This window comes from Sorangium sp. So ce385 (assembly GCF_051474135.1).
GTDB lineage: Bacteria > Myxococcota_A > Polyangia > Polyangiales > Polyangiaceae > Sorangium > Sorangium cellulosum_D.
The window spans coordinates 5,458,946-5,920,318 of record NZ_CP150337.1; the positions used below are offsets into that span (position 1 = coordinate 5,458,946).

340 protein-coding genes and 4 pseudogenes (1 of these 344 running past the window's edge) are annotated in these 461,373 nt (G+C 72.0%); 176 read left to right on the forward strand and 168 right to left on the reverse strand.

All coding sequences use genetic code 11. The features are described 5' to 3' along the window. Positions 1-401: 401 nt before the first annotated feature. Positions 402-2,006 carry an alkaline phosphatase D family protein gene (locus WME83_RS19810; protein ID WP_437320845.1) on the forward strand — a complete coding sequence of 535 codons (1,605 nt, stop codon included), beginning with the start codon at positions 402-404 and terminating at the stop codon, positions 2,004-2,006. Between the two features lie 66 nt (positions 2,007-2,072). After that, on the forward strand, positions 2,073-2,903 hold the full coding sequence (locus tag WME83_RS19815; RefSeq protein ID WP_437320846.1) for an EI24 domain-containing protein: 831 nt from the start codon (positions 2,073-2,075) through the stop codon (positions 2,901-2,903). 29 nt (positions 2,904-2,932) lie between these two features. On the opposite strand, the gene WME83_RS19820 is transcribed toward WME83_RS19815, so the two are convergent. After that, entirely contained in the window at positions 2,933-3,547 is a 615-nt protein-coding gene (locus WME83_RS19820; protein WP_437320847.1) for a dihydrofolate reductase family protein, read from the reverse strand. A 375-nt stretch (positions 3,548-3,922) separates the two neighbouring features. Here WME83_RS19820 and WME83_RS19825 point away from each other — a divergent pair, with 375 nt between their 5' ends. Further along, complete coding sequence (locus WME83_RS19825; protein WP_437320848.1) at positions 3,923-4,351, forward strand: CBS domain-containing protein; 429 nt, start codon at positions 3,923-3,925, stop codon at positions 4,349-4,351. 90 nt (positions 4,352-4,441) lie between these two features. On the opposite strand, the gene WME83_RS19830 is transcribed toward WME83_RS19825, so the two are convergent. Beyond that, complete coding sequence (locus tag WME83_RS19830) at positions 4,442-4,588, reverse strand: hypothetical protein (RefSeq protein WP_437320849.1); 147 nt, start codon at positions 4,586-4,588, stop codon at positions 4,442-4,444. Positions 4,589-5,306: 718 nt separating this feature from the next. Between WME83_RS19830 and WME83_RS19835 the strand changes: the two genes are divergently transcribed. Both WME83_RS19835 and WME83_RS19840 read left to right on the forward strand, forming a co-directional pair. Beyond that, complete coding sequence (locus WME83_RS19835) at positions 5,307-7,571, forward strand: bifunctional alpha,alpha-trehalose-phosphate synthase (UDP-forming)/trehalose-phosphatase (protein WP_437320850.1); 2,265 nt, start codon at positions 5,307-5,309, stop codon at positions 7,569-7,571. Then, a complete protein-coding gene (locus WME83_RS19840; protein ID WP_437320851.1) occupies positions 7,568-9,259 on the forward strand; it encodes a DUF389 domain-containing protein in 1,692 nt (563 codons plus the stop codon). Before WME83_RS19835 ends, WME83_RS19840 begins: the two co-directional genes overlap by 4 nt. Positions 9,260-9,325: 66 nt before the next feature. Here the strand turns inward: WME83_RS19840 and WME83_RS19845 are convergent, their stop codons facing one another. Continuing rightward, positions 9,326-10,669, reverse strand: a complete 1,344-nt coding sequence (locus WME83_RS19845) for a cellulose binding domain-containing protein (protein ID WP_437320852.1) — start codon at positions 10,667-10,669, stop codon at positions 9,326-9,328. A gap of 275 nt (positions 10,670-10,944) precedes the next feature. Between WME83_RS19845 and WME83_RS19850 the strand changes: the two are divergent. Beyond that, a pseudogene (locus tag WME83_RS19850) lies at positions 10,945-11,058 on the forward strand (ABC transporter substrate-binding protein); the annotation flags it as partial. A gap of 103 nt (positions 11,059-11,161) precedes the next feature. On the opposite strand, the gene nhaA reads toward WME83_RS19850, so the two are convergent. Then, positions 11,162-12,568, reverse strand: coding sequence for a Na+/H+ antiporter NhaA (gene nhaA, locus WME83_RS19855; RefSeq protein WP_437320853.1), 1,407 nt, complete (start codon positions 12,566-12,568; stop codon positions 11,162-11,164). 348 nt (positions 12,569-12,916) lie between these two features. On the opposite strand from nhaA, the gene WME83_RS19860 reads away from it, so the two are divergent. Then, entirely contained in the window at positions 12,917-13,936 is a 1,020-nt protein-coding gene (locus tag WME83_RS19860; protein ID WP_437320854.1) for a phosphotransferase family protein, read from the forward strand. Here the strand turns inward: WME83_RS19860 and WME83_RS19865 are convergent. After that, positions 13,905-14,552 (reverse strand): histidine phosphatase family protein, encoded by a 648-nt coding sequence (locus WME83_RS19865; RefSeq protein WP_437320855.1) that lies wholly within the window; start codon positions 14,550-14,552, stop codon positions 13,905-13,907. The two genes, WME83_RS19860 and WME83_RS19865, sit on opposite strands and share 32 nt — an antisense overlap. 1,022 nt (positions 14,553-15,574) lie before the next feature. Here WME83_RS19865 and WME83_RS19870 point away from each other — a divergent pair. Both WME83_RS19870 and WME83_RS19875 read left to right on the forward strand, forming a co-directional pair. After that, positions 15,575-16,840, forward strand: a complete 1,266-nt coding sequence (locus WME83_RS19870; protein WP_437320856.1) for a PAS domain-containing protein — start codon at positions 15,575-15,577, stop codon at positions 16,838-16,840. Between the two features lie 163 nt (positions 16,841-17,003). Further along, positions 17,004-18,188 carry a PAS domain S-box protein gene (locus WME83_RS19875; protein WP_437320857.1) on the forward strand — a complete coding sequence of 395 codons (1,185 nt, stop codon included), beginning with the start codon at positions 17,004-17,006 and terminating at the stop codon, positions 18,186-18,188. A gap of 45 nt (positions 18,189-18,233) precedes the next feature. Here the strand turns inward: WME83_RS19875 and WME83_RS19880 are convergent, their stop codons facing one another. Both WME83_RS19880 and WME83_RS19885 read right to left on the reverse strand, forming a co-directional pair. Beyond that, the gene (locus WME83_RS19880; protein WP_437320858.1) at positions 18,234-18,962 is read right to left on the reverse strand and encodes a DUF4336 domain-containing protein; all 729 of its coding nucleotides are present in this window, start codon (positions 18,960-18,962) and stop codon (positions 18,234-18,236) included. Positions 18,963-19,033: 71 nt separating this feature from the next. Then, the gene (locus tag WME83_RS19885) at positions 19,034-20,380 is read right to left on the reverse strand and encodes a DUF1552 domain-containing protein (protein ID WP_437322017.1); all 1,347 of its coding nucleotides are present in this window, start codon (positions 20,378-20,380) and stop codon (positions 19,034-19,036) included. A 799-nt stretch (positions 20,381-21,179) separates the two neighbouring features. Here WME83_RS19885 and WME83_RS19890 point away from each other — a divergent pair. The 4 genes from WME83_RS19890 to WME83_RS19905 all read left to right on the forward strand — a co-directional run bounded on the left by WME83_RS19890 (position 21,180) and on the right by WME83_RS19905 (position 27,752). Then, complete coding sequence (locus WME83_RS19890) at positions 21,180-21,701, forward strand: HPF/RaiA family ribosome-associated protein (protein ID WP_437320859.1); 522 nt, start codon at positions 21,180-21,182, stop codon at positions 21,699-21,701. A 293-nt stretch (positions 21,702-21,994) separates the two neighbouring features. Continuing rightward, positions 21,995-23,755, forward strand: coding sequence for a protein kinase domain-containing protein (locus WME83_RS19895; RefSeq protein ID WP_437320860.1), 1,761 nt, complete (start codon positions 21,995-21,997; stop codon positions 23,753-23,755). Next, positions 23,752-26,463 (forward strand): FG-GAP repeat domain-containing protein, encoded by a 2,712-nt coding sequence (locus tag WME83_RS19900; RefSeq protein ID WP_437320861.1) that lies wholly within the window; start codon positions 23,752-23,754, stop codon positions 26,461-26,463. Before WME83_RS19895 ends, WME83_RS19900 begins: the two co-directional genes overlap by 4 nt. After that, positions 26,460-27,752, forward strand: a complete 1,293-nt coding sequence (locus WME83_RS19905; RefSeq protein WP_437320862.1) for a PEGA domain-containing protein — start codon at positions 26,460-26,462, stop codon at positions 27,750-27,752. Before WME83_RS19900 ends, WME83_RS19905 begins: the two co-directional genes overlap by 4 nt. 7 nt (positions 27,753-27,759) lie before the next feature. Here the strand turns inward: WME83_RS19905 and WME83_RS19910 are convergent, their stop codons facing one another. Continuing rightward, positions 27,760-29,121: a PQQ-dependent sugar dehydrogenase gene (locus WME83_RS19910; protein ID WP_437320863.1), complete on the reverse strand. Its 1,362-nt coding sequence runs from the start codon at positions 29,119-29,121 to the stop codon at positions 27,760-27,762. Between the two features lie 177 nt (positions 29,122-29,298). Next, the gene (gene norR, locus WME83_RS19915; protein WP_437320864.1) at positions 29,299-30,873 is read right to left on the reverse strand and encodes a nitric oxide reductase transcriptional regulator NorR; all 1,575 of its coding nucleotides are present in this window, start codon (positions 30,871-30,873) and stop codon (positions 29,299-29,301) included. A 204-nt stretch (positions 30,874-31,077) separates the two neighbouring features. Here norR and WME83_RS19920 point away from each other — a divergent pair, with 204 nt between their 5' ends. Next, complete coding sequence (locus tag WME83_RS19920) at positions 31,078-33,393, forward strand: nitric-oxide reductase large subunit (RefSeq protein ID WP_437320865.1); 2,316 nt, start codon at positions 31,078-31,080, stop codon at positions 33,391-33,393. A gap of 3 nt (positions 33,394-33,396) precedes the next feature. On the opposite strand, the gene WME83_RS19925 is transcribed toward WME83_RS19920, so the two are convergent. The 5 genes from WME83_RS19925 to WME83_RS19945 all read right to left on the reverse strand — a co-directional run bounded on the left by WME83_RS19925 (position 33,397) and on the right by WME83_RS19945 (position 39,940). Continuing rightward, the gene (locus tag WME83_RS19925) at positions 33,397-33,780 is read right to left on the reverse strand and encodes a hypothetical protein (protein WP_437320866.1); all 384 of its coding nucleotides are present in this window, start codon (positions 33,778-33,780) and stop codon (positions 33,397-33,399) included. A gap of 92 nt (positions 33,781-33,872) precedes the next feature. Next, on the reverse strand, positions 33,873-36,782 hold the full coding sequence (locus WME83_RS19930) for a biotin carboxylase N-terminal domain-containing protein (RefSeq protein WP_437320867.1): 2,910 nt from the start codon (positions 36,780-36,782) through the stop codon (positions 33,873-33,875). A 2-nt stretch (positions 36,783-36,784) separates the two neighbouring features. After that, a complete protein-coding gene (locus tag WME83_RS19935) occupies positions 36,785-38,518 on the reverse strand; it encodes an acyl-CoA carboxylase subunit beta (RefSeq protein WP_437320868.1) in 1,734 nt (577 codons plus the stop codon). A gap of 329 nt (positions 38,519-38,847) precedes the next feature. Beyond that, positions 38,848-39,225 carry a CBS domain-containing protein gene (locus WME83_RS19940; protein ID WP_437320869.1) on the reverse strand — a complete coding sequence of 126 codons (378 nt, stop codon included), beginning with the start codon at positions 39,223-39,225 and terminating at the stop codon, positions 38,848-38,850. A gap of 295 nt (positions 39,226-39,520) precedes the next feature. Beyond that, the gene (locus tag WME83_RS19945; protein ID WP_437320870.1) at positions 39,521-39,940 is read right to left on the reverse strand and encodes an outer membrane protein assembly factor BamB family protein; all 420 of its coding nucleotides are present in this window, start codon (positions 39,938-39,940) and stop codon (positions 39,521-39,523) included. A 345-nt stretch (positions 39,941-40,285) separates the two neighbouring features. Between WME83_RS19945 and WME83_RS19950 the strand changes: the two genes are divergently transcribed. From WME83_RS19950 to WME83_RS19970, 5 genes are all read left to right on the forward strand, one after another. Further along, a complete protein-coding gene (locus tag WME83_RS19950) occupies positions 40,286-40,519 on the forward strand; it encodes a hypothetical protein (RefSeq protein WP_437320871.1) in 234 nt (77 codons plus the stop codon). Between the two features lie 56 nt (positions 40,520-40,575). Next, positions 40,576-41,412, forward strand: a complete 837-nt coding sequence (locus tag WME83_RS19955; RefSeq protein WP_437320872.1) for a hypothetical protein — start codon at positions 40,576-40,578, stop codon at positions 41,410-41,412. 77 nt (positions 41,413-41,489) lie between these two features. After that, a complete protein-coding gene (locus WME83_RS19960; protein ID WP_437320873.1) occupies positions 41,490-41,954 on the forward strand; it encodes a LysM peptidoglycan-binding domain-containing protein in 465 nt (154 codons plus the stop codon). 186 nt (positions 41,955-42,140) lie between these two features. Next, entirely contained in the window at positions 42,141-42,557 is a 417-nt protein-coding gene (locus tag WME83_RS19965) for a hypothetical protein (protein ID WP_437320874.1), read from the forward strand. Between the two features lie 245 nt (positions 42,558-42,802). After that, positions 42,803-43,390: a hypothetical protein gene (locus tag WME83_RS19970; protein ID WP_437320875.1), complete on the forward strand. Its 588-nt coding sequence runs from the start codon at positions 42,803-42,805 to the stop codon at positions 43,388-43,390. 254 nt (positions 43,391-43,644) lie between these two features. Here the strand turns inward: WME83_RS19970 and WME83_RS19975 are convergent, their stop codons facing one another. After that, complete coding sequence (locus WME83_RS19975) at positions 43,645-44,430, reverse strand: CBS domain-containing protein (RefSeq protein ID WP_437320876.1); 786 nt, start codon at positions 44,428-44,430, stop codon at positions 43,645-43,647. Between the two features lie 418 nt (positions 44,431-44,848). Between WME83_RS19975 and WME83_RS19980 the strand changes: the two genes are divergently transcribed. Continuing rightward, on the forward strand, positions 44,849-45,523 hold the full coding sequence (locus WME83_RS19980; RefSeq protein WP_437320877.1) for a universal stress protein: 675 nt from the start codon (positions 44,849-44,851) through the stop codon (positions 45,521-45,523). A 216-nt stretch (positions 45,524-45,739) separates the two neighbouring features. Then, positions 45,740-47,095 carry a sialate O-acetylesterase gene (locus WME83_RS19985; protein WP_437320878.1) on the forward strand — a complete coding sequence of 452 codons (1,356 nt, stop codon included), beginning with the start codon at positions 45,740-45,742 and terminating at the stop codon, positions 47,093-47,095. 86 nt (positions 47,096-47,181) lie between these two features. Here WME83_RS19985 and WME83_RS19990 read toward each other — a convergent pair whose 3' ends face one another. Further along, positions 47,182-48,747, reverse strand: coding sequence for a hypothetical protein (locus WME83_RS19990; RefSeq protein WP_437320879.1), 1,566 nt, complete (start codon positions 48,745-48,747; stop codon positions 47,182-47,184). 706 nt (positions 48,748-49,453) lie between these two features. On the opposite strand from WME83_RS19990, the gene WME83_RS19995 reads away from it, so the two are divergent. The 6 genes from WME83_RS19995 (at position 49,454) to WME83_RS20020 (ending at position 55,352) form a co-directional block, all read left to right on the forward strand. Continuing rightward, positions 49,454-50,515, forward strand: a complete 1,062-nt coding sequence (locus WME83_RS19995; RefSeq protein WP_437320880.1) for a latent transforming growth factor beta-binding protein — start codon at positions 49,454-49,456, stop codon at positions 50,513-50,515. Positions 50,516-50,553: 38 nt separating this feature from the next. After that, positions 50,554-51,333 (forward strand): hypothetical protein, encoded by a 780-nt coding sequence (locus WME83_RS20000; protein ID WP_437320881.1) that lies wholly within the window; start codon positions 50,554-50,556, stop codon positions 51,331-51,333. 52 nt (positions 51,334-51,385) lie between these two features. After that, positions 51,386-52,528 carry an aromatic ring-hydroxylating oxygenase subunit alpha gene (locus tag WME83_RS20005; protein WP_437320882.1) on the forward strand — a complete coding sequence of 381 codons (1,143 nt, stop codon included), beginning with the start codon at positions 51,386-51,388 and terminating at the stop codon, positions 52,526-52,528. Continuing rightward, positions 52,525-53,343 (forward strand): hypothetical protein, encoded by an 819-nt coding sequence (locus WME83_RS20010; RefSeq protein ID WP_437320883.1) that lies wholly within the window; start codon positions 52,525-52,527, stop codon positions 53,341-53,343. Before WME83_RS20005 ends, WME83_RS20010 begins: the two co-directional genes overlap by 4 nt. Before the next feature lie 45 nt (positions 53,344-53,388). Next, positions 53,389-54,225, forward strand: coding sequence for an AraC family ligand binding domain-containing protein (locus tag WME83_RS20015; RefSeq protein WP_437320884.1), 837 nt, complete (start codon positions 53,389-53,391; stop codon positions 54,223-54,225). 254 nt (positions 54,226-54,479) lie between these two features. After that, positions 54,480-55,352 carry a family 16 glycosylhydrolase gene (locus tag WME83_RS20020; protein WP_437320885.1) on the forward strand — a complete coding sequence of 291 codons (873 nt, stop codon included), beginning with the start codon at positions 54,480-54,482 and terminating at the stop codon, positions 55,350-55,352. 133 nt (positions 55,353-55,485) lie between these two features. On the opposite strand, the gene WME83_RS20025 is transcribed toward WME83_RS20020, so the two are convergent. Then, positions 55,486-55,962: a glutathione peroxidase gene (locus WME83_RS20025; protein WP_437320886.1), complete on the reverse strand. Its 477-nt coding sequence runs from the start codon at positions 55,960-55,962 to the stop codon at positions 55,486-55,488. Positions 55,963-56,601: 639 nt separating this feature from the next. On the opposite strand from WME83_RS20025, the gene WME83_RS20030 reads away from it, so the two are divergent. The 3 genes from WME83_RS20030 to WME83_RS20040 all read left to right on the forward strand — a co-directional run bounded on the left by WME83_RS20030 (position 56,602) and on the right by WME83_RS20040 (position 63,919). Next, positions 56,602-59,013, forward strand: coding sequence for a protein kinase domain-containing protein (locus WME83_RS20030; RefSeq protein WP_437320887.1), 2,412 nt, complete (start codon positions 56,602-56,604; stop codon positions 59,011-59,013). 375 nt (positions 59,014-59,388) lie between these two features. Beyond that, a complete protein-coding gene (locus WME83_RS20035; protein WP_437320888.1) occupies positions 59,389-60,804 on the forward strand; it encodes a serine hydrolase domain-containing protein in 1,416 nt (471 codons plus the stop codon). Positions 60,805-61,087: 283 nt separating this feature from the next. Next, a complete protein-coding gene (locus WME83_RS20040; protein WP_437320889.1) occupies positions 61,088-63,919 on the forward strand; it encodes a PAS domain-containing protein in 2,832 nt (943 codons plus the stop codon). Here the strand turns inward: WME83_RS20040 and WME83_RS20045 are convergent. Further along, complete coding sequence (locus WME83_RS20045; protein ID WP_437320890.1) at positions 63,903-65,177, reverse strand: zinc-binding metallopeptidase family protein; 1,275 nt, start codon at positions 65,175-65,177, stop codon at positions 63,903-63,905. The two genes, WME83_RS20040 and WME83_RS20045, sit on opposite strands and share 17 nt — an antisense overlap. 198 nt (positions 65,178-65,375) lie before the next feature. Beyond that, positions 65,376-66,380: a hypothetical protein gene (locus tag WME83_RS20050; RefSeq protein WP_437320891.1), complete on the reverse strand. Its 1,005-nt coding sequence runs from the start codon at positions 66,378-66,380 to the stop codon at positions 65,376-65,378. A gap of 45 nt (positions 66,381-66,425) precedes the next feature. Between WME83_RS20050 and WME83_RS20055 the strand changes: the two genes are divergently transcribed. Next, positions 66,426-67,382, forward strand: a complete 957-nt coding sequence (locus WME83_RS20055; RefSeq protein ID WP_437320892.1) for a LysR family transcriptional regulator — start codon at positions 66,426-66,428, stop codon at positions 67,380-67,382. Positions 67,383-67,421: 39 nt separating this feature from the next. On the opposite strand, the gene WME83_RS20060 is transcribed toward WME83_RS20055, so the two are convergent. From WME83_RS20060 to WME83_RS20080, 5 genes are all read right to left on the reverse strand, one after another. Beyond that, positions 67,422-69,167 (reverse strand): cellulose binding domain-containing protein, encoded by a 1,746-nt coding sequence (locus WME83_RS20060; protein ID WP_437320893.1) that lies wholly within the window; start codon positions 69,165-69,167, stop codon positions 67,422-67,424. A gap of 278 nt (positions 69,168-69,445) precedes the next feature. Beyond that, complete coding sequence (locus WME83_RS20065; RefSeq protein ID WP_437320894.1) at positions 69,446-72,670, reverse strand: glycosyl hydrolase 115 family protein; 3,225 nt, start codon at positions 72,668-72,670, stop codon at positions 69,446-69,448. Positions 72,671-73,088: 418 nt separating this feature from the next. Then, a complete protein-coding gene (locus WME83_RS20070; protein ID WP_437320895.1) occupies positions 73,089-73,655 on the reverse strand; it encodes a hypothetical protein in 567 nt (188 codons plus the stop codon). Continuing rightward, entirely contained in the window at positions 73,652-75,061 is a 1,410-nt protein-coding gene (locus tag WME83_RS20075) for a M64 family metallopeptidase (protein WP_437320896.1), read from the reverse strand. Before WME83_RS20075 ends, WME83_RS20070 begins: the two co-directional genes overlap by 4 nt. A gap of 296 nt (positions 75,062-75,357) precedes the next feature. Beyond that, positions 75,358-76,203, reverse strand: coding sequence for a LysR family transcriptional regulator (locus WME83_RS20080; protein WP_437320897.1), 846 nt, complete (start codon positions 76,201-76,203; stop codon positions 75,358-75,360). Positions 76,204-76,294: 91 nt separating this feature from the next. On the opposite strand from WME83_RS20080, the gene WME83_RS20085 reads away from it, so the two are divergent. After that, the gene (locus WME83_RS20085) at positions 76,295-76,690 is read left to right on the forward strand and encodes a tautomerase family protein (RefSeq protein WP_437320898.1); all 396 of its coding nucleotides are present in this window, start codon (positions 76,295-76,297) and stop codon (positions 76,688-76,690) included. Positions 76,691-77,200: 510 nt separating this feature from the next. After that, on the forward strand, positions 77,201-78,901 hold the full coding sequence (locus WME83_RS20090; RefSeq protein WP_437320899.1) for a glycoside hydrolase family 5 protein: 1,701 nt from the start codon (positions 77,201-77,203) through the stop codon (positions 78,899-78,901). A 197-nt stretch (positions 78,902-79,098) separates the two neighbouring features. Here WME83_RS20090 and WME83_RS20095 read toward each other — a convergent pair whose 3' ends face one another. Next, positions 79,099-79,923: an AraC family transcriptional regulator gene (locus tag WME83_RS20095; protein ID WP_437320900.1), complete on the reverse strand. Its 825-nt coding sequence runs from the start codon at positions 79,921-79,923 to the stop codon at positions 79,099-79,101. A 15-nt stretch (positions 79,924-79,938) separates the two neighbouring features. On the opposite strand from WME83_RS20095, the gene WME83_RS20100 reads away from it, so the two are divergent. Next, on the forward strand, positions 79,939-80,523 hold the full coding sequence (locus tag WME83_RS20100; RefSeq protein WP_437320901.1) for an aldo/keto reductase: 585 nt from the start codon (positions 79,939-79,941) through the stop codon (positions 80,521-80,523). 193 nt (positions 80,524-80,716) lie between these two features. Here the strand turns inward: WME83_RS20100 and WME83_RS20105 are convergent, their stop codons facing one another. Next, positions 80,717-82,522 (reverse strand): glycosyl hydrolase family 28-related protein, encoded by a 1,806-nt coding sequence (locus WME83_RS20105; RefSeq protein WP_437320902.1) that lies wholly within the window; start codon positions 82,520-82,522, stop codon positions 80,717-80,719. Between the two features lie 534 nt (positions 82,523-83,056). Between WME83_RS20105 and WME83_RS20110 the strand changes: the two genes are divergently transcribed. Genes WME83_RS20110 through WME83_RS20130 form a run of 5 tightly spaced genes read left to right on the forward strand, consistent with a single transcriptional unit; the run spans position 83,057 to position 88,252 of the window. Then, entirely contained in the window at positions 83,057-85,219 is a 2,163-nt protein-coding gene (locus WME83_RS20110) for an ABC transporter substrate-binding protein (RefSeq protein ID WP_437320903.1), read from the forward strand. Further along, complete coding sequence (locus WME83_RS20115; RefSeq protein WP_437320904.1) at positions 85,216-86,184, forward strand: branched-chain amino acid ABC transporter permease; 969 nt, start codon at positions 85,216-85,218, stop codon at positions 86,182-86,184. The genes WME83_RS20110 and WME83_RS20115 overlap by 4 nt, the downstream gene beginning before the upstream one ends. Further along, the gene (locus WME83_RS20120; protein WP_437322018.1) at positions 86,184-86,954 is read left to right on the forward strand and encodes an ABC transporter ATP-binding protein; all 771 of its coding nucleotides are present in this window, start codon (positions 86,184-86,186) and stop codon (positions 86,952-86,954) included. Before WME83_RS20115 ends, WME83_RS20120 begins: the two co-directional genes overlap by 1 nt. Continuing rightward, a complete protein-coding gene (locus WME83_RS20125; RefSeq protein WP_437320905.1) occupies positions 86,929-87,642 on the forward strand; it encodes an ABC transporter ATP-binding protein in 714 nt (237 codons plus the stop codon). The genes WME83_RS20120 and WME83_RS20125 overlap by 26 nt, the downstream gene beginning before the upstream one ends. Positions 87,643-87,688: 46 nt before the next feature. Beyond that, complete coding sequence (locus tag WME83_RS20130) at positions 87,689-88,252, forward strand: DinB family protein (RefSeq protein ID WP_437320906.1); 564 nt, start codon at positions 87,689-87,691, stop codon at positions 88,250-88,252. On the opposite strand, the gene WME83_RS20135 is transcribed toward WME83_RS20130, so the two are convergent. Continuing rightward, the gene (locus WME83_RS20135) at positions 88,249-89,070 is read right to left on the reverse strand and encodes a phytanoyl-CoA dioxygenase family protein (protein WP_437320907.1); all 822 of its coding nucleotides are present in this window, start codon (positions 89,068-89,070) and stop codon (positions 88,249-88,251) included. The genes WME83_RS20130 and WME83_RS20135 overlap by 4 nt on opposite strands. 459 nt (positions 89,071-89,529) lie before the next feature. Between WME83_RS20135 and WME83_RS20140 the strand changes: the two genes are divergently transcribed. Beyond that, positions 89,530-90,726, forward strand: a complete 1,197-nt coding sequence (locus WME83_RS20140) for an endo-1,4-beta-xylanase (RefSeq protein WP_437320908.1) — start codon at positions 89,530-89,532, stop codon at positions 90,724-90,726. A gap of 134 nt (positions 90,727-90,860) precedes the next feature. On the opposite strand, the gene WME83_RS20145 is transcribed toward WME83_RS20140, so the two are convergent. Then, positions 90,861-92,042 carry a vWA domain-containing protein gene (locus WME83_RS20145; protein ID WP_437320909.1) on the reverse strand — a complete coding sequence of 394 codons (1,182 nt, stop codon included), beginning with the start codon at positions 92,040-92,042 and terminating at the stop codon, positions 90,861-90,863. A 767-nt stretch (positions 92,043-92,809) separates the two neighbouring features. On the opposite strand from WME83_RS20145, the gene WME83_RS20150 reads away from it, so the two are divergent. Both WME83_RS20150 and WME83_RS20155 read left to right on the forward strand, forming a co-directional pair. Further along, complete coding sequence (locus tag WME83_RS20150; RefSeq protein WP_437320910.1) at positions 92,810-93,730, forward strand: pirin family protein; 921 nt, start codon at positions 92,810-92,812, stop codon at positions 93,728-93,730. Positions 93,731-93,890: 160 nt separating this feature from the next. Next, positions 93,891-94,736, forward strand: coding sequence for a helix-turn-helix domain-containing protein (locus WME83_RS20155; RefSeq protein ID WP_437320911.1), 846 nt, complete (start codon positions 93,891-93,893; stop codon positions 94,734-94,736). Positions 94,737-94,924: 188 nt separating this feature from the next. Here the strand turns inward: WME83_RS20155 and WME83_RS20160 are convergent, their stop codons facing one another. Next, positions 94,925-95,761 (reverse strand): SDR family NAD(P)-dependent oxidoreductase, encoded by an 837-nt coding sequence (locus WME83_RS20160; protein ID WP_437320912.1) that lies wholly within the window; start codon positions 95,759-95,761, stop codon positions 94,925-94,927. A gap of 321 nt (positions 95,762-96,082) precedes the next feature. Here WME83_RS20160 and WME83_RS20165 point away from each other — a divergent pair, with 321 nt between their 5' ends. The 3 genes from WME83_RS20165 (at position 96,083) to WME83_RS20175 (ending at position 99,546) form a co-directional block, all read left to right on the forward strand. After that, the gene (locus WME83_RS20165) at positions 96,083-97,723 is read left to right on the forward strand and encodes a protein kinase domain-containing protein (RefSeq protein WP_437320913.1); all 1,641 of its coding nucleotides are present in this window, start codon (positions 96,083-96,085) and stop codon (positions 97,721-97,723) included. Between the two features lie 370 nt (positions 97,724-98,093). Then, positions 98,094-98,738 carry a TetR/AcrR family transcriptional regulator gene (locus tag WME83_RS20170; RefSeq protein ID WP_437320914.1) on the forward strand — a complete coding sequence of 215 codons (645 nt, stop codon included), beginning with the start codon at positions 98,094-98,096 and terminating at the stop codon, positions 98,736-98,738. A 55-nt stretch (positions 98,739-98,793) separates the two neighbouring features. Then, positions 98,794-99,546 carry a class I SAM-dependent methyltransferase gene (locus WME83_RS20175; protein ID WP_437320915.1) on the forward strand — a complete coding sequence of 251 codons (753 nt, stop codon included), beginning with the start codon at positions 98,794-98,796 and terminating at the stop codon, positions 99,544-99,546. 21 nt (positions 99,547-99,567) lie between these two features. Here WME83_RS20175 and WME83_RS20180 read toward each other — a convergent pair whose 3' ends face one another. After that, positions 99,568-100,812, reverse strand: a complete 1,245-nt coding sequence (locus WME83_RS20180; protein WP_437320916.1) for a glutathionylspermidine synthase family protein — start codon at positions 100,810-100,812, stop codon at positions 99,568-99,570. Then, the gene (locus WME83_RS20185) at positions 100,809-101,660 is read right to left on the reverse strand and encodes a DUF350 domain-containing protein (protein WP_437320917.1); all 852 of its coding nucleotides are present in this window, start codon (positions 101,658-101,660) and stop codon (positions 100,809-100,811) included. Before WME83_RS20185 ends, WME83_RS20180 begins: the two co-directional genes overlap by 4 nt. A 161-nt stretch (positions 101,661-101,821) precedes the next feature. On the opposite strand from WME83_RS20185, the gene WME83_RS20190 reads away from it, so the two are divergent. Genes WME83_RS20190 through WME83_RS20200 form a run of 3 tightly spaced genes read left to right on the forward strand, consistent with a single transcriptional unit; the run spans position 101,822 to position 104,689 of the window. Beyond that, entirely contained in the window at positions 101,822-102,760 is a 939-nt protein-coding gene (locus tag WME83_RS20190) for a hypothetical protein (RefSeq protein ID WP_437320918.1), read from the forward strand. Continuing rightward, positions 102,757-104,115 (forward strand): hypothetical protein, encoded by a 1,359-nt coding sequence (locus WME83_RS20195; protein ID WP_437320919.1) that lies wholly within the window; start codon positions 102,757-102,759, stop codon positions 104,113-104,115. The genes WME83_RS20190 and WME83_RS20195 overlap by 4 nt, the downstream gene beginning before the upstream one ends. A gap of 1 nt (position 104,116) precedes the next feature. Then, positions 104,117-104,689, forward strand: a complete 573-nt coding sequence (locus WME83_RS20200; RefSeq protein ID WP_020736002.1) for a hypothetical protein — start codon at positions 104,117-104,119, stop codon at positions 104,687-104,689. Between the two features lie 351 nt (positions 104,690-105,040). On the opposite strand, the gene WME83_RS20205 is transcribed toward WME83_RS20200, so the two are convergent. Next, positions 105,041-105,814: a hypothetical protein gene (locus WME83_RS20205; RefSeq protein ID WP_437320920.1), complete on the reverse strand. Its 774-nt coding sequence runs from the start codon at positions 105,812-105,814 to the stop codon at positions 105,041-105,043. 190 nt (positions 105,815-106,004) lie between these two features. Between WME83_RS20205 and minC the strand changes: the two genes are divergently transcribed. From minC to WME83_RS20220, 3 genes are all read left to right on the forward strand, one after another. Next, positions 106,005-106,847 (forward strand): septum site-determining protein MinC, encoded by an 843-nt coding sequence (gene minC, locus WME83_RS20210; RefSeq protein WP_437320921.1) that lies wholly within the window; start codon positions 106,005-106,007, stop codon positions 106,845-106,847. A gap of 612 nt (positions 106,848-107,459) precedes the next feature. Continuing rightward, on the forward strand, positions 107,460-107,987 hold the full coding sequence (locus WME83_RS20215; RefSeq protein ID WP_437320922.1) for a hypothetical protein: 528 nt from the start codon (positions 107,460-107,462) through the stop codon (positions 107,985-107,987). A gap of 209 nt (positions 107,988-108,196) precedes the next feature. Continuing rightward, complete coding sequence (locus WME83_RS20220; protein ID WP_437320923.1) at positions 108,197-109,786, forward strand: carboxypeptidase regulatory-like domain-containing protein; 1,590 nt, start codon at positions 108,197-108,199, stop codon at positions 109,784-109,786. 28 nt (positions 109,787-109,814) lie between these two features. Here WME83_RS20220 and WME83_RS20225 read toward each other — a convergent pair whose 3' ends face one another. Next, complete coding sequence (locus WME83_RS20225; RefSeq protein ID WP_437320924.1) at positions 109,815-111,542, reverse strand: ABC transporter substrate-binding protein; 1,728 nt, start codon at positions 111,540-111,542, stop codon at positions 109,815-109,817. A 314-nt stretch (positions 111,543-111,856) separates the two neighbouring features. Between WME83_RS20225 and WME83_RS20230 the strand changes: the two genes are divergently transcribed. After that, the gene (locus tag WME83_RS20230) at positions 111,857-112,528 is read left to right on the forward strand and encodes a cyclase family protein (RefSeq protein WP_437320925.1); all 672 of its coding nucleotides are present in this window, start codon (positions 111,857-111,859) and stop codon (positions 112,526-112,528) included. Between the two features lie 51 nt (positions 112,529-112,579). On the opposite strand, the gene WME83_RS20235 is transcribed toward WME83_RS20230, so the two are convergent. Next, on the reverse strand, positions 112,580-113,545 hold the full coding sequence (locus tag WME83_RS20235; RefSeq protein WP_437320926.1) for a DUF4423 domain-containing protein: 966 nt from the start codon (positions 113,543-113,545) through the stop codon (positions 112,580-112,582). A gap of 151 nt (positions 113,546-113,696) precedes the next feature. Between WME83_RS20235 and WME83_RS20240 the strand changes: the two genes are divergently transcribed. Beyond that, positions 113,697-114,371, forward strand: a complete 675-nt coding sequence (locus WME83_RS20240; RefSeq protein ID WP_437320927.1) for a hypothetical protein — start codon at positions 113,697-113,699, stop codon at positions 114,369-114,371. A gap of 84 nt (positions 114,372-114,455) precedes the next feature. Here WME83_RS20240 and WME83_RS20245 read toward each other — a convergent pair whose 3' ends face one another. The 4 genes from WME83_RS20245 to WME83_RS20260 form a co-directional block, all read right to left on the reverse strand. After that, on the reverse strand, positions 114,456-114,899 hold the full coding sequence (locus WME83_RS20245; RefSeq protein WP_437320928.1) for an NADAR family protein: 444 nt from the start codon (positions 114,897-114,899) through the stop codon (positions 114,456-114,458). 74 nt (positions 114,900-114,973) lie between these two features. Continuing rightward, positions 114,974-116,104: a substrate-binding domain-containing protein gene (locus WME83_RS20250; RefSeq protein WP_437320929.1), complete on the reverse strand. Its 1,131-nt coding sequence runs from the start codon at positions 116,102-116,104 to the stop codon at positions 114,974-114,976. 321 nt (positions 116,105-116,425) lie between these two features. Then, positions 116,426-117,196: a S1 family peptidase gene (locus WME83_RS20255; protein ID WP_437320930.1), complete on the reverse strand. Its 771-nt coding sequence runs from the start codon at positions 117,194-117,196 to the stop codon at positions 116,426-116,428. Positions 117,197-117,660: 464 nt separating this feature from the next. Next, a complete protein-coding gene (locus WME83_RS20260; protein WP_437320931.1) occupies positions 117,661-121,599 on the reverse strand; it encodes a serine/threonine-protein kinase in 3,939 nt (1,312 codons plus the stop codon). 386 nt (positions 121,600-121,985) lie between these two features. On the opposite strand from WME83_RS20260, the gene minD reads away from it, so the two are divergent. Both minD and minE read left to right on the forward strand, forming a co-directional pair. After that, complete coding sequence (gene minD / locus WME83_RS20265) at positions 121,986-122,813, forward strand: septum site-determining protein MinD (RefSeq protein ID WP_437320932.1); 828 nt, start codon at positions 121,986-121,988, stop codon at positions 122,811-122,813. 11 nt (positions 122,814-122,824) lie between these two features. Then, a complete protein-coding gene (gene minE / locus WME83_RS20270) occupies positions 122,825-123,139 on the forward strand; it encodes a cell division topological specificity factor MinE (protein ID WP_437320933.1) in 315 nt (104 codons plus the stop codon). Positions 123,140-123,345: 206 nt separating this feature from the next. Here the strand turns inward: minE and WME83_RS20275 are convergent, their stop codons facing one another. After that, positions 123,346-124,287: an SWIM zinc finger family protein gene (locus WME83_RS20275; RefSeq protein ID WP_437320934.1), complete on the reverse strand. Its 942-nt coding sequence runs from the start codon at positions 124,285-124,287 to the stop codon at positions 123,346-123,348. Further along, entirely contained in the window at positions 124,284-127,439 is a 3,156-nt protein-coding gene (locus WME83_RS20280) for a DEAD/DEAH box helicase (RefSeq protein ID WP_437320935.1), read from the reverse strand. Before WME83_RS20280 ends, WME83_RS20275 begins: the two co-directional genes overlap by 4 nt. 550 nt (positions 127,440-127,989) lie before the next feature. On the opposite strand from WME83_RS20280, the gene WME83_RS20285 reads away from it, so the two are divergent. Continuing rightward, a complete protein-coding gene (locus WME83_RS20285; protein WP_437320936.1) occupies positions 127,990-129,093 on the forward strand; it encodes a hypothetical protein in 1,104 nt (367 codons plus the stop codon). Between the two features lie 196 nt (positions 129,094-129,289). Here the strand turns inward: WME83_RS20285 and WME83_RS20290 are convergent, their stop codons facing one another. From WME83_RS20290 to WME83_RS20300, 3 genes are all read right to left on the reverse strand, one after another. Next, positions 129,290-129,892 carry a peroxiredoxin gene (locus WME83_RS20290; protein ID WP_437320937.1) on the reverse strand — a complete coding sequence of 201 codons (603 nt, stop codon included), beginning with the start codon at positions 129,890-129,892 and terminating at the stop codon, positions 129,290-129,292. Between the two features lie 11 nt (positions 129,893-129,903). Continuing rightward, the gene (locus tag WME83_RS20295; protein ID WP_437320938.1) at positions 129,904-130,533 is read right to left on the reverse strand and encodes a DUF3501 family protein; all 630 of its coding nucleotides are present in this window, start codon (positions 130,531-130,533) and stop codon (positions 129,904-129,906) included. Between the two features lie 212 nt (positions 130,534-130,745). Continuing rightward, positions 130,746-133,157 (reverse strand): hypothetical protein, encoded by a 2,412-nt coding sequence (locus WME83_RS20300; protein ID WP_437320939.1) that lies wholly within the window; start codon positions 133,155-133,157, stop codon positions 130,746-130,748. Between the two features lie 277 nt (positions 133,158-133,434). Here WME83_RS20300 and WME83_RS20305 point away from each other — a divergent pair, with 277 nt between their 5' ends. After that, a complete protein-coding gene (locus WME83_RS20305; RefSeq protein ID WP_044985996.1) occupies positions 133,435-134,397 on the forward strand; it encodes an SMP-30/gluconolactonase/LRE family protein in 963 nt (320 codons plus the stop codon). Between the two features lie 37 nt (positions 134,398-134,434). Here WME83_RS20305 and WME83_RS20310 read toward each other — a convergent pair whose 3' ends face one another. After that, positions 134,435-135,208, reverse strand: a complete 774-nt coding sequence (locus tag WME83_RS20310; RefSeq protein ID WP_437320940.1) for a queuosine precursor transporter — start codon at positions 135,206-135,208, stop codon at positions 134,435-134,437. A 78-nt stretch (positions 135,209-135,286) separates the two neighbouring features. Between WME83_RS20310 and WME83_RS20315 the strand changes: the two genes are divergently transcribed. Next, the gene (locus tag WME83_RS20315; protein ID WP_437320941.1) at positions 135,287-136,270 is read left to right on the forward strand and encodes an asparaginase; all 984 of its coding nucleotides are present in this window, start codon (positions 135,287-135,289) and stop codon (positions 136,268-136,270) included. Here WME83_RS20315 and WME83_RS20320 read toward each other — a convergent pair. From WME83_RS20320 to WME83_RS20340, 5 genes are all read right to left on the reverse strand, one after another. After that, a complete protein-coding gene (locus tag WME83_RS20320) occupies positions 136,238-137,839 on the reverse strand; it encodes an amidohydrolase family protein (protein WP_437320942.1) in 1,602 nt (533 codons plus the stop codon). The two genes, WME83_RS20315 and WME83_RS20320, sit on opposite strands and share 33 nt — an antisense overlap. 575 nt (positions 137,840-138,414) lie before the next feature. Then, positions 138,415-139,806 (reverse strand): hypothetical protein, encoded by a 1,392-nt coding sequence (locus WME83_RS20325; protein WP_437320943.1) that lies wholly within the window; start codon positions 139,804-139,806, stop codon positions 138,415-138,417. Positions 139,807-139,997: 191 nt separating this feature from the next. Further along, positions 139,998-141,068 carry a hypothetical protein gene (locus tag WME83_RS20330; protein ID WP_437320944.1) on the reverse strand — a complete coding sequence of 357 codons (1,071 nt, stop codon included), beginning with the start codon at positions 141,066-141,068 and terminating at the stop codon, positions 139,998-140,000. A 304-nt stretch (positions 141,069-141,372) separates the two neighbouring features. Then, on the reverse strand, positions 141,373-142,125 hold the full coding sequence (locus WME83_RS20335) for a HupE/UreJ family protein (RefSeq protein WP_437320945.1): 753 nt from the start codon (positions 142,123-142,125) through the stop codon (positions 141,373-141,375). Positions 142,126-142,141: 16 nt separating this feature from the next. Then, positions 142,142-142,597, reverse strand: coding sequence for a DUF6640 family protein (locus WME83_RS20340; protein ID WP_437320946.1), 456 nt, complete (start codon positions 142,595-142,597; stop codon positions 142,142-142,144). Between the two features lie 161 nt (positions 142,598-142,758). Here WME83_RS20340 and WME83_RS20345 point away from each other — a divergent pair, with 161 nt between their 5' ends. Then, positions 142,759-143,664 (forward strand): LysR substrate-binding domain-containing protein, encoded by a 906-nt coding sequence (locus tag WME83_RS20345; protein WP_437322019.1) that lies wholly within the window; start codon positions 142,759-142,761, stop codon positions 143,662-143,664. 277 nt (positions 143,665-143,941) lie between these two features. Here the strand turns inward: WME83_RS20345 and WME83_RS20350 are convergent, their stop codons facing one another. The 5 genes from WME83_RS20350 to WME83_RS20370 form a co-directional block, all read right to left on the reverse strand. Further along, a complete protein-coding gene (locus WME83_RS20350) occupies positions 143,942-144,397 on the reverse strand; it encodes a nucleoside deaminase (RefSeq protein WP_437320947.1) in 456 nt (151 codons plus the stop codon). Beyond that, the gene (locus tag WME83_RS20355) at positions 144,394-145,458 is read right to left on the reverse strand and encodes an ABC transporter substrate-binding protein (RefSeq protein ID WP_437320948.1); all 1,065 of its coding nucleotides are present in this window, start codon (positions 145,456-145,458) and stop codon (positions 144,394-144,396) included. The genes WME83_RS20350 and WME83_RS20355 overlap by 4 nt, the downstream gene beginning before the upstream one ends. Beyond that, on the reverse strand, positions 145,455-146,309 hold the full coding sequence (locus WME83_RS20360) for an ABC transporter ATP-binding protein (RefSeq protein WP_437320949.1): 855 nt from the start codon (positions 146,307-146,309) through the stop codon (positions 145,455-145,457). The genes WME83_RS20355 and WME83_RS20360 overlap by 4 nt, the downstream gene beginning before the upstream one ends. Beyond that, positions 146,306-147,178, reverse strand: a complete 873-nt coding sequence (locus WME83_RS20365) for an ABC transporter permease (protein ID WP_437320950.1) — start codon at positions 147,176-147,178, stop codon at positions 146,306-146,308. Before WME83_RS20365 ends, WME83_RS20360 begins: the two co-directional genes overlap by 4 nt. 381 nt (positions 147,179-147,559) lie before the next feature. After that, on the reverse strand, positions 147,560-148,594 hold the full coding sequence (locus tag WME83_RS20370) for a PAS domain-containing protein (protein WP_437320951.1): 1,035 nt from the start codon (positions 148,592-148,594) through the stop codon (positions 147,560-147,562). Between the two features lie 476 nt (positions 148,595-149,070). Between WME83_RS20370 and WME83_RS20375 the strand changes: the two genes are divergently transcribed. The 3 genes from WME83_RS20375 (at position 149,071) to WME83_RS20385 (ending at position 153,155) form a co-directional block, all read left to right on the forward strand. After that, positions 149,071-149,991, forward strand: a complete 921-nt coding sequence (locus WME83_RS20375) for an SMP-30/gluconolactonase/LRE family protein (protein WP_437320952.1) — start codon at positions 149,071-149,073, stop codon at positions 149,989-149,991. A 114-nt stretch (positions 149,992-150,105) separates the two neighbouring features. Continuing rightward, positions 150,106-151,113, forward strand: coding sequence for a helix-turn-helix transcriptional regulator (locus WME83_RS20380; RefSeq protein WP_437320953.1), 1,008 nt, complete (start codon positions 150,106-150,108; stop codon positions 151,111-151,113). Between the two features lie 77 nt (positions 151,114-151,190). Further along, complete coding sequence (locus WME83_RS20385) at positions 151,191-153,155, forward strand: serine hydrolase domain-containing protein (protein ID WP_437320954.1); 1,965 nt, start codon at positions 151,191-151,193, stop codon at positions 153,153-153,155. A 101-nt stretch (positions 153,156-153,256) separates the two neighbouring features. Here WME83_RS20385 and WME83_RS20390 read toward each other — a convergent pair whose 3' ends face one another. Continuing rightward, complete coding sequence (locus WME83_RS20390; protein WP_437320955.1) at positions 153,257-154,306, reverse strand: endonuclease/exonuclease/phosphatase family protein; 1,050 nt, start codon at positions 154,304-154,306, stop codon at positions 153,257-153,259. Positions 154,307-154,515: 209 nt separating this feature from the next. Continuing rightward, the gene (locus tag WME83_RS20395; protein WP_437320956.1) at positions 154,516-155,646 is read right to left on the reverse strand and encodes a pirin family protein; all 1,131 of its coding nucleotides are present in this window, start codon (positions 155,644-155,646) and stop codon (positions 154,516-154,518) included. A gap of 175 nt (positions 155,647-155,821) precedes the next feature. Here WME83_RS20395 and WME83_RS20400 point away from each other — a divergent pair, with 175 nt between their 5' ends. Beyond that, a complete protein-coding gene (locus WME83_RS20400; RefSeq protein WP_437320957.1) occupies positions 155,822-157,039 on the forward strand; it encodes an MFS transporter in 1,218 nt (405 codons plus the stop codon). Between the two features lie 56 nt (positions 157,040-157,095). Here the strand turns inward: WME83_RS20400 and WME83_RS20405 are convergent, their stop codons facing one another. Beyond that, complete coding sequence (locus WME83_RS20405; protein WP_437320958.1) at positions 157,096-157,449, reverse strand: hypothetical protein; 354 nt, start codon at positions 157,447-157,449, stop codon at positions 157,096-157,098. 157 nt (positions 157,450-157,606) lie between these two features. Between WME83_RS20405 and WME83_RS20410 the strand changes: the two genes are divergently transcribed. Then, the gene (locus tag WME83_RS20410; protein ID WP_437320959.1) at positions 157,607-159,436 is read left to right on the forward strand and encodes a sigma 54-interacting transcriptional regulator; all 1,830 of its coding nucleotides are present in this window, start codon (positions 157,607-157,609) and stop codon (positions 159,434-159,436) included. A 25-nt stretch (positions 159,437-159,461) separates the two neighbouring features. Here the strand turns inward: WME83_RS20410 and WME83_RS20415 are convergent, their stop codons facing one another. The 3 genes from WME83_RS20415 to WME83_RS20425 all read right to left on the reverse strand — a co-directional run bounded on the left by WME83_RS20415 (position 159,462) and on the right by WME83_RS20425 (position 163,678). Further along, positions 159,462-160,475 carry a hypothetical protein gene (locus WME83_RS20415; RefSeq protein ID WP_437320960.1) on the reverse strand — a complete coding sequence of 338 codons (1,014 nt, stop codon included), beginning with the start codon at positions 160,473-160,475 and terminating at the stop codon, positions 159,462-159,464. A gap of 18 nt (positions 160,476-160,493) precedes the next feature. After that, positions 160,494-162,554, reverse strand: coding sequence for a glucosyltransferase-I (locus WME83_RS20420; protein WP_437320961.1), 2,061 nt, complete (start codon positions 162,552-162,554; stop codon positions 160,494-160,496). A gap of 110 nt (positions 162,555-162,664) precedes the next feature. Continuing rightward, positions 162,665-163,678, reverse strand: a complete 1,014-nt coding sequence (locus WME83_RS20425) for a hypothetical protein (protein ID WP_437320962.1) — start codon at positions 163,676-163,678, stop codon at positions 162,665-162,667. Positions 163,679-163,972: 294 nt separating this feature from the next. On the opposite strand from WME83_RS20425, the gene WME83_RS20430 reads away from it, so the two are divergent. Next, complete coding sequence (locus WME83_RS20430) at positions 163,973-166,822, forward strand: nSTAND1 domain-containing NTPase (protein ID WP_437320963.1); 2,850 nt, start codon at positions 163,973-163,975, stop codon at positions 166,820-166,822. 172 nt (positions 166,823-166,994) lie between these two features. Here WME83_RS20430 and WME83_RS20435 read toward each other — a convergent pair whose 3' ends face one another. Further along, positions 166,995-169,364, reverse strand: a complete 2,370-nt coding sequence (locus tag WME83_RS20435; protein ID WP_437320964.1) for a glucosyltransferase-I — start codon at positions 169,362-169,364, stop codon at positions 166,995-166,997. A gap of 445 nt (positions 169,365-169,809) precedes the next feature. After that, the gene (locus WME83_RS20440) at positions 169,810-170,799 is read right to left on the reverse strand and encodes a hypothetical protein (RefSeq protein WP_437320965.1); all 990 of its coding nucleotides are present in this window, start codon (positions 170,797-170,799) and stop codon (positions 169,810-169,812) included. 535 nt (positions 170,800-171,334) lie between these two features. Here WME83_RS20440 and WME83_RS20445 point away from each other — a divergent pair. Beyond that, positions 171,335-174,280, forward strand: a complete 2,946-nt coding sequence (locus WME83_RS20445) for an nSTAND1 domain-containing NTPase (protein ID WP_437320966.1) — start codon at positions 171,335-171,337, stop codon at positions 174,278-174,280. Between the two features lie 155 nt (positions 174,281-174,435). Here the strand turns inward: WME83_RS20445 and WME83_RS20450 are convergent, their stop codons facing one another. Further along, complete coding sequence (locus tag WME83_RS20450; RefSeq protein ID WP_437320967.1) at positions 174,436-176,721, reverse strand: glucosyltransferase-I; 2,286 nt, start codon at positions 176,719-176,721, stop codon at positions 174,436-174,438. A 178-nt stretch (positions 176,722-176,899) separates the two neighbouring features. Here WME83_RS20450 and WME83_RS20455 point away from each other — a divergent pair, with 178 nt between their 5' ends. Beyond that, entirely contained in the window at positions 176,900-177,334 is a 435-nt protein-coding gene (locus WME83_RS20455; RefSeq protein ID WP_437320968.1) for a hypothetical protein, read from the forward strand. Positions 177,335-177,522: 188 nt separating this feature from the next. Here the strand turns inward: WME83_RS20455 and pheT are convergent, their stop codons facing one another. Further along, positions 177,523-179,967, reverse strand: coding sequence for a phenylalanine--tRNA ligase subunit beta (gene pheT, locus WME83_RS20460; RefSeq protein ID WP_437320969.1), 2,445 nt, complete (start codon positions 179,965-179,967; stop codon positions 177,523-177,525). Between the two features lie 32 nt (positions 179,968-179,999). Continuing rightward, positions 180,000-181,049, reverse strand: coding sequence for a phenylalanine--tRNA ligase subunit alpha (gene pheS, locus WME83_RS20465; RefSeq protein WP_020736043.1), 1,050 nt, complete (start codon positions 181,047-181,049; stop codon positions 180,000-180,002). Between the two features lie 623 nt (positions 181,050-181,672). Between pheS and WME83_RS20470 the strand changes: the two genes are divergently transcribed. From WME83_RS20470 to WME83_RS20535, 14 genes are all read left to right on the forward strand, one after another. Then, positions 181,673-182,029: a hypothetical protein gene (locus tag WME83_RS20470; protein ID WP_437320970.1), complete on the forward strand. Its 357-nt coding sequence runs from the start codon at positions 181,673-181,675 to the stop codon at positions 182,027-182,029. 551 nt (positions 182,030-182,580) lie between these two features. Continuing rightward, a complete protein-coding gene (locus tag WME83_RS20475; protein ID WP_437320971.1) occupies positions 182,581-184,257 on the forward strand; it encodes a carbohydrate porin in 1,677 nt (558 codons plus the stop codon). A gap of 139 nt (positions 184,258-184,396) precedes the next feature. Further along, positions 184,397-185,749, forward strand: coding sequence for an MFS transporter (locus tag WME83_RS20480; RefSeq protein WP_437320972.1), 1,353 nt, complete (start codon positions 184,397-184,399; stop codon positions 185,747-185,749). Then, entirely contained in the window at positions 185,746-186,510 is a 765-nt protein-coding gene (gene kduD / locus WME83_RS20485) for a 2-dehydro-3-deoxy-D-gluconate 5-dehydrogenase KduD (protein ID WP_437320973.1), read from the forward strand. The genes WME83_RS20480 and kduD overlap by 4 nt, the downstream gene beginning before the upstream one ends. Before the next feature lie 11 nt (positions 186,511-186,521). After that, the gene (locus WME83_RS20490) at positions 186,522-187,610 is read left to right on the forward strand and encodes a PfkB family carbohydrate kinase (RefSeq protein ID WP_437320974.1); all 1,089 of its coding nucleotides are present in this window, start codon (positions 186,522-186,524) and stop codon (positions 187,608-187,610) included. A gap of 13 nt (positions 187,611-187,623) precedes the next feature. Further along, entirely contained in the window at positions 187,624-188,295 is a 672-nt protein-coding gene (locus WME83_RS20495) for a bifunctional 4-hydroxy-2-oxoglutarate aldolase/2-dehydro-3-deoxy-phosphogluconate aldolase (protein WP_437320975.1), read from the forward strand. Positions 188,296-188,322: 27 nt separating this feature from the next. Next, entirely contained in the window at positions 188,323-188,682 is a 360-nt protein-coding gene (locus WME83_RS20500; RefSeq protein ID WP_437320976.1) for a cupin domain-containing protein, read from the forward strand. A 100-nt stretch (positions 188,683-188,782) separates the two neighbouring features. Then, positions 188,783-190,468: a pectate lyase gene (locus tag WME83_RS20505; protein WP_437320977.1), complete on the forward strand. Its 1,686-nt coding sequence runs from the start codon at positions 188,783-188,785 to the stop codon at positions 190,466-190,468. Positions 190,469-190,722: 254 nt separating this feature from the next. Then, entirely contained in the window at positions 190,723-192,210 is a 1,488-nt protein-coding gene (locus tag WME83_RS20510; RefSeq protein ID WP_437320978.1) for a right-handed parallel beta-helix repeat-containing protein, read from the forward strand. Between the two features lie 65 nt (positions 192,211-192,275). Continuing rightward, on the forward strand, positions 192,276-193,547 hold the full coding sequence (locus WME83_RS20515; protein WP_437320979.1) for a pectate lyase family protein: 1,272 nt from the start codon (positions 192,276-192,278) through the stop codon (positions 193,545-193,547). 153 nt (positions 193,548-193,700) lie between these two features. Next, entirely contained in the window at positions 193,701-194,870 is a 1,170-nt protein-coding gene (locus tag WME83_RS20520) for a vWA domain-containing protein (RefSeq protein WP_437320980.1), read from the forward strand. A 282-nt stretch (positions 194,871-195,152) separates the two neighbouring features. Beyond that, complete coding sequence (locus tag WME83_RS20525; protein ID WP_437320981.1) at positions 195,153-196,868, forward strand: serine/threonine-protein kinase; 1,716 nt, start codon at positions 195,153-195,155, stop codon at positions 196,866-196,868. A gap of 28 nt (positions 196,869-196,896) precedes the next feature. After that, positions 196,897-197,718, forward strand: coding sequence for a hypothetical protein (locus WME83_RS20530; protein ID WP_437320982.1), 822 nt, complete (start codon positions 196,897-196,899; stop codon positions 197,716-197,718). 463 nt (positions 197,719-198,181) lie between these two features. Further along, positions 198,182-198,739 carry a leucine-rich repeat domain-containing protein gene (locus WME83_RS20535; protein WP_437322020.1) on the forward strand — a complete coding sequence of 186 codons (558 nt, stop codon included), beginning with the start codon at positions 198,182-198,184 and terminating at the stop codon, positions 198,737-198,739. On the opposite strand, the pseudogene WME83_RS20540 reads toward WME83_RS20535, so the two are convergent. The 5 genes and pseudogenes from WME83_RS20540 to tnpA form a co-directional block, all read right to left on the reverse strand. After that, positions 198,633-199,789 (reverse strand): annotated as a pseudogene (locus tag WME83_RS20540) (IS3 family transposase); the annotation flags it as partial. The gene WME83_RS20535 and the pseudogene WME83_RS20540 sit on opposite strands and share 107 nt — an antisense overlap. A 21-nt stretch (positions 199,790-199,810) precedes the next feature. Next, positions 199,811-200,690, reverse strand: a pseudogene (locus tag WME83_RS20545) (IS66 family transposase); the annotation flags it as partial. An 8-nt stretch (positions 200,691-200,698) separates the two neighbouring features. Further along, a complete protein-coding gene (locus tag WME83_RS20550; protein WP_437322157.1) occupies positions 200,699-200,905 on the reverse strand; it encodes a hypothetical protein in 207 nt (68 codons plus the stop codon). Continuing rightward, positions 200,815-201,111: an IS66 family insertion sequence element accessory protein TnpB gene (gene tnpB / locus WME83_RS20555; RefSeq protein ID WP_437320983.1), complete on the reverse strand. Its 297-nt coding sequence runs from the start codon at positions 201,109-201,111 to the stop codon at positions 200,815-200,817. Before tnpB ends, WME83_RS20550 begins: the two co-directional genes overlap by 91 nt. Then, positions 201,072-201,410 carry an IS66 family insertion sequence element accessory protein TnpA gene (gene tnpA, locus WME83_RS20560; protein WP_437320984.1) on the reverse strand — a complete coding sequence of 113 codons (339 nt, stop codon included), beginning with the start codon at positions 201,408-201,410 and terminating at the stop codon, positions 201,072-201,074. The genes tnpB and tnpA overlap by 40 nt, the downstream gene beginning before the upstream one ends. Positions 201,411-202,197: 787 nt before the next feature. Between tnpA and WME83_RS20565 the strand changes: the two genes are divergently transcribed. After that, positions 202,198-202,854, forward strand: coding sequence for a hypothetical protein (locus tag WME83_RS20565; protein ID WP_437320985.1), 657 nt, complete (start codon positions 202,198-202,200; stop codon positions 202,852-202,854). Between the two features lie 1,466 nt (positions 202,855-204,320). On the opposite strand, the gene WME83_RS20570 is transcribed toward WME83_RS20565, so the two are convergent. Then, on the reverse strand, positions 204,321-205,646 hold the full coding sequence (locus WME83_RS20570; protein WP_437320986.1) for a sigma 54-interacting transcriptional regulator: 1,326 nt from the start codon (positions 205,644-205,646) through the stop codon (positions 204,321-204,323). A 120-nt stretch (positions 205,647-205,766) separates the two neighbouring features. Here WME83_RS20570 and WME83_RS20575 point away from each other — a divergent pair, with 120 nt between their 5' ends. Both WME83_RS20575 and WME83_RS20580 read left to right on the forward strand, forming a co-directional pair. Beyond that, a complete protein-coding gene (locus WME83_RS20575; RefSeq protein WP_437320987.1) occupies positions 205,767-206,756 on the forward strand; it encodes a diguanylate cyclase in 990 nt (329 codons plus the stop codon). A gap of 131 nt (positions 206,757-206,887) precedes the next feature. Further along, complete coding sequence (locus WME83_RS20580) at positions 206,888-207,481, forward strand: HD domain-containing protein (protein ID WP_437322021.1); 594 nt, start codon at positions 206,888-206,890, stop codon at positions 207,479-207,481. Between the two features lie 40 nt (positions 207,482-207,521). Here the strand turns inward: WME83_RS20580 and WME83_RS20585 are convergent, their stop codons facing one another. After that, on the reverse strand, positions 207,522-212,825 hold the full coding sequence (locus tag WME83_RS20585) for a pentapeptide repeat-containing protein (protein ID WP_437320988.1): 5,304 nt from the start codon (positions 212,823-212,825) through the stop codon (positions 207,522-207,524). Between the two features lie 260 nt (positions 212,826-213,085). Next, the gene (locus WME83_RS20590) at positions 213,086-214,156 is read right to left on the reverse strand and encodes a pectate lyase (RefSeq protein ID WP_437320989.1); all 1,071 of its coding nucleotides are present in this window, start codon (positions 214,154-214,156) and stop codon (positions 213,086-213,088) included. Between the two features lie 315 nt (positions 214,157-214,471). On the opposite strand from WME83_RS20590, the gene WME83_RS20595 reads away from it, so the two are divergent. Continuing rightward, a complete protein-coding gene (locus tag WME83_RS20595) occupies positions 214,472-215,131 on the forward strand; it encodes a hypothetical protein (RefSeq protein WP_437320990.1) in 660 nt (219 codons plus the stop codon). A 163-nt stretch (positions 215,132-215,294) separates the two neighbouring features. Here WME83_RS20595 and WME83_RS20600 read toward each other — a convergent pair whose 3' ends face one another. The 3 genes from WME83_RS20600 to WME83_RS20610 form a co-directional block, all read right to left on the reverse strand. Continuing rightward, positions 215,295-216,410, reverse strand: coding sequence for a vWA domain-containing protein (locus WME83_RS20600; RefSeq protein WP_437320991.1), 1,116 nt, complete (start codon positions 216,408-216,410; stop codon positions 215,295-215,297). A 116-nt stretch (positions 216,411-216,526) separates the two neighbouring features. Further along, the gene (locus tag WME83_RS20605; RefSeq protein WP_437320992.1) at positions 216,527-218,083 is read right to left on the reverse strand and encodes a pectate lyase family protein; all 1,557 of its coding nucleotides are present in this window, start codon (positions 218,081-218,083) and stop codon (positions 216,527-216,529) included. Between the two features lie 58 nt (positions 218,084-218,141). Continuing rightward, entirely contained in the window at positions 218,142-219,377 is a 1,236-nt protein-coding gene (locus WME83_RS20610; RefSeq protein WP_437320993.1) for a pectate lyase family protein, read from the reverse strand. 522 nt (positions 219,378-219,899) lie between these two features. Between WME83_RS20610 and WME83_RS20615 the strand changes: the two genes are divergently transcribed. Both WME83_RS20615 and WME83_RS20620 read left to right on the forward strand, forming a co-directional pair. Then, on the forward strand, positions 219,900-221,111 hold the full coding sequence (locus WME83_RS20615) for a pectate lyase family protein (RefSeq protein WP_437320994.1): 1,212 nt from the start codon (positions 219,900-219,902) through the stop codon (positions 221,109-221,111). 19 nt (positions 221,112-221,130) lie between these two features. Then, a complete protein-coding gene (locus tag WME83_RS20620) occupies positions 221,131-222,378 on the forward strand; it encodes a pectate lyase family protein (RefSeq protein ID WP_437320995.1) in 1,248 nt (415 codons plus the stop codon). A gap of 7 nt (positions 222,379-222,385) precedes the next feature. Here WME83_RS20620 and WME83_RS20625 read toward each other — a convergent pair whose 3' ends face one another. The 14 genes from WME83_RS20625 to WME83_RS20690 all read right to left on the reverse strand — a co-directional run bounded on the left by WME83_RS20625 (position 222,386) and on the right by WME83_RS20690 (position 239,402). Then, entirely contained in the window at positions 222,386-223,174 is a 789-nt protein-coding gene (locus WME83_RS20625; protein WP_437320996.1) for a hypothetical protein, read from the reverse strand. 154 nt (positions 223,175-223,328) lie between these two features. Next, positions 223,329-223,883, reverse strand: coding sequence for a YfiR family protein (locus WME83_RS20630; RefSeq protein WP_437320997.1), 555 nt, complete (start codon positions 223,881-223,883; stop codon positions 223,329-223,331). Positions 223,884-223,919: 36 nt separating this feature from the next. Next, a complete protein-coding gene (locus WME83_RS20635; protein ID WP_437320998.1) occupies positions 223,920-224,399 on the reverse strand; it encodes a response regulator in 480 nt (159 codons plus the stop codon). Between the two features lie 126 nt (positions 224,400-224,525). Next, positions 224,526-226,592, reverse strand: a complete 2,067-nt coding sequence (locus WME83_RS20640) for a TonB-dependent receptor plug domain-containing protein (protein WP_437320999.1) — start codon at positions 226,590-226,592, stop codon at positions 224,526-224,528. A 164-nt stretch (positions 226,593-226,756) separates the two neighbouring features. After that, positions 226,757-228,175, reverse strand: coding sequence for an ABC transporter substrate-binding protein (locus WME83_RS20645; protein WP_437321000.1), 1,419 nt, complete (start codon positions 228,173-228,175; stop codon positions 226,757-226,759). Between the two features lie 85 nt (positions 228,176-228,260). Then, positions 228,261-229,157, reverse strand: coding sequence for a TRAP transporter substrate-binding protein (locus WME83_RS20650; RefSeq protein ID WP_437321001.1), 897 nt, complete (start codon positions 229,155-229,157; stop codon positions 228,261-228,263). 315 nt (positions 229,158-229,472) lie between these two features. Next, a complete protein-coding gene (locus tag WME83_RS20655) occupies positions 229,473-230,612 on the reverse strand; it encodes a response regulator (RefSeq protein WP_437321002.1) in 1,140 nt (379 codons plus the stop codon). After that, positions 230,609-231,715 carry a chemotaxis-specific protein-glutamate methyltransferase CheB gene (gene cheB, locus WME83_RS20660; protein ID WP_437321003.1) on the reverse strand — a complete coding sequence of 369 codons (1,107 nt, stop codon included), beginning with the start codon at positions 231,713-231,715 and terminating at the stop codon, positions 230,609-230,611. Before cheB ends, WME83_RS20655 begins: the two co-directional genes overlap by 4 nt. Continuing rightward, entirely contained in the window at positions 231,712-233,781 is a 2,070-nt protein-coding gene (locus tag WME83_RS20665) for a hybrid sensor histidine kinase/response regulator (protein ID WP_437321004.1), read from the reverse strand. The genes cheB and WME83_RS20665 overlap by 4 nt, the downstream gene beginning before the upstream one ends. Positions 233,782-233,790: 9 nt before the next feature. Further along, complete coding sequence (locus WME83_RS20670) at positions 233,791-235,263, reverse strand: CHASE3 domain-containing protein (protein ID WP_437321005.1); 1,473 nt, start codon at positions 235,261-235,263, stop codon at positions 233,791-233,793. Then, positions 235,260-235,829, reverse strand: coding sequence for a chemotaxis protein CheW (locus WME83_RS20675; RefSeq protein WP_437321006.1), 570 nt, complete (start codon positions 235,827-235,829; stop codon positions 235,260-235,262). Before WME83_RS20675 ends, WME83_RS20670 begins: the two co-directional genes overlap by 4 nt. Continuing rightward, positions 235,826-237,370 (reverse strand): CheR family methyltransferase, encoded by a 1,545-nt coding sequence (locus WME83_RS20680; RefSeq protein ID WP_437321007.1) that lies wholly within the window; start codon positions 237,368-237,370, stop codon positions 235,826-235,828. Before WME83_RS20680 ends, WME83_RS20675 begins: the two co-directional genes overlap by 4 nt. Continuing rightward, positions 237,367-237,804, reverse strand: coding sequence for a chemotaxis protein CheW (locus WME83_RS20685; protein ID WP_437321008.1), 438 nt, complete (start codon positions 237,802-237,804; stop codon positions 237,367-237,369). Before WME83_RS20685 ends, WME83_RS20680 begins: the two co-directional genes overlap by 4 nt. Before the next feature lie 155 nt (positions 237,805-237,959). Next, the gene (locus WME83_RS20690; RefSeq protein WP_437321009.1) at positions 237,960-239,402 is read right to left on the reverse strand and encodes an ABC transporter substrate-binding protein; all 1,443 of its coding nucleotides are present in this window, start codon (positions 239,400-239,402) and stop codon (positions 237,960-237,962) included. A 479-nt stretch (positions 239,403-239,881) separates the two neighbouring features. On the opposite strand from WME83_RS20690, the gene WME83_RS20695 reads away from it, so the two are divergent. Beyond that, entirely contained in the window at positions 239,882-244,213 is a 4,332-nt protein-coding gene (locus WME83_RS20695) for a DNA topoisomerase 3 (RefSeq protein WP_437321010.1), read from the forward strand. A gap of 18 nt (positions 244,214-244,231) precedes the next feature. Here WME83_RS20695 and WME83_RS20700 read toward each other — a convergent pair whose 3' ends face one another. From WME83_RS20700 to WME83_RS20710, 3 genes are all read right to left on the reverse strand, one after another. Continuing rightward, positions 244,232-244,360 carry a hypothetical protein gene (locus WME83_RS20700; RefSeq protein WP_020736078.1) on the reverse strand — a complete coding sequence of 43 codons (129 nt, stop codon included), beginning with the start codon at positions 244,358-244,360 and terminating at the stop codon, positions 244,232-244,234. A 247-nt stretch (positions 244,361-244,607) separates the two neighbouring features. Then, positions 244,608-246,233, reverse strand: coding sequence for an SBBP repeat-containing protein (locus WME83_RS20705; RefSeq protein WP_437321011.1), 1,626 nt, complete (start codon positions 246,231-246,233; stop codon positions 244,608-244,610). A gap of 124 nt (positions 246,234-246,357) precedes the next feature. After that, on the reverse strand, positions 246,358-247,176 hold the full coding sequence (locus WME83_RS20710; protein WP_437321012.1) for an SDR family NAD(P)-dependent oxidoreductase: 819 nt from the start codon (positions 247,174-247,176) through the stop codon (positions 246,358-246,360). A gap of 391 nt (positions 247,177-247,567) precedes the next feature. Between WME83_RS20710 and traA the strand changes: the two genes are divergently transcribed. Together traA and WME83_RS20720 are read left to right on the forward strand one after the other, a co-directional pair. After that, positions 247,568-249,655 carry an outer membrane exchange protein TraA family protein gene (gene traA / locus WME83_RS20715; RefSeq protein ID WP_437321013.1) on the forward strand — a complete coding sequence of 696 codons (2,088 nt, stop codon included), beginning with the start codon at positions 247,568-247,570 and terminating at the stop codon, positions 249,653-249,655. A gap of 2 nt (positions 249,656-249,657) precedes the next feature. Next, a complete protein-coding gene (locus WME83_RS20720) occupies positions 249,658-251,541 on the forward strand; it encodes an OmpA family protein (protein WP_437321014.1) in 1,884 nt (627 codons plus the stop codon). A gap of 274 nt (positions 251,542-251,815) precedes the next feature. Here WME83_RS20720 and WME83_RS20725 read toward each other — a convergent pair whose 3' ends face one another. Further along, complete coding sequence (locus WME83_RS20725; RefSeq protein ID WP_437321015.1) at positions 251,816-252,472, reverse strand: hypothetical protein; 657 nt, start codon at positions 252,470-252,472, stop codon at positions 251,816-251,818. A gap of 156 nt (positions 252,473-252,628) precedes the next feature. On the opposite strand from WME83_RS20725, the gene WME83_RS20730 reads away from it, so the two are divergent. Together WME83_RS20730 and WME83_RS20735 are read left to right on the forward strand one after the other, a co-directional pair. Then, positions 252,629-253,144: a peptidylprolyl isomerase gene (locus WME83_RS20730; protein ID WP_437321016.1), complete on the forward strand. Its 516-nt coding sequence runs from the start codon at positions 252,629-252,631 to the stop codon at positions 253,142-253,144. 179 nt (positions 253,145-253,323) lie between these two features. After that, positions 253,324-253,812, forward strand: a complete 489-nt coding sequence (locus WME83_RS20735) for a hypothetical protein (protein WP_437321017.1) — start codon at positions 253,324-253,326, stop codon at positions 253,810-253,812. Between the two features lie 34 nt (positions 253,813-253,846). On the opposite strand, the gene WME83_RS20740 is transcribed toward WME83_RS20735, so the two are convergent. Then, positions 253,847-255,637 (reverse strand): HAMP domain-containing sensor histidine kinase, encoded by a 1,791-nt coding sequence (locus WME83_RS20740; RefSeq protein WP_437321018.1) that lies wholly within the window; start codon positions 255,635-255,637, stop codon positions 253,847-253,849. A 131-nt stretch (positions 255,638-255,768) separates the two neighbouring features. On the opposite strand from WME83_RS20740, the gene WME83_RS20745 reads away from it, so the two are divergent. From WME83_RS20745 to WME83_RS20755, 3 genes are all read left to right on the forward strand, one after another. Continuing rightward, complete coding sequence (locus WME83_RS20745) at positions 255,769-256,386, forward strand: DUF47 domain-containing protein (protein ID WP_437321019.1); 618 nt, start codon at positions 255,769-255,771, stop codon at positions 256,384-256,386. Beyond that, on the forward strand, positions 256,383-257,390 hold the full coding sequence (locus WME83_RS20750; protein ID WP_437321020.1) for an anion permease: 1,008 nt from the start codon (positions 256,383-256,385) through the stop codon (positions 257,388-257,390). The genes WME83_RS20745 and WME83_RS20750 overlap by 4 nt, the downstream gene beginning before the upstream one ends. 111 nt (positions 257,391-257,501) lie before the next feature. Continuing rightward, positions 257,502-258,380, forward strand: a complete 879-nt coding sequence (locus WME83_RS20755) for an NmrA family NAD(P)-binding protein (RefSeq protein WP_437321021.1) — start codon at positions 257,502-257,504, stop codon at positions 258,378-258,380. Between the two features lie 13 nt (positions 258,381-258,393). On the opposite strand, the gene WME83_RS20760 is transcribed toward WME83_RS20755, so the two are convergent. Both WME83_RS20760 and WME83_RS20765 read right to left on the reverse strand, forming a co-directional pair. Next, the gene (locus WME83_RS20760) at positions 258,394-259,596 is read right to left on the reverse strand and encodes a 6-phosphofructokinase (protein WP_437321022.1); all 1,203 of its coding nucleotides are present in this window, start codon (positions 259,594-259,596) and stop codon (positions 258,394-258,396) included. A gap of 155 nt (positions 259,597-259,751) precedes the next feature. Beyond that, positions 259,752-262,493, reverse strand: coding sequence for a phosphoenolpyruvate carboxylase (locus tag WME83_RS20765; protein ID WP_437321023.1), 2,742 nt, complete (start codon positions 262,491-262,493; stop codon positions 259,752-259,754). Between the two features lie 474 nt (positions 262,494-262,967). Here WME83_RS20765 and WME83_RS20770 point away from each other — a divergent pair, with 474 nt between their 5' ends. Beyond that, positions 262,968-264,467, forward strand: a complete 1,500-nt coding sequence (locus WME83_RS20770) for a serine/threonine-protein kinase (protein WP_437321024.1) — start codon at positions 262,968-262,970, stop codon at positions 264,465-264,467. Between the two features lie 10 nt (positions 264,468-264,477). Next, positions 264,478-265,386 carry a LysR family transcriptional regulator gene (locus WME83_RS20775; protein WP_437321025.1) on the forward strand — a complete coding sequence of 303 codons (909 nt, stop codon included), beginning with the start codon at positions 264,478-264,480 and terminating at the stop codon, positions 265,384-265,386. Positions 265,387-265,408: 22 nt separating this feature from the next. Here the strand turns inward: WME83_RS20775 and dut are convergent, their stop codons facing one another. Further along, the gene (gene dut, locus WME83_RS20780; protein ID WP_437321026.1) at positions 265,409-265,864 is read right to left on the reverse strand and encodes a dUTP diphosphatase; all 456 of its coding nucleotides are present in this window, start codon (positions 265,862-265,864) and stop codon (positions 265,409-265,411) included. A 50-nt stretch (positions 265,865-265,914) separates the two neighbouring features. Then, the gene (locus WME83_RS20785; RefSeq protein ID WP_437321027.1) at positions 265,915-267,294 is read right to left on the reverse strand and encodes a site-2 protease family protein; all 1,380 of its coding nucleotides are present in this window, start codon (positions 267,292-267,294) and stop codon (positions 265,915-265,917) included. A gap of 148 nt (positions 267,295-267,442) precedes the next feature. On the opposite strand from WME83_RS20785, the gene WME83_RS20790 reads away from it, so the two are divergent. Further along, positions 267,443-268,321 (forward strand): SGNH/GDSL hydrolase family protein, encoded by an 879-nt coding sequence (locus WME83_RS20790; RefSeq protein WP_437321028.1) that lies wholly within the window; start codon positions 267,443-267,445, stop codon positions 268,319-268,321. A 31-nt stretch (positions 268,322-268,352) separates the two neighbouring features. On the opposite strand, the gene WME83_RS20795 is transcribed toward WME83_RS20790, so the two are convergent. From WME83_RS20795 to WME83_RS20815, 5 genes are all read right to left on the reverse strand, one after another. Further along, positions 268,353-269,105, reverse strand: coding sequence for a lysophospholipid acyltransferase family protein (locus WME83_RS20795; protein WP_437321029.1), 753 nt, complete (start codon positions 269,103-269,105; stop codon positions 268,353-268,355). 137 nt (positions 269,106-269,242) lie between these two features. Further along, positions 269,243-269,674 carry a secondary thiamine-phosphate synthase enzyme YjbQ gene (locus WME83_RS20800; RefSeq protein ID WP_061623647.1) on the reverse strand — a complete coding sequence of 144 codons (432 nt, stop codon included), beginning with the start codon at positions 269,672-269,674 and terminating at the stop codon, positions 269,243-269,245. Positions 269,675-269,683: 9 nt separating this feature from the next. Continuing rightward, positions 269,684-270,655, reverse strand: coding sequence for an HvfC/BufC family peptide modification chaperone (locus WME83_RS20805; protein ID WP_437321030.1), 972 nt, complete (start codon positions 270,653-270,655; stop codon positions 269,684-269,686). Next, complete coding sequence (gene bufB / locus WME83_RS20810) at positions 270,639-271,511, reverse strand: MNIO family bufferin maturase (RefSeq protein WP_437321031.1); 873 nt, start codon at positions 271,509-271,511, stop codon at positions 270,639-270,641. The genes WME83_RS20805 and bufB overlap by 17 nt, the downstream gene beginning before the upstream one ends. Positions 271,512-271,571: 60 nt before the next feature. Next, positions 271,572-271,916: a hypothetical protein gene (locus WME83_RS20815; RefSeq protein WP_437321032.1), complete on the reverse strand. Its 345-nt coding sequence runs from the start codon at positions 271,914-271,916 to the stop codon at positions 271,572-271,574. A 435-nt stretch (positions 271,917-272,351) separates the two neighbouring features. Here WME83_RS20815 and WME83_RS20820 point away from each other — a divergent pair, with 435 nt between their 5' ends. From WME83_RS20820 to WME83_RS20830, 3 genes are all read left to right on the forward strand, one after another. Beyond that, positions 272,352-273,206, forward strand: a complete 855-nt coding sequence (locus WME83_RS20820) for a hypothetical protein (RefSeq protein ID WP_437321033.1) — start codon at positions 272,352-272,354, stop codon at positions 273,204-273,206. Then, positions 273,187-274,197: a hypothetical protein gene (locus tag WME83_RS20825; protein WP_437321034.1), complete on the forward strand. Its 1,011-nt coding sequence runs from the start codon at positions 273,187-273,189 to the stop codon at positions 274,195-274,197. The genes WME83_RS20820 and WME83_RS20825 overlap by 20 nt, the downstream gene beginning before the upstream one ends. A 94-nt stretch (positions 274,198-274,291) precedes the next feature. Next, positions 274,292-274,768: an SRPBCC family protein gene (locus WME83_RS20830; RefSeq protein WP_437321035.1), complete on the forward strand. Its 477-nt coding sequence runs from the start codon at positions 274,292-274,294 to the stop codon at positions 274,766-274,768. A 588-nt stretch (positions 274,769-275,356) separates the two neighbouring features. On the opposite strand, the gene WME83_RS20835 is transcribed toward WME83_RS20830, so the two are convergent. Beyond that, complete coding sequence (locus WME83_RS20835; RefSeq protein WP_437321036.1) at positions 275,357-277,975, reverse strand: efflux RND transporter permease subunit; 2,619 nt, start codon at positions 277,973-277,975, stop codon at positions 275,357-275,359. Positions 277,976-278,271: 296 nt separating this feature from the next. Between WME83_RS20835 and WME83_RS20840 the strand changes: the two genes are divergently transcribed. Next, positions 278,272-278,934, forward strand: a complete 663-nt coding sequence (locus tag WME83_RS20840; RefSeq protein ID WP_437321037.1) for an HAD family hydrolase — start codon at positions 278,272-278,274, stop codon at positions 278,932-278,934. Positions 278,935-278,986: 52 nt separating this feature from the next. On the opposite strand, the gene WME83_RS20845 is transcribed toward WME83_RS20840, so the two are convergent. Both WME83_RS20845 and WME83_RS20850 read right to left on the reverse strand, forming a co-directional pair. Further along, positions 278,987-279,814, reverse strand: a complete 828-nt coding sequence (locus tag WME83_RS20845) for a hypothetical protein (RefSeq protein WP_437321038.1) — start codon at positions 279,812-279,814, stop codon at positions 278,987-278,989. A 13-nt stretch (positions 279,815-279,827) separates the two neighbouring features. Continuing rightward, the gene (locus tag WME83_RS20850) at positions 279,828-280,910 is read right to left on the reverse strand and encodes a fatty acid desaturase (RefSeq protein ID WP_437321039.1); all 1,083 of its coding nucleotides are present in this window, start codon (positions 280,908-280,910) and stop codon (positions 279,828-279,830) included. Positions 280,911-281,244: 334 nt separating this feature from the next. Between WME83_RS20850 and WME83_RS20855 the strand changes: the two genes are divergently transcribed. Next, entirely contained in the window at positions 281,245-282,066 is an 822-nt protein-coding gene (locus tag WME83_RS20855; RefSeq protein ID WP_437321040.1) for a fatty acid desaturase, read from the forward strand. Between the two features lie 295 nt (positions 282,067-282,361). Here WME83_RS20855 and WME83_RS20860 read toward each other — a convergent pair whose 3' ends face one another. From WME83_RS20860 to WME83_RS20870, 3 genes are all read right to left on the reverse strand, one after another. Further along, positions 282,362-283,147: a hypothetical protein gene (locus WME83_RS20860; protein ID WP_437321041.1), complete on the reverse strand. Its 786-nt coding sequence runs from the start codon at positions 283,145-283,147 to the stop codon at positions 282,362-282,364. Positions 283,148-283,179: 32 nt separating this feature from the next. Then, entirely contained in the window at positions 283,180-283,605 is a 426-nt protein-coding gene (locus tag WME83_RS20865) for an EVE domain-containing protein (protein ID WP_437321042.1), read from the reverse strand. Positions 283,606-283,711: 106 nt separating this feature from the next. After that, positions 283,712-284,308, reverse strand: a complete 597-nt coding sequence (locus WME83_RS20870; protein WP_437321043.1) for a L,D-transpeptidase family protein — start codon at positions 284,306-284,308, stop codon at positions 283,712-283,714. Positions 284,309-284,425: 117 nt separating this feature from the next. Between WME83_RS20870 and WME83_RS20875 the strand changes: the two genes are divergently transcribed. Further along, a complete protein-coding gene (locus WME83_RS20875) occupies positions 284,426-285,472 on the forward strand; it encodes an RNA polymerase sigma factor (protein ID WP_437321044.1) in 1,047 nt (348 codons plus the stop codon). 234 nt (positions 285,473-285,706) lie between these two features. Then, positions 285,707-286,717, forward strand: a complete 1,011-nt coding sequence (locus WME83_RS20880; protein ID WP_437321045.1) for an OmpA family protein — start codon at positions 285,707-285,709, stop codon at positions 286,715-286,717. A gap of 26 nt (positions 286,718-286,743) precedes the next feature. Here WME83_RS20880 and WME83_RS20885 read toward each other — a convergent pair whose 3' ends face one another. After that, positions 286,744-291,165: a hypothetical protein gene (locus tag WME83_RS20885; RefSeq protein WP_437321046.1), complete on the reverse strand. Its 4,422-nt coding sequence runs from the start codon at positions 291,163-291,165 to the stop codon at positions 286,744-286,746. Positions 291,166-291,292: 127 nt separating this feature from the next. On the opposite strand from WME83_RS20885, the gene WME83_RS20890 reads away from it, so the two are divergent. From WME83_RS20890 to WME83_RS20915, 6 genes are all read left to right on the forward strand, one after another. Beyond that, a complete protein-coding gene (locus WME83_RS20890) occupies positions 291,293-293,698 on the forward strand; it encodes a peptide ABC transporter substrate-binding protein (protein ID WP_437321047.1) in 2,406 nt (801 codons plus the stop codon). A gap of 111 nt (positions 293,699-293,809) precedes the next feature. Then, positions 293,810-296,221, forward strand: a complete 2,412-nt coding sequence (locus WME83_RS20895; protein WP_437321048.1) for a type VI secretion system Vgr family protein — start codon at positions 293,810-293,812, stop codon at positions 296,219-296,221. Beyond that, the gene (locus WME83_RS20900) at positions 296,218-298,851 is read left to right on the forward strand and encodes a DUF2169 domain-containing protein (RefSeq protein WP_437321049.1); all 2,634 of its coding nucleotides are present in this window, start codon (positions 296,218-296,220) and stop codon (positions 298,849-298,851) included. The genes WME83_RS20895 and WME83_RS20900 overlap by 4 nt, the downstream gene beginning before the upstream one ends. Further along, positions 298,848-299,918, forward strand: a complete 1,071-nt coding sequence (locus WME83_RS20905; RefSeq protein ID WP_437321050.1) for a pentapeptide repeat-containing protein — start codon at positions 298,848-298,850, stop codon at positions 299,916-299,918. Before WME83_RS20900 ends, WME83_RS20905 begins: the two co-directional genes overlap by 4 nt. Beyond that, positions 299,908-300,567 (forward strand): DUF3540 domain-containing protein, encoded by a 660-nt coding sequence (locus WME83_RS20910; RefSeq protein WP_437321051.1) that lies wholly within the window; start codon positions 299,908-299,910, stop codon positions 300,565-300,567. Before WME83_RS20905 ends, WME83_RS20910 begins: the two co-directional genes overlap by 11 nt. 4 nt (positions 300,568-300,571) lie before the next feature. Then, positions 300,572-300,964 carry a DUF4150 domain-containing protein gene (locus WME83_RS20915; protein ID WP_437321052.1) on the forward strand — a complete coding sequence of 131 codons (393 nt, stop codon included), beginning with the start codon at positions 300,572-300,574 and terminating at the stop codon, positions 300,962-300,964. Between the two features lie 40 nt (positions 300,965-301,004). On the opposite strand, the gene WME83_RS20920 is transcribed toward WME83_RS20915, so the two are convergent. Next, the gene (locus WME83_RS20920; RefSeq protein WP_437321053.1) at positions 301,005-301,475 is read right to left on the reverse strand and encodes a hypothetical protein; all 471 of its coding nucleotides are present in this window, start codon (positions 301,473-301,475) and stop codon (positions 301,005-301,007) included. Positions 301,476-301,877: 402 nt separating this feature from the next. Between WME83_RS20920 and WME83_RS20925 the strand changes: the two genes are divergently transcribed. From WME83_RS20925 to WME83_RS20935, 3 genes are all read left to right on the forward strand, one after another. Further along, positions 301,878-303,206, forward strand: a complete 1,329-nt coding sequence (locus tag WME83_RS20925) for a hypothetical protein (RefSeq protein WP_437321054.1) — start codon at positions 301,878-301,880, stop codon at positions 303,204-303,206. Between the two features lie 321 nt (positions 303,207-303,527). Continuing rightward, positions 303,528-304,544: a UDP-glucose 4-epimerase GalE gene (galE, locus tag WME83_RS20930; protein WP_437321055.1), complete on the forward strand. Its 1,017-nt coding sequence runs from the start codon at positions 303,528-303,530 to the stop codon at positions 304,542-304,544. A gap of 44 nt (positions 304,545-304,588) precedes the next feature. Then, complete coding sequence (locus WME83_RS20935; protein ID WP_437321056.1) at positions 304,589-306,904, forward strand: peptide ABC transporter substrate-binding protein; 2,316 nt, start codon at positions 304,589-304,591, stop codon at positions 306,902-306,904. A 128-nt stretch (positions 306,905-307,032) separates the two neighbouring features. On the opposite strand, the gene WME83_RS20940 is transcribed toward WME83_RS20935, so the two are convergent. Then, positions 307,033-308,742, reverse strand: coding sequence for a protein kinase domain-containing protein (locus tag WME83_RS20940; RefSeq protein WP_437321057.1), 1,710 nt, complete (start codon positions 308,740-308,742; stop codon positions 307,033-307,035). Between WME83_RS20940 and WME83_RS20945 the strand changes: the two genes are divergently transcribed. Next, positions 308,741-311,140, forward strand: a complete 2,400-nt coding sequence (locus tag WME83_RS20945) for a glycoside hydrolase family 31 protein (RefSeq protein ID WP_437321058.1) — start codon at positions 308,741-308,743, stop codon at positions 311,138-311,140. The genes WME83_RS20940 and WME83_RS20945 overlap by 2 nt on opposite strands. 25 nt (positions 311,141-311,165) lie before the next feature. Here the strand turns inward: WME83_RS20945 and WME83_RS20950 are convergent, their stop codons facing one another. Next, the gene (locus WME83_RS20950) at positions 311,166-312,065 is read right to left on the reverse strand and encodes a LysR family transcriptional regulator (protein ID WP_437321059.1); all 900 of its coding nucleotides are present in this window, start codon (positions 312,063-312,065) and stop codon (positions 311,166-311,168) included. Between WME83_RS20950 and WME83_RS20955 the strand changes: the two genes are divergently transcribed. The 5 genes from WME83_RS20955 to WME83_RS20975 all read left to right on the forward strand — a co-directional run bounded on the left by WME83_RS20955 (position 312,064) and on the right by WME83_RS20975 (position 318,328). Next, on the forward strand, positions 312,064-312,831 hold the full coding sequence (locus WME83_RS20955; RefSeq protein WP_437321060.1) for an SDR family oxidoreductase: 768 nt from the start codon (positions 312,064-312,066) through the stop codon (positions 312,829-312,831). The genes WME83_RS20950 and WME83_RS20955 overlap by 2 nt on opposite strands. 209 nt (positions 312,832-313,040) lie before the next feature. Then, a complete protein-coding gene (locus WME83_RS20960; protein WP_437321061.1) occupies positions 313,041-314,321 on the forward strand; it encodes a parallel beta-helix domain-containing protein in 1,281 nt (426 codons plus the stop codon). 7 nt (positions 314,322-314,328) lie between these two features. Then, positions 314,329-315,462, forward strand: a complete 1,134-nt coding sequence (locus WME83_RS20965; protein ID WP_437321062.1) for an SO2930 family diheme c-type cytochrome — start codon at positions 314,329-314,331, stop codon at positions 315,460-315,462. A 204-nt stretch (positions 315,463-315,666) separates the two neighbouring features. Then, positions 315,667-316,599 carry a fibro-slime domain-containing protein gene (locus WME83_RS20970; RefSeq protein ID WP_437321063.1) on the forward strand — a complete coding sequence of 311 codons (933 nt, stop codon included), beginning with the start codon at positions 315,667-315,669 and terminating at the stop codon, positions 316,597-316,599. Positions 316,600-317,461: 862 nt separating this feature from the next. Further along, positions 317,462-318,328 (forward strand): mechanosensitive ion channel family protein, encoded by an 867-nt coding sequence (locus WME83_RS20975; RefSeq protein WP_437321064.1) that lies wholly within the window; start codon positions 317,462-317,464, stop codon positions 318,326-318,328. A gap of 1 nt (position 318,329) precedes the next feature. On the opposite strand, the gene WME83_RS20980 is transcribed toward WME83_RS20975, so the two are convergent. After that, positions 318,330-318,563 carry a hypothetical protein gene (locus tag WME83_RS20980; protein WP_437321065.1) on the reverse strand — a complete coding sequence of 78 codons (234 nt, stop codon included), beginning with the start codon at positions 318,561-318,563 and terminating at the stop codon, positions 318,330-318,332. Between the two features lie 141 nt (positions 318,564-318,704). On the opposite strand from WME83_RS20980, the gene WME83_RS20985 reads away from it, so the two are divergent. Beyond that, positions 318,705-319,697, forward strand: a complete 993-nt coding sequence (locus WME83_RS20985; protein ID WP_437321066.1) for an aldo/keto reductase — start codon at positions 318,705-318,707, stop codon at positions 319,695-319,697. A gap of 60 nt (positions 319,698-319,757) precedes the next feature. Here the strand turns inward: WME83_RS20985 and WME83_RS20990 are convergent, their stop codons facing one another. The 5 genes from WME83_RS20990 to WME83_RS21010 form a co-directional block, all read right to left on the reverse strand. After that, complete coding sequence (locus WME83_RS20990; RefSeq protein WP_437321067.1) at positions 319,758-321,167, reverse strand: PLP-dependent aminotransferase family protein; 1,410 nt, start codon at positions 321,165-321,167, stop codon at positions 319,758-319,760. A gap of 209 nt (positions 321,168-321,376) precedes the next feature. Continuing rightward, the gene (locus WME83_RS20995; protein WP_437321068.1) at positions 321,377-322,594 is read right to left on the reverse strand and encodes a hypothetical protein; all 1,218 of its coding nucleotides are present in this window, start codon (positions 322,592-322,594) and stop codon (positions 321,377-321,379) included. A gap of 469 nt (positions 322,595-323,063) precedes the next feature. Then, the gene (locus tag WME83_RS21000; protein WP_437321069.1) at positions 323,064-324,734 is read right to left on the reverse strand and encodes a family 43 glycosylhydrolase; all 1,671 of its coding nucleotides are present in this window, start codon (positions 324,732-324,734) and stop codon (positions 323,064-323,066) included. Between the two features lie 26 nt (positions 324,735-324,760). Then, positions 324,761-326,221: a hypothetical protein gene (locus WME83_RS21005; protein ID WP_437321070.1), complete on the reverse strand. Its 1,461-nt coding sequence runs from the start codon at positions 326,219-326,221 to the stop codon at positions 324,761-324,763. A gap of 221 nt (positions 326,222-326,442) precedes the next feature. Further along, complete coding sequence (locus tag WME83_RS21010; RefSeq protein WP_437321071.1) at positions 326,443-327,978, reverse strand: GH1 family beta-glucosidase; 1,536 nt, start codon at positions 327,976-327,978, stop codon at positions 326,443-326,445. Between the two features lie 146 nt (positions 327,979-328,124). On the opposite strand from WME83_RS21010, the gene WME83_RS21015 reads away from it, so the two are divergent. Then, positions 328,125-329,093 (forward strand): quinone oxidoreductase family protein, encoded by a 969-nt coding sequence (locus tag WME83_RS21015; RefSeq protein WP_437321072.1) that lies wholly within the window; start codon positions 328,125-328,127, stop codon positions 329,091-329,093. Positions 329,094-329,234: 141 nt separating this feature from the next. Then, on the forward strand, positions 329,235-330,758 hold the full coding sequence (locus tag WME83_RS21020; protein WP_437321073.1) for an SBBP repeat-containing protein: 1,524 nt from the start codon (positions 329,235-329,237) through the stop codon (positions 330,756-330,758). A 79-nt stretch (positions 330,759-330,837) separates the two neighbouring features. Here WME83_RS21020 and WME83_RS21025 read toward each other — a convergent pair whose 3' ends face one another. Then, a complete protein-coding gene (locus WME83_RS21025) occupies positions 330,838-331,608 on the reverse strand; it encodes a response regulator transcription factor (RefSeq protein WP_437321074.1) in 771 nt (256 codons plus the stop codon). A gap of 210 nt (positions 331,609-331,818) precedes the next feature. Here WME83_RS21025 and WME83_RS21030 point away from each other — a divergent pair, with 210 nt between their 5' ends. The 8 genes from WME83_RS21030 (at position 331,819) to WME83_RS21065 (ending at position 341,443) form a co-directional block, all read left to right on the forward strand. Further along, a complete protein-coding gene (locus tag WME83_RS21030) occupies positions 331,819-333,504 on the forward strand; it encodes an amidohydrolase (RefSeq protein WP_437321075.1) in 1,686 nt (561 codons plus the stop codon). Between the two features lie 70 nt (positions 333,505-333,574). Continuing rightward, entirely contained in the window at positions 333,575-333,940 is a 366-nt protein-coding gene (locus WME83_RS21035; RefSeq protein ID WP_437321076.1) for a glutaredoxin, read from the forward strand. 109 nt (positions 333,941-334,049) lie between these two features. After that, entirely contained in the window at positions 334,050-335,507 is a 1,458-nt protein-coding gene (locus WME83_RS21040) for a hypothetical protein (protein ID WP_437321077.1), read from the forward strand. Between the two features lie 237 nt (positions 335,508-335,744). After that, on the forward strand, positions 335,745-336,665 hold the full coding sequence (locus WME83_RS21045) for an ABC transporter permease (protein ID WP_020736135.1): 921 nt from the start codon (positions 335,745-335,747) through the stop codon (positions 336,663-336,665). A gap of 2 nt (positions 336,666-336,667) precedes the next feature. Next, positions 336,668-337,741 carry an ABC transporter permease gene (locus tag WME83_RS21050; RefSeq protein WP_437321078.1) on the forward strand — a complete coding sequence of 358 codons (1,074 nt, stop codon included), beginning with the start codon at positions 336,668-336,670 and terminating at the stop codon, positions 337,739-337,741. A 41-nt stretch (positions 337,742-337,782) separates the two neighbouring features. Beyond that, a complete protein-coding gene (locus WME83_RS21055; RefSeq protein ID WP_437321079.1) occupies positions 337,783-338,796 on the forward strand; it encodes an ABC transporter ATP-binding protein in 1,014 nt (337 codons plus the stop codon). Then, a complete protein-coding gene (locus tag WME83_RS21060) occupies positions 338,793-339,809 on the forward strand; it encodes an ABC transporter ATP-binding protein (protein ID WP_437321080.1) in 1,017 nt (338 codons plus the stop codon). Before WME83_RS21055 ends, WME83_RS21060 begins: the two co-directional genes overlap by 4 nt. A 125-nt stretch (positions 339,810-339,934) precedes the next feature. Then, positions 339,935-341,443, forward strand: a complete 1,509-nt coding sequence (locus WME83_RS21065) for a hypothetical protein (RefSeq protein ID WP_437321081.1) — start codon at positions 339,935-339,937, stop codon at positions 341,441-341,443. A gap of 213 nt (positions 341,444-341,656) precedes the next feature. Here the strand turns inward: WME83_RS21065 and WME83_RS21070 are convergent, their stop codons facing one another. Next, complete coding sequence (locus tag WME83_RS21070; RefSeq protein ID WP_437321082.1) at positions 341,657-342,376, reverse strand: hypothetical protein; 720 nt, start codon at positions 342,374-342,376, stop codon at positions 341,657-341,659. Positions 342,377-342,544: 168 nt separating this feature from the next. Here WME83_RS21070 and WME83_RS21075 point away from each other — a divergent pair, with 168 nt between their 5' ends. Next, entirely contained in the window at positions 342,545-342,895 is a 351-nt protein-coding gene (locus WME83_RS21075) for a BolA family protein (protein WP_044988516.1), read from the forward strand. Positions 342,896-342,909: 14 nt separating this feature from the next. Continuing rightward, on the forward strand, positions 342,910-343,722 hold the full coding sequence (locus WME83_RS21080; protein WP_437321083.1) for a metallophosphoesterase family protein: 813 nt from the start codon (positions 342,910-342,912) through the stop codon (positions 343,720-343,722). Between the two features lie 87 nt (positions 343,723-343,809). On the opposite strand, the gene WME83_RS21085 is transcribed toward WME83_RS21080, so the two are convergent. Then, on the reverse strand, positions 343,810-345,009 hold the full coding sequence (locus tag WME83_RS21085) for an Rpn family recombination-promoting nuclease/putative transposase (RefSeq protein ID WP_437321084.1): 1,200 nt from the start codon (positions 345,007-345,009) through the stop codon (positions 343,810-343,812). Between the two features lie 231 nt (positions 345,010-345,240). After that, positions 345,241-345,684: a CBS domain-containing protein gene (locus tag WME83_RS21090; RefSeq protein ID WP_437321085.1), complete on the reverse strand. Its 444-nt coding sequence runs from the start codon at positions 345,682-345,684 to the stop codon at positions 345,241-345,243. Positions 345,685-346,376: 692 nt separating this feature from the next. Here WME83_RS21090 and WME83_RS21095 point away from each other — a divergent pair. The 4 genes from WME83_RS21095 to WME83_RS21110 all read left to right on the forward strand — a co-directional run bounded on the left by WME83_RS21095 (position 346,377) and on the right by WME83_RS21110 (position 353,674). Continuing rightward, the gene (locus WME83_RS21095) at positions 346,377-347,204 is read left to right on the forward strand and encodes a hypothetical protein (protein WP_437321086.1); all 828 of its coding nucleotides are present in this window, start codon (positions 346,377-346,379) and stop codon (positions 347,202-347,204) included. Between the two features lies 1 nt (position 347,205). Then, positions 347,206-351,252, forward strand: coding sequence for a serine/threonine-protein kinase (locus WME83_RS21100; RefSeq protein ID WP_437321087.1), 4,047 nt, complete (start codon positions 347,206-347,208; stop codon positions 351,250-351,252). 500 nt (positions 351,253-351,752) lie between these two features. Beyond that, on the forward strand, positions 351,753-352,616 hold the full coding sequence (locus WME83_RS21105; protein WP_437322022.1) for an esterase/lipase family protein: 864 nt from the start codon (positions 351,753-351,755) through the stop codon (positions 352,614-352,616). A gap of 14 nt (positions 352,617-352,630) precedes the next feature. Next, entirely contained in the window at positions 352,631-353,674 is a 1,044-nt protein-coding gene (locus WME83_RS21110) for a lipase secretion chaperone (protein WP_437321088.1), read from the forward strand. Between the two features lie 88 nt (positions 353,675-353,762). Here the strand turns inward: WME83_RS21110 and WME83_RS21115 are convergent, their stop codons facing one another. Further along, on the reverse strand, positions 353,763-354,284 hold the full coding sequence (locus WME83_RS21115; RefSeq protein WP_437321089.1) for a hypothetical protein: 522 nt from the start codon (positions 354,282-354,284) through the stop codon (positions 353,763-353,765). Between the two features lie 487 nt (positions 354,285-354,771). On the opposite strand from WME83_RS21115, the gene WME83_RS21120 reads away from it, so the two are divergent. From WME83_RS21120 to WME83_RS21135, 4 genes are all read left to right on the forward strand, one after another. Beyond that, positions 354,772-355,695 carry a DUF1592 domain-containing protein gene (locus WME83_RS21120; protein WP_437321090.1) on the forward strand — a complete coding sequence of 308 codons (924 nt, stop codon included), beginning with the start codon at positions 354,772-354,774 and terminating at the stop codon, positions 355,693-355,695. Continuing rightward, entirely contained in the window at positions 355,629-357,221 is a 1,593-nt protein-coding gene (locus WME83_RS21125; RefSeq protein ID WP_437321091.1) for a DUF1552 domain-containing protein, read from the forward strand. The genes WME83_RS21120 and WME83_RS21125 overlap by 67 nt, the downstream gene beginning before the upstream one ends. A 111-nt stretch (positions 357,222-357,332) precedes the next feature. After that, a complete protein-coding gene (locus tag WME83_RS21130) occupies positions 357,333-357,728 on the forward strand; it encodes a hypothetical protein (protein WP_437321092.1) in 396 nt (131 codons plus the stop codon). A 92-nt stretch (positions 357,729-357,820) separates the two neighbouring features. After that, positions 357,821-358,327, forward strand: a complete 507-nt coding sequence (locus tag WME83_RS21135; protein ID WP_437321093.1) for a hypothetical protein — start codon at positions 357,821-357,823, stop codon at positions 358,325-358,327. Between the two features lie 44 nt (positions 358,328-358,371). On the opposite strand, the gene WME83_RS21140 is transcribed toward WME83_RS21135, so the two are convergent. The 3 genes from WME83_RS21140 to WME83_RS21150 all read right to left on the reverse strand — a co-directional run bounded on the left by WME83_RS21140 (position 358,372) and on the right by WME83_RS21150 (position 362,650). Then, positions 358,372-359,988, reverse strand: coding sequence for a S28 family serine protease (locus WME83_RS21140; RefSeq protein WP_437321094.1), 1,617 nt, complete (start codon positions 359,986-359,988; stop codon positions 358,372-358,374). Positions 359,989-360,224: 236 nt separating this feature from the next. Continuing rightward, positions 360,225-360,989: a hypothetical protein gene (locus WME83_RS21145; protein ID WP_437321095.1), complete on the reverse strand. Its 765-nt coding sequence runs from the start codon at positions 360,987-360,989 to the stop codon at positions 360,225-360,227. 92 nt (positions 360,990-361,081) lie between these two features. Then, positions 361,082-362,650: a GMC family oxidoreductase gene (locus tag WME83_RS21150; protein WP_437321096.1), complete on the reverse strand. Its 1,569-nt coding sequence runs from the start codon at positions 362,648-362,650 to the stop codon at positions 361,082-361,084. A 135-nt stretch (positions 362,651-362,785) separates the two neighbouring features. Here WME83_RS21150 and WME83_RS21155 point away from each other — a divergent pair, with 135 nt between their 5' ends. Together WME83_RS21155 and WME83_RS21160 are read left to right on the forward strand one after the other, a co-directional pair. Further along, positions 362,786-363,130 carry a molybdopterin oxidoreductase gene (locus WME83_RS21155; protein WP_437321097.1) on the forward strand — a complete coding sequence of 115 codons (345 nt, stop codon included), beginning with the start codon at positions 362,786-362,788 and terminating at the stop codon, positions 363,128-363,130. A gap of 47 nt (positions 363,131-363,177) precedes the next feature. Beyond that, on the forward strand, positions 363,178-365,106 hold the full coding sequence (locus WME83_RS21160; RefSeq protein WP_437321098.1) for a serine/threonine-protein kinase: 1,929 nt from the start codon (positions 363,178-363,180) through the stop codon (positions 365,104-365,106). A gap of 265 nt (positions 365,107-365,371) precedes the next feature. Here WME83_RS21160 and WME83_RS21165 read toward each other — a convergent pair whose 3' ends face one another. The 3 genes from WME83_RS21165 to WME83_RS21175 all read right to left on the reverse strand — a co-directional run bounded on the left by WME83_RS21165 (position 365,372) and on the right by WME83_RS21175 (position 369,808). After that, the gene (locus WME83_RS21165) at positions 365,372-365,953 is read right to left on the reverse strand and encodes a hypothetical protein (protein WP_437321099.1); all 582 of its coding nucleotides are present in this window, start codon (positions 365,951-365,953) and stop codon (positions 365,372-365,374) included. Between the two features lie 490 nt (positions 365,954-366,443). Then, a complete protein-coding gene (locus tag WME83_RS21170) occupies positions 366,444-368,204 on the reverse strand; it encodes a DUF2169 family type VI secretion system accessory protein (protein WP_437321100.1) in 1,761 nt (586 codons plus the stop codon). A gap of 233 nt (positions 368,205-368,437) precedes the next feature. Next, positions 368,438-369,808: a tyrosinase family protein gene (locus WME83_RS21175; RefSeq protein ID WP_437321101.1), complete on the reverse strand. Its 1,371-nt coding sequence runs from the start codon at positions 369,806-369,808 to the stop codon at positions 368,438-368,440. A gap of 550 nt (positions 369,809-370,358) precedes the next feature. Here WME83_RS21175 and WME83_RS21180 point away from each other — a divergent pair. The 3 genes from WME83_RS21180 to WME83_RS21190 are packed head-to-tail and all read left to right on the forward strand — an operon-like array spanning position 370,359 to position 373,327. Beyond that, a complete protein-coding gene (locus WME83_RS21180) occupies positions 370,359-370,577 on the forward strand; it encodes a hypothetical protein (RefSeq protein WP_437321102.1) in 219 nt (72 codons plus the stop codon). A gap of 13 nt (positions 370,578-370,590) precedes the next feature. Beyond that, on the forward strand, positions 370,591-371,859 hold the full coding sequence (locus WME83_RS21185; RefSeq protein WP_437321103.1) for a DUF2169 domain-containing protein: 1,269 nt from the start codon (positions 370,591-370,593) through the stop codon (positions 371,857-371,859). 13 nt (positions 371,860-371,872) lie between these two features. Then, positions 371,873-373,327 carry a hypothetical protein gene (locus WME83_RS21190; RefSeq protein ID WP_437321104.1) on the forward strand — a complete coding sequence of 485 codons (1,455 nt, stop codon included), beginning with the start codon at positions 371,873-371,875 and terminating at the stop codon, positions 373,325-373,327. Between the two features lie 173 nt (positions 373,328-373,500). Here the strand turns inward: WME83_RS21190 and WME83_RS21195 are convergent, their stop codons facing one another. From WME83_RS21195 to WME83_RS21205, 3 genes are all read right to left on the reverse strand, one after another. Further along, positions 373,501-374,952 (reverse strand): FAD-dependent oxidoreductase, encoded by a 1,452-nt coding sequence (locus WME83_RS21195; RefSeq protein WP_437321105.1) that lies wholly within the window; start codon positions 374,950-374,952, stop codon positions 373,501-373,503. Next, positions 374,952-377,081: a molybdopterin oxidoreductase family protein gene (locus WME83_RS21200; protein WP_437322023.1), complete on the reverse strand. Its 2,130-nt coding sequence runs from the start codon at positions 377,079-377,081 to the stop codon at positions 374,952-374,954. Before WME83_RS21200 ends, WME83_RS21195 begins: the two co-directional genes overlap by 1 nt. Positions 377,082-377,439: 358 nt before the next feature. Continuing rightward, positions 377,440-378,327 (reverse strand): hypothetical protein, encoded by an 888-nt coding sequence (locus WME83_RS21205; RefSeq protein WP_437321106.1) that lies wholly within the window; start codon positions 378,325-378,327, stop codon positions 377,440-377,442. 609 nt (positions 378,328-378,936) lie between these two features. Between WME83_RS21205 and WME83_RS21210 the strand changes: the two genes are divergently transcribed. After that, positions 378,937-380,439 carry a hypothetical protein gene (locus WME83_RS21210; protein ID WP_437321107.1) on the forward strand — a complete coding sequence of 501 codons (1,503 nt, stop codon included), beginning with the start codon at positions 378,937-378,939 and terminating at the stop codon, positions 380,437-380,439. A gap of 19 nt (positions 380,440-380,458) precedes the next feature. On the opposite strand, the gene WME83_RS21215 is transcribed toward WME83_RS21210, so the two are convergent. Both WME83_RS21215 and WME83_RS21220 read right to left on the reverse strand, forming a co-directional pair. Further along, entirely contained in the window at positions 380,459-381,778 is a 1,320-nt protein-coding gene (locus WME83_RS21215) for a hypothetical protein (RefSeq protein WP_437321108.1), read from the reverse strand. Between the two features lie 17 nt (positions 381,779-381,795). Further along, the gene (locus tag WME83_RS21220; RefSeq protein WP_437321109.1) at positions 381,796-381,975 is read right to left on the reverse strand and encodes a hypothetical protein; all 180 of its coding nucleotides are present in this window, start codon (positions 381,973-381,975) and stop codon (positions 381,796-381,798) included. Positions 381,976-382,201: 226 nt separating this feature from the next. Between WME83_RS21220 and WME83_RS21225 the strand changes: the two genes are divergently transcribed. The 3 genes from WME83_RS21225 (at position 382,202) to WME83_RS21235 (ending at position 387,369) form a co-directional block, all read left to right on the forward strand. After that, the gene (locus WME83_RS21225; RefSeq protein WP_437321110.1) at positions 382,202-382,951 is read left to right on the forward strand and encodes an RNA polymerase sigma factor; all 750 of its coding nucleotides are present in this window, start codon (positions 382,202-382,204) and stop codon (positions 382,949-382,951) included. Continuing rightward, positions 382,948-385,419, forward strand: a complete 2,472-nt coding sequence (locus tag WME83_RS21230; protein WP_437321111.1) for a serine/threonine-protein kinase — start codon at positions 382,948-382,950, stop codon at positions 385,417-385,419. Before WME83_RS21225 ends, WME83_RS21230 begins: the two co-directional genes overlap by 4 nt. A 147-nt stretch (positions 385,420-385,566) precedes the next feature. Next, positions 385,567-387,369, forward strand: coding sequence for a glycoside hydrolase family 44 protein (locus tag WME83_RS21235; RefSeq protein ID WP_437321112.1), 1,803 nt, complete (start codon positions 385,567-385,569; stop codon positions 387,367-387,369). A gap of 28 nt (positions 387,370-387,397) precedes the next feature. Here the strand turns inward: WME83_RS21235 and WME83_RS21240 are convergent, their stop codons facing one another. The 7 genes from WME83_RS21240 to WME83_RS21270 all read right to left on the reverse strand — a co-directional run bounded on the left by WME83_RS21240 (position 387,398) and on the right by WME83_RS21270 (position 394,500). Further along, positions 387,398-387,688, reverse strand: a complete 291-nt coding sequence (locus tag WME83_RS21240) for a putative quinol monooxygenase (protein WP_437321113.1) — start codon at positions 387,686-387,688, stop codon at positions 387,398-387,400. A 75-nt stretch (positions 387,689-387,763) separates the two neighbouring features. After that, positions 387,764-388,420, reverse strand: coding sequence for a hypothetical protein (locus tag WME83_RS21245; RefSeq protein ID WP_437321114.1), 657 nt, complete (start codon positions 388,418-388,420; stop codon positions 387,764-387,766). Continuing rightward, positions 388,417-389,094: a hypothetical protein gene (locus WME83_RS21250; protein WP_437321115.1), complete on the reverse strand. Its 678-nt coding sequence runs from the start codon at positions 389,092-389,094 to the stop codon at positions 388,417-388,419. Before WME83_RS21250 ends, WME83_RS21245 begins: the two co-directional genes overlap by 4 nt. Before the next feature lie 66 nt (positions 389,095-389,160). Beyond that, positions 389,161-390,339: an endo-1,4-beta-xylanase gene (locus WME83_RS21255; protein ID WP_437321116.1), complete on the reverse strand. Its 1,179-nt coding sequence runs from the start codon at positions 390,337-390,339 to the stop codon at positions 389,161-389,163. Positions 390,340-390,558: 219 nt separating this feature from the next. After that, positions 390,559-390,825, reverse strand: a complete 267-nt coding sequence (locus WME83_RS21260; protein WP_437321117.1) for a DUF6289 family protein — start codon at positions 390,823-390,825, stop codon at positions 390,559-390,561. Between the two features lie 369 nt (positions 390,826-391,194). Further along, on the reverse strand, positions 391,195-392,268 hold the full coding sequence (locus tag WME83_RS21265) for a DUF2169 domain-containing protein (protein ID WP_437321118.1): 1,074 nt from the start codon (positions 392,266-392,268) through the stop codon (positions 391,195-391,197). 30 nt (positions 392,269-392,298) lie between these two features. Next, positions 392,299-394,500, reverse strand: a complete 2,202-nt coding sequence (locus WME83_RS21270; RefSeq protein WP_437321119.1) for a type VI secretion system Vgr family protein — start codon at positions 394,498-394,500, stop codon at positions 392,299-392,301. 207 nt (positions 394,501-394,707) lie between these two features. On the opposite strand from WME83_RS21270, the gene WME83_RS21275 reads away from it, so the two are divergent. From WME83_RS21275 to WME83_RS21290, 4 genes are all read left to right on the forward strand, one after another. Beyond that, complete coding sequence (locus tag WME83_RS21275; protein WP_437321120.1) at positions 394,708-395,664, forward strand: DNA-formamidopyrimidine glycosylase family protein; 957 nt, start codon at positions 394,708-394,710, stop codon at positions 395,662-395,664. Between the two features lie 94 nt (positions 395,665-395,758). Beyond that, positions 395,759-396,517 (forward strand): hypothetical protein, encoded by a 759-nt coding sequence (locus WME83_RS21280; RefSeq protein WP_437321121.1) that lies wholly within the window; start codon positions 395,759-395,761, stop codon positions 396,515-396,517. Positions 396,518-396,841: 324 nt separating this feature from the next. After that, complete coding sequence (locus WME83_RS21285) at positions 396,842-397,960, forward strand: hypothetical protein (protein WP_437321122.1); 1,119 nt, start codon at positions 396,842-396,844, stop codon at positions 397,958-397,960. A gap of 22 nt (positions 397,961-397,982) precedes the next feature. Further along, entirely contained in the window at positions 397,983-399,563 is a 1,581-nt protein-coding gene (locus WME83_RS21290; protein ID WP_437321123.1) for a tetratricopeptide repeat protein, read from the forward strand. A 28-nt stretch (positions 399,564-399,591) separates the two neighbouring features. Here the strand turns inward: WME83_RS21290 and WME83_RS21295 are convergent, their stop codons facing one another. The 5 genes from WME83_RS21295 to WME83_RS21315 form a co-directional block, all read right to left on the reverse strand. Then, positions 399,592-400,689, reverse strand: a complete 1,098-nt coding sequence (locus tag WME83_RS21295; RefSeq protein WP_437321124.1) for an AI-2E family transporter — start codon at positions 400,687-400,689, stop codon at positions 399,592-399,594. A gap of 420 nt (positions 400,690-401,109) precedes the next feature. Next, the gene (locus WME83_RS21300) at positions 401,110-401,640 is read right to left on the reverse strand and encodes a pyridoxamine 5'-phosphate oxidase family protein (RefSeq protein WP_437321125.1); all 531 of its coding nucleotides are present in this window, start codon (positions 401,638-401,640) and stop codon (positions 401,110-401,112) included. Between the two features lie 199 nt (positions 401,641-401,839). Then, on the reverse strand, positions 401,840-402,844 hold the full coding sequence (locus tag WME83_RS21305; RefSeq protein ID WP_437321126.1) for a zinc ribbon domain-containing protein: 1,005 nt from the start codon (positions 402,842-402,844) through the stop codon (positions 401,840-401,842). Next, complete coding sequence (locus WME83_RS21310; RefSeq protein ID WP_437321127.1) at positions 402,841-403,902, reverse strand: hypothetical protein; 1,062 nt, start codon at positions 403,900-403,902, stop codon at positions 402,841-402,843. The genes WME83_RS21305 and WME83_RS21310 overlap by 4 nt, the downstream gene beginning before the upstream one ends. A gap of 40 nt (positions 403,903-403,942) precedes the next feature. Beyond that, the gene (locus tag WME83_RS21315) at positions 403,943-405,016 is read right to left on the reverse strand and encodes an alpha/beta fold hydrolase (protein WP_437321128.1); all 1,074 of its coding nucleotides are present in this window, start codon (positions 405,014-405,016) and stop codon (positions 403,943-403,945) included. Between the two features lie 348 nt (positions 405,017-405,364). Here WME83_RS21315 and WME83_RS21320 point away from each other — a divergent pair, with 348 nt between their 5' ends. Further along, positions 405,365-406,960 (forward strand): vWA domain-containing protein, encoded by a 1,596-nt coding sequence (locus tag WME83_RS21320; protein ID WP_437321129.1) that lies wholly within the window; start codon positions 405,365-405,367, stop codon positions 406,958-406,960. A gap of 59 nt (positions 406,961-407,019) precedes the next feature. On the opposite strand, the gene WME83_RS21325 is transcribed toward WME83_RS21320, so the two are convergent. Then, positions 407,020-408,066, reverse strand: a complete 1,047-nt coding sequence (locus tag WME83_RS21325) for an extensin family protein (protein ID WP_437321130.1) — start codon at positions 408,064-408,066, stop codon at positions 407,020-407,022. Positions 408,067-408,142: 76 nt separating this feature from the next. On the opposite strand from WME83_RS21325, the gene WME83_RS21330 reads away from it, so the two are divergent. The 3 genes from WME83_RS21330 to WME83_RS21340 all read left to right on the forward strand — a co-directional run bounded on the left by WME83_RS21330 (position 408,143) and on the right by WME83_RS21340 (position 411,974). Continuing rightward, positions 408,143-410,005, forward strand: coding sequence for a M14 family zinc carboxypeptidase (locus tag WME83_RS21330; protein ID WP_437321131.1), 1,863 nt, complete (start codon positions 408,143-408,145; stop codon positions 410,003-410,005). Positions 410,006-410,263: 258 nt separating this feature from the next. Then, on the forward strand, positions 410,264-410,866 hold the full coding sequence (locus tag WME83_RS21335; protein WP_437321132.1) for a DUF4360 domain-containing protein: 603 nt from the start codon (positions 410,264-410,266) through the stop codon (positions 410,864-410,866). Between the two features lie 94 nt (positions 410,867-410,960). Continuing rightward, positions 410,961-411,974, forward strand: a complete 1,014-nt coding sequence (locus WME83_RS21340; RefSeq protein WP_437321133.1) for a hypothetical protein — start codon at positions 410,961-410,963, stop codon at positions 411,972-411,974. A 55-nt stretch (positions 411,975-412,029) separates the two neighbouring features. Here WME83_RS21340 and WME83_RS21345 read toward each other — a convergent pair whose 3' ends face one another. The 5 genes from WME83_RS21345 to WME83_RS21365 all read right to left on the reverse strand — a co-directional run bounded on the left by WME83_RS21345 (position 412,030) and on the right by WME83_RS21365 (position 418,327). Continuing rightward, on the reverse strand, positions 412,030-412,455 hold the full coding sequence (locus WME83_RS21345; RefSeq protein ID WP_437321134.1) for a hypothetical protein: 426 nt from the start codon (positions 412,453-412,455) through the stop codon (positions 412,030-412,032). Positions 412,456-412,671: 216 nt separating this feature from the next. Beyond that, positions 412,672-413,271, reverse strand: a complete 600-nt coding sequence (locus tag WME83_RS21350) for an RES family NAD+ phosphorylase (protein WP_437321135.1) — start codon at positions 413,269-413,271, stop codon at positions 412,672-412,674. Positions 413,272-413,291: 20 nt separating this feature from the next. After that, positions 413,292-413,924 carry a hypothetical protein gene (locus tag WME83_RS21355; RefSeq protein WP_437321136.1) on the reverse strand — a complete coding sequence of 211 codons (633 nt, stop codon included), beginning with the start codon at positions 413,922-413,924 and terminating at the stop codon, positions 413,292-413,294. A 184-nt stretch (positions 413,925-414,108) separates the two neighbouring features. Then, positions 414,109-416,301, reverse strand: a complete 2,193-nt coding sequence (gene ligD, locus WME83_RS21360) for a DNA ligase D (protein ID WP_437321137.1) — start codon at positions 416,299-416,301, stop codon at positions 414,109-414,111. 700 nt (positions 416,302-417,001) lie between these two features. Further along, the gene (locus tag WME83_RS21365; RefSeq protein ID WP_437321138.1) at positions 417,002-418,327 is read right to left on the reverse strand and encodes a hypothetical protein; all 1,326 of its coding nucleotides are present in this window, start codon (positions 418,325-418,327) and stop codon (positions 417,002-417,004) included. A 453-nt stretch (positions 418,328-418,780) separates the two neighbouring features. Between WME83_RS21365 and cysK the strand changes: the two genes are divergently transcribed. Further along, positions 418,781-419,773: a cysteine synthase A gene (gene cysK / locus WME83_RS21370; protein ID WP_437321139.1), complete on the forward strand. Its 993-nt coding sequence runs from the start codon at positions 418,781-418,783 to the stop codon at positions 419,771-419,773. Positions 419,774-419,780: 7 nt separating this feature from the next. Beyond that, on the forward strand, positions 419,781-420,776 hold the full coding sequence (locus WME83_RS21375; protein ID WP_437321140.1) for a serine O-acetyltransferase: 996 nt from the start codon (positions 419,781-419,783) through the stop codon (positions 420,774-420,776). 178 nt (positions 420,777-420,954) lie between these two features. Here the strand turns inward: WME83_RS21375 and WME83_RS21380 are convergent, their stop codons facing one another. Next, complete coding sequence (locus WME83_RS21380) at positions 420,955-421,245, reverse strand: SelT/SelW/SelH family protein (protein ID WP_437321141.1); 291 nt, start codon at positions 421,243-421,245, stop codon at positions 420,955-420,957. Positions 421,246-421,278: 33 nt separating this feature from the next. Next, positions 421,279-422,712, reverse strand: coding sequence for a magnesium transporter (mgtE, locus tag WME83_RS21385; RefSeq protein ID WP_437321142.1), 1,434 nt, complete (start codon positions 422,710-422,712; stop codon positions 421,279-421,281). Between the two features lie 124 nt (positions 422,713-422,836). Between mgtE and WME83_RS21390 the strand changes: the two genes are divergently transcribed. Continuing rightward, a complete protein-coding gene (locus WME83_RS21390) occupies positions 422,837-424,813 on the forward strand; it encodes an SEL1-like repeat protein (protein ID WP_437321143.1) in 1,977 nt (658 codons plus the stop codon). Positions 424,814-424,936: 123 nt separating this feature from the next. Here WME83_RS21390 and WME83_RS21395 read toward each other — a convergent pair whose 3' ends face one another. Further along, entirely contained in the window at positions 424,937-425,317 is a 381-nt protein-coding gene (locus WME83_RS21395; RefSeq protein ID WP_437321144.1) for a MerR family transcriptional regulator, read from the reverse strand. A gap of 423 nt (positions 425,318-425,740) precedes the next feature. Here WME83_RS21395 and WME83_RS21400 point away from each other — a divergent pair, with 423 nt between their 5' ends. After that, positions 425,741-427,702, forward strand: coding sequence for an ATP-binding protein (locus tag WME83_RS21400; RefSeq protein WP_437321145.1), 1,962 nt, complete (start codon positions 425,741-425,743; stop codon positions 427,700-427,702). A 168-nt stretch (positions 427,703-427,870) separates the two neighbouring features. Here the strand turns inward: WME83_RS21400 and WME83_RS21405 are convergent, their stop codons facing one another. Next, entirely contained in the window at positions 427,871-431,173 is a 3,303-nt protein-coding gene (locus WME83_RS21405; RefSeq protein ID WP_437321146.1) for a UvrD-helicase domain-containing protein, read from the reverse strand. Positions 431,174-431,626: 453 nt separating this feature from the next. Then, positions 431,627-432,907 (reverse strand): hypothetical protein, encoded by a 1,281-nt coding sequence (locus WME83_RS21410; RefSeq protein ID WP_437321147.1) that lies wholly within the window; start codon positions 432,905-432,907, stop codon positions 431,627-431,629. Between the two features lie 477 nt (positions 432,908-433,384). Between WME83_RS21410 and WME83_RS21415 the strand changes: the two genes are divergently transcribed. From WME83_RS21415 to WME83_RS21440, 6 genes are all read left to right on the forward strand, one after another. After that, on the forward strand, positions 433,385-434,827 hold the full coding sequence (locus WME83_RS21415; protein ID WP_437321148.1) for a DEAD/DEAH box helicase: 1,443 nt from the start codon (positions 433,385-433,387) through the stop codon (positions 434,825-434,827). Positions 434,828-434,931: 104 nt separating this feature from the next. Further along, positions 434,932-435,963, forward strand: a complete 1,032-nt coding sequence (locus WME83_RS21420) for a M23 family metallopeptidase (RefSeq protein WP_437321149.1) — start codon at positions 434,932-434,934, stop codon at positions 435,961-435,963. A 109-nt stretch (positions 435,964-436,072) separates the two neighbouring features. Further along, on the forward strand, positions 436,073-437,167 hold the full coding sequence (locus WME83_RS21425; RefSeq protein ID WP_437321150.1) for an alpha/beta fold hydrolase: 1,095 nt from the start codon (positions 436,073-436,075) through the stop codon (positions 437,165-437,167). Positions 437,168-437,595: 428 nt separating this feature from the next. Then, entirely contained in the window at positions 437,596-437,997 is a 402-nt protein-coding gene (locus tag WME83_RS21430; protein WP_437321151.1) for an SPW repeat domain-containing protein, read from the forward strand. Between the two features lie 195 nt (positions 437,998-438,192). Beyond that, on the forward strand, positions 438,193-438,513 hold the full coding sequence (locus tag WME83_RS21435) for a hypothetical protein (RefSeq protein ID WP_437321152.1): 321 nt from the start codon (positions 438,193-438,195) through the stop codon (positions 438,511-438,513). Between the two features lie 536 nt (positions 438,514-439,049). Continuing rightward, complete coding sequence (locus WME83_RS21440) at positions 439,050-439,466, forward strand: hypothetical protein (protein WP_437321153.1); 417 nt, start codon at positions 439,050-439,052, stop codon at positions 439,464-439,466. Between the two features lie 120 nt (positions 439,467-439,586). Here WME83_RS21440 and WME83_RS21445 read toward each other — a convergent pair whose 3' ends face one another. Next, positions 439,587-440,843 carry a dicarboxylate/amino acid:cation symporter gene (locus WME83_RS21445; RefSeq protein ID WP_437321154.1) on the reverse strand — a complete coding sequence of 419 codons (1,257 nt, stop codon included), beginning with the start codon at positions 440,841-440,843 and terminating at the stop codon, positions 439,587-439,589. Positions 440,844-440,994: 151 nt separating this feature from the next. Here WME83_RS21445 and WME83_RS21450 point away from each other — a divergent pair, with 151 nt between their 5' ends. Together WME83_RS21450 and WME83_RS21455 are read left to right on the forward strand one after the other, a co-directional pair. Continuing rightward, entirely contained in the window at positions 440,995-442,620 is a 1,626-nt protein-coding gene (locus WME83_RS21450) for a protein kinase domain-containing protein (protein WP_437321155.1), read from the forward strand. A gap of 74 nt (positions 442,621-442,694) precedes the next feature. Continuing rightward, on the forward strand, positions 442,695-443,186 hold the full coding sequence (locus tag WME83_RS21455) for a hotdog fold domain-containing protein (protein WP_437321156.1): 492 nt from the start codon (positions 442,695-442,697) through the stop codon (positions 443,184-443,186). Positions 443,187-443,240: 54 nt separating this feature from the next. Here WME83_RS21455 and map read toward each other — a convergent pair whose 3' ends face one another. Continuing rightward, positions 443,241-443,990, reverse strand: a complete 750-nt coding sequence (gene map, locus WME83_RS21460; RefSeq protein ID WP_437321157.1) for a type I methionyl aminopeptidase — start codon at positions 443,988-443,990, stop codon at positions 443,241-443,243. A 104-nt stretch (positions 443,991-444,094) separates the two neighbouring features. Here map and WME83_RS21465 point away from each other — a divergent pair, with 104 nt between their 5' ends. Then, entirely contained in the window at positions 444,095-444,412 is a 318-nt protein-coding gene (locus WME83_RS21465; RefSeq protein ID WP_437321158.1) for a LysR family transcriptional regulator, read from the forward strand. 29 nt (positions 444,413-444,441) lie between these two features. Then, a complete protein-coding gene (locus WME83_RS21470; protein ID WP_437321159.1) occupies positions 444,442-446,340 on the forward strand; it encodes an inositol monophosphatase family protein in 1,899 nt (632 codons plus the stop codon). A 3-nt stretch (positions 446,341-446,343) separates the two neighbouring features. On the opposite strand, the gene WME83_RS21475 is transcribed toward WME83_RS21470, so the two are convergent. The 5 genes and pseudogenes from WME83_RS21475 to WME83_RS21495 all read right to left on the reverse strand — a co-directional run bounded on the left by WME83_RS21475 (position 446,344) and on the right by WME83_RS21495 (position 455,105). Next, the gene (locus tag WME83_RS21475) at positions 446,344-447,006 is read right to left on the reverse strand and encodes a hypothetical protein (RefSeq protein WP_437322158.1); all 663 of its coding nucleotides are present in this window, start codon (positions 447,004-447,006) and stop codon (positions 446,344-446,346) included. Between the two features lie 1,479 nt (positions 447,007-448,485). Next, positions 448,486-449,007 (reverse strand): annotated as a pseudogene (locus WME83_RS21480) (AAA family ATPase); the annotation flags it as partial. Further along, a complete protein-coding gene (locus tag WME83_RS21485) occupies positions 448,917-452,786 on the reverse strand; it encodes an RHS repeat-associated core domain-containing protein (protein ID WP_437321160.1) in 3,870 nt (1,289 codons plus the stop codon). The gene WME83_RS21485 and the pseudogene WME83_RS21480, both read right to left, overlap by 91 nt. Before the next feature lie 200 nt (positions 452,787-452,986). Further along, entirely contained in the window at positions 452,987-453,970 is a 984-nt protein-coding gene (gnd, locus tag WME83_RS21490) for a phosphogluconate dehydrogenase (NAD(+)-dependent, decarboxylating) (RefSeq protein WP_437321161.1), read from the reverse strand. Positions 453,971-454,079: 109 nt separating this feature from the next. Next, on the reverse strand, positions 454,080-455,105 hold the full coding sequence (locus WME83_RS21495) for an STAS domain-containing protein (protein WP_437321162.1): 1,026 nt from the start codon (positions 455,103-455,105) through the stop codon (positions 454,080-454,082). A 319-nt stretch (positions 455,106-455,424) separates the two neighbouring features. On the opposite strand from WME83_RS21495, the gene WME83_RS21500 reads away from it, so the two are divergent. From WME83_RS21500 to WME83_RS21515, 4 genes are all read left to right on the forward strand, one after another. Next, entirely contained in the window at positions 455,425-455,646 is a 222-nt protein-coding gene (locus tag WME83_RS21500; protein ID WP_437321163.1) for a hypothetical protein, read from the forward strand. Positions 455,647-455,749: 103 nt separating this feature from the next. Next, positions 455,750-456,268, forward strand: a complete 519-nt coding sequence (locus WME83_RS21505) for a hypothetical protein (RefSeq protein ID WP_437321164.1) — start codon at positions 455,750-455,752, stop codon at positions 456,266-456,268. After that, entirely contained in the window at positions 456,265-457,545 is a 1,281-nt protein-coding gene (locus WME83_RS21510) for a YcaO-like family protein (RefSeq protein WP_437321165.1), read from the forward strand. The genes WME83_RS21505 and WME83_RS21510 overlap by 4 nt, the downstream gene beginning before the upstream one ends. After that, positions 457,542-458,987, forward strand: coding sequence for a TfuA-like protein (locus tag WME83_RS21515; RefSeq protein ID WP_437321166.1), 1,446 nt, complete (start codon positions 457,542-457,544; stop codon positions 458,985-458,987). The genes WME83_RS21510 and WME83_RS21515 overlap by 4 nt, the downstream gene beginning before the upstream one ends. A gap of 4 nt (positions 458,988-458,991) precedes the next feature. Here WME83_RS21515 and WME83_RS21520 read toward each other — a convergent pair whose 3' ends face one another. Both WME83_RS21520 and WME83_RS21525 read right to left on the reverse strand, forming a co-directional pair. Continuing rightward, complete coding sequence (locus tag WME83_RS21520) at positions 458,992-459,897, reverse strand: SDR family oxidoreductase (protein WP_437321167.1); 906 nt, start codon at positions 459,895-459,897, stop codon at positions 458,992-458,994. A 68-nt stretch (positions 459,898-459,965) separates the two neighbouring features. Further along, positions 459,966-461,373, reverse strand: the 3' end of a protein-coding gene (locus tag WME83_RS21525; RefSeq protein WP_437321168.1) for a serine/threonine-protein kinase. It continues 2,378 nt past the right edge of the window; the window shows 1,408 of its 3,786 coding nt (coding positions 2,379-3,786); the start codon falls outside the window, past its right edge; its stop codon occupies positions 459,966-459,968.

Here is a 461,373-nt window from a genome sequence, read left to right on the forward strand (position 1 = left end):
TAGGCAAGCGGAGTACCAGCGCCTCGAGCTCGCGAGAGCGCTGGATCGCCGGCGCCGAGGCCGCGTGGACCACGGGAGCAGCGGCGGATCGCTCCGCTGGAGCGGACCTCACGCAGCGGGCGAAGTCCGCTCTGCCGGACTCGGTCCGCAAGAGCGGACTCCGCGCGTTCGCCCCCCGCTCCCTGCGCGCCCACGGCCCTGGAGCGGCGCCGCCCTCCACGTGAGCTGGGTTGGGTCCGCACGTGCTCTCGCGCCGATGGTAGGCGAAGCGCGCGGCGCGCTGTCGGCGCTCTCCGTAGACGATGGCCGCTCCACCGCCAGTGAATGTACATGGGCGCCCGCGCATGGTGTCATGACGGCGACGGGCCGCTCCCCAGGGCGGCCCCTGGAAGGAGACGCTCATGGCCGAGCCGTTCCCGGGCCGCGAGGCGGAGCGCCGGATGCCCCGCTTCGCAGGGATCTGGACGACGACATTCGGGACGCTGACCATTGCGCAGAGCGGCAGCGCTTTCCGCGGCACGTACACGCACAAGGGCGGCCACGTCGAGGGCGCGCTCGAGGACGGCGTGGCCCGGGGCCGGTGGTTCGAGCCCGATCACGGCAAGGAAGGCTCGTTCGAGCTCACCGTGGATGACAGCGGCAATACGTTCGCTGGCTCCTGGAGATACGCGGGCTCGGCGGGCTGGGACGGGCCATGGACCGGCGTGCGGCTCGAGCTCCCCTCCGAGGCGGAGGGCGGCAATCCGGGCGGATGGAACAGCTATCCGGAAGGCCCGCTCCTCGCAGGCCCGATGGTCGGCGAGGTCTCCGAGACGGAGGCGCGCATCTGGATCCAGGCGAGGGACACCTCGCCGCTCTCGATCTCGTTGCTCTCCGACGACGGCGAGGAGATCGGCGCCGCGCTCTCGCCCGCGCGAGCCGAGTGGCTCTGCGCCGCCTTCCACGTCACGGGCCTGCGCCCTGGCCAGCGCTACCGCTACGAGATCTCGAGCGAGAACGGCCTCACCGCTCGCCATGAGCTCCGCACCGCGCCCGAGCGGGGCGCGCACAGGCTCAAGATCGCCTACGGCTCGTGCTTCTGGGACTATCCGAACGCGCGGCTCACCATCTTCGACGCCATCGCGCGCGAGCGCCCCGATGTCTTCTTGATGATCGGCGACACGTCCTACTGCGCCGAGCTCGACGCTCGCTCCGAGCACACGCTGATGCTCACGCACCTCCGGCACCGCAACAGCGATGCGATCCGGAGGCTCTTGGCCGAGGTCCCCGTGCTCGGCATCTGGGACGACCACGACTTCGGCCCGAACGACGCGGACGGCCGCTACGAGGGCAAGGGCACCTCGCTGCGCGCGTTTCAGCGCTGCTGGGCGCAGGCCCGCTTCGGGCTGCCCGACGTCCCCGGGGTCTTCTCCTCCGTCCGGATGGGCCCTGCCGAGGTCTTCCTCCCGGACTCGCGGTACCACAAGCGCGTCTCCGGGGCGGAGATCCTCGGTCGCGCCCAGCTCCATTGGCTGCTCACAGGCCTCCGCGAGAGCGCCGCGCCCGTGAAGATCATCGCCTCGCCCACGCAGGTGCTCCCCGAGCACCCCGTCAAAAACGGCTGGGACAGCTTCCGCACCGACACGCCCGGCGAGCTCGAAGAGGTCCTCTCCTTCATCGAATCCAACGACATCCAGGGCGTGGTCTTCGTGAGCGGCGACCTCCACATGGCGAACCTCATCCACGTGCCCGGGCGCGACGTCGGCGGGCGCGCGGGGCCCGAGTTCTGGGAGCTCACGTCGAGTCCCCTCGCGAACGCGCCCTGGAACGAGCCTCAGGTGGGGAGAGGCATCGATCGCTATCTCATCAGCGAGGTGTTCGACCGCACGAACTACGGCGTCGTCGACATCGATCTCGACCGTACCGGCGAGGAGATCGCGCTCATCCTGAAGGGCGAGCACGGCGAGACGTTCCTCCGGCAGCCTCTTGCGCTCGCGGATCTGCGCGCACGTCGCGCCCGGCCTTGACACCCCCCATGCTGGCACGCGGAAGCCGTTGACCGGATGCCCGACTGCTGGGACGTTCGAAGCCGAATGATCACCCCGGATCCGCCCCCCGGCTCTCCCACCGCGCCCGCGCAGCGCCCGCCCGCGGGGCTCGTGCCGCTCGAACGCCCCGGCTTCGGCGCGGGCCTCAAGGCCCTGCTGGGTGGCTACGGCTACCTCTTTCGCACGCCGGACCTGTGGCCGCTCGCGCTCGTCCCTACGGGCATCGCGCTCGTGCTCACGGTCGCGCTCGCGATCGGCGGCGTGAAGCTCGCGCCCTCGCTCGTCGCGCTGATCGTGAAGGAGCCGGGGACGGGGGGGCTCTGGACCGTGCTCATGGCGGCGCTGCGGATCCTCGCGCTCGCGGTGGTGCTCGTGGCCGCCCTCGCCATCTCGTTCGGGCTCGCGAAGCCGCTCTCGGGGCCCGCGCTGGAGCGGATGGTGCGCAGGGCCGAGGCCGATCTCGGGGCGCCCGCGTGGACGGAGGTCGGCTTCTTCGCGGACATGTGGCGCGCGCTCCAGTCGTCGCTCGTGGCGCTCGCCTTCACGCTCCCGATCCTCATCGTCCTCGGCATCGTGGGTTTCCTCTTCGCGCCGGCGAGCGTCGTCGTCGTCCCGCTTCAGCTCGCGGTGACGGCGCTCGCGGGGGCCTGGGACCTCTGCGACTGCCCGCTGTCGATCCGCGGCGTGCCCGTGGCGGCGCGGGTCGATTTCGTGCGCCGGAACCTCGCCGCGGTGATGGGCTTCGCCTTCGGCCTCGCGCTGCTCTCGTTCCTGCCTTGCTCGCTGCTCATCGTGCTCCCGGCCGGCATCCTCGGGGCGGCACGGCTCGTCGTCACGCTGGAGCGGTGGGAGGCCACGAAGCAAGCGCGGCGCTGAGCTCGGCAATCGTCGAGCAGGGCGGCGGCTCAATCGTCGAGCAGGAACGAGCCGAACGTCGGCTCGCCCGCGCGCCGGTAGGTGTTGATGACGACGCCCCGCCCGGTCGCGCGCGTGGCCCTGAGCTCGAAGGCCGTGGGCGCGACGCGCTCGAAGAGGCGCTTGCCGGCGCCGAGCACGACCGGAAACGTGAGCACGTGCAGCTCGTCGACCAGGCGGTGCGAGAGCAGCGTCTGCGCGAGGCCGGCGCTGCCGTGCACTTGCACCTCGCGCTGGTAGCGTTGCTTCAGGCCGGCGACGCCGGCGACGACGTCGCGCTCGATCGTCGCGGGGCCCCAGTCGGCGCGCCCGAGCGCGCGGCTGGCGACGTGCTTGGGCAGCGCGTTCAGGGCGCGGGCGATCGGGTCGGCCGGGTCGGTCACGCGGGGCCAGTGCGACGCGAAGATCTGGTAGGTGCCGCGCCCGAGCAAGAACGCATCGGCGCGCTTGAACACGTCGACCATGAAGGCGCCCAGGTCGTCGTCGAAGTGGGGCCGCACCCAGCCCTCGTAGGTGAAGCCCCCGCTCGGATCTTCACCCGGCCCGCCGGGGGCCTGCATCACACCGTCGAGGGTCACGAACGTCGTCATCGTCAAGATCGCCATGGCTCACGCTCCTCGGGGCGCGGCGGGACGGTCCGCCGCGGCCTCTGTCCCTTCGACCCCGCGAGCCGCCGAGAATCATCGGCCCGACGACGATTTCTTCCCGCCGGCCGGCGCCGGGCTCGGGCGACGCCGGCGCGAGGTCAGCCAGCGGATGGGTCAGGGAAGGGGACCGACCAGACCGAGCGCTGGAGAGAGCCGGCGCGTCGTCCCCGCTCGGTCGTCGCGAGCTCGCACCTCGGACCCTCCCATGTTCATCGCGGGCTCGACACCCGTGCCTCGCGGCGCGATGGCCCGCCATTTGCTGGTGCTGGATCTCGAGACGAGACGATGGGCGTCTCGGACACGACGCGGAATGCGATGCCAGGAGGAGAGACAATGAACTGCTCCGAGCTCATGAAGACCGACGTGGCGTGCTGCAAGGCGGGCGAGCCCGTCGAGCGCGTCGCCGAGCTGATGCAGTCGCGGAACATCGGCTTCGTTCCGATCTGCGGTGATGACGGTTCCGTCATCGGGACCCTCACCGATCGCGATCTCACGATCCGGGTGCTCGCGCAGCACCGTCAGGCCTCGTCGACACGGGCGGAAGACGTCATGACCCGAGAGGTCGTCTGCTGCCGTCCGGACGAGGACGTGGACGTGGCGGCGAGCCTCATGAGCAGCCACAAGAAGTCGAGGATCGTGTGCGTCGACGACCAGAAGCATCCTGTCGGCGTCATCAGCCTGTCGGACATCGCCGACAAGGACGGCGGGGCGAGGTCGTCAGAGCTCTTGAGCTCGATCTCTCAGCGAGAGGCCCGCGCGTAGCGCCCGCCGCTCCGCCCCCGTGCGTCAGGGCGGCCCGCCGCGCGCCGGCGGGCCCGCCCCGCGCGCGGCCCTGCGGGCGCGCGTGCTGGCTCAGAGCGGGACGCCCGGGATCTGCGGGGCGTGCGCGCCGACCTGGGTCAGGAGCCACGCCTGCTGGCGGCGCGTGTTCTCCTCGATCCGGTCGCAGCTCGCCGTGAGGGGGCGGTCGAGCAGCATCATGGCCGTCTTCTTCTTCACGGCGATTCACGGCGGGCTGGTCGGCGTCGCGGCGATGTTGTGGCCGACGTGCAGGACGCCGTCGGCGACATCGACGTCCCGGTAGCTCGACGGCTGCCCGTCGCGGCCGAACGTCTCGCATGCACCGCCTCGATACCGCGCGATCGATCAGACATGCTCGAGCGAACCGCGCCTGACCGCATGTGCCGGAGCTGCGGAGTCAGGAGCGGCATGACCCCGAGCGACCTCGCTGGTCCGGGCGCTGTCGCGTCGACGGTGCGCTCGGTCGAAGCGCGCGTCGCTCGTCGTCCTCATGCGCGCATGCGATCGAGGCGGCGCCTTGGCGCGCCGTATCGCTGTCCCCGGGGATCCGCGATCGGCCGCGCACCTGTCGGTCCACGAGCCCGCGTCGCCCTCCATCGGCGCCCGACGCGCCGCGACACGCCCGCGCGGCGAGGTGCGAGGTGGCCGACGGATCGGCGCGCGCGGCCCTCCGGCGCGCCGGATCGGCTTGCGCGAGGCCGCGCAATATGTTTTGAGTTCAAAGTATTCGCTCAGCCACGCGCGCCCGCGGCGGACCCGCAGCGGGCGTCGCGCCCTGTTCGTTTTCGGCGGCACGCGGCCTCGCGCGAGGCGCGCGGCCCGTCCCGGCGCCGGCGCGCCTCGCGCGCGGCCGACGAGGGCGCGCCGCGCCTCGCGCGCGGCGAGCGGCCTCGTCACCGCGGAGGAGGGGAGCCCCATGGCCCGACTGCTCATCGTCTCGAACCGTCTCCCGATCAGCGTGCGCGTCGACCGCGGCGCGCTCTGCCTCACGCGCTCCTCCGGCGGCCTCGCCGCCGCCATGCGCGGCCCGCACGAGCGCCACTGCGCGGTCTGGATCGGCTGGCCGGGCAGCGTCGCGAGCCTCTCCCCGGAGCAGCGGCAGGACGCCGACGCGGCGCTCGCCGGCATGCGCGCCGTGCCCGTGCACCTCGGCGCCGCCGAGCAGCACCGCTTCTACGACGGCTTCTCGAACGGCGTCCTCTGGCCCCTGTTCCACTACCTGCTCGACAAGGTGAACCTCGACGCCGAGCTCGACTGGGAGGCCTACCAGCGCGTCAACGAGCACTTCGCCGACGTCGTCGCCGCGCAGTACACGCCGGGCGACGCGATCTGGGTGCACGACTACCAGCTGCTGCTCCTCCCGGCGCTCCTCCGGCGGCGCCTCCCCGACGCGCGGATCGGCTTCTTCCTCCACGTCCCGTTCCCGTCCGCCGAGGTCTTCCGCATCCTCCCGTGGCGGGAGCAGATCGTGCGGGGCCTGCTCGGCGCCGACCTGATCGGCTTCCACACGGCCGCCTACCGCAGGAACTTCGCGGCGTCGGCGGCGCACGTGATCGAGGTCGAGCCGGGCGAGGCGGCGATCGAGCACGACGGGCGCAGGGTCGCGCTGGGGGTTCACCCCATCAGCATCGACGCCGCCGAGATCGAGCGGCTCGCGGGCCACCCCGGCGTCCGCGAGGAGGCGGCGCGCATCCGCGCCGAGGCGCGCGGCCGCAAGATCGTGCTCGGGATCGACCGCCTCGACTACACGAAGGGGATCCCGCGCCGCTTGCTCGCGATCGAGCGGTTCCTCGAGCGTGAGCCGGAGCTGCGCGAAGAGGTCCGCTTCCTCCAGCTCGCGGTGCCCACGCGCGAGATGGCCGGCGCGTACGCCGACTTCCGGCGGCTCGTGCACGAGATGGTCGGCCGCATCAACGGGCAGTACGGCACGACGTACGCGACGCCGATCCACTACATGCACCGCTCGCTGCCGTTCGAGCAGGTGGTCGCCCTCTACCTCGCCGCCGACGTGATGCTCGTGACCCCGCTGCGCGACGGCATGAACCTCGTCGCGAAGGAGTACGTCGCCGCGCGGGTCGCCGACGACGGCGCCCTGATCCTGAGCGAGTTCGCGGGCGCGTCCTCCGAGCTCGCGGAGGCGATCTCCGTGAACCCGTACGACATCGGCTCGGTCGCCGCCGCCGTGAAGCAGGCGATCGCCATGCCGCCCGCCGAGCAGCGGCTCCGGATGGCGGCGCTGCGCCGCCGCGTGGCCACGCACGACGTGCACACCTGGGCGCAGTCGTTCCTCGACGATCTCGACCGCGCCTCGTCGGCCGTCCCCGCGGCGTCCCCGCCGTCGCGCCGGGGGATGCCCGAGAGCGTCGTCGAGAGCGTCCGCCGGGCGCCGCAGCGCGTGTGGATCCTCGACTACGACGGCACGCTGGTCCCGTTCGCGCCGGTGCCCGACCTCGCCGCGCCGGACGAGGAGCTGCTCGCGCTGCTCCGGGCGCTGTCCGAGCGCGACCGCGTGCACGTCGTGAGCGGCCGCCGGCGCGCCGACATCGAGCGCTGGCTCGGCGCGCTGCCGCTCCACCTCCACGCCGAGCACGGCTTCTGGTCGCGGCCCAGGGCGAGCGACGACTGGGTCGCGCTCGAGCCGGGCGCCGCCGCCTGGAAGGGCGAGGTGCGGGCGATCCTCGAGGACGTCACCCGGCGCACCCCGGGCAGCTTCATCGAGGAGAAGACGGTGACCCTGGCGTGGCACTACCGCACGGCCGAGCCCGAGCTGGCGAGCCAGCACGTGCGCGAGCTGCGCGCGCGCCTCGAGGAGCGCATCCCGCTGGACGCGCTGGAGCTCCTCGCCGGCGCGAAGGTGCTCGAGGTCCGGCCGCGCGGCGTGCACAAGGGCAGGGTGGTGCCGCTCATCCTGGACGACGTGCCGTCGAGGGCGGCGGTGATCGCGATCGGCGACGACCGCACGGACGAGGACATCTTCGCGGCGCTGCCGCCGTCCGCGTGCACCATCCACGTCGGCAACGCGAGCAGCCGCGCCGCCTACCGGCTGCCCGACGCCGGCGCCGTGCGGCGCCTCCTGCGCTCGGTCCACGGGGGGCAGGACGCGGGCCGCGCGGGGCAGGACGCGGGCCACGCGGGGCAGGACGCGGGCCGCGCGGCGCGTGGCGCCGGGGTCGTGGCTTGACGCACGCCGCGTGGGGGGCGCTCCAGGACCGCATCGCGGCCGCGTTCGGGATCGAGCCCGAGGCGCGCGAGGCCATCGTCCGGAGCATGCTCGAGCGGAGCGCCAAGGGGGCGGCGGGCTACTGGCTCCAGCTCTTCCTCGCCATGGGCATCGCCTCGCTCGGGCTCGTCCTCGGCAGCGGCGCGGTCGTCATCGGCGCGATGCTGATCTCGCCGCTCATGGGGCCCATCGTCGAGCTCGGGATGGGCCTCGCGATCGGCTCGCCGTTCCTGGCGCTGCGCTCCTTCACGCGCGTCGCCTTCAGCGTCGTCATGGTCGTGGCGTGCGCCGCGGCGCTCACCCTGACGCTGCCGTTCTACGAGGTGACGTCGGAGATCGCCGCGCGCACCTCGCCGACCGCGCTCGATCTGCTCATCGCGATCTTCTGCGCGATCGCGGCCGCCTACACCACCGTGCGGCCCGGCTCGGACACGACCTCGACCGCCGCGGGCACGGCCATCGGCATCGCGCTCGTGCCCCCGCTCTGCGTCGTCGGCTACGGGATCGGCACGCGGGTGACGAGCATCGCGAGCGGCGCCGCGCTGCTCTTCACGGCGAACCTCTGCGCGATCCTCCTGTTCGCCATCCTCTGCTTCTTGCTCCTCGGCTACGGCGCCGTCAGCACCGCGGAGCTCGAGCACGCGGAGCTCGCGAAGCAGAAGCCGGGGGCGATCCGCCGGGCGGCGCGCGCGCTGCAGGTCTTCTTCGAGCTCCGCCACGGGTGGATCTTCCGCGTGATGATGCCGCTCGCGCTCCTCGGGGCCGTGTACTTCCCCCTGCGGGAGGCGCTCGCGCGGGTGTCGTGGCAGGTGCGCGTCCGCACGGCGATCGTGCGCATGCTCGACGCGCTGCCGCAGAGCACGGTGCGGTCGAGCGTCACCGTCGACCACGGCAGCGTCGCCGTGCGCCTCGTGCTGCTCGGCCGGGCCGACGAGGCGGAGCGGCTCGAGCGCGATCTGCGCGATCAGATCGCCGTCGTCGCGGGCGTCACCCCGAAGGTCGACGTGATCGCGGTGCTCGACGCGAGCGCGCTGGAGGAGGTGGCGGCGTCGGTCCGGGCGAGCTCGACGCCCATCGACGTGGCGCGCAAGGAGCCGGAGCTCACGCTCGTCCAGAGGGAGCTCGCCGCGTCGCTCGGGGGCGCGTGGCCGCACGCGGCGGGGCCGCTCGTCGCGTGGCGGCTCCGGTTCCCGGACAACGAGCCGGCCGTCGTGGAGGTCGTGCACGTCGGTCCGGCGCTCGGGGCCCCGGCGGCCGACCTGCTCGGGCGCGCGCTCTCTCGGGAGCTCGGCGCGGAGGTGGTGGTCGAGGACCGCGCCATCGCGCCCGAGCCGGTCGTCGCCGAGCCGGAGGGCGGGTGGCCGTGGCTCCACGAGGCCCGGACCGCGCTCGCCTGGGTGGACGACGTGGAGGCGCTGCACGGCTGCGTCGAGGTGCCGCAGAGCCCCGGGGAGAAGCCGAGCGGGGAGGTCGAGGCGGTCCTCGCGGCGCTGCGGTCGCTGCCGGCCCTCCGCTCGGATCGGGTGCACGTCCGCGAAGGGGCGCGGTGGCGGGCGGTCGTCTCGGCCGCGCCGTGCGCGCCGCCGGAGCCCGCGCCGGCCGACGCCGCGGCGGGGGCCGGCGCTCCGGCGGACGCCGGCGCGCGCTGAGGTCCGCGGCGCGGGCGATCGCGCCCCGGGCTGGCCGCTGCGCCGAGCGGAGATGCTTCACGGCGCTCAGGGCGTGGTGGCGGTCGGCGTGTAGTTTGTGCCGGTCTTGTTCGCGCAGAAGCCGAACGAGGTCGTGGCTCCGGGCGCGAGGTTCGCATTCCAACTCAGCGGAGTGATCTGATACTGACCGGCGGAAGCCGCCTGGAAGTTCGCGCTGTGGCTGCTCGTCAGCGTGGATTGATTCATCGCGAGCGACACGGACCAAGTGGAGATCGCAGTCGTGCCGCCGTTGTGAACCGCGACATTCGCGCAATAGCCCGTGTTCCAATTGCTGGTCACGGTGAGCGTCGCGGTCCACGGCGTCGTGCTCGCGCCGCACGGGATCTGGCTCGTCGTCCAGGACGTGTTCGGATCGATGAAACACAGGTCCCAGTTCGAAGGCGGGCCGTTGAAGTCCGTCTCGCTCGGCGGCAAAAGGCTCGTCACGCCGTCGTGAACGAGGCTCGTGTCGATGAAGCCGAGCTGCGGGAACGGCTGATCCTCGAGCGGAGAAAAGTTTTCGACGATCGGGCCCCACCAGCCGCAACCGGTCACACTGCAGTCTTGTTGCGGACCCGTGAACGCGTGCACGTACTCGAGATCCCACTGACTCGTGCAATAATTCCAGAACAAAACGCGGTTCTCCCAGCCGCTCGCGGTGGAGACGGTGGCATTGGCGTAGTACAGCGTCTCGTGGTTCACGCCGGCGCCGTCCGCCATTTGCGTGAGCTGGCAGGTGTTGTCGCTGAAGGGTCGCGTCCAGATCCAGGAGGGCACGGTCTGACCGCCCGCGCACGGATCGGTCGCCGAGCACGACCAGTCGAAAATGCCGATGTGATGCACGCTGGCCTCGCGGTACCAGCCGACGACCTCGACGGTTTTTTCCGTGCGATTCGTGGCCGTCGTGAACAAGTCCGCCGGTACGTCGAAGCCGAGACCGTCCGGATACACGATCATGTGTGTGTAGAGCGTCGATGATTCGGTTACGGGCAGCGCGCCGCTCTTGTAGCTCACGCCCGCGCCGAGCCCGCCCGGCACGTGGTCGGGGACGCTCACGCGCGAGCGCGCCGCGCGCGGCGCGCCGTCCGCCGTGCCGCGCATCGCCTCGAGATTCGGCGGCAGCCGCTCCGGCCTGCGCGCGGCGGCACGCTGCGCCTCAGCGCGGCGATCGGCGATCGGCGCGCACTGCTGCGTCTCCGGATTCTGCAGAAAACCGGCTGCGCAATGCCCGCCGCCCGCGAGCGCATGCGCCTCCGAGACAACGCCCTCCTCGCCGGATGCGTCCGCGCCGCACGCGAGGAGAACCAGCGGTGCCGCGAGGTACAATGAAGAAGAAAACGCCGACATCATCGAAGCCGTGACTCGTTGCATCGTCGCTCCTACTTCGGTCGACACACACACTTTTGGTGAGCTCGCGCGCAGTGAGCAGGTCGACCGAACCCGGGATGTTCGTCTCAGGCTCTCAGCGCCATTAAAGTCTCGGCGCGTAGGCAAACCGAGCCGGATCGCAGCGCGAGGAAGTGTAGCGCAGCAAGCCGAAAGGGTGGGACCGCGAGCGGCTCGTATGCTGCGCATTCCTGGCTCACCGGAGGGCGTGATTCTAATGAAATCGCGTCATAAACCCCATGCAATAGATTCATCTCGCCCAGTTCTCCCGCACGCCAGGCATCAGCGTTTGGCAATGGGCTTGGCCGCCAGTCCAAGTCGTCGATCGGGATCCGGCGGAGCCCGATCGATTTCGGAGCCTTCACGCCGGCTGAGAAAGCACAGTCTAGCGGCGGGCTCGACGTTCGGCCCAAGCTTGCTCGCCCCTCCGGTGCCACCGGCAGCCCGAGCAGCCGACCGATCTGGTGGGGGGTGAAACTACTGCTCCGTCGACGCCTCGGCCTCGGCGGCCGTCCGCGCCGCGCCGAGCGCCGGGGTCGCCGGCAGCGCGAGCCTGCCGACGAGGAGGCCCACCACGGCGGCCACGGCCGAGGCGAGCAGGACGCCGAGCTTGGCGGCGGCGAGCTTCGCGGGGTCGTCGAACGCGAGGCCGGCGATGAAGATCGCCATCGTGAAGCCGATGCCCGCGACGCAGCCCACGACCGCGATCCCGCGCCAGCCGACGCCTCGCGGCAGGGCGCAGACGCCGAGCCGGACCATCGCGAAGCTCGCGAGGAAGATGCCGATCGGCTTGCCGACGACCAGGCCGAGCATGACCCCGAGCAGGATCGTCCCCGAGGCCGCGTGGCCGAGCGAGGAGCCGTCGACGCGGACGCCGGCGTTGGCGAAGGCGAACAGCGGCATGATGCCGTACGCGACCCACGGGTGGAGCGCCGCCTGGAGCCGGACCACGGGCGGCAGCGCCTCGAGCTGGGCCTGCCGGATCCGCCCGAGGGGCTGCAGCAGCTCGTCCGCGCGGTGGTCGTCGCGCTGGACGAGCGCGGAGACCCTGTCCACCGTGTCGCGCGCCGCGGCGAGGAACCCGTGGCTGCCGAACCAGGAGCGCGCCGGCGTGAGCAGCCCGATGACCACGCCGGCGATCGTCGGGTGGACGCCGGCGCGGAGCATGCCCCACCAGAGCACGGCGCCGGGGGCCACGTAGGCGGCGGGCGAGCGGACGCCGAAGCGCTGGAGCAGCCGCACCGCGAGCAGCCCGCCGCCGGCGATGAGCAGCCCGCTCCACGCGACGCCCGACGAGTAGAACAGCGCGATGACGATGATCGCACCGATGTCGTCGATGATCGCGAGCGCGAGCAGGAGCACGCGCAGGGCAGGGGGCACGCGCTTGCCGAGCAGGGCCAGGACGCCCACCGCGAACGCGATGTCGGTCGCCGTGGGGACGCCCCAGCCGTGCCGCGAGGCGGGCGACGTGTTGAGCGACAGGTAGAGGAGCGCGGGCGCCATCATGCCGCCCAGCGCCGCGGCGACCGGCAGCGCCGCGCGCTTGAGATCCGAGAGCTCCCCCTCGTGGATCTCCCGCCGGATCTCGAGGCCGACGACGAAGAAGAAGATCGTCATCAGCCCTTCGTTGATCCAGAAGTGCAGGGGCTGCGTGAACACCAGCGAGCCGGCGCCGATCGTGATCGGGAGATGCCAGAGGTGCTCGTACGCGTCGCCCCACGGCGAGTTCGCCCACGCGAGGGCGACGACCGCCGCGACCAAGAGGACGATCCCGCTGGCGGCCTCGACGTGCAGGAACCGCTCGATCGGGCCGAGGACGCGCTCGGCGATGCGGCGCGCGGGGGCCCAGGTTCCGGGGGCGTGCTGTGACGGGGATCGACTCAAAGGACCGCCAGGGCGCGAGCGGCGTCGCGCGAAGGGGGAAGGCGGCCCGACCGTCCCGTGATGACCTGTCGCGGCGCTCTGCCGCCGCGACACCCGCACGGGAGAATACTCATCCGGGCAACCGAAGCCAGTCAGAACGGGCTCTCCGGGCCTCCTGCGCTCGCCGGCGCGGTCGCGCGCTGCCGCCCGGGGGCGCCGCTCCAGCGCGGCCGCGCGCCGCCGCTCCGGCGTCGCCGGGCGCAGGGCTCCGGCGCGCGGACCGGATTCGAGGCGCAGGGTGGATCGTGAGCTGGCCTCGGCGCATCGTCGGCTCGTGAGGCGATCGATGTCGCCTCGGGGAGGTGATCGATGACGCGAGATGCCCTGGATCGCGCCGCGGTGGCGGCTTTCCTCGCCGCGCGCCACGGCGGTGCCGCCGGCGACGCGGCCATCGAGGTGCGCCCGCTCCCGGGCGGCCTCTGCTCGGAGGTCGCGCTGGTCACCGCGCGGCTGCGCGGCGGCGCGGGGGCGCGCCCGGTCGCGCTCGTGGCCAAGCTCGTGCACGGCGCCGCCGGGCGCGAGGCGGCCGTCTACCGGCGGCTCTCGAGGTCCGTCGCGCGGCGCTTCTCGCCCGAGCTGCTCGGCGCGGAGCGGCTCGGGCGCGGGCGCTGGCTGCTCTACCTCGAGCGGATCGAGCCGGCGCACGCGTGGCCCTGGTCCGACAGCGGGCACACCGCGCAGGTGCTCGAGCGGCTGGCGCGCCTCCACGCGACGGCGAGCGGCGCCTCCCTGCCGGCGTGGGACTACGAGGCCGAGAACCTGGCCGCGGCGCGGGGCACCCTCGCGCTGGCCGAGCGCCTGCCCCGCGGCGAGGTCCCGGCGCTCGCCCGGTCGCTGCCCGCGCTGCGGCGGGTCGTGGCGGCGCTGCCGGCGATGCGCCGCCAGCTCCTCGAGTTCCAGCCGCTCGGCCGCGCGGTGATCCACGGCGACGTGCACCCGGGGAACGTCATGGTCCGCCGGCGCGACGGCGTCGCGGAGCCGGTGCTGCTCGACTGGGCGCGCGCGCGGATCGGCTCGCCGCTGGAGGACGTGAGCTCGTGGCTCCAGGCCCTCGGCTATTGGGAGCCGGAGGCGCGGCGCCGCCACGACACGCTGCTCGCCGGCTACCTCACGGCGCGCGGCCTCGCCCCCGCGCTGACGCGGCCGCTGCGCGACGCCTACTGGTTCGCGGCCGCCTCCAACGCGCTCGCCGGCGCGCTCGGGGTCCACCTCGCGATGGCGTGCCGGGCGAGCGAGCCCTCCGCGGCGCCCGACGCGCGCGCGGCCGCGGCCCGGAACGCGGCGGACTGGCTGCGCGTCATCCGCCGGGCCGACGCGTGCTGGCGCTGACGTGCTCGCGGTCGTCGAAGCGCAAGAGGACGCCGCGCTCGCCCTGCCACGAGAGCGACGTGAGGCTGGCGTTGCCTGGCCGGAACGGCTCCCAGCGCGCGGGCGGGACGCCGTGCAGCGCGCCGACGATCTGGCCGATGACGCCCGCGTGCGTGACCACGAGCGCGCGCTGCCCCGGGTGCGCCGCGGCGATCGCGCCGATCGTCGCGAGGCAGCGCGCGCGGAACTCGCGGTAGCTCTCCCCGCCCGGCCAGCGGAAGTCGTCGTCGTCCTGGCGCAGGTTCGCCTCCCAGAGCGCGGCGTGGCGCGCCTTGACCTCCTCGAGCGGCGCGCCGTCCACGTCGCCGCAGCCGATCTCGCGCAGGCCGTCGTGCGTGCGGACCGGGCCCCACGCGCCGGCCGCGATCCGCGCCGTCTCGAGCGCGCGGCTCAGCGGGCTCGCGTACACGGCGTCGAACGCCGGGCCTCCGGCGAGGCGGCGGCCCAGCGCTTCGGCCTCCTCGCGCCCTCGCGCGTCGAGCGGCGTGTCGGTCCACCCGCTCATCGGCGTCGCGGGACCGCCGCGGTTGCCGGCGGTGCGGCCGTGGCGCACGAGGACCAGGAGACAGGGGCGCATGAGTCGGGGGGAGCGGGGGCGCTCGGCCAGGAGGCTAGTAGCGCGGGTCCGAGATCGCGCCAGACACACCGGTCGATCGCGAGCGATCGCTGGAAACAGGAGCGATTTTCGTAGTTTCCGCTTGCTTCGCCGTCGAGGGCGGCGCCGGTGTGCCCAACGCGGCGCCCTCTTCCGCCGCATCGCCCGCGGCGGCGTCGACGCGCATCGCATCGAGGATCCCGCTGAAGATCTCCGCCTAGCCTAGGAGCGCGAGCATCTCGAACGGGACGGGGGCGATGTCGAGCAAGGCGCGAGACCAGAGCATCACGATGCTAGGACACCGAACGGGTTGAAACCCCGAGAAATGAACCACAGAGGCACAGAGGGCACAGAGTGAGAGAATGAAAAAATCCATTTCTCCTCTCCCCTCTGTGCTCTCTGTGCCTCCGTGGTTCGAATCTCTTCATTCTCGGGCATTTGAACGGGTCGATCACACCGGTCAACGCCGTGATTCGTTTTGTCTCGGACGCAGCCACGTCGAGGCCGCCGTGACGCCGAACCGTCCCGGTTTCCATGCTCCAGGAATCTCATCGGAACGCAACCAACGTCGACCTGCGCTCGCCATTCAAGCCGTCACGCGTTCGTGATCCTGCTTTGTTCGAAATCAGGAAGCGCCTGATGGACCCGGGCGCTTGGGCTCCCCGAATATCGGAGACGGAGGGAGGATCGCACAGAGCCAGCGCGGTGCGCGCGGCCTGCGCCGCCGGCGCTCGCTCACAAGGAGAGCGTGGGCACGGAAGGGGGGTGTCGCGCCCGCCAGCCCGGTCTCACAGGGTCTGTAGAGCCTACACCGATACAATGGTTCGGCCTTCGCCAGCTCGCTGAGGCGTGGCAACGCGCCCCCTCGGCGTTATCACCTCGTGTCATTCACGATCGAAGCCGGTATCGTGGAGATGCGCATGCCGCTCGTGCTCGCTGGGTGACGGCCGGCTGGTCGAGCGATGAGCAGCGGCACAGGCACCGATGGAATCGAGGAGCCGTTTATGCAGAGCACGACAGGGAAAGGCAGTCACGCGAAGCGCGCTCACGGCGGCGCAGACGTCGCCCGCAGCCGCGCGCGGCCGCGTCAGGACGAGAGGCGAAGCCGCACGAGCGCCCGGGCCGGCGGCGAGGAACGGGAGCGCTTCTTCTCGCTGTCGCTGGATCTCCACTGCGTCGCGGGGACCGACGGCCGCTTCAAGGACCTGAACCCCCGGTGGGAGCAGGTGCTCGGGTACTCACTCGATGAGCTGATGTCGCGACCGTTCCTCGACTTCGTCCACCCGGACGACCGCGCGCCGACCATCGCGGCCGTCGAGACGCTCGGGAAGGGCGAAGCTATCGTCTGCTTCACGAATCGCTACCGCCACAAGGACGGCCATTACATCTTGCTCGAATGGAGCTCTTCCGCCGTCCCCGAGCGACAGGTCGTGTATGCCCTGGCGCGCGACGTCACCGAGCGCGAGGCGATCTCGGCAGCGCGGCGCGCCGCCGAGGAGCGTCTCCAGCACCTGCTCCTCTCGAGCCGCGTCGTCCTCTACGCCGCGAAGGCGTCGAATGATTTCGCTCCCACGTTCATCAGCAACAACGTGGCCGGGCAGCTCGGCTATGGGATCCGGGAGCTCCTGACCCCGGGCTCGTGGGTCGAGCGCATCCACCCGGAGGACAGGGAGCGCTTCGCCGCCGGGCGTGCTGCGCTCCTCGAGGACGGCACGCACTCCTGCGAGTACCGGATTCGTCACAAGGAGGGCAACTACCGGTGGATCCATGACGACAGCAGGGTCGTCCGCGACGCCGAGAGCAACGCGGTCGAGGTCGTCGGCTCATGGCAGGACATGACGGAGCGCCACGAGTCGGAGCAGCTGATTCGGCGGCAGTCGGCGGCCCTGCTCGAGCTGTCGACTCCGCTCATCCCCATCAGCGACGAGATCCTGGTCATGCCGCTCATCGGGGTCGTGGACAGCCGCCGCGCCGGGCAGGTCCTCGAGATGCTGCTCAACGGCATCGTCCAGCGCAGCGCGCGCGTGGCGATCCTCGACATCACGGGCGTCGGCGTCGTGGACACCAAGGTCGCGGATACGTTCATGCGCATCGCCCGGGCCGTCCAGCTCGTCGGGACGTCGTTCATCTTGAGCGGCATCCGCCCGGACGTCGCGCAGGCGCTCGCGAGCCTCGGAGCCGATCTGAAGGGCCTGACGACGCACAGCACGCTTCAGGCGGCCATTCGCCAGGCGATGATGCAGGGGGGCAGCCGGATCGCGGCCCGATGATCCCGCGCGCCGGCTCTCCCGTGCGCCACCGGCGCGGCGGCGATCGCCCCTTTCGCGGGCACGCTCGCGCCGTGACGCGCGGGCACGGCGTCAGCATGGGTTTCTCTTGCCTGCCAACGACATGATGACCCAGGGACGATGTCTCCTGGCGTGGGGTGCTCTCATGGGGATGCGAAAGAAGAACGGATCGCGAGCGCTCTTGAACAGCGGCAGCGAGGTCCTCCTCGATTCATTTTTGGCGTCGTGCCCCGAGATGCTCTTCGTCGCGGGCGTCGAGGGCGAGCTGCTCCGGTGGAGCGGCGCGCTGGGGCAGGCGTTCGGGTCCGTGCTCAAGGAGAACCTGCGCCTCGCAGAGATCGTCCACCCCGCGGATCGACGCGCTGTCCAGGAGGGGTGGTCGAGGCTCCAGGCGGTCAAGCACAGGCAGCAGCCCGTTTACATCGAATGCAGGCTCCGGAGGCCGGAGGGCGCCTATCGACGCGTCTCGTGCGCGCTCCGCCGATCGCGCGACGGAGACTTCGTCCACGGCTCCCTGCGCGAGCCCGCGCGCCACCCGGACGAGGAGATCGACGACCTGAGGCGGCGGTCGAAGATCCTCGAGGCGCTGATGCGGAACGTGACCATCTGTGTGTGGTCGATCGATCGCAACGGCATCTTCACCTACCATGACGGCAAGGGGCTGGAGCTCGTCAGGATGAAGCGAGGCGAGCTCATCGGGAAGAACCTCTTCGAGGTCTTCGAGGACACCGACGAGGTCCGACAGGCGCTGGAGGGGACGCCGATGCACACGTTCTCCTCGCAGAACGACGTTCACTGGGAGAACTGGTTCGTCCCAATCCAAGACGACGGAGAGGTCGACGGGCTCATCGGCTTCACGCTGGACGTCACGGAGGCGAAGCGCGCGGAGCAGGAGATCCGGAGCAAGCTCGCCCAGATCGAGCACCAGCAGCAGGTCATCCGCGATCTGTCGACGCCGGTCATCGAGGTCTGGGACGGCGTCCTCACGCTGCCGATGGTCGGCGTCGTCGACAGCGTGAGGGTCGCCGACATGATGGACGGGCTGCTCCGCAGGATCGCGGAGAAGAGCGCGCGGTTCGCGATCCTCGATCTCACCGGCGTCGAGGTCGTCGACACCAAGGTGGCCAGTCACCTCATCAACATCGTGAGCGCCATCCGGCTGCTCGGCGCCGAGGGCATCGTCGTGGGGATCAAGCCGACCGTCGCCCATACCATGGTGTCCCTCGGGCTCGATCTGAGCACGGTGCTGACGAAGGCGAACCTTCGCGCAGCGCTCAGCTTCGCCATCCGGCGGATGTCTGCCGCCGCGCCTGCGAGCGGCGGCCAATGACTGGCGCGCCGATCGGTGCGACACGCGCGTCCGGAGGTCACGATGCTAGAGGGTGGCACCGGGCTGCCTCAGGTGAGAAGGGATAGCGAAGTCCCATGCCTCGGCGAGCTGTTGAGCGGGTCGATCCGTGATCGGATCGGCGTGGGCCACGAGGATCCGCTGGAGCGGCAGCGCGCGCATTTGCGCGATTGAGTCAGCCACCGCCGCGTTCGCACGAGCGTGCATTCGGACGTCAGGGGGCGTCCTGACTTTTTCGTAGCGTCCCCAGATGCGCGCTGCGGCTCGCCAGGTCCAGTGGTCGCGCGCGCAGGCGGACATGAGCAGATCTGCGGCGATCAGAGAGCCGCTCGCCGGGTGGAAGAAGACTGTCTCGTCAAGAAAAGGAACGCCCCTCAGCTGAATGGAGGCCAGCTCAGGGGTAGAGCGGATATATGCGGGATCGTCCGTGCCCATGGCCAAGCGGACGCGCGGGTTGCGCGACTGGGCAGACCTCGGTCCGACGACGAGCGCGTTCGGGTATCGCGCGGCAGTGGCAGGAGTTTGCAGGTGATGGAACCGATTGGGCACCACGATCCAACGCACCTCGCCGACCGCATCGAGCGCCGCGCATACGTCGTCCGTGGGTGTGCAGGGGCTATGAACCCAGAGGGCATCACCCGAGAGTCGAACGACGGTGGTCCTCGATCGCAGGCGAACGCCGCCGAACCATACCGGGCGTTCGGTGACCCAGATGGAGCCTGGCACGACGACTTCGAAGGCGCTGGGAGCTGCCACTGGGGTAGCTTACGCTCCTCTGGCTCTTTCTGCCGGGAATTTGCTCGCAGGGCGGCGCGCGAGGCCGGGCACTACGTGAGGTTCGTGAGCGGCCCGGTGCAGTCCCGCGGGTCGCCGAACGTGGTCCGGGGGTCGCCGAACAGGTTCAAGATCGAGACGAGCAGGTTGTTGTGCGGGAGGCTCGGGTACCGGACCCAGCGCCCGGTGCGCAGGCCCCCCCCGCCGCCGGCCAGCAGGAACGGCATGTCCTTCTTCGCGTGGCTCGCCGGATCCGAGATCTCGGAGCCGAAGAAGACGACGCTCTCGTCGAGCAGCGAGCGCCCGCCCATGTCGACCTTCTCCATCTCCTGCAAGAGATAGAGGTGCTGCTGCGAGTACCAGGTGTGGATGCGCGCGCACTCGACCGGCCTGTAGCCGCCGTTATGCTGGTAGAAATGGTGGTTCTCGGTCAGGTTCAGCCACGGCAACGTGTGCTTCGCCTCGGTGTCGCTCCACTGCAGGGTGCCGACCGCGGTGATGTCGCAGGCGAGCGCCATCACCAGCATGTCCATCATCAGCTTGCCCACCCTGGGGATGGCCGCGTCGGTCGAGGCGTCGACGATCGCGCCGTTGTCGTCCGCGTTGAGCCCCGAGCTCGGGTCGTAGTCGGACGTGTCGACCCCCGTCGGGACCCGGCAAGCGGCCGTCGCAACCGGCGTGCTGCCGAGGCTCTGCTCGATCTCGCGGATCTTCGTCAGGTGCTGGTCGAGCTTCTGCTTGTCGGCCGCGCCGAGCCGCGCGGAGAGGGCGGCGTAGCGCCGGTCGAGGAAGTCGAGGATCGAGCGCTTCCGCGCGAGGCGGAGGGCGGCGTCGTCGCTGGCGTCGGGGTTCAGCGTGCCGAAGAGCTCGGTGAAGATCTCCACCGGATCGAGGCGCGGCGGGATGGGGCTGTACGGCGCGCTGTCCTCGAAATTGACGACGTTCATCGGCGACATCAGGCCGTGGGACTTGCCCGTGGCCCAGCGCACCGCGACCTGGAGGCTCGCCTTCGCCTTTTGGCCGGCGGAGATCCGGGAGGCGATCACCTGATCGATGGACGGCCCCTTCCCGTAGCCGCCGTTGTTCGCGCCCTCCTGCTCCGTGCCCGTGAGCCAGGCGATGATCCCGCACTGGTGCTGCTCCCCGCGCGCGCTCTTCATGTCGAGGCCGTCGACGACGAGCAGCCGGTCCTGCACCGGCGCGAGCGGGGCCAGGATGGGGCCCAGGGTGAAGCTCGTCTCGGTGCCGGTCGGACGCCAGCGGTCCATCACGGTCCCGCCGGGCGTGTAGACGGCGAGGAAGCGCCGGGCGGGGGCGGGTTGCGCGTGCGCCGGGCGCTCGGTCCCCATGATCTCCAGCCACGGGAGCGCGACCGCGATGGCGCCGGCGCCTCGCAGCATGGCACGTCGGCTCACGTGGAATTTCGACATACCCCTCGCTCCTGTCAGGCAGCCATGTAGAGGAAACCGTCCGTCTGGGTGAGCTCGACGAGGAGCCGCAGGCTCGTGACCTGAGGACCAGAGTTCGTCGTCGCTCCCCGCCCGCACCGGGCACGCCGATGCCCCATGATTCAACAATACTATTTACGAAATGACCAGAGGATTGTCGTACGGGGCCGACCGGACCACGACGCGGGGCCCGACGAGAGCACATGCCGCACAGATGCAATTCTCCTATCGGAGCGTGGGCCTGCTTGCCGCGACGCGGCATGTCTCGCTGCGGGCGGAATTCCGGCAACTCGCGTACGCCCGGCACGGCGGGCGAGCGCGGCTCTCCGAGTTCCACAGCCAGCTCGGCTGTCCGAGATCGTCTTTGAGGTCGCGAAAGAGCTTGCCGACGCGGCGGCGAGGCGCAATGTCGTGCGCGGGGGACGCGCGATGGGGTGCACGCAGGGACGGGCCGCCCGGATCGACGCGGGAGCGCCGGGCGACGAGCGGCGTCGAGGTGAGGAGCAGCGCGCCGGGCAGGCTGGAAACGTCGGCCTGCCGGCCATGCCGCGTGATGCGGATGTCGTGGACGAGGCCTGTCAGCAGTCCTTTCCCGCGAGCGATCCGCCGGCGTGGACGCCTGCGAGGGCCGGCCTCCCACGGAATGGGCTCGTGGCCGAGCTCGGCCCGGGAGCTGAGCTCGGCTCGGCGATGAGGCGCATGCAGCACGCCCGTCGAGGCAGCGCTCCCCGCAAGCTGCGGGGGACCTATCATGGCTGATCGAACTCGCAAGGTGGCGGCAAGCAAGTTTCGGACAGCGCTGCCGGCCGAGCTCCCGCGGCCCGTCAAGCGGACCGGGAGCTCCCGCGGGCAGCCGCCCGCCCACGTGCGCACGATCGGGGTGGACCTCGATCCCACGGACCGGGAGTACATCCGCGAGAAGCTGGGCAGGAGGCTCAGCAAGTTCGGTACATCCATCGAACGCATCAGCGTTCGCCTGACGGACACCAACGGGCCGCGTGGAGGAATCGACAAGATCTGCCGGATCAAGGTGGTCCTGTCCGGGCTGCCGAGCGTCGTCACCGAGCATCGAGATGCGTCGAAGCAAGCCGCGATCGACGGCGCCCTCGCCAGGATCGAGCCGGCCGTGCGGTCGCGCGTCGGGCGCGCACGCATGAAGCCGCTGCACGGAAGAGCGTCCCGCCCGCTCGTACGCACGCGCCGAGCGCCGACGCGGGCCGTCGAGACAGCGCGTGGATCGGCCACGCCCCGCTCCCGCAGCCCGGCCGCTTAGCGCTTCTCCTCGATCGGCGGGGGCGCGGTATTATCGCCCGGAGCACGCGTCGAAGGCTGGGCGCCGCTGCCGCGCATGCGTCGACGGCCCGTGCTGCGCGGCCGCGGCGCCCCTGCCGCGCGGCGCTCGCGCCTTCCCGCGCGTCCGATGGGGTGCCTTGCGTTACGATCGCAGGGCGCCTGCGGGAACTCGGTGCCCGTTGCGCACGTTGCGGCCTTGCGGTTTCTCTTCCCTTCCGTTGATTTTCGTCGGAACTCGACCCCGATCGGTGCTCTAGACTGGGACGACGGTCGATGGCCACCTGCTCCGCGTGCCGCTCGGTCTATCCCGATGACGTGGTGACCTGCCCGGAGCACGGCGGCGCGCTGCTCCCCGACGAGGCCTTCTCCGACGAGGACGCGGCGCTGAAGCCCGGCGCCATGCTCGGCGAGTACCGCGTCGAGCGGCTGCTCGGCGCGGGGACGTTCGGCGACGTCTACGCGGGAGAGCACCCGCTCATCGGCAAGCGGGTCGCGATCAAGGTGCTGAACCAGCGCTTCGCGTCCGATCCGACCGTCGTCTCGCGCTTCATCGGCGAGGCGCGCGCGGTCAACCGCATCCGGCACCGCAACATCATCGACATCTTCTCCTTCGGCGTCGTCGACGGGCGGCACTACTTCGTCATGGAGCTGCTCGACGGGCTCACGCTCGGCGCGCTGATCCGGCGCGAGGGCCGCCTCTCGCCAAGCCGCGCCGTCGCCCTCCTCGAGGGCATCGCCGACGCGCTCGACGCCGCGCACGCGGCCGGGATCACGCACCGCGATCTGAAGCCCGAGAACATCTTCGTGGCCACCGAGCCGAGCGGCCGCTGCTTCCCCAAGCTGCTCGACTTCGGCGTGGCGAAGCTCGCGGACGACGCCCTCGCCCACAGGACGGCCACGGGGGTCGCGGTCGGGACGCCCGCGTACATGTCGCCCGAGCAGGTCCGCGGCAAGGGCGTGGATCAGCGATCGGACATCTACGCGCTCGGCGTGATCGCCCACGAGATGCTCACGGGATCGCTGCTCTTCCAGGCCGAATCGATGATGGACGTGATGATGATGCACGTCCTCAACGAGCCGCCGCGGGCGTCGGGCGTGTGCGCGGACCTCCCGCCCGAGCTCGACGCCCCGCTCCTGGCGATGCTCGCGAAGCGCGCCCAGGATCGCCCGCCGTCGGCGGGCGCGGCGGTCCAGGCGCTCGCCGAGCAGGTGCGCAGGCTCGGGGTCGAGGGTCGCGACGGCGCGGGCGCGCCGCGGCCCGAGAGCGGCGGGCGCGTGGTGTCGATCGGGCCGAAGCACGTCAGCTCCGACGCGGCGACCGCCCCCGTCGGCGCGCCGGCGCCCGGGAGCGACGGCGCCGACGGCACGCTGCGCAGCCCCGCGGCGAGCGGGGAGCCCGCGGCAGGCGGCGCGACCCTGCCGATGCCGCCGGCGGCGCCGCGCGACGCGGAGCCGGCGCCGGGCACGGTGGCCGCCGCCGAGGTCGGCCGGACCGTGGGGCTCGCCCCGCTCCCCGGGCCCGCGCCGGCCAAGGCCGCCCCGGCGCCGCGCGCCTGGGCCCGCGGCGCCGGGGCGCTCGCGCTGCTGCTCGCGGGCGGCGCGGTCGCCGTGGCGCTCGCGTGGCCGCGCGCCGGCGGCGACGCGCCCGCGCCCGCGGCCGCCGCGCCGACGGCTGACGCGGCGGCGCAGCCGGGCGTTGCGGCGCCCGCCGGCGCGGCGCCCGGCGAGGCCGGCGCCGCGAAAGGCGCGCTCGCCGGCGCAGCCGACACCGCGCCCGGCGCGGTCCTCGCGGCGTCCGGCGGCGCGGCCCCGCCCGGCGCCGCGGACCCGCCCGGCGCGGCCGGCGCGGCCACTGGCGAGGCCGCGGCGAGCGCCCGCCCCCCTGACTCCCCGGTTGCGCTCGCGCCGGCCGCGGCGACGGCCGGCGCGGCGTCGGCGCCGGCGGCGAGCGCCCGGTCGAGCCGCCCGCGGAAGCACCACGCCGACCTGGAGAAGCCCGCGTTCGACAGCCTCGCCGGAGCGCCCCGACCATGAAGCGAACGCACGCGGGGTCGATCGCGCTGGCGATCGCGGCGGCGGGCTGCGCGAACCTCTCGCTCCTCGAGGCGGACGTCTGCGGCAACCGGGTCGTCGAGGCGCCGGACGAGGACTGCGACGGGCAGGAAGGCTGCGGCGCGCCCGGGAGCGCGCACCAGTGCCGCTACCTCTGCGGCGGCGCCGAGGGGCTCGCGTGCCCCGCCGGCCACGGGTGCGGCGCGGACGGCGTCTGCCGGCGCCCCACGGGCGATTTCGAGGAGCTCGCGGCGCTGAGCACGGTCGCGGCGATGGAGCTCTCGACCGGCGACATCAACGCCGACGGCTGCGACGAGCTCGTGCACACGACGCTCGATGGCACCACGATCACGTCGCTCCCGAGCCAGGCGCCCGGGCTGTGCGCGGCGGCGGAGCAGGCGCTGCCGATCGCCCGGGCGGCGTCCGGCGAGGACACGTCCCCCGCGCCGCTGCTGCGCGACCTCACGGGCGATGGCCAGCTGGAGCTCGTCGTCGCCGGCCGCGGCGACGTCGTCGCCGCCGAGGAGGGCGCGGCGAACGGCCTCTTCGTCTTCTCCGCCCTCGAGAGTGCGGCCCTCTCGCCCACGCTCTACGCGACCACGCGCCTCGACAGCGAGGCCGCGCGCCTCCTGACGGCGCGGCTGCGCGGCCGCGACGCCGCGCTGATCTTCCTCGGCGCGGCCGCCGCGGCGGGCGGCCAGCCGCCGTCGACCGGCGGCCCTGGCCGCGTCGCGGTGATGTCGGACCCGAGCGTGAAGCCGCAGGCGCTCGACGGCGACGTCGTCGCGCCCGGCGACATCGCCGCCGCGGTCGCCGCCGACCTGGACGAGGCCCCCGCGGACGGCGGTCCCTGCGACGAGGCCGTCGTGGCGAAGCGCGGCGACGACCGGCTCCGGATCTACGCCGTGTGCGGCCCCGGCGGCTCCCTCGCGCTCACGGCCCTGCCCGAGGTGCGGCTCGGCGGCGGCGCGACGCTCCGCGACGTCAACGCCTCGCTCGCCGTGCACGACCAGGACGGCGACGGCCACCTCGACCTCGTCGTCAGCGCCGTGAGCGGCGGCCGCGGCGAGATCCACGTCGCGTACGGCCTCGGCGACGGGCGCTTCCACTCCGCGAGCCCGCCGTCGGCCGGCTCGCCCGATCAGCGCACGGGCACGCTCTCGCTCGGGGACGCGGAGCTCGAGGCCGAGCTCGCCGAGCCGGACCGGATCTTCGTCGCCGGCGATTTCGATCGGGCCCGCCCCGGGCCCGAGCTCGTGCCGCTGGACTGCCCTGTTCCCAGCACGTCGTTCAGGTCGCCGATCTGCGGCGAGATCGCCGGCGGGTGCGAGGCGGTCGCCGCCGACGTGAACGCCGACGGCCACCTCGATATCGTCGCGACGGAGGCGCAGCTCCCCGACGTCACGGTCCACACCGGCGCTTCGGACGGCACCTTCTACCCGCAGCGCCTCGCGACGCAGTGCCCGCCGCACTACCTCGCCGTCGGCGACTTCGACGGCGACCGCGTGAACGACATCGCCTACTTCGATCAGCAGGCGCGGCCGTCGTCCCCGAAGCCCTCGACCCGGCTCGACATCGCGTACGGCAACGCCTTCTCCGCGCCCTCCGCGCCGGCCGGCCACGGCCGCCTCGACGCCGCCGGCGGCCTCGCCGCGGGCCGGATCCTCGAGGACGCCACGGGCGCCCAGCTCTTCGCCGTGCGCGGCCTCCCGCCCCCGCGCGACGCGGCGGTGGCGTCCGGGTCCGGGCTCGCGCTCATCGAGGGCGGCCGCGATCGCCTCATCCGCGCGCCGTTCTACTTCCCGGCGCCTCCCGACGCGCCGCCCGGTCCCGGCGGGCCGCCCGGCGCCGGCGCGTCGAGCTCGATCCTCCCGGTGCGCCTCCTCGCGGTCGCGGGCGGCCTGCTCGCGTCCGAGGACGGCGAGCCGGTGCAGAGCCTCGCCGCGATCACGGCGTTTGCGGCCGAGGGCGCGCCGGAGGGCACGCAGCTCTGGCTGATCACCGTCTCGCCGGAGGGCGACAACCTGCGCGCCGAGGCGTCCGGCCGGCCCGGCGAGGGGGCGCCGCCGTGCGACCCGTGCGCGCTCGCGGCGCTCGACACCGACGGCGACCGCCGGGAAGAGCTCGTGTGGCTCGGCGACGGCGAGATCGCGGTCTACGGGGAGGACGGCGGCAAGCTGGTCGAGCGGTCCCGGCAGGCGACGGCCTACCGGTTCGAGGCGATCGCGACCGACGCGAACCCGTCGAAGTACGTGCCGCGCCCGCTCGTCGCGGATCTCGACGGCGACGGCCGCCAGGATCTCCTCGCGCGCGCGGACACCGGCGAGATCGTGGCCCTCTGGGGTCGCGCCGGCGGGGGCTTCGACGAGAAGGCGCTCGTCGCGCCGGACCCCTGCGACGGCGGCGACGGCTGCGCGGGCCTCGCCGTCGCGCTGCTCAACGCCGACGCCGACGCCGCGCTCGAGGTGGCCGTGGCCGGGCCGGGGCGGCTCGAGCTCCACGACCTCGACGCCCGCGTCCGGGAGCTGCGCCGCATCGACGCCGCCTTTCCCGGCCCTCCGCCGGAGCCCACCAGCGATTTCGTCGCGCTCGGCGCGGCCGACGTCGACGGCGACGGCGTCGACGACCTCGCCGTGGCGATGAGCTCCGCGTTCCTGAAGGTGTTCCGCGGCAAGCCGGTGCTGCAGTGAGGGCGGCGGCTCGTCCCTTCCGCCGCTTGCTCCTCGGGGCTTCTCTGAGCCTCGCCGCGGCGCCTTGCGCGGCGCTGGCGGACGCGCGCCCCACGCCCGCGCAGGCGGCCCAGGCGGAGAACTTCTTCAACGCCGGCGCGGAGGCGTACGACGCGGGCCAGTACCAGGTCGCCGCGGAGGCGTTCCTGGAGGCGCACGAGCTCGTGCCGAGCCCGTCGCTGCTGTTCTCGGCGGCGCAGGCGTTCCGGCGGCATTACCTCACGCAGCCGTCGCCGGACGCGCTGCGCCGCGCGATCGCCCTCTACCGCGAGTACCTGCGCCTGGACCCGAAGGCGGCGCGCCGCGAGGAGGCGGTCACGGCCCTTTCGTCGCTCGTCCCCCTGGAGGCGCGCCTCCCCGGCGAGGGCCCTCTGGCGGCCGACGGCGGCGCGGCAGCGGCCGCCGGCGAGGGCGGGGGCGCCGCGGGCGCGGAGGCCCCTGCCTCGCGCGGGACGCGGCTCTTGCTGTCGTCGCCGGCCGAGGGGGCCCGGGTGTCGGTGGATGGCCAGCCGTTCGTCCCGGCGCCGCTCGTCGCGCCGGTCGCGCCTGGCGCGCACCGCGTGCGGGTGCAGGCGGCGGGGCATTACGAGGAGGAGCTCACGGTCATCGCCGTCGACGGCGAGCTGATGCCGCGGCACGTCGTGCTGCGGCCGAAGCCGGCGATGCTGCAGGTGACCGGGCCCAGCGGCGCGAGCCTCGTCATCGACGGGCAGGCGCGGGCGACCCTGCCGACGGCCGCGGCGATCGCGGTCGAGCCTGGCGTCCATGTCGTCGAGGTCTCGCTGCCCGGTCGCGCGCTTTACCGGCGCGAGATCCGGGTCACCCACGAGCAGGCGGTCCGGCTCGACGCCGATCTCCCCATGACGTCGCAGCGCCTCGCGGCGTGGACGGTGCTCGGCGCCGGCGCCGCGGGCGCGGCCACGACCGGCGTGCTCGCGGGCCTCGCCCTCGCGCGCCAGGCCGAGGCGGTCGACTTGCGGGACAGGAGGGACGCGACCTCGCTCACCCCGTCCGAGCGGGATCGCTACAACGCCGCCGTGAGCGCGCGCGACGGTCTCGGCGCGGCGGCGGCCGTGGCCGGCGGGGCGTCGTTCGTGGCCCTCGCCGTGGGCCTCCGGCTCTTCCTCTTCGACGACCCGAGGTCAGCCGCCGTGCCGCCCGCGCCTGCCGCGCCGCCGCCGAAGGCGCCCGGGGCCGGGGCCGAGCTCACGGTGGGGCTCTTGTCGGCCGGCGTGCGGGGGCGGTTCTGAGGGCGCCTCACTTGCCGTAGGCCACCCGCCACACGGTGTTGCTCTGGTCGTCGCTGACCAGCAGCGCGCCGTCCTTGGCCACCGCGACGCCGACCGGGCGGCCCCACACGTCGCCGGTCCTCGTGACGAAGCCGGTCATGAAGTCCTCGTAGTACCCCTCCGCCTTGCCGTCCTTGACCGGGATGCGGATCACCTTATAGCCGGTGCGCCGCGAGCGGTTCCACGAGCCGTGCTCCGCGGCGAAGATGTGGCCCTGGTAGTCGGCCGGGAACTGCTGGCCCGTGTAGAAGCAGAGATCGAGCGACGCCGAGTGCGACTGGATCAGCACGTCCGGCACGATGACCTTGTCCCTCAGCTCGGGGCGCTTGCCCTCGTGGCGCGGATCCTGGTTCGGGCCGAGGTAGTACCAGGGCCAGCCGTAGAACCCGCCCTCTTGCACGCGCGTCACGTAATCGGGGACCAGGTTGTCGCCCAGCTCGTCGCGCTCGTTCACGCTGGTCCAGAGCGCGCCCGTCGACGGCTCGATGGCCAGCCCGACCGGGTTGCGGATGCCGGACGCATAGAGCGTCTCGTCCTTGCCGTCGGGCGTGAAGGCCAGGATGCAGGCGCGGCGGTGCTCGTCCTCGTCGTCGTCGACGTTGGACCGCGAGCCCACGGACACGAACATCCACTGGTTGTCCTTGCTGAAGGCGATATCGCGGGTCCAGTGGCCCCCGCCGCCCACCATCTCCTTGCCCGAGGGGATGTTGGTGACCAGCGGCTCGGCCGGGCCGCTCGCCTTCGTATCGCCCGTCTTGTAAGGAAACCTCACCACGCTGTCGGTGTTCGCGACGTAGACGTGCGTCGGCGCGTCGGTGCCCGACGGATAGAAGGCGATGCCGAAGGGGCGGTTGAGATCCTCGGCGAACGCGCTGCGGGCTTCGGCCTTGCCGTCGCCGTCCGCGTCCCGGAGCACCGTCACCCGGTCCGCCCCGCTCTCGGCCACGAACACGTCGCCGTTCGGCGCCACCTGCAGGACGCGCGGCTCGTCCAGGCCCGTGGCGAGCTCGGTGACGGTGAATCCCGACGGCACTTTGGGGAACACACCGGCTGGACGATCTGCCTTGCTCGGCCTGTTGACGACCGACTCGTCCTCGTTGGGCGGGGGGAGGTCAGCGGCGGTGATCTTGCGTTTGACGCCCGGCGCGTCCGTGGTCCAGTCGCCCAGCGCGTCGGCGCCGGTGAGGATCCTGTCGGTGGGCGCTGGCTGCGGCGTGACCTCGGCGCGCTTGGGCGAGCACGCGGCCAGCGCGCCCGCGCCGGCGAACGCCACGAGCACCCGAGCCACCCCGCGCCGGGCCCACCGGCGGTCTGATCTTCGGTCGTCCATGATCTGTGATTGCCATTCGGATCCTCCGCTGTCCACGGCTCCTTTCCACCACCGTTCAGCGACCGATGAGCCCGCCAATCGCTTCGCCTCGCATGGAGCGCTGTCCCTCGCGCGCCTCACCGGGGCTCCCCCGGGACTCGGCTCCTTCCACCGCGGCGGCCCAGCGGCGGGCGCGCCTCACCGCAGCCCGAGCCGCTTCGCGAGGTGGTGCAGGTTGCTGCGGTGCATCCCGAGCGACCGCGCCGCGGCGGCCCAGTTGCCGTCGTGCCGCGCCACCGCCTCCTGGATGAGGTCGCGCTGGTAGGCGTCGACCCGCTCGTGCAGCGTCGCCCCCGCCGAGGGCGGCGCCTCGCCGCCGTCGCCCCCGGCGCCCTTCACCGCCTCGGCCGGGGGCGGCGGCGCCGCCGCGGCGAGGCTCCCGCCGAGGTGCGCCGGCTGCAGCACGACCGGCGCCCCGCGGGGCACGCCGCGCGACGCCTGCAGCACCATGCGAAACACGGCGTTCTCCAGCTCTCGCACGTTGCCTGGCCAGGCGCTCTGGACGAGCAGCTCGCGCGCCGCGCGCGAGATCCGCACCGGGCCCACGCCGAGCCGCGCGCGCGCCTCCTCGCAGAAATGGCCGGCGAGCAGCGGGATATCGCTCCTCCGCTCGCGCAGCGGCGGCACCGCCAGGCGAACCACGTTGAGCCGGTGGAACAGGTCGGCCCGGAAGCGCCCCTCGGCCACCTCCTTCTCGATCTCGCGGTTCGTGGCCGCCACGATGCGCACGTCGACGCGCAGCGACCGGTCCGCGCCGACCCGCTGCACCTCGCCCTCCTGCAGCGCGCGCAGCAGCTTCGGCTGGATCGACAGCGGCAGCTCGCCGATCTCGTCGAGGAACAGCGTGCCCCCGTCGGCCACCTCCAGCTTGCCGGGCCGGTGCTGCTCGGCCCCGGTGAAGGCGCCGCGCACGTGCCCGAACAGCTCGCTCTCGGCCACCGACGCGGGCAGCGCCGCGCAGTTCACGTAGAGCAGCGGCTCGCCCCGCCGCCGCGACGCCGCGTGCACCGCCCGCGCCGCGAGCTCCTTGCCCGCGCCCGTCTCGCCCGTGATCAGCACGGTGAGGTCCGACGGCCCCACGAGCGCGATCTCGTCCCGCAGCCGCTGCATCGCCGGGCTCGTCCCGAGCAGGCCGGCGCCCCGCTCCCGCTCCGCCGCCCGCCGGAGATCCTCCGCGACCAGGCCGAGCCGCTCCGCGCTGTGCTCCAGCGCGTCGATGAGCTGGCTCGTGCGCAGCGCCGCGCCCGCGAGCGCGCCCAGCCACGAGAGCGTCGCCGCGTCGACGCCCTCGAAGGCGCGCGGATCCAGCGCGTCGGCCGTCAAGAGCCCGACCAGCGCGCCCTCGACCCGCAGCGGACAGCCGAGGCACGCGTGCACGTGCGCGAGCGACGTGGCGTCCGACGCGAGCAGCCCGTCGAACGGGTCCGGAAGATCGGAGTCCGGCGGGAAGCGCACCGGCGCCTCCGCGTGGCAGAGGATGTCGAGCCGCGGGTGCGCCCGGGCGCAGAACGTGCGCCCCAGCGCCTCCGGCGCGAGCCCGTGCGCCGCGAGCGGCACCAGGTCGCCGTCGTCGTAGCGCATCAGGCACGCCGCATCGCACGGCACCACCTGCCGCACCGCCTCCAGCAGGCGCCGGTAACGATCCTCGGCCCCCAGCGACGTCGTGAGATCCAGCGCCACCGACAGCAGCGCCTCCGTCTCCAGGCTCGGCATGTTGTCGAAGGTACAACGTCGTTGCGGTTTGTACAACGAAGACATGTTGCGGAAAGCGCAACACACGCCGCCTGGGCCCACGAAATCAAGGGGGAAGGGGAGCGGCACGCCGCCTGCCTATTGGCCTGGCGTCACGACCGGAGCCCGGAGCCGCGCCGCGGAGGCGCGGGCGCGCCGCGGGCTCGCGCGAACAACGAGGTCGATATGCATAGCCTACGACGACTCTGGCTGGCGCTCGCCGCCGTCATCACCCTTGGATTCTTGATCCTCGGCTTCATGGGCCGGGAGGTGTACCGCAAGGCCCCGCCGATCCCCGAGACCGTGCGGACCCCGTCCGGCCGGGTGCTGCTCACGAAGGACGATATCCAGGGCGGGCAGCTGGTCTATCAGAGCATCGGCGGACAGCAGGTCGGCAGCGTCTGGGGCCACGGCGCTTACCAGGCGCCGGACTGGTCGGCCGACTGGCTCCATCGCGAGGCCGAGGCGCAGCTCTCGCTCTGGAGCCAGCGAGAGCACGGCGCGCCCTTCGCGGCGCTCCCGGACGAGGCGCAGGCCGCGCTCAAGGCGCGGCTCCAGCGGACGATGCGCGGTAACGGCTACGACGCCGCGACCGGCGCGCTCACGGTCTCCGAGGATCGCGCGCTGGCGATCGAGCAGACCGCGGCGCACTACCGCGCGCTGTTCGGCGACGAGCCGGGCCTCGCCGGCCTGCGCGAGAGCTACGCGCTGCACACGGGCGCGGTCCCCGACGCGGGGCGGCGCGACAAGCTGACCGCGTTCTTCTTCTGGACCTCGTGGGCCGCGGCCGCGGAGCGCCCTGGCACCGGCGCCAGCTACACCAACAACTGGCCTCATGAGCCGCTCGTCGGCAACGTCCCCACGACCGCCAACGTGATCTGGTCGATCGTGAGCGTCGTGCTCCTGCTCGCCGGGATCGGCGCCCTCGTGTGGTACCACGCCTTCCGCCGCGCCGAGGACCCGGCCGCCCCCGCGCCGGCGCGCGATCCGCTGGCCGGCTGGGTGCTCACCCCGTCGATGCGGGCCGTCGGCAAGTACTGTGTCGTCGTGGTCGCGCTGCTCGCGCTCCAGGTCGCGCTCGGCGCGCTGACCGCGCACTACACGGTCGAGGGACACGAGGTCTTCGGATTGCCGGTCGCCGACTATCTGCCTTACGCGGTGACGCGCACCTGGCACGTCCAGCTCGGCGTCTTCTGGATCGCCACGGCCTTCCTCGCGGCGGGGCTCTTCCTCGCGCCGGCCGTGGGCGGGCGCGAGCCGAGGGGGCAGCGGCTCGGCGTGAACGTCCTCTTCGGCGCGCTCGTCCTCGTGGTCTTCGGCTCGCTCGCCGGAGAGTGGCTGTCGGTCAAGCAGCGCTTCGCGCTCGAGGCGTCCTTCTGGTTCGGACACCAGGGCTACGAGTACGTCGACCTCGGCCGCGCCTTCCAGATCGCGCTCTTCGGCGGCCTCGCGCTCTGGCTCTTCCTGATGCTGCGCGCCCTCTGGCCCGCCCTCGCGCGGCGCGACGTGAGCCGGCACATCGTGCTGCTCTTCACCGGCGCCACGGTGGCGATCGGGATGTTCTACGGCGTGGGCCTGTTCTACGGCGCGAAGACGCACCTGTCGATCATGGAGTACTGGCGCTGGTGGGTCGTGCACCTCTGGGTCGAGGGGTTCATGGAGGTCTTCGCCACCGCGGCGATCGCGTTCCTGTTCACGCGGCTCGGGCTCGTGCGGCCCGACAGCGCGGCGCGGGCCGCGATCCTCTCGACCTGCATCTTCCTCGTCTCGGGCATCCCCGGCACGTTCCACCACCTGTACTTCAGCGGCACGCCGGTCTCGGTGATGGCCGTCGGCGCGAGCTTCAGCGCCCTGGAGGTGGTGCCGCTCGTCCTCGTCGGGATGGAGGCGCACGAGACGTGGCGGATGCAGCACCGGAGCGCGTGGATGCAGGCCTATCGCTGGCCCATCCAGTTCTTCGTCGCGGTCGCGTTCTGGAACTTCGTGGGCGCTGGGGTGTTCGGGTTCCTCATCAACCCGCCGATCGCCCTCTATTACATGCAGGGCCTGAACACGACGCCGGTGCACGCGCACGCCGCCCTCTTCGGCGTCTACGGGCTGCTCTCGCTCGGCCTCGTGCTCGTGATGCTCCGCCGGCTGCGCCCCGACGCGGTCTGGAACGAGGCGCGGCTCCGGGTGGCGTTCTGGGGGATGAACGCCGGGCTCGGGCTGATGATCGCGCTGAGCCTCCTGCCGATCGGCCTCGCGCAGGCGTGGGCCAGCGTCGACCGCGGGCTGTGGTACGCGCGGAGCGCGGAGTTCCTGCAGCAGCCGCTGATCGAGGCGCTGCGCTGGATGCGGCTCGTCGGGGACAGCGTGTTCATCGCCGGCGTCGTGGCCTTCGTGGCGTTCGTCGCGGGGCTCTGGACGCGGCGGCCGGCGGGCGCCGCCTCGGCGAAGCCCACGGCCGGCGAGGCGGCGGCGATAGCCGCGCCCGCGGCGAGCGGCGCGCCGGCGGCCTGACCTTCAGAATCGCAGCCGAACGCCCCCGCCGAGCGGGCCGATCAGCAGCTGAGCCTGGGTCTTCGCGCGATCGCTCTGGAGCTGCCCCGTGATCCAGAGCGGTATGCCGGTGACGGCCATGGCGCCTCCGAGGCCCATGAGCACGGTGGGGAAGACCCACGCCTTCGACGCGCAACCGCAGAGATCCTCGCCGCGCGGCCGGGTGAGGAAGTACATCCCCGCTCCGACGGAGCCGAGGACCAATCCGCCGACGGAGAGGCCGACGCCCACGTCGCGCCGGGTGGTGTCGACGGGGGGGACGGGCGCGGCTTGCTCGGCCCGCGCTTCGCCCGCGAGGAGCGCGTTGCCCGCGAAGAGCACGATCGACCCGAGCGCGGCGAATCGCATGCCTGCGAGGATCCCTGGTCCCGGCGCGCCCGTCAAGGCGAGCCACGGAGGGGCGCCCCGCGCCGGGGGAGGGCGCCGCGGCGCTCGCCCCCTCAGGGCCCCTCCGGGTCGAAGATGGCGTCGACATACCGCATCGTCTGCTCGCGCCGGCGGCGCTTGCGCTCGGCCGCGTCCTCCTCGACGTGCGCCTCGTCCGGCCTCACGCGGAAGAGCGGCTGCCCCTTCTGCACGATCGTCCCCTCGCCGCCGTCGATGAGCACCTCCTCGATCGTGCCCGAGAACGGCGCGAGCACCTTGTTGAACATCTTCATCACCTCGAGGACGTAGAGCGGATCGCCCGCCTCGAAGTGGCTGCCCTTCGCCACGAAGGGCGGCCGATCCGGCGCCTCCTGCGCGTAGAACATGCCGCCGGTGACCGCGACGATCTCGTTCGCCCGCGTGGCCGGCGGCGGCGCGAGGACCTTGCGCATCCGGGCCGCGAGCTCGCGGTCGAGCAGGCGCTCGGGGATGACGACCTCGCCGTCCTCGCGCACCCGGAGCTCGAAGAAGCGCGCGGCGTCGCCCGCGAGGACCAGCGCGTCGAGGAGCTCCAGCCCCGCCTGGAAGCCGAGGTGCGCGCCGCGGACCCGCCGCCAGAGCTCACCGTCCCAGCCGGGAGGCGCGGCGGGCTGCGACAGGGCCTCTCGCAGCGCGGGCCACGGCGGCGCGCCGCCCGCCTGGCCCATCCGCTCGCCGAGGCGCCGGTAAAAGCCGAGCGCGCGCGAGAGGAGCGCCTCGTCGTGGTCCCAGATCACGTGGGCCGCGGGGGCGTGCGGCTGCGGGGTCATGTTGAGCAGCCAGTACGTGTCCGAAAGCACCTCGACCGGGTTCTTGAGCCAGCGCACCCGCCTGGACCGGACCTCGAACGACCCCAGGTTCCGGCTGAGCCACGCCGACAGGAGGTGCGGCTCCGCGCAGATCCGCTCCACCGGGCGGCGCACGAGCGTGTCCTTGAGCGCGAACACCTTCCTGAGCCCCGCCTCCGCGCCGTCCCCGGCCCGCGCCGCGAGCCGGCGCTCGTGGCGGGCGCCGAGCTCGGCCCACATCGCGTCGAAATCGAGGCCTCCGAGCTCCAGCGAGAGCTGGCCGACCAGCGTGAGGTACGGGACCACGAATCGCGTCGTCGGCTTCGCCCACACGTCCCGCGCGAGGAACCAGTGCACGAGCCCGTAATGAAAGAGGAGGTTCGTGTGGAGATCGCTGCCCCGCAGCGTCGTCGTGCGCAGGATCTCGCAGAGCCGCAGGTAGGCCTCCTCGCGGGAGCCGCCGTAGGTCACGAGGAGCGCGATGTTGCTGTCGTACGCGCCCGCGAGCCGGTAATGCATGAACACCCCGGTGTCGGGGTTCTTCACGCAGATGCCCTGATCGTCGCGGATCTCGTGCGGGTGCGGATCGCTCCAGGAGACGATGACGCCGCCGGCGTGCGGCTCCAGCGCGCCGTTCGTGGCGTTGAGGCGCGCCTCCACCGCGGACCCCTCGCGCCGGACGCGGACCGGCCGGGGCAGCCGCTCGCCGTGGCGCGCGAGCAGGACCATGCACTCGATGAGCGACGTCACCTCGAACGCGTCGGCCGGATCGGCCGGGTTCTCGAAGCGGAGCGCATAACAGAGCTCCGACACCCGGTGCTCGACCTGGATCCGGGTGTTGACCTCCATGAAGTAGTGGTAATCGCCCTCGACGATGCACTCGAACGTCGAGGCCGAGTTCAGCCCCACCGCGAGCCCGAACCGCTCCGCCTCGGCCTCCATCCGGGCGAGCGAGGCGAGCTCGCGCTCGAGCGACGCCGCGCGCCGGTCGTCGCCGGCGGCGCGCGCCCGCTCGATCGCCTCGCGGAGCCCCTCCTGCGTGATCGCCACCTCGAGCAGCTTCTGCTCGTGCATCTGGATCGAGCAGTCGCGCCCGCCCAGCGCGAGGCACCACGCGCCGTTGCCGATCAGCTGGATCTCGTTGTGCCGCGTCTCCTCGACGTTGAGCTCGAGCAGGATGTTCTTGTTGTCGCCGACGCCCGCGGCCTTCACCTCCGCGAGGACCTCCCGCGCCAGCGCGGGGACCTCGGCCGCCCGCGCGCGCGCCGCGGCCTCGGGCTCCGCCGCGCCCTGCGCGACGCCGGCGAGGAGCCGCTGCCCCTTGCCGCCGCCGCCGCCGATGGCCTTGAGCCGGATCCGGCGCCCCGGGTGGCGGGCGAGGAGCTCGGCCGCGCCCCGCTCGAGCTCCGCGCAGAGCTCGTCGGTCGTGTAGAGATCCACGCGCGCCGCGTAGGCCGCCGCGAGCAGCGCGTCCGCCGCCTCGGCGAGGGGGACGCCCTCGGCGAGCCGCGCCGCGGCCCCCGGGTCGCGCAGCAGCCCGCGCCCTTCCGCGGCCGCGCGCAGGGCCGCGTGATCGGGCCACTTGCGGAGCACGATCCGCCGGGTCGCGTCGTCGATGCCGGGCGTCACGCTGACCGCGGTCGCGAGCGCCGTGCGCTTCGCCTCGTCCTTGAGCCCGGCGGCGCGCTGGACCGACGAGCGGGGGCCGATGAACACGAGCCCCGCCTCCTCGAGCGTGCGCACGAACTCCTCGTCTTCGGCCATGAAGCCGTACCCCGCGAACACGTGCGTGTAGCCGCCGGCCCGCGCGATCGCGACGATCTCGTGCATCAGCTTGACGCGCTCGTCCTTGGTCGCGCCGGTGTAGTCCTTGACCCGGTGCACGCGCGCCGGGTGGATGCACCGCAGCTCGGGCGCCAGCGCGTGCGTGTAGACGATCGAGTCCTTCTCCGAGAGGAGGATGCCAACCTGCTCGATCCCCATCTGGGCGAAGACGTCCATCGCCTCTTTGCGGATCGGACCCCGGCCGACGATCAGCGGCCGCACGTCGTCGGCGGCGAAGGACCGCGCCCACGCCGAGCTCGATCGACCGAGCCGGCGGTCGCGCACCACCATCGGATTGCGGTCGTAACCGCGCTTGCTCCCGGACCCATCCATGCTCAATGAAACTCCCGCTGAACCCCGGTGAACGGCCCTGGCTGGTAATGGCGGAGCAAGAACTCCAGGTTCTCTCCGATCACCGCGCGGAGCTCGCGCGGCATCACGAGCCGCGAGATCGAGCCCAGGCTGAGCCCCTCGCGCGGGTTCATGAGCTCCCGCTCGTACCGCGCGCCGAACTCGGCCTCTCTGGCCTTCAGCCACGCCGCGGCCTCCTCGCGGGCCTCGGCCTTCGCCTTCGCCTCGTCCAGGCCGCGGCCGAGCCGCTCCTTGACGCCGGCCTTCTCCCTGGCGCTCGCCTGCGCGCGCACCTTGCGGAGCTCGTCCTTGTAGACGAACTCCTTGCCGGCGGGCCCCATCACGGCGACGCGCGTCGTGGGGAGCGCGAGGACGACGTCCGCGCCGGTCGCGTAGTTGTTGAACGAGGCGTAGGCGCCGCCGAACGCGTTGCGCACGAGCAGCAGGATGCGCGGGGTGCGCACGTCGATGATCGCGTCGAGCATCGCCCGGCCGGCCTGCACGATGCCCATCGCCTCCTGCTCCCGGCCCGGGAGGAAGCCGGTGGTGTCCTCCATGAAGAGGAGCGGGATGTTGTAGAGGTTGCAGAAGCGGATGAAGCGCGCGTTCTTGTACGCGGCCGCCACGTCGATCTGCCCCGAGGCGACCGCGCTGTTGTTGGCCACGAAGCCGACGACGCGCCCGCCGATCCGCCCGAACGCCGTGATCGTGTTGCGCGCGCGCTGCGGCTGCACCTCGAAGTAGTCGCCGTGATCGCAGATGCGCTGGATGATGATGCTGATATCGAGCGGCGTATTGAAGCCCGTGGGCGACGAGAGCGCCCTGCGGAGCAGCGTGTCGATCTCGGTCGTCTCCCGGTCGAGCGGATCGCTCGTCCGCTGGAACGGCGGGCTCTCGCGGTTGTTGCTCGGCAGGTAGCCGAGCAGGCGGACGGTGGTGCGCAGCGCGCCGACCTCGTCCGGCACCGTGAGATCGGCCACGCCCGAGGCGCCGTGGACCCGCGGGCCGCCGAGGTCGTCGGGCGAGACCACCTCGCCGAGGACCGATTTGACGACCGCCGCCCCGGTGAGGCCGAAGAACGTCCCGCCCGGCTGGATGACGAAGCTGCCCTGGCGCGGCAGGTAGGAGCCGCCGCCGGCGTTGAACCCGAACATGCACATGATGCTCGGCACCACGCCGCTGATCTTGCGCAGCGCCGCGAACGCCTCGGCGTAGCCGTCGAGCCCGCCGACGCCCGCGGGGACGTAGGCGCCGGCGCTGTCGTTGAGGCCGATGAGCGGGATCCCCCGCTCTCCCGCGAGCTGGAACAGCCGCGCGAGCTTGCGGCCGTTCGTCGCGTCCATCGACCCGGCGCGGACCGTGAAATCGTGGCCGTAGAGCGCGACGTCGCGGCTGCCGATGCGCAGGATCGCCGTGACCAGCGAGGCGCCGTCCAGGTTCGGCCCCCAGTTCTCGAAGAGCACGCGCGGCGGCTCCGGGGTCAGCACGCGGATGCGCTCCCAGATCGTCATCCGGCCTTTGCTGTGCTGCCGGATGATGTTCTCCGGGCCCGCGGAGACATAGGGCCGGCGGCGGAGCTCCTCCGCCTCCCGGAGCGCGGCGTCGTACGCCGAGGCCGGCGCGGCCGCTCCGCCGGGCGCCTCGTCGAGCGGATCGTCGAGCGAGGGCACGACGGCGGCGGGCTTCGTCACGAGTTCGTTGCGATCAAGGGGGCTCATGGACAGGCGAGCCACTCTACCATGGCGCGATCTCGCGGCGCACGCCGCGCGCCGAGCGAGGCACGGGCCCGTCTCGGCGTGTGGGGCGCGGCACGGAGCGCTGCCTCGGAGGCGGCTCGACCGAGTCCGCGGCTGCGCCGCGACGCGTCTTCACCGCATGCGGCGGGCGGCGCGCGGCGTCGACGAGGCCGCGCGCGCGGCGGACGCAGCGAGTCATCGAGGGCTGGTCGCCGCGCTGCTCGGGCCGGCCAGGTTGTTCTTCGGATCGACGTGGCTGCCGGCGCCGGAGCGAGGCGTGGCTGGCCGCCGCGTCGCTTGCCTGGCTGCGGTCAGGCGGTCTCTTTCTCGGCGAGCAAGGCGGCCAGGACGGCCAGGGCGTCGGTCGTCGTGAACACCCCGACGACGTGCCCGCCGTTCAGCACCACCGCCGATCCATACTTGTGCTCGGCCATCTCGCGGACCACCTCGGAGAGCGGCGCGTCCGGCGCGACGGCGTAGGGGCTCGGCGACATGGCCTCGCTGACGAGGAGCTCATCGCCCTCTTGGTCCTTGAGCGTCTCGATCCAGTAGATGTCCCGCTCGGAGATCATGCCGACCAGCCGGCCGCCGCGCAGCACCGGCAGGTGTCGGATGCGATGTCCTCGCATGAGCTTGCGGGCGAGGCCCACCTTCTGATCGGCGCCGATCGAGTGCGGACTCTTGGTCATGCAATCCTGGATGCGAAGGGTCGAAGAGCTCATGAGGCCTCCCCAGGCGCTGGACGTCCGTGACGAGCCGAGCGATTCAGGTGTCTGCGAGATTGTCAGCAAGACGCGGACCACGGGGCGGAGCCCGGCTTCTCGGCGGGGTGATCCGCGTAGCCGGCGAGCTGATCTGGCTCGATGCGACGCCTGCGCCGCGCCGGCGACCTCCGACCTCCGGCCGCCGGCGAGGGCGCGCCTGCAGCGATTGCGCGCGAGCGCAGGGGGTTCGCCAGCGCGGACCTGGGCGCCTCGGCGCGCGTCACTCCTTGTCGTCGGACTGGGCGACGTTGCCCGGCACGCCCAGGGCGACCGGGCCCAGTCCCTTGCCCTTGAAGCGGTTGTGCCAGAGGCTCTGGCCGGTGAGCGAGAAACACTCGATCTCGCCCTGCTTGGCGACGAAGAGCCGGTCTCCCTCCAGGAGCAGCGTGGCGCGGCCGAGCGTGGTGGTCTTCACCTCCCAGAGCAGCTCGCCCGTCGGGTAACGCAGGCAGGCGACGCCGTTGAAGGTCGCCGCGTAGATCGCCTCGGGCGTGATCAGGAGCGCCGTGGACGAGTACCCGGCCCCGTCCTGCTTGCGCTCCCAGAGCACGCGCCCGGTGACCGGATCCACCCCGAAGATCTGACCCAGGAACGCCGCCACCAGCACCGGCGCCGCCGCCGTCGTCCGGTATTCGCTCATCCGCCGCCTCCGTTCGTGAATGCGCTCAACGAGCTATCAGCCAGGCGGCAGCGCGGCAAGTTGCGGGCGCGCGCGGTCGCGCGTCGTGCGCGCCGCGAAGACGCGAGCTCGCCCGGGCTCCTCGAAAGCGAGGCGCGGGCGAGCTCATCTGTGCCGACGCCCCGCTGCGCTCTACGCCGCGACGGTGGTCCATGGGCGCACCTCGAACGGCGCCGGGGCCGCTTCGCTCGCGGAGGCGCGGCGCCGCTCGCGAAGGATCGACAGGTCGCCCGCGTTCGCTCTACTCTTCTCTTCTCCGACTCCCAGGGCTCGATGAAAGACGCCGCACCGACGCAGGACCAGGCCATGTGCTTCCATCGAGCCGCGCTCTCGACGGCGCAGCTGATCGACAGGGAGAGCGAGCACCGGGGGCTGGACGCCGACGCGTACGTGGCGTGGCGAGCGTACGGGAACGACTTGCCGCCGGTGGTCCGCTGCGGCGCCGTGCTGCGCAACCTCGCGCTGCTCTACTCGGCGGCCTTCGCGCCCACGCCGGTGTTCAGCCTCGCCATCCTGCTCGGGGCGCGCTCCGCGACATGACGGATTCCCGGCTCAGGAGATGGCCGGTCTCGGACTTCGGCCAGCGAGTCTACCTCGTGCGCGCAAATCACGCGCCCGACGATCCATCGCGGGACCAGCTCGAGCCCGTCCCGCCCCTCTTTGCCTCGTTCGCCATCGAGGCTCGGCTGAACGAGAACCTCCATGTCCTTCAGGAGGTTTACTGCGAGCTCACCCTCTGCGGCTGGTCCAGCCTGTACCCGCAGGAGCAGCGAGCGCTCCGCGATCGGATCTCCGCGCGGATATGCCGGGCGCTGGAGCACGGAGAGCTCGTCGCGCTGCGCGAGATCCGCGTCCCGGTGTCCGCCGCGCCCCTGGGCCAGGGGAGCCGCGCGCCGCACGCCGGACCGGCAACGTCACCGCCGGCCCGACCGCCCGGAGCGGGGGCCGAGCTCTCGTTCTACGAGCTCGTCCTGCTGGACGAGCTCGAGACCCCGATCGCGGACGTGAGCATGCGGGTGAGCACGCCCGCAGGGGAGGTCGTGCGCCGAACGGACGCAAGCGGGCGCGTGCGCGTCGACGGCGTGCCGGCGGGCTGGGGAAGCGCCGCCATCGCCAGCGCCGATGAGCTCGCCAGGGCGCTCGCCGGCCGGGAGCGGGGCCCGCGCCGGACAGCGCCGTTGCCCGAGGGGGAGACGTGGCACGTGCGCGTCCCGAGCCGCATCGGCGACGCCGTGAGCCTGCCGGACGCCGAGTCCCAGAAGCTCCTGCTCGTGACGCGCACCGACCTGGTTCATATCACCCAGGCATCCCGTGGGCCGCGCTGTCCCTGGTCGACCCGGCAGGTCCATGGCAGCTCACCGTCGCCGAGGAGCGCGCGATGCTCGCGCTCCACTCCGCCGCGACGGGCGCTCAGGCCGTCGTGCAGGGGATAGCACCGGAGCCCTCTCCAGCGCCGCCGCCGCCCATCTCCCCGCCGCCGATCGATGCCGGGCTATGGATCGCACCCAACGTGCTTGTCGTTCAGAGCGGCGACACGCTGGTGCGGATCGCGGCCCGCTACCTCGGGGACGGCGCCCGCTGGAGGGAGATCTGGGCGCTCAACCAGGAGCGCTACGCAGGGCGATCGCCCGACGTGATCTTCCCCGGGGACACGCTCGTCATGCCGGCCGAGGCGGTCCCGGAGTGGGTCGCGCTGCCGGCCAGCCCTGCGCCGCCGCCCGATGCGTCGGCGCCCGCCGCGCCAGCCCCACCGGAGTGGCTCCGCGCGGCGATCGATACGCTCCATGAGGCGCTGTTCCTGGAGCGCCTGGACGCGGTATGGCGCTTCCTCGAGAGCATCCCGCTCGACCTGCCTGCGCCGAGCCTGGACGCGCCGCCGCCGTTCGTCGAGGAGCTCGTCTATCGATCGACCATGGTCGAGCTGGCCCTCGAGGGGAAGGTGGATCCCGTGTTCCAGGAGACGGAGCAGGTCTGATGCTGAAGCTCAGGGTCACCTGGCCGAACGCGGGGCACGCGCTCCTCCCCGAATCGGGGGCGGACGTGCGCCTCGTGGTCGGAGGGACGCCGCTTCCGCCTGCTCTGGGCTGAGCAACGCCTCGGGAAGAGCCGTGGGGCCATCCAGCTCGGCCGGCTCGGCGTCGCGGGCTACAGCGCCGGCGGCATGTCCATGTGGGCCGCGCTCGCCAGCAACAAGCAGCGCGTCTCGGAGGTGTACGCGTTCGATGCGCGGGGTGCACCCTCCAGTGCAGGCGCCGCGATCCAGTGGTTCAACGCGCGGAGCGACACGGTGCTGCGGATGACCGGGGGCTATCAGCTCGCGGCGAACGAGGGGATCCGGATGAGCATCGAGAAGCTCGCAGGGGGCCCCGTGTCGCGGGTCACCGCGACGCCGCCGAACAGGAAGGCCTACGCCGCCGGCAGCAACCCGCTCTGGGATCATGTGATCACCTTCTACCCAGAGTTGCGCGAGAGGGTCGACGTATGGCATCAGTTCGCGGTCTTCGGCGGTTACGTCGCCGTCCCCGGTCCCTTCGCCCTGACCTTTCTGCAGCGGTTCTTGCAGGACTCCCTGTTTTGAAGCGCGCCCTCGTTTCGCTCGTCGTCGCCGCGCTCGCGCCGGGCCAGCTGGCCTGCCATCGAGAGCGCCTTCCCCAAGGCGACGCTTCGACGGGGGGGCGCCCATCATCCGCGAGCGCGCCGGCATCGCCCTCCGGAGCCGCTTCGGCGGGCGGCGGTGGGCTGAACGACCTCGACGCTCCACGCCCCGAGATCACCGGGGCTCCTCGATCGGGAGCGCCTCCGTCGTCGCTCGGCGATGCAGGGGTGGTCTCGCCCGCTCCTGCGACCACCGCCGGCCCGAGCGCGCCGGCTGGCACGCCGTTCGACCAGGATGCCTGGCTGGCCGCACGCGGCGCCGCGTGGCGCCCCGATGCCTCGTGCTGGTCGACCCTCGCCACGAGCCCGCCTCAGCGCATCAACATGTGCTCGTGCCACCAGGCGCTCAGTCTGCCGGAGGTCGAGCTGATGGTGTGCTCTCGTGCGCGCGAGCCGGAATTCGACGCGGCGCCCGTCGTGACGCACACGGTCCTCTACGCAGCGCGGGGTGGCGTGCTCCAGGCTGTGCTCGACGTCCCCACCGGCGCGACGCTCGACGAGTGCGCGCCGGGCGCCCCGATCCCGTGCTCGGTGGTGCTCGAGCTTCGCGTCGAGGGGAGCTCGATCCGATTGGACGATACGGCAGGGACAACCCCTGCGTGCGACCACCCCTGGATCGCCGCGAACAGCCCCCTGCCAGGCGCCTCCGGCGGGAGCAGCGCCTCCGGGCAGCGCGTGCACGCCGCCTACCGGCGCATCTGCAGCTCCCGCGGCCGCTACGTCTGGCAGCGCGGCGCGCTCCGCCGTGCGCCGTGATCAGGCAGCCTCGCCTGCGCGGGAAGGCTCGAGGCCGCCGCAGGAGGCAGATCTGTATGCTGAACAACACCAGAGGCCTCGCTCCGGAGACAGATCTGTATGCTGAGCTACACCGAAAGCCTCTCCCCGGAGACAGATCTGTATGCTGAGCTACTGTTGGATCCAATTTCGCAGACAGATCTGTATGATTTTCTACGTCGAACCGCAGCCCCGCATCCACCCCTGTAGAACTTCTTGCTCCGGGAGCTCGCCCCTCAGGCTCTCCTGCGCCCCGGCGGGATCAGGTACCCGCAACTCCGCCCGAACCACCGCAGCACGTCGAGCGACGACAGGATGCCCACCACCTTGCCGTCGTCCGAGACGATCGGCAGCCGGTGCACGCCCTCGTAGGCCATCAGCGACGCGGCCTGCCGGATGCTCGCGCTCTCGTGCAGCTGCACCACGACGGGCGTCATCACGTCGCGCGCGGTGATCTTGACGGGCTCGTACACATAGAAACCCTGCTCCATGTCGAGCGGCGCGACGTCGTCCGGGTGCAAGCTCACCCGCTCGGACGCCTCGGTGTCGCCGCGCTCCTCGGCCGCCCGGAGCACGTCGGCCCGCGACACCATCCCGATCGGCTTGCCGTCGGCATCCACGACCGGCATCCCGCTGATCCCGTGGCGGATCAGCAGGGCCGCGACCTCGTCGACCGTGACCTCCGGCCGCACGCAGATGACGTCCCGGCTCATGATCCCGGAGAGCGGCGCCGCCGGATTCACGTGCTCGCTCACCCCGGCCAGCGGGTCCGCGCTCCCCATGGCCGACATCGCGCGCTCGGTATGGCAGACGACCGACGTCGTGCGCGACGCCGCGTCGAAGTGCAGCGCGTGGAACCGACGGCACGACTCGCACTCGGGCACCGTGGCCGACCGCTCCTTGAGCGGGCAATAGACGGTCGCGACGACCGACGCCTCGCCGTCGTCTCCAACGATGCGCGCGCTGCGGATCGCGTGCTGCGGGATGGGGTGCTCTCCGTTGATCGGTCCAAGGGTCGTCATCGTCATCTCTCCGCTCGCCTCCGCGGCCTTCGCTCGAGGCGCGCCCTGCGATGAGCACCGGCCGTGCCACGCCCGGGCGCCCCGGAGCGCCGCGGCAGGCACGGCAGGCCCGGAGCGCCGCGCCCGCGCCGCCGCGCGCCGTTTGCGCCGCGACGAAAGGGATGCACGCGCCGCGCGCCGCGCGCGGAGGTCCGCCGCGCGCTCTGCGCGACGCGCCCAGCGCACGTCGCCCGCGCGCCGCCGTTCGGAGCGCACGGCAGGGCCCGCCGCTCTCCGGCCTCCGGAGCGCATGGCACGGCCCATGCGAACCCTGCCAGCAGCGCGCGCGCGGCGTGCCGAGAGGCGCGCCGCGCAGAGCGCCGGGCAGAGCAGGGCAACCGGCCCGGATGGACTGGCAACGAGGCTTGAGGAGGACGTCATGTCGAGCGTGGGCGCAACGGGTCGGTTCATCGTCGTGGTCGGGATCGACTTCTCGGATCTGAGCAACCGCGCGCTCGATCAGGCGCTCGAGTCCGCCTGCTATCGCGACAACGCGGAGGTGCACGGGGTCTACGTCGAGCCCGAGAGCTGGGTCGGCGTCGGGCTCTCGCGGGCGCCGGCGGCGGCCACCAAGCCCGAGGTGGCGCTCCAGCAGCTCCAGGCGCGCGCGAGCGAGCGCGTCCGCGCCCTGGGCGGCAAGCTCGACGGCAGGCGGCTCAAGCGCGTCGTCGTCCACTTCCGCCGCGGCGACGCGGCCGGGAACATCGCTCAGCTCGCCGCCGACCTCGACGCCGACCTCGTGGTCGTCGGCTCGCACGGCCACCGCGGGCTGGAGCGGCTGCTCCTCGGCTCGGTCGCCGAGCGCGTCGCCCGGCTCGCGCGCTGCCCCGTGTGGATCGTGCGGCCGAAGGATCACGCGACCGCCGGCCGGGTGCCCGAGATCGAGCCGCCTTGCCCCGAGTGCGTGAAGCGCCGGCAGGAGACCGGCGGCGCCGATCTCTGGTGCGCGCGCCACTCGGAGCATCACGTCCGGCCCCACCGCTACTCGTACGCGACGAACGGGGTCTACGCGACGTCGAGCGCCGCCTACCACGCGACGCCCGAAGGGAATTGATCGCGATCGATCGTGATGGATCGTGATCGTGAGGCGAGCTCGACGAGATTGCGCACCCGCGAGGTGAGCCCCCGACATCCTGTCCTGTGAACGCCGGACGAACGGCGCATTCAATCGTCGCCGATCGCGCCGCTGTCGCGTTCGACCTCATCGGACCGGCCCCGGCCGCGCGCCGGCGTATTGACGCTGCGCTGCCAGCGGAGAATATACCGTGTCATGAAGCGGTCCTGTATCGCCGTGGCGGCTCTCGCGATCTCGCTCTCCGCGTCCGCCGCGGCGCAGCCGGTGAAGCTGTTCGTGCTCGCGGGCCAGTCCAACATGGTCGGCTACGGCGTGGTCGCCGCGCTCCCGGCCGAGCTCCAGAGCCAGCCCGACATCTGGTACGACCACCACAACCCCGACGCGCGCGAGGGAGGGCCGTACGCCGCGGCGACGAGCACCGACTGGGGGCCGCTCGAGCCGAAGGGCGAGGCGCGCCGCTACGGGCCCGAGATCACGTTCGGACACGCGATGGCGGCGGCGTTCCCCGAGCACCGGATCGCGATCGTGAAGATGGCGCAGGGGGGCACGAACCTCGTCGACCACTGGGGGCGCGGGCTGGGGCCGGATCCGGAGGTGCTCTACAAATCACAGCTCTACCACGCGCTCCTCGGCAAGCTGGACTCCGCGACGTACACAGGCGATCGCGCCCTGCGCTACCCCGAAGAGCCGACGCGGCTCGACAACGCCCTGGCGCGGCTCGAGTCGGAGGGGCACGACGTCGAGATCGCCGGGCTCCTCTGGATGCAGGGCGAGAACGAGGCGGGGTGGGCGGCCGCGTTCAACTACGGCGACACGCTGCGCGGCTTCATCGCGGCGATCCGCGAAGATCTCGGCGTGCCCGGGCTCCCGGTCGTGCTCGGCCGGATCAGCGACAACCTCTACCCGGCGAACGGCGGGCCCATCGCCGCCGGCAAAGAGGCGAACATCGACGCCGTGCGCGCGGCGCAGGTGGCGGTGGCGGAGGAAGACCCCCGGGTCGCGTGGGTCGACACGGACGACTTCGCCCCGCGGCGGTCCGACGATACGTGGCATTTCGACTCCGCCGCGTACCAGCGCCTCGGCGAGCGCTTCGCCGAGGCGTACCTCGCGCTGGTCGGCGAGACGGGCTCGCCGGGCCCCTCGTCGGCGAACGGCGCCGCGAGCGCGAGCGCGGGGGGAGGGGGCGGCGCGGCGGGGGCGAGCGGGAGCACGGTGGCGGCCGGCAGCGCCGCGGGCGCGGGGGGAGGCGGCGGCGCGGCGGGGGCGAGCGGGAGCTCCGTGTCGTCGGCGAGCGGCGCCGCGAGCGCGGGCGCAGGCGTGGGAGGGGGCGGCGCGGCGGGAGCGAGCGGGAGCTCCGTGTCGTCGGCGAGCGGCGCCGCGAGCGCGGCCGGATCGAGCGGGGCCGCGCCCGGCGGCGCCGGCGGCAGCAGCAGCGGCTGCGGCTGCCGGATGGCCGGGATCCCTGGCCAAGAGCCGACGGCGGGGGTGCTCGCGCTGATCGCGCTGGCGGCATGGCGCCGGCGCCGCCGGAGCGGGCGCGAGCCCGGCTGAACCGGGGCTCGCCGCCTCAGGGAGAAGGCCGCAGAGGCCCGCCGTCGCGTTGGACGGGCCCTCTGCGGGCGCTCAGCGCCGCCGGCTCACCCCGGCAGGCAGAGGCCAACACTGCACACGTAGCCGTCGCGGCAGTCGTCCGACGTCCCGCACTCGGCAACGCAGGCGCTGTTGCCCGCACCGTCCGTGTCGCAGTAGCCGCCGCCGGCGCAGTCGTCGGCCCCGGGAGTGCACGGGCCCGTGCAGTACCCGCCCGGCCAGCCATCCACGTCGAGGAAGCAGAAGCCGCCGGCGCAGTCGGCGTCGGCGGTGCAAGCGTCGCCGTCGGCGGCATCGCCCGCCGGCGGGTCGCAGTAGCCAGCGGCATTGCAGACGTACCCGTCCGAGCACTGAGCGTCGCTGGTGCAGCCCGGGTAACAGGTATTGTCGGCGTCACAGATGTAGCCGTCGCGGCAGTCGCTGTCCGTCCTGCACGAGGTGAGGCAGACGCCGGTGGTGTCGCCCGGCTCCATGTAACAGGTGCCACCGCCGGTGCACTCGAGGTCGACGCCGCAGAAGCCCGAACAGTAGCCGCCCGGAAAGCCGTAATCGGCCTGGGAGATGCACCAGTCGCCAGAACACACGCTGTCCTCCGTGCAAGCGCTGCCGTCCGGAGTGAAGCAGGCGCCCCAGTAGTCATCGCACACCCCCACCTCCGTGCACTGCGCGTCGCTGGTGCAGCTCGGCCAGCACACCCCTTCGTCGATGCACGCATAACCGTCGCGGCAGTCGTCCGAGGTCTCGCACTCGGCGGCGCACATGGTGAAGCCAGTTTCCTCGTTCACGAGGAAGCAGGTGCCGCCGCCGGCACAGTCGCTGTCCGTCACGCACTCCGCGGTACAGTACCCGGAGGGAAAGCCGCTTCCGGTCTCCGGGAGGCAGGCGCCGCTGGCACACGTGGCTCCGTCGGTGCAGGCAGCGCCGTCGGCAGCGGGCTCGCCGCCGCCGGCGCCGGTGGTGGCGGACGTGGTGGAGGTGACGCTGCCGCCGCCGCCGGTGGTGACGGAGGTGGTGGAGGTGACGCTGCCGCCGCCGCCACCGTCGCCGCCGCCGCCGGTGGTGACGGAGGTGGTGGAGGTGACGCTGCCGCCGCCGTCGCCGCCGGTACCGGTGGTGGCAGAGGTGGTGGAGGTGACGCTGCCGCCGCCGCCGCCGTCGCCGCCGCCGGTGGTGGCGGAGGTGGTGGAGGTGACGCTGCCGCCGCCGCCGCCGTCGCCGCCACCGGTGGTGGCGGAGGTGGTGGAGGCGACGCTGCCGCCGCCGCCGCCGTCGCCGCCGCCGGTGCCGGCGGTCGTGGAAGCGACGCTGCCGCCACCGCCGCCGTCACCGCCACCGCCGCCGGTGCCGCCGCCCTGGCCGCCGGTGCCGCCGCCCTGGCCGCCGGTGCCGCCACCCTGGCCGCCGGTGCCGCCACCCTGGCCGCCGGTGCCGCCGCCTTCGCCGCCGGTGCCGCCGCCCTCGCCGCCCTCGCCGCCAGCGCCGCCGGTTCCCGCCGTCGTGCTGCCGCTGGTCGTCGTGCTGCCGCTGCTGCCGGTCCCGGGGGTCGTCGGGTCGTCATCGCCGCACGCCGCGGTCACCAAGCTCAACGCAAAGAGGCACACCAAAGATCGCATCTTCATCCGCTGCTCTCCAGCCGGTAGGGGTCCATTGACGCGGTGCCGGCCGTCGGAGGCGAGGCGCCGCAGCGCGATGGGCGCGCGCGCATCTTCTGTCGAAACGACACGGATGCCAACGGCTCTTTTCACTTCCTCTCCGCTCTTCCGCGCGGAGAGCACCCGGAAACGCCGCGCTCGATCGACGCCGCGCTCACCCTGCCCCCGCAGAGCCCGTTCAGCGCAGCTTTTCGACGGCGGCCCCGCGCGATTGTCGGGCCCGCTCCACGCCGCCCGCAGCACGCATTGCGGGCAGTAGGATCGTTTTTTCGCCCACCGCGCGCGTCCTCCTCCTGACCCGCGCGCCTCTCATGCCACACGTCGCTGCGCGGTCGCTACGCTGCGCGCCCTCCTGTGATCTCCCGGATCGAGCCCAGATCGAGCGCGCGCGCACTCCGCTGCTGCCCGCCGCGAGCGCCGCCTCGATGATTGACCGGCCGCCTCCCGAGCTGGTATACGTAGCCGTTTTCTCTTGGCAGAATTTTACAGTCACATTCGAGGCGAGGCCCGGACGAGCGCGGTGTGCGCAGGTGAAGGGTACCTGGAGCTCCCAGCGCCAGCCGTGTCGTATTGCCCTCGCCGGCTTCGCGGCGGCGCGCTGCGCTCCGGCGGGACGAGCCCTCGCTTCAGAAGATGATGAGGAGATCCCATGCGCGTCGGACACGTGATGATCACAGCAGCTCTCGTCAGCCTCTTCGCCGCGTGCGCCACCTCGGACGGGGGCGACGGCGGGCCGCCGATCTACGGGACGGTCTGCGAGGCCCGCTGCGCCTGCGAGGACTGCTCCGGCGACAACGAGGGACTGTGCGAGGCCGAGCAGGAGGCCATCGAGGAGCGCGCCGAGGAGCGCTGTCAGGACGAGCACGAGGCGTATGTCGACTGTGTCCGCCTGGAGGGCCGGTGCGTGGATGGTCATCACCTGGCCGAGGTCTGCAACGGCCGCGCGGCGGCCCTCCTGGGCTGTCTCGAGCCAAAAGATCGCGATCACTGCCCCACCGCCGGCGACGGCGTCTGCGACGAGCCCCAGGGCACCGACGCGTGCGCGGCCGGGACCGACCCCGCCGACTGCCTCTCTTTCTGTCCGTACACGGGCAACGGCATCTGCGACGAGCCCGAGGGCGCCGGCCGGTGCCCGGCGGGCACGGACGTCGACGACTGCAAGCTCGTGCCGTGCCCGTCGGTGCAGGACGGGACCTGCGACGAGCCCGAGGGCACCGGCCGGTGCGACGAGGGCTCGGACGTCGACGACTGCATGGGCGCGACCTGCCCCGAGGCGAACAACGGCGAGTGCGACGAGCCCGAGGGCACCGGGCTCTGCGACGAGGGCACCGACGCGGCCGACTGCGCGGGCGCGCCGTGCCCCTACGTGGACAACGGCGCGTGCGACGAGCCCGAGGGCACCGGCTACTGCGAGGAGGGCACGGACGTCATCGACTGCGACACGAGCGCCGTCGCCTGCGACGACATCGGCGTCTGCGGCAGCAGCACGAGCGGGTGCGTCGCGTGCGCGAACGAGGGGAGCTGCGCCGACGAGCTCGAGGCGTGCACCATCAGCGACGACTGCTACTTCCTCGTCCAGTGCCTCGTGACCTGCTCGACCGACGCATGCATCGATGAGTGCCTGGAAGTCTATCCGGACGGGGTGCAGACGTACTCCAGCTACGACCGATGCTTGAACTGCGACCAGTGCTACTACTCGTGCGGCGGGAGCGACGTATTCGAGTGCTGAACCGTGGCTCATCCCTGAGCGCCGCGGAGGAGATGAACATGCTTGATCGACGAGACGTTCGTGCGCTTTCGGCCCGCGCCGCCCTCCTGGCCACCCTGGCCGGCGCCGCCTCCTGCGGCGGCCTCTCCGCGGGCGACTACGCGGTGTACCGCGTCGCCCTCGAGGCGTCCGAGCAGGCGCCTGGCTGCTCCCCCGACGACCGGCCGATCCTCGCGGAGAAGTACGACGCCACCACGTTCCGGGACGGCCAGACGCTGCTCCTCTACCTCCCGACCGACGACGAGGCGGTGCTCGACACCGGCGGTCTCGCGCTGAAGGGCTCCACGGCGGACGACCCTTATACCTTCGAGGGCAGCTCCGAAGACATCGAGTTTCCCTTCCGCGACAGGGTCACCGACGCCGACCAGGACGGCATCTCGGACGACGTCGACCCCTTCGTCGACGCCGACAAGGACGGCGACGACGACACGGATCCGGCGCGCGACCGCGTGGTCGACACCGACGGCGACAAGCTGGACGACCGCGATGAGCTCGAGGACAGTTTCGTCGACGCCGACGACGACGGGGACGACGACCGCTTCCGGGAGATCGTCGGCGACACGAGGACGATCTCCAGCCTCCGGGTGAGCGTCTCCATGACGGTCGACGGGCCGACGGTCAGGGGCGTCGTGACGCGGACGACCGAGGAGACGTGCGAGGGCGACCTGTGCCCGCCCCACGTGGACCAGCCGTGCGTCGACGTGCAGCGGTTCCGCGGCGTCGAGGTCGACGAGGCGGAGCTGACCTTCGGGGTGGTCGACGGGCGCCCGACCCCCTGAGCCGCGCTCCGGCGGCGCGCGCGCCGCTCCCGTTCTGGTAGCATCGCCCCGCTTGCCGGCGCTCCCGCTCTCCCCCGCCGACCTCCGCGCCGTGCTCGCGCCGCTCCCGGGCGCCCGCCCGCTGCCCGCGCGCGCCTACTGGGACGAGGGCGTGTTCGCCTTCGATCAGGCCGAGATCTTCGGTCGCTCGTGGGTCTGCGTCGGCCGCGAGGACGAGATCGCCCGCCCCGGCGAGTGGGTGCTGGCGCCGCTCACGCCGGCGGGGATCCTCGTCCTCCGCGGCGCGGATCTGGAGATCCGCGCGTTCCACAACGTCTGCCGCCACCGGGCGGCGACGCTCGTCGACGGCGCGTGCGGCCGGCTCTCTCAGCTCGCGTGCCCGTACCACGGCTGGACCTACGAGCTCTCCGGCGCCCTGCGCGCGGCGCCCCACGCGCCCCCCGGCTTCGACCGCGGCGCGCACGGCCTCCTGCCCGCGCGGGCGGGCGCCCTCTTCGGCTTCCTCTTCGTGACGCTCGACCCCGGGGCGCCCCCGCTCGAGAGCGCGCTCGGCGGCGCGCCGCCGTGGCTCGCGCGCCCCGAGCTGCGCTCGCTCCGGCGGGGCCGGCGGGTGGAGTACGAGGTCGCCGCGAACTGGAAGCTCTGCGTGGAGAACTTCCAGGAGTCGCACCACTTCCCGCGCGTCCACCCCGCGCTGGAGCGGCTCACCCCGTGCGACGACGCCGTGTCCTGGGGCAGCGGCGGCCCGTGGCTCGGCGGGATCATGGAGCTCGCCCCCGGCGCCGAGACGGTCTCGCTCGGCGCGGCGCGCGGGGCGCGGCCGCTGATCGTCCCCGAGGCGGAGCGGCGGCGGGTGCGCGACGCCATGCTCTTCCCGGGCCTGCTCACGAGCCTCCAGCCCGACTACCTGCTCACGTACCGGCTCACCCCGCGCGCGCCGGACCGGACCCTCGTGGTCGCCGACACCTACTTCCACCCGGCGGCGTTCACCCCCGGCTTCGATCCGGCCGACGTGTTCGCCTTCTGGGACACCGTGAACCGCGAGGACCGGTCGATCTGCGAGCGCCAGCAGCGCGGGATGCGCGCCCCGGGCTGCGCGCCGTCGACCTACGCCGCGGTGGAGGACGGCGTCCACGCGTTCGATCGGATGGTGGCCGAGCGGTACCTCGCGGCGCTCGGCGCGAGGGCGTCGTGAGCAAGCTCTGCGGCCTGTGGGGCCGCCCGTACATCGATCTCTCGCCGCTCATCGACACGTCCTGCTTCCCGGAGCTCGATCGCGAGATCGTGCTCGGGCTCTGCCGCGTCGAGCCCTCGTACACCGGCGGGAGCCTGAAGTGGATGGGCGTCGTCGCGCCGTGGGTGCACGAGGACCCGTACGTGGACTACGGGCAGGTCATCGGCGCCTTCTCGCGCGAGGAGCTCCGCGACTTCGTGGCGCTCGCCGACGACCCGTCCGCCTTCGACCTCGATCGCGGCGGCGAGTACACCTTCGGAGACGAGACCGATCACCCGCTCTCGCGGGCGCAGATGCTGTACCTGAAGTACCGCTACGGCGTCTATTTCCCCTGGAAGGTCTGCTATCACCTCCTCGAGAACGACCGCTGGGAGGACAAGCACTCCGGCGCCGGCAAGGATTTCTCGGCAGAGGCGAAGGCGGTCTTCCCTCGGACGGTCGAGTTCCTGCGCGGGCTGCCGTTCGTCGAGATCGGGCGTTGCGTGCTCTTCGGGCTCGAGGCGAACGACCACGCGCCCGCGCACCGCGACACCGAGCCCGGGAGCGCGCTCGGCGTGGCGCAGTCGATCTCGTTCGCGCCGCGCGGCGGCAAGCGATTCTATGTCTGCGACAGGGAAGGGGAGGAGCGCACGGTCGTCCGCGCCCCCATCTACTGGTTCAACGACATGGATTACCACGGGGTCGAACCGGACCCGTTCTTCCGCTACTCGATCCGGGTGGACGGCGTGTTCGAGCCGGCGTTCGTGAAGCGGCTCCAGCGGCTCTACCGGCGGTAAGCCCGTGGACATCGCGAACCAGGCTGCACTATCCTTGGATTTACCGTGAGCCTGCTGTGGCAGTCGTTCCCCATGCCCGAAGGGCGACGCGCCCAGGCTTGGCGCTATCATCCCGCCTACAGGCGACCGGCCCATTTCCACGACGAGCCGGAGTTCAACCTGGTCGTCCGGGGAACGGCCATCTTTCGCGTGGGGCATCGTCGCGTTCCGGCGGGCCGCGGATCGCTGTTGTGGTACCCGCCCGGGCTGGATCACTACCTTGAAGACGCCAGCCCGGACCTCGAGCTCTATGCGGTAGGGTTCCGGCCCGAGCTGATCGAGGCGTTCGCGCGCGAGCACGGCTGCGCGCCGAGCTTCTCTCGGCCTCAGCAGCGCCTCGACGAGGCGGCCTTATCGGCTTGCGCAGACGCCATGGCCCAGGTGCCGAGCAGCCGCGACAACCCGGCCGTCGAGGGACGGCTGCTCGATGTGCTCGCAGCGCTGGCCCGAAGGACACCTCCTCCGCAGATGAGCCTCGGCCACCGTGCTGCGGCCCTGCTGGTCGAGGCGCCGGACCTCCGCCGCGACGAGCTGACCCGGCGCCTGGCGAGCAACCGCGGCGATGTGAGCCGCAAATTTCGCCGCGACCAGGGCCTGTCGTTGACGGAGTACAAGAACCGGCTGCAAACGCTGAAGCTCCTCGAGCTGCTCGAGCAGGGCTGCAGCCACTTGACGCATGCGGCGCTCGACGCGGGGTTCGGCAGCTACTCGCGCTGTCACCAGGTGATCAGAGAGTTGCTGGGCATGGCGCCCAGCGCGCTCCTCGACCCAGGCACCCGGAAGCTGCTCGCCGACAGGTTGGAGCCGTTGAGCGCACAGCACGATTGCCGACATCCCGGGTAGCTCGCGCGACCGGACCCGTCGTTCCGGCGCCGCTGCTCCGCGGATCGGCGTTCAGGCTGCGGAAACGCACAAACCTGGATGCTCGCCGCGCGGCGGTTGAGTATGCGATCGGCATGCGAAGTCGATCAGCCCTCGCCTTGCTCGCGCTCCTGGCTTTTTCGGGGTGTTCCAACGACTCCCCGGATCCGGGCTCCTCCGTCGCCGCTGGTGGAGCTCCCCCCAGCACGGCGACGGGTGGGGCTGCTGCCGGCCCCATGACCGGCGGCGATGGCGGCATGCCGCCAGAGATGCCCATGACCGGCGGCGCGGGTGGTACGGGCGGCGCAGGGAGTACGGGCGGCGCAGGTACGGGCGGCGCAGGTACGGGCGGCGCGAGCTCCGTTGGGACGAGCGGCGCAACTGCAGGCGGCACGGGTGGCGCCGCTGGAGGCGGCGCTGGGGATGGCAGCTTCGAGCTCGCCTGGGAAGATTCGTTCGACACCGTCGATCTCACTCGCTGGCAGCTGATGACCCACAGCTGGGACGGCAACCTCGCGCAGTTTGCCGGCGAGAACGCTGCGGTCAGCGACGGCATCCTGCGTCTTTCGCTGACGGCAGCCAACGATGCTGAAAAGCCTTTCCGCGGCGTGGAGATGCGCTCTCGCGAGACGCTGACCTACGGAAAGATAGAAGCGTCGGCTCGGTTTGCGCAGGGCTCCGCGGTCGTCTCTTCTCTGGTGCTCATTTATACCCCATGGCCCCCCGACGACTGGAACGAGCTCGACATCGAGTTTTTGGGCAAAAACACCGATCGCGTTCAGTTCAACCACATGGTGAACATCCCGCCCGCCGATCCAGCCACCGGTCACCTCCAGTTCCCCGAGCTCGTCACGTTGGGCTTCAACCCCGCAGCGGGCTTTCACACCTATGCCATCGAATGGGTGCCCGGCGAGGCGCGCTTCTACGTCGACGGAGCGCTCATGCACACGGCCACCGAGGAGATGGGACGCATGGTCCTCCCTCAGAACATCCTCTTGACGATCTGGGCTTCTGGGTCGCCAGGTTGGGCAGGCCCCGTCGACAGCAGCACCGCCCCCACGCGCGCCGAGTACGACTGGCTCCGCGTCTACCGCTACGTCGGTCCGTAGGTGCTTCGCGGGTTCCGAGCGCCGCGCGGCGGCGAGCGGATCCATGTCTGCGACAGGGGAGGGGAGGAGCGCACGGTCGCCCGCGCGCCCATGTCTCGTCTCGGCCGGTGGCGGGGCTCGGGCGCCGCCTCGCTCACCCGCCGAGCGCCTTGTCGATCGCCTGCGTGAGCTTCGGGTCGTCCGGCGCCACGGACGACTCGAACCTCGTGAGCACCGACCCGTCCTTGCCGATCAGGAACTTGGTGAAGTTCCACTTCACCTCGCCGGCGGGCGGGGCCTGGGTGAGGAACGCATAGAGCGGGTGCTTGCCGCCCCCCTTGACCGGGATCTTCGAGAACATGGGGAAGCTGACGCCGTACTTCGTGGAGCAGAAGGCGGCGATCTCGGCGTCCGTCCCCGGCTCCTGCGCGCCGAAATCGTTCGAGGGGAAGCCGAGGACGGCGAAGCCGCGATCCTTGAGCCGATCGTGGAGCGCCTCGAGCCCCGCGTACTGCGGGGTGTAGCCGCACTCCGATGCGGTGTTCACCACGAGCAGCACCTTGCCCCGGTAGTCGCCGAGGGAGCGGTCCTGCCCGTCGATGGTCTTCACGGTGAAGTCGTAGAGCGACATGGCCTTTCCTTCCTGAGCAGCGCCGGGCGCCGGCTCCGGCGAGGGCTGCTGGACGTCCTTTCCACAGCCCGGCGCGCAGGCGAGGGCAAGCGAGGTGAGCAGGGCGAGTCCACACCGGGGCGCGCGCGGCGAGCTTTCCATGAGGGAGTGGATAGACCCGCCTCTGGGCCGCGTCGAGCGGGAACGCGCTCCGGGGCGAGGCGGCGCTGCCGAACCCGCGCCGGAGCGCCGCGCGCCCTGAAACAGGATTTTTGTGAGTTTCGATACTCGTTTACGTGTCAGAGGCGCTATCGCCCGCTCTGAGCCGCATTCGAGGGATCAGGTCGTCGTTTTCGCGGTGCGAAGGAAGGCTTTGAGGTGAAAGCTTGCTCAGAATCATTCAAAAGAAAAATCATCCGGCGAGCGATTCTATGCCTGCGACAGGGAAGGGGAGGCGCGAACCGCCGTCCGCGCCCCACCGCTGGTTCAACAGCATAGATTTACCACGGGGTCGAACCGGACCCGTTCTTCCACTACTCGATCCGGGGGACGGCGTGTCCGCGCCGGCGTTCGTGAAGCGGCTCCAGCGGCTCTATCGGCGGTCGGCTCGCGCCGCTTTCGGTCTGGACAGGTGAGGCCGGACGCGTAGTGTAGTCTGTCGTGCGCAGCGCACCGGAGGTGGGCGACACGCAGGAGCTCCAGGCGACCTCGGACGCTCTGGGAAGGGGGGCTCCGCCTGGCGAGGGCGACGAGCGAGCCGAGGGCGCGAGGCGGAGCTTTCGCCCCGGCGACATCGTCGCAGGCCAGTACCGGCTGGATCGGCGGCTCGGCGAAGGGGGCATGGGCGTGGTCTGGGCCGCAAGCCACGCGCTGACCGGCGCGCGGGTCGCGCTCAAGCTCGTGAAGGGCGTGTCCGGCGCGGTGCGCCTGCGGCTGCTGCGCGAGGCGAGGATCGCGCACGAGCTCGACCACCCCAATGTGGTCGCTGTGCACGACGTCGCGCTCGAGGACGGAGCGCCCGTGATGGTCATGGAGCTCCTCTCCGGCGAGTCGCTCGCCGACAGGCTGTCTCGCGGGCCGAGGTTGTCCCTCGCGGAGGTGGCCTCCATCTTCTTGCAGGTGGTCTCCGCCGTCGGCGCGGCGCACGCGCGGGGCGTGATCCACCGCGATCTGAAGCCGGAGAACATCTTCCTCGTCGACGGATCGAGCCAGCGGGTCAAGGTCCTCGACTTCGGCATCGCGAAGCTGACGGCCGCGGGCGGGCACGACGCTCGGACACCGGGGCTCACCGAGAGCGGGACGAGGCTGGGCACGCCCTGCTACATGTCCCCGGAGCAGGTGTTCGGAGATCCGGTCGATCACCGGACCGACGTCTGGTCGCTCGGCCTGCTCCTCTACGAGTGCCTCTCGGGCGACCTCCCCACGCGCGCCGACAACGCCGGCCAGGTGTTCAAGATCATCGTGACCGGCGGCATCCCCCCGCTGGAGAGCGCCGCGCCCGGCGTGCCCGCGGAGCTCGCGCGCCTCGTGCGCTGCATGCTGTCCGTGGCCCGCGACGCCCGGCCCTCGAACCTCTGCGAGGTCCACGGCGTGCTCGCCGCGCTCGCGCAGCAGGCCGCGGCGCCGAGCTCGGGCGCGCCGGCGTCGCCGGCGCCGGCCCCGCCCGGGCCGCCGGTCAGGGTGCCGGACGCCGAGCCGGTGGAGGGACCGGTGGAGGGGGACGAGGTCGACCCCATGGCGCCGACCGAGCGCCCCAACAACACCCCGCCGCCCCCGGCGGAGCCCCGCTCGACCGGAAGGCGCAGCGTCGTCGTCCGGGCGGCGGCCTGGGCGATCGGCAGCGATCCCGAGGACGCGGCGCTCTGCGCGACGCGGCTCTCCGCGCTCGCCGCGCAGCGCCCGAGCGACGCGGAGGTGCTCGCCCTGCTCGCGCGCCACGCGGTCCGCTGGAACATCCACGCCAGCGTCGAGGCGGCGACGCGGGCCACGACGAGCGAGCCCCAGCGCGCCCAGGGCTGGGCCGCGCTGGCGCGGTCGCTGCGGCACCTCGGGTCGTTCCAGGACGCAGCCGTCGCCGTCGACAAGTGCCTCGCGATCTCACCCCAGGCGGCGAGCTGCTACGAGGTCAGGAGCGAGATCCACAGCGCGCTCGGCAGCTGCGGCGACGTCGAGCAGGACCTGCAGCTCATGCTGTGGATGACGGGCACGAGGGGCCAGGTGATCCAGCGCAAGCTCGCGTCGTCGAGCTATGCGCAGGGGCGGTCTGCCGACGCGGTGATGGTGCCGCTGCGGCAGGGCTGGGTCTCGCTGCCGGACGCGGAGCGGCGCTACGTCGCGCTGATCGACGAGGCGAGCGTGCGCGCGCTCACGGGCGACTTCGCGAAGGCCGAGGTGCTGCTGCGAAGCGCGCGCCTGTGGATGAGCGCAGAGTCGAGGGCGCACGCCGACGTCGCCCGTGCGCTCGTCGACATCTATCTCGAGACCGATCGCGAGATCGAGGCGGCGCGCATCGCGGAGACGTGCCTCGACAACTACGTCGCCTGCGCCAGCGGCTCGGCGGACCTGTTGCGGGTCATGCTGCATGCCGGCGTCATGTCCTGGGCCGCGTTCCAGGAGCGGCGAGCCGAGCACCTGCCGCCGTCGGGCGCTCCGGCCGGCGCCGAGCGCGCGCTCTCCGCGCTGGTGAGGGCGCACGCGCGCTGGATCGAGGGCTTCGAGGAGGCCGCGGAGGCGGTCCCCGCGCTGCCGGTCAGCGCGCTGATGAGCGATCAGGTCGATCACGACCTCCACGCGGATCTCGGCGCGGTCTACCACCTCGCGGGCATGCCCGGCCACGCGATCCCCGCGCTCCGCAAGGCGGTCATGACGTGCGATATGCTGGACTGGCCGGTGACGTACGTCCGCTCGTTCTGGTTCCTCGGTCAGGCCCTCGAGAAGACGGGGGACGTCGCCGGCGCGTGCCAGGCCTACGCGAGCGTGATCGCGCGCTGGGGAGGCGCGAGCCCGCCCTCGCAGACCGCGGCGCGGGCGCGCGAGAGATCGAGGGCGCTCGGCTGCGGACCGATCGACTGACCGCCCGCCCACCGCGCGCCGAAGCCGAAGAGGAGCGCCGCGCCATCGTGGCCATCGTGGCCATCGTGGCCATCGTGGCCATCGTGGCCATCGTGGACGGAGCGGTCGGGCGCGACGCGCTCATCGCATGTGGCCTATGCAACATCTGACGGCGTGATTGTTTGCGAGCGCTCATCGGACACGTGTGCAGAGCGGCGGCGCCTTCGCACAAGGGCGCTCGTTTCGTCTTGACACCCCGTGTCCGCGCGGTGTCTGCGTAGGTTGGACCAGCATCGTTGTCGGGACAAACCCGGCTAGCTGGCGCCCTCGAGAGCGCGTTATCATGGTGGTCTCGACCTTTTGTCGCCGGGCAGATCTGGCGAGGAGGCATCATCCATGGGAACGACGTCTATTCTCGTGTCTTCCTTGGCGGTCCTGGCGGGTCTCGGCGCGCCGGACGTCGCTTACGGGGGTGCCTCTCAGCCCTCGAGCGCCGCGTGGCCGCGCCGGCTGCAGCCTGCGGAGCCGGAGTCCGTGTACATGAGCAGCGCCGGGCTGCGCGAAGCGACGCTGGCCCTGGAGGACGCCATCGCGGGCGGCGACATCCAGGGCGCTGTCCTCCTGGTCGCCCGCCACGGGCGGATCGTGCTCCACGAGGCGCGGGGTGAGCGCGACGGGTTCAACGCGGGCTGGCCGGACATGCCTTCGCCGCCGATGCCGCGCGACGGGATCTTCGATCTCGAGTCGATGACGAAGCCGTTCACCGTCTTCCTGGCGATGAGGATGCAGGAGTCCGGCCGGTTCCCCGGCTTCAAGATCGACAACACGGTCGCGTCCTACTACCCCGAGTTCGCCACGAGCCCGGACAAGGCGCTCGTGACGATCCGGGACCTGATGCGCTACGTGTCGGGCGAGGACATGGACGCGAGCGGCGTCCTCGGCGCCAGCGATCGCTGGCACACGATGCTGACGGCGCCCTTGCTCTACACGCCGAGCCAGAAGGTGCTCTACAGCGACCTCGGGTTTCGCCTCCTCGGCCACGTGCTGGAGAAGGCGGGCGGCGACTCGCTGCAGGGGCTGATGAAGACCCACATCTTCGATCCGCTCGAGATGTCGAGCACGTCCTACCGGCCGAAGATCCACATGCCCGCGAAGAGCGAGCGCTTCGTGGGGACGGCGTGGTCGAGCGTGCGCGGGCGTTACCTGCGGGGCGAGGTGCAGGACGAGACCGACTACGACGTGGAGGAGAACACGGGGACCCCTCAGCACGGCCACCTGACCGGGTGCGACGGCCTGTTCTCGACGGCGCTCGATCTCGCGAAGTTCGGGCAGATGCTGCTGAACCGGGGCGTCCACGTCTGGGGCCCGGACGCGCTCTGCAACCCGATGCTCCTGTCCTGTCCGGGCCAGCGGATCATGTCGCGGGCGTCGGTGGAGCGCATGACGACGCTGCAGACGGGCGATCTGGGCCTCCCGACGCCGGCGGTCACGTTCGCGCAGAACCTGTTCTACTCGGGCAAGGGGCTCGGATGGGAGATGTACGATCCCGGCGCCTGGCCCGGCGGCGATCACACCTCGACCGTCGCGTACAGCAAGACGGGCGGCGCCGGGACGCTCATGGTCATCGACCCCGATCCGGCGCGAGATCTCATGATCATCCTGCTCACGAATCACGGGCTCCCGAGCTACGATCACCTCGGGGTCGACGAGGACCAGCTGTGGTACTGGGACGATTTCGACGCGATGATCGAGGCGATCCGCGCGGAGGAGGTCAGCGATGCGGTCAACCTGTCGCTGATGGATGTGCCGTAGGGCCGCAGGGCGGCGTCCTTCGGGGGGATGTGGGGTGTTCGCGCCGGGGCCATTCAGCATATCGGGCCGTCGCGCGGAATCGCTCGGCGCTGTCAACCGATGATCCGCGAGCATGCGGTTGCCGGGGGTGCTCCCGCGTTCGCGCGAGGGGTGGCCGGGCGCGGCGCGGCGGGCGCGGCGGTGCGCCGGGGCGTGCGCCGAATGACGCGGCGGAGCGCATGGCGCTTGCGCTCGTGCGAGCGCGCCCGCAAAGGTAGGTGTCCCGCTGCAAGGACGGCCCCGGATGAACGACGACCTCCGCATCAGCCCACCCCACGCCGCGACCCGCACCGAGAAGGCGAGCGCCGAGGCGGAGCTCGCCCCGCTCTCCGGCGAGGATCGCCTCTCCTCGTTCTATGCCGGGTGCCCGGTCGCGCTCTTCACGACCACGCCCGCAGGGCGCTTCATCGACGCGAACCGCGCGTTCGCGCGCCTCCTCGGCTACGCGGACCACACGCAGTTCCTCGACCTGCCCGTCCCGGGCTTCTACGCCGACCAGCGGCAGCGGCAGGAGATCATGCGCATCCTCGACCAGGAGGGCGCCGTCCACGGCTACGAGGTCGAGTTCCTGCGCCTCGACGGGACGCGCGTGTGGGTCAGCATCACCGCGCGCGCCATCCGCGACGCGACCGGGCGCGTCGCGCGCTACGAGGGCGCGCTCGAGGACGTGACGCCGCGCCGGATGGCGCAGGACCTGATGCGCCTCAGCGATCAGCGCTTCCACCTCCTCGCCAAGGCCACGAACGACACCATCTGGGACTGGGACTTCACGACCGGCACGGTCTGGTGGAACGAGAACTTCGAGCGCACCTTCGGCTACCGGCTCGACGACCTCGAGCCGGGGCCCGAGAGCTGGACGGGCCGCATCCACCCCGACGACCTCGAGCGCGTCTCGCGCAGCATCCACGATGCGATCGACGGCACCGAGACGGCGTGGAGCGGCGAGTACCGCTTCCGCCGCGCCGACGGCGAGTACGCGTACATCTACGACCGCGGCCTCGTGCTGCGCGACGCGACCGGGAAGGCCGTCCGCATGATCGGCTCCATGATGGACGCCACCCTCCAGCGCCGGCAGCAGATCCTCCTCGGGTGGCAGCGCAAGGTGCTCGAGATGATCGCCCTCGACCAGGGCATCGAGGAGACGCTCGAGGCGCTGTGCCGCGACGCCGAGGAGCTCTCGGCGGGCCGCCGCTTCACCGTCCTGCTCGCGAGCGAGGACGGCCGCCGCCTCCTCCACGGCGCGGCGCCGAGCCTGCCGGCGTCGTACAACAAGGCGGTGCACGGGATCCTCGTCGGCCCGCGCGCGGGCTCGTGCGGCACCGCCGCCCACCGCCGCGCGCCGGTCATCGTGGAGGACATCGCGACCGATCCGCTCTGGGCCGACTTCCGCCACCTCGCCCTGCCGCTCGGGCTGCGCGCCTGCTGGTCCACGCCCATCGTCTCCTCGAAGGGCGCGGTGCTCGGCACCTGGGCCGTGTACCGGTCCGCGCCCGGCGCGCCCACCCCCGCCGACGACGAGGTCGTCCGCGTCGCGACGCGCCTCGCCGCCATCGCCATCGAGCGCTCCCGCGCGGAGCGCGCGCTGCGCGAGAGCCGCGAGCAGCTCGCCAAGGCGCAGGAGGTCGCGCACCTCGGGAGCTGGTCGTGGGACGTCGCCGCGGGCAAGCTCGACTGGTCCGAGGAGCAGCGCCGCATCCACGGCCTGCCGAGCGAGAGCAGCGGCGTCCGGCCCGACGCCGCCATCGCCTGCGTCCACCCGGAGGACAGGGCGCGCGTCGCCGCCGAGCTCGAGGCGCTGGTCTGGCAGGCGGGCGCTGGCGAGATGACGTACCGCATCGTGCGGCCCGACGGCGCGACGCGCTGGATCCACGCGCGCACGGAGGTCGAGCGCGCGCCCGACGGCGGGCCGGCGCGGATGCTCGGCACGTGCCACGACATCACCGAGCAGCGGCAGGCGCAGCGGGCGCTCCAGGAGAAGGAGGAGCGCCTCCGCGCGGCGCTCGACGCCTCGGCGACCGGCACGTTCCGCTGGGTCCCGGCCACGAACGAGCTCGACTGGGACGAGAACCTCGATCGGCTCTTCGGCCTGCCGCCGGGCACGACCGCGCGCCACATCGACCAGTTCACGGGCCTGGTCCACCCCGACGACCGGGAGCGCGTCCTCGAGGCGCTCGATCGCTGCGTGCACGACGGCGCCGACTTCGAGATGGAGTTCCGCGTCGTGTGGCCCGACGGCAGCGTCCACTGGCTGCTCGATCGCGGCCGCATGCTCCGCGACGCCGAGGGCAGGCCGCTCACGATGACGGGCGCGTGCACCGACGTGACGGAGCGCATGAACGCGGAGCTCGCGCTGCGCCAGCGCGCGGACGAGCTGGCGAGGCTCACGGAGGCGCTGCAGCGCATGAACCGCGAGCTCGACCAGTTCGCCTACGTCACGTCGCACGATCTCAAGGCGCCGCTGCGGGGCATCGCGAACCTCTCGCAGTGGATCGAGGACGACGAGGGCGAGCACCTCAGCGACGTGTCCAAGCGGAACCTGGAGCTCCTGCGCATCCGCGTGCAGCGCATGGACGCGCTCATCGACGCCATCCTCGCGTACTCGCGCGTGGGGCGCATCCGCGTGCCCACCGAGGTGGTCGCCGTGGGCCCGCTCGTCGACGAGGTGGTGGACCTCCTGTCGCCGCCGGGGGGCTTCCGCGTCGAGATCGCCGGCCCGCTGCCCAGCGTCGTCGCGGAGCGCGCGCTGCTCCAGCAGGTCTTCATGAACCTCATCGGCAACGCCATCAAGCACCACCCCGACAAGGGGAGCGGCCGCGCGGTGGTCTCGTGCGCGGACGCCGGCTCGCACTGGCGCTTCACGGTGGCGGACAACGGCCCTGGCATCTCGCCGCGCTTCCACGACAAGGTGTTCGTCATCTTCCAGACGCTGGAGGCGCGGGACCGGTCGGAGGGCACGGGGGTCGGGCTCGCGCTCGTGAAGAAGATCGTCGAGAGCAGCGGCGGCGCCGTCACCCTCGACTCGGACGTCGGGCGCGGCGCGGCCTTCTCGTTCACCTGGCCTAAGGCGCTGATGTAACGGCGGGCGCGGTCGCGATGGGCGCGGTCGCGATGGGCGGGGTCGCGGCGGGCGCGGTCGCGATGGGCGGGGTCGCGGCGGGCGGGGTCGCGACGGTCGCGGTCGCGGCGAGGGCTCCGTTCACCACGAGGTGGATGAACTGAAGCTTGGCCACGGCGGGGCGCGGCATCACGAACGGGTAGAAGTCGTGCTGGCCCATGCTGCGCGACATCTCGTTGAGCACGGCCGTCAGCTCCACCCAGGCGTTCAGGAAGCCGAGGAAGCTCGCGGCCCCGGGATCGTCCGGCCGCCACAGCGCGTCGGTGCCCCAGGGCTCGACGTCGAGCTCCACGTCGTCGGCGTCGATGCCGAAGCTGAGGGCCGTGTCCACGGTGTCGACCATGTGGAGGTAGTGGGCCCAGGTCTCGGCCCAGTCTTCCCACGGGTGCATGCTGGCGTAGGCGCTGACGAAGCGCTGCGGCCAGTCGGCGGGCGGGCCTTGCTCGTAGTTGGCCTTCAGCGCGGCGGCGTAGTCCTGCTGCTCGTCGCCGAACAGCTCCCGGAACGGCGCGAGCCATCCGGTGTCGCGCACCAGGCGGTCCCAGTAGTAATGGCCGATCTCGTGCCGGAAGTGCCCGAGCAGCGTGCGGTAAGGCTCGCGCATCGCGGCGCGGATCCGCTCGCGCGTGGCGTCGTCCGCCTCCTCGACGTTCAGGGTGATGATGCCGTCGGCGTGGCCGGTCATCACCCTGGGCCCGTCGGGCGGCGAGGCGAGGAAATCGAAGCAGAGCCCGTGCTCCGGATCCTCGCCGACCTTGGACTTCACCGGCAGGTTCAGCGCGAGGAGCTGCGACACGAGCCGTCGCTTGGCCGTCTCGATGCGGCGCCACAGCGCCTGGTGCTCGACGACGGTGAGGTCCGGAATGGTGCGGTTGAGCCGGCACGCGGCGCAGAGCGCGGGCGTCTCCGCCGCCACCGGGACGAGCCAGTTGCAGCCGGACGCCGTGTCGAAGTTGCCGCAGCGCCGATAGAGGCGCGGCGGGTCCGCGGACTCGTGCCAGAGCTGCCAGGTGCCCTCGGTCGTTCCGGGCTTCAGCGGCATCACCTGGGCGCGCTCGGGCTCATAACCGAGCGGCGTCTTGCAGGCGAGGCATTCGCTGTTGCGGAAGAACACCGGCCGCTCGCACTGGCACCGGTAGGCGCGCGGGGCGGTGGGTTGCTTGATCGGTTTCCATGCGCTGCGCAGGCGCGTGATCAGACTGTCGAAGCGGGTGGACATGGTGGTGGGCGGGCCTCGCGGAGAAGCGATCTCTTCCTCGCTCCGCGCTGTCCGGGTGTTGGCAATCCACGTGCCAGGCGACGAGCGCGCGATTCACGTCGCGGCTGACGCCGCGCGCCGAGCTGCCGCTCGAGCGGCCGTCGCGGACTGTCTCAGTGTGGCAAAAACGCCGTCCTGCCGGTCGCACCGCGCTCCAGCCTAGAGCCGACGGATCCAGGCGCGCAGCGCCGCCAGGCCGTCCTGGTCGACGATCTCGGTCCCGAGGGGCGGCATCGAGGGCCAGTCCGGATCGCGCCTCCGGGCGCGCTCCACCGCGTCGCTGTCGTCGGGATCGCCCGGGCGGATCACCGTGCCCACGGCGGTGCGGTACGTGGCGGTCGTCTCGACCGACGCGATCTCGTCGACCCGGAGGGTGAAGTCGAACCTGCGCTGCGGGTCGTAGCAGCGCGCGCCGTCGCTGCTCGGGCGTGTCCTGTTGTGGCAGTGGCTGCAGTTCGCGTGCAGCCAGCCGAGGGCGGCCTGCGCCACGGCGTCTCCCGGGAGCCGGATCGGCCGGCGCGGAGGATCCGAGAGCATCCCCCGGGCGGAGATCTCGTCGAGATCGACCTCGCCGGGGCTCGCGGCGAGCTGGATCGCGGAGAACCCGAGCACGCGGCTCGCGGTCCCGCCGTGGCAGCCCATGCACTCTGCCGCCGCGGGCACGTCGTGCGGAGTGCCGCGCGCGTCCTCGGCGCCGCCGGGCGTCGCGAGCGCGTCGGTCCCGTCGGCATTCCAGACGTAGGCGACCGCGGCCCAGTCCTCGGGGGCGGGTCCCACCTTGGCGAGCAGGCGGGTCTCGACGAGGACTCCGTCCCTCCGGAACTCCTTCCAGAGGCGGGTCCCGTCGGGGAACTGCCATGCATCCTGAGCGCTGGTGTCGATCTGCGCGCCGTTCGGCAGCCGGAGGAACCGCTGCTTGTCCGCGCCGTCGCTCCAGAGCTCGAAGCCGGGCGCGTAGGCCACCACGTCGCTCGCCACCGTGCCCGCGGCGATGTCGGCGTAAAGGCCGGTCTGCGACAGCGCCGCGGGCAGCTCGGCCTGGCGCTCCGGATCGGGGGGATCGCACTGGCGGAGATCGTCGCAGCCGGCGGCGGCGAGGCCGGCGGCGGCGAGCCAGAGGGGCGCGAATCCAGCGCGTGTCGGGCGTCTCTCGCGGGTGGACATGGCCGTATCTAGGCAGGGGGCGCGTGCCATCTCCAGTGATGGATCGTGATAGATGTCATCACCGTGGTGAATCTATCGGCCATCGATCTCAACCTGCTCCACGTGCTCGCGGTGACGCTCGAGGAGCGCAGCGCGACGCGCGCCGCGCGTCGGCTGGGCGTCACGCAGTCGGCGGTCTCGAACGCGCTCGCCCGCGCGCGCGAGCTCCTCGGCGACCCGCTGCTCGTCCGCGATGGTCGCGGCATGACGCCGACGCCGGCGGCGGAGGAGCTGCTGCCGGAGCTCGCGGCGGCGATGGCCCAGGTGCGGTCGGTGATCGAGCACCGGCGGGCGTTCGACCCGCGCTCGTCCACCCGGGAGCTCACGCTCGCCTGCGCCGACAACTCGCAGATCGCGGATGTGCCGCTGGTCGCGGCGGCGCTCGCGCGGGAGATGCCGCTCGCGCGGCTCCGGGTGGTGAGCATCGACACCCTGATCGCGTCGGGGGGCCTGGCGCAGGGCGGGATCGACGCGGCGATCGTGCTGCGGCGGCGCGATCCTGGGCTCCGCGTCGCGGCGCTCTACCGGGATCCGACCGTGGGGGTGGTCCGCCGGGATCACCCGGTCGTGGGCCGGCGCCTGACGCGGAGCGTGTTTTCGCGGCTGGGCTTCGTCGACGTGCACATCACGCTCGGCCGTCCGGGTCGGGGGCACGCGCTTGTCGAGCAGGCGTTCCGCGCGCAGGGTCTGGTCCGCCGGATCGCGCTGGTGGTCCCCGGGTTCGCGCCGGCGGCGATGGCCGCGGCCGGCAGCGATCTCGTCGCGTGCATGCCCCGGCGCACGGCGCAGGCGCTCGCGTCGCACCTCCCGCTGCGGATCGTCGAGCTGCCGGTGGCGGATCTCGGGCACGAGATGTGGCTCGCGTGGCACGAGCGGACGCACAAGGACCCGGCGGCGGCCTGTCTGCGGAAGGCGATCGTGGAGGCGCTGCGGGCGCCCGAGGGTCGGCCCGACCCGGGTTGAGGGGAGGGGGGCGGGGCGACCCAGGTTGGGGTCACCCGATCACGGCACCGTGTCCTTGCGGGCGACCGACGAGCCTCGGAAGGCGGCGATCTTCGCGTCGACCTCGGCGGGCGACAGGATCGCGTCCTTGGCGAAATACACCCAGTCCGCGTCCTCGTGGTACGTGCGCGAGCTGCCCTGGGCCGCATCGAGCTGGTCGAACCAGACCTGGAAGCTCAGGTACTGGCCCTCCTCCGGGACGAACCTGGACGCGTGCGTCGCCCTCGCCACCCCGTCGATGTAGTACGTGATCGACGCGCTGGTAATCTGTATGACGAGCGTATGCCAGCCGTCGTGGCTCCCCGAGACGAGGCTCGACGTCTTGTCATTCGTCGTCTCCCACGACGTCAGCCACATCGTGCTGGTGTTGCCCTGCCCCCAGCCGCCGTTCGGCATGTACTCGAAGTCCTGCTCCGAGTAGTCCGGGACGCCTTCGACATAGTCGGTGATCGTGAAGAACGTCTCGATCGGCTTGTCGCCGTAGAAGCGCGCGCCGGACAGCGGCGCATCGTAGAACTTCACCCGGGCGGCGTACGTGCCCAGCCGGAACTTCCTCGACGTGGACATGACCTCCGCATGCGAGCTCCCCGCGGCCGCGCCGTTCGTGGTCGCCTTGAGCCGCATCAGCTTGTTCGCCCCGTTCGCAGGATCGGCGACCAGCGAGACGTTGGACGGCAGCCACTGCGCGCCGCTCACCCCGGGCCCGCCCGACCAGCTCCGCAGTGACCATGAGGCGCGGAAGCTGCTGTCGCCCGTGCCCGTGTAGCTGAAGTCGTCGAAGAGCTCGGCCACTGCAGAGCTTCCGGCGGGCGTCGTCGCGCTCGCCTGATCGGACGCCCCCGACTCGCTCCCCCCGCTCGAGGCCGTGACCTTGTAATGGTAGGTGGTGGACGCCGACAGGCCGGTGTTGTTGTAGGTGGTCGACGTCACCCCGGACGCGATCCGGTTGCCCGCCGCGGGCGCGAATCCCGGCGTGGTCGAGCGGTACACGCTGGAGCTCGTCGCCCCGCTGCTCGCCGACCAGCTCAGGGCGATCGCGCTCGAGCTCACCGCCGTCGCCGTCAGCGACGTCGGCGCCGCGGGCGCCGCCACGCTGCCGCTCGGCGGAGCCCCGCCGCGCAGGCCGCCCGTGGGCGCCGAGCCGGCGTCGTGCACGGTGATCCGGCTCCAGCTGGCGAAGGTGGTCTGGCTGCTGTACGAGTAGTCGTCGGTCTCATCGACATCGACGCCGAACTGGATCCCGAGGTCGATCGGCTGGGTCGTGGCCCCCGGGGCGAGGCTCCCGGCGCTGCTCGCGAAGCGGATCTCCACGTAGCCGTCGGCGCCGCTCGAGGAGACGCTCCCGGTCGCCAGCGTGATGTTGCTGCAGGACGGGCTCCACCACCAGCACGCCGGGGTCACGGCCGCGGCGCTGTTCTTCTTCAACCAGTACCGCACGACGATGCTGCTCAGCGGCACCGCCGCCGTGGTGTTGTTGCGCAGCCGGATGCCGGCCTCGGCGATCGTGTCGTTCGGGGCGGCTGCATCGTAGTTGGCGTATTGAACGGTGAAGTCGGTCGTCGCGGCGAGGCCCTCGCTCCGGGGGCACACGAGGGACATGACGACGACGAGGCCCAGCCACGCGAGGCGGAGGCCGCGCGCCCGCAGGACGAGGCCGGCCCTGCCGCCGAGGGGCGAAGGGCGCCTGCGCTCGGCCGGTCGCGCCTGCTGGCGATCGCTCCGTGAAGCTCTCGATTGCGATTCCATCCACTGCACCTCTTTCTGGCGATGTCCGCCGGCTCCGCGGTGATGGCGTGGAATCGTCCAGTCGCACGCGAGGCCGGCACGGACCGATGCGTTTCGCTACAGGGGCGGTGGAAAGGTGCGCAATCGCTCGAGGTCGCTCCCGGTAGCCCTGTTTGCATGCCGCCACCGGCGCCGCTCCTTCGGAAAATCGTCCTGAGGCCGCTGGCACCTGCGCCGGGGAGGGCGGCGCGATCCTGCATGTCGCGCGGTGTCCCTCGCCGCCGCGCCCTCGCGCCTCGCTACCGCGTCGCGCGGAAGCTCTCCGGCGGCCCCAGGTAGCTCGGCTTGAGCCCGCCCGTGTCCACCACCAGCTTCTGCACAACCACGGTCGGGTCGACCATCCAGAGCTTCAGCACGTGCGCGCCGGGCTGAGCGATGGTGTGCGTGGTCGACGTGCGGCTCACGTTGTCCGACGTGTTCCGCTCCCACGACTTGTTCATCGGAATGCCGTTGAGCGCCGTCGTGACGTTGACGATCTGCGGCTGCCCGTCGTCGATGGACACCGCGTACTTCAGGCCGTCGGTGCGCAGCACGTTGTTCCTCGGCGACAGGTACGCCCAGACCGTCACCTTCCCGGTCGTGAAGAGGTGGATCGTGTACTCGAGGCGCGGGCTGTCACCGCCGGGCGTCTGCCTGGCCGCGGTGACCGGGAAGGGCGTCATGCCCCCTGCCGTCCGGCCGATGTCCGGGATGAGCTGCCACGAGATCGGGTCGGCGCTCACGGCGCGGGTGAAGTGCTCGGCCTCGATCGAGACGTACCCGTTGCTCTCCACGAACCCCTCGATCGCCTCGCGGCTCACCTCCGGGTTCTCGACGACCGCCTGGACGACCACGGTGCGCCCGTTCGACGCCGTCACCGTGATCGGCACCTCCGTGGTCCCCTGGGGCGCGGCCGCCCAGTCCACGCTCACGGTCGCGCGCACTTCCTTCTCGATCGTGCCGTTGTTCGGCGAGACCTTCACCCAGGGCACCGACGGCTCGATCTGATAATCGAACGGCTCCTGACCGCGGTTGAAGACCTCGATGTACTGGGCCGGCTGGGTCTGGAACGGGGTGAACTCGGGCAGCACCGCGGGCGTCCGCTCCGCGGGCCAGACCTTGTCGGACCCGTCGATCGCCACGCCCATGTCCGCCGCGCGCGGCACGTTGATCTGCTTGAGCTCCGGCCAGATGAAGTCCTCCAGCAGGGTGCCGTTCCTCTCCGGCTGCTGCCAGCCCGAGTCCGGATACGGCCCTCCGTAGCCGATCTTGGGCTGCGTCTGAAAGCCCTTCCACTTCCCGCCGGCCAGCGCATTGTTGTAGTAGTCCGACATCGCCTTGTCGTCGGCGAGCCGGGCCTCGGCGGTCGCGGCCATGTCCTTCGTGGCGGCGCGCCCCTGGGCGGCGTAGAGGATGTTCTTGAACCCGGCCAGGCGGAGCTCGTACAGGTTGGCGCTGGCCTTCACCTGGTAGAGCACGAGCTGGTAGTAGGCGTCCCGGTACGCCTCCGGCAGCTCCTCGTCGATCCGCGCCGCCTCGGCCGCGAGCGCCTGCCACTCCGCGACGACCCGCTCCGCCTCGCCGTAGTGGATCAGGCTGAAGGGGCTCCCGTCGGCGTACACCACGGCGCTGTCGGGGTTCGTGGCGATGTTGGCGTTCGGGTTGAGGGTGATGACCCGGTTGAGCAGCTCCGGCTTCCGGCGCGACTGGAGCCTGGAGTACATCGTCAGCACCTCGGCGATCTCGGCCGCGTGCTTCGGCCCGAACTGCTGCGCCGCCCACTGCCGCTCCCACACGGGCAGTCGCTCGATCGGCCACCGCTCGGGGTTCCACGCGTAGTCCAGGAAGAACTCGAGCGGGTGCTCCTCGTTCTTCAGGTCGCCCACGTTCACCACCCACAGCCGATCGACGCCGTACCGATACGACAGGTGGAGCTGCTCCCAGATGTTGGGGAGGAGGTTCGTGTCGATCCACTTGTAGTTCCGGCCGCCGCCCACGTAGTCGAAGTGGTAGTAGAGCCCGTAGCCGCCCGACCGCTCGGGCGCCGAGGGGTCGGGCAGCTCGCGCATGTTGCCCCAGTTGTCGTCGCACCAGTTGATGATCACGTCGTCTGGCGCCCGCATGCCCTCGTCCCAGAAGCGCTGGACCTCCTTGTAGAGCGTCCAGACCTGCGGGATGGTGGTGACGTCCTTGCCCGTGACGTCGGCCAGGATCTGCCGCTGCGCCGCCACGATCCGCTGCATCAGGTCGATGTTGCCGCCGTCGTCGATGGGCAGGTCGCCGTTGCCGCGCATCCCGACGGTGACCACGCTCTCGTAGTCCTTCATCCGCTTGATGCTGTCGGTCCAGTACTTCTTCAGCGCCTCCGTGTTCTTGTCGAAGTTCCACTGCCCGTTGCCGCCGTACCGGCCCCCGGACTGCCCGTAGCGATCCCACTCGTCCTGCGCTCGCATCATCGGCGCCTCGTGCGAGGTCCCCATCACGACGCCGTACTCGGCGGCCAGCGCCTGGTTCTCGGGATCGTCGTCGAAGAGCGACCTGCCCCACACGGCCGGCCACAGGTAATTGGCCTTGAGGCGGAGCAGCACCTCGTACACCTTGGCGTAGAGCTCGTGGTTGAAGCCGTTCGGGCGGCTCGTGTTGGGCGCGGGGCCGAACGTGTTGCGCGCCCAGGTGCCCAGGGCGGGGTTCTCGTCGTTGATGAAGAAGCCGCGGTATTTCACCTTCGGCTCCCCCTGCGAGTAGCGGCCGGGCAGGACGTACAGCTCGCTGTGCTGGTGCGCCGGGACGTCGTCCCAGTAGTGCCAGGGCGACACCCCGATGTTCCGCGAGACGTCGTAGGCGCCGAAGATCGTCCCGCGCTGGTCGCTGCCCGCGATCACGAACGCACGGCGGACGCCCGGCGCCGGGTCGTTCACGACCTGCAGGAGGGACGTCTCCCAGCGCCCCGCGATGCCGGCGACGTCGAGCTTGTTCTCGCTCACCAGCTGGTCCACGAGCTTGCTCTTGCCCAGGGTCCCGATGATCACCACGTCCTCCGACGCCGGGATCGCGTCGAGCGAGACCGCGGGCTCGACCTGGGTGACCCGCCCGATGTCGGCCTTGAGGTCGCTCACGACCCGGATCACGCCCGCGTAGTCGCTCGAGCTCACGACGAGCGGCGCGGCCTTGCCGGCGGCGACCAGGGGGAATCTGTCGGACCCCGGCTCGAACGCGACGTATTTCTCCGGATCCTCCGGGTGCGGCGCCGGGTCGTCCGGCCCTCCCGGCCCTCCCGCCTGTCCGTCCGGCCCTCCCGCCTGCCCATTCGGGCCACCCGCCTGTCCGTCCGGCCCTCCCGCCTGCCCGCCCGGCCCGCCGGTCTGCGCGCCTGGATCGCCGGGCTCCGGCGACGCGTCGTCCGATCCCGAACAACCACCCCCCAGCACGGACAACACGGACAAGGAGAGCGGCAGTACCCCGCAGAGGATCCCCATCCGCACCATGGGACTCCAGGCGGCCCCGAGCGCGCCGAGCGCCCGTCTGCCTGGAGCGGCGCACGGACGATGGGCGCGCCGGCCGCGCGTGACCGCTCGGTGGAATCGCGTCGACGTATCGGCCCTGCAACGTTCTTCATCGGCTGTCATATGCGGCCTTTCTCGGCTGTTCATGCGAATGGACGACCCTCGGCGCATGCGCGAGGTGCGCTTGCGCGGCAGAGACACGGACGCGCAGCTCCTTGCGACCACGAGCTGCAGCGGAGGACGCAGACATCCCGTCTGCCCATGGCATTTGCGGCTGCGCGGCGCTGCGCAGCGCTCTGGTCAGCCTCAGAGATTCCCGGACCGTGCCGGTCCGATCACGCCTGACGCCGCGGGCGCGGCGCCCTTCGGCCCGTCGTGCGCCAGCTCGGGCGGGCGTCCTTCAACCACCTTCGAGGCAGATCGCGCGCACGAAGCGCCGCACGGTCGAGGCGCGATGCTCGGCATAGTAGCCCTCCGCTGCCGCTCTCGACGCCTCGCCGGGCGCCTCGAGGCACCCCGCGATGATCTCGTAGCCGTCCTGCAGCCGGCTCGGGTCCCCGGGGTGCGTGCGACGATACTCGTGCACGAGCGCGCGCATGCGCGCGCCGTCCCGCGCGCTCATCGCGTCGTTCAGCAGCGCGAGCAGGCCGTTTTCATGCTGCATCTCGAGGTGGCGCGGCGTGACGGGGTGAGGGTGAGCGGGGCCGTCGTGCCGGTCGTCGGGGCTCGGCCCGAGGACCGGCAGGTCGCCGAGCGCCGCGGCGGGCTCGGCGCTGGCGGCCAGCGCGGGCGGCGCGCTCGTCGTGGGGCGCGACGCCGCCTCGCGCGGCGCCTCCTCCTGCGACGCTCCCTGCCGGGACGAGGGCAGCCCTCGTCCATCGGGCGCCCGCGAGCGACCGACGAGCCATAGCGCCGCGCCGAGGAGCACCAGCGCGGCCACGCCCCAGCGCCCGCGCGTCGACCTCATCGAATCGTCACCGTCCACGTCACCGTCTCCTGCGAGCGGGGCCAGTTGTCGCGACCCCAGCAGGGGTCGTAGTACCTGGGGTCGGTCGACGGCGGCGGGTCCAGGCACTCTCCGCTGCGGTAGCGCACCCACTCTTCGCCGGCATTGTCGTAGGCCCTGGCGACGATCGTGTGCGTGCCCGGAGCGAGGCCCGCCGCGGCGACGTTGTAGACGGGGCCGCCGTCGGTCGCGATCACCTCGCCGTCGAGCGTCCAATCGACGCTGATGACCTCGGGATCGATCACGTTGACCGCGAGCGTCGCCGGGTCGGTGACGGCCCCGGCGGGCGGATCGGCCGAGTCGACCGGCTTGACGCGCATCCAGATATCCATGATCATCTTCTCGCGCGAGACCGGGTTGAAGCTCGTGTTCTTGTGGCCTCCAAACAGGCTGTTCATCATCGAGTTCGACGACGCGCGATATTGCCCGCCATCGACGTAGCGGCTGCCCACGAAGGTGCCCTGGAGGCCCGTGGCGTCGGCGGCGTCGTAGCCCAGCCACTTGTCCCATTTGCCGGCCGTCGTCGTGCAATCTGCCGTCGAGTTCACCTCGACGTACTCGGTGCCGCTGCCGCCGCACGTGTTCGCGCCGCAGCCCGAGCCCGTCGCCTTGGCGCAGTACTCGTCGGCGAGCTGATGAAAGCCGTGGCCGCCCTCGTGCAGGGCCGCGCCGGCAGCCTCCGGGTGCGCGCCCGACCAGAGCATCCAGGAGGAGCCCGTGTTCCACCAGCGATCGTTGTTCAGCACGATGGCGTGCCAGTCGACCTCGAAGTCGTCAGGGAGGTTCGCCGCGAGCGCCGCGTCCGCCGCGCGGGTATCGCAGTCCGCGAGGCGGCTCTCGTCGTCGCCGGTGCACCCGAGCACGCCTGGGACGCCGTTCGAGGGGCTGACCAGCTTGATGGCGCAGATGTTGACGAACTTGCGGTATCTGCCGTACGGCTCGCCGATCGGGCTGCTGAAGCGCAGGGCCATCGCCGCCTCGATGTGCTCGAGGTACGTGGTGTTCACGGCCTCGGCGTCGTAGCCGTCGCCGACGATGACGTAGTTGACGCGGTTCTCGGGCGGGCCCGCGCTCTCGATGGCCACGCCGTTCGTGCCGCAGTCGAGGACGTAAGCGGAGCCGCCTCCGCCATCGCCGCCGGGCACGAAGGCTCCCCCGGCGCCCGTGCCGGCCGAGCCGCCCTGGGCCGCGCCGCCCGAGCCTGGACCGCCGGCGCCTCCGGCGCCGCCCCCCGCTGAGCCGCCGGCCGCGAGATTGCCGCCCTCCGACGTGCTGCCGCCGTCGGTCGTCGCGTCGCTGTCAGGTGCGTCGCCGCAAGCGCAGAGCGCCACCAGGCATGAAACGCGCAGGATCCAGCTCGACTTCATCGATTTAGCCTCACGATTCCTCGCCGGTGGTACCCATCGCGCCGTCGTCGATGAAAAGGTCCGAGCGCGCATCCACCCATCCAGAGCGACGCGCCAGACGACCCCCTTCGAGGCCGGAATGTGAACGTTAACATGGCCGGTGTCAACGGCGATCGGCCGGCCCGCGGCGATATCGAGCCGATACAGGAAAACGCCCATTGGTTCTCCTCTCGAGCGCCGCGTCAAGTCAAGAAGAGGGTGCCGTGTCACGCCGGCCGGGGCGCCGCGCCCGCGAGGAGCGTCGGGCCAGCGAGGCGTCAGGCCGCCTTGGCCCAGGCCGCGAGCGCGCCGAGCAAGCGCTGGAACCCGGGCCGGGACAGCCCATAAAAGGAGAGCCGCCCGGGGGAGCGCCAGCGCCGCGCGTCCTGCTGGGCCAGATTCACGAGGTCGGGCGGTACGGCCGACGCGTTGAGGCAGCCCACGCCCCAGCCTGCGCGCACCGCGGCGACCGCCGCCTGGCTGCCGCTGCAGGTGAGCCGCACCTCGTGGGATCGGCCGCCGCGCGCGAGCGCGCCGAGCGCCATCGCGCGCACGGGGCAGTCCGGCCCGAGCAGGACCAGCGGGACGGCGCCCTCGGCCGGCGGTCGAACGCCGGCGCCGACCACCCACGCGAGCGGCTCGCGGCGCAGCAGGCGGGCGTCGGGGAGCGGCTCGCTGGCGGTCACGACGACCGCATCCGCCTCGCCGGCCTGCCACCGCCGCTGCAGCTCCGCCGAGCTCGCCCACAGGAGCTCGAGCCGGGCGCCGGCCGCTTGATGCTCCAATAAGGCGAGCAGCGCCTGGAGCCGGTGGGGAAGGAAGTACTCGCTGATCCCGATGCGCCACACGGCCTGCTGCGGCGCGGGCTTCAGCGCGGCCTGGGCGGCGGCCTGCAGCTCGAGCAGGCGCTGCGCGTAGGGCAGGAACCGCTCGCCCTGCGCGCTCAGGCGCAGCGAGCGGGTGGTGCGCTCGACGAGGCGCGCGCCGAGCGCGGTCTCGAGCTGGCGCAGGTGCGTGCTGACGGCGGAGGGCGTGCGGTGCACCTGCTGGGCCGCGCGCGCGACCGCGCCGCTGGCGGCGATGGCGACGAAGCTCTGCAGCCAGAGCGGCTCGAGGTGATTCATCAGAATTTCTGCCGAATAGGATAAAATTGTTCTGCTTCTCTGCGGAATGATGGCGACCTAGAATGAGGGCGTCAACTCGAAAGGAGCCGTCATGCCCTATATCCATATCCAGATCTCGGGACCCGCCGACGACGCGCTCGCGCAGCGGACCGCCGCCGCGGCGAGCGCGCTGACCGCGCAGATCTTGCACAAGGACCCGTCGCTCACCGCGGTGGTGATCGACTTCATCGAGCCCTCGCGCTGGTTCGTCGCCGGTCGCGCGCTGTCGCAGCAGGGCGCGCGCTCGTATCACTGGATGGTCAGCATCACCGACGAGACCAACACCAAGGCCGAGAAGGCGGCCTACCTGAGGGCGGTCCACGAGGCGATGCGCGAGCTGCTGGGCGAGGTGGCGGAGCACTCCTACGTCCACGTCGCGGACCTGCGCGCCAGCGCCTACGGCTACGGCGGGCTCACGCAGGAGCACCGCTACCAGCGCCCCGCATGACGGCGCAGCGCACGCCGGCGGCCCCCTCGCTCGCCCGCCGCGCGCATTGACACGCCGTTTCCCAGGGTTTGACACAGAGCATCATGGTGTCGCGAAACCTTGACACAAAGCATTATGACGGCGCGTCGAGGCCTGGAAAAATCGTGGCCGATCCGAAAGTCAAGCGCCGCGAGGCCAGGGCTGTAGGGATATCCCTGCTGCGTGCGCTCGTCGGATCGATGAGGCCATGAAGAGATCCACCCCCGTGGGAAAGCGACACTCTGTCGATAATGTTCCAGCCATGCCCGCATGGCGGGGCACATCCCATCTTGACCCCTTGTTTTATGGCGGGTAGTGTACAGCCCCGGTTGGCAACCCGTCGGTGTTGCCTGTCTGCGAATTCTGCACAGGGTCGACGTCGAGCGCGACCAAGCCTTGAGATTGAATTGGCTTGCGGTTGAGTCACGGGGGCGTGGACGCTCGAAGCCGTGTACCGTGCGCTGAGTTCGGGCTTAAAGAAAGAGCGGAGCTATGAGAATCCGAGGAAGCCATATCTTCTTGTGTTCCTTTTCCATCGCCGGCCTGCTGGCCATCGGCTGCGGCGGTGACAGCTCGAGTGGGTCCAGCGGTGACACCACGGGCTCCGGCGGCGCGGGCGCGAGCGCGGGCGTCGGCGCTGGCACCCCGACGAGCAGCGGCGTTGGCGCTGGCACCCCGACGAGCAGCGGCGTTGGCGCTGGCACCCCGACGAGCAGCGGCGTCGGCGCTGGCACCCCGACGGGGTCGGGCGTCGGCGGCGGCACCCCCGGGGGCCCCACGCCGGCGACCGATGACTCGCCGCCCGGCAGATTCCGGGTCAACCCCGAAGGCCGCCTGACGATCGACGGCACGCCGACCCAGGTGCGCGGGGGCAACTGGTTCGGGCTCGAGGGACAAGACGACCTCGAGCGTCCCGGCGCCATGGAGCTCTTCATCGGGGCGATGTGGTGGGTGGAGAACGCCAGCCCGCGCACGATCGAGCAGACGATGAAGGAGCTCACGAGCTCCGCTCTCAAGTTCAACACGATCCGGCTCCCGATCGCGCCGCAGACCCTGAACCCCGACCACCCGGACGGCGACTACAGCAAAACCTCGCCCCGGATCAGGAACAACAACGAGAAGGTCTACGGGTACCCCAACGCTCGTAAGGCGCTCGAGGACTTCCTCGTCCAGGCCAGCAAGAACGGCCTGAACGTCATCATCGGCATCCACTCCTGCTCGAACCACCTCGGGTGGCGCGCGGGCAGGCTCGACGATGCCCCGCCCTACGTGGACAGCGAGCGCGAGAACTACGACTACAAGGCGGACGCCTACAACTGCACGATGGGCGACGACGCCTACAACATGGAGAAGTGGCTCGCGGACATCCGCACGATCGCGCAGCTGCCCAAGGATCTCGGGATCAACAACGTCATCGGCATCGATTGCTTCAACGAGCCGTGGAAGTACTCCTGGGCCAAGTGGGCGGATATGGCCAAGGCGTGCTACGACGAAATCAAGAAGGTGAACGACGACATGATCGCCGTCGTTCAGGGCGTGTCCGGCAGCTACCAGCCCGAGGGCGCCTCCGGCCTGACGCTGGAGCCGGAGCCCCACGGCGATGAGAACCTCAACCCGAACTGGGGTGAGAACTTCTACGGGCAGCGCACCTACCCGATCCAGATCCCCAAGAATCGGCTCTGCTTCTCGCCCCACACCTACGGGCCTGCCGTGTTCGTTCAGAAGCAGCACGTCGATCAGTCCCAGGCCGGGTGCGCCGGGCTCGAGGACGAGGAGGCCGCGAAGGCCAAGTGCGGGCTGGACATCGAGCGGTCCAACCCGGCGGCCGTCGAGCGGCTGACGAAGCAGTGGGACGAGCACTTCGGGTTCCTCCACGACGAGGGCTTCTGCGTGATCACCGGCGAGTTCGGCGGCGTGAAGGACTGGCCGAAGAACGAGATGGATCCGGGGCTGGCCCAGCTGTGGGCGCACTTGCCTGCCGGCAAGCGCTACGACTGGGAGTGGCAGAACATGTACACGGATTACCTGATCAAGAAGGGGATGACGGACTTCACCTACTGGTCCATCAACCCCGAGTCGGGTGATACGGGCGGCATCTACGGCCACAAGTACACCGACGCCGACAAGACGGGCTGGGGCACCTGGACCGAGCTCGACAAGGAGAAGGTCGATATGCTGGCTCGTCTCAAGTAGACCGAGCCGCAGATCGTGACGACCGCCCGCAGGCCTGGCCTGCGGGCGGTTTTTCTTTGCGGCCAGCGCCGGTGACCGAGGTCTCCCGGGTCTCCCGGGCGTTCAGCCCTGGAGCGTGGCGAGCGCCGCCGCGCCCTCGGTCGCGAGGTTGCCGGGCAGCACCGCGTCGACGGTGATGCCGAAGCCGGCCGGACGCGTCACTCCGCTCGCTGCTCGTCGAGCCGATGCTTCCGGCGGTAGCGCCCCGGCGACACGCCCATGACGCGCCGGAACACCTTGCCGAAGGAGCTCTCCGACTCGTAGCCGACCGCCGTCGCGATCGCCGCGAGCTTCATCGGCCGGCTCTCGCGCATCATGCTCGCGGCCCGCACCATCCGCCACTGCGTCAGGTAATCGAGCGGCGTCTCCCCGACGAGCTCGCGAAACCGCGCGGCGAACGCCGAGCGGGACATCGAGGCGACGCGCGCGAGCTCCGGCACCGTCCACGCGCGGCCCGGCGCCTCGTGCATCTGCCGCAGCGCCTCGCCGATCTGCGGGTCGGCGAGCGCCCGGAGCCAGCTCTGGCTGCCGTCCGGGAGCGACGCCTGGATGCGCGCGCGCATCGCCTGGACGAAGAGCACCTCGGCGAGCCGGTCCACGACCGCAGGCGACCCGGGCAGGCCCTGCGCGATCTCGGCGGCGATGAACTGGAGGGTCGACTGGAACCAGGGCGCCGCGTGCGCGTCCGAAGCCGTCAGGTGCAGGATCGGCGGAAGGTGCCTGACCAGGAGCTCGCTCTCGGGCGAGGCGAAGGTGAAGCACCCGGCGACCACGGTGACCGGCGCGCCGCCGCCGCCGTGCGCGATCAGCCGCGACCGGTAGAAGGCCTCCGGCGGCGTCACGTCATCTGCGGCGCGCAGGCGCGCCCTGGGGCTGCTCCGGAGCGAGTACGCCTCGGGCGCGGGCAGGAAGACGAAATCGCCGCCGACGAGCGGCACGAGCGCCTGCTCGTCGACGCCGAGGAGGCAGGAGCCGCGGGTCACGATGAGGCCATTCACATGGACGACGGCGTGACCCCCATCGACGAGATCGTCCGCGGGCTCGAAGACCTCGTGCGGGCCGGCAAGATCGTCTACGGCGGGCTCTCGAAGTTCCCGGCCTGGCGCGTCGCCGTGGGCGTGAAGGCCGGCGATCTCCGCGGCGCTTCCCCCATCGCCGCGATCCAGGTCGAGTACAGCCTGCTCCAGCGCACCACGGAGCGCGAGCTCCTGCCGATGGCGGATGCGCTGGGCCTCGGCGTGATGGGGTGGTCGCCGATGGCCGGCGGGCTCCTGACCGGCAAGTACCGGAAGGGAGAGCGGGGCCGCGCGACCGATCTGAAGGCGAGCGTGCTGCACGACGAGCCCGCGCGCCACGACCCCGTGCTCGACGCGCTCACCGCCGTCGCGGACGAGCTCGGCGCGAGCCCGGGTCAGGTCGCCATCGCCTGGGCGGCCGCGAAGGGCGTGATCCCCGTCGTCGGGCCGCGGACCCGCGCGCAGCTCGATGAGAACCTCGGCGCCGCGGCGCTCGCGCTCGACGACGCGAGCCTCCGCCGCTGGACCAGGTCAGCGCGGTTCCGCTCGGCTACCCGCACGAGCTGAACAGCCACGCCGAGCAGCGCGCGGTCATGACAGGGAACCGGTGGGAGCAGATCGACTTCCCCGAACGGACCGTTGCGTGACGGATCGATGAAGGCGCGGAGGTCACCCGGGCGGACGCGCCCGGGCAGGTGAGCGGTCATTCCGGCGCTTCATCTCACGGGGTCTCCGAGCGATGCGCGCGGGCAGGTGTCACTCAGTCATAAGGGCATACCATCGAATGTGGCGCGCTCGTTCCGTCGTGCAGGAAGACGTCCGAGTAGACAATGTCCTCCGGATAGAAGAGCACCTCCGCGCCTGGTGGGCCCGACAACCAGCATTGCCACTGGATGGACTTCGATTGCCTCCCGCGCGAGGTGCAGAACTGCGGCAAATAGCCGTCGTCCTGCCCGAACTCGCCTCCGTTGATCGTGACGTCACTGGCATGAATCATGATTCCAGGGTAGTCGCCCTCTTCGGGGGTCAAAGCGTTGTTGAAGATGATCGGGTTCTCCAGGGTCACGGTCCCGACCCGGAGCGCGCTCGCGGGCAGCGTTCCCTTCGACTGCAGGTACACGCCGGAGTATCCATTGCCCCAGGACCAGAGGTCCAGGAGCTCCACATCGGTCCCCGCCTGGATATGGACACCATAGCTCCCGTTGTAAGCGGACCTGACGCCCTCGAGGCGGATCTTCTCCGGGCGCTTATCCGGGATGGGGCTCGCCATCATGACCCCAGAGCCGCCGTTGTGGTGAAAGTAGCTATCCTGGACCACGACATTCCTGGGCCTCGTGCTAGGATTCGAGTTCTGGGCGGCGATCCACAGCCCGTGCCCGCCAACTGCGGGAAGGCCATCGCGCGGATGAATCAGGCTGTGGTGCACCTCGCAGTTTCGCACGGTCACATTGGAGGTGATGATCTTGATCCCGGCTGCTCCGACGGGGCCGTTGATGTTTCTGATCTCGCAGTTCTCCACGTAGGTGTGGGGCGTGGTCTCGGTGCCGGTGCTGACCGTGGACAGGTAGATGCCGCCCTTCGGTACGCCGTCCACGATCACGTTCCGGATCGCGCCCCAGGACCCCAGGCCGAAGGTGATGCCATCCAGGTTGGGTGGCTTGCACTGAGGCGGCTGAGGCAGCTTATCGGGGAGGGGAGCGTACCGCATGATGATGTTCTCCACCTCGCAATTCGAGCAGCTGTTGACTCGGATGCCGCTGTTGGCCTGGACCCAGGGGCCATCCGTGAGCCTGATCTGAAAATTGCGGATCCAGACCCTCGAGACTCCAGACTTGTTGACCTGGATCGCCCCGGGAAACTGCTCCGGATTGCAGGGGACCGCCACCAAGGTCGCGGTCCCGGGATCGCCAGGGGCGGCGTTCGGAGACAGCTCCGGCCCCTCCAGGGTCAGATCGCTGTGCTCAGGTCTCAGCGGCGTGCGCAGCACGTAACGCCCGGCAGGGAAGTACACGGTGTGCCTGGTCGTCGGCTGCGACATTGCGCATTCGATCGCCCTCGAGATGGCCAGGCTGTCATCGACGTCGTCGCGTTCATCAACGGCGGGATTGGCGGAGACGTCCGCTCCGTCCGGTCGCGTCACATTCACATAGGGCAGGACATTGACCACGCCATCCGTGACAGACCCTGCCACACAGCAGTTGATACCCGTGTCAACGTCCGTGTTGCCGATCCTGTCGACGCCGCACCCGTTCCGATCCTCGTGCAGCTCGAGGGTTCCCACGCAGACCTTGCTGGAGGGGCAAAAAGGTCCCGTGCAGCGCGGCGGCGGATCTGGGACAGCCGTGAGACACTCATCGTCGCTGTCATCGTCTTTCGTGAATGGATCCTCGTTATACGGGGCATCGAGGCTGCACAAATTGAAGTCCTCGTCGCTCTGCTCCGCCGGAGGGTGATAGCCCCAAATCGCGCCGGAGCTGGCCGTGGACGCTGCCGCCCCGGCCGGCGCGGAGACGAGCGCGAACAGGCCAACTAGAAATGTCTTCGTGATCCGCCGCGTCGACAGCATACGTTTCCTGTTGTTGGTCGAGTGTGGGAACTCGGTTTTCCGAGCCGCCGGGGAGCAAGAACCGCACCACCAGGTCGGCCTGGTGCGCCGGGTGGCCGACGAGACGGGGGCGCGTGCGCGCCCCGAGGAGGGTTGCCGGAAGCATAGGGGCTCGTCGGCGAGCCCAGCTGCCCATCGAGCGATGCGAGCCCAGGCGGACCGGCGACGAACAGGCGGGCCGTTCCTCTGCCGGTGCCAGCGTGCCAGCGTGCCAGCGTGCCAGCGTGTCAGCGCGGCGGGACCCGACCCCGTGGCCCAGCAACGTGAACCAGGGCGCGCCCCCGCGCCGGCGACCCCAACCTGGGTCGGGTCGCTGGGGTCGCTGACCTGGGTCGGGTCGCTAAGGCCGCTGGCCGTGCCCTGACGACCAGCCTCGCCGGTCAGACCCCGGCGGCGCGGTGCGCGTCGGAGCGCGCACGTCATCTGGCGGCGTGCGGCGCCGCGCGCCGCCAGATGACGTGCGCGCGCCCGGACGCGGGGGTGTAGGATGCCGCGATGCGGAAGGTGGTCCTGTTCTTTCTGACGCTGGCGGCGATCGCGTGGAGCGCGCCATCGCCCGCGAGAGCGCAGCCGAGCGCGCTCGATCGGCAGGGGACGACGCCGGCCCCCTCGCGCACGGCCATCGTCGGGTTCACCGCGTCGCTGACGGGGAACGTGAACGTCGAGTCGACCCGGCAGACCAACGGCATCAAGATGTGGGTGGACGACGTCAACAAGGCAGGGGGCATCCGCCTCGCCGACGGCAGCGCCGTCACCGTCGATATCCGGTTCTATGACGACGAGAGCAACAAGGATCGTGTCCAGCAGCTCTACACCCGGCTGATCAACGAGGACAGGGCCGATTTCCTGATCAGCCCGTACAGCAGCGGATTGACGGACGCCGCGGCCGTCATCGCCGAGCAGTACGGCCGCGTCATGGTCACGGCGGGCGCGTCGTCGGACTCGACGCATGACAAAGGCTATTCGCTGGCCTTCATGACCTACACGCCCGCGAGCCGCTACCTGACCGGCGCCTTCGACATCCTCGCCCACCTCGATCCGTCGGCGAAGCGGGTCGCGATCGTCCACGAGCGGGACAAGTTCTCCACGGACGTGGCCACGGCCGCGAAGAGCCACGGCGAGGCCAAGGGGTACGAGGTCGTGCTCTTCGAAGGCTACGCCACCGGCACCACGGACTTCGCGCCGTTCATCAACAGGCTGCCCGGCGACGTGGACGCCATCATGGGCGGGGGCCACTTCGCCGACACGAGCACCTTCGCCAGGCAGCTCGCGGAGAAGGGCATTCACGCCAAGTTCATCGCGCTGCTCGTGGCGCCGCCGGAGCCGCGGTTCGGCGAGCTCGGCGCGGCGGCGCTCGGGGTGATCGGGCCGAGCCAGTGGGAGTCCACCGTGAAGTACAGCCCCGAGGCCGCGCGCGCCGCGGGCCTCCCCTGGCACGGGCCCTCGGTGGACGACTTCGTCGCCAGGTACAGAGAGCGGTTCGGCGATACGCCGTCGTACCACGGCGCGGGGGGCTACGCCGCTGGCCTGATCCTGGAGCAGGCCATCGCGCGGGCGGGGTCGCTGGAGACGGCGAAGGTCAAGGCGGCGCTCGACGGCACGGACATGCTGACCTTCTTCGGCCACACGAAGTACGACACCAGCGCGAAACGGCACGGCCGCCAGGTCGGTCACGAGATGGTCTACATCCAGTGGCAGAAGGACGAGCAGGGGAGGCTCGTCAAGCGGGTCGTCTGGCCCGAGGACGCCAGCACGGCCAAACCCCTGTATCCAGCCCGCGACCAGGCGGCCGCGGGCCCGAGCCAGCTGCTGACGTCGCTCGTGGACGGGCTCATGCTCGGGTTCGTGTACGGCCTCGCGGCGATGGGCATGACGCTCATCTGGGGGATCCTGCGCATCATCAACCTGAGCCACGGCGCGGTCATCGCGCTCGGGATGTTCGCCAGCTACTTCCTGTTCACGCACCTCGGCGTGAACCCGTACGTCGGGCTGGTCGCCGTGGCCGCGGCGGGCCTCCTGCTCGGGCTCCTGATCTACCCCGTGGCCGTGCACCGCGTGGTCCACGCGCCGCACCACCTCACGACCCTGCTCGCGACCTTCGCCGTCAACATGATCTTCATCGGGCTGGGCACGGCGCTCCTGACCACCACCCCGCGCAACATCGACTACTCCCTCGGCACGGCGCGCCTCGGTCCGGTGGCGCTCCCGGGCACGCGCCTCATGGCGGCCCTGATGGCCATCCTGGTCGCGTCGGCGCTCACCTTGTTCCTGCGTCGGACGCGGCTCGGCAAGGCCATCCGCGCGGTGGCGAGCAACCGCGCCTCGGCGGAGCTGATGGGCATCCCTTCCTCTCGCGTGCTGGCCCTCAGCTTCGGGCTCGGGACGATGCTCGCGGCGGCGTCCGGCGCGCTCATCGCCACGTTCTTTCCCTTCACCATCCTGAGCGGCGAGTCGTACCAGCTCAAATCGTTCGTCATCGGCGTGCTGGGCGGCCTCGGCAACCCGATTGGCGCGCTCGCCGGAGGGCTCTTGCTCGGCATGCTGGAGGGGCTCATCCCCATGTTCCTCCCCGTGAGCTGGGTGCCCGTGGTGGAGTTCGCCCTCTTCGTCCTCGTGCTGCTGCTCCGCCCGAGCGGCCTCCTGGGAGCCCGCACATGAACGCGCATCGACGCCCCGCCTTCTGGCTGACGCTCCTCCTCGTCGCGGCGCTGGGCGCCGTCCCGCTCGCGACGCGCGGCGACACGCTGCGCGAGGCGATGTTCACCCTGCTGATGTTCGTCACGCTCGCCTCCAGCCTGAACCTCTTGCTCGGGTACACGGGCTACGTGAACTTCGGCCACATCGTGTTCTTCGGGCTGGGCGGGTACACCGGCTTTTACCTCCTGAGCCAGCGGGGCGTCTCGCTCTACCTCGCGATGCTCGCCGGCGGCCTCGCCGCCTCCGCGCTGGCCGGCCTGCTCGGCCTCGCCATCCTGCGCCTGCGGGGCGCCTACTTCGCGCTGGCCACGATCGGGATCAACGAGGCGGCGCGGGCCTTCGTGAACAACGTCTCCCTGTTCGGCGGCGCGACGGGGCTGTCGATCAACTTCTCCGTGTACGGCGAGTACGGCGGCCCGTCGAGGGCGCTGTGGCTCACGTACGCCCTGCTCCTGTCGGTCACGGTGGTGGTGGTCGCCGTCAGCTTGCTCGTGAAGAGCTCGCGCTTCGGCCTCGGCCTGCTCAGCATCCGCGAGGACGAGGACGCGGCGCTCGTCATGGGCGTGAACGCGCCGCGCCTCAAGACGCTCGCCTACGTGCTGTCGGCGTTCTTCCCGGGCGTGGCCGGCACGCTCTACTTCTTCAAGAACGGCAACGTCGAGCCGGGCGACGCCTTCCGCCTGCACACCTCCATCGAGACGCTGGTCATGGTGATGCTGGGCGGCGCGGGGACGGCGCTCGGGCCGATCCTCGGGGCGGCCGCGTACGATCGCCTCCGCAGCTTCCTGCTCACGACGCCGCTCTTCAAGGATCTCCACCTGGCCTTCGCGGGGGGCGTGCTCCTGCTCATCGTCCTGTTCGTGCCCTCCGGGGTCGTCGGCTGGCTGCGCGCGCGCCTGCCCCGCGCGCGGGGGGTGCTCGAATGATGCTTCAACTCCAGGGGATCGCGAGGCGCTTCGGCGGCCTGCAAGCGCTGAGCGACGTCACGTTCGGCATCGCGGACGGGGAGATCCTCGGCCTCATCGGCCCGAACGGCGCGGGGAAGACGACGCTCTTCAACGTGGTGAGCGGCGTGCACCCGCCGGACAGGGGCCGTATCGTCTTCCGCGGCCAGGACATCACCGGCCTCCCGCCGTACCGCGTGGCGCGCCTCGGGCTGGCCCGCACGTTCCAGATCGTGCGGCCGCTCCACGACCTCACCGTGCGCGAGAACGTGATGCTCGGCGCCTGCTACGGCCGCGAGCGCCACGGGCGCGGCGCCGCCGCCAGGGTGGCGGACGAGGTGCTCGCGCTGGTGGGCCTCGGCGAGCGCGCCGCGCAGCTGGCCGGCAGCCTGAACGTCGCGCAGAAGAAGCGGCTGGAGCTGGCGCGCGCCCTCGCGGCCCGGCCGTATCTGCTGTTGCTCGACGAGGTCCTCGCGGGGCTGAACCCCGCCGAGGTCGGCCGGATGATCGACATCATCCGCCACATCCGCGCGCAGGGGGTCACGATCCTGATGATCGAGCACCTCATGCAGGCCGTGATGAGCCTCTCCGATCGGATCGTGGTGCTGGACTATGGCAAGCTCATCGCCGAGGGGGAGCCGCGGGAGGTGGCCGCGGATCCGGGCGTGATCGAGGCGTACCTCGGCGACCCGAAGCTCGGGCGAGAGCTCTTGGCAGGAGGCTCGGATGGCGGCAGCGCTCGAGGTGACTGATCTGGTCACCGGCTACGACGAGGTGCAGATCCTGTGGGGGGTGAGCCTGCGCCTCGAGCCGGGGAGGCTGACGGCGCTCGTGGGCTCGAACGGGGCGGGCAAGACGACGCTCCTGCGCGCCGCGACGGGGCTCTTGCCCGCGTGGAGCGGCTCGGTGGTGTTCGCGGGCCACGACGTGACGCGCCTCCCCGCGCACGCCCGCGCCGCCGAGGGGCTCGCGCTGGTGCCGGAGGGGCGGCAGCTGTTCGCCGACATGACGGTCCTCGAGAACCTCGAGCTCGGCGCCTTCTCGAGGCGGGCCCAGCCGGGCTTGCGGCGCAACCTGGAGCGCGTGTTCGAGATGTTCCCGCGCCTCGCGGACCGGCGCGGCCAGAAGGCGGGCACGCTGAGCGGCGGCGAGCAGCAGATGGTCGCGGTCGCGCGGGGGCTGATGGCCGAGCCGAAGGTGCTGATGCTCGACGAGCTGTCGCTGGGCCTCTCGCCCCGGCTGGTGCTCGATCTCTTCGAGTCGCTGCGCCGGCTCAAGGCCGAGGGGCTGACGATGCTCCTCGTCGAGCAGAACGTGGCCATGGCCATGGCGGTGAGCGACTACGCCTATGTGCTGGCGGAGGGGCGCGTCCACCTGGAGGGCGAGGCGAGCGAGCTGGCGAGGAAGGAGGAAGTGCGGAGGGCCTATCTCGGGCTGTGAATCCCCTCGATGCTCGGCGGGCGGGCGGCCGTGCTAGGCTGGGGCGATGAGACGCGACAGCCCTGAGGCCCCGCCTCCGCCCGTGGCCGGCGAGGCTCGCGGCTACTTGGTCCGGCAGCTCGAGATTGCGTGGCAGCTCACCAGCTTCCACCTCGACGGGCTCACCACCGAAGAGTGCTTGTGGCGCCCTGCTGACGAGGGATTGCACGTTCGTCGGACCGACGATGGAACGTGGCGCGCCGACTGGCCGGAGCACGAGGGGTACGATCTCGGCCCGCCGAGCATCGCCTGGGTGACGTGGCATCTCGGGTTCTGGTGGTCCATGGTGCTCGACCACTCGTTCGGCGGCGGAGCCCTCGCGCGCGAGGACGTGACCTGGCCTGGCGACGCCGACGGCGTGCGCGCGTGGCTCGACGGGCTTCAGGAACGGTGGCGGGCGGCGGTCGAGCAGGCCACCGACGACGACCTGCGCTCGACGCGGCGGACGCGGTGGCCTTTCCAGGACCGGCCGTTCGGCGACGTCGTCGCGTGGGCCAACGTCGAGCTCACGAAGAACGCCGCGGAGCTCGGCTACGCGCGCTTCCTCTACGCACGAAGGCCGCGCGGTTAAGGGGCGGGCTCGCGCGTCCGGTCCGGAGGGATGGCCGCTGCGCCGTTCAGCGCGAGGCGGATGGCTTGCTCGACGGGGGAATAGTCGCCGCGCTCGCGTTCGAGCGAGAGCGGCTCGGTCGGGATCAGGGGAGGCTGAGCCATGAAGCGCGGCCGCGCGCCGCGGTGCGGCTGCGCAGCGTGGACCAGGAACGGGTGGCACAGATAGACCGTCCCCGCGTCGCCCGTCGCGAGCACCTGCGGCCGATGCGCCGTCTCCGCGAAGCCGTTCGCGGCCAGCTCACGCAAGGTCAACCCCGGCTCGCCGGCCGGCGCCAGCTGCCGCGCGATGTCGAGGTGCGACCCCGACCGGATGCGCGTCGGCGCGTCGTCCTCGCCGACATCCGAGAAGAGAAAGAGCATGAGCAGCGCGCGGCCGCGCGACCGGACGTTCGCGCGCCACTCCATGAAATCGGGGCTCTCGGTGCCGAAGCTCACGTCGATGTGCCAGCCCGCGTCCCCCGGGTCGAGGGGCGACGGGAAGCGGACGGGGAACGTGCCGAGGGCGGCGGGCGGCTGCCAGCGCCCGCTGCCGACCAGCTGATCGAGCGCCGCGCGGAGCACCGGGGTGTTCGCGGCCTCGGCGAAGGGTCGCTGGCCGTACTGCCCGAGTCGAACCACCGGCTTCGTCCAGGTCCTCGGGTCGTCCGGGGTCATGCCTGTGTCGCGCCACAGGATGGCGCGGGCCTCGTCGGCCAGGGTCCGGGGGAACGCCGCGTCGACGCGGACGAATCCCTGGGTGATGAAGTGCTCGATCTGCGAACGGCTCAACTCGGTCACGGCGCGGACCACCTTGTACGGACCGTGTCGGCGGCGCAAGTCGGCCGGGAAGGACCCGTCGGGGCCGGCGACCAGCGCCCTCCAGCGCCAGCGAGCTCAACCTGCGCCACGACCTCCCGGCACCTCGACTTGGGTAGTGACAGCCGCCCCCCGTCCAGTCGGCTGCGGGCACCCCAACCAGGTTTCGGCCCGAGGTCATGTTCGCCTTCAGGTGCAAAGTTGCTGTGTCGGCGCAGGGGAGGGCAATGACACTGCATGTTTCTTCTCGAGGGAAAAACACCAAGCGTGGGCGTTTTCGGGCGAATGTCGCAGATCACTTCCATCGGTAGCGGGAATTGTAGGCGCCGGGCTCCCGGCGTGGGCATTGCTGAGCGTGTGCGCTCCGGCTCGCGTCGCAGTCGATCGGCTCTCCCGCTCCTGGAATCTCCAACCCCATCGCTCAACTCTCGGAAGTCCAACATGAACAAGAACCGCTCTTCTCGATGGCTGTGCGGCACGACGTGGATCGTGCTCGGGCTCGCGACCCTCTCTGGATGCTCCGACGGGGGCGATGGCGGCGAGGGGGGCGCGGGCGGTGAGGGGGGAGCGGGCACCATCACGACCACGACCACGACCACGACCACGACCGGCGCCAGCGCTGGCCCGACGACGAGCAGCAGCAGCAGCAGCAGCTCGACCGCCAGCGGCACCGGGGGGGCGGGGACGACAAGCTCTTCGACGACCGGCGGTTCGAGCGAGGGTGGCGGCGGGGCGGGCGGTGAGGACAACGGGGCCGGCGGAGGCGGCGGGGCCCCTTCCGCGAAGTTCGTCGGCAACATCACGACGAGCGGCGCCGTGCGCAACGGCTTCGCGACCTACTGGAACCAGATCACGCCCGAGAACGAGGGCAAGTGGGGCTCCGTCGAGAGCTCCCGCGGCCGTCGCGACTGGAGCAAGCTCGACGCGATCTACAAGTACGCGAAGGACAACAACATCATCTTCAAGCACCACGTCTTCGTGTGGGGCAGCCAGCAGCCGAACTGGGTCGGGGGGCTCTCCGGGTCGGAGCAGCAGGCGGCGGTGCGGGACTGGATGAAGTCGTTCTGCGAGCGCTACCCCGACACGAAGTACATCGACGTCGTCAACGAGCCGCCGCCCCACACCACGCCCTCGTACAAGAACGGCATCGGCGGCGACGGCGCCAGCGGCTGGGACTGGATCGTGAACTCCTTCAAGTGGGCTCGCGAGTTCTGCCCGGGCGCGGTCTTGATCCTCAACGACTACAACAACATCGAATACGAGAACGACCACAACAACTTCGTGCGGATCGCGAGGGCGGTCATCGACGCGGGCGCCCCGGTCGACGCGCTCGGCGCTCAGGCCCACGACGCCTACAAGATCAACACCAACACGGTCAAGGGCTACATCGACAAGCTCGCCGCGCTGGGCAAGCCCGTGTACATCACCGAGTACGATATCGGCATCGCGGACGACAACCAGCAGAAGAGGGTGATGGAGGAGCAGTTCACGATGTTCTGGAATCACCCCGCCGTCCCGGGCATCACCTTGTGGGGCTACATCGTCGGCACCACCTGGCGGGACAACACCGGCATTCAGCATTCGAACGGCACCATGCGGCCGGCCATGGCCTGGCTCATGGAGTTCCTGGGTCGCTGATCCGCGCGAGCTCCCTCCGCGGAGGGAGCTCGTCGAAGCTCGATTCACCCGCCGCGCGTCCGCCGTGACCGGATCGCCTGGCCGGCGAAATCCCTGGAAGGGATCGCGCCGGCCAGGAACCCTTACCGATCAGATCACAGCGGCACTTCGATCACGTCTTCGCAGGTGAAGTCGACGCCCAGGGACACTTCGACCTGGGCTTGCACCACGGCGCACGTGTCGTCGCAGAGCACGATCGCGGTCGGGTTCGCGGGATCGTCGTAGCGCCATGTGCCCGCGGCCGCGCAGGTCTGATCGTACACGAGCGACGTCGGGGTGTTGGTCGTGGCGCTCGTGTATTTCACGTCGACCTTCTGCTTGTCGAACGTCCTCCCGTCGGGGGGCGGCGGGATCGGGATCGTGCACGAGACCGCGGCGCCGCGGATCTCCTCGACGGCCGCCTTGAACGCGGCCGTCGTGTCCGCCGCGTTGCCGGTGTCGATGATGAACGCCTCTCCTGTATCGCCCGCCGTCGCGATCAGGCGCAGGTTCTCATCGAGGCTCGGGGGCGCGCCTTCCACCGGCGGGCTGTTGACCCCGATCACGAACGTCGAGATGCCGGCGGCGCGCGCCGCCTCGACGCGCTCGACGACGGCCTCGATCGAGTTCGACTGGCGGCATTGCTCCGGATAGCCGTCGGTCACGAGGACGATCGCGTATTTCCCGGGGTTCACCTGGCGTTGCTCCTCGATGTACGCGGTCGTGCCTTCGAGCACGAACGCCGTCGGCGTGCCGATGCGCCAGCTCCGGTCGTCCTGAGGCGTGACGGCATCGATCGCCTCACCGAACGCCGGAGACGGCAGCGGGGTCATCGCGACGTCCGGCGCCACGTACGTGCTTGCGTTGCACATCTGTCCGGCGCCAGGGAAGAACGTGAGCGACGCCCGGAACCCGGCCGAGGCGGGATCCACGAAGAATTGCTTCGTCGCGGCGACGACGGGATCCCACTTGAGCGACCGATCGCGCCAGGGCACGTCGTTCGCGCCCATGCTGCCCGACACGTCGAACGCGAAGGCGAGGTACACCTGCTGGAACCCGGCCTGGGAGGTCTCGGTGGCGCACGCCTGCCCTGCTGCCGTCGAGCCGCCGCTGCTGGCGCCGCTTGCACCGGAATTCCCGCTTGAGCCCAGATCGTTCCCGCTGCCAAAGGTGTCGTCGTAGCCGGTGCCGGTGCCGGCGCCGTCGCCGTTGCCGGTGCCGGTGCTGTTCTGGGAGCCTCCGTCACCCTCGCCGCTGCCCGGAACCTCGCTGCATGCGGCGCTGGCCAAACTCACCATCGACAAAGCTATGGCCATCGTAGGCAATCTCATAAATCCACTCCTCTTCGAGCGCGTGCCAGGTGCGATACGCCGGCCCGACGCACATGAAACGAGAGGCCTCCGGAGGCGGAATTTTGCACGATCGCGCCTCGCCGGAGCCCCGGGATCGATGGGGAGTATAATCGATGATGCCAATCTTTGCGCGGGATACGGTCTGAAAAGTGGTTGCGTCGTACTGCGACGATCACGGCGCAATGCGGCGAGCGCGCATGGTCTCTGTCGTCCATCCAGGCTGCACGCGCGGCGCTGCGGATAGAGGATCAGCGATCCGCCCTCGTGAGAATGCGACGATCCATTGACATTCGATCGGCACACCGATGGACGATCCGACCGAGGTCGGGGTCGCCCCGGACCTGGGCCGGGTCCGCTCGGTCCTGGACAGGGGCGGCTGAAGCGGTTTCGGGGCTGGATCGCCGGAGGTGCTGCGCGGCTGGAGGGGCGTGCTCGTTCGGGCCGGCGAGCCGCGGGCGAGCTGCCGAGCCGGGGGCCGCCGGGAGCTCATCGCAGCTGTCGTCGCGCGCGTTCACCAGCGTGAATCGGCGCGAGGGCAGAATCGATCACCGCTCTCGATGAGCGGAGTTCGGCCGGCGGGGTCGTCGGCGCCCTGCGCCGGGCGAGGCCGGCCGTGGGCTCGCACGCGAGGAAGAACGGGATTGCGGCCCCGCGCGTCGGGGCGCTAGGTTGAGCGCTGCGATCACGAGCGCCATGAGAGCGAGGAGTTTTCGATGAGCCGATATCCCGACAAGGAACCGGAGTGCCTGGGCGCCGACAGCGCGAACATCGACCTCGTGATCGAGCCGCGCCCGCGGGATCTGGGCGGCTTCACGGTGCGCAGGTCGCTTCCAGCGGCGCAGCGACGGCATGTCGGGCCCTTTCTCTTCTTCGATCACATGGGCCCCGTCGACTTCGCGCCGGGCCAGGGGATCGATGTCCGGCCGCATCCGCACATCGCGCTCGCGACCATCACCTATCTCCTCGAAGGGGAGTTCGTGCATCGCGACAGCATCGGCTCGGAGCAGCCGATCCGGCCGGGCGACGTGAACTGGATGGTCGCGGGGCGCGGCGTCGTTCACTCGGAGCGAACCGCGCCGGAGGTGCGGGCGCGCGGCGCCAGGATGCACGGGATCCAGACGTGGGTCGCGCTCCCGCAGAAAGACGAGGAGATCGAGCCGCGCTTCGAGCATCACCCGCGCCAGACGATGCCCGTCGTGCGCCGCGACGGCGCGGAGCTCCACGTCATCGCCGGGACCGCCTACGGCGCCAAGGCGCCCACAGGGGTCCTGTCGCCGACGCTCTACGTGCATGCTCGGCTCGACGCCGGCGCGACGCTGCCGATCGACGACGAGCACGAGGAACGCGCCATTTACGTGGTCGACGGGGCGATCGCGTGCGACGGCAAGCGCTTCGGCGCGGGCGCGATGATCGTGCTCCGTCCGCGCGCGGCCGTCGCCGCGGAGGCGATCGGCAAGACGAACCTCATGCTCATCGGCGGCGCGCCGCTCGACGGACCTCGCCACATCTTCTGGAATTTCGTGGCGAGCTCCAAGGAGCGCATCGAGCGAGCGAAGGCCGACTGGCGCGAGGGTCGCTTCCCCACGATCCCCGGCGATGACACCGAGTTCATCCCTCTCCCGGAAGGCGCGTGACGCGAGCCCGCGGCGCGCTCCGGGAGCGCGGGATGCGGAGCGTCTCCCCGCCGCCGTCAGCGGAGCGCGTCGTTGGCCGTCTTTTCGGTGGGCTTGGCCTCGTTTCGGTTGCCGCTCTCGTCCCGCGAGCACGCCGCGACGAAGGTGGTACGCTCCGCGGGTGAGCCACGACGAGCTCGATCCCACGCCGATCCGGTTCATGCGGCATGTGTGCCACGCCGACCACGCGCGACCGATGCGGAGCCCGGCGGTCCACACGTACGTCGCCCTGGCCTTGCATGTCGGAGGCCGCATGCGGGTCGAGCATCGCGGCGAGTTCGAGCTGCGGGCCGGGCACCTCCACCTCATTCCGGCGGGCGACGCGCACCGCGTCCTGTCCGCGAGCCACGCGGAAATGTGGGGGATCGGCTTCTGCCGGACGTGCCTCGATCCGGCGCGCTACGGCGACCTGCTCGCCCCGCTCGACCGTGTCCGGCACGGGGCGTCGCCCGTGGTCGAGCTGCCTGCGGCGCGGCAGGCGTACGTGCTCGATCTGCTCCGGGAGCTCGAGCGCGAGCAGCAGGCTGCGGGCGCGCTGCCGGTGGTCTCCGAGAGCCTGCTCGCGCTGGTGCTCGCGGAGGTCGTGCGCGCGAGCGGCAGCGTCCGGGCCGCGCCGGCGCAGCGTCCTTCGATCGTGGCGGAGGCGCTGGCCGTGATCGAGGCCCGGTGCCTCGGGCCGCTGTCCTTGAAGGAGGTCGCGGAGGCGGTGCGCCGGACGCCCGCCCACGTGACCACCGCGGTCAAGCAGGCCACCGGGCGTACGGTGGTCGCGTGGATCGTGGAGGGGCGTCTGGCCGAGGCGCGGCGGAGGCTCCTGGCGACCGACGAGTATGTCGACGTGATCGCCGAGCGCGTCGGCTACGCCGATCCGAGCCATTTTGTGCGGCTGTTCCGGCGCCATCACGGCGTCACCCCCGCCGCCTGGCGCGCCCAGCACCGCCGAGCTCAGCGACCCGACCCGGGCTGAGCGATCCCGGGCGGCGAGCCGACCCAGGTTCGGGTTGCTCTCCGAGACCGGGGTTGCCGCAACCTGGGTCGGGCCGGGGTCGCCTCAACCTGGGTCGGGCCGGGGTTGCGGCAACCTGGGTTGGGTCGCCGGGGTTGCCGCAACCTGGGTCGGGTCGGGGTCGCCTCAACCTGGGTCGGGTCGCCGCATCATATCCAAGGAATAATCTGACGGTGCTGCACGAGCTCGCCATAGGGGGCTGGCGATCCTGCGGATTGCGTGCACATCCAGAGGACGTCCTTCGCGGCATCCATCGGCGACTGCGCCGACGACATGTCGTCGAACCACGGACGCGACGCGTCGGTGTCCACCAACCCAGGGCAGACCGCGGCGATGAGGAGCCCGCGCCGCGCCGCCTCGTCCTTCCGCTGGCGCGCGACGACCTTCATCGAGGCGACCTGCGCGATCTTGGACGGGATGTTGATCCACGCCGGCCAGTGGTGGGCCTCCGCCTCGCCGCGCTCGACCAGCTCCACGTACTCGTCCATGACGCGCTCGATGTCCTCGAGCGATCGCGTGACAGGGTCGAAGTGGTGGTGGAGCCGCGGGTCCAGCCTGCGCAGCGAGCCGAAGGCGCTCGCCACCACGAGCAACCGCCCGCCGTCGCGGAGCAGCGGCACGAAGGCGCGGATCATCCGGTACGTCCCGTGGTTGTTCGTGTCGATCAAGGTGCGGACCTGGGCCGCCTGCGGCCGATCCTTCACGATGCGCGCGGCCGCGTTCGAGAGCACGATGTCGATCCCGCCGTGACGGCGCGCCAGCGTCTCCGCCAGGGCCTGGACGCTGGCGTCGTCGGTCACGTCCAGCTGGGCCAGCGTCGGCTGCAGACCCTCCTCGCGCAGGCGAGCCACGGCCGCCTCGCCGCGCGCAGGATCCCGCGCCGCCAGGTACACGGTGCTTCCGGCGGGCAGCTCCTGGCATAGCCGAGCAACCATCGCGTAGCCGAGGCCCTGGTTCGCGCCCGTGACGAGTGCAATCGTTGCCATCTTCCCTCCTCGATCCGTGCGCCCGCGAAGAGGCGGCCGCTCCGGCAGTCCTACCTCAACTCGGGTCTGACCGCGCGGCGCCCGCGCGGCACCAGGGGGGCGCATGACGGGCGCCGCGTCGTCGGTGCAGCGCGCGGCAGCCCGCGCCGCGTCGTGAGCGTTGGTGAGCGAAACATGCCGTAGAGGTGCGCGTCGCGACGCGGTCGTGTGGGCTTGCAGGGGTGCGTGCGCGCGGGATCCCGGGTGTTCGCGATTCAAAGGTCCCCGCGTTCGCGATACGCTGCGGACATGTCCCGGCCCCTCAACCCAGGTCGTCCGCGAATGGGCACGCTCGCCGGTCTGGGACAGGGAGGCGCCACGAAGGTCACGGGCATGCTCCAGCCGCCCGCTCCGGATCGACGGCAGGATCCCACGGCGAGAAGCGTGGCGCGCGACGCCGCCACGCTCAGCGCGCAGCAGCCTCAGCCAGCGCAGCCGTCTCCGGCGGCGCCGCGCGACGCCGGACGGGACGGGACCCGAGCGAAGCTCCAGCTCGGCCGCCTCGTCGCTGGACGGTACAGGCTCGTGCATCCGCTCGGCCACGGCGCCATGGGCGAGGTGTGGCGCGCGCACGACGGCGTCCGGCGCTTCGATGTCGCGCTCAAGTTCCTCGTCCTCCCGCGGCAGAGCCTGCCCATCGACGCCATGGAGCGCTTCCGATTCGAGGCGCAGGTCGCGGCGCAGCTCGGGCGGAAGACCGACCTCATCGTCACCGTGCACGACGCCGGCGAAGATCCCGAGGTGGGCCCGTACCTCGTCATGGAGTACGTGCGCGGTCGATCCCTCCGGCAGCTGATCCAGGAGCGTGGGCCGGTGCCGGCGGCCGAGCTCGCCGCGCTCCTCTCCCAGATCGGCGAGGCTCTCTCGGTGGCGCACGGCCTCGGGATCGTGCATCGCGACATCAAGCCGTCGAACATCCTGCTCCGCGAGGGACGCGACGGCCGCCTGCGGGCCAAGGTCGCCGACTTCGGGATCGCCAAATGGATCCGCCAGGATCTACCGGCCGACTTTCCCCGCCAGACCGCGGAGGGCGTGGTGCTGGGCACGCCGGCCTACCTGAGCCCGGAGCACACCTGCGACGGGCACGCGGATCCGCAGCTCGACATGTGGGCCCTCGCGGTGGTCGCTCACGTGGCGCTCACCGGCCACCAGCCCTTCGCCGGCGGCAACATCGCCGATGTGCTCGCCTCCATCCTCGCCGGCGAGCGACCCTCGCTGTCGACGCTGGTCCCGGAAGCGCCGCCCGAGCTGGAGGCGTGGTTCGCGCGCGCCTTCGCCCTGAACCCTGAAGAGCGATTTCCTGCCATCAAGCCGATGGTCTCCGCCTTCGTGGCCGCGGTCGGCGCCTCGGACGCGGCGCCGATCTCGGTGGCGCCGGCCTCGGTGGCGCCCGCGTCGGTGGCGCCGGCCTCGGTGGCGCCGGCCTCGGTCGGGCGCGCTGCGCCGCCGCCGCGGCCCCGGGGGCGCCTCGCGGCCGCTGGCCTCGTCGCGGCGCTCGGGATGGGGATGGCGCTCGCCACCGCGCTGCCTCGGGCGCCGCTGCAGGGCGCGTCCGACGCGCTGCGCGCGGTCGGCGGTGAGGTGCGCGCCGTCGCCCGCCGCGCCCCCGCGGTTCAGACGTCCAGGGCACCCCAGGCGGGCACGTGCTCGACCGTCCCGTCGGCCGCCTTCGTGGCAGCGCCGCTCGCGACGGCAGGGCCCCAGGCAGCGCCGCTCGCCGTCGCGGCGGCGCCGGAGCCCACCGCCGTCGCTGCGGCGCCGGAGCCCACGCCGCGCCCCGCCACCGCGGCGGCGCCGGAGCCCGCGCCGCGCCCCGCCGCAGCGCGCCCCGCCCGCGCGTCCGAGGCGCCGCGGAGCACGGGCGGAGCGCTCCCCCGACAGCGCGCGACCGATTCGGGCGCGCGGAAGAGCGCGATCTTCTGAGCGGCGCTGGCGAGCCGGCGGGTCTCTGACTCCGGGGCATTCGGTCGCCGTCGCACCGTGCTCGGCGCGCGAGCGAGCTCAGCGTCGGCGTCGTCCGAGCAGCGGCGGAAGGGCCACGAGCAGCGGTGATAGCCCAACCTGGGTCGGGTTGGGGGGAGCCCAACCTGGGTCGGGTCGGCGGTAGCCCAACCTGGGTCGGGTTGGGGGAGCCCAACCTGGGTCGGGTTGGCAGTAGCCCAACCTGGGTCGGGTCGGCGGTAGCCCAACCTGGGTCGGGTCGGCGGTAGCCCAACCTGGGTCGGGTCGCACCCCTTGACGACCGCCAGTCCGTCGCATAAGTAAACGGTACGGTTTCGTTTACAAGAGCGGGATGATGGCGAGCCACGAGGAGCGCAAGTCGGCGAAACAAGCGCAAATCAGGGCAGCGGCGCGGCGCCTGTTCCTCGACCGGGGCGTGGCCGGGACGAGCACCGACGCGCTCGCCGCGGCGGCCGGCGTGTCGAAGCGGACGCTCTACGCCCATTACCCGAGCAAGGAGCGGCTGCTGCAGAGCGTCCTCGAGGAGCTCATCGCCGAGCCGGGTCGGCGGGAGCTCGCCCTGGCCTCGTCCATGCCTGAGGACGCGCAGGCGCTCCACGACGCGCTCGCGACCTTCCTGCGCGCGGTGCTCACCACGCTCATGCAGCCCGACTATCTCGGCCTGGCCCGGGTGATCATCGCCGAGGTCCCCCGGATGCCCGAGCTCGGGGCGCTGTTCCGCGATACCGTGCCGAGGCCGATCCTGAGCGCAGTCGTGCGGCTGCTCGAGCACGGCCAGGTGCGCGGGCTCGTGTCGTTCCCGAGCGCGGAGACGGCGGCGCGCATGGCGATCGGCGCGCTGCTCACGCACGTCGTGATGGACGGTCTGCTCGGTGACGGCTCTCCGAGGCCGCCGCCCATCGAGCGCGTCGACGAGGTCGTGGGCCTGCTCTTGAAAGCCGGCCGGGCGATCCCAGCACCGAAAGGCGTAAAGTAGATCGTGGGTTGAACCCGTGGGGCAGGTGACTTAGCACGAGTGGAGGTCATTGGTCATGTCGAGTCAATATGATAGCTTCGCGAACACCTATCGCAGGGCCATGGCCCTGGATGTGCGCCGCTATGTGGACTATTTCTCGCTCACAAAGGCGCTTGGTGACGTGGCGGGCAAGACTGTCCTCGACGTCGGCTGCGGCACGGGGGTCATCACGAGGATCCTCAAGCAGAGGGGCGCGCGCCGGGTGGTCGGGCTCGACCTCTCCGAGGGGATGCTCGACGCCGCGCGCGCCGAGGAGGCCAGGAGCCCCCTCGGCGTCGAGTACGTGCGCCGCGACATCGCCGACGCGGGCGCGCTGGGCCCCTTCGATCTCGTGACGGCCAGCTACGTCCTGCCGCACGCATCATCGCCCGATCAGCTCGCCGCGATGTGCAGAGGCATCCACGAGGCGCTCGCCCCCGGCGGGAGGTTCGTGGCAATTCAGCCGAACGACGCGTTCGCGGTGAACGATCCTGCGTTTTACAGCGCCTACGGCCTGCGCGCCTCCGTCGACGGTCGGCTCGAGGACGCGGCGCCGATGAAGGTGACAGTATCGATGGTCGACGCCGAGCTGACGATCTCGACGCACTACTGGACGCGCGGCGGCTACGAGGCCGCGCTGAGGCGCGCAGGGTTTCGAGAGACCCAATGGCGCTCGCCGGAGGTGGCGCCTGAAGGCATCGAGGCGCTCGGGGAGGCGTTCTGGAGCAATTACCTCGCGCGGCCCTACGCGATGCTGTTCGAGTGCACGAAGGCGCGGGCACAGCGGTAGCGGGCGACGCTGCGCCTGCCCCTACCGCACCAGCGCCGGCGCGCTCAGCGCGGCGGCGTCCGTCATCCCGGCCTGGACGCGCGCGTAGATGCCGCACGCCTCGCCCGCGATGAGGTAGATGCCGTAATTGACCGACTCCCGCCGCGCGTTCTCGAGGGCCGCGAAGTACCGCTGCGCGATCCACCGGCCCTCGCGCGCCTTGGCCAGGGAGGCGCGCCAGACGTCGTCGGACGTGTGGCGCCCGAGGATCACCTCTTCTCCCTCGGCGCCATAATCGCTCTTCAGGACCCACTCGTCGCGCTGCGCGCGCAGCATCTCGGGGTGCACCGTCTCCAGCCGCGACGTCACCGGCACGAAGCGCTGGATCACCGACTGCGCGTGCGGCGAGAAGCGGTGGAGGTGCTCCCACATGAAGGCCATGGAGCGCTTGTTCTGCGGCAGCACCGCGCCGAGCGGGTTCAGGACGGCGACGCGCCCGTCGGCCGCGGCCGAGAGCACGGCGCCGAGCGGGCCCGCGAGCGGCTCGGGGTCGGGGATCTGCTCGTCGGTCCACACGCTCGACCGCTCTCCCCACCAGTCCGTCTTGTAGTGGCGCAGCAGGATCGAGAACGGGACGTCGAACAGGGACAGGCCCCGCTCATCGTGCGCGAGGTTGTAGGGCGAGCCGAGGATCACCCCGTAGCCGCGCTCCTCGAGCCAGCGCCGGTAAAGGCGGATCACCGAGAGATCCTCGGTGAACTCCGTCGGATACACGAACCCGAGGCGCCGCGTCGCGGCCTCGCCGACGAGCGCGCGGGCGACCTCCTCCACCATCGCGCAGAACCGGGCGCCGAGCTCGCGGTTCGGGTCGACCGCGCCCGGGTGGTCCGCCGCCGCGAGCGCGCTCAGCACGACCGCCTCCGCCTCGCCGGTCGGCGTGTCGCAGTTCAGCTCGGCGATCGCGGGGCCCTCGTCGGTCAGGAAGACGTCGGCGCGCGCGATGCCGTGCCACAGCGGCTGCGACGAGAGCCACATCGCCTTCTGGCACGGCGTCAGACAGAAGAAGTCGTCGAGCAGCGACGGCTCGTCCGCGACCAGCAGACACAGCTCGTTGTACACCGCCGCGACCTCCTCGGCGGCCCGGTAGAGGGCGCGCTGCTCCGCCGCCGTGACGAGCACCGGCTCCTCACGGAACCGCGGCGCCCCGTCGAACCAGGGATCGGTGATGAGGCCCGTCTCGACGATCCTCGCGGCGAAGGCGTCGTACGCCCGGACAGCGTCGCTCATAGGAGGCGCGCGATGGCGATCGAGGTCGCGAGGTAGGTCGCCGCCTCGAGGGCGCCCATGCCCTCGTTGCGGTCGGCCGCGATGCCGGCGTCGAGGCGGCCGCCGCGCAGCGCGAGCGGCGCGCCGAGCAGCACGCTCTGCACGAGCAGCTGCCGGACGGGGTAGAGCGCGAGCAGGTACAGCAGCACGCCGCCATAGCCCTTCAGCGAGACGAAGAGACCCTCGAAGTCGCCCTCGAGCGCCCGCGCGATGATGATCGCCACGGCGATCGAGGCGCCGGCGTAGCTCAGCGCGGCGGCGAGGTTCTCTCCCTGGATCTGCTCGGCGTCGTCGTAGGTGGTGAGCGCCCGGAAGAGCGAGATGAACACGTGCAGCGTGATCTGCGCGAGCAGGAAGAAGCCGAGGGAGATCGCGAGATCGCCGAGGTCCTTGCCCGCGATCGCCCGCGAGGTGATGAGCCCGGTCGCGACGTAGTGCGCGCCCGCCGCGAGCCCGGCCGCCGCGTTGCCGCGCTCGATCTCGGCGGGGAGCCGCGCCTTGAGCAGGAGCCGGATCCCGAGCTCGCCGGTCGCGATCACGAGGAGCAGGCCCACGACCGCGAACGCGCTCACCCACAGCAGATCGCGCGCGAAGCTGGACCCGTCGAGGCAGTTCTTGACGGCGTTCGCGGCGACGAGGAACACCGCGAGGACCTGGCCCACCGTGAGCAGGCGGCGCGCGGCGTTGCTCTCGGCGAGGTCGCGGGCGACCGTGTGCGCCGGCGAGAAGATCCTCTGCCCGATGCGCAGGAGGGCGAGCAGAGCGAGCGTCGTGCCCAGCCCGAACCCCATGACGTAGGACAGCTCCATGGGACGCACGCTACAGAACGCGCCGCGCCGTCACAAGCCCCGGCGCGCGCCGCGAACGGCCCGCGCGAGGCGCTCTCCGGCGTAGGGTTTGCGGGGCGGCCCGCGCTTTGTGATATGGGTACGTCTACCGGCCGGCGACGGCCCGGCTCCCGCGGCGGATCATGGTCGAATCTTCTAGCGACTCCGGCACTCAGGGCATCACGGGCATCTTCGCGCGGCCCTATATCGACCTCGCGCCGTACCTCGACCTCGCGCCGCTCGGCGAGATCCACGACGAGATCTGCCTCGGGCTCACCCAGGTGCCGATCGATTACACCGGCGGCAGCCACCGCACGATGGGCATCATGCCGCCGTCGCGCCTCGGCGAGGCGCTCGCGGACTACGGCGAGGTGATCCGCGGCCTCAGCGACGACGATTTCGCCACGTTCCAGCGCCTCTCGGACGACCCTTCGGCGATCGACCGCTCGGCGCGCGCCACGCTCGAGTTCGGCGAGGAGCGCGAGATCCCGCTCTCGCGGCGGCAGATGCTATGGCTCAAGTTCCGCCATGGGGTCTACTTCCCGTGGAAGGTCTATGTCGAGCTGATCCCGAACCGCTATTGGAGCGACAAGAGCCGGAGCGAAGGCAAGGATTTCACCCGGCTCGCGCGCTCGTTCTTCCCGAAGACGATCGCCTACGTGAAGCGTCTGCCGTTCTCGTCGATCGGGCGCTGCAACATCATGGGTCTCGAGGCGAACGATCACGGCACGGTGCACCGCGACGGGGAAGGGGAGGGGGCGCGCGGGGAGGGGGACCGCCGCGTCGAGCGCGAGCCCGATCACTTCATCACGCTCTGTCCCGCGGGCAACAAGCGCCTGTTCCTCTGGGACGAGCGGGCGCGGCGGAAGACGGCCGTCGCGGGCCGGGCCTACTGGTTCAACGACCACGACTACCACGGCGTCGAGGCGGATCCGTTCTTCAGGTACTCGGTGCGCATCGACGGCACCTTCACCCCGGAGTTCATCGAGGCGCTCCGGCGCGACCACGGCCGGGCGGCGGGTGCGGGGGTCGTCGCGGAGGCCGGCGGCGCGCCGCGCGACCGCGAGGAGGCCGCCGCGTGAGCCGGCCGAATGAGCCGTTCGAGCGGGACGAGGTGCTCGACAAGCCGGGGATCGTCGGCGCGCGCTGGTGGCACAAAGGCCTCGCCGAGGCGCCGAAGGACGCCTCGCGGCGGAACGCGATCCTCGTCGCGCTCGGCGCGGTCGGGCTCGCCGGGTTCGCGGCGGCGATCGCCGTGGCGGGTGAAGGGTGCTCCGACGACGACCACGAGGTCCAGAGGAAGCGGGCGCTCGAGATGCAGCGGACCTTCGGCTGGAGCTTCGGCGCCGCGCAAGAGAGCGTGACGTTCGACGGCGAGTCGAAGAAGCCGTTCGACCAGGCGGCGATCGCGAGGATGGCGACCGAGCTCAGGCCTGCGGACGAGGCCATGCGCGCCTACTATGTGCCCGCGCTGTTCGAGTCCCCCTCCGCCGTGCCCACGCTCGTCGCCCAGGGGGATCCGGCGCCGATCACCCCGCTCGGCAGCGTGCTCCGGCCGATCTTCACGCCGGCGATGGATCGCGCCTACCGGAGCGGCAAGGCGCTCGCGTCCCTGCTCCTCGCCGCCCGGACGGCCGGCGGCCTGCGCCGGGACATCGCGGTCATCGTGGATCTGGATGGCCCAGAGTCGGTGGCCTTCGCCGCGGGCGCGGCGGAGGCGTTCGATCCGGTGTTCACGTTCGACAACTGGCCGCACCCGCGCGGCGTCGTCAAGGCGCACCAGACGCTCGCCGCGGCGGCGTATTATCAGCCGCTCTTCGCCCGCCCGCACCCCGGCCCGCGCGCGACGATGTTCGTCCTCGATCGACAGCGGCTCTCGCCGTACTCGGACGACGCGGCGCAGTTCGACAACCGGCATGTCGCGCGGCTGCCGTCCGCCGATACCCTGTGGGCGCGCGGCGTCCGTTACGTGCTGTACGTCGTGCCCACGGAGACGGACACGGTCGAGACGGACGATCTCAACGACGATCTCGTGGCCTACCGGATGCGCCAGCTCCACGTGGCGATGATGGCCGCGAGCGTCTTCGCGCCCGATCCCGCGGAGGCGAGGCCGGCGAACGCCACCGAGGACTGGCCTCCTCACCATTACGGGGGCAGCGCCGCGTCGCACGGCTGGTTCTGGGTGGACTACCCGTGGGGGGTGCCCCCTCGGCCGGCGCCGGTCGAGCCCGCCGCGCGGCGGCCGGGCAAGGGCTATGTGCCGATGGTGCGGGCGACGCCGTTCTCGAGCGGCGGCGCCACGGGCGGGACGCCGCCGGTCCCGGACGGCTTCGGGACGGTGCCTGTCGTCGTGGCGCTCGGCACCGGCGCGATCCTCGGGGCGGCGCTCAGCCGGAGCGGCTCGTGGAACCGGGCTTCGGGAGGATACGGAGGCTAGCGTGGAGCACTCGATCTTCGCGATGGAGGTGTGCGCGCGCATGGACCCGGGGAGCGTCCTGCAGCGCACGCTGCACGAGTGCGTGCAGGGCCATTGCGAGACGATGAGCCTGAACCAGAAATGGCACCAGTACCGCCGCGCGCAGATGGCGCTGCTGTCCAACCTTCACGTCCTCGAGAAGGGGTGCTGGGACTATTTCGACGACAACGCCCGGGCGCTCAACGACTTCAGCATGTGGTCCCGCGGCATGACCACCGAGGAGGGCGCGCGCAGGGGGCCGTCCGGGACGCCGGACCCGTACCGCGGCCAGCCGCGCTACCTGACGTTCACGATGGCGTTCCTGCTGGTCCAGGGCTCGCCGACGGATCGGATGCTCTGCGCGGTCTGCGACATCCCCAAGGACCGCCTCTGGCGCCGCGACGTATTCGGCCACATTCTCCAGAACCTCGGGCACGTGAGCTTCGCCAGCGTGAAGTCGGATGTCATTTACCTCATTCCGCGCGACGAGGGGTGGGCGCTCACGGCGGAGGATCTGAACGATCCCAAGTTTCACTACCTGCGGAAGATCGTGTAGAGCAGCGTCGTCCACGTCTTCCGGCTTCCGTCCCCCGTCTTCCGTCTTCCGTCTTCCGTCTTCCGTCTTCCGTCTTTCGTCCTCGTGCGCCTCCGCGTGCGCGTGCGCGTGCGCGTGCGCGAATTTCGTGCTCGTGCACGACCATGCCGTCACATCGATCGCGAGATACACAGAGGTACACGGAAGAGTAATGATGAAGCACGCGCACGCGCACGCGCACGCGCACGAAGACGCAGAGCGGAGACGGGAGACGGGAGACGGAAGACGGGAGACGGGAGACGGGAGCGGATCTCGCTGGACGAAGCGCACCGCGCTTCCCGACCCTTTCCTTCAGCCGCCCAGTCCTCCGCCCTAAAACCACGTCTCCCATCGTCCGGGATCGATCTCCGCCGCGTGCACCGTCGCCGAGATCCGGTCTCGGCCGCCGGAGAACGGCTGTATCTGGTGCAGCCGGTAGCTGTCGATGACGAGCGCGCCTCCAGGGCGATAGCCCGCCACGAGGCTCCGCGCGGAGAGCGCCTCGTCGCCCGGATCGTCCCTCCCGTCGTAGAGGACGTCCCACAGCTTGAGCCCGCCGTCCGCGTCGGGGAGCTCCAGCATCACGACCACCGTGATCGCGCGGAGCCGCCGGGCAAGGTGGTAGTCGGAGAGCCCCTCCGTGTCGAAGTGGACGACGCCGCCCTCGCGCGCGACCTTCTCCCCCGCGGGGAAGATGTGCACCCCCGGCCCGCAGAAGCCGCGCCGGGGCTGCGCGAGCCCGCCGGTGAGCGCCGCGACGAGCGCGCGCATCCGGCGCTGGAGGCCGGGGAGGTGGCGCTCGACGCGGGCGTCGGACGCGGCCGCGTCGGCGAAGTACTCCCGGGAGCGCCCCTGCTCCAGGTGCGTGTAAAAGGCGCGCCCCAGCGAGAACTGCTCGCCTCCGAAGTCGGCAGTCCACGCCCCGCGGGCGGCGTAAACCCCCTCGACGAGCGCCGCGCGCTCCGCCTCCGAGAACACCCCGGGGACCTCGAGGGCGAAGTGACGGCCGAGCGCTTCGACGGGCGGAGCCCCCGGGCGGCCGGGGGAGGCCGCCGAGCGGAGATCGAGGTCGAGCCGCCGTACGGAGGCGCGGCGCGAGGTCGGCATGGCCAAACCACCGTTAGCATCGCCCGCCGCGGCCAGCCAACCGGCGACGCGCCGGCCCGCCGGCCCGCCGGCGGCTACGGCGCTGACGGCGCCGACGGTCGCGGCGCCCCCGCCGGTTTTTGCGGCGCGCGCCGCCGGATCCGGGGTACAGTGCCGCGGCGGAAGCACCTTTTTGCGAGCGAGGACAGCGATGGTGTCGGGCAGGCGAGGGGAGAAGCGACAGGAGCAGCAGGCGTTTGCGCTCAAGGGCACGATGCCCGCCATCACGATGCTCTGCCTGCGGACGGCGGATGTCTCGGCCATCGAGCGTCAGCTCGCCGACCACATCTCGCAGATGCCGCACTTCTTCCTGCACCTGCCGATCCTGCTCGACCTCGACGCCCTCGGCGACGAGCCCGTCGACCTCGGCGCCCTCGCCGGCCTCCTGCGGAAGCACAACCTCGTGCCCATCGCCGTGCGCAACCCGACCGACGCCCAGCGCGAGCGGGCCGTCGCCGCCGGCCTCGGCGTGCTGCGGACGCCGCTCACGCGCTCGCCGCGCCAGGGCGCGCCGGCCGAGGGGCTCACCCCCACGCCGGCGCCCGTCGCGGTGGGGCCGGCGCCGGCGGACCGCGGGGGGACAGGGGCCGTCGCCGACCGTGGAACGGCTGGGCCCGCCCGGCGCCCGAGGGACGCCGCGCCGGCGGCCGACGCGGCAGAGCCGCCGCCCGCGGGCCTCACCGTGCGGCACCCGGTGCGCAGCGGGCAGGTCATCTACGTCCCCCACGGCGACCTCGTGGTCCTCTCGCCGGTCAGCTCGGGCGCGGAGCTCATCGCCAACGACAACATCCACGTCTACGCGCCGCTCCGCGGCCGCGCCATGGCCGGCGCCCACAACAACGCGGACGCGAGCATCTTCTGCATGAGCCTCGAGGCGGAGTTCGTCTCGATCGCCGGCCGCTACCTCATGGCCGACGAGATCCCCGACGAGCACCGCGGCAAGCCCGCCCGCATCTCGGTGCAGAACGACGGGCTCGTGGTCACGCGGCTGTAGCGCTAACGGCGCATCCAGCCGAGGTTCACCGCAGGCGGCGGCCCGCCGTGCCGTTCGGGACGCCGCCGCGTGCCACCCGGGGCGAACCGCCCGACGGGGCGTCGCCTACACGGGCGCCGACCGAGTCCTCGGCGGAGGACCACCCGGGACGCGCGCGTTCGTACAGGCAGCCTTCGCCGCCCCTTTGCCGCTCATGCAGGGCAGAGGTCGTTCGGTTCGAACGCCCTCCGCCGGATCGGACGTGGTCGACATCGCGCGTCCGGACCGGCGTCGAAGCACCGGTGACAGATCCAGACAGGCATGGCTGGGGCGAGGACAAACCCAGTGTTCCCGCAGGCTGGCGTCGCTGGAACAAACAACTATCGTCCAGCGCGACTACCCTGAAACAAATCCACGGGCCGAAAAAGCTCTTGCACCGGCGCACTCGTGGAATAGCTTACCGCTCGCTGTCACGCAGAGCTCAACGGGGCGCGTGGCCGCCTTCGGGCCCGCAAGAGGCAAGTGAGCTGGCGACAACCGTCACTCCAGCCCACCGGCCGATGCGGAGCTGCGCGCCGGGAGATATGTCCCGGCGTGGGATCGTTCATCTGTGGTTGTGATGGGAGGGTTAACATGAAGAAGTCGCTTATCTCGTTCGTTGTTCTCGGCGCCGCGACGTTCTCCACCAGCGCGATGGCGGTCGTAGCGAACACGGATTTTACGCTTGAGATCGACTATGCTTTCGGCGTCAGCGACGCCAACACCGTGAGGTGCGATCCTTCCTTCCTTATCGAGAACGACGAGGTCCTCGGCTACCCGGCCCAGTTCTGCGCGCACTCCTGCAAGGCCACGTTCGAAGGGGACCTGCTGGACAGCACCAATGTCTGGCTCTGGCAGAAGATGACGACCGGCAACTACGACTGCGAGGAGCTCGACGAGGATCCGAAGGTCACTCTCGTCATCAACGATCCCGAGAGGATCACCAAGATCTTCTTCAAGAACGAGAAGCGGAAGGTCAACAAGTTCGTGGGCGGCCAGGACGACCAGGGCAACGTCTGGGGCGTGTGCAGCTTCAAGGGGCTCGGCTACGTCAACTACAGCTGCAACCTCCTGATCGATGTTGAGCCCGAGGAAGACGTGGAGGAGCCGACCGAGGGCTGATCCTCCACGCGCGATCCGGAGCGCCGCAGATCGGCGGCCGGCACGAGCTCCCGGGGTGCACACGGGAGCTCCGATGACCGGCGGCAGCGCGCGCCACGGTCCCTGACGGGAAGGGAGTCGCCGGCTTCGCCGGCGGCTCTCCCTTTTTGTGCCAGGCGTCTGCCGCACGACCGCGCGCTCGCCGGGGTATCCCACCTGGAGATACGACGATGCAACAGCACAGCTCACGAACAAGCTTTCTTCACAGGTCCTCTGGCAGGCTCCTCCTGCTCGCCCTGCTCGCCATCGCGATCGCCGCCGCGGTGCTGCTGCTCGCCCGCCCCAGGGCCGAAGAGACTCCCTCCGCCCGCAGCGAGGAGGCCGGCGGTGAGACAGGGAAGGGAGGGCTCACCTACCGGAACCGGGCCCTCCTCAGGTCACCCGCGCCGTCCGGGCCGCGCGAGCCCGAGCGTCCGCGGATCGTCGGCGACGTCTATGACACGGACGGCAACACGCTCGCGGGCGCGACCGTCGTCGCCTCGACCTTCGAGGTCGCCGGCAACATCCCCTCGACCGCGCGCGCCGTGAAGAGCGACGAGCGCGGGCGCTTCGAGCTCGACCTCCCGGACGGGACGTACCAGCTCAAGGCCGATCTGCCCGGCTACGGCCCGACCAACGCGGTCGCGCACAGCGGCGACACCGTGAGCCTCGTGCTCTCGAGGAGCGGCGTCATCACCGGGCGCGTCCTCGACGAGCGCAGGGAGCCGGTGCGCCGCTTCACCATCGATGTCCTCTCCGCCGTCCCCGATGACGTGCCGGCGCCGCCGCCGATGTACTCGCAGACGTTCGAGAGCCCCGATGGGACCTTCCGCATCGACCAGATTCCCCCCTGGGACGTCATCCTCAAGGCCACGGCCGAGGAGCACGCCCCGGGGTTCTCCGACATGCTCTCCGTCGAGCGCGGCCAGACGGGCACGGTGGAGCTCGCGCTCTCCCGGGGGTGCGCCCTCTCGGGGAGGGTGGAGGACGCGCAGGGCACGCCGCTGCCGGGCGTGTTCGTCGACGCCGAGTCGCGCCTCGGCGCCGGCTCCCTGAGCGAGCAGGCCATCCAGTCCGCGGCCGACGTGCAGCAGACGCAGACCGGCGACGACGGCTCGTTCCGGCTCGAGCACGTGCCCACGGGGGCCATCCAGGTGCGCGCCTACGACGGGAGTCACGCCGTCACCACGCTGGCGATGAACATCTCCGACTGCGGCAAGGTGGAGCCGGCAAAGGTGGTCATGTCCCCCGGCGGCAGCATCCGCGGCGTGGCGCGCCGGGAGGACGGCTCGCCGATCCCCCACGCCAAGATCACGCTCCTCGCCCGCTCGGTCGGCTTCGTGAACGTGATGGCCGATGAAGAGGGGAGCTATCGCATCGACGACCTGCCCGCCGGGATGGTGCGCGTCGAGCTGCGCGACGGGAGCCGGGCGACCATGGTGTCCGTGAACGTCAAGGAGGGCAAGGTGGTGAAGCGTGACATCGCACTCTTGGCCGAGGGGACGGGCGAGATCCGCGGGCGCGTCACCGCCGGCGACAAGCCCCTTGCCGGGATCCGCCTCCTCGTCACCACGAACCGCGGCCGCAAGCCGGGCTTCGAGCGTCACACGCCGGTGACGGACAAAGACGGCAACTTCCGTGTGCCCTCGCTCGCCGCGGGAAACTACCTGATCACCGTCATGGCCACCCCGGTGGGCCAGGGCGCTCAGGTCGACGAAGGCGGCGTCACGACCGTGAACCTCGACGTCACGCCGAAGCCCGCCTCCGAGGACACCAACTGATCCTCCGCCCGCGGCCCGCCCGGGGCCGTCACCTCGGCCGGAGCTCGGTCAAGACGAGCAGGTACTCCGGCGGGTTGTTCGGCGTCAGCTTGGCGTACGGGTTCTCGGTGGTGGGGAAGCCGGTGAACCGCTTCGTGCTGTACTCGCCCCACGACGGGTTCTTGAACAGCGGGATCACCGGCGCGGCCTCCACGAAGATCATCTGGATCGCGTCGAGGATGCGCTTCTGGTCGGTCGGATCCGTCGCGGCCTCGAACTGGTGGAACAGCGGGTCGGCGTGCTTCGCCCCGAAGCGGTGCCAGTTGCGCGCGCTCACCTCGCCGACGGGCTTCAGGAGCTCCGTGCTCATGAGATCCCGGTAGAAGTTGTACGGCGTCGGCTCGACGCTGGTCCACCCCATCGACATGTCGAACGTGCCCTTCTGGAGCGCCGCGAAGAACGCGCTGAAGTCGTACGTCCTCATCGTCGCCTCGATGCCCACGGTCTGCAGGTTCTGCGCGATGATCTGCACCGCGCGGACCCAGTCCGACCAGCCGCTGACCACGTTGATCTCGAAGCGCAGCGGCTTGCCGTTCCTCGTCCGGATCCCGTCGGCGCCCCTCGGATAGCCCGCGTCGTCGAGGATCTCGTTCGCCCGCTGCGGGTCGAACCTCACCCAGTCGCCCGCCGCCACCGCCTTCTCGTTGCGAAACCGCTCGTACGAGTCGTCCAGCCCCGTCGCGTCCGCGCCGTGCGTGTAGTTGTCGGCCGCGAGCTTGACGATCTGCTCCCGGTCGATGGCCATGCTGATCGCCTTGCGCACGCGCACGTCGTCGAACGGCTTCCTCGTCGCGTTCGGGTACAGCGTGGCCGTGCCGCCGACGAGCGGGAACCAGTAATGATGGTGCGCCGGATCCTTGGCGACGAAGACCCGCTCGATGTCCGGCACGAACGCGCCCGCCCAGTCGACCTCGCCGTTGACGAGCGCCAGCGTCACCTGATCGTTGCTCGGGTACGCCGGGAAGCGCAGCCCCTCGACCGCGGGCTTGCCCTCCTGCCAGTAGTGCGGGTTCTTGCCGAGCTCGTACACCTGGTTCTGAAAGACCTTCACCTCGGTGAAGGGCCCTGTCGCCACCGGGTTCTCGTTCGCGAACGTGACCGGATCGGCGACGTCCTTCCAGATGTGCGCGGGCACGATCGGCTGATGGCCGATGTAGCTGAGCCCGGGGACATAGGGCCGCCTCAGGACGAACTCGACGGTCGACTCGTCCTCCGCGGTCACCGCGCCGAGGAACCGCCACACCCCCGCGAGATCGAGCGCCGGGTGCTTCTTCAGCAGCGCGAACGTGAACGAGACGTCCTTCGCCGAGAACGGCTGTCCGTCCGACCACTTCACGCCCGAGCGGACCGTGAAGGTGAGCTTCCGGTTCCCGTCGCTCCACGCATGGCTCGTCGCGAGCCACGGCGTGTACTCGTTCCTCATCGTGTTGTAGATGAGCATCGGCTCGTAGATGCCGGCGACCGTCGGGAAGCGCACGCTCCCCTCGGCGAGCAACGGGTTGAAATTGCGCACCCAGGTCGCCTGCTGCTCCCGCGCGATCGTGACCATCGCGGCGCCCTTCGGCGCAGGCTGCGACGCGGACGCCGCCGGCTCCGGCTTCGCGGCCCGCTCCGGCGCGACGGAGCCGGTCTCCGCGCCTCCGCCCTTGGAGCGACAGCCCGACCCCGCGCCGGCCGACAGGATCAGCGCCGACAGGAGGAGGGCTCGGCGCGGCACGGCTCGACTCATCCCAGGCATCCAGCTCTCCACGCGGGCACGCTCGATCTCCCCGCGATGATCCATTTCAATGACAGCACCCGACGCCGCGCCCGCTGCGGCACCCATCCACGATGGCTCGCCCCGAGGTCCCGGGCCGAGCGCGACATCCCCGTGGTCACACTCTATCGGCGCATGTGGGCGGGTGTCAACTTGCCCGGATTGCCCGATTTCTGGATCTCTTCGCGCCCCTCCGCGAGACTGGCGGCGGCTCGGCGACCCGACCGCGCTCGCGAGAGGCGCCGCCGCGCGGAGATCCTCTCAAGGAGCGGACCGTGACCACCCCCGCCTCACGAATCCTCGTCGACCTGAGCCACACCGTCGAGCACGGCATGGTGACGTACAAGGGCGTGCCGGCGCCCGTCGTCTGCGACTTCCTCTCGCGCGAGCAGTCCCGCGCCGTCTACGCGGAAGGTGTCGAATTCCACATTGGCCGCATCGACATGGTCGCGAACACGGGCACCTACGTGGACAGCCCGTTCCATCGCTATGCGGACGGCAAGGACCTCGCCGCCCTGCCGCTCGAATCGCTGGCCGATCTGGAGAGCGTGGTCGTCGAGGCGCGGGATCGGTCCGGGCGCGCGATCGACGAAGGCGCGTTCGAGGGGCTCGATCTCGCCGGCAAGGCCGTCCTCGTGCGCACCGGCTGGAGCGCCCACTGGCGCACGGATCGCTATTTCGAGGGGCACCCGTTCCTCACGCGGGGCGCGGCGCGGCTCCTGGCCAGCGCGGGCGCGGCGTTCGTGGGCGTCGACACCTACAACATCGACGACACGGCCGATCCCACGCGGCCGGTCCATTCCATCCTGCTCGGCGCGGACATCCCGATCTGCGAGCACATGACCGGGCTCGACCAGCTCCCCGCTGCCGGCGCCCGGTTCTTCGCCGTCCCGGTGAAGGTCCGCCACTTCGGCACGTTCCCGGTGCGGGCGTTCGCCATCCTGTGAATCGCGCGCGCCGCTCGCCGCGCGGGGGCGCGCCGCCGCGGCGGGAGCGGCTCAGCCCCCGTCGAGCGGGAAGAGCTGCAGGTTGACGACGACCACGCGCTCGGGCGGCCGCGACTCGGCGATCACCGCGCGCATGTTCTGGTAATAGCTCACGTGCAGCTCGGAGAGCTTCGCGAGGTCTGCCTCGGAGACCGTGAACACGTTGAACGAGAAGCGCCCCTCGGCCTTGCGCGTGAGCCGCGAGAGCCCGACGCCGGCCCAGAAGCACTTGAGGCGGTGCTCGGCGTCCGGGTCGGGGCGCGTGTCCACCGTCCGGATCGGCGCGACGATCCACCGCCCGCGGCTCTTCCGGATCTGGCCGGCCTCGGCGAGCCGGTCGAGGCAGCGCGCCTCGTCCTCGACGGGGAACCCGAGCCGCCGCGCGATCCACCCCGGCTCGTGGCGCGGCAGCGCGCGGTAGGACGGCATGTCCAGGGCGAGCAGGATCGCGGGGAGCAGCGGCTCCTCGTAGACGGCGCGGCGCTGGGCCTCGAGCGTGCGCCACGCCGCGCTCGCGGCCGGCAGCGCCGCCGGGTCGGCGAAGAGGGCCACGAAGTCGAGCAGGCGCAGCGAGCAGGCCTCGACCATCCGCAGGAAGTCCGGGAGCCGCGGCTCGGCCTCGCCCGACAGCCAGCGCGCGACCGCATAGCGGCTCCTGCCCGCGCGCCGCGCCACGTCGACGATGGGCGACATCGATCGCAGCTCCGAGAGGAGCGCCGCGACGCCCTCGGCGGACGCCGGGTCGGTGTGCGCGAGCCAGGCGGGCGTCGAGGGGAAGAAGCGCCCCACCGCCCCCGCGACGTCGACGCCGGCGCGCCGGGCCGCGACGAGGAACGTGGCCGCGGTCGGCCAGCGCCTGCCCGACTCCCACGTGTAGACGACGTTGGTGCGGAAGCCGAGCCGGCGGCTGAAGCCGAGCTGCGAGCGCCGGCCGCGGAGCGCGCGGATCAGCTCTCTTGCGAGGGATTCGTGGTTCACGTAGCGCAGATTCGCACATATCGAGGCCTGTTTGCTCTATGGAATGTGCGAAGCTGAGCTGGCGTCGCTCCGGGGGCCGACGCAAGGTAGGCCGCAGGAGGTCATGAACATGCGCGAGCGGCTTTGTCTTTCTTGGGCGGTGGCGGCGGTGATGAGCGTTGGCCTGTGGGGGTGCGTGTCCGGCGACGGCGGCGGGCCTTCGGACGACACGGCGCCGGGCGGCCAGATCGGCGGCGTCCAGGTCAACGAGGGCGGGTGCGACGAGGTGAAGGAGGACATCGGCGCCGACGACGTCTCCCCGCTGGGCTTCTCGGCGCGAGAGGCGCTCTCCGCCCTCTCCGGGGAGCGCTCCACCCCGCTCACGTGGTCGAAGGGCGGCAGCACCACGGCGACCGTCGCCGCGGGTGAGCTCGTCGCGGCGCGCTTCGTGCGATCGACGGAGAAGACGGCGGGGGGCAGCGGGCCTGGCGGCGCCGAGTCGACGGCGCTCGCCGCGGACTGCGCGGATCACCTGCAGATCGAGGTCCCGCTGGCCTTCTCGACCGAGGACGGCGCCTTCGACGAGTCGTTCGCGGTCACGCTCCGGGTCCCGCAGGTCGGCGAGGGCCGCTTCTTTCACAGGATCGATACCGACGCGCTCCAGGGCTCGTACGAGGTCACCGAGGTCGATCCCACCGAGTTCAGGGAGGTCTTCGTATACCTGAGCGGCGAGCTGACCGGCAGCGCCGTCTCCGGCACGATCAGCGGCATGGCCGAGAACCACCCGATCGGGACTGGGCCCGAAGGGTCGGTATCTGCACAGCCGTTCTCCGTGGCGGATTTCTGAGCGCCGCGGCGGGGCGCCGCCGAGGCGCCGCCCAGCGGCATGCGAGGGCCCTTCGGACCTCCCGGCGCGGGCGGCGGCTCGCCCTCAGGCCGGGCGGCGCAGCTGCTCGCGGATCTCCATCAAGATCTTCCCCAGCATGTTCCGCCCGCTCCCGTCACCGCCGTCGGCCCAGTAGGCGTCGTTCGCGGTGTGCTCGACCAGCTCGGCGTCCCCGGTGTCGAGCAGGGCGCGCCGGAGATCCTCGTGCTGGGTGAACTTCGCCAGCACCGCCTCGCGCATGATGTCGTCCTTCACCTGCTCCCAATCGGGGCGCAGCGGGCGGCTCCGCTGCCGGCCCATGCGGGCCGCCTCGCCGGGGCCGGGGGCGCTCCGGATCTCCTCCTCGTGGTCCGTGCCGGGGAACTTCTGGGCCTGGAAGTAGTGCTCGGTCGTGGGCCACACCTTGCCTTTCAGCGTGACCGGGTGGCGCGAGAAGTTGGAGAAGAACCCGTGGGCGTCGCCGGCGCGATAGAAGCGGATGACGGTCATGGCCCCAGTCTATCCCACGGCGCCGGCGGCGCCCGGCAGGAACCGCGCCGGGCCTCCCGCGAGCCGCGCCGCCGCTACTGGATGGCGCCGATCGTGTTGAGGAAGTCGTTGTAGTCGTCGATCTTGTCCGACCGGACCACATCGATGCCGATGTTGACCCGGCCCTTGTCGTCGACCAGCGGGGCCAGGATCTGCTTTGTCGCGTCGAGGCCGATGGTGTTGATGCCGTAGAGGATGTAGGGGACGAGGTAACCCTCGTAGTACTGCCGCTGGGTGTGCGTGGCCTGGATGCGCCCCTCGCGCATGTACTCGACGGTCTTCGGATCGAAATCGACGGCGACGATGGGGACGTCGATGCCCGCGGCGTCCGCGGCCATCACGCACCGGTACGAGATGTTGAACAGGCCGAGCATGCCGACGACGGGCGGGTTCGCGGTCTGGATGGCGGACTTCATCTGGTCGATGTCGGTGGCCTCGTTGTCGTCGACGAAGACGGCCTGGACCACGGTGAACGTGTAGCCCGCCTTCCCGAACACATTCTGGGCCGCGTGCGTCCGGTCGAATCCGTCGCGCCACTGCTTTCCGGTGGTGCCGAGGATCAACACCGTGCCTGACGGCTCCTTTGGCAGCATATCGAGCAGGGTGTTCGCGGCCGTTTCTCCGACAGAATAGCCGAGCGATCCGACGTAGAGCGAGCGCTTCGAGTCCACCAGGTCGCTGTCGAACGTCACCACGTGGATCCCGGCATCGGCCGCCTTGTCGATGCTGGCTCTGTTCTCCTCGCCGAAGGGCGAGACGCCGATCCCCTTGGCTTCGTCCGCCACCGCCTGATCGATCTGCTGGTTCTGGAGGTCCTGCGTCGTCGTGGGATCGTCCGGCGACTGGTCCGTGGGCCCGAGCACATTCCCGATGGCCTCGAGCTCGCCGATGGCCCGGTTCGCACCCACGGCGATCGGCTCGAAGAAATCGGACAGATTTTTCGTCAGGACCACCATCTGCATCGGCTCGAGCGAGGTCTTGTTGAGCTCGGCGACGAGGCTGTCGATCCTCGCCTCGAGCTCCATCGGAAAGAACTCGTTGTCCGGTATCTCCGCCCGCGTGATGGTGTCGCCCTCGGCGCCCTGGTCGCCGGCATCGCCCGATCCGCACGCCGCCGCCGCCAGCATGAGCCCGAAGGCCGCCCAGCATCGTCCCATCGTCTTCATGAGATCCCTCCTCGTCCGTGGTTCGCTCGGCCGCGCGGGATACCCTCGCGTGAAAGTCGATGCAGCAGCGAGCATGCTCGATCCTTCGTGTTACGAGAACGAGGATCTGACTGTCAAGGGGGATGTGAATGTTCCGTCAGGGGAGGTTTGGAGGCCGAGGCACAATTCAGGGGAATGTGTGGCTCGGGGCACGGTCGCCGGCGCCCGGTCCCGGAGAACCGCGATCTCCTGTCCGGTGGATCGCGGCGATGGGCTCGCGATGTAGGTGTGAATGCGAGAGGAGAGAATGAACCCTGGCGACGCGGCTCGGGCGGCGCGGGGTTAGGGCGCGGTGACGAACGGGTCGATGAAGTCGCGGGAGAGGTCGACCCGCGCATGCCAGCCGTCGATGCAGATGCTGGGCGCCTGCACCCCTCCGAACGACGTCACGCCGACGATCGTGGGGACGCCGTTCACGTCCATCAGCGCAGGCCCGCCCGAGTCTCCCACGCACGTGTGGTGGTCCCGGTCGCCGAGACCGACCAGAGACGGGGTCACGGTGTGGACGGTGGTCGACACGTGGAGCTTGAGGCCGCCAAACCCCCAGATCTCATGATCATCGCCGAAGCCGATCAGCCGGCCCGGCTCGCCGATCCTGTCCGCGGTCAGCGGCGCCCGGTTGTATGGAAGCGGCTGGATGGCGACCGGCTCCGCGAGAATGGCCACCGCGACGTCGTGCCCCGCTTGATGGTTCGTGGGGTCGTACGCGGGGTCGATGTGGGTCTCGACGACGTTCACCCAGAACGCCTCCTCGCCAAAGGAGTCGGTGCCGAAGAAGGCCGTGACGGTCCCGCCGTCGACCTTGTCCGGCGTCACGCAGTGGGCCGCGGTCAGGAGCACCTTCGGAGCGATGAGCGAAGCGGTGCAGATCGACCCGAACTCCTCTCCTTGCGGGTAGATGCGCAGCATCGCCACGGCCGGATCGCCCTCGTCGACGGTGCCCCCGATGATGCCCGCGGGCGTCTCGCCCGTCTCGGCCAGGGGGAGGTCGTCCACCTCTCCCGTGCACGCCGAGAGGATTGCTGCGGCCACGAAGACGATGCCTTTTCTCATGATAAGCTCCGCTGGGTTGTTGAGCTGCGCGCGAGGGGCCGAGGCGCGGGCGTGAGCTGCCCCGAGAGCGCCCCGAGGACCGGAGAACAGCGCTCTTCCGGCAGCCCAGCCGGCCTCGGTCCTCGAGGCTCGTCGGGTCCCTGCGCCGCCGCTCGATGGCTGCCTGGTGAATGCCGGCGACCTCGGTCGCCCTTCGCGCGAATCGCACGGGCCGAGATATTTTCTGCTGCGCGCACCACGGCGCGCCGGGCGAGCTCGGCGCAGCGGTGACGTGGGCTGCGCGACGCGCTACGGCGAGCGCTGCGCGCATCGTGCGAAGCCCGAGTGCGCGATTTAGTAAGGCTAACTAACTTATCGTGATCAGGCTCCGCCGCGGGGAGGGCCTGGAGGGCGGCGCATCGTCCCTCGCCGGCGGACCGGGACGTCCGCCGGCGGACCGGGACGTCCGCCGGCGGACCGCGACGTCATCGATGCTCGCTCAGCCACGCCCGGGCGAGCGCGAGCGTGCGGGCGTTCTCGGGCACGTTCTCGAGGAAGCCCGCGCGCCACGCGCGGTTCGCGATCTTCGCGGCGCGCGCGAGCAGCCGATCGCGGCCGAGCGCGATGGCGGCGCGGGCCCCGCCGAGGTCGCCCGACGCCGCGAGCGCCTCGGCGTGCACCAAGTAGACGAGGGACTCGCCCGTCTCGAGGTGCCCGCGCGAGGTCACCGCCGCGGAGGCCAGCTCGGCGGCGCGCGCGGCGCTCTCGAGCGCCTCGGCGGCGCGTCCCTGGGCCAGCAGCACGTTCGCGAGCGTCGCGAGCACGCACGGCACGAGCGGGGGGACGTCGGCGAGGAGCTCGCACGCCCGGCGCGCCTCGGCCTCGGCCGCGGCGAGGTCCCCGGCGAGGCGGAAGACCTCGGCCAGGTAGATGTACGTGCCGCCCTCGAGCCGCCGCTGGCCGGCCGCCACGAAGTGCCGGCGCGCCTCGAGCTCCAGGGCGCGCGCCTCGTCGAGGGCGCCGAGGTGGAGGAGCGCGCGGCCGAGGTTCTCCTTGGCGTGCGCCACCGTGTTCGCGAGCGCCAGGCGCTCGGCGTCGGCCAGGGCGGCGCGGATCAGGGCCGCGGCCTCGGCGTACGCGCCGAGCTCGTTGCAGAGGTGCCCGGCGTTGCTCCGCGAGCTGCACGCCATGCGCGCGTCGCCCGCCTGCGAGAAGCCGTGCGCCGCGGCCTCGCAGCGCTCCCGCGCGGTGCCGAGATCCCCCGCCAGGATCGCCCGGTGCATGCCGAGGCGCAGGATCGTCGCGCTCACGGCCGGGTCGCCCCGGAACCGCTCGGCCACCGCGTCGATCCGGCGGCACAGCGCCTCGGCGTCCTCGCACTCGCCGCGCAGGACCAGGAGCCCGCTCGCCGCCTGCGCCATCACGATGAGCTCGGCGCCGCGCGCCGCCCGCTCGGACCAGCGCGCGCACAGCGCCCGGGCGAGCGACGTGGCGCTCTCTTCATGGCCCAGCGGCGTGGCCGCCAGGGCCACCAGGTTCGCCGCGCGGTACCAGCGCACGCTCCCCTCCGGCAGCGCCGCCATCGCCGCGACCGCGTGCCGCTCGGCCGAGGCGAAATCCCCGCGGTAGCGGTGCGCCTCGGCCTGGATCGTGGCGAGCTCCCCGAGCTCGTCGCCGGCCGCGCCGCACGCGATCGCGCGCTCGGCGCGCTCGATCGCCGCCGCGTAGTCGTTGCCGCCGAGCGCCTGCTCGGCCGCGCGCCGGTAGCAGTGGATGGCGCGCCCGCGCTCGCCGCCGAGCTCGAAATGGGTCGCCAGGACCATCGCGTCGGTCTCGCCCGACTGGGCGAGCCACTCGCCCGCGAGGCGGTGGCCGAGCGCCCGATCGTCCTCGGTCAGCATCTCGTAGACCGCGTCGCGCAGGAGCGCGTGCCGGAAGGCGTACTCGATCTCGCCGTGGAACTTCGCGTCCGGCCGGCGCGCGATGAGCTCGCGCTGCTCGAGCTCCGCGAGGCCGGCGTCGAGCTCGGGCTCGTCGACCCAGGCGCCGAGCAGCGCCCGCGCCGCCCCGCGCCAGAACACCTCCCCGAAGACGCTGGCGGCGCGCAGCAGCCGCCGCGCCTCCGGCACGAGCCCGCCGAGGCGCGCCTGCATCATCGCCAGCACCGTCTCCGGGACGCCGCCGGGGCCGCCCTCCATCGCCGCGCGCACGAGCTCCTCGAGGAAGAACGCGTTGCCCGCCGACCGCCCCACGATCTCGGCGACCGTGGCCGCCGGGGCGCCCGGCCCCAGCGCCTCCCGCACGAGCCGCTCGCACGCCTTCAGCGACAGCTCCTTGAGCCGGAGCTCGGTCAGCGCCCGCTCCCCCCAGAGACCCGGGAACGCCTTGCGCACCTCGGGGCGGGCGAGCGCCAGCACCATCAGCCGCTCGCCGGCGAGGAGCCGGAGCGCGGCGTCGACGTACTCCACGGTCGGCCGGTCGCCCCAGTGGAGGTCCTCCAGGACGAGCAGGACCGGCCGGGCGGCGCACTCGGCCCGGGCGAACTCGACCCACGCCCACTGCATCTGGTCGCCCATGCGCTTCGCGTCCTGCCGCGCCGCCTGGAGCAGCACGCTGTCGTCGTCCGGGAAGGGCGTGCCCACCATCTCGCCGAGGAACTCGGTGACCGGCCGCCGCAGGGGCTCGGGCACGTGCGCCGACACGCGCGCGGCGAGCTTCTGCCGGCGGGCCGCGATCGGCTCGCCGTCGAGCAGCCGCGCCGCGCGCCGGACGATCTGGCCGAGCATGCCGAACGGCGCGCCGACGCGCATCGAGTCGCCGCGCGCGGTCCAGATCTCGACCGGCTCCCCGCGCGCCGCGAGGCGCCGCACGAGCTCGTGGCGCAGGCGCGACTTGCCCACGCCGGCGCCGGCCGTGACCAGCACCGCGCGCGCCTCGGACTCGGCGGCGCACTCGTCGAAGGTCGCCTGCAGGAGGAGCAGCTCGTGCTCCCGTCCCACGCACGTCGTCGGCTTCCCGAGGAGCCGCCGCGCCTCGTCGGCGGGCTCGATCTCGCCGACGAGCACGAGCCCGCCCGCGCCGCGCGAGACCTCGAAGCGGTCGCTGAGGAGGGCCGCGGTCATCGGGTCGAGCAGGATCGGTGGCGCGCCGTCGGCCGGGCCCTCGGCGCGGCCCTCGAGCAGCGCGCTGGCGCGGTCGATGACCTGCTCCATGGGCTGCGTCCGCTCGACCTCGTCCCAGCCGGTCGCGAGGGCCACGCGCGCGCCGGGCAGGAGCCCGCGGATCGTCAGGGCGCAGCGCGCCGCGCTCGTGGCGAGCTCGGTGGGCGAGCCGGCGCCCGGGAGCAGCGCCGCGAGGGAGCCGTCGCCGAGCAGCTCGAGCCGGGCGCCGTGGCGCGTCACGACCTGGCGGAGCGCCTGCGCGGTCAGGGCGAGGGCGTCGAGCGGGGGGGCGCCGCCGAGGGGGGCGGTCCGGTCGGCGGCGGCGAGGCCGCGCCCGATGTCGCCCGCGCCCGCGGCGAGGATCACGCTGGCGACGCGGCGCTCGCGGCCGGTGAGGGCGGCCGACGAGGCGGGCGCGCTCGACGAGGCCGGCCCGGAGGCCCGGGCCTCGAGCGCGCGCAGCGCCTCGGCCACGGCGGCGGCGCTGCCGGGCCGCGCGGCGGGCTTCTTGGCGAGCAGCCGCGCGACGAACGCGTCGAGCGCCGCCGGCAGCCCCGGACAGAGCGAGCTCGGCGGCGGCGCCTCGTCGAACACCACCTTGGCGAGCGTGGCCACGAGCTGCGCGGCGGCGAAGGGCGGCCGGCCCGTCAGGCACGCGAACAGCACGCACCCGAGCGCGTACAGGTCGGCGCGGGCGTCGATCTCCTGCTCGCCGGTGACCTGCTCGGGCGGCATGAACGACGGCGTGCCCAGCGTCTGCCCCTCGCGCGTCAGCGCGTACGTGGCGTCGCGGAGGTGGACGAGGCCGAAGTCGACGATCTTGACCCGATCGAGGTCGCCTTGCGGGAGGAAGAGGTTCTGCGGCTTGATGTCGCGGTGGACGACCCCCTGGCCGTGCGCGACCTCGAGCCCCTCCGCGACCCTGGCCGCGAGCCGGAGCGCCGCGGCCGGCTCCAGCCGTCCGCGCGCGAGCCGCGCGCCGAGGTCCTCCCCCTCGAGCCACTCCATCACGAGGTACGGCTCGCCGTCCGCCATCACCCCGTGATCGACGTACCGGACGATATGGGGGTGCTGCAGCGCGGCCAGCGCGCGCGCCTCGCGGGCAAACCGCTTGAGCGCCTCCTCGCTCGGGTCCCGGAGGACCTTGATCGCCGCCGGCTCGCCGGTCTCGACGTGCCGCGCGAGGTAGACGGTGCCGAGCGAGCCCGCCCCGGCCCGCCGCTCCACCGCGTGATGCGGTCCGATCCGCTGCCCCGGCGTCATTCCGACAACAGTATTGCATAAGCGACCGCGCTCCCGACCGCGGGCGCGCAGGGGGCCCGGGGCGATCGACCCGGAGATCCCGACGACCGGGCCGCCTCTTCCCGCGAAAATGCCCGCGATCCGCGGCCGCGCGGCGCTTGCCTACATGTAGGGAATTTGGAACCAGGTTGCCGGATGGGGTACCCTGCAAGTTTCGCCGCAAAAAAGTTGTTCGTTCGGCGCGCCATGACGTACCCAGTCGAGCGCGTCCCCGGCCTCAAGGGAATCGGGTGGGCGCCGAGCTCCGAACACGTCGACGGCGCCTCCTCAGCGCCGGAGAGACGGGCATCCGGGCGGGCTCGGCCGTCGGACAGCCACGTCTTTCGAACCATCTAAGGAGGTTTCTGGTGTCAAAGGTAGTCGTCGTCACCTCGGGCAAGGGCGGAGTCGGCAAGACCACCACGACCGCAAACCTCGCGTCCGGTATCGCGGCTCTCGGTTACAAGACGATTGCCATCGATTTCGATGTGGGTTTGCGCAACCTCGACCTCGTGATGGGGTGCGAGCGCCGCGTGGTCTACGATCTGGTCAACGTGATCCGCGGCGAGGCGACGCTCCGCCAGGCGGTGATCAAGGACAAGCGGATCGAGACCCTCTATGTGCTGCCCGCGTCGCAGACGCGGGACAAGGACGCGCTCACGATGGACGGGGTCGGGCGCATCCTGGACGAGCTGCGCGCCGCGGGCTTCGATTACATCTTCTGCGACTCGCCGGCCGGCATCGAGTGGGGCGCCCAGATGGCGATGTATTTCGCGGACGAGGCGATCGTGGTGACGAACCCCGAGGTCTCCTCGGTGCGCGACTCGGATCGCGTGCTCGGCCTGCTCGACGCGAAGACGCGGAGGGCGGAGCTCGGCGAGGAGCCGGTGAAGACGCACCTGCTGCTCACGCGGTACGCGCCGGCGCGCGTCGCGAAGGGCGAGATGCTGGGGCACAAGGACGTGCTGGAGCTGCTCGGCATCCCGCTGCTCGGCGTGATCCCGGAGTCGCAGGCGGTGCTCCAGGCGTCGAACGCCGGGACGCCCGTGGTGCTCGATCCGACGAGCGACGCGGCGCAGGCCTACCTCGACGTGGTCCAGCGCTTCCTCGGCGAGGAGCGGCCGCACCGCTTCCTCGAGCCGGCCAAGAAGGGGTTCTTCAGCCGAATTTTCGGCGGCCAGGCGGCGACCGCCTAGGGGGTTGTGCCATGTCGATCATGGATTATTTCCGGAGGTCGCAGCCGAAGTCGGCGACCGTGGCGAAGGAGCGTCTGCAGATCATCGTGGCGCGCGAGCGCGTGCGCCCGACGGGCGAGCCGGATTATCTGCCTCGGCTCAAGCAGGAGCTGCTCCAGGTGATCTCGAAGTACGAGCGGATCGATCTGGATCAGGTGAGCGTCAACGTGGAGCGGAGCGGCGATTGCGACGTGCTCGAGCTGAACGTGGTGCTCTCCGAGTCGGAGCGCGCCGCAGTGCGCGCCGCCGCGTCCCGCGCAGGCGCCCCGACCGCGCGGAGCTTCTGACGGGGCGCGCGCGGGGCGCGCCTCGATCCGGTTCCAGCGCTCCACCGGGTCCAGGAGCTGGACCGCACTTTCCACCGCGCGGGCGCGTGGCGCCGCGCCACCCGGATCGTTAGGTAGCCTAACGATCGGATTTCCCGCTTCGACGAGGGCCCTCCTGTTCCACCGCGCGGGCGCGTGGCGCCGCGCCACCCGGATCGTTAGGTAGTCTAACGATCGGATTTTCCACGTCGACGAGGGCCCTCCGCCATCGCGATCTCCCGCGCCCGCTCGGACGCCGCCCGGATCAGCGGCCCGAGGAGCTCCGCCGGCGATCGCTCCTCGGTCCAGCCCGGCGGCGCGCCGAGCTGCGCCAGCAGCGCCCCGCGCGACCGCGGCGGCTCCAGCGCCACGTCGAGCGCCGGCGGCGGCTCGCGCCAGGCGTCGAAGTCCCTCGCCGCCATCGGGCCGAGCGTCACCGTCGCCACGGGCGGCTCGTCGGCGGCGCAAGGCGCGCGCTTCCGACCCGCGCCCCCGCGCGCTGTCCGTCCCCTCGCGCCGCCCGGCGCGGCGCCGCGGGCGGCGCGGAGCGCCTCGAGCACCTGCGCGCGCGTGCGCCCGCGGAGCTCGAACAGCAGGAACGGGTCCTTGTCGAGCGCCTCCCCGAGCACGTAGTGCGTCGCGGCGACGTGCTTGCAGGGGTTCGCCCAGTCGGGGCACGAGCAGGCCGTGGTGAGGTCCTCGGGCCGCTCCGGGAACAGGCTCGCCCCGGCGCTCCGGAACGCCTCGTCGATCTCCTCCGGCATCCGGCCCGCGAGGAGGTCCGCCGCGAACTTCGCCCGCGCCGCCATGGCCGCGATCGCCTTCGCCCACGTGGCGTCGTCGAGCCGCGCGAGCGTGAGGATCACCTTGTACGGCTTCGGCTGCGAGCCGGTCACGCGCGCCGTCACCAGGCCCGGCTTCACCTCGAGGTCGTGCGTCCGCCCGGCGCGCGCGTACGTGCGCCCGCGCCCGAGGCGGGCCGCGTCGTCCGGCGACATCCGCTCGAGCGCCTCCACCCAGCGCTTGCCCCACCAGGTCGCGCCGGCCCGCTTCATCCGGATCCCCCGCGCCGGCGGCGGCGGCTTCGGCCCGGCCTCGCGGCGGATCAGCGCCCAGCGCGGCTCGCTCATGTCCGCGCCTCGCCCCGGCCGCGCGCCCCCCGGCGCGCCGCTCCTCGCGCGGCGCCCGGCCGCCGGCCCTCCGCGGGCCGCTCCCTCGGCTCGCCCCGCTCCGACCGCTCGTCCTCCGGCTCCGGCTCATCGCGGTCGTCCAGCTCGCCCGCGAGCGCCACCGCGTCCCGCGACAGCGCGAACAGCTCGCGCAGCGACGCGTCGTCGAGCTCGGTGATCCACGCCTCGCCCTCGCCCACGACCCGCGCCGCCAGGTCGCGCTTCTGCTCCAGCATCCGGTCGACCTTCTCCTCCACGGTCCCCGCGCAGACGAGCTTGTGCACCTGCACCGCGCTCCGCTGCCCGATCCGGTGCGCGCGGCCCGACGCCTGGTCCTCGACCGCGGGGTTCCACCAGCGATCGAAGTGGAACACGTGGCTCGCCGCCGTCAGGTTGAGCCCCGCGCCGCCGGCCTTGACCGAGAGGACGAAGACGCGCGGCCCCCGCGGATCGTCCTGGAACCGCCGCACCATCTCGTCGCGCGCGAGCCGCGGCGTGCCGCCGTGCAGGAACAGGACCTCGGTGTCGAGCGACGATGCGAGGTGCCGGACCAGCCGCTCGCCCATCTCGCGGAACTGCGTGAACACGAGCGCGCGATCGCCCTCCGCGAGCGCCTCCTCGAGCATCTCGGTGACGCGCGCGAGCTTGCCCGACCGACCCGCGAGCGGCCCCGCCTCCCCGAGGTACTGCGCCGGGTGGTTGCAGATCTGCTTGAGCATCGTCAGGAGCGCGAGCACGAGCCCGCGGCGGGCGATGCCCTCCGCCTCCTCGATGCGGCGCATCGCCTCGTCGAGCGCCGCCTGGTAGAGGGTCACCTGCTCGCGCGTGAGCGCGCAGAAGACCCGCGCCTCGATCTTCGGCGGAAGGTCCGGAACCACGGCAGGATCCGTCTTGATGCGACGCAGCAAGAACGGTCCGACGATGCGCCGGAGCCGCTCGGCGGCCTCCCGGTTGCCGTAGCGCTCGATCGGCACCGCGTAGGTGCGCCGGAACGCCTCGAGCGGGCCGAGCAGGCCGGGGTTCGCGAACTCGAGGATCGACCAGAGCTCGGCGAGGCGGTTCTCGACGGGCGTGCCGGTCAGCGCGATACGGTGCGGGGCGCGGAGCGCGCGCGCGGCGCGGGCCGTGCGCGACGCGGCGTTCTTGATGTTCTGCGCCTCGTCCAGCACGGCCGCCGCCCAGTCCACGCCGGCGAGCGCCGCGGCGTCGCGGCGGAGGAGGCCGTACGTGGTCACGACGAGCGCGCCGCCCGGGCTGCCGTCGCCCTGCGCGCCGCCGCCCGCGCCGGCAGCCCGCGCCGCGAGCTCCTCGGCGGAGCGGGCGCGCCCCTCGCCGTAGTGCCGCACGAGGGGCAGGGCAGGGGCGAAGCGCGCCGCCTCCCGCTCCCAGTTGCCGACCACCGACGTCGGCGCGACGAGCAGCGCCGGCCGCGCGTCCTCCGGCGCCGCCGCGCGCCGGCCCACCAGGAACGCGAGCAGCTGGACCGTCTTGCCGAGGCCCATGTCGTCGGCAAGGCAGGCGCCCAGCCCGAGGCTCGCCATCGTCTGCAGCCAGGCGACGCCGCGCGCCTGGTACGGGCGCAGCGCCCCCGCGAACCCCGCGGGCGGCGCGGCGGCGCGCTCCGCGCCCGACCGCAGCCGCGCGATCGCCTGCGCGAGCGCCCCCTCGGCGACCACGGGGACCGAGAGGCCGTCCACCTCGGCCTCGCCCGCGAGCGCGACCTCCAGCGCCTCGCGCGCCGGCAGGCGCCCGCCGCCGGCCTCGAGGCGCCGCTGGATCTCGGCGAGCTCCTCGGGCACCACGACGACCCAGGCCCCGCGATGCCGGACGAGCGGCGACTTCTGCCGCGCGAGCGCCGCGAGCTCGCGCGCCGAGAGCGGCTCGTCGCCGAGCGCCGCCTCCCACGCGAACTCGAGCGCCTCGTCGAGGCCGAGCCCGGCGCCGCCCGCGACCACGCCGGCCGTGCGAGCCGCCCCGCCGACGCGCAGGCGGAGGCGCAGGCGGCGCTGCCCCGAGGCGAGGAGCTCGCCCGGCACGATCACGCCGAACCCCGCCTCGCCCAGCGCCGGGGCGGCCTGCGCGAGGAAGGCCCACGCCTCCGCGGGCTCGAGCGCCACCTGCTCCGGCCGCGCCTCGCCGAGGGCGCGCGCGATCGGCGCGAACAGCCGCGCGGCGGCGCCGAGGGCGCCGAGGAGCGCCTCCTGCGGGTCGGAGAACGCGCGCCCGAGCGCCTTCAGCGTGCGCCCCCGGGCCTTCCACACGTCGGCGGCGGGCACGAGCAGGCTCGGATCGTCGGTCGCCTGCAGCAGGAAGCGGAGCGCGAAGCCGCGGTCGCCCTCGGGCAGCTCCAGCCGGAAGCACGCGCGCACGGCGTCGCAGGCCCCGAGCGCGGGCCGGACCCAGGCGTCGAGGTCGGCGACGAGCGCGCGCTCGGCGAGCCCCTCGGTGGCGAAGGCGGCCTGCGGGCCCGTCAGGGCGAGGACCAGCCGGTGCTCCCAGGGGGCGAGCGCCGGCCGCGGCGGCGCCTTGGGGCGGTTCGTCGCGCTGCCGCGCGCGAGCGCGTCGGCCACGGCGTCCAGGAACGCGCGCAGCAGGGCCTCCGCGGACCACACCTCCGGGGCGGCGCCCGCGCGGGGGCGCCCGCGGCCTCCGCGGCCATCGGGAGCGGCGGCGGCCCGCGCGCCCGCCGGCACCGCGTGCGCGGCCGGCGGCATGGCGCGGGCGAGCGCCGCGACGCGCGCGGCGTCCTCCGGGGCGGCGAGCGACGCCGCCCAGCGGGCCTCGGCGCGCTCGCCGGCGGCGCCGGCGGGCGCGACGCGGGGCACGACCCGCTCGCGCACCACGAGGTCGAGCGCGAGCTTGCTCGCCAGGCTCCACGCCGCGACCGACGGCGGCGCTCGCCCGAGATCGCCCTGGGCCATGCTGGCGAGGGCGGACACGCCGTCGAGGAGCGGCGCGGCCTCTCCGGTCTTCCTCACGGCGCGCCCCGCCTCGGAGACCACCACCGCCTCCGCCGGGGTCGTCGCGCCGAGCGACCGGGCCGCGAGCCGATCAGGGGCCGTGTCGTCCCAGAGGAAGAAGCGCAGATCGTCGGGCAGGAAGACGAGCGGCATCGACGCGCAGATTCATGGCACAGCGGAGCAGGACGAAAAGGGGCTTCGCGCCTCGTGAGGTGAAAAAAGCGATTGGCCGGACGGGAGCACGCCCACTGAATCATGGCTGTGGCCCATTCCGGAACGAGGCCGTGAATTGCCATGATTTGTTAGGAAGACCCGATTCGCAGGATCGGAGAGCGTGCCACGGAAAAAGAACATGGTTCGATGGAATGCGCGCCGCGGCCCGCGGCGCTGGACGCTCGGCGACCTCGACCGTGACCCTCGCGCAGGCTCGCCACGGGCACGCGCGGCTAAGGAGCCGGTCGAGCGCCGGCGGGAGGCGCTCGGCCACCCTGCTCGGCCATCCTGGTAGAGGTGGTGACGATGGGCTGCGGGGCTGGAGGGCGGGCATGTCACGAGCGATCCGTGACATGTCACGCGCCATCCGTGACATGTCACGGTGGACGCGCTCTCTCTCTGCCAACGCTGCCGCGGAAATGCGCCCGATCTCGCAGCCCAAAGGCTGGCCCGACGATTGCTAACACCGGCGGCGTTGATGAAGCGAGAGATGAACCGCCAAGACATCAAGGACGCCAAGACAGGATTCCCTTCTCGGCGGCTTTGCGGTTCGAAGCTCTGCGTTTTCACGAGAGAGAACCGAGGCCAAAGCATGCGTTCAACAATGCGACCCACCCATTTGCGCCCTATGTCGTCGCTCGGCACCTTGCGTCCGGCGTCCGTGGAGACGCCCGAGAGCGGCGATGACCACGCGGAAGCCACGCATCGTCGCCGCCCCACCTCCATGCCCGCGCTGCGGCTCTCGCGGCTCGGAGGCGCGCTCGCCGCGGTGCCGGCGCTCTGTCTGACGTTCGCGAGCCCGGCGTCCGCTGCGGTTCCGGGCTACGAGCGGGTGTTCGACATCAGCGCCCTCGATTCGATGTCCACCAAGAGCGTGACCGTGACCTGTCCCGCCGGCAAGAAGGTGCTCGGGACGGGCGCCCGCATCTATAGCGGTCTCGGCGTCGGCTTTCAGCACGTGGTGCTGGACGATATCAGGCCCAACGTGACGCTGACGGCCTTGACCGTCACCGGGTACGAGGACGCGGCGGGCACCAGCGAAGACTGGGAGGTCTGGGCGAGCGCGAACTGCGCCGACCCGATCCCCGGCCTGGAGCGGATCCAGGCGGTCAGCGCCAGCGATTCGCTGTCCAACAAGAGCGTGACCGCGACCTGCCCGAGCGGCAAGATGGTGGTCGGCAGCGGCGGCGAGATCACGAACGGCCTCGGGCGCGTCCTCATCGACGACCTCCGTCCCAACTCGCTGCTCACCAACGTCACCGTGACCGGCTACGAGGACGCGCTCGGGACGAGCAACAACTGGACCGTGACCGCCTACGCCATCTGCGCCGATCCTCTGCCCGGGCTCCAGCGCGTCGCCTCATTCAGCGCCGTCAGCTCCAGCAGCAAGTGGGTCAGCGCGGACTGCCCGACCGGCACGGTGCTGCTCAACTCCGGCGCCGAGATCAGCAGCGGCATAGGCTTCGTCGGCCTGATCGAGATGGGTCCAGTCAACCTGCTGACGATGTCGAATCAGACGGCCGCCATCGAGATGATGAGCGGCACGACGAACAGCTGGGCCGTGGACGCCTATGCGATCTGCGCCACGCCTTGATCGCGGTCGAGCGGTGAGCGGGTGACGTGCTCCCCGGGGGCCGGTGGTTCAGCACGGCCGGCAGATGGCCCCCGGCCTCACGGACATGGATGGATCCCTCCGCCGCGCCCGTCGAGAGCGACCGGACGGAGGGGAACCCGACGGTCTCTCGCCTGGACCAGGTCACCCGGCCCGGCTCCCGGCGCTCGCGAGCCGGTCAGAGCTGCCCGGCGTGCTCGGAGAGATAGGCGGCCACACCGGTGGTCGAGGCCGTCATGCCGCGCTCGCCTTTCCGCCATCCGGCCGGGCAAACCTCGCCGTGCTGCTCGTGGAACTGGAGCGCATCGACAAGCCGGATCAGCTCGTCCATGTTGCGCCCGAGCGGCAGATCATTGACGATCGCGGAGCGCACGACGCCGTCCCGGTCGACGAGGAACGCCGCGCGAAGGGCCACGCCGTCCTGGTTCTCGACGCCGTAGGCGCGGCAGATCTCGTGCTTCACGTCGGCCGCCAGGGTGAAGCGGACCGGCCCGATGCCGCCCCGCTCCACCGGGGTCTCGCGCCAGGCGTGGTGCGTGAACGCAGAGTCTATCGAGACCCCGATGACCTCGACGTTGCGCTCGCGGAACGCCTCGATCCGGTGATCGAGCGCGATCAGCTCCGAGGGGCAGACGAAGGTGAAGTCGAGGGGATAGAAGACGAGGAGCCCGTATTTCGACTCGATGGCCTTCGAGAAGCGGAACGCGTCGGAGATCGAGCCGTCCGGCAGGACGGCGGCGCAGGAGAAGTCAGGGGCTTTCTTGCCCACCAGCACGGTCATATCCATTCCTTTCACGGACAATCGGCGACAGACGACAGCATCGGAGCGCGGGCGGCCGGCGTGCCGTCCGCGCCGAGGCCCAGGGCGAGCTCGTCCACCGTCTCGCGCGGAAGCGCGGCGGTCTCGAGCCCGCCCGCGTGGTGGACGCCCAGGCGGACATCCGCGCGCCGCTCGAGCAGCGCGCGGACGGCGGCGTGGTCGAGGGGGAACCGCAGGTATTGCACGGGGCAACAGGGGTCGTCCACCGGGGAGAGCAGCTCGGCGGCGACCCTCCGCTCGCCGAGCATCAGCATCACCACGGCCTGCCCCGCGGCGAGGCCCGCGATCAGGGCCTGACCCGCGAGCGGGGGCCCGCCATGGATCATGAGCGTCGCGGTGAGCTCACCGGCCCTCGGGATGAGGCGGTCGTGTTCCGCGATCTCCTCCCTGATGCGCTCGGGCCTCACGGGACGATCGAGCCAGAGGATCTCCTGGATGTGGTAGAGGACCGTCTCGCGCGACTCGAACAGGACCGAGACGTGGAGGCCAACGGTCACGCGGCGCCGGCGCTTCAGCTCGATGATGCGGCCGCGGTACCTCGCGCGCACGAGGTCGTAGGCGTCGGTGGAGAGGAGATCTTCGGGGGCGATGGCAGGGGTCATCGAATTCTCGTCCCGGCTGAGCGCAAGCCCACGAGCCCACGAACGGGAGCGGAGGCGCGACCGGCGGCGGAGAGCGCGTCCCGGCGAGCCGCGCTCGACGGTGCGTCCGGGATAGCACGGGCCCTCGGAGACGCAAATGAAATTCACTTTCATTTTCAGGGTGGCCGTGACGTCTTGGCGGCCCATCTCTCGATCGATGACCCTGACCGGCGCTAGAGGGGCCCCTCCACCGTGCAGAACCCGTTGATGCAGCGGTTGGTCGGATCGCAGCAGTCGGCGGCCGTCTCGCACCGCTCCTGAGGTTGCGAGCACTGCCCGTCCGGCGGGGCGTTCGAGCAGATGAGCTCGCCGTCGGAGCCGGGCTGGCAGTACCCGCCGCAGCACTGATCGCCCGTATCGCACGGCGCGCCCTCGGACCGGCACGGATCGAGCACCCAGAACCCGCGCGCGTTGCCCGCGAGCAGCTCCTGCGCGGGCAGGTAGAACGCGGGGTGGCTCGGGTCGGTGCCGGGCGTCGCGTCCAGGTCGATGGCGGCGACCCAGAGCTTCTTGGTCGTGATGTTCTCGACGAGGTCCACCCCCCGGGGATCGCTGCAGAACGGCGGGATCGTCGCCGCGTTCCCGTACAGGCGGCGGCTGGTGAACACGACCCAGGCGTAGCCGCCCGACGCGACGGGGTTGACCGTCGGCTCGTAGTTCATGTTGACATCGTCCTTGTGGCGGCTGTCGATGTCGCCCACCGAAGTCCCGTCTGCAGTGCAGGTCATCACGACCGGCGTGCTCAGGCTGGGCAGGTAGGTCGAGCGCGGGCCGTCCCGTCCGTTCAGCAGGTCGAGGGGGACGGCCGTGCCCGAGCCATCGATGCTCCCCCAGGCGAGATGGGCCTTGGCGCCCCGGCGCGTCCTCAGATCGCCGAAGTCGTCGCCCTCGTTGCCCGGGTCGGTCTGGTGGTGGAACACGACCGATTTGCTGTCGGGGAGGAACGCCGGCCACCCCGGGCGCGTGCCCTCGGGCTCGCCGGAGTCGTCGACGATGACGTCCGGATCGGTGAAGTCGCCCGTCATCGCGTCGAACTTCATCACGAAGAGCTTCCTGCGGGGGTTCGCGCCAGGGCCGGACATCGCGTTGAACACGACGTGGGTGCCGTCCGGCGAGAACGCCGGCGTCCCGAGCTCGTAGGCCACCTCGTCGAGCCCGGAGGTCGGGCGGCGCGTGGAGCTCGGCAGCGAGAGGAGCTCGCCCGCCTGGGTGAGCGCGATCGACCCGTCCGGAGAGATCGCGGCGAAGGGCGCCGCGATCGAGAGGGCGTGCTCGGTGGCGCCCGCGGGGGTCAGGTCGTAGGCCGCGCTCAGGCCGTAGGAGTCGAGCCCGTTCTGGACCAGGAGCCGTGATCCGTTGGCCGAGACCGAGTGACAGACCCGGCACTGGCTGTTGTCGCCGTTCCCCCCGGCGACGAGCTGGGGCGCGGTGTCTCCCGCCCGGATCGACAGCACGGCCCCGCCGAACCGGCCATTGCCGCCCACGGCCCCGCCGTAGTTCTCCGCCAGGCGGGTGCCGTACGAGTTGTAGTAGATGATCCCCGACAGCCGGGCCGGGGCGACGGTCCAGGTCTGGGAGATCGGCCCGTACGCCTGTCCCTCGCGCGCGACGGTGAGGCTCACGGTGAGCCGGTCCGGCGAGCCGTCGGGCGTCGGCCCTCCGGCGCTGTCGGTGGCCGTGGTCCAGACGTCCTGGGGGATCGGGTGCCGGATGAACGGTCCGCCGGTGGTGGACAGGATCTCGGGCCGCCCGAACGTCCCTTTCCACGAGAACGAGCCGCTCGTGGTCCTGAGCTCGATCTTGATCGCGTCGGCGTCTCCGGGCGTCCATCGCCACATCAGGAGCGGCGCGAGCAGGCCTCGAGGCCATACCGTGCCGTCGTACGGGTAAAGGAGCTTGAGCTGCTCCGCCCCGCCGTCGCTGGTCGGGTGCTCCAAGGCGTCGAGGGTGGCCGTGCTCGTGACGGCCACGCCGAGGCCCTCGCCGCCGACCCCGCCGACGCCGCCGCCGAGCGTGAGCTGCGTCGGATCCGTGGCGATCTGCTGCGCCTGGGCCGGAACGGCCGCGTCGGCGCCGTTCTGCGCGGCGGTCAGCTGGATCAAGACGTTGCGCTCGACCGTCTCGCCGTTCAAGCCGGCCCGCACGGTGACGAGGCCGCCCATGGTCCCCTTGGGGGTGAACGTCGCCATGCTCGCGGGGCCCGCGCTGATGGCCCCGAGCTCGCCGCGGTCGACCGACCATGCCACGTTGATGGGCGCGTCCATCCGCATCGCCGTGTAGCTCACGGAAGGCGGTGTCTGCCCCGCCGCGACGGCGATCGTCTGGAGGTCGCTCGGCTCGACCGTGAACCCGAGCGGGACGCTGCCCCCGCCGCCTCCGACACCCGGGCCCGTGGGGTCGAAGTCGTCGCCCGAGCTGGAGCTGTCGCCTCCTCCCGTCGTGGTGCCCCCGCCGCCGCCGTCGACTCCTCCGCCAGACGCTGCGGACCTCTCGATGCCTGGGCCTTGCGCCGAGCACGCAGCGAGGGCAACCCCGAGGCTGAGCGCTGCCACCAGCGTGCTGCACGATTGAAGACGACTTCCCATGTGGAAATGGAGCTTACATGAACGTGACAACGGGGTTCAATCCGGATTCCGGTGGAACACCCGTGTTCCGCGGATGAAACGTGCTCGCAATCGTGGCGTCTCGCCGAGGATTGCCCGCCGCGCCGGCCACGGAGGCCCTCGCCCTCGCGCGCCGCGCTCGTCGACCTGGCCCGCCGGGTGACGCGGCGGTTCCCGATACCCCCTCGTGGACGGGATGGGGATGGTATGCTCGCCCGCGTCGAGCGCGCGGCGAGGCGCCGCGCCGGGAGGTCGATCCATGTCATCTGTGCGGGGCTTCACCCTCGATCCGGCCCGGATCGAGCACGTTGGGCAGGGGCTGGTCCGGCCGGAGTGTGTCATCGCCGAGGCGGACGGCACGCTCTGGACCTCGGACGCCCGCGGCATCGCGACGCGCATCGATCCCGACGGCAGGCAGGCGACCCTCGGCCCGGACGTGGGCGAGCCGAACGGCATGGCGATGGACCGGCAGGGCAACCTCATCGTCGCCGCCCTGTCCGGCGGCAAGGTCTACAAGCTCCACCGCGACGGCCGGTCCGAGGTCCTCCTCGACTCCATCGACGGCATGCCCCTCGGCGCCGTGAACTTCTGCTTCATCGACTCGCGCGACCGCCTCTGGATCTCCGTCTTGACACGGCAGCTCCCGTGGTGGCTCGCCGTCGCGGGCAACATCCGCGACGGGTACATCGTGCTCGTCGACGAGAAGGGCCCGCGCATCGTGGCCGACAACCTCAGCATGACGAACGAGGTGCGCCTCGACGCCGACGAGAAGTTCCTTTACGCCGTCGAGACCATCCCCGGCCGGCTGCTCCGCTTCCCGGTGCGGGACGACGGCAGCCTCGGCGATCCCGAGCAGTTCGGGCCCGACAACCTCGGCATCGGCGGGTACATGGACGGCTTCGCCTTCGACGCCGAGGGCAACATCTGGGTGGCGGCGGTCTGCCGCAACGGCCTCTCGGTGATCTTCCCCGACGGCAGCCACCAGACCGTCTTCGAGGACCCGCGCCCCGAGGTCCTGGAGGCGATGACCCTGAAGCAGAAGAGCGGCACCATCGAGCCGATGGATCTCGGCGCCTGCGCCGGAGACACCGTTCAATTGCCTACCAGCATCACGTTCGGCGGGCCCGATCTCCGCACGTGCTACATGGGGTCGCTGGCGATGCCGCGGCTCCTCACGTTCCGCGCGCCCGTCGCGGGGCTGCCGCTCGCGCACCTGCGGTGATCGACGAGGTGGGGGCGGGGCGGCCCCGGAGCGCGGCCTATGCCCGCTGCTCCGGGGCGTCGTTGCTCTTCTTGTCGGGCACGAGGTAGATGCCCGGCAGGCTGATCAGGGTCATGGCGAATTTTGTCGCGAGGTTGATGGCGAAGATCTGCCAGATCACGTCGAACGGCAGCACGAAGGCGAAGGCGCCGAGGCAAAACACCAGGTTGTCGACCGGGACGCTGACGGAGTTGCTCGCGAGGACCGCGAGCCACTGGCGCCTGGGTCCGGACTTTCTCAGATAGGCCTCGCGGACCCGATGGAAGATCTCGGTGTCCAGCAGCTCGCTCACGATCTCCGCGACGATGCTCGCGAGCACGATCCGCCACACCGGGCTCAGGATGGCCGAGTACTGCTCGCCGAGACCCCAGGACGGGTCGGACGGCGCTCGTGCGGCCCAGAGGAGATAGAGCGCCATCAGGAGATTGGCCCCGCCGGCGCAAAAAATCAGCGTCTGGGCGCCGCGCTTGCCGATGGTCTTGTGGACCATATCGCGCAAGGTGAAGGTAAGGGGATAGATGAAGGTCCCCATATCGACGGCCAGCGAGAAGACGACGCCGATCTTGAGGCTCGCGATCTGGCTGATGAGCTGCGCCGCGATATAGAACGAGATGACGATGATGGCCGCCGGTCCGACGGCGCTCGCCAGATCTCGGCTCGCCCTCTCGGACGGCGATTCGGGCGTGAGGAGCGCCTCGGGAAACGAGAGCTCCTCGGAAGCGGCGCGCGCCTCGGCAGGGGCGACCGAGCGGAGAGGGGAAGGCTTCGGCACGGGTCAGACCCATTCTCCGCCTTCTCGTCACAGATTTCCAGGTTCAATTCGACGATGACATTGCCAAGGAGCCCCCTCATGCCTCGACTCCACCTCGTCACCACCGGCGGCACCATCGCGAGCCGCGTCGATCCGCAGACGGGCGCCGCCGTGCCCGCCGTCCGCGCGGAGGAGCTCGTCGCCGATGTGCCGGCGCTCGGGCGCGTCGCCGAGATCGCGGTCACCGAGCTCTGCCTCGAGAGCAGCTGGAACCTCGGCCCCGACAGGATCGCGGAGGTCGCGCGCGCCGCGCGCGCTCTCCAGGCCGACCCCGAGGTGGCCGGCGTCGTCGTCACCCACGGGACGGACACGCTGGAGGAGACCGCGTTCGGGCTGGATCTGCTGCTCGACGGCGACACCCCGGTGGTGCTCACCGGCGCGATGCGCGACGCGAGCACGGCGGGCGCCGACGGCCCGCGCAACCTGGTCTCGGCCGCGCGGGTCGCGGTCGCGCCGGCGGCGCGGGGGCTCGGGGTGCTCGTCGCGATGAACGACGAGATCCACGCCGCCCGGTGGGTGATGAAGACCCATACGACCGCGCTCGGCACCTTCGCCTCGCCGGGCGCGGGGCCGCTCGGCGCGGTCGACGGCGAGGGCGTCCGCGTCTTCGCGCGCCCGGCGAGGACGCCGCAGCTCCCGCTCGCCTCGCCCGAGCCGCGGGTCTACCTCGTCAAGATGGCGTCGGGGATGGACGACCTCCTCCTGCGCGCGCTCCTCGACGCCCGGGCGCGCGGGGTCGTGATCGAGGGCTCGGGCGCGGGCAACGTCTGCGGGAGCTGGGAAGGGGCGATCGCGGCGCTGGTGCAGGCCGGCGTCCCGGTGGTGCTGAGCTCGCGCTGCCCCGGCGGCCGGGTCACGCCGACGTACGGCGCGCCCGGCGGCGGGCGGCGGCTGCAGGGCCTCGGGGTGATCGCCGCGGGCGCGCTCTCGGGGCCCAAGGCGCGGCTGGCGCTGATGTTCGCGCTGGGGGCGGGCCTCGACGCGGCGGGGCTACGCGCTTATTTCGATCGCTTTGCCGGGTGAGCCCTCGTTCCGCGCGCCCGGCTGCGGGCCGCGCCGCTCGTCGCCCTTCGCCTGCGCCCTCTGCTTCAGCTTCTCCTCGACCCGCGTGCCCTTGAAGAAGCTCGCGTTGGCCTCCGTGTAGAGCTTGTACGGGTTCTCGAAGACGTACGCCTTGAAGTCCTCGGCGCTGATGACGCCCTCTTCCACGAGGTTCCAGCTCTCGGCGAGCGCCTCGGTGAGGTCGGGGACGTCCCAGTGGCCGACGTCCGAGGAGTAGATGGCGTTGATCTTCACGCCGAGCGGGTTCGCCTTGTCGTTGAACGCGGCCGCGATGGTGCGGTCGTCCGACTCGGACCCGAAGAAGAAGTTGTTCACCCACCGATCGCGGATGTCCTCGATCTTCTCGATGCCCGCGGCCGCGAAGTCGTTGCGGTGCTCCGGCCCGGGCTGTCGCGCGTCGCTCGTGTACCCGACCCCGAGCGTGTCGGCGATCAGCTGCTCGCCCTCGATGGAGCGCCCCTTCACGAGATCCGCGCCGTAGCGCCGGAACAACTCGGTGAGGAGCGCGCGGTCGGTGGCCGCCGGGTCGTAGTGCTTCAGGCCCTCGGGGCCGCGCTTCTGGAAGCGATCCACGAGGTGGATGTAGACCCGCGCGCCCCAGTCCGCCCCGCCCTCGAGCATGCCGATGCGCAGCCCCGGGAAGCGGCGGGTGACGCCGCCGAAGAACAGCGCCTTGGCGAACGCCTCCGAGCCGTCGGCGAAGTGGCCGATGTGGTTGTTCATGTAGTTGCTGATCGACGAGCGCCCGGTCCAGCCCTGGCTGCCATAGTGGGTGAGCACGGGCACGCCGAGCTCGACCACCTTCGCCCAGAAAGGATCGTAGTCGTACTCGCTGTCGATGCCGTAGAAGTCGATGTAGGTCGCGTACTTCGCGATCTCCGGGTGCTGGTCCGGCGGGTACTTCTCCGCGATCGCCTTGATCGGGCGGCGGACGCCGCCGGAGATGTTGATCGCCTTGAGGCCGAGCTTCTTGACGGCGAACTCGAGCTCTTCGATCCCCTCCTCGGGCGTGTTCAGCGGGATGCCGGCCACCGGGGTGAGACGGTCGCTGTACTTGCGGAATAGATCGGCGTGGTAGTGGTTGATCGCGCGCGTCAGCGCCTGCCGCGCGCCCCGGTCCTTCACGGCGAGCGGCGCGAGGGTGTTGTTCGGGAACAGCACCGAGTAGTCGGAGCCCTGCTCCTCCAGCCGCTCGGCGAGCAGCGAGGGGAGGTGGTACGTGGCCACGTCCAGCGTGTTGCGCGTCACCCGCGCCCACCACGGGGACCGGACCGTGCGGTGATGCTGCCGCTCCTCCGGCGTCTGGGTGTACCAGTCCTTGCCGCTGCTGTTCTCGGCGTTGCGGCGGCGGGAGCTCAGCGCCTTGCGCAGATCGTCCACGAGCTTGGCGCCGCCGTACGTGGCGACGAAATCCTCGAGCGCCGGCGAGTAATCGTTGGTGTGGATGTCCGTGTCGATGACGGGGTAATCGAGCTTTTCCTTGACCGCCACGGAGGGCGAGGCCTTGAGACGAGCGATACGGTCGGTCATGAAGACTCCGGAGAAGGGTAGGGGCGCGCCGAGGTCGCCGGTGGATGGTCGATGGCCGTGCTGGCGCGCCGCTCGTTGCAACACGCGTGCCCCGGCGCCGGCGCCGGGGGGATTTGCGCTCTTGACCGCGGATCTCGACGCCTCTCCGGCGCGCTCGCCGCGCCCGCTGCTCGGATTCGAGCAGCGGTTCAGCGCGGCTGCTTCCTCAGCAACAGCCTCAGCAACAGCCGGACCGCCTCGTCGCGCGCGGACCCGGGCGCGCAGCGGCCCTCCCGGCAGCAGCCCCGCGGCGCCCAGCTCCGCGTGTCAGCGATCCCTGGCACGCCAGACGCTGCACGCGAGCAACGTGCCTCGGCGCTACCCGACGCGAGCGGCCGCCGTCGCCTCGATCAGAGACTACATCGATGACTTCTGCCGCCGCTCTCGGCGGGCCGGTGGTGGTCTGGCCCATGATCAGGAGCGGCAGGGCAGCGAACGCGCCGGCCTCGCCTCAGCGCCGGAGCGCCGGCGAGCGTGAGCACGACGCGGGCGAGGTCCCGCCGTGCCCCTGGCGCTGCACACGCCCACCGTCGACGTCAGGGCGCGCTTGCGACGACACGCTCGAATGGACGGTCGTTGGTGGTGGGGTCGACATACACCCCATGCTGCGCGTTGCAGAGAGCGCCGACTCTGGCGGCGTCCGTATAAGCAGCGGCCGTGATGGCAGCTCCGCTCGACGATCCTTCGGAGCCCTCCGTCAGCCAGACTGGCTGCAAGGCGTTGGGGAAGACATTCAGCCTCTCAGCGCGCACGACGAACCGACAGGACTTGCGCGCGTCCGGTCGCTCCACGCACCTCCAGTTGGCAGGAGATCTCACCTGAGACTGAACATTCGTCCGGAACGCGGCCTCCTGCGCGCCATCCATGGAGAACACCTTGGCCAGCGGACCAGCACCTAAGCCAGCGGCTAGATCGAGGCTCGCCATGTTCACGCCGTCCGGGCAGTCCCTGTCTGTAGCGCACTCCGCGGCCCCGTCCTCGAGCGATCGTATGACCTGGGACTGGCGGTTCATGAATTCCAGATTAATAGAGTCGATCAAGCCGGGATCCAGCCCGGTGAGCAATTCGTCGCGCACCCGGTTCTTCAGGGCATCACAGGAAAGCGAGGAGGAGGTACATTCATAACGAGAGGCTTCGTCCTGGGATCTGTCGAGCTTCACGCTGATGATCCCATTGTCGAGCGAATAACTGTAGCGCCGCGTGAGCTTGAACTTCACGTCCGGAGAGCCAGCGATGGTGGGCACCTGACCGGAGATATACAAGAGGAACCCGCCCCCTTGCGGGCGATCATCGTCGAAAGTAACGAACGAGTTTATCTCGGCCTTCGCCGATCGGTCTCGCCGCCGGTCCACGATGCCCTCTACGATCCTGTTGACCAGCGGCGCGAGCACGCTGGATTTCAGGCCGATCTCGGTGGCGCAGCGGCCATAATTGGACAACAGCACATGGCTCAGGTTGATGTGACGCGGCGGGCTCCCGACCAGCCATGGGTAGAAGACACCGGGGAAGATCCCGAACTGCACCGTGACAGCGCCCGCCGGCGGAGCCAGCGGTGTGGTCACCGGGTTGGCGATGCTGAAAGCGGGGCTGATTCGCAGGTTCTCCAGCATCCCCAGCGTGACCGGATCATAGGGAGACGTCTCCCATCTGCTCAAGATGGCGCGCGGGTCTTCGGCGTACAGATCCGCCTCAGCCCGATAAGATCCGGACGAGAACCTCGCGGTCTGATACGCATTGGAGCTCGAGTCGAAGAGCGAGACGCCCGCGAAGTTCGCGCCGTCGGACAGCGCCAGACCTCGATCCGCCAAGGACCCTCTGTGCTCGTAAACGGCGACGCCGTTCGTATCGAGGACGGTGAGCGCGGTCGGCGGAGCGCCGGCGCACCCGAGCCCCATGACCGCGAAAATACCTAGGGTGACTGCTCTCATGACGATCCCTTCCGTCTCCTGTGTTTCATGATCCGGACGTCGCCCGAGAACCTCGGGCGACGTCCGGTGCTCCCGTGGCGGTCCCACCGAGGCGCTCTCCGAGGAGGCAGCGCCCGATGCTCCGACATGTGAGGAGCTCCCCTTCGACCAGCGCGCCGGAGCTCGGAGGGGGCCTCCGGCGCGCGAGGCCGTCAACGTACGACGCGGACCCCGATCGCGTATGCGGTGACGGACCCAGGGTCCGGCCGGAGGAGCTCCTGGCCGTCCGCGACCCACTCACCCACCCCATCCAAGACCGGATACGAGCTGGTCAGCAGGTTGCCCGCGTCGTTCCAGAGGTCCCGAGCTCCGCCGCCCGTGAGATGATACTCCGGGCCGAGAGCCGCGATGGCGGAGGGGTGGGAGGCGAAAGGACTGCTCGATCCGACCGTTCGTTGCTCCAGCCGGCGCACGCCATAGCGCGAACGGAGCCCGATGGCGTACGCCACGATGACCGCTGGATCCCGCTCGATGTGACCCTTCGACGCCGCCGCCCAGGTGCGATCGTTGTACGGATAGGACGCGTAGAGCAGGTTGCCGGCGCCGCTGTACTGGACCTGCGCGCCGCCGCCCGTCATGACATAGGACGACGGGATCTCCACACGAGCGGACGGGTGGAGCGCACGCTCTCCGGCGTTCGAGGCGATGATGGTCTCCCACTCGTCCATCGGGTCGTAGAGGCCGATCGCGTACGCGGTGATCCGCGAGGGGGAGCGCTCGATGTGGTCCTTGCCCGCGACGCTCCACCGGGTGGGACTCGCTGGATAGGAGGCCCATAAGACGTTGCCCGGCACGCTGGGGAAGATGTATGCTCCTCCACCCAGCAGTTTGTAGCTTGGTGGGATGTCCACGCTGGCGGATGGGTGCTGCGCGAGCTCGCTCCTCGCCGAGAAGATCTGGATGCTGAGACCATCCACGATCACGGTGCGCGAGCTCAAATGGACGGTCGAAGAGGGTCGGCTCGCGGTCAGCATGAACGTCTGTGTCTTCGTGGGCGTGAAGGTGCGGCGGCCTCTCGCGGGCACCTCCACCCCGTTGAGCGCAAAGCGGAAGCCCGATGTCGGTGCGGTGATTGACCAATCGACGACGACGGTTTCACCGGACCTGATGCGCTCGGGGGTCACCGTGAGATGACCGGAGAGGCCCTCGGGCACGCCCGGCGGGTCCACCGATCGGGCCACGTCGGTTGCGTGGCAGGAGAGCATTCTTTCGTCTTGCGTCATGATCGTCCCTTTCGTGATCCCTGGGGAAATCGCCCGAACCCGGGTCGTCTCTGGCCGGGGCAGAGGGGCGAAAGCCCGCTCGTGGGCGACATCTCCGAGAGGACCGTCCCCGCGAGCGCCACGCCCAGCCCCTCACTGCTACGGGGACAGGGCGCTCCGGTTTCGGCGCGCGATCCATCTTCGGTCATGACGGCGATCAACGCGCCGCTGATCGCGAGCGATCGCCAGAGCACCCAGCTCGCGCCCGCGTGCAGCAGGACGTTCTTCGGTTGTTCGATATATCGAGCGCGACCTCCTCATCGCGTCAGTCGCTGACGAGGAGGTGAGCAGCTCGGCGCGCGAGCCGTTCGACTCGGACATATGCGGACACATCACGGAGAGGATCCGGAGAGGCTCCCTGGGAGCCGGGGATCGGGGGCGCCGCGGTGCCGAGGGCCCCGCGCACCAGAAGGACCATCCCCGTCCCCATCACGGCGGCGCCGGCACAGCGCAGCCCCCGCGACAGGGACGCTCGACCGGCGGCGAGCTCGCCGAGGACGAGACCGCAGAGATGAAGCACGGTCGTGCTCAGCAGAAAGCCCATGGCATACAGCGCCGGGCTGACCGCATGAGGCATCTCCAGGCCGTGGGCATGTCCGTGAAAGACACCGAACATCGCCACGCATCCGGAGAGCAGGAACGGTGAGGAGCCACGGGTCGTGGTGACGATGCCGAGACCGAGCGCCGCGACCGACGCCGCGATGCAAAGCTCGCCCAGGGGCATGGGCCATTGCGCCATTCCCAGGAGGCCGCCGACCAGCATCGCGGCGACGAACGTGGCGGGGAGCCGGACGAGGTGCTTTCCGCCGAGCTGCGAGCTGACGACACCGACGCTCACCATCGCGAGCAGGTGGTCCGCGCCGAACACCGGATGGAAGAGGCCCTTCAGAAATCCCGCGTCGGCGCCGCCCGGGTGCGCCCAGCTCACGGAGGGCCACGCGACGAGCGTGGCGACGAGCAGGGCGCGCGCGCCGGGACATGAAGTCCATCCCATCTTCTTTTGAATCGTGGATCTCATGAAGCGCCTCTCCTCGTCAGGCGTTCGCCACGCGCGCTGCCGTCGATGCAGGATCGCTGTGGAAGAGCTTGTAGGCGAGCGCCGCGAGCAAGAGCTCGGTACCTGCGATGAGCACGTTCGGGTAGAGCGGGACGCCCCCGACGACCGGGAGCGGCACGTCGGGTCCCGCGAGCAGGCTGGTCCCCGGGATGAGCCACGTAATGTAGAAGAAGGGCGTCCAGATGATGACGACGATCCAGGCCGCCACGTTGAACCCGACCTGCGGCTCCATGGACCGCCGCCACACCATCCACAATCCGACGATCGTTACGCCACACTGGATGAGCAGCATGAGGGCGTCATGAAAGCGCGCGTGCTCATGCCATGCAGGGTTGAACAGGTGGGTTTTATTCCAGTCCACGGCGACAGCGATGATGGCGCCGCTCGCCAGGGCGAACGTGAGAACGACTCTTCCCAGGGTGCTTCGGTTCATGGTGATAGGCTCCTGACTCTCGTTGGTTGAAATAGCCCGCTCCCGTCATCAGCGCGGCGGCGCATCGCGAAGACCATAGCCGCCCATTTATCAGAATAAAAATATATTGATCCAATCGATCGATTTGATTTTCTGATTGAACCGTGGTACGGTCGAATGTCGTGGACCTACGGCACCTTCGCTATTTCCTGGCCGTCGCCGAGGAGCGCCATTTTGGCCGCGCCGCGCGGCGGCTGCACATCGTTCAGCCGGCGCTGAGCATGCAGATCCGGGCGCTCGAAGACGAGATCGGCGGCGCGCTGTTCGTGCGGACGAGTCGGCGCGTGGAGCTGACCGAAGCCGGCTCATTGCTGGTCGTCGAGGCGCAGCGGGCGGTCGCGCAGGCGGAGCGGGCCAAGGCGATCGTCCAGCAGTCCCTGCGCGGCGACATCGGCCAAGTTCGCATCGGTTACGTGGGCAACGCGATCCTCACTGGCAAGATGACGGACCACCTGCGAGGGTTCCGCAAAGCCCATCCTGCCGCGGAGATCGAGCTGCGCGAGATGCCACCTTCGAGGCAGGCGGAAGCCGTGTTGACCGGCGAGGTTGACGTCGGCTACTGCCCGGCGTTCGCTCTCAAGGTAGATCCGCGGTTGAGCGTCCAACCGATCGGCGCTTGGCCGCTGGTGGTCGCGATGGCAGAGGAGCACGCTCTCGCGGCGCACAGGCGCGTGACGCCGAAGATGCTCGCCGGAGAGCCGCTCATCATGTTCCCATCGGAAGAGGCCGGTGGCGACGTGCTGAAGAGATTGACTCTCGTGCTAGGACGCGAGCCGCGCCGGGTCCACCGCGTCGACACCACCTTGAGCATGCTGTCGTTGGCGGGCGCAGGCCTGGGCGTGGCGCTGGCTCCAAAACCGCTGATTCAGGTGAAGGTTCCCCGCATCGTCTATCGTCCGTTCGTCGCGCCGAAGAACGTCTTCGCCGAGCTGCTCCTGATCGGCCGCGCTGACGAGACCGCCGGCGCTGTACGCGCCTTCGTGAAGCTAGCATCCGGCTCCTCGGATCGGGCCACCTCACGGTCGTAAGCTCCCTTTCGTCGATGTCGTCATGCACGCACAGAACGGATTCGATATCCAGCATATCCCGCGAGCGATGGGCCGCCGCGTCCTCCCGCTCGGGAGGCAGGGCCGCGCTCGTGGGCCTGTGCAGCTCGGGCAGCGCGCCATGCAGCGGCGAGGGAGGCGCCGCTGCGCTACGTGCAAAATTGCTGCTTTTCCGGCGACCGTTCGCCATCGACCGGTCTTTCTTGCGGGATTTTCGACACACCGAGCCAGCGCTCCCGGCGGAGCGCCGGCGAGCGCGTCACGCCGGTCCGAACAGCGCGAGGCACTCGGCGTCGCGGACGCCGCCCAGGAGGTCGACGGGAGCGCCGGAGTGCTCGTTCATCCACCGGGCCGGGACGGTGAGCTCGCGCTGCGCGCCGCCGGTCGCCGCCGTGACCTCGGCCATCGTGCAGCCGAAGACGACGCGGCTGATCCGGGCGAGCCAGGCCGCGGTGAAGCACATCGGGCACGGCTCCACGGTCGTGTAGAGGGTGTATCCTTGCAGGTCGGGCCCGACGGCCGCGCAGGCGCGCCGAACGGCGCCCACCTCGGCGTGGTACGTGAAGTCGCGCTGGCCGTTCACCTCGTCGGTCGCCTCGGCCACGATGGTGCCGTCCGGCGCGGCCACGAGCGCGCCGAACGGCGGCTCGCCGGCGCGCTGCGCGCCGCGCGCGAGCTCCAGCGCCCGCCCCATGAGCTCCTCGTCGCGGGTCATCGGACGAACCTCGGGTCGAGCAGCGCCTCGGGCGCCGGCGCCTTCTTGACGAGCTTGGACTGGACGGTGAAGTCGACCACCGACTTCACCGAGGCATAGGCGGGGCCGGCCTTGTCCGCCGCGCCGAAGAGCTGCTTGTTGTCGGCCAGGTCGTAGATCTTGTCGCCGCTCAGCATGCCCTTCACGTCCTCGGGCGAGGCGTTCAAGTACTTGCCGATGATGGGGTGGGCCTTGTCCGGCTCGCTGCGCAGCGTCTTGACCCCCTGATCGATGGCGCCGAGCAGGCGCGTGTAGGCGTCGCCCCCGGAGGCGAGCTTCGACCGCTGCACGGCCACCGAGTTCGTGATCGTGTCGGGCATGCTGGCGCTCGTGAAGATCACGTGGCCTCCGTTCTTTGTGGCCTTGGTGATCCACGGCTCCCAGGTGACCGCGGCGTCGACCTTCCCGGCGACGAAGGCGGCGCCCGCGTCGTCGGCGCTCATGCTCGTGATCTTCACGTCGCCGGGGCCGACACCGCTCTTCTCGAGGCCGAAGAGGAACAGCATGTGGTTGACCTCGCCGAGCGTGAGGGCGACCGTCTTGCCCTTGAGATCGGCCATGGTCTTGATGCTCTCCTTCGCCACCACGGCGTCCGCGCCGTTCGAGCTGTCGACCAGGGCGATGGCCACGACGTCCGACTCGCTGTTCCCGTGCAAGACCGCCAGGTTCTGCAGGGTGGTGAGGCCGACGTCGAGCTGGCCCGCGGCCAGCGCCGCGAGCGTGTCCCCGGGGTTCGAGAACGGCTTGAGCTCCACGGTCAGCCCGGCCTTCTTGAACAGCTCGAGCTCGTTCGCGAGGAAGACGCCCGAGTAGCCGATCCACAGGTCGTGACCGACGGTGAGCTTCACGGGCGCCGCGGCCGGCGGCGCGGCGGCCGGCGGCGCGGCGGCCCCGGCGCGCGCGCTGGGGCCGGCGGCGCCGCCCGGCTCGCTCGGCGCGGCCTCCTTGTTCGAGCAGCCCACGGAAAGGACGAGGCAGGCGAGCGCTGCCCCGAGCTCTTGCAAGACGGTCCTTCGTTTCATGGTCCCCCTTCTCCCGCGTCCGATTGCGTGTTGGTGAGCCCGAAGAGCAGGCGATCGCGCTGCGTCTCGAACCGATCGCGCCCGCGCAGCAGCGCCATGATCTCGCGCTTCTGGTGCAGGAACGCCTCGTCGAGCTTGAGCGCCGACGAGCGCGCCGCCCGCGCGAAGGTCACGTCGAGGGTGGCGAGGACGCGGCCCGGCCGCTCCGAGAAGACGACGACGCGATCGGACAGGAGCAGGGCCTCGTCCACGTCGTGCGTGACGAACAGCGTGGTGATGCGGTGGTGCTGGATGAGGTGGAGCACGAGCTCCTGCATCTGCTCGCGCGTCTGGGCGTCGAGCGCGCCGAACGGCTCGTCCATCAGCAGCACCTCGGGCTTGCCGACGAGCGCCCGCGCGAGGGCGGCGCGCTGCTGCATGCCGCCGCTCAGCTCCGCGGGGTAGCTGTCGCGGAAGTCCCAGAGCCCGACGAGGCGCAGCAGGCTCTCGATCCGCGCCGCCTCCCGGCCGGGAGCGCCCCCGGCCGCGCGGGCGCGGTGGTGCGCGAGCGTCAGCGGGAAGCGGACGTTCTCGCGGACGCTGAGCCAGGGGAACAGCGTCTGCTGCTGGAACATGAGGCCGATCTCGGCGCCGGGGCCGAGGACGCGCTCGCCGTCGAGCTCGACGGCGCCGGAGGTCGCCGGCTCGAGGCCGGCGACGATGTGCAAGAGCGTCGATTTGCCGCACCCGGACGGGCCCACCAGGCTGATGAACTCGCCCTCGCGGACGGCCATGTCGAGCGGCGCGAGGGCGTCCGTCGCGCCGCGGCGGCCGGAGTACGTCTTGCTGACGCCGCGCAGCGACAGCTTCATGCCCCGGCGCCTCGCGTCCAGCGGAAGAGGCGGCGAGAGGCCGCGCGGAACACCCAGTCGAGCCCGAGGCCGAGGAGCCCCAGCACCAGCAGGTAAGCGTAGATGCTCGGCGTCTGGATGAAGCGATAGAAGCGCAGGATGCGAAAGCCGAGGCCCTCGGTGGCCGCCACGAGCTCCGCGACGACGACGTAGCTCCACGCCCAGCCGTTGCACATGCGCAGCGCGCTCCAGATCCCGGGGAGGGCGGCCGGGGTGAGGACGCGCCAGACGATCTCGCGCCGGTTCGCGCCGAGGCTCTGGCTCACGTGGAGCAGGTGCGCCGGGACCCGCCGCACCTCGTCCGCGGTCATGAGCAGCAGCTGAAAGAAGGTCCCGAGGAACACGAGGAGGACCTTCGCGCCCTCGCCGATGCCCGCCGCGATCATGACGAGCGGGATGAGCGCCGGGACCGGGACGTAGCGGAGAAACTCGGCCGGCGGCTCGAGCAGCGCGGCGATCGACCGGAACGCGCCGGCGAGCACGCCGAGGGGGACGGCGAGGAGCGCGGCGGCGGCGAACCCGGCCGTGACGCGCAGGAAGCTGTGCTGGACGTCGACCCAGAACTCCCTGGCGGCGAGCGCGTCGGCCGTGGCGCGCCCGATGCTCGCGAGGGTGGGGACGATGGCGGCGCTCACCCCGTCGCGATCCGGGAGCCAGGCGTAGAGCGCGATCAACGAGAGGAAGCTCGCCGCCGCGAGCGCGAGGCGAGCCCGGCCCGGGAGCGCGCGCCCGAGCGCCAGCCAGCGGGGCGGCGCCTGTCCGCACTGGCGCGACGGCGCGCGCAGCTTCGGGTCGACAAGCATCCTCGTGAAGGCCTCCGTGCCTCCCATCGTGACGTTCTTTCGAGGCAGAGCGAGCCCGGACGAGAGGCGATTCGGCCCCGAAGACGAGCTCTGGTCCGCGCCTGTTCTCCAGGCGATCAACCGACCTTCCAAACGACCTTCGTGAGGACGATCCTGAAGCGATGTCACCAGCCCGGCGGCAGATCGTCAAGTGAGATCTGGCGCTCGGGGCGCGCCGCCGGGCCGCGCGGCCGCGCAGCGATGGATTCTGCAGCGACGCGGGCGCGCGCCCCGGGTCGCGCACGCTGGGTGGAGGTGCGAGGAGAGGCGTTGAGGAGAGGCGTTGAGCGCCACGGCAGGCGCAGGCCGCCGGCCGAGGACGGCCGTGAGCGGGTGAGGGGCGCGGCGCGCGTCACGTGCTCGGGCCGCCTACGGGAGCATCATCGGATCGACGCGGGCGAGCGCCTTGCGCCGGGTCATCGCGTAGCGCACGCCGGCCCGGAGATCCCGCAGGAGGACGAGCTCGTCGAGCGACTCGCCGGTGTTCACGAGCGAGCCGGCGGTGCGCGCGGACATGCCCACGAGGACGCACTGCGCGCCGAGCAGGTACACGGCCTGCACCGCGCGCAGGATGTGATTCGCGACGTCGCCGTCGATGAGCGGGACGCCGGTGAGATCGAGGATCACGAACTCGGCGTCATGGCGCTCCACGCCTTGCAGCATCGCTGTCATGAGCTTCCGGCACCGCGCCCGATCGAGGTGGCCGACGAGCGGCAGGACGAGGACGCCCTCGTCGATCGGCAGGACCGGCGTCGAGAGGGCGGCTATCGTCTCGAGGAGCCGCGACTGGCTGGCGAGGAGGTCGGACTCGATCTGCCGCAGCGCCTCTTCCGTCCTCTTTCGCGCGGTCATGTCGACCACGACCCCCACCATCCCGATCACGCGCCCGCTGTCGTCGCGGAAGGGGACGTTGTTCTCCAGCGTCCAGCCGTCGCTCCCGTCCTCGAGCTTCCACCGGAGCTCCACGTTCAGCCGCGGCACGCCGTCCGACATGATGATCTCGTCGTTCTCGCGGTAGCTCTGCGCGACCTCCGGGACGAAGATTTCCTCGTCGCGCTTCCCGACGATCTTGTCGGCCGAGAGGCGATAGTGATCGGCGTAGGCCTTGTTGACGGCGAGGTAGCGGTGGTCGCGATCCTTGAAGAACACCATCGCCGGGATCGCGTCGAGGAGCGCGGCGTGGCCGGAGCCGTCCACCGAAAAGAACCTGGCCAGGAGCCCGTGCTGCTCCTCGGCGGGTGTGTCCTCGCGCGGCCGCCGCGCCTCGGCCAGCTCCTGCTCCAGCTCTGCGACGCGCCTCCGCAGCGCGGCGACCTGCTCGTCCAGCGGCGTGTCGTTCGGCGTGTCGCCCAGCGTGTCGCCCAGCGTGTCGCCCAGCGTGTCGTTGTCTGGCTCGGACTGCATTCAGTATACCACGTGCTGGCCGCCACATTTAGCGCATGATTGTCTGGAGCGCAACACTGGTCAAACGAGGTCCCAGCGTCGCAGTCGTCATACTCGTCGCACTCGTCGCGTTTGGCTCCGTCCTGGCGGACAGGCGGGCTCTATCGATCTCGACCAAGACGTTCGTCGCCCTCGTGGAGATCCGGCCCTCGTGCCGCGCGATGTTCGAGCTGTACTCCGAGCGCGCCATTGGACCTGAGCCGAGGACGACTCCCATGCTCGTCTCGCGGAGCTCGAGACCGCTGCTCAGACATGGAGATGAGGCGCCAAGACGCCGAGGAGAGGACTCTTCATCTCGCGGGGCCGGGCAGCCCGGCGCCGCCGTGAGCGTTTCGGGCGCGTCAATGAGCGCCGCGGGCGCGCGCCGCGCGGCGACCGGGAGCACGGTAGGCGCACACCCGGCGCGTCGCCGGCCGTGTTCACCCGAGAGAGCCCCCATGAAATCGCACCCGAAGCGCCTCGCAGCGGTCCTCGTCTCCCTGTCCGCCGTCGTCCTCCAGGCGTGCGCCGAAGACGCGGCCCCGGCCGCCCCGGAGAGCCGCCGCGTCGGCGGCTTCACCACGCCCGAGTCCGTGCTTCACGACGAGGAGCGCGACGTGTACCTGGTCTCGAACATCGCCGGCTCGCCCGTCGACAAGGACGATCGCGGCTTCATCTCGCGCGTCTCTCCGGACGGCGAGGTCCTCGACCGGACGTGGATCGACGGCGCCTCGGAGGGCGTCACCCTGAGCGCCCCCAAGGGCATGGCCATCGCGGGCGGAAAGCTCTACGTGGCCGACATCGATGCGGTCCGCGTCTTCGACGCCGGCGACGGCGCCCCGATCCAGGACATCGAGGTGCCCGGCGCCGGCCTGCTCAACGACATCGCGGTCATGCCCGACGGCGCGATCGTGGTGTCCGACACGGGCGTGACCCTCGAGGGCGGCGCCATCACCGGCGTCGGCACGGACGCGCTCGTCGTGATCGCGCCGAGCGGGGAGGTGTCGCGCATCGTCGAAGGCCCCGCGCTGCCGCACCCGAACGGCGTCGCGTGCGCGGACGGCGAGATCTGGGTCGCCTACCTCGGCGCGGCGCGGGTCGACGTGTACGACGCCTCGGGCGAGCGGCGGCGCGAGCTCGCGCTGCCGGCCGGCTCGCTCGACGGCATCGTGCGCCTCGACGACGGCCGGGTCCTCGTGTCGAGCTGGGACGCGGGCGCCGTCTTCGCGATCGACCCGGCCGGGGGCGCGGCGCCGCGCGTCTCCACCCTCGCCGAGGACCTCCCGAGCCCGGCCGACCTCGGCTGGGATCGATCGAGGAACCGCCTGCTGGTCCCGCTCTTCAACGATGACGAGGTCGTCCTGCTCGACGTCCGCTGATCCGGCGGAAGAGCGCTTTGGCCCGCGTACGTCCGCGGTTACGCTCTGCCGCCCCGGCCGGTCCGGCGGGCGTCCCGCGGCGAGCGAGCCACGGTCCAGGAATCAGGAGCGACGATGACGACCCAGCTCACCCGACTGCTCGAGCCCTCCGATCACGCCCAGGCCTGGAGCGCGCTCCGGGAGGCCCTGGCCCGGCTGGAGCGCGCGTCCGCGGCGGGCGGCGCGAACGGCGCCGGCCTGGCCCGGTGGATCGGGGTCTTCTCCCGCACGCGCGATCGGGTCTCGATCCAGCGGCTCTCCCGGCCGCTCATCGTGCTCATCCTCGACGGCACGAAGCGGATCTTCCTCGACGGCCCGGACGGCAACGCGCGCCTCGTCGCCCGAGAAGGGCAGATCCTGCTCGTGCCGCAGGGCATCGCCCTCGAGCTCGTGAACGAGCCCGACCCGGAGCGCGGCGTCTACCGCGCGTTCACCGTCGAGCTCCTGAGCGAGGTCGACGCGCGGCTCCAGCGCCGCTACCCCACGCTCTGCGTCCAGCGGGGGCTCGGCGGCTTCGAGGCGGATCGGCCGCACCTCCTGCGCTCCGCGCTGCCGTCGATCCAGGCGATGATCCACCTCGTGAGCACGCTCCTCCTGCCCGGCGCGCACGCGCTGCTGCTGGAGCACCGGCTGGAGGATCTCGTCCTGACCCTGCTCCTGCAGCACCGGGAGCAGCTCGAGGAGGGGCGGGCCGCCGCGTCGACGCTGGCGCTCGATCCGACGCTCGCGGTCCGGACCCTGGTGCGCCGCGATCCGGCGCGCCCCTGGGCGGCGCAGGACGTGGCGCGCGCGCTCGGGGTGAGCAGCGCGACGCTGCGCCGCCGGCTCGGCGCGAAGGGGGTCTCGTTCCGGGCCCTCCTGTGGAAGGAGCGCCTCGAGCTGGCCAAGACGCTCCTGCGCTCGGGGCGCCACGGCGTGCTGGAGGTCGCGACGGCCTGCGGCTACGACTCGGCGTCGCGCTTCGCCGAGCAGTTCCGGCGATCCGAGGGCGTCAGCCCGTCGGAGTACCGCGCGCAGCACCGGGCCGGCGCGAACGATTGCTGGAGCGAGCCGCCCGAGCCGCCCGCCGCCCGCGCCGGGTGACGCGCGCGCGCTCCCCGTCGCGCCCGCGGCGAGCGATGACCCCGCCCACCCGGTCCTGGTAGCCTCGCGCCTCGCCCATGCGCCGCGCCGCCCTCCTGTCGCTGCTCCTCACGCTGACCCGCTGCGCCGCGGGCGAGCGGCCCGTCGCGCCCGCGGCCCCGGCGCCGCGGCCGGCCCCCCGCGCGGCGGCGCCGGCCGCGCCCGCGCCCGCGCCAGCCGACGCGCCGATCCTCGTCGCCGAGGACCCGCCCGCGTGGGTCGACGACCCCGGGCGCCGGACGAAGCTCCTGGCGATCGTGCCGCAGATCGAGGCCCACCTCGTCGGCGAGCTCGATCGGCAAAAGCTGCCGGGGTTCGCCGTCGGCATCGTCGAGGGCGGCGAGCTCGCCTATTCCCGGGGCTTCGGCGCGGTCGATCCGGCGACCGGGGCGGTGCCGGACGCCGATACCGTCTACCGCGTCGGCTCGATCACGAAGACCTTCACCGCGGCCGCGATCCTGAAGCTCCGGGACGAGGGCAAGCTCGCGCTGGACGACCCCGCGTCGCGCTACCTCCCGGAGCTCGCGGAGGTCGTCTATCCGACCGCCGACTCGCCGCGGATCACGCTGCGGCACCTGCTCACCCATGCTTCGGGGCTGCCGCGGCTCGGTCGGTTCGATTACTCGGATTCGACGCGCGAGGTCACCGCGGCAGAGGTCCGCGCGGCGGTGCCCGGCACGGCCCTGGAGTACGTCCCCGGGACGAAGGAGGCCTATTCGAACTTCGGGTTCTCCCTCCTCGGGCTCGTCGTCGAGCGCGTCTCCGGGCGCCGCTACCGCGATTACGTGAGCGAGACGATCCTCGCGCCGCTCGGCATGGCGTCCTCGGTCTGGGACGAGGGCGCCGTCCCCGCGGGGCGCCTCGCGACAGGGCACGTGAAGAAGCACGGCAAGCTGAAGCCGGAGCCCCACTGGCGCTTCGGCGCGTCCGAGGCGGCCGGCGGGCTCTACGCGTCGGTGCGCGACATGGCACGTTACGCCGCCTTCCAGCTCTCGGCCTATCCGCCGCGCGGCGGCGCGGAGGCGGGCCCCCTCCGGCGGAGCTCGATCCGCGAGGCCCACACCGCGGCGCGGCCCGCGCACCTCTCGGTCGAGGCGGCGGGCCCGGAGGGCCGCTACGCGGTCGACGCGCGGGCGAGCGCGATCGGGCTCGCCTGGCGCGCTCTCGAGAGCTGCGAGGACGAAGAGGTCGTGCTGCACAGCGGGGCGGTCGACGGATACTCCGCCTGGGTGGAGCTCTATCCGCGCGCCGGCGTGGGGCTCGTGCTGCTCTCGAGCCTCGTCGACACGGACCGGGAGGCGCTGCTCGGCGAGGTGCGCGCGGCGCTCCGGCGCGCCGGCGTCACCGCGCCCCGGAAGGAGCGCCCGAGCCCGCGCCTGGAGTCGGCCTTCCAGGCGTCCGTCGCCCTGTACGACCGCTTCGAGCGGGCGCGCTACGAAGAGCTCTTCACGAAGGGCTTCGTCGAGCACGTCTCGCCGGGCGCGTTCGAGGAGATCGTCGAGCGCCTGCGGAAGGACCACGGCGCCTGCAAGCCCGGCGCGCTGATCTCGTCCAAGGGGACGCGCGAGGCGCGGTTCGCGATGGCCTGCGAGCGGGGGCGCATGACGGCGAAGCTCACCCTCGACGCCGGGACATCGAAGATCAGCGCCTTTCGTTTCAGCGCCGTCGCGCCGCCCACCGAGGCGATGAAGCGCAGCGCGGAGCAGGTCGTCGCGCTCGCCTCCGGCCAGACGAAGGCTCCCTTCCAGCAGGTGTTCTCGCACGCCGTCGACGAGGGCGCCGTCCAGCGAGAGCTCTCCGGGCTGCGCGCGGCGCACGGGCGGTGCAAGCTCGGCGGATCGATCGAGTCCGACGGGGAGCAGGAGCACTCCTTCCGCCTCGTGTGCGAGCGCGGCGGGAACATGGTGATGAAGCTCAAGCTCGATCCCGGCGCGCCCGGCCGCGTCCGCGAGCTCGAGCTCGAGGCGGCGCCGCAGGCGGGCAGGTGCCCGGAGAGGCCCTGAGGAGCGCGCGTCCGCCGCAGGGCTGAGCGGCTGCGCTTGCGCCCGCGCGGCGGGCGCGCCGGGGCGCGGCGTCGGCGGGCGCCTCGTCAGCGGGCGCCTCGTCAGCGGGCGGCCCGCTCCGCGCCGGCGCCTCCGATCGTGGCCAGGACGCCGAAGTGATCCGACAGCGTCGTCCGGACGGCGCGCCCCGCGGCCTGGATCGTGATGGGCTCGTCGAGGATGCGATCCGCGCGGAGGCCCGCGTCGAGGCCGCGCACGAGCACGTGATCGAGCCGCCAGCCCGAGTCCTCGACGTCGCCCGTGCCGAGCCCGTCGTGCGAGAAGGTCGCGCGGCGATCGGGCACGTCCGCGTCGCGGAACCCGGCGCGCTCCAGGCGGCGGAACAGCGATGAGCCGGGCGTGGTGTTGAGATCGCCGAGGAGCAGCGCCGGGGCGCCGCCCGCCTTCGCGTCGACCCAGTCGAGCAGCCGCTCGAGCTGGGGCGGCTGCTCCGGGCCGCCCGGCGACAGGTGCGCCGCGAAGACGTGCAGCGCGCCGAGCTCGGCCGCCGCGACGCGCGCGTACAGGGCGCCCCGGGCGTTCACGGTCGACTCGAACACGAGGAGATCGCGATCGTCGAGCGGCGCGGCCGCGAGCAGTCCCGTGCCGAACGAGCCGCCGTACGCGATGAGCCCGCCGAAGCGCGACGACGAGCCCGCGGCCGGCGCCGCGGTCGGCGCCGCGTCCCCGACGCACCGGTCGACGATCTCGTGGATCGTGCCGACAGGGCGGCTCGCGATGCAGTTGAGGCACGGGGTAGGGAGAGCGAGCGCGGTGGGCGCGCAGCTCTGCACGACGCAGCGGGCGAGCGCCTCGTCCGTCAGCCCGCTGCATTTCGCCTCAGCGCACGCGACGAGCGGCCTCACCTGGGAGGCGCTGCACGCCGCGCGCGGGGCCGGGTGCGCGGGCTCCGGCCGGAGCGCGTGCGGCAGGCGCGACTCCAGCGCTCGGCGGAGCAGATCCCAGTGCGCGTCGAGCCAGAACTCCTGCACGAACAGGAGGTCCACGTCGAGCGCGGCGAGCGCCTCGACCACGCGCGGCACGCGCTCCGTCGCGTACGGCAGCACCCCGACGGCGAGCCCTGCATTGAAGGTGGCAATCCGGAACGGCATCGCGCGCGGCGATGCACGCGGTGTGCCCGCCGGTGCGAACATGATTGTCGTCGCCGCTTTCGCGCCCTCGTCTGCGGCGCCGTCGTGACGCCGCTCGCCGCGCGATCATGGGATATCGGTTCGCCGCCTCGCTGGCGCAGCCTCCTGTCCAGCATCGCCGAACGCCGCCGTTCGAGCAGGGGCGCCGATCGGGCTCGCCCCGGCGAGGATCATCCGGCCTTGTCGATGCGTCCGTCGGGGTACCGCGCGAACCGGCCTTCCGCGCGGTCGTGGACCGGATCGTCGCTCGGCCACGGCCACCCGCCGAAGCCGGTCCGCCGGTAGTCGAGGAAGGCCTGCTGGACCTCGGCCATCGAGGTCATCACGAAGGGGCCGTGCTGCGCGACGGGCTCGCCGATGGGGCGGCCCTGGAGGAGCAGGATCTCGGCCTCATCCGGGCCGTTCTCGAGGAGCGCGGCGGCGCCGTCGCGGAGCGTGATCCGCTGGCCCGCGGGGACGCGGCGGGGGCCGACGCGCAGCTCGGCGCCGCGGAAGAAGTAGAGGGCGCGGTTCGTCCCGGGCGAGGCGGCCGGCAGCGCGAACCGCGCGCCCGGCGCCATCTTGAGCGTCCAGATCGCGACGTCGGCGTCCGCGCGCGCCGCCCACGACCTCGGCGGCGGGGCCGGCGGGCGGAGCTCGCCGAAGCGGCCGGCGACCACGGTGATCTCGGTCGCCCTGCCGGCGGCGTCGCGCGCGAGCTGCTTCGGGATCGTGTCGCCCCACATCATCACGAAATGCGGGTCGGCGAGCTTGTCGGCGCGCGGGAGGTTGAGCCAGATCTGGAAGAGCTCGAGCGGATTGGGCCCGCCCTTCTCGACCAGCGGGAACATCTCCGCGTGCACGATGCCGCTCCCCGCCGTGAGCCACTGGACGTCGCCGCGGCCGTAGCGCGCGGCCGCGCCGAGCGAGTCCGAATGATCGATGAGCCCGCGGCGCACGATCGTCACGGTCTCGAAGCCGCGGTGCGGGTGCTGCGGGAAGCCGGGGACCACCGCGCCGTGGTACATGCGCCAGCCGTCCTTGCCCGCGAAATCGCGGCCGATGGCGCGGCCCGCGAGCGAGGCGGCCGGCCCCATCCGCTCGTTGCCGGCCGGGTACGCGTCGTCGTGGTGGACGCAGAACAGGAACGGGTCGAGCGTCTCCCAGGGGGATCCGAGCGGCGCGACGCCGCGGACCACGTCCTCCGCGGCGAGCGCGGCTTCATCGGTGCGGCTGGGCGAGGGCTCGGTGGGGGCGCACGCGGCCGCGACGGGGGCGGCGGCGAGGGCGCCGAGGGCAGTGCGGCGATCCATGGCAGCCATCGTAAGGTGCCACCCGTGGACGGACAACGGTGCGCACGCGCAACGCGACGTTGCGCTGCCAGCAACGCCAGCAACGCCAGCGACCATCGAGCAACCGCCGAGCCGCCCGCGCGCAACGTGCTCGAACCGTATTCTTCTCGTCCGAGCACCTCGCCAAGGGTTACAGTCAATCCTTGTGTCCACACCTCGCTCCGAGCGGAGCATCATCTTCCTCGTCGCTGCGGTCCAGTTCATCAACATCCTCGACTTCGTGATGGTGATGCCGCTCGGGCCCGACTTCGCGGTCGCCCTCGGCATCCCGATGTCCGACATCGGCCTCATCGGCGGCAGCTACACCGCGTCGGCCGCGCTGTCGGGCCTCGCCGGCGCGTTCTTCCTCGACCGGTTCGACCGGCGCAGCGCGCTCGCGGTGGCGATGCTCGGCCTCGTCGTCGGCACCGCGGCCGGCGGCTTCGCGACCGGGCTGCCGAGCCTCATGGCGGCGCGCGTGCTCGCCGGGGCGTTCGGCGGGCCCGCGACCTCGGTCGCGTTCTCCATCGTCGCGGACGTCATCCCGCCCGAGCGGCGCGGCAAGGCGATGGGCGTCGTGATGGGCTCGTTCTCGGTCGCCTCGGTGTTCGGCATCCCGGCCGGGCTGGAGCTCGCCCGGCGCGGCGGCTTCCCGCTGCCGTTCTTCGCCGTCGCGGCGCTCGGGCTGCTCGTCGCCGGGCTCGCGGTCTTCCTCCTGCCCTCGATGCGCGATCACCTCGCCGGCGAGCCGCCGTCGGGCGGCGCCCTGAGCGAGCTCCGCGCCCTCCTCGGCCGGCCGATCGTGATGCTCTCGTACGCGACGACGGCGACCGTGACGATGGCGTCGTTCCTCGTGATCCCCAACATCTCCGCGTACGTGCAGTACAACCTCGGGTACCCGCGCGAGCGGCTCGGGCTGCTCTACTTCGTGGGGGGCCTGGTCAGCTTCTTCGCGATGCGCGCCGTGGGGCCGCTCGTCGACCGCTTCGGCGCGTTCCAGACGGGCTCGGTGGGCGCGGCGGTGCTCGTGGGCGTCCTCTACGCCGGGTTCTTCTCGTACGTGCCGGGGCTGCCCGTGCTCGTCATCTTCATCGTCTTCATGCTCGGCATGACGTTCCGCAACGTCTCGCACAGCACGCTGACGTCCAAGGTGCCGCGCCCGGCCGAGCGGGCGCGCTTCACCTCGATGCAGTCGGCCGTGCAGCACATGGCGTCCGCGATCGCGGCGTTCTGGTCGGCGAGGATGCTCCACGAGCTGCCGGACCGGCGCCTCGACGGCATGCCCGCCGTCGCCGCGCTCTCGATCGCCTTCACGCTCGCGCTCCCGCTCCTGTTCCTCGGGATCGAGCGGCGCGTCGCCCTCGCCGCCGCCCAGCGTACGTAGCCGTGCCGCCGCGCGCGCGGCCGCGGCGCGAGCGCGGGGGGCTCGGGGCGCGGACGTCAGCGGGCGGGGCTCGCCTGCGAGATGCGGTAAGCGCCGACGGTCGCGGCGAGGGACGAGAGGATGAGGAGCGCGAGCGCCAGCGCGACGTTGTTGAGCGACTCGCCGAGGCCGACGATCCACAGCCAGCGCGCGTCGGGCGGCACCGCGCCCATGAGGGTGAGCGACTTGATGGTGCCGCTGACGAACCCGAGGCCGCCGGACACCAGCGTGAGAATACCGAGGCTGATCTGGAGCGGAACGAACCGCCGCTCGGGGGAGAGTGCATAACGGACGGACGCGGCGAGGAGCAGGAGACCGAAGACCAACGTCGGATACATCCCCCAGCCGCCCATGTGGAACGCTTCAACCATGACGAGCGCCTCCTTGACTAGCGCTCTGGACAGGCCCTGGCGCCGAAGGTTCCGGCGCGGGAGGGCGAATCCCTCGGAAACGTCGCGTTCACCCCATCGACGCTCGCTCCGCCGAAAGCGCTGTTGCCGGCGCTGATGAGAGAGGCTCGCGCCTTGCATGCGCGAGCGCTTCGAGTATAGCTTCGGGCTGATGAGCGGCCCCGCGAGCTCGCCGTTGACGACGCAGACCTTCGATCTGCGGCAGTCCCCGGACAGCCGGGAGATCTACTCCTACCTCCTCGTCATCGGCGCTTCCTCGTCGTACCGGCGCGCCCTGCCGGACGACGGCGTGCTCGTCGTGGGGCGCAGCGACGAGGCCGACGTGCGGCTCGACACCGCCGCGGTGTCCCGGCGGCACGCCGAGCTCGTCTTCTCCCGGGGCGAGATCCGGATCGCCGATCTCGGCAGCCACAATGGCACGCTCGTCAACGGCGAGCGCATCGAGGGCTCGCGCGCGCTCGGCTCCGGCGACGTCATCACCATGGGAGACACCACGCTGATCCTCCGGCGCGAGTCGCCGTCGCGGGGCAGCGCCCTCATCGAGATGGGCCGGCTGCGCCGGCGCGTCGAGGAGGAGATCGAGCGCGCCGCCGACTCGGCGCGGCCGTTCGGCCTGGCGGTGGTGTCCCTCGGGTCCGTGCAGATGCGCACGACGCTGGAGCAGCGGGCGCTCTCGGCGCTCCGGCTCGTGGACATCGTCGCCTGGGACGGCGCCTCTCACCTCGCCATCGGGTTCCCCGAGCTCGGCGGCGAGGCGGCGCGCGCCGCGGCGCTCCAGGTGCTCGAGGCGATCGCGCCGCTCGCCCCCGACGCGCGCGCCGGGCTGGCCTGCTACCCGTTCGACGGCGGCGACACCGAGACGCTGCTCGCGGGCGCGCGGACCGCCGCGTCGATCGCCGCCCCTGAGGAGATCGCCTCCGCCTCGGAGGCCGCCGTCCGGCACGTCATCGGCGAGCGCACCGTCGTGGTGGCCGACTCGGCCATGATCCGGCTGTTCGAGCTGATCCGGCGCCTCGCGGCGAGCGATCTGCCGGTGCTCGTCCTCGGCGAGACGGGGGCGGGCAAGGAGAACGCCGCGGCCGCCGTGCACCACTGGTCGGCGCGGGCCCAGAAGCCGATGATCACGCTCAACTGCGCCGCGCTCCCGGAGACGCTGGTGGAGAGCGAGCTCTTCGGCTACGAGAAGGGCGCGTTCTCGGAGGCGCGGGCGCCCAAGCCAGGCCTGCTGGAGCGGGCGCACGGCGGCACCGTCTTCCTCGACGAGATCGGCGAGCTGCCCCTCGGCGCGCAGGCCAAGCTGCTCCGCGCGCTCGAGGCGAAGCGGATCACGCGGCTCGGCGACGTGCGCGATCGCGAGGTGGACATCCGCATCGTCGCCGCCACCAACCGCGACCTCGAGGAGGAGGTCCGCGCCGGCCGCTTCCGTCAAGATCTGCTCTTCCGCCTGAGCGCCGCCGTCGTCGAGCTGCCCCCGCTCCGGCACCGCCGGCGTGAGCTGCCGATCCTGGCCCGCCTGTTCCTCGCCGAGGCGTGCGCCCGGGCCGGTCGTCCCGCGCTCGAGCTCTCGGAGGCCGCGCTCGCCGCGCTCTTCGCGCACCCGTTCCCCGGCAACGTGCGCGAGCTCAAGAACGCGATGGAGTACGCCGCCGCCACGGCGGACGGCCCGGTGATCGAGCCCTGGGGTCTGCCCGAGCGCATCGCCGGGCTCGAGCTCCCGCCCCGGCCCGCGGCGGATCCGTCGGCGCCGCCCGCGGCGGGGCCGTCCCGCTTCACGCCCATCGCCGAGGAGCTCCGGGAGATCGAGTGCACGCGCATGCGCCAGGCGCTCGACGCCGCGGACGGGGTCCAGAAGCGGGCGGCGGCGCTCCTCGGGATGCCTGTCCGCACCTTCACGTTCAAGCTCAAGCAATACGGCATCTCCACGCGGGAGGGGAAGCGGAGCCCGTGAGGGAGGGGTCCGGTCCCCGGACGGATCAGAACACGAGGCGCGCCGACAGCGCCGCAGCGTCGGGCGACGCGGCGGGCCGGAGCTCGATCGTCACGCCGCCGCGCTCCGGGGCGCGGTAGGCCTCGGGCCCGTTCACGAAGAGCAGGACCGTCCCCGTGATCACGGTCGCTCCGCCGACGACGAGGGCGCCGATCCCCAGCCCGTTCGCGAGGTCGGTGCCGCCGTACGCGTCCGACGCGAACGGCTTGCACGACGGAACGCACCTGGCCTGGAGGCGATCGTCGGTGGCTCCCTGCTCGGCGGCGGCATACCGCATCAGCGCGCCGCCCGCGACGCCCAGGGCCGCGCCCGCCCCGAGCGTGGCCCATGGGAGCCACGTGGCCCACCGCGGCCGGCTGACGACGGTATCGGCGCTCAGGGCGATCTGGCCCGAAGCCTCTTTGCCGGCGACGACGAGGACGGGCTTGACGACCGTGAAATAGCCGGTCTTTTTCGCCGTGATGACGTGCTCTCCCGGCATGACCATCCGGCGCTCGGCGCCGGGGCCGACGAACCAGGGCTGGCCGTCCATCAGCACGACGGCGCCCGGCTCGTCGCAGCGGATCTCGACGGCGGCGAGCTCCCGCTCGACGAGCGCTCGCATCGCCGCGCGCGCCTCCTGCTCCTTCTCGGCGTCGAGCGAGCCGGGCCCCCAGCGCAGGGCGAGGCGCAGGTTGTCGTGCGCCAGGAGAGGCAGGCCCATGAGCTTCAACAACCGCCCGAGATAGAGCCGGAGCTCGGGCTGCTCCCAGGCGGCGAGCGCCTCCTCGTACTTGGCCCGCGCCTCGGCGAGCATCGCGCGCCGGTGCAGCTCGCGCGCCTCCTCGAAGAGCGCCTGCGCCCGCTGCTTGCGCGCCTCGGAGACCCCCTCGTGCCATGGCCCTGGCGGCGCCTCCTCGGCGCGCGCGGGCCCAGCGCACGGGGTCAAAAGGGCCATCGGCAGGAGGAGCTGCGCTGTCGAGAGCGCGAATCGAACGGGTCGCTTGCGGGTCGTCGTCATGAAGCCTAGCGCCTCCCACTACAGCGACAGCACCGTCCGGGTGTGGCGATAAATGACGCCGCCCTCGCCGACGACAAAGGACGATTTTCCGGTGCCCCAGACCGCGTAAAAGATGCGATCTGTCGTGGGATCGAGCTTGAGCCAGGAGGTCCCGTCGTAGTGCAGGAGCTCGCCGAACTCGCCAACGGCAAAGACATCTCGCGGCCCGCTCCCCCACACGCCACTCAGCGTTATCAGCGTGGTCGAGCTCATGGCCCGCCAGCCCTTGCCGTCGTGGTGCAGGATCGTGCCTCCAGAACCCACGGCAAAGACATCCTGGGGCCCGCTCCCCCACACCCCGGTCAACCATACCTCCGGTGCGGGCGAGGGCATTTTCTGCCAGCCCTCGCCGTCGTAGTGCAGGATCGTGCCCCGATCACCCACGGCAAAGACATCCGTCGGCCCGCGTCCCCACACGCTCTTCAACGACGCCTCCGATGTGGGCGAGGGCATTTTCTGCCAGCCCCCGCCGTCGTAGTGCAGGATCGTGCCCCGATCACCCACGGCAAAGACATCCTGCGGCCCGTACCCCCACACGCCGTTCAACCACGGCTTCGTGGGCCAGATCTCCTCCTCCCAGCCGTGGCCGTCGTAGTGCAGGATCGTGCCTTCAGAACCCACGGCGAAGACATCGCGCGGTCCGCTCCCCCACACGCCTCTCAACCATGGCGCCGAGGGCCGTGTCATGTCCTGCCAGTCCTGGCCGTCGTAGCGCAGGATCGTGCCTTGATCACCCACGACGAAGACATCGCGCGGTCCGCTCCCCCACACGCCTTTCAACCAAACTGTCGTGGGCCCGGTCATGTTCTGCCAGTCCTGGCCGTTGTAGTGCAGCGTCGTGCCTCCGTTCCCCACGGCAAAGACGTCCTGCGGTCCGCTCCCCCACACGTCATGCAACTGTATCTGCTGCGAGGACACCGCCTCGGGCAACGTCGTGGGCAACGTCATGCGCTGCCAGCCCTCGCCGTCGTAGTGCAGCATCGAGCCCTCGACATCCACGACATAGACATTGTCCGGCGTGCTCTCCCACACGCTCGACAACGCCTTCGATGTGGGCGAGGGCATGGCCTGCCAGCCCTCGCCGTCGTAGCGGAGCATCACGCCATGATAACCCACGGCAAAGACATCGCGCGACCCGCTCCCCGACACGCCTGACAACGCCTTCGATGTGGGCGAGGGCATGACCTGCCAGCTCTGGCCGTCGTAGTGCAGGATCGTGCCCCGAGCGCCCACGGCAAAGACATCGCCCGGCTCGCTCCCCCACACGTCCGACAACGCCAGCGACGTAGGCGAGGTCATGGCCTGCCAGCCATGACCATCGTAGTGCAGGATCGTGCCCCGAGCGCCCACGGCAAAGACATCGTGCGGCCCGCTCCCCCACACGCCCGACAACGCCCGCGATGTGGGCGAGGGCATGGCGTGCCAGCCCTTACCGGCGTAGTGCAGGATCGTGCCTTCAGAACCCACGGCGAAGACATCGCGCGGCCCGCTCCCCCACACGCCCGACAACGCTTCCGACGTGGGCGAGGGCACGGCCTGCCAGGACTGGCCGTTGTAGTGAACGATCGCGCCGCCGTCACCCACGGCAAACGCTTCCTGCTGCCAGCTCCAACCGGCCCGCAACGCTTGAAATGTAGCGCGCTCCTGCCGACGCCAGTTCCAGCTTCCGCACGGGATGGCGGACAGATCATCGCAGGAGCTGACGCACCCCGGGCGGCCGAAATCGTAGCTCAGCGAGACGCAGGAGATCGTGACCGGCACTTGGGTGTCGCAGATCTCATCCTCTGCCAGCGCCCCGTCTCCGCAATGCACGCACTCGCTGCCGCAGCCGTCGCCGCCGACCTGGTTGCCGTCGTCGCAGTCCTCGCCGGCCTCCAGGACGCCGTTGCCGCAGGTGTTGACGCTCTGCGAGGCGACGCACGCGAGGGCACCCTCCTCGTCGAGGACGCAGGTGTGGCCGGACGGGCAAACCCCGTCGCCGCACGAGATCCCGCCCTGGAGGCACGCGCCCGCGATAGAGATCAACGCCAGCACGAACACGGCCGCAGCCGCATGGCGGATCGCTCCTCCGCCTCGCCGCCGGCCCGAGACCGCTGGGCTCGCATCCTCGTCCCGCCTTCGCATTCTACGTCGCCTTTCCCTTGATCGAATCAGAACACGACCCGGCCGGACAGCATCGCGCCCTCGAGCGACGCCGCGGGCCGGAGCTCGATCGTCACGCCGCCGCGATCCGAGGCGCGGTAGGCCTCGGGCCTGTTCATGAAGAGCAGGACCGTCCCCGTGATCACGGTCGCTCCGCCGGCGACGAGGGCGCCGATCCCGAGCCCGTTCTCGAGGACGCTGCGATCGTACGCGTCGCGATCGAACGCTTCGCACGTCGGAATGCAGCCGTCCCGCAGGCGCCGGTGGGCGTCTGCGTGCTCCGCGCCGGCGTGCCACATCAGCGCGCCGCCCGCGACGCCCAGGGCCGCGCCCGCCCCGAGCGTGGCCCACGGGATCCACGTGGCCCACCGCGGCCTGCTGACGACGGTATCGGCGCTCAGGACGACCCGCCCCGAGGCCTCCTGGCCGGCGAAGACGAGGACGGGCTTGACGACGGTCGAATAGCCGTCCTTTCTCGCCGTGATGACGTGCTCTCCCGGCATGACCATCCGGCGCTCGACGTCAGGGCCGACGAACCAGCGCTGGCCATCCATCAGCACGACGGCGCCCGGCTCGTCACAGCGGATCTCGACGGCGGCGAGCTCCCGCTCGACGAGCGCTCGCATCGCCGCGCGCGCCTCCTGCTCCTTCTCGGCGTCGAGCGAGCCGGGCCCCCAGCGCAGGGCGAGGCGCAGGCTCTCGTGCGCCAGGAGAGGCAGGCCCATGAGCTTCAACAACCGCCCGAGATAGAGCCGGAGCTCGGGCTGCTCCCAGGCGGCGAGCGCCTCCTCGTACTTGGCCCGCGCCTCGGCGAGCATCGCGCGCCGGTGCAGCTCGCGCGCCTCTTCGAAGAGCACCTGCGCCCGCTGCTTGCGCGCCTCGGAGACCCCCTCGTGCCATGGCCCCGGCGGCGCCTCCTCGGCGCGCGCGGGCCCAGCGCACAGGCCCGCGAGGGCGATCGGCAAGAGGAGCTGCGCTGTCGAGAGCGCGAATCGAACGGGTCGCTTGTGGATCGTCGTCATGTCAGCCGAGCGCCTCTCCGCCGGGACGTCCGCGGGACCTGCGCTCCCGCGCCCGAGCGCCGCGCGCCCAGGCTCGCCGGGCACGTCGCGCGCATGTCGCGATCGCAGCGTCGAGCGCAAGGAGAGGAGAGGCGACGATCGCACGGGGGCTCCTGCCCAGCAAGCCGGCGCCCGGATGGCCCGTCGCGGGCATGGGCCGCTCGGAGCCGGGTGAGCGCCCGGGAGGCCGTGTGGGAGGGGCGCGGTCGTGCTCCGTCGTGTGAAAGGGGTGCAGCCGCGCGCCGGAACGGTACTATGCTCCCGGCCGTGGTCGCGGGCGCTCGCGAGATGATCAGGACCCAGACGATGCGCGCGACGGTCGACACGCCGTCGTCGCGCGAGCCAGGCAAGCCGCCGCCGTCCGCCGGCGCCCGCATCGGCCATTACGAGCTCCTGCGCGAGCTCGGCCGGGGAGGCATGGGCGTCGTCTTCCTGGCGCGCGACCTCCGGCTCGCCCGCCTCGTCGCGATCAAGCTCCTCACGAAGCTGAGCAGCACCGGAGTCCAGCGCTTCCTCGCCGAAGCGCAGGCCACCGCGCGCTGCAAGCACGAGCATATCGTGACGATCCACGAGGTGAACGAGCACGACGGGTTCCCGTACATGGTGCTCGAGTACATCGAGGGGCAGAGCTTCCGTGCGTGGATGAAGCAGCGCAAGCCCGCCGACGCCCCCAGCCGGGCGTCCACGGCGCCGCTGCCGCCCGGCCTGGCCGTCGAGATGATGGTCCCCATCGCGCGCGCGCTCGCGAGCGCGCACGCGGCCGGCATCGTCCATCGCGATCTCAAGCCGGAGAACGTCATGCTGGACGCCTCGGGCGCGATCAAGGTGGTCGATTTCGGCATCGCCAAGCTGCGCGACGGCGAGGCGAGCCTGGTCGCCGAGCGCGCCACCGTCGACGACATGCGCCTGACCCACCCGGGAGCGGCGGTCGGCACGCTGCCTTACATGTCCCCCGAGCAGTGGGAAGGGCGGGAGATCGAGCCGTCCAGCGATGTCTGGGCCGTGGGCATCATGCTTTACGAGCTCGTGCTCGGCGCTCACCCGCTCGCGCCGTGCAGGATGCAGGACCTCATCGCGGTGCCGCGCCTCGACGAGCCGATGCCCGAGGTCGGCGCGCACCACCCGGAGGTCGGCGCGCTCGGCGCGATCATCGACCGCTGCCTGCGCAAGCGCAAGGCAGAGCGGTACGCCTCCGCCGAGGAGCTCCTGGCCGCGCTCTTGCCCCTCCTGCCCGGGCGCCGGGAGATCCACCTCGGCAGCGACGAGAGCCCGTTCGCCGGCCTCTCGTCCTTCCAGGAGGCCGACGCCGATCGCTTCTTCGGCCGCGCGCAGGACCTCGCGGGCGTCGTCGCGCGCCTCCGCAGCCAGCCGCTGCTCGCGATCGCGGGCGCGTCGGGGGTGGGGAAGTCGTCGCTCGTGCGGGCGGGGGTGATCCCGGCGCTCAAGCGCTCCGGCGAGGGCTGGGAGGCGCTGGTCCTCCGGCCCGGGCGCGAGCCGATGGCGGCGCTCGCGGAGCTCCTCGGCAGCCCTGTCGTGACCCTGAGCACCGACGTGCAGGCGCTCGCCTTCGACAGCGCCCCCGGGACGCGCGCGGCCCTGGTGGAGCGGCTGCGCGCCGAGCCGGGCTTGCTCGGCGCCGCGCTGCGCGGGTGGGCGGCCCGGGCGCAGCGGCGCCTCTTGCTGTTCATCGATCAGTTCGAGGAGCTCGTCACGCTCGGCGCCCCGGCCGACGAGCGCGCGGCGTTCCTCGCGTGCCTGGAGGGCATCGCCGACGACGCGTCCTCTCCGCTCCGGGTCGTCCTGTCGGTGCGGTCGGATTTCCTCGAGCGGATGGCCGAGCACGAGCACTTCATGGCGGCGATGACCCGGGGCCTCGTGTTCCTCCGGCCGATGGGGCGCGAGGGGCTGCGCGAGGCGCTGGTGAGGCCGATCGAGGCGGTTCGGCACGAGATCGAGGACCCGGCGATGGTCGAGGGCATCCTCGGGGCGCTGGAGAGCACGCGCGGGGCGCTGCCGCTGCTCCAGTTCACGGCGGCGAGGCTGTGGGAGATGCGCGACCGGGAGCGCCGGCTGCTGACGCGGGCGAGCTACGAGGCGCTCGGCGGGGTGGCGGGCGCGCTGGCGAGCCACGCCGACACGCTCCTGGCCGGGATGAGCGAGCGCCAGGCGAAGCTCGCGCGGGCGGTCCTGGAGCGGCTGGTGACGCCGGAGCGGACGCGGGCCGTGGCCAGCCTGGGCGAGCTGTGCGAGCTGCCCGGGGACCCGGGCGAGATCGAGCGGGTCGTGGGGCAGCTGGCCGACGGGCGGCTGGTGGCGATCGAGAAGGGGAGCGACCGCGCGGGCAGCACGGTGGAGCTCGTGCACGAGTCGCTGATCGAGCGGTGGCCGACGCTCAAGCGCTGGCTCGACGAGAGCCAGGAGGACGCCGTGTTCCTCGACCGGCTGCGCGCGGCGGCGAGGCTGTGGGACGCGAGCGGCCGCGCCGCGGACACGCTCTGGCGCGGCAACGTCGCGAAGGAGGCGCGCGGCTTTCGCGAGCGCTACCGGGGCGCGCTGCCGGAGCGGGAGCGGCTCTTCCTGGAGGCGGTGCTCCGGCTGGCGGACGAGACGCGGCGCCGGCGGCGCCGGCTCGTCTCCGGGACGATCGCGGCGCTGTCGCTCCTGGTGGTCGCGGCGGGGGCGGGGATCGTGAAGCTGACCCGGCAGAACGGGGTGATCACGGCGCAGCTCGACGCGATCCGCCGGACCGAGGAGACGCTGAAGAAGGCGCTCGCGAGCGAGGAGGCGGAGCGGAGCGCGGCCGAGAGGGCGCGGCAGGACAGCGAGGCGCAGCGGAAGCGGGCCGAGGCGATGCAGCGCGAGGCGGAGGAGGCCCGGGACCGCGCCAAGGCCGAGGCGGAGCGGGCCCGCCTGGCGGCGGGCGAGGCGCGGGCGGCGCGGGACACGGCGCAGCAGTCCGAGGTCGAGGCGCGAAAGGCCGAGGCGAAGGCCACCCAGGAGGAGCAGCGGGCCAGGGCGGCGGCGGAGGCGATGCTGCAGAGCAAGCGCGAGCAGGAGCACCTCATCCAGCGGACCGTGGGGAAGATCGACGAGAAGCTGAAGTAGCCGGCGCCGGCGGAGCCGCGCCTCGGCGGGGTGGGGGACGGCCTCGTCGCGTCGCGAGGGTCGTTCCGCGGCGGCGAGGTCGGCGAAGATGGGCGGTGAGGAGGGCGCTCCAGACATCGTTCGGGGTGCGGCGCGCTGCGCTGGAGCGTTCCTTGGGATCGAGGCGGCGCGGCTACCGCGGCGGCGCCGTCCGGCTGTGACGGTAGATGGATCCGCCGTCGCCGACGACGAAGGACGAGCTCCCAGCGCCCCACCCCGCGTAAAGGGGGCGGTCTGTCGTTGAATTGAGCTTGATCCAGGAGATCCCGTCGTAGTGCAGGAGCGTGCCGAACGCACCCACGGCATAGACGTCCTGCGGCCCGGTCCCCCACACGTGGTACAGATCGACCAGCGTGGTCGAGTCCATTTTCTGCCAGCCCTGGCCGTCGTAGTGCAGGATCGTGCCTTTGTAACCCACGGCATAGACATCCTGCGGCCCGGTCCCCCACAGGTTGTTCAACACGTCCGATGGGGGCGCCTTCATGTCCCGCCAGCCCTGGCCGTCGTAGTGCAGGATCGTTCCATCGTACCCCACGGCGAAGACATCCTGCGGCCCGGTCCCCCACACGCCACGGAGCCACTCCACCGATTCGGTCTGGCGCATGTCCTGCCAGCTCCGGCCGTCGTAGTGCAGCGCCGTCCCGTTGGGCCCCACGGCGAAGACATCCCGCGGCCCGCTGCCCCACACGCTGGACAACGATGCCAGCCCTGTGGGCAAGGGCATGGCCCGCCAGTCCTGGCCGTCGTAGTGCAGCGCCGTCCCGTTGGTCCCCACGGCGAAGACATCCCGCGGCCCGCTGCCCCACACGCCGCTCAACTGCTCCGACGTGGGCGAGGTCATGGCCTGCCAGTCCTGGCCGTCGTAGTGCAGGATCGTGCCCTTACCACCCACGGCAAAGACATCCTGTAGATCGCTCCCCCACACGCTGGACAGCCCGTCCGACGTGGGCGACGTCATGGGCTGCCAGCTCTGTCCGTTGTAATTCAGGATGGCGCCGCTGTCGCTCACGACGAAGACATCCCACGGCCCGCTCCCCGACACGCCGGACAGCATTTCCACCGATATGGGCAAGGGCATGAGCTGCCAGCCCTCGCCGTCGTAGTGCATGATGTTGCCCAGGTGACCCACGGCGAAGACGTTCTGCGGCCCGCTCCCCCACACGTCCTGGAACGTCTCCACCCGTGAAGGCAAGGTCATGGGCAGCCATTCCTGGCCGTCGTAGCGCAGGATCGTGTTGTTGTCACCGACGGCAAAGACGTCCTGCGGCCCGCTCCCCCACACGCCGTTCAGCGGGGTGAACTCCGGGATGGGCGAGGTCATGGGCTGCCATTCCTGGCCGTCATAGTGCAGGATCGTCCCATAGCCCACGGCAAAGACGTCCTCCGGCCCGCTCCCCCACACGTCAACCAAAACCGTCGATGTGGGCGAGGCCGCGCGCTGCCACTCTTGGCCGTCGTAATGCAGGATCGTGCCGTTGTCGCCTACAGCGAAGACATCCCGCGGCCCGCTCCCCCACACGTCCTTGATCGTGAGCGGATCCGAGGTGGGCAAGATCATGGGCTGCCATTCCTGACCATCATAGTGCAGGATCGTGTCATAGCCCACGGCAAAGACATCCTGTGGCCCGCTCCCCCACACGCCGTTCAGCGCGGCAGACGTGGGCAACGTCATCGCCCGCCAGTCCTGACCGTTGTAGTGCAGGATCGTGTTGTATCCCACGATGAAGACATCCTGCGGCCCGCTCTCCCACACGCCGTTCAGCGGACCCGACGTGAGAAGATCGTGCTGACGCCAGTTCCAGCTTCCGCACGAGCCGGCGGACAGGTCATCGCAGGAGCTGGTGCACCCCGGACGGCCGAAATCGTAGCGCAGGTTGACGCAGGAGGTCGTGATCGTCACGCCGGGATCGCAGGCTTCGTCCTGCGCCAGCTCCCCGTCGCCGCAGTGCGCCTTGCAGTCGTGCCTGCAATACCCGCGGAGCTCCGCGTTCTGGCTGTCGCGGCACAGCGGGTCGGTCGACGTGACTTCACCGGAGCCGCAGTCGCAGGTCTCCCCGCGGATCACGTCGACGATGCCGTTGCCGCAGCGCTCCTTGGACCTGCAGTCGGCGCTGCACCCGTCGCCGCCGCGGTCGTTGCCGTCGTCGCAGACCTCGCCCCGCGCGTCATCGACCACGCTGTTGCCGCAGCGCTCGTCGGACTTGCAGTCGGCGCTGCATCCGTCGCCGTCGGTCGTGTTCCCGTCGTCGCAGACCTCGGCGTCCTCGGGAATCCCGTTGCCACAGCTATGGCCGTAGCCGGGGACGACACACTGGGGTCTGCCGTTGGTCGGCAGGACGCATTCATGGTCGATCGGGCAAAAGCTATCGCCGCAAGCGACCGCGCCCTGAAGGCATGCACCCGTGGCGCCGATCAGCGCCGTCGCGAACGCGATCGCCACGACGTGACGAGGCGCCCAGACGCCCCGCGGAGGGCGCGCGACGTCCCTCCGGTTCCGATCCATGCTCCGCCTGCGCATCCATGCCCACATCGTACCCTCGCCGCTTTCTCTCTCATCGGCCCGGCAGACCGCTCCGGGTTATCACAAGGCCAGGACCGCCGCTCCGGCGGCGCCGCCAAGGAGATATCGAGGAACGAGCATGCGGTCCACGGGCGACATCTCCAGCACGGAGCAAGCTGCGAGCCACATGCCGCCTTGGCACCACCGCAGGCCGCGAGCGTGCACCCGCGGCGCGCTGAGCCGGCGCGTCTGCTGTCCTCGTGGGCGACGCGCGGCGGCGTCGAGCGCACCGCCTCGGCGTTTCCGGGGCCGGGGGCGGCGCGATGGCAATCCTTGCCGCGCCTCTGCCCCGGGGCGATGGCAATCTTTGCCAGGAGGGCAATGCTTGCCACGCGGGTCGAGGGCGCGAGCGCGGCCGCGCGGCGACCGCTCCTCCCGCTCAGCCCGATCAGAACACGAGCCGGCTCGACAGCATCGCCGCGTCGAGCGACGCGGCGGGCCGGAGCTCGATCTTCACGCTGCCTCGGTCCTCGGTGCGGTAGGTCTCTGGCCTGTTCATGAAGAGCAGGACCGTCCCCGCGATCGCCGTCGCTCCGCCGGCGACGAGGGCGCCGATCGCCAGCTGGTTCTCGACGACGCTGCCGTCGTACTCGTCGCGGGCGGACGGCGCGCACGACGGATGGCAGCTGTCCTGGAAGCGCTGGTGCGCTTCTTCATGATAGGTGTCGGCATGCCACAACAGCCCGCCGCCTGCGATGCCCAGGGCCGCGCCCGCCCCGAGCGTGGCCCAGGGGAGCCACGCGGGCCACCGCTGCCGGGTGACGACGGTATCGACGCGCAGGGCGAGCTGGCCCGAGGCCTCGTTGCCGGGGAGCACGACGAAGGGCTTGACGACCGTGAAGTGGCCGCCCTTCCTCGCCGTGACGATGTGCTCTCCCGGCGTGACGAGCCGGCGCTGGGTGCCGGGACCGACGAACCAGGGCTTGCCGTCGAGCAGCACGGCGGCGCCCGGCTCGTCACAGCGGATCTCGATGGCGGCCAGCTCTCGCTCGACGAGCGCGCGCATCGCGGCGCGCGCCTCCTGCTCGGCCTCGGGATCGAGCGAGCCGGGCCCCCATTGCAGCGACATGCGCAGGTTTTCATGGGCCAGGAGCGGTAGCCCGATGCTCATCAGCGCCCGCCCCAGATAGAGCCGGAGCTCGGGGTGCTCCCAGGAAGCCAGCGCCTCTTCGTATTTCGCCCGCGCCTCCGCGAGCATCATGCTCCGGTGCAGCTCCCGCGCCTCCTCGAAGAGCGCCGTGGCCTTCTGCTTTCGTTCCTCGGAGATGCCGTGATGCCATGGCGGCGGCGGAGCGGGGGGCGGGGACGGCTCTGCCGCCTCCGGCGGCGCCGGCGCCAGCGGCGACGGCGGCGACGGCGGCGACTCCGCCGCTTCCATCGACGGCGCCTGAGCTCGCGCAGGCGCGGCGCCTGAGGCCGCGATCGCGATGGGCAGGAGCAGCCTCACGGCGGAGGAGACTCGGACGGAACGATGGCGGGTCATCATGAGGCCAGTGCGTCTCCTCCGGGCCGCCGTGGAGCCTGGATCGCGCGGTCGTCGAGCGCTCGCCCGGGCTCGCCGGTGCAGCGAGCCGGGCGCCGTAACAGAGGCTACACGCGCGCTGGTCTCGCTGTAAAGCAGGCTGGCGTCCGGCGCGCCGGACGGCCTGGGCCGTTCGGAGCCGGGCGGTCGCCATGATGCCGTGTCGCAGGGGGGCCTGGGACTGCCGCGTTCAAGGGGATAGGCAGGCTCGCGCTGAAACGGCTATTCTCTCGCGATGGCGCTGCCCGCGCTCGCCGCGTCGCCGCGTCGCCGCGGGGCGGGAGCTCGCGCCGTCTCGCAAGGGGAGGAAGATGTCCGCCGAGCTGGCCACCCGGGAGCCGCCCTGTCAACCACCTTCGCCGCCACGCGCGAGGGTAGGGGGCATGTGGCCATGAGCGCCACCAGCCCCCTGGAGGACGTGGGCTGTGCGGACACGGTGCTTGCCGGCGCAGCGCCCCCGACAGCCGCGCTGACCGACACGGTGATGGCCACGGCCACCGGCGCGGCCGCGAGCGCTCGTCCGGCGAGGCATGCCGGGACGACCGCCCCGGCGCCCTCGTCCCCGTCGCAGGCCAGGCCATCGGCGTCGGTCGGCGCCCGCATCGGACACTACGAGATCCTCCGCGAGCTCGGCCGGGGGGGCATGGGCGTGGTCTTCCTGGCGCGCGACACCCGGCTCGCTCGCCTCGTGGCGATCAAGCTCCTCACCATGCTGAGCAGCGCCGGGGTCCAGCGCTTCCTGGTCGAGGCGCGGGCCACCGCGCGCTGCAAGCACGAGCACATCGTGACGATCTACGAGGTGAACGAGCACGACGGATATCCGTACATGGTGCTCGAGTACATCGATGGGCAGAGCCTCCGCGGCTGGATGAATCAGCGCAGGCCCGCGGGCGCCGGCGAGGAGGTGTCGACGTCGCCCGTGCCGCCCGGGCTGGCGGTCGAGATGATGGTCCCGGTGGTGCGCGCGCTGGCGAGCGCGCACGCGTCCGGCATCGTCCATCGCGATCTCAAGCCCGAGAACGTGATGCTGGACGCATCGGGCGCGATCAAGGTGGTTGATTTCGGCATCGCCAAGCTGCTCGAGGAGGAGGCGAGCCTCGCGGCCGACCGCCCCGGCGGCGGGGACACGCGCCTGACCCGCGACGGAGGGATCATCGGCACGCTGCCTTACATGTCCCCGGAGCAGTGGAGGGGCATCGGGATCGACGCGTCGAGCGACGTGTGGGCCGTGGGCATCCTGCTGCACGAGCTCGTGCTGGGCGCGCACCCGCTGGCGCCGTGCGACAGGATGGTCCTCCTCGGCGTGCCGCTCCTCGAGGAGCCGATGCCCGAGGTCAGCGCGCGCCACCCGGAGCTCGGCGCGCTCGGCGCGATCATCGATCGCTGTTTGCGGAAGAGCAAAGCCGAGCGGTTCGCCTCGGCCGAGGAGCTGCTGGCCGAGCTCGTGCCCCTTCTTCCGGGCCGCCGAGAGATCCATCTCGGCGCCGACGAGAGCCCGTTCGCGGGGCTGTCGTCGTTCCAGGAGGGCGACGCCGACCGCTTCTTCGGCCGGGCGCAGGACCTCGCGGGGGTGGTCGCGCGGCTGCGCAACCAGCCGCTGCTGGCGCTGGCGGGGGCGTCGGGGGTGGGGAAGTCGTCGCTGGTGCGGGCCGGGGTGATCCCGGCGCTCAAGCGCTCGGGCGAGGGGTGGGAGGCGCTGGTGCTCCGGCCCGGGCGCGAGCCGATGGCCGCGCTCGCGGAGATCCTCACGAGCCCCGTCGTGACTGCCGTGACGCTCAGCGCGGAAGCGCAGGCGCTCTCCTCGCGCGGCGCCCCGGCGCGCGCGGCCCTGGTGGAGCGGCTGCGCGCCGAGCCGGGGTTGCTCGGCGCGGAGCTGCGCGGGTGGGCTGGCCGCGCGCAGCAGCGGCTGGTGCTGTTCATCGACCAGTTCGAGGAGCTGTTCACGCTCGGCGCGCCGGCGGGCGAGCGCGCGGCGTTCCTCGCGTGCCTCGAAGGCATCGCCGACGACGCCTCGTCGCCGCTGCGGGTGGTGCTGTCGGTGCGGTCGGATTTCCTCGAGCGGCTGGCCGAGCACGAGCACTTCATGGCGGCGATGACCCGCGGGCTCGTGTTCCTGCGGCCGATGGGGCGCGAGGGGCTGCGCGAGGCGCTGGTCAAGCCGGTGGAGGCGGCCAGGTACGAGATCGAGGAGCCGGCGATGGTCGAGGGTATCCTCGACGCGCTGGAGAGCACGCGCGGAGCGCTGCCGCTGCTGCAGTTCACGGCGGCGAGGCTGTGGGAGATGCGCGACCGGGAGCGGCGACTGCTGACGCGGGCGAGCTACGAGGCGATAGGCGGCGTGGCGGGCGCGCTGGCGAGCCACGCCGACACGCTGCTGGCCGGGATGAGCGAGCGGCAGGGGAAGCTTGCGCGAGCGGTGCTGGAGCGGCTGGTGACGCCGGAGCGGACGCGCGCGGTGGCGAGCCTGGACGAGCTGAGCGAGCTGCCCGGGGAGCGGGGCGAGATCGAGCGGGTGGTGGGGCTGCTGGCGGACGGGCGGCTGGTGGCGATCGAGCGTGCGAGCGAGCGCGCGGGCAGCACGGTGGAGCTCGTGCACGAGTCGCTGATCGAGCGGTGGCCGACGCTCAAGCGCTGGCTCGACGAGAGCCAGGAGGACGCCGTGTTCCTCGACCGGCTGCGCGCGGCGGCGAGGCTGTGGGACGCGAGCGGGCGCGCCGCGGACACGCTCTGGCGCGGCAAGGTGGCCGAGGAGGCGCGCGGCTTTCGCGAGCGCTACCGGGGCGCGCTGCCGGAGCGGGAGCGGCTCTTTCTGGAGGCGGTGCTGCGGCTCGCCGATCACACGCAGCGAAGGCGACGCCGGCTCGTCTCCGGGACGATCGCGGCGCTGTCGCTCCTGGTGGTCGCGGCGGGGGCGGGGATCGTGAAGCTGACCCGGCAGAACGGGGTGATCACGGCGCAGCTCGACGCGATCCGCAGGACGGAGGAGACGCTGAAGGAGGCGCTGGCGAGCAAGGACGCGGCCATGAGCGCGACGGAGCGGGCGCGGCAGGAGAGCGAGGCCGAGCGGAGGCGGGCCGAGGAGATGCAGCGCGCGGCGGAGGAGGCGCGGGATCGCGCCGAGGCCGAGGCCGAGCGGGCCCGCGTGGCGGCGGGCGAGGCGCGGGCGGCGCGGGACACGGCGCAGCAGTCCGAGGTGGAGGCGCGCAAGGCCGAGGTCAAGGCCACCGAGGAGGAGCAGCGGGCCAGGGCGGCGGTGGAGGCCATGCTGCGGAGCAAGCGCGAGCAGGAGCAGCTGATCGAGCGGACGGCGGGGAGGATCAAGCCGCGGCTCAAGTAGCGGCCGCGCCGCGGGGGTGGGCGGCGGGCCGCGCCCGATCGAGGACGCGCCTTCGCGGCGTCGAGGCTCATGCTCGCCCGCTGCGGGAGCGCCGCGCGACGAGGTGCTGCGCGCTGCGCCGGCGCCTCTGAACGGGCGAACGGGCGGCTGCGCTGCTACCGCGCCGGCGGCGGTCCGATGTGACGGAAGACGGCGGCCTCCCGGCCGACGACGAAGGAGATTCGGCCTTGGCCCCACACGGCATTGAGTTGAGAGTTCGTCCCGGAGTTGAGTGTCAGCCAGGAGATGCCGTCGTAGTGCCACAGCGCGCCCCCCGTACCGACAGCATAGACATCGTTTGCTCCGCTTCCCCACACGCCATAGAACGATGCCAGCGTTTGCGGTCCTATCGGCTGCCAGCGCCGGCCATCGTAGTGCGCGACCGTGCCATCCGTGCCGACGGCGAAGACATCGTCCGGCCCGCTTCCCCACACGGCATTGAAATCCCCCCCTCCCCAATGCCATTTCATGGCCTGCCAGCTCTTGCCGTCATAGTGCACGATAGCGCCGCGCTGACCCACGGCGAAGACATCGTCCGGGCCACTTCCCCACACGGCACTGAGATATACAATCGTCGGCGATGTCATCTTCTGCCATCTCTGACCATCGTAGTGCACGATAGTGCCGGCCTGACCCACGGCGAAGACGTCGTCCGGCCCGCTGCCCCACACGCCGTCGAGAAAATCCATTGTATCTGAATCCATCCTCTGCCAGATCTGGCCATCGTAGTGCACGATAGTGCCGGCCTGACCCACGGCGAAGACGTCGTCCGGCCCGCTTCCCCATACGCCGCCGAGAACATCCGTTGTCGGCGATGGCATCTGGTGCCAGCTTTCGCCTTCATGGTGCACGATCGCGCCGGAGTCGGCGACGGCGAAGACGTCGTCCGGCCCGCTTCCCCATACGCCGTTCAGCTCCACCTCGTCCGGTGCCGACGACTCCATCTTGTGCCAGCTCTGGCCGTCGTAGCGCGCGATCGTCCCGAGCTCACCGACAGCAAAGACCTCGTCCGGCCCGCTCCCCCACACGCCGAAAAAACCGGCCGTCGTTTGCGCAACCATCTCGTACCACCTCTGGCCGTCGTAGTGCACGATCGTGCCGGATTGACCGACAGCAAAGACGTTGTTCGGTCCGCTTCCCCACACGGCCTTGAGATCTTCCGACGAATGCCATTCTATCGTCTGCCAGCTCTGGCCATCGTAGTGCATGATGGCGCCTGCCAGGCCGACGACATAGACGTCGTCGGGGCCGCTCCCCCATACGCCGCGCCAATCCGCCGATATGGGCAGAACCATCTCCTGCCAGCTCTGGCCATCGTAGTGCATGATGGCGCCTGCCAGGCCGACGACATAGACGTCGTCGGGGCCGCTCCCCCATACGCCACGCCAATCTGCCGATATGGGTACAGCCATCTCCTGCCATCTCCAGCCGTCGTAGTGCACGACTGCGCCGGACTGACCGACAGCAAAGACGTCGTTCGGTCCGCTTCCCCACACGCCGAAGAGATCCTCCGATGTCGGCGGATGCACATACCTCCAGCCCGTGCCCAGGGGGTACACGATCGTTCCGCGCTCGCCGACGGCAAAGACGTCGTTCGGACCGCTTCCCCACACGCCGTAAAGAGATTCGTATATCGACGGGTCCATCATTTGCCAGCTCTGGCCGTCGTAGTGCGCCATCATCGTTCCCAAGATGACGAACACATCCTCCTTTCCGCTCCCCCACACGCCCTGCAAGGGCAACGCCGTGCCGAGGGATTCGAAGCGCCAGTTCCAGTCTCCGCATGGATCCGTGGAGAGGTCATCGCAGGCGTTTCTACACCCGGGTCGACCGAAGTCATAGCGCAGATCGACGCAGGAGACGGTGACCGGCACGCTGATATCGCATTTCTCCTCGTATGCCAACGTACCGTCGCCGCAGTGCGCCTTGCAGTCCATCCGGCAATAACCGCCGGAGTCCGCGTTCTGCCGGCCGCCGCACTGAGCGTCTGTCGAGATAACTTCGTCAGCGCCGCAGTCGCACGTCTCCTCGCGTATCGTGTCGACGATGCCGTTGCCGCAGCGCTCGTCGGAGGTGCAGTCGAAGCTGCATCCGTCACCGCTCTCCTCGTTACCGTCGTCGCAGAGCTCGCCGTCCTCGATGATGCGGTTGCCGCAGGTATTGACCTCGGCCGGAGCGATGCACGCAGGGGTGCCGTCCCTGTCCGCGGCGCAGGTATGGCCGATCGGACAGAAGCCCTCGCCGCAGCGGACGCCGCTCTGGAGGCACGCACCGGCGACGACCACGAGCACCATCACGAACGCCGTCGCAAACGCCTGACGAAGCGCCCTGCCGCTCCGCCGGCGGCCCATGGCATCCCCGTTCGGCTTCACGCCCCATCCCCGCATGAATGCGCGCATCATCCCCTCGCTCTCCCCTCGTTCAACCACCCCGCAGCTCGCCTCGCCGTCGCGGAGCGTCGGTCGCACGCCTCGCGCCAGCGTACGGCGGGGCGCATCTTCCTGGGAAGCCCCACGCTGACGACCACCGGTCTGAGGCGAAGATGGCTCCAGACCCTGGGGGACCCTGGGAGGATCGCGCGTGAAAGGCCAGCGCGAGTCGGTTCGTGGCAACACGGGAACGGACGCATCCGGCCGCCGGCTCGTCGTCGAGATGCAGGCGGCCAAGGTCGAGCGGATCGAGAAGCGCATCGTGTACAACGCCAGCAATGCCTATGTCATGCAGCTCCGCAGCGCGGACACGTATCCAACGCTGTGCGATGTCGTCGGTGTGACGATCTGCGATGTCGAGCTCTGGCCGGACGGGGGCGAGGGCGGCCGTCTCAAGGTGCCGATGCTGAGCCGCTGGCGGATGCAGGAGCAGCACAGCGGCGCTCGGGCTGCCCCAGGTGCAGCACGTGTGCCTGGAGCTGCCGAAGTACGCGGCAGGCCACGAGCCGCAGACGGTCGTCCGGCGAGCTCTCCGGCAAGTCCACGGCGGTCCTGGCCGCCCTCGCCGCGCGCGGCGTCTCGGTGAGCGCCGTCGCCCGGGCGCGCATCGAGGCACGCTAGGGAGCCGGCGACGCTCGACCGATGGATCCGCCGCGCCGCCACGCCGGCCTCGATTGAGGAGGTCTTCGCCGGCCCCGCGGACCCCCGATGAACCTCGCGCCGGCCTGGCGTGACGCGACCAGGCCGCTCACCGCCGGCCGCCGCCCGCCCGCCTCAGCGCTGCTGCGCCCCGAACCGCGCCTTCGCCGCGTCCACCGCGGCCTTCGTCCACCGATCGACCTCCTCGTCGGTCAGCGTCCGCTCCGGCGACCTGAACCACAGCGCGAACCCGAGCGAGTGCGTCCCCGGCGGGAGCTCGCCGCCGCGGTACCGGTCGAACAGCTCGACCTTCTCGCAGCGCTCGCCGGCCGTCGTCCGCAGCAGCTCCAGCACCTGGCCCGCCGGCACGTCGAGCGGTAACAGCAGCGCCACGTCGTGCCGCATCGCCGGGAACCGGCTCGGCTTCGCGGCCACCGGCGCGCGGTAGGTCGCCGTCACCGCGGCGAGATCGAGCTCCGCCACCACCGCCCCGGTCGTGATCTCCAGCGCGTCGCGCACGTCCGGGTGGAGCTCCGCCACGTACCCCACGGCGCGGCCGTCGAGCGTGACGCGCGCGCCCTTGCGCGGGTGCGCCCACGGCGGCGGCTCGCCCTCGAGGTCGAACTCCGGCGCCACGCTGCCCGCGAGCTCCGCCAGCACCGCCTCGACCACGCCCTTGCCGTCGTAGAAGTCGACGTCCTCGGGCCGCGTGAGGTAGCTGTCGCGCGGCCCCGCGAGCAGGACCGTCAGTCGGGTCGGCTCGTCCACCGGCGGCCGCTCGACCCGCGCCTCCTGGCCCGCGCCGTCCGCGCCGCCCTGGCGCGGCAGGAACACCTGGCTCACCTCGAACAGCCGCACCCGCGGCACGTTGTACCGCTGCGAGCGCTGCGCGACCGTGAGCAGCCCCGGGACCAGCGACGGCCGCATCACCGACTTCTCCTCGGAGAGCGGGTTCAGCAGCCGGAGGAGCGGCTCGACCTCGAAGCGCGACGCCTTCAGCTCCTGCGGCGACAGGAACGAGTACGTCACCGCCTCGTGCAGGCCGATCCCGGTGCAGATCTGGCGCACCCGGCGCCGGAGCCGGTAATCGCCCCGGGCGCCCGCGGGCGCCGCGTCGACGCGCGGGAGGCTGCTCGGGATCTGGTCGTAGCCGGCGACGCGCGCGACCTCCTCGATGAGGTCGATCTCCTCCACGATGTCGGGCCGGTGCGCCGGCACCTCGACGAGCAGCCGATCCGCCTGCTGCTCCACGGTCGAGACCCCGAGCGTCTCCAGGATCTCGCGCGTCCGCGGCGGGGCCTCGGCGCCGATGATGCGCTTGTACCGCGGCAGCCGCAGCGTCAGCCGGCGCGGGGCGCGGGGCGCGACGTACGCGTCGATCGGCTCGCCCGCCGCCTCGGCGCCGGCGAGCTCGCAGATGAGCGCGGTCCCGCGATCGCGCGACAGCGGCACCCCCGAGAGGTCCACCTCGCGCTCGAAGCGGTGCGACGCCTCGGTGTGGAAGCCGTACCGCCGCGCCGACCTGCGGATCCCGCGCGGCTCGAAGTACGCCGACTCGAGGAACACCCGGCGCGTCGTCGCGGTGACGCCGCTGTCCGCGCCGCCGATCACGCCGGCCAGCGCCACGACGCGCTCCGCGTCGGCGATCACGAGGTCGTCCTCGTTCAGGGACAGCTTCTGCCCGTCGAGCGCGACGAACGTCTCGCCCTGCCGCGCCCGCCGGATCTCGACCGGCAGACGCAGCGCGTCGAGATCGAAGGCGTGGAGCGGCTGCCCCCGCTCGAGCATCACCAGGTTCGTCGCGTCGACCACGTTCGTGATCGGCCGGACCCCGAGGCGGCCGAGGCGCACCCGCGCCCAGAGCGGCGAGGGACCGACGCTGACGCCCTCGATCACCTGGCCGGCATACCGGGGGCAGCGCTCCTTGTCGCGCACCTCGACGCTCGCGCGCGCCCCGCCGCCGCTCGCCTGCGGCCGCGCGACCGCCGGCGGCTGGAAGGGGACGCCGAGCACCGCGGCCACGTCCCGGGCCACGCCCAGGTGGCCCAGCGCGTCGGGCCGGTTGGGGGTGACGCTGAGCTCGATGATCCAGTCCTCGAGGCGCGGCTCCCAGTCGAGCAGCGATTGCCCCGGGCGCCCGCCCTCGAGGGTCAACAGGCCCTCGTGGCTCGACCCGAGCCCGAGCTCGTCCTCGGCGCAGAGCATGCCGGCCGACGAGACGCCGGCGACCGCCTTCTCGGTCAGCGTGACGAGCGCGCCGCTCCGGTCGAGGACCTGCGCCCCCACCGGCGCATAACAGACGAGCGCACCGCCGCCGGGAGCGGGGATGTTCTGCGCGCCGCACACCACCTCGCCGCCTCCGCCGGCGCCGCCGGCGTCCACGCGGACCAGCGTGAGGCCCTTCTTGCTCGGGTGGGGCCGCGTCGCCTGGACGCTCGCGAGGACCACCGGGCGCAGCGCGGCGCCGACGTGCGTCACGCGATCGACCTCGAGCCCGCCGCGGCCGAGCGCCGACGTCACCGCGTCGACGCCGGGATCGGCGCCGAGGATCTCTTGAAGCCACTTGTACGATATCAACATGGGGAGTCGGGCTCCGGCGCGAGGGGAGTCGCCTAGAGGCTTCCGAGGAAGCGGACGTCGTTCTCGTAGAAGGCGCGGATGTCGTCGACGGCGAACTTCATGTTGGCCGTGCGATCCACGCCGATGCCGAACGCCAGGCCCGTGTAGAGCTCCGGGTCGATTCCGACGTTCCGGAGCACGGTCGGGTGGACCATGCCGCACCCGAGCACCTCCAGCCAGCCGGTGCCCTTGCACTGCGGACAGGCGCGGTTCGCGCCGTAACAGACGAGGCAGGAGACATCGAGCTCGGCGCTGGGCTCGGTGAAGGGGAAGTAGCTCGGCCGGAAGCGCGTCCTCGTGTTCTCACCGAACATCCGGCGGCTGTAGACCTCGAGCAGGCCCTTGAGGTCGCCGAGGGACACGTCGCGGTCGACGACGAGCCCCTCGATCTGCACGAACATGGGGCTGTGGCTGGCGTCGTCGTCGCGCCGGTAGACGACGCCCGGCGCGACGATCATGACCGGCGGAGGGTGGGAGAGCATCTCGCGCACCTGCACCGGGCTCGTGTGCGTGCGGAGGAGCACGTTCTGGCCCGGATCGCCGGCCACGTAGAACGTGTCGTGCATGTCCATGGCCGGGTGATCCGCCGGGAACCCGAGGAGATCGAAGTTGTAGCGCGCGAGCTCGATCTGCGGCCCCTCGGCGACGTCGAACCCGAGCCCGACGAAGATATCGACGATCTCGTCGAGGGTCCGCATGATGGGGTGCGGCCGGCCGGGCGCGCGCCAGCGGCCGGGCAGGGTGATATCGAGGGGCGGCGCGGAGAGCTCGCGATCGCGGGCGGTCCGCTTGATCCGGGCGGTCGCCTCCTCGCGGGCGCGCTCCACGCGGCCCTTGACCGCGTTGAGGCGCTGGCCGAGCGCCTTGCGCTCCTCGGGCGCCGCCCCGGGCAGCTGCTTCATCAGGGCATTGAGCGAGCCGCGGCGCCCGAGCAGGCTGGCATACAGGCGGTTCAGCTCATCGAGATCGCCGACGGCGGCGAACTGGACGTCCACCGTGCGATCGACCTCGTCGATGAGGCGGCCGAGTTCGGGACCACTCATTGCCGCCCCCTTACCCCAGAGCCCCAGGCAACGCAAGACATGACCACCCCCGCTGCGCCGGCGCGTGCGGGACGTCCGGTGCGCGGGCGGCGGCGACGGAGCGCGCCGCGTGGAGGGGAGGGGGCGGCGGCCATCGCCCGAGGCGAAAGCCCGATCCGCGCGGCGCCGCGCCCCCGCGCCCCCGCGCCGCGCGGGCGGCGCGCGACGGCTCCGCCCGTGGCGCGCAACAACGGTTGTCACCTCGGTCAACTCCGGGTTGACAGCGCCCCGACGGCCCGGCGCGGCCCCACTCGGGATCTCGCTCGCGCCACCGCGGCGCCGTGCGGGGCCGAGCGACGCCGCCGCGCCGCGCTCCTGCGATCCGGAGGGGCTCATCGCGGAAGGCGCGGCCGCCGGCGCGCGAGCCCCCGGAGCGCGCGTCGCGAGAGCGGGTGGACGCCGGCCGCGCGCTGGCGCGACCGTTGCAAAACCGGTTCAGAACGGTGGGCCATGGGCCGGCGCCCCTCGGCTGCGCGCGGCCGACGCCGGCGTCTTCCCGCCGCGGGATGCGATCGACCCAACGCATCGCAGCGCCGCGTCCGCACCGCTTCGTCCTCACCGAAGATCCTTCGGGATGCATCGATATGGCCAAGATGACCGCCTTCATCATCGCGCTCTGTTACCTGCTCGGGGCCCTCCTCGCTTACCGCGCGCTCGCCCTGCTGACCCGCCCCGCGCCTCCGGCGGGCGCGAGCGAGATGAAGACGTCGGGCGCGAGGGCGGCGGCGCTCAACCTGTCGTACGCGCTCCACCGTCGCCGGTGCATCTCGCCCTGGAGCCCGCGGCGAGGCGGCTCGACGGGCTTTCGATCCGCGCTGTGCCACTGCAGATCTTCCCTGGCGATCAGCGGCGGATCGAGGCCGAGGGCCTCGATCCGGTGCCGCGACGCGCGCCCTCGATGGCCGAGGCCCTGGCTGCGCCGCCCGACACCTTCCTCCTAGCACCGAACGCACCCGCGGTGCCTCTCGCATTCGCCAGAGGCTTCCAACGTCAATCCAGAAAGCCCGAGAACGAGAGAAGATAAACCACAGAGGCACAGAGGGCACAGAGGAGAGAGAAAGAAAGAGCTCTTTCTCATCTTCTTCTCTGTGCCCTCTGTGCCTCTGTGGTTTGTCTTTTTTTCTCTTCGAAGACTAGGCCGGCACGCTGACGGTGTCGTCGTCCGAAGGGGCACTACCGCTCGCCGCGCCCGCCGGCATCCGCGCGTCATCGCCCGTCGACGATCGCGTCAACCACGGCTGTCGACATGTCAACCTGGGGTTTACGGCGTCTCCGGTTGAGCGCGGCAGATCGCCGCCGTCCCAGGCGGGCCACGGCGCCACGAGGACCCTGGGCGACCTTGGCTCGTCGATTGCAGTCGAGTGAGGACGCCGCGAGCGCACCAGACGCTGAGCGAGCCAGAGGACGCGCTGTCGGGGCTCGCTCGCCTCGATGACGGCCCCGCTGCGCGCGCTGGCGCAGTCCACAACCATTCACGAGATCGGCGCCCCCCTTGAAGTCCATCGTCAATCCTTATTGCCACACTGGGCTAGACCTTCGCCGCGATCCGCGGCGCGCCGCGCGCTCGACCGGCGGGGCGCGCGCCCGCGACCTCGCCTGTGCCCTGCTCGGCGCGGCCCTCTGCGCGGCTCCGTCCGTCGCGAGCGCGCAGCCGGCGCCCCCGCCGACGACGCCGGATCAGGCGCCCGAGGCGACGGCGCCGCCCGCCGGAGAGGCCGCAAAGGACGCTGCTCCGGCCGTCGATGCGGCGAGCGCCGAGCCCGCGGCCGCGGCCGTCGCCCCCTCCCAGCAGCCCGTGCAGAAAGAAGAGCCCTCGACGCCGCCGCCGCCGGCGGAGAGCGGGTTCTTCTTCGGCGCCGTCAGCCGCGCCGTCGCGGCCACGGACGCCGAGCTCGGGCCGGGGCGCGACGCCGACATCGTCTTGAGAGGATCGCGCCTCGACGAGTCCACGTTCATCCAGCTGGACCTCGAGCGGCAAGATTACTGGGAGTCCACCGGCGCCACCACGCGGGCCGCGGTCCGCCTCGTCGTGGACGCCCCCGTCCTCCATTACAACAACGCGCGGCCGTGGAACGTCAACATGTCCGTGCGCAACGCCTTCGTCGAGGAGCGAGACCTCGGCGTCAAGGGGCTGTCCGTGTGGATCGGCTCGCGCCTCTACCGCGGTGACAACGCCGAGCTGCTCGATTTCTGGCCGCTCGACTGGCTGAACGCGCTGGGCGGGGGCGTCCGCTACGACCTGCCCTCGAAGAAGACGTATTTCGCGGCGCACGCCGGCGTCAACCGGCCGCTCACGCCGTATTACCTGCAGACGGTGGAGCGCGCGCCGGCGCTCAACCAGCCCGGCACGGCCAACGTCAACCTCCTCGATCGCCAGCGGCTCATCACGAGCTTCAAGGCGAGCCACACCGTGCCGGTCGGCGAGAAGGGCGGGGTCAAGGGCATCCTCTACGGCGAGCTGCACCAGCTGCCGTCGGGCACGCGCGAGACGGCCGAGGCCGGCGTGATCGAGCGGCTGCCGCGCGACTCCGGGTACGTCATCGGCGCGCAGATCAGCCCGTTCACCGGCGTGGACAACGGGCACCTGCACCTGTTCCTCCGCTACGCGGGCGACCTCGCGGCCCACGGCGAGTTCGGCGCGCCCTCGCAGCCCGCGCCGGACGGCACCGCGTCCGGCGCGCACGAGCTCATGTTCACCCTGAGCGGCAACTACGAGACGGGGAAGCTCGGCCTGATGGCCGCGGGATACGTGCGCTCGTTCCGCAACGCCAGCGAGACGTTCGATTTCGCCGATCTGGACGAGGGCATCTTCGTCGTGCGGCCGCACTACTACATCCGCGACTGGGGAGGCATCGCCGTCGAGGGCTCGTACCAGGCGCAGCGGCGCGGGAGGGTCCCGCCGCCGGCCGACCCCGCGGCGCCGGGCGCGCACCCCGGCGCCAGCCACCACAGCGCGAGCCTCGTGCGCTTCGGGCTCGTGCCGTTCCTGAACGCGGCGGGCAAGGGCGACTTCAAGCGCCCGCAGTTCCGCTTCATCTGGCTCGTGACCCGGCGCGACGAGGGCGCGAAGGCCCTTTATCCGCAGGACGACGTGTTCAGCAAGCGCACGTGGGAGCACTTCTTCGGCCTGAACGTCGAGTGGATCTTCAAGGCGAGCCCGGCGTTCTGACGCAGATCTCGCGTCCTCCGCCCGCTCGCGCCGTGAGAGACCGAAGCCATCGTCATGGCTCTTAACACACAAAAAAGAGAGGAACTTCAAGTCATGAGCTGCCGACCGCTCGCAAGGACATGGGGAGGTGAACATGGTCATGAAACCTGATGTCGCGTCCAGCGCTCCGCCGCTGGACGCGGCGGACGAGCAGCGCGGAGGCGCCGGGGCGGCGTCCGGCGCCCTCGCCGGCGTCGGGCGCTACCGCTGGGTGATCTGCGCCCTCCTGTTCACCGCCGCGACGATCAACTACGTCGACCGCCAGGTGCTGGGCGTCCTCAAGACGACGCTCCAGAAGGACCTCGGCTACAACGATATCGATTACGGCAACATCGTCACGTCGTTCCAGGCCGCCTACGCCATCGGGATGCTGACGATGGGCCGCCTCATGGACCGCATCGGGACGCGGCGCGGCTTCTCGTTCGCCGTCGGGTTCTGGAGCCTGGCGGCGGCGGCGCACGCGCTCGTCGGCAGCGCCGGCGGGCTCTCGGCGGCCCGGTTCGCCCTCGGCATCGGCGAGGCCGGGATGTTCCCGGGCGCCCTCAAGACGATCGCCGAGTGGTTCCCGAAGAAGGAGCGCGCGCTCGCGACCGGGCTGTTCAACTCCGGCACCAACATCGGCGCGATCGTGTGCCCCCTCGTGGTGCCGTGGATCGCGGTGACCTGGGGCTGGCGCGCCGCCTTCGCGCTGACCGGCGCGATCGGGGCGCTGTGGATCGTCGCCTGGATGATCCTCTACACCCCCCTCGCGCAGAACCCGCGCGTCTCGCCGGCGGAGCGCGCTTACATCACGAGCGAACCGTCGCCGTCGCCGGGCAAGATCGGCTGGCTCACCCTCGTCCCGCACCGCCAGACCTGGGCATTCGCGATCGGCAAGTTCATGACCGATCCGTTCTGGTGGCTTTACCTGTTCTGGGTCCCCGACTTCCTCAACCGCAAGCACGGGCTGAACCTGCTCCAGATCGGCCCGCCGCTCGTCACGATCTACCTGCTCTCCGACGTGGGCAGCATCGCCGGCGGCTGGTTCTCCTCGATGCTCATGCGCCGCGGCTGGACCGCGAACGCGGCGCGCAAGACCGCGATGCTCGTGTGCGCGCTCGGCGTCGCGCCCGTCTTCCTCGCGACGCGCACCGACTCGCTGTGGGTGGCCGTGCTCCTGCTCGGCCTCGCCACCGCCGCGCACCAGGGCTTCTCGGCGAACCTGTTCACGCTCACCACCGACATGTTCCCGTCGCAGGCCGTCGGGTCGGCCGTCGGGTTCGGCGGCATGGCCGGGGCCATCGGCGGCATGCTCATCGCGCAGATCGCCGGCCGCGTCCTGCAGCTCACCGGGAGCTACTCGATCCTGTTCATCATGGCCGCGACCGCGTACCTCCTCGCGCTCGCCATCATTCACGTGCTCGTGCCGCGGCTCGAGGCCGCGAAGCTGGGCGGAGGCAGTGCAGTACAATGACAACGAACAATCCCTTTCGCTTGGACGGCAAGGTCGCGCTCGTGACCGGCTCGGAGCGCGGCATCGGCGCCGCCATCGCGACCGCGCTCGCGGCCGCCGGGGCCGACGTCGCCATCCACGGCAAGGACGGGCCGGGTGAGGAGACGATGGCGGCGGTCCAGAAGCTGGGACGGCGCGCCATCGGGATCGCCGCCGATCTGTCGGATCGCGCGGCGCACCCGGAGCTCATCCGGAGGACGAAGGCCGAGCTCGGTCGCATCGACATCCTGGTGAACAACGCCGGGCTCATCCGGAGGGCGCCGGCCGTCGAGTACTCCGACGAAGACTGGGACCTGCTGCTCGAGGTCAACCTGACGTGCGCGTTCCGCCTGTCGCGGTTCGCCGGCAAGGAGATGCTCGAGCAAGGGACGGGCAAGATCATCAACATCGCGTCGCTGCTCGCCTTCCAGGGCGGGATCCTGGTGCCGGCGTACGCGGCGTCCAAGGGCGGGATCGCGCAGCTGACCAAGGCGCTCGCGAACGAGTGGGCGGCGAAGGGCGTCAACGTGAACGCGATCGCCCCTGGCTACATCGCGACGGACAACACGGCCGCGCTCAGGGCCGACGAGACGCGCAGCCGCCAGATCCTCGAGCGCATCCCTGCGGGGCGCTGGGGTGAGGCCAGCGACATCGCGGGAGCGGCGCACTTCTTGTGCGCCGAGGCGAGCAAATACATCCACGGCCACGTGCTGGTCGTCGACGGCGGCTGGATGGGCCGTTGAGGAGCGGGAACATGCAGATTCGAAGTGCAAAAGGTTGTGCGTGGGACCAGGTGAGCCTCGGTGAGGTGATGCTGCGCCTCGACCCGGGCGAGCGCCGCGTCCACACGACGCGGACGTTCGACGTCGGGGAGGGCGGGGGAGAGTACAACGTGGCGCGCGGGCTCCGGCGCTGCTTCGGGCTCCGCACCGCCATCGTCACGTCGCTCGCGGACAACGCGGTCGGGCGGCTCATCGAGGATCTGATGCTCCAGGGCGGGGTCGACACGTCGTTCCTGCGCTGGCTCGATTACGACGGCGTGGGCCGGGAGGTGCGCAACGGCCTCAACTTCACCGAGCGCGGCTTCGGGCCCCGGGCCGCCGCCGGGTGCTCGGACCGCGGCCACAGCGCCGCGTCCAAGCTGAAGCCGGGCGACCTCCCGTGGAAGACCATCTTCGGCGAGCGCGGCGCGCGCTGGTTCCACACGGGCGGCATCTTCTGCGCCCTGTCGGAGGCGGCCGGCGGCGTGGCGCGCGAGGCCATGGAGGTCGCGCGCGAGCACGACGTGCGGATCTCCTACGACCTCAACTACCGGCCCTCGCTGTGGAAGAACTTCGGCGGTCAGAAGAGGGCGCGCGAGGTCAACCGCGCCCTCATGCCGTACGTCGACTGCGTGTTCGGGAACGAGGAGGACTTCGTCGCGGGCCTCGGCTTCGAGATCTCCGGCGTGGACACGAGCTACAGCCAGCTCGACACGAACGGGTTCCGCCGGATGATCTCCGAGGTCGTCGCGGCGTACCCCAACATCTCGGTCGTCGCCACGAGCCTCCGTACGGCCAAGACCGCCAGCGTGAACGGCTGGGGCGGCATCCTGTACTACAAGGGCGAGTTCTACGAGGTCCCCCAGCGAGACATCGAGATCCTCGACCGCGTGGGCGGCGGCGACTCGTTCGCGTCGGGGATCATCTACGGCCTCCTGGCCGATCAGGGCCCGCAGTGGGCGCTCGAGTGCGGCGTGGCGCACGGGGCGCTGGCGATGTCGACCCCGGGGGACACCTCGATGGCGTCGCTCGCCGAGGTGCGGCGGGCCATGGGCGGCGGCGGCGCGAGGATCGAGCGGTGACGAGGGTAGAGTCATGAACAGAGAGCAAGTCGTCCGCCGCATCGAGGAGATCGGCATCGTCCCCGTCGTGCGCGCGCCGAGCGGAGAGCTCGCCGTGCGGGCCGCTCGCGCGCTCCGCGCGGGCGGCATCGAGGTCATCGAGATCACGATGACGGTCCCCGACGCGCTGTCGGTCATGCACGAGATCGCCTCCCGCATGGGGCGCCACGTCCTCGTCGGCGCGGGCACCGTGCTCACCGCGGACGCCGCCCGCGGGTGCATCGAGGCCGGCGCCGAGTTCATCGTGAGCCCGGGGCTCAACCTGGAGGTCATCCGCGCCGCGCACGACCTCGGCAAGGCGGTCTTCCCCGGGGGGCTCACGCCGACCGAGGTGATCACCGCGTGGAACGCCGGCGCCGACGCGGTGAAGGTGTTCCCGTGCTCGGCGATGGGCGGCGCGAAGTACCTGCGCGCCCTGCGCGCGCCGCTGCCGGACGTGAAGATGTTGCCGACCGGCGGGGTCAACCTGACGACCGCCCGGGACTTCATCGAGGCCGGCGCCGTGGCGCTCGGGGTCGGCGGCGAGCTCGTCGACGCCGCGGCGCTCGCCGCGGGCAAGGACGAGGTCCTCACCGAGCGCGCGCGCGAGTTCATGTCGGTGGTGAGCGCCGCGCGGGCCGAGCAGAAGGGCGGCGCGCAGGCCTAGCCGTATCGAGGAAGAAGAAGAAGAACCATGAGCAGCCTTCAAAAGAGAGATGTCCCGAGCCTCATGCGCGTGCGCAGCCGCGAGGTCGTGTTCTTCACGCCCGAGCCGGGGCTCAAGCGCCGCATCCTGGCCCACAACGCGAACATGATGCTCGTCGAGCACCACATGGAGATTGGCTGGGCCGGCGCGCGCCACAGCCACCCGCACGATCAGCTGGTCTACGTCATCTCCGGACACCTCAAGTTCTCCTGCGCGGACGAGGAGTTCGAGGCGCGCGCCGGGGACAGCTTCGTCGTCCGCGGGGGCGTCGAGCACCAGGCCTGGGCGTTCGAGCCGAGCGTCGTGCTCGACGTGTTCACGCCGGCGCGTGAGGACTACATGCCCTGAGAGCGGCGAGGCGCCGCCCGCCTCGCCATTTCACCACACTCATCCTGTCTTTTCGGCGGGCGCTGTGACCGACGCAGCGCCCTGTGCGATCGAGGAACCTATGAAACGCAGAACGTTCGCGATGTCGATTCTCTTGCCCGTGGTGCTGGCCGCCTGCGGCGGGGACACCGACCCGGAGCCTGGTCCCGGCCCAGGTCCGGGCCCGGGCCCGGACGTGCCGCCCGAGATGGTGCCGTACTACGAGGCGATGAAGCGCGCGGCCACCTTCATGAGCGAGAAGGTCGCGTACAAGGGGGGGTACGTGTGGAGCTACCTCCCCGACCTCTCCCAGAGCTGGGGCGAGATGGAGGCGTTTCGCACCATGCTGTGGGTGCAGCCGCCCGGCACGCCGTCGATGGGTCACGCCTACCTGGACGCCTACCACGCGACCGGCGACGAGCTCTTCTACAAGGCCGCCGAGCAGGTGGCCCTGGCCCTGATCGAGGCCCAGCACGAGGCCGGCGGCTGGAACTACATCTACGACTTCGCGGGCGAGGAGTCGCTCAAGGACTGGTACACGAAGATCGGCCAGAACGGATGGCGGCTCGAGGAGTTCCACCACTACTACGGCAACGCGACGTTCGACGACGCCGGCACCGCCGTGGCCTCGCAGCTCCTCCTGCGCATGTACCTCGAGAAGAAGGACGAGCGGTTCCGCGGGCCGCTCGAGAAGGCGATCGGCTTCGTCACCACGGCCCAGTACCCGGGGGGCGGCTGGCCGCAGCGCTTCCCGCTGATGAGCAAGGAGGAGGGCAAGCCCGACTACACGAGCCTCGTCACCTTCAACGACGACGTGGCCGGCGAGAACATCAAGTTCCTGATCATGTGCCGCATGGCGCTCGGCCAATCTGAGCTGCTCGACAACATCGAGCGCGCCATGGACAACTTCGTCGCCATGCAGCAGCCCGCGCCGCAGCCCGCGTGGGGCCTGCAGTTCACGCTCGAGGGCGAGCCGGTGGGCGCGCGCACGTACGAGCCCACGGCGCTGACCACGCACACGACGGCCAACAACATCCAGCAGCTCCTCAATTTCTACGAGCTGACCGGGGACGAGAAGTACATCGCCCGCGTGCCCGAGGCGCTGGACTGGCTGGACAAGGTCAAGCTCACGCCGGAGCTCATCGAGCTCTTCCCCGATCGCACGCACCCCACGTACATCGAGATCGGGACCGACGTCCCGCTCTACGTCCACCGGCGCGGCTCGAACGTCGTCAACGGCGAGTATTACTTCGACAAGGACCCCGCGAAGCCGATTGGCCACTACGGGCAGGCGCGCAAGCTCGACGTCGCCGCCATGCGCAAGCGCTACGACGAGCTGAAGGCCAAATCGCCCGAGGAGCTGACGGCGGGCTCGCCCCTGAAGACCGACGAGCCGGCGGCGCTGCCGAAGTACTTCTCGCTGCGCGAGGTGTCGCTCGGCGATCTCTACGTCGGCCGCACGATGGCGACCACGCCGGTGACCGAGGCGGATGCGCAGAAGGTCGTCAGCGAGCTCAACCAGGAGGGCTACTGGCCGGTCAAGCTCACGTACATCACCAACCCCCCCATCGGCCCGGGCACCGCGGAGCCTTATCTCGAAGACACCTACGCCACGACGCACGTCGGCGACCTGAACGACACCTCGCCCTACGAGCCGAGCAAGGCGCCGGCGGGGTACCCGCCCGTGGAGGCGCCGACGGGCATCACCGTGGAGAGCTTCATCAAGAACATGGGCACCCTGATCGCCTACGTCGCGCCCGTGCAGTGAGCGCTCCCCGCGACGGCCGCCGTCGCCCCGCTGTGCCGTGCCGCCTTGGTCCGTTCCTGATGGGATGAGAAGGAACCGCAGAGGCGCAGAGGACACAGAGGGAAGAGCAGAGAGCTGAAAGTTCTCTCTCTTTCTTTCTCTCTCTGTCTCTCTTTCCTCTGTGCCCTCTGCGCCTCTGTGGTTCCATTTCTTGTCATCAGGGAACAGGAACGGGCCTGGCGAAGCGGCATTCCCCTAGCCATGGAGACATCGGAATGCGTTCTTTCCTCTTCGCCGCGCTCGGCGCCGGTTTCCTGCTCGCATCGACAGCCGCTTGCGGCGACGCCGGCGATCCCGCCGGCCAGCCCGATGGATCCTCCGGCGGGACCGGGGGCGCAGGCGCCGGCACGGTGAGCTCCGGCGGCGGCCAGACGGCCACCACCTCGGGACCGGGCGGCGGCTCGACGGCCAGCACCGGCGGGCAGGGCGGGGCCACGTCCGTCGCCTCCGGCGCCAGCACCTCGGCGGGCGCCGGCGGCATGGATCAGCCGCCCTCGGAGGACGACCTCTACGTCGCCCCCGACGGCGCGGAGGACAACCCCGGGACTCTCGACGCGCCCACCACGCTGTACAAGGCGATCACCCTGGTGCAGCCGGGCCAGACCATTTACCTGCGCGGGGGCGAGTACCTCTACGTCCCGACCGTGGAGATCGCCCACGGGAACGACGGGACGCCGGAGCAGAGGAAGCGCCTCTTCGCCTATCCCGGCGAGGAGCCCGTGCTCGAGTTCAAGGACCAGTACTACAAGAAGGGCGACCCGGCCAGCCCGCGCGGCGTCGAGCTGCACGGCAGCTACTGGCACCTCGAGGGGATCGTGATCGCCAACGCCGGCGACAACGGCCTCTTCATCTCGGGGCACCACAACGTCGTCGAGCGCTGCGTCTTCCGCCACAACCGGGACTCCGGGCTCCAGCTCGGCGGCCGGCTGGGCGAGCTGGAGACCCCGGAGGAGGAGTGGCCGTCCCACAACAAGATCATCAACTGCGACTCCTACAGCAACTTCGACCCGCCCGACGGCGGCGACGCGGACGGCTTCGCCCCCAAGCTGAACGTCGGCGAGGGGAACGAGTTCCACGGCTGCCGCGCCTGGAACAACTCGGACGACGGCTGGGACATGTTCAACCGCAACGGCAAGCCGCTGAAGCCCGTCCTCCTGGACCAGTGCTGGGCCTTCGACAACGGCTACAAGGAAGGGGGGTACATGAGCACGCCGCCTCCGGTCCCGTACATGGGCAACGGCAACGGCTTCAAGATGGGCGGGAGCAACGGCCTCGCGTCCGATCACGTGATCACCCGCTCCGTCGCGTTCGGCAACAAGGTCCGCGGCTTCGACGAGAACAACAACGTCGGCAACATCACGGTGAAGAACTGCACGGGGTGGCTGAACGGGTCCATGAACTTCGCGTTCGGCGAGGGCGGATTCCACACGTTCATCAACAACATCTCGCACGCGAGGAAATCCAGCGACGAGCCGGTCGGCACCACGGTCTCGAACGCGTTCGAGGGCGCCACCGACGCCGACTTCCTGAGCTTCGATCGCGCGCTGGCCAAGGCCCCCCGCAACCCCGACGGCAGCCTGCCGGCGACGGAGTTCCTGAGGCTCGCCCCGACGAGCCAGCTCGTCGACGCGGGCTCGACCGAGGGCCCCGCGCTCCCTTATTCCGGCGCCGCGCCCGACCTCGGCGCCTTCGAGGTCCAGTGAGCCCGGAGGAGGCCTGATCCGGGGTTTCCACGCAACGTCTTTCTTCACGCTTTCAGGAGGCAATCATGCGGCATGAGAGGTCGAATCGTTTCACCCCCTTTGCGGCGGCCCTCGTCGCGCTCTCTGGCGCTGGAGGCTGCGCGGCGTCGGGGGACGACGGCGACGCGACCGGCGCGGCCGGCGCGACGTCGTCCGGGGCCGGGACGAGCGGCGCGTCGTCGACGGCGAGCGGCGGCGCGGCGAGCGGCGGCGGCACGACCGGCGGCGGCACCGCGAGCAGCAGCGGGACCACGGGCAGCGGGGGAGGCGCGACCGGCGGCGCCGGCGGCGAAGGTGCGGGCGGCGGCGGCGGGCAGGGCGCGGGCGGCTCGGGCTCCGGCGCGGGCTCCGGCGGCGGCACGGTCGACGGCTGTCCGGCCAGCGCGCCGATCGGGTGGGCGGGCGTGAGCGGCCACGGCGTGGCCACCACGACGGGCGGCCTCGGCGGGATGACCGTCACGGCGACCACGACCGAGCAGCTCGTCGAGTACGCCGAGAGCCCCGAGCCGCTGATCATCCAGATCGCCGGCGACATCGACATCAGCGGCGTGGACATCGACGTGGCGTCGAACAAGACGTTGATCGGAGCTGGACCCGACGCGACCCTCCGGGGCCGGCTCCAGATCCGGGGGAAGTCGATCGACGCGCCGATCCAGAACGTCATCGTCCAGAACCTCAAGATCGACGCCAGCTCGACCGTCGACGACGGGATCCAGATCCACTTCGCCCACCACGTCTGGGTGGATCACGTGGAGATCTGGGACGGGCTGGACGGCAACCTCGACGTCGTCCACGGCTCGGACCTCGTGACCGTCTCGTGGTGCAAGTTCCACTACACGAGCAACGCGCCGGATCCCGCGCACCGCTTCTCGAACCTGGTCGGCCACAGCGACAACAACAGCGACGAGGACACGGGGAGGCTCCGCGTCACGTTCCACCACAACTGGTGGGCCGACGGCGTGATCGAGCGCATGCCGCGCGTCCGCTTCGGCGAGGTCCACGTCTTCAACAACTACTACTCGGCGGCCGGCAACAACTACGCCATCGGGGGCGGCCTCGAGGCCCGGCTCCGGATCGAGAACAACACCTTCGACGGGGTGAAGGATCCGCACATCTTCTACGACGGCGAGCCGACCGCGCAGATCGTGGCGAGCGGGAATGCCTATCTCGGCCTGTCGGACACCACCCGGAAGGACATGGGGCAGGGGAGCGCGTTCACCCCGCCATACACCGTCACGCTGGACCCGGCCGGCGCCTCGTTGAAGGACGTCGTGACACGGTGCGCTGGTCCGAGATAACGACGTTTGCGCACAGCGCACCTCCTCGGCGGCACAGACTCCCGTTTGCCCTGGCACCCGGCGTGCTTCGGAGTCCGGGACCACGCGATATCCCGGCGACTCGATGCCTGCGGCGCGAGGACGGGACGCGGTGGTGCAAGGAGCCGACGACGTATGAAATTGCTTCCAGTTGCCATGGCGGTGCTGAGCGTGGCTGCGGTCGGGCTCGGGTGCGGCAGCAGCCCGAGCGAGGGGGGAGAGGGCGAAGGGGCGAGCTCCGGCGGGAGCTCCGGCGGGGAGGGGGGCTCGTTCGACATCGGCGGCGAGATCGGGCCCGGCTCGAGCGGCGCGGGCAACGGCACCCCCGCGGGCGGCGGCGCGTGCGCGACGCAGACGGCGGCGGCGTCGCTCCAGCCGGTGTACCTGGCCTTCGCGTTCGACGTGTCGGGCAGCATGGGCAAGGGCGACAAGAAGTGGCACGACAAGTCGCTCAAGTGGGATCCCGTGGTCGCGGCGACCCAGCAGTTCTTCGCGGATCCCGGGTCCGAGGGGCTCACGGCCTCGCTCACGTTCTTCCCGGCCGAGGACGACAAGTGCTCGGCCGAGATCTACGCGACGCCGGACGTGCCGCTCACGCCGCTGCCCTCGCCGGCGTTCGGCGCGGCGCTCGACGCGATCGAGCCGGTGACGTCGAGCGACTGGCGCGGCGGCACGCCGACCGCGTGGGTGATGCGCGGCACGAGCGCGCTCATCGAGGCGCAGCGCCAGCAGAACCCCGGGAAATACGCGATCGTGCTCGTGACGGACGGCTACCCGCAGGGCTGCGACGAGGCCTCCGACACGATCGACGCCGTCGTCGCCGACGCCCAGGCGGCGTTCGCGGACAGCATCCCGACGTACGTCATCGGGGTCGAGAACCCGCCGATCGAGGGCGCGCCGGACACGCTCGACGACCTGCACAAGATCGCGGCCGCGGGCGGCACGGAGGGCGCCGTCCTCATCGACACCGGCGATCCCTCGCAGACCACGGCCGCGTTCAAGGCGGCCATCGACCGGATCCGCAGCGCCGCGGTCTCGTGCACGATGGCGATCCCGCTCCCCCCCGACGGGAGCAGCTTCGACAAGGAGAAGGTCCGCGTGGTCTACACGGACGGCGCGAACGCGGCCACGGAGCTCGTGTACGATCAGAGCTGCGCGACCGAGGGCGCCTGGCGCTACGACGAGCCCGCGAGCCCGACGCAGATCGTGCTCTGCGTCGACACGTGCACGGCGGTCCAGGCCGACGTGGCGGCGGAGCTGAGCGTCGACTTCACCTGCGAGAGCGTGATCGAGGTCCCCCTGTAGCCGGAGGCCGCCGCGCGAGCGCCGCGCGCCGCGCAGCGCAGCGCGCCCGACCCGCCACCGCGCCGCCGGCCCGATCCGTGTCAACCATGCGTTGACACTGTGGACACACTCAGTTGCACCTCCACCGACCCCACCTCGGCCGAGCGCGGCTCCGTCGCGCCGCGCGCCCGCAGGCGGTTTGCCGCGGCGGTGCCCGGCGCTCCCTCGCCGCCGGCCCGCCGGCCGTGCGCGCGCATGTTACCGTCCAGCAACGCTGCCGAGATGTTGTAAAACAGAGCGACGATGGAAGCGGCTCAGGAGCGCGAGCGGAGGACCCTCGATCGATACACGCTCCACGGCGTGATCGCCTCCGGGGGGATGGCGTCCGTCCACTTCGGTCGGCTCGTCGGCGCCCACGGCTTCGCGCGCACCGTCGCGATCAAGCGCCTGCACCCGCAGTTCGCGCGGGATCCCGAGTTCTCGTCGATGCTGCTCGACGAGGCGCGGCTGGCGGTGCGCATCCGCCACCCGAACGTCGTCACCACGCTCGACAGCGTCCAGGCCGACGACGAGCTCTTCGTGGTCATGGAGTACATCGCGGGCGAGTCGCTCTCGAGCCTGCTGCGCGAGGCCGGCAGGCAGGGGCAGAAGGTGCCGCAGCCGGTCGGCTCGGCCATCGTCGCCGGCGCGCTCGCGGGCCTGCACGCGGCGCACGAGGCGACGGACGAGGATGGCGCGCCGCTCCAGATCGTCCACCGCGACGTGTCGCCGCAGAACATCCTGGTCGGCGAGGACGGGATCGCGCGCGTGCTCGACTTCGGCATCGCACGCGCGGCGGTGCGGAGCCAGGTGAGCCGCGTCGGGCAGCTCAAGGGCAAGCTCAGCTATATGGCGCCGGAGCAGCTCCGCGGCGCGCCCGTGAACCGGCGCGCCGACATCTACGCGGCCTCGGTGGTCCTCTGGGAGGTGCTCACCGGGCGGCGGCTGTTCACCGGGGAGTGCGACGCGGAGATCTACGGGCGGATCCTCGAGGGCGTGGTCCAGCCGCCGAGCGCGTACGGCGACGTGCCGAAGGCGCTCGACGAGGTGGTGCTCCGGGGGCTCGAGAAGGACCCCGAGCGGCGCTACGCGACCGCGCTGGAGATGGCGGCCGCGCTGGAGGAGGCGCTTTCGCCGGCGAGCCCGCGCGCGGTCGGGGCGTGGGTCGAGGCGACGGCGGGGACGCTCCTGGAAGCGCGGGCGAAGAGCCTGGCCGCGATCGAGACGTCGCAGCGGAGCGCGGTCTCGACGCAGCGGAGCGCGGCCCCGGCGCCGTCGAGCCCCGCCGCCGTGCAGGGGGCGCTGCTGCGAGAGATCGACACGCGCCCGGCGCTGCCGGCGGGGCAGCGCGCGCGCGCGGCGCGGGTCTCGGTGACGGTCGCGACGATGACGAGGACGGTCGAGGACATGGCGCGGCCGGCGGCGTCCGCGCTCGCGACGCCGATCGCGGCGGCGGGGCCGGCGCGGCGGGTGAGCGCGCAGCTCGTCCGCGCCTCGACGCTGGCGTTCGGGGCCGCCGCGCTCCTGCTCGCGGTGGTCGCCGGCAGGGGCTGTGGCGCGCGGCCGGAGGCCGCGCTGGACGAGCGCGCCGGCGTCGGCGAGCCCTCGGCGTCGGCGAGGGTCTCGGCGCCGGAGGCCTCTGGGGCCGTCGAGGGCTCTGGGGTCGCCGAGGGCTCCGGGGCCGCGCCAGGGGCCGCAGCGGCCGCGCCAGGGGCCGCAGCGGCCGCGCCAGGGGCCGCAGCAGCCGCGCCAGGGGCCGCAGCAGCCGCGCCCGCCGCGAGCGCGTCCGCAGCGGCACCCGCGGCCTCCGCGAGCGCCCCCGCGAAGGCCGCGTCGGTCGCGCGCGCGTCCGCCACGGAGCCCGCCGCGGGGGTGCGCGCCGCGGCGCCCGCGCGCAGCGCGCGGCCGCGGTCGCGCTGCGTGCCCCCCTACTACCTGGACGCCGACGGCATCCGGCGGATCAAGCGTGAGTGTCTGTGAAGGACGGAAGCGTGTAGCCTACGCCGCGATGAAACGGGGCCTCCTCGCCGCCTTCGTCGCAGCCGTCACGCTCCTCGCGGGCTCGCGCGCCCGCGCTCAGGGCGTGGGAGAAACGTGCGCGGCCTCGTACGAGCACGCGCAGCAGCTCGTCCGCGACCGGGCCCTGCGGCGGGCCCGCGCCGAGCTCCGTCAGTGCGTGAGCTCGTGCCCGGCGACGCTCGCCCGCGACTGCCAGAGCTGGAGCGAGCAGGTCGAGCGCGACATGCCCAGCGTCGCGCTGTCGGCCACGTCCGCGGACGGCCACGCGCCGGGCCGCGTGCGCGTGCTCCTCGACGGCGCGCCGCTCGTCGAGGCGCTCCCGAAGGATCCGATCGAGCTCGACCCCGGGCGCCACACGCTGACCTTCGAGGACGCGGCGGGGACGCGCGTCGTGACCGTGGTCACGGTGTCGCCGGGCGACAAGGCGCTGCCGATCGCGGTGCGCTTCCCCGCGGCCGCTCCGCCGGCCGCGGCGCGCGGCGGCGCCGCGCCGGTGCGGCAGCGCTGGCCGCTGGTGCTTGCCGGCGTCGGCGCGGTGGCGGTCGGCGTGGGCGCGTTCCTCGGCATCAAGGGGCACGTCGACCGGAGCGAGCTCCGCAGCCGGTGCGCGCCCGGGTGTACGGCGGACGAGGTCGAGGCGATCGACACCCTCTGGAAGGCCGGCGCCATCAGCGCCGGCGCGGGGCTCGTCGTCGCGGGGGTGGGGACGGTGCTGTACTTCCAGCTCGATCCGATGATCCCCGCGGCGCCGGCCACGGGCTCCGCCCTGCTGCCGGACGGCGCTGCGATCTCGCTGCGCGGATCGTTCTGAGCGCCCGCGGGAGGCCCGCCGGCCTCGCTCGGGGCGCCGGGGGATCACTCTACGAGTCATGAGGTCGCCAGAGCGCCTCGGGTCGCGGCGACGTCCATGCCGAGGTCTGCTGTGGCACAAGGTCAAGGGGATGGGTGTGGCGGGCAAGAGGTTGCCACGGGCTGCGACCACAACATGTGGCTCAGCTACCAACCCGAAAGCCGCGACACAAGGTTATCATGGTGTCGCATTCAACGGCAAGTCTGACGCCACCCATGTAGAGCTGCGACAGCAACAAAAGAACGAGAGTATAAAATGAAGAGAGGTGCAAGAGTCGCGTCATCCTCGCGTGGTGACTCGGGCGTGGAAAGAGCTGCGAGCGACGCGCTCAAAAATATCACCGTCGCCGCAGGCCAAGGTGGCAAGGCGCTCAATCTGCGCGCTGGGCCTCTACCAGCTGCCTGAGGAGATCGGGACGCTCACCATGCTGGAGGAGCTCGACCTGTCTCGCAATGCGTTGAGACAAGTGCCGTCTTCGCTTGCGGCGCTCGGCCAGCTCTCGAAGCTGGATTTGAGCGGGAATCGACTGAAGTGGTTCCCTTCGAACCTGTGCAGGCTGACTAGCCTGCGTAGCTTGAACGTGAGCGACAATGCTATCAAAGAGGTGCCGGCCTCAATCTCCGCGCTCGTCGATCTCGAAGAGCTCGATCTCGGGTTCAACAATCTGGAACGATTGCCGAAGGAGCTCTTTGCTCTGCCGAGACTACGCAAGCTCGAGCTAAGCGGCAACCAGCTGAAGCGCTCATGGATCCTCCTGGCCACGAGGGCGAGCACGTCGAGCGCGAGGGCCGACACTCTCCCTGCGTCCACGGCGACAGCGAGACGCCGCAGCGAGCGTACTGGTCCTCGCCGCTTCCGCGGACAGTCTCACTATCCGCGAGCGCGGTCACGTAGGTCTTCAATTCGAACTCGATCGGGCTCATGTAGGCGATCCGTGAGTGCCGACGTTTCAGGTTGTAGAAGTTGTCGATACAGTCTCTGATCGAGGCGATGGCGGCCGCTTGCGTCGGGTAGCGTTCGTACTCAACCAGCTCCGCCTTCAGCGTGGCGAAGAAGCTCTCGGCCACGGCGTTGTCCCAGCAGTCGCCGGCGCGGCTAATGCTCGGGAGAGCCCATGCGCCGCACCCTGCGGTAATCGTCGCTGGCGTAGGGGCTACCGCGGTCCGAGTGGTGCACAAGCCCAGGCTCCGGGCGCCGCGTTCCCAACGCGAACGCGAGCGCGGTGAGCGCCAGGGTGCGATCGTTGGTGGCGCTCGCGGCCCAGCCGACCATGCGGCGCGAGAACAGGTCCAGGATCACGGCCAGGTACAGCCAGCTCTCGTCGGTGGGGATGTACGTTACGTCCGTCACCCAGACCTGGTTGGGCGCTTGAGCGTCGAACTGCCGCTCGATCACATTCGGGGCGATCGGGCCGTTGTGCCGCGAGTCGGTGGTGCGGCGGAAGCGCCCCTTCCTCCGGGCCGCGAGCCGCTCCGCTCGCATCAGCCGCTCGACCCGTTTCTTGCCGATATGCATGCCGCGAGCACGCAGCTCCGCGTGGATGCGCGGACTGCCGTAGCGGACCCGGCTCTTGTGGTGCACGGCCCTGACTTGCAGGCTGAGTTGAGCATCGGCGTTGGCCCGCGCCGACTCTGAACGCTTGGCCCACGCGTAGTAGCCGCTGCGCGAGACCATCAGCACCGCGCACAGCACCAGCACCGGGTAGTGCGCCTTCTCCGCGTCGATGAACTCGAACCTCACTCGTTTTCCTTCGCGAAGAAGGCCGCCGCTTTTTTAGGATCTCGCGCTCCATCTCCAGCCGCTTTACGTCGCGGCGCAGCCGCTGCAGTTCCTCTCGATCCGGCGTCCACAGCAACCCTGGCGAGCCGTGGCCCGCGTCGATGTCCGCGCGCCTGATCCAGTTGCGCCGCGCGGTCTCGGTCAGGTCGAGGTCCTTCGCCACCTGGCCGATGCTCCCGTCGCCCGCCTTCGCCAGCCGTACCGCCTCCGCCTTGAACTCGGGCGTGAACGCCCTCCTCTTTCGCCGTCCCATCCCTGCCTCCTGGTGCTGTCGGGGGTGTCGACGGAAGCGGGGGAGGACCACCCGCATCCCCGTGTCGTCGGCGCGCAGGTAGCACGCACCCAGCACGCGCTCCTGGATTCTCTTGGCCACGGGCGCGAGCACATCGAGCGCGAACACCGACCACTCGCCCAGCGTCGACGGCGAGAGCGACACGCCGCAGCGAGCGTACTGCTGCGCCTGCCGGTAGAGCGGCATCGCGTCCTCGAACTTCTCGACGCGGATGCTCGCGAGCAGCCCTGGCCCAGGACGACCCCGATCCATCACCTTCTCGCTGTCGGCCGTCGTCACTCCCTGCTCGGGGCAGCTCGGACAGACGAGCTTCTCCCTCTTCTCCTCGATGATCCGGAACTGCGCAGGGACGAACTCGGGGACCTCGCTCGTGCGATGGCCGATGCACTTCTTGTCGGCGCCGCACTGCGGGCATTTTCGCTTTTCGCTCGGCTTCGCGGACGGGCACCACGCGCGTCTCACGCGGCAGGTGTGCGGGAAGCGGCGCGCGTCCACGGCGCTCTCGCGGCGGCTTCGGCGGCTCAGGAGGTTGCGGCACCAGCCCCTGCTCCGGCTGCGGCGGAGCTTCGGCGCCGAGCTCCGAACCTGCCGTCCCCCGCGGCGCCTCCGCCCCGAGCTCAGCGAACAGCAGCATCAGCTGCTCGGTCGAGATCTTCTGGCGCTTGCGGCCGTACAGCTCGCGCAGCGCGCTCGCCAGCTTCGCCGACAGCGCCGTGTTCTTGTCGCGCAGCTGGACCAAAAGCCCGAGCACCAGCTCGATCAGCTCCGGGATCTGCCCGGCGGCCGCGAGCTGCTCGAGCTTCCGTCGTACATCCGCCAAATCGGCGGGGAGTGTTGGTTGAGACTGCGGGGGATGGGTCACGAGGCGTGCTAGATACGCAGGCCGCGCGCATCCATCAAGCCTTGCTTCGGCGCGTCGAGATTTCTCACGCCGGGTCTCCAGCGCTTGCGTCGTATGGCCAGCGACAGGTCGAGCCCTTCGAGCATCAGCGACAGCTCGGCTGCCTCGATCTCGACGTGGGTCGCGCCCTGGGGCAAGTCGCGGGCGAGGTGGAAACGGCCATGGTGCGGTCCCAAAAGAACACACGGATCTGGTCACCTCGCCGGTTCCTGAACACGAACAGATGTCCGCAGAGTGGGTCGGCTCCGAAGCCCTGCGCGACCAGCGACGACAGCCCATCAAAGCTCTTCCTCAGGTCAGCCGGCTCCGCCGCGACGTAGACGCGCACCGACGGCGGCAGCGTCAGCACGGCGTCTCCTCGGCCGCCAGCGCCAGCACGCACTCGAGCGTGGCGGGGTCGAGACCCGGACGAACGCGAACCACCCGCCCGTTGGGCAGCGCGATCTCGATCGGCTCCGCCACGACCGGCGAAACGTCAGCCACCACGTGCACCGGCAGGAAGCGCGGCGGCTCGGTCGACGACGGCGGCGAGAGCTGCGAGGCCCCGTCAGCCCGCAGCTTCCAGCGCCACCAATACAGTTGCTTGGGCTTATATCCCTCGCGCCTCGCGAACTTCTCGGCGCTCAGCCCGCTCCGCTCCCATCGCGCCACCCGCTCGGCCCACTCCACCCTCGTCGCCATCGCTTCCTCCTTCGCGATGGGAACAGGTAACCAGCGCCGCGCCGACCAGCACGATGGCGTTGGCTGGGCGGATACGCCGCGCCGGCCATCACGATGGCGTTGGCTGGGCGGATACGGCGCGGCGGCTGCGCCACGGGTTTGCCAGCGCTCGGCGAGCCCGAGGCGAAGTTCGACGTCGCTGGTTGGCGGAGCGCTAGGAACGGCGCGGTTTCGGGCGGAGCGTTTGCCGGCGCCGGCGCCATCAGCCAGAGCGTTTCCAGGGCAAGCACGCCGCGCGCTCGGCTCGACGACCTGCTGGCCGACGCGTGGGTGAGTTCGTCGCGCGCTGCTCCGGCCGCCGCAGCCGACGCGCCCTGAACGGCGCGGATCTCAGTCTCCAACGCAGGCGAAAACGCCCTCGCCGGGCGTCCTCCCGTGCCGACGCGCGCCGCGGGCCAGCGCCGCCCCGCGTCCAGCATCGTCGCCCTTGACGGGAGCCGCAAGGGGCTATGCCCATGGCGATGGGCGGGCGGCTACTCTGCATCGCCCTGCCGGGTCGAAGCAGGATCTCGTCGGACGAGTTTCGGCTATGCCCATGGCGATGGGCGGGCGGCTACTCTGCATCGCCCTGCCGGGTCGAAGCAGGATTTCGTCGGACGAGTTTCCGCAGGCCGTGAATTGAAGACGCCCTGCCGGTTCCTATGTAAGCCATTGATTCCACATCGTTTTCAGGATCGAGTAAACCAAGAAGAACCTTCTACGACCTGAGACGAGCGTGGTGCTTCGATCTTGACATTCTTGAATGTGCGTGCTCTTCATTGCATCAGGAAGCCGCGCGAAGTCATACACCCGTGCCGGAAGTGCCTTCATCGTTGCGTTCGTCATCGGAAGCGATGGCGCTGCGCGCAGCGCACAATCCACGTTTACATTGCATGTGATTCATCAATTTATGGGGACGATCATGTACGCAGCTAAAGCGACCAAGATCAGAATTGCTGGCATCGCAACGCTCGCCGTCGGCCTTGCCATCGGCGCCTCCGCGCTCGCAGATAGTCATTCTATCGCTGGATCAAACTGCAGAGTTCGGGGCTCTGGTGGCATCGCAGAAGTCAGTCCACAGGGAGTGATCTCGAACGCGGGAACTACTACGCTTTCCCTCAGCTGCCCGGTTGACCGCGGCTTCGACGGTCCAAACGGCGGGATGTTTGCAAGGGTTTACGCGCACGACCACAGTACTACTGCCAACGTTTGTTGCAGCGCATCTCTTGTAAATCCGACTGACGGCTCTACTTCTTCGGTGGTTTCCGGATGTACGTCGGGAACGGGTCTGTACCAATCGATCGGCCTCACAGTTCCGAGTGGCACTGGCTCGTCGTCGGATTATATCAATCTGCAGTGTACCGTGCCGGGCACAACTGGGGGGCTACAATCGGCCGTGATCGCCTATAAGGGTTACATGCAATAGCGTTTCTCATGGGGACGGCCACTCGTTGCCGTTCTGGCCGCCTCGGGCTGCAGGCCGGGCGCGTGCCCGTGGCACGCACGGGCGGCATCGATCGAGATGCTATCATATATGGGATTGGTCGAGCTGGGCGAAGGCGATGTGTTAGCGTTCGACCTCCGGGGGCGGCGGTGACGGGGGCCTGCACCTTACTGAACGGGCTGCGCTCGCCGGGGCCGACGGGACTGGAGGCGGGGCGGCGTCAGTCCCAGGAGTCGACGGTCAGACCGCAGCCGAGAACAAGCAGGTATTCGAGGTCAGTCTCGAGAGCCTGCTGGTTCGTGTGAAGATTGGAGCCTACAGAGCGCCACCGGTTCGTCGCATCCCATCGAAACTCTTGCACGAGTCGGTTGGCTCGGTCGCGACGTAGACACGCACCGACGGCGGCAGCGTCAGCACGACGTCTCCTCGGCGAGCGCCCGCTCTTCGCCGGCATATCGTGCCCGAGGCCGAGGAGGACTCCACCCACCTCGATTCGAGCGCTTCGAGGGGATCCATCCCCACGAGCCATCCGCGAAGAACTCGGGCAGCGTCCTCGACGGCAGCGATCATGGGGCCCCTCGCCGGCTCGCCGCCGAGCGTAGCGATCCAGATCCATGGGATCGCTGTCCGGAGATCGTCCGGCGGTTCAGCGATGTCACGCTGCAGGCTCGCGAGGACGGTCGCACGGTAGGTCGGGTCGCGAAGCGCAAGTTGATACACTTCGTGGCAGTGACCCGCGAGCCGAGCGTCCCGCGCCGCCAAAGCGTCACGTGCATCCACCACGGCTCGGAGGATACGCGAGCCCGACGCTCTCCACAAGCTCGGCAGCGCGCGTCAAGGTAGCCCTTGAGCACAGATCGCGGCCGGTGCCGCGGATGCGAGGCGGCTCAGGCGTCTGCTGAAATTCGAAAAAAAATCGATTCATGGGAAGAGGAGCGCAAGGGCGCAAGGGGAAGAGAAGGATACAATTCCGTCTCTGTCCCGTTGCGCCTCTTATGACCTTGCGATCTATCCCCTTGCGCGACGCGCGCCGCTCCAATGCCAACCCGGCAACCCGAGCAGCCGACGGATGGCATCGTGAACGACCCGTGAACGACCCGGGCCGCAGCGATCGCCGCGCGTCCCCCTGCGGCGTCGACGTGAAAGTGCGCGCCCGGATCCTGTCCTGTATGCGGAGGCTGCGCGCCTGCGCGGTGCCGCCGCCCTGCTGCTGCCTGCCGCCGTCCCTGCTGCGCCGCCCCGCAGCCCTCCTGCGCCGCCCCCGAGCTCCTCCTACACAGCCGGTGGAGTGTCCTTCGTTGCAGTTGGACGGCTCCTGCGCAGCGCCAGCCCCCTCCTGCGCGCCCCTGCCGGCTCTCGAGCGCGGGGATCGACGGCATCGCGCTCACCTCGCGGAGCTCCCCGAACCTCACCGTCCACGGCCTGAGGGCCGCCCGCCGCGCGCCTCGTCAGCCCTTGCTGCGGATGCCGTAGCGTTCCATCAGCCGGTGGACGAGCTGCCGCGAGACGCCCATCGACGCGGCGGCCCGCGCGACGTTGCCGCCGCTGTCCCGCAGCTTCATCGCGATGAACGTCCGCTCGAACTGCTCGACGACCATGTCGCGCGCCTCGCGGAGCGGCAGCGACGCGAACTGGACGACGCCCATGTCGGCGGGCCGCGGCGCCACCTTCACGATCGCCTCCTCGGCCAGGTGCGGGAAGAGCACGAGCCGCGCGACCGTGTTGCGGAGCTCGCGCACGTTGCCCGGCCAGTGGTGCCCGCGGAGCAGCTCCAGCGCGTTCGGCGGCAGATCGGCGAGCGAGCGCGGCGGCACCTGCGCCGCGAGGAAGCGCTCGACCAGGAGCGGAATGTCCTCCTTGCGCTCGCGCAGCGGCGGCACCACCGCCTCGACCACGGCGAGCCGGTAGTAGAGGTCCTCGCGGAACGACCCCGCGCCGATGCGGCCCTGGAGGTCGCGGTGCGTGGCGGCGATGACGCGGGCGTCGAACGACGTGTACGCGGCGGCGCCGATGCGGCGCACCTGCCGGGCCTCGAGGGCGCGCAGGAGCTTCGGCTGGAGATCGAGCGGGAGCTCGCCGATCTCGTCGAGGAAGAGCGTGCCGCCGCTCGCCTCCTCGAGCAGGCCGGCGCGCGCCGTCTGGGCGCCGGTGAAGGCGCCCTTCGTGTAGCCGAAGAGCTCGGCCTCGATGAGGTTGGGGGCGACGGCGCTGCAGTCGAACACGACGAAGGGGCCGCCGCTGCGCGGGCTCGCCTCGTGGATGGCGCGGGCGAGGACCTCCTTGCCCGTGCCCGACTCGCCGAGGAGGAGGATGGTCTCGGACGTGGCCGCGGCGCGCTCGAGGCGGGCGAAGAGCGCGCGCATCGGGACGCTGCTGCCGAGGGCCTCGCCGAAGCTGGCCGAGGTGGAGAGCGGGACGACGACCGGGGCGCCGCCGACGCGCACGGTGAGCGGGACGCCGCCCAGCGAGGCGATGGCGCCCGGCGTGAGGAAGCCCTCGACGATCAGGACGTCGTTGATGAACGTGCCGTTCTTGCTGCCGAGATCGGTGAGGGCGACGCCGCGCGGCGTGAACCGCAGCTGGCAGTGGCGGCGCGACACGCGGGAGTCGGGGATGACGACATCGCACTCGCCGCTCGTGCCGAGGACGAGCGGCGCGACGCCGAGCGTGGCCTCGATCGGCGGGCTCTTCTGGGGGGTGACGAGGACGCGCAGGTCCGGGAGCTCGACCGCGTCGCTTCGGAGGGTCGTGATCGTCCGGGTGGAGTCGTGCATGGAACGGGCGGCGAACGGGCAGCGAGGGGGAGGGTCAGCATCTCCGAATTCCTGGCGGATTTCCAGCGCGCGGTGCGCCCCGGGCGTCGGGCGGCCTCACCGCGGGGTATCCTCGCGGCGATGCCCGAGTTCACGCCGGCCGAGGCCAAGACCCTGTCCCAGTGCGTCACCCGCTTCACGGACGCGTTCCGCCGCGACGTGGCGGACGTGATCCGGCGGGAGTTCCGCGGCTACGAGCCGCCGGAGGTGACGGAGCTCATCGGGCAGCTGAGCCTCCTCGGGCGGCAGCTCGAGCTGCGCCAGCCGCACGTGCCGATCCACGACACGCAGGGCCCGCTGCTCAAGCGCATCCTGATCGACCTGCGGCGCGACAGCGCCACGGCGATCGAGGAGCCGCTGCAGAAGGCCGTGAACGCCGACACGATCCGGCACCTCCGGCGCGAGGTCCACGCGCTGGAGCAGCTGATGGCCGCGCCGTGGTTCGCGGCCACGCGCGCGCTCCAGGTGCCGCGGCTGACGGACTACATGTCGATCCGGCACGCCGAGGCCGTGCTGCCGGAGGCGCCGCCGCTCCGGCCGCGCGAGTACGACGAGAAGTTCCACATCCTCGAGGCGCCCGGGCTCTTCCTCCCGGATCTGGCGCACTACCGGGCGCGGTGCGCGCTGCGCGGCGCCGCGATCGCCGTGGCGTTCATCGACATCGACGACTTCAAGGCGTTCAACGTGCAGCACACCGAGACCGCGGTCGACCTGCACGTGCTGCCGCCGCTCATGGAGAGCATCGAGGCGCACGTCTTCGGGCACGGGCACGCGTACCGGTTCGGCGGCGACGAGTACATGATCACGCTGCCGAACGCGACGCGCGCGTGGGCGGTGGACTTCCTGCGCGCGCTGCAGGCGCGGCTCGCCCGCCGCCGCTACCGCCGCGTCGAGCGGGCGCCGACGATCTCCGCCGGGCTGTGCGTGGCGGACGTCGACTGCTTCCTGACGGATCGCGAGATCCAGGGGCGCGCCAACCTGGCCAAGAACCACGCGAAGGCCACGGAGAAGGGCCGCATCGCGACGTACGACGGGGAGCTGTTCCGCCCCGAGGACCTGGTGCTCGCGTGACCGCTCCCGCGAGGCCGGGCGGCGCGGGTGCGGCGGGCGAAGCGGGCGAGGCGCCCGCGGGCGCGGCGGAAGAGGCGCGCGCTGCCGCGGATGCTGGCGGAGCGCCGCCGGAGGCGCCGGGCGGGCTCGTCCTGCCGGAGCCGCTGTGGAGCGCCGTGCGCGCGGCCTACGGCGAGCCCGGGCGCGCGTACCACGACCTGGCCCACGTGCGCGAGGTGCTCTGCCGGGTGGCCGAGGTCGGCCGCGACGTCGGCTGGCGGCGGCCGCGCGAGGTGTTCCTTGCCGCGCTGTTCCACGACGCCGTGTACGCGCCCGGCCGCCACGACAACGAGGCGCGCAGCGCGGAGCTCGCGCGGCAGGCGGTCTCGCGGTGGCTGCCCGGCGAGGGGCTCGACGCGGACGCCATCGCGCGGCTCATCCTGCTCACCGCGCGCCACGGCGCGCTCGGGCCGGCGGACGTCGGCGAGGAGGAGGCCCTGTTCCTCGACTGCGACATGGCCATCCTCGGCAGCGACCCGGCGGCGTTCGACGCGTACGACCGCGCGATCGCCGCGGAGTACAGCGCCGTGCCGCCCGAGGTCTACGCCGCGGGCCGGCGGCGCTTCTTCGAGAGGCTGCTCGCCGCCGGGCACATCTTCCTCTCCGCGTACTTCCGGGACCGCCTCGAGGCGCGCGCGCGCGACAACCTGCGCCGGAGGCTCGGGGAGGCGCGCCTGGATCGGTGATCGGTGATCGTCAGGGCCGCCCCCCGCCGTGCCCTGCGCCTCAGGGCGGCGGGGTGCGGTTCGCGCGGGGGCGCGGGATGCGCGGCGCGGCCCGGAGGAGGAGCTCATCGTCGGAGAGACGAAGGCCGGGCACGTGGGGGTCGAGCTCGCCGGGCTCGAAGCGGCAGAGGTGGATCGCGTGCCAGAAGCTGCCGGCGAGGTTGCCCCCGAACTTGTATCGCCCGTCGGGCGTGAAGGCGACCCAGCCCTCGGCCAGGACGAGGAAGATGGCGAGGCAGCGCTGGGTGCCCACGTCCCAGAAGCGGACGGTGCCGTCGTCCGAGGCCGACGCCAGGGTGCGGCTGTCGGGGTGGAAGGCGACGCCCCAGACCCGGCGGACGTGCCCGTGGAGCGCGCCCAGGAGCTGGCCCGTGCTCCCCTGCCAGAGCCGGACGGTGTGGTCGTCCGAGCTCGAGGCGACCACCGCCCCGTCGGCGCTCCACGCCACGCTGTTGACCGCCGCCGTGTGTCCGCGGAGCACGCCCAGCGTCTTGCCCGTGCTCCCCTGCCAGAGCCGGACGGTGTAGTCGTCGGAGCTCGACGCGACGGTCACCCCGTCCGGGCTCCACGCCACGCTGTTGACCGGGGCGGTGTGCCCCATGAGCACGTCGATCTCCTCGCACGTCCTGCTGTGCCAGAGCCGGACCGTGTGGTCGTCCGAGCCCGAGGCCACGATCACGCCGTTCGCGCTCCACGCCACGCCCCCGACCCCGGCGGTGTGCCCCCGGAGCACGCCCAGCGGCCTGCCCGTGCTCGCGCTCCAGAGCCGCACCGTGAGGTCGTCGGCGCCCGACGCGAGGGTCACCCCGTCCGGGCTCCACGCCACGCTCCAGACCCGTCCCGTGTGCCCCCCGAGGGCGCCCAGCTCCTTGCCCGTCTTGCCCTGCCAGAGCCGCACGCTGTGGTCGTCGGACCCCGAGGCGAGGGTCACCCCGTCCGGGCTCCACGCCACGGTGTTGACCCGCCCGGCGTGCCCCTTGAGCACGGTCACCTCCTTGCCCGTCCTGCCCTGCCAGAGCCGCACCGTCTCGTCGTCCGACGCCGAGGCGACGAGCATCCCGTCCGCGCTCCAGGCCACGCCCCTGAACCCCCTGTCGTGCCCCTTGAGCACGCGCAGCGTCCTGCCCACGCTCCCTTGCCACAGGCGGATGGTCCTGTCGTCCGAGCCCGAGGCCACGATCGTCCCGTCCGGGCTCCACGCCACGCCCCGCACGCAGCGGTAATGGCCCTCGAAGACGCCCAGCGCCTTGCCCGTGTTGCCCTGCCACAGCTGCACGGAGCTGTCCGCCGAGCCCGAGGCGAGGATCCCGCCCGCGCTCCAGGCAAGGCTCCTGACGCCCGCGTCGTGGCCCTCCAGCACGGCCAGCGGCGCGCACGTGCTCCAGAGCAGGTCCCCGCCCACGTGCGAGCCCACGTTGACCTGCCAGAGCCGCACCGTCCTGTCGTCCGAGCCCGACGCGAGGATCCCGCTCGCGCTCCAGGCGACGCTCCTGACCCGGTTCTTGTGGCCCTTCAGCACGTGGAGCTCCGTCGCGTCGCGCGCGCTCCACAGCCGCACCGTCGCGTCGTCCGAGCCCGAGGCGAGCAGGTGGCCGTCGGGGCCGAAGGCCACGCTCCTCACCGCGCCCGCGTGGCCCCGCAGGAGGAGCGGCTCGGCGGTCGTATCGAGCAGCGGAAACACCGCCACGACCCCGTGGAGCAGACCGGCGGCGATGGCGCTGCCGTCGGGGCCGAAGGTCACGCTGAGGACCGCGCCGCCCGGGCTGGGCAGCACGCGGGCCACCTCGCCGGCGGTCGACCGCCACAGGCGCACCGTCCTGTCGTCCGAGCCCGAGGCGAGCGTCTGTCCGTCGGGGCTCCACGCGAGGCTGTTGATCTCCCGGGTATGGCCGCGCAAGACGCGCAGCGCCGCGCCCGTGCCCGCGTCCCAGAGCCACACGGTGCCGTCGGTGTGGCCGGAGGCGAGCAGGTCGCCGTCAGGGCTGAACGCCACGGCGAGCACGCCGGCGCTGAGCATCCACATGGGCGCCACCCCCTCGACCGTCCGCGCCGCGCCCCCCGCCTCGCGCTCCGCCAGCGGGGGCAGCTTCGCCCCGATGAGCTTCGCGCCGAGCAGCCGCGCCCCGGTCAGCGTCGCGCCCGTCAGGTCCGCGTCCGTGAGCCGCGCCCACGAGAGGTCCGCGCCCGTCAGGTCGGCCCCGGCGAGCACCGCGCCGCGCAGGTCCGCGCGCCGCAGCGTCGCCCCGCCGAGCCGCGCGCCCCGCAGATCGGCCCGCACCAGCGTCGCGCCCGAGAGGTTCGCCCGCCGGAAGTTGACCTCGTGCAGGTCCTGCTCGGAGAAGTCCTGCCCGCGCAGATCCTCGTCCTCGAAGTCCCACACCGCGTCGACCTGGGAGACCTCGTCCCGCGGCGCCTCCGACCGCAGCCGCCGCTCCACGTGCAGCCGCTGCTCCACCCGCAGCGCGTTCTTGCCGGAGACCTCGTGCCCGGGCGCCCTCAGCTTCCCCGCGGCCCACCGCGCGGCCGCCTCGTGCCCGGCCCGCGCGATGAAGAAATCGGCCATCAGGTCGCTCATCTCGCGCTGCCCGAGCACCGGCGCGTCGCCGGACGCCTTCACCTCCACGGCCGCCGCGTCCGCGACGAGCCACTCCATCACCGACTGGTGCAGGAACGAGAAGCTGCCCGCCTCGTCCCGGACCAGCAGCGACCGCGACCCGAGCTGGTGCCGGACCTGCCCCTCCTCCGCCGGCTTGCGCTTCGGATCGAGCGCCTGCGCCGCCGCGATGAGCTCGCGCGGGATCTCCTCGATGCCCACGCCCCGCTCGACCTTCGGCCAGAGCATCAGCGCCAGGTCGGTGACCGCCTTCCAGAGCTGCGCCTCGCTCAGCGCCGGGTCCTCCGCGGTGTCCGTCGCCAGCTTCACCTCGCCGAGGAGCCAGCGCCGCAGGAGGAGCTCGTACAGCGCCGCCGACGTGATCCGGCCCGCCTGCGCCCTCGCGTCCGTGAGCTCTTGCTCGTCGATCTCCGCGATGAAGCTCAGCATCCGCGGGTTCGCCGAGAGCCCGAGGAGATCCTCCACGTGCCGCAGCAGCTCGAAGCGCGCCCTCGCCTCGTCCTCCTTGCCGAGGAGCTTCACGAGGAAGCGCTGGATCTGGCGCTCCCCGAACGGCTCCAGCTTGAACAGCCGCGCGTGCCCGGTCTGCTCGGCGCGGGTCGTCAGCTCCTTGTTCGCCTCGCGGTCGGTGAGAAAATGCCCCGTCCGGCTGGTGACCACCACCTTGGCCCGCTCCGACGCGGCCTCCAGCACCGTGCCGAAGTGCTCGAGCACCCGGTCGTAGCTCACCCGGAACGCGAGCTCGTCGAAGCCGTCGAAGAGGAGGATCACGCGCCCCTCGGCGAGCAGGTACCGGAAGCCGTCGAGGTCGATCTTGCCGAGCCCCGCCGCGGCGAAGTGCTGCGCCAGGAGCTCGTTGAGCGACCGCCGCTTCTCGAGCGCGCGCATCTCCACCAGCACCGGCGTGCGCCCGCCGGCGGCGGTCAGCCGGCGGCAGAGCTCCCGCATCAGGAACGTCTTGCCCGTCCCGAAGTCGCCGAGCACGAGCAGGAGCCGGCCGTGCTCGGAGTCGAGCACGGAGAGGATCTGCTGCAGCACGTCCTCGGTGGCCTCCCAGGGCGCGCGGCCGAGCCGGTGCTTCGCGTGCTGCTCCACGTAGAGCGCCGACGGGTAGCGCTCGTCGGCGTCGACGCGGGCGAGCTGCCGCTCGGCGTACCGCGACAGGTCGAGCAGGCGCTGGTACTCGCCGAGGCTCGTGAGCTCGATCCCGCGCGCCCGCGCCGCGTGGGCGAGCGCCTCCGGGGCGCGCTCTCCCACGTGGACCAGCCGGCCCTGCACCCACGGGTTCTCCGCGCGGTAGGCGTGGAGGATGCCGCCGAAGATCTCGAGCGCCTTGTCGTCGAGCGGCTTGTCCGCGATCCCGAGCGGGAAGCGCCACGGGCTCCCTTCCTTGGGGCGCGAGACCTCCAGCAGGCCCGCGAGCGGCGCCGGCGGCTGCAGCTCGACGATGCTCGCGCCCTCCTCGCGCAGCCGGCAGACCCGCTCCACCCGCCCGACGAGCTCGCCCCGCGGCCGCTCGCGCCTGTCGACGGGCGCGCGGTGCACCGAGCTCGCGTCGTCGTCCTCGCGCGCCTTCACCGGCTGCGGCCGCGGCCGGAGCTGCCGCCGCAGGAACGCCAGCAGGAGCTCCGCCGAGGCGCGGCACGCAAACTCGCGGAAGCTATCGTCTTTTTCGTGATCGGCGTGGTCCGACACCGCCTTGGCGATGATCGAGCGCAGCCCCTCGCGCTCGGCGACGAGGCCGAGCGCCGCGGCCTCCATCTCCACCCCGAGCGTCCTTCGCACCGCTCGCCGGAGGCGATCGAAGAGCCCGGGGTGCTCCTGCACCGAGTGACCGGTCGCGATCGGGCCGACGTGCACGCGGAACGGCTCGACCGCCGGCGCCTCGTCCGGGTGGACGTTGCGGTCGCGCACCACCCAGGCGCGCCCGGCGTCGGTCAGCGTGTAGGCGCCGCGCGCCTCGTCGAGCCGGATGAGGCCGCGCGGGTTCAGGTCGCCCTGCTCGAGCTCCTGCACGATCTCGCTCCACCGCGGGCAGCGGGCCTGGCGCTCCGGGTGGTCGAGCGGCGCGGGGCCGCCCCGCCGCTCGTGCGCGTCGAGCGCGCGCAGCAGCCAGCGCCGCTGCGCGGCCTTGGGGACCGGGCGATCGCGCTGGAGCGGCGCCGCCCCGAGGGCGAACTCGCGCGCGAAGAACGCCGCGTCGTGCCGCCACGTGGCCTCGAGGTTGTAGGTGGTGATGTCCTGCCAGAAGCGCTCGCTGGCCGCGCCGGCGACGAGCTTGCCGTGGTCGTAGATGTACACGCGATCGGCCACGATCACGTCGCCCAGGGACACCTCCCTCCGGTCGCCGGCGCAGATGCCGCACATGGCCAGCGTCTCTGGCTTCAGATCGTCGAGGAGCTGCTGGACGCGCGCCGCCGCCGCGGTCCCGCCCATCTCGCCGATCCACGCGGCCGCGACGACCAGCGTCTCCCCGCGCTCGTTCGGGATCCTGGCCACGTGGTAGCGGAACCCGGGCCTGTCGCGCCGCTCCTCCCAGGCGGCGCGCGGCCCCGCGCCCTGGCCCGCGAGCCCGCCGCTCGGCCAGGGCTCGTCGCGCGCCGCGGCCCCTGCTGCCAGCACCGCTTCCAGCTCCTCCTGGAGCGCCGTCACGATCAGCACGTCGGGATGAACCGCGCTCGAGCGTGTCATCCAACGACAATTACGCGATTCTCCTGATCGCGGGTAGGGTGGCTCACCGCGCGTCGAGGCCGGCGCCGAGCGTGAGATGGCGGGCGCGCGCCGGAGGCGGACTGGGCGGTGGCTGCCCTGGCGAGGGGCTCGACGGGAGCCCCTCGCGCGGCGCTCAGGCCCGGGGACGTCGGCGGCGCGCGCCGGGCAATCCCATCGAGGCGCCGGGAGGCGGTGAGATCGGGGCGAGCGGCGCCGGTCGGGCGGTCACCCGCTCTCGATCACCAGCTCTTGATGTCGCTCTTGCTCACGCGGCACGTGGCGGTGTTCCACTGGCTCGCGCCGCCGTGGAGCTTCTCCGACTCGCCCATGTGGTCGGTGACGGCCCGGTACTCCTGGCAGATCTTCGGCTTGTCGTCCTCCTCGTCGTATCCCCCCTTGACGTAGAGGTTCGTGATCGTGACCGTGTCCCCGTAGTTCTGGTTCGCGCCCGCGACCGTCGTCTTGACCTTGTCCACCCGGACGTTGTCGATGATCAGGTTGCGCGGGCCGCCGTTGGCGGTGCAGTCGCCGCACGAGCGCCAGAGCTTCCCGAAATCGGCGATGTACGAGTTCGTGACGATGGTCGTGGAGCCGCCCTTGGCGTTGTGCTGGAAGATCTTGTCGGCGGAGTGCAGGGCGATCGAGCTGTTGATGCGCATCGTCGCGCCGTCCTTGCTGTTGGTCGCGGCGTCCTCGCAGACGTCCTCCCAGTAGACGTGATCGAGGGTGCAGTCGCCCTTGCAGACGATGCCGTTGCCGCCGGGGAGGCCGCCCGCGATGATGAGGTTCTTCACGGTGACCCCGTCCTCGACCTCGAACACCGTCTTCTGGCCCTCGCCGTCGTCGCAATCGGCGGTGTTGTTCACGCCGATCTTCTGGTTGTTGAAGTCGTAGACGTCCTGCCCGCCGTTGGCCGCGTTCTTCAGCACCGTCGTCTCGGTCCTGATCTCGCCGTCGCCGTTCGTGGGCGTCGGGATCTCCATCGGGAGCTCGTCGCCGAGCGGCTCCTCGCCGCCGGTGCCGCCGGTGCCGCTGCTCGTGGTGCTCGCGGCCGTGCTGCTCGCCGACGTCGTGCTCGCCGACGTCGTGCTCGCGGCCGTGGTGCTCGCCGACGTGGTGCTCGCGGCCGTGCTGCTCGAGCTGCCGCCGCCGCCGCTCCCCGTGGTCGTGCTCCCGCCGCTGGCGACGGCGCTGCTGCTCGAGCTGCTGCCCCCTTCGCCGTCGTCCGGCGTCGCCGCGTCGTCCGAACAGCCGAGCTGGGAGGCGCCGGCGGCGCCGAGCACGAGCAGCAAAGTGAAAGCTGACTTCAATCCGAATCTCATCTCGCTACCTCTCTTTTGGATTCACGATGGACGACCCGCGCCGGGAGCGCTCGGTCTACGGGAATGCAAGCGGCGATCCAGCGGGCGCCACGGGGCGCCGGGCTGCCGCGCGGACGTGGGTGCGGCGTCCGTGTCAACGCCAGGTCGACACCGGTTGACGAGCGCGGTTGACGCGCCGGCGCTCCGCGCGCGGGCGGAGCGCGCTCTCGCCGCACGGAACGCCGGTCCGCGGGGCGCCGCCGGGGCGCGCGCATCGGCCGGGTTCGTGCACGAGGGCTCCGCGCCATGAACGACCATCAAACCATGAACCGACGACGACCCAACCATCCTCTGGCCACGAGCGCGCTGGTCGCGCTCGCGGTGGCGCTCACCGCGTGCGGCGACGACAGCGGCGGAGGCGGCAGCGGGGGCGCGGGCGGCGCGAGCGCCAGCAGCGGAGCGGGCAGCGCCACGAGCGGCAGCGGCGGCGGCAGCGCGTCGAGCGCCACGAGCGGTGGGGGCGCGACGAGCGCGAGCAGCGGCAGCGCGGGCGGCGCCGGCGGCGGCAGCGCGTCGAGCGCGAGCAGCAGCGCGAGCGGCGCGGGCGGCTCGGGCTCGTGCCCGGGGCCCCTGGAGTTCGATGACAACGACCCGTGCACGTTCACCGGGATGTGCCCCTCGGCGTGCGGCATCGAGGAGCTCGGCGCGCGCACCTGCGCCTGCTCGGACGGCGTCGCCGACTGCGAGCCGTGCCTGCCGCCCGATCCGGCGCAGTACCCCATCAACCCGGTCGCGGTCGACTGCAGCGCCGTGGGCGGCGACGGCAGCGCGGCGTCGATCCGGAACAGCCCCTGTACCGCGGCGGAGGAGGGGACGTCGTGCATCGGCGACGAGTCCGGCAGCCCCAGGGGCTGTGTCTGCTGGGATCTCGGCGCCGGCTTTCAGTGGGAGTGCGGCTCGGTCAACAAGTGGTTTGACAAGTAGTCGCGGGCAGGCGCGGATGATCGCTTGATCGAGGGCGGAGCTCCGCGGCGCGGAGCTCCGGGGGAGGGAGCCCCCGGGCGACGACGGTCTCCTCGATCGGATTCCGTGCGCCGGATCCGCGAGCCGGCCGAGCGAAGCGCCCGACCGGCTCGCGCTCGGCGGCTCAGTAGATCGGGTCGTCCTTGCAGCCGAAGATCACCTTGACCGCGCCGGCGCCGGTGCTCGCCACCTGCTCGCACGCTGCGCCGTAAAGCTGGATGGTCGTCATGTCGGGCCCCGTGTAATTCCAGCCGTTCATGCCCGTGGCGTCGTGCATGACCGCCTGATCCCCGACGAACACGCCCACGTGGTCCGGGTTCGGCGGGGGCGCGCTCAGCGGGAACAGGCAGGTCGAGATCTGTCCCGTGATCGTCAGCAGCGACGTCACGAGCTCGTCCTTCGTGGCCGCGAGGTAGAACTTGGGCGCGAGCGGATCCGGGTCCTTCCGCGGTTCGAGCCCCGCGACGGCGAGGCCGTTGAGCGCCTTGACCTTGCTCTCCTGCGACGCGATCCCGACCACGAACGTATGAAAGCCCGCGGCGGCGGCGTTCGTCACCGCCTGCACCGCGAACTCGTCCGAGTCGCTCTTGGGGCACGACGGGTCGCCGTCCGTCGCGAGCAGGATGTACTTCGGGTCGTCGTTCTGGATCGTCTGCAGGTACTCGACCGCCTTGTTGATGGCGTCGCCCGTCGGCGTGCCGTCCCCCTCGGGGGTCGTGCTCGAGATCGCCTGATTCACCGTGGGCGCGTTGTTGCCCGCGATCGGGATCAGGATATCGTCCGGGAAGCTCTCCTCGGTGCAGGTGCCGGTCCGGTCCCCCTGCGGGAACACCTTCAGGCCCCAGGAGGCCGCCTCGTTCGTCGCCGCGATCACCTCCTGCAAGGCGGGCACGACGATGTCCCATTTCGTCGGCGTGCCCTCGTCCCCGCTCGGATCGTCCTGCATCGACGCGGAGCGGTCGAGGACCAGGAGGAGGCTGGCCGGCCTGCGCTCGACATTGAAGTTCTGCCGACCGCAGTCCACGCTCTCGCCGGGGTCTGCGTCGGGGTCGAGGTCTCCCGGAACGCCGCCCGGGTCGTCCGTCCCGTCGCCGTACCCGGGATCGACGGAGCCCGGCTCGCCCGAGCTCGGCTCGCCGCTGCTGTTGCCGCCGGTGCTGTCGTCGCTTTCGTTGCCCGACGCACAGCCGGATAGCGCTGCCACTACGACGACGGAATAGATCGATGATCTTCTCAGCATGGTGCCTCCTGGTCGCGGAATCCTGGTGACGTCACCGCGCGAGCACCGCGAGGCCGCTGCTCGTGAGGAGCGGCGGCCTCGCGCACGGGGCGCGGCGACGGCGCGGGCGACGCCCGCTATTCGAGCTCGTCGGCGAGGCGCTCGAGCCAGCCCTCGACGTCCTCGGTCGGGACGACCAGCGGCCGCGTGGTCGGCTCTGCCGTCGGGTAGCCCCCCACCTCATCCTGGCTGTTCACGAGCCTGCCGCCGCCGGAAACGAAGTCTTCGATGATGCGCAGGTCGACCTCATCGCGGTCCCTGGGGCGCGCGCCCGCGTGCGCGAGCACCGTGTCGACGACCGACGCCGCGGGGAGCGCGACGAGGCCGTCGGGCCACACGGGCTTCTCGGGGAGGATGACGATCTCCGGGGAGACGAGCGGCGCCGGTTCACCGCTCGCATCGACGACGATGTTGTCCTCCAGGTACGCCGAGCCCATCGAGTTGGTGCCCACCATCGGGAGCCCTGGCAACGTGTCCACGCCGTGCTGCATGTAGTTGCCGACGATGCTGACCCTGGGAGGCTCCGGCGTGATGCCCGAGCTCTCCCACTCCCTGACGACGGGGCCCAGCCGCATCGCCCATTTCCCGGGGTTGTAGACGACGTTGTTCACGATCGCCCCGGTCGCGAACCCTTTGAACCAGGGGTTTCTCTCGTAGTTGTGGGCGTAGAGATTGCCGACGACGGTGACATCGGTGCAGTAGTCGTGCACGAGGGTGCCCATGGAGTGTGCGCCCTTCGCGTGCACGGATTCGTGGAGCCCTTCGGCGATGATGTTGTTGCTGAGGACGACGCGGTGCGATGTGCCGGCTGGGCCGTCGAAGCGGGGGCCCGAGACGGACAGGTTCTCGTCGACGCCCCACGCCACCGAGCAATGGTCGATCACGATGTCGTACGCGGAAGGGCCGTCGGTCGTGACGTCGGGCTCGAACCCGGACGCCGGCGCGGCGCCGGCGTCGCCCATGCGGAAGCGGAGGTGCTGGATCCGCACGTCGTGCGTGCTGATCCTCATCCCGCCGCGGATCAGCGTGATGCCCGGCGAGGGCGCGGTCTGGCCGGCGATCGTGACGAACGGATCGGTGATGTTGAGTCGGGCCTTGTTCAGGTCGATGATCCCGCCGACCTCGAACACGATGATGCGTCGGCCCGGCGTCTCGATCGCCTCGCGCAGCGACCCTGGGCCGTCCGCGTCGAGGGTCGTCACCTTGATCACCGCGCCCACGTCCTCGACGGGCCCCGAGCCGCCTGCGCCGCCGGAGCCGACGGTGGCCGGGCCGCCTGCGCCTGCAGCGCCGCCGGAGCCGACAGTGGCCGAGCCGCCTGCGCCTGCAGCGCCGCCGGAGCCGACAGTGGCCGAGCCGCCTGCGCCGCCCGAGCCGACAGTGGCCGAGCCGCCTGACCCGCCCGAGCCGCCTGACCCGCCCGCGCCGCCCGGACCGGCGGCCGCGGAGCTGCTGCCGCCGCCCGAGCCGCCGGCGCCGCCCGAGCCGACTGTGGTTGAGCCGCCGAGGCCGCCGGCCGAGCCGCTGGTCGCCGCGCCTCCCGCGGGATCGGTCGAGCAGGCCGCGAACATCATGAGCATCGCCAGGGCGGCCGCGTCGGACGCCCGGCGAGCGCGGAGGAATCGAATGTGCACTGGTCTCTCCGTTGTTGAGGCGGGCCCAGCTCCGAGGGCCCGCCTTTGCAGGGAAGCTTCAAAGCCCGATCTTGCCCACGCCCGCGCCGGCCATCACGATCGCCGGGACATCCGCGCTGCTGTCCACGGTGTAGTCGTAGTAGGTGCTCGGCTCGACCACCGGGCCAGCCACCTCGATCTCGTGATTGCAATCGACGAGGGTGTTGTCCCGAGCGACCATGCGGCCAGGGTTGTTGTCCTCGAAGATCACCCGCCCGGGGTTGTTGACGCTGAAGAAGTAGTTGCCCTCGGCGACCACCCCGGCGTTCCAGGTGGACGCGATGCCATAGCTGTTGTCGTTGTAATAGTTGTTGTAGACGTGCACGGGCTCGCCGAAGCGGACCCGCGGGTTGCGTTGATCCGAGCGATCGAAGAAATTGTGGTGATAGGTGACCCGGAGCCGGCCGACGTCCTGAGGGGCGCCGAGCTCGTCGTGCCCGAGGAGGCAGGTCTTCGTGTGGTCGTAAAAGTGGTTCCACGACACGGTGATGAGGTCCGAGCCCCGCTTGATGTCGAGCGCGCCGTCGCCCCCGTCCGAGAGATCGCAGTGATCGATCCAGATGTGGTGAGAGAACATCTGGATATTGATGAGATCGTCCGAGGCCCCGGTGATCTTGAGGTTGCGGATGATGATGTTGTGGACCGCGTCCGGCGGAGGGGAGGTGATGGCGTCGTCCACCGGCAGGCCGATCTTGAGGCCGCCGCCGGTGAGCGTCGCGTCCGCGCCGAGGCCGAGGATCGTCTTGTGGGACGTCACGTCGTGCATGCCGTCGGTGGCGCCGGTGGGCAGCGCGATCGTCCCGGAGACCTGGATGACGTACGGCCCAGGGCGCGCGATGTAATCGAGGAGCTCCTCGGTCGTGCTGACCGTGACGACCGGGCCGCCCGCGCCGCCCGTGGTCGTCCTGACGCCATAGCCGTCCACGCTCGCGAACCCGTCCGGCCCGTCCCCGGGCCCCTGCGGCGCGCCGCCGGCCCCGCCGTGGCCGCTCGAGGTCGCGCCGCCACCCTGGCCGCCCGCTCCGGTGCCAGCGCCACCGCCGCTGCCGGCGCCCCCGCCGCCCGCGCCCGAAGCGCTGCCGTGGCCGACCGAGGTTGCGCCGCCGCCCTGTCCGCTCGTGCTGCCCGGAGCGCCGCCTCCCGTGCCGCCTTGTCCGGCCGCGTCCTCGCTCGGCCCGGGCGAGCTCGCCGCGCCGGAGCAGCCGACCACGACCGCGCAACCCAGGAGGACCAACGAGAGAACAGCGCCTTTCATGAACCCATCCCTTTCGAATCGTGATGGGGCGACAAGCAATGTCGGTGCCGCCCTCTCCGAGCCGCCCGCCGACGGGCATTCCGGCCCGATGGAAGCCGCGCCGCGCTCGCGGCGCCAAAGCGCTTGTCGCAGCGCGCCGTGAGCTCGTCGAGTCAACCGCGGGTTGACGTGCTTGACGGCGCCGACGCCCGCCACGTCAACCGCGCGTTGACCAGCAGCCATCGGCGGGAGCTTCGCCAGCGCCTCATCGACAGCCGCTCACGTCAGCGCCGGCCATCTCGGCCACTCCCGCGGAAAAATTCTGAAACGAACCGCGCCCGTGCGGGCGCGGCGGCGAACGGCACAACGGTTGCGTGTGCGTTTCGCGCTGCGCGTCGCGCAGGACTGACGAGGCGCGCCGCGGGAGCCCGGATGAGGCGCCGCCGGCGAGCGCCATCCATCGATGATCCGACGTCCGCTGCCTCGACGACGGAGAACACGATGACGCCAGCATCCCCGTCGAGGCAGAGGTGAAGCTGAAGGATGATCTCAAGGAGCGAGTCAGGTGGGACTCTCGTGTTCCCGTTCGCGCTGCTGGCGCTCGGCCTCTGTGCGTGCGGCGGCGACGAAGCCACCCCACGAGCGGCGGACGGCGCCGGCGGCTCCGGGGGCGCGCCCCCGGCCAGCAGCAGCGCGACGGCCAGCAGCGGCGCCACGGCCGGCAGCGGCGCGACGGCCAGCAGCAGCGCGACGACGGGCAGCGGCGCCACCGCCTCCAGCGCGGCGAGCGGCACGTCGAGCGCGTCGACCGGCGGTGATCCCCCGACGGATCCGCCGCCGCCCGCGCCCGAGGACGGCCCCGTCGGGTTCGCGTCGCTGAACGGCGGGACGACCGGCGGCGAAGGCGGCATGGTGGTGACGGTCTCGGACGCGGCGTCGCTCCTGGAGGCGATGGCGGGCACCGAGCCGCGCGTCATCCAGATCTCCGGGACCATCGAGCTGTCCGGCATGAACGACGTGGGCTCGAACAAGACCATCGTCGGCCTCGGCGCCGACGCGACGATCGTCGGCGGCGGGCTGTACCTGTACCGGGAGAAGAACGTCATCATCCGGAACATCACGTTTCAGGACGCGAACGAGGACGCCATCGGCATCACCACCGAGACCACGAACGTCTGGATCGATCACTGTACGTTCATGAACGCGGCCGACGGCCTGATCGATATCGTCCGGGAGTCGTCGTACGTGACCTTGTCGTGGAACGTCTTCAGGAACCACCACAAGACGATCCTCATCGGCCACTCCGACGCGGCCTCGTCGGACGCCGGCTTCCTCAAGGTCACCCTCCACCACAACTGGTTCGACGGGACCCAGACCCGGCACCCGAGCGTCCGCTTCGGCCAGGTGCACGTGTTCAATAACTATTATCTCGACAACCTCTCCTACGGGGTCGCGTCGCGCATGGAGGCCGATGTCGTCGTGGAGGGCAACTACTTCTTGAACACGTGGTTCCCGTGCCGCGCGGGGTATGCGGACTCCGAGCCGGGGGACATCGTCGAACGCGACAACATCATCGAGACCAACATGCCGCCTCCGCCGTCCGAGGACCCGAACGATCCCCCGCCTCCCGCGACGCCGGTCTGCGAGACGCGCGGCGCGGCGTTCGATCCTGCCGCGGCGTACTCCTACGCCGCGGACCCGGCGGAGGACGTCCCGGCGCTGGTCATGCGCTACGCGGGGGCCGGCCGGATCTGAGGCCGCGAGAGGAGGAACCTTGAAGAGCAGGACATCATGCTTGGCGGCGCTGGCGCTCGGGTGCGCCGCGCTCGCGACGGGCTGCAGCGCCAGCGCCGGGGCAGGGGACACGGCCTCGAGCGGAGGCGGCGGCGGCGCGCCCGCGCCGGGCCAGGGCGGCGGGCCCGCCGCGGGGTCGACGGGGGCGGCGTGGGGCGGCGCGAGCGGCGCCCAGAGCGCCTCGGCATCCTCGGCGTCCGGCGGCGGCGCGAGCGCGGCCTCGTCGGGCGCCGGCGCGAGCGCGACAACGTCGTCGTCCACGGGCGGCGGCCCCGCCGACGCGTCGCTGATCGGCTTCGCGGCCGTGAGCGCCGACGGCCTGGCCACGACGACGGGCGGCTCCGGCGGCGAGGTCGTCACGGTGACGACGTACGCCGAGCTGGTCGCCGCGCTCGGCGACGACGCGCCGAGGGTCATCCGGATCTCGGGGACGATCGTGGGCGGCGGCGCGCCGATGCTGCGCGTGCGCTCCAACAAGACCCTCATCGGCGTGGGCGCGGACGCGACCATCGACGGGTTCGGCTTCGACGTGAGCGGCTGGACGGAGGAGCTCGCGGCCAGCGCGGGCGAGACCTGCACGGCCGCCACGCCGGAGGGCTACACGCCGGTATCGAACGTCATCATCCGGAACCTCACGTTCGTGAACTCGGCGGACGACTCCATCAACGTCCCGTGCTTCTCGCACCACGTGTGGATCGATCACAACACGTTCGAGCGCAGCCACGACGGGTCCGTCGACGTGAAGCGCGGCTCGGACTGGGTCACGGTCTCGTGGAACCACTTCCACGAGACGGTCAAGACCATGCTGCTCGGCCACGACGACGACAACGGCGCGCAGGACACGGGCAGATTGCACGTGACGTATCACCACAACTGGTTCGATCACGGCGACCAGCGCCACCCCCGCGTCCGCTTCGGGCACGCCCACGTGTTCAACAACTTCGCCGTCGGGCTCGGCGACTACATGATCGGCAAGGGCGTGGGCTGCTCCATCTACGCCGACGGGAACTACCTCCAGGACGCCGAGGCCGCCACGGACGATTACGGCGGCTCCGATCTCACGTGGACCGACACCAACGTGGTGATCAACACGGATCCCGCCAGCGCGAACGGGCAGGGGTTCGACCCGTCGATGTTTTATGCATGGACCCCCGATCCCGCCGAGGAGATCCCCACGCTCGTCCCGGCCGGCGCCGGCGCCGGGGTGCTGACCGGCGACGAGCACTGATCCGGACTCACCCCTTCCAGCCGGGCGGCGGCTTGGCGAAGCCGGTCTCGGCGGGGAACGGGCTGGCCGTCTCGCGCTGGTAGAGCCCGTCCACGTCGATCCCGAGCGCCCGCAGCCCCTCGCGCTGCTCGTAGCGGATCACCAGCACGGCGGCGGGCTTCGGCGTCGCCCGGTCGAACTGCGTCGACGAGATGCGGGACTCGCGCCGCTCCCCGAAGCTCGTGCCGAGCCCCTGCGGCGCGGCGGGCGCCGGGCCGTACCCCCCCGGCGCCGGCGCCGGCGGGGCAGCGGGCGCCGGGGCCCGCGGGCGCATCGCCGCGGGGGGCGGCGCGCCGCCCGGCGGCCCGCCGAACGCCGGCGGGGGCGGTGTGAACGGAGGCGGCGGGGGAGGCGGCGGCGGCGCGAGCTCCTCGAACACCGCCAGGCCGATGACGCCCACGTTGCGGGGCTTGCCGATCTTCGCGGCGTACGACTGCTCGATGCTCCCGAACCGGAACGTCGCGACCTCGGTCTGGCTGATGCGGAACCCGGTGAAATCGAACGCGTCGTGAGCCCGGATCACGATGCCGCGCAGGTCGAACGAGGCGTCCTTGCCGCTCTGCACGTCGAGCCCGTCGACCGAGGGCACGACCTCCACGCGCCCGCCGGTCAGGTTCCGCACGCGCAGCGCGTAGCGCTGGCCCGACCGCCCCTCGACGTACGTCGTGTCGCGCTGAACGTACTCCCGCGCCGGCGCGAGCGCGCCGTTCTCCTCGACGAGCAGCTCCACCTCGACGATCCCCTTCAGATCCCGCATCGCGATGCCCCTCTCCTCGCGCCGCCGCGCTGTCCAGCGCGGCGGCGATGATCCGGGAAATACGTGACCTGCCCGTGGCGCGCGTGTCAAGGCGATCGGTCGGCTGCTCGGCCTGGCCAGCACCGAAAGGCCAGCAAGCCCGCTACCGGGTGCCTCAGTCGACGATGCGCGCGAGCCGGAGGAGCTGTGGATCGAAGCGCAGGCCGACGGAGTTAGCGTACTTCACATTGAGCAAGAGCTCGGGTTTGGTGCCGGCCAGCCCCACGGAGACGGCGCAGCCGCGCTTGACGTCATCCCCGTCGCCGCACACGACGATGCGGACGACGGAGCCCTCGCGCGCTGGAATCTCGGGGATGATCGAGGACAGGCCGCGCGCCACGTAGACCACCTCGGCCCCGCTCATGCGCAGCGCCTCCTGCAGCTGGGCCTTGGAGCCGTACGTCACGCGCACCGCGGTGGCCGTCCGCCTGGCCACGGAGGTCCTGGCCGCCAGGCTCGAGAGCACGGCCGTCATCGCGTTCGCGTCCTCCGCGCTCTCGCCCGACGCGTCGCCGACGATCGCGAACACGGCTGCGCCCGTCCTGCTGGCGAACCCGCTCTCGTAGCCGATCGACCGCAGGAGGATGGCGCCGCGCAGCTCGTGCGGAACGGCAGGCGCAGAGAGCTCCTCGCTGCTGGACGTCGTGAGGATCGCGATCGCCGTCAACATCCGGACTGAAGATCTCGAAGACATCGTGCCTCTCTATCAGCGTTGAGCGAGCCGCCTCACGATGACCGGCAAGCGGTGCAGGTTGCGCTTCGAGATGACGGCGTCCGCCTGGGCTTCCATCTGCAGGCGCTCGAGCTCCTGCTCGGAGTGCCCGGACATCAGGATGACGCTGAGGTGCCCGAGCCGCGGGTTCTTCCGGAACAGGGTGAGCAGCCAGTCTCCCCGGAGGGTGGGCATGAAGACATCGACGATGACGACGCGCGCCTGATGTCGCACGATCGCCTGCGTCGCTCCGATGGGAGACGGCAGCGCGACGACCTGCCAGCCTGCGTCCCGCAGGATGCGGGACACCTCCTCGCGCGCGAGCTCGCTGTCGTCGATGACGAGCACAGGCGCGGTCATCGCTCCGCTCGGAGGGATCACCGAGCTCGCGGATGCGCTCGGCGCGGTGTCTGCATCCTCCAGCGCGCCGGCGGTCGGCGGCTTCGTCTGGCTGGTGGTATTCCGGTCGCTCACGGCCCCAGCTCGACGGCTCTGTCCTCGCGTGACGCGAGGAGCGGGCGTGGCGCTCCTTCGGAGGCCGTGAGCGCCGGCTGGCACGGCGCTGCCCGGACCCTCCAGAGGCTCGGGTGGACGCGGCGCCTAGAAGCCATGCGTCACGTTGAGCGTCAGGCTCCGCCCGATGGCAGGGATGTCGAAGCCGCCAAATCCGGGCTCCGAGCGCCGCTGGTTGAAGAGGTTCTTCACCGACACGCTCGCCGCCGTCTCCGTACGATCACCGAGCAGATCCGCGCGCAGGCTCGCGAGCGTGACGTCGACCGTGGCGTAGGCCGGCAACGTGTACGGCTCGCCGTCGTTCTGCAAGACGTTGCCCTGGGCGGCGCCTCGCGCGCCCACGATCTTCGCGTGAATGTTGATGTTGGAGTAGATCTCGGGGAGCCGGACGTCGACGCCACCCAGCGCGAAGACGAAGGGATACAGCGGGAGCTCCGTGTCTGTCTCGTAGACCAGCTTCCCCTTCTCGACGTGGGCGATGCGGCCGTTCGCCGCGACGCTCGCGTAAGGCGCGATCCGGTCGTGGGCCAGCCGCAAGCTCAGCTCGGCGCCCACGTGCGTCTCGTCGCCCTGGTTGCGCCCCACGAAGTTCGCGCCGAGCGACGTGAACTCGATCCGGTCGGCGATCTCCTGGGCGTAGACGGCGGCTTCGAACAGGATCATCGAGAGCCCGCCGCTCACGACGAGCTCTGCGGAGCGGCTCTTCTGCGGCTCGAGCGGCGGCGCGTACGGCAGCGTCTCGCTGCCGATGACATTGTTGCTCCGGCCGAAGCCCGTCAAGCCATACAGGAGGATGGCCGACGGCGTCTGGTAGGAGCTCCCCACGATGAGCTTCGTCACGAGGTTGTCGCTCCAGCGGTACGCCGCGGAGGCCCGCCAGGACCCCTGTGCATCCCAGTGGTTGGGCTTGTCGAGCCGGACGTTCCCCGAGAGGTGGAGCCCTTCGAGCCATGGAAGCCGTTCCACCTGTATCCGAGCGAAGGCGCCCCCCGTCGAGAGCATGGCGGCGCGCAGATCCTCATCGGAGACCAGGTCGACCTCGTCGCCGCTCGCGTGGCCGCCGACGTCGGACCGGTAGATCTCCGTGTAATACAGGACGTCGGCGAGGTCGATGATGGCGTCCGCTCCGCCGCTCAGGGTGACGGCCGCTGACAGCGACGCGTCGATGCGTGCTCCGGCCTGGAACGCGGTTGACGAGAAGTTGCGGCGGAACGACGCGGCGCGGACGCCCGTGAGGAAGAGCTCCTCGTCCCTCGTCGGCGCGCCGCGCGAGACGCCGGCCGAGAGCTGCGTCGTGACGCGCGGCGTCCACGCTTTGTCATGATGAACGCTCGCCCACGCGTTCTGAAGAGAATACCGAGAGCCGTGGGTGAGCGCGGAGTTGAGCTGGAACTCCCCCATGGAGTCGAGCCTCTGGAAGCCCCCTTGGACCTTCAGGCTGCCGATCGCGTCGGTCTCGACGCTCAGCTGGGCGTAGAAGCTCGAAGGCGCAGCGATGTCGTTCCGGCTCTCGTCCGAGAAGAGCGGCGCGTACGCCGGGAGCTCTGGCCGCTGCCCGGGGAACGTACGCTCGATCCTCAGGCCCGAGCGATCGATGCGGTCGAAGCTGTACGCGGCGAGGACGCCGAAGCCGTCCGTCACCTGCCGCGCCAGGATGGTCCCACCGTAGCCAGGCTGCTTCGAGATCCAGTTGCCTCGGGCGGACAGCTCCGCCCCGGAGGAGCCGTCGCTGGCATCTCGCGTGATGACGTTCACCGTGGCGAGGAAGGCGTTGGCTCCATACAGGGACGACAGGGGCCCCTTCGCGATCTCGACCCGCTCGACGCACTCGATCGGGATGTACTCCGGCCCCAGGAGCGCCGTCAGATCGGGCTGAAAAATCACGGAGTGTCCGTTGATCATCACCTTGACGATCCGCGAGCCCGCTCGAAGCCCGCCGGTCACGCCCCTCACGCCGACCGATGGGAGCACCAGGTCGTCGACGACATACAGCCCCGGGGTGTTCGCGAGCACGTCGGCGAGCGAGCGCCACCCGCGCGTCCTGATCTCTTCCTTGCTGATGACCACCAGGTTCGCGGCGGCGATCGATTTGTCCTCTGCTTCACCGCCGCTCGCGGTGACGACCTGGACGTTGAGCAGCTCCTCTAGCGACATCTGTGCCAGGGCATCCGTCTCATGGACCGAGGTCGCCTGCGGAGGCGGCGCGCTGGATCGTTGTGCGCTCGCGTCGCGCGTCGCCCCGCCCATGAGCGCAGCCACGAAAACGGGAACTCGAATCGTATTCGCCCGACTCGTCATGCTGTCACCACGAGATCGGGTCACGGGTCCGGGACGAGCGGACACGTGGGCTGCACGCAGTCGAAGACGGCGAGATCCCGGAACATCCGCTGCTCGATCTTCCAGTGCGCGACCTTCATGAGCACATTGCCCTCGGCGTCGAAGTCGCAGCTGCCAGAGGCTCCTTCGTAGTTGATCGGCCTGCCCTCGGCGATCAGCGAGATCGCCCGTGTGAACCCGTCGTCGCCGGGGCGGACGACCTCCCCGGACGGCTCGTTGATCTTCGTCAGCGCGTCGCGTATCTGCGCCGGAGTCACCGCGGTCGGATCCTCGAGCGGTGCGGACGCGACCAGCGACGCCAGCATGAGCACGGCCGCGGCGTCATAGGCCACAGCGTCAAAGGCCCCGAGCTCGAACGCGCCGACGCGCTCCAGCGCCCGGACGAACGCCTCGCCCGACGGCCCTGGCTCGAACAGAACGGGTGACGTGCCCTCCTGCCCGTCGGCGGCGCTCCCGAGCCCCTCGATCACCTGCGCGCGACGGAAGGTATCGTGGTGCAGCAGGGGAATGGCGCCGCTATAGTTCTTCGTCACGTTGATGTTGTGACCGGAGTTCGACGCATCGATGATGGCGTCGGGCGGGCTCCTGTGCGTGGCCTCGCCGATCTTGTCGCCGTCCTCGTCCGTCAGCTCCGTGATGTCGTCGACGAGGCGGTTGAGCTCATCCGCGAAGTTGTAGTCCGTGGGCACGCCTCCAGCGCCGCTCGGCACGTAGAAGATCCCCTCGACGATCGGCGCGGGCGCGCCCGGCGGTCGCACGTCCTTCGCTGCGCCGGCGAGGGCCGACACGTAGCCGACGCCGAAGGCGTTCTTCGGTCCGAGGACGGAGATCTTGAGCTGTTCCTCGTCGGCGATGTCCCGCCGCGTGAGGATGTTCATGACGACCCGCGTCTGGGGCAAGGCGCTCATGGACGTGCGGAAGACCCAGCCGTCCGCGTCGCGCCGCGCTGCCCGCACGAGGGGATCGGCGCTCTGGTCGTCAGGGTTGTTCAAGAACGGCGACGAGGCCGCCATCGAGACCGAGGGCACGCCCATCCGCCTCGCAGGGTCGGGATCGTAGTTCAGGCTCGCCACGCCCTCCGTGTTCGGGCTGGAGTCGAGCACGAGCGCCTTCGCTCCGCCCGCCACGAGCTCCTGCGCCAGCGAGATGGCCAGCGACCTCGTGTTCTTGGAGTCCCGCAGCGGGAACTCGAAGGCCAGATCCTTGTAGCCCGCGCGCTCGAGAGCGTGGTTCATCTGGTCCTGCGCCATCACGATGGCCGAGTACCAGTTCGGGTTGGCGATGTCGCCGGTGCGGTCGACGACCCCTCCCAGCTGGAGGATGCCCTTCGCTCCGGGCTCCTCGCCGCTGGAGCATGCTGCCAGGGCGGCGACGAGCATGGGGATCGACCCGATTCGCATGGTGTCTCTTCGACGTGTAGCGCTGCACGGAGCGTCGCGGGGACGTCGCAGAGCGCGCGGCGCGTGGAATATGGGGCACGGAGCATCAATAGGAGAGGACTTCGCTCCAGGTGGTGACGTTCCACGTGGTAGCAAACAGGCTGCCGATGGCGGGCTCTGCCGCGGCGCGGATCGCGGCTGCGTCCGGGGTCACCACCGCCATGCCGAGCGACTCGAACTCGGCCAGCAGCGTGGATTCACGGGCGGCCATGTCCGCGGAGCCCCACCTCACGGCTCTCGTCATGGCCTTGCGGAGCTTCCGCTCGTCTCCGCGCGGCAACCCGGCCATGAAGCACTCGTTGGCCATCACGAGGCCGAAGCCCACGAGGGGGTTCGTCAGCGAGAGGTGCGACTGCACCTCGTGCAGGTTCAGCGAGCGAATCTGGGTGAGATCGCCCTCGGATGCGTCCGCGGCTCCGTTCTCCAGCGCCGCGTAGATCCCGGTCAGCGGGATCTGAACGGGCGCGGCGCCGAGCGAGGACCACACGGCGATCCAGTCCGGCACCGGAGGGAGCCGCAAGTCCAGGCCCACGAAGTCGGCCGGGCCGTCGATGGGAGCGCTCGACGTGAACTGCCGGAAGCCGCGGTACACGGTGCCGAGCGTCTCGAGGTTGCCTCCGGCGAGGATGAGGTCCTGCGCTTCCTGCCCGAGCTCGCCGCCCCAGACGCTCTGGAAGTGCTCGTAGTCGCGGATGACGTAAGGACCGTTGAAGAAGAAGTACTGCGGAGCCCAGTCCTGGATCGGCTGGCCACCGGTGAGCATGATATCCGCGACGCGCTCTTCGGCTTCGCAGCTCGTCATGGCCGGATTGATGGTCTGCTCGTTGAGGACCGAGGTCGACACCTGGACGGTGATCCTTCCGTCCGTCTTCGCTTCGAGCAGCTCCTTGAACCTGTTCGCCGTGTCGGCGAGGATGTGACCCGCGGCGAACGGCGTCGCCACGCGGACCGTATACGCGGGCCGACGCGCCTCAGCAGGTGCAGCCAGCGAAGCTACGAACAGCGAAACAGCGGCTATCGCGAACGTATTACGATGCGTCATGCGTGTCCTCAGCGAGCTACGCGGCTCGATGCAAACGGTGAGCCAGCGCGACGAGACGCGGCTGGCCCGCAAGAGGAGAGACGTCGTCGGTTTCGGCAGGAATGCGTTACGGACTCCCGCCGGACGAGCGCCCGCGTGCGCCGTCAACCCGCGGTTGACACGGGTTGACAGCGGCAGTTTACAGTGGCGCCGTGATCTGGCGTGGAGCTGGGCCGCTCAGCTCGCGGCGGACGCCGCGTCGCGCGCGAGCAGGGTGATGGCCGCGATGCCGCGCTCGGAGTCCTCCTCGGTCAGGAACATGCGCAGCGTCTCGCGGATGGCCGGCAGCGCGCGGTGGAGGTCCTCGGGCGACATCGACCACGGCTCGATGCCCGCGCGCCGGCACGCCCGCACGATGGTGCTCGGCCCGATCACGCTCGAGAGCCCGCTCACCGCGACGACCTGATCGAACAGCGACCCGGCCCCCGGGAACACGCTGCGCGCGCGGCTGCCGGCCCGCGAGCTCGGCGGCGGGAGATCCGGGCTGCTCCCGGCGCGCCGCGCGGCGGCCCCGCCGCCCGCGGCCGGAGCAGGCCTGTTCCGGAACAGGCCCCGCAGCCGCGACCGCAGCATCGTCAGCTCGGGCGCCTTCAGCACGAAGTCGTCGACGCCGATGCGCGCGCCCTCCGCCCGCGTCGCGGCGTCGTCGTGCCCCGTCAAGATGACCACGGGGATGTGGCACGTGGCGCCCGATTGCTTGATCCGCCGCGCGGCCTCCAGGCCGCCCATCCCCGGCATCAGGAGGTCCATGATCACGCAGTCGACCCCCTCCACGGAGAGCAGGGTCAGCGCCTCCTCGCCCGACTGCGCCGGGATGACGTCGCAGCCGTCCTGCCGCAGGACGTGGGCGAGCGAGGCGCGGTACGTGGGGCTGTCGTCCACGACGAGGATCTTCTTGCCGCTCAGGCCCGAGCCGCCGCCCTCCGCCGCGCGGCGCGCGCTGCTGCGCTCGCTCACGAGCTCCGTCGCCCGGTGCACGAGGTAGCTCCCGTCGTACGGCTTCCCGACGTACTCGTCGGCGCCCATGTTCAGCCCGTGGATCCGGTGCCTCACCTCGATCTCGGTGGACAGGAGGATGACCGGCATGTGCGCGAGATCCGCCGAGGTGCGGATCTCCCGGAGGAGGTCGAGCCCGTCGCCGTCCGGCAGGAGCACGTCGAGGATCACCAGCGAGAACGCCCTCGTCTTCAGCACCTTCTGGGCGAGCGCCTTGGTCTCGCACGCCGTCACCACGAACCCGGCGTCGGTGGTGAGCAGGGTCCGGAGGTCCATGCGTATCGTGAGGCTGTCATCGACGACCAGGACGTGCGGCTTCATGGCGATTCCCTTCTGCTCCTCGACAGCGCCAGCAAAGTAGGGCCGATGGCCCCGGCGGATAAGATGTGCTGCGCCGCGCCCCGCGCGATGGCCTCCCGCGGCATCCCGAACACGACCGACGACGGCTCGTCCTGGGCGAGGGTCGTCGCCCCCGCGCGCTTCATGGCGAGCATCCCCTCGGCGCCGTCGCGGCCCATGCCCGTCAGCAGGCAGCCGATGGCGCGCTCGCCGACCTCGACCGCGACCGACTCGAAGAGCACATCGACCGAGGGGCGGCACGAGTGCCGCTCCGGACCGTCGGTCAGGCGGAGCCGCCCCTCCTGGACCACGAGGTGCCTGTCGGGCAGCGCCAGCCTCACGCCGGGCTGGCCGGCGCGCGGGAGCGGCTCCCCGTCGGCCGCGATCGCGACCGGGATCGCGAGCCGCCCGGCCAGCCACTCGGCGAACGCGGGCGCGAACGGCGCGCCGATGTGCAGGACGAGCAGGACGGGCACGGGGAACGACGCCGGCAGCGGGCTCAGCGCCTCGACGATGGCCGACGGCCCCCCGGTCGAGGCGCCCATCGCGATGACCCGGTACCAGCCGTCATCCGCGCGCGCGCCGCCCGGCGCCTCCACGGCGGGCAGGGGGCGCGCGGGCCGGAGCTTCCTGCGCAGGTGCGTGATCACCTTGATGCGCGCGACGAGCTTCACCGCGCTCACGAGCCGCAGATCCCAGGCGTCGCCCTCGTCGCCGGCCGCCGGTTTGTCGAGCACGTCCACGGCGCCCGCGGCCAGCGCGTCGAACGTCCCGAACGCCTCCCCGCGCTCGAGCGAGGCCGAGACGATGAGGATCGGCGTGGGGCAGTAGGCCATCACGTGCTCGGTCACCGCGACCCCGCTCGCCTTGGGCATCATCATGTCGAGCGTGAGCACGTCGGGCCGCAGCTGCTCGCACAGCGCGATCGCGGCCTCCCCGTCGCCGGCCTCGCCGACCACCTCGATCTCCGGGTCCGCCTCGAGCGCGCCGACGATGCGCCTGCGGACCGTGCGCGAGTCGTCGGCCACCAGCACGCGGATCTTCCGCGAGGGCGGGCGGGGCTCGGCCTGCGGCGCGCGGCTCACGACGGGGCCCCCCGCGCTCGGGCGAGGAGCTCGGCCACGGTGTCGAGCAGCCGCCGCTGGTCGAACTCGCCCTTCACGATGTAGTCGTCCGCGCCCGCCTCCCTGGCGCGGCGGCGATCGGCCGCCGACGACAGCGACGTCACGATGACGAGCGGCGTCTCGCGCAGCGCCGGGTCGGCGCGGACGCGCTCGGCGAACTGGAAGCCGTTCATCCCCGGCATCTCCACGTCGACGAGGAACAGGCCGTAACGCCGCTCGGCGGCCTTGCGCAGCCCCTCCTCGCCCGAGGACGCGAGATCGACCTCGTACCCGCCGGACTCGAGGATGCTCTGCTCGAGCATCCGGGTGGTGAGCGAGTCGTCCACGACGAGGATCGGCGGCGGCGGGCGCCGCTCGCGCCTCCGCGCGCCGCCCGGGCCGGCGGCGCGCACGAGCTCGACCACGCCGCGCGGATCGAGGACCAGCACCGGGTCGCCGCGCACGTCGAGGCTCGCCCCGAGCGCCGCGGGCGGCGCCCCCGCCGCCGCGGGGAGCGGCTTCACGACGACGGGCACGGCGCCGAGGAGGCGATCGACCCCGAGCACCGCCTGCGACGGGCCCGCGCCGACGACCACCGCGCAGCGCGGCTCGCCCTCCGGCTCCGCCGCGCCGAGCACCGCGGCGAGGCGCGCGAACGGCACGACGCGATCCTCGATCACGATCGCGTCGCGCTCCGGGCCGCGGACGATCGCGCCCGCGTCGAGCCGGAGGGCGAGCCGCGCCGCGTCGAGCGGCAGGAGCGCCGCGTGGCCGCCGTCCTCGATCCGCAGCGCGGTCACCGACGAGAGGGAGATCGGGACCACGAGCTCGATCGTGGTCCCGCGCCCGGGCTGGCTCTGCGCGCTCGCCGTGCCGCTCAGCTTCGCCGCGGTCTCGCGCACCACGTCGAGGCCGACGCCGCGGCCCGACAGCGAGGTGATCGCCTCGCACGTGCTCACCCCCGGCCCGAAGATGAGCTCCAGCGCGTCCTCCGCGGTGAGGTCGTACGCCTCCTCCTCGCGGCGGAGCCCCGCGCGCACGACCGCCCTCCGGACCGCGGCCACGTCGACGCCGCGGCCGTCGTCGCTGCAGATCAGGGCGACCCGGCTGCCGCGCTGCTCGACCCGGAGCCGGATCTGGCCGGCGGCCGGCTTCCCGGCGGCGCGGCGCGCGGCCTCGGGCTCGATCCCGTGGTCGACCGCGTTCCTCGCCATGTGCAGCGCCGCGTCCCGCAGCGCGGAGATCACCGCGCTGTCGAGCCGGATGTCGCCGCCGCTCGCCTCGAAATCGACGCGCTTGCCGAGCGACTCCGCCGCCTCGCGCACCGCGAGCTCCACCGCCTCGAGCACGCCGGCGCACGGCAAAAGCTGCAGCTCGCGCGTGCGCGCCTGCGCCTGCCGGAGCTCGGTGGAGAGCCGATCGATGCCCCGCGCGAGCTCGGCGCGCGCGGCCGCGAGCGCGGCGCAGAGCTCGCGGTACAGCCCCCCGGCCCGCCGCGCGCCGAGCTCCCCCAGGTTGCGCACCGTCTCCTCCGGCGAGCTCACGGTCCCGAGCGCCTCCGTGAGGCGCTCGGCCCGATCGAGCGCCTCGGCGCTGCTCCGCAGCGACTCGAGCTGCACGATCGCCTCGCCGATCTCGTCGGCGAGCGCGCCCACGTGGGCGAGATCGACGCGCGCCACCTCCTCGTGCCCGCTGCGCCGGGCCGGGCGGCCGCGCTCGGGGTCGCAGGGCTCCTCCGCGGCGAGGCGGGACACCTCGTCGCGGATGAGCCCGATGAGCCGCATGAGCTCGCTCATGTGCTCCGCCGGGATCGGCTGGCGATCCCGCCGGAACGGCGTGAGCACGTCCTCGACCGTGTGGGCGAGCTCGGCGATCTTGAGCTGCTTGGCCGCGCCGGCGGCGCCCTTCAGCGTGTGCGCCAGCCGGAAGCACTGGTCGAGCGACTCCCCCTGGCCGCCCTGCTCCTTGAGATCGAGCAACCTCCACGCGAGCCCGTCCGCGAGCTCCTGGGCCTCCATCCGGAAGTATTTGTAAAGATCGCTCCCCAAGCGGTGCTCCTACGCCCCGGCTGGCCGCTGGATGAGGCGGACGAGGTCCTTCGAGAGCGTCGCGAGCTCGGAGGACGTCTTCAGCGTGACCGACGAGCTCGCCTCCGTCTCGCGCGCGGTGCGCGCCACGTCGAGCAGCGCCGCGTTGACCTGCTCGACCGCCGTGGCCTGCTGCTTGGTGCTGAGCTCGATCTCGCGCGACGCCTCGGCGGTGCTGCTGACGAGCTCCGAGATCTGCCGGAAGCTCGTGGCGACCTCGCCGAACTGGCGCGCGCTCGCGTCGACCGCCTTCGAGCCGCTCTCGGTCGCGATCACGGTCGTGTTCGCGGCCGCGCGGATCTCCTCGATGAGCGCGCGGATCTCCTTGGTCGAGCCGCCCACGCGGTCGGCGAGCTTGCGGATCTCGTCGGCGACCACCCCGAAGCGCCGGCCCGCGTCCCCGGCGCCGGCCGCCTCGATGGTCGCGTTGATCGCGAGGATGTTCGTCTGCTCGGCGAGCTCGTTGATGATCTGGAGGATCCCGCCGATCTCCTGGGATTTCTTGCCGAAATCGAGCATGTGGAGGACGATCTGCTCGACCTGGCGCTGGACGCCGTCGATGCCCTCGCGCGCCCGCTTCACGGTCTCGTCGCCGGCGCGCGCGGCCGCGGCGGTGTCGGCGGCGATCTGCGTCACCCGCTGCGTGCTCTCGGCGATCTGGTGGGACGTCGAGAGCAGCTCCCGCATGGTGGCGGAGACCTCGGTCGAGGTGGTCGCCTGCTCCTTCGAGCCCTGCGCCTGCTGCGTCGCGGCGGTCTGGAGCTCCGTCGCGGAGCTCTCGATGCGGCGGGTCGCCGAGTGGATGCGGCGGTTGATGCCGCGGATGATCAGGAAGCCGACCGCGGCGACGACGAGGACGGTGAGCGCGGAGCCCGCGGTGAGGGTGACGAGCAGGCGCTGCTCGCTCGCCGCGGCCTCCTGCTCTCGCGCCGCGAGGGCGCGCATCTCCTCGGCGCGGAGCTCGCCGGCGACGGCGCGGATGTCATCCATGGCCCGCCGGCCCCGGCCGTTCGCGACCGTCGCCGCGGCGGCCTCGGCGCCCTCGCGGCGGCGCTGCTCGACCGAGAGGCGCATCTCCTCGAGCTTGTCCCGCATGAGCGGCCGGAGCCGGTCGAGCCGCTCCTGCGCGACCAGGTTCCCCTCGGTCAGCCGGCGCAGCTCCTCGTAGTCGGCGTCGATCGAGTGCAGCGCGATCTCGTAGGGCTCCAGGAACGCGTCGTCGCCGGTGATGATGAACCCCCGCTGCCCCGTCTCCGCATCGAGGAAATGGGCGTGGAGCTCGTCGAGCTCGGTGAGCACCCGGTAGGTGTGCTTCAGCTCCTGGCTGATCTCGAGCAGGCTCGCCGTCTTGTGGACGGAGACGACGCCCAGCACGATCAGCACGACGAGGGGGAAGAACAGGCTGGCGGCGATCTGCTGCGGGATGGTCCACGTGGTCTTCATCGATCTTCCTTGGGACGCTCTGCGCCTCGCTGGGCCCGGCGCAGGACGGTGTCCGCGACGGCGGCGACGCGGAGGAGGCCCCGCGGCCCGCCGTCGACCTCGACGGCCTCCGTGACGAGCTCGCCCGCGCCTTCGCGCTCGCCGGCGGCGGAGCGCGCGCCCTCGCGCGGGATGCTGGCATGGCCCTCGATCTCGTCGATCGCGAGCGCGATGTCGGGGTGCTCGGCGCAGACGAGGAGCCAGCGCGGCGCCGGCCCGCCCGCCGCGTCCGCGCCGGCGCGCGGCCGGCCGGAGACGAGCGCGGCGAGGTCGTAGGCCGCGGCGAGCCGGCCGCGCAGGCCGACGAGCCCGAGCAGCCCCGGCGGGCCGCCGGCGAGCGGCACGATCCGGCGGCACGGCTCGACGGCGGCGAGCTCCTCGATGCGCACGAGGAGCCTGCGGTCGCCCGCGCGGACGGCGAGCGCGCGCGCCGGCTCCTCGGCGCGGGTCCGCGCGGGCTCGGCGAAGGACGCGTCGAACGCCGCCTGCAGCGCGGCGAGGCGCTCGGCGAGCAGGGCGCGCTTCATTCGGCGCGCCCTCCCCGGGCCGTGAGCTCGGCCTGGCAGAGGCCGATCAGCGCCGACCTCGGGAAGCCGCCGCCGAACAGCACGAGGCGCTCCTGCCGCTCCGAGACGAGCAGCGCCGCGGCGCGGCCGAGCTCGTCCCGCGTGGTCGCGAGGTCGCCGGCGCGCTTCGCGAGCAGCCCGAGCCGGAGGTGCGGCATGGCGAAGCTTGGATCGCGCGACGCCGCGGCCTTGTAGTGCTGCGCGGCGCCCGCGGCGTCGCCCGCCTGCTCCTGGCAGAGGCCGAGCACGTAGTGGGCCGCGCCGCCGTCCCCGGCGTCGCCGGCGTCGAGCGCGCGCTGGCAGGCGCGCTCGGCGCTGGCCAGATCGCCCTGCTGGCAGAGGATCACCGCGCGCAGGAGCTCGACCCGGGCGCTCGACGCGGCCCGCTGGGGCAGCGCCGCGAGCGCCGCCATCGCGTCGGTGAACCGCTCGCCGCCGATGAGCTCCAGCGCCCTGTCGATCGCCGCGAGCTCGGCCAGCGGCGGGGGCCTCGTCGACGGCGGCCGCGTCGACGGGAGCGCGCGCCGCGCGGCCGGCGAGGCCGGCGCGTCCCCTCGCGGGGGCGGCGACACGCGCTGGGCCACCTCGGCGACGCGCGCGGAGGCCTCGTGGATGCGCGCGACCCAGCGGCTCGCGCGCGGGGCGTCGCCGACCGCGCGGCGGGGCGGCGCGCTGCTCCGCCGGTAGTAGAAGATGCCGTGCGAGTGCGCCGCGTCGAACGCGGCGTTCGCGGCGCGGAGCGACTCGCTCGAGGCGAGGAACAGGAAGCCGCGCGGCGCGAGCGCGGCGTGGAACCGGTCGAGCACCTCGGCCATCTTCTGCGGCGCGAAGTACATGAGGACGTTGCGGCAGAAGATCGCGTCGAACGCGCCGGGCCTCCAGAAGGCGGGGTCGTCGTCGAGGAGGTTCCGGACCTGGAACTCGACGAGCCCTCCGATCTCCTGGCGCAGCGCGACGTCGGCGCCGGCGCGCGCGAAGAAGCGCTGGCGCATGTCGTCCGGGACCGCCCGCAGGGTCCACTCCGAGTACCGCGCCCGCTGCGCCTTCTGGATGGCGCCCGGGTTGACGTCGACGCCGACGACCTTGATCCGGTGCGGCAGGAGCCCCGGGTACGCGGTGTGGAGCGCGATCGCGAGCGTGTACGCCTCCTCGCCCGAGGCGCAGCCGGCCGAGAGCACGGTGATCGGCTCGCCCCCCTGGCGCGCGGCGAAGCGCTCCGGCAGGGCGATCTCGACGCAGGCCTCGATCTGCTGCCATTCCCGGAAGAAGTACGTCTCCCCGACCGTGAGCTGGCCCGCGAGGGCGTGGAGCTCCTCGCGGGCGACCTCGGGCCGGTCGAGCGCTCGCCGGTAGTCGCCCAGGTCGGCGCACCCCCGGGCGCGCATCCGCTCGCGCAGCACGGCCTCGAGATCGGCGCCGAGGTGCAGCGACGCGCGCGAGAGCCCGAGGCGCTCTTCCAGGAGCTCCTCGAGGGGGCCGATGTCGCGCTCGGCGGCGGTCATGCCGTGCCTCGGAGGGCCGACCACGCGGCCTCGGGCAGGAGCCGCGCCGTCTCGAGCAGCGCCATCGCCTGCCCGTCGAGCCTGCCGAGGCGGTCCACGCACTCCGGCAGGGCCTGGGCGACGAGCGGCGGGGTCCGCTCCAGGGCGGCGGGGTCGAGCTCCTCGATGCCGAGCACCTCGTCGACCTCGAGCGAGAGCGGCCGCGCTCCGGCGCGGACCGAGACGAGGCGCGCCCCGCGCTGCCCGTCCGCGACGCCGAACAGCGCGGCGAGGTCGATCACGGGCACGTGCGCCCCGCGGATGACGGCCAGCCCGCGCACGAACCGCGGCGCGCCGGGGACGCTCCGGACGTCGAGGGCGCGCATGGTCTCGACCACGGCGGCGAGCGGGAGCGCGCAAGCCCACGAGCGGACGCGGACGACCAGGGCTCTCAACCGCCTCTCCTCCTCGGGCGCGCAGGTCTCGGCGGCGCGGTGGGGTCTCCTGCAACGTGCCTCATGAGGGACCTGCCGCGCCCGGGCGCGACCCGCGCATCACGTTACCCAATTCCCGAATCCTTTTGAAGACGTAGGCGCAGCGTGCGGCGACGTCACCGCGCCGCGGGCCGCTGCTCCGGCGCGGGGTAGAAGAGCTTGAGGTCGTCGAGCTGCCGTACGTCGCCCTTCCGTTCGCGGGCCCAGGTCTCCGCGTAGTCCCTCGACAGGAACGCGTCGAGGTCGCCGTCGTTCGTCTCCGCGTACCACGCGTGCTCGGCCAGCAGCTTAAGGCCCGTGTGCCGGTCGTGCACGAACATGGCGCGCGGCCGCTTCCCCTCGGCCGAGAGCGCCTGGCGCGCCGCGAGCGCGGAGGCCGCGTCCTCGTACGAGCGCACCTTGGCCTCGCCGGCCACCCAGAGCTGCGCGGCGCGCTTCGGCTCCGCGATCGGCGCCCCGGTGCGCGCGTCGCGCTGCGCGAGGGGCACCTTGGCGTGGCGCGAGAGCCGCTCTTCGTAGCTCACGCCGGACGCCGCGCACGCCTGCCGGATGTAGCGATCGTCCACGAACCGGTCGACGTCGAGCGACGCGTTCGTCCGCTTGAGGAGCGCCAGCGTGTCGGCCGCGACCCGCAGCCCGCGCACGAACTGGGGCTTGAGCGTGACGTCGCGCGTCTGGATCCCGAGGGGGCCGTGGAACATGTAGGCCACCTCGGCGTCGACCCCGGTCACCTGCTCGATGAGCTCGCTGTACCGCTCGGGATCGCGCTCGACGATGCGGTCTGCCTCGATGATCGCGCGGAGCAGCCCGACGACGACCTCGGGGTGCTCCTCCGCGTAGGCGGCGCGCACCAGCATGCCGTGCGAGGTGGGGATCTGCGTGGTGGCGCCGTCGTAGATCTTGCGCGCGGCGCCGCGGAAGGGGAACAGCTCGACGAAGGGGACGAAGCTGGCGTGGGCGTCGATGCTGTTGTCCCGGAGCGCCGCCTCGGCCTCGGCGGGCTGCTGCGAGACGAGCGTGACGTCCCGCTCCGGGTCGAGGCCGGCGTCGCTCAGCGCGCGCAGCAGCATCCCGTGCGCCGTCGAGCCGAACGGGACGGAGACGCGCTTGCCCTTGAGATCGGGCACGCCGTGCACCGGGGAGTCGATCGGGACCACGATCCCGTTCCCGGCGCCGGCGGCGCTGCCGGACAGCGTCGCGATGTAGATGCTGCGCTTGCCCGCCTGCTCCGACGCGAGGCCGTTCAGGACCGCCGGGAAATCGGCCATCATGCCGAAATCGAGGCTGCCGGCGATCATCTCGGCCGTGATCGGGGGCCCCGACGAGAAGTCCCTCCATTGGATGTCGTAACGGACGTCCTCGTAGGCCCCTTCTCTGGGGAGATATCGCTTGAGCAGGTCGAGCTCGCGGAGGAGCAGCCCGCCCGTGGCGCAGTTGATCGTCGCGTTCTGCGTGCCGACGGCGATGCGGATCACCTTCTTTTCAGGCGGCGTGCACGCGGCGCCGAGCGCGGCGATCAGGAGGCAGAGCAACCACCGCCACGGACAGAGCTTCGTCATAGGAAGGGTGCTTATCGTTGCAGAGCGTCGATGCTCGCAGCGGCGGTGAGCGGCTGTCAAGCGTGGATGGAGAGATCGGGAGTCGACCGATGTGTGGTGTGTGAGGCGCGCGGACGACGTCGTGTCATCACCGTCCTTCGAGGACGACAGGCGGCCACGCACGACGGCTCACGATAGGGTCAAGTCCATGTCCACCACGTTTCGAGGGGCGGCCGGAGACAGCGCGTGACGCGCGGGGCGCGCCGTCGCCGGAGCACGGAGGCGGGGAGGGGAGCCTCGAGGGGCATCGGCCTCGGCGCTGCGTTCCCGGCGTTCCGCGGAATTTCTCTGGGCGATCGAGGGCGCCACCCGCCCGTCCGCGCGCCGCTCGCGGCCGCCCGGCGCGCTTCTCCATACCGCCCGAGCGCTGCACGCGCTATCAACGCCCCGCGGGAGGCGCGGGCGGCGCCCGTGGCTCCCGGTGGTCGCATGGTCTTCGCATGATCGCCGTGGTCGCAGAGAAGCCCGCCGTCGCCCGCGACATCGCCGCGGTGCTCGGGGCCTCGCGGCGCGCAGAGGGCTTCCTCGAGGGCGGCGGCTACGTCGTCACGTGGGCGGTGGGGCACCTCGTCGCGATCGCCGAGCCGCACCAGATCGACCCCGCCTGGAAGCGCTGGCGGCTCGACCTCCTGCCGATGCTGCCCGCGCGGTTCCCGCTCGTCGTCCTCCCCGGGACGCGGGCGCAGTTCGAGATCGTCCGGAAGATCCTGGGCCGGCGCGACGTCGAGCGCGTCATCTGCGCGACCGACGCGGGCCGCGAGGGCGAGCTCATCTTCCGCTACATCTACGAGGCGGCCGGCTGCAAGAAGCCGGTCGATCGGCTCTGGATCTCGTCGCTCACCCCCGACGCTATCCGCGACGGGCTGCGGCGGCTGCGCGACGCGCGCGGCTACGACGGCCTCGCCGACGCCGCGCGCGGGCGCAGCCGGGCCGACTGGCTCGTCGGCATGAACCTCTCGCGCGCCTACAGCCTCGTCTTCGATCAGGATCTCTCGGTCGGCCGCGTGCAGACGCCCACGCTGTCCATGGTCGTCGAGCGCGAGCTCGCGATCCGGCGGTTCGTCCCGGAGCCGTACCTCGAGGTCGTCGCGACGTTCTGCCCGCTCCGGGAGGGTGGCGAGGGCGCGGCGGACGCGTCGTACAAGGGCACGTATTTCCGGGACCAGCCGCTCGCCAGCGATCCGCGCGATCCGCGCGAGCCGGCGGGCCCCGCGGGCGAGGGCGAGAAGGCCGAGACCGCGCCGTCGCGGAGGCGCCTCCCGCCGGACGGCGAGGAGGCGCGGCGCATCATCGAGCGGGCCCGGCGCGGCGAGGCGCGCGTCGAGGCGGTGAGGTCCGAGTCCCGCCGCCTCCCGCCGCCGCTGCTCTACGATTTGACCGAGCTCCAGCGGCACGCCAACCGCCTTTACGGCTTCTCGGCGCAGAGGACGCTCGAGGTGGCGCAGGCGCTGTACGAGCGCAGGAAGCTCATCAGCTATCCGCGCACCGACAGCCGGCACCTCTCGACGGAGGTGGCCGCCACGCTCGGCGGCGTGGTGCAGGCGATCGAGGGCGCCTACAAGGGCATGCTCGCCCCGGGGACGGGGACCCGGCCGCTCGGCAAGCGCTTCGTCGACGACGGCAAGGTCGGCGATCACCACGCCATCATCCCCACCGGCGCCCGGGCCTCGCGCGCGGAGCTCTCGCCGGACGAGCAGAAGATCTTCGATCTCGTCTGCCGCCGCCTGCTCTCGGCGTGGCACGAGGATCACGTCACCGCGATCACCACGGTCATCACCGCGATCACCACGCGCGTCCGGGGCGAGGGCGCCGGCGCGCCGATCGTGGATCGCTACCACAGCGCGGGGAGCGTCGTGGAGAAGGTCGGGTGGAAGGTCCTCGACATCGGCTTCGGCAAGCCGCCGGCGAGGACGCGCAAGAGGGGGGAATCGGACGTCAAGGACGTCAAGGGAGGCGAGGGGCGCGAGGCGGACGAGGGGGAGGGCGAGCGCGAGCGCGAGACCGCGGATCAGCTGCTCCCGCCGGGGCTCGCGCGGGGGCAGGTCCAGCTCGTGCTCGACGCGCAGGCGCTGGCCAAGAAGACGCGCCCGCCGCCGCGCTTCACCGAGGCCACCCTGCTCACCGCGATGGAGACCGCGGGCAGCAGCCTCGACGAGAAGGAGCTCTCCGAGGCGATGAAGGACTCGGGCCTCGGCACCGCGGCCACGCGGGCGGCGATCATCGAGACGCTCCTCCGGCGCGAGTACCTCGTGCGCAAGGGCAAGCTCCTGCACGCGACCGACAAGGGCATCGGGCTGATCGAGGTCGTCCACGCGGACGTGAAGAGCCCCGCGATGACGGGCGCGTGGGAGGCGAAGCTCGCCCGCATGGCCCGGGGCGGCGGCGATCTGGCCTCGTTCATGGCGGGCATCGAGTCGTACGTGCGCCATGTGGTGGAGGAGGTGAGCGCCGGGCGGCGCCCGGCGGGGGGCGCGGCGCCCCGGCCGGAGGAGCGGCCGTCGCCGTTTCCGGAGCGCGGCCAGCGGCCGGGCCTCGGGGGCGGCCGCGGCGCTGCGCCCGCGGCGGCGGAGGCCCGTGGCGATCGCGAGGCGCCGCGCGCGACGCCCCGGCGCGCGCCGGCCGGCGGCGCGGCGGGAGCGCCGGGCGCCGCGTCGCGCGGGGCCTTTCCGGCGGTCGCGGCGGCGGCCGCATCCCCGCTGCCGGCCCGGGCGCGCTCGTCCGCCGCGGCGCGCGCGATCGCCGCGGCGGCGGCGCCCACGCCGTCGCGCGCCGCCGCCGTCGAGCCGCCGCCGGCGCGCGCCGCGGCGCTCTCGCCTCCGCGGCCGTCGCGCGCCTCCGCGGCCGTCGCGCCGCTCTCGCCTCCACCGCCGGCGCGCGCCGCCGCCATCGTCGAGTCGCCTCCGCGCGCCACGGCGGCCGCCGCGCCTTCTACGGCGCGCGCGTCGATCGCTTCGTCGCCGCCGGCGCGCCGGCCCGCGGATCTCCTCGAGCTGCTCCAGCAGTGCTTCGGCTTCCGCGCGTTCCGCCGCTACCAGGAGGCGGTCTGCCGGACGGCGGCCGCGGGGAGCGACGTGCTCCTCGTCATGCCCACCGGCGCCGGCAAATCGCTCTGCTACCAGCTCCCGGGGATCGCGCGCGGCGGCACGACGCTCGTCGTGAGCCCCCTCATCGCCCTCATGGAGGATCAGACCGCCAAGCTCCGGGCGTGCGGGTTCGCCGCCGAGCGGATCCACTCCGGCCGGAGCCGGCCCGAGTCCCGCAAGGCCTGCATCGATTACCTGGACGGCGCGCTCGACTTCCTGTTCATCGCCCCCGAGCGGCTCCGCGTGCCCGGCTTCCCCGAGCTGCTCGCCCGCAGAAAGCCGGTGCTCGTCGCCGTCGACGAGGCCCATTGCATCTCCAAGTGGGGCCACGACTTCCGCCCTGACTACCGCATGCTCGGCCAGCGGCTCCCGGCGCTCCGTCCAGCGCCGGTCATCGCGCTCACCGCGACCGCGACGCCGGTGGTGCAGGACGACATCGTCGAGCAGCTCGGGCTCACCTCTGCGGCGCGCTTCATTCACGGCTTCCGGCGGAGCAACCTGGGTATCGAGCTCCTCGAGGTCAGCCCGGGAGAGCGCCTCGCCCGGGTTCGGGCGCTGCTCGGGCAGGAGGGCCGCACGCCCGCGATCGTGTATGCACCGACCCGGAAAGAGGCCGAGTCGCTCGCCGCCGGTCTCGCGGAAGACCTCCCCGCCGAGGCGTACCACGCGGGCCTCGCCCCCCAGGTCCGCGACCGGATCCAGGCGGCGTTCCTCGACGGCAGCACCGAGGTCATCGTCGCCACGATCGCGTTCGGCATGGGCATCGACAAGCCCGACGTCCGCACGGTCATCCACGCTGGGCTGCCCGGGAGCCTGGAGGGGTATTACCAGGAGATCGGCCGAGCGGGCCGCGACGGGCTCCCGTCGCGGGCCGTGCTGATGCACTCGTATGTCGACCGGCGAATGCACGAGTTCTTCCACGAGCGCGACTACCCCGATCCGGCGGTCTTGCAGCGGATCGAGGGGACCCTCTCCGCGGAGCCGCGCCCGCGGGAGGAGATCCTGGGCGATCTCGGGGTGGATCCGGAGGTCGCGGACAAGGCGCTGGAGAAGCTCTGGATCCACGGCGGCGCGCGCGTGGATCCGGACGGGGGCGTGGCCCTGGGCGAGCCGGGGTGGCGCGGTCCTTACGAGGCGCAGCGGCGCCACAAGCTCGCGGAGCTCGCGCAGATGGCGCGGTTCACCGAGAGCCATGGCTGCCGCATGCTGCACCTGGTCCGCCATTTCGGCGACCAGGAGGACAACGGCGAGCCCTGCGGCCTCTGCGACGTCTGCGCGCCGGCCGCGTGCGCGGCGCGGGAGTTCCGGGCGCCGAGCCGCGATGAAACGCAGGCGATCGCGAGGATCCTCTCGGCGCTGCGCGACGGCGAGCAGCCGACCGGCCGGCTCTACCGCGAGGCGTTCGCCGGCGGCTCGCTCGAGCGGCGTGATTTCGAGCACCTCCTCGGCGGCCTCGTGCGCGCGGGCCTCGTGGAGGTGCGCGAGGACTCGTTCGAGAAGGCGGGCGAGCTCATCACCTACCAGCGCGCGTCGCTCACGCCGCGCGGCCGCCTCGGCGAGCCGCCGGTCGACATCCCGCTCGCGAAGACCCCGCCGAAGGTGAAGAAGCGGCAGGGCGCGAAATCGTCGGACGCGCGGCGAGCGTTCTTCGCGCGCAAGGCGCAGCGGAAGAAGGGCCGCTCGCGCTGAGGGGCGCGCGGGCGGCGATCAGCGGAAGATGCCGAAGTGGCCCAGCACCCACCAGAGCAGGACGAAAATGAGGATGGTGCTGAAGCACCCGCCCCCGAGCTTTTTCGCGCCATAACCTGCAGCAATCCCACGCAGAATCTTGCTCATCGACGGACCTCCGGCCCCGTGTCGGGGTGCTCGATCGGCAAAGCAACGGAGGTGCCATCGCGCGGCGTCGGAGTTTCGGGCTGGAAGCCGCTGGCCTCGCTCGCTGGGCGGTGGGGACGTCGGCGTGGGCGCCACACTGAGGCGTTTCGCTACGCTCGTGCGGGCGTGGGGCGTTGACGTTGGGGCGACGAGAGCGGTCGCGGCGCGGTCGCTGGAGACGGCGCGGCGACGCCGGAGCGGCGGCGCGTTACCGGCCCAGCTTGGCGACGACTAGGTGCTGGAGGGTGCCGTCGCTGGTCCAGGGGAGGGGGCCCGTGCCGAAGTCGGCGTCTACCGCCTTGGTCCAGCCCGCGACGAGGGTCTCGCCGTTCGGGGAGATCGCGACGTCGGACATGCTGACGCGACGACCCAGGAGCCGACTCCATAGGAGCTCGTTGTCGGGCGTGAGCTTGGCAACGAAGCCCTGGGTATCCGTCACCGCGAGCGGGCCATCGCCGAAGTCGATCTCATCGGCGGCCTCTCCAACAACGACGATGTTACCGGAGGTGTCCAGCGCGACTCCGCCCGCCCACTGACCGTCGTTGCCGCCGGCCGCTCGCACCCAACCGACGGTGCCGTCAGCCTCGAGTTGCACGACGAAGGCGTCGCTTTCGCCTGAGGCCGTTAGAATATGCGGCCCCACACGCAGCTCGTCCCTGTAAAATCCCGTCACGACAGGTCGCCCTGACGCGTCCACCGCGATACCCGCCATCTGCACCGTCGCCGCCTCGCCCATCGTCGTAGCCCAGACCGGTGCCCCGGATGGGGTCAGCTTCATGACGAAGCTGCTATTTTTGATCTCAAACACCCCTCCTATGCGAAAAGTTCCGCTGGACCAGCCAGCGACGAAGATGTTGTTCGATCGGTCCACGGCGACGGCGTTGGCCGCCTGGCCCCCTGTGCCGCCGAGCTTGCGCGTCCAGCAGCCCGGCGCGGTCGCGAGGCCCGTTGCGCCGTCGAGCTTCGCTACGATGATGTCCGAGCTGTCGTCGGGCACGATCGGCCCGCCGCCGAAGTCGATTGACTCGTCGAAAGACCCCACCACGATTACATCATCATCTGCGTCGGTCGCGACAGCACGAATTGCGCTGTCGTAGCCGCCCCCCAGTCCTTTGCTCCAGATGTGCTCGCCCGATGCGTCGAGTCGTGCGACAAACGCGCCCTTCGGGAGCGGCCCGTCACCGAAATCGGTCGAACCGCTGGTGGTTTGGCCGGCCATAATAGGGCTCCCCGAGGAGTCGACGGCCAGTCCCCACGGGTTGTCCGCCGAGGAGTCCCCGAACTTCCTGGCCCATAGGGCATCGCCAGCCGGGCTCAGCTTCAGGAGCAGCGCGTCTGTCGTATCGGCCGAAGCGAATGTTTCACCGCCAATGGCGACCGTCCCAAACAAAGCAGCACTGACGAACACGTTCCCCTCGGCGTCGCTTGCAACGCCCATCGGGTGGATGTCTCCCGTTTGTTTGTACGTCGTCGCCCAGATGATGCACTCTAGTCCGTCACAGTTTTCATCGTCCGTGGCATCGCATCGCTCCACTGCCGGCAGGACCTCGCCCTCGCACACGTCCCAGGTCCCATCGACGCCGCAGGTGCGCCTCCCTTCCCGGCACGCGCCCTCGTTCCTGGTGACCGCTGGGCCGCCGTAGCACGTTTCCGACGCATCTGGCGTGCATGTGGGAGCCTCGCCACCAGAACCTCCTGCGCCGCCGATGCCAGCGCCTTCCAGCGGCTGATCGGTGAACTCTTCGAGTCCGAGCAGCAGCGCGCACCCGCTCGCGCACAGGCCCAGGCTGAGAAGGGAAGCAAGCGCGTAAGGTTGTGCTCTTCGTTGCATCATCTCGTGTGCGCTCGGAAGCTGCCGTCGACAGGGCTCTCCGGACGCTGGCGCGGAGATTATCACGCCCGCGCAGCGCTCGACCGCCTCGTTCTCATCGATCGTCGGGAGGAGCCGGGCTTTCGGTTTAGCGCTGAGCGCCTCGCGGCGGTGCGCCATAGCCGAGGAACGAGAGCCCTATCCGCGCCGAGAGCCGGCGTATCGCCGCACGAGGGAGGACGCGGGCGAGCTGGGCCGTGGCCTTGCTCAACGCGGTCGGGACGGCGACCACGTCGCCACGCTCGGCCGCCGCGATGCCGTAGGCCGCGCAGTCCTCGGCGGAGAGTTCGAACCGTGGCTTCCGGCGCGACACGCCGGGTGCGCCCACGTCAAAAATTTCCGTGGTCACCGGCCCCGGGCACAGGGCCGTCACGGTGACGCCGCTCCCATCGAGCTCCTCCGCCAGGCCCTCTGAAAAGGAGAGCACAAACGCCTTGGTGGCTCCGTAGACTGCATGCCCGGGGGTCGGCTGGAACGCGGCGAGCGAGGCGACGTTGAGCACGCGCCCTCCGCCGCGCGCCACGAGATCGGGCACGATCGCCGCGCACAGCGCAACGACGCTCTCGCAGTTGAGCCGCACCAGCATGGCATGCGCCGCGGGATCGCCCTCCAGGAACGGTCCGAGCCGCGTCGCCCCCGCGTTGTTGACCAGCCAGCCCGGGCCGCCCAGCGCGCGCGCCCGATCCCGCACGCGCTGCGCGGCGCCCTCGGCGGTCACGTCGAGCCCGAGCGGGTGGATGGGCGCGTGGCCGGCGGCGCGCGCCTCCGCAGAGAGCTCCTCCAAGCGGTGAGCCCGCCGGCCGATGGCGAGCACCGGCTGCCCGCGCGCCGAGAACTGCCGCGCGAGCGCCGCGCCGATGCCGGACGACGCGCCTGTGACGATGGCAAGACCCGAGGTCGTGGTCATGGCGCACTCCTTTACGCCGAGCCGTCCAGGATCGCGAGCAGACTGTTGTTCCTGGACGGGGCGAGCGCGGAAGCTCGAGAGAGGTCGCCGTCGCGACGCTTGCCGCAAAGCGTTAGCCGCAAAGTCATGCGTACGTCATCCGACGCGGGCGCACTTCCCTGCACGGGCATCAACGCATTGCGGTGATAGCGCCCACGCTTCCCCGGGAGCGATCGCTCGCCGCCGCGGTGCGCCGGCCGTCCCCGCCGGCATGGAAGCACGAGCGAGTGGAGGGCCGTCCCCTACACCTGGAGACGGCGCGCCCCGCCTTCTTTTCTTGCGGAGCGCTGTGGCCACCGGTTAGCCTACTGACCGTGCTCTTGGAGAGTCGATGCTAAAGACCGGCAGAGCCATGCGAAATCGACGAGCTGTTCTGGCCACGGCGGCTCTCTTCACGCTGCTCCCGACGTCTGCCTACGCCGTCCCGGTAAAGCTCTACACGCCTTACATGGATCCGCTGGAGATCGAGGGCACCGGCCTCTGCTCCGCGTCGGCCATCACGACGGACCCTCTCAGCAAATTCGGATTGCTCACCCCGAGCACGTACAACGCCGGCGTCAACGGCTTCATGGAGGAGCACAGGACCTACGAAGAGGGTCGACTCGAGAAGGTCGTCCGGACCATCTTCGATCTCAGCAACAACAACAACACAGGCCTCCAGCTGAGCCACGGCGACTTCACGGGGTCGATGTCGCCCGAGTGTGAATTCGGCGGGTGCGCATTCTACCGGGAGCCCGATCCGGACAATCCTGGCGAGTACGTCAACGACCTAAACGATCCGAACACGTCGTTCGCCACACGTTTTCGGGGCTTTCTGAACGTCACACCGGATCTCTCCGGCAAACCGATTCACTTCGGCTTCTATACGGACGACGCCGTAAGCCTAACCTTCTACGATCTGAATCTCGGCGCCGTTTCCGTGCTCGTCCGCCCGACGCAGCTCGGCAAGCCGACCTGGCGCACCACGAACACCGTGACGTTCGAGCAGCCGGGCCTGTACCCGGTCGAGATCCTTTACGTCGCGGTCGCGGAGCACTCGGCGCTCGAGATGTCGTACCTGATCGGGGACTTCACCGACTACGAGCTAGGGGCGAGCGAGCCCGGAAGCAGGAGCCTCAAAGAGGACGGCTTCACCCTCTTCCAGCCCACCCAGTTCTTCCAGACCCTGAGCGGCTCGCCGTCGTTCCCCGATCTCGACCAGTGCCAGCAGTGCAACCGCGACTTCATCGGCGATCCCGGCAACCACGGCTGTCCCGGAAGCTACTACTGCAACGAGGCCGCGCTCTGCGCCCCGTGCGACACCGCGTTCTTCTGCGGCGAGTCCTGCTCGAAGTGCGAGGGCGACAAGCAGTTCTGCATCAACCTCGACGACGAGTTCCAGTGCGCCGAGTGCCGCACCGACGCCGACTGCGACGAGGGCTTCAGCTGCGATCCCGAGACGCACGTGTGCAACGAGTGCAACGTCGACCCGGACTGCCCGCGCGGCGAGATCTGCGTCGACCACACCTGCACGCCGTGCGACACGGCCGACCGGTGCGCCGGCAACTCGTGCAACTGCTGTCCGAACGGGATCAACGGCACGCAGATGGACTGCGCGGCCGTCGAGCCGGGCGGGATCGAGATGTGCGTCGAGTGCCTCACCGACGCGCAGTGCCCCAGTGACAAGGTGTGCCACGTGCCCACCGGCCACTGCGTCGACAGGCCCCTGCCGACGAACGCGCTGCCCAACTGCTGCGGCGAGGGCTGCGTCGACTGCATGCGCCCCGAGGACCCGAACGACCCGCAGACGCCCCCGGTGCCGTTCTGCCTGCCCGGGCCGGTCGGGACGGCGTGCGCCGCGTGCCGCAACGACATGGATTGCTCCGAGGGCCAGTACTGCCTGAGCGGCGAGTGCAAGGCGTGCGTCGAGGACCGGCGCTGCGGGATGCGCTGCGACAGCTGCGGCGGCGACACGCCCTTCTGCTCCGGCCAGTTCGCCGAGTCCGCCGTCTGCGTGCGCTGCACCTCGGACGAGCAGTGCGCCGGCACGACGTGCGACCCCGAGACGCACGAGTGCGACCCGGGGTGCATGGCGACCTGCGGCGAGGACACCCCGTACTGCGACGGCCAGCGGTGCGTCGAGTGCTACGCCGACACCCAGTGCCCCTGCGGCAACACCTGCGACCTGGAGACGAACACCTGCGACATCTCCTGCAAGTCGAACGTGGACTGCCTCGGCAACGAGCACTGCCGCTGGACCGACGAGGCGGACGCCAAGGAGTGCGCGCTCGGGCCGATGCCGGACAACGTCGCATGCGGCGGCACCCTCGCCGAGATCTGCAGCGTCTCCGTCGTCGGCGGCAAGGGCGCCGATCCGAGGCGGACCGCCGGGCTCCTCGCCCTCGCGATGCTGGCCCTGCTCGAACGGACGCGCCGCCGGCGCAGCGGAGGTGCCTCGTGAGAATGCGCCGGCTCCTCCTCCCGCTGCTCGCGCTCGCCGGGCTCCTCGCCGAGCGCCCCGCGCTCGCGGAGGAGGGGCGCTTCGACGCCCAGGTCTTCCGCCCGGCGGCCGCCCCGCGCGACCTCGTCATGGTCCAGAAGTCCGAGGTCATCGGCAACCTCTCGCCGACCGTCGGCCTCTACAGCGACATCGCGGCCGACCCGCTCGTGCTCTTCCTCGCGGGCGACGACACGAACAAGGCCGTCAACGCCATCACCGGGCGGCTCGAGCTCGCCCTCCTCGCCGGCATCGGCTTCTTCGACGTGTTCGACGTCACGATGACCATGCCGCTCATCCTCTTCCAGGAGGGCGGCAACCTGCGCCGGTTCGGCACCGAGGGGTCGGTCAAGAGCACCACCGTCGGCGATCTCCGCCTCTCCACGAAGATCTCGCTCCCGTACCTGAACCGGAAGGAGCAGGTCAAGGAGGGGTTCGGGATGGCGATCGCGGGCAACCTGAACTTCCCCACCGGCGACCAGAACGCGTTCGCCAGCGACGGCGCGATGAGCGGCGGCGCGACGCTCATCGCCGACTACCGGTTCAACTTCGGGCTGCTCCTCGCCGCGAACGCCGGCATCTGGCTGCGGCCCGACAACCAGTTCGCGGGCGTGCGCGTCGGCGACATGGCGCAGTTCGGCGTGGCGGCCGAGCAGTACGTCGTGCAGCGCTGGGGGCTGTCGGTCATCGGCGAGGTGTACGGCTACCCGTCGATCACGAGCTACCCCGACGACCCCGGGCAGATCCCCGCGGAGGCGCTCCTCGGCCTGCGCTGGCAGACCAAGCACGGCATCACGATCACCTTCGGCGGCAGCTTCGGCGCCGCGTGCGGCTTCGGCGCGCCCGCGATCCGCTTCTTCAACGTCATCACGTGGCAGCCGAAGACCTCGCAGGAGCAGGAGGAGATCAACCGCCTGCAGCAGCGCGACAACGACGATCCGGATCGCGACGGCCTCATCGGCGCGGCGGATCGCTGCCCCGACGTCCCCGGGAGCCCCGAGAACTTCGGCTGTCCGGACCTGGACACCGACGGCGACGGCATCTTCGATCGCGACGACAAGTGCCCCGACAAGCCCGCCGGCCCGCACGGCAAGGACGGCTGCCCGCTCGCCTTCGTCCGGGGCGACGAGATCGTGATCACCGAGCAGGTCCACTTCGCGACCGACAGGGACATCATCCTGGAGGACTCGAATCCGACCCTCGAGGCGGTCGCGCAGGTGCTGATCGACAACCCGGAGATCCGCGAGGTGCGGATCGAGGGCCACACCGACGTGCGCGCGACCGACGTCTACAACCTGGCCTTGTCCCAGCGCCGCGTGGCGAGCGTCATGGCCTACCTGATCGCGAAGGGCGTGGACCCGTCGCGCCTGCAGGCGAAGGGGTACGGGCACGCGCAGCCGATCTACGACGACACGGGCTGCGTCGGGCCCGACGACCAGCTGACGCCCGATTGCCAGTTCATGACGTCGAAGAACCGGCGCGTGGTCTTCCGCATCCTGCGCTACGGCAACGCGGCGCCGAAGCCGCTCACCGGCTCGCCCGAGGGGAGCGAGCAGATCTTGCCGTCGGGCGGGCTGCTGCCGCAGAAGACCCAGGGCACGCTGCCGACCCAGGGCACGCTGCCGGGTCAGGGGGTCCTCAAGCCGAACGTGCTGCCGAGCGGCGGATCGGCGCTCCCGTCCGCGGGCGCGGTGCCCGGCGGCGCGGCGCCGCTGCCGAACCGCGGCGAGGCGGGGGGGCTCCCGAGCAAGTCGGGGGTGCTGCCGAGGTCCGGCAGCACCACGCCGCCTGCGCCCTCCTCGTCGGGTCAGCCGCCGGCGCCGCCGCCGCCGAAGCCGGCGCCGCGCTAGAGCATCGATCGCGGTGATGACCGAGAGATGAACCGCCAAGGACGCCAAGGACGCCAAGAAGACGACGAGATCTTGGCGTTCACGGCGGCTTGGCGGTTCGGGGTTCTGCCCTTTCGAGCGTCGCTCTAGGCGAGAGAGCGGGGGTACGACGGGCCGCGGCTGGCTCCCTGGCCCACGGTGGCGTCGTTCCTCGCGCGGCGCACGGGCTCGATCGCGCAGGTCGAGCGCCGCGCCGGTCACGAGCGCGCTGCGGCGCTTGTCGCGCCAGGTCGCGCTACTTCTTGGGGGCGGTCTTCGGGGGCGTGGTGGACGGCGGCTTGGCCGACGCGGACGCGGACGGCGACGGAAGGGGCGCGGACGACGACGGCTTGGCCGACGTGGCCGCGGCCGGCGACGAGGGCTTCGCGCCAGGCTTGGGCGGCTGCCCGGGCTTGCCCGGCGCCGCCGAAGCCGCGGGCGCAGCGGCGTCCTCGTACGGCTCGTCGGACGCAGGCGCGGCCTCCTCCGCCGGCGGCGCCTCCGGCTCGGCAGGCGCCGCGGAGTCGGCGGGCTTCGTGGCCGGATGGAACGTCAGCGGCTTCGCCTCGCCTTCCGTGCGGCGGACCCAGATGACCGCGGTCCCGCTCGCGACGCTGGCATAACGGCCGTCCTCGGTGCGGATCTCCTCGTTCACCGCCTCGATGACCGCATCGCCGCCCACGGCGCACGCAGCCTTGCGGAGCGACTCGAGGCGCTCCGCCTCGGTCCGAGCCTCGGGATCGCTCGCGATGGGCTGAAGGCGATGGTACTCGCGATCGGGCAGCTGGCCTGCCGGTACGACGTGCATGTCGCTGCAGAACTCGCCGGAAGGCGTGCGTTTGTCCCGGAAGGGGGTGCTGCAACCGGCGATCAGCGCGGCACCCAGTGCCGCCGAGAGGAGGAGGCGCTGCATGGTGCCTTCTTACCAGCGATGCGACGCGCGATGCAAACCCCGCGCATCGCGGACGATGCCGATCCGCAGGACGGGCGCGTCCCGGCAGGTGGACCACCAGCCACCCGCGCGCGCCCGTGTTCCGATCGTGTGAACGCCTGGCTATGCTCGCGGGCGATGCGCCCGCTCGAACGACGCCCTTGTCTCGTCCCCCTCGTCCTCGGCGCGGCGCTCGCCGCCGCGTGCGGCGCGCCCCAGCCAGCGCCGCGCGCCGCCCCGGGCGAGGTCGCCCCCGTCGAGGCGAGCGCCCCGAGCGCCGCCGCGTGCCTCGCGGCCGCCAACGCGAAGCGGCAACCCCGCGCCGACGAGCCGGCGCGGATCGGCGTGAAGCACGTCCTCGTCCGCTACGCCGGCGCCGATCGCGCCGGGGGCGCGACGCGCACGCGCGAGGAGGCCTGCCTGCGCGCGATGGAGGCGCGCGACAAGATCCGCGGCGGCGCCGACTTCGACGAGGTGGTGGCGCAGTACAGCGAGGAGGCGGGCGCCGCGTCGCGCGGCGGCTCGCTCGGCACCGTGGAGCGCGCCGACGTCCTGCCGCCCTTCGCCGACGCCGCGTTCGAGCTCGAGCTGCACCAGCTCAGCGACGTCGTGGAGACCCGTTATGGGTTCCACGTGATCTTCAGGACCGAATAGCCCTCCTGCCGCGCGCAGGGCCCCTGTTCGCGACCGCTCTACGCGACGCTACCCGCGCGCGTCTCGCGCCGCCGCGCGTCTCGCGCGTCTCGCGCGTCTCACACGTCGCGCGCGCCGCCCAGCGCCGCGCGCCTCGCCCGAGGGTTGCGTTCTCGGCGGAGGCGCAGCATGAAGCACCCATGCGCGCCCACCAGCTCTTCGCCGCCCTCGCCGTGATGATCGCCTCGCCAGCGCTGCTGATCGCGGCGTGCAAGTCGAGCGACGCTCCCGAGGATGCGGGCCCGGCGCCGGCCGACATCGCCGCGCCGACCGCGACCGCGCCGCTGCCCGCGGCGACCGGGACCGTGCCCGCCGCGACGCCGACGCCGGCCGCGCCCGCGGCGCCCGCGAAGGCCTCCCCGGCGCAGCCCGCGGCGGGCACCAAGGCGGACGCGGGCGCTCCGCCCGACGGCGGCGACGGCGGCGCGCCGAAGGACGGGGGCGCGCCCGGAACGCTCGACGCGGGGGCGCTCTCGGGCAAGCTCGCGGCGTGCGGCGCCAAGTGCCAGTCGATCCTCCAGACCTGCCTCACGCCGAAGTTCCCCGCGGACGGCGGCCTGCCGAAGATCGAAAATCCGGCGGCGTGCCAGAAGTCGTTCGACGACTGCCGCGACGCCTGCGCGCCGTAGCGCCCGCCGCGAGGGCAGGGGACGGCAGCCCGGGCTACCTCGGGGCCGCGCCCGGCAGCGTCACGCGGAACAGCGCGCCGCCGGCCTCGCCGGTCGACACCGTGATGTCGCCGCTCATCGCCTCGACGAGGTGCTTCGCGATCGACAGGCCGAGCCCGGTGCCGCCCGACGCGCGGGAGCGCCCCGGATCCACGCGGTAGAACCGCTCGAAGACGCGACCCTGGTGCGCCGCCGGGATGCCCGGGCCGTCGTCCTCGACCTCCAGGATCACGCGCCCGTTCGCGGCCCTCGCGCGCACCTCCACGCGCGAGCCCTCCGGCGTGTGGTGGATCGCGTTGTCGACGAGGTTGGTCAGCACCTGGTCGAGCGCGCGCGGATCCGCCTCGACGAGGGTGCCCGGCGCGACGTCGACGGTCACCTCGGTCCGCTTCTCCCGGGCGCGCCCGCGCAGCAGCGCCACCGCGGCCTCGGCCTGCGCCGCGAGGTCGAGCGTGCCCGGCGACAGCGACCGCTCGCGGCCCTCGATGCGCGACAGGTCGAGCAGATCGTTCACGAGCCGGTGCAGCCGGGCCGCGTTCCGCTCGATCACCTCGACGAAATCCCGCGCGGCCGCCGGGTCGTCGAGCGCGCCGCCGAGCAGCGTCTCGCTGCTCGCGCGGATCGACGCGACCGGCGTGCGCAGCTCGTGCGACGCGTTGGCGATGAAGTTGCGCTGCAGCCCCTCGATGCGCCGCAGCTCCGTCACGTCGAAGAAGACGGCGACGACCCCCGCCGCGCCGCGGCCCTGCGCCGGCAGCGCGAGCGGCGCCGCGTTCACGACGAGGATCCGGCGCCCCGGCGGCCCCGCCGCGCCCGGCGACGCCGGCGCGATCTGGATCTCGCGCGTGGCCGCCGCGCGCGCGAGCGAGACCTCCTCGATGAGCTCGTGCAGGCTCGCGGAGCGGAGCACCTCGAGCGGCGGGCGGCCGACCGGGTCCCCGCGGATGCCGAGCAGCTGCGAGAGCGCCGGGTTGACCAGGGTGATGTCGCCCCGCTCGTCCGTGACGAGCACGCCCTCGCGCATCGACTCGAGCACCGCGCCGAACCGCTCGCCCTCGCCCCCGAGCTCGCGCCGCGAGCGCTCCAGGCTCTCGGCGAGCTCGTCGAGCGCGCCGCCGAGCGCGGCGATCTCGTCGCGCCCCTGCACGCGCGCGCGCCGGCCCAGATCGGCGCGCATCTCCCGCGCGACGCCGGTCAGGTAGACGAGCCGCCCGGAGAGCGCGCTCGCCCCGGCGAGCGCCGCGCCCACGGCGAGCACGAGCGCCAGGATCGTCCCCTCCACGACGCGCGTGTGGGCGGCGGACAGGCTGCGGTCGATGGCGATCGGCTCGAACGCGAGCCGCACGACCCAGGGCCCGTCCGGCCGGTCGAGCCGCTTCGCCGCGTACAGCATCCTCATCCGCGTCGTCTTGCTCACGCGCTCGCTGCGCCCCGTGCCGTGGTGCCGCGCGTCGGCGACCTCGTCGCGCGTCGCGTGGGCCTCGAGCTCGACGAGCCGCTCCGGCGCGACCGACGAGTCGCCCCGCACCGCGCCGCTCGGATCGATGAGCGTGACGCGCGCCCCCGCGCTCGCCGACAGCGCCGACGCGAGCGCCGGCGCCTCGGCCGCGAGGTCGGCCGCCCTCGCGGCGGCCTCGGTGACGAGCGCCGTCCGCGCGGCCAGGTCGGCCGCCGTGTGCTCCCCGAGCTCCGCGCCGAGCGTCTTCACGACATAGCCGTCGAACACCACCGCCGCGAGGACCGCGATCCCCACGGCGAACGCGATGAGCTTGCTCCGAATACCCATGTCACCCGCGTGCCGAGCGCCCGGCGCGCGCCACGTGCGCGACGGGGCGAAGATGACGATGTTACCTAGTTTTGTCTGTCCCGTGACGACTCGTTGACGTGATGCGTGGAGACGGGTAAACGGCCCGCTCCATGGGACTGACCCGTGATGCCGTCTTCTTCGACGCGCTGGCCAACCACGCGCAGCGGAGCGTCGCGGCGAGCGAGCTCCTCCTGGAGATGCTCGACCAGCTCGACGAAGCGCCGGCGCTGGCGAGGCGGATCTCCGACCTCGAGGACGAAGGCGACAAAATCACCCACGGATGTCTGGCCGCCCTCCACCAGACCTGGATCACCCCGCTCGATCGCGAGGAGATCCACGCGCTCATCACCCGGCTCGACGACGTCCTCGACTGCATCGAGGCGGCGAGCGTGCGGCTCGTGCTCTTCGAGGTCGGCAGCGCCCTCCCGGAGGCGCGGCAGCTCGCGCAGGCGGTCGTGGACTCGTGCACCGCCATGAGCTCCGCCGTCCAGTCGCTCCGGGACCTGAAGCGGCAGCCGAATCTCCTCGAGCTCTGCGTCGAGATCAACAAGCTCGAGAACGTGGCCGACGGCCACTATCGCACGGCGCTGGCGGCGCTCTTCAAGAAGGGGAACGACCCGCTGCTCGTGATGAAGTGGCGAGACATCTACGACCTCCTCGAGAACGCGACGGACCGCTGCGAGGACGTCGCGAACATCATCGAGGGCATCGTGCTCGAGCACGCATGACGACCTACATCCTCGCCATCCTCGTGATCGCGCTGGTGTTTGACTACATCAACGGCTTTCACGACGCCGCGAACTCGATCGCGACGATCGTCTCGACGCGCGTCCTGTCGCCCCGCACCGCGGTGATCTGGGCCGCCGTCTTCAACTTCATCGCGTTCGCCCTGTTCGAGCCCACGGTCGCGCGCAACATCGCGAAGGGGGTCGAGCCGGCGTTCATCACCCCGAACGTCATCCTGGGCGGCCTGCTCGGCGCGATCATCTGGAACCTGCTCACGTGGTGGTGGGGGCTGCCGTCGTCGTCGTCGCACGCGCTCATGGGCGCGTTCGCGGGGGCGGCGGTGAAGAGCGCGGGGCGGCTGTCGGTGCTCGACGCGACGGTCTTCGGCAAGACGGCGGCGTTCATCCTGGTGTCGCCCCTGCTCGGCGCGATCATCGGGTTCTCGCTCATGCACGCCATCCGGCTGCTCGCCCAGGGCTGGACGCCCGGCAAGGTGAGCTCGCGCTTCCGCCGGCTGCAGCTGCTCTCCGCCGCCGCCTACTCGCTCGGGCACGGCGGCAACGACGCCCAGAAGACGATGGGCATCATCACGGCGCTCCTCATCTCCGCCGGCCTCCAGGAGGGCGGCCACGAACCGAAGCCGATGCTCTGGGTCGTGCTCGTCTGCCACGCCGCGATGGGCCTCGGCACGCTCTCCGGCGGCTGGCGCATCGTGAAGACGATGGGCATGAAGATCACGAAGCTGAAGCCGGTGGGCGGCTTCGCCGCCGAGACGGCCGGCGCGGCGACGCTGTTCAGCGCCACGGCGCTCGGCATCCCGGTGAGCACGACCCACACGATCACGGGCGCGATCGTCGGCGTCGGCGCCACCAGCGGGCGCCTCTCCACCGTCCGCTGGGGCGTCGCCGGCCGCATCGTCTGGGCCTGGATCTTCACGATCCCCGCCTCGGCCATCCTCGCGGCCACCGTCTACACCGTCGCGCGCCTCATCAGCGGCGTGCCCTGACCGCCCGGCGTCTTCGTCCAGCGCGGCGGCTCGCCGCGCCGGCGCTCCCGGCGCCTTCGCCCGGCGCGGCGAGGGCTTACGGAGCCCGCCCCGGATCCCCATAGCGCGGCCATGCGGGCGCTGGTGACGGGGACGACGGAGGCGCAGGGCGGGGCGGTGGCGCGGGCGCTGCTCGCCCGAGGGCACCGCGTGCGCGCCTTCTCCCGCGGGCCCGGCGACCCGGCCGCGGCGCGGCTCATCGAGCTCGGCGCCGAGGTCGTCCAGGGGAGCCTCGACGAGCCGCGCGCGGCCGCGCGCGCGGCGGCCGGCGTCGACGCGGTCTTCGCCGTGGGCGCGCCGCTCGACGGCGGCCCCGGCGCCCGGGACGCCGAGGTGCGGCGCGGGCTCGCGGCCGCCGAGGCGGCCGGGGCCGCCGGCGGCGCGCACCTCGTCTACGCCTCGGCCGCCGGCGCCGACCGGGGCACGGGGATCCCCTGCCTGGAGAGCAAGGCGGCCGCCGAGCGGCGCATCGCCGCGCTCGGCGTGCCCTGCACGATCCTCGCGCCGGTCTACCTCATGGAAGACCTGCTCTCGCCCGCGGCGCTCCTCGGCCTCCAGCGCGGCGTCTACGCCGTCCCGCTCCCGGCGGGCTGCCGGCTCCAGCAGCTCGCCGCCGACGACCTGGGGCGGTTCGCGGCGCTCGTGCTCGAGCGCCGGCGCGACTTCCTCGGGCGCCGGGTCGAGCTCGCGTCCGACGAGCTCACCGGCGCCGAGGCCGGCGCGGCGCTGTCCCGCGTGGCCGGCCGCGAGATCCGCTACGCCGAGGTGCCGCTCGCCGAGGTGCGCGCGCGCAGCGAGGACCTCGCCGCGATGTTCCGCTGGCTCGCCCGCGGCGGCCCCGGCGTCGACGTCGCGGCCCTCCACGCCCTGGCCCCGGAGGTCGGGTGGCGGCGCTTCGAGGACTGGGCGCGCGAGCACCTCGCGGGCGCGCTCACCCGCGCCGTCGCCTGAGCCGGCGCCGCCCTCAGCCGTGCGGCCCGGGCGCGCGGCTCGTCCGGCCGCCGCCGCCGAGGCTGATGAAGTGGTCGAGGATCCAGGTCTTGAAGCGCTGCAGGTCGAGCCGGTCGAGCAGCGGCAGGAAGGCGCGCTCGACCCCGTCCTCGCGGCGGATGGAGGCGAAATCCAGCACGCCGACGTCGTTCGCGGCCAGCACGTACGGCATCACCTCGGTGCGCCCCTCGTCGAAGGCCGAGAGCAGCAGCGACGCCTTGAGGAAGGCGGCCGACACGTCGAGGAACGCGGGGCGGATGCCGCGGATGTACCGGCTGAACGGCTCGGCGATGACGCGCTTGTCCGGCGTGTCGCGGAGCCCCGCGCCCTCGAGCTGCTGCTTCAGGAACACGCTCGCCGACACGCCGGGGTGCTCCTTGCGGCGGCGCTCGGCCTCGTAGCCCTCCGCGACGATCACGAGCGCGTAGTCGGCGCGCCCGAGGCCCTCGGCGAGCTCGCCCAGCACGTCCTGGGGGAAGCGGAAGAAGGGGAGCACGATGAGGTGCGCGCGCGCCGCCACCGCGCAGTGGAGCGCGTGCCGCCCGCTGCGGTTGCCCATCATCTCGAGGATGTAGATGCGCTTGTGCGTGTACGCGTCCTCGTAGAGCCCGCGCGCGATGTTGGCGCCCGTCTCCACGCCCGACAGGAACCCGATCGCGCGATCGCCCTCCAGGTCGTTGTCGATGGAGACGTTGACGAAGCCGGACTGCGGGCGGACCTCGAACTCGTCGAGCCACGCCTTGATGCCCTCGAACGTGCCGTTGCCGCCGACGCAGATGAGATGGGTGAACCCCTGCTCCTTGAACGTCACGGCGGCCTGCTTGCGCTTCTCGCGATCGAGGAAGCCGGTGTAGCGCTCGCTCCGGAAGTCGCTGCCGGCGTCGAGCACGCGCCGCCCCATCGAGCGCGCCGGGATGCCCTGCGCGAGCAGGGAGTAGCGCTGGCGGCGGCTCATGATGAGGCGCTCGAAATGGGGCTGGGCGCGCGCGTCCGCGGTCAGGGAGCGGAAGCCCTCGGTCGCGGCCCACACCTCGTAGCCTCGTCGCGCCGCCTCCTCGGTCAGCGCGACAGCGACCGAGGAGTAGCCGGGGGCATTGCCGCCGTCGAAGACGAGCAGCAGGCGCTTGTCCGATGCCGGAAGGGTGTCGGGACGTCCGAACTCGACGATGCTGGTCATGGCGCCGGCCTTCTACCACGCGACGCCCTCGTTGGCCGAGCGATTGTCACGTGTTCGAGACCGTCGCCCGGCGACGCTGGGCGTCGACCGATCGTGCCGCGCCGCGTGGTGTCGGGCGATTGCGCCGCGTCGACGAGCGACGCGGCGCGCGCCGTTCACCCCGTGTTTCGCATGCCGGCGGCGATGCCGTTCAGCGTGAGCAGGAGCGAGCGATCGCGATCGGAGTCCCCGCCGCGGCTCGCCCGCAGGAGCTCGACTTGCAGGAATGAAAGGGGGTCGACGTAAGGATTGCGCAGCGAGATGGACCGCTGGAGCGTCGGGTTGCCGTCGAGCAGCCGCCGGTTGCCCGTGAGCCGCTTGAGCCACGACCGCGTCAGCCGGTACTCCGCGATGATCCTCGGCGCGACCGCCTTCCGCGCCGCGGCCGGCGCGAGCTCGGCGTAGCCCGCGAAGATGTTCATGTCCGCCTTCGCGAGCACCATCTCGACGTTGTCGATGACCGCCCGGAAGAACGGCCACGACGCCATCATCTCCTTCAGCAGCTCCGCGCCCTCGGGCCGCTGGCCCATCGCCTCCAGGCCGCTGCCGACGCCGTACCAGCCCGGCAGGATCGCCCGGTTCTGCGTCCACGCGAAGACCCACGGGATCGCGCGCAGCGACTCGAGGCCGCCCGCGCGCCGCTTGCTCGGGCGCGAGCCGAGCGGCAGGCGCGCGATCTCGTCGATCGGGGTCACCGCCGTGAAGAACTCCACGAACTTGGGCTCCTCCCAGACGAGCCCGCGGTAGACGCGCCGCCCGGTCTCGGCGAGCTCGTCGAACGCGGCGGCGTAGCGCAGCTCGGACGCGGTGGGCGGCCGCGGCTGCGCGCCCAGCGTGTGCAGGATGACGCCGCTGAGCATGAGCTCCAGCGTGCGCATCGCGAGCTCGGGGCGGGCGTACTTGTGGTCGAGCGCCTCGCCCTGCTCCGTCGCCTTGTAGCGGCCGCCGACGCTGCCGGCCGGCAGGGCGAGCAGCGCCTGGTGCGCCGGGCCGCCGCCGCGCGCCACCGACTCGCCGCGGCCGTGGAAGACGCGGAGCGGCAGCTCGGCCTCGGCGGCGATCTTCGGCAGCGTCTCCTGCACGCGCCGGAGCGCCGCGCTCGCCGCGAGCAGGCCGACCTCCTTCCCGGAGTCGCTGTAGCCGATCATCACCTCCTGCACGCCGCGGGCGAGGACGTGCGGGCGGTACTCCGGGTGGGCGAGCAGCGCGCGCAGGATCCGCGCGCTGTCGTTCAGCGCGCCGAGCGACTCGAACAGCGGGACCACGTCGATGCGCGCGCACGAGCGGGCCTCGTCCCACAGCCCGGCGGCCTTCGCGCACGCGAGCGCGGCGAGGACGTCGTTCTCGCTCTGGGTCATCGACAGGATGAGCGTGCGGCAGGCCGACTCGCCGCTGTCGCGCTGGGCGGCGGCGATCCGCTGGAGCGCCTCGAAGACGCGGCGCGCCTCCGGCCCCATCTGCGCCGGCTCGATCCGGCCCTCCGCCACGTGCGCCGCCGCGGCGCGGGCGTCCTCGGCGGGGGCGCGCATCTCGAGCTCGGCGAGCGCGAACCCGAACGCGCGCACCTGCGACAGGAGCGCGCGGGCGCGCCGCTCGCCCGAGTGCCCGCAGCGCGCGGCGCGGAGGCTGTCGGCGACGAGCGCGAGGTCGCGCTCGAGCTCCGCGGGCTCGCGGTACGGGGCGGCGAGCGTCGGCTCCTCCGGGCGCACGAACGCGCGCCCCTCGAGCGCGGGGCCCTGGCCGTAGCGCGCGCGGGCCTCGGCGCGGCCGTGCTCGGCGTGCTCGAGGGTGGCGGTGAGGCGCGCCTCGATGAAGCGCAGCTTGCGGCGCCACGGCTCGCCCTCGGTGCGCGGCCCGAAGTGCGCGGCCGCCTCGGGCATCGCGGCCGCGTCCTCCTCGATCGAGGCGAGCAGCCAGGGCGGCGGCGTGACGTGCCGGAGCGACTGCGACAGCGCGCCGCCGAGCTCGCGCGCGGCGCGGATGAGCCGGCGCAGGCCGCGGATGCGGTAGGCGAACAGCGCGTCCTCGAGCACGGCGGGCACGACCAGCGGGTTGCCGTCCATGTCGGCGCCGACCCACGAGTGGATGCGGAGCGGCACGATCTCGGCGTCGAGCGGCTCGCCGTAGGCGGCCTCGAACGCGCGCTCGAGCGCGGCGGGGAGCTCGGGGAGCAGATCCCAGAGGATCTCCTCGATGTACCAGGCGGCGTTCTTCACCTCGTCGCCGACGGTGGGCCGATCGCGGCGCACCTCGTCGGTCTGCCAGAGCGCGGTGATCTCCTCGCGGATCTCGGCGAGCTTCTTCGCCGACTCGTCCGGCGTGAGGTGGCAGCGGTCGCGCTCCTCGAGGTTGCGCGCGATGCGGTAGAGCTTCTCGAGGACGGTGCGCCGCGCGGCCTGGGTCGGGTGCGCGGTGAGGGTGAGCGTGACGTCGAGCGAGCGGAGCGCGGCGCGCACGCGCTCGGCGGGCACGCCCGCGTCCTTGAGCGCGCGCATCGCGGCCTCGAGCGAGCCGCGCTGCGGGCGCGCGTCGGGGTCGGTCGCGTACGCGCGCGCGCGGCGGATGCGGTGGTGCTGCTCCGCGAGGTTGACGAGGCGGAAGTAGACGGTGAACGCGCGGATGACGGGCTCGATGCGATCGTGCGGCAGGCTCGCGAGCAGCTTGCTGAGCTCCGCCTCCGCGTGCGCGCGCCCGTCGCTCGGGCCGCGGCGCCTCCGGATGGCGAGCGTGCGGATGCGCTCCTCGAGCGCGAAGAGGTCTTCCCCCTCCTGCTCGATCAGCACTTCACCGAGCAGGCGGCCAAGCAGGCGAACTTCTTTACGAAGAGGTCGATCGACCTCGCGGCGACGCAGCGGCATGCGGCGAGCCTAGCGCGACGCGGCGTAAAACGGACCACCGAGTGTGGCCCGGGCGGACTGTCGGGCGCTCCCGGAGGGAGGGTGGCCGGGCTCACCGGTTCCGTGGGACGCGGCCGGGGTGCCGGGGCAGGGGAGCGAGGGCGCTCGCGGGGCGGCCGCGGAGCGCGGCGGGAGCGTCGCGGCGGGGCGGCAGCGGGGGAGCTCGCGGGGGACCTTTGCTGAGACGAAAGATTTCACGTGAAGGTGGAAGCCATCAGAATGATTGTTCTTTTTGCTTGCGTTTCCGCCCGACATCGAGAGGGCGGCGCGATCCCCCGACGGTGAGGTGGGCGGGAGCGTGTGGGCGAGAGCCCGGCCCTCGAGGCGCCCTGTGCGCGCGGGTAGGCGGCGCGCAGGCCAGGGGGAGGCAGGCGCCGCGAGGTCAAGGCTTCCGGGCCTTTCGAGGCCGCGCCGAGCTCGTGTACGCTCCGGCGGATGGCCGATGACGTCTTCGGGATCGTCGGCACGACCCAGGGGGCGTTCAAGGTGGAGCGGGTCGTCGCCGAAGGGGGGTTCGGCGTCGTGTACCGCGCGTACCATGAGGCGTTCCGCGCGCCGGTCGCGCTGAAGTGCCTCAAGGTCCCGGGGGCGCTGCCCGAGCAGCTGCGCGCGCAGTTCCTCGACAAATTCCGCGAGGAGGCGGAGCTCCTGTTCCGCCTCTCGGCCGCGATCCCCGCGGTGGTCCGGCCGCTGCACCACGACGTGATCTCGACCGCGGGCGGCGTCTTCGTCCCGTTCATCGCGCTGGAGTGGCTCGAGGGCAGCACGCTCGCGAGCCACATCGCCGCCCGCGCCGCGGAGCGGCGGCCGCCGCTCTCGCCGATCGAGGTGATCCGCCTGCTCACCCCGGTGGCGCGGGCGCTCGAGGCGGCGCACCGCTTCCCCGGGCCGAGCGGCCCCACGTGCGTGGTGCACCGCGATCTCAAGCCGGCCAACATCTTCCTCGCCCAGATCCACGGCGCCGAGGTCGTGAAGATCCTCGACTTCGGGATCGCCCGCGCCCGCGACGCCGCGACGGTCATGGCCGGCCAGACCGCGACCACGTCGGGCGGCCTCTCGACGGCGTTCACGCCCGCGTACGGCGCGCCCGAGCAGTGGGCGCCGAAGCGCTTCGGCAAGACGGGCCCGTGGACCGACGTCTGGGGCCTCGCGGTCACCGCGGTCGAGGCGCTCGCCGGCCGCGAGATCATCGCCGGGGATCACGTCGCCATGATGGGCACGGTGCTCGACGAGAAGCGCCGCCCCACCCCGAGGAGCGAGGGCGTCCTCGTGCCCGACGCGCTCGAGGGCGCCTTCCGGCGCGCGCTGGCCGTGGATCCGCGCGATCGCTTCCGGGACCTCGGCGCGTTCTGGGACGAGGTCGAGCAGGCGCTCGGGCTCCCGCCGAGCGCGCCGCCGATCGCGCTGCCCGGCCGGGGCCCCGCGCCGCCCGGCGCCCGCCGCCCCTCGGCGTCGCCCGCGGCCCCGCGCTCCCCGCGCGCGCTGGATCTCGCCGGCGCTGGCCTCACGGCGCCGGCGGCGCTCGCGGACGCGGCGACGCGGGAGCTCGATCTGCCGGAGCGCGGCGGCCGCCTCCCGGCGCACAGCCTGCCCACCGAGCCGGTCGTGCCGCTCGCGCTCGACTGGTCTCCCCCGGCGCCCCCGCCCTTCGCGCGGCCGTCGTACGCGCCGTCGCGGATGCCGCCCCCGATGACGGCCCGCGCGCCCGCGCGCCCCAGCCTGAGCGCGGCCGAGCTCATGGCCATGTTCGCCTTGCCCGTGCGGCTCGCGGGCGCGGCCGTCGTCATCACGCTCCTCGATCTCGGGGCCGCGTCGCTGCTCTTCGACGGCGAGCGCATCGGCGTGGGCCCGCTGCGGCTCCTCCACCTCGCGGTCGGCCTCGTGGTCCTGGGGATCGGGATCGCGGTCTTCCGGCTGTTCGCGGCGGATCGCTAGCGCGCGCTCCATGGCCGCGAGATCGCAGGACCTCGGCGACGCGCGATGGGACGACATCCGCATCTTCCTCGCCATCCACCGCCACGGCAGCCTGGGCCAGGCGGGCGCGCGGCTCGGCCTCGACACCTCGACGGTGAGCCGCCGCCTGACGGCGCTCGAGGCGACGCTCGGCGCGCGCCTCTTCGATCGGACGCGCGAGGGCCTCGTCCCGACGCGCGTCGCCGAGCTCGTGCTGCCCGCGGCCGAGGCGATGGAGGCGGCGCACCGGCGCCTCGCGCGCGACGCCTCGGGCGCCGAGGCGGATGCCGAGGGCGTCGTGCGCCTCAGCGTCGCCCCCGGCTTCGCCGACTCGTTCGTGGTGCCGACGCTGGTGCGCCTCCGCGCGCGTCACCCCGGGATCCGGATCGAGCTCGACGCGTCCGTGCGCGTGCTCGATCTCACCCGGCGCGAGGCGGATCTCGCGCTGCGCTCGGTCCGGCCGGAGGGCGCCGACCTCGTCGTGACGAAGCTCGCGTCCGCGCGCTGGGTGGCCGCGGCCTCGGCAGAGCTCGCGAGGGACGCCGGCCGCGTCGAGGCGTGGGACGCCCTGCCGTGGATCACCTGGGATCGCGACCTCGCCAGCTTCCCTCCGGCGCTCTGGCTCGCGCGCCACGCCGCCGGCGCGGAGATCGCGCTGCGCACGAGCTTCTTCCGGTCGCAGATCACCGCGGCCGAGCTCGGCCTCGGCGCCGCGCTGATCCCGGAGCCGTACCTGCGCGTGCACGCGCTCACGCCGCTGCGGTTCTCGGCCGCGCTCGAGGCGAGCGCGGCCGAGTGGCCGACCGACCACCTCTGGCTCGTCGGGCACCGCGCCCTGCGCGACGTCCCCCGCGTGTCCGCGGTGTGGAGCTTCCTGGTCGAGGAGCTCAGGTCGCGGTGAGCCGGGCCCCGGGCGCGCGGCGCTAGGGCTCGCGGCGCACGCCCGTCGAGCCGTAGCCGCCCGCGCCGCGCGCCGTGGGCGCGAGCGCGGAGACCAGGACCACGTCGGCGAGGGCGACCGGGCAGATCACGAGCTGCGCGATCCGATCGCCCCGGCTCACGGTGAACGGCTCCGCGCCGAGGTTGATCAGGACGACCTTGATCTCCCCGCGGTAATCCGGGTCGATCGTCCCGGGGGAGTTGAGCACAGTGATCCCGTGGTGGAGGGCGAGCCCCGAGCGCGGACGCACCTGCCCCTCGTAGCCGTCGGGGAGGGCGACGGCGTACCCCGTGGGCAGGAGCTTCCGCTCCCCGGGCGCGAGCGTCACCGGCGCGTCGACGGCGGCGCAGAGATCGAGCCCGACGGCTCCCTCGGACTGGTAGGCGGGCGGCGGGACCTCGACGGATCCCACCCGGAGGAAAGGCACCTGGATGCGCACGCGCCGGAGCCTAGTTCAGCGCCCCGGCGATCCCGTCAGGATTTCCGCCATCACGGGCGCGGCAGCACCGCCTCGAGCCCCGAGCCGCGGAGCGCCTCGAGCGCCGTGTCCGACCACGCCCGCGCCCGATCCGAGAACCCGGCCTCGACCGCGCGCCGGAGCAGCTCGAGCGCGCCCTCCAGGTTTCCGTCCTTGGCGCTCGCGCGCGCGGCGCCGTAGGCGTCCTCGCTCTGGCCCGCGCGGCGGAAGATCGCCTCGTAGAGCCGCGCCGACCAGTCGAACGCGCCGTGCGCGAACGCGATCTCCGCCATCCTCCGCGCGTCGTCCTCCGAGAGCTGCTCCACGATGTCGAGCGCGACCGCGGCCGCCCGCGCCACCTCGCCTTGCTCGACGAGCACGCGGATCAGCGGCCCAGCGACCTCCTTCCGGTCGTCGCCGGCCTCGCGGGCGGCCTCCAGGACCTTGCGCGCCTGCCGGAGCTCGCCGAGCGCGAGGTGCACCGCGCCGACCAGCGCCGGATCCGGCTCGCCGTGCTTGCGCGCCTGCGCGAGCGACTCGCCCGCGCGCTTCGCGTCGCCGAGGAGCAGGTGCGACCAGCCGATGAGCTCGTGCGCCTCCCGGATCGCGCGCTTCGGCGGCGCCGGGGACTGCGCGAGCACCTCGTTCGCCAGCGCCATCGCCTCGTCCGTCCGCTCGTCCTCCACGGCCCGGCGCGCCCGCTGGAGCAGCACCGCCGTCTCGGGCGGCACCGGCTCCTCGTGGAGCGCGGCGCGCCGGCGGTTCATCGTCGGCGACGAGGCCGCCGGCTCGCTGCGGAACCGCTGCAGGCTCTGGAAGGCGGACATGACGAGGATCAGCGAGAAGAAGAAGAACCCCGCGCGGAGGAAGAAGATGGCGAGCAGGACGGCGGCGACGCCCGAGATCGCCGCCGTCAGCCGGGCCCGCCGCGGGCCGAGCGCGTGCTCGAGGACGTGGCCGCCGTCGAACGGGAGCACGGGGATCAGGTTGAGGATGCCCCACCACACGTTGACCGTGATGAGCATCTCCATCCCGCTCAGCAGCATGATCGGGAGGGCGTAGATCGCCGGGACATAGAGGAGCAGGAGGTGCAGGACGCCGGCGACGAAGAACCCGGCGAAGGGGCCGGCCAAGCTGATGATCACGTGCTGGAGCCGCCCGAGCGGCAGGAGCGACCGCCATGTCGTGGTCCCCCCCATGAAGTGCAGCGTGATCTCCGGCTCGATCCGGTGCCGCTTGATGGCGAACGCGTGACCGAACTCGTGCATGAGGACCGAGAGAAAGACCACGAGGACCCACACGAGGAACTGCTGGTACTGTTCCCTGGCCAAGATCCCGAACCCGAGCAGCGCGGCGGAGAGCCAGAACCCGAGCTGGACGTCGACCGAGACTCCAAACAGACGGAAGCTCATGCGCATGTAATAAGGCCTGCGGGCCGTCTGCTCAATGATTGCCGTGCGGACGCGGCCTGCCCTAGAGTGCGCCGCGCGACCTTTTCGCGCGGCCGCGGGCCCCTCCGGCGCCTCCGGCCGCGCGCTGGACGCGGCGCTGGGAGCGAGCATGGGCAGGGAGATCCGGGTCAGGAAATGGGCGTTCGCCGGGGTTGCTGCGGCGGGCATGGCGTGCGGCGCCGCGCCGCCGCCTGGGCCGCCCGCTCCGCCGTCTCCGGACGCGCCGCCGTCCGGGGTCGCGCCCGCCCCGGCCCGCCCCTCGGAGGCCGCCGCCCCGCCGGCGCCCGCCGCGCTCGCGGCCGCCGTCGCGCCGCCGCCCGCCGCGCCGCCGGAGTTCTCGGTTCCGCCCAACACGGCGGTCCTGCACATCGGCGACTCGTTCGCGCTCGCGGGCTTCGCGCAGGCGCTCCGTCCGCGGATGGAGGCGCACCGCGTCCGCTACGCGGTGAAGGCGGAGACCAGCTCGTACACGGTGACCTGGGCGTCCCGGATGGAGCTCCTGGTCGCCAACTACCAGCCGGACCTCGTGATCATCAGCCTCGGCGCCAACGAGGTCGAGAACGTCAATCCCCCGGCCCACGCCGGCGCGGTCCGGCGCATCGTCAAGGCGATCGGCGGCCGCCCGTGCGTGTGGGTCTCCCCGCCGCTCTGGCGGAAGGACACCGGGATCATCGACGTGATCCGGACCAACTCGGCGCCGTGCCGCTTCTTCGACTCCGACGCGCTGGTCCCCGGCCCCCTCCCGCGCAAGAAGGACAAGATCCACCCGAACGAGGTGGGCGGCGCCCGCTGGGCCGACGCCTTTTGGGCCTGGCTCATGGCGGAGCACCAGCCGCCGGGCGAGGGCGAGGGCGGCGAGGCGCCGAAGCGCAGCCCCTGGGCGCTCCGGCCGTCCCCGCCGGAGGAGCACCGATCGCGGGCGCAGCCGCCGGAGAGCGCGCTCCAGCAGAGCGAGCCGGCCGCCGCTCGGCAGGTCGAGAGGCTCTGAGCGCGGGGAGCGTCCAGCCCCCGGGTTCCGCCTACGCCGGCGACGAGGTCGCCACCCCGACCCCGCGGTGGACCAGCCCCGGATCATGCCCGAGCGCGCCCGCGATCGCCGCGCGCACGTCCCGCATGAGCCGGTTGCGCCCGCCCGCGCCGTAGGGCGCCGGATCGATCGGCGGCATGATCGTGACCACCACCCGGTGGTGCTGCTGCACCACGTAATCCTTCGCCCTCAGCACGTGCCGCGTCCCGTCGATCGCGACCGGGAGGATCGGCGTGTTCGTCTCGATCGCCATCCTGAACCCGCCGCTCTTGAACGGCAGGAGCGCGCCGGTCCGGCTCCGCGTGCCCTCCGGGGCGATCCAGACCCGCGTGCCGTCCTGGAGCATCGAGGCGCCGACCTGCAGGCTCGCGCTCGCCTGGACGTGATCGCTCCGGTTGATCCGGATGAACCCGGCCGCCTTCATCGCCTGGCCGAACACGGGGACGTTGAACAGCTCCTTCTTCGCGATCATCCGGAGCCGCCCCGGGATCGCCCGGAACACCACCGGGATGTCGAAGAGGCTCTGGTGATTCGACATCACCACGAACGGCCGCGTCCCCGCCGCATGCTCGCGCCCGCGCACCACGAGATCCACGTCGGCGTCCTCGAGGACCTTGCGCGCCCACCAGTCCAGCCGCTCATCGCAACGCTCGAGCGTCACGCGCCCCATCATCGCGTCCACCACGGTCGGAACGCAGATCCGCGCCGTGTCGAAGATTCCCATGAACGTCGTATGAAGGCTCATCGCTCTGATTCCGCTGGGTGAGGGGTCGCGTGCGCGCTCGCGCGATCAGGCCCTGCCGGGCGCGGCGGACGAGCGGCCCTCCGGCGGGGCGCCGTGCTCATCCGTCATCGGGCATGCGAACGCTTCGAGTATACCACTCAACCCGCAGCTGTGGTGCCGGTTACCGTCACCACCACGCGGCGCACGTGCGGAGAACTACGGTGCTCCCAGACATACAGGGCTTGCCATGTCCCGAGCGCGAGGCGGCCGCCGGAGATCGGGATCACCTCGCTCGATCGGGTGACGGCGCTCCGGAGGTGACCGGGCATGTCGTCGGGGCCCTCGTCGTCGTGCTCGTAGTCGCGGCCCTCCGGCGCGAGGCGCGACATCCAGCGCTCCAGATCGCGGAGGACGGCCGGATCGGCGTTCTCCTGGATGACGAGGCTCGCCGAGGTGTGCTGGAGGAACACGGCGCAGAGCCCGACGTCGACGCCGGCGCTGGCGACGACGCGCGCGACCTCGCGCGTGATGTCGACGAAACCGCGGCCGCTCGTGCGGACCTCGAGCGTGCGCTGAACGATGGTGGTCACCGCGCCATCTTAGCCGCGTTCGGCGCCGGAGCCCGGCGCGACGTCGACGATCAGCCCCCAGCTCGTCCACTGCTGGAACCAGGCGCCGACCCGCGCGCCGAGCGCCGCGCTCGCCGCCTCGCCTGCGGCCTCGCGAGCGCCAGCGGCCCCGTCGATGCCCGCGGCCCCGTGGACGCCTGCGGCCCCGTCGACGCCCGCGGCCCCGTCGACGCCCGCGGCCCCGTCGATGCCGGCGGCCACCTCCTCGCACGCCGCCACGAGCGGCACACCCCGCCCGAGCGCCTCGAGGAGCGCGAACGCCGGGGGCTCGAGCTCCTCGCAGCGCATCGTGAGATCGGCGCCGCTGCGGAAGACGGCGAGCCGGACCGGGCGCGGCGCGGGCAGCGCCGGCGACCTGCCCTGCCGGAGCTCGCCGCGGAGAGCGTGCGCCGGGTAGCGGAGCTGCATCAGCGCGAGCAGCGGATGGAGGACGATCCGGGCCGTGGACCAGCCGTCCTCCGGCATGCCCGTCACCTTCGCCGGATCGAGCGGCGGCGGCGACGCGCCGTCGAACCGATCGACGAGCGCCTGCTCGTAGCGCGCCACGTCGCGCGCGAGATCCCGCAGGGCAGGGGGGAACGCCTTGTGCGCGGCGGCGAAGTCGGCGACGCGCCGCCCGAGATCGCGCAGGGTGAAGCTCGCGGGCGGGTGCGCCGCGAGGTACGCCCGGCAGAACGCGTCGAAGCCGTCGTCGCCGAGGACGTGCGCGAGCGCGGGGAAGTCCTCGCGCAGGGCGTCGCGGTGGCGCAGCCAGAACTGCCGCCGGTAGATGTCGGCCTGCTCGGCGGGGGTGAGGCGATCGCTCCCGGCGACGTGCGCGCGGCACCGGGCGGCGAGCTCGGGGTCGTCGGGGAGCGGGGCGCCGGCCGTGAACAGGCGGGCGAGCTCGCCCATCATCGCGGCGAGCCCGGCCGGGGGCGCGGCGTCACGCGGCGCGCGCACGCGCCACCTCCTCCCGGATCGCGCGCGCCTTCTCGGCCTCGGCCGCGAGGACCTCGAACGCCGGCAGATCGTCGTCCCACTCGATCAGCGTCGACACGTCGCCCGTGTGGCCGAGCGCGCGCCGGTACAGCGCCCACACGGGGTCGGCCACGTGATCGCTGTGGGTGTCGAGGATGTACTTGCCCTGGTCCGTGTGGCCGGCGAGGTGGATCTGCACGATCCGGTGGTGCGGCACCCCGTCGATGTAGGCGCCCGGATCGAAGCCGTGGTTGTGCGAGGAGACGTAGACGTTGTTGACGTCGAGCAGGATGCCGCAGTCGGCCTCCTCGACGACCGCCGAGAGGAACGCCCACTCGCTCATCCGGCTCGAGGTGAAGGTCAGGTAGCTCGACACGTTCTCGAGGGCGAGCCGCACCTCGAGGAAGTCCTGCACCGCCCGCGCCCGCGCCGCGACGTGCCGCACGGCCTCGTCCGTGTAGGGCAGGGGGAGCAGGTCGTGCAGGTGGACGCCGTGCGCGCCGCTCCAGCAGAGGTGATCGCTCACCCACGGCGAGCCCACCTTGCGCAGCAGCGCCTTCAGCCGGCGCAGGTAGTCGAAGTCGAGCGGATCGGTGCTGCCGATCGACAGCGAGACGCCGTGCTGGACGAGGCGGTAGCTCGCGAGGGCGCGCTCGAGGTTGGCGATCGGCATGCCGCCGTCGACCATGAAGTTCTCGCTGATGATCTCGAACCAGTCGACCCGCGGCCGGTGCTCGAAGATGTGGCGGTAGTGCGGGATGCGCAGCCCGACGCCGACGCCGAGGTCGGGGAGCCCGAGCCGCATGCGCTCGAGGTTCGCGCGCTCGAGGTTCGCCATGGGTCACCACGCCGCGGCGACGCCCGGCCCGCGGGGCCGGGCGTCGCGCGGCTCAGCGGCTCAGTGACCGCCGCAGTCGGCCGGCTTGCAGCCGCCCTGGCCCTTGCACTCGTTCTGGCCCGCGCACCCGTGGGTGTCGCTCTTGCAGCCGCCCTTGCCCTTGCACTCGTTCTTGCCGCGGCAGCAATCCTTGGCGCCGGCCGCGGGCGCCTCGGCAGCCGCCGGCTCGGCCGGGGAGGCCCCGGTCTCGGGGGCGGGCGGCGGCGACGAGGCACAGCCCGCGAGGCCCGCCACCATGCCCGACACCGCCGTGAACGCCAACGACTTGCCCATGTCCATCGCCATCGGAGCCTCCACCTTCGTCTTCATCGAGAGCACCGAGCCCACCGCGCGCCTCGCCCGCATGGCGGCCCGCGCGTCTGGGCTCCTCGGGCCTCGCCGGTCTCCTCGACCGCGCCGAGCCCTTGGCTACGCGTCCTTACGGCCGACCGCCTGCGCGGTTTCACCTCGGACGCGTTGATTCTTCCTTCAACTCCCCGTAAGTGAGCGGCGTTGACCTCCAGGCCCACGCGAGCCCCCCTTGCGCGCACCGCGGCCGGCGGCGTGTCCTCTGCGGCTCGGACGGCCGGCCAGCGCGCGGCGTTCCACGTACGACGTAGCTCGCTTCGGAGCGCTCGCGCAAGACAAAGCGTCCACGGCGGCCTGGCCCGTCCGGCGCTCGCGGCGCTCGCGGCGCTCGCGCTTGACGCGGCGGGCTGCAGCGGGGCTGCGATCGAGGGAGCCGATGCGGTCTCCGGGCGCGAGGTCTCGATCGCGGCGGCGGCCGCGGAGCTCGAGGCGATGAGCGGGGCCGTCCTCGAGGGGCGCGAGGCCACGTTCCGGGACATCCTGGCCGACACGATCGCGAAGGACGCTTACCTGTGCCTGCCGGCGCCGCGGGACGTCTTCCAGGGGGACGCGCCGGAGGGGGAGCGGCGGATCGCCGGGATGATGCCGCACTATGGCCTCTTCTTCGGCCCGATGAGCTACCTCGTGCGGCGGCGCGGCGGCGCCTGGGAGGTCGAGGTCCGCGTCGCGGTCGAGCCGCCGGCAGGCGCTGGTGCCTGGCTCGAGCTGCCCGACTGCGGGCTGGCCGGCGCGCTCGGGGGCGCGATCGCGTGCCGCGGGACGCCGTACGCGCGCTCCGGGTCGACGGACGCCTGCCCGGGTTCCGGCGAGTTCTCGGCCCGGGCGACGCCGGCCGCGATCCGCGCGCTGCTGGCGCGCTGGTCGACCGAGGTCGAGGGGTACTGGAACCGCGACGCGCGCGCGTTCGGGCTGCCGGTGCGCTACGACTTCGACTTCGTGCTCGGGGACGACGCGCGCGGGAGGGCGCTCCGGGTGGACCTCGCGGTGCCGCTCTCGCCGACCTGCGGGCGGACGCCGTACTTCAGCGCGATGCGGGCCGGCTGGTCGCTGCCGGTGCTCGCGCACGAGGTGGGGCACGTGCTCGGGCTGCTCGACGAGTACGAGGCGCTCTCCGGGATCGTTAGCTGCTACCCGAAGACGCCGTTCCCGGGCGCCGAGATCAGCCGGATGGGGCTCTCGATGCGGGAGCAGACGCAGCTCCTGCCGGTGCACCATTACCTCGTGCTCCGCCGCTTCTTCTGCCGGGCGCCCGCGTCCATGGATCCCTATGCCGGCGCGATCCGCTGAGCGCTCCGCGCGGCCTCGCGCCGTCCGCCGCCGCCTCGCGGCCGCGGCGCTCGCGTGCGCGGCGCTCGCCGGCTGCCGGTCGGAGCGAGAGGGCGGCGCGGCGGACGCGGGCGCCGGCGCCGTGGACGGCGGGGCTGGCGCGGCGGACGCGGAGGCCGGCGCGGTGGAGGTGGCGCCGCCGCTCGTGGGGGCGCCGCCCGGGCCGAGGGCGCCGGCGCCGATCGCGGAGCCGCGCTGCCCGCCGGAGATGGTGCGGGTGGCGCGCCGGTTCTGCGTGGACCGGTACGAGGCGGTGCTGCTCGACCGGGAGACGGGGCTCGAGATCTCGGCGTTTTACCCGCCGTCGCGTCAGGCGGCCGCGTCGGTGGAGCGCGCGTGGTCGAAGATGCGGCTCCAGCTCGGCGACGCGGAGGCGCGGCGCATGGAGCTGCCGCTCCTTCCCGGGTGGCAGAAGCAGCGCGAGTTCGAGCCGCGCGCCGTGTCGCGCCGGGGCGTGCTGCCGCAGGGGTACACGACCGGCGCGCAGGCGGAGCTCGCGTGCCGGAACGCGGGCAAGCGGCTCTGCACGCTCGACGAGTGGCGGACGGCGTGCCGCGGCGAGCGCGACGAGCAGTTCCCCTACGGGCCGACGTACGCGGACGGGAAGTGCAACGTCTTCCGCGAGGGGCACCCGGCCGCCGTGCTCCACCGCGACGTGAGCCTCGGGCACAGCGATCCGCGGCTCAACCTGGTGCGCGTCGCCGGGGCGCCGCTCCTGCGGCGGACGGGCGAGACCGCGACGTGCGCGAGCGCGTGGGAGGGCGACGCGATCGCCGACATGGTGGGGAACCTGGACGAGTGGATCGACGATCCGGAGGGGACCTTCGTCGGCGGGTTCTATGCGCGCGCGACCCGGGAGGGGTGCATGGCGCGCGTCGCGTCGCACGATTTCACGTACTTCGACTACTCGACCGGCGTGCGCTGCTGCGCGGATCTGCGCGAGGCGCCGTGAGGGGTGCGCTCACGGCGGCGCGGGGCCATCTGGTAGCATCGTCCGCTGCGCGGAAGGAAGTCGCGCTCGTGCGACGCCGCGGGGAGGAACATCGATGCTCGCAGCCCGGTATCACGTCTACGATTCGGCGGTGGTGGACGCGCCCATCGAGGACGCATGGAGAGAGCTCCGCGACGTGGTCAAGCTCCTGCCGATCGTCTTCGGCGACGCCGTCAAGGACTACCGTTACATCGACGGCGGGTCGGCGGAGAAGATCCCGTCGCGCTTCGAGTTCACGCTCCATCCGTCGGGAGAGAGGGCCCTGGAGGAGGTGGTCGCGCGATCCGAGACCGAGCGCTCCGTCACGTACCGGCTGCTCGGGCAGGTCCTGGGCGCCGAGGGGTACATCGCGACGTACCGGCTCCGCCCCGTCACGAGCGAGCCGGGCAAGACGTTCCTCGAGTGGTCCCGGGAGTTCGGTGTCGCGCCGGGCCACGAGCCGGAGAAGGTCGCCCCGTCGATCGCCGCCCTCACCGCGAAGGAGCTCGTCGCCATCAAGGAGTACTTCGCGCAGCGGCGCCGCTCCGCATGACAGGCAGCGGCCCCCCGGCGGCGCGCGCGGGCCGAGGTGGAGCATGCACGGCTCGGCGAGGGGTGGCCGCAGGGGCCAGCGCCGGACCGCGTCCGTCGGGAGGGGCCGGCGCCGGGGGGTCGTAACGGATCGCAACCGTTAGGAGGGCCCGGCGCCAAGGGGTCGTAACGGATCGCAACCGTTAGGAGGGGCTGGCGCCGGGGGGACCGTAACGGATCGCAACCGTCAGGAGGGGCTGGCGCCGGGGGGACCGTAACGGATCGCAACCGTCAGGAGGGGCTGGTGCCAGGGGGTCGTAACGGATCGAGTGCTCCCGCAGGGGCCGGCGCCAGGGGGGTCGTAACGGATCGAGTGGTCCCGCAGGGGCCGGCGCCAGGGGGCCCGTAACGGATCGAGCGCTCCCGCAGGGGCTGGCGCAGGGGGGCTGTAACGGATCGAGCGCTCCCGCAGGAGCTGGCGCCAGGGGGGCCGTAACGGATCGAGCGCTCCCGCAGGGGCTGGCGCCGGGGGTCACTACAGCTCGTGCCCGCCGGCGGGGGGCGGACTCAGCGTGTCGCGAGCGATCGGGCAGGGCCGCCGCGGCCGCGCTCAGGTCGTCGGGCGGCCGACAGCGAGGAAGCTCTCCTCGCCCTTCGGGCGCCGCCGGTCGCGCCAGAGGAGCGCCGCGGGCAGCACGAGGACGGCGGCGAAGAGGCAGGCGAGCTCGCCGAGGACCGCGGCCACGCCGAGGCTCCGCACGGCGTGGTTCTGCGAGCGCACCAGGGCGAGGTAGCCCAGCGTCGTGGTGAGGCTGCAGAGGATCACCGCGCCGCCCGTCTCGCGCACGGCGGTCAGCGCGCCGCCGGCGCCCTCGCGCGCGTAGCGCTGCACGATGTTCACGGCGTAGTCGACGCCGATGCCGAACGTCAGCGGGAGGGCGATGAAGTTGAGGAAGTTGAGCTTCACGCCCAACAGCACGAGCAGCCCCGCCATCCAGAAGACGCCGACGAGCAGCGCGCCGAGCACGGCGAACGCCGGGCGGCCGCCGCGGAAGGCGACGAGCACCACGAGGACCGTCGCGGCCAGCGAGAAGAGCACCGCCGGCGGCACATCGTCGATGACCGCCGCCCACATGTCCGCGTAGATGACCGCGCGCCCCGAGCCGCGCACGACGCTGCCGTCCGGGAGCCGCGTCTCGCGGTACGCGTCCGCCCAGCGAAAGAGGTAGTGCGCGTCGTGCACGCTCTCGGGCGTGATCGGGCTGATGTACACGATGCGCCCGCGCGTCCCGTCCGTCTCCGTGAAGGCCCGCGCCACCCCCGCCGGCAGATCCTCGATCCCGAACGGCGCGAGATCGTCCGGCGGAACGATGGCCTGGATCCGGCTCCAGTCCTCGTCGCCGATGAGGCCGCGCTTCTTCGCCCGGAGCACGCGCTCCTTGATCTCGAGGAGCAACGGGATCTTCGCCTCCTGATCCTTCGGGACCAGATCCTGGAGGGCGTAGATCTCCTTGAACGGCTTCGCGCCCTCGGGCGCCGCGTCGCGCCGCGCGTAGAGCGCCGCGCGCAGCGGCTCGACCTGCTCGGGCCGATCCACGAGGATCGCCATGCCGTCGGTGCCGACGTAGCCCGTGATCTCCTCCGCGAGCGCGCTCAGCCGGATCTGCTCGGCGCGCGCGCTCTCGTCGTTGCGGAGGTTCCGGAGGTCGTACTCCATCGGATCGGCGCGCACGTACGCGACCGTCGCGACGAGGCCGACCGCGGCCAGGGCGAGGCCGGCGACCGTCAGCCCGACAGGGCTCCGCGCCGCGAGCCGCGCGAACGGCTCGCCGAACGCGATGCCGCCCTGGGTGCGCCGCCGGAGCCTGCCGAGCAGGCCCGGCGACTCCCGATCGAGGGGGCTGAGCCGCTCCATCACCGCGAGGACGCTCGGCAGCGCGAGGAACGTGGCGACCCAGCAGAGCACCATGCCGGCGCTGCCGATCAGCCCGAAGTCGTGGAAGCCGCGGAACTCGGTGACGAGCAGCGAGCCGTAGGCGGCCGCGGCGGCGCAGCCGGCCGTGAGCGTGGGCAGCCAGGTCTCGCGGTGGGCGACGCGCACGCCCTCGAGCAGGCTCGCGCCGCCGCGGCGCGCCTCCAGGTAGCGCGCCATGTAGATGATGCCGAAGTTGATCCCGTTGCCGGCGACGATCGAGAAGAGGAACCCGGTCGCCATATTGAGGTGGCCGATCGCGAGCTGCGTGACCCCGAACGTCCAGGCGACGCCGGTGCCGATCGTGATCAGCATGGCGACGAGCATGCGCACGCGCAGGTAATAGAGGAACACGACCGCCGCGATGAGGACGGCGCCCGCGACGCCGACGTCGGTCAGGTCCTCGTTGATCGCCGCGTACTCGGCGATCCCGGTCTGCAGATCGCCGGCGAGGCCGTAGGTGATCCCGGGGTCGAACGAGGCGGGGCGCACGCGATCGACGACCTCGCGCACGCGGCGGAGCGCCTCGCTGCCGGCGGCGAAATCGCTCCCCAGCACCTTCGAGCGGATGGCGACGACGACGGTCTTGCCGTCCTTCGACTGGTAATAGCCGTCGGGGTAGCGCCCGGCGTCGATCCCGTTCAGGCCGAGGCTCTGCTCGATCGAGCGGGCGCTCACCTCGGGCGGCGGCTCGTCCTCGTCGAGCAGCGCGCCGGTCGCCTTGTTGACCTCGTAGGCGTAGCGCGCCTCGATGTCGTCCCGCAGCTTCGTGAGCCGGTCGCGCTCGACGTAGAGCCCGGCGCGCGGCGAGAGGTAGCGGAACGCCTCGTGCACGCCGTCCTCGACGCTGCCGACCCACGGCGGCCCGAGCCGCTCGAGCTCGGGCACGAGCGCGTCCGCGGCCTTCTGGAGCGCGACCGTGGGCGTGCCCTCGCCGCCCTGCAGCACGACGAAGAGCGTCGACACGCCGGCGGTCTTGGCCGCGACCCGGTCGAGCTCCTGCACGCTGGGCCGGGACGCCGGCAGGAGCGACTCGAAGCCGGTCAGCACCGTGAGCCGCGTCGCCAGGAAGAGGGCGATGACGGTGAGGAGGCCGGTCGCGAGCAGCGGCAGCGCGGGCCGGTTCACCTGGAGCTCGGCGAGGCGCGCGGCGAGCCCGCCGCCCTTCGAGGAGGGCGGCGCGGCGTGGGGGGAGGTGGCGTGGGATGGCGAGGTCGGCGGGCGAGGCGCCGCGGGTGGCATCTGCGGAGAGGGCATGAGGAGGTCAGGGGATCCGGGGGCTTGAAAACGGTGAGCGCGCGAACGCGCCGGAGTGAGCTACGCCCTACCTAGGGAACAGCTTCCCTGCGGAACAGCGGAGCGCGCTCGGCGAGGCGGCCGGGCACGGCCGAAGTCCGGGAGGCGGCCCGAGGATCGCGGGGGAGCGATAGCAGAAATCCGTGACGCAGCGACCGGTCGCCGGCGGGGAACCCTGCGAGCAGCGAACGGGCGTGCGCGCCGGGCACGCCGGCGCCGTGGAGATTCCGCGGAGCGGCGGGTGCTAGTGTCTTTCCATGTCGCTCTCGCAGCCGAAGGCCGTTCTCTGGGATCTGGACGGGACGCTGATCGACTCCAGCGAGCTCCATTTCACCGCCTGGCGAGACGCGCTCGCGGCCGAGGGTCGCACCTACGACCGCGCCGACCATGATGCGGTGTTCGGGATGCGCAACGACGATCTGCTCCGCCGCCTGATCGATCCGGGGATCCCGGAAGCCGAGATCGCCCGCATCGCGGGCGCGAAGGAGCGGCGCTACCGGGAGCGGGCGGCCGCGTCGGGGATCGAGCCGCTGCCCGGCGTGCGCGCGTGGCTGAGCGCGCTCCCCCGGCGCGGCTTCCGGATGGCGATCGCGTCCTCCGCGCCGCGCGAGAACCTCGACGTGATCCTCGCCGCGACCGGGCTCGCGGGCGCGTTCGACGCCGTCGTCAGCGGCGAGGAGGTGTCGCACGGCAAGCCGCACCCCGCGGTGTTCCTCCGCGCGGCCGAGGCCGTGGGCGTCCCGCCGGGCCGGTGCGTCGTGGTCGAGGACGCGCCCGCCGGCGTCCTCGCCGGCAAGCGCGGCGGCATGAAGGTGATCGGCGTGGGCCCGCGGCACGCGGCGCTCGGCGCGGATCTCTCGGTCGAGCGGCTCGACGAGCTGCCCGAGGACGCGTTCGAACGGCTCCTGTCGCGCGGCTAGTGCGACGCGACGCGAGGCGATCTCGCGCGCTCGTTCGAGCGGCTCCGCTCGCCTAGCTGGAGGCGGCGCGGGGCGACGCGCCGCCCGCGCGCCTCCGGACCCAGCGGCCGCCCGCGGGCGCGGCGCTCGGGAGGCGCGCGGCGTCGCGCAGGGCGGTCCCGAGCGGCTGGACGAGCAGGAAGAACGCGAGGCAGAGCGCGCCGCCCGCGGTGCTCAGCGGCCCGAAGCGCGGCCGCGACAGCGCGAGCGCGGTGCAGCCCACGAGGCCGCCGAGGACGCCGGCCACGCCGAGCGAGAGCAGCGCGAGCTTCCGCCGGCAAAGGGCGCGCGGGTCCACGCTGGACACGAGCGCGGGGCGCATGCGATCCGCGCCGTCGACGTCGCGCTCCAGGGCGCCGAGCAGCCACACCGGCGCGCCCGCGCAGATCCGGGCCTCCACGGTCCGGGAGAAGCCGCGCGGCTTGCGCGCGTGCTGGTAGGCCTCGTCGAAGCGCGCGTCGGAGGGGCACTCGGACGCCGCGCGGATCTCGGCCCGCGACACCCAGACCTCGCCCTCCACGGCGGGCGCGATCGCGATCTCCCGCCCGCCCGCGGCGACGGCGCCGCCGTAAATCTCGCCGCCGCGGCCGCTGTCGGCGAAGACGATCTCCTCGCGCGCCGAGCCCCTGGCGCCCGCGCGGCCCACCTGCTCGATCCGGTGGCCGGCGAGCGCGCCGCCGCGCCCGTCGCCGCGGAGGACGCGCGCCTCGATCAGCGCGCCGAGCCGCCGGAGCGTCGCCGCGACGGCCGCGAGCTGCTTGAGCGCGGCCGCGGCGATGAGCAGCGTGTTCACCCAGAGGATGGCCAGGGCGAGGGCGCCCATGAGCTCGCGCGTCAGCATCGCTCGGCGCGCCCTACACGCTCGCGGCCTCGGCCTCCGCGCGGCGGAGCTCGCGGGGCGACAGCGCGATCGGCGGAGCGGACCGCTCCGCCTTGGCGACGTCGCGCGGGGCGGGCCGATCGAAGCGGAGGACGTAGGTCCGGAGCAGGTAGCCGAGCATGCTCGGCTCGTTCAGCCCGGGATCGATGCGCGGCGCGACCTCGCGCTGGTGCGCCTCGGCGAGCACCGACCAGTGCAGCCCAGCCCGGTTGTGGTGGATCGTGTGGTAACCGTTGTTGCACATGATCCAGTTGAAGGCGCGTCCGACGAAGTTGCGCGAGTGGTTCCACTCGCTCCGGACGTCGCACCCGTCGTGCTGGATGAGGTTGATCCGCAGGATGCAGCGCGCGCCGTAGAGCTGCGGGAGCACGACGAAGAAGAGCGCCGTCCAGAAATCGACGAGGAGGAGCGCCCCGGTGAGCCCGAAGGCGAAGGCCGTCTCGAGCCGGTATTGCCGGACGTGCTCGGGCCGGCCGGCGAGCGCGTTCCAGCGCGCGACGCCGGCGAAGGTGTTCGGCCCAGCGACGTTGGGGAAATGGATCAGATTGAGGAGGTTCCAGCGAAACGAGACGTGCTCCGGCGCCGCCCAGTCGGGCTGGCCCTCGTCGTCGAAATGGTGGTGGACCAGGTTGTGAGAGGGGAGGTTCGCCGACGCCGGGTAGAGCGCGCCGAAGCTGAGCACGCAGCGGAAGAGCATGTTGAGCCGGCGGCTCTGGAAGATGCCCTGGTGCAGGTGGTTGTGGATGACCACGGCGTTCAGGAAGCTCAGGCCGCACGCCGCCGCGAACACGACGACGTTGCGGCACTCGGGCGCGCAGAACATCGCCGCGAGCAGGCCGAGGTAGGCGGCGACGATCCCGATCTGGCGCCACTCGGCCGGGTGCTTCACGAGCCACGGCGCGCGCCGCGGGCGCCGGGGCTGGCCGCGCGCGCCCGCGCCCTGCCGCCCCGCCGGCTCCCCCGGATCGGGCGACTCGTCCCTCCCCATGGCCCCGGCCGCGCCGGGGCGCTCCTCGCCGCCGGACGCTGGAGCTCGTGTGGCGACTTCGGCTGTCACCCCACCGTCACTATCACTGTTGCCCAGCTCCAACAACGTTGAGCGCGCCGCGCGGAGGCGCCTCGCACGGTCGCGTCGCCCGCGCCGCCGCTCCTGGAAGTCGCGCCGCGCTGCGAACTCACGTTCGCAGGCCGATCTGCGCGTGGGTTTGGCGCCGCGCTGAAATCCAGCTCGGGGCGGCGGGAGCGTGGACGATCTATGGACGGAAGTGAGGAATCGGTGTAATCCAGACGTCTGTAGTACGGCGTTCGCGGCGAGGCGGAGGCGGCCCTCGGCGTGGGGCCATCTCCGCGCCAGGGCAGCGCCGCCTCGAGCGCGGGGGAGGCTCAAGCACATGTCGGTGATCGTTTCCACGTTGACGTCGCTGCCGTTCACGCAGCTCCGACGAAACCGGTATTTCTACCTTTATTACGACGGGTTCTACGCGCTCGCGTGCGTGGCGCTCCTCGCGTGCATGCTCCTCGGCGGGCACGAGCCGCTCATCGAGCGATGGGACAGCCGCCTATGGGTGCTCCTCCCGCTGGTCTGCCACGCGCAGATCCTTTGCAGCGTCTTCATCCACAACGCGACCCACAACAACTTTCCGCGGCCGCTCAACCGGCTCGTCGGCGAGCTTTGCGGGCTCGTGGTGCTCACGCGGTTCGCCTCCTGGGAGGTGATCCACCAGCGCCACCATCGCTACTCGGACGATCTCGACAGGGATCCGCACCCGGTCGTGGCCAGCTACTGGGTGTTCCTGGTGAAGACGGTGGTGAACGTGGAGCGCCAGCTCCAGCAGATCTACTTCGATCTTTACGGCGATACGCCCGAGAGCCGCCGTTACGAGCGGGTCCGCGCGTACGTGAGCTACGCGACGAACCTGCTGCTCATCGCGTGCTGGTACGTGTTCCTCGGCCCGGTCGCGTTCTTCTTCCTCTTCGTGCCCGCGTCGATCGTGGGTTTTCTGCACCTCGTGCACTTCAACTGGTCGACGCACAACGCGTCCTCGCCGGACGGCGACTTCAAGCCGGTGAACCTGAACCACGGGTATTACCGGCTCGGCAACCTCCTCTGGCACGGCATCTACATGCACGCGAACCACCACAAGCGCGCGGGCCTGTTCAACCCGGCGAAGCTCACGCCGGGGCTGCCCATCACGACGCCGGGGCGCTCCTAGAGCGGCGGCCACCCGCTTCGGATACGGGCCCATCTCGACGTTTTCGGTGCTCAGCGCACCGGAGTGCGCCTCCGTGCCGAAAACGCCGAGCTGGACCCGTCTCCTGTGCGGGTGACCGCCGCTCTGCAACGCATGTACCAGAGACGGGCGGAAACCGCTCTAGAGCGACAAACGGGTTGAAACCGCGCGAAAGAGCAGAAATTCGAACCGCCAAGGCGCCAAGGACGCCAACATTTCGTTCTCTTCTTGGCGTCCTTGGCGGTTCATCTTTCGGTCGCTCAACGTGATCGATGTTCTAGCTGCCCTGCGGGGGCGCGCCGGCGTCTCCGGCCCCGGCGCTGGGAGGCTTCGGCGCGCCGCCCGCGCCCCCGTCGCGGGGCGCAGCGCCTGCGCCGCGGGGCGCCCCCGCGTCCGCCGGCGTGGCGGCTCCGCCGCGGGGCGCGCCGGCGTCGGCCGGCGGGGCCCCTGCGCCGCGCGCGCCCGCATCGACGGCGCCCGCATCGACCGCGCCCGCGTCGGCGGCGGCCGGCTCGGCGGACGCGTCGGCCGGAGCCGGCTCGGCGACCGCGGCGGGCGAGGGGGCGGGCGCGGCCGCCGGGAGCTCGCTCTCCCAGCACTCCGGCTTCGGCGGGGCCGCGAAGTGGACCGTGCGCGACGCGGCGTCGCCCTTCCGGGTGACGAGCTTGTCGGTCTTGTACACCGTCGCGTTGCCGCACGCGTACTCGGCGGTGTCCTTCGTCTCGCGCGACAGCGTGCGCGCCCTCGGCGCGCGCTCGTTCTCGCACTGCGCCCACTCGAGCTCGTACTCGGCGTCCTCGTCGGCGAGCAGGATGCGGCTCACCGGATCGTCCTTCGACCGGCGCCCGGTGAGCGTCGCGCGCGTGATCGGGTCCTTGCCGTCGCGCACCGTCAGCGCGACCGGGAAGCGAAGGCTGCCGCGCATCTGCGCGCGCGTCGCCCCGACCTCGAAGTCGGGGCAGATCGGCTCGCCCTCGACCGGGGACGGCGTGGGCGGGCCGCCGCACGCGGCGCTGGCGAGGAGGAGGAGGGCGAGGGCTCGGGCTCCAGGGCGGAGGTTCACGCCCGGATTAGTCGTTACCCCGGGTGCCCGCGTCAAGCGATCTTGGTCTTGCCCAGCTTCAGCACCCGATCGAAGTGCTCCTTCGAGACGGGGACCACGCTCAGCCGGGACTTCTTCAAGAGCGCGATCTCGACCAGCGACTCGTCGCCGCGGATCGTGTCAAGGGTCACCTGCACCTTGAGCGGGGCGACCGGCTCGATGTCCACCACGCTCCAGTCCTCCTCCGCCTCGGCGGTCGGATCCGGGTACGCCTCGCGCTTGACGCGCGCCACGCCCGCGACCGCCTTGCCCTCGTTCGAGTGATAGAAGAGCACGAGATCCCCCGGCTTCATGGCCCGCATGTTGTTGCGGGCCTCGAAGTTCCGGACGCCGTCCCACATCGTCTGGCCGTCGCGTAGGAGCTGCGCGAACGAATATTTTTGAGGCTCGCTCTTCATCAGCCAGTAACGGCGAGACATGCACGATCTCCCGGGCGGGCATGAGGGCGGCGGCGGTCGGGCCGTCGCGCCCCCATCTTCGACGGACAGCCCGTCGATGTGACCGGGTACCCTAGCACCCCCCCGTTCAATCGGTGATCACGATCTTGGCGCCGTCCGGCGTTCGCCGCGCGATCTCGTCAATCTCGTCGTCGTCGAGCGCGATGCACCCGAGCGTCCAGTCGGTCTCCTTGTGCACGCCGGCGCGCAGCGCGCCGCCGACGCCGTGGATCCCGATGCCGTGCCCGATGCCGCGGCCCGGCGGGACCTCGCCGCGCCGCCTGAGCTCGGCGAAGCGCCGGCGGTCCTCCTCGTTCGGGTAGCTGACGACGAGGAACCGATGAAACAGGCCCTGGATGCGGCCGGCGACGCGGTAGGTGCCGACGGGGGTCCGACGGTCGCCCTCGTAGCGCTTCGGCCCCGGCCCGCCCGGCCCCAGGGCGACGCGGTAGGACCGGACGACCTCGCCGCCCGCCACGAGCTCGAGCGTGTGGTCGCTCTTGTCGATCCGGATCTCGGTGACCCGCGGCGCCGAGGCGTCCGGGGGCCGTGGCGCGGAAGGCGCCCGCGCCGGCGGCGCCGCGGCGCCGGAGCCGTTCGAGACGGCGGTCTGGGAGGGGGCCGCGAGGGCGAGGGACGCGGCGAGCGAGGCCGCGGCGAGGGCAGCAGGGGGCCGGAGGACCATGCCCGACCGTCGGCGCCGCGCGACGGAGTGTGACGCCCGAGCGGGGGGTGCCGTATTCTCGAGCGGGCGCGTCACACTCCGCGGCCGCCGCGCGATGCAGGGGCGATGAGCACGACGATGACCACCGAGCCCAGCGCCCCCGCGACGAACCCCCTGGCCGAGCCAGGGATCCGCCGAGCCCTCGAGGAGTTCGTGCGACGGCGGGTGCGGAGCGGCGAGGTCGACGACGTGGTGCAGACCGTCCTCTGCGAGGCGCTCGCCTCGCCCGCGCGCCCGGCCGACCCGACGGAGCTCCGGCGATGGCTGCTCGGGATCGCGCGCCACAAGGTGGCCGACCACCACCGGCGCTCGTTCCGGGAGGCCGCGGCCGAGCTGCCCGACCTGCCGGTCGGTCCGCCGCCCGTCGAGGCGCGCGAGCTGGCGCGCTGGGCCGAAGAGCAGGCCGCGGTGAACCGCGACGGGCCGCAGACGCTCTCGTGGATGGCCCGCGAAGGCGAGGGAGAGAAGCTCGAGAGCATCGCCGCCGAGGAGCAGGTGCCCGCCGCCCGGGTGCGGCAGCGCGTGTCGCGGATGCGGCGGTGGATGCGGGAGCGCTGGCGCGCGGAGCTCGCCGCCGCCCTGGCCCTGGCGATCCTCGCGATCGTCATCGTCCGGCTCCTGCGCTCGACGAGGGACCAGCCCGAGATCGCGCCGCTGCCCGAGCCGCTGCCGAGCGCCCCGCCCGTCGAGGCGCCGTCGCCGCCCGAGCGGATCGATCCGCTGGAGCGCGCGCGCTCGCTGAGGGCCGAGGCGCTGCGCGCCTGCGACGAAGCGGCGTGGCGCCGGTGCCTCGACCAGCTCGACGAGGCGGATCGGCTCGACCCGCGAGGCGGCGCCGCGCCCGACGTCGCGGCGGCGCGCGAGCGCGCGCTCGACGGGCTCCGCGCGCCGACGGACAAGCCGCCGGCGCCGCGGCCGATCCAGGAGCAGCTGCCCGTCAAGAAATCGAGAGCGCAGGACGAGACCGACGTTCGCCCCGCGCCCCCGCCCCGCCAGGACGTCGCCCCGACGCCCACCTTGTCGGCGCCTGTGAGGCCGCTGCTCAAGTCGAAGAAGCCACAGGCGCCTGACCTGAAGAGCAGTGGTGCATTCGAAAAAATGGATTTCTCGCCCGAGAAACGCTAGCTCCGCCCGCCAGCCGAGCCGCGGCGCGCCCGGGGGAGTCGATCTCGATGGCTCGCCAGCGGTGCTGTCGTCTCCGGAGCGGGTCCGACGCGCCGCCGAGGGGGAGACGCGCGCATCGCCGTGCGTTTAAATCTCGCAGTTTCCGGCGCAGTCGTCTAAACACGCTGGCGCTCGGCGCAATCAAGGACGCCAAGGAGAGGAGCCCCGGAGATGCGAACCACGAGATGGCTTGGAATGGCATTCGCAGTATCGCTGCTCGCCGCGAACGCCGGCTGCGCGAAAGAGCCCCAGATGCAGGCGCAGCCGCCCGCGCAGCCGACCCCGCCGCCGGCGCCGCCCGCGCCGCCGCCCCCGCCACCCGACGCGGACGCGGACGGCGTGCTCGACGACGGCACCGACAAGTGCGTCGCCGAGAAAGAGGACGGCCTGCCGCCGGACGCCAAGGACGGATGCAAATCCACCGACCCGGACGGAGACGGCTTCGTGGCCGAGGCCGACAAGTGCCCGGCCGAAGCCGAGGTCAAGAACAATTACAAGGACGATGACGGTTGTCCCGACGTCCCCCGGGTCCAGCTCGTCAACAATGAGGTGAAGCTCAACGAGAAGATCGCCTTCGCCGCCGGCAAGGCCGATATCGAGCCCGCCTCGCAGGAGCTCCTCGCCAACATCGCCCAGATCTTCAAGGACAATCCGCAGATCCAGTTCGTCGAGGTCGCGGCCTACTCCGAGAAGGTCGGCAACGACGCCGCCACCGTGACGCTCACGAAGAAGCGCGCCGACGCCGTGGTGAAGGCGCTCACCGCGCTCGGCGTCGAGAAGAACCGGCTGCGGTCCGCCGGCTACGGGGCGCACTGCGCGTCCGACGCGGGCGAGACCGAGGAGGCGAAGGAGAAGAACCGCCGGGTCGAGATCAAGATCATGCGGCTCGAGGGCAAGGACACGGGCGTCGAGCTCGCGTGCGCCGCGGCCATCACCAAGGGCCTCAAGCCGGCCGGCGTGCCCGCCACCGCGCCGAAGGGCGCCGCGGCCGCGGCCGCGGCCCCGAAGGGCTCCGACGCGAAGCCCGCCGCAGGCGCGCAGCCCGCCGCGGCGAAGCCGGCGGACGCGAAGCCCGCCGCGGCGCAGCCCGCCGCCGCCCCCGCTGCGGCGCAGCCCGCTGCGGCCAAGCCCGCGGACACGAAGCCCGCCGCGGCGAAGCCCGCCGATCAGAAGCCGGCCGAGACGAAGCCCGCCAGCGTGAAGTAGGCGCGAGGCGGCGGGCGGGCAGGCGGCTACCGGCCGTCGGCCTGCCCGCGCGAGGCGGCGAGCAGGCGCAGGAGCGCCTCCTTCGCGCGCTGCCTTCGCTGCGCCTCGGGCAGGGCGCCCGCGCGCAGGCGCTCGACGTCGGCGCACAGCGCGGCGCGATCGGCGGGGGGCTCGCCGCAGAGCCGCGCGTGCGCGTCGCCTGCCCGCGCGCGGCGCGGCGGCGGCTCGCCCGCGAGCGCGGCCGCGGCGGCCTCGATGAGGTGCGCGGTCGCCGCCGCGTCGTCGCTCTCCCCCGTCCACCGATCGACGAACTCGGGCTGCTTCGCGAGCCTCGCGAGGACGTCCCAGCGCTCGGCGCGCACGGCGAGCTCCGTCGCGAAGAGCACGACCTTCAGGTTGCGGCCGAGGTCCGGGAGGGCGCGCGTCTCGGCGTCGAGCGCGAGCACGTCGTCGACGACGCTCGCGTCGAGCGCCGCGGCCGCGCAGCGCACCGCGACGCTGAGCAGGTCGGCGCGCAGCGCCGGGCCGAGGGCGGGCTCGCGGCCGAGCGCGCGCGCGGCGGCGAGCACGAGCGGGCCGCAGTGCCCCTCGCGCCGCTGCCGCGTGAGCAGGACGCCGGCGTCGTAGAGCCGGCCGCTCCGGCGCAGCGCCTCCACCGCGGCCGCGAACGCGTCGGGGTCGTACGTGCCCCGCTCCGCGGCCGTGAGGAAGCCGTCGAGGCTGCGCAGGACGGGGCACGCCGCCGCGCTGCCCGCGCGGCGGAGGTGCGGGAGCTTGCCGAGCACGTCCGCGATGCGCAGCGAGAGCGCGAGCGGGTAGGCGTCGCAGGCGGGCTCTTCGTAGCCGCCGAGCTCGACCTTCGCCTCGGTGCACGCGAGCGGGGCGGCGACCGCGGCGAGCGAGCGCGCGGTCCTCGCGACGAGCGGGCCGACGCCCGGGACCGCGGCGAGCCCGGCGGGGAGCGGATCGAGCAGCGCGGCGACGGCGGCGTCGTCCGCGTCGGGCGGCAGGAGGCCGCGCACGAGCGTCCAGAGATCGCCGGCCAGGAAGGGGTGGCCGGCCTCGGCGGCGAGCTGGGCGTCGATCGCGAGCAGCGCGCGCGCGTCGCGGCCCCAGGCGAGCGGCTGCTCCGGGCGCAGCGCCCGCGGCCCGAGCCGCAGGCCGAACGAGAGCGCGGCGATGGCCCGGCGCGCCGCGGCCGCGCCGCGCTCGGCGTCGCCGTCGAGGAAGTGGTAGGCGGCCGCGAGCGCCGCGGCGCCGACGTAGGCGCGCGCGGCGTCCTCGTCGCCCTGCGGCGAGCCCTCGGGCGCGAGCGCCGCCGTGAGCGCGCCCTCGGGCTCGCCGCGGGTGCGGAGGCCGAGGCCGAGCTGGAAGCCGGTCGACCCCTCGAGGAGCCCGGCGCCGTACGAGACATCGAAGCTGAGCGAGAAGACGCGGGTCGCGGTCTTCTCCTCGTAGCGGTAGGTCATGCGCGGGACGCGCAGGCCGCGCGCGTCGGCGGACGCGAGGACGCGGTCGAGGGCGTCGCGCGCCTCGGCGCGCCGGCCGCCGGCGAAGTCGCGCACCGCGCCCATGACCGCGAGCACGTCGCCGGCGTCGGCCGTCTGGCAGGCGTCGTCCGACGCCGCGCGCATCGCGTCCGCGTAGGCCGACGGGTCCGGGGCGACGCCGCGCCGGGCCTTCGCGATCTCGCTCAGGTACGAGAGCGCCCACGCGACCCGGCTGCCGCGCTCGCTCGCGAGGGCGACGGCCTCCGGCGACGGCGGCCCGCCCAGCACGGCCGCGCCGAGGAGCGAGGTGAGCAGCGCGAGGTCGGCCTGGTCGCGCAGCCCGAGCGCCGAGAGCGCCCTGGCGTAGCCGACGAACAGGCCCCGGACGTCGCCCTCCGCCCGGGAGGCGGGCAGCGACGCGAGCGCGTCGAGGAGGGCGACGCCGGCCGGGCCGCCCTGCCCGGCGCCGCGCGGCGCCGCGCCGCCGCCGAGCGCCGCGGAGAGCCCGCGGAGCACCCGGCCGAGCGGCGCGCCGCTCTGCTGCGCGAAGCGGTCCGCGGTGGCGGACGAGAAGAGCGCGCGGGCGAGCGCGTAGCCGCCGGTGAGCGCGTCCGAGAGGCCAGGGTCGCCGAGGCCGGCGAGGCCCGCGGCGACGGCGGCCTCGGCGTCGGCGGCGGGGACGGTGAAGCGCACGCGCGGCTCCGGCGCGGCGGCGCGCGGGGCGCGGCCCGGGCCGGGCGCGGCGAGCAGGTCGATCGCGTCGGAGAGGAGCGTCACGAGGAGCCGCGCCCTCCGCACCCACGCGCCGTCGCCCTGCCGGTACCGCGGCGCGAGCAGGATGCGGCCGCGGACGTCGCCGAGCCGCGCGAGCGCGCGGCGCGCCTCGGGGCTCGGCCCGCGCCCGGCGGCGGCGCAGGCGTCCTTCGCGGGCGGGGGCTTGCGCGAGCGCTCGGTGAGCAGCACGGCGAGGACGCCGTCGGCGAGCGCGGTGATGTCCTCGACGAGGCCGGGCGGCGGCGCGCCCTCGTCGTCCGCCGCGCCGTCGCCGGGAGCTCCGGGCGCCGCGAGCCCCGCGACGGCGCGGCGAAGCGCGTCGCGCGCGGCCCGGCGCTCCGGGGGGAGCCGGGCCGCGTCGGTCGCCCGCGGATCCAGCGCGCCGGCGCCGCCGAGCGCGGCGTAGCGCGAGAGGCTCGCGGCGAGCGCGGCGAGGCCGGGGTAGGGGAGCGCGGGCGCGGGCGCGAGCGCGCGCTCGATCTGCGCCGACGAGAACGCGAGGTCGGGCGCCTGATCCGAGAGGAGCCGGACCAGCGCGTCGGCCGCGTACAGGCCGGCGACGCCCCAGCCGGCCTGCGCGGTGAGGTCGCCGCGCAGCTTCGCGGTGAGCGCGCCCTGGAGGGCCAGGAAGTGCGCGGGCTGCACCTCGGGCGGGTACGACATGCCGGCGAAGACGCCGGCGAGCGCCGCGCCGAGGACCGCCTCGGGGTCGCGCGCGTCGGCCATGCGGCGCTGGACGGCGACCTGCGTGAGGTCGACGATGGCGTCGCGGAGGCGCTCGTCGGCGAGCACCCCGGGGCTGTAGGCGAGGGGGATCTGCGCGAGCGCGCGGTAGCGGCGCGGCTCGGCCTCGGCGAGCGCGCGCAGCGCGGCGAGGTGCGCGAGGCCGAGCTCGGTGACGCGCTGGTGGACGGCGCTGCCCGCCTGGCCTGCGGCGGGCGCGGGGCCGCGCTCGTAGAGCAGGCTCGGCGCGTGGGCCCACGCGGTGCTCGTCTGCTCGACGGCGCGGACGAGCGCCTCGTAGCGCGGCAGCCACGCGTCGAGCGGCAGGCGCCTGCCCGGCGCCGCCGCCCCGGAGCTCCCGGCCGCGGGCGCGGCGGGCGCGGCCGCGGCGTCGCCCGGGGCGAGGGCGCCGGCGAGCGCGGCGGCGAACACGAGGTCGCGGGGCCCGTCCATGGGCGGGGCGAGGTCCCGGCCGCAGCCCGGGGCCTTGCCGAGCAGGTCGTCGAGCGCGGCGCGCCGGTCCGCCGGCACGGCCCGCAGCACCGCCGCGCCGCGGGCGCGCCACGCCGCGCGGCCGTCGCGGGCCGTGCGCACGCGGAGCAGATCGCCGTAGGGCGTGTCGCCCGGCGCGGGCGGAGGATCCCCCGAGGGCGCGCCGGCGGCGCCGGTCGCGTCGCCGTCGTCCTCGAGCGCGACGCCGGCCGCCCCGAGCAGCTGCAGCGCGTACCGGCCGCGCAGCGCGGGCTCGTCGTTCGGGTCGCGCCCCTTCAGCGCGGCGGCGAGGGCGTCGGCAGCGCGGGCGGCCTCGACGTAGCGGAACGCGCCGGCGGCGCTGAAGGCGCGGCGCACGAGGGCCGCGAGCGCGATGTCGTCCGCGGCGCGCGCGAGCGCCGCGTCGCCGCGCGCGATCGGCGCGAGGCCGGCCATGAACGGGCCGAGCGGGTCGCGCGGAAAGATCTGGACCGCGCCGCCGCGAGCGCGCGCGTGGATGAGGTGCTCGTACCCGAGGGCCTCGCCGAGCGCGAGGAGCAGCGCGTCGGCGCCGAGCGCGCCGGGGTCGGGCAGCGGCGCGGCGCGGATCCAGGCCGCGTCCGCCGCGCCTCCGCGCGGCGCCTTGGCGGCGCCCTCGGCGTCCGCCTCGACGACGATCGCGACGGCCGGCCTCGACCCGCCGCGCCGGTCGAGGTCGCGGAGCAGGCGCGCCCACGGATCACCTTCGTCGCGGGCGGCGCGCGCCTCGACGTACCCCAGGGCGAGCGCGCGCGGCGCGCGGCCTTCGGCGAGGGCCGCGGCGAGGGCGCGCTCGCACGCGTCGAGGCGCGCGGGATCGCAGCGCGCCGCCGGCGGGGGCGCGGCGGCCGGGGGGCTCGCGCCGCCGCAGCCGGCGGCGAGGGGCCCGAGGACGAGCGCCGAGCAGACCGAGAGAGCGGCCGACGAGACGATCACGCGAGCGTGCAGCATGACGGGCGCGCGACCTACCACGAAGACCGCGGGGGGGCTGTGATGGGATCGCGGATCGGTGAGGCGGGACGTCGGACCGCGCAGCCATCGCCTTCCTGCCCCTAAGGCCCCGTGCTACTTCCGCAGCATGCGACGGGCTCCGGAGCGACGAGGTGCCGGCGGCGAGGGGGGCGGCGGGAGCGCCGGTCGAGCGGCGCGGGGCGCCTTCGCGGCGCTCGGCCTCGCGGGCCTCGCGCTCGCGGCGTGCAGCGAGGGCGAAGGCGGGTACGCCGGGTCGACCTCGCGCGTCGGCAAGGACGAGACGACGATCTACATCAACAACGGCGGAGAGCCGGAGTACGTCGATCCGGGAAAGTCGAACGACTCGGCGAGCGCCACGCTGGTCCAGCAGCTGTTCGAGGGGCTGACCACGTACGGCGTCGGCGACCTTCGCCCGGTCCAGGGGGTGGCGACGCGCTGGGAGCAGAGCGACGACAACCGGATCTTCCGGTTCCACCTGCGGCCGGAGGCGCGGTGGTCGGACGGCAAGCCGGTGACGGCGCACGACTTCGAGTACGCCTGGAAGCGCGTGCTGCGCCCCTCCACCGCCTCGCTCGCCGCGACGAACCTCTACGTCCTGAAGAACGGCGAGCTCTTCAGCGCCGGCAAGCTCAAGGCGCTGCGCGAGGCCGCGCCGCTCCGCGCGGCGCCCCGGCCGGACGCCCCGGCCGCGCTCGAGCTGCCCAAAGGGTCGTTCGTCGCGGTGCTGGCGCGCTCGCCGATCCAGGTCGACACCGCGATCGCGCCGCTCGCGGCGCTGCCCGAGGGCGCCGCCGCGGTGACGTTCGCGAAGGGCGACGGCAAAGGCGGCGCCGGGGACCGGCTCTCGTTCGCCGAGGGCGGCGCGGCGCCCCTCGGCCCCGCGCCGGGCGGCGGCTGGCAGGGCGCCGTTGTCGACATCGTCCGCGCGGGCCCGCCGTGCCAGTGCAACGGCGCCGCCGACCGCTGGTTCGAGATCGCGCGGGACGGCGCGCGCGGCTTCCTCCCGGGCTGCCTGCTCGTCCCCCCCGCCGCGGGCAAGGCCGGCTCGGGCGCGGCGCCCCGCGAGACGTACGCGGTCGTCACGCCGCACGCCGACCTCCCCACGTACGACCCCGCGGCGGCCCCCGCGCCCGCGCAGGGCGAGCCCCCGGTCGGGTTCGTGCCCGACGCGCTCCTCGTCGAGGACGACAGCGCCGTCGGCGTCCGCGCCCGCGACGACCTCACCCTCGACGTGCAGCTGGAGCTGCCCACGCCCTACTTCACCGACCTCACGAGCTACGTGACCCTCTTCCCCGTGCGCAAGGACGTCATCGAGGCGTTCGCGCAGCGCGGTGAGCCCGAGCTCTGGTTCCGCCCCGAGAACATCGTGGTCAACGGCCCCTACACGCTCGATGAGTGGAAGTTCCGTTACGAGATCACGATGAAGCGGAACCCGATGTACTGGAACCATGACAAGCTGAAGATCCACCGCATCGTCTGGCTGGAGATCGAGCAGTACAACGCCGCGATGAACATCTACAAGGCGGGCGATCTCGATTACTCGGGCGACAACTCCTCGCTTCCCTCCGAGCACCTGGGCTGGCTGTCGACCAAGAAGGATTTCCAGCGCTACCCCTACCTCTCCACGTACTGGTTCGAGTTCAACACGAGGAAGCCGCCGGTCGACGACGTCCGCGTCCGCTGGGCGCTCAACCTCGCGGTCGACAAGCAGCAGATCGTCGAGAAGATCACGCGCGGCGGGCAGACGCCGGCCACGCACTACGTCCCGGACTACACGGGCTCGGGCTACGCCGACGCGGTCGCCGAGGACAGGCGGCTCGGGGTCGATCCGTTCTCGTCGCCGGACGTCATGTTCAACCCGGAGCGCGCGCGGGCGATGCTCGCCGAGGCGGGCTACGAGGTCGTCCGCGAGGGCGACGGATACCGGGCGAAGAACTTCCCGGCCCTCGAGATCCTCTACAACACGAGCGAGGGGCACAAGCAGATCGCCGTCGCGGTCCAGGACATGTGGAAGCGCCACCTCGGCGTCTCCGCCACGCTGCGGAACGAGGAGTGGAAGGTGATGCTCAAGAACGTGCGCGACGGCCACTTCCAGGTCGTGCGGTTCGGCTGGAACGGCGAGTACAACCACCCGGCGACCTGGCTCGGCACGCTGCTCTCGTACAGCCCGCAGAACCGGACGGGCTGGGCCGACAAGGAGTTCGACGAGCTGATGCGCACCGCCGCGGCGACGTCCGATCCCAAGGAGAGCATCCGGGCGTTCCGCAAGGCGGAGAAGCGGGCCGTCGACCGCATGCCCAAGATGCCGCTCTATTTCTACACGAAGTCGGCGCTGGTGAAGCCCTGGGTCAAGGGGTTCAAGGGCAACGCGCGGAGCGTTCAGCTCGTGAAGTGGCTCTGGATCGACCCGCGCTGGCGCGACGACCCGTCGAACGAGATCGCGTTCCCGCAGCTCGATCTCCCCGCGCCGGGCCGGCTCGGCCCGACCCTGGGCGGGCCGGCCGCGCCCTGACCATCGACAGAGCTGCGCCGACTGGCGCGGCTCGTCCGGCTGGGCCTGGCGGGATCTTTGCTGCGCCGTTGCAAGGGCGAGTGGGACGGATCTATCCTGTCGACCGAGCGTATGGTCGACCTCATCACGATCGAGTCGAGCGCCCTCCCGGACAACAGCCGTGTCGCGACGTTTCAGGGGGTGGAGGCGATCTCGCGGCCGTACGAGTTCGAGATCATGATCGTCGTCAACGAGGCTGACGGCGACGAGCTCGACCTCGCGGACGGCATCGGCTCGAAGGCCCGTCTCGTCATCGATCGCGCCGACGACGCGCTCCCGCCGTTCGTGATCTCGGGCATCTTCGGCGGCCTCGAGCACCTCCACAGCTTCGGCGGCCGCTCGCTCCTCCGCGCCCTGCTCGTGCCGCGTCTCTGGCTGCTCGGCCTCTCGCGCCACTCCCGCAACTTCACGAAGCAGAGCGTCCCTGAGATCATCCAGGCCATCCTCGAGGACAACGGGTTCATCGCGGACGACTTCGAGCTGCGGCTCTCGGACTACGCCAAGGAAGAGCACGTCTGTCAGTATCAAGAGAGCGATCTCGCGTTCATCTCGCGCTGGATGGAGCGCGAGGGCATCTACTACTATTTCGAGCACTCCGAGGGCGGCGAGAAGCTCATCCTGTGCGACCGCAAAGCGTACCCTGAAGAGCCGCTCGGCAGGCCGATCCGGTATTTCCCGCAGACGGGGGAGGACCGCAGCGCGGGCGCGTCGTTCCGCACCTTCAAGGCGCGCCACACCTCGCTGCCGGCGGTGGTCAAGCTCAAGGACTACGATTACGCCAAGCCGAGCCTCGACGTCTCTGGCCAAGCCCCCGTGTCGTCGCAGGGGACGACGGAGATCTCGGTGTACGGCGCCAGGTTCTTCTCGCCGAGCGACGGCAAGCGGCTCGCCACGCTGCGCGCCGAGGAGATGCTCGCCAGGCGGGTCGTCTTCCACGCGACGGGCAACCGCTCCCACCTGCGGAGCGGCCACACCTTCGAGCTCGACGAGCACCCGAAGGCGTCCTTCAACAGGAGATACCTGGCCACCGAGGTGCGCCACTTCGGCAACGACGCGACGAGCCAGGCACAGTGGAAGGAGCTCATGGAAGTCGCGCACGACGAGGTGTACTTCGTCGAGGTCGACGCCATCCCCGCCGACGTGCAGTTCCGGCCCGAGAGCCGGACCCCCTGGCCGCGCATCTACGGCGTCGAGAATGGCGTCATCGACGGCCCGGCGGACACCGAGTACGCGCAGATCGACGACCACGGCCGCTACCTCGTCAAATTCAACTACGACGAGAGCAGCCTCAAGCTCGGCAACGGGTCGACGTACGTGCGCATGACGCAGCCGCACGGCGGCGGCATCGAGGGCTTCCATTTCCCGCTGCGCAAGGGCACCGAGGTGGTGATCACCTTCCTCGGCGGCGATCCGGACCGTCCGGTGATCAGCGGCGTCGTCCCGAACACCCTCACGCCGAGCCCGGTGACGAGCGGCAATCACACGAAGAACGTCATCCAGACCGGCGGCCGCAACCGGCTCGAGCTCGAGGACATGGCCGGGCAGCAGCGCATCACGATGTCGACGCCGTACTCGAACACGTACATCCGGATGGGCTCGCCCAACGCCGAGCATGAGCTCATCGTGAAGACCGACGACAACACGCTGCTCGACGCGGGACGGAGCTACGACCAGACCGTGGGGATGAACGGCGGCGGCGACTGGACGGTCACCGTGGCCGATCACTGGAAATCGACGATCGGCGGCGGGATGGTGCTCGGCGTCGGCGTCGCGGTCGGCGACGCGCCGGCGGACGGCTGCATGAAGATCGTGGCGAACAACCACATCAACATGCAGTCGCTGAACGGCAACTACCAGCTCGACGTCGACGCCGGCAACTGGGTCACGAACGTGCCCCAGGGCTCGATGATCACGACGACGAAGGGCGACTACAGGGTCGACGTCACGACGAACAACACAAAGTTCGACACCGTGGGCACGACCGATGTCCTCAGCACCGGCAACGTCAAGGTCCAGTCGCGCGGGGGGACGACGAAGCTCTTGGCCGACGGCGCGATCACGATCAAATCGGACACCAACAAGATCGAGATCCTCGCGCCGGCCTCCGAGATCGCCATCACCGCGTCCACGGACGTGAAGATCGAGGGCAACAAGGTCGACGTGAAGAGCCGCTCCGAGTGGAAATGGGAGGTCCTCGGCGCCGAGGTGAGCGTCAAGGGGAGCCAGTCGGAGACCTATCTGGGCATCAAGAACGAGAACATCCTCGGCGTCCAGGCGGAGTCGCTCGTGGGCGGCAAGATCGAGGGCATCCTCGCCGCCGAGATCTCGTTCGGCGCGACCCTCTCGCTCGTCGATCGGGTCTCCGAGTTCGAGTTGAAGGGGATGAAGATCAAGAAGAAAGAGGCCGAGATGGGCTCGGTGAGCGTCACGCTGGTGCAGCAGAGCGTGACGATCATGCAGGTCGGCATCTTCATGCTCGCATGAAGACGGTCAAGCCTCTCCGCCTCGGCGTGATGACGAGCGTCTTCGAGGTGCGGCGCGCGCCGCACCTCTGCGTCTCGCTCCTCGCCGGGTTCTCTCTGGAAGAGCAGCCCTCGCTCGTGCCCGAGGCGGCCCTCTGGCTCTCCGTGACGAAGGAGCTCGGCCCGAACGTCCCCCTCGACGTGTGCCGCCCGAAGCCGAACGGCGAGGTGCTCCTCAGCGGCAAGGCCTATCCGCCCGGCGGGCCCGCCCCCGTCTGCTCCGTCCGCCTCCGGCTCGGCCCCATCGACAAGCGGCTGGCCGTCCTCGGGGACCGCACGTGGAAGCTCGGCGTGCCCACCGAGCCCGCGCCGTTCAGCGAGATGCCCCTCACGTGGTCGAGGGCGTTCGGGGGCAAGGGGTTCGCGAAGAACCCTGTCGGCCGCGGGTTTGCGCCCGAGAAGTCCGGGGCCGGAGAGGCGCACTTCCTGCCGAACGTGGAGGACCTGCGGCAGCTCGTGAAAGCGCCGGGCGACCGGCCCGAGCCCGCGACGTTCGGCCCGGCAGACCTCACCTTGCCCGAGCGGTGGGCGCGGTCGGGCACGTACGACGAGCGGTGGCTCCGGACCGAAGCGCCGGGATTGCCGAGCGATTTCGACTGGAGCTTCTTCAATGTCGCCGCGCCGGACCAGCGCATCGACGGGTTCTTCTCGGGGGGCGAGCCCATCGAGCTCGAGAACGTGCACCCGGAGCGGCCGCGGATCGTCTCCGCCGTGCCCGCCATCGCCGGCCGCGCCTTCATCACGCGGCGTACGCCCGGCGGGGAGGAGTGGGCGGAGGTGCCCCTGCGCATGGAGACGTTGCACCTCTTGCCGGGCGCGCTGCTCGGCGTCGCGATCTTCCGCGGCGTTTCGCGCGTCGCCGAGGACGACGCGCGCGACGTGCTCCACCTCCTCGCGGCGCTCGACGACGCAAACCAGCCGCGGAGCGCGGAGTACTATCGAGACGTCCTCGCGCGCCGCCTCGACAAGGAGAAAGGGCACCTCCACGCGCTGCGCGACCGCGAGCTCTTGCCGGCCGGCGCGTCCTACGCGGCGTTCCGCGCGGACGAGGTCGGCATCCCGGGCGCGCAGACCGAGCGGCTCGTGCACAAGAACCTGCGCGCCGGCGCGGAGGCGCGCCTCGCCGCGATCGAGGAAGAGCTCGAACAGTTCCCCGAGAGCAAGAGGAACGCGAACGTCCCGAAGGCCCTGCCCCCCGAGCCGCCGATCCCCGACGTCGACGAGATGGCCGATCGCGTCGAGGAGCTCGAAAAGGAGATGGCCAGGGCCCGCGAGCTCGTGAAGCGACAGACGGAGGAGGCCATCGCCAAGGCGCGCGCGAGCTGCGAGGCGGCTGGGCTCGACTGGGAAGAGCAGCAGCGCAAGGCCAAGGAGGGCGCGGCCGGGCCGCCCAGGTTCTCCGCGGACGAGAAGCTCGCGGAGCTGCGGGCGCTGGCGGAGCGATGCCGCAACGAAGGGACGCCCCACGCCCAGCTCGAGGCCCACCTCGCGGATCCCGAGTTCGAGCGCAAGCTGCGGTGGAGCGAGGACAAGCTGCGCGACATGTACCAGCGCCATGCCCACCACTTCCCGCCGGCCGCCCCGCTCTCGGGCGACGCGCTGGAGCGGACGCGGGTCCTCGTGAAGGAGGCGAGGGCCGCGGGCGGCTCTCTCGCCGGGCGCGATCTCACCGGCGCGGTGCTGGACGGGCTGGATCTCTCGGGCATGGACCTCGAAGGCGCGATGCTCGAGGCCGCGAGCCTGCGCGGGGCCTGGCTCCGCGGCGCGCGCCTTGGCCGGGCGGTCTTGGCGCGCGCGGATCTCGAGGGGGCTGACCTGGAGGGGGCCGAGCTCGACGAGGCGAACCTCGGACAGGCCACGTTGCTCGGCGCGAAGCTCGGGCGGGCGCGGCTCGGGCGCGCCACGCTGGACAAGGCGAGGCTCTCGGGCGCCGACCTCACGAGCGCCGATCTCTCGGGCGCGACGCTCGACGCGGCGGAGGTCGGAGATGCGGTGTTCCGCGACGCGAAGCTCGCGGGCGTGCGGTTCCTCGACGCGCGGCTCGCGGAGGTCGATTTCACGGAGGCGGACCTCACGGGCGCGACGTTCCTCCAGTGCGACCTCGCCGGGGCGCGCCTGGCAGGGGCGAAGCTCGTCTCCGCCGTGTTCCTCCGGTGCAATGGCAAGGGGGCGCGGCTCGACCGCGCCGCGCTGGACAACGCGCGGTTCGTCGAGGAGACCAATTTCTCGGGCGCCTCGTTCCGCGGGGCCACCATGGTGGAGGCGAACTTGCGGGGCACGGAGCTCGTCGCGTCGGACCTCACCGAGGTGACGCTCGATCGCGGCGATCTCAGCGAGTGCGATCTCCGCGGCGCCAGGCTGGATCGCATCCGCGCGCGCGAGTCGCGCTGGGTGCGCGCGAGGCTCGACGGCGCGACGCTGCGGGGGGCGGACCTCATGCTCGCCCTGCTCCAGAAGGCCTCCGTCGCCGGCGCCGACTTCCGCGGGGCGAGCCTGTTCCGCGCCGATCTCGTGCGCATGAAGGGAGACGAGCGGACGAGCTTCGACGGGGCCAACGTCACCCAGGTGCGCTTCCTGGAAGCGGAGCCATGAACAGAGAAGAGCTCGAGGCGCGCGTGCGCCGCGGCGACCTGCTCTCGCGGCTGGACCTCTCGGGGATGGACCTGCGGGGCGCCTCCCTCGGCGGCCTCATCGCCGAGGAGGTGAAGCTCTCGTGCGCGGACCTGAGCGGGGCGGACCTGCGCGAGTCCATCCTGTACAGGAGCGACCTGCGCGGCGCCCGGCTCCCGGGCGCGGACCTGCGCCACATCTCGCTCGTCGAGTGCAACCTGGAAGGCGCGGTGTTGCGAGAGGCGAACCTCGCCTTCGCGAGCCTCGCGCAATGCGATCTGCGGGGCGTCACGTTCGAGCGCGCCGGGCTGCAGAACGCGAGCGTCGCCCAGGGCAAGCTCTCCGGGGCGAGCCTCGCGGACGTCGTGCTCGACCGGTCGAGCCTGATCTCGTGCGACGTCGACGGCATGCACATCGCGCGCAGCGTGATCCGACAGACGTCGATCCTGAAGACGGACCTGCGGAACGTCCGGCTCGACGGCGTGCGCTTCGAGACGGCCGTGCTCGTGGGCTCCAACCTCTCGGGCATGGCGCTCTCCGGCGTGGACCTCGGCATGACGCAGCTCATGGAGTGCGACCTGCGAGGGGTCGACCTCTCCGGGGCGCGGCTCGTGCAGGCGAACTTCAAGGGCGCGGATCTCTCGGGGGCGAACCTCGACGACGCGACCGCGAGGAACGCGATCTTCGTCGAGGCGAAGCTCGCGTCGGCGCGCGCGCGCCGCGCCGACCTCTACCAGGCGATCTTCGCCGACGCCGATCTCTCCGGGGCCAACCTCGCGAAGGCGAGCCTCGGACAATGCGTCTTTCACCGCGCTCGCTGCGCGTCGGCGCTGCTGCCGGCCGCGGACCTCACGTACGCCGATTTCTCGAACGCCGACGTCTCCAAGGCCGATTTCTCCGGAGCGACGCTGTTCAGGACCCGGTTCCACCGCGCCGTGATGGTGGACGCCATCTTCACGAATCTCTCGCTCGCCCTGGGCGACGATCGCGAGCTCGCCAAGGCAGAGGCGTTCACCCCGAGTGAAGGAGCAGTGTACGATGAGCATTGAGCTGCAGCGCAGGCGCGCGGCGCCCCGCGGGCGCGCCGTCCAGGAGGTGGGCACGGTCCACGCGATCGAGGGCGACCTCATCCGGGTCGAGATCGACGACGAGGTGCTGGTCGCGCGGCGCGCGGCGAGCTGCCTGCTCGCGCCCATGGCGGGCGACGCCGTGCTCGTCGCGCAGCTCGACAGCGGCGCGGCGTACGTGCTCGCGGTGCTCGAGCGCGACGCCGGGGCCGACCACCGGGTCGTCCTCGATGGAAACGCGACGATCGAGGCCCCCGCCGGCAAGGTCCGCGTCCTCGCCCGCGAGGGCGTCGAGCTCATCACCGAGAGCGAGATCAGCCTGGTCTCCGGGCGGACGATCCTCCACGCGGCCGACGCCGCCGTGTCCGTCGAGCGCCTCGGGATCGCCAGCGGCGCCGTCCAGGCCGAGCTCGGCGTCGTCAAGATCATGGCCGAGGCGATCGACTCGCTCGCGGAGCGCATGTTCCAGAAGGTGAAGCGCGCTTACCGCGTGGTCACCGAGCAGGACCACCTCCGCGCCGAGCGCATCGATCACGCCGCCAGGAGCACGCTCACCCTCCGGGCCGAGCATGCGATCGTCGCGGCGAAGGAGCTCGTGAAGGTCGACGGCGAGCAGATCCACCTGGGGTGATGCCATGTTTGCGAACACTCAGATGATGGGGATGGACCTCGGTTTTCCTGACGTCTGCCTCACGCCGACGCCGGCGCCCGTGCCGGTCCCTTATCCCAACATCGCGGTGGGCATGATGGGGGTCTCGGCGTGTTACAAGGTCCTGTTCATGTGCACGCCGTCGCACAACATGACGACGACCATCCCGATGACGAACGGCGACAACGCAGGCGTGAACATGGGCGTCGCGTCCGGCACGGTGATGGGGCCCTCGCGGCACGTGACGGCGGCGTTCCGCGTCCTCGTGGGCGGGATGCCGGCGACGCGCATGACCAGCATGGCGCTGCAGAACTCGACGAACTGCCCAGGGATGCGCATCGTCCCGAGCCAGGTGAAGGTCCTCTTGCTCGCCCCCTGAGCGCGCGGGCGGCGAGGACGGGCGCGCGCCGGGTCGCCGCTCAGCGCTTCTTCACGCGCGGCGTGCCGTCGGGCGCGAAGTCGCCCTCGATGAGGGGCCCGGCGCCCTCCTGGATGTAACTGCCGTTCCGCAGCACGGGGCGCCCCTGGAACTCCACCGCGAAGGTGCCGGCCCAGCCCTGACCGTTCACGTTCTTGGCGGACAGCCGGAAGTTCGCCTGTTCCTGGGAGCCTTTGACGGTCGAGACCACATACACGTCGTCGTCGCCGGTGAGCGCCCGTATCGGGTTTCTTCGGAGCCGGTTCGTCACCACGAGCGAGACCTTCACGGGGCTGCCGAGCGCGGCGGCCACGCCCTGATCCTGCTCGATGAGCTCGACGGCGCGCGCGAGGGGCGGCGCCGAGGTCGCGAAGACATGGCCACCGACGCACATGACCGGCGCGAGGACGATGAAGAGCCCCACGACGAGCAGGACAAGACGGCTCCCGGCAGGCTTCTGGGCCAGCTGCATGGTGCCATGAACGCGCACGGGGCAGCCCCTGTCAAGCCCCGTGCGACGAGGGCCCTGGAGGGGGACGCGTGAAAACCGTGCGGCGCGGACGCACGGGCCAGAGGCTCGAGATCGCCTGGCGCGCGAAGATGTCTGTCGAGGTGTCCACGCGTGTCGGTCGAGCGACGCTCGCTATCACCGTGGGTGGCCGCAAGCGTCCTATCGAGGGGGGCGCGGCGGCCGTCCGGCGGGATACGTGCGCAGCTGGGTCTGCCGCGGTGATGGCGAGGGGGGAGTTCGTGCGCTATAGGGTGCGGAGCAGGCCTGCTGACCGCGGAGGGGCCGACGTCGGCGGTCGAGGACGGCCGAGGCGCGGAGCCGCGCGTCGGTCTGGGCTGGCTTGGCGGACCTGATCTGGGGACCATGAACACTCCGTTCTCGTATCGGGTTCGCGTCCTCGCGTGTGACGGGTGTGGCGCAGCGGTCGAGCTGCCGCACGGTGGAGGGGACGCGGACTGCGAGCGCTGCGGGATGCCGATGGTCGCGCCGACGCGGCCGGAGACGACAGTGCCGCGGACGCCGCCGATGCAGGAGCAGGAGCGGATCGCGCGGCTCCGCCAGCAGGGCGGCGACCCTCCGCCTCGCCCGCCAGGCCTGGAGGCGCTCGTCTCTCCCGCCGGTCAGATCGACGCCTGGAAGCTGGACGAGGCGCGCCTGGTCTGGGGCGCGACGCGCGCCCACCTGCGCTCGCACCCCTCGGACACCGCGGCGGCCGAGCGGCTCGCGTTCCTCACGCTCTGCCTGTCGAACACGCGCGGGGCGGGCAGCGACGATCTCGGCCTCCGCGCGCTCTGCGAGGGCGCCCTGGAGGTGATGGCGTCCCCGCGGCACCGGCAGCTCATGCGTGGCTGTCTCGCCCGCGACGCGGCGAGGCTCGGCGATCTCGAGAGCGCGCGGGCGTGGCTCGCCGGGTGCGATCCGGGGAGCGACGATCTCCCGTCGGACAGCGCCTACCGGGTCACGCGGGCGTATATCGCGGCCGCCATGGACGAGCCCGAGGCGGCGCTCCGCGTGCTCGGCGCGAGCGACACCGACGTGCCCATCCACGACATGATGGCGCCGATCGCGGCCGTCCTGCGCGCGAACGCCCTGGAGCGCGCGGGCGACGTGGAGGCAGCGCGCGCCCTCCTGTCGCGCTTCATGACGTCTCGGAGCGGGCTCGCGGGAGCCGTCGAGTCGGTGATCGAGAGCATGCCTCCGCGCTGGCGGGTGTGCGCGCGATCTCTCCAGGGCGCGCGCCAGGAGCACCGCCGGCGTCTCGCGCAGCGCGCGGGCGGCGGGGCGCGGACCGGGTGGATCATCGTGTTTGCGGGGAGCCTCCCTGCCTCGTTCGTGCTCCCAGGGCTCATCGCCGGCGCGGTGCCGGGGCCGATGCTCATCGTGCTCGTGATTCCGCTGATCTTCGCGATCTGGGGGCTCGGGATCGTGCGGGAGGCGAGGCGCCAGCGGCTCATCGCGGAGAGCGGACGTCAGGGGCAGGCGCGCGTCCTCGCCCTGGATTCGACCGGCACGAAGATCAACCATGTCCCCCTGATGCGCGTCGACGTCGAGGTGCGCTTGCCGGGGCAGGCGCCTTTTCGCGCCAGCACGAAGAAGCTCCTCCATCCGCGCGACGCGCTGACGTTGATCGGCCGGGAAGTGCCCATCTGCTGGCACCCGAAGTATCCCGACGAGATCGTGATCGACATGTAGGGCCGTTGGGATGCGACCGGCTCGACGGCCATCGGGGCCAGCGGGGTCATGGGCGCCACGCGCGCGGTCCGCCCGGACGACCGTCGGGCGAGCCCCGAGCGGCCGCGAGCCGGTTCACCTGCGCGCGTGCCTCGCGGTCGCTCGAGAGCGCCGGGCCGGGCGAGCGGCGCGGCGCGCAGGCTCCGCAGGCCGCTCGGCCGCGTGAGGTGTCGCGCTTGCGCGAGGAGTCGCGCTTGAGGAGGATCGGTCCCCATTGACGCCCTGGCCTTCGCCATGGCCTCATCCAGGGAAGCGCAGCATGGACCCCCTCGGGAGAACGACATGAGCAAGACGATCCTGGTCACCGGAGGCGCGGGCTACATCGGCTCGCACACCTGCGTGGAGCTCCTCCGCGCGGGCTACCGAGTGGTCATCCTCGACAACCTCTGCAACAGCCGCAAGGCGGCCGTCGACCGCGTGGAGCGGATCGCCGGCAAGCAGGTGACGTTCGTCCAGGGCGACATCCGCGACGCGGCGCTGCTCGAACGGCTGCTCGCCGAGCACCCGATCGACGCGACGATCCACTTCGCGGGGCTCAAGGCGGTCGGCGAGTCGGTCGAGAAGCCGCTCGCCTATTACGAGAACAACGTCGCCGGGACGGTGTGCCTGCTCAAGGCGCTCGACGCCCGGGGCGCGCGGAAGCTCGTGTTCAGCTCGTCAGCCACGGTCTACGGGGATCCGGAGCGCGTGCCGCTCGACGAGGGGTGCCGGCTCGGGCCGGCCAACCCCTACGGGCAATCCAAGCTCATGGTGGAGTACATCCTGCGCGACGTCGCGGCCACCGGGGGCTGGTCGCTCGCGTCGCTGCGCTACTTCAACCCGGTCGGCGCGCACGAGAGCGGGCTCATCGGCGAGGACCCGAACGGCACTCCGAACAACCTGACGCCGTTCATCACGCAGGTGCTGGTGGGGCGGCGCGACAAGCTCCGGGTGTTCGGGGGCGACTGGCCGACGCCGGACGGCACCGGCGTGCGCGACTACATCCACGTGGTCGATCTCGCGCTCGGGCACCTCGCCGCGCTGAACCGCATCTTCACCGTCGGCGACAGCTTCACCGTCAACCTCGGCACCGGGCGCGGGAACTCCGTGCTCGAGGTGGTGGCCGCGTTCGAGAAGGTCAGCGGCAAGCGGGTCCCCTACGAGATCGTCGCGCGGCGCCCCGGGGATGTCGCCTCCGTGTACGCGAACCCGGCGCGCGCGACGGAGCTCCTCGGCTGGCGCGCGGAGCGCGACCTCGAGACCATGTGCCGCGACAGCTGGCGCTGGCAAGAGCAGAACCCGAAGGGGTTCTCCGCCTGACTCCACATCTCGCGAGCGCGCTCCCGGTCCGTGATGGGGGGAATTTGAACCACAGAGGCACAGCCCTCGGCGCGCTGCTCGCGACGCTCGCGGCCTGCTCCGGCGAGGGCGACGGCTACGTCGGGACGACGGCGCGCACCGGCAAGGACGCAGCGACCTTCTACGTCAACAACGGCGAGGAGCCGGAGTACCTCGATCCCGGCAAGGCCGTCGACTCGGTGAGCATCTCGCTGCTCCAGCAGATGTTCGAGGGGCTGACCGCCTACGGCCCCGGCGACCTTCGCCCGGTCCAGGGGATGGCGACGCGCTGGGAGCAGAGCGACGACAACCGGATCTACCGGTTCCACCTGCGGCCCGAGGCGCGGTGGTCGGACGGCAAGCCGGTGACGGCGCACGACTTCGAGTACGCCTGGAAGCGCGTGCTGCGCCCCTCCACCGCCTCGCTCGCCGCGACGAACCTGCACGTCCTCAAGAACGGCGAGCTCTTCAACCTGGGCAAGCTCAAGGCGCTGCGCGAGGCCGCGACGCTGCGCGCGGCGCCGCGGCCCGACGCGCCGCCCGCGCTCTCCCTGCCGCGGGGCGCGTTCGTCGTCGTGCTCGGCCAGTCGCCCGCCCGGGTGACGTCGGCGGTGCCGCCCCTCGCGGCGCCGCCCCCCGGGGTCGCCTCGGTGACGTACGCCGAGCCCGACGAGGAGACCGGCGCCGGCGAGCGGCTCTCGTTCGGCGCGGCCGGCTCGGCCCCGGTGCCCGCGCCCGTCGACGCGGCCGCCGGCGGCGCGTGGCGCGGCGCCGAGGTCGCCCTCCTCGCGGCCGGCCCGCCGGTCGCCTGCAACGGCGCGGCCGACCGCTGGTTCGAGATCGAGGGACCCCAGGGCCGCGGCTTCCTCCCGGGCTGCCTGCTCGGGCCCACCGACGCCGCCGCGTACGCGCTCGTCGCGCCCCACGCGAGCCTCCCCACGTACGACCCTGCCGCGCCGCGGTCTTCGCCGCCCGCCGGCGGCGGGGTGACCGGGTTCGTCGCCGCCTCGGAGCTCGTCGAGGACGACGCCGCCGTGGGCGTGCGGGCCCGGGACGACCTCACCCTCGAGGTGGAGCTCGAGCAGCCCACGCCGTACTTCACCGATCTCACGAGCTTCGTCACGTTGTTCCCGGTGCGCCGCGACGTCATCGAGCCGTTCGAGGCGCGCGGCGAGCCGGAGCTCTGGTTTCGCGCCGAGAACATCGTCGTCAACGGGCCTTACCAGCTCGACGAGTGGAAGTTCCGGTACGAGATCACGATGAAGCGGAATCCGGCTTACTGGGCCCATGACGCGCTCCGGATCCACCGGATCGTCTGGATGGAGATCGCCCAGTACAACGCCACCTTGCAGCTCTACAAGGCGGGGGATCTCGATTACATGGGCGACAACTCCGAGCTCCCGTACGATCACCTCGGCTGGCTGTCCGGGAAGAAGGACCTCCGGCGGATCGAGTACCTCTCCACCGTGTATTACGAGGTCAACACGACGAAGCCGCCGCTCGACGACGCGCGCGTGCGGTGGGCGCTGAACCTCGCGATCGACAAGCGCGAGCTCGTCGAGAAGATCACGCGGGTGGGGAAGCCGGCGACGCATTACGTGCCCGACATCACCGGATCCGGCTACGCCGAGCAGGTGGCGGAGGAGCGGGCGCGCGGCGCCGATCCGTTCGCGAGCCCCGAGGTCGGCCACGACCCCGCGCGCGCTCGCGCGCTGCTCGCCGAGGCCGGGTACGAGGTCGTCCGCGAGGGGGACGAGCTGCGCGCGAAGGGGTTTCCGCCGCTCGAGGTCCTCTACAACACGGGGGAGGGGCACGGGCAGGTCGCCGTGGCCATCCAGGACATGTGGAAGCGCCACCTCGGGATCTCCGCGACGCTGCGGAACGAGGAGTGGCGGGTGATGCTCAAGAACCTCCGCGACGGCAACTTCCAGGTGATCCGGCTGGCCTGGTTCGCCGACTACAACCATCCGCAGACGTGGCTCGCCAACTTCCTGTCGTACAGCCCCAACAACCGGAGCGGCTGGGCAGATGCGGCGTTCGACGAGGAGCTCCGCCGGGCCGCGGCGATCGCCGATCCGCGGGAGAGCATCCGTCGCTTCCGCGCGGCCGAGCGGCGGGCGCTCGACGGGATGTGCCGGATCCCGCTCTATTTCGAGGAGAAGCCGACGCTGGTGAAGCCGTGGGTGAGGGGGTATATCCCCAACGCGCGGAACACGCAGCTCGTCAAATGGCTCTGGATCGACCCCGACTGGCAGCACCGGCCGGCCGGCGAGCCCCCGCCCGTGCTGGAGCTGCCGCCGCCGGGGCGGCTGGGGGCGGCGCCGGGCGCGCCGCCGCCGTGACGGCGGTCACCTCGACGCGACGCCTGCAGTCGCCGGTTCCGTGTTCGCCCGTCGGGCCATCGCGGCCTCACCGATGGGGCGCGCCCCGGTCGGCGCGGCCCGCTCGATCCTGAGGCGCCAGCGCGCGATCAAAAGGCAGGATCGTGTCTTGGCGTCGTGGGTCGAGGAGAAGGGTGCGCGGGTGCAGCGCCGGGTCTGGTGGGCTTTGTCGAAGGCCTGGTCGCAGGGGACGCCACCTTCTCCTTGAATGCAGGCAATACCCCGCTTGTGGCAGGCGGAGCTGTCGGCGGTGCAAACGGTGGACCCATGATTCCAGAAGCGTCCTCCGGGCGGCGCGGCGGTGACGTCTCGGAAATGTCAACCACGGAAGACGGCACGGCCGGCATGGCGATCCCAGCCGCCAAGCCCACGCGCTCTCGCATCTTCTCGGCACGTGCGACAGAGGTCGGCGCGAGCGTGAGCGCCGCCCTCGTCAGGAGGAAGAAGCACGCCACGCCGAGCGCCACCGTGGCCGCCAGCGCGAGCGCGGCGGCGTGGCTCGCCCGGGCCCTGAACGGGCCGTGACGGAGCCGCCGGGCGACCTGCTCCCCCGCGCCCAGCGAGGCGCGCGCCCTCCGCCGCGCCGCCGGCGCGCCCGCGGCCTCGCGGGGCGTCGGCGGCTCCACGCCCCCCGTCGACGCCGGAACCGTCGTGTCGGTGCCGCACACCGGCGGATCCCCGCCGACCTGCACCACCCGCCGCTCCGCGCCCTCGACCGTCCCGACGACCGTCGGCGCGTCCCGCCCCGCGTCCGGCGCCGGGGCCGCGGCGACCTCGCGCGGCGCCGGGCGCGCCAGCGTCTGCTCGTCGAGCGCCCAGCCGCCCGCCGGCAAGAGCGGCACCATCGCCTCCAGCATCGCCGCGGCGCTCGGGAAGCGCCGGTCCGGATCGCGCTCGAGCGCGCGCTGCACGAGCGCCGCCACCTCCGCCGGGACCCACGGGGCTCGCTCCCGGATCGGCGGCGCCCCCTGGATGCAGATCGCCATGATGAGGTCGCCGAGCGCGTGGATATGCTCGTGGGGCACATGGCCCGTCAGGGCGTGATAGAGCACGACGCCCAGCGACCAGATATCGGTCCGATGATCGATGTCCCGGAGCCCGCGCGCCTGCTCCGGGGACATGAAGTGGGGAGAGCCGAGGATGGCCCCGCTCTGCGTGAGGCCGGTCGTCGTCGAGAGGCCCTGCGCCGCCTGCTCCTTGATCTTGGCGATGCCGAAATCGAGCAGCTTGACGGCGATCTCTCCCTGCTCGGCGCGCGCGAGGAACAGGTTGGCGGGCTTGATGTCCCGGTGGACGATGCGCATCTCGTGCGCCCGCGACAGGCCGCGGCACGCCTGCGCCGCGATCCGGAGCGCGGCGTCCGGCGCGAGGGCGCCGGCGCGGCGGATCCGCTGGTGCAGATCCTCGCCCTCGAGGCGCTCCATGATCATGAAGGGAGCGCCGGTCGCCGGGTCCGCCCCCGCGTCGATCACGCTGACGATGTGCGGGTCGGCGAGCATCGCCACGGTGCGCGCCTCGCGCTGGAAGCGCTTCAGGGCGAGGCCGCCCCCCTGCAGGGCAGCGCCGTGCATGACCTTGACGGCGACCCGCCGCTCCGTCGCGACGAGCTGCGCTTCGTAGACGGCGCCCATTCCGCCTTGGCCGAGCAGGCGAATGATCCTGTATTTCCCGCCGAGCGTCTCCCCGATCACGGCGCGAGCGTAGGAGAACGTCGCCGGCGCTTGCAACAGCACGCCCGCATTTCCGCGCCGCGCGGGGATCGTGGCGAGCGCGGCGGGCCCCGGGTAGAGTCGCCGCATGCTCCTCACCGACGCCGCGATCGGCGCGACTCACGTGCTCCTCTCCGGCGCCCGCGCCGCCGTCGAGATCCGCTGTCCGGGCCCCGGCGTGCTGCGCGTGCGCCACGCCCCCTCGTCGGCCGTGACGGGCTTCACGCACCCCGATCTGCCGCCCAAGCGCTCCTTCGCCGTGGTGGCCGACGGCGCGCTGCCGCTCTCCGCGCGCCGCGAGGGGGACGCGCTCCACGTGAGCGCCGAGGGCGCCTCTCTCGAGATCTCGTTCGCCTCGGGCACATGGACCTTCGGCGACGGACAGGGCCGCGCCCTCGCGCGCAGCGAGGGTGTGTCCGGCGAGGTCCGGCCGGCCTTCCCCGTCGATGAATTCCGCGCGCGGCTCTCGCTCGCGGCGCCGCCCGGCGAGGCCTACCTCGGCTTCGGCGAGAAGGTCGGGCCCCTCGACAAGCGCGGCCTGCGCTTCACCTTCTGGAACACCGACGCTTTCCCCCCGCACGTCGAGTCCGACCCGCTCTACGCCTCGATTCCCTTCTTCCTGGCCCTCCGCGGCGGCACGGCCTGGGGTTTCTTCCTCGACGAGCCGTGGCGCTCGGAGGTCGATATCGCCCTGCGCCGCCCGGATCGCATCGAATGGGAGTCGTGGGGGCCCGAGCTCGACGTCTATCTCCTCGCCGGCCCGCGCCCGGCCGACGTCCTCCGGCGCTACGCCGCGCTCACCGGGCTCCCCGCGATGCCGCCCCTCTGGAGCCTCGGCGCCCACCAGTCGCGCTGGGGCTACGAGAACGAGGACGACGTGCGCGGCGTCGTCCGCGGCTACCGATCGCGCGGCCTCCCCCTCGACGTTGTCCACCTCGACATCGATTACATGGATGCCTACCGGGTGTGGACCTGGGACCGCTCGCGCTTCCCGGACCCGGCGCGGCTCGCGCGCGATCTCGCGGCCGAGGGGGTGAGGCTCGTGACCATCGTCGACCCCGCGATCAAGGCCGATGTGGGCTACGCCGTGTACGAAGAGGCGCGCGCGCGCGACTTCCTCGTCCGGCTGTCGCGCGGCGACACGCTCGTGGGCGAGGTCTGGCCCGATCCAGCGGTCTTCCCGGATCTGACGCGCGAGGAGGTGCAGCGCTGGTGGGGCGATCTGCAAAAGGCCTTCATCGACGCGGGCATCGCCGGCATCTGGAACGACATGAACGAGCCGGCGTGCTTCTCCGTCCGGCCCGACCGGGGCCTGCCCGCGCCGAACGGCGGGCGCACCTCGGGCCTCGGCACGATCGAGGGCAGCACGCTCCCCTACGACGCGCGCCACGGCGCCCGCCGGCACCTCGAGGTCCACAACGTCTACGGGCTCGGCATGTCGCGCGCCGCCCACGAGGGGCTCGCCCGCCACGCGCCGGACCGGCGCCCCTTCGTGCTCACGCGCGCGGCGTTCGCCGGCATCCAGCGCTACGCCGCGGTGTGGACCGGCGACTTCGCCAGCAATTTCACGCACCTGGAAGCGTCGATCCCGATGCTCCTCGGCCTCGGCCTCTCGGGCGTGCCGTTCGTCGGCGCGGACATCCCGGGCTTCGTCGGCCGCGCCAACGGCGAGCTGCTCGTGCGCTGGATGCAGGCCGGGCTGTTCTACCCGCTGATGCGCAACCACGCGGGTCGGGGCAGGCCGGCGCAGGAGCCGTGGCGCTTCGGCGAGCCGTACCTCGGCCTCGCGCGCGCCGTGCTCGAGCAGCGCTACCGGCTCCTGCCGACCCTGTACACGCTGATGCGCGAGGCGGCGGAGACGGGCCTGCCGGTCATGCGGCCGCTGTCCTTCCTGGCTCCCGACGATGCCGAGGCGCTCCACGCCTACGATCAGTTCCTCTTCGGCGACGACCTGCTCGTCGCGCCGGTGGTGCGGCCGGGGCAGTCGAAGCGGCTGTCGTACCTGCCCGCCGGCGCGTGGATGGACTTCGCCAACCTGGAGCGCGCGGGGGGGGTGGAAGAGGGCGGGCGCCACGTCATCGCCGATGCGCCGCTCGGGGTCGTCCCCGTGTGGCTGCGCGCCGGGGGCGCGGTCGCGCTCACCGCGCCGCGGATGCACACGACGAGCGCGCGCTGGGAGGAGATCACCTGGCACGTGCACGCCGCGGCGCGGGTGAGCGGCCGCCTCTACGAGGACGAGGGCGACGGGCACGGCGCGTCGCGCACGACGCGGCTCTCGGGCGGCCTCGACGGCGCGGCGTTCACGCTCGAGCGCAGCGTCGAGGGAGAGCTGCCGGCGCCGGCGGCGCGCGAGGTGGAGACGATCCGGATCTACGGCGCGCCGCCGCCGAGCGCCGTGGCCGGGGCGAGGTCGCACCGCGCGATCGACGGGGGCGTCGAGCTCGAGGTCGCGGCCGACTGGCAGCGGATCGAGCTCCGGGCGTCCTGAGCGCCGAGGCGCCGGCGCGGAGCGCTCAGCCGTGCCGGATGACCCAGTCGATCGCCAGGCGCACCCGCGCGGGGAGGAGCCGCCGCGACGGGTACACCGCGAAGAGCTCGCGCGGCTCGACGGCGCGGCCCGTCACGGTGAGCTCGACGAGCGCCTCGCCGTGCTGCGCGATCACCTCGCGGGGCGCGCAGACCACGCCCAGCCCCTGCGCCGCCGCGGCGATCGCCGCCCGCGGATCGTTGACGCAGAAGCGCGCGGGCGGCCGGACCTCCTCGACGGAGCCGTCCCGCCGGCGGAGGCGCCACGCGGCGTCCGCGCGGCTCAGGACGGCGGGCAAGGCGCCGAGCGACGCGCGCGCGAGCCGCGTGCGGCCTCGCAGGGCCTCCTGCACGAAGCGCGGCGACGCGGCCAGCGCGTACGGGAGCGACCACAGGCGCCGCGCCACGAGCTCGGCGTCCTGAACGGGCCCCGCGCGAAACGCCAGATCGACGCCCTCTTCGACCAGCGGGACCACCGCGTTGGTGAGCGTGAGCTCCACGGTCAGGCGAGGGTGCCGGGCGGCGAAGGCGGACAGCGCCGGCGCGATGCGCTGCGCGCCCGTCATCACCGGCGCCGTCACCCGGAGCCTGCCCGCGGGCTCGTCCTCGCGATCGGCGACCCGGTCGAGCACCGACCCGAGCTCGTCGAGCAGGGGCCCGGCGCGCTCGAGCAGCCGCGCGCCCTCGCCGGTGAGGCCGACGCGGCGGGAGGTGCGCTGGAGCAGCCGCACCCCCAGCGCCTCCTCCAGCAGCGCCACCCGGCGGCTCACGGTGCTGGTGGGCACCCCCGTGCGCCGCGCCGCCTCGACGAAGCTCAGGTGGTGCGCGACGGCCGCGAAGAGCCGCACGTCCTCGAGGGAGATCATCCCGTTCATGGGACGAAGCATGCCATATCATCCCATGGTGCTCGCGGGGCGCGCGCGTTACCCCTCCTTCATGAACCTTGAACACCAGCATGTCGTCATCATCGGGGGCTCGTCGGGCATCGGCCTCGGCGTGGCCAGGGCCTGCCTCGCGCGGGGCGCGACGCTGACGCTCGCGAGCCGCTCGCCGCAGAAGCTCGCCGCCGCCGCGGCCGAGCTCGGGGAGGCGCGCCGCGTGCGCACCGTCGTCGCCGACGCGACGCAGGAGGCCGAGGTGCGGAGCCTGTTCAGCGAGCATCCGCCCGCGCACCACGTGGTGGTCACGGCGGTGCAGGGCCATTACCAGCCGATCCGCGAGCTCGACGTCGCCGCGGCGCGCCGCACGATCGACTCGAAGCTCGTGGCGGCGCTCCACATCGCCAAGCACGCGCGGATCGAGCCCGGCGGCTCGCTCGTCTTCACCACCGGCATCGCGGCGGCGCGCCCGGGGCCGGGCGGCGCGGTCGTCGCGGCGGCGAACGGCGCGCTCGAGGCGCTCGTGCGCGCCCTGGCCATCGAGCTCGCGCCGGTGCGCGTCAACGCGCTGTCGCCCGGCTGGGTGGACACGCCGATCTGGGACTCCATCGCCGGGGGCGAGAAGGAGCAGCGGTTCGAGCAGCACGCGCGCCGTCTCCCGGCCCGGCGCGTCGGCGCGCCCGCGGACATCGCGCACGCCGCGCTCTTCCTGATGGGCAACGGGTTCACGACCGGCGAGACGCTGCACGTCGACGGGGGACACCGCCTGGTCTGAGCCCGTCCGCCGAGGCGGCGTGACGCGACGAGAAGCGCGGAGACGCGCGGCGCAGAGGCGGGGGCCCACCGCGGGGGAGCTCGCCGAGTTGTTGTGTCGTTACGTGTAGTTGGGCACGATTCGGCCGCGGGGCGAGGTTGGCAACCCGAGCGCGCTCCGGTAGCCTGCGCGGTGTGAAATTCCAGCAGAATATCTTCTTGGGAGCCTGCGTGAGCCTGGCGCTCGCGGCGGTCGCCTGCAGCAGCGAGGAAGGGGTCACCCCGGTCAGCGCGAGCGGCAGCGGCAGCGGCGGCGCGGGGGGCGGCACCGGTGGGGAGGGCGGCGGCGGCGCGGGGGGCAGCGGCGGCGCGGGGGGCGAGGACGCGTGCGCGATCCGGCTCGCGCCGGGCGACGACGACACGACGGCGGTGCAGACGGCGCTGATCGACGCCGCGCCCGGGGCGACGGTCTGCTTCGAGGCGGGGACGTTCTCGTTCACCACCGAGCTGTCGCTCGACGTCGACGGCGTGACGCTGATCGGCGCGGGCAAGGACGAGACGATCCTCGACTTCTCGGACCAGGACACCGGCGCCAACGGGCTCCTGATCCGCGGCGACGGCGTCACCGTGCAGGATCTCCAGGTGCGCAACACGCCGGGCGACGGCATCCGCGCCGACAGCGTGCAGGGGATCGCCTTCCGCGAGGTCGCCGTGATGTGGGAGGCGGACGCGTCGGAGGACAGCGGCGCTTACGGCCTCTACCCGGTCGGCTCGACCGACGTCGTGATCGAGCGGTGCGTGGTCAAGGGGGCGCGCGACGCCGGGATCTACGTGGGTCAGTCGCAGAACATCCTCGTCGCCTCGAACGAGGCCTACGGCAATGTCGCCGGCATCGAGATCGAGAACTCGACGGATGCGGTCGTGCGCGACAACCACGCCCACGACAACACGGGCGGCCTGCTCCTCTTCAACCTGCCGGATCTGCCGGTCCAGGACGGCAAGCGCGTCAACGTGTACGATAACCGGATCGAGAACAACAACGGCCCGAACTTCGCCGCCGCGGGCACCGTCGTCGCGGCCCTGCCGCCGGGGCTCGGCGTCATGATCCTCGCGTCCGACGACAACGAGATTCACAAGAACGAGATCCGGGGCAACCAGTCCGTCGCGGTGGCGATCCTGAGCTACAGCGAAGATCTCCTCGGCCCGGTGATGGACGACGATTTCGACCTCTTCCCGCAGGGCAACTTCGTCCACGACAACGTCTACGAGGACAACGGGACGGATCCGCTCCCGTTCTTCTCGCTGTTCACGGCGATACGGCCGATGCCCGACGTGGCCTGGGACGGCTGCACCGACCCGAGCGCCGGGGACGACGGCCACCTCGTCAACTGCGTCTCGGAGCCCGAGGCGACGTACATCAACTTCAACCTCTGCGGCGAGCTGCCGGCGGAGAGCCAGGATGTCACCGCGGTCGCGTGCGCCTATGACCCGCTCCCTCCCGCGCAGCCTTAGCCTCGCTGTGTGCCTCTCGCTCGCGGCCTTCGGCTGCGCCGGCGAGGGCGACACCCGGCCGGGCGGCGCCCCGCCGGCCGAAGCGCCGCCCGAGCGGCCCGATCCGCCGGACCCGCCCGAGCCGCCGCAGAAGAGCATGCCGTACGACACGCTGTCGGAATACGGCTTCTTCGAGGGCGCGCTGTCGGCGCTGCAGCCGGCCGCGGGCGTGATCCCCTACGAGGTGGCCGCGCCGCTCTGGGCCGATCACGCCGGCAAGGGGCGGTTCCTGGTGCTCCCGGAGGGGGAGCAGATCGCGGCGAGCGAGGTGGAAGACTGGGAGTTCCCGCTCGGCACCATCGTCATCAAGACGTTCTTTCTGGGGCTCGACCGGCGCGCCCCTTCGGGCGCCGCCCGCATCCTGGAGACGCGTCTGCTCATCCTCGGGGAAGAGGGCTGGAAGCCGCACACGTATGTCTGGAACGAGGAGCAGACCGAGGCGACGCGCAGCGTGGCTGGCGCCCGGATCGAGCTCGACGTGATCGACGCTTCGGGGAGCCCGGCGCGCGCGCGGTACCTCGTCCCCAACACCAACCAGTGCAACAGCTGTCACGAGCGCGACGACCGCACCGCCGTGCTCGGGCTGATCACCCCGCAGCTGAACCGCGAGATCGTCGTCGACGGCGCGCCCCGGAACCAGCTCGCGTGGCTCGAGGCGCAGGGGATCTTCCGCGCGCCCCTCGGCGCGCCCGAGCGGCTGCCCAGCTTCCCGGATCCGTTCGGCGACGCGCCGCTCGACGCCCGCGCCCGGGCGTACCTGCACGGCAACTGCGCCCATTGCCACCGCCCCGGCGGCGGCGGCGGCGTGAGCGGGCTGGTCCTGCTCGCCTGGGAGACCGACCCGTCCAAGAACGGCGTGTGCAAGGTCGCCGCGGCGGCCGGCGCGGGCACCGGCGGGAATGCCTACGATATCGTGCCCGGCGCCCCGGACGAGAGCATCATGATCTTCCGCATGCGCTCGACCGATCCCGAGATCAAGATGCCGGAGCTCTCGAATCGTCTGCCGGACGCGGACGGCGTCGAGCTCGTCCGCGCGTGGATCGCCGCCATGGAGCCCGCGGGGTGCGACACAGCCGCGCCCGACCAACCCGCCTCGCCCTGACCCGCCCGCGCGGGACGACGCACCGCATTAGTTCTCTCTCTTGTCAAACAAGGCAGGATTCCGTCGGATGCAGCCGGGCTGAATTAAGCGATCTCCACGCGATCGTGGCGGCAGACGCCGCGCGATCTCGCGTAGGATTCCAGGGGCGACGTTGACAACCCCCACGAGGTGTGGTTGTCCTACTTTATCCCAGGAGTGCTCAATATGTCCCCTCGCTCTCTCTTGCTTGTGACCTTCGCCATCGCGGCCCTGGCCTGCTCTTCGGGGCCTGACGACAACAACGGCAACTCGAACTCCGGCTCCGGCGGCGGGCCGACCACCGGCGGCACCAGCGGGGCGCCTTCGGGGGAGAGCAGCAGCTCGAGCGGCGACGACATCGGGAGCATCTCGGGGGGGAACGTGACCATCGGCGCCGGCGGCGCCGGCGGGAGCGACTGCAAGAGCACGCTCGAGGTCCTCTACCGCGACTTCAAGGACACGCATCCGGACTTCGAGATGGATTTCCGGGGCGACGTGGTTCGCCGCAAGCTCATCGAGCCGCAGCTCGACGGCGACAGCAAGCCGGTGTTCCTCGACTCGATCGGCTGCCAGGCGGACCTGCAGACCCCGCTCGACTGCGGGGGCGGGACCCCGAACCAGGTCGTCATCACGAGCAGCGAGTCGTTCAACCAGTGGTACCGCGACGTGCCCGGCGTGAACATGACCTTCCCCAAGCAGCTCGAGCTCGAGGAGTCGCCGGCCGGCTCGGGTCGGTACATCTTCGACAGCACGGATTTCTTCCCGCTCGCGCCGGAGGAGGGGTTCGGGATCAATCCGCCCAACGGCAAGAACCAGAACTTCCTCTTCACCACCGAGATCCACCTCAAGTTCGGTTATGTCGCCGGCCAGGAGTTCAGCTTCCGGGGCGACGACGACATGTGGATCTTCATCAACGGCAAGCTCGCCCTCGATCTCGGCAGCATGCACGGGCCCGAGTCGGGCGTGATCGACTTCGACGCTCAGGCCGACTATCTCGGCATCTCGCCGGGCAACACGTACACGATGGATATCTTCCACGCGGAGCGCCACACCGACGGGTCGAACTTCCACATCGAGACGAACATCTCCTGCTTCGTGCCCGTCGACGTCCCGCGGTGAGGGGACGCGCGCGCCCCGGCCTCGGCCGACCAGCGTCTCACGCGGCGGGAGGACGGGGCGGGCGAGGGGGGGACACCGGCCCGAGCGCGGGGACGGCGCCAAGCGCGTGACGATGACGCGGCGATGGCGGGGCCATTCGAGCCGGTGGACTGCTCGCATTCGGTCTGGTGGATGCGATCGCCTGGCCGATGTCCGTTGCGTGGATTTACCGAAGCTTCTTCACGGGTCGACCTCACGACACGCGCAAGCTCGCGATGCGTTACCGCTACACGCTCTCAGTGAGCTTGTCGTGATGGTCATCGCGATGGGCGTGCAGTGATGGCTCGTCAGCTTCAGCGGCCTGGCGCCGGTCGTGACCGGCGGTGGCGGGCAGGTGTGCGCCAGCGAGCACGTGGCCACCACGTGCGAGCGGCGCGACGAGCACGCCTGTTCTACTGAGCGCGGCGTCCGCGAGCGCGACGCGTCCGGACAGTACGGCTGGCGCTAGGGTCGTACAGCGGTCGGAGGTCGAAGAGCGCACAGCGGCGCATGGCCTCCCACGTCGGTCAGGCGACGGAGGGACGGCCGGCGGGACTTGACCCCTCGCTGTGTGGCTCGGTACCATGCTCCTGCTGGACCTCGGCTGGCGCGGGGTTCGACGACGCAGCTTCGGGGGTTGGTGCACCCGCGCTGAGGATTGCTCTCCTCGGCCCCTGGTGTGGTTGCCAGGGCAGGCGAGTGCAGTTCCCGGCTCCCACGGCTCGGACGGGTTCTTGTTTGCGAGGGCGCCGCAGCGACCGGCAGAGGTCGAGCGGGCGCGACGAACGGCCACCCGCTCGCCTGCGGGGACATCGCTGGACCAAGGGAAGGGAGAGATCGCGGGATGAACGAGACCCTCAAGAGGTACGTGGACGTCGGGCTCGTGATCGGCGCCGAGATCGGCACCAAGATCATCGGCGCCATCGTCCTGTGGATCGTAGGGCGCCTGGTCATACGCGGCATCCTTCGTCTGCTCGATCGAACGACGAAGTTCCGCAACATCGACGAAACGCTCGCGCGCTACCTGCACTCGGTCGCGAGCGTGCTGCTCAACATCCTGCTCGTCATCACGGTCCTCGGCGTCTTCGGCGTCCAGACCTTCACCTTCGCCGGCATCCTGGCGGCGACCGGGGTCGCCATCGGTATGGCCTGGTCTGGCCTGCTCGCCAACCTGGCCGCTGGCGTCTTCATGATCGTGCTGCGCCCTTTCAAGGTCGGCGACGTGGTCACCATCGCAGGCGTGACGGGCATCGTGCATTCGATCGGCCTCTTCGTCACGTCGGTCGACACCTTCGACAACGAGCGCACCTTTCTCGGCAACAACAAGATCTTCGGCGAGACCATCAAGAATCACTCGGAGAACCCCGTGGCACGCTTGAACATCAACGTGCAGCTCCCTCACGGCGCCGACGTGCACAAGGTCATCGCTGTATTGAAGGAGAAGCTCGCCCAGGCGCCCCACGCCGTCAGCAGCCCAGCGCCGTTCGTCGAGCTGGTGGGCGTGACCCCCACCGGCCCGCTGGTCGTCGCGCACCCCTACATCGAGAGCTCGAAGTACCCGCTGGCGCTCGCCGCCGCGCACCTCGTCGTTTACGACGAGGTCGCGAAGCTGGGCTACCCGGCCCCGGCGCAGGCGGTGGTGCTCCGCCAAGACGGAGCCCGGCTCGCCGCGGCCAACGGGCACGACGCGCGCGGGCTCTCGCCGGTGTGAGCTAGTCCTCCGGGCAGGGGGGCTTCGGGTCAGGGCACGGCTGGCCCTCGACCCAGGGGCGCGTCTGCTCGCAGCCGCTCACGTCCTCGAAGGTGTTTTCCAGACACGAAATGGGCCCCGCGGTGCCGTTCCAGCCGCGGGTGACGCCGTGGCCGGCGACGTGGCGGAACGTCGACCCCTGGATGAACGCGCTGCTCGGCGCCTGGCCGAAGATGACGGCGGAGCACGGGCCCATCCACGGAGCGTGGTCCGCGGCGGCCGCCCCCGACCATGGCTCTCGCGGTGGTCCACGCCGGAACCGCAGCGGTGGTCCTCGTTCCCGCGCGCCTGCCGCCGCATACCTGGGTCCGGACATTCGGTCCATGAGGAGGACGCCATGAAGCGACGATGGGAGAGCGTGGGCATCGAGACGAGCGCGCTGGGCCTGGGGTGCTGGGCCATCGCTGGGAAGTGGAACGACCCGGGCGCGAGCTGGGAGTGGCACGGCACCGACGACGCGGAGTCGATCCGGGCCCTCCGCGCCGGCATCGACGCCGGCGTCACGCTGCTCGACACCGCCGACGTGTACGGGTCGGGGCACAGCGAGGTCCTGGTCGGGAAGGCCATCCAGGGGATTCGCGACCGTGTCACCCTGGCCACCAAATTCGGTCACGTCTTCGACGAGGAAAAGCACGTCAACCTGGGCAGGACCGACGCCAGCCCGGCGTACATCCGGCGCGCCGTGGAGGGGAGCCTGCGGCGGCTGGGGACCGATCGAATCGACCTCTACCAGCTCCACATCTGGGAGCACCCGCCGCAGAAAGCCGGCGAGGTGGTGGAGGTGCTCGAGCAGCTCGTGAAGGAGGGGAAGATACGCGCTTACGGCTGGAGCACCGACGTGAAGGCCTCGGTCGAGGCCTTCGCCCGCGGCCCGCACTGCGGCGCGGCCCAGATCCTGCTCAACGTGTTCGAGGGAAACGACCGGCTGATCGCCTACGGCGAGGGCAAAGGGCTGGCGCTCCTGTGCCGGAGCCCGCTGGCCATGGGCATGCTCTCGGGCCGGTACACGAAGGGCGAGACCTTGCCCCGCGGCGACGTGCGGACCAGCAACTTCGAGTGGATCACCTGGTTCAAGGACGGCAAGGTGAACCCCAATTACGCCCGCCGCCTGGAGGCCGCCCGCGAGATCCTGACCAGCAACGGTCGGACCCTGGTCCAGGGCGCGCTGGCGTGGATCTGGGCCAAGAGCCCGAACACCATCCCCATCCCCGGCTTCAAGAGCACGGCCCAGGCCGTGGAGAACGCGCGGGCCATGGAGAAGGGGGCGCTCACCGCCGAGCAGGCGCGCCAGGTGGCGGAGCTCGTGGCGTACGAGGATCGGAACCTGTAGAGCCCGCCCATCGACTCCGCCTGTCCTGATCGCAACGCCGCAGGCGCGGCGGCGAAGGGCTCATGGCGAACCGATCTCACGGTCCGTAGTCCGCTCGATGAGGGCTCCAAGCAGCTCGAGACCCTCGTCGAGCTTCTCGTCCGCCACGTTGCCATAGCCGATCACCAGCGCGTCGCTCGCGCGGGGCGGCTCGGCCCGGAACTCGTCCTCGGTCGAGATCCGCAGCCCCTCCGCGCTGCAGGCGTCGGTGAAGATCGGGCCGAAGCGCCGCCCGTCGAAGCGCGCGTGCAGGTGGAACCCGGTCTCGCCGCCGCTGGTGCGGACCTGATCCCCGTAGCGCGTCCCCAGGAAGTCGAGGATCGCTTCCAGCCGGGCGCGATAGCGCCGTTTCATGGCGAAGATATGGCGCTCGAGATGGCCCTCCTCGATGAAGCGGGCCAGCGTCCGCTGGTGCGGGATGGAGCCCCGGAGGTTGGTGCGCCGCACCAGGTCCGCGATCGGGCCGACGAGGTGGGGCGGGGCGATGAGATACCCGACCCGCACGAACGGCGCGAGGCACTTCGAGAAGGTCCCCAGGTAGACGACGCGCTCGGCGTCGAGCGAGGCGAGCGGCGGGACCGGGCTGCCGCGGAAGCGGAACTCGGAGTCGTAGTCGTCCTCGAGCACCAGCCCTTCGGCCGGGGCGGCCAGCTCCAGGAACTTCACCCGCCGCTTGAGGGGCAGGAGCGCGCCTGTCGGGAACTGGTGGGAGGGCGTCAGATAGAAGAGCGCGCCCCGGGGCACCTCGCCCAGGCCGGACGGGAGCGCGCCGGAGTCGTCGACGTGCACCGGGCGGCAGCGGAACCCGGCCGAGCCGAAGACGTCGCGGGCGAAGGTGAGCCCGGGCTCCTCGCAGAAAAGGGTCGTGGCGGGGAGGAGCCGTGAGAGCAGCGACAGGGAATGCGAGGTGCCGGAGGTGATGCAGATCTGCTCCGGATCGGCGGCCAGCCCGCGGAACCGGTACAGGTAGTCGGAGATGGCCTGGCGCAGCCGGGCGTCGCCGAGCGCCGGGCCGTAGGAGAGGTCGGCGGCGAGCGCCAGAGAGATCGCGTCGTCGGCGGCGCGGCGCCACGCTTGCCGCGGGAAGCTGGCGAGATCGGGGATCCCGGGGGTGAAGTCGAAGCGGATGGTGGGCCGGTGCCGCCGGAGGGTGGCCGCCCCCGAGACGCTGGCGTGCGGCGCCCGCACAGGCAGCGCGGCGGCGTAGGTCCCGTGTCCCGCCCGGGTCTCGAAATAGCCTTCGCCGGTGAGCTGCTCGTAAGCGTCCGTCACCAGCCGCCGGGAGATCCCCAGCTCCGCGGCCAGCAGGCGCGAGGGGGGGAGCCTGGCGCCGGGCGCGAGCTCGCCGGCGACGACCGCCTGGCGGAGCCCGTCCGCGAGCTGGAGCGCGAGGGAGCGCCGCGAGGCGCGATCGAGCACGATGCCGAACACGGAACGATCATAGTGCTTCGACGCACGAGCAGACCAGCTGCGCCGACCTGCGATCGCGGGCAGACGCGTCGTCGCCGATCGACGGGAGCCGGCTGTTGGTCGCGCGCGCGCACCGGCAGGTCCTGCCGACATCCACGTGGCCCCCTGCGCCGCTCCCGCCGTGGTGGACGCTGAAGCTTCTGAAGGCGGCCGGTCGGGCCCGCGCTGGGCTAGCCCTCCGGGCAGGGGGGCTTCGGGTCGGGGCACGGCTGGCCCTCGACCCAGGGGCGCGTCTGCTCGCAGCCGCTCACGTCCTCGAAGGTGTTTCCAGACGCGAAATCGGGCCCCGCGGTGCCGTTCCAGCCGCGGGTGACGCCGTGGCCGGCGACGTGGCGGAACGTCGACCCCTGGATGAACGCGCTGCTCGGCGCCTGGCTGAAGATGACGGCGCCGTTGAAGGTCGTGAGATCGTTGCAGCTGAGCAGGATGCAGCCGCAGTCGTAACCTGCATACTCGACGATGACGTTCTCCAGGACGTTCTCGTCGCGCGGGATGCCGCCGAACCAGAGCCCGCCCCAGTCGCCGGGCGCGGGGGTCTCCGCGGCCGAGGTGAAGACGATGGGCCGCTCCGGCGTGCCCAGCGCGCGGAGGGCGCCGCTCGCGGCGAACTCGCCGGTGAAGCGCTCGATCTGCATGAAATTGCCGGGCTCGAACCGGATGGTGACGCCGGGCTCGATGGTGAGCGTCGTGAGCGGCGCGCCCTCGCCGCCGCCGCCGATGTTGAAGCGGGCGTCGCGCCAGTCGCCGAAGTGGTAAGGCACGCCGCGGTCGCGCAGGGTCGTGTCCTGCTGAAGCCCGGAGGTCTGATTGGCCCCCTCGTCCTGGATCAGGATCTCGTCCCTTCGATTGCCGGTGTACACGCCGACCGGGATCGAGCCGAGCGCCTGCTCGCCGAGCTCCAGCGGATACGGGTGCTCCTCGCTGCCGCTCTCGGTGATCACGAGATCGGTGGAGCCCTCGGCGAACGCCGACGCCCGCAAGAGGAGCACCCCGGCGCCGAGCGACCCGCGCACCGTCACGTGGTCGACGAGCAGCACCGGCGCCGCGGGGGTCACGGACCCGCCGTACGCGGAGAGCGCCGCGTTCGCGTGGAAGCGATCGCCGCCGCCGCCCTCGAGCGTCACGTGGCGGAGGGTCGCCTTGGCCGGCCACGCGACGTGCACGTCGTTCCACCGCGCGCCCTCGCTGCCGCGGAACGTGATCGGCCGCGCCTCGGTGCCCTCGGCCTTCAGCTCGGCGCCCTCATCCATCGCGGAGATGCCCGTGTCCTCCTCGAGCAGCACCTCGGCGCACGGCTCGATCGTGAGCGTCACGCCGGCGCGGAGGCGGACAGGGAAGCTCACGACGTGCGGGCTCCCCTCCGCGGTCCAGGTCTCGCTTTCGCTCACGTCGCCCTCGTGAACCGTCGGGCCGCCGGACGGCGCGGGGCACCCCGGCTCGGGCGAGCCGCCGGCCCCACCCGAGCCGCCGGCCCCACCCGAGCCGCCGGCCCCACCCGCGGCGCCAGCGCCGGCAGGGGGAGGGTCGCCGGGATCGCACGCGACGAGGGACATCACACAGACCGAGGTGAGCGTAACTACAACGTTCCGTAGAGCCATATCCGTGTTCCTTTGTGGACACCTGTGCGTTGGTGCGCACACAGGCAAAGACGCACAGATTATCTCATTCGCATCGAGCCCGCAGAGTCTTTGCTCTTTCCAAGCACGAGCCCGTCCCCCCTCGCGACGTGGCCCGCGCCGCGAGCCGGCCAAAGCGGCCGTGTCGTCGCGTCCGATGGACACAGTCGCTCCTCGGGATGTAATCCGGATTCCGGAGCGACGAGATCGCCTGTCGCGGCCCGCGGGCGCTCGACGGGCCTCAGCGCCGGGGCGACGGCTGCGCCATGCGGAACGACGCGAACCGCGCGGAGGCGCCGCTCGGGCCGCGCGCGAACAGGACCGCGCGCACGCCGCGATCCCAGGGCGGCAGGTGGTCGGCGTCCACGACGTCCCCGACCGGGGCCCAGGCGGCGGCGCCGCCGGCGCGGATCGCGAAGCGGAAACGGTGCCCGCGCACGACCGTCATCCGGAGCTCGGCGCGCGAGGGCGCGCTCGTCTCGGCCACCCCCCGGCGCTCGCCGTTCGCGATGCGGAAGACGGCGGCGCGGCCGCCGCCCACGGCGATGCCGACCGCGTTGTCGCCGTCGCCGTAGGCCGCGAGCCCCGCCTCGACGTCCGGCGGGGCCGACACCTCCGCGGTCACCTCGTAATCGCCCCGCAGCGTCGGGCGCCCGACGACCGCGCCGAGGCGGCTGCCCGCGGCCGCCGGCGCCGCTCGCAGGGCGAGCCAGCCGCCCGCGCCGGGATCGAGGGCGGCGTCCGGGCGCGCCGCCGCGGGCCACTGCCAGTGCGGATCCAGCGCGCCGCCGTCGAGCGGGTCCACGATCGCCGCGGGCCACGGCGCCTGGGGCGCGATGGGCGCCTCGGCGACCGCGCTCGGCCCTGCGCCGCCGCGGATCGCCGGCCAGCCGTCAGCCCCGAAGATCACCTCGTCGAGCAGGCCTTGCCGGCCGACGTACACCGAGTCCTCGGCGCTGTACGCGTGGTAGAGGAGGAAGAACCGCCCGCCGCCGTCGTCCACCACGCTGCCGTGGCCAGGGCACTTCCAGGCGTCGTTGCCGGTGAGGATCGGGTTCGCCGGGTGCTTCTCCCAGGGTCCGCGCAGGCGCGCCGCGCGCGCCACGCCGAGCGCGTAGCTGCACGCCCGGCCGCAGCAGCCGGCGCCCGAGTAGAAGGCGTAGAAGCGGCCCTCGTGCCGCAGGAGGTAAGGCCCCTCGACGAGGTCGGCCTCCCACGGTGCGTCGTTCTGGAAGAGCGCGAACGGCGTGCCGAGCAGCGCGGCGCCGTCCTCCGAGAGCTCCTGGGCCCAGAGGGGCGTCGGCTGGCCGACGCTGTTCCCGTCCTCCTTCCAGACGAGGTGGCGCACCCCGCGCTCGTCGCGGATGGGGAATCCGTCGATCGAGCCGGCGTCCATGCACGTGAGCGGCCCGCGATCGGTGTACGGCCCGCCGGGCGCGGCGGCGGTGGCCGAGGCGACGCACAGCGGGCCGCCGCGCTTCCGGGCCGTGTAGAAGACGTGGTATCGGCCGCCGTCCTCGCTGATCTCGGGCGCCCAGAGGCTCCCGGCGGCCCAGGACGGGAGCTCGGGGAGCACGGCGCCGACCCGCTCCCAGTTCACGAGATCCGTCGAGCGGAGGAGCGGAAACGGCGGGCCCCACTCGGAGCTCGTCGCCGTCGCCCAGTACGCGCGCCCCACGCGGATGACCGACGGATCGGGGAAGTCCCCCGGGACGACCGGGTTCGCATACGCGGCGCCCGGCGCCCCGGCGCCGCTGCGCCCCGCGATCCCGAGGGGGAGCGCGGAGCCCGGGATCGCGGTGTCCTCGGCGCAGCCGCCCAGGAGCAGCGGAGAGAAGAGGAGCTGAACCGCCAGTGCGCCGAGGGAAGATAGGGTGAACGCCGCGCCGCCCGAGCGCGTTTCCGATGTCATGAGAGAAGGAACCGCGGCCAGCGCCGTCACGGGATCAGCTTCACGACGAGCATCGACTCCTTCGCTTCCGGGCTCGAGATCGGTCCGGCACCGAAATCGATCGTGCCCTTGAGGCTCCCGACGGCGACCAGGGCTCCGGTGGGGTCGACGGCGATCCGGGACAGGCCTCCGGACTCCGACGGCTCGAAGGAGACGCTGCAGAAGCCCTCGCCGCGCGGATCGAGCCCGACGACGAAGAGCCCCTGGAGCCTCGCGGTCAGCGGACCGCAGCCGAGGTTCGTGTCGTGGATGAAGTCGCCGGCCAGCCACGTGTTGCCGGCGGCGTCGGCGGCGAGCGCATACGCTCTCGGGAGGCTCCTGGCGAACGTCGGGGCGCCGCCGGCGGAGAGCTTGGCGACGAACGCGGCGTCCCCATCGCTCGTCAGGGTGTCGCCGCCGAACTGGAACGTCTCGCCGATGGATCCGAGCGAGACCACGTTGCTTGCCCCATCCACGACCGTGCCGCCGGGGGACTCGCCGGCGGCGCTGCCGAGCCGATGGCTCCATCGATGCTCGCCGTCCGGACCGAGCGAGGCGACGAAGACGTCGGACGCCACGCCGAGCTCCGGGCTGCCAGCAGCCCTGAGCGGGCCGCCGCCGAAGTCGACGACGTCATGGAAGCTACCTCCGAGCGCGATGTTCCCCGCCGCGTCCAGGGCGAGCGTGGAAGATTGCACGGCGCCCGACCGGCCGAAGCTCTTGCTCCAGACGTGGCCGCCCGCAGCATCGAGCCTGGCGACGAAGACGCTCTGCTCGTCCCTGCGGCTCATGAAGGCCTCCCCGCCGAGATCCATGGTGCCCACGTAATCGCCGGTGACGACGATCCCTCCCGCCGGATGGAAGCCGACGCCGCGGACCGCCGCGGACCCCGCCCCGACGTGCGTGCTCCAGACGTGCTGTCCCGAGGCGTCGAGCAGGACGATGAAGCCGCTCTTGCCCTGCGCCGCCAACGGGCCACCGCCGAAATCCGTCGTTTCGCCGAAGTGACCCCCGACGAGGATGTTCCCCGCCGCGTCCGTCGCGATGGCAAGCCCTGCCTGAAGCTCGGGCACGGTGGAGAGGTCGCCGAACCGCCGGCTCCAGAGATGGCGGCCGTGCGGATCGAGCTTGAGGACGAACGCGTCCTTGTAGCCCGCGCTCACGAGCGGACCGCCTCCGAAATCGACGGTGCCTTCGAACGCCCCGGTGATGAGGATGTTGCCGCGGGCGTCGACCGCGAGGCCGACCACCTCCGCGTAGTCGAATGGACGCGCGAACGCGACCTCGAGGCAACCCGCCTCGCACACAGGAGCGCTACCGCCGGCGCCGACGCCGCTGCCGCCGGCGCCGCTGCCGCCGCTGCCGCCGCTGCCGCCGCCTTCCCCTGCCTCCGGGCCCTTCGCCGGGGTCGGTGCCCTGTCGTCCAGGCTGCTCCTCGCGCCGCATCCGAACGTGGCCAGCGCGCACACCAGCGCGAGATGCCTTGGCGTAGACCCGCGTCTGTTCATTCCTGCCCCTCCACGCCGCGACGGTACCATCGTTGAAGTCGGCGCAGGGAGAGGACCTCGGGAAAGCCAGAGTTCGACGCCGTCGCGCGCGAGGGTCGCGCTCGGGCGGCGAGCGGCGGCGCAGGACGAGGAGCGCGCCGGCCGCGCGGCCCGACGGGGAATCGGGCCGCGGGCCTCCGGGATCAACCGGTCACGTTGTCCCAGGCCACCGCGGTCGGCCCGAGGAGCGAGCGCCCGTTGGTCGCGATGACGTCCTTGTACCAGGAGAACGAGTCCTTCGGGATCCGGCGCTGGGTCTGGTAATCGACGTAGACGAGCCCGAACCGCTCCCTGTAGCCCTCGGCCCACTCGAAGTTGTCGAGGAGCGACCAGGCCCAGTATCCGAAGACGTCGACGCCCTCCTTCACCGCCCGCGCCAGGCCGAGCAGGTACCGGTGCATCAGGTCGATGCGCTGCGGGTCGTGCACCTTCCCGTCGAGGAAGACCTGGTCCCGCGTGGCGGTGCCGTGCTCGGTGATGCCGATGGGCAGCTTGTAGCGCTCCCAGAAGAACCTCGTGCCCCAGTACAGGGTGCTGGGGACCACCTGCAGCCAGTCGAGCGTCGCGCGCGGGTAGCCCGGCGGGGACGCGACGCGCTCGGGCTTGCCGTCCTTGCCCCGACGCCACGTGCCCGCCGAGTACATGTTGAGCCCGAGGTAGTCGAGCGGCCGCTTGATCTGGTCGAAGTCGCTGGCGGGGAAGTCGGGCACGTCGTTGCCGAAGAGCTTGAGGCCGCTCTCCGGATACCGCCCCTCGAGCACCGGCGCGATCCACCAGGCGTTGTTCCACGGGTGCCGCTCGTAGACCGAGAAGATCGCCTCGCGCGCCGCCTCGACGTCGCCCGGGTCCTCCGTCGCGGGGCGCTGGACCTGGGTCGCGAGCACGTAGCCGACCTTCGCCGCCTTGGCCGCGGCGCGCAGGGCGTCCACCTGCTTGCCGTGCGCGCGCATCTGGTTGTGCGCGGCGGTCAGGTAGTCCCGGTACGGGAGCTTGAGCCCGGGGGCGAAGTGCCCCTCGAGGAGCGCGTTGCCGATGAACGCCTGCGGCTCGTTCTGCGTCACCCACCACGGCACGCGATCGCCGAGCCGCTCTGCGACGATGGTCGTGTAGTCGGCGAACCAGTCGGCGACGTCCCGCTGGAGGAACCCGCCGCGGTCCTGGAGCGCCTGGGGGAAGTCCCAGTGGAACAGCGTGCACAAGGGCACGATGCCGAGGCGGAGGAGCTCGTCGACGAGCCGGTCGTAGAAGTCGAGCCCCTTCGCGTTGACCTTGCCCGTGCCCTCCGGGAGGACGCGTGTCCACGAGACGCTGAAGCGATAGCTCTTGGCCCCGAGCTCGGCGAGCAGCCCGAAGTCCTCCTTGTAGCGGTGGTAGTGGTCGCACGCGACGTTCCCGGTGTGCCCTTCGAAGACCTTCCCGGGGGTGTTCGAGAAGACGTCCCACACGGAGGGGCCGCGGCCGTCCTCGGTGGCGGCGCCTTCGATCTGGTAGGCCGCGGTGGCCGCGCCCCACAGGAAGCCCTCGGGGAACGGCGCGGCCGTCGTGCCTGCCGGCCCCGCGCCGGCCGACGGCGCCGGCGACGCGGGCGCCGAGGCGGAGGCCGCGGCAGCGGACGGGGCGGGTGAGGCGCCAGGGGCGTTGTGCTGGGTGAGCGGCTCGGAAGGAGTGGAAGCGGACATGAGGGCGCATCATCCACGGCGCGCGTTGGGCAGCAATGGGATCGATGCCTGCGGCGCGGCGGCGCGGCGGCGCTCGGCGGGCAGCGGTGCGTCGAGGCCTGCGCCGGTCGCTTGACGGGCCGCTCCGGCTCGGCAACATGGGCGGCATGCTCGCGATCCGACCGAAAGCCGCTGGCGGCCCCGAGGTGATGACGCTGGAGGAGCACCCGACGCCGACGCCGGGCCCGGGTGAAGCCGTGGTCCGCGTCGAGGCCGCCGGGGTGAACTTCATCGACATTTACCAGCGGAGCGGCCAGTACAAGGTCGAGCCGCCGATCCCGCTCGGGCTCGAGGGCGCGGGGCGCGTCGAGGCGGTGGGGCCGTCGGTCACCGGGGTGAGGGAAGGGGACGAGGTCGCGTGGGCGGGCGGGCCCGGCTCGTACGCCACGCACGTCCGCATCCCGGTCGCGAAGCTGGTCCCGGTGCCCGCGGGCGTCGGCGCGAAGCGCGCGGCGGCGGCGATGCTCCAGGGCATGACCGCGCACTACCTCGTGCGCTCCACGTTCGCGCTCGGGCCGGGCCACACGTGCCTGGTCCACGCGGCGGCGGGCGGGATGGGGCTGCTCCTCTGCCAGATGGCGAAGCGGCTCGGCGCGCGCGTGATCGGCACCGTCTCGACGGAGGAAAAGGCGCGGCTCGCGCGCGAGGCCGGCGCGGACGAGGTGATCCTGTACACGCGGGCGGACGTCGAGGCCGAGGCGCGCCGGCTCACGGGCGGCGCCGGGGTCGACGTGGTCTACGACGGGGTCGGGCGCGACACGTTCGAGAAGAGCCTGGGCGCGCTCCGCCCGCGCGGCATGCTGGTGCTCTTCGGCCAGTCGAGCGGGCCGGTGCCCGCGTTCGACCCGCAGATCCTGAGCCAGAAGGGGTCGCTCTTCCTGACGCGGCCGAGCCTCGGGCACTACACGGCGACGCGCGAGGAGCTGCTCCAGCGCGCCGAGGACGTGCTCGGCGCGATCGCGCGGGGCGAGCTCACGATCTCGGTCGGCGCGACGTACCCGCTCGCCGAGGCGGCGGAGGCGCACCGCGCGCTCGCCGGCCGGGCGACGACGGGAAAGGTGCTGCTCGTGCCGTAGAGCGCCGGGCGGCCTGACGCGCGGAGATCGTAGCGGGGCCGGATGAATGCGGGACCGGCGCGAGGCATCGGAGCCGGCATGATGAGCAGCTCCGACGTTCTGGGTTCGACTTCATGGGTTCGCAGGTGCGCCTCCGTCGCTGTGTACGTCGCGTGCCTGGCCGCCTCCGCGGCATGCGAGCTGACCGTCAACGATGGCTCGACGGGAGAGGGCGGCACCGGGGGCGCAGGCGGCTCGACAGGTGAAGGCGGCAGCGGCGGCGCCGGCGGCTCGACGGGAGAGGGCGGCAGCGGCGGCGCCGGCGGCTCGACGGGAGAGGGCGGCAGCGGCGGCGCAGGCGGCTCGACGGGAGAGGGCGGCACCGGGGGCGCAGGCGGCTCGACAGGTGAAGGCGGCGACGGCGGCGCCGGCGGCTCGACGGGAGAGGGCGGCACCGGGGGCGCAGGCGGCTCGACAGGTGAAGGCGGCAGCGGCGGCGCCGGCGATCTCGCATGGGCGCGCAGCGCTGGCGGCCCCGGCGCCGACGAGGGCAGAGGCATCGCGAGCGACGCCGCGGGCAACCTCTACATCACCGGCTTCTTCTCGGGGACGGTCGACTTCGGCGACGGCCCCCTCACGAGCGCCGGACAAGAGGACATCTTCCTCCTCAAGCTCGACCCCTCGGGGGCGTTGCTCTGGAGCAAACGATTCGGGAGCGGACTGAGCGAGAAAGGGCACGCCGTGGCCGTCGACGGGAGCGGCAACATCGTCCTCTCCGGCAGCTATACCGGCGGGCTCGGCGCTGCCACCGTGGACTTCGGCGGAGGGCCGCTCGACAACTCGGACACCTACGGGCTCGTCTTCGCGGTCAAGCTCGATCCCAACGGCGAGCACCTCTGGAGCCTGGGTTCCATCGCCCCCCCGGACTGGGCCTATTTTGCCGACGTGGGCACCCATCAGCTCGCCCTCGATCCGCTTGGCAACATCCACCTGGCGGTCTTCGCCTATCAGCGCAGCCTCATGTCGGTGGTGAAGCTCGATCCCGCGGGCCAACTGCTCTGGAATCGCGAGATCCCTGGCGGCGGAGATCTTGGCAACCGCTCGAGCCTCGCGCTCGACAGCGCCGGCAACGTGCTGGCCACGCGCGAGGCCATCGCCAGCAGCCAGGCCACCGGCTTCGATGCAAGGCGGTTCGCCGTCTCCAAGCTCGATCCGGCGGGGGAGGTCCTCTGGAGCCGGCTCATCGGTCCCGAGGTCTTCGATCCCGAAGATCCCGGGGCGATCGCGCTCGCGGTGGCCGTCAACGCCGCCGACGAGGTGCTCGTCGCGGGCCATACCTATGGAATCACCGATTTCGGCGGCGGCGCGCCCCCCGCTGGCCCCGTCCTCGTCAAGCTGAACGCGGACGGCGAGCACGTCTTCAGCCGCTCGATCCCCTTCGAGGACAGGATCGCGGTCGACGGCGACGGCAACATCCTCGTCGCCGGGCGCGGCATCGCCAAGCTGGATCCCTCCGGTGAGCCGCAGTGGGCTCGCCACTTCGATGCTCCGGTGTACGGCCTCGCCGTCTCTCCGCTCGGCACCATCGCCGCCACGGGCGCCGCCTTCGCGGCGGTGGACCTCGGCGCAGGCCCGATCGCCCACGCAGGGGGCTTCGACGTCTTCGTCGCGACATTCCACCCGTAAGGCGTTCTGCGGGCTCTGGAGACGGCGCACGCCGCCTTCGAGTCCGCCGGGGCAAGCGCCGCGCGCTTCGCCGCGGCGCTCACCCCGGGTGGAGGCAGCGGGCGAGGAGCTCGCCGCGGCTCTGGACGCCGAAATGACGGTGGAGCGCCTTCACGTAGTCGTGCACGGTGTGCGGGCTGATCCGGAGCTCGGCCGCGATCTCCTTCTCGCTCAGCCCCCGCGCGAGGCCCCGCAACGTCTCGCGGAGGCGAGGGGCGAGGCCGGCGAGGAGCGCGGCCGGGACCTCGGGCGGGCGGTGCAGGAAGCCGCACTCTTCATGAAACACGTTGACGAGCTGGCGGTCCCGCTCCGTGTACGGGCGATCTCCCCACGAGCGATGCAGGGCGATGGTGAGGGCCGTATCGGGGCCGGTCCGGAACGCCGTGTAGATGAAATCGTCCACGTTGCCGGCGCGGCGGAACTCCTGCACGTGCTCCGAGCCGTACCACTCGCGGTCCTGGAGGAGCTGGCGGCGCATCACGGTCGCGACCGGGGCGGCCGAGACCTGCGCGAACCGCGGCAGCGACGGGTCCTCCGAGCGGCGCTGCGCCGAGCCGACGTAGTGCAAGAAGCCGTCTCGCTGGCCCGCGTTCTCCCAGCCGACGCCGAACGCGTTCCCGAGCACCACGCGCCCCGAGGCGAGGCCCTTCAGCTCGACCCAGAGCCCGATCCGGGCGCCCACCAGCGCGCACAGACCCGCGACCGCGTGCTGCTTCTGGTCCTCCGAGCCGCGCGGCAGGTCGCGGAGGTCGTTCGCGAGCCGGAGCGCCCGCCTCAGCTGCTCGAAGCCCGGGTCCTCGGAGCGTCCCACACCCTGCATCTGCCTCGTCCCGCCCCGCATCCTATCGCGAGGGCGCCGCCCGTCCACGCCTCCCGGGACGCGCAGGCGCGCGCCGACCCCCCTGTTCAGGGGAATCGCCCGGGGCGGCTCCGCGACCGACAGTTCGCGTTGCCCCCGGCGATGCGCGCCGCCCGGAGGCGCCCCATCGACCTCGTGTCGCGCGCGGAAAGCAGAGCGAACATGTCCCGTCGCCTCGGTATCTCTGGTCCCCTCCTGCTCGCTGCGTCGCTCCTCCTCTCCACCTCGGCCGCGACCGCCGCGACGGCGCGGACCATCCTCCACAACGGCAAGATCTTCACCTCGGATCCGGACAACCTCTGGGCCGAGGCGGTGGCCGTCCGGGGGCGCCGCATCGTCGCCGTGGGCAGCAACGATGAGGTCCTCGACCTCGCCGCGCCGGGGACCCGGATCGTCGACCTCGGCGGCCGCACCGTGATCCCGGGCCTCAACGACGCCCATGTCCACGTGCTCGCGCCGTCCGGCCATCCCCTGAACTCGCCGGCGTCGTTCGTCCCCGGGCCGGGGCCGACGCTCGCCGAGATGCTGGACCTCGTCGCCTCGGGCGCGAGCGAGGCGGCGGCGGGCACATGGCTCATCGGGTTCATCGGGACGGCCGTGTTCGAGGACGCCCAGGCCAACCGCTTCGCGCTCGACACGGTGTCGCCGGACCACCCGGTGGTGCTCTTCGCGTGGACCGGACACGGCACCTGGCTCAACAGCCGGGCCATGGAGGTCCTCGGCATCGCGGAGGACGAGCCGGATCCGTTCGGCGGCCACTACGCGCGCGTGCCGGGCTCCGACGTGCTCACCGGCGAAGCGCACGAGTATGCCGAGCACCAGATCCGGCGGAAGCTCTACGCCCTCCGGTCCGACGAGGAGCTCGCCGCGCAGTACCGGAGCTTCGCGCGCGAGGCGCTGCGCCGCGGCTTCACCAGCCTGCAGGACATCGCGGTCGGCCTCCCGCACGGCCGCGCCCTCGCCGTCCTCGAGGCGGCGGATCTCCCGATCCGCGTCCGCTCCATCTGCGCGCCGCTCTCCCTCGACGAGGGCTGCGAGCCCGGGCGAGGCGGCCCCGGATCGAAGGTCCGCGCGTCGGGCATCAAGTGGTTCACCGACGGCACGCCGGTCGAGCGGCTCGCGTGCGTGAGCGAGCCGTACGCCGATCGCCCCGGGTGGTCCGGCGCCTTCAACCTCCCCGAGGAGCCGCTCGCCGCGATCCTCGACGAGGGCCTGCACGGCTCGCCCCGGGAGAACCAGCTGCTCTTCCACGCCGTGGGCGACGAGGCGATCGGCCGGATCTTCGACGCCATGGAGGCGAGCGGCGGTCCGTCCGCGTGGCGCGGCCGGCGGACGCGCATCGAGCACGGCGATCTGCTCCTCCCGTCGGACGTCGCGCGCGCGCGGGAGCTCGGCGCCATGGTCGTGCAGAACCCGACGCACCTCGGGCTGCCCCACGTCTTCGCCGAGCGCTTCTCGCCGGAGATCCTGCGCGACGTCGAGCCGCTCGCCTCGCTGCTCGGCGAGGGGGTCCCGCTCGCGCTCGGCACCGACGGCATCGGCGCCGTGATGAACCCGTTCGTGGATCTCCTGTTCGCGACGATCCACCCGACGCGCCCCGAGGAGGCGCTGACCATCGAGGAGGCCGTCATGGCGTACACGAGCGGCTCCGCCCATGCGGAGCTCGAGGAGCACCGGAAAGGCACCCTCGCGCCCGGCCGGCTCGCCGATCTCGCGGTGCTCTCGCGCGACATCTTTGGCCCCATCTCGCCGGAGGCGATGGTGGGCACGACGAGCGAGCTCACGATGGTCGGCGGCGAGATCGTGTGGGATTCCGGGGAGCTCGCGCTGGACGGCGAGGCGCGGTAGCGAGCTCCGGCGCAAGGTTGACCGCGCACCCTCCGCGCCGGTAGGCTGCCGGCGCGGAGGTGCTCCTCTCATGTCCGAACGTCCCACGCTCTCTCCCGAGAAGGTTTCCGACGCGGTGAAGTCGCAGGTCGCGAGCTTTCATCGCTCCATCGTGGACGAGGTCGCAGGCGCCGTGAGCCGCGACCGGGTGGTCCTCGTCGGGATGGCCCAGAATCCCTTCGTGAAGAAGGCGCGGCAGCTGCTCGATGGAGAGGGCGTGAGGTATACCTACCTGGAATACGGGAGTTACCTCTCCAAGTGGAAGGAGCGGCTCGCCATCAAGCTCTGGGCCGGCTTTCCGACGTTCCCCATGGTGTTCGTCGACGGGGTCCTCGAGGGTGGCTATGCCGAGCTCGTGAAGCTCCGCGATCAAGGCAAGCTCAAGAAGCAACCGTGAGCGGGCGCGGATGAACGCCGCCGACAGCACGCGCATCGGAGCCGGCATGAACGAACGCAAGGATCGCGCGAGGTTGGCTTTCGGGCTTGGGCGGTGCGCTTCGGTTGCGGTGTCTGTCGCGCTTCTCGCGAGCTCTGCCGGGTGCAAGATCACCGTGGGCGGCGAGGGAACCGGTGGCTCGGCGGGTGCCGGCGGCGAGGGCGGAGCGACCGGCAGCGGCGGTGCTGGCGGTGCCGGCGGCGCCACCGGCAGCGGCGGTGCCGGCGGCGAGGGCGGCGCTACCGGCAGCGGCGGTGCCGGCGGCGAGGACGGCGCTACCGGCAGCGGCGGCGCCGGCGGCGCGGAAAGCGCCCTCTCGTTGGCGTGGGTCCACGGATACGGCGGTCATGGTGAGGATCAAGCCCATGACATCGCCAGCGACCCGCTGGGGAACTTCTACGTCACCGGCACGTTCCAAGGGACCGTCGACTTCGGCGCCGGCCCGCTCACCAGCGCGGGCCGCGCGGACATCTTCCTCCTCAAGCTCGATCCCTCGGGCACGTTGCTCTGGAGCAAGCGCTTCGGGAGCACGTTCGACGAGACCGCGTACACCCTGGCCGTCGACACGCTCGGCGACATCTTCCTCGCCGGGACGTACGACGGCGACGACTACGGCTTCAATCTCAGCGTCGATTTCGGCGGGGGTCCGCTACCGTTCGAGGGGAGCACCCACTTGAAGGGTTTCGCGGTCGAGCTCGATCCCGACGGCGGGCACCTCTGGAGTCGCGGGTTCCTGGCCGCTCCGTGGATTTATGGAAACAACGTCGTGCAGGACATCGCCGCAGATGCGCTCGGCAATGCCTACGTGACCATCAGGGGCGGAAGTGACCAGAGCTCCGTCTCCGTGGCGAAGCTGGACGTCGAAGGCAATGTCGTCTGGAATCATACGATGCCTGCGGGGGGCGATCTCAATTTCCACGGAGAGCTCGCGCTCGACAGCGCCGGCAACGTCCTGGCGGTGAGCGAGTCCAAGGCCGGCGCCCCCGGAATCTGCCCTTGCACCAGACACTTCGCGGTCGCGAAATTCGCGCCGACGGGCGATGTGCTCTGGCACCGGGCGTTCGGCCCGGGCTCCACGGGCGGCTCGTCCTCCGACGTCGGCGCGGAAGCCTTCGCGGTCGCGGTCAACGCGGCGGACGAGGTGTTCGTTCTCGGCCAGACCGACGGCAGCGTCGACTTCGGCGGCGGCGTGCTCCCCGCGGGGACCGTGCTCGTCAAGCTGGACGCCGACGGCGAGCATGTCTTCAGCCGGTCGATCCCCTTCGGCCGGGAGATCGCCGTGGACAACGACGACGGCATCCTCATCAATGGCTACAACAACCTCACGCTCTCCAGCAGCCTCTCCAGGCTCGACGCGAGCGGGGCGGAGCTCTGGACGGTCCCATTCTGGGGCGGCGCCGATTTCTGCGTTTCTCCCCTGGGCATGGTCGCCTCCGCCGGCACGTTCACCGGGCCGTTCGACTTCGGCACCGGGCCGATCTCCGTCAGCGGCCCCTCGGACGCCTTCGTCTTGGCGTTTTCCCCGTAGCGCCGGGCGCCGGCGCCCCCAGCGCGCAGGCCGCCTCGACCGCGGCAGCGCGACGCGCGAAACGCCGCGCCGGCCAGCGATTCCGTGATATGCGGAAAGACGCGGCGCGCCCTCGCGGCCGTCGCCGCGCTGAAGGAAGGCAGCACGGAGGCACCTCGTGACATCGCTCGGGATCCACGCACGGCGGCGGCATGACGAGGCGAGCGGCGCGGCACGACGGCCGGCAGGCGGCGCGCCGTGAGCACCTACGCCATCAAGCGGCTGCTCTCGATCATCCCCACGCTCTTCATCGTCGCCACCCTGGTGTTCATCCTGGTGCGCATCGTGCCGGGCGGCCCGTTCGATCAGGAGCGGGCCGTGCCCGTCGAGGTCCAGCGGCAGCTCGACGCCAAGTACCACCTGAACGATCCGGTGCTGAAGCAGTACGGCGACTGGCTCTTTGCGCTCGTCACCCGAGGCGACCTCGGCCCGACGTTCAAGTACCCGAACCGCACCGTCAACGAGATCATCGCCCTCAGCCTGCCCGTGTCGATGCAGCTCGGGTTCTGGGCGATGCTCTTCGCCCTGGCGATGGGCATCCCGCTCGGCATCGTCGGCGCGATCCGCCAGAACACCTGGAAGGACACGGCGGCCATGGGGGTCGCCATGGTCGGCCTCAGCGTGCCGCGGTACGTGCTCGCGCCGCTGCTCATGCTCGTCTTCTCGCTCAAGCTCTACTGGTTCCCCGTGGCCCGCTGGGAGACGTGGCGGCACATGGTGCTCCCGGTCATCTGCGCCGGATTGCCGGTGGCCGCCTACATCGCCCGGCTGACGCGCGGCGGGATGCTCGAGGTGATCCGCTCCGACTTCATCCGGACCGCCCGCGCCAAGGGGCTGTCCGAGCGCAAGGTCGTCCTGAAGCACGCGCTCCGGGGCGGGCTGCTCCCGGTCGTGAGCTTCCTCGGCCCCGGCTTCAGCGGCCTGCTCGTCGGCTCCCTCGTCGTCGAGAAGATCTTCAACATCCCCGGCATGGGCCGCTACTTCGTCGAGGCGGCCACGAACCGCGACTACAACCTCGTGATGGGGGTCATGCTCGTCTACGGCTTCCTGCTCATGCTCTTCAACGCGCTCGTCGACGTGGCGTACGCCTTCATCGACCCGCGGGTGGAGCTGCGCTGACCATGCCCGCCGCCCCCCCGCCGCCCGCCGCAGAGCCCGCCGTCGCCGGCGCCTCGCCCGCCGCGCCCGGCGACCTGCCCGCCGTCCCCGGCGGCGCGGCGCCGCGCCCCGCAGGCCCGCTGCGGCTCGACGCGCTCGAGCAGGGGTCGAGCCTCGGGCGCGACGCGTGGCGGCGGCTCCGCAAGAACCGCGCGGCGGTCGTCTGCGGCGCCGTGCTCCTCGCGATGATCCTCGCCTGCATCCTCGTCCCCGAGCTCTCGAGCTACCGGTACGACAAGGCCGACCTCAAGCTCGGCGCGCAGCCGCCGTCGCTCGCGCACTGGATGGGCACCGACTACTTCGGCCGCGACCTGATGGCCCGCGTCTTCTTCGGCGGGCGCATCTCGTTCGCCGTCGGCATCATCGCGACGCTCGTGAGCTTCTTCATCGGCGTGAGCTGGGGCGGCGTCGCCGGCTACTTCGGCGGCAAGGTCGACGCGATCATGATGCGCATCGTGGACGTGCTCTACACGTTCCCGTTCCTCATCCTCGTCATCCTGCTCATGGTCTTCTTCGCGAACGACCAGACGCCCCTCTACCGCGCCTGGAAGGTCGCGCTCGGCCTGTTCGTGCAAGATCCCTCGGATCCGAGCTATTTCCCCATCTTCCAGATCGTCGTCGTCTTCGCGGCCCTCGGCGGCATCTCCTGGCTCACGATGGCCCGCATCGTCCGCGGCCAGGTCATCGCCCTGCGCAGCCAGCCGTTCATCGAGTCGGCGCGCTCGATCGGCGTCGGCCACGCCGCGCTGATCTTCCGGCACCTCGTGCCGAACGCGCTCGGCCCGATCATCGTCTACACGACGCTCACCATCCCCGAGGTGATGATGACGGAGGCGTTCCTGAGCTTCCTCGGCCTCGGCACGCAGGAGCCGCTCTCGAGCTGGGGCCTGCTCGCGTCCACGGGCGCCGACGCGATGGACCTCTTCCCTTGGCAGCTCATCTTCCCGGCGCTGATGCTCGCGCTCACGCTGATCTGCTTCAATTTCCTCGGCGACGGCCTCCGCGACGCCCTCGATCCACGCATCCGAAAGGACTGAAGGGGCGCGCCGCCCCCGCGGCGCGCGCGCCCAGACGAACCATGCTGATCGAGGTCAACAACCTGAAGACCCACTTCTTCACCGAGGAGGGGGTGGTGCGCGCGGTCGACGGCATCTCCTTCAGCCTCGATCGCGGCGAGGTGCTCGGGATCGTCGGCGAGTCCGGCTCGGGCAAGAGCGTGACGAGCCTCTCGCTGCTCCGGCTCATCCCCGACCCGCCGGGGCGGATCGTCGGCGGCCAGATCCTGCTCGAGTCCGAGGGGGGCGTCGTCGAGGACCTCGTGGAGGCGAGCGAGGCGCGGATGGAGCGCATCCGCGGCGACCGGATCGCGATGATCTTCCAGGACCCGATGACGTCGCTGAACCCTTACCTCCGGGTGAGCGAGCAGCTCATCGAGGTGCTGGAGCTGCACCGCGGCCTGGGGCGCGCCGAGGCCCGCCGGCGCAGCGTCGAGATGCTGCAGGCGGTGGGCATCCCCGCGGCGGCGTCGCGGATCGACGACTACCCGCACCAGCTCTCGGGCGGGATGCGGCAGCGCGTGATGATCGCCATGGCGCTGCTCTGCGACCCGGATCTGCTCATCGCCGACGAGCCGACGACGGCGCTCGACGTCACGATCCAGGCGCAGATCCTGGACCTCATCCGGGAGCGGAAGGAGGCGCTCGGCGCGGCGGTCCTGCTCATCACGCACGACCTCGGCGTCGTCGCGAAGATGGCCGATCGCGTCGCGGTCATGTACGCCGGGCGCATCGTCGAGGAGGGCCCGGTCGGCGCCATCTTCCACGCCCCGCGGCACCCGTACACGATCGGCCTGTCGCGGTCGATCCCGCGGATCGAGGGCCCGCGCGGCGCCGACCTCGTCCCCATCCCCGGGATGCCGCCGTCGCTCGCGCGCCTGCCGCCGGGCTGCCCGTTCCACCCGCGCTGCGCGCACGCGGTCGCCGCCTGCCGCGAGGAGGCGCCGCTCTCGCGGGTCGTCTCGGGCGAGGGGGACAGGAGGGCGCTGCACGTCGTGCGGTGCCACGTCGAGGACGTCGCCGGACGAGCGCCATGACCACACCCGCCACACCTCCGCCGCTGCTCTCGGTGCGCGATCTCAAGGTCCACTTCCCGGTGCGGCGCGGCCTGCTCCAGCGGCAGGTCGGCACGGTGCGCGCGGTCGACGGCGTCTCCTTCGACGTCGACCGCGGCGCCACGCTCGGCCTCGTCGGCGAGTCCGGCTGCGGCAAGTCGACGACGGGGCGGGGCATCCTGCGCCTCGTCCCGCCCACGTCGGGGAGCGTGAAGATCGACGGCCGGGAGATCCTGACGCTCGATCCGCGCGCGCTGCGCAAGGCCCGCCGCGAGATGCAGATGATCTTCCAGGACCCCTACGCGAGCCTGAACCCGCGCATGACGGTCCACGACCTCATCGCCGAGCCGCTCTTCACCCACGGCCTCGCCTCGTCGCGCGACGAGTCGCTCCGCGAGGTGGCGCGCCTGATGGAGCTCGTGGGGCTCTCGCCCTCGTACATGCGGCGCTATCCGCACGAGTTCTCCGGCGGCCAGCGGCAGCGGATCGGCATCGCCCGCGCGCTCGCCCTGAAGCCGAAGCTCGTGATCGCGGACGAGCCGGTCAGCGCGCTCGACGTGAGCATCCAGGCGCAGATCGTCAACCTGCTCGCCTCGCTCCAGCGCGAGCTGTCCCTCACGTACGTGTTCGTGGCGCACGACCTCGCGGTGGTCCGCCATCTGTCAAGCGAGATCGCGGTGATGTACCTCGGCCGGATCGTCGAGCGCGCCCGCCCAGATGCACTATTCCGCTCACCCCAGCATCCGTACACGCAGGCGCTGCTGTCGGCGATCCCGATCCCGGATCCCGACCAGGAGCGCAAGCGGCGTCGCCTGACGCTCGTCGGCGAAGTGCCGAGTCCGCTGAATCCGCCCTCCGGGTGCCATTTTCACACCCGCTGTCCTTATGCGATGGAGCGGTGCAGCATCGAGGTTCCTCCGCTGGAGGAGCGCCGTCCCGGTCACTGGGCGGCTTGCCACCTCACCGAGTTGCCCACCGCACCTACGCATCCGTGAAGTGATCCGGCGGAGCGCAGTTCCCGACATCGGTTGAGCTCGCTGTCCAGACATGACGGGGAATGTCCGATGACAGGATTTTCCTGACCTCTGTTTGGGTCGAGGAGGTTAGGATCCTTGGACCGATGCCGCGAATTTCCGACGCCACGCTTCGCGCCCAGATCCCGACGGCTCTCCTCATCGGCGGCGATCAGGCGCTGCTCGAGCGCTGCCAGGCGGCAGCGATGGACGTGGGGATCGTCGTCAAGGCGTGCCCCGTATCGATGGCCGCGGCGCTGGCGGAGGAGCGCCGGCCGGTGGCCATCGTGGTCACGTCGTCGACCTACGCGCTGGCTCCCGACGGGTTCGAGGAGATCGCGCGCGAGGTGGTGAGCACGCTCGTGCGCGTCGACGAGACGCTGACGGACGACGAGCTCGGGGCGATGCTCGGCACGGCGGCGCGCGAGAGCCGCAAGCAGCGCTCGTGGCAGCACACGCCGGGGCGCTACTCGCTGACGCCCGCGGACGACGGCGCGGGGCCGCGCTCGGAGCGCTGGACCCTCGGGGCGATGACGGACGCGTCTTCGCGGCGCGACGCCGAGGCGACGCCGCTGCCGCGCTCCGGGCCGCGGAGCGCGGGCGCGCAGGAGCTCGCGTTCCGCGAGCGCGTGGCGGCTGCCGTGGCCTCGCAGCGGCCGGAGCGCTGGGCGGCCGGCGGCCAGGGGGAGGCGCCGCACCGCCCGCTCGATCCGGCGGCGCCGCGCTCGGAGCGCCTGGGCGTGATGGCGTTGACGTCGCGCGCGCTGCCCTCGTCGCCGCCGGCGCCGACCGGCGTGGTGGCTGCGCGTCGGGACGCGTCGGTGCCGCCCGCGGGCAGGGCGGGCGCGTACGCGCGTCGGGACACGCCGATGCCGGCCTCGCAGCCGGCGGGGGGGTACGCGCGGCGGGATACGCCGGTGGCGGGCTCGCAGCTGGCCGCGACGTACGCGCGGGGGGCGACGCTGCCGGCCGCGGCGCATCCGCGGCGGGACACGCCGGCGCCGCTGTCGCAGCCGGCCGCCGCGTACCTGCGGCGAGAGGCGCACCCGGGGGTCGCGGTGCCGCGGCGGGACACGCCGGCACCGCTGTCGCAGCCGGCGGTGCCTGGCTCGTGGCAGGCGGCCGGGGCGTCGTACCGGCGCGAGGCGCTGGCGCCGAGCTCGCGGCCGACGGCGCCGAGCTCGCGGCCGACGGCGCCGAGCTCGCGGCCGGCGGCGCCGAGCTCGCGGCCGGCCGGGGCGTCGTCCCGGCGCGAGGCGCTGGCGCCGAGCTCGCGGCCGGCGGCGCCGCTGTCGCAGCCGACGGTGCCGAGCTCGCGGCGAGAGGCGCAGCTCGCCGGGGCGCCTCTTTGGCAGGAGACGCCGGTGCCGGCCTCGCAGCGCGGAGCGGGGCACCCGCAGCCAGAGATCACGGCGGGGCAGGTGGGCGCGGCGCCGTTGCAGCGAGAGGCGCTCGCGCCGGGCGCACCGGAAGGTGAGGCCTACGGCAGCCATTCCACGCCGCCGCCGAGCTCACACCGGGCCCCGCCTTCCTCCCGCAGAGCTCAGTTCCACGTCGACATCGCTCTCCTGTTCGACGAGCGAGGCCTGCCGCGCGCCGATCCAGAGGCGAAATGACGGCTCGGCCGCGCTGGAGCGGCGCGGGGCAACAGCGAGCGGGCTAGGCGCCCGGAAGAGAAGAGGCCAAGCGCCACGGCGCCCACGAGAGGCGGCAACGGCCGTGCGTCTCCGCTCTCCGGTGATGATGGCCCGGATCGGGAGGCACGTCCGGTTCTCCCAGTCAGCGCCTCTGATTCTCCAGCGCTCGCGAGATGTCGCCGAGAGTTCGGTTCAGCCACCGCCCGAGCCGCCGCCACCGCCCGAGCCGCCGCCACCACCATCGCCGCCCTCACCACCGCCCCCATCGCCGCGCGAGCCGCCCTCACCGCCGCCCCCATCGCCGCTCGAGCCACCGCCCCCATCGCCGCGCGAGCCGCCCTCACCGCCGCCCCCATCGCCGCTCGAGCCACCGCCCCCATCGCCGCGCGAGCCGCCCTCACCGCCCGCGCCGCCGCTGCCGTCTTCACACGACGCCGCGACGGTCAGCGACACGCTCCGGGTGAGCGGCTCCTGCTTGCTCTCGCCGCCGAGGATCGGCTCGCCCGCGTCGCTCACGGCGGCGATGGTGATCTCGAGCTCACCGTAGCGTTCCTCGGGATCGAGCGCGCCGAGGCGCACGTCGATCACGCGGCCGGCCGCGGCGTTGTTCCTCTCGCCGTCGACGCTGAGCACGAGGTGCCCGCACTGCCGGTACGTCAAGCAGGTGCCGGGAGGGCGGAGGAGGAGCTCCGAGACCGTGACGCTGATCGGAACCGTCGGCACATCGCCGGACGCGGCGTCCGAGGGCTCCCCGATCGCGACGCAGGCGCCGTCCTTCGGGCTCACGATCTCGAGCTGGGGCACTCCGGTCGGGCCGGGGGCGGTCGACGTCTCATCGTCGCTGCAGCCGGAAGCGCCGGCGAGCCCGGCGACGAGGACGAGCGCGAGCCGCGCAACCATCGGAGATGCCATGCCGCGCGGTTTATCCGTTGGCGTGGCGCCGGGCAATCCCTTCGTCCACGGTGGCCATCCCGCGGCCCGCGGAGGGCCCTCCGGCCCGGGTCCCGGCGGGCGGGCGCTCCTCCGCGCGGCGCTCATCGGGTGACCGGCGGCGCGGCTGGGGCTAAGCTTCGCGCGGCCATGACGACAGCGACGAGGCAGGAGTCGATCCAGAGCAAGCTCGCCCGCGCGCTCGAGCCCGTCCACCTCGAGGTGGAGAACGAGAGCCGCATGCACAGCGTGCCGGCGGGCTCGGAGACGCACTTCAAGGTGCTCGTGGTGAGCGAGGCGTTCCGGGGCCTGAGCCCCCTCGAGCGCCACCGGCGGGTCAACGAGGTCGTGCGCGAGGAGTTCGGCGCCGGGCTGCACGCCCTGACGATCCGCGCGATGACGCCGGACGAGTGGGAGCGGCAGGGGAGCGCGGGCTTCCGCTCGCCCGCGTGCCTGGGCGGCTCCAAGGGGACGCCGGATCCCGGCGCGGCGTCGAGCTGAGCGGCGAGGCGCGGATGGAGCTCGTCGTCGCGCTCGTCTCGGACCTGCACTTCGGCCCGCAGGCGTCGTTCGGGGGCAAGCTGCGCAAGCTCACGGGCGAGGCGCCCGCGCTGACGCGCGCCTTCGTGGAGCGGATGAACGAGGTCACGCGGCCCGACCTCGTCGTGAACCTGGGCGACGACATCGAGGACGAGGGGCCCGAGGCGGATCGGGCGCGTTACGGCGAGTGCATCGCGGCGCTCCGCGGCGTGCGGGCCGAGCTCTTTCACGTCGCCGGCAACCACGACGTGATCCACCTGAGCGAGGCCGAGCTGCTGTCCGCCTGGGGGAGGCCCGAGGTGACGCGGCTCCACTACTCGTTCGACCGCGGCGGGTACCACTTCACGGTCCTCCACACGCGCGAGCGCAAGGATCACGACGTGTCGGTGGGGCCCGAGCAGCTCGCCTGGCTCGCCGAGGACCTCGCGGGGACCTCGCTGCCCAAGGTCGTGCTGATGCACCACAGCGCGGCCGATCAGGATCTCCGGGGCAACCGATGGTTCGAGGGGAGCCCGCACATCTGCCTCGTGCGCGAGCGGCGGGCGATGCGGAAGCTCTTCGAGGAGCACGGCGTCCTCGCGGTCTTCAACGGCCACCTGCACTGGAACCACCTCGACGTGATCCGTGGCATCCCGTACGTGACGCTCCAGAGCTTGATCGAGAACCTCGACGACGACGCGCCGGGCCGCCCCGCGGCCGCGCACGCCGTGGTGCGCCTCGGCCCGAAGCGCGTCGTGGTCGAGATCGAGGGCGCGGAGCGGGCGCGGTACCAGTTCGACCGGCGGTAGGGGGCGGCGGCCGGCGGCTCCGCGGGGGCTTCACCTCCGGCCGAGCGGGCGGCCGCGTAGGGGCGGGCGTGGCGGCGCTTCCCCGGATCAGGCCCGCCGCGCGCGTTTGCGTGCCGCAGGGCGCCGCGTCGCTGCGGGGCGCTCGCCGTCCTCGGCGAGGACGTCCTCCGGCGTGGGGGCCGTGAGCACCCGCGTCGTCCAGGCGACGAGCGCCGCCTCGTTCGCGGCCAGGATCCGGGCGCTCACGTCGGCAGGCACGGCGCCGAACCTGGCCGCGAGCAGCTCCAGGAGCGTCTGTGCGCGCCCCTGCGCTCGCCCCTTGCGCTCGCCCCTGCGTTCGATCTCGTCCAGCGTGTTCACGATGGCCTCCTGGGCCCGTGGGCCCGCCGCCTTTTCCAAGAGCCGACCGATCTTCCGCACGCTGAAGCGCGCGTGCGTCGCCACAAGATAGCGCAGGAGCGCCTCCAGGGCAGCGAGCCCGCTCGGCGCCAGCAGCACCTCGTCCAGCGCGGCCGCGATGCGCCCGATCTCCCGCTCGAGCCGCGCGTCGTCGCCGGACACCGACAGGCACCACAGCACCACCTTTCCCAGCGCCGTCAGCGCCTGCTCCACCAGATCGCCGGCGCGCCCGCCGCTCACGTCGATCAGGCGCAGCTCGAAGCGCGGCGTGTGCGGCAGGAGCGCCGCCCGCGCCGGCCCATCGATCGCGACGATGTCCTCGAAGGCCCTGGCCGCCGTCCACCCCGTGTCGCTGTGATGGACCAGCACCGGCATGATCGGCGGCAGCTTCTTCAGTCCCGGCTGTTCGCGGACGAGCTGCTCCCAAAGCCGCATCATGTACAGGCCCATGCGGAAGACCATCAGCGCCTCGACCTCGCGCTGCTGCTCGACGATCACGTGAAAGTAGGCCCGCCCCTCTCCGATCCTGGCGGAGAGCACGAGATCGCTATGGCGGCTGCGCAGCGCGCGGTCGACGAAGCTGCCCTTCTCGACGCGCAGCGTGCCCCACCGCACGGCGGCGACCAGCGGCGGCGGCAGCGCGGCCTTCAGCAGGCCGACGGCGTGCTCGCGCTGGGAGAAGGTCCACTGGAACAGCGCATCGTGGGGCGAGCTCAGCGCACGCTTGCGCGGCGACTTCGGCATGGGGCAACCCTCGATGACCGACGCGCAGGTGGCAAGTCTTCGGCAGAGAAGTCGATGCGCACGCGATAGGATGCTTTTTAACGAACGAATAGCGTGAGCACGGGTATGCCAGTTTCTGCAATCTCGCACCGCATTCGGCGGCAAACAGGAAGCGCCCCGTGCAATGCACAAGCAAACTCCACGCTTGCTGGAGCCGCCCCGATTCGTCCTGAAATCGCCCCAGCAGTCTCGGGGACGCCGGGGAACCCTTGGCTGCGACGCGACGGTGCCGCTCGAGACGTCGAGGCGTCGCACGCGTCCCAACGAGCCATCCTGTGGCCACGTCCATGTCGCTGGCGAGGACAGCGATCGGCTGCCCTCCGTGCGCCGGTCGCCTCAGGCGGAGGTCGGCGGGACCGGCAGCACCCGCTCCACGAGGTAGCGGAGGATGTCCTCGGGCGTGATGATCCCGACGAGCCGCCCCTCGCGCACGACCGGCAGATGGTGGATCCGGTTCTCGCGCAGCAGCGTCATCACCTCGTCGGTGGGCATGAACTCGTCCACGCAGATCGGCGGGGTGCTCATCACGTCCGCGGCCGTCATGCCCTCGTACTCCTCGCGCAGGAGCGCGCCCAGGAGATCCGTCTCGCTGACGAACCCGACGATGTGGTGACCCTCGTCGATGACCGGCGCGCCGCTCAGGTTCTGCTTCGCGAACAGCTGCAGCATGTCGGTGACCGGCGTGCCCTGCTCCAAAGCGATCACGCGCTCGGTCATCAGATTGCGGGCATGGCCCTTCATGGTCTGCGGCATGTAATGATCGAGACGCAGCGGCGTCAAGGGCGCATCGACGCACCGCGCCGAGCAGTCCGTCCAGCCGCCGTGCGCCCTCGCCCGCGGCACGCCCCTCGGCGGCACGTCCCTCGATCGAGCGAACGCCGCGGACGGCCGCGCGCGGACAGGGCGCCCCCGGCCCGGACGAGCCAGCGCTGCCGTCCCAGCCGCCCCGCGACCCGGGCGGCGCCGCGCCCCCGCGCGTCGAGCGCGGACCCAGGGGAGGCCGGCCACGCAGGTCGGCAGACCACGACCTCCTCGTCGTCCGCGCCGACGACGCCAGCGACGAGCCCCTCGCGCGCCGCCCGGCAGGAGGGTGGCTGTCAGCGCCTCAGCTGCGTCGCCGCCGCCCATCGCGCCTCCGTCCCCGGTGCGAGCATCGCTGTCCATGACGGCGTGGACAGAGCGGTGGTTTCGCGCTGACAGAGCGATCGCTCCGCGACACAAAAAAAGAGCGTATTGCGTGCGCGTCGCTCTTTGCCACGCGGTTTATCAGTGACATCTTTCCACGTGTCGCTGTAGCGGAGATGACTCACGTCGGCCGCTCCGGCCTTGTAGGCTTCTTCGCGGCTCGTGCATTTGAACCAAGATGTACGCACCGGCGTTCGATGCGAGCACCCGTGGCCCGCGTTCCGGCGCCGGTCGTTTCGGGAGCTCATGGGCGGAGAGCTCATGGGTATCCCAGGGGGGCGTTAACCATGGAGCATTCGCCGAAGCTGGCTGCACTCGTCCTCGCCGTCGCCGCGCTCTCCACAGGCGCCTGCGCGGCCCCGCCCGACCCGGAACCCTCGGCCGAGGCCGAGGACGGCGACGCGTCCCAGGCCGTCGGGGCGAACAACGCGCTGACGTCGAACGCGCTGACGTCGAACGCGCTGACGTCGAACGCGCTGACATCGAAGGCGCTGACGTCGAACGCGCTCACCGCCGAGGCGCTCTCGGAAAGCCCGCTCGCGGCCGAGGCGCTCCGCGACCCGGCCGCGCGCGCCGTGCTGAAGTACATCGCGAGCTGCGCGCTGCCGCGAGGCGAGCGCCTCACCCTCGCGATCGACGGCGACGAGCTCTCCTTCCCGGGGGAGCTCGGCCTCGCGCCGCGCTGGGGAAAGGAGGGCGGATCCTGCGACGGCGCGTGCCGGAGCTGGGTCAGCGGCTGCGTCCTCGCCCGCGTCAACTACCTCGGAGAGCGGGTGAGGATCTCCCTCCGCGGCGATCGCGCGGAGCTCCTCGCCGACAAGGTCGAGCGCGCCGCCTTCCCCGTGCGGGAGGCGACGTACTACGGCGACATCTTCGCGGAGCGGCCCGTCTATCACGCGTGCCTCCCGCAAGAGACCGCGGCCATCCCCCGCGTCTGCGGGCCGTCGCTCGAGACGTGCGCGATCGAGGTCGCCGGGTCGTGCGAGCGCCTGTGCGATGCGCCGAGCAGCGACGGGAGCTTCCGGAACTGCCGCAGCACGGGCCGCGTCCCCTCGGGCGAGCTCGCCGTCGAGGAGGTGCCGCACCCGGGCTCGGTCACCGTGTTCCTGCGCTGACGTGAGCCACGCGGAGGTCGTCGCAGGGCGCTTCGTCCTCGAGGGCGAGGCCGCCGCCGGAGGGATGGGCACCGTCTACAAGGCGCACGACCGCCTCGGCGGCGCGTCGGTCGCCCTCAAGATCGTCCGCCTGAGGAGCGCGATCCAGATCGAGCGGTTCGAGCGGGAGGCCGCGCTCCTCGCCGCGCTCGTCCACCCGGGCATCGTGCGCTACGTCGCGCACGGCAGCACCCCGGAGGGCGACCGCTACCTCGCCATGGAGTGGCTCGACGGCGAGGACCTCGCCGCGCGCCTCGCCCGACGCGTCCTGCCCGCGAGCGAGGGGCTCTCGCTCGTGCGCCGGGCCGCCGACGCCCTCGCGTTCGCGCACGCGCGCGGCATCGTCCACCGCGACATCAAGCCGAGCAACCTCTTCCTCCCCGGCGGCGACGCGGGGCGGGTCAAGCTCGTCGACTTCGGCATCGCGCGCCCCAGCGCGGACGCGGGGCGCGTGACCATCACCGGCGGCGTCCTCGGCACGCCCGGGTACATGGCCCCCGAGCAGGTCGAGGCCAGGAGCGCGCCCGATCCGCGCAGCGACGTGTTCTCCCTCGGGTGCGTCCTCTTCGAGTGCCTCACCGGCCAGCCCGCCTTCGCGGCCGCGAGCCCGATGGCCGCGCTCAGCAGGCTGCTCCTCGAGGAGCCACCCCGCCTCCGCGACGTGCGCGCGGACGCGCCCGCCCCGCTCGACGAGCTCGTCGCGCGCATGCTGTCGAGGCAGCCCGGCGATCGCCCGCGCGACGGCGCCGAGGTCGCGGCGGAGATCGACCGGATCGCCGCGACGGCCGGCGCGTGGATCGCCCCGCCCGACGCGCCGACGCTGTCGGGGAGCGTGCCGCCCGGCGCGCCGCCGCGCGCGGGGAGCGCGCGGGGCCGCGGCCCCGCCCCGCGCGAGCGCGCCGCCCTCACGCTGGACGAGCAGCGCGTCGCGAGCCTCGTCTTCCTCGGCGCGGCCGACCACGGCGCCGTCGCCGAGGTCGACCGCGGCGCCCCCGGCGACGCCGGCGCGCCGCCCGCGTCGAGCGCGCGCGCCGTCGAGGTCCGCGCGCTCGTCGAGCTCCACGGCGGCAGGCTCACGCAGCTCGCCCCGGGCGTGGACCTCGTCGTGATGTCCGGCCCCGGCAGCGCCGTCGACCGCGCCGAGCGCGCCGCCCAGTGCGCGCTCGCCCTCCGCGCCGAGCTGCCGGGCGCGCCGCTCTGCGTCGTCACGGGGCGCGGCGTCTTCTCCGCGGGCGTCGCCGGGGGCGACGCCATCGACCGCGGCCTCGCCGAGCTCCGCGCCGCGCGCGACGCGGGCGGCGCGCGCGCCGTGCGCCTCGACCGCGCGACCGCCGACATGCTCGGCCCCCGCTTCGTCGTCGCGCGCCCCGCGCCCTCCGCGCCGGACGAGCCGCTCGTCCTCTCCGGCGAGCGCGCCGTGGACGAGGTCGCCCCCGCGCTGCTCGGGAAGCGCACGCCCTGCGTCGGCCGCGCCCGCGAGCTCTCGATGCTCCACGGCGCGCTCTCCGGCTGCATCTCCGAGTCGCTCGCGAGCGCCGTGCTCGTCGTCGGGCCGCCCGGCGCCGGCAAGTCCCGGCTCCGCCTGGAGCTCTTCGCCGCCCTGCGGCGAGAGAACGAGCCGGTCGAGATCCTCTGGGGACGCGCCGACTCGAGCTCCCCCGGCTCGCCGTTCGGGATGATCGCCGACGTCCTCTGCCGGGCCGCGGGCCTCCGCGAGCGCGACCCGAAGGTGGCGCGCCACCGCAAGCTGAAGCAGCGGCTCGGGCGCCACCTCGGCGGCCCGGCGCTCGAGCGCGCGGCGGCGTTCCTCGGCGAGATCGCCGGCGCGCCGTCGCCCGAGCACGCCCGGCTGCTGCGCGCCGCGCGCCAGAGCGCCGCCGGCGTGAGCGACGGCGTGTGGGCCGCGTGGGAGGACTGGCTCGCGGCCGAGTGCGCCGCGCGCCCGGTGCTCCTCGCGCTGGAGGACCTGCACTGGGGCGACGCCGCCACCGTGCGCCTGCTCGACGCGACCCTGCGGAACCTCCGCGAGCTGCCGCTCCTCGTGCTCGCGCTCGCGCGCCCCGACGTCCACCGGCAGTTCCCGAACCTGTGGGCCGAGCGCGAGGTGCAGACGATCAAGCTCGGACCGCTGCCGCGCCGCGCGGGCGCGGAGCTCGTGCGCGCGGCGCTCGGCGAGCCCGTGCCCGAGGGCGTGGTGGCGCACCTGGTCGAGCGCGCCGGCGGCAACCCGTTCTACCTCGAAGAGCTCATCCGCGCGGTCGCGAGCGGCAAGGGCGAGCTCCTGCCGGACTCGGTGCTCGGCACGGTCGAGGCGCGGCTCGACGCCGAGGGCAACGAGGGCAAGCGCGTGCTCCGGGCGGCCAGCATCTTCGGCGATCGCTTCTCGAAGCGCGGCGTCGCGGCGCTGCTCGGCGGGGAGGAGCGCCTCGCCGACGTCGAGGCGTGGCTCAGGGCGCTCGCCGACCGCGAGCTCGTCGCGCCGGCCTCCGGGTCGGGAGGCCTCGCCGACGCCGCCGACCACGTCTTCCGCCACACGCTCGTCCGCGAGGCCGCCTACGCCATGCTCACCGAGCACGATCGCGCGCTCGGCCACCGGCTGGCGGGCGCGTGGCTCGAGCGGGGCGCGTCCGTGGATCCGCAGGTCGTGGCCGAGCACTTCCGGCGGGGCGGCGAGCCCGGCCGCGCGGTGCGCTGGTACCGGCGCGCGGCCGAGCAATCGCTCGAGGCGAACGACCTCTGCGCCGCGATCGAGCGCGCCGCGAGCGGCGAGGCGTGCGGCGCCGCGGGCGAGGACCTCGGCGCGCTGCGGCTCGTCGCGGCCGAGGCCAAGGTCTGGGAGGGAGATCTCGCCGCCGCCGAGGCGCTGGGCGCGTCCGCGGCCGAGCTGCTCCCGGCCGGCTCCCCCGGGTGGTTCCGGGCCGTGACGCAGATCGCCGCCGCCGCGGGGAAGCTCGGCGCCGTCGACCGCGTGGCCGGGTGGGCCGCCATCGCCGAGGGCCTGTCCGCGTCGCGCGATCCCGCCGCGCTGCCGCCCCCGAGCGCGCCCGCGCCGCCGCCCTCCGGCGCGCCGGCGCTGCGGCGCGCGCGGATCGCGTGCTTCTGCGAGTGCGGCGCGCAGCTCGTGTTCGGCGGCCGCTACGCCGAGGCCGACGCCCTGCTCGCGCGCATCGACGAGGACCTCCGCGCGGCCCCGCCGCCCGACGCCGAGCTCGTCGCGATGGCGCAGCAGCTCCGCGCCATCCGCGCCTCGGCCGGCGGCGACCCCGAGGCCTGCCTCGAGGGCCTGGAGGCGGCGCTCGCGGCGTTCGAGCAGGCCGGGGACCGGCGCAACGCCTGCGTGATCCGCGCGAACCTCGGCTTCATCTACGCCGAGCTCGGCGAGCTCGAGGCGGCCGAGGCGGCCCTGCGCGCCGCCCTGGAGGCCGCCGATCGGATGGGGCTGCGCGAGCTCGCGACCGTGGCGCTGCACAACCTCGGCCACGTGCTCGGGCAGCTCGGCAAGCTCGACGAGGCGCAGCTCGTCGAGGGGCGCGCGGTGGAGGCGTTCCAGCAGCGGGGCGACCTGCGCATGGAGGGCGTGGCGCGCACGTACCTCGCGAAGATCGCGCTGCTCTCGGGCGACGCCGCGACCGCCGAGCGGGAGGCGGGCGCGGCCGAGGCGGCGCTGCGCGTGGCCCCGCGGCTGCGCGCGCCGGCCATGGCGGTGCGCGCGCGCGCGCTGCTCGCCGGCGGCCAGGTCGCGGCGGCCCTCGGCGCGGCGCGGGCGGCGTTCGGCGAGCTCGCGGCGCTCGGGTCCCTGGAAGAGGGCGAGTCGCTCGTGCGGCTCGCGTACGCCGAGGCGCTCGCGGCGTCCGGCGCGCACGCCGAGGCGGCCGCCGTCCTCGCCGACGCCCGAGAGAGCCTGCTCGCGCGGGCCCAGCGCATCGCCGACCCACGGCGGCGCGAGCGGTTCCTGACCGCGGTGCCGGAGAACGCGCGCATCGTCCTGGGCGCCGCGTCGTCGACCTAGCTGGCCCCTCCGCGGCGAGCCAGCGGCCCGAGGGGTGCATTCGCCCTCCGCCTCGCCCGCCCGTGCGCATCCGCTTCCCGCGCGGATCCGCGCGACATGGACGGTTTGACGCGCGCTGCTCATGGCCTGTCGCGTCGCCTGGACCAACGTGACCAGTGCGGGGCCGGACACCTGCCTGCCGATTGTCCAGGATGAACGAGGTGCTTATTGCGCTGAGAGCCTGTGAGTTCTGCTTGATTCAAATTAAAAAAATACTCTATCAGAGGTGACAGGTGATCAGACGAGCTCATTCCTCCAACACGGGCGCTGTACTACCCACCACCGTCACACCTGCTCGAAATGGGCAGAGAGTCGAGAGAAAACGAGGGGCTGGGTGCCGAATGTGGATTGACGCATTGCGCTGTGCGGCCGGCGCTGCCGTCCTGCTGCTCTCGCAAGGATGCGTTGCGTCGAAGGATGAGGCGGCGGGCGAGGAGCGCGCCGACGTCGGCGAGGCGGCCCTGGCGCTGAAGAGCTATGCGAAGACGCAGTATCCGATCGTGCTCTGTCACGGGATGGCGGGCTTCAAGGCGATGTTCGGTGTGGTCGACTACTTCGGTGGGGTCGCGTCGACGCTGCGCGCCGGCGGAGCCGAGGTGTACGCCACCTCCGTGCCCCAGTTCGACAGCACCGAGGCGCGCGGGGAGGCGCTGCTCGCCCAGATCGAGGATATCGTCGCGCGCACCGGTAGCGGGAAGGTCAACCTGATCGGGCACAGCCATGGCGGGCTCGACATCCGCTACGTCGCCGCGGTGCGGCCTGATCTCGTCGCCTCGGTGACCACGATCGGGTCGCCGCACCAGGGGGCCGAGCTCGCCAGCTATCTCCAGGAGAACCTGCGCGACGGCGGCTTCGCCCAGGGGGCGCTCTCGTTCCTCGCCAACGGCCTGGGCACGGTGCTCAGCCTGCTCAGCGGGCAAACGGTGCCCCAGGACTCGATCGCCGCCGTGAGGTCGCTCTCGGCCGTGGGGATGCGCGAGTTCAACGCGACTTACCCGGCCGGGCTGCCCGAAGGCCGGTGCGGGCAGGGCGCCGCCGAGGAGAACGGCGTGCGCTTCTTCTCGTGGTCGGGGACCGGGATCATCACGAGCCTCCTCGATCCGACCGACGTGACGCTCGGGCTCATCTCCAAGCTGTACTCGGAGTCGAACGACGGGATGGTGGGCAGGTGCAGCTCCCACTTCGGTGAGGTGGTCCGCGACGATTACGGGATGAACCACCTCGACGAGGTGAATCAGCTGTTCGGGTTTATCAACCTGTCTGGCCCGAACCCGAAATCCGTGTTCCGGGCGCACGCGAGCCGCCTGAAGAACCTCGGTCTCTGATCCGGTGAGGGCCCGTGGAGCGTCGTAGAAGGAACGTCCTCTTCGCGGCGATGGCGGTCGCGGCGCTGCTCGGCGCCGGGCGGCTCCTCTCGCGGGAGCGGCCCCGACCGGCCGCGTCCGCCGCGCGGACGAGCGGGCTCTCCGCGCGCTCCTTCCGGGCGGAAGCGCGGCCGGCGCTGTCGACGGCGACGACCCCCACGCGCGTCCGGCAGGCGCTGTCGGTCGCGCCCCCCGCGGCCGCCCTGCCGCGGACGGCCGCGGCGCCGTCGCTCCGCGGCACGGACGTCGACGGCGCGGTGCTCGTCGACGCGAACGGCGATCTGATCGTCGGCCCCGAGCTCCTCGCGCTGTTCGACTACTTCCTGAGCGCGACCGGCGAGGCGCCGGACGCGGCGATCCGCGCCCGCATCGTGGCGGCGATCCGGGAGCGCGCCGCGGGGCGCGCGGCGGACCAGGCGATCGACTTGCTCGACCGGTATCTCGGCTACCGCGAGGCGGCCGGCGCCGCGCGCGCCGCGCAGGCGGCCGATCCGGCCGAGCGGCTCGCCGCGCTGCGCGAGATCCGGCGGGCGCACTTCGGCGACGACGTCGCGGCGCAGCTGTTCGGCGACGAGGAGCGGGAGGGGGAGGCGGCGATCGCGGCGTCGCGCGTCCTCGCGGACGCGACCCTCTCGCCCGAGGAGCGCGACGCGCGGCTCGCCGAGGTCGAGGCGGCGCTGCCCGATCACCTCCGCGAGGCGCGGGAGGCGGCGGTGCGCCCGCTCGTCCAGCAGGCCGAGGAGCAGGCGCTCCGCGAGGCGGGCGCCTCGGACGAGGAGCTCTACGCGCACCGGGTCGCGACCGTGGGCCCCGAGGCCGCGGCTCGGCTCGCGGAGCTCGACCGGCAGCGGGCGGACTGGCAGCGGCGCCTCGAGGCGTTCGAGGGCGCGCGCGCGGCGATCGCGGCGACCGAGGCCGATCCGGAGGCGCGGCGCGCCGCCGAGGAGGCGCTGCTCGCGCGCGCGTTCACGCCCGAGGAGCGGCTGCGCGTGCGGGCGCTCCTGGGCGCCGCGCCGTGACCCGCGCGCCGGCGCGCCGGCGCGCCGGCGCAGGATGAGCGCGCCGGCGCTCCGCGATCCGGGCGCGGGCGGGGACCTCGAGCCGCGGCTACATCGAGCCGTGGATCGAGAGCCCGAGCCCGTCGGGCGTGACGACCGGCGCTGCGCCCACCTGGAGCACGCTGCCGCGCTTCATCGGCACGCGCACCTGCCGCGGCATGGCGACGCCGCCGAGCAGCATCCCGAGGCCGACGGCCTGGCCGGCGCCCAGGATGGAGAGGCCGACCGCGCCTGCCGCCGAGTGCCGCCCCGTGCCGAGGTGGATCCAGGGGCCGGCGAGGGGGATGAGCAGCGTGGTGGGGCTGGCCGAGGCCCTGTCGCGCTGCGGGACGAGGGAGCACGCGCACTTGGTGCAATGGGGCACGAGCCGGGAGTGCGGCCGCTCGAGGCTGAGGGCGGCGCCGTAGATGGCCGACGCGGTCCAGAAGCCGCCCAGCGTGGACGCTCCGGCGACGATCCAGCGCCGCTTCTTGGGGTTCGCGACGTAGGTGGAGGCGGCCTTCTGCGCGGTGATCGAGCCCTGCTGCGGCCCGAGGCGGCCTTGCGCTCGCGCGTGCGCCTGCGCCTGCACCTGCGCCTGCGGCGAGGTGGCCTGTGCGGCGTCGCCCGCGGAAGCGCTGGAGATGCCGAGACAGAGGCCGAGCCCGAGAAGCCCGGCGAGCCCCCCGACGACGCCTCTCCCTCTTGTTGACCTACCGCTGTTTCTCCCCGTCTTCGAAGTCCGCATGAGCCCCTCCCGGTGCCACGAAGCGCGCACCTGCGCTCGGGAGAGCAAGCCGCGGACCCTCCTGGAGAGGCCTCTCGCGCCGGTGGACGCGAGAGCCCGAGATCCGCGCCGCGCAGGCACAGAGAGCACAGAGGGCACGGAGAGCACAGAGGCTCTCTGGGATTCTCTCCGAGTCCTCTGCGCGGCCGGGATTCCTCGTGCTGGAGGGGAGACGCCGGGTCCTGCTCCGGGGAGGACCTGGAGAGAGGCGCTCGCTGCGAGGTGCTTGACTTCCGAGGTGGCCTGTGGAGTTCCTGTCGACCGCCGCCCATCTCACCCGCAGGAGCCGACCATGACGTCCCGACGCGACCGAGCGACCATGAGCCTCCGGCGCGCCGCTTCGGGGTGCCTCGTGGGCCTCTCGTGCGCTGGCCTCGTCGGATGTGGCGGCGATCCGGAACAAGCGCCTGCCGTCTCCGGCGGCATGCCGCTGCACCGCATGACGGCGGCCGAGTACAACACCACCGTCGCCCACCTCCTCGGCACGAGCCTGCGGCCGGCGGACGGCTTCCCGGCCTCCGGCGCGAAGGGCTTCGACGCGAACGCCAGCGCGCTCTCCAGCCTCTCGCAGGTCCTGGTCCAGGGGTACTACGACGCCGCGAGGCGGCTCGCCGACGACGCGTTCTCGAACGAGGCGCAGCGCGCGAAGATCCTCGTGTGCGATCCGGAGGTGGGCGCGGGCGACGCCTGCGCGCGCGACATCATCGCGCGCTTCGGATCGCGCGCCTTCCGGCGCCCGCTCGAGGCGGCGGAGATCGAGCGCTACGCCGCGCAGTACGCCCACGCGGTCACCGCCCTCGAGATGTCCCCCGTCGAGGCGGTGCAGCACGTCGTCCGGACCCTGCTGACGTCGCCGAGCTTCCTCCTCAGGATCGAGCTCGGCCCCGACGCGAAGCGATCGCCGGGGGCCCTGGGTGGCCACGAGATCGCCTCGCGCCTCTCGTACCTGCTCTGGAGCTCGCTCCCGGACGAGGCGCTCTTCGACGCGGCGGAGCGCGACGCGCTCGCCACCGAGGGCGAGCTCCGCCGAGAGGTCGACCGCATGCTGGCCGACCCGAGGAGCGCCGCGTTCTACCGGAACTTCTTCGGGCAGTGGCTCGGGACCCGCACGCTCCCGAGCCACCACGCCGACGCCGCCGTGTTCCCGCTGTGGAGTCAGGCGCTGAAGGCCGCGATGATCGCGCAGGCCGACATCTGCTCGATCCGATCGGGCTGAGCCTGGAGAACTTCGACGCGATCGGCGCCTACTCGCCGCGCGGGGCGCGCGCGGGGGAGCCCGGGACCCCGAAGCGATTCCTGCTCTGCACCTTCCCGAACGGGGCGCCCCACCACTGGTGGGAGACGGCGCCGGCGTTCGGAGAGACGCTGAGGGGCGCCGATTTCAAGCTGCCGAGGGTGCTCGAGCACTTCGCGCCGGTGAAGTCGAAGATGCTGATGATAAGCCGCCTCGGCAACTACACCTGGAGCAAGGAGCAGAGCCCGTACATCGAGCCGTCGCACTCGCGGCTCACGGCGGCGCTCTCCACCTGCATCGACGCCGATCAGCTGGGGAGGGACCAGGGCCAGGATCTCGGCGAGTGGGTAGGCAACGGCGTCTCGGTCGACCAGCTCATCGTCCAGAAGGCCGGGCCGGAGCAGGCGACCCGCATCCCGTCGCTGCAGACCGGGCTCGGGGTCAAGCCCGGCTTCTTCGACGAGCGGAGCTACGCGTACAACCAGGCGATCTCCTGGAAGAGCCCGCGCGAGCCGCTGAAGCGCTCGGTCAACCCGAAGGCCGTGTTCGACGCGCTCGTCGGCGCGGGCGCGGGCGCGGCGCCCGTGCCAGGCCAGACCGCCGAGCAGGCCAGGATCGAGGCGGCGCGCCGCGCGGCGGCCGACAAGAGCGTCATCGACGCCGTGCTCGCGGACGCGAACGCGCTCATGCGCCGGGCCTCCGCGGAAGACCGCCAGATCGTCCAGCAGTACCTGGATTCGCTGCGGGAGATCGAGAAGAACGTGGCCCGGGTCCAGTCGACGATCCCGGCCAACCTGGGCTGCGCGCCGATCGCCGAGCCCGGGATGGTGCCCGAGCCGCCGGGGCAGGGGGAGGGGCTCAACGAGAACGACATGACGGAGGCCGGCGAGTACAAGCACGAAGACCACGCGAACGTCATGATCGATCTCCTGGTCATGGCCATTCAATGCGACGTGACGCGCGTCGTCACCCACATGCTCGACGACGCTCGCTCCGAGTTCGACTACCGGTGCATCCCCGAGGACGTCCGCGCCAAGGTGGGACTCGAGCACAGGCCCGAGAGCAGCCTGCACTACCACGCTTCGCAGCACGGCGCCGGCAACCTGGACCGCGCGACCGAGGGCGGCCGGTACAGGATCATCGAGGAGAGCAACCTCGATTTCGCGGCCATCACCTGCTGGCTCGGCCAGAAGACCGCGGCGCTCGCGGCGCGGCTCGACGCGATCCGCGAGGGCGACGGCACGGTCCTCGATCACTGCGTCATGGTGCACATGAGCGAGATGCGCACTCACGATCATGACGCCTACGACCTGCCCATCGTGCTCCTGGGCGGCGACGGCGTGTTCCTGAACGACGCGCACGTCGCCTACGGCCCTGTCGGGGGCGATCGCCAGCTCCGCGATCTCTGGTTCACGATCATGAACCAGTACTACGGGCTCGGCGTGGCGTCGTTCGGCGACGATCTCCGCGGCGAGCCGAACCGGCTGCTCGAGGAGATCCTGCGGTAGCCGCTCACGCGCTCGCCCGCTCGCCAGCTCGCACCGAGCGCCGCTCCGATCGCTGGAGCGAGGTTGCTCCTCCGCGAAGGCCGGAATAGGCTCGTTGCGGCAGGAGGCGCTTTGATTTATTTCGATGAGAGATGGATCACCATCTCCTGGGACGAGGAGATCCAGGCCGTGGTGGCCGAGTGGAAGGGGTTCGCCGAGAGCAAGGAGTTCCGCGCGGGGCTCGAGGCCGGTCTGTCTCTCGCCCGCAAGAAGATGGCGACCCGCTGGCTCGCGGACACCCGCCGTGGGCCGCCCAGCACGCAGGAAGATCAGCAGTGGACGAGCCAGATCTGGTTCCCTCGCCTGATCGCTCAGGGAGTCCGCTGGATGGCCCTGGTCGTGCCGGAGTCGGCCATCACGCGCATGTCGCTCAAGGGGATCATGACCAAGGTCACTAGCGCGGACCTCACCCAGGCGTACTTCCCCGACGCCGAGTCCGCCCGCACGTGGCTCGCCTCCATGCGGTGAGCGCGGGCGCCCGAGCGGGCGAGCGTGGCCGTGATGGCCTCTCGGGCGCTCGCGGTCCGCGGATTGCTAGGCCGCGGGGCGGGAGGTTTCTCATGACACAGTCCGCGATCTATCCGAGCACCGAAGACCTGCTTTCGCCGGAGGTGACCAGGCCGGGCGCCGCCGCGCCGGCGGTCCAGAAGAACGCTGCGATCCCCTCCAAGCTGCTCTTCGGCGTCCTGCCCATCCGGCGCCTCATCCCCCAGGACGTCCACTCCGCCCTCGATTACTCGAACGGCCTCATGGTGGCCCTGGCCGGCCTCGCCTCGAACCGGCGTGAGGCAAAGGTCGCCGGTGCGATCCTCGGCGCCTCGGTGATCTCCGTGTCCCTGCTCACCGATTACCGGATGAGCCTGGCCAAGTTGATCCCGATCGAGGCGCACGAGGTGCTCGATTATGTGTGGAGCGCCTCGGTGATCGCGGCGCCGTTCGCGCTCGGGTACACGAAGCGCGCACCGCTCGCCGCCTTCGTCCAAATTGCCACAGGGGCCGCCAACATCCTGGGCTCGATGTTCACCGACTACCGCGCGGCGCGGGGGAGCATGCAGTCGGCCGCCTAGCTCCGCCCGCCAGAAATTCCGCCCTGTGGGGAGGGCGGCTGCGCTCAGCGCCGCATGATCCGCCGATGGCCGCGGAGCAGCATTCGCGGCGCGCGCGCGCGGTCGACGTCGATCGGCGAGACACCCGCCCACGACGCGAGCGCACCGAAGGCGATATCGCGCTCGGGCGGCGAGAGATCGCCCAGGCTGGAGAGGTGGTTCCCATCCGGCACGACGAAGCGGTGCGTGTCCCGAGCCTCCCCGACGTCGAAGGCGGCGGCCGTGTACGGGTCGTTCTCGCCATAAAGGAACATCATCCGCTCGCCCTCGGCGGTGAGCCAGGCGGAGATGTCACTCATCGCCTTGGGATCGAAGACCGGAGTCTTGCCGGGCCCAGGGACGATGAACGATGTGGCCGTGTCGGCGTCGGGGTACACGAGGAGATCCGCGAGGTGCTCCGTCGCGATCGCCGGATAACCGAGCTGGACCGCAGCTTGCCAGTAGTAGGGCTCGTACACGAGGAGGGAAGCATCGCGGTAGAACGAGGGCTGGCTCACCATATCGAGGAAGGCCCAGACGTCCTCGTCGTCCGACGCCGCGGTCGGGACGGCGTCGCAGAGGGTCGCGTCCAGGTACTGCCAGAAGGCAAAGACCGAGTCGACCACCGCGGTCTCCAGGGCCTTCTCGGTGCCGAGCAGGTCGTAGGAGAAGCCCTCCGCCGCGGCGTCGGCCTCCATGCGCGCCAGCATCGCCGGGCGCCGCAGCAGCACCTCGCGCTGGAACTCCCGGAGCGCGCCCTGGCAGGCCGCATCGCCGCGCTCGGCCAGGAACTCGAGGTAGCGCGGGTCGGGGTTGCCCATGCTGTGCGGCGTCACGTAGGCCACGGTGCCGTCCACGTCGTCGGGATAGAAGCGACGATGGTAGACCGAGGTCATCCCGCCCTTGCTCCCGCCTGTGGAGATCCACTTGCCCTCGTAGAAGGGCCTCAGCGACGCGATGACGTGGTGAATGTCCGCGGCAGCTTGCTCGATGGTGAGCTGCGACCAGTCCGCAGGCTCCGGGCGGGAAGGCGTGAAGAAGCGGTGCTCGACGCGGATCTGGTTGCCGGCGAGCAGCTCGGTGGGCTCGTCGAGCCACTGGTACTCCGGCCAGAGGTTGTAGCCTTCGGTCGCGATCACCACGGGCGCGGCGGGGTCCCGGTGGTGGAGCACGAGGCGCTGGCGAAACCGCACGCCGTCCGGCGCCTCGTGATCCGCAGGCTGGTCGATCTCCATAACGAAATAGCGGTAGCCCGGAAGCTCCGAGTCCAGCTCCTCGACCGTGAGCCCCTCGACGGTCTGGAGCTGATCGAGGATGTCGCCCGAGCTGTGGGGGTCCGCGCCGCCCGCGCCGCCGCCGCCTTCGGCCTGGGGGTCCGCGCCGCCCGCGCCACCGCCGCCCTCGGCCTGGGGGTCCGCGCCGCCCGCGCCGCCGCCGCCCTCGGCCTGGGGGTCCGCGCCGCCCGCGCCGCCGCCGCCCTCGGCCTGGGGGTCCGCGCCGCCCGCGCCGCCGCCGCCCTCGGCCTGGGGGTCCGCGCCACCGCCGCCCTCGGCCTGGGGGTCCGCGCCGGCATCACCTCCGCAGGCGACAAGCGAAAAAGTGGCCGAGGTGAAGGCGAGCAAGATCAGGTATCGGGTGCGCATGACGGCCGAGCCTACATCAACGAGGCGCGCGTTCGGACGGACGCCGCCGTCGGGAAGCTGCCTTCACGACCTGGTCGCGCAGCCAGCGCTGCGCCGGCTCGTTCTGCGTGCGCCGATGCCAGATCAGCGCGAACGAGGAGCTGGCGAGATCGAGCGGCGGCGGTCGCACCGCCAGCCCGAGCGGCGCCGTCCGCAACCGCCGCCCCGACATGATCGCGCGCGCCCGCCGCTGTGCCTCACCTCAGGCAGAGCTCCTCGACGAGGCGGCGCATCGCGGGGTTCACGTCGAAGTGCCGCTCCACCCAGCGCAAGAGTGAAAGCGCCGACTCCGGCGTCCTCTCGTAGCCCTGCATGAACGAGGCGAAATCAGCCGTCATGTCCGGATACTGCTGCTCGATGCGCCGCTCGCGACCGAACGGATCGCGATGCACCGGCTCGGGCGTCCTGATGTGCGGCAGCAGCTCCATCACCCGATCGACCGCGTATCCCTGCACGAACCGGTATGCTGAGAGCTTCTCCCCGCGTCGATACCGGCACAGGCCGACGTACAGGTTGGTCACCAGCTCGCCCACGCTCCACGTGACCGACCGCTCCTGTCGATCTGCGATCTCCTGGGCCGGGAGCCGCAGAGACTCATCGCAGTCCGTCGCCTTCCAGACGAATCGCCCCTCGGCGTAGCGCACCTCGAGCAGCTCGTCTGGCTCGTACACCTCGAGCTCGCAGAAGATCCCGTCCTCGTAGAGCAGCTTGTAGCCGTGCGGCGTGTTCTGGAAGCACCACGCCACGGGATGGGCCGCGCTCATCCAGCGAAGATCACGGAGGAACTCGGCCTTGTGACCGGGTCGCACGACGGCGTAGAAGTCGAGGTCCGAGTACCTGTCGGCCCGCGCGGTCTCGACGCCCACCGAGCCCAGCCCGATCAACGCGAGCGCCTTGCCGCTGCTCTCCAGCGAGCGACCGATCGCGTCCAGCCGCTCGTGTAGCTGCTCCGGTCGATTCATGACGTTCCTCCTGAGCCGCTGGGCATGCGCTCCACAGCTGGCCGCTCCCCCATACCGTGACGCTGCGCGCGCGGGTCCGCGCCCGCCGCCGGCTAGACCGCGCCCTCGCGGAGCCACTCGCCGAAGCGCTCGCCGATCATCAGCGCGGTCAGGTTCGTGTTCACGCTCGGGATGGTCGGCATGATGCTCGCGTCCGCGACGATCAGGCCCTCGACGCCGCGCACGCGCCCGCGCCCGTCGACCGCCGCCGCCGCGTCCCCCTCGGGCCCCATCGGGACCGTCCCGCACGGGTGGTAGCCGGAGCCGCAGCTCCGGGTGATCCACCGCTCCAGCGCCTCGCGCCGCATCAGCGTGCGCTCCGTGGGCCACAGGAAGAAGCCGAGGTCGCGCATCGGCGCGGTGCGGGCGACCTCGTACGCGAGCACCAGCGCGTCGACCGCCCGCGCGCGATCGTCGCGGTCGACGAGCATGTTCGAGACGATGCGCGGCCGCGCGTGCGGGTCGGCGCTCAGGTACTCGATGCGGCCGGCGCCGCGCGGCTTGCCGATGCAGCACGCGATGGCGAACGCCGGGATCGTGAGGCGCGGGTGCACCGGGAAGAAGGAGCCCGGCTGGAGCTGCATGTCGTTCGGGTACGGGCTGCCGCGCGACGTGTAGCGGAGCACCGTCTGCACGAGCGGCTGGCGCAGGACGTCGATCAGCCCGCGGCGGCGCGGCCACAGGCCGATGGCCGCCCCCGGATGGTCGAGCAGCCGCGCCCCCACGGCGGGCACGTCGGACACGGGCTCGACCCCGAGCCGCGCGAGCTGGTCGCGCGGCCCGACCCCGCTGCGCAGGAGGATCCCGGGCGTCGCGATCGCGCCCGCGCTCAGCACCACCTTCCGCGTCGCGACGACCTCGACGCGCCCGTCGGTCTCGACCTCGACCCCCTCGACCCGGCGGTTCCGCACCAGCACCCGCCGCACCGTCGTGCGCGGCCGGAGCCGCAGGTTCTCCCGCCGGCGCACCTCGGCGGTCAGGTAGCAGCGCGCCGCGCTCATGCGCTGGCCGTCGATCTTGTTCATCGCGTGCGGCCCGACTCCATCGGGCGCCTGCGGATCGTTCGTGTCCGCGCACTCGCGGTAGCCGAGCGCCCTGCACCCGTCGACGAACGCCGCCTGCCACGGCACGAGCTCCTCGCGCCGCGCCCGGCGGATCGGCACCGGGCCCCCCTTGCCGTGCCACGGCTCGCCGAAGTCGCGGTCGTCCTCGAGGCGCTTGAAATAGGGCAGGCAGGCGTCGAAGCCCCACTCGGGCAGGCCGAGCGCGGCCCACTCGTCGTAGTCGTACGGCATGCCGCGGATCGCGATGCACGTGTTCACGGCCGACGAGCCGCCGACCACCTTGCCGCGCGGGAACAGGAACATGATCTGCCCCGGCGTCGGCCGGTGGCGGTAGCCCCAGTCGTGCGCGAGCCACGAGTTGCGCGTGCCGTCCCGCAGGTCGGCGGGCACGCGCGAGAGGTCCGGGTAGTCCGGGCCCGCCTCGAGCAGCAGCACCTCGCGATCGGCGCGCTCCGTGACGCGCGCCGCGATCACCGCGCCGGCCGAGCCGGCCCCGACCACGACGAGCTCGGCGGACGCGCCCGCGCGGGAAGAAGAGGACGGAGACGATCGAAACACCTTGGAAACTCGACCTACACGGGATCGCCTCGCCAGGCAACGTGCCCTCGAAACCGGCCGCGCCGTATCACTCCCGTGCAGCCGAATCGCACGCCGCGCGGCGCGCTCGTCCGGTGACTCGCCCGGGAGGCCACGTTGGAAACACCGAGGTTCATACAGGGGGTCTACGCGTTCGAGGGGCAGGGGCTGGAGCGGCCGGTCCCCCTCCGTCCCGTGATCGGGTACACGGTCCCGCGGGACAAGCGCGCCCAGCTCATCTACCTGCGCGCCGGCAACTCCACGTCCGAGCTCATCTACCTCTTGCTCGAGCGCGACGGCCAGCCGATGCGCTACTTCCCGATCGGCGCCAAGGCGGCGATCCACGTGCCGCTCGTCATCGTCGAGGACATCCCCCCGGAGAGCGTGCTGGCGCTGTCCGTGGGCGCGCCCGAGGGCGTGCGCGGCCTCGCGACGATCGACATCGGCCTGGCGGAGATCTGAGCCCTGGGGGACCCGGCGACGGCGCCTCGCCCGCGGCGCCGGGCGCTTTGCGGCGCCCCCTCGTCGCGCGTCCGGGGGTACGCTACCGGAGCGCGTCGCTCGCGGCGCCGCCCCCGCTCGCCATGCTCGACCTCACGACAGCCGCACCGCTCGCCCCCGGCACCGTCCTCGGGGGCGATTTCCGCATCGTCCGCCCCCTGAGCCAGGGGGGCATGGGCGCCGTGCTCGTGGCCGAGCAGCTCTCCACGGGCAAGCAGCGCGCGGTGAAGCTGATGCACGCGCAGCTCGCGCAGGACCCGCGGTTCCGCGAGCGCTTCGAGCAGGAGGCGCGGGTGGGGGCGCGCATCGAGAGCGACCACGTGGTGGAGGTGGTCGCGGCCGGCGTCGATCCGGCGACGCAGACCCCGTGGCTCGCGATGGAGCTGCTCGACGGGGCCGATCTGTCGGCCGTGGTCGCGCAGCGCGGCGCGCTGCCGCCCGACGAGGTCCGCGAGCTCATGGGGCAGCTGTGCCACGCGCTCGCGGCGGCGCACCGCGCGGGCGTGGTGCACCGCGACCTCAAGCCCGAGAACGTCTTCATCGCGCGGCCGCGGCAGCAGAACGTCCGCTTCAAGGTCAAGGTGCTCGACTTCGGCGTCGCGAAGATCGTGGCCGAGGCGCGGGCCACCACGGCGCTGACCGCGTCGGTCGGGACGCCGCTCTGGATGGCGCCGGAGCAGACCGAGGCGGCCCAGCACGTCACCCCGGCGTCGGACGTCTGGGCGCTCGGGCTGCTCGCCTTCACGCTGCTCACGGGGCGCATGTACTGGCTCGAGCCGAGCCGCGGGCCGAGCGCCTCGGTCATGTCGCTGATGCGCGAGGTGCTGTTCGTCCCGCTGAAGCCGGCGTCCGCCCGCGCCGCGCGCCTCGGCTGCCCGCACCTGATCCCCGCGGGGTTCGACGCCTGGTTCGCCCGGTGCGTCGCGCGCGACGCCCGCGCTCGCTTCGCCGACGCCGCGCAGGCCATGGCGGCGCTCGATCCCGTGCTCGCCGCGGCCGCCCACCGGCCCGCGGCCCCGCTGCACGGGCCGTTCGCGCCGGCCCCGCCGGCGACCACGGGCCTGACCTCCCCGACGCTCGCCGGCACCGACGTCGGCGGCGTGGCGGGCGGCACCCTGGTGCCGGTCCCGGCCCGGCCGGCGCGGAGGGCGCCCTGGGGCCTGCTGCTCGCGATCGCCGGCGGCGGGCTGCTCGCCGTCGCCGCCCTCGTCGTCGGCGGCGTCGTGCTCGTCGAGCGTCTGCGCGCGACCGAGCCCGAGGCGCTGCCGCCGCCGCACGGCAGCGCGGGCAGCGCCGGCGCGGCCCCCGGCAGCGCCTCGGCGGCGCCGGCGCGGCCCCCGGGCGCCGCGACGGCCGGCGACGTCGACCTGGCCGGCACGTACGACATCACCGCGTCGCGCAACCCGGGCGGGCAGGGCAGCTACGCGGGCAACGTCCTCCTGTCGCGGAGCGGGGATGCGTACCGCATCGCCTGGATCATCACGAAGGGCGCCGGCTACGAGGGGATCGCGTTCTTGCAGGGGCAGACCCTCGCCGTGGGCTGGGCGAGCGGCGGCCCGTACGGCGCGGCCGCCTACCGCATCGAGGGCGATCGCCTCCGCGGGCAGTGGATCGCGAGCGATCGGCCCGGCCAGATCGAGGCCGAGACGCTGCAGGGGCCGGAGGGGTTGACCGGGAGCTACCGCATCGTCGAGGGGAGCCGGAGAGGGACGGTCGCCATCGCGCGCGCGGGCGACACGTACGCGGTGACCTGGGCGCTGAGCACCGGCGCGCTGAAGGGCGTGGGCCTCCGCTCGGGAGACCAGCTCGTGGTGGGCTGGTCGCCGGGGCAGCCGGTCGGCGTGGTGAGCTATGCGATCGAGGGCAGGCAGCTCACGGGGCGATGGGCCAGCCTGGGCAGCTCGCAGGCGGGGGCGGAGACGCTGCTGCGGCGGTGAGACCGAAGTGAACCACATCCATGGGAACGAAATGATTGGCTTGTATGGGACCGCCAGGGAGAGCAGCTGACGCAGTATTTGGGGGGATTCACGCTTTATGGTGACACGCATTAAGTCGAGAACAACCCGAGTCAGCGTGGATAGCGGAAGGACACGGTTCCTTTTAGCACGATGTAGATGAGGACACCCATAAGCACAGCTCCGGGTCCGTAATTAGAGATGAGCGTCACCGCATCCGCCAACATGAGCTATTCCTTTCAGTTTCCTATGTTGAGAGCACTGTCAGGAGCGATGTGTCCCCTGGACTTTTATCGACACCGTACTTGGAGAGCGAGACCCCAATATCCGTGCACCGACTTCTAAAAAGATCCATCCATTTCGAATCGATCAACTCCGGTCGGCCACGATTAAGCTCCAATACCGCTCGATAAGGATTGCGAAGCAAGATGTAGCCGTGTTCACGGCTCCCCTTAGCCTTCGTTCGAACAAATCCATATCGCGAGAGCACCTCCATGCGCTCCTTCCACGTGCGCAGCGCGCGCGCTTCGCTGTGCGTGTAGCCGGCTTCGAAAACCAGCAGAGTGGGATCATCCACTTCAATAAAACCCTGACCGTAGTCTCGACACCATAGGACGCTATACAGCGTTCCAGCGCTCGTTGTGTCGAGCCGATCGATGAGCGCTGCAATGTGCGGCAGCAATCGTGGGACGCGTGCGTAACCTACAGTGCCCTTATCGCTGAAATCCAAAACCTCTTTCTCGGCGTCAGGCCAGAGGTCATCTCGCTTTTGCTGACGCTTTGCGTTTGAGCTTACATTTGTTCGGTCTTTTGTATCTGTTCTCGACATTTCCACTCCGAGCGCCGCTCGAATCCGCAGGCTCTTGGACCTTGCCACTGACGCGATCTGCCCTGCTGCGTGACGGGTCGAAGCTCTGCGTGCCTCTATAATTGCTACTTTGTGCAATGATTTCAAAGACTAAGAATCGCATCGTCAGATCCAGAAGAGCCTTTGCAGCACGGCAGGTAAGGCTCATCTATAAGCGATTTTTCGCAGAAATTCCATCAATTTCGGCGAATTTTCGCTTGTGAATTGGAATAAGATCAAGCACTTGGGTGCCAGGACGTCGTCCACGTCCTCCTTCGGTCGTCCACCGTCGTCGCGTCGTCCAGCGTCGTCCACAGGGGTTCAGGGGAGATTCTGCTGACGCTGAAAGCGTCAGCAGCTCGGCAGCGAAGGGAGCTAGCGGTGGCGATCTGCCGCTGGTCATCGGTCTGGCGGCTGGCGGCCGCTCGGCGCCCCACGACGGCGCGCCGCGTGCTAGGTGCTCATGCCGCGTTCAACAGGCGGCGAGGGCGCGATCGACCTGCTCGGCTAGGGCGGCGCTGGCGGCGGCGCGCCGCTGCCACACGCGCTTGAGCCGCATGCCGAGCGAGGCGTCGAGCCCCTGGTCGGCGATCTCCAGCGTGAGCGTGCCGCGCCGCTCGGCGCCGAGGAGGCGCGCGTACGCTGCGACGCCGAACCGGTCGGGGTGGCGCCGCTCCCACGCGCTCACGTAGGCGTCGTCGAAGCGCTCGCGCAGGGCGCGCTCGCCGCGCTTCAGCTCGCGCTCCAGGGCGTCGCGCCAGCGCCGCTCGGCCTTCCGCCAGGTGGGCTCGTCGAGGTCGTGTGCGGAGAGCACTTTGCTGCGAACCGCGCCCTTCTCGGCGAGCTCCGAGGTGACGGCGGCGTAGCGCTCGATCGAGACCGGCTCCTCCGGGGGCGCCGCGGCCGGCGCGGGCGCTGCCATGGTGGGCGGCGAGGGCGCCGCGGTGGGCGGCGAGGGCACCGAGGCGCGCGGCATGGGCGCCACGGCGGGCGTCGAGGGCGCCGCAGCCGGCGCCGCCGCGCTCTCCGGCGCGCGCGCCTCGTCGACCGCCAGCGTGCCGCCCGCGCCCGCGGCGGGCCGGCGCGGATCGCCGGGGCGCGACGGCGCGGCTGCCGCGGGGCTCGGGCGGGGCGGGCGCCGCGGCGGCACCGCCGGGGCGCTCCCGACGCCGACGCCGGCGACGACCATCAGGCGCTCGCGCTGCGCGAGGTCGCGCAGCTCGACGTGGGCGCGCCACGTGATCGTGCACAGCAGGCGATCGGCGTCCACGTGCAGGCCGTCGGCGTGGAACGCGAGCCGCCTCGGCGCGTCGGGGTCGGCGTCGTCGAGGCCGTACACCGCACCGGCGGCGCGCGCGTCCGGCAGCGCGCTCTGGAGGCGCGGGCGCTCCGCGTGGAACCCCTCGAGCACGACGACCGCGTCGGCCTGCAGCGCGCTGACCCGCTGGTCCCGCGGCGCGCACTGGAAGTACGACCAGTCGACGCCGCTCGGCACCTCCATCACCTGGGCGTCGAGCCCCGCGCGCGCGCCGGCCGCGAGCCGCCGGCTGCGCGCCGGCCACACCGCCGCGATCGGCCCGAAGCCGGCGGGCCGCCGCGGATCCGCCGGATCGAGCACGTTGGGCAGCTCGCCGTCGTCCTCGCCGCAGCCCACCGGGTTGTCCGGCGCGTCGAGCCCGCCGGCGGCGCGCTCGTAGGTGATCGGCAGCCGCGCGAACGGCTCCGGCGCGTCCCCGGCCTCCTTGCGGCGGCCGACGACGCGCACCGCCTTGTCGACGCCCGGCGCGCCGCGCTGCACGAGGGCGAACCGCGCGGTCATCTCGGCGACGGGGCGGCCGCCCGGCGCGCACGCGTGGCCGAGGGCGGTCACGTCCACGTACTGGCGGTAGGGCACCCGATCGCTCGCCGCGGTCAGGTGCGTCATCGGCCCGCCGCGGTGGTGCACGTCCTTCGCGTGGATCGGCTCCACCGCGTCGGCCGGCGCCATCGGCGAGGCGTCGATCGAGAAGCGCGCCTTGACGACGACGGTCAACCGGAGCGCGCCCTCGTGGCGCCACGCGACCGAATCGACCGCCGCCCGGGCCGCCGTCGCCGAGGCCGCCGGCGTCAGCGAGGCGCACACGACCCCGCCCATCCCGCCGCTCGCGCCTTCGGGCGCGAACGGCAGCGTCTGCGCCGCGAGCTGCCCGGCGTGCGCGGAGTCCAGCGGGAGTGTCGCGTTCTGCTCGCTCATGTCACGAGTCTGCAGGATTCCTGTTGGCTCGCGGCAGATCAACGAGAAACCGCTTCCTGCGAGCAGCCCGACATGTCGCAGATCACGGAAGGAGAGCTTCGAGACGAAGCGGCGGGTGCTGCACGCCATCTCGCCGCCCGTCATGGGGCCACCTGGCGGCGTTTTTTGCAGGGTGATGAGGCCCACCCCAACCGCGCCGTCCTACGATCGTCGCCCCGGTCGCCGCATCGGGGTCACTCGGTCGCGACATAGACCTTCTGGTATTCCAGGGTCAGTCCGAGAGGCCGCATGTCCTCGCCCGCCAGCGGGATCAGCCTTACGAGGATCGCTCCCGCGCCGGGGACGACCTGCTCGGTCTCCGCGCTCAGCTCGAAGGCCACATCCTGGCGCGTGACATCGGCGTGCCCGCTCCCATGATGGGGGATGACCGTGAAGGCTCCGATGTAATTCGGGCCACTCGGGGGCGTTCGCTCGTCCGCGTCCGGGAGATTGACGAAGACGCGAACGGTCGTGGAGCCGCCGGGCGGCAAGGCTACGCCGTCGATGTGGAGCCGCCGCACCGTCGGCTCCAGCGACGGCGGTGCGGCCCCGAAGAGCGCGAGCTCTGCGGAGACGAGGACGGGCGCGGACACCGTCTGCGGCTCGGACGTCAGGAGCTGCGCGGCCCCCGGCGCCTTCGCGACGGATTTCGACGGCGCGGGCGTCACAGCCCCGGTCGGAGGATGTGACCCCGCGATACCGTGGTCCATCCGGCCCACGAGCGACGGACGGCGATACTCGTAACGAAGCGATCCCGCGTTATCCAGGATCTGATCCGTCGAGATGGAGACCCACCGCTTGTTCTCGTCGTAGAACGTCCAGGTGCGCTGCCTGAACGCGGCGTCGGCCGGAAGCCGCTGCTCGCCGCCCAGGCTGCGCCAGACGTCCCAGAGCCGATCCACGTTGGCGTGATGGGCGAAGAAGATCGGGTCCTGCCCCGCGGTGGAGAAGATGCCCATGTTTTGCACGCCGCAGTTCGACCGGCCCCTCGGGTCGGTGATCCACTGGTGGACTCGGTTGTGGGTACCAAACTCGAGCGCGCCCGGCCGGCGCGAGCCGGCAGGCCCGCCCATGAAGCTGGCCCAATCTCTCAGGCTCAACAATCTCTTCATCTCCTCGGCGCTGGTGGCCGACGCGGGCATCGCCTGCCCCGGGGCGACACCACGATACGCATCGAACAGCGGGTTGCTCCCGTCGCCCGGAATGACGTACGGCGGAGGCATGACGTTGCGTCCTCTCGTGTCCCAGTCCCAGTACGGGAGGGCGAAGTCCGGATCGCCGACCAGCTTCCCCAGGATCTTCTCGAAGAAGTAAAGATAGGCGCGATGCCACGGGAGGAACCAGTAGTTGCCGTGGATATTCTCGACGGAAGCCCCGCCTCCGCCACAGTTCCAGCAGTGGACGTTCGCCTGCTGGAGCCAGCCCCGCGGGTCCGCTGGATCGTCGTCGGAGAGCTTGCGGAGCGCGGCGAAGGCTTGCCTGAGCTTGTCCACCTCGATCGGCGTCAGCTCGAACGCGCTCTTTCGGACGCGCGTGCCGCCGCCGATGTCTCCCTGAAATGGCACCGGCGGCCCGGGCGGCGCTGGTGGCTTACAGCTCTCTGGCTCGTTGGAAGGCCTGGGGCACTGGGCATACGATGATGACGGCATGAGCGTCAGCAACGTCAAGGACACGAGAGATCCCGTCCAGAGTCGACCGCTCACGGCTGCGACAGACATGCTTGTGTTCATACTGGCCTCCTTGCTTCGCGCAGACGGCATCCCGCCGTGACCGTCCGGCACACGCTGTCGTGGTGCGCCGTGTGCGGCATCCTGCCCCCTGTCGCCACATCATAACATGAGGTGCGCAGCTCGCAGCGCCGGCGACGAACGCCGGATCGTCTGGAGCGTCTACGACGTCCGGTGCTGCACGAGCGCCGCCGAGCAGCGGTGTTGCCGACGAACCTGCCCCGAGGAGCCGCCCGTCGCTGCGTATTCCGACGGACGTGACGGCTCGTTCCGAAGACGGCTCCGCTCGGCCGTCGGTCCTCGGACGGTGCGCTCCGCACGCGCGTGCCTCGTGGCGCACGCGACGGAAAGGTCGCCCGCACGCGCGCCCGCCGGGTAGGATGACGCCATGCCCCGGCCGCCCGACGCCTTCGATCTGCTGCCGGAGGAGCAGCGCCACGAGCTCATGAAGGACACGGTCACCGCGATCTTCGGCCCTGCGCTGGGCCAGGCCTTCTGGGAGCAGATGGAGCCGCTGCTCACCGACACGCGGCGCCAGCCTGGCGACGCCGAGGAGCCGGAGAAGAACTATTGGCGAGGCCGGTGGCGCATCTACGAGGCCGAGTGATCCGGAGGCGCCCGTGACCGACGACCCGACGCCGCCCGCCGCGCCCGCGCCGGCGCAGCGACCGCGCCGCAGGACCGAGCTTTTGCTCCAGGGCGAGCCCGACGGGCGCCCGTGGATCGCCTGGGTCATGAAGCGCACCTACCGCATCCACAACGGGCGCTGCGAGCTCGACGCCCCGGGACGGCAGGAGGTCCTGCACGACGACGAGATCCCGTACAACGACAAGCGCAAGCCGCCGCGCGTCTCCCCGCCGATCGCCGTCGACGAGCTGCTCCCGTTCCGGCGGGCGACCGACGTCGTCGTGCAGGCGTTCGCCCACGCTTACGACGCAGCCACCCGCAAGCTCACCGCCAGCGTGCAGTTCGGCAAGCACCAGCGCGAGATCGTGGTCCACGGCGATCGCCTCGGAGAGCTCGATCGCGCCGGCCGGCCTCGCTTCTCCGAGGCGGCCCCGATCGAGGTGGTCCCGGTCCGCTACGACTACGCATATGGCGGCGTCGACCTCACGGCGCTCGGGCGCAACGGCGATATCCTCGGCCAGTTCATCCAGGATGCCCGGCGGGGGATGAGCGCGCTGGCCGACACGCCCTATCACTATCCCAGGAATCCGTGCGGCTACGGCTACCTGATGGAGCTCGACGCCGAGAGCTTCACGGGGCTGCCGATCCCGAACCTCGAGCACCCGTTCGACCCCTTGACCCCCCAGCGCCTCGCCGTGGGCAAGCCGTACCGATGGATCCACGCCCCGCTCCCGGCGGGGTGGGACTTCCAGTCGATGGCCTGGTTCCCCCGGCTCGCGTACCTCGGGCTCGCGCCGTCTTGCCAGACCGACGGCAAGCTCCCCGCCGAGGTCGAGCGGGGCTGGGCCGCCCGGGATATCCTCGAGATTCCGCCGCTGTACCAGGACCCCGGCGCGCCCCTGCGCCTCGAGCATGCCCAGACGGCCTCTCCCGGGATGAGCGTCTCCGATCTCGCGCCGGGCGACTATTTCGAGCTGCGGAATCTGCACCCGAACCGGCAGGTCTACTCGTTTCACCTGCCCGCCGAGGCGCCCCGGGTGCACCTGGAGCTCGATCCGGGCCGGCTGACCGAGGTGGAGACGCACCTCTGCTCCGTGGTCGTGCGCCCCGTGCCGGGCGAGGTCGTCGTGGTCTGGAGCGCCCGGGCCCCCGTGGCCCTGGAGCTCACCGAGGAGCAGAAGATGAACCTGCGCCGCGAGGTGCGCTGGACGCTGGACGCTGGACCGCGGCGCGGCGGTGAAGCGGCGGCGAACCGGCGGTGAAGGAGCGCTGTCGATGGGCTACGGCTGTCTGACCGTCACGCGGTGGAACGTGTTCATCGGCCTCTCGTGGCACGAGGCCCTGTTCTGGTGGCCGATGCCGCCGCCTGGGGCTTACGTGCCGCAGAAGTACTGGCCGCACCTCGACGTCGGCCTGGTCAGCGGCACCCACCTGTTCTCGTTCTGGTCGGAGCAGGGCAAGCGCGAGATACAGCTCGACGGCGTGCACTGGATGGGGCGGGGGAGCGACGCCAGCCTCGTCGTCCCGCACGTCGATGTGGTCCAGGGGTGGAATCCGCTGCTGCCCTGGACCATCCTCTTCGGCAGCTCGATCTCGGTCTGGGGGACGAGCGGCGTCGCGATCGCGTGCGACAACCCGATCTTCGGCGAGACCGTGTGCGATCTCGCGTGCTCACCGTTCAAGACGGTGCCGTTCTCGCTCCACCTCGCGTGCAACAGCCCGGTCAGCCTGCCGCTCGATTTCACGGTCGTCTGGGGCACGGCCAAGGCCGGCTTCACCTTCGCCGATTTCGTGGCGTGCCTCGTCGACATCGCGATCGAGATCGCGATGGATATCCTGATGAAGTTCGGCGGTCAGATCGCGGGCAAGATGTGGAAGGGCGCCAAGGCCGCGGGCAAGGGCGTGGTGAAGGGCGCCAAGTTCATGGCCAAGGGGGCCGCGGATCTCGCGCAGCCGTTCTTCGAGCGGGCCGGCAAGGCGTTCGCGCGGGAGAGCGCCGAGGGGACGCTCGCAAAGATCCTGAAGGAGTCCGCCGAGGAGGCCGCGGACGAGGTGGCGTCCAAGGTGGGCAAGCAGGCCGCGGAGGGCTTCTCGGACGCGCTCGGCCGGCTGCGCTCCCAGAGCGACGAGCTGCTCGAGGAGCTCGCGGAGGCCGCCGACGGCAGCCTGTGGAAGTCGTTCAAGCAGGGCGCCGCCGAGCTCGGGGAGGGCGCCGCCGAGCAGATGAAGCGCTTCGGGAAGAGCGCCAAGGCCGCGGCGATCTCGGCGAAGGACACGATCATCGCCATCAAGACGTGGAAGAAGGTGACCGAGCAGAGCCTCCTCCAGTCGAGGAAGGTCAGCAGCATCCTCAAGTACACGGCCCTGGCGAACGGGTTCAAATACACGAAGAAGATCGGCGGGAAGGCCTACAGTTCCATCGACGCGCAGTACCACGACATCGGGGACCTCGACGCGGGCTCGGACGGCTACAGCTTCGGCCCGTTCGCGCTCGGAGACCGGGACAGCGTCTACGACCGCATCGCGGGGGAGGACGACGACGTCGGGATCGACAAGACCTCAGGCGTCGACCGGTTCACCTGGAGGGGAGAGGCGCCCGCGAGCGCGAAGGCGCGCGGGAGCGGGCGCTTCGCCTGGTCCGAGCGGGCCAACGAGGGGAGCGGCGGCGGCGCGGGGGTCGACGATCGCTTCGCCTGGGTCGCGCGCGCGCCGGGCGCGGCCGGCGCCTGAGAGTCCTCATCGCCGGACCGAGCCCCGGTTTCACGGAGAGAACCACACAGGCACAGAGGGAAGAGGAGAGAGAGATTTCTACTGTCTTGTTCTCTCTTCCTCTTCTCTCTCCTCTGTGCCCTCTGTGCCTCTGTGGTTCAAACCCTTCTCATCATGAGCCCAGGATCTCGCGCCTACCCCGCGGCCACGATGCGGCCCGCGGGCGGCTCCTCCGCGGGGGCGTGGCGGGCCACGATCTGCGCGACCTCGCTGCGGCACGAGCCGCACCCCGTGCCCGCCTTGGTCGCCGCGCACACCGCCTCGAGCGTGCAGGCGCCCCCCTGGATCGCCTCTCGGAGCGCCGACTCGCTGACCTTGTTGCAATTGCAGATCATCCGCTCGCCCTGCGCCGCCGCCCCAGCGCCGCCGCCCGCGCAGAGCACCTCCAGCGGGTCGGCCGGCAGCGGATCGTTGCGATCGAACAGCTGCACGAGCGCCGCCGAGGCCGCGGTGTTGCCGACGAACATGGCCCCGAGGAGCCGCCCGTCGCGAAGGACGAGCTTCCGGTACGTGCACTTCCGCGTCTCCACGATCTGCAGCACCTCGTCGCTCTCGAGCTCCGGCTCGACGCTGCCCATCGAGGTGACGTCGACCCCCGCCACCTTCAGCCGGCTGTAGAGCTTCGAGCCCCGGTAGCGCGCCTGCGGGTTCGCGCCCGTCAGGAGATCCGCGAGGACGGCGGCCTGCTCCCAGATCGGCGTCACGATGCCGTAGAGCTTGCCCCGGTGCTCCGCGCACTCCCCGATCGCGTAGACGCCGGGCACCTGGGTGGCCATGGTGTCGTTGACCACGATGCCCTTGTTGATGGGCAGCCCCGAGGCGCGCGCCACGTCGACGCGCGGCCGCACCCCGCACGCCAGGATCACCATGTCCGCCGGGAGCACGCTGCCGTCGTCGAGCCGGACCCCCTCCACGACCTCGTCCCCGCAGATCGCCTCGACCGTGCGCCCGGTGCGGACGAAGATCCCGCAGCGCTCGATCTGCTGCTCGAGCATGTCGCCGCCCATCTGATCGAGCTGCGCGTTCATGAGGCCCTTGGCGACGTGGATGACGGTCACGTGCAGCCCCATGTCGCTCAGCACCTTGGCGGCCTCCAGGCCGAGCAGCCCGCCGCCGACCACGATCGCGTTGTCTCCCGCCCGCGCGTGGCCGCGCATCCGGAGGCAATCATCCATGGTCCTGTAGACGAAGACGCCCGGGCGCAGATCGCCCTCCGCCGTCGTCATCCCCTCGAGCGGCGGGACGAGCGGCCGGCTCCCGGTGGCGATCACCGCGACGTCGTAGCGCTGGGCCGCGGCGCCTTCCGTCACGACCATCCTCGCCGCGGTGTCGAGCCGCGCCACGGACGTCCCGCTGACGAGCTTCACGCCGTTCCGCTCGTACCACGCCGGCGGCTTCGTCACGATGGCGTCGGGCGCCTCGCCCGCGAGCACCTTGCTGAGCAGGACGCGGCTGTACGCCCCGCCCGGCTCCTCGCCGAACACGGTGATGTCGTAGCGGTCCCGGGCGCCGCGCGAGACGAGCTCGTCCAGCAGGCGGCAGGTGGCCATGCCATTGCCAACGACGACAAGGTCCTTCCTTCGCATCAGTTCGACTCCGAGACCCGGCGCGCCCTGACGGCGCACACCTTGAACTCCGGCATCCGGCTGGTCGGGTCCAGCGCCGGCTTGGTGAGGACGTTGGCGGCCTTCTTGCCGCCCCAGTGGAACGGCGCAAACAGCGTGTCGGGCCGGATCTCCGGCGTGACCGAGACCCGGAAGACGACCGAGCCTCGGCGGCTCTCGACGAGCAGCCAGTCGCCTTCGACCACGCCGAGCCGCGCCGCCAGCCGGGGGTGGACCTGGACCTTCGGCTCGGGCTTGGCCTCGTCCAGCGCGGAGACCCGGCGCGTCTGGGCGCCGGAGTTGTAATGCTCCTTGTAGCGGCCCGTCGTGAAGTAGAGCGGATACGCGTCGTCGGGGAGCTCGGCGGCCGGCCGGTGGTGGACGGCGTGGAAGCGCGCCCGGCCGTCGGGGTGATGGAAGCGATCGGCGAAGAGGCGCGGCGTCCCCGGGTGCTCGGTCGACGGGCACGGCCAGAACACGCCTCGCTCGCGGCGTATCCTGTCGTAGGTGATGCCGCTGTAGTCCGCCTTCGCGCCCGCGGTCGCCCGCCGCAGCTCGTCGAACACCTGCTCCGCGCCCTCGTACTGGAAGTGCTTGCCCGCGCCGAGCCGGCGCGCGAGCTCGCAGAAGATCTCGATATCGCTCTTCACCCCGGGGGGCGGCCGGCGCGCCCGCTGCCGGAGGATCACCCGCCCTTCGAGGTTCGTCATCGTGCCCTCCTCCTCCGCGAACTGGGCGACGGGGAGCAGGGCGTGGGCGGAGGCCGCGGTCTCGTTCACGAAGGCGTCGCAGACCACGAGCAGGTCGAGCGCGGCGAGCTTGCGCTCGACGTTGAGCGCGTTCGGCGACGCGACCACCACGTTGGAGCCGAACACGAGCAGCGCGCGGATCCCGCCCTGGGGGCCGAGCGCGTCGAGCAGCTCGTAGGCGCTCTTCCCCTTGGACGGCAGCTCCGCCGGGTCGACGCCCCAGACGCGGGCGATCGCCTGCCGGTGCTCCGGGTCCTCGATCAGCCGGTAGCCGGGGAGCTGATCCGCCTTCTGGCCGTGCTCGCGGCCCCCCTGGCCGTTGCCCTGTCCGGTCAGGCAGCCATAGCCGCTGTACGGTTTGCCGATCTTGCCGAGCGCGAGCATCAGGTTGATGAAGGAGAGGACGGTGTCCGAGCCCTTGGACTGCTGCTCCGGCCCGCGGCCCGAGAGCAGCATGCTGCTCGGCGCCTCGGCCAAGAGCCGCACGGCCCGGAGCTGGTCCTGCGTCGAGACCCCGGTCAGCCGCTCGACGTGCGCCGGGTGGTACGAGAGGACGACGCGCCGGAGCGCGTCGAAGCCCTCGGTGCGCGCGGCGATGTACGCCGTGTCGACGAGCTTCTCCTCCAGCGCCAGGTAGAGCAGGCCGTTGGCGAGCGCGAGGTCGGACCCGGGCGTGGGCTGGAGGTGCAGCGCCGCCCCGCGCGCCGTGTCGGTCCGCCGCGGGTCGACGACGATCAGCGCGCCGCCGCTGTCGCGCTGCGCGTAGATCCATTGCATGATGGGCGGCAGCGTCTCCGCGCAGTTCGCGCCCCAGAGGAGGAGCGTCTTGGTCTGGGCGATGTCGGACACCGGGAACGGCAGGCCGCGATCGACGCCGAACGCCTTGTTCTGCCCCGCCGCCGCCGAGGACATGCAGTAGCGGCCGTTGTAATCGACGTTCGGCGACCCGAGGGCCAGGCGGACGAACTTGCCGAGGAGATAGGTCTTCTCGTTCGTCAGGGCGCCGCTGCCGAACGCGGCCAGCGCCGCGGGGCCGTGGGCCTCGCGCAGCCGGAGGAGCCGCTCGGCGATGAAATCGAGCGCCGTCTCCCACCGCGCCGGGAGGAGGCGGCCGTCGCGCCCGCGGAGCAGCGGCGACGTCAGCCGCTCGCGGTGGTCGAGCAGCGCCGCGGAGGTGAACCCCTTGATGCACATCTGCCCGCGGTTGACGGGGAACTCCTCGTCCGGCCGGACCTCGATCGGCCCGGAGAAGGGCGTCAGATCGGTCACGACCATGCCGCACTGGAAGGCGCAGTACGGGCAGTGGGTCCGCGTTGTCTCGGAGGTGACGACCTTGAGGTGGAGGGACGAGCGCGCGGCCATGGAGGGGGCGTGGCCGTCCGCGACGAACACGCCGGACCGGTATAGCGGTCGCCGTGTTTCCCATGAGTTTCGCCGAAATGTGCGGCGGGTAAATCGGACGCGGAGATCGAGATCGGCCTGGTGTGCCCGAGATCGCCGCCGCCGGCGACGTGCAGGAGCTCGACCGATCGCAGGATCGGCACCCGCGCCTGTGGGGCCTGCTCACGAAGACGCGCTCCCGCCGAGACGCGCTCCCGCCGATGAGGAGGACTACACGGCCGGACTGTTCCGAGTCGGCATTTCAGTGCCCTACGGCGCCATGAACCTAGGCGACGACGCCATCCTCGACGGCATCATCGCGCAGCTCCGGGAGTCGGTTTCAGCGGAGATCACCGTGTTCTCGATATGCCCCCTCCGGCGGCACCTCCGGCGAGGCCGTCTCGGCCGCACCGGAGGTGTCCGCGGGCTCGGTCGCGGGGTCGCTGGATGACGCGGCGCGGCCGCCGCGGCCCTTGTAGAGCGATGGAGCGATCATGTCCGCGTCTCCCTCGTTCCAGCGCAGGTACGTCACGGCGCGGCGGGTCTGATCATAGGCGTGCACGAGCAGCGCGAACGCGCGCGCCCGCTTGTCCGCGACGTCGGTCGGCCGGGGCGCCCTGCCGTGCTCCCGCGCGCCGAGGGCGGTGAGGAGCTGCGGCCCGATCTCGCCGGCGCGCTTCACCTCCTCCTCGGTCGCCGCCGTCTTACCGGCGATGTCGGGCCAGCGCCCGCCGAGGAGCGCCGAGAGCGCCACGAGGTCGTTGGCCGTGTCGATGTGCCCGTGGCCCGCGCGGATCTCCGCGACCGCCGCCGCGTCGAGCAGGCCGCGACGGGCGAGCGCCTCGGCGTCGCCCAGCAGGTTCTCGCGCAGCGCGGCCGCCTCGGCGAGGAGCGGCTTCAGCGCGTTCTCGGCACTTCCGCTGGACAGCCACAGGAGGTGCGCGTACCAGGCGGCGAGCGCGTAGGTCTCGAGCCGGTCGAGCAGCGCGAGCTCGTGCTGCTGCAGCTGCGCGGCGATGGCGGGGCGCAGCGCGAGCAGGCCTGGCAGCACGCCGAGCACCTGAGAGACGGCGCGAGGGATGTCGATCTTGATGGAGACGAGCCGATCCGGGCTCAGCCCCTCAATCTCGGGGAGGATCCTGTCGAACGCCGCCGCTGCCTGGGGCGGCGCCGCGAGCGCGCTGGGAGCCGGCTTCTTCTTGTTGACCCGAGCGGAAGGCTTGGCCATGAGGGGAGCTCCTCTCGTCGATGTCCTTCGTCAGGCGGCGAAGGGACACAAGCGCCGTGCTCCCTACTCCCCTGCGCTGGACGTGTTGTGAGCGTCCGGCGCGCGCCGGACGTTCGTGCCAGGGGTAAGCACCCGTCTCGAGCGGTCAACGGACCTGGCAAGATTTCGACGGCCGATACCGGGACGGACCGTCTCCGATGCTGGAGGAAAGCTCAGCTATCCAAGCGGGATCGCCTCCGATGCTGGAGGAAAGCTCAACTATCGAAGCGGGACCGTCGCCGATGCCGGAGGCAAGCTCAGCTATCCGAGCCGGACCGGCACCAGCGCCTGAGGAAAGCTCATCGAGGCACCGGAGATGGCGGCGCTGCAGCGCGTTACCCAGGATCGGCCCTGGCGATGATGCCGCGGAACTCTGTGATTCGATTTTTGCCGCCAGGTCACGTGCGATCCCAGGTCGCGATGACGCGACAAAATCCATTGCATAAGCGAATTCGTTCGCCTATGCATTTCATCGTGGGAGACCACATTCGCATGGTGCTCCAGCGCTGCGGAGGCATCAGGCAATGGCGTGCTCTCACGCGCACGGAACCTTCTCGTGGAGGGATGAGAATGATGAAATACCAAGCTCGATACGCTCTCTCGACCCTGCTCGTCGCCGCGTCGGCGGGCATGGCAGAGCCAGCCCATGCAGACGTGACCATCGCGGGCAACGTATCGCCTCAGAATCCGTCCGATCCTTGGGACCTGGGGACGAGCCAGCTCGTCGTGGGATCCGGGACGGTCGAGGTGACCCATGGCGGGACGTTGATCAGCCCCGGCGCGTCCGTGAACGGGGGGAGCGCCGATTTCGGCACCGTCTTGGTCGAGGGGTATGGCTCGACATGGATCAACCATGGAACCATGGGGATCGGCAGAGCCAACCTCTCCGAGGGCTGGGTCGTCGTCCGGAACGGCGCCGAGGTGACCACCGATGATCTCGTGGTGGGCGTGAGAGGCACGCTGGGTCATGGCCGCCTGTTCGTCGAGGGATACGACGCCACCCTGACGAGCGAAGGAGACACCTACATCGGCGACCTCGGGCAGGGCTACGTCGAGCTCAAGCAAGGAGGGAGCCTCTTCTCCCATGACGTCTATATCGGCGGGGTCCACGGCTGCTCGATCTGCGGGGGCGAGGTCGTCATCACGGGCTCCGCGACGAGGTGGGTGAGCACGGGGGAGTTCGTCCTCGGCGTGGCGAGCCGCGGCCTCCTGAACATTCACCGCGGCCAGCTGTTCACGGTGGGCGCGAGCATCGACGGCGATGACCTCCTGAACAGCCACGCGACGGTGAGCGGCTGGGGCGGCACGTGGACCAACCAAGGGCTCCTGCGCGTGGGGGCGAACCGCGGATACGGCACCCTCACCGTCGGGGCTTATGGGACCCTCGTGACGGAAGACACCGAGATCCACTCCGAGCTCGGCGGCGGCTTCGTCTGGGCGAACGATGTCCATGCATCGTGGCTCAACAGCGGCGACGTCACCGTCTTCGCCGTCGGCAACCAGTCCCCGTCGCTCCTCGTCGACAAGCACGCCTTCGTGAGCATCGGCGGCCTGCTCCGGACGGCGCCCTGGGCCGGCGGCGATCCCTACCCCTACCTGGGGCCCTCGGTGCGCCTCGCCGACGGCGACCTGATCGCGGGCGCGATGGAGGTCGCGGACGGCGACTTCGAGTTCGCCGGCGGGCGCCTCGAGACCGGCAGCTTCGTGGGCGATCTCGACAACATCCAGGCCGGCGAGCTCTCCGTCGGGGAGGTCCACCCGTCGACCGTCGTCGCCGGCAGCTACACCCAGGGGCCGGGCGCCGCCTTCCGCGTCACGGTCGCAGGGTCGAGCGCCTTGCCGCTCCTCCAGGTGGACGGTGACGTCCACCTGGACGGCGCGCTCGAGGTCCGGCCGGCGGACGGCTCGGCGTCGTTCCAGGCCGGGGACACCGTGGTTCTGCTCGGCTGGAGCGGCGACCTCACGGGGGCGTTCGCTTCGGTGGACATCGACGTGCCGCTCGCCCCAGGGCTCGCGTGGGACACCTCCGCGCTGTACGCGACCGGCGAGATCACCGTCGTGACCGCGCCCTGAGCGCAGCCGGCTCGGGACGTCAGTTCCACCGGTAGGCCACGCCGAGCGGCAGGGACGCCGCCACGCCGTCCGCGCCGACGAGGAACAGCGGCGTGGTCTGCAAGAAGAGCGAGCCCGACGGGCTGTCCGTGAGCTTCATGCCGATCTCGGCGCCCAGGCCCAGAGAAAATCCCAGCGGCACGCTGGCCTCCACCATGTCTCCACCATAGTAAGAGCCGGACTCACTCCACTGATAGCCCTCCGTGTAGGCCGTCCCGCTCTGCGTCGCCGTGCCGAAGAGCAGCGACGATCCCACCCTGAAGCGATCGCCGAGCGGGTACGACACCGACGGGCCGAGCGCGAGGAGCAGGCCCGCGCTCGAGTGAAGGCTGAGGTGGGCGCGAAGGCCGAGGTCCAGGCGCTCCGTCGCCGTGTATCCGATGAACCCCGTCGCCCCTGCGAGGAAGCTACCCTCGGAGAGAGCGTAGTAGCACTCCCCATACCCGCCGATGCTGCAGACATCCATCTTGTCTGCCTCCAGATAGAGATAACCGATGAACCCGCCTGCCTCGAAGACGAGGCGGTCCAATACGCCCGGCGCGGCGGCGCGCACGCTGCTCTCGTCGCGCACTCCATCGCGCTGCGCATCGGGCAGCAGCCGCGCCCTGGGCAGCCGCGCCGCCGGCGGTCGCGCCGCGGGCCGCCGCGCCGGCCTCGACGCGTCCGCCGGCGCAGGCTCCGCCGGCACGGGCGCCGGGGCCGCCTCCGCCGGCGCCGGCACGGCGACGTCCACGCGCTCCGACTCCTTCAGCGCCACCGTCGTCTCCCAGAAGACCTCCCCCTGGTGCGCCGCGGCCACGACGTGCTCGCCCGGATCCACCGGCAGCTCCTTGTCCCACGCGACCGGATCGAGCGCCGCCCCGTCGAGCAGGATCGTCACCTGGTCGGCGCCCGCGTCGCGCGCCGAGGCGCGCACCCGGAGCCAGGGCACCCGCGGCGCGAGCGCGTCGATCCGCGCCCTGGCGAACGCCTCCCGGGCCGCGTCCCCCGCGGTCCGCGCCGTGATCAGCGCCTCCTGGAAGCCGACCCAGGCCGTGGCCACCTGGCCGAGCCGCTCGTGGCAGAAGGCGAGGTTGAGCTTCGTCCCCAGGCTCGGCTCGAGGCGCTGGCTCTCCTCGAGCTTGGGGCAGGCCTCGGCGAAGCGCTGCTCGACAAGGAGCGCGCGGCCCTCTCGAAACAGCTGCTCGGCGGCGCTCTCCTCGGCGGCGGCCTGCCGGCACCAGAGCAGCGCGGAGGCGCCGAGGAGCGCCCCGGCGAGGGGAGCGCAGAGCGTACGACGGAACGGACGGAGCGGGTTCACGTGATCCTCGGGAGGCGCTAGCGGTCGAACGTCTCAGAAGCCGTCGGAGCATCGCCCCGGCCTGCCAGCCCGATCCCCGGACCTGCGGCCCGGACGCCGAGCTCCGTGAAGGTCACCTGCTGTCCTTCCACGTCGACGACCCCGTCGTCACACGCTGCGGGCAGCGAGGCAAGGGCCAAGCGAGATGCCTTGTTCATGTCCTGTTCTCCTCGTCACGGATGGTCGGATCAGACATCGAGTGCTTCCGAGGCGGCGCCGGCCGTACCACGGAGGAGCGCCTCCGCAGCGCCGAGCGCCGGGCAGCGGAGCGCCTCGGAGCGCCGGCAGGCCCGCGGCCCGCCGGAGCTCCCTCCCGGGGTCGGCCTGTGGTAGCTTCGCCTCGTCGATGATCCTATTCCGCGTGGCCCCCGCGTCCCTTTAGGCATGGCCGACGATTTCTCGCGCGGGCCCCCGCGAGGCAGGTTTCCGACGACCCACCGGTCCGCCGTCGTCGCGGTGGGCAGCGACGACCCGGCGGAGCGCGCGCGCTCGTTCGACATCCTGGTGCGCGCCTACTGGAAGCCGGTGTACAAGCACCTCCGCGTCCGCTGGCGCATGGAGGGCGAGCGGGCCGCCGACCTGACGCAGGGCTTCTTCGCGCGCGCGCTCGAGCAGCGCACGTTCTCCGCGTACGACCCGGCGCGGGCGCTGTTCCGCACCTATCTGAAGATGTGCCTCGACCGCTTCGTCATGAAGGAGGCCGAGAGCAGCGGGCGACAGAAGCGCGGCGGACATGCGGTGACGCTGAGCCTTGACTTCCCCTCTGCCGAGCGGGAGATTGAGGCGCTCGCCGTGCCCGCGCCCGACTCGATCGACACGTACTTCGACCGGGAGTGGACGCGTCACCTGGTCGGGATGGCGGTCGACGCCCTCCGCGAGCGCTGCGAGCGGGGCGGCAAGCAGCTCACCTTCCGCGTCTTCGAGCGGTACGTGCTCGACGAGGGCCCCGAGGGCCGCCCCACCTATGCTGAGCTCGCCGCGGAGCTCGGGATCAAGGTCACCGACGTGACCAACTACCTCGCCTTCGCGCGGCGCGAGTTCCGCGGCCTGCTCCTCGACAAGCTCCGGGAGATCACCGGCTCCGAGGCCGAGTTCGAGGCCGAGTCCCGCGCCTTGCTCGGGGGCGCCCGGTGACCTTCGTCGACGACGCGGGGGTCGGGCGCCTCGTCTCGCTCGCGGCGGAGCCCGAGGTCGTCGCCGGCAGGTTCGAGGTCGACACGCTGCTCGGGGAGGGCGGCATGGGCGTCGTCTTCGAGGCCTGGGACCGCGAGGAGCGCCGGAGCGTGGCGCTCAAGCTCCTGCGCGACGTCGATGAGGCGACGAGCGCCCGGTTCGACCGGGAGGCCGAGGCGCTCGCCGCGCTCTCCCACCCGGGGATCGTCGGCTACATCGCCCACGGCAGCACCCCGATGGGCGAGCGGTACCTCGCCATGGAGCGGCTCGTGGGCGTGACGCTCGCGGAGCGGCTCGCCGCCGGCCCGCTCGGCGTCCGCGACGCGGCCGAGGTCGGGCACGGCGTCGCCTCGGCCCTCGCCGCCGCGCACGAGAAGGGCCTCGTCCACCGCGACATCAAGCCGAGCAACATCTTCCTGCAGGACGGCGCCGTCGATCGGGTCAAGCTCCTCGATTTCGGCCTCGCGCGCGGGCCGAACGCGGCCGCGGTCACCGGCGCCGGGACGCTCGTCGGCACGCCGAGCTACATGGCGCCCGAGCAGGTGCGCGGCGCGGCGACCCCCGACGCGCGCACCGACCTGTTCGCGCTCGGCGCGGTGCTCTTCGAGTGCCTGACCGGCCGGGCGCCGTTCTCGGGCGCGGACACCGAGGCGGTGCTGGTGAAGATCCTCGTCGAGCGGCCCCCCGCGGTCCGGGAGCTCTGCCCGCTCGCCCCGCCGGCGCTCGAGGCGCTTGTCGCGCGGATGCTCTCCAAGGCCCCCGAGGGCCGCCCGGCGAGCGCCGCCGAGGTCGCGGCCGAGCTCGCCGCCCTCCTCGCCGACGAGGGCCTCGGCGCCGCCCCGGCCGCGGCGGCCGGCGACCCGGCGCAGGCCGCCGCGCCGGGGACGCTGCTCGCCGGCAAGTACCGGGTGGTGCGGACGCTGGGCAGCGGCGGGATGGGGGTCGTGCTGCTCGCGCGGCACGAGGCGCTCGAGCGGAACGTGGCGCTCAAGCTCCTGCGCGGCAGGAAGAGCGGCGGGGACGTGGCGCGCTTCCTCCGCGAGGCGCGGGCGGCGTCGCGGCTCGAGAGCGAGCACGTCGCGCGGGTGATGGACGTCGGCACGCTCGACGACGAGACGCCGTTCATCGTGATGGAGTTCCTGAGCGGCAAGGACCTCGGGCAGGTCCTGCACGAGAAGAAGCGGCTGCCGGTCGGGGTGGCGGTGGACTACGTGCTCCAGGCGGGGGAGGCGATCGCCGAGGCGCACGCGCTCGGCATCGTCCACCGGGATCTGAAGCCGTCGAACCTGTTCCTCACCGCGCGGCGGGACGGCTCGCCGCTCGTCAAGGTGCTCGATTTCGGCATCTCGAAGATCTCGCGCGCGAGCGACGCCGCGCGGGCAGGCGAAGACGCGCACGCCGTGACGCTCCCGCTCGACGTGAGCATCACCGCGCCCGACGCGATCATGGGCTCGCCGCTGTACATGTCGCCGGAGCAGCTCGAGAGCACGAAGCGCGTGGACGCCCGCACGGACATCTGGTCGCTCGGCGTGGTCCTGCAGGAGCTCCTCACCGGCCGTCCGCCGTTCGCGGCGGGCAGCTTCATGGCCATGGGCGCGAAGATCGCGGCCGGCGCGCCCGCCGGGCTCCGCGAGGGCTGCCCCGAGGCCCCGGAGGGCCTCGCCGCGGTCGTGCTCCGCTGCCTGGAGAAGGACCCCGCGCGGCGCTTTCAGAGCGTCGCCGAGCTCGCGCAGGCGCTCGGGCCGTACGCGCCGGAGGGGTCTCGGCTCTCGGTCGAGCGCATCGCCCGCGTCGCCGGGGCCGGCGCGGCGGCCGCGGACGCGAGCGCCGCGCCGGGCGCGGACGCGGGCGCGCCGGCCGCGCGCCCGGAGGACGCGCCCTCGGACCGGGCGACCACGGCGCGCACCAGGAATGCGCCGGCTGCGTCCCGGGGGCGGCGCGGCGCGCTCGTCCTGGTCGCGGGCGCGGCGATCGCGCTGGGCGCCGGGCTGGTGGCCGTGCTGCGCGCTCCGGGCGGCGCGGAGGGCCCGCTCGCGGCGCCTGCCTCCGCCGGTGCGACGGCGCCGTCGACCGACGAGACGCCGAGCCCGAGCCACGCGCTCCCGCGCAGCGCAGCCGCGCCCGCGCCGCCACCGCCGCCTGCGCCGACGGCGCCCGCTCCGGAGGCCGGGGCCTCCGCGGCCGCGCCGCCGTCGCAGGGCGCCGGCCTCCCGGACGGCGCGCCGCCATCGCAGGGCGCGGGGGCCACGGCCGCAGCGCCGCCGCCGAGCCCACCAGCGCGCCCGCCGTCCAGCGCGCGCGCCCGTCCCGACGCGCCGCCGGCCAAGGACAGCCCCCCTGCAGCGCCCGCCGTCCAGCGCGCGCGCCCTGCCGCCAAGCCGCCTCCCGGCGAGGTCGATCTGATGGACCCGGCGCTGATCCGCCGGTAGCGGGTGATGCGGTAACGACCGCACGCAGCGCCGCGAAAGCGTGGACCGCCAAGACATCAAGGGCGCCGACCGGACAGGATGAACCGGTTAATAAATACATTTAACTTAAGCGGTTCGGGAAATGATGGCCGGCAGGAGACCATCGTAATGAAATTTTCTACACTTGGTTCGCTTGCTCCCGAGCGGGTCCTGTTGGCCCTGCTCGCGTCGGCCGCCCTCCTTGCCTGCGGCGACGACGGCGACTCGTCCTTGGCGGGCAGCGGCGGCGCCGGCGCCTCCGGCGGCGGCACCGGCACGGCCACCGGCGGCACCGGGGCTGCGGGCGGCGGCACCGGCACGGCCACCGGCGGCACCGGCACGGCCACCGGCGGCCAGGGCGGGTCGGGCGGCCATCTTCCCTCGGACATCGTCGAGCCCGGCGACCCCGGGCAGGGCGATGTCACCTTCACCGTGCGCGTCGATCAGGGGGTGCGTCCCATCAGCCCGCTCATCTACGGGGCCAACTGGGCCGAGGACCTGGACGGCGAGCAGCGCGGGACGAGCGTCGTGCGCATGGGCGGCAACCGCCTGACCGCCTACAACTGGGAGAACAACGCCTCCAACGCCGGCTCGGACTACATGTTCCAGAACGACGCCCACCTTGTCGGCAACAGCCCGAACGGCGATGTCCCCGGCGAGGCGGTGCGCATGCTGGCGGAGGACGCGCTGTCGCACGGCGCCGCCTTCATCGCGACAATCCCGATCTGCGGGTATGTCGCGGCCGACAAGGACGGCGACGGCGACGTCAACAAGACGCCGAATTACCTCCAGACGCGCTTTCACCCCACGATCGCCCGCAAGGGCGCCCCGCTCTCCGCGGCGCCGAACCTCGGCGACAATGCGGTGTACCAGGACGAGTTCGTCGCCTGGATGAAGCAGGCCTTCCCCGACGCTTTCCAGGGCGAGGTCGCGAGCGTCCTGTTCTCGCTCGACAACGAGCCCGACCTCTGGAATCACACCCACGAGCGCATCCACCCGGATCCGGTGACCTACGCGGAGCTCGTCGAGAAGAACATCGAGTTTGCCTCCGCGGTCAAGGACGTCGCGCCGAACGCGCTCGTCACCGGCTTCGTCTCGTACGGGTATTCCGGCTACGTCAGCCTGCAGGGCGCGCCGGACGCGGAGGGGCGGAACTTCATCGAGCACTATCTCGACGCCATGAAGGCCGCCGAGGCGAGCGCGGGGCGCCGCCTGGTCGACGTGCTCGATTTGCACTGGTACACGGAGATCTACGCGAACGGCGAGCGCATCACGGGCGATGATTCCTCGCCCGCGTCCGTGGAGGCCCGCGTCCAGGCGCCGCGCTCGCTCTGGGATCCCACCTTCAAGGAGGACAGCTGGATCGCGAACGACGTGCTCAACGGCCCGATCACGCTCATCCCGTGGCTCCGCGGCCTGATCGACGCCCATTACCCCGGCACCGAGATCGGCTTCACCGAGTACAATTACGGGGGCGGCAACCACATCTCCGGCGCGATCGCCCAGGCCGACGCGCTCGGCGTCTTCGGCCGCGAGGGCGTGTTCGTCGCGACGATCTGGGATCCCGGCGAGGAGGTGTCGATGCTCCGGGCCGGCGTGCGCGCCTTCACGAGCTACGACGGGAAAGGCGCGCGCTTCGGCGACACATCCATCCACGCCGAGACGAGCGACGTGGCGAAGGCCACGGTGTACGCGAGCATCGACGAGGCCGATCCGAGCCGCATGGTCCTCGTCGCCATCAACAAGACCGCGGCCCCGCTCACGGCCGCGGTGACCCTCGCCGCCTACGCGAGCTACACCGCCGTCGACGTGTGGCAGCTCACGGCCGCAAAGGCCGATCTCGTGGCCGCGGATGCGGTCACCCCGGGCGCCACGAACGCGTTCACGTACGCGATGCCGGCCCACAGCGTCTCGGTGCTGGTGCCCCGGTAGGAGCTCGCCGGGCCCGCCCCGGCGCCGTTCAGCCGAACACCGGGCGCACGTCGGAGACGCCGTACTCCATGACGTGGTCTTTCCGGATGGCGATTCCGGTGTTCGGGGCCGCGGCGATCTTGCGCCACGCATGCAGGTGTTCGCGGGACTTCCAGCGTTCGTAGTTGTTCACGCGCGCGGGGTCCAGCGGGTCGGCGGTGATGGCGAGGTCCAGGCACCCGGGGGCCTGGCGGGCCCTGCGGACGAGGTCTTGGTGGGCGGCGACGAAGGCGTCGCGCCGGTCGGGGTCGATCTCCAGATGGCCGGCGATGATCAGCACAGGGGGTCCTCTCTGCCCGGGGTGTGGTGGTTGTCCGGGCTGTCTGGACCTACGGACCGGCCGTCGCCGGGAAACTCATCGGTCAGGGGTCATCTCTTGCGGCGGGGCCTCTGCCTCCGGCGCGGCCGCAGGCGCAGGCTGCGCCTCGCCCTCCGGCGTCGCCTCGGGAGCAGGCGGCGGCGGCCCCGGCCCGGCCGGCGGCGGGTACACGAGATCGTCGCAGGTGGCGCCGAGGCTCCCGACCGCGTCGTTGTAGTAGTTCATCGCGTCGAACGCGTGGCCGTGGGCGTGCTCCTTGGCCGGCCTCGAGAGCGCCCCGAACACCACCGCCGTCACCGCGACGATGGCCCCGGCGCCGAGGATCGTGGCCATGGCGGCCTCGTCCTTGTCGTGAAAATAGAGCCCCGCGAACCCGCCGAGGCTCCCCACCCCGAGGGCCACGCCGAGCGTCGATAAGGTCGTGGCGGTGTGGCCGTCGCTCGACGCCGCGCGCGCGTGCTCGCGCGCCTCGGGGACGCAGCGGACGAAGTGCTCCAAGCCGTCGTAGTGATAGCTCTCCGCCACCTTCCGCCCGCCGGCCCACAGCGTGAAGCCGTCGTCGTAGCTCGCCGTGAGCTCGCCTCGGGCGACGAGGCGCGGCGTGTACATCGTCTGACCGCTGGCGCAGCCGAGGAGCGTGCAGGCGAGCGCGCACGCGGACACGGCGACCGAAGGTCCCCTCGCTGACCTCACGGGACCTGCCCTCCGTACACGCCGACCGCGCATGGCGAACCGGGCGTGCGCGCGGAGTCGTTGTAGGCGTTCACGTGGTCGAGCGCGAGCGCCGTGTCCTTCTCCCGCTCGGGGCGACCGACCGACAGCCCCACCGCGATCGGCGGCAGCGCGACGAGCGCGACGACCGCGAATGCGGCGAGGAGGGCGGACGCCGCCCCGCTGCCGGCGTCGCGACCGCCGTTGCCGCCGCTGCCAGCGTTGCCCTCGGAGGCCGCGCCGCCGGGCTTGGCGTTGCCGCCCTTCGAGAGGGAGGCGGCGCGCCGCACGACGTCCGGCGCGGCCCGGTGGAGGTGCGGAGGAGGCGGGGCCACGCCGCGCCGCTCGACGACGATCGGCGGGCCGAAGTAGACGGGCACCCAGAAAGCGCCGCTGACGCGCACGGGCGGGGCCTGCGCGGAATCGCGAACCGGAGGCGGCGCTCCGACCGACCCCGGCTCTCCGGAGAGGCACTCCGGGATCGGCCCGCCGATCTCCATCGCGACCGCCCCATCGCGGTACACCGGGCGGGCGCGCCCGTCAGGCGGCGGCACGTAGTCGGGGAGGTACGATCCGCATGCGGGCAACGCGGCGAGCGCGAGGGCGCCCAGCGCTGCGCGCGCGGCGCACGACAAGGAAGGTCGACGGAGATTCACGGCGGTGTACGCGATGGTATTCGCCGGGGGCCGCGTTGCCTAGCGCGCCCCGCGTCGTTTTCGTGATCACTCCCCGCGACCGAGGAAGTCCATCAGCCAGGCCATGGCCGGCCGCATGGTGCCGTCCGGGTGCAGGAGGCCCGTGTTGTCCCGCCAGGTGGAGCCGACGACATAGCCCCAGAGGGTGATGCCTTTGACGGCGGGGTGGTTGTAGAACATCGTGAACTGCTCCTCCATCACCCGGCGCTGCTGCTCGTCGTCCGCGAGGCTGATGTCGTACTCGGTGATGTACACGGGCAGGCCCGTGGCGGCGAGCCCGTCGATGAAGCCCTTCACCGTGCTGGTGTCGAACTTGTACGCGTCGTGGGCCTCCGCGCCGAGGGCGTCGATCGGAGCGCCCGCGGCCAGCAGCGCCTTCACCATCTCGACGAAGCGGTCGTGCTCGCCCTTGTACTCGATGTTGTTGTAGTCGTTCAGGATCAGGGTCGCGCCCGGGCAGAATTCGCGAGCCCACGTGAAGGAGTTGACGATCCAGTCATAGCCGCTCTCACCGTCGCCCCCGATGGCGTTCTTGAAGGTAGGCGTGGTGTGGGGCGGCGGCTCGTTCACGACGATGATGTACTTCGTCGCGGGATACCGTTCGCAGAACGCCTGCATCCAGTCCCTGATGGCCTGCCGCTGCTCGTCGTCGGTGAGGCGCACGAGCCAGCTCGGCTGGGTGGCCCCCCACACGAAGACGTGCTCCATGAAGGGAATGTCGTTGTCCTGCGCGTATTTGTAGATCGCGTCGAGCCTGCTCCAGTCTCGAACGCCGCGGGAAATCTCGACGCTGCCGAGCCTGCCCTCGACCTCGGGCGCGATCTGGTCCCAGTACCGGATGAAGTCGTCGCGCACCGCGTGATCCGTCGTGATGTTGCCGACGAATTTGCCGTTGCCCGCGCTGCTCGAACCGCCCGACCCGTGGCTTGAGCCGCCAGCCCCGGAGCCGCTCGTCCCAGCACCCCCGGAGCCGCCGTCGCCGGCGCCGCCCGTACCCGCGCCAGAGGCTCCCGCGCCGCCCGCGCCGCCCGCGCCAGCGCTCGTCGCTCCGGCGCCGTGGCCGCCCGCTCCGGTCGAGCCCCCTGCGCTCGACGAGCCGCCCGGGCCAGGGTCAACCGTGTCGACCTTGCCAGAGCAGCCAGGGAGGGCCGCGAGCCCGAGCGCGAGCGCGCCGCACCGCCATCGAGAAGAACGGTTCTTGTTCATGCCAACCCCCCGCGAGCTGGATGATCGTCGATGGTGACCATTGGAGCAAGAAAGTCGACGGTCAGCAGCGCGATCCGAGGGAGCACGCGCCCGGCGCCAGGCATGCCGGGCAGACCGGCCCCTGGAATTCCCGCTGCCCCCTGGATCGATCGCGATCCGTGCCGACGAGCGACCCGTCGCGACGGCCCACGAGGGCGGGCGGAACGTGGCGCGCTTGCCTCAGGGAGGAGGCGGGGTGCAGAGGAAACACCCGCCACACTCGTAATGCTGCGTCTTGGTGCCCCACGCGATCGGGTTGTTGCAGCAATCGCGGCCGTACTTGCCGACGACCGTCGTGTGGCTCTCGTCGCTGTAGTAGATACAGTTCGCCCCGGGCGCCGCCTCGCTCGAGGGAGCCAGCAGGGCGGCGCTCCCCAGCATCGCCGCGCCTGCCGTGAGGGCAGCGAAGAAGAACCGCAAGCGGGCAGCAGGGCCGATCCGACGCATGGATAACTCCTTGTGCGATGGAGGCCTGTCGTGGCCTCCGGGTCGATGCGACATACCTTAGAACGAATCCCCGGCTCGGGCAAGCGCCCGGGCCGAGCGCTCGATACGGCTGTCGACGAATGCATTCCTGCATTGGTGAGAGCGCCGCCGCGGGTGGCGGCGAATGGGTGGAAGCGGCGCGCGAGCCTTGGTGCAACGGCAAACCTCGAGCGCTGCGCCGGCGACCGATTGTCGCTCCGAAAGAAAAGTCCGCAGGCACAGCAGCGCTGTCCCCTTCGTCTGTCTGGCTCAGCCCGGTTGTTGTGGCGCTCTTCACGCCATAACACCCAACATTACAATTCTTAACAAACCCCTGAGAGACAGACGGTGCTAGCCGCTCTCGTGGACGACGCGGTAGCTCCCCGGGATCTCGGCCGGCGCCGCCCCGTCGTAGAGCGTCACGGTGCGCCGCTCCTCCTTGCGGAGGCGGTACTCGAACACGCAGCGGAGCGAGAAGAACACCCGGCCTTCCCCCGCGACGATCCCGATCTGATCGAGGTGCATGGGGAACACGTACTGCCTCTCCTCGAGCTGCACGTGGACATGCATCTTCAGCGCGGGCATCGCGAACGCGAGATCCCCGCCGCGCAGGCCGTGCGAGAGCCGGATCCCGTCGCCCGGCTTCGGCTCGCCGCCGGCCTCGATCATCATGCCAGGGTGCCCCATGTTGAAGAACGTGGGCTGGATGTCCGTGTGGCGCATCGTGACCTCGGGCGTCCTGCCGGGCGCGAGCCGGGCCGGATCCGGCATGGCGGCGCTGGTGGCCGCCTTGGCGCGGAGCGCGCCGCCGGCCGGGTAGTAGCCGAGGCCGACGGGATCCGGGGTGTCGCCGAACGACGTCAGCAGCCGGCCCGGGTCCTCCAGGTTCGGCAGCGGCTCTCCGAGGGCGCTCTTCGCGTCGAGGTAGAAGCCGCGGCCCGCGGGGTTCGGGGTGAAGGGCATATCGATGCCGTAGTCCGTGGGGCACGTCCCGCCGAACGCGCGCTCGTAGCCGAGCTCCATCGACACGAACGGCTCCGGCTCGCCCGGGACCAGGTGGCCGCCCGCGCCCGGCGCCCAGGCGCGGTCGCCGAAGACGGCGATGCGCCGCCGGAAGGTCCGCCCCACCTCGAGCTCGACGTCGAGGCGCGGCCTCGCCGCGCCGCCGGGCTGGCGCACCTTCCCGCCGAGGAGCACGTCGATCCCGCCCATGTAGAACGGCTTGTCCCCCGGCATCGCGCCGAGCGGCGTGGGCACGGGCGACGCCGAGATCGGCCAGGGCTCCTCGGGCGTCGCCACGAGCGCGCCGCCCGCGACGCGGTAGGTGGGCCGCGCGATCACGCAGCCCAGCATGTGATCGTCGCTGCGCGACGACGCCGTCCGGAGGAGCAGCGCCGCGTGCCTGGTCTCGTTGCGTAGCTTCACGGATCCGGATCTCTCCGCCGCTCCCCGCGCTCAGCAGTTCAAGCGGATCGTCCCGCCGGCGAGCTCCTCCGTGGCGGTCCCGTTGGTCACGTAGATCCCGCTCGCGGTGATCTCGATCCTCGCCGCCTTGCTGTCGGCGTCCTTCGCGTTGCCGATCTCGAGGACGATCATCTCCTGCGCGCGGATCCGGATCGTCGAGTCGGCGAAGAGGGAAATGTGGGGGCCGCCGATCTGGACCTCCTGCTCCGACTCGACGCGCACCTCGCCGCTGCACGTCACCTCGAACGCGCCGTCGGTGATCGCGTGCTCCAGCGAGCCCGCGGTGAGCGAGCAGTGCCCGTCGATCACCTGCTGCATCGTGCCGCCGACCGAGAGGGTGTGGTTGCCGGCGACGCTCCTCGACTCGCCGTCCAGGATCGTGGCCTTCTGGCTCCCCGACACGGTGACGGCGCGGTCGCCGAGGACCTTGACCGACTCGTCGCCGCCGACGCACGCGCTGCGATCGCCCGCCACGACGTACCGCTGATCGCCGGTCACCGCGATGGTCCGGTCGCCGGCGACCGAGACCCAGCGGTCCGCGCCGACCGTGGTCGTCTGATCGGCGGCGACCGTGGTCGTCTCGGCGCCGCCGACCTTCACGGCGCGGGCGCCTGCGACCGTCACCGTCTCGGCGCCGCCCACGGTCACGGCGCGGGCGCCCGTCACCGCCAGCGCGTCGTCGCCGCCGACGCTGCGGCTCGCGTCGTTCCGCGCCTCGACGGTGAGATCGCGCTGGGCGCGCAGGTAGACCTCCTCCCGGCCCGACTGGTCCTCGAAGCGCAGCTCGTTGTACCCGTCGCCGCCCGGCGTGGACCGGGTCCGGAGGGTCGACTTCGTCTTCTCCGCGGGGAGCGCGTAGGGGTAGGGGCTGACGACCGTGTACACCCGGCCGGTCACGATCGGCCGGTCCGGATCGCCGTCCAGGAACTCGACGAGCACGGCGCTGCCGACGCGCGGGATGTGCATCGCCCCGTAGCCGGCCCCCGACGCCATCTGGGCGACGTGGACCCAGCACGCGTTCTCGGCGTCGTTGCCGTTGCGATCCCAGTGCAGCCGGACCCGCACGCGCCCGAGGCTGTCGGTCTCGATCTCGGCCCCTTGCGTCCCGACGACGGTCGCGGCCTGCGGGCCGGCGATGCGCGGCTTCGGCGTCCTGCACGGGGGCCGGAAGGCGACGCCGGCGGGCACGCACTCGAACGAGCAGCGATAACCGTCCTTGGCGTCGAAGCGCGAGGCGTGGTGGAGCCTCGTGACGAGGTACTCGGCGTTGAAGCTCTCCCGCGGGTGATCCTCGAGCCGGAACCGCGCGCCGGGGGCGAGCCGCACGGAATGCGCCTGCCCCTGGCCCACGGCGGCGGTCGCCTGGAGCGCGTCGAGGCGGTCCGCGGCGGCCGGGCTCGCCGGGTAGGCGAACACCGCGAGATCGGTGTGGCGGCCCTTCTCGGCCGCCCTGTCCACGACCGACGCGGGGTTCTCGAACGGCACCTCGCGCGTCGTGACCTTCCCGGGCCGCACCCGCTGCGCGAAGCTGAAGGCGTCGATGCCCTCGCCCGTGTGGAGCGCCCCGGCCACCGGCCGATACCGCAGCTCCTCCGGGGCGATGGGGGAGTGGACGGACGGCGTGTCGGAGATCATGAGCGTCGAGCCCGCGTCCGTGTGCTCGAAGTAGTAGAAGATGCCGTCCTCCTCCATGAGGCGGCTCAGGAACGCCCAGTCCGACTCTCGGTACTGGACGCAGATGTCCCGCGCCTCGTAGCTGCGCTGGAGCACCATCTCGTAACGCCGGACGCCGCCGAGCTTCAGCACGCGCTCGATGACCTCGCCCGTGGTGACGCCCTGGAAGACGCGGCAGTCGTAGCGCTGGTCGAGGAGCCAGACGTCCGGGACCAGCGTGGCGCGGTAGGCCGCCTCGTGCTGCGACGTGTGGACCTGCTCGAGCCGGCTGACGATCCCGTGGATGCGGCGGGCGGCGGCGCCGGTCTCGAGCGTGAGCGCGGCGGGCTCGGCGACGAGCGCGTCGAGGTCGAGGCAGGTGTCGGCGCTCTGGACGGTGATCTCGAAGCCGTAGAGCTCCGAGATCGCCTCCGTCCCGGCGATCTCCTTGACGGCGAGGGGGGTGGCGAGCCCGTCGATCGTGAGCGCTGCGCGGACGTTGGTCGCTGGCATGGAGAGCCCCGGAGAGGTTTCGGCCATGAGAGCCGAGGGCGCCCCGATCTGCAAACGTCTCGAGCGCGGCGTGCGCGACGAGCGCGACGAGCGCGGCGCGTGTCGCCGGCGCGCCGACATCGCGCGACGCGCCCGTGAGCAGGCGGACATGGGCCGGCGGAGCATCGCGCGCTCTTCGCGCAGGAGCCCCTTGCGATCCGGTTGGTCTGCACCCAGAGCGTCCTGGAGCCGCTCATGCCCGAAGGCGACACCCTCTTCCGGATCGCCGCTGCCCTTGGCCCTGCGCTGGAGGGCGCGCGCGTCATCGCCCTGGAGCTGCCCCGGAGCGACCGGCGGTGCGATGGGCTCGTCGGCCGGCGGATCGAGCGCGTGGAGGCGCGCGGCAAGAACCTCTTGATTTTCTTCGACGAGGGCACCGTGCTGCACACGCACCTGCGGATGAGCGGCGCGTGGCACCTCTACCGCGAGGGCGAGCGCTGGAAGCGGTCCGAGGCGACGGCGTCGGCGATCCTCGCGGTCCCGGGCTACGTCGCGGTCTGCTTCCGCGCGCCCATCGTGCGCCTGCTCCGCGCGAGCTCCTTGCGCGGCGATCGGCTGCTCGGCGGCCTCGGCCCGGACCTGCTCGGCGACGGCTTCGACGCCGCGGAGGCGCTCCGCCGCCTGCGCGCGCTCGATGCGGTGCCGCTCGGGGTCGCGATCATGGATCAGCGCGTCGTCGCCGGCATCGGCAACGTCTACAAGAGCGAGCTCCTCTTCCGGAGGCGGCTCGATCCGTTCGCTCCGGTCCGGGCGTACTCGGACGAGGAGCTCTCCGCGATGCTCGACCTCGGCCGCCGTCTCCTGCAGGCCAACGTCGAGCCGCGGGATCCCTCCGGCGCGTACCGCGGTCCCACCGCGCACTACCTCCACACGCGCACGACGCGCGCGGGGTTCGACCGCGGCAGGCGGCCGGTCAGCGTCTACGGCCGCGAGGGGCGCGCCTGTTACGACTGCGGCGCCGCGGTCCAGATGTGCCGGCAGGGGACGATGATGCGGTCGACGTACTTCTGCCCCCGCTGCCAGCCGGCCCGCGCTGCGCCGGCGCCGGCCGAGACGGCGGCGCCGGTGGAGGCAGCGCAGCCGGACGGAGCTGCGCGGGCCTCGGACGGGTCCGTACCGTCCTCGGACGGATCCACGCGATCGGTGTCGTGATCTCGGCCGTCTGCGGAGGGCGGCGGGGCGGCCGAGATCCGGAGTTGCGCGAGGCCGAGACCTTTTTGTCAGCCGGATCGTAGAATCCGGCCTCATGCGCGTCGCCTGGTTCCTTCTCGTGCTCGTGCCTGCGTGCAGCCACCCCGTGGACGAGCCCGTCTCTCCGGATGCCGAGAGCCCGAAGAGCCCTCCCTCCGGCGGTTCGTCCTCCTCTCCGGCGTCTCCGGCCGCAGCGCCCTCGGCAGGCGCCGCCGAGGTGGACGCCCGCTTCGCCCCGCTGATCGCCTCCGCCTATCGCGACTACAAGGCCTGGGGCCGCGTCGACGACGAGCTCCGCTGGGCGCCCTGGCTCTGCCGCCTGCCGCTCCCCGGCCGTGCCCGGATGAGCGCCGCCGAGGACGGCGGCCACGCCCGCAAGCTCTACTCGGTGTTCGCCAAGCACCGCGACCGCTATCCGCTGGTGCAGGGCGAGGCGCCCGTGTCCCAGCCGGTCGGGCAGGCCCTCGTCAAGGAGAGCTACCACCCCGAGCTCGTCGACGAGAAGGAGGTCCCCGAGCTCCCGTCGCATCAGCCCTCGGCGTCGGATGGCGCTTCCGGCACGCCAGATCACTTCGATCCTTACCTGCGGGACGGCGATCGCGTCTACCGCGCGTCGCGCTTCGCCGGCGCCTATGTGGTGCTCAAGGTCGCGCCGGAGACGCCCGGCACCGACGCCGGCTGGGTCTACGGGACGGTCACGCCCGGGGGCGAGGTGACATCGGCCGGCCGGGTCGCGTCGTGCATGGGGTGTCACGTGAGCGCCCGCCACGAGCGCGTCTTCGGGATCGCGCCGGCGCCGTCCGCGGCGCCCTGACGGGCTCGGGGGCGGCGCCGCGCCGCTCTTGTGCCTCCGGCGACATCTTGGACTACGCTGGCGCCCGGAGCCCTGGCACGACATGTCCAACCTCGTCCGCAGCCCTGCCTCCCGTCTTGCGCCATTCGTCCGCGGTCCTGCGTCGCCGCTTGCTCCAGCGACGACGCTCCGCGACCTCGTGCGCAACTGCGACCCGGACGTGCCACTTCCGAACGATGATCCACGCTGGCAGGACTTCTCGCTAGCGCGCGGCGATCACTCTATGGCGGCGCTGGAAAAGAGCTTTCATGGCGGCCCGAAGGCCAGTTTGTCCACGCCACCTTCGTGAGTCACCGTGGGGCGGGCAAGAGCACCGAGATCCTCCGGCTGACCGAACGGTTGACCCACCAGTACGAGCCGGTGTACATCGAGGCGACCGTCGAGATGGATCCGTTTCGTATTGAGGCGGAGGATCTGTTGCTCAACATCGCGCTGGCGGTGGAGCGGAGAATGCGCGAGCGGGGGACGCCTCTGCCAACGGATCTGCTCAAGCGCGTAACGGGTTGGTTCGATGAGGTCGTACGCACGACCAAGTGGGCGCAGAACTACAACGCCGAGGCTGCGGCTGGGGTGGAGCTCAAGGCTGAGCTGCCGTTCATCGGCAGCCTCTTCGGCTCCCTGAAGGCGCTGTTCAAGCAGGAAAGCGAATACCGTACCGAGGTCAAGCAGGTGCTGCGCAAATATCCCGGCACGCTGCTTCAGAGCGTGAACGAGCTCCTCGACGCAGCGCGCGGGCTCCTCGGTGAGCGCGACCTCCTGGTGATCATCGACAATCTGGATCGTTACGAGCCCGACGTCATCGACCGGCTCCTCGTGCAGGGCGCCGACAGGATGCGTGAGCTCCGCACGAACCTCCTGCTGACACCACCGATCAGTCTCCTGCTCCAGCCGAAGTCTGCCCAGCTAGACACGCTGTACAGCTGCCACGTGCTCTACACGGTGCGCTTGCGACGTCAGGACCAGGACTACGACGCCTTCGACGGCCCTGGCCGAGATCTGATGGAACAGGCGCTCTCCCTCCGGATGGACCTCGACGCAGTGATCCCGGAGCGGGAAGCTCGCGATCGCCTGATCGCCGCGAGCGGTGGAGCGGTACGCGAGCTGCTCGATCTGGTCAGCCAGGCGGCCTACATGGCACGCGGTACGGCCATTGCCAGGGCCGACGCCGAGCGGGCGGTGGCGTTGCGCAGGCAGCGGATGCGCGATCTCATCAACGCGAACGGCTGGCTGGATGCGCTCGTCAAGCTTGCCCGGGACAAGCAAATTTTTCCTGACAAGGCGTGCATGGACGTGCTCTTTCACCGGCTCGCCTTCAAGTACAACGGCGATGGCTGGTATGACGTCCACCCACTCGTGGCCGAGATCCCGGAGTTCGTGAATGCACGCCACGACATCCTCCGCTAGCGCAGCAGAGGAGCCCGCCGGGTTGGGCGGCGAAGCGGCGACCGCAGAGCTCGGCACCTTCGAGCAGATCCTCGGACCTGACCGCGGGGCCGCTTACCGGCGCTTCGTCGAGTGGTCCGTGGGGGCGGGCTTCGCGCTTGCCGTCGTGGAGATCAGGCACCCTGCGCACCGTGAAGCGCTCGCCGCCGCGACGCGCGCAGCTGTGCCAAGTCTCTGTCTCGCGAGGCTCGATTCACTCGGTGCTCGACCGGTTCGCACCCAGATCGAAGAGGTGTGTCCGGCTCCAGCCGAGGCCTCGGTGCTCATGCTCACGCACCTTGAGGAGTCGCGCGATGCCGCCAGGATCTCCGCCGAGCTCAACGTGCATCGGGACGAGTTCGCGCGGCGGTTCGCTCTTCCTTGGGTGCTGGTGGTCCATCCCGCGGCTGCGCTGGCCCTGCAGCGGGACGCGCCGGACTTCTGCGATTTCGCCGGGCTCTGGCTCCCGAATGAGCCGAACGAGGGGGCGGAGCCGCTCCTGGAGCAGGCCCTCCGCTCACCGACGGCGACTTCCGGATCGACGGTCCGCCTCAGCCTAGGTGCGACGAACACACCGAACGACATGCTGTCCCTCGCACATGAGGCCGCAATCTTCGGCCATGTTGACCGGTCAGCGGATTTGCTCGCACAGTACGACATGAAACATCCAGACGCCCGAGACCACGATGCTCGACGTGTGCACCTGGATGGGTTGCTCTTCCGGATACGTGGTCGATTCGATGAGGCGCTCGCGCGTTTTTACGCGGCGCTGGAGCTTTGCAAAGAGGCAGAAGATCGATATATGAGGGGAGGACTCCTCAACGAGATTGCACATATCCGCAGAGTGCAAGGCGATTTTGCCGACGCACAGCGCCTCGAGCGAGAGGCGATGGATCTCCTCAAAGAGCCAGAAGACCAAAAGAACCGGGCCGCATCGTTGCGCCAGCTGTCGTTTTTTCAGGAGCGTTCGGGCAATAATTCTGAAGCACTAAGACTGGCGGCAGAATCGCTAAAACTCAGCGAAGATCTCGGAGATCAGCTAGGAATATTTAGCTCCCTTTACCAGCTGTCGCTCCTTGAGGGTCGCATGGGCAACCACGCGAGAGCGCGCGACCTGGCCCGCGAGTCGCTGGCGATCAGCGATAAGCTCGGGGACCGGAATGGTCGATTTCAATCATTGCAGCAGCTCGCAATTATTGCGTATCGCGAGAGTAACTATTCCGTGGCACGAGAACTATTGCACGAAGCCCTACGAATCGCTGACGAGATAGGGAATCCGATCTATCGCTTGATGACACTTCAGGGTCTCGCTACCGTCGCCTTGCTTGAAGGAAATCGTAAGAAATCTCAAGAGCTGTGGAGCGAATCCCTAGAGCTCAGCGAGGCGCTCGGTGCCAAAGAAAATCATGCGACTTCGCTTGTTTCACTTGGCCTACTGGAGGCCGATCAAGGGCGAATCGAACGTGGCTTGGCGCTCGTACGACAGGGAGTCGAAATTCTTGAGAGATTGGAAGCCGCGCATCTTCCTGAAGTGAAGGAGATCCTGCGCGTGCTGGAGAGCCTCTCCGCCGCGAACGCACGGTAGTCCGCTGGGCAGCCCGGCACAACCTCGTTCACCCCGATCGCCGCGCCCCCGCCACGCTGGGCCGCAGGAGCGACGGCGGCGGCGCCTCGTCGCTCGCCGGCGCCGCCTCGTGCTCCTCCGGCGCCGGCTCCATGATGCGCGCGATCCACGACAGCCCCTCCACGTTCTCCAGCGTGATCTTCGCCACCATCATGATCGGCACCGACAGCAGCGCCCCCGACGGCCCCCAGAGCCAGCCCCAGAACAGCATCCCGAGCAGCACGGCGAGCGGCGACAGCCCCAGCGTCCGCCCGAGGACCCGCGGCTCCAGCACATTGCCCACCAGCAGGTTGATGAGCAGATACCCGATCGCCACGACCGCCGCGGTCCCGGGCCCCTGGCTCGCCAGCGCGGCGAGCACGGCCGGGATCGTCGCCACCGCCGCGCCGATGTTCGGGATGAAGTGCAGGACGAACAGGCTCGACGCCAGGAGGAGCGCCAGATCCACGTCCAGGAGGACCAGCATCACGTAGGCGAGCACCGCGACGAGCAGGCTCGTCAGCGTCTTCACGAGCAGGTACTTCTTCACCTCGCGCACGATGCGGTCGACGTGCTCGAGCCCGCGGCCCGGGTCCGCGATCACCGCCCGGAGCTTCGCGCCGGCGCCCGCGAACTCGCAGAGCGCGAAGAAGACGACGAGGAGCACCATCCCCAGGTTCGACGCCGCGCTGGCGACCGTCACCGCGGCCCCGCCGAGCAGCGGCACCAGCGACGCCGTGTGCAGCGTCTTGGACAGGAACTCCGGGTTCACCGGCAGCCCGCGCTCCGTGAGCGTCGCGGCGATCGTCACGGTGATCTCGGAGGCGCGCGCCAGGTAGGCCGGCACCTTCTCCTCCAGCTCCACCCCGGCGATCGTGACCACCGCCCCCACGAAGGCCAGGATCGCGAGGTCGACCACGAGCGCGGCCAGCGCCCCGACGGCCGGGGGGAGCCCCCGCCGCGTCACCCAGCTCGCGATCGGCGAGGAGATGGCCGCGAGCGCGATCCCGAACAGCACCGGCACGAGGAACGGCTCGGCGTAGCGTAACCCCACGATGACAACGACCGCCGCCGCCGCGACCATGATCATCTGAGCTCGACGAGACATCGTGAAGATCCCCATGCCTGACCTCGCTGCTGCCGGGTTCCCGCGTCACGTCCCTCTCAGAAGGTGAGCACGGCGCAATTCCACGAAAAGCAAGGGATGCGCCACGCTCCGTCCCGCTGGTCCCCCCGGCGCGCCGTCGCTCGCGGCCTCGCCGCGTCCGCTGGATTCGCGCGCTCGCCGCGCGCGGCGCGGCGTTCGTTCCTCGCGCGGAATCGTGGAGGTGGGGCCAGCCTGCACGCGGCGGAGCGATCTGCTACGCGCGCGATTCGATGCTGAGGGGAGGGGGGACAGACTCAGGAGCGCCGCAAAGGCAGTGGGGCGCGATGTCGCATGCGGCGCCGCGCCACGTCGGCCGCATACGCGTCGGAGCGGTGCGCCAGAGCGAGCCGGCGCAGCGCTCCCCGCCTCGCTGGAGAGCGCTTACCGCGCGGCCACCCGGCCGTCGCTCGTCGGCCCGCCGTTCAGCGGCACCGCGGCGTGCTGGCTGGCGTCGGTCTTCGGGGTCGTCCCGGTGACGTAGGCCTTGACCGCCTCGATCAGGAACCTGAGCCCGGCCGTGCCCTGGTTGTCCCAGTACTCGCCCTCGCGCGGGGTCACGTGGATGAGCGCGAGGTGGGGGTCGTCCTTGCCCTTCGGGAAGTAGACCTTGGCCTCTTCCGACCACAGCTCCTCGATCTTCGCCCGGCTCCTCACGATCGACGCGCGACCCGAGAGCGACAGGAAGCGGCGCTCCTCCTGGAGCGTCACGTTCACCTCCGGGTTCGACTCGATCTCGTCGATCTTGCCCGAGTCGATGCTCGTCATGAACCAGATGTCCCCGGTGCCGTCGTCGACCTTCATCAGCGCCATGGGGCGCGCCCGCAGCGCCCCGTGGCCGGCCTGCGTGACGAGCATGGCATTCCGGAACTTCTTGAGGATCTCCAGCAGCTTCTCTCGTGACCCAGTTTCCATGGTCTCCTCCGTTGAGCCCCGCCGGTAGTTGCGAGATCCGGACCATGCCTGGCTTACCCGCGAGATCGCGCGATGAACGGCCCTGTTGTGCCGCACCCAGCGTGCGCGAGAGGCATTCCGCCACAGCCTTCGGCGCGGCCCGCGCGCCGTAGCCGCCGCTCTGCGCAGCGAAGGAGGGCTGTCGCGCGGCGCTGGCGAGCTACCCAGCGCGCGTGAGCGCGAGCGCCGCGACGACGATCACGAGCAGCGCGAGCGCGCCGACGACCACGAGCGCCACCTTGCCCCACGCGATCGGCGCCGTGCCCGTGACGCAGCTCGCGTCCTGGCCGTGCACGACGGCGCGGTAGCTGCGCCCCTCGTAGCGGTAGGCGAGCACGTACGAGGGCAGCGCCACCCGGCGCGTCTCGAGCGCGCGCAGGAGCACCGCCACGTGCACATTGCGGAAGGTGGACCCGGGGATCACGCCCTGCTTCAGCGCCTCCTCCGCGGCCGCGGCGATCCGCTCGCTGACGATCTTCCGCGCCGCCGAGCGCTGGGCGTCGAACTGCTCCAGCACCGCGTCCTCGGGGCCGAGCTGCCGCTGGGTCCGCTGCGCGACCGGCACCACCGGGTCGAGCCGGAAGCGCGGCGCGAGCTCCCGGGCCTCGTCGAGCGACAGCCCGCGCGACGCGGACACGAGCAGGCTGCGGAACGGCAGCTGCGTCTGTCCGGCGTGCGGGGCCCAGGCGCTCCGCCGGGCGCCCGCGTTCGAGTCCGCCGTCCAGCTCACCACCGCGTCCGCGTTGACGAGCCAGCCCGCCCACCAGATCGGGCGCAGCCCCTCCACGGTCGCCGCCTGCGACAGGTCCGACGGCCGGAAGAAGCCGAGCGTCGACATCCACCGCCGCAGCGCCTGGTCGGCCTGCGCGGGAGGCACCCCGAACGGGAGCAGCCAGTCGGCCTGGTCGACTGGGTCGACCGGCTGCTCCAGCCGCGTGACCGCGCCGCAGAAGCGGCACTTCGGCGCCTGCGCCTCGGCCGAGTACGCCACCGCGGCGCCGCACTCGGTGCACCGCAGCACCTGCACCGGCGGCGGGGCCGGGCCGCGGTCCTGCGGCGCGGCGAGGCCGCAGACGGCGCAGCGCAGGTCGCCCGACTCCAGCGGCCCCTGGCAGCGCGCGCAGCACCGCGCCGCGGCCGGCGAGACGCCCACGCTCATGCTCATCGCGCCCCTCCGGTCGGGGTGGGCCTGGTCCCGCCGGGACGGGCGCGCTCGGCCGGCGCGGGCGCGGCGGCGGGTGCCGGCGGCCGCGCGACGCCGCGCCGCTCGGCCGGGCCGCGGTCGCGGGCCGCGGCCAGGACGAACGGCGCCGCGAGGAGCAGGATCGCGAGCAGCGCGGCGAGGGCGATCTTGACCCAGGAGAGGGGCGCCTTGCCGTGGATGGCGCCGGTCTGGCCGTTGATGAGGACCCGGAAGGGCGGCTTGCGCGGGTCGTGCCGGATCGCGAGCACCCAGAGGGGCACGTAGATGAGCTCGAGCGTCTCCTGGTCGAGCAGCGTCTCGTGGGTGAGGCCGTGGTGGCTGTCCCCGGGCAGGAAGCCCGGGAGGTCGCGGCCGACCTTCTCGAGCGCCTCCCGCCGCGCGAGGGCGTAGCACTCCGCCTGCGTCATGGTCGGCTCCTCGGCGACCCAGCCGCTCAGCACCGCGGGCGTGTAGCGCCGCATCGTGCGGAGGTCGAACGGCTCGATCGCCTCGAGCTCGGCGTTCTGGACGGCGCGGGACGCCACGACGAGCACATCCATGACGTAGGTGGCGCGCTGGCCTTCGAGGTGCCGGTGCTCGGTCCTCGTGACGACGCGCGTGCGGGTGACGGTGTTCCCCTTGTCGTCGGTCGTCGTGTACGTCTCGGTCTCCTGGTAATTCTCGCCGATCTGCGCCGCGTAGCGCGTCTGCGCCATCGCCGAGTACAGGTACGCGGGCGTGTAGACGCCGCGGATCGCGTCGATCGTGCCCTTCTTGACGCTCGACTGCACGAAGAGGCTCCGCTTGCCGAGCCACGCCGTGACGGCGCCCTGCGCGCTCTCCCTGGCCATGGTGAACCCGAGCACGAAGTGCGGCGATGGCCGGTCGTTCGAGGGCGGCCGCTCCACCACCGAGGGCGACGCGCAGTAGGGGCACGCTGCGGTCCGCTGGTCCGCTTCGACGCGCAGCGAGGCGCCGCAGGTCTCACATTCGAGTTGCACCGGCGCCCGAGAGAACCGCACCCGGGGGCGGCGCGTCAACAGGGAAGGGGCGGCGCGGCGCCGGCGGGGCCGCGCGCCGTCAGCAGGGGACGGGCGGCGGCCGGCTCCCGAGGTCGGCGGGAGATACGGAGTTGTCGGGGTCCTGCTGCGGTGTTTGCCGGAGCAGCGGTGAGAGCGAGCGCATCGCCCATTGCCGGACCGGGGCGTCCGCCCACGGCTGCCACCGCGGGCTGGCCGGCGCCGCGACCGCCGCGGCGGCAGCGCGGGGCGCGCGCGCCCCGGCGCGCAGGCGCGGCGCAGGCCGAGGCTCGTCGAGGAAGCGGAGCAGCTCGGGGGCGAGATCGGCCACCGCTTCCCGGTGCGGGTAGTGCCCCGCCTTGGCGAAGCGGCGCACCGCCACGCCCTCCAGGTAGCGGTCGATGTCCGACGCGTGGCGCACCGGGATCACGGGATCGCGCTCGCCCCAGTAGACGGCCACCGGCGGTATCTCCGGGATCCGGTGCGCGATGTCCATGAGGTGCTCGCGCTGGCCGCGCAGATCGATCGCGTGGCGGAGCGTGCGCGACAGGGCGCGGGCCGTGCCGGGCCGCGCGTTCACGCGGGCGAGGTGCCGGCGCTCCTCCGCGTTGAAGTTGCCGCCGAGCACCAGCATGCCCGCGTGGGTGCCGACGCCCATGAGCACCGGCGCGGCCAGCTCCAGCAGCCCTGTCACCGCGGCGAAGCGCAGCGGCAGCGCGACCTCGCTCCCGATGCCGCCCGCGGCGACCAGCCCGAGGCGGTGCACGCGCCCCGGCCGCTCGATCGCCACGCACATCGAGACGCTGCCGCCGAACGAGTGCCCGATCAGATCGAAATCGCTGAGCCCGAGGGCGCGGATCCATTCCGCGACCACGCTCGCGTACCAGGCGACCGTGTAGGGAGCGTCCGGACGGGCCGAGTGTCCGTGGCCGGGCAGGTCGAGCGCGACGACCCGGCGCCCGCCGGCCGCGAGCGCGGGCGCGAGCCGGTTCCAGGTCCTACAGCTATCGGACAGGCCGTGCACCAGGACCACGGTGCGCCTGTCCGGGTCGCCATTCCGGGGAGGGCTCCACTCCTCCCAGTGCACCTCGCCTGCGGAAAAGCTGCGAACATGGCTGCGACACCGGATCGACATGTTCTTTCCAAAAAGTCGCACGAAGAACCGCGTCTGTCCAGATTGCACGCCCGTCCTTCTCTTCGTCGTGGGCGGCTTCAGCCCCCCGCGAAGCCTGTTTCGCATTCGATGTGGGTCGAGTGACGCCAGCATGCGCCATGCTGGGACGCGGACCGGACAACGATGTCATGGGATTTATGCGGCCGTAGCGCTGGCGACCGTGGTTCGGGCCGTGCGGTCCGCGCGAGCATTCGGGCCGGCGGCGTTGCGCATCGGGGCGGCGGCCGGACGGCGTCGCGCGCGCGGCATCCGGGTTGCTCGGCGGGTCGCCCCGGGCGCGATGCGGTCGCATCGCGGAGGAGGATGCCTGTGCGAACCGTTCCCGCTGCGATGTCTCTCTATCTTCGTGCCGTATCGGTGGTCCTCCTCGGCGGCGCCGGCTTCGTCGCCTGCACCGTGAATGATGCCTCCGAGTCCGGGGGATTCGTTGGCCCCGCGGATCCCTCCCCGGAGCCGCCCCGCGGCGACGGCGTCGCGAGCAGCGGCGCCGGCTCCGGGGTGAGCAGCGGCGCCGGCTCCGGCGTGAGCAGCGGCGCGGGCGGCGGGAGCGACGCCCTGGCCGACCCGCCGGTGCCTTCGCCGGGCGAGGACGCCGGGGCTCCTGCGGCGTTCACCTGCGAGGGGCTCGACTCGAGCCAGCCCGTGGTCCTGTACGTGTCGTCCGACGACTCCAATTCGATGAGCTCGCCGGTGCATGCGCGCGAGCTCCTCCGCGCGGGCTTCGCGCCGGAGCCGTGGCAGGTGCGCACGTACGAGTTCCTCAACTACTACCGCATCGATTACGCCGCGCCGGACGAGGGCGAGCTCCGCGTCGAGCCCCAGATCGAGCCCGGCGAGGAGGCGGGGACCTACACGCTGCAGATCGGCGTCCGCGCGTTCGACCCGCCGGCCCCGCGCCGCCCCGTCGCGGTCACGTTCGTCCTCGATACCTCCGGCTCGATGGAAGGCGAGCCGATGGAGCGCGAGAGGGCTACGGTGCGCGCCGTCGCCGCGAGCCTGTCCGAGGGCGACGTCGTGAACATGGTCACGTGGAACACCACCAACTCGGTGATCCTGAGCGGTCACGTGGTGAGCGGCCCGGACGACCCCGCGCTGCTCGAGGCGGCCGACGCGCTCTCCGCGAGCGGCGGCACCGATCTCGAGAATGGCCTCCGGGTCGGGTATCAGCTCGCGCAGGAGCACTACGAGGAGGGCCGGATCAACCGGGTGATCCTGGTCAGCGACGGCGGCGCCAACGTGGGAATCACCTCTGCGGATCTCATCGCGCGGCACGCGGAGGACGCCGACAAGGAGGCCATCTACCTCGTCGGCGTGGGGACGGGGCCGGCGCTGGGCTACAACGATGGGCTCATGGATACCGTGACCGACAAGGGGCGCGGCGCCTATGTCTACCTCGACGACGTGGAGGAGGCGTTCCACATGTTCCGGGATCGCTTCGACGAAGTGATGGAGGTGGCAGCCCGCGGCGTGCAGGTGGAGCTCACCTTGCCGTGGTACTTCAAGATGGAGAAGTTCTATGGCGAGGAGTACTCGACCGATCCCCAGGAGGTAGAGCCGCAGCACCTCGCGCCGGGCGACGCGATGATCTTCAACCAGCTCGTGCGCGGGTGCGATCCCGGCGTGATCAACGACGCCGACCCCCTGACGGTGCGCGCGCGGTGGCAGACGCCGCTCACCCATGAGCCGAAGGAGGCGAGCCACGAGGCGACCCTCGCGGAGCTCGTCGCGGGGAGCAAGGAGCAGCTCGTCAAGGGCAAGGCCATCGTGGCCTACGCCGAGGCGCTCAAGAGCAGCTCGACCGAAGCGCTGCGCGCGGCGCGCGAGCAGGTGCTCGCGGCGAACCCGGGCGGCGATCCGGAGCTCGACGAGATCGCGGAGCTGATCGCGCTCCACCCGCTGTACTGAGCGCCCTCTACGGGAGCCGAAGAGACGGCGCGCGAGCGGCGCCGCCCGCGCGCGGCGGCTCACTCCAGCAGGAAGTAGCGCGCGTCTCGCTTGATATCGAAGTGGAAGTGGTCCGCGTGCGCCTCGTTCGCGTTGGGCGTCAGCACGACGTTGAACAGCCCGCTCGCGTGGACGGCGCAGATGATCTCCCGCAGCTCGACGGCCTGGGGCGTGGGCTCCTTCGGCTCCGACCCCGGGCCGCACGGCGGCGCGCCGATGGCGCCGTGCCAGTCGGCCTTCACGTCGAGCCGCGCGCCGTCGGCCTTCACGAGGGCGGCCACGTCGATGGCGAGCCCGAGCGCGTGCTGGCTGGGCCGCGCCGGCGCCGCCGCCGGCTTCTGCGGGGCGCGCGCGCCCGGCTTCGCCGCCTTGGCCGCGCCCTTCGGGGTCTTCGTGCCCGCCGGCCGCTTCGCGGGCGCCTTCTGCGCCTTCTTCGGCTTCTTCGGCTTCGACGCGGCCGTGCCGGCGGGCGCGGGCCGGTGGATGCTGACGTGCACCACCTCGGCGATCCCGCGCGTCGCGAGGAAGGCGGCGAGGTCGTCGAGCGCGAGGACCAGCCGGCAATCGGCGATGTCGAAGACCGAGGTCGACCGCGGCTTCGCCACGCCGTCGCCGCGGAACGTCACCCCGCGCAGCGCGCCGGTGATCCGGACCGGCCGGTCGACCAGCGGGGCGCCGCGCGGCGCCGGGGCGTGGGGGATCCCGCGGCGCTTCAGCTCGCGGTCGCACGCGTCGCTCGAGAGCCCCCCGTAGGTGGCCGCGCGCGACGCCTCCGACCACACGGGCTTCTCGAACAGCGCCGGGCCCGCGTCCCTGCCGCCGTCCGAGAGGCGCGCCCCGCCGTCGGCCAGCGAGCCGGCCTCGCCGTCGGCCGGGAGCGCCCCGCCGTCCCCGGGCACCGCCGCCGCGGCCCCCGGCCCGGGCGCCGCCGCCGACCCGGCCGGCGCCTCGCCCCGCTCCGCCTCGGCGCGCCGCAGCGACGCGATGCCGAGCGGGGTGAGCAGCGCCGCGCCCCCGATCAGGGCCGCTCCGAGGGCCAGCGCACGGCGGGAAGGGAGCGCGCTCATCCTGGGCGAGCTTACCTCGCGCCCGACGATGGGAGCACGCCTTGCCGTTGACCGCGGAATTTGGTCGACTCCCGCGATGTCACGCCCCCGCGCCGCGCTCGCTGGCCGCGTCATTTCCCGTGGAATCGCGCTGATCTCGCTGCTCGCGGCCTGCCAGGCCCCGGCGCCCGGCTCGCCGGCGGATCCGGCCGCCGGTCGACCCGCGCTCGCGCCGGCGCCCGTCATCCCGCGCGTACTGCCCCCCTCGCTCGTCACGGAGGCCGAGCGGACCGGCTTCGAGCGCACCGGCCGCTACGCCGAGGTCGAGCGGCTGTGCGCCGGCTTCGAGCAAGCCTACCCGGGCCGCGCCCGCTGCGTCCGCTTCGGCACGACGCCCGAGGGTAGGCCCATGCTCGCGATCGCCGCCTCCGACGACGGCGCGCTCGACCCCGCCGCGGCGCGGGCGAAGCGACGCCCGGTGATCCTGTTCCAGGGGGGCATCCACGCCGGCGAGATCGACGGCAAGGACGGCGGCTTCTGGGCGCTCCGCGAGCTGCTCGACGGCGCCATGGCGCCCGGCGCCCTCGCCGCGACCACGGCGCTCTTCGTGCCCGTGTTCAACGTCGACGGCCACGAGCGCTTCCGCCGGAACCAGCGGCCCAACCAGCGCGGCCCCGAGGAGATGGGTTTCCGCACCACCGGCCAGAACCTCAACCTGAACCGCGATTACATGAAGGCCGAGGCGCCCGAGATGCGGGCGATGCTGGCGCTCCTCGACGCCTGGGATCCCGTGGTCCAGGTCGACCTGCACACGACCGACGGCGCGAAGTTCCAGCACGACGTCGCGGTCATCGTCGAGCCGTCGGCGCCGCACCCCGGCGGCCTCGACGCTGCGGCGCGCGAGCTCTCCGAGGCGCTCCAGGCGCGCCTCTCGGCGCTCGGTCACCTGCCGCTCCCGTTCTACCCGTCGTTCCGCGAGGACGACGACCCCGCGTCGGGCATCTCGGCCAAGCCGGGGCCGCCGCGCTACTCGCAGAGCTACGCCGCCGCCCGCAACCGCGTCGGCGTGCTCGTCGAGACGCACAGCTGGGCCACGCACGCCGCGCGCGTGCGGGCGGTCCATGACCTGCTCGCGGCGCTCTTTGAACGTGCCGCCGCCGGCGGCGCGGGCGCCCTCCGCGCGGCGGCCGATCGCGCGGACGCCGCCGCCGCGCGCCTCGCCGGCGCCCCCTTCGCCCTCACGCACCGCGCGGGGCCGGTCCCGCGCATCTTCCCGTTCCGCGGGTACGCCTACGAGAAGCGCGCCTCGGAGATCTCGGGCGGCACGTGGACCCGCTACGACGAGTCCCGCCCGGAGATCTGGCGCGTGCCGCTGTTCGACCAAATCGAGCCGGATCGGACCGTCACCGCGCCCGCCGCCGGCTATGTCGTCCCGGCGGCGCACGCGGCCTGGGTGGCCGACAAGCTGCGCCTGCACGGCGTGCGTTACGCGCTCCTGCCCGAGGCGCGCCCCGGCTTCGCCGTCGAGGCGTTCCGGGCCGACGCGGTGGCCTACGAGCCGTCCTTCGAGGGCCGGACGCCCGTCAAGCTGAAGGGCGCCTTCCGGCCGGAGCGACAGGATCTGCCGGCCGGCTCGCTCTTCGTGCCCATCGCGCAGCCGCGGGCGCCCCTCGTCATGCACCTCCTCGAGCCGCTCGCGCCCGACTCCCTCGTGGCCTGGGGCTTCTTCAACGCCGCCTTCGAGCGCAAAGAGTACATGGAGGCCTACGTCGCCGAGGAGGAGGCGCGCCGCATGCTGGCCGCGGATCCGGCGCTGCGCGCCGAGTTCGAGGCGCGCCTGCGCGATCCCGCGTTCGCGAAGGACGCGAAGGCCCGGCTCGACTTCTTCTACCAGCGCCACCCCTCCTGGGACGAGCGCGTGAACCTCGTCCCGGTGTTCCGCGTCGCCGCCTCGCCCTGAGCCGCTTCTCCGCATCTCGCCTGCGCTCCGGGATCCGGTCGAGTGTCCATGCGTCCCGCGGATCTCACGCCGCTCGACGGATTCCGGTCAATCCGCGGCGCGGGCGCCGCGCGAGGGCGCCCCGCGCAGGTTGCGCGGAGCGCGCGCCTATCGCATGCTCGTCATGACATGTCGGCTGGCTTGCGACAGCGGTGACGCGCGCGCGGGCGCCGACGGACGGCGACGCGATGTCGTCTGAAGATGAAAAGGGGGGCAAGCATGTTGCTGCGATGGATGTTCGGCTTTTCTTCGGCGTTTCTCTTCGCATTTCCGGCGCTGGCGCAGAATGCGCGGATCGAGACGTTCACCTATGCCGGCAGCGGATGTCCCGTCGGCTCCGCCGCGGGGGTGATCTCGCCGGATCAAAAGGCGTTGACGGTCATCTTCGACCAGTTCGAGGCGCACGCCGGCCCGGGCGCCACGCGCGCCGCGAACCGTGCTTTCTGCCAGCTGGCCGTGGATCTTCGGTTCGATCCGGGATGGCAGGTGGCCGTCTTCGACGCCACGTACCGCGGCTTTGCCGACCTGGAGCCGGGCGTCCAGGGGCTCCACGAGACATCGTATTATTTCTCGGGCTCGCCGCTCACCTCGGGGCCGCTCACGTGGAGCATGATCGGGCCGTTCACGAACGACTTCTCGCGCACGGACGCGTTCGCGACCACGGTCTGGTCCGAGTGCGGCACGGTGCGGCCGCTCAACATCAAGACGAGCCTTTACGTCACGAACCGCCTCGCGCCGTCGAGCTCCGGGGTCCTCACGAACGACACCACCGACGTGCAGGTCCGGATCGACTATGCCCTCACGTACCGCCGCTGCCCCTGAGCCACGCGGGGCGCTCCGACGCGCGCGGCGCGATCGGCGATGACGGGCGCCGACGCCCTGGTGCGCCGGGGCGCCGGCCTGGTACGCTGACCCGATGACGTCCACCCTGCTGATCATCGCGCTCAGCGTCATCGTGCCGCTCGGCATCACTGCGGCGGTCCTCTTCGGGGTCTGGAAGAAGGTCCTCGGTCCGCTCCGGGCCCAGCAGCAGGAGCAGCAGGAGCTGCTTCGAGTCGGCGTATCGTGCGCGGCGCGCGTGCTGCAGTACCAGGAGACCGGCATGAAGGTGTCGATGGGCGCCCAGGACTCCTACAGCCTCAAGCTGCTCCTCGAGGTGATGCCGCCGGGAATGCCGCCTTATCAGGTGGAGACGGTCGCCCTCGTGTCGGTGCTCGCGGCCCCTCGCATCCAGCCGGGGTGCATCGTCACGGTGCGCTACGACCCGGCCAATCCCCGCCGCGTCGCCATGGAGGCCGCGTACCCGCCCGGGCAGGGGCCCGCCGCCGCGGCCGCGCTCGGGGGCTATCCGCCGGTGGGGGCTCACGGAGCGGCACCAGGGGCTCAGCCCGGCGCCTACGGCGTTCCCGCGGGCGTCCCTGGCGCTGCCCCCGGCGCTTATGGCGCTCCCGCGGGCGCCTATGGCGTTCCCGCGGGCGCCTACGGCGCTGCCCCCGGCGCTTACGGCGCGCCTCCTGGCGCCCCGCCCGGCGCTTACGGCGCGCCTCCTGGAGCCCCGCCCGGCGCCTACGGCGCTGTCGCTGCGGCCTACGGCGCGCCTCCTGGAGCTCCCCCCGGCGCTTACGGCGCGCCTCCTGGAGCCCCGCCCGGCGCCTACGGCGCCGTCCCCGCGGCCTACGGCGCGCCTGGAGCTCCCCCCGGTCCGGCCGGCGCCTACGGCGCTCCCGCGGGCGCGTATGGCGCCTTCCCTGGCGCTCAGCCCGGCGCTTACGGTGCGCCTCCGGGGGCCCCGCCCGGCGCCTACGGCGCTCCCGCCGGTGCCTACGGCGCGCCGCCGGGCGCCCCCGGCCCCCACGGCGCTGGTCCCGACGGCGTCTCCGGCGGGCCGGCCGGTCCTTTCGGGCCGGGCGGCGGCCCGCGCGGCTCCTGAGCGACGCCCTTCCCGGGCTCCAGGCGCCGGCAGCGCCGCAGGGCGGCGCGCTCGCTCAGGCCACCACGCAGCCCGCCGACGATCCCTGCATCGGCAGGATGGCCTTGAGCTCGCCGCTCTCCCCGAAAATGAGGAGCCGCGCCACGATCGCCTGCTGGACGGCGCCGCAGAGGGGCAGGAGCGCCAGCCGGAGCGCCGGCCCGCTGCCGCCGTCGAACTTGAGGGCGAGCAGCTGCTTCTCATCGCACTCCTCGAGGAGCTCCACGTCCGCCTCCAGGTGGATCGGCGCCCCCCGCGTGCACGCCTTCGCCTCGCCGAAGCTGTCGATCGTGCAAACGTTGGCTTCGAGCGAGAGCCGGACCCGAGACGACGCCTCGCCGCCGATCGTCGCGATCTGGATCTGGTGAATCGCGAGCCCCTTCTGGAGCGCAATGGGCTCCACGAGATAGCCTGTTTCCAGCCGCAGATTCTTGATTTTCATCGAACCCCCCGCCGCCCGGCCGTGCGCGCCGTGGCCACCGCCCGCCGTGGCGCCGCCGAAGCGCGCCCGTCTTCACGGGAAGCACCGGCTGTGCCGGCGCGCGCGCGCCCGGCGCGCACGCGCGTGGCTCCCGCCGGGCGCGCCCACGCCGCGCCCGGCGCCGCCGTCGCGCGGCAGAGCGCCTCGGGCGCCGCGCGGCCCCCCGCTCGTCGATGCTCAGACGAGCCCGAACTTGTAGGTGTCCAGGATCCCGGCGAGGAGCGCCGCGTGCGCCGGATCCGCGAGGGAGCCGAGCCGGGTCACCGCGAGCTCCGCGCTGGCGCGCTCGAAGAGGGCGGCGCAGACGCGGCTCGGATCGTGGCGCGCGGCGTAGGCGATGCCGTCGGGTCGCCTCGGGTGATCGTGGATCGCGAGCGCCCAGCGGTGAGCGGCCCCGTAGGATTCGCCGGAGGTCAGGCGGGCGTCGGCCCCGAGGCGCGCGAGCCCCTCTCCCGTGAGGTTCACGAGCCGCAGCGGGCGCCGCGGCGCGATGCGCGCGAGCCCGCGCGCGGCGAGCTCGCCTTGCTCCACGAAGCGCACGCCGGTCGCGTGGCCGAACACCTCGATGAACGAGCAATGCTCGTCCTTCCCGGCGTACAGCACCCCGAACTCGCCGGCCGGGGCGTCGAAGCGGTTGTCGCCCGAGCGGCCGAAGTACAGCGGATCGCGCGCGAGCCCGTGGATCCGGAACCAGCACCGCCGGAAGATCGTGATGGGAAGCGGCCTCGTCGCGAAGTCGAAGGGCGGGTCCGGATGCGGCCCGATCGTCGTCATCATGTCGGCTTCGCGGCGCGCGCTCAGGCCGCGCCTTGCTCGCCGAACGTGCGCGCGGCGAGCCGCACCGGATCCAGATCGCCGCGGCGGAGCCGGTCGAGCGGCCGATCCCCGTCGAGGCGGTGGTTGCCGGAGAGGAAGAACCGGACCTTCGCCAGCGGGGGGTGGTCGTCGAGGAGGGCCAGGATCTCCTCCAGCCCCGGCAACACGCCGTCGTCCGCGAACTGCCATGCGGGGTAGAGATGCCCCCGACGGCCGGTGCTCACCGCCAGCAGCCTCCCGGCGGCGCGCCGCGCCTCGATGGCTTGCGGCGAGAGGTGGAGCGCCTCGCCGACCTCCTCTGCGGTGAGCGTGCCCCCCTCGGCGGCGAGGAGCGCGTCCCTCGCCTGGAGGCCGCGGAGGCGGGCCGGCGTGAGCGGATCCGCAGCGGAGAAGAGGCCCACGGCGCTCGGCCGCGTGAGCGCCGTCACCAGGGCGTCCGCGTTGCTGGGCGACGCGACGACCTCGCCGAGCTCGCGCTGATCGAGCCGCTCGGCGACCTGGGTGAGCGCATCGATGCCGCGCGCCAGAAACGCGACCCGCAGCGGCTCACCGTCGAACTGGTGGAGTCGCTCTGCAATTTCCGCCAGCGCGCTGGAGTCCCGATCCTTGGCCATGACAGACGCAGGGGACGATGCAGCGCGCCCGCGCCATCGTCAACCAAGCGCACGCCGCCATGTTGCGAGATTACGACCCCGCTGAACATAACGTCAGTGAAAGGTACATTCGTTGTGTCGCAGGTGTCTCTCTTCTTCGGTGTGCTCACCGGCTCCTGGGTTTGCCGGGGACGTCGGGAGGAGGTCAGAGCCCGACCTGCTTCATCATGGCGCTGGTGATGGACTGCCGCACGGTCGGGAGCTCGGCCCACGGATCTGCGATGGTCGCGAGGCGCTGCGGCACGGTCTCGATGGTGAACGAGGCGGGATCGAGCGGCGCGTCGAGCTCGTCCCACGAGAGCGGCGTCGCCACGGCTGCGCCGGGGCGCGCGCGGGTCGAGTACGGCGCCACGGCGGTCGCGCCGCGCCCGTTCCGCAGGTAGTCGACGAAGACCTTGCCGGTGCGCTTGGCCTTCGAGAGCGTCGCGATGTACCGCGCCGGATCGAAGCGCACGAGCGCGTCGGCCACGGCCTTCGTGAACGGCTTCACCTCGTCCCAGCGCCTGCGCGCCTCGATCGGGACCACCACGTGGAGGCCTTTGCCGCCGGTCGTCTTGACGAAGCTCCGCAGCCCCAGCGTCTCCAGGAGGTGCCGCACGGTCTTCGCGGCCTCGGCCACGCGCTCCCAGGGGAGCTCCGGCGCCGGGTCGAGGTCGAAGACCATCATGTCCGGCTGCTCGATCCGGTCGACGCGGCTCCCCCAGATGTGCATCTCGAGCGCCCCCATCTGCACGAGCGACACCAGCCCTTCGGTGCTCTCGATGTAGAGATACGTTCGTTTTCCATCGTCCTCTTCGACGAGCGTCCGACGGATGGCCTCCGAGAGCCCCTCGGCCTCGTGCCTCTGAAAGAAGCAGGGTTTGCCCTGGCCCGCGGGGCAGCGGACGAGCGTGAGCAGCCGCTTTGCGACATAGGGCAGCATGTGCTCGGCGATCTGCGCGTAATACCGGGCGAGAGCGAGCTTCGTGATCCCCTGCGCCGGATAGAGCACCTTGTCGGGGTTCGTCAGCCGCGTTCCCGCGACCTCGATCCTCTCGGCGCCGCCCCGGCCGCCGCGCGGGGCCTTGCCCGGCGCCTCGCTCGCCGCCGCGCCGGCCGCCTTGCCGGGCGTCGTGCCCGCGGCCCTGCGCGCGGCCACGCTCGCCCCTTTGCCCGCCGCGCCGGCCGCCTCGCGCAGGGCCGCGCTCACCGCCTTGCCGGCTTTCGCGCTTGCCCCCTTGCTCCTGGCCGGGCCCACCGCCTTGCTCGACGCGCCGGCCGCCTTGCGGGGCGGCGGCGCCGGCGGGGGCTGCTCGCGCTCGACGGTGACCGACTCCGGGGTTCGGTCCTCGCGGAGGCCCTCGAACGACGGGTGCCGCAGCCGCCCGTCGCGCGTCCAGGCGGAGAATTGGACCTCGGCGAGGAGCTTGGGCTCGACCCAGTGCACGCCGCGCATGCGCGGCGCCCCTGCGAAGGCCGGCTTGGCGCGCTCGATCGACTCGAGGCGGCTGCGCAGGGTCGTGAGGGTCTTGTTCGTGAAGCCCGTGCCCACCTTTCCGGCGTAGGCGAGCTTGCCTGACCTGTTCACGCCGACGAGGATGGCCCCGAGCCCCTGGCGGGCCCCGGTCGGCTCGGTGAACCCGACGATCACGAACTCCTGGCGCTTGCCGCACTTCACCTTGAGCCAGCTGTTCCCGCGCCCGCTCCGGTAGGGAGCCTCCGGGCGCTTCGCGATGACGCCCTCGATCCCGAGCTTGCACGCGTGCTGGAAAACCGCGGCGCCGTCCTCCTCGAGGTGCTCCGTGTAGCGCAGGGTGCCTTCCTCGGGCGCTTCCTCCAGCAGCGCCTTGAGCGCCCGTTTGCGGGTGACCTGCGCGCAGTCGCGGAGATCGCGGCCGTCCAGGTAGAGCAGGTCGAACACGAAGTACATCAGTCGCCCCTCGCGCCCATCATTTCCGTCGCTGAGCGCGTTCTGAAGGGCCTGGAAATCGGTCACGCCATCGGGCCCGACGATGACGATCTCGCCGTCCATCACCGCTTCGCGGGCTGGCAGCCGAGCGAGGTCGTCGCGCACGCTCGCGAACCGCTCGGTCCAGTCCTGGCCGCGGCGGGTCAGGAGCGTCACGCGGCCGCCGCGGAGCTGCGCGAGCATCCGGTAGCCGTCGAATTTGACCTCGTAGAGCCACCCTTCGCCCTGCGGAGGCCCGGTGACGAGCGTCGCGAGCTGGGGTTCGACCTCGTCCGGGAACGGCCCTCTCCGCGCGCCCTCGAGCGCATCCGCGTAGGTCAGCGTCCGGCGCGGCGCCGCGGCGGCGCCGTCCGCCTGTCCCTTCGCGGTGGACGAGCGCAGGCCGTCCACGTCCGTCGAGGTCGCGCCGCGTCTACGGCGGGCTGTCGGGGGTAGGGGCCGCTCGTCCTGAGTCCGCCGCGCCGCGCTTCGCGCTTGTCTCTGTCCGACCATCGTCGCGCACCGCCTTTTTTTGGCGGAAAAGCAATTTCGATACCGGAATGCGATCCGCGCCCTGGCTCCTTAATCTCGTCGCGTGTCCAGCTGAGCTCGGCATACGCGCCCCAGAATGAGGCGAACTGCCACGCTCGCGGCTTGGCGACGCGCCTGGCGCACGGATTCTGCTCCTGAGCATCGAGACGCACTGGGCCGCGGGATACATGCGGTCCCGAAGGGTGATGGATTTCCACGCTCGTCGCGGGCCTGGATTGAACAGCTGCTCAGGGCTGCACGGACGCTTCGGCTCGAGACAGAACGGACTTGAGGTTCGGCGAGGGGACGCCCCCATCCGTGCAGAGGATCCGTGTTACGCTTGCCGTCATGGGCGCTCGGCTCGCCGCGCCGAGACGATGTGGGCGGTCGAGCCGCGCTCCTCGGGACGAGCGACAGGGCCCCACGTCGGGCTGAGCTACTGCAGCGCCTCCGAGGCGCTCGCCGCGGTGATGGCCTGGTCGTGCCACCGCTCCAGCGTCGGGAGGTCGACACACGCCTCGATGCGGGCGTCGTCGTCGTCCGTAATCCACCCTCTTCGAGGGCGCGCGCTCTCCGCCCGTCACCGCGCGGGGGTCTCGCTCCAGTGGCGCACCAGATCGGGCACGGCCGTCTCCGCCATGCGGGTGAGATGTCGCACGTGATCCGGCTTCTGGGTGCCCGGATAGCCGCGCACGTGGAACGCCCCCCGGTGCGCCTCCGACAGCGGAGCGAACCGGGGTTTCGCCTCGCCCGACGTCCCGGTCAGGTCGTAGACCGCCTGCGCATCGGCGCCGGCGCTCGGCGAGCGCTGCGCCCCCGTGAGCTTGAGGAGAGCGTCCGTGCTCTCGTGCGTGCCGGCGTAATCGCCCACCGGGATGATCTCCGAATGCGTGATCGACATGAGCTTCTTGCCGGCGGCCGCCAGCTCGGCGAATCGCCCGAACGGCTTGAGACGCTCCATGTCCAGGCTGTGGTCGATCGGCATGTACCCGGTATGGATGCCGTCCAGGAGGAGGACGGCGTCGACCTTGTCGGCGAACCCGGGCTGGTTCAGGAGCCCGCGAACCGCGCCGTACCCCGCGCTGAACGCCGAGAGCGCGACGCGCCTGAGCCGGGCGTCGCGCAGCCCGCGCGCCTCGAGCGCGGTCTGCGCCTTCGCGAGGAGCACCGGCAGGTAGGAGCGGATCGAGAACCGGGTCTCGTACGCCGCCGAGCTGATGCCCATGTTGATGATCATCACGACCGCGTTGAGCCCGGCCCGCTCGAACCCCGTCTGGACGACATCGTTGATCCCGTGGAAATGGACCACCAGGTCGTAAGCCCCATCCGCCGAAGAGAACGACGAGGGGATGGTGATGATCCCGTCGGGGATCGGGATCACCGCCGAGCGATCGAGCGCCGCGTCGGCACGGTCGTCGAGATCGATGAGCGGCGCCGCCGCCTCCGCCTGCGCCTGGACCGGCGGCGCAGCCGCCTTCGCCCGCGCCTCGACCCGCGCCGCCGCCCCGGTGGAGCGCAGGACGGCCGCCGCAGCCGCCGCAGGCTGGATCGCCGAGCCCCCGCGGAGATCGAAGCCCGCGGCCCCGAGCTGCAGCGAGACGAGCGCGCCCAGCACCGCCGCAAAGCCCAGGCCCGCCCCCGCGCTCAGCGCGATCAGGCGCGACAGGGAACGCCACACCGGCGCCGCCTCGACCGGAGCCGCCTCGGCTGGAGTCGCCTCGACCGGAGCCGTCGCCCCGACCGGCATCGCCATGCCCGCAAGCGACGCCGGGGGACGGCGGAAAATTAAAGTAGGTTCATCCTCGTCGTGAAGCAGTTGGACCTCCGCGCGGTGGGGCTCTGCGGGGAACATGCTCAGCCATGATGCGAGGCCTATGCCACGAAGGGCAAGCGCGAAATTCAGCAAGCTAAGCTCTCATTCGCGCGCGTCAAGAAGGTGGACCTGGTCCGACGTCGCACCATGGAGATGGTCAGCCGAGCCCTCAGGCAATCACCTTACTTTGCGACCCAAGGCCTTTGCGTCTCCCGCGCTTCGCGCGTACTCGAATTCGCGGCCTGACGGTGCGAACTGGCCATGAACCGACTGACGTCCACCCGTCTGGCGCCCGCGCGCCGGGCCTCGCAAGCCGTTGGATGTCCAACGGGTCCGTTGCACGTCCATCGGTTGCACGTCCAACGGCCCGCGGGCGGTCGCGCGCCGAGCGGGCGCCGGGCGGGCGAGCGGGCGCTGGGACGCGCGGGGCAACGCCGCGCCGCGCTTTGGAAATCCGGGGCGGCGAGGGGCGGGGCGAACGTGGGCCTTGACAGCGAGGGGCGCCTCTGGATCTCCTTTCCCCTCCTCCCACCCGCACGGCCCCCCATGACCAACTTCCCCCGCGTCTACGAAGACAACACCCAGAGCATCGGCCGCACGCCGCTCGTTCGCATCCGCCGGGTCACCGACGGCGGCGGCGCGATCGTGCTGGCGAAGATCGAGGGACGGAACCCGGCCTACTCGGTCAAGTGCCGCATCGGCGCGGCCATGGTCTGGGAGGCCGAGAAGCGGGGCACGCTCGGCCCCGGCAAGGCGATCGTCGAGGCGACCAGCGGCAACACCGGCATCGCGCTGGCCTTCGCCGCCGCCTCGCGCGGCATCGAGTGCGTGCTCACCATGCCCGAGACGATGAGCATGGAGCGGCGCAAGGTGCTCGTGGCCCTCGGGGCCAAGCTCCTCCTGACGCCGGGCTCCCAGGGGATGAACGGCGCCATCGCCAAGGCCGAGGCCCTGGCCGCCTCGGACCCCGGCCGCTACGTGCTGATGCGGCAGTTCGAGAACCCGGCGAACCCCGCCATCCACGAGACCACGACCGGCCCCGAGATCTGGGACGACACCGGCGGCAACGTCGACGTCCTCGTCTCGGGCGTGGGCACCGGCGGCACGCTGACCGGCGTCAGCCGCTACTTCGAGCGCGTCCGCGGCCGCGCGCTCCACTCGGTGGCCGTGGAGCCGGTCCACTCGCCGGTCATCGCGCAGACGCTCGCGGGCCAGCCGCTCACCCCGTCGCCCCACAAGATCCAGGGCATCGGCGCCGGCTTCGTCCCCAAGAACCTCGACCTCTCCTTCGTGGATCAGGTCGAGGCGGTCTCCAGCGACGAGTCGATCGCCATGTCGCGGCGCCTGGCGCGCGAGGAGGGCATCCTGTGCGGCGTCTCCTGCGGCGCCGCGATGGTCGCGGCGAGCCGGCTCGCGCGGGATCCGAAGTGGGAAGGCAAGACCATCGTGGCCATCCTGCCGGACGCCGGCGAGCGGTACCTCTCCGGGCCCCTCTTCGAAGGGATGTTCGCGGAGGTCGAGGCGATGAAGGCCTCGTGAGGTCGACGTGAGCAAGGAATGTGATGCTGCCTCCGCCCAGGCGTCGGGCGACCTGCACGGCATCGTCGATGCGCTGATCGCGAGCTACCGCGGAGATCCGCGCGGGCATCACATCAACAAGCGCTTCACCCCGTCGCGCCAGGAGATCACGGAGATCATCGATCTTCTGCTCCAGATCTTCTACCCGGGCTACCACGGGCGGCAGGACCTGTCGGACGAGGACCTGCTCTACCACGTGGGCACGCTGGTCTCGAACCTGCGGGACAAGCTGGAGCGGCAGATCGAGCGCTGCCTCTGCTTCCAGGACGAGACGGTTGACGCGGGGCGCCTCGACGTCCCGAAGTGCCGGCAGCGGGGGCGCGACGTGGCGCGGGCGTTCGTGAGCCGGCTGCCGGACGTCCGGCGGCGCCTCCTGCTCGACGTGCAGGCGGCCTACGACGGCGACCCGGCGGCGGCCTCGATGGACGAGATCATCCTGGCCTATCCGGGCCTGCTCGCCGTGACGGTGCACCGGGTCGCGCACGAGCTGTACCTGCTCGGCGTGCCGCTGATGCCCCGGATCATGAGCGAGTGGGCGCACACGCGGACGGGCGCCGACATCCACCCGGGCGCCAACATCGGCGACAGCTTCTTCATCGATCACGCGACCGGCGTCGTCATCGGCGAGACCACCGACATCGGCGCGCACGTCAAGCTCTACCAGGGCGTGACGCTCGGCGCCCTGTCCTTGCCCCAGCACTCGCGGGGCGCGCGCGGGCTGAAGCGCCACCCCACGGTGGAGGACGACGTCACCATCTACGCGAACGCCACCGTGCTCGGCGGAAAGACGGTGTTGGGGCAGGGGAGCGTGGTGGGCGGCTCGGTGTTCCTGACGAAGAGCGTCGCCGGCGGCCAGCGCGTGGCGATCGAGGCGCCCAGGCTGCGCGTCGCCTCGCCGTCCCAGGGCCCGCCTGCGGTCGGCGGCTCAGAGCTCGACTCCTCCATCCTCGACTTCGATATCTGAGGCAGTCGCCCGCTTCGGATACGGGCCCATCTCGACGTTTTCGGTGCTCGGCGTACAAGAGTACGCCTGCGCGCCGAAAACGCCGATCTGGGCCCGTCTCCTGTGCGGGCGACCGCCGCGGGCGATAACATTTGTATGGTTTGGATGTAAAAGAGGGGATTGAGCGGGGCGCGCGGGGTCAGCGGTCGGAGTGGCCTAGGGGGCGGTCGGGGGCGATGCGGTCGCGGATCGATTGCTTCAGCTCCTTGGGCTCGGGGAAACGCTCGGCGGAGGCGCGCGAGAAGAGGAGGGCGCCGTCGAGCGTGACGTCGAAGACGCCGCTCGCGGCAGGCGAGAGGAGCACGTCGATCTCGTCGGGGAACGTGATGAGCAGCTCCTGAGCAAGCCAGGCGGCGCGCGTCAGCCAGCGGCACTTCGGGCAGTACCGGATCGCGACGAGCGGGCGGGGCGGGGCAGGGACGGTGTCCATGACGCGAGCGTAGCGCGATCGGACGGCGCTGGATCAGACGAGGAACGCTCGGGCCAGGCCGAGGAAAATGAAGAAACCCATGCTGTCCGTGGTGAACGTGAGCAGGACGCTCGAACCCTGGGCCGGATCGCGGCCCAGGCGCTGAAGCACGATCGGAACCACGCAGCCGACCATGGCCGCCACCACCAGGTTGAGCAGGATCGCCGCGGCCATCACCAGACCGAGCGGGACGCTGCCGTAAAGGGCCATGGCAGAGAGCCCCACCAGCGTGCCCCACACCGCGCCGTTCATCAGGCCCACGAAGAGCTCCTTTTGCAGGAGATGGCGCACGTTCGCCCGCGTGATCCGGTCGAGCGCGAGGCCCCGGATGACGAGCGCCACCGTCTGATTGCCGGTGTTGCCGCCGACGCTCGCCACGATCGGCATCAGCGCGGCCAGCGCCACGAGATCCCGAATGGTGCTCTCGAAGAGGCCGATGACCCGCGAGGCCACGAACGCCGTGAGCAGGTTGACGAACAGCCAGAGCCAGCGGTTCCTCGCGCTCGTCCACGCGGGGGCGAAGTAGTCCTCCTCGCCCGCCAGGCCCGCGCGCCGCAGCGCCTCGCTCTGCGCCTGCCGCCGCAGGAAATCCATCACCACATCGACGGTCAGCCGGCCGATCAGCTTGCCGCGCTCGTCCACCACCGGCGCGGCGATGAGGTCGTACCGCTCGAACGCCTTGGCCGCGTCGCTGGCCCGCTCCCGCGGCGTGAAGCTCACCACGTCCGTGGACATCACCGCGCTCACGCGCGCGCTCGGCGGGCGGAGCAGCAGGTCCTTCAGCGAGAGCGTGCCGCGGAGCACGTTGCGCACGTCGACCACGAACAGCGCCTCCGTGTGCGACGGCAGCTCGGCCCGCCGGCGCACCTCCTCGAGCGCGCCAGCGATATCCCAGCCGTCGCGCACCCACACGAGCTCCGGGCTCATCAGGTGGCCGACCGAGTCGTCCGGGTAGGCGATCGTCGACCGGAACAGCGACTGCTCGCGCGCGTCCAGCGACTGGTAGACCTCCGCCACGATCTCCGGGTCGATCGACCCGTTGATGTAGGCGAGATCGTCAGGGTCGAGCTGGCCGAGGAGCGCGACAAGGCGGCCGCGCTCCGTCTCCGCCACGAGCGAGTCGCGCACCGACGGCGAGGCCTCGAGCAGCACCTGTGCGGCGTGGTAGGGCTCGAGCTCAGCCCAGACCACAAGCCGGTCCGGCTGGGGGAGCACCTCGATGATGTGAGCGAGGTCCGCCGGGTGCAGATCCCTGAGCTTCCTCTGCAGCAGGGCGAGATTTTGACGGTGGACCAGCGACTCGATCAGCTCTTTGTTCTTGCTCTCCTGCTTGTGCGTCAGGGCCTCGATGACGCGTTGCTTTTCGAGCAGGGTAGTTACCAGGCTCTGGCTCTCTTGCAGTCTCTCCTGGGACCTGGACGTGCTCATGGAGGCTCCGGGCGCGGGCGGCGCGCCGAGCATAGCCCGGCACGGACCGCGCGGCCGGCGTGCGGGCGCGCTGCCGCGCTCGCCATATTGACCGGACCCCACGGCTCATGGTTCTGTCGCCCCGATGAAGCGCGCCTTCGACATGTGCGTGGTTGGGCTCTCGCTCGCAGCGACGGCCTGTGGACCGGGCCTGGATCCCGAGGTGGTCGTGCACCCGCCCCGGCCCACCGTCTTGCCCGCGAGCAGCGCCGGCGAGAACACCGGCGGGTGTCCGGCCATCGGCCACACCGAGCCGCTCATCGTCGACTGGCTCACGACCCGCCGCTCCGATCTCGGCCTCGCGATGAAAGAAGGCGTCGCCGTCGTGTCCTACGACTGCACGACGTTGAAGCTCCTCGCCCAGTGCAGGCTCCCAGGGACCTACTCCTACGCGGGCGTGAGCCGGGGCGAAAAAGTAATCCAGTTAACAGATCCTGCGGAGATGCAGGCGAACGTTCCGTTCGGCGCGCCGGCGCTCAGCACGGCGATCGAAGGCAGCCAGACGGCGGCGTTCGACGTGGCGCTCGTGCCCGCAGGGAAGATGGCGACCACGGTGACCTCGGCCTCGGCGCAGGACCTCTCGGGCAGCTGCGAGGGCGCGACGCACTTCGTGCGGGCGGCGCTCCTCGGGGCCTTCGCGATGGCGCCGGGCAGCCGCGGCGCGGCGCGGACGGTCGATCAGGTCTTCGCGGCGGTCGGGCCTGCGGCGTCGTCGAACCAGGGGGGCACCGCGAGCCGGGAAGGGGAGCTCGAGGCGTGCCGGGCCGCGAAGCCCGACGCGCAAGCGCCGACGGACCGCTGCCATGCGCCGCTTCGCCTGGAGCTCGTCCCGCTGGAGGCGAAGAAGGCGGAGACGGCCGAGCCGGCGGCGAAGCCGACCGAGGACGAGCTCCCGAAGCTGTCGAGCTCGTGCCCGGTCGGGACGGTGCGGAGCGGGGCGAAGTGCTCGCCGCCGGCGACCGCGCCCGCGCACCTGTGCGAGCCCGCGGACTCGAGGGCGTGCGCGGCGCAGTGCGGGAAGGGCGACCTCGGCAGCTGCTATCACCTCGGGGTTCACTACCTGAGCGGCAAGGACCTGCCGCGCGACGACGCGAGGGCGGCGGAGCTGTTCGAGAAGGCGTGCGGCGCCGGCGTCGCGCAGGCCTGCTACGCGCGGGCGCGGCTGCAGCTGCGCGACATCCAGAGCGCCAAGGTGCCGCCGGACACCGCGGGGCGGGCGAAGGTGCGCGAGTTCGCCGACAAGGCGTGCGAGATGGGCGACGGCTGGACGTGCTTCAGCGCGGCCGAGTGGTACCTGAGCGAGGGCCCGCAGGCGGTCCTCCCGAAGGACGCGACGCGCGCGGTCGCGTTCCTCCGGCGCGGCTGCGATCTCGGGTACGGGCCGAGCTGCAGCGCGCTGGGCAAGATGCTCATCGAGGGGAAGCTCGCGGCGAAGGACGTGGCGGTGGCGGTGGGCGTGCTCCAGCGCGCGTGCGAGGGGGGCCAGGCCGAGGACTGCGTCGACCTCGGGGACATCCTTCGCAAGGGGCAGGGCGCGCCCAAGGACGGGGTGAAGGCGATCGCCGCGTACCGGCGCGGCTGCAGCCTGGGCGACATGCGCGCGTGCAACGCCGCGGGCGCGGTCTACGCGGAGGGCGACGGCGTGCCGAGGGACGTCGCGAAGGCCTATTCGTTCTTCGAGAAGGGTTGTCCGGAGAAGGGCTTCGGCGCCGAGGCGTGCATGAGCCTCGCCGGGATGTACGAGAAGGGGACCGGCATTCCGAAGGACATGGCGCGCGCCGCCGCGCTCTACGAGAAGGTGTGCGGCTCGGGCGGCTGCCTGCGGGCCGCGGAGATCTGGCAGCGCGGCGACGGGGTGGCGGCCGACCCGGAGCGGGCGTTCTCGCTGTACGAGAGGGCGTGCTCGCAGTGGGGAGAGAAGAAGGCGTGCGACGCGTTCGGCCAGCTCTTGGAGAAGAAGGACAAGGAGCGCGCGCGGGCCTTCTACGCGGAGCAGTGCTCGCGGACCCAGGACAAGGCGGCGTGCGCGAGCGCGAAGCGGCTCGGCGGCGCGCGCAAGTAGGCGAGGGCCGCGGCGCTCCGGCGAACCGCGAGCGCACGGCGCCGAGGCGCTGCCTCGCGCCGGGGCGCTGCCTCGCGCCGGGGCGCAGGGCTCACCGCGCGAGGTGCGCGCGCGCCGCCTCGATCAGCCATGACCACTCCTCGGAGGGGCCCGCCAGCGCCGGCTCGCCCCGCAGGATCGCCAGCAGCTCTCCATAACCGATCGCGCCCGCGCTCCGGTCCCGGTGGTGCCCGACCAGCCAATCGCGCGCAGCCGCCGGCGCAGCGCCCGGTCGAGGCTCTCCGCGTCGGCGAGCACGGCCCGGATGGTCGCCAGATCCAGCCCGACGTCGCGCAACGTCCGGATCCGATCGATGCGGGCGAGGTCGTCCTCGCCGTAGAGCCGGTACCCACCCGGGCTGCGGCCGGTCGGCGGCAGGAGCCCTTCATTCGAGTAGAAGCGCAGCGTCTTCACCGGGACGCCGGTCCTCTTCGCGACCTCCCCGATGGTGAGGCGACGACGCATCAGATCCGTATAGGGTGGGCGCCGCCGGCGCGCACGTGGCAGCGGCCACGTCATCCGCCGCCCTCGCCGTCGCGGGCGCCGGCCGCGCCCTGTGCGGTCGTCATCAGGCACACCCAGTGCTCGCCGCGCCGCGCCGCGCGGCGTCGGTCAACCCGATCCGCCGATAGTTCGTCGAAAGAGCGCACACCGGTTCGGTTCGGTCGCCGCGAACGCGCCGCGCTCTGTTCAGCCCATGCGCGCTTTCCGCCCTGTCGCGGCAAGGCTGCGAATCCGACGTAGACGATTGTTGGAAAGGAGGTTGTCACGCGGGAGCGCATACCGTAACCTACGGGCCGTCACGAAAGCGCCTGGCTCTATCCGCCGGCGTCCTGGGATGGCGTTCGGTCGATCCCAGCATGGGGGAGGGCCACGGTGCGGATGACCATGGATGTCTCACGCGGTGACGTCGCCGTCACCGGCCCGCGCGTCGCGCCGTTCGACGTGCCCAACCACGCAGTCCAGTTCTATGAGAGCGAGACCTTTCTGGCTGAGAGAGTCGCCGCTTTCCTGATGGAAGGGCTGGACGCGGGTCAGCCCCTCCTCGTCATTGCCACGGAGCCGCATCGCGACGCGTTCGTTGCTCGCCTGGCGTCGGCGAGGCCCGAGCTCGACGCGCTCTGCGCAGAAGGTCGTGTCATCTTCCTGGACGCGCGCGAGACGCTCTCCACGTTCATGACCGGCGCGATGCCGGATCCCGAGCTCTTTCGAGGCACGATTCGCCGGTTGATAGAGCAGAGCCGGCGCGGGAGCGACGGGGTGACCGTGCGCGCTTACGGGGAGATGGTGGACGTCCTGTGGCGCGACGCGAACCCGGACGCGGCCATCCGGCTGGAGGAGCTCTGGAACGAGATCGTGAGCGACGGCGCGATCGCCCTCCTGTGCGCTTACGCGATGGGCGGCTTCCGCACGGATACGCACGGATCGCGGTTTCGAGACGTCTGCAGCACGCACGCGCACGTGATTCCCACCGAGAGGTACACGCAGCTCGACGAGCACGCCCGCCTGCGGGAGATCAGCGTGCTCCAGCAGCGCGCGCGAGCGCTGGAGAGCGAGCTCGAGTACCGCGAGGAGCTCGAGGGCGCGCTGCGGCAAGCTCTTGCCGATCGCGAGCGCGCCGAGGCCGAGCGCGAGCGGGTCCTCGCGATGGAGCGAGCGGCCCGAGCAGCGGCGGAGGCGGCGAGCCGCTTGAAGGACGAGTTCTTGGCGGTCCTCTCTCATGAGCTGCGGACGCCGCTCAATGCAATCCTTGGATGGTCGCATATCGCCAACGGCGTCCCGGAAGACGCGGCGACCGTCAAGCACGCGCTGACGGTGATCCAGCGGAACACCGCAGTGCAGCTGAGGGTCATCGAGGATCTCCTCGACGTGTCGCGCATCGTGACCGGAAAGCTGCGGATCAGCGTCGGCGTCGTCGATCTCGGCGAGATCCTGAGCTCGGCGCTCGACACGGTCCGCCCTGCGGCGGACGCGAAGAGGATCGAGCTGACGCTGCACATCGACGACTCCGCGCGCAGGGCGGCCGGCGACCCCGCGCGGCTTCAGCAGGTCGCCTGGAATCTCCTGTCCAACGCCGTGAAGTTCACGCCCGAGTGCGGGAGGGTCGAGGTATGGCTCGAGCGTGCCGGCGGGCAGAGACGGATTGTCGTCCGGGATACCGGGCAGGGCATCGCGCGCGAGTTCTTGCCGCACGTCTTCGAGCGATTCCGTCAGGAGGACACGGGCACCACGCGCAAGCACGGAGGTCTCGGGCTAGGACTCTCGCTCGTGCGGTACCTCGTGGAGGCGCACGGAGGCACGGTCACGGCCGACAGCGACGGCGAGGGGCGCGGCGCGACGTTCACGGTGACGCTGCCATTCCGCGAGCCTGCAGCGGACTCCGTGAGGCAGCCTGCTCCACGAAGGAAGGTGACGCTGCGCGACGTGCGCGTGCTCATCGTGGACGACGACGCCGATACGCGGGAGCTGTTCGCGTACATGCTCACCGGGGCGGAAGCGACGGTCGCGTGCGCAGCGTCGGTTGACGAGGCGCTCGCGCAGCTCTCCTCGCGAGCGTTCGACGTGATGATCAGCGACATCGGTATGCCGGGGCGCGACGGCTACGTGCTCATCGACACGCTCCGCAGCCACGTCGACCCGCAGGTCCGCAGCATCCGCGCGATCGCGGTGACGTCCTACGCGGGGGAGCACTACCGGCGACGAGCGATCGAGGGCGGGTATGACGAGTACATCGCGAAGCCCCTGGAGCCGGGTCGCTTCGTGGCGACCGTCGCGCAGCTGGTCGGGCGACCGTCGCGCAGCGCCTCCTCGGGGGCGACCGCGGGGACAAGCGACGAGGACGCTCGCTAGCGGTGCTCGACGCGGTTTGAACCTCAAGGCGCGCTGGTCGCCATCAAGAAGAGGGTGATTCGAGCCGTCTTGGACGCCGAGGAGCGGACCTTCGGGTCCTCTGGCGTCCTTGGCGCCTGACGGTTCTTGTCCTCGGGGTCGCTGTTCAGGCGCGGCGCGAGCGCTGCCCTAGAACAGCTTCATCTGACGATCCGCCGCCGCGCGCGGCTTCTTCTGCGCCTCCGGCGACGGACCGGCCCGCAGGAGCAGCCGCTCCTCGACCTCGCGAACGAACGGCGAGACCTCGGTCTCGACCACCTTGCCGTGCCGCGCGCGCTGCATCGCGCGCGTGAGGAACAGCCGCTCTCGCGCCCGCGTCATGCCGACATAGAAGAGCCGGCGCTCCTCGGCGACGTCCGTCTCCTCCCTGCCAGGGAACCGCAACGGGAGCAGGCCGTCCTCGCACCCCACCAGGAAGACCACCCGGAACTCCAGCCCCTTGGCCGCGTGCAGCGTGAGGAGCGAGATGCGGTCGGCCCGCGGATCCCACGCGTCGATCTCCGTGCTCACCGCGAGCTCGATCGAGAAGCGGTCGAGATCCCCTCCGCAGCGCTCCGCGAGCGGCAAGAGCAGCTCCAGCGCCGCGTCCACGTCGGCCTCGCCGAGGCGCGCCGCGCCCTCCGCGGGCGGAACGACGTCCACCGCCGGCTGCGCGACCTCCTCCCGCAGCCGCGCCGCGGCCGCCTTGAGCCGCGCCGCGAGCGGCCCCGGCGGAGCGCCGGCCAGCGCACGCGCGAGCGCCTCCGAGGCCGCGCGCTCGACGAGGCGGCGCTCGGACCGCCGCTGGAACGGCATGCCCGAGCGAGCGAACGCCTCCCGGAGCGCCTCGGATTGCGCCTCCGTCCGGTAGAGCACCGCGAAATCCGAGAAGGAGTGCTCGCCGCCCGCCGCGGGCGAGTCCACCCGCCCGCTATCCATCGAGAAGAACGTCGACCCCCCGAGCATCCGCTCGATGGTGTGCACCACGCGCTCGGCCTCGGCCGCCTCCGTGGGCGATTCATGAACCGCCACGAGCTCCACGCCCCCCGCGCGCTCCACGCCGCCCGCGCTCGGCAGGAGCTCCCGCGCGCCGAGCGTCGGCGAGGGCGCGATCACCTGGAGCGCCGCCTCGACGATGGGGCGCGACGAGCGGTAATTCCGCTTCAACCGCACCACGCGCGCCGCCGGGAAATCCTGCTGGAAGCGGAAGAAGAAGCCCACGTCCGCGCCGCGGAAGCCGTAGATCGCCTGATCCGGATCGCCGATGGCGCAGACGTTCCCGCCGGGCGGGACCAGCGCGCGCACGAGCCGGTACTGGCGCTCGTCGATGTCCTGGTACTCGTCGATGGAGAGATACCGGGCCCGCGCGCGCGCCGCGGCGAGCGCGTCGCCCTGCGCCTCGAGGAGCAGGACCGCATGGCCGATGAGATCGTCCAGGTCGAGGAGCCCGCGCGCGGCGAGCTCGTCCTCGTACACCTTCCACGCGCGGTCGAGGTGGCGGTCGATCTCGCCGCCTTCGGCCGGCGCGCCCTCCTGCGGCCGGGGCGCGTCGGCGTGGCGCGGGTAGCGCCGCTTCAGCGCGGCGATGTCGGCGAGCAGCCGGGCCGCCCGCCGCTCCGGGACGTTGAGCGCCGCGGCGAGCATCGCCAGCCGCTCGCGCTCGCCGGCGATCCCGGGCGGAGCGCCGCCGGCGGCCTGCGCGTGCTCGCGGAGCAGCGAGAGGCCGAGCGCGTGGAAGGTCATGGCCGGCACGCGGCCGCCGGCCTCGCCGAGCAGCGCGCCGAGCCGCTCCCGCATCTCGTCGGCGGCCCGGCGCGTGAAGGTGATCGCGAGGCACTGCTCCGGAGGCACGCCGAGGTCCAGGACGAGGTGGGCGATCCGGTGCGTCAGCGTGCGGGTCTTTCCCGTGCCCGGCCCCGCCAGGAGGAGCACCGCGCCCTCGGTGAGCTCCGCCGCGGCCCGCTGCTCCGGGTCGAGCCCGTCGAGCAGCCCCGCGCCGCCCGGGGGCCCTCCGCCGGGCGGCGCGCCGAGGGACGCCTCGCCGGCGTGCCCCGACGCGCGCTCGGCGGGGGCCCGGCCGCGGCGCGGGGGCGGCCGCGACGCCTCGGAAGCGCGCGCCGGCGCGGGAGGGCGCGCGGGCGCGGACGGCGGCTCCGGCGCCGCGGGCTCGGGCTGGAAGAGGAGCCCGCCCCCGCGGCGCTGCGTGAGCTCCTCCGGCTGGAAGACCCGGATCACGCCGTACTCGCCGTCGTAGCCGGCGTCGCGGATCACGCGCCCCTCGCGCATCCGCGCGATCGCCTCGGAGAGGAGCGGCGTCCCGGCGCGCGCGATCTCGTCGAGCGGGGCGTCGCCGAGGAGGAACAGCTCGGGGCCGAGCCGCGACAGCACCCCGTCGTAGCTCCGCTGCACCACCTTGCTGGAGGCGCCCACGCCGTGGAGCTCGGCCAGCACCTCGGGCAGCGGCACCAGGTTGCGGAACTCGGTCGCGCCCTCGGGGCGCACCCCCTCCTCGCGGTCGGCGAGCTCCTCGACCCGGTGCAGCACACCCACGGTGACCGGGTGCCCGCACACGGGGCACGCGAGGGAGAGCGCCCGCGTCTCCGCCGGCGACAGCACGACATTGCACTTCCGGTGGCCGTCGAGGTGGTATTTGCCCTCCTCCGGGAAGAACTCCACCGTGCCGCCGAAGCCCTGTCCGGTCTCCAGGGCGCGCCGGATCGCGAAGTAGTCGAGCGGCGCGTCGAACGCCGTGGCCTCGCGGCCGAGCTTCGCGGGCGAGTGCGCGTCCGAGCTGGAGACGAGCCGGTAGCGATCGAGCCCGGAGATGCGCCAGTTCATCGCGGGATCGGACGAGAGCCCGGTCTCGAGCGCGAAGATGTGCGGCGCGAGATCGCCGTAGCACTCCTCGACCGCGTCGAAGCCGGCCTTGGAGCCGAGCACCGAGAACCAGGGAGTCCAGATGTGCGCCGGCACGAGGTAGGAGCCCTCGCCCGACTCCAGCACGATCTCGAGCAGGTGACGCGAATCGAGCCCCAGGATCGGCCGCCCGTCGGCGGTCAGGTTGCCGATCTTCGAGAGCGCGCGGACCATCCGGTCCGCGGCCTCGAAGTCCGGCGCATAGAGGAGATGATGGATTTTGCGCGTCCGTTCTCCCTTCTTGTAGATCGTCGAGATCTCCACCGAGAGGACGAAGCGGGTCGGCCCGCGGCACGCGCCGGGGAGCCGCTCCGAGACCGCGCGATCGAGGTCGTCCCGCAGGCGAAACAGCCCTGGCTCGGCGGGCACGAGGCTCTCGCGGAGCTCGGCCATCCACGCCGGATGGGTGAAATCCCCCGTGCCGATCACCGCGATGCCCTTGCGCTGAGCCCAGTAGCTCAGGTGCGCAAGATCGCAATCGCTGCTCGTCGCGCGGGAATACTTCGAGTGCACATGGAGGTCTGCATAGAAACGCATGGGGTCCGCCGTGAGGTGTCGTTACGTATCGGACTCCCTCGCGCTGTCAATCGCGGACACCGCTGCTTTTGTCGAATATCGTTAGGAAATCAAGGCGCGCTCGGCGTAAAGACTCATACTGCACGAAGACATTTGATGCGCGGCAAAAGACGCGCGCTCGACGTAAAGGGTCGTGCGGCGCAATGAGGTTCGATGCGCGGCAAAGATCGATCGCTCGATGCAATGGGTACAGGAACCCAGGTGAGCTCGCCTGGAGAGGATGTGGCTCAGGCAGGTTGAACGCTGCGGACCTGCGACCGCGAGCGATCGTGTCTGAACGGCCCTGCCGAGCGGCCCTCGGGGTGCGCTCGCGCAGCGCGAGGCGTGCCGCGCCATCGCGCCAGCCGGAGCCCGGCCGGCACGCCCGTCAGCGCGACGGCCCGGCCGGCGGGGGCCGCCGCGCGCCGCGCCGGGTCACGGCGTCGCGGCGGAGGGCGCCTGGGCCTTGCGGGTCAGGTAGAAGAAGTCGCGCAGGGAGCGCTTGCGGATGTACTCGTCTTCCGAGAACTCGAAGCCGCTCGCCAGCGCGACAGGCATGAGCGCGCCGCCCTCGCCGGGCTCGTAGAGCAAGAACTTCGGGTACGACCAGTTCACGTCGAGCTGCGCCACCGCCGTGGCGCCGACGTGGCGCAGCCCGAGCGCGATGGCGGGCGCCGTCGTGTGGTTGCTGATCGCCACGAAGAGGACCTTGCCGTCGCGATCGAGCCCCACCGCGGAGCGGCGGATCACCGTGTTGCCGTCCAGCGTGGCGCCCCAGTTGCGGACCTCGGGCGCGCGGAGCGCCGGGTGGAGCTCGCCCTCGTCGACCATGCAGCTCGGCGTCTGCCGCCACCACCGCATGCCGCCCTCGCCCTCGGCCACGCGGGCCCACGGCGCGATCTGCATCCGGCCGTCGCCGTGGAGGGCGAGGGTGCAGCCGTTCTCCCGGGGGCGCACCAGGGTCACGCCGTCGATCCGCATGCCCCACTGGCCGTGCTCGGTCATGAAGCCGCCGTTGAACGCCGCGAGCAGCCGCTCGTGGTGCGCCTCCGGGATCTTCGCGGGCCGCTCGTAGGTCTTGCCCTCCTCGGTCGTCGCCGCCGGCTCCCGCGAGCCGGCCATGAGGTGGACGTCGACCCCCGAGAGATCCACCGCCACGATGAACAGCTCCGCCCAGGAGCGGTGCGGATCCGGGTGGATCAGCGTCTTGTAGAGGCGCGGCGGGTCGCCCGGGCGCGCGCGATCCACGATGGGCACCCACTGCCCGTCGCCGGGCGCCGGCCAGGCCGCGTGCGAGGGGCCGACGTCCTTCGGCCGGAACGCCGCCGCCACGACCGCCGGGGCGACCGTGGCGCTCGCTTCGGGGGCGGGCGCGGCCGGGGCCGGCGCCTGCTCGGGCACCTCCCAGTACGTCTTCGGCGGCTCGTTCTTGCGAAGGAGCCGGTGGACGCGATCCTCGACGCCGTAGGCGGTCTCCTCGATCGCGGTCACGTTCTCGGCCCCGATTACGGAGCGCAGGCCGTTCGCGACGAGCGGGCCCATCCAGGGGATCCGGTGCACCGCGACCCACAGCCCGACGCCGGCGAGCCCCGAGACGGCGAGGGAGCCGAGGACCCAGCGCCGCAGCCGGCGGCGGCGTTGCGGGGCGCCGGGGGGCTGCGGGGCGGCGTGCCCGGCCTGGGCCGGCGTGTTCGAGGCTTGGGCGGTGTCGGCCATGGAGTGCTGCGCGTGCTGCGGGGGTGCGACGCTTGGAGGGGAGCTGCGAAGCGACGCGGGCGCTCGCGAGCCGCGGTCCCCCCGGCTCGGGGAGGGTGTAGCACGATGCGCCGAGCGCACGGAACCCGCTCCGCGCAGGGCGCGGCGCGGCGCCGATCGAGCCGATCGAGCCGATCGCGCCGATCGAATCGGAGAGCGCGGCGACGACCGTCGCGTCCGTCGCGGCGCGCGGCGCGACCTCGCTGCCGGTCGCGCGGTCGCGCCTCGACTTCCTCACCGCGCCGTACTAGAGTCGCGGCCTCGGACTGACCTGGCACGGGTCGCGGTGCTCGGTCGCTGTCATGTGGACCTCGCAGCCTCCGCTGAGGGAGACGCGAGGCGGCAGCTCTCCGTGATCGGGCCCTCCGCAAAGGAGGGCGCGGTGCCGCGACGCTTTTCGCCCTTGCTCAGGAGGGGCTCTCCACGAGCCCGATGTCCATGGAATTTGCCGATCTCAAGCTCATCGAACCGCTGCTCCGCGCCATCGAGGCCGAAGGGTACAGCACCCCGACGCCCATTCAGCAGCAGGCCATCCCGCCGATCCTCGAGGGCAACGACGTCCTCGGGTGCGCGCAGACCGGGACGGGCAAGACCGCCGCGTTCGCGTTGCCGATCCTGCAGCGCCTCGCGCAGAGCGGCGCGCCGAGCCAGCGCGGGCTCCGCGTGCTCGTGCTCACCCCGACGCGCGAGCTCGCCGCGCAGGTCGGCGAGAGCTTCACCACGTACGGCAAGAACCTCGGCCTGCGGACCGCGGTCGTCTTCGGCGGGGTGGGGCAGCGCCCCCAGATGGAGGCGCTGCGCCGCGGGGTCGACGTCCTCGTGGCGACGCCGGGCCGGCTGCTCGACCTCTGCTCGCAGGGCATTTCCCCGTTCGGGCGGCTCGAGACGCTCGTGCTCGACGAGGCCGACCGAATGCTCGACATGGGGTTCATCCACGACATCCGGCGCGTGCTCGCGATGCTGCCCGAGCGCCGCCAGACGCTCCTGTTCTCGGCCACGATGCCGCCGGACATCCAGAAGCTCGCGGACAGCATCCTGCATCGCCCGGTGCGGGTCGAGGTCGCGCGGGTCGCCACGACCGCCGAGAACATCGACCAGCGGGTGGCCTTCGTCGAGCGGTCCGACAAGCGCGCGATGCTCGAGCACGTGCTGAAGGATCCCGCGCTCCGCCGCGCGATCGTGTTCACCCGCACCAAGCACGGCGCCAACCGCGTGGTCCAGCAGCTCAGCCGCGCGCGCATCGAGGCCGTCGCGATCCACGGGAACAAGTCGCAGGGCGCGCGCGAGCGGGCGCTCGCGAGCTTCAAGCAGGGGACGACGAGCGTGCTCGTCGCGACCGACATCGCGGCGCGCGGCATCGACATCGAGGACATCTCGCACGTCATCAACTACGACCTCCCGAACATCCCGGAGAGCTACGTGCACCGCATCGGCCGCACGGCGCGCGCCGGGGCGTCGGGGGTGGCGCTCTCGTTCTGCGACAGCGAGGAGCGCCCGTACCTCGCCGACATCGAGCGCCTCATCCAGAAGCGCCTCCCGCTCCTCTCCATCGCCGGGATCCCCTGGCTCCAGCCCGACCCCAGGCCCGCCCATTCGGCGCAGCCTCAGGGGCGGCCCCAGGCGCAGGGGCGACCCCAGCAGCAGCGGCCGCAAGGGCAGGGGCGGCCTCAGGCGCAGGGGCGACCCCAGCAGCAGCGGCCGCAAGGGCAGGGGCGGCCCCAGGCGCAGGGCAGGTCGCAGCCGCACGGGCACGCCCGGCCTCAGGGACCGGCGCGGCCCCAGCCGCCGGCGCGGCCCGAGGGACACGCGCGGCCTCAGCCGCAGGGACAGCCCCAGGCACGGCCGCAGCCGCGCCACGATACCCCGCGCGCGGACAACTGACGCCCCCGCGCGCGGCCCTCTCGCCGCCCCGACCGGCGCGTGCCTGCATTGCCCACATCCACATTATTTTCGCGGTGTGCGCAAATTCTGGCACGATCTCAGCCATGCGCGTTCCCGCCATCGTCGTAAGCCTGCTCACCATCGCCGCCTGCGATCGCGGCGCTCCATCGAGCTCGCCCGCCGCGGATGCCCAGGCGTCGGCCGCTCCGGTGCCGGATGCCTCCGCCGCCCCGCTCGCCTCGGCCAGCGCGCCGGCCCCGGCGACCGCGGACGCGGCGGCCGACGCCGGCGCCGCGCCTACCCCGGCCGACGCCGGCACGGGAGCGGCCGCGGCGGCGAGCGCGGACGCGGGCGACGCCGGTCCCCCCGCGGCCGACGACGGCCGGCTCACGGTGGAGGGGCGCGCCGTCCAGGGAGGGCTCCTCCGCGCCAAGCTGAACGGCAAGCTGCGCCGGATGGCGTTCCCCGGCCACCGCGTGACCGTGAGCGATGAGGGGGAGTTCCTCATCGCCTTCTCGCGCAACGCGCCGGCGCAGGAGAAGCTGACCATCACGTTCGACGACGGACAGGTGCTCGAGAAGCTCTTCGACGTGGAGCAGCGCACCTACGAGGTCGACAAGGTCGACAACCTCCCGGAGAACATGGTCAAGCTCGACATGGCCACGCGCGTGAAGCTCACGCAGGCCGAGAAGAAGCTCGACGCCATCCGGAACAAGTACACGAAGAAGAACTGCTACAAGAACGGCTTCATCTGGCCGTCGAAGGGCCCGATCACCTCGCGGTGGGGCCAGCCGCGCCTGCTCAACGGCACGGACGGCGGCATCCACTGGGGCGTGGACATCGCGGTGCCCGTCGGGTCGCCGGTGCGCGCGCCCGCCTGCGGCAAGGTCGTCTTCGTCGAGAAGGACCTCCCGCTGAGCGGCCACACCATGATCATCGATCATGGCCATGGGCTCACCTCCACGTTCATCCATCTGCACGGCTTCGCCGCGAAGGTGAACGACGAGGTCAAGCAAGGTCAGGTCGTCGCGACCGTCGGCATGACCGGCCGCACGAACGGACCGCACCTCGACTGGCGCATGAACCTCTTCGAGACGCGCGTCGATCCCGAGCTCCTGGTCACGCCCGCGAAGTGACGGCCGGCCCCCCGGGCCGCCGGCGCCTCGCGCCGGTCTACGCGCGGCGGCCGCGCCGCTCCTCCGCAGCATCGCTCGTCGTCCTGACACGCCACCTGGAAGGTCCCTGTTGAGAACGCTCGCGCTCACCCCCGTCCTCGCGTCGCTCCTCCTCTCGCTCGTCCCGGCGTCCGGCTGCGCCCCGGCCGCCCGCGTCGAGCCTCGGCCGGCCGGGTCGCCGGCCGCGCGCCCCGAAGGGCCGCCCGCCGCGCAGCCCGCGGGGAAGCCGGCGGCCGGCCTCGACCCGGAGCTCACGTCGTACGCGTATCCTTATCCGGTCAAGCACTTCGAGGTCGAGTCGCAGCGCCAGAAGCTCCGCATGGCGTACATGGACGTGCAGCCCGAGAAGCCGAACGGTCGCGCGGTGCTCCTCCTCCACGGCAAGAACTTCTCCGCGGCGACCTGGGAGCCGACGATCCGCGCGCTCACCGAGCGGGGTTTCCGGGTCATCGCGCCCGATCAGATCGGGTTCGGCAAATCGACGAAGCCCGCCGCCTATCAGTTCAGCTTCCACGGGCTGGCCGAGACGACGCGCGCGCTGCTCGACGCCCTCGGCGTCCAGCGGCCGGCCGTGGTCGGCCACTCGATGGGGGGCATGCTCGCCGCGCGCTTCGCCCTCATGTTCGCCGACCGGACGGAGCGCCTCGTCCTCGTGAACCCCATCGGCCTCGAGGACTGGAAGACGGTGGTCCCGTATCGCTCCATCGACGCCTGGTACAAGCAGGAGCTCGAGGCGACGCGCGACAGCATCCGCGAGTATCAGCGCAAGAGCTATTACGACGGGGCCTGGAAGCCCGAGTACGAGCGCCAGATCGAGATCCTGGCGGGCTGGACGGAGCACCCCGAGTATCCGCGCGTCGCCTGGTGCTCCGCGCTCACGTACGACATGATCTTCACCCAGCCCGTCGTCTACGAGCTTCCGCGCCTCCGCACGCCCACGCTGCTCATCATCGGGCTGCGCGATCGGACGGCGCTCGGCCGCGCCTGGGCGCCGAAGGAGGCCGCGGACGCGCTCGGCGACTACACGACGCTGGGCAAGAAGACCGCGCAGGCGATCCCGGGCGCCAAGCTGGTCGAGCTGCCCGGCGTCGGCCACCTGCCGCAGGTCGAGGCGTTCGAGAAATACCGGGACGCGCTCGTGGGCTTCCTCGAGCAAGCTCCTTAAGGGCGCCCCGCACGCCGGCGCTCCCCGGGGCGGCGCCGGCCCGGAAAAACGGGCGAGCGCGCTGGACAGCCAGGACGACACGGCCTCTCTGCCAAGGACATGACGCTTCGAGAGGTGCCGTGTCCCGTGGCGGGTGGGCGATCTCGGGGCAATGTGCCACAGGACGAGATCTCCAGGGCACAGGCCGTGAGACAGAAGCGGCGCGCGGTAGTCCAGGAGCGCGGCGCGCGCGGTGCCCAGCGCCGCCGCAGCACGCCGGCGCAGGCCGGCTGACAATCCCTCTCGGCGCCGCGGAATGATGGAATGTCCGCTGAGCTCGCCGTGGGCGGCGGCCCTCCGCGCCGGGCATGCCCAGCGGCATGCGCCTTGCAGCTCGCCAGACCGACGAAGGCACTCAAACCAAACATAGGATTGCTAAGGAGTCGGTCATGAAGATCCTGTCGCCTCGAGTTCACGGGTACATCGATTACGCGGTTGCGGCCCTGTTCCTGCTGGCTCCGTCGCTGTTCGGCTTCGGCGGTCTCCCGGAGACGCTCTGCTATATCCTGGGCGCCGTGCACCTCGGCATGACGCTGCTCACCGCGTTTCCGCTGGGCGCCGCCAAGATCATCCCGTTCCCGGTGCACGGAGGGCTCGAGGCTGCGGTCGGCGTGTTCCTCGTCGCCGCGCCCTGGCTGTTCAACTTCGATGAGGCGTCCGCGGCGAGGAATTTCTTCGTCGTGTCGGGCGTGGCCGTCGGCCTGGTCTGGCTCCTGACCGACTACCGTTCGGCCTACGCGACGACGGCGGCCAGCGCGCGTTACCGCTCGGAGCACCGGTCGTTCTCGTGATGACGGCGTGAGCGTTCCTCGCGAATCGGCGCCGCGGCCGGGGCTCAGCCTCGGCCGCGCGCCTTTTTGTCTCCCGGAGAGCGAACGCGGATGTCGACGACGCTCGCGCACCCGGCGCCCTGGTGGCGGTCGGCGGCGCGGTGGTGGATCGAGCGAACGTGCGGCAAGCTCATGCATGGCGGGAGGACAGCGGCGATGAGCGACCGGAAGACGTTGGATCTGGAGGGCCTGCAGGTGGGCGACTACCGCCTGAGGGCGGTGCCCGTCGCCGAGACGAGCGACGCGCTCGACACCGAGGCCCATCGAGAGCGGGCGCGACGGGCCGAGGAGGACAGGCGGGCAGCCCAGCTCGGCGGCAGCGTGCAGGGGGGAGGGGAGGCCGCGCAGGAGGCCGCCGTGGCCGCCGTGGACGAGGCGATCCAGGAGGCGCGCGCGCGGCTGGAGAGCGGTGAGGGCGAGGAAGCGCCGATCCTGCTGCGCGATCCCGTGACGGGGGCGACGCTCGAGCACCGGTGAGAGGAGGCCGCGGCAATCCCACCGCGGCCCCAGGCGCAGCGCGGCTCCGCCGGCACCCGTCCCCACCCGCGAGCTCGGCGCGAGCCGCAGCCCCTCCTTCTACGGCCAGCCGAGCAGGACTACGGCCAGCCGAGCAGGAGAACCGGGCGCACATCACCTTTACAGCGCAGCGAGGCAATCGCGACGAGCTCAGCCATGATCGGGCGAGCTCGGCCGATGAGCACGGCGCTTTGCCCCTTGTCGCTCTCCCGTGGCTGCCTCTGGGGTGCCCCGTTTCGGACGCGTTTCGTCCAGCGCACAGCGTTTTGTCGCGAACGCCAGAGGCGCCTGGCGCTGCCGGCCTGTTCGGCCAGGGCGGCGGCGACCGCCTGTCGCTATCGTGGAGGCTCCTCCGCTCGGGTCGTCCATCCATCCGCTCCGTTCGAAGCCCTGTCCGCTCCCGTGGAGGAAAGCGTCGCGCTCCAAGCCTTGAATATTGCTCCGATTCGAGCAGGGAGTTATCTCAATCCTCGCAACGACCTGACGGAGAGAAAGCCATGATGACCATGCCAATGAGCTCGATGCCGATGATGATGCCGAACATGATGAGCGGTATGATGCCGATGGGCGGCATGATGCCGATGATGCCCAACATGATGGGCATGATGGGCATGATGCCGAACATGATGGGCGGCATGATGCCGATGATGTCCGACATGATGGGCATGATGCCCAACATGATGATGAGCCGGATGATGGGCGGCATGATGCCGAACATGATGGGCATGATGCCCGGCATGATGATGCCGAACATGATGGGCATGATGCCCAACATGATGATGGGCGGCATGATGCCGAACATGATGGGCATGATGCCCGGCATGATGATGCCGAACATGATGGGCATGATGCCCGGCATGATGATGCCGAACATGATGGGCATGATGATGCCCGGCATGAAGATGGCGGCCTGATCTCGGGATCGAGACAGACGTCAAAAACCCCGATAAGCGGGAGCGCTGGCTCCTGCTTATCGGGGTTTCGTGCTGGCGTGAGGCCTCACCCGCGAGGCGCGGCGCGCCGGCCCCGCCCGGTCACGCCCCGGCCGCCTCCGGCGGCTTCGGGTGCTGATCCCGCGATACGAACACCGCGGCGGCCAGATCCCCCACCACGTTGATCACGGTCCGGCACATGTCGAGGAACCGATCCACGCCGAGGACCAGGCCGAGCCCCTCGGGCGGGATCCCGAGCAGCCCCAGGATCATCGCGATGACGGGGAGCGAGCCGGCCGGGATGCCCGCGGTGCCGATGCCCCCGAGCACCGAGATGAGCATCACGATCGCCTGCTGCCCGAAGGTCAGCGACACGCCGTAGACCTGCGCGAGGAAGAGCACGGTCACCCCCTCGAAGAGCGCCGTCCCGTTCTGGTTCATCGCGGCGCCGGCGGTCAGCACGAAGCGGGCCACGGACGGCGGCAGCTTGAGCTCCTCCTCGGCCACCTTCAGCGACGTCGGCAGCGTCGCGTTCGACGAGGCGGTCGAGAACGCCGTCACGATCGCCGTCCGGCTCCCGCGGAAGAACGCGACCGGCGACATCCCGCCGAGGAAGCGCACCGAGAGCGAGTACACGACGAACATGTGCAGCCCGAGGCCGAGCAGCACCGTGAGCACGTACGCCGCCAGCTGCTGCATGATGCCGATGCCCATGCGGGACGTGATCGTGAAGAGCAGCGCGCCCACGCCGATCGCCGCGAACCGGAGCACCCCCTCGATGAGCCGCATCGAGACGTCGAACAGCCCCTGGATGACCTCGCGGAGCCGCGCCGCCGCCTCGGTCTGGGTGAGCGACAGCGCGAGGCCGAACAGCAGCGAGAACGTGATCACGGCGAGCACGTCGCCCCCGGCGGCCGCCTTGATGACGTTGTCCGGCACCATGGCGATGATCATCCCCACCGGCGAGGTGTCGACCGGGGCGGTCGCCGCCTTGATCCCGCCGCCGTGCGCGAGGCTCCGGACCGCCTCGGGCAGGCCGTCCCCCGGGCGGATCAGGTTCACCAGGACGAGGCCGATCAGCACCGCGATGGTCGAGACCACGGCCGTGTAGCCCAGCGTCCGCAGGCCGAGCCGGCCGACGTGCTTCAGATCGAGCTCGCAGACGCCCATGACGAGCGCCGAGAACAGGATCGGGAGCACGAGCATGAACAGCAGGCGCAGGAAGATCTGGCCCACCGGGTAGGTGATGTGATCGACGATCCAGGTGAGCGCCGGGGAGCCCGCCGCGACCGCGTTCGCCGTCAGACCGCCCGCTGCCCCCACCGCGACCCCGAGCAGCATCGTTCGATGCGATGACATGACGCCACCTTACACAAGCCGCGGCGCCGTGAGCCGCGGAGTTCGCGCCCCGATCGCCCTCCTCGACCGCGGAGCGGCCGCCGTCCGGGTGGGCCAGGGCCGCCGGCCGCCTGTCCAAGCCCGCGCGGATCCACTACGCTCGCCGCCGGGCATGCTGAAGCCGGGCGATTCGTTCGAGCGCTACACGATCGAGGCCGCCATCGGGCAAGGGGGGATGGGCTGCGTCTACCGGGCGCACGACGCGCGGCTCGGGCGGCGCGTCGCCGTCAAGGTGATCGCGGGCGGCGCCATGGACCACGACGCCGGCGCGCGCCTGCTCCGCGAGGCCCGCGCCGCCGCCGCGCTCGATCACCCGAACGCCGTCTCGATCTTCGACGTCGGCGAGCTCGATGGGACGCCGTTCATCGTGATGGAGCTCGTCGACGGCCGCACCCTGCGCAGCGCGATCGGCGGCGCCGAGGCGCCGGTCCCGACCCGGGTCGGCTGGCTCGCCGACGTCGCCCGCGCGCTCGCCGCGGCGCACCGGCGGGGGCTCGTCCACCGGGACATCAAGCCGGAGAACGTGATGGTCCGGGACGACGGCGTGATCAAGGTGCTCGACTTCGGCATCGCGCGCCGCGCCGCCGGCGGCGCCGATCCGACCGCGTCCACCGAGGCCCCCGCGCTGCCGACGCTGACCGCCCTCGGCGTCAAGCTCGGGACGCCCGTCTACATGGCCCCGGAGCAGATCCGCGGCGCGGAGCTCGACGGGCGCGCGGACCAGTTCGCGTGGGGCGTGCTCGCGTTCGAGCTCCTCACCGGCCGGCTGCCCTGGCGCGGCGCCGGCGACATGCTCGCCGTCGTCGCCTCGATCCTCACCGACGAGGCCGACCGCTCCCCGCTCGACGCCGCCGCCGTGCCGCCCGCGGTGAGCGCGGTCGTGCTGCGCGCGCTGTCGAAGCGCCCCGAGGACCGGTTCGCGTCGATGGATGACCTCGTGCGCGCGCTCGAGGCGGCCGGGCGGGGCGAGGCGCCCGCCGCGATGCCGGCGCCGCACGCGCAGGCGCCCGCCGCGAAGGGGAGCGAGGCGCCCCGCGGCGGCGAGACCGCGGCGCAGCGGTTCTCGACCGAGGAGGTCCGCGACGTGCTCGCGCGGGCGATCGAGCGCCAGGCCTCGGGCGAGGCCGGCGCCGCGCGCGCGCCGACGCGCGACGCGCGGCTCGGCTTCGACGACCTGCTCGCCGCGGCGGAGGAGGTGGGCGTCGACCCGGAGGCGGTGCGCGAGGCGAGCCGCGCGCTGCGCGCGCGCGATGCGGAGCGGAAGGCCGGCGCGGCGACCGCCGCCGAGCGCGCCGCCTGGCTCCGGCGCAAGCGCCGCAACTTCTACCGGCACCTCGGCGTCTACCTCATCGTCAACGCGGCGCTCCTCACGCTCGCCCTCGTGCTCGGCGTCGTGCTCTGGGCGGCGATCATCCCGCTGGGCTGGGGCATCGGCGTCGCCATCCACGCGCTCGTCGCGTTCACCGCGCACGAGGACGACTGGGCCGAGGAGGCCGAGCGCATGGAGCTCTGGCGCGAGCACCACCGCCGCATGCACGAGGTGGCCCTCGCGCGGGCGGCCGGCAGGGGTCCGCGCCCCGCCGCGCCCCGGCGCCAGCGCATCGAGGGGGCGGACGAGGAGCGGCAGGGCAGGCTCCGCGTCGCGTCCGACACGGCGCGCTCCCGGGCGGAGGAGGCGGAGCAGGCGGAGGAAGACGCCGAGGTCGCGGTGAGCAAGGCGCGGCGGCGGCGGCGCTGACCCGGGCTCCGCGCGCCGCCCGCTCGCTGAGCTTCGCGCCGGGACGACGCCGGCATGCGCTAAGCTCGCCGCATATGTCCAAGCCGAGCTTCATCGCCCGCGCCCTCGCCCCGCTCCAGGTGCTCCCGCCCTTCCTGCGCTCGCGCGCGCAGACCGTGCTGTTCCAGCGCATGGTGCCGTTCACGGGGACCGCGGGGATCCAGTTCGAGGAGGTGGGCCCGGATCGGGTGGCGCTGCGGCTCGCCAACGGCCGCAGGGTGCATAACCACATCGGCGGCGTGCACGCGGCGGCGGCGGGGCTCCTGGCCGAGACCGCGACCGGGTTCGTCGTCGCCGTCAACCTCCCCGACGACAAGCTGCCGCTCCTGCGCAGCATGAAGGTCGACTACACGCGCCGCGCCCGCGGCGGGCTGCGCGCGGTCGCGACCCTGTCCCCCGAGCAGCGGCAGGCCTTCCTCGACCAGCCGAAGGGGGACGTGGCCGTCGCCGTCACCGTGACGGACGAGGGCGGCGCGTCGCCGATGGAGTGCGAGTTCGTCTGGGCCTGGGTGACCAAGGGGGTGTGACGGCGCCCGGGCCGCCGGCGCGATCGCGCGCCGCGCGCCGCGCGGCCGCTCGCGTCAGAGCGTCAGGATCTCGCAGCCGTCGCGCGTGACGAGCACGGTGTGCTCGAACTGCGCCGAGAGGCTGCCGTCCTCGGTGACGATGGTCCACCCGTCGTCGAGCGTGCGAATGTTGTGCGATCCCAGGTTGACCATCGGCTCGATCGTGATGGCCATCCCGGCGCGGAGCCGCAGGCCGGCCCCGCGCACGCCCGTGTGCGCGACGTGCGGCGGCAGGTGCATCTTCCGCCCGATGCCGTGCCCGCCGACCTCGCGGACCACGCTGCACCCCTCCGCCCGCGCGAGCTCCTCGATCGCCGCGCCGATGTCGCCGAGCCGCGCCCCGTCGCGCACGACCGCGATCCCCGCGTCCCGGCACCGCCGGGCGACGTCCACCACGTGCCGCGCCTCGGCGCTCGGCTCCCCGATGAAGAACGTCGCGGAGGTGTCGCCGTGGTAGCCGTCGAGCTCGGTGGTCACGTCGACGTTGAGGATGTCGCCCGGCTGGAGCACCTCGTCGCGCCGCGGGATGCCGTGGCAGACGACGTGGTTCCGGCTCGTGCACACCGCCGCGGGGAAGCCCTTGTACCCGAGCTGACTCGGGCGGCCGCCGCGCTGCGCCGTGTCCTCGCGCACCCACCGGTCGATGTCCGCGGTCGTCACGAAGGGCGCGAGCCGCGCCCCGACAGCGGCCAGGGTCGCCGCGGCCGCGCGCCCGGCGCGCCGCATCGCCTCGCACGCGCGAGGCCGAAGGATGTCCACGTTCATGCGAGGCGTATGCGCGCGCGGCGCGCGGCCATCCAATACTGTTTTGATCTCGGGCGCCCGCGCGCGGCTCCTCTCCCGCGCGGCGTTCGAGTAGAATCGGCCGCGTGAGCCTGTCGCAGATCCGTTACTTCATCGCCGTCGCCGAGGAGGGCCACGTCGGCCGCGCCGCGCGCCGGCTCCACATCGCGCAGCCGCCCCTCAGCCGGCAGATCCGCGGCCTGGAGGACGAGCTCGGCGCGCAGCTGTTCGAGCGCACCGCGCGCGGCATGCGCCTCCTGCCGGCGGGCGCGGCGTTCCTCGACCACGCCCGCACCATCGTCGCCCAGGTCGACGCGGCCGTCGCCGACCTCCGCAGCTACGGCGCCCAGCCCCCGCCAGGACCGCTCGACGCCGGCGGGTGCCGGCGCTCCGAGCTCGGGTAGGCGGCCTCGCGTGGAGCCACGGGACCGGCATGGGTTACGACGCTGAGCTCGCGCTCGCGGTCGAGGCGGCGCGCCGCGCGGGCTCGCTCCTCCGCGCGGAGTTCCATCGCCCCGGCGGCCCCCGCGGCGCCGGGACGCACGCCGAGGCCGACGTCGAGGTCGAGCGCCTCTTGCGCGACGCGCTCACCCGCGCGACCCCCTACGCGTTCCTCGGGGAGGAGACCGGCGCCCTGGACGGCGCGGACCCGTCGCACCGCTGGGTCGTCGATCCGAACGACGGCACCGCGTCCTTCCTGCACGGCTACCGCGGCGCCTCGGTCTCGATCGGCCTGTTGCGCGAGGGCACGCCGGTGCTCGGCGTCGTCTTCGCGTACGCCTACCCCGACGACCACGGCGACCTCATCGCCTGGGCGGAGGGCGCCGGGCCGATCCGGCGCAACGGCGCCCCCGTCTCGTCGTCGCTCGCCGGCGCGACGCTCGATCGCTATTCCGTCGTGCTGCTCTCGCAGTCGGCGGACTACCTGCCGGCCCGCAACGCCCGGTGCGTCGCGCCCGCGCGGTTCCTCTCGCTCCCGAGCCTCGCCTACCGGCTCGCGCTGGCGGCGGTCGGGGAGGGGGTCGCCGCGGTCTCGCTCAGCCGGCCGCGCTGCTGGGACTACGCGGCCGGCCACGCGCTCGTGCGCGCCGCGGGCGGCGAGCTCGTCGACGACGACGGCGCGCCCATCGCGTACACCGCGGAGCGCGAGGGCCAGATCTGCCGCCTCTTCGGCGGCGCCCCCGCGGTCGTCCAGGAGCTCGCGCGGCGCCCGTGGAACGCCGTCATCCACGGCCGCATCCCGGCGCCGCAGGGGACGTACGGGCTGCTGCGCCCGTCCCGCAGCCTGCTGCTCGAGGGCGCCGGCGCGCTCTCCCGGGCCCAGGGCTGCCTGCTCGGCCAGCTCGCGGGCGACGCGCTCGGCTCCCTCGTCGAGTTCCGGAGCGCGGAGCAGATCGAGCTCCTCTATCCGGGCGGGGTCCAGGACCTCGTCGACGGCGGGACGTGGAACACCCTCGCCGGGCAGCCGACCGACGACTCCGAGATGGCGCTCATGCTGGCGCGGTCGATCGTCCGCAAGCGCGGCTTCGTCGCTGACGCCGCGCTCGACGCGTACGTGCACTGGTACCGCTCCGGCCCGTTCGACATCGGCAACACCGTCGCGGCCGCGCTCCGCGCCGCCGCGGGCGCGCCCTGGCCCGGCGCGCGCCGCGACCACGCGAGGGCGGCCGCGAGCCTGACCAGCGAGGCGAACGGCTCGGTGATGCGCGCGGCGCCGCTCGGCATCCTCGGCGCGGGCCGCCCGCGGGAGGCCGCGGCCTGGGCGCGCGACGACAGCGCGCTCACGCACCCGCATCCGGTCGCTTGCGCCGCCTCCGGCGCGTTCGTCGCGGCCATCGCCGTCGCCGTGGGCGGCGCCGGCGTCGAGGGCGCCTTCGCGGCCGCGCGCGCCGAGGCGGAGCGGAGCGGCGAGCGCGTGGTCCTCGCCGCGCTGGAGGCCGCGCAGCGCGCGCCGCCCCGGAGCTTCTCGCACCAGGCCGGCTGGGTCGTCATCGCCCTGCAGAACGCCTTCTACCGGCTCCTCCATGCGCCCTCGCTCGAGCAGGGGCTCGTCGACACGGTGATGGCCGGCGGCGACACCGACACGAACGCCGCGATCGCCGGCGCGCTGCTCGGCGCGGTCCACGGGCGGGACGCCGTGCCGGATCGCTTCCGGCGGCTCGTGCTGTCCTGCCGCCCGCTGCCCGAGGCGGGGGCGAAGCACCGGCGCCCGCCCGAGCTCTGGCCGGTCGACGCGATGCTCGTGGCCGAGGCGCTCCTCGCCGCCGGGCAGCGAGCACAGCCCGAGGAGCCCGACCTGCCGGAGAGCTTTCAAACCGGGGATATCGGTTAAAATCTATTGATCTCGCTGGCTGATCGCCATCTTGTGCAGCCATCTTCCGGCAATCGCCACCTCATCGGAGGCCGCGAGCACGGCCTCCTCGCCTCCGGCCCGGCGAAGGACGCCTGCGAGCTGGGTCAGGCTTGCCCATCCCTGGAAGACACCGGCCAGCGACGGGCTCCCCGACGCGTCGAACAGGCACGTCGACAGCAGCCGTGCCGCGTCGGCGGGGCTCATCCACGGCGCTGCCTCGCAGAGATTGCCGAGCGCGTCGGCGTCCGCGCCTCCTGCCTCGAAGGCGAGCACCGCGCGTCGGGCAGCCTCGGCGCGCATCGGTTCGGGGAGGGCCCGGGCGAGCCGTGCCAGCGCCACGATTCGAACATAGCTCCCGGAGAGCTCGTTACAGTCTTCCACGATCCGTAAAGCCGCTTCCGCCCCCAGGATTGCGACCGAGGCGGAGGGGTGCTCCTTGATCGAATTGCATCGCTCTTCCGGAGCGAGCTCTTCGATGAGGGCCTTTATCTCCTTCTCCGGCCGCCTTCCCGGAGGGAGCCTCTCGCCGAGGCGAAGCAGCGCGTCCGCCTGGTACCCGGCGCTGCTCCCCGCCCATCGCAGCACGAGCGCGCGCGCCTCGTCCTCTCGCCCGAGCGATACCAGCCGCGCGCCGAGAGCGTGCACCGGCCAGACCGGGACCTCCTCGAGCGCCCTCTCCAGGAGAGGCTCGGACAGATAAGGCGCTACCGCCGCGGCCTCCGCCTCGTTCTCGAAGCACCAGGGGGCCCAGCTCCGCTCGATCTCCTGGACAGCACGAGTCCTCGCCTCTGCCGGCAGGCCGGCGAGCAGCCGGGCGAGGACCCGAATCCGCTGGGGCGCGGGCAGGGAACGCGAAGCTCGCTCCAGCGCGACGGCGGAAGCCTCGCTCACTCCCGGGACAGACACGAGCGCGGGCGGCGCCCCTCCAGCGCGCGCGATGGCCTCTGCCGCGATCTCCTGGGCTTCCTCTTCGGGGAGCAAGCCCGCCGCCGCGACGAGCTCCCGAGGCGCGTCCCCCCCGTCCGAACGGCGCGCAATGTCCAGCGCGGCGCGCGCGATCCGGATGCGCCGCTCGCCCTCTGCCGCCTCGGCCACGGCGATCAGCGCCGAGGGGCTCGACCACCGCGCGCCCGTGCGATCGGCGATCTCGAACGCTTTCTCGAGGACCCCGGCTCGGGGGGACGGTGAGACCTCCGCTGCGAGGGCGACCAAGGAGAGAGCGCGCGCCGCGTCCGCGTCGAGTCGTGGCGTCACGAGGTCGGCATCGGGGCTCGCCCACGGCTCCGCGTCTCCCAGCGTCGCCGCCGCGCCCTGCGCCGTCGCGCAGCGGACGAGCGCCGCGGCGAGCTTCGGAGTGAGGGACCTGCAACGCTCCACCTCCTCTCCGAGACGATCGCGCAGGCGGCGGAGATCGACGAGGGCATCGGCGAGCGCCTCGGCGGAGACAGGGCGTACCCAGCTCGGCTCCGCGAACGCGAGCATCGAGGCGACAGGAGCGCCGCCGAGGGCGAGGTGCGCGCTCGAATAACGGCGGAAGTACGCCGGAAGACGGCGGGAGGACTCCGCCGTGCATCGCGCGATCGCGCCGCAGTAGCGCGCATCGATCGCCTCGCTGCGACCGGCGCTCCTCTGCGCCCACGCGACCCGCAGCGCCTCATGCTGGAAACTCACCGCGTGCGCCGGCCCACCCCAGCGCAAGAGCCGATCGAAGAACGGTGCGCACACCAGCAGACGACCGCGCGCGGCACGGTTGTCGATGTCCCAGAGCTCCGCGAAATCCTCCGGATCGAGCGGCGAAAGCGCACGAGCCAGCAGGGAGAGCACCTCCAGCGCCACCTCTCCTCCTTCAAGGAGCCAGAGCTCACGCTCGATTTCCGCGGCGAGCGCCTCTGGTCCGCCGTTTCCCCCTGCTGCTGCCCAGCTCGGAATGCCTCGGCTCGCCGCCACCGCGAGGGAAGGTGGCGCAACCTCGACGAGGTGCGCATCGCTGTCTTTCCAGCCGAGGCGCTCCCTGAAGGCGTGCGCTTCGCCCTCGCCGCCGGAGATGGAAACCAGACATCGGACGCGCTTTCCAAGCTCCTGAAGCGTCGATTCCCGAGCGTCGCGAGGCCAGTCGACGCACTCGTCGAGACCATCGAGCACGAGGAGCACTTCGGGCTCGTCCTCATCCTGGCCGTTGGCCAGCCGGTTCCGGAGATCCGAGCGCAGCTTCAGGACGTCCCGCGGAGGGCGCAGCACGTCTTCGCCGAGCTGCTGCAGGAGCGACGCGAGGATCTCATGCTCGGACGCAAGGCGGGTCGCTCGTCCTGCTTGCGCCACAGCGGCGCATACACCGGCCCGCTCGCGCGCCTCGGCTACGAGCCGGGCACACAGCGTCGTCTTGCCCGCTCCCGCAGGGCCGTGCAGCACGCACGCGGGAACCGGAGCCGCGCGCCATCGCTCGATCGCTTCACGGGCGCGCTCTTCCCCCTCGGTCAAGGAGACGGCCGCTTCAGATCTTTCCTGTTCCTTCCGATGCATTCGCACCTCGGGTCCGAGACGCTCGCCCTGCTGTCCTAGGCCCTGTAGACGCCGTACTGGCCCTTCTTGCCCTTCGCCCCGACGACGTGCTCCGAGATGCCGAGCCTTTCGAACATCGCTCCGCATTTCTCGCACGGGTCGACCCGCTTCCGCATCTTCGCGCTGTCGTACGTCTCGATCGAGAGGTCTTCGTCCTGGAACTTCTTTTTAATGCGCCGGTTCACCTCGGCGTTGACCTGATCGGGGGTCATGCGATCCTGGACGCGCACCTTCTTCTGCTCTTTCATCACGTCTCTTCGAATGTTCTCCCCCATCACCGTCAGGACCTGCGCCTCGGCGCACGGCTTGTCGCTGATGTGAGAGGAGGGCGTGATCTTGCCTCCCTCGCTGGGGTTCCTTCCCACGTACGGCTTCGTATTACCGTCTTCATCCACGTACGTAAGGACGTTGCCGTCCCTGTCGAGGATGCGGGAATAGATGAGCCCGTCGGGATCGACGATGGTCCACGGCTGGTTGCGCGCGTACCAGTAGGCGTTCAGCTCGCCGTCGATCTCCGCGGGATCGGGCGAGATGTACCTCCCGAGATCAGGATCATAGTAGCGGTGCCTGTTGTAGAAGAGCCCCGTCTCCACATCCTCGTACTGCCCCAGAAAGCGCACCGGTGTCGGGGCGCGGCTTCCGGCTTCGGACGTCACCTTCCCCCAAGCCGTGCGGAACAGCTCGGCCGCGACCTCACCTTTCCCGTCGACGAGGCGCTCCGGAAAGCCCGTCATGGCTTCGTTCAAGTAGAAGAGCCATGGCCCCACGACCGGGCCCTCTCCGGTATGCCCCGTGTCGCGGTGAGCCCACGGAGCACCGCTCTCATCGAAACAGTAGGTACGCTCCTCGCTCTCCCCCTCCGGGGTCGACGCGATCTCGTGCGCGAGGGTCATCGCGTCCCAGCAGAAGCGCGTCGTGCGCAGGAGGCGCACCTCACCGTTCTCTTCCTGCTTCCGCACGGTCTTCTTCATCCTACGCGCGAACGCGTCGTACGTGAGCTCGACCGTCGTCCCGTCTGGCCCCTCGACCTTCGTGAGCATTCCGCTCGCCGACCATGCATAACGCGTCACGCGCTCGTCCCCGGCGGCGCCTCGCGCCCTCTTCTCGATCAGCCGGCCCTGATCGTCGTAGCGGAAGCAGGTGGAGCCCTTGATCTCCAGCCGCCCGCCTTGCCCATAGCGGCGCTCCTCCGCCCCTTCCCCTCGCTCATGGAGGTTGCCGGCGGCATCGTAGCCGAAGAGCTCGGCGCCAGGGGTCCGCCTGCTCGCGAGCCCATCGCGCGCCGCCTCGGGGATCACGGCCAGGAGCTGACCGAGCGCGTCATGCTCGAATCGCCTGTGTCCAAAACGCGCATCCCACACGGCTGCGAGGTGCCCCGCCGAGGTATATTGGAACGCCTGCTCCACGGTCACGTTCGCCCCCCGAGGTCCGACCCACGCCGGCTCGCCTGGCCGCACGGCGATCGGGCCGGATGACGACAGCACCCGCCGAGCAACGAGCCTGCCGATCGCGTCATGCCGCGCTTCGATGCGGCCTCCACCCGGCAGGAGGGTCTCGACCGTGAGCCCCCGTTCGTCGTGGCGCGAGACGACCTCGTCGCGGCCGTCGAGCCGTGTACGCGTGCGGCGCCCGGCCTCATCAAAGGCCCATTCCACCACATGACCTCGGGACGTCGCCCTCCGAAGCGCAGTCCCGACCCGATCGCAGGTCACCTCGACTTGGAACGTCTTGCCATCGACGACCTGCTTCTCCCCGATCACCCATCCGACCGCGTTGCGTCGAAGCTCGACCGTGCACCCGCTCCCCTCTGCCAGGATCACCTCGCCACGTCCGTTGTAAGCGAAATGCTCCTCGGCCCCGTCGTCGTAGATCTTTTTCACCACGCGCCCGGCGAGGTCGCGCTCGAGCTCTGTTGACTCGCTGCCACGGCGGATCAGGAGGACGCGCCCGAGCGCGTCGCGCTGATAGCGGATCTCCCGGCCATCGAACGTCCTCTCCGCGATCGGGAGGCCGAGGGCGCCGATCTCGATCGAGTACACCTCTCCGTTCCCGTTGCGGATCTCGACGAGACGCTCCTCCCGGTCGTACCGGAGCTGAAGGACGCTCCCGTCCGGCAGGATGGCGTCCGCCAGCGAGCCGGTGCCTCCGCGCACGAGGCGGGTCGTTCGGCCCTCGGCGTCCGTCACGCAGGTGAGGTTCTCGTCGCCGTCGTACTCGTAACGCGTGACAGCGCCGCTCGGCTCGCGCACCGCGAGGAGCAGCCCCTTGTCGCTGTAGGAGTACTCGGTCACGCCTCCTCCCTCGTCGCGCTCCGCCGTCCGCCGCCCCAGCTCGTCGTACGCGGCCGTCCAGCGCGCGCCGGAGGCGCGGATCACCTCGACGAGGTTGCCGTGCTCGTCGTACCGGTAATGCGTCTGATGGCCCGTCGGGGCCACGGTCGCCTCCATGAGACCGCGAGCGTCGAAGCGGACCTCGAAGGTCGCGCCGATCGGATCGGTCCAGAAGATGGCGCGCTCGGCGTACGTGACGTCCGTCACGCCACCTTCCGGATCGATGATCTTGCGGATATCGCCGCTCGGCAGTCGCTCGATCACCGTCTCGTTCCCGAGAGGGTCGACGATGCGCGTCTCGTTGCCGAAGATATCGCGCGTCCAGCGGGTCGTCGCTCCGAGCGGATCGGTGAACGAGAGCAGGTGGCCCCGCTCGTCGTACGTGCGCGTATACACGCTCCCGGCCGATACGGCCTTGTCGACCTTCCCGTGCTCGTTGCCGAAGTAACGGTGAAACGTGACCGAGTCGGTCGCCTCGGAGTAGCCGTCGGGATGGAAGTCGAGCCGAACGTGGTGCATGCCCTTCGCTGGCGTCTTGCCGTCCGACAGCAGCGCCGGGACCGACGCGGCGAGGCACGGGTCGACCGCGCCGGGGTAGTCTGCCCATGTCTCGATGCACCGTCCGGCGGCGTCGTACCGGTAGTGGAACGTGAGCCCGGTCGGCCTCTGCTGCCAGACCAGCCGGTGCTCGCCGTCATAGCCATACTTCGTGGTGTGCCCGTCCGCGTCGGTCACTGCCACGAGGTCGCCTGCCTTGTCGTACTGGTAGCGCGCGAACACGACCGAGCGCCCCCCGGGTGCGCGGCTCACGAACTCGATCTGGCCGATGCGCCCTGCGGACGCCGGTCGAAGCCGCAGGACGCGGCCGGCGCTGTCGGTGACCTGGGCCAGGCGTCCTTCGACATAGGCGAGGACGATCCGGTTGTTGAACGTATCGACCTGCGCAGCGAGGCGGAAGCGATGCTGAGTCCGATCGCCCGGATCCGGCTCGAACAGCAGGCGGTCTCCGTCGGGAAAATCGAGCGAGAAGCCGTTGCCCTCCCTGTGGAGCACCCAGCCATGCGGGCCGATGACGCCGGCGTCCCGCGAAACGAGCCCGAATTCCTCCTCGATGCCGTCGGCCGTGACGACGACGGTGCTCCGCCGGCGCAGCTCGACCGCCCATGCGAGGCTGTGGCTCCATCCAAAGCCGAGGCCGATGTCCCGCTCACGCGCCTGGCTGCCGTACGATCGGACGATCTCGAGGGGCAGGGGGCCCGGGAGATCGACGTCCGCCGCGGGGACGGTGAACACCCGTCCGGTGACGACGTCGACCGGCTCGCCCTGGGCGACCTTTCCGCTGCCGCGGCCGCCGTGGTGGTTCGGGCAGCCGCCGCCGTCTTTGCCGGCGCCGCACGCACTTTTTCCTCCGCCTTTCGCCTTGTCGCCGCCGTTCTTGCCGCCGGCCCCCTGTCCTCGCGCCTTGCCCCGGCCTGAGGCTCCGCCACGCCCACCGCCGACGGCGCCTCCGCCCATGACAAATACGCCTGGGTTCATGCCAGGAATCGCCGGGATGTTGGGGACAGGGGCGGTGCGAGCCATGAAGGAAACGCTGCCGGAGGTCGGTTGCCGCCGTCAATCCCCGCGACCCCCGCCGCGTTGAAGGCGAGCGCGCCTCCGCAGGGTGTCCCGGCGCCACCGCCAGCGCGGCGCGACGGCGCCCGAGCTGCCCCTCGCCGGCTCCCTCCTCGCCCCGCTCAGCCCCCCGTCGGCCGCTCCAGGTGCCCGCCGAACTTGTGGCGCATCGCCGACAGCACCTTCTCGGCGAACGTGTGATCGTGCCGCGAGCGGAAGCGCGCATAGAGCGCCGACGAGAGCACCTCGGCGGGCACCGCCTCCTCGATCGCCGCCATCACGGTCCAGCGCCCCTCGCCGGAGTCCTGCACGAAGCCGCTGTACCCGGCGAGCTCCGGGCTCTCGGTCAGGGCGATCGCGGTGAGGTCGAGCAGCCACGAGCCCACCACGCTCCCCCGCCGCCAGACCTCGGCGATCTCGCCGAGGTCGAGCGCGTACCGGTGCTCCTCGGGCAGCCGCTCGGTCCCCGCGTTCTTCAGGATGTCGAACCCCTCCGCGTACGCCTGCATGAGGCCGTACTCGATCCCGTTGTGGACCATCTTCACGAAGTGGCCGGCGCCGACCGGGCCGCAGTGGAGGAAGCCCTCTTCCGCCGTGCTCTGCGCCTCGCGCCGGCCCGGCGTGCGCGGGATGTCCCCCGGCCCGGGCGCGAGCGTCCGCAAGATCGGCTCCACCAGCGCGAACGTCTCGGGCGCGCCGCCGACCATGAGGCAATAACCGCGCTCGATCCCCCACACGCCGCCGCTCGTCCCCACGTCGACGTAGCGGATGCCCTTCGGGGCGAGCGCCCTGGCGCGGCGGACGTCGTCCTTGAAGTAGGTGTTGCCCCCGTCGATGATCACGTCGCCCGCGCCGAGCTTCTCGCCGAGCTCCTGGACCACGTGCTCGGTCGGGGCGCCCGCCGGGAGCATGACCCAGACCACGCGCGGCGACGCGAGCTGCGCCACCACCTCGCCGAGCGACGAGGCCGTCGTCGCGCCCTCCGCGCCGAGCTGCCTCACGCTGTCCTGGTTCAGATCGAACGCCACGACCTCGTGGCCGCCGCGCATGAGCCGGCGCGCCATGTTGGCGCCCATCCTGCCGAGTCCGATCATTGCGAGCTTCATCTGTCACGCTCCTGTCTGCGCCCGCGGGCGTATCACAGGGCGCGCCGCGAAGCGCGCCGCCGGCGCCGCGCCCGCGTCCGGCCGCCGCTCCCGGGCGCCCGCGGGCGGCCTACCGCGGCCTCTGCCGGAGGGCGCCCATCACGTGCTCGAGCGCGCTCCTCAGCGTGCTGAACACCGGGAGCCCCTCCAGGCTGCCGCCGACCTCCAGGATGCGCCCGACCATCGCCGCCGGGACGCCGGAGACGATGCACTGGCTGCCGAGCAGCCTCGTCGCCGCGAAGATCCTGAGGAGGTGCTCGATCGTCGAGGCATCGGTCGCCTGCGCGCCGGTGAGGTCCACGATCATGAAGCGGGCGCCGTGCTGGACGACCGCGGCTAGCACCTCTTCCATCATCCGCGCCGCGCGCGCGCCGTCGACCGTGCCGATCACCGGCAGCGTGAGCACGCTGTCCCACACCTGGATGATCGGCGTCGACATCTCGAGCATCGCCTCGTGCTGCGCGCGCACCCGGTCGAGCTGCCGCCGGAGCTCGATCTGGACGCGCTCGAGCTCCTCGTTCTGCTCGCGCAGCTGCGCGCTCGCGGCGGCGAGGTCGAGCGAGTTCTTGAGCATCGTGTACGTGGCGCCGACGTAGAGCGCGTACGTGGTCGCGCTCGCCAGCGCCTTCCGGTCGATCTGGCGCTGGTCCTCCAGGGCGAAGAGCATCGTGCCGATGGTCTTCTTGTAGACCTGGATCGGCACGTGAAAGACGACGTCCGGGTCCTCCGCGAGGAGCCACGCGCGCGCCTGATCCGCCTCCCGCGCCTCGGTCCAGGGCCCCTTGAACCACGCGGCGCGCTGCGCCTCCAGCGCCGCGACCATCCACGCGTCCACGACGACGCCGCCGCCCTCGGGCGCGCCGTACTCGAAGTTGCCGCGCTCGTACCGCGCCGCGATCCGCGCGCCGCCGCCGTCGTTGCTGAGCACGACGCAGAGCCGCTGGGACGGGACGATCCAGCGCGCGCTCGAGCAGACCTCCTCCCAGAGCGACCGCAGATCCGCCTGGTTCGCAAGCTTGAGGAGGATCTCGTTCAGGACGCCGAGGATGATCCACCCGCCGCCGCCGGCCTCCTGGGGCTGGCCAGAGTCTGGCATCGCCATCAGCAATCGGCGTCGAGCGGGGGACCCGCGGCGTCGGTCCGTGGTTCTGGGCGCTGCGAGGAGGCCGCCGCCACGACGCTCCCCCGGGTCGCTTCCGCGCGGAGCCCCGCCTCGCCGATGCAAGCGACGGGATCAGGACCAGATCGAAATCTCGGCACGGTGCACACTCCTCGCGCTCGGCGCGCCGCATCCTACCGCGCAATCCGCCCGCGGTGGAGGGTCTCTCGCCCGGCGGCGGCGGGAAGGGCTGCCGCGCTCGCACGCCGCGGCGCGCTGGACGCCGCGCGCGGCCGCCCCGTGCTACCGGTAAGGGATGAAGATCAAGGCACGCGACGGCAAGGTCTATGAGGTCGCCCCCGCTCCGCCCGGAGGGAGCCACGAGGTGCGGCTCGACGGCAAGGTGGTCGGCTCGTTCGTGCTCCTGCCCGACGAGACGCAGGTCACCGTGAAGAGCAAGCCCGCCACCGACGCGCTCCTCGTGGACATCGCCGATCGGTTCGTGGCCGAGGGCGGCGCGCCCATGGGCATCGCCTGATCCCGCGCCTCCCGCCCCGCCGGGCGCCCGGACGTTGAAAGCCGTCGCGCCCGCGTGATATGCACGGCCGGTCTCCCGACGCGCTGTCGAACAAGGAGTTCACATGGCCGACCAAGAGCATGGAGAGCGTTGTCCGAAGTCGCCTCGCGGAGGTCACAAGTACGAGGACGTCATCCTCGCGGCGGACAACGGCAAGCTCTACTACCTGCGCCGCGAGGACTACATCCGGCCCGAGAACGAGCTGACCGCCGAGAACTGCGGCCACTGCTACGACCGCGCGATGGAGCTCCTCCGGCAGGGCGTCGCGCTGGGCTGGATCCGGCCTCGGCCCGGCAACCAGGCGTGCTACCTGGTCAACCTCGCGAGCCTGCGCAGGGTGACCCCGTTCGAGCCCCCGACGTGGAAAGAGGAGGGGCCGGATCCCATCCAGGACCTCCTGGCAGCCTCCGAGTGGGCCGACCAGGCGGCGACCCACGCCACGGCGGCCGCGCTGGCCCGCGAGCTCGGCGACCCCGGCGAGGCCGTGGCCGCGGCCACCCGCACGGTCGACGCCGCGGAGCAGAGCGTCAAGGACGCGAAGGCCGCCGTCAAGCACCTCGTCGCGGGCGACAAGGGCCAGTGAGCGCCGCGGGCCCCTCGGCGGAGCGGGCCGGCGCCCGCGCCGCGAAGGGGTTCCGGGAGGGCACCCACCGGCTCGTCCCGCCGGCCGACACGATCGCCCGCGTCGCGCCCCACCTGGCCGCGTTCGGCATCACCCGGGTGGCCGACGTCACCGGCCTCGACGTCATCGGCCTGCCGGTCGTCATGGTCTGCCGGCCCAACGCCGCCTCGCTCGCGGTCTCGCAGGGCAAGGGGCTCACGCTCGACGCGGCGCGGGCCTCCGGCCTCATGGAGTCGATCGAGTCGTACCACGCCGAGCACATCGACCTGCCGCTCCGGCTCGCGAGCTACCGGGATCTCGCCCGGACCGCCGCCGTCGTCGACGTCGCCGCGCTGCCGCGCCTGTCGGTCGGCGCCTCCCGCGAGCACCACCGGGTGCTCTGGATCGAGGGGCGCGATCTCCTCCGCGACGAGGCCGTGTGGGTCCCCTACGAGATGGTCCACACGAACTACACCCTGCCGCTGCCGGCGGGCAGCGGATCGTTCGTGATGAGCTCGAACGGCCTCGCCTCCGGCAACCACCTGCTCGAGGCGGTGAGCCACGGCATCTGCGAGGTCGTCGAGCGCGACGCCACCACGCTCTTCCGCGCCGGCGGCGAGGCCGAGATCCCCGGCTGCCGGCTCGACCTCGCCACGGTCGACGACCCCGGGTGCCGCCGCGTCCTCGACCTGTACGAGGCGGCCGGCGTCGCCGTCGGCGTCTGGGAGACCACGACCGACGTCGGCCTGCCCGCGTTCCTGTGCCTGATCGTCGATCGCGCGCCCGATCCGTTCCGCCGCCTCTACGCCACCGAGGGGATGGGCTGCCACCCGAGCCGGAGCGTCGCGCTGCAGCGGGCGCTCACCGAGGCGGCGCAGAGCCGGCTCACCTTCATCGCCGGCTCCCGCGACGACGGCGACCGCGATCGCTTCGAGCGGGCGCGCCACCCGGACGCCATCCAGCGCGCCCGCGAGCAGATCGCGGGCGTCCGCGGCCCGCTCCGCGATTTCCGCGACGTCCCGTCGCTCGAGGGCGAGACCTTCGAGGACGACGTCGCCCTGGAGCTCGCGTGCCTCCGGCGCGCCGGCGTCGAGCGCGCCGTCGTCGTCGACCTGAGCAAGCCCGGGCTCGGCGTCTCCGTCGTGCGGGTCATCCTCCCCGGCCTCGAGTCGATCGACGACGTGCCCGGCTTCGTCCCTGGGCCCCGCGCCCGGGCGCGCCTCTCCGAGCGCGCGGCGAGGAGCGCGGCCACCGCGTGAGCGTCATCGTCTTCACCGGCCCCACGCTCTCGGCCGCGGACGGCGCCGCGCTGCTCGACGGCGCCGTGTTCCTGCCGCCGGTCGCGCAGGGCGACGTGTACCGGGCCTCGCAGGAGAAGCCCTGGGCCATCGGGATCATCGACGGCTACTTCGAGCGCCTCCCCTCGGTCTGGCACAAGGAGATCCTCTGGGCGATGGCGCACGGGGTCCACGTCTTCGGCAGCGCCAGCATGGGCGCGCTGCGGGCCGCCGAGCTCCACCCGTTCGGCATGGCCGGCGTCGGCGCCGTGTTCGAGGCGTTCCGGAGCGGCGCGCTCACCGACGACGACGAGGTCGCGATCGCGCACGCCCCCGCCGAGGACGGCTACCGGCCGCTCTCCGACGCCATGGTGAACATCCGCGCCACGCTGGACGCGGCCGTCGCGGCGTCGGTCCTCCGGCAGGAGACCGCCGCCGCGCTCGTCGCGCTGGCCAAGCGCACGTTCTACGCGCAGCGCAGCTTCGCGCGGCTGCTCGCGGAGGGCGCCGCCGCGGGCGCGAGCCCCGAGGAGCTCGACGCCCTCCGCCGCTTCGTGCCGGACGGCCGCGTGGACCAGAAGCGGCGCGACGCCGTCGCGATGCTGGAGGCGATCGCGGCGCGGCGCGCGCGCGACGCCGGCCCGCTCCGGGTGGCGTACCATTTCGCCTACACCGACGTCTGGGACCAGGCGTGCCGGCGCGCCGGCCGCGGCAGCGTGGCCCCGGGGCAGGGCGCCCGCGCCGGCGCCGGCGGAGCGCCCGAGGCGCGCCCCGGCAGCGGCCCGGCCGGCGCGCGATCGCGGCGCGCCGAGGGCGCCGTGCAGCCGGAGCTCCTCCTCGACGAGCTCCGGCTCGAAGGCCCGCTGCCCTACGCGCACGCCGTGCACGGCGCCCTCGCGCGGGCGCTCGCCCTGAGCGAGGCGCGGCGCCACGGGGTCGAGGTCCCGGTCGAGCTGTTCGAGGAGATCCTCGCGCAGATCCGGCGGGAGCGGGGCCTGCTCACCTCGGAGAGCACGCGCGCGTGGCTCGCCGAGCAGGCGCTCGACGTCGAGGGCCTCACCCTGCTCGTCCAGCGGGAGGCGCGCCTGCGCTGGGCGCAGGCCGTGTTCGGGATCGAGGTGGAGCGCCTCCTCGTCGATCAGCTGCGCATGACGGGCCGCTACGCCGAGCTCGCCGCGCGGGCGCTCGAGAAGCAGGAGGTCCTCTCCGCGGCCGGCGTCGAGGCGCCCGCGCTCGAGGACCTCGGCCTCACGCGGCAGGCGCTCCTCGACTGGTACTTCGGCGAGGTCGCCGGCCGCCCCGTCCCGCCGCACCTCGACGGCTACGCGGCCTCGCTGGGGCTCGACGACCAGGACGAGCTGCTGCTCGTCCTCGCCCGCGAGCACGAGCACCGGCGGCGCGGGCGGCCGCCGGCCCGCGGGTGACGGGTCACGCGCTCTTCTGCCCGAGCGACCGCGCGGCGTACGCGCGGAGCGGCGTGAGCGCGATGGGCAGCGCCGCGAGGGTCGGGCGCATGTCGATGACCTTGCCCTCCACGCAGTGGAGCATCAGCGCGTCGAACGACTGCGCGAGCGGGTCGACGCCGCGCTGCGGGTCGCGGGCCGCGGCGCGGCGCGCCCGCAGGTCGGCCTCGTCGACGCGCTCCACGGCGAAGGCGCGGCCGGTCAGCGCCTCGAAGATCGCGATCACCTGGTTGTGGCTGAGCGCCTCCGGGCCGCCCAGCTCGAAGGAGCGGTTCAGCGCCGCCGGGTTGTCGATGGAGGCGATCGCCGCCGCGGCCACGTCGCCGAGCGAGATCCAGCTGATCGGGCCGTCTCCCGCGCCGTAGATGCGCGCCTTGGCGGCCTCCACGTCGAAGCCGAGCGCCGGGCTCAGCCAGATCTCCATGAAGTACGTCGGCTGCAGGATGGTGAAGGGCAGGCCGCTCGCCCGGAGCGCCCGCTCCACCTCGCGCTTCGCGTCCTGCAGCGGGAACTCGTCGGCGATCTCCGGGAAGGAGACGTAGACGAAGTGCGCGACCGAGGCCGCCTTCGCCGCGGCGATCAGCGCGATCGAGCCGTCGCGGTCGACGGACGCGATCGAGTCGCCCTCCTGCCGCGAGAGCGTCGAGCTGGCCGTCTCGATCACGACCCGGACCCCCTGGCACGCGCGATCGAGCGACGCGCGATCCTTCAGATCGCCGCGCGCGAGCTCGACCCCCATCTCGCGGAGCCGGGCCACCTTCGCGGGGTCCGAGCCCTCGCGGTAGAGCCCCCGCACCGCGCGCCCGGCCTCGCGGAGACGCCGGCAGATCTCCGTGCCCAGAACCCCTGTTGCCCCGACGATCAGGATCATCGCTCCTCCTCTCGCTCGCAGGCCCGCAGCATAGGACGAACGCCCGGGCAGCTGGCGCGCTCGCTGCGTCAGAGGTAGCCGTGATCGCGGGCGGCGGCGACGAGCGCCTCGAGCGCGGCCCGGCTCGCCTCGGGCGGCCCTCCGCCCCCGGCCGCGGCCACGGCCTGCTCGAGCCGCTCGTCGAGCGCGCCCGGGAAGCGGTGCTGCTTCACGTCCCGGAGCGCCGCGGCCTGCTCCGCGGCCGCGGCGAGGCGGCCCCGCTCGAGGTGCGCCGCGAGCAGCACGAGGCGCGCCGTCCACTCGAACGGGAACGGCGCCGGCAGCTCCGTCCAGAAGTGGAGGGCCGCGCCGGCGCGGCGCACGATCTCCTCCTCCGGCGCCCCCTCGGACCAGGCGCACCAGGCGAGGTTGGCCTCGGCGGCGCCCATGTAGTCGCGCATGTGCCCCGCGGTCGCGACCGCGAGGCTCCGCAGCGCCATGGCCCGCACCTCCGCGCGCTCCCGGCGCAGCCTGCGGATGATGGTCCTGTAGGTGAGCGCGCGCGACTGCACGATCACGTTGCCCATCCGCTCTGCGGCCTCGAGCGAGCTCACGAGGTACGCCTCGGCGGCGTCGAGCGCGCCGTGCCACAGGTGGACGAAGCCGCCCGAGAAGTGCGCGGGCGCGATGAGCTGCGGATCGCCCGTGGCCTCGCTGGCCGCGATGAACGAGCGGACGTGCCGCACGGTGAGCTCCGAGGCCTGGTACCGCTCGATGCGGATCTGCATGAGCATGAGGCCGTAGAAGAACTGCGCCTGCCGGACGGGCGCCGCGTACCGCTCGACCATCGGCTGGATCGCCTCGACCTGGGCCTTCAGCGCGTCGAGCTGGCCCATGAAGTAGTAGACCTCGAGCCGATCGATCTTGGCCTGCATCCACTCGTGCCACCACGCCTCGGAGCGGCTCTCGGTGGGCTCGTCGAGGCCGAGCGAGGCCTCGGCGTCGGCGTAGGCGGCGAGCGCCTGCGCGTGCTCCAGGTGCGTCTCCCAGGTCTTGCCGCGCTTCCTGTGCAGCCGGGCCCGGTCCACGCGCGCGGCCGGATCGAGCCGCGAGAGCGCCTCGACGTAGGCCCGCCGCGCGTCGTCCTGCTTGCCCGTGATCGCCAGCACGTCGCCGAGCCGCTCCTCGAGCGCCGCGCGCTCTGCGTCGCGCTGGACGTCCAGCGCGCCCGCCGCGCCCGACGTGCCTGCCGCGCCCGGGGCGCCCGCCGCGTCCGCGCGCCGGCCCACCTCGGCGATCGCCGCGCGGTAGAGCGCGATCGCGTCGCTGTTCGCGTAGACGGAGCGCGCGCGGTCGCCCGCCGCCGTCAGGTGCGCGATTGCCTTGTCGTGCACCCCGGCCCTCGAGAAGTGGTGCGCGAGCACCGGCGCGCGATCGGCGGCGTCCTCGGCGAGGGTCGCCTCGATCCGCTCGGCGGCCCGCCGGTGCAGCGCGCGC

Excerpts from the sequence above, each read along its gene's own strand:
- WME83_RS19810 (WP_437320845.1), top strand. The coding sequence starts at position 402 with ATGGCCGAGCCGTTCCCGGGCCGCGAGGCGGAGCGCCGGATGCCCCGC.
- WME83_RS19815 (WP_437320846.1), top strand. The coding sequence starts at position 2,073 with ATGATCACCCCGGATCCGCCCCCCGGCTCTCCCACCGCGCCCGCGCAG.
- WME83_RS19820 (WP_437320847.1), bottom strand. The coding sequence starts at position 3,547 with ATGGCGATCTTGACGATGACGACGTTCGTGACCCTCGACGGTGTGATG.
- WME83_RS19825 (WP_437320848.1), top strand. The coding sequence starts at position 3,923 with ATGAACTGCTCCGAGCTCATGAAGACCGACGTGGCGTGCTGCAAGGCG.
- WME83_RS19835 (WP_437320850.1), top strand. The coding sequence starts at position 5,307 with ATGGCCCGACTGCTCATCGTCTCGAACCGTCTCCCGATCAGCGTGCGC.
- WME83_RS19845 (WP_437320852.1), bottom strand. The coding sequence starts at position 10,669 with ATGCAACGAGTCACGGCTTCGATGATGTCGGCGTTTTCTTCTTCATTG.
- WME83_RS19860 (WP_437320854.1), top strand. The coding sequence starts at position 12,917 with ATGACGCGAGATGCCCTGGATCGCGCCGCGGTGGCGGCTTTCCTCGCC.
- WME83_RS19865 (WP_437320855.1), bottom strand. The coding sequence starts at position 14,552 with ATGCGCCCCTGTCTCCTGGTCCTCGTGCGCCACGGCCGCACCGCCGGC.
- WME83_RS19870 (WP_437320856.1), top strand. The coding sequence starts at position 15,575 with ATGCAGAGCACGACAGGGAAAGGCAGTCACGCGAAGCGCGCTCACGGC.
- WME83_RS19875 (WP_437320857.1), top strand. The coding sequence starts at position 17,004 with ATGGGGATGCGAAAGAAGAACGGATCGCGAGCGCTCTTGAACAGCGGC.
- WME83_RS19885 (WP_437322017.1), bottom strand. The coding sequence starts at position 20,380 with ATGCTGCGAGGCGCCGGCGCCATCGCGGTCGCGCTCCCGTGGCTGGAG.
- WME83_RS19890 (WP_437320859.1), top strand. The coding sequence starts at position 21,180 with ATGGCTGATCGAACTCGCAAGGTGGCGGCAAGCAAGTTTCGGACAGCG.
- WME83_RS19895 (WP_437320860.1), top strand. The coding sequence starts at position 21,995 with ATGGCCACCTGCTCCGCGTGCCGCTCGGTCTATCCCGATGACGTGGTG.
- WME83_RS19900 (WP_437320861.1), top strand. The coding sequence starts at position 23,752 with ATGAAGCGAACGCACGCGGGGTCGATCGCGCTGGCGATCGCGGCGGCG.
- WME83_RS19910 (WP_437320863.1), bottom strand. The coding sequence starts at position 29,121 with ATGGACGACCGAAGATCAGACCGCCGGTGGGCCCGGCGCGGGGTGGCT.
- norR (WP_437320864.1), bottom strand. The coding sequence starts at position 30,873 with ATGCCGAGCCTGGAGACGGAGGCGCTGCTGTCGGTGGCGCTGGATCTC.
- WME83_RS19920 (WP_437320865.1), top strand. The coding sequence starts at position 31,078 with ATGCATAGCCTACGACGACTCTGGCTGGCGCTCGCCGCCGTCATCACC.
- WME83_RS19925 (WP_437320866.1), bottom strand. The coding sequence starts at position 33,780 with ATGCGATTCGCCGCGCTCGGGTCGATCGTGCTCTTCGCGGGCAACGCG.
- WME83_RS19930 (WP_437320867.1), bottom strand. The coding sequence starts at position 36,782 with ATGGATGGGTCCGGGAGCAAGCGCGGTTACGACCGCAATCCGATGGTG.
- WME83_RS19935 (WP_437320868.1), bottom strand. The coding sequence starts at position 38,518 with ATGAGCCCCCTTGATCGCAACGAACTCGTGACGAAGCCCGCCGCCGTC.
- WME83_RS19940 (WP_437320869.1), bottom strand. The coding sequence starts at position 39,225 with ATGACCAAGAGTCCGCACTCGATCGGCGCCGATCAGAAGGTGGGCCTC.
- WME83_RS19945 (WP_437320870.1), bottom strand. The coding sequence starts at position 39,940 with ATGAGCGAATACCGGACGACGGCGGCGGCGCCGGTGCTGGTGGCGGCG.
- WME83_RS19950 (WP_437320871.1), top strand. The coding sequence starts at position 40,286 with ATGTGCTTCCATCGAGCCGCGCTCTCGACGGCGCAGCTGATCGACAGG.
- WME83_RS19965 (WP_437320874.1), top strand. The coding sequence starts at position 42,141 with ATGTCCATGTGGGCCGCGCTCGCCAGCAACAAGCAGCGCGTCTCGGAG.
- WME83_RS19975 (WP_437320876.1), bottom strand. The coding sequence starts at position 44,430 with ATGACGACCCTTGGACCGATCAACGGAGAGCACCCCATCCCGCAGCAC.
- WME83_RS19980 (WP_437320877.1), top strand. The coding sequence starts at position 44,849 with ATGTCGAGCGTGGGCGCAACGGGTCGGTTCATCGTCGTGGTCGGGATC.
- WME83_RS19985 (WP_437320878.1), top strand. The coding sequence starts at position 45,740 with ATGAAGCGGTCCTGTATCGCCGTGGCGGCTCTCGCGATCTCGCTCTCC.
- WME83_RS19990 (WP_437320879.1), bottom strand. The coding sequence starts at position 48,747 with ATGCGATCTTTGGTGTGCCTCTTTGCGTTGAGCTTGGTGACCGCGGCG.
- WME83_RS19995 (WP_437320880.1), top strand. The coding sequence starts at position 49,454 with ATGATCACAGCAGCTCTCGTCAGCCTCTTCGCCGCGTGCGCCACCTCG.
- WME83_RS20000 (WP_437320881.1), top strand. The coding sequence starts at position 50,554 with ATGCTTGATCGACGAGACGTTCGTGCGCTTTCGGCCCGCGCCGCCCTC.
- WME83_RS20020 (WP_437320885.1), top strand. The coding sequence starts at position 54,480 with ATGACCGGCGGCGATGGCGGCATGCCGCCAGAGATGCCCATGACCGGC.
- WME83_RS20025 (WP_437320886.1), bottom strand. The coding sequence starts at position 55,962 with ATGTCGCTCTACGACTTCACCGTGAAGACCATCGACGGGCAGGACCGC.
- WME83_RS20035 (WP_437320888.1), top strand. The coding sequence starts at position 59,389 with ATGGGAACGACGTCTATTCTCGTGTCTTCCTTGGCGGTCCTGGCGGGT.
- WME83_RS20040 (WP_437320889.1), top strand. The coding sequence starts at position 61,088 with ATGAACGACGACCTCCGCATCAGCCCACCCCACGCCGCGACCCGCACC.
- WME83_RS20045 (WP_437320890.1), bottom strand. The coding sequence starts at position 65,177 with ATGTCCACCCGCTTCGACAGTCTGATCACGCGCCTGCGCAGCGCATGG.
- WME83_RS20050 (WP_437320891.1), bottom strand. The coding sequence starts at position 66,380 with ATGTCCACCCGCGAGAGACGCCCGACACGCGCTGGATTCGCGCCCCTC.
- WME83_RS20060 (WP_437320893.1), bottom strand. The coding sequence starts at position 69,167 with ATGGAATCGCAATCGAGAGCTTCACGGAGCGATCGCCAGCAGGCGCGA.
- WME83_RS20065 (WP_437320894.1), bottom strand. The coding sequence starts at position 72,670 with ATGGTGCGGATGGGGATCCTCTGCGGGGTACTGCCGCTCTCCTTGTCC.
- WME83_RS20070 (WP_437320895.1), bottom strand. The coding sequence starts at position 73,655 with ATGAGGTCGACGCGCGGGCGCTGGGGCGTGGCCGCGCTGGTGCTCCTC.
- WME83_RS20075 (WP_437320896.1), bottom strand. The coding sequence starts at position 75,061 with ATGAAGTCGAGCTGGATCCTGCGCGTTTCATGCCTGGTGGCGCTCTGC.
- WME83_RS20080 (WP_437320897.1), bottom strand. The coding sequence starts at position 76,203 with ATGAATCACCTCGAGCCGCTCTGGCTGCAGAGCTTCGTCGCCATCGCC.
- WME83_RS20085 (WP_437320898.1), top strand. The coding sequence starts at position 76,295 with ATGCCCTATATCCATATCCAGATCTCGGGACCCGCCGACGACGCGCTC.
- WME83_RS20090 (WP_437320899.1), top strand. The coding sequence starts at position 77,201 with ATGAGAATCCGAGGAAGCCATATCTTCTTGTGTTCCTTTTCCATCGCC.
- WME83_RS20100 (WP_437320901.1), top strand. The coding sequence starts at position 79,939 with ATGGACGACGGCGTGACCCCCATCGACGAGATCGTCCGCGGGCTCGAA.
- WME83_RS20105 (WP_437320902.1), bottom strand. The coding sequence starts at position 82,522 with ATGCTGTCGACGCGGCGGATCACGAAGACATTTCTAGTTGGCCTGTTC.
- WME83_RS20110 (WP_437320903.1), top strand. The coding sequence starts at position 83,057 with ATGCGGAAGGTGGTCCTGTTCTTTCTGACGCTGGCGGCGATCGCGTGG.
- WME83_RS20115 (WP_437320904.1), top strand. The coding sequence starts at position 85,216 with ATGAACGCGCATCGACGCCCCGCCTTCTGGCTGACGCTCCTCCTCGTC.
- WME83_RS20120 (WP_437322018.1), top strand. The coding sequence starts at position 86,184 with ATGCTTCAACTCCAGGGGATCGCGAGGCGCTTCGGCGGCCTGCAAGCG.
- WME83_RS20125 (WP_437320905.1), top strand. The coding sequence starts at position 86,929 with ATGGCGGCAGCGCTCGAGGTGACTGATCTGGTCACCGGCTACGACGAG.
- WME83_RS20130 (WP_437320906.1), top strand. The coding sequence starts at position 87,689 with ATGAGACGCGACAGCCCTGAGGCCCCGCCTCCGCCCGTGGCCGGCGAG.
- WME83_RS20140 (WP_437320908.1), top strand. The coding sequence starts at position 89,530 with ATGAACAAGAACCGCTCTTCTCGATGGCTGTGCGGCACGACGTGGATC.
- WME83_RS20145 (WP_437320909.1), bottom strand. The coding sequence starts at position 92,042 with ATGGTGAGTTTGGCCAGCGCCGCATGCAGCGAGGTTCCGGGCAGCGGC.
- WME83_RS20150 (WP_437320910.1), top strand. The coding sequence starts at position 92,810 with ATGAGCCGATATCCCGACAAGGAACCGGAGTGCCTGGGCGCCGACAGC.
- WME83_RS20160 (WP_437320912.1), bottom strand. The coding sequence starts at position 95,761 with ATGGCAACGATTGCACTCGTCACGGGCGCGAACCAGGGCCTCGGCTAC.
- WME83_RS20165 (WP_437320913.1), top strand. The coding sequence starts at position 96,083 with ATGGGCACGCTCGCCGGTCTGGGACAGGGAGGCGCCACGAAGGTCACG.
- WME83_RS20170 (WP_437320914.1), top strand. The coding sequence starts at position 98,094 with ATGATGGCGAGCCACGAGGAGCGCAAGTCGGCGAAACAAGCGCAAATC.
- WME83_RS20175 (WP_437320915.1), top strand. The coding sequence starts at position 98,794 with ATGTCGAGTCAATATGATAGCTTCGCGAACACCTATCGCAGGGCCATG.
- WME83_RS20180 (WP_437320916.1), bottom strand. The coding sequence starts at position 100,812 with ATGAGCGACGCTGTCCGGGCGTACGACGCCTTCGCCGCGAGGATCGTC.
- WME83_RS20185 (WP_437320917.1), bottom strand. The coding sequence starts at position 101,660 with ATGGAGCTGTCCTACGTCATGGGGTTCGGGCTGGGCACGACGCTCGCT.
- WME83_RS20190 (WP_437320918.1), top strand. The coding sequence starts at position 101,822 with ATGGTCGAATCTTCTAGCGACTCCGGCACTCAGGGCATCACGGGCATC.
- WME83_RS20205 (WP_437320920.1), bottom strand. The coding sequence starts at position 105,814 with ATGCCGACCTCGCGCCGCGCCTCCGTACGGCGGCTCGACCTCGATCTC.
- minC (WP_437320921.1), top strand. The coding sequence starts at position 106,005 with ATGGTGTCGGGCAGGCGAGGGGAGAAGCGACAGGAGCAGCAGGCGTTT.
- WME83_RS20215 (WP_437320922.1), top strand. The coding sequence starts at position 107,460 with ATGAAGAAGTCGCTTATCTCGTTCGTTGTTCTCGGCGCCGCGACGTTC.
- WME83_RS20220 (WP_437320923.1), top strand. The coding sequence starts at position 108,197 with ATGCAACAGCACAGCTCACGAACAAGCTTTCTTCACAGGTCCTCTGGC.
- WME83_RS20240 (WP_437320927.1), top strand. The coding sequence starts at position 113,697 with ATGAGCGTTGGCCTGTGGGGGTGCGTGTCCGGCGACGGCGGCGGGCCT.
- WME83_RS20245 (WP_437320928.1), bottom strand. The coding sequence starts at position 114,899 with ATGACCGTCATCCGCTTCTATCGCGCCGGCGACGCCCACGGGTTCTTC.
- WME83_RS20250 (WP_437320929.1), bottom strand. The coding sequence starts at position 116,104 with ATGAAGACGATGGGACGATGCTGGGCGGCCTTCGGGCTCATGCTGGCG.
- WME83_RS20255 (WP_437320930.1), bottom strand. The coding sequence starts at position 117,196 with ATGAGAAAAGGCATCGTCTTCGTGGCCGCAGCAATCCTCTCGGCGTGC.
- WME83_RS20260 (WP_437320931.1), bottom strand. The coding sequence starts at position 121,599 with ATGACGCCGGGGCAGCGGATCGGACCGCATCACGCGGTGGAGCGGCGG.
- minE (WP_437320933.1), top strand. The coding sequence starts at position 122,825 with ATGTCGATCATGGATTATTTCCGGAGGTCGCAGCCGAAGTCGGCGACC.
- WME83_RS20275 (WP_437320934.1), bottom strand. The coding sequence starts at position 124,287 with ATGAGCGAGCCGCGCTGGGCGCTGATCCGCCGCGAGGCCGGGCCGAAG.
- WME83_RS20280 (WP_437320935.1), bottom strand. The coding sequence starts at position 127,439 with ATGCCGCTCGTCTTCCTGCCCGACGATCTGCGCTTCTTCCTCTGGGAC.
- WME83_RS20285 (WP_437320936.1), top strand. The coding sequence starts at position 127,990 with ATGAACCGCCAAGACATCAAGGACGCCAAGACAGGATTCCCTTCTCGG.
- WME83_RS20290 (WP_437320937.1), bottom strand. The coding sequence starts at position 129,892 with ATGACCGTGCTGGTGGGCAAGAAAGCCCCTGACTTCTCCTGCGCCGCC.
- WME83_RS20295 (WP_437320938.1), bottom strand. The coding sequence starts at position 130,533 with ATGACCCCTGCCATCGCCCCCGAAGATCTCCTCTCCACCGACGCCTAC.
- WME83_RS20300 (WP_437320939.1), bottom strand. The coding sequence starts at position 133,157 with ATGGGAAGTCGTCTTCAATCGTGCAGCACGCTGGTGGCAGCGCTCAGC.
- WME83_RS20305 (WP_044985996.1), top strand. The coding sequence starts at position 133,435 with ATGTCATCTGTGCGGGGCTTCACCCTCGATCCGGCCCGGATCGAGCAC.
- WME83_RS20315 (WP_437320941.1), top strand. The coding sequence starts at position 135,287 with ATGCCTCGACTCCACCTCGTCACCACCGGCGGCACCATCGCGAGCCGC.
- WME83_RS20320 (WP_437320942.1), bottom strand. The coding sequence starts at position 137,839 with ATGACCGACCGTATCGCTCGTCTCAAGGCCTCGCCCTCCGTGGCGGTC.
- WME83_RS20325 (WP_437320943.1), bottom strand. The coding sequence starts at position 139,806 with ATGAGAGCAGTCACCCTAGGTATTTTCGCGGTCATGGGGCTCGGGTGC.
- WME83_RS20330 (WP_437320944.1), bottom strand. The coding sequence starts at position 141,068 with ATGACGCAAGACGAAAGAATGCTCTCCTGCCACGCAACCGACGTGGCC.
- WME83_RS20335 (WP_437320945.1), bottom strand. The coding sequence starts at position 142,125 with ATGAGATCCACGATTCAAAAGAAGATGGGATGGACTTCATGTCCCGGC.
- WME83_RS20340 (WP_437320946.1), bottom strand. The coding sequence starts at position 142,597 with ATGAACCGAAGCACCCTGGGAAGAGTCGTTCTCACGTTCGCCCTGGCG.
- WME83_RS20350 (WP_437320947.1), bottom strand. The coding sequence starts at position 144,397 with ATGACCCGCGACGAGGAGCTCATGGGGCGGGCGCTGGAGCTCGCGCGC.
- WME83_RS20355 (WP_437320948.1), bottom strand. The coding sequence starts at position 145,458 with ATGAAACGAAGGACCGTCTTGCAAGAGCTCGGGGCAGCGCTCGCCTGC.
- WME83_RS20360 (WP_437320949.1), bottom strand. The coding sequence starts at position 146,309 with ATGAAGCTGTCGCTGCGCGGCGTCAGCAAGACGTACTCCGGCCGCCGC.
- WME83_RS20365 (WP_437320950.1), bottom strand. The coding sequence starts at position 147,178 with ATGGGAGGCACGGAGGCCTTCACGAGGATGCTTGTCGACCCGAAGCTG.
- WME83_RS20370 (WP_437320951.1), bottom strand. The coding sequence starts at position 148,594 with ATGCAGTCCGAGCCAGACAACGACACGCTGGGCGACACGCTGGGCGAC.
- WME83_RS20375 (WP_437320952.1), top strand. The coding sequence starts at position 149,071 with ATGAAATCGCACCCGAAGCGCCTCGCAGCGGTCCTCGTCTCCCTGTCC.
- WME83_RS20380 (WP_437320953.1), top strand. The coding sequence starts at position 150,106 with ATGACGACCCAGCTCACCCGACTGCTCGAGCCCTCCGATCACGCCCAG.
- WME83_RS20385 (WP_437320954.1), top strand. The coding sequence starts at position 151,191 with ATGCGCCGCGCCGCCCTCCTGTCGCTGCTCCTCACGCTGACCCGCTGC.
- WME83_RS20390 (WP_437320955.1), bottom strand. The coding sequence starts at position 154,306 with ATGCCGTTCCGGATTGCCACCTTCAATGCAGGGCTCGCCGTCGGGGTG.
- WME83_RS20395 (WP_437320956.1), bottom strand. The coding sequence starts at position 155,646 with ATGGCTGCCATGGATCGCCGCACTGCCCTCGGCGCCCTCGCCGCCGCC.
- WME83_RS20405 (WP_437320958.1), bottom strand. The coding sequence starts at position 157,449 with ATGGTTGAAGCGTTCCACATGGGCGGCTGGGGGATGTATCCGACGTTG.
- WME83_RS20410 (WP_437320959.1), top strand. The coding sequence starts at position 157,607 with ATGCGCGAGCGCTTCGAGTATAGCTTCGGGCTGATGAGCGGCCCCGCG.
- WME83_RS20415 (WP_437320960.1), bottom strand. The coding sequence starts at position 160,475 with ATGACGACGACCCGCAAGCGACCCGTTCGATTCGCGCTCTCGACAGCG.
- WME83_RS20425 (WP_437320962.1), bottom strand. The coding sequence starts at position 163,678 with ATGACGACGATCCACAAGCGACCCGTTCGATTCGCGCTCTCGACAGCG.
- WME83_RS20430 (WP_437320963.1), top strand. The coding sequence starts at position 163,973 with ATGCTCCCGGCCGTGGTCGCGGGCGCTCGCGAGATGATCAGGACCCAG.
- WME83_RS20435 (WP_437320964.1), bottom strand. The coding sequence starts at position 169,364 with ATGGATCGGAACCGGAGGGACGTCGCGCGCCCTCCGCGGGGCGTCTGG.
- WME83_RS20440 (WP_437320965.1), bottom strand. The coding sequence starts at position 170,799 with ATGGAAGCGGCGGAGTCGCCGCCGTCGCCGCCGTCGCCGCTGGCGCCG.
- WME83_RS20445 (WP_437320966.1), top strand. The coding sequence starts at position 171,335 with ATGAGCGCCACCAGCCCCCTGGAGGACGTGGGCTGTGCGGACACGGTG.
- WME83_RS20450 (WP_437320967.1), bottom strand. The coding sequence starts at position 176,721 with ATGATGCGCGCATTCATGCGGGGATGGGGCGTGAAGCCGAACGGGGAT.
- pheT (WP_437320969.1), bottom strand. The coding sequence starts at position 179,967 with ATGTTGATATCGTACAAGTGGCTTCAAGAGATCCTCGGCGCCGATCCC.
- pheS (WP_020736043.1), bottom strand. The coding sequence starts at position 181,049 with ATGAGTGGTCCCGAACTCGGCCGCCTCATCGACGAGGTCGATCGCACG.
- WME83_RS20470 (WP_437320970.1), top strand. The coding sequence starts at position 181,673 with ATGGCCAAGATGACCGCCTTCATCATCGCGCTCTGTTACCTGCTCGGG.
- WME83_RS20480 (WP_437320972.1), top strand. The coding sequence starts at position 184,397 with ATGAAACCTGATGTCGCGTCCAGCGCTCCGCCGCTGGACGCGGCGGAC.
- kduD (WP_437320973.1), top strand. The coding sequence starts at position 185,746 with ATGACAACGAACAATCCCTTTCGCTTGGACGGCAAGGTCGCGCTCGTG.
- WME83_RS20490 (WP_437320974.1), top strand. The coding sequence starts at position 186,522 with ATGCAGATTCGAAGTGCAAAAGGTTGTGCGTGGGACCAGGTGAGCCTC.
- WME83_RS20495 (WP_437320975.1), top strand. The coding sequence starts at position 187,624 with ATGAACAGAGAGCAAGTCGTCCGCCGCATCGAGGAGATCGGCATCGTC.
- WME83_RS20500 (WP_437320976.1), top strand. The coding sequence starts at position 188,323 with ATGAGCAGCCTTCAAAAGAGAGATGTCCCGAGCCTCATGCGCGTGCGC.
- WME83_RS20505 (WP_437320977.1), top strand. The coding sequence starts at position 188,783 with ATGAAACGCAGAACGTTCGCGATGTCGATTCTCTTGCCCGTGGTGCTG.
- WME83_RS20510 (WP_437320978.1), top strand. The coding sequence starts at position 190,723 with ATGCGTTCTTTCCTCTTCGCCGCGCTCGGCGCCGGTTTCCTGCTCGCA.
- WME83_RS20515 (WP_437320979.1), top strand. The coding sequence starts at position 192,276 with ATGCGGCATGAGAGGTCGAATCGTTTCACCCCCTTTGCGGCGGCCCTC.
- WME83_RS20520 (WP_437320980.1), top strand. The coding sequence starts at position 193,701 with ATGAAATTGCTTCCAGTTGCCATGGCGGTGCTGAGCGTGGCTGCGGTC.
- WME83_RS20525 (WP_437320981.1), top strand. The coding sequence starts at position 195,153 with ATGGAAGCGGCTCAGGAGCGCGAGCGGAGGACCCTCGATCGATACACG.
- WME83_RS20530 (WP_437320982.1), top strand. The coding sequence starts at position 196,897 with ATGAAACGGGGCCTCCTCGCCGCCTTCGTCGCAGCCGTCACGCTCCTC.
- WME83_RS20535 (WP_437322020.1), top strand. The coding sequence starts at position 198,182 with ATGCTGGAGGAGCTCGACCTGTCTCGCAATGCGTTGAGACAAGTGCCG.
- tnpA (WP_437320984.1), bottom strand. The coding sequence starts at position 201,410 with ATGGCGACGAGGGTGGAGTGGGCCGAGCGGGTGGCGCGATGGGAGCGG.
- WME83_RS20570 (WP_437320986.1), bottom strand. The coding sequence starts at position 205,646 with ATGCACGACTCCACCCGGACGATCACGACCCTCCGAAGCGACGCGGTC.
- WME83_RS20575 (WP_437320987.1), top strand. The coding sequence starts at position 205,767 with ATGCCCGAGTTCACGCCGGCCGAGGCCAAGACCCTGTCCCAGTGCGTC.
- WME83_RS20585 (WP_437320988.1), bottom strand. The coding sequence starts at position 212,825 with ATGACACGCTCGAGCGCGGTTCATCCCGACGTGCTGATCGTGACGGCG.
- WME83_RS20595 (WP_437320990.1), top strand. The coding sequence starts at position 214,472 with ATGAACCGACGACGACCCAACCATCCTCTGGCCACGAGCGCGCTGGTC.
- WME83_RS20600 (WP_437320991.1), bottom strand. The coding sequence starts at position 216,410 with ATGCTGAGAAGATCATCGATCTATTCCGTCGTCGTAGTGGCAGCGCTA.
- WME83_RS20610 (WP_437320993.1), bottom strand. The coding sequence starts at position 219,377 with ATGAAAGGCGCTGTTCTCTCGTTGGTCCTCCTGGGTTGCGCGGTCGTG.
- WME83_RS20615 (WP_437320994.1), top strand. The coding sequence starts at position 219,900 with ATGATCTCAAGGAGCGAGTCAGGTGGGACTCTCGTGTTCCCGTTCGCG.
- WME83_RS20625 (WP_437320996.1), bottom strand. The coding sequence starts at position 223,174 with ATGCGGGATCTGAAGGGGATCGTCGAGGTGGAGCTGCTCGTCGAGGAG.
- WME83_RS20630 (WP_437320997.1), bottom strand. The coding sequence starts at position 223,883 with ATGTTGACGGCGATCGCGATCCTCACGACGTCCAGCAGCGAGGAGCTC.
- WME83_RS20640 (WP_437320999.1), bottom strand. The coding sequence starts at position 226,592 with ATGTCGCTAGAGGAGCTGCTCAACGTCCAGGTCGTCACCGCGAGCGGC.
- WME83_RS20645 (WP_437321000.1), bottom strand. The coding sequence starts at position 228,175 with ATGCGAATCGGGTCGATCCCCATGCTCGTCGCCGCCCTGGCAGCATGC.
- WME83_RS20655 (WP_437321002.1), bottom strand. The coding sequence starts at position 230,612 with ATGAAGCCGCACGTCCTGGTCGTCGATGACAGCCTCACGATACGCATG.
- WME83_RS20670 (WP_437321005.1), bottom strand. The coding sequence starts at position 235,263 with ATGAAGACCACGTGGACCATCCCGCAGCAGATCGCCGCCAGCCTGTTC.
- WME83_RS20675 (WP_437321006.1), bottom strand. The coding sequence starts at position 235,829 with ATGAAGCGCGCCCTGCTCGCCGAGCGCCTCGCCGCGCTGCAGGCGGCG.
- WME83_RS20680 (WP_437321007.1), bottom strand. The coding sequence starts at position 237,370 with ATGACCGCCGCCGAGCGCGACATCGGCCCCCTCGAGGAGCTCCTGGAA.
- WME83_RS20690 (WP_437321009.1), bottom strand. The coding sequence starts at position 239,402 with ATGACGAAGCTCTGTCCGTGGCGGTGGTTGCTCTGCCTCCTGATCGCC.
- WME83_RS20695 (WP_437321010.1), top strand. The coding sequence starts at position 239,882 with ATGATCGCCGTGGTCGCAGAGAAGCCCGCCGTCGCCCGCGACATCGCC.
- WME83_RS20700 (WP_020736078.1), bottom strand. The coding sequence starts at position 244,360 with ATGAGCAAGATTCTGCGTGGGATTGCTGCAGGTTATGGCGCGAAAAAG.
- WME83_RS20705 (WP_437321011.1), bottom strand. The coding sequence starts at position 246,233 with ATGATGCAACGAAGAGCACAACCTTACGCGCTTGCTTCCCTTCTCAGC.
- WME83_RS20710 (WP_437321012.1), bottom strand. The coding sequence starts at position 247,176 with ATGACCACGACCTCGGGTCTTGCCATCGTCACAGGCGCGTCGTCCGGC.
- traA (WP_437321013.1), top strand. The coding sequence starts at position 247,568 with ATGCGAAATCGACGAGCTGTTCTGGCCACGGCGGCTCTCTTCACGCTG.
- WME83_RS20720 (WP_437321014.1), top strand. The coding sequence starts at position 249,658 with ATGCGCCGGCTCCTCCTCCCGCTGCTCGCGCTCGCCGGGCTCCTCGCC.
- WME83_RS20725 (WP_437321015.1), bottom strand. The coding sequence starts at position 252,472 with ATGCAGCGCCTCCTCCTCTCGGCGGCACTGGGTGCCGCGCTGATCGCC.
- WME83_RS20730 (WP_437321016.1), top strand. The coding sequence starts at position 252,629 with ATGCGCCCGCTCGAACGACGCCCTTGTCTCGTCCCCCTCGTCCTCGGC.
- WME83_RS20735 (WP_437321017.1), top strand. The coding sequence starts at position 253,324 with ATGCGCGCCCACCAGCTCTTCGCCGCCCTCGCCGTGATGATCGCCTCG.
- WME83_RS20740 (WP_437321018.1), bottom strand. The coding sequence starts at position 255,637 with ATGGGTATTCGGAGCAAGCTCATCGCGTTCGCCGTGGGGATCGCGGTC.
- WME83_RS20745 (WP_437321019.1), top strand. The coding sequence starts at position 255,769 with ATGGGACTGACCCGTGATGCCGTCTTCTTCGACGCGCTGGCCAACCAC.
- WME83_RS20750 (WP_437321020.1), top strand. The coding sequence starts at position 256,383 with ATGACGACCTACATCCTCGCCATCCTCGTGATCGCGCTGGTGTTTGAC.
- WME83_RS20755 (WP_437321021.1), top strand. The coding sequence starts at position 257,502 with ATGCGGGCGCTGGTGACGGGGACGACGGAGGCGCAGGGCGGGGCGGTG.
- WME83_RS20760 (WP_437321022.1), bottom strand. The coding sequence starts at position 259,596 with ATGACCAGCATCGTCGAGTTCGGACGTCCCGACACCCTTCCGGCATCG.
- WME83_RS20765 (WP_437321023.1), bottom strand. The coding sequence starts at position 262,493 with ATGCCGCTGCGTCGCCGCGAGGTCGATCGACCTCTTCGTAAAGAAGTT.
- WME83_RS20770 (WP_437321024.1), top strand. The coding sequence starts at position 262,968 with ATGGCCGATGACGTCTTCGGGATCGTCGGCACGACCCAGGGGGCGTTC.
- WME83_RS20775 (WP_437321025.1), top strand. The coding sequence starts at position 264,478 with ATGGCCGCGAGATCGCAGGACCTCGGCGACGCGCGATGGGACGACATC.
- WME83_RS20785 (WP_437321027.1), bottom strand. The coding sequence starts at position 267,294 with ATGAGCTTCCGTCTGTTTGGAGTCTCGGTCGACGTCCAGCTCGGGTTC.
- WME83_RS20790 (WP_437321028.1), top strand. The coding sequence starts at position 267,443 with ATGGGCAGGGAGATCCGGGTCAGGAAATGGGCGTTCGCCGGGGTTGCT.
- WME83_RS20795 (WP_437321029.1), bottom strand. The coding sequence starts at position 269,105 with ATGAGCCTTCATACGACGTTCATGGGAATCTTCGACACGGCGCGGATC.
- bufB (WP_437321031.1), bottom strand. The coding sequence starts at position 271,511 with ATGGCGAACCTCGAGCGCGCGAACCTCGAGCGCATGCGGCTCGGGCTC.
- WME83_RS20815 (WP_437321032.1), bottom strand. The coding sequence starts at position 271,916 with ATGCGGGCGAGGCGCGCGGTGGGCTCGGTGCTCTCGATGAAGACGAAG.
- WME83_RS20820 (WP_437321033.1), top strand. The coding sequence starts at position 272,352 with ATGAGCGGGGCCGTCCTCGAGGGGCGCGAGGCCACGTTCCGGGACATC.
- WME83_RS20825 (WP_437321034.1), top strand. The coding sequence starts at position 273,187 with ATGCCGGCGCGATCCGCTGAGCGCTCCGCGCGGCCTCGCGCCGTCCGC.
- WME83_RS20830 (WP_437321035.1), top strand. The coding sequence starts at position 274,292 with ATGCTCGCAGCCCGGTATCACGTCTACGATTCGGCGGTGGTGGACGCG.
- WME83_RS20835 (WP_437321036.1), bottom strand. The coding sequence starts at position 277,975 with ATGCCCTCTCCGCAGATGCCACCCGCGGCGCCTCGCCCGCCGACCTCG.
- WME83_RS20840 (WP_437321037.1), top strand. The coding sequence starts at position 278,272 with ATGTCGCTCTCGCAGCCGAAGGCCGTTCTCTGGGATCTGGACGGGACG.
- WME83_RS20845 (WP_437321038.1), bottom strand. The coding sequence starts at position 279,814 with ATGCTGACGCGCGAGCTCATGGGCGCCCTCGCCCTGGCCATCCTCTGG.
- WME83_RS20855 (WP_437321040.1), top strand. The coding sequence starts at position 281,245 with ATGTCGGTGATCGTTTCCACGTTGACGTCGCTGCCGTTCACGCAGCTC.
- WME83_RS20865 (WP_437321042.1), bottom strand. The coding sequence starts at position 283,605 with ATGTCTCGCCGTTACTGGCTGATGAAGAGCGAGCCTCAAAAATATTCG.
- WME83_RS20870 (WP_437321043.1), bottom strand. The coding sequence starts at position 284,308 with ATGGTCCTCCGGCCCCCTGCTGCCCTCGCCGCGGCCTCGCTCGCCGCG.
- WME83_RS20875 (WP_437321044.1), top strand. The coding sequence starts at position 284,426 with ATGACCACCGAGCCCAGCGCCCCCGCGACGAACCCCCTGGCCGAGCCA.
- WME83_RS20880 (WP_437321045.1), top strand. The coding sequence starts at position 285,707 with ATGGCATTCGCAGTATCGCTGCTCGCCGCGAACGCCGGCTGCGCGAAA.
- WME83_RS20885 (WP_437321046.1), bottom strand. The coding sequence starts at position 291,165 with ATGCTGCACGCTCGCGTGATCGTCTCGTCGGCCGCTCTCTCGGTCTGC.
- WME83_RS20890 (WP_437321047.1), top strand. The coding sequence starts at position 291,293 with ATGCGACGGGCTCCGGAGCGACGAGGTGCCGGCGGCGAGGGGGGCGGC.
- WME83_RS20895 (WP_437321048.1), top strand. The coding sequence starts at position 293,810 with ATGGTCGACCTCATCACGATCGAGTCGAGCGCCCTCCCGGACAACAGC.
- WME83_RS20900 (WP_437321049.1), top strand. The coding sequence starts at position 296,218 with ATGAAGACGGTCAAGCCTCTCCGCCTCGGCGTGATGACGAGCGTCTTC.
- WME83_RS20905 (WP_437321050.1), top strand. The coding sequence starts at position 298,848 with ATGAACAGAGAAGAGCTCGAGGCGCGCGTGCGCCGCGGCGACCTGCTC.
- WME83_RS20910 (WP_437321051.1), top strand. The coding sequence starts at position 299,908 with ATGAGCATTGAGCTGCAGCGCAGGCGCGCGGCGCCCCGCGGGCGCGCC.
- WME83_RS20915 (WP_437321052.1), top strand. The coding sequence starts at position 300,572 with ATGTTTGCGAACACTCAGATGATGGGGATGGACCTCGGTTTTCCTGAC.
- WME83_RS20920 (WP_437321053.1), bottom strand. The coding sequence starts at position 301,475 with ATGCAGCTGGCCCAGAAGCCTGCCGGGAGCCGTCTTGTCCTGCTCGTC.
- WME83_RS20925 (WP_437321054.1), top strand. The coding sequence starts at position 301,878 with ATGAACACTCCGTTCTCGTATCGGGTTCGCGTCCTCGCGTGTGACGGG.
- galE (WP_437321055.1), top strand. The coding sequence starts at position 303,528 with ATGAGCAAGACGATCCTGGTCACCGGAGGCGCGGGCTACATCGGCTCG.
- WME83_RS20945 (WP_437321058.1), top strand. The coding sequence starts at position 308,741 with ATGCTCCTCACCGACGCCGCGATCGGCGCGACTCACGTGCTCCTCTCC.
- WME83_RS20940 (WP_437321057.1), bottom strand. The coding sequence starts at position 308,742 with ATGCGGCGACTCTACCCGGGGCCCGCCGCGCTCGCCACGATCCCCGCG.
- WME83_RS20955 (WP_437321060.1), top strand. The coding sequence starts at position 312,064 with ATGCCATATCATCCCATGGTGCTCGCGGGGCGCGCGCGTTACCCCTCC.
- WME83_RS20950 (WP_437321059.1), bottom strand. The coding sequence starts at position 312,065 with ATGCTTCGTCCCATGAACGGGATGATCTCCCTCGAGGACGTGCGGCTC.
- WME83_RS20970 (WP_437321063.1), top strand. The coding sequence starts at position 315,667 with ATGTCCCCTCGCTCTCTCTTGCTTGTGACCTTCGCCATCGCGGCCCTG.
- WME83_RS20975 (WP_437321064.1), top strand. The coding sequence starts at position 317,462 with ATGAACGAGACCCTCAAGAGGTACGTGGACGTCGGGCTCGTGATCGGC.
- WME83_RS20980 (WP_437321065.1), bottom strand. The coding sequence starts at position 318,563 with ATGGGCCCGTGCTCCGCCGTCATCTTCGGCCAGGCGCCGAGCAGCGCG.
- WME83_RS20985 (WP_437321066.1), top strand. The coding sequence starts at position 318,705 with ATGAAGCGACGATGGGAGAGCGTGGGCATCGAGACGAGCGCGCTGGGC.
- WME83_RS21000 (WP_437321069.1), bottom strand. The coding sequence starts at position 324,734 with ATGACATCGGAAACGCGCTCGGGCGGCGCGGCGTTCACCCTATCTTCC.
- WME83_RS21010 (WP_437321071.1), bottom strand. The coding sequence starts at position 327,978 with ATGTCCGCTTCCACTCCTTCCGAGCCGCTCACCCAGCACAACGCCCCT.
- WME83_RS21015 (WP_437321072.1), top strand. The coding sequence starts at position 328,125 with ATGCTCGCGATCCGACCGAAAGCCGCTGGCGGCCCCGAGGTGATGACG.
- WME83_RS21030 (WP_437321075.1), top strand. The coding sequence starts at position 331,819 with ATGTCCCGTCGCCTCGGTATCTCTGGTCCCCTCCTGCTCGCTGCGTCG.
- WME83_RS21035 (WP_437321076.1), top strand. The coding sequence starts at position 333,575 with ATGTCCGAACGTCCCACGCTCTCTCCCGAGAAGGTTTCCGACGCGGTG.
- WME83_RS21050 (WP_437321078.1), top strand. The coding sequence starts at position 336,668 with ATGCCCGCCGCCCCCCCGCCGCCCGCCGCAGAGCCCGCCGTCGCCGGC.
- WME83_RS21055 (WP_437321079.1), top strand. The coding sequence starts at position 337,783 with ATGCTGATCGAGGTCAACAACCTGAAGACCCACTTCTTCACCGAGGAG.
- WME83_RS21060 (WP_437321080.1), top strand. The coding sequence starts at position 338,793 with ATGACCACACCCGCCACACCTCCGCCGCTGCTCTCGGTGCGCGATCTC.
- WME83_RS21065 (WP_437321081.1), top strand. The coding sequence starts at position 339,935 with ATGCCGCGAATTTCCGACGCCACGCTTCGCGCCCAGATCCCGACGGCT.
- WME83_RS21070 (WP_437321082.1), bottom strand. The coding sequence starts at position 342,376 with ATGGCATCTCCGATGGTTGCGCGGCTCGCGCTCGTCCTCGTCGCCGGG.
- WME83_RS21075 (WP_044988516.1), top strand. The coding sequence starts at position 342,545 with ATGACGACAGCGACGAGGCAGGAGTCGATCCAGAGCAAGCTCGCCCGC.
- WME83_RS21080 (WP_437321083.1), top strand. The coding sequence starts at position 342,910 with ATGGAGCTCGTCGTCGCGCTCGTCTCGGACCTGCACTTCGGCCCGCAG.
- WME83_RS21095 (WP_437321086.1), top strand. The coding sequence starts at position 346,377 with ATGGAGCATTCGCCGAAGCTGGCTGCACTCGTCCTCGCCGTCGCCGCG.
- WME83_RS21120 (WP_437321090.1), top strand. The coding sequence starts at position 354,772 with ATGACGTCCCGACGCGACCGAGCGACCATGAGCCTCCGGCGCGCCGCT.
- WME83_RS21135 (WP_437321093.1), top strand. The coding sequence starts at position 357,821 with ATGACACAGTCCGCGATCTATCCGAGCACCGAAGACCTGCTTTCGCCG.
- WME83_RS21140 (WP_437321094.1), bottom strand. The coding sequence starts at position 359,988 with ATGCGCACCCGATACCTGATCTTGCTCGCCTTCACCTCGGCCACTTTT.
- WME83_RS21145 (WP_437321095.1), bottom strand. The coding sequence starts at position 360,989 with ATGAATCGACCGGAGCAGCTACACGAGCGGCTGGACGCGATCGGTCGC.
- WME83_RS21165 (WP_437321099.1), bottom strand. The coding sequence starts at position 365,953 with ATGTCGAGAACAGATACAAAAGACCGAACAAATGTAAGCTCAAACGCA.
- WME83_RS21170 (WP_437321100.1), bottom strand. The coding sequence starts at position 368,204 with ATGAGCGAGCAGAACGCGACACTCCCGCTGGACTCCGCGCACGCCGGG.
- WME83_RS21180 (WP_437321102.1), top strand. The coding sequence starts at position 370,359 with ATGCCCCGGCCGCCCGACGCCTTCGATCTGCTGCCGGAGGAGCAGCGC.
- WME83_RS21190 (WP_437321104.1), top strand. The coding sequence starts at position 371,873 with ATGGGCTACGGCTGTCTGACCGTCACGCGGTGGAACGTGTTCATCGGC.
- WME83_RS21195 (WP_437321105.1), bottom strand. The coding sequence starts at position 374,952 with ATGCGAAGGAAGGACCTTGTCGTCGTTGGCAATGGCATGGCCACCTGC.
- WME83_RS21200 (WP_437322023.1), bottom strand. The coding sequence starts at position 377,081 with ATGGCCGCGCGCTCGTCCCTCCACCTCAAGGTCGTCACCTCCGAGACA.
- WME83_RS21205 (WP_437321106.1), bottom strand. The coding sequence starts at position 378,327 with ATGGCCAAGCCTTCCGCTCGGGTCAACAAGAAGAAGCCGGCTCCCAGC.
- WME83_RS21210 (WP_437321107.1), top strand. The coding sequence starts at position 378,937 with ATGATGAAATACCAAGCTCGATACGCTCTCTCGACCCTGCTCGTCGCC.
- WME83_RS21220 (WP_437321109.1), bottom strand. The coding sequence starts at position 381,975 with ATGAACAAGGCATCTCGCTTGGCCCTTGCCTCGCTGCCCGCAGCGTGT.
- WME83_RS21225 (WP_437321110.1), top strand. The coding sequence starts at position 382,202 with ATGGCCGACGATTTCTCGCGCGGGCCCCCGCGAGGCAGGTTTCCGACG.
- WME83_RS21235 (WP_437321112.1), top strand. The coding sequence starts at position 385,567 with ATGAAATTTTCTACACTTGGTTCGCTTGCTCCCGAGCGGGTCCTGTTG.
- WME83_RS21255 (WP_437321116.1), bottom strand. The coding sequence starts at position 390,339 with ATGAACAAGAACCGTTCTTCTCGATGGCGGTGCGGCGCGCTCGCGCTC.
- WME83_RS21260 (WP_437321117.1), bottom strand. The coding sequence starts at position 390,825 with ATGCGTCGGATCGGCCCTGCTGCCCGCTTGCGGTTCTTCTTCGCTGCC.
- WME83_RS21270 (WP_437321119.1), bottom strand. The coding sequence starts at position 394,500 with ATGGCCGAAACCTCTCCGGGGCTCTCCATGCCAGCGACCAACGTCCGC.
- WME83_RS21275 (WP_437321120.1), top strand. The coding sequence starts at position 394,708 with ATGCCCGAAGGCGACACCCTCTTCCGGATCGCCGCTGCCCTTGGCCCT.
- WME83_RS21280 (WP_437321121.1), top strand. The coding sequence starts at position 395,759 with ATGCGCGTCGCCTGGTTCCTTCTCGTGCTCGTGCCTGCGTGCAGCCAC.
- WME83_RS21295 (WP_437321124.1), bottom strand. The coding sequence starts at position 400,689 with ATGTCTCGTCGAGCTCAGATGATCATGGTCGCGGCGGCGGCGGTCGTT.
- WME83_RS21300 (WP_437321125.1), bottom strand. The coding sequence starts at position 401,640 with ATGGAAACTGGGTCACGAGAGAAGCTGCTGGAGATCCTCAAGAAGTTC.
- WME83_RS21305 (WP_437321126.1), bottom strand. The coding sequence starts at position 402,844 with ATGAGCATGAGCGTGGGCGTCTCGCCGGCCGCGGCGCGGTGCTGCGCG.
- WME83_RS21315 (WP_437321128.1), bottom strand. The coding sequence starts at position 405,016 with ATGTCGATCCGGTGTCGCAGCCATGTTCGCAGCTTTTCCGCAGGCGAG.
- WME83_RS21325 (WP_437321130.1), bottom strand. The coding sequence starts at position 408,066 with ATGAGCGCGCTCCCTTCCCGCCGTGCGCTGGCCCTCGGAGCGGCCCTG.
- WME83_RS21330 (WP_437321131.1), top strand. The coding sequence starts at position 408,143 with ATGTCACGCCCCCGCGCCGCGCTCGCTGGCCGCGTCATTTCCCGTGGA.
- WME83_RS21335 (WP_437321132.1), top strand. The coding sequence starts at position 410,264 with ATGTTGCTGCGATGGATGTTCGGCTTTTCTTCGGCGTTTCTCTTCGCA.
- WME83_RS21340 (WP_437321133.1), top strand. The coding sequence starts at position 410,961 with ATGACGTCCACCCTGCTGATCATCGCGCTCAGCGTCATCGTGCCGCTC.
- WME83_RS21345 (WP_437321134.1), bottom strand. The coding sequence starts at position 412,455 with ATGAAAATCAAGAATCTGCGGCTGGAAACAGGCTATCTCGTGGAGCCC.
- WME83_RS21350 (WP_437321135.1), bottom strand. The coding sequence starts at position 413,271 with ATGATGACGACGATCGGGCCGCATCCGGACCCGCCCTTCGACTTCGCG.
- WME83_RS21355 (WP_437321136.1), bottom strand. The coding sequence starts at position 413,924 with ATGGCCAAGGATCGGGACTCCAGCGCGCTGGCGGAAATTGCAGAGCGA.
- cysK (WP_437321139.1), top strand. The coding sequence starts at position 418,781 with ATGACCAACTTCCCCCGCGTCTACGAAGACAACACCCAGAGCATCGGC.
- WME83_RS21380 (WP_437321141.1), bottom strand. The coding sequence starts at position 421,245 with ATGGACACCGTCCCTGCCCCGCCCCGCCCGCTCGTCGCGATCCGGTAC.
- mgtE (WP_437321142.1), bottom strand. The coding sequence starts at position 422,712 with ATGAGCACGTCCAGGTCCCAGGAGAGACTGCAAGAGAGCCAGAGCCTG.
- WME83_RS21390 (WP_437321143.1), top strand. The coding sequence starts at position 422,837 with ATGAAGCGCGCCTTCGACATGTGCGTGGTTGGGCTCTCGCTCGCAGCG.
- WME83_RS21395 (WP_437321144.1), bottom strand. The coding sequence starts at position 425,317 with ATGCGTCGTCGCCTCACCATCGGGGAGGTCGCGAAGAGGACCGGCGTC.
- WME83_RS21400 (WP_437321145.1), top strand. The coding sequence starts at position 425,741 with ATGGATGTCTCACGCGGTGACGTCGCCGTCACCGGCCCGCGCGTCGCG.
- WME83_RS21405 (WP_437321146.1), bottom strand. The coding sequence starts at position 431,173 with ATGCGTTTCTATGCAGACCTCCATGTGCACTCGAAGTATTCCCGCGCG.
- WME83_RS21410 (WP_437321147.1), bottom strand. The coding sequence starts at position 432,907 with ATGGCCGACACCGCCCAAGCCTCGAACACGCCGGCCCAGGCCGGGCAC.
- WME83_RS21415 (WP_437321148.1), top strand. The coding sequence starts at position 433,385 with ATGGAATTTGCCGATCTCAAGCTCATCGAACCGCTGCTCCGCGCCATC.
- WME83_RS21420 (WP_437321149.1), top strand. The coding sequence starts at position 434,932 with ATGCGCGTTCCCGCCATCGTCGTAAGCCTGCTCACCATCGCCGCCTGC.
- WME83_RS21430 (WP_437321151.1), top strand. The coding sequence starts at position 437,596 with ATGAAGATCCTGTCGCCTCGAGTTCACGGGTACATCGATTACGCGGTT.
- WME83_RS21435 (WP_437321152.1), top strand. The coding sequence starts at position 438,193 with ATGAGCGACCGGAAGACGTTGGATCTGGAGGGCCTGCAGGTGGGCGAC.
- WME83_RS21440 (WP_437321153.1), top strand. The coding sequence starts at position 439,050 with ATGATGACCATGCCAATGAGCTCGATGCCGATGATGATGCCGAACATG.
- WME83_RS21445 (WP_437321154.1), bottom strand. The coding sequence starts at position 440,843 with ATGTCATCGCATCGAACGATGCTGCTCGGGGTCGCGGTGGGGGCAGCG.
- WME83_RS21450 (WP_437321155.1), top strand. The coding sequence starts at position 440,995 with ATGCTGAAGCCGGGCGATTCGTTCGAGCGCTACACGATCGAGGCCGCC.
- WME83_RS21455 (WP_437321156.1), top strand. The coding sequence starts at position 442,695 with ATGTCCAAGCCGAGCTTCATCGCCCGCGCCCTCGCCCCGCTCCAGGTG.
- map (WP_437321157.1), bottom strand. The coding sequence starts at position 443,990 with ATGAACGTGGACATCCTTCGGCCTCGCGCGTGCGAGGCGATGCGGCGC.
- WME83_RS21470 (WP_437321159.1), top strand. The coding sequence starts at position 444,442 with ATGGGTTACGACGCTGAGCTCGCGCTCGCGGTCGAGGCGGCGCGCCGC.
- WME83_RS21485 (WP_437321160.1), bottom strand. The coding sequence starts at position 452,786 with ATGAACCCAGGCGTATTTGTCATGGGCGGAGGCGCCGTCGGCGGTGGG.
- gnd (WP_437321161.1), bottom strand. The coding sequence starts at position 453,970 with ATGAAGCTCGCAATGATCGGACTCGGCAGGATGGGCGCCAACATGGCG.
- WME83_RS21495 (WP_437321162.1), bottom strand. The coding sequence starts at position 455,105 with ATGCCAGACTCTGGCCAGCCCCAGGAGGCCGGCGGCGGCGGGTGGATC.
- WME83_RS21500 (WP_437321163.1), top strand. The coding sequence starts at position 455,425 with ATGAAGATCAAGGCACGCGACGGCAAGGTCTATGAGGTCGCCCCCGCT.
- WME83_RS21505 (WP_437321164.1), top strand. The coding sequence starts at position 455,750 with ATGGCCGACCAAGAGCATGGAGAGCGTTGTCCGAAGTCGCCTCGCGGA.
- WME83_RS21520 (WP_437321167.1), bottom strand. The coding sequence starts at position 459,897 with ATGATCCTGATCGTCGGGGCAACAGGGGTTCTGGGCACGGAGATCTGC.